The organism is Pseudomonas sp. 9_2_1, assembly GCF_059295275.1.
This window is the reverse complement of record NZ_CM181239.1, coordinates 2,677,613-3,138,985: the sequence shown is the minus strand read 5'-3', so window position 1 is coordinate 3,138,985 and position 461,373 is coordinate 2,677,613. Positions and strand designations below refer to the sequence as shown.

Annotated in this window: 401 protein-coding genes, 19 pseudogenes and 2 riboswitches (2 of these 422 only partly in view); of the genes and pseudogenes, 181 read left to right on the top strand and 239 right to left on the bottom strand. The window is 61.8% G+C overall.

The annotated features are described in order from the left end of the window. The 4 genes from AC5O5I_RS14105 to ku form a co-directional block, all read left to right on the top strand. Positions 1–261 carry the 3' end of a carboxylate-amine ligase gene (locus AC5O5I_RS14105; RefSeq protein ID WP_494510970.1) on the top strand. The gene continues 897 nt to the left of window position 1, outside the view, so the window shows 261 of its 1,158 coding nt (coding positions 898–1,158); the start codon falls outside the window, past its left edge; the stop codon is at positions 259–261. Between the two features lie 45 nt (positions 262–306). Then, a complete protein-coding gene (locus AC5O5I_RS14100) occupies positions 307–894 on the top strand; it encodes a 5'-methylthioadenosine/S-adenosylhomocysteine nucleosidase family protein (RefSeq protein WP_172227403.1) in 588 nt (195 codons plus the stop codon). A 126-nt stretch (positions 895–1,020) separates the two neighbouring features. Then, on the top strand, positions 1,021–1,926 hold the full coding sequence (locus tag AC5O5I_RS14095) for an SDR family oxidoreductase (protein WP_172285351.1): 906 nt from the start codon (positions 1,021–1,023) through the stop codon (positions 1,924–1,926). 72 nt (positions 1,927–1,998) lie between these two features. Continuing rightward, complete coding sequence (gene ku / locus AC5O5I_RS14090) at positions 1,999–2,859, top strand: non-homologous end joining protein Ku (RefSeq protein WP_494510969.1); 861 nt, start codon at positions 1,999–2,001, stop codon at positions 2,857–2,859. Here ku and AC5O5I_RS14085 read toward each other — a convergent pair. The 5 genes from AC5O5I_RS14085 to ligD are packed head-to-tail and all read right to left on the bottom strand — an operon-like array spanning position 2,854 to position 8,470. Beyond that, positions 2,854–3,528 carry a glycosyltransferase family 2 protein gene (locus AC5O5I_RS14085; RefSeq protein ID WP_494510968.1) on the bottom strand — a complete coding sequence of 225 codons (675 nt, stop codon included), beginning with the start codon at positions 3,526–3,528 and terminating at the stop codon, positions 2,854–2,856. The genes ku and AC5O5I_RS14085 overlap by 6 nt on opposite strands. Next, positions 3,525–4,124 carry a class I SAM-dependent methyltransferase gene (locus tag AC5O5I_RS14080; protein ID WP_494510967.1) on the bottom strand — a complete coding sequence of 200 codons (600 nt, stop codon included), beginning with the start codon at positions 4,122–4,124 and terminating at the stop codon, positions 3,525–3,527. Before AC5O5I_RS14080 ends, AC5O5I_RS14085 begins: the two co-directional genes overlap by 4 nt. An 11-nt stretch (positions 4,125–4,135) precedes the next feature. After that, positions 4,136–4,891: a PIG-L deacetylase family protein gene (locus AC5O5I_RS14075; protein ID WP_172227413.1), complete on the bottom strand. Its 756-nt coding sequence runs from the start codon at positions 4,889–4,891 to the stop codon at positions 4,136–4,138. Next, positions 4,888–5,931 (bottom strand): acyl-CoA dehydrogenase family protein, encoded by a 1,044-nt coding sequence (locus tag AC5O5I_RS14070; RefSeq protein WP_494510966.1) that lies wholly within the window; start codon positions 5,929–5,931, stop codon positions 4,888–4,890. The genes AC5O5I_RS14075 and AC5O5I_RS14070 overlap by 4 nt, the downstream gene beginning before the upstream one ends. Positions 5,932–5,971: 40 nt before the next feature. Continuing rightward, positions 5,972–8,470: a DNA ligase D gene (ligD, locus tag AC5O5I_RS14065; RefSeq protein WP_494510965.1), complete on the bottom strand. Its 2,499-nt coding sequence runs from the start codon at positions 8,468–8,470 to the stop codon at positions 5,972–5,974. 154 nt (positions 8,471–8,624) lie between these two features. On the opposite strand from ligD, the gene AC5O5I_RS14060 reads away from it, so the two are divergent. Then, positions 8,625–9,089, top strand: a complete 465-nt coding sequence (locus AC5O5I_RS14060; protein ID WP_494510964.1) for a phosphotransferase system, HPr-related protein — start codon at positions 8,625–8,627, stop codon at positions 9,087–9,089. Beyond that, the gene (locus AC5O5I_RS14055; RefSeq protein WP_172233836.1) at positions 9,086–9,310 is read left to right on the top strand and encodes a metallothionein; all 225 of its coding nucleotides are present in this window, start codon (positions 9,086–9,088) and stop codon (positions 9,308–9,310) included. The genes AC5O5I_RS14060 and AC5O5I_RS14055 overlap by 4 nt, the downstream gene beginning before the upstream one ends. Before the next feature lie 156 nt (positions 9,311–9,466). On the opposite strand, the gene AC5O5I_RS14050 is transcribed toward AC5O5I_RS14055, so the two are convergent. The 5 genes from AC5O5I_RS14050 to AC5O5I_RS14030 are packed head-to-tail and all read right to left on the bottom strand — an operon-like array spanning position 9,467 to position 13,775. Next, complete coding sequence (locus AC5O5I_RS14050) at positions 9,467–9,895, bottom strand: hypothetical protein (protein WP_172233703.1); 429 nt, start codon at positions 9,893–9,895, stop codon at positions 9,467–9,469. A 28-nt stretch (positions 9,896–9,923) separates the two neighbouring features. Then, positions 9,924–10,877: a lysylphosphatidylglycerol synthase domain-containing protein gene (locus tag AC5O5I_RS14045; RefSeq protein ID WP_494510963.1), complete on the bottom strand. Its 954-nt coding sequence runs from the start codon at positions 10,875–10,877 to the stop codon at positions 9,924–9,926. Next, a complete protein-coding gene (gene clsB, locus AC5O5I_RS14040; RefSeq protein WP_172230805.1) occupies positions 10,877–12,079 on the bottom strand; it encodes a cardiolipin synthase ClsB in 1,203 nt (400 codons plus the stop codon). Before clsB ends, AC5O5I_RS14045 begins: the two co-directional genes overlap by 1 nt. After that, positions 12,076–12,861 (bottom strand): endonuclease/exonuclease/phosphatase family protein, encoded by a 786-nt coding sequence (locus AC5O5I_RS14035; RefSeq protein ID WP_172230802.1) that lies wholly within the window; start codon positions 12,859–12,861, stop codon positions 12,076–12,078. The genes clsB and AC5O5I_RS14035 overlap by 4 nt, the downstream gene beginning before the upstream one ends. After that, entirely contained in the window at positions 12,858–13,775 is a 918-nt protein-coding gene (locus tag AC5O5I_RS14030) for a DUF72 domain-containing protein (protein ID WP_172230799.1), read from the bottom strand. The genes AC5O5I_RS14035 and AC5O5I_RS14030 overlap by 4 nt, the downstream gene beginning before the upstream one ends. Before the next feature lie 172 nt (positions 13,776–13,947). Here AC5O5I_RS14030 and AC5O5I_RS14025 point away from each other — a divergent pair, with 172 nt between their 5' ends. Further along, positions 13,948–14,334: a low affinity iron permease family protein gene (locus AC5O5I_RS14025; RefSeq protein ID WP_172230796.1), complete on the top strand. Its 387-nt coding sequence runs from the start codon at positions 13,948–13,950 to the stop codon at positions 14,332–14,334. Positions 14,335–14,372: 38 nt separating this feature from the next. Next, positions 14,373–14,936: an ATP-dependent Clp protease proteolytic subunit gene (locus AC5O5I_RS14020; protein WP_372242461.1), complete on the top strand. Its 564-nt coding sequence runs from the start codon at positions 14,373–14,375 to the stop codon at positions 14,934–14,936. 42 nt (positions 14,937–14,978) lie between these two features. Here the strand turns inward: AC5O5I_RS14020 and AC5O5I_RS14015 are convergent, their stop codons facing one another. After that, complete coding sequence (locus AC5O5I_RS14015) at positions 14,979–19,118, bottom strand: CheR family methyltransferase (protein ID WP_494510962.1); 4,140 nt, start codon at positions 19,116–19,118, stop codon at positions 14,979–14,981. Positions 19,119–19,433: 315 nt separating this feature from the next. Here AC5O5I_RS14015 and AC5O5I_RS14010 point away from each other — a divergent pair. Both AC5O5I_RS14010 and AC5O5I_RS14005 read left to right on the top strand, forming a co-directional pair. Next, positions 19,434–19,589, top strand: a pseudogene (locus AC5O5I_RS14010) (con-10 family general stress protein); the annotation flags it as partial. A gap of 142 nt (positions 19,590–19,731) precedes the next feature. Continuing rightward, entirely contained in the window at positions 19,732–20,001 is a 270-nt protein-coding gene (locus tag AC5O5I_RS14005) for a DUF6555 family protein (RefSeq protein ID WP_172221000.1), read from the top strand. Between the two features lie 25 nt (positions 20,002–20,026). Here the strand turns inward: AC5O5I_RS14005 and AC5O5I_RS14000 are convergent, their stop codons facing one another. Further along, the gene (locus tag AC5O5I_RS14000) at positions 20,027–20,197 is read right to left on the bottom strand and encodes a hypothetical protein (protein ID WP_172220914.1); all 171 of its coding nucleotides are present in this window, start codon (positions 20,195–20,197) and stop codon (positions 20,027–20,029) included. 151 nt (positions 20,198–20,348) lie between these two features. Next, positions 20,349–20,963, bottom strand: a complete 615-nt coding sequence (locus AC5O5I_RS13995) for a LuxR C-terminal-related transcriptional regulator (RefSeq protein ID WP_172220997.1) — start codon at positions 20,961–20,963, stop codon at positions 20,349–20,351. Between the two features lie 101 nt (positions 20,964–21,064). Between AC5O5I_RS13995 and AC5O5I_RS13990 the strand changes: the two genes are divergently transcribed. Beyond that, complete coding sequence (locus AC5O5I_RS13990; RefSeq protein ID WP_494510961.1) at positions 21,065–22,687, top strand: hybrid sensor histidine kinase/response regulator; 1,623 nt, start codon at positions 21,065–21,067, stop codon at positions 22,685–22,687. Between the two features lie 32 nt (positions 22,688–22,719). Here the strand turns inward: AC5O5I_RS13990 and AC5O5I_RS13985 are convergent, their stop codons facing one another. The 16 genes and pseudogenes from AC5O5I_RS13985 to paaF form a co-directional block, all read right to left on the bottom strand. Further along, entirely contained in the window at positions 22,720–23,019 is a 300-nt protein-coding gene (locus tag AC5O5I_RS13985; RefSeq protein WP_172220991.1) for a hypothetical protein, read from the bottom strand. A gap of 198 nt (positions 23,020–23,217) precedes the next feature. After that, positions 23,218–25,272, bottom strand: coding sequence for a phenylacetic acid degradation bifunctional protein PaaZ (paaZ, locus tag AC5O5I_RS13980; protein WP_494510960.1), 2,055 nt, complete (start codon positions 25,270–25,272; stop codon positions 23,218–23,220). Positions 25,273–25,309: 37 nt separating this feature from the next. Then, positions 25,310–26,542: an OprD family porin gene (locus AC5O5I_RS13975; RefSeq protein ID WP_494510959.1), complete on the bottom strand. Its 1,233-nt coding sequence runs from the start codon at positions 26,540–26,542 to the stop codon at positions 25,310–25,312. Positions 26,543–26,581: 39 nt separating this feature from the next. Then, positions 26,582–28,150: pseudogene (locus tag AC5O5I_RS13970) on the bottom strand (cation acetate symporter); the annotation flags it as partial. Further along, positions 28,141–28,449, bottom strand: a complete 309-nt coding sequence (locus AC5O5I_RS13965; protein ID WP_012272262.1) for a DUF485 domain-containing protein — start codon at positions 28,447–28,449, stop codon at positions 28,141–28,143. The gene AC5O5I_RS13965 and the pseudogene AC5O5I_RS13970, both read right to left, overlap by 10 nt. A 153-nt stretch (positions 28,450–28,602) precedes the next feature. Next, positions 28,603–29,679 carry a 1,2-phenylacetyl-CoA epoxidase subunit PaaE gene (paaE, locus tag AC5O5I_RS13960; RefSeq protein ID WP_494510958.1) on the bottom strand — a complete coding sequence of 359 codons (1,077 nt, stop codon included), beginning with the start codon at positions 29,677–29,679 and terminating at the stop codon, positions 28,603–28,605. Positions 29,680–29,694: 15 nt separating this feature from the next. Then, entirely contained in the window at positions 29,695–30,228 is a 534-nt protein-coding gene (paaD, locus tag AC5O5I_RS13955) for a 1,2-phenylacetyl-CoA epoxidase subunit PaaD (RefSeq protein ID WP_172220976.1), read from the bottom strand. Then, positions 30,215–30,973: a 1,2-phenylacetyl-CoA epoxidase subunit PaaC gene (paaC, locus tag AC5O5I_RS13950; RefSeq protein WP_172220973.1), complete on the bottom strand. Its 759-nt coding sequence runs from the start codon at positions 30,971–30,973 to the stop codon at positions 30,215–30,217. The genes paaD and paaC overlap by 14 nt, the downstream gene beginning before the upstream one ends. An 8-nt stretch (positions 30,974–30,981) precedes the next feature. After that, positions 30,982–31,263 (bottom strand): 1,2-phenylacetyl-CoA epoxidase subunit PaaB, encoded by a 282-nt coding sequence (paaB, locus tag AC5O5I_RS13945; RefSeq protein ID WP_004374528.1) that lies wholly within the window; start codon positions 31,261–31,263, stop codon positions 30,982–30,984. Between the two features lie 25 nt (positions 31,264–31,288). Continuing rightward, on the bottom strand, positions 31,289–32,278 hold the full coding sequence (paaA, locus tag AC5O5I_RS13940) for a 1,2-phenylacetyl-CoA epoxidase subunit PaaA (RefSeq protein ID WP_494510957.1): 990 nt from the start codon (positions 32,276–32,278) through the stop codon (positions 31,289–31,291). 196 nt (positions 32,279–32,474) lie between these two features. After that, on the bottom strand, positions 32,475–33,794 hold the full coding sequence (gene paaK, locus AC5O5I_RS13935; protein WP_172220967.1) for a phenylacetate--CoA ligase PaaK: 1,320 nt from the start codon (positions 33,792–33,794) through the stop codon (positions 32,475–32,477). 121 nt (positions 33,795–33,915) lie between these two features. Further along, positions 33,916–35,136, bottom strand: coding sequence for a 3-oxoadipyl-CoA thiolase (gene pcaF, locus AC5O5I_RS13930; protein WP_172220965.1), 1,221 nt, complete (start codon positions 35,134–35,136; stop codon positions 33,916–33,918). Continuing rightward, on the bottom strand, positions 35,129–35,569 hold the full coding sequence (gene paaI / locus AC5O5I_RS13925; RefSeq protein WP_172220962.1) for a hydroxyphenylacetyl-CoA thioesterase PaaI: 441 nt from the start codon (positions 35,567–35,569) through the stop codon (positions 35,129–35,131). Before paaI ends, pcaF begins: the two co-directional genes overlap by 8 nt. Further along, complete coding sequence (gene paaH, locus AC5O5I_RS13920) at positions 35,562–37,079, bottom strand: 3-hydroxyacyl-CoA dehydrogenase PaaH (RefSeq protein WP_494510956.1); 1,518 nt, start codon at positions 37,077–37,079, stop codon at positions 35,562–35,564. Before paaH ends, paaI begins: the two co-directional genes overlap by 8 nt. Before the next feature lie 2 nt (positions 37,080–37,081). Then, positions 37,082–37,873, bottom strand: coding sequence for a 2-(1,2-epoxy-1,2-dihydrophenyl)acetyl-CoA isomerase PaaG (gene paaG, locus AC5O5I_RS13915; RefSeq protein ID WP_494510955.1), 792 nt, complete (start codon positions 37,871–37,873; stop codon positions 37,082–37,084). Positions 37,874–37,908: 35 nt separating this feature from the next. Beyond that, entirely contained in the window at positions 37,909–38,682 is a 774-nt protein-coding gene (gene paaF, locus AC5O5I_RS13910) for a 2,3-dehydroadipyl-CoA hydratase PaaF (protein WP_494510954.1), read from the bottom strand. A gap of 353 nt (positions 38,683–39,035) precedes the next feature. Between paaF and paaY the strand changes: the two genes are divergently transcribed. From paaY to AC5O5I_RS13895, 3 genes are all read left to right on the top strand, one after another. Beyond that, the gene (gene paaY, locus AC5O5I_RS13905; protein ID WP_172220950.1) at positions 39,036–39,635 is read left to right on the top strand and encodes a phenylacetic acid degradation protein PaaY; all 600 of its coding nucleotides are present in this window, start codon (positions 39,036–39,038) and stop codon (positions 39,633–39,635) included. A 77-nt stretch (positions 39,636–39,712) separates the two neighbouring features. Further along, positions 39,713–40,636, top strand: coding sequence for a phenylacetic acid degradation operon negative regulatory protein PaaX (gene paaX, locus AC5O5I_RS13900; RefSeq protein WP_175586110.1), 924 nt, complete (start codon positions 39,713–39,715; stop codon positions 40,634–40,636). Between the two features lie 124 nt (positions 40,637–40,760). After that, entirely contained in the window at positions 40,761–41,114 is a 354-nt protein-coding gene (locus AC5O5I_RS13895; RefSeq protein ID WP_372242854.1) for a helix-turn-helix domain-containing protein, read from the top strand. Positions 41,115–41,366: 252 nt separating this feature from the next. Here AC5O5I_RS13895 and AC5O5I_RS13890 read toward each other — a convergent pair. The 13 genes and pseudogenes from AC5O5I_RS13890 to AC5O5I_RS13830 all read right to left on the bottom strand — a co-directional run. Next, positions 41,367–41,528 (bottom strand): annotated as a pseudogene (locus tag AC5O5I_RS13890) (Na+/H+ antiporter NhaA); the annotation flags it as partial. A 147-nt stretch (positions 41,529–41,675) separates the two neighbouring features. Next, complete coding sequence (locus AC5O5I_RS13885; protein ID WP_494510953.1) at positions 41,676–43,199, bottom strand: TolC family protein; 1,524 nt, start codon at positions 43,197–43,199, stop codon at positions 41,676–41,678. 33 nt (positions 43,200–43,232) lie between these two features. After that, complete coding sequence (locus tag AC5O5I_RS13880; protein ID WP_494512736.1) at positions 43,233–53,777, bottom strand: cadherin-like domain-containing protein; 10,545 nt, start codon at positions 53,775–53,777, stop codon at positions 43,233–43,235. Positions 53,778–53,875: 98 nt separating this feature from the next. Further along, positions 53,876–55,966 (bottom strand): site-2 protease family protein, encoded by a 2,091-nt coding sequence (locus AC5O5I_RS13875; RefSeq protein WP_494512735.1) that lies wholly within the window; start codon positions 55,964–55,966, stop codon positions 53,876–53,878. Continuing rightward, positions 55,966–57,312, bottom strand: coding sequence for an efflux RND transporter periplasmic adaptor subunit (locus tag AC5O5I_RS13870; RefSeq protein WP_494512734.1), 1,347 nt, complete (start codon positions 57,310–57,312; stop codon positions 55,966–55,968). Before AC5O5I_RS13870 ends, AC5O5I_RS13875 begins: the two co-directional genes overlap by 1 nt. Further along, positions 57,299–58,060 (bottom strand): efflux RND transporter periplasmic adaptor subunit, encoded by a 762-nt coding sequence (locus tag AC5O5I_RS13865; protein ID WP_494512733.1) that lies wholly within the window; start codon positions 58,058–58,060, stop codon positions 57,299–57,301. The genes AC5O5I_RS13870 and AC5O5I_RS13865 overlap by 14 nt, the downstream gene beginning before the upstream one ends. Before the next feature lie 296 nt (positions 58,061–58,356). Continuing rightward, positions 58,357–59,151 (bottom strand): transporter, encoded by a 795-nt coding sequence (locus tag AC5O5I_RS13860; RefSeq protein WP_494512763.1) that lies wholly within the window; start codon positions 59,149–59,151, stop codon positions 58,357–58,359. 50 nt (positions 59,152–59,201) lie between these two features. Then, a complete protein-coding gene (locus AC5O5I_RS13855) occupies positions 59,202–59,405 on the bottom strand; it encodes a hypothetical protein (protein ID WP_494512732.1) in 204 nt (67 codons plus the stop codon). A 132-nt stretch (positions 59,406–59,537) separates the two neighbouring features. Continuing rightward, positions 59,538–61,028, bottom strand: coding sequence for a DUF1254 domain-containing protein (locus tag AC5O5I_RS13850; RefSeq protein ID WP_494512731.1), 1,491 nt, complete (start codon positions 61,026–61,028; stop codon positions 59,538–59,540). Between the two features lie 142 nt (positions 61,029–61,170). Then, a complete protein-coding gene (locus AC5O5I_RS13845) occupies positions 61,171–61,839 on the bottom strand; it encodes a DUF3313 domain-containing protein (RefSeq protein WP_494512730.1) in 669 nt (222 codons plus the stop codon). Positions 61,840–61,890: 51 nt separating this feature from the next. After that, on the bottom strand, positions 61,891–63,138 hold the full coding sequence (locus AC5O5I_RS13840; RefSeq protein WP_494512729.1) for an OmpP1/FadL family transporter: 1,248 nt from the start codon (positions 63,136–63,138) through the stop codon (positions 61,891–61,893). Between the two features lie 220 nt (positions 63,139–63,358). After that, entirely contained in the window at positions 63,359–63,847 is a 489-nt protein-coding gene (locus tag AC5O5I_RS13835; RefSeq protein ID WP_494512728.1) for a hypothetical protein, read from the bottom strand. A 79-nt stretch (positions 63,848–63,926) separates the two neighbouring features. Further along, a complete protein-coding gene (locus tag AC5O5I_RS13830) occupies positions 63,927–64,391 on the bottom strand; it encodes a DUF1254 domain-containing protein (RefSeq protein WP_494512727.1) in 465 nt (154 codons plus the stop codon). Between the two features lie 270 nt (positions 64,392–64,661). Between AC5O5I_RS13830 and AC5O5I_RS13825 the strand changes: the two genes are divergently transcribed. The 7 genes from AC5O5I_RS13825 (at position 64,662) to AC5O5I_RS13795 (ending at position 72,283) form a co-directional block, all read left to right on the top strand. Beyond that, entirely contained in the window at positions 64,662–66,092 is a 1,431-nt protein-coding gene (locus AC5O5I_RS13825) for a DUF1254 domain-containing protein (RefSeq protein ID WP_494512726.1), read from the top strand. Positions 66,093–66,158: 66 nt separating this feature from the next. Next, a complete protein-coding gene (locus AC5O5I_RS13820; protein ID WP_494512725.1) occupies positions 66,159–67,160 on the top strand; it encodes an AAA family ATPase in 1,002 nt (333 codons plus the stop codon). A gap of 5 nt (positions 67,161–67,165) precedes the next feature. Continuing rightward, positions 67,166–68,101 (top strand): DUF58 domain-containing protein, encoded by a 936-nt coding sequence (locus AC5O5I_RS13815; RefSeq protein WP_494512724.1) that lies wholly within the window; start codon positions 67,166–67,168, stop codon positions 68,099–68,101. Next, positions 68,098–68,568, top strand: coding sequence for a DUF4381 family protein (locus AC5O5I_RS13810; RefSeq protein ID WP_494512723.1), 471 nt, complete (start codon positions 68,098–68,100; stop codon positions 68,566–68,568). The genes AC5O5I_RS13815 and AC5O5I_RS13810 overlap by 4 nt, the downstream gene beginning before the upstream one ends. Continuing rightward, positions 68,558–69,571, top strand: a complete 1,014-nt coding sequence (locus AC5O5I_RS13805; protein ID WP_494512722.1) for a vWA domain-containing protein — start codon at positions 68,558–68,560, stop codon at positions 69,569–69,571. The genes AC5O5I_RS13810 and AC5O5I_RS13805 overlap by 11 nt, the downstream gene beginning before the upstream one ends. After that, positions 69,564–71,144, top strand: coding sequence for a VWA domain-containing protein (locus AC5O5I_RS13800; RefSeq protein ID WP_494512721.1), 1,581 nt, complete (start codon positions 69,564–69,566; stop codon positions 71,142–71,144). Before AC5O5I_RS13805 ends, AC5O5I_RS13800 begins: the two co-directional genes overlap by 8 nt. Continuing rightward, on the top strand, positions 71,141–72,283 hold the full coding sequence (locus tag AC5O5I_RS13795; RefSeq protein ID WP_494512720.1) for a hypothetical protein: 1,143 nt from the start codon (positions 71,141–71,143) through the stop codon (positions 72,281–72,283). Before AC5O5I_RS13800 ends, AC5O5I_RS13795 begins: the two co-directional genes overlap by 4 nt. Before the next feature lie 57 nt (positions 72,284–72,340). Here the strand turns inward: AC5O5I_RS13795 and AC5O5I_RS13790 are convergent, their stop codons facing one another. Next, the gene (locus AC5O5I_RS13790) at positions 72,341–73,222 is read right to left on the bottom strand and encodes an IclR family transcriptional regulator (RefSeq protein ID WP_494512719.1); all 882 of its coding nucleotides are present in this window, start codon (positions 73,220–73,222) and stop codon (positions 72,341–72,343) included. 157 nt (positions 73,223–73,379) lie between these two features. Between AC5O5I_RS13790 and AC5O5I_RS13785 the strand changes: the two genes are divergently transcribed. From AC5O5I_RS13785 to AC5O5I_RS13760, 6 genes are all read left to right on the top strand, one after another. Beyond that, the gene (locus tag AC5O5I_RS13785; protein WP_494512762.1) at positions 73,380–74,531 is read left to right on the top strand and encodes an acyl-CoA dehydrogenase family protein; all 1,152 of its coding nucleotides are present in this window, start codon (positions 73,380–73,382) and stop codon (positions 74,529–74,531) included. Next, entirely contained in the window at positions 74,515–76,743 is a 2,229-nt protein-coding gene (locus AC5O5I_RS13780; RefSeq protein ID WP_494512718.1) for an acetate--CoA ligase family protein, read from the top strand. The genes AC5O5I_RS13785 and AC5O5I_RS13780 overlap by 17 nt, the downstream gene beginning before the upstream one ends. A gap of 76 nt (positions 76,744–76,819) precedes the next feature. Next, positions 76,820–78,157 (top strand): MFS transporter, encoded by a 1,338-nt coding sequence (locus AC5O5I_RS13775; protein ID WP_494512717.1) that lies wholly within the window; start codon positions 76,820–76,822, stop codon positions 78,155–78,157. A gap of 84 nt (positions 78,158–78,241) precedes the next feature. Beyond that, positions 78,242–78,601 carry a YidH family protein gene (locus AC5O5I_RS13770; protein ID WP_494512716.1) on the top strand — a complete coding sequence of 120 codons (360 nt, stop codon included), beginning with the start codon at positions 78,242–78,244 and terminating at the stop codon, positions 78,599–78,601. Continuing rightward, positions 78,598–78,936, top strand: coding sequence for a DUF202 domain-containing protein (locus AC5O5I_RS13765; protein ID WP_494512715.1), 339 nt, complete (start codon positions 78,598–78,600; stop codon positions 78,934–78,936). The genes AC5O5I_RS13770 and AC5O5I_RS13765 overlap by 4 nt, the downstream gene beginning before the upstream one ends. A gap of 84 nt (positions 78,937–79,020) precedes the next feature. After that, complete coding sequence (locus AC5O5I_RS13760; protein WP_494512714.1) at positions 79,021–80,346, top strand: OprD family outer membrane porin; 1,326 nt, start codon at positions 79,021–79,023, stop codon at positions 80,344–80,346. Between the two features lie 143 nt (positions 80,347–80,489). Here AC5O5I_RS13760 and rfaD read toward each other — a convergent pair whose 3' ends face one another. Then, on the bottom strand, positions 80,490–81,521 hold the full coding sequence (gene rfaD, locus AC5O5I_RS13755) for an ADP-glyceromanno-heptose 6-epimerase (protein ID WP_172285572.1): 1,032 nt from the start codon (positions 81,519–81,521) through the stop codon (positions 80,490–80,492). A gap of 629 nt (positions 81,522–82,150) precedes the next feature. Here rfaD and AC5O5I_RS13750 point away from each other — a divergent pair. The 4 genes from AC5O5I_RS13750 (at position 82,151) to AC5O5I_RS13735 (ending at position 85,787) form a co-directional block, all read left to right on the top strand. Next, on the top strand, positions 82,151–83,278 hold the full coding sequence (locus AC5O5I_RS13750) for a hypothetical protein (RefSeq protein WP_494512713.1): 1,128 nt from the start codon (positions 82,151–82,153) through the stop codon (positions 83,276–83,278). Positions 83,279–83,562: 284 nt separating this feature from the next. After that, entirely contained in the window at positions 83,563–84,843 is a 1,281-nt protein-coding gene (locus AC5O5I_RS13745; protein ID WP_494512712.1) for a tyrosine-type recombinase/integrase, read from the top strand. A 73-nt stretch (positions 84,844–84,916) separates the two neighbouring features. Continuing rightward, complete coding sequence (locus tag AC5O5I_RS13740; protein ID WP_494512711.1) at positions 84,917–85,228, top strand: hypothetical protein; 312 nt, start codon at positions 84,917–84,919, stop codon at positions 85,226–85,228. 118 nt (positions 85,229–85,346) lie between these two features. Beyond that, positions 85,347–85,787, top strand: a complete 441-nt coding sequence (locus AC5O5I_RS13735) for a hypothetical protein (protein ID WP_494512710.1) — start codon at positions 85,347–85,349, stop codon at positions 85,785–85,787. Positions 85,788–86,137: 350 nt separating this feature from the next. Here AC5O5I_RS13735 and AC5O5I_RS13730 read toward each other — a convergent pair whose 3' ends face one another. Continuing rightward, positions 86,138–86,413 (bottom strand): helix-turn-helix domain-containing protein, encoded by a 276-nt coding sequence (locus tag AC5O5I_RS13730; protein WP_027609240.1) that lies wholly within the window; start codon positions 86,411–86,413, stop codon positions 86,138–86,140. Positions 86,414–86,555: 142 nt separating this feature from the next. Between AC5O5I_RS13730 and AC5O5I_RS13725 the strand changes: the two genes are divergently transcribed. From AC5O5I_RS13725 to AC5O5I_RS13715, 3 genes are all read left to right on the top strand, one after another. Beyond that, entirely contained in the window at positions 86,556–87,017 is a 462-nt protein-coding gene (locus AC5O5I_RS13725; RefSeq protein ID WP_176431015.1) for a hypothetical protein, read from the top strand. 151 nt (positions 87,018–87,168) lie between these two features. Then, positions 87,169–87,927, top strand: coding sequence for an SIR2 family NAD-dependent protein deacylase (locus AC5O5I_RS13720; RefSeq protein WP_209966063.1), 759 nt, complete (start codon positions 87,169–87,171; stop codon positions 87,925–87,927). Positions 87,928–88,005: 78 nt separating this feature from the next. Further along, the gene (locus AC5O5I_RS13715; protein ID WP_494512709.1) at positions 88,006–89,187 is read left to right on the top strand and encodes a Fic family protein; all 1,182 of its coding nucleotides are present in this window, start codon (positions 88,006–88,008) and stop codon (positions 89,185–89,187) included. A 406-nt stretch (positions 89,188–89,593) separates the two neighbouring features. Here AC5O5I_RS13715 and AC5O5I_RS13710 read toward each other — a convergent pair whose 3' ends face one another. The 5 genes from AC5O5I_RS13710 to AC5O5I_RS13690 all read right to left on the bottom strand — a co-directional run bounded on the left by AC5O5I_RS13710 (position 89,594) and on the right by AC5O5I_RS13690 (position 101,396). Beyond that, positions 89,594–90,214, bottom strand: a complete 621-nt coding sequence (locus tag AC5O5I_RS13710) for a hypothetical protein (RefSeq protein WP_209966058.1) — start codon at positions 90,212–90,214, stop codon at positions 89,594–89,596. Positions 90,215–90,532: 318 nt separating this feature from the next. Beyond that, complete coding sequence (locus tag AC5O5I_RS13705; protein ID WP_494512708.1) at positions 90,533–91,978, bottom strand: hypothetical protein; 1,446 nt, start codon at positions 91,976–91,978, stop codon at positions 90,533–90,535. Continuing rightward, a complete protein-coding gene (locus AC5O5I_RS13700) occupies positions 91,975–96,327 on the bottom strand; it encodes an ATP-binding protein (RefSeq protein WP_494512707.1) in 4,353 nt (1,450 codons plus the stop codon). Before AC5O5I_RS13700 ends, AC5O5I_RS13705 begins: the two co-directional genes overlap by 4 nt. A 147-nt stretch (positions 96,328–96,474) precedes the next feature. Continuing rightward, positions 96,475–97,860, bottom strand: a complete 1,386-nt coding sequence (locus tag AC5O5I_RS13695; RefSeq protein WP_209966052.1) for an AAA family ATPase — start codon at positions 97,858–97,860, stop codon at positions 96,475–96,477. Between the two features lie 518 nt (positions 97,861–98,378). Beyond that, the gene (locus tag AC5O5I_RS13690; RefSeq protein ID WP_209966051.1) at positions 98,379–101,396 is read right to left on the bottom strand and encodes a RelA/SpoT domain-containing protein; all 3,018 of its coding nucleotides are present in this window, start codon (positions 101,394–101,396) and stop codon (positions 98,379–98,381) included. A gap of 476 nt (positions 101,397–101,872) precedes the next feature. Here AC5O5I_RS13690 and AC5O5I_RS13685 point away from each other — a divergent pair, with 476 nt between their 5' ends. Further along, on the top strand, positions 101,873–102,064 hold the full coding sequence (locus tag AC5O5I_RS13685; RefSeq protein ID WP_348635636.1) for a WCX domain-containing protein: 192 nt from the start codon (positions 101,873–101,875) through the stop codon (positions 102,062–102,064). Here the strand turns inward: AC5O5I_RS13685 and AC5O5I_RS13680 are convergent, their stop codons facing one another. From AC5O5I_RS13680 to AC5O5I_RS13660, 5 genes are all read right to left on the bottom strand, one after another. Continuing rightward, on the bottom strand, positions 102,065–105,826 hold the full coding sequence (locus AC5O5I_RS13680; protein ID WP_209966046.1) for a DEAD/DEAH box helicase: 3,762 nt from the start codon (positions 105,824–105,826) through the stop codon (positions 102,065–102,067). Beyond that, positions 105,810–107,798: a hypothetical protein gene (locus tag AC5O5I_RS13675; RefSeq protein ID WP_209966044.1), complete on the bottom strand. Its 1,989-nt coding sequence runs from the start codon at positions 107,796–107,798 to the stop codon at positions 105,810–105,812. Before AC5O5I_RS13675 ends, AC5O5I_RS13680 begins: the two co-directional genes overlap by 17 nt. Continuing rightward, the gene (locus AC5O5I_RS13670) at positions 107,795–109,009 is read right to left on the bottom strand and encodes a hypothetical protein (protein WP_209966041.1); all 1,215 of its coding nucleotides are present in this window, start codon (positions 109,007–109,009) and stop codon (positions 107,795–107,797) included. The genes AC5O5I_RS13675 and AC5O5I_RS13670 overlap by 4 nt, the downstream gene beginning before the upstream one ends. 797 nt (positions 109,010–109,806) lie before the next feature. Continuing rightward, entirely contained in the window at positions 109,807–111,876 is a 2,070-nt protein-coding gene (locus tag AC5O5I_RS13665) for a hybrid sensor histidine kinase/response regulator (protein WP_209966038.1), read from the bottom strand. A 179-nt stretch (positions 111,877–112,055) separates the two neighbouring features. Then, positions 112,056–113,054 carry a DNA-binding protein gene (locus AC5O5I_RS13660; RefSeq protein ID WP_210023743.1) on the bottom strand — a complete coding sequence of 333 codons (999 nt, stop codon included), beginning with the start codon at positions 113,052–113,054 and terminating at the stop codon, positions 112,056–112,058. 204 nt (positions 113,055–113,258) lie between these two features. On the opposite strand from AC5O5I_RS13660, the gene AC5O5I_RS13655 reads away from it, so the two are divergent. The 4 genes from AC5O5I_RS13655 to AC5O5I_RS13640 all read left to right on the top strand — a co-directional run bounded on the left by AC5O5I_RS13655 (position 113,259) and on the right by AC5O5I_RS13640 (position 115,677). Further along, a complete protein-coding gene (locus tag AC5O5I_RS13655; protein WP_209966036.1) occupies positions 113,259–114,200 on the top strand; it encodes a tyrosine-type recombinase/integrase in 942 nt (313 codons plus the stop codon). Positions 114,201–114,452: 252 nt separating this feature from the next. Then, complete coding sequence (locus AC5O5I_RS13650; RefSeq protein ID WP_241792162.1) at positions 114,453–114,761, top strand: transposase; 309 nt, start codon at positions 114,453–114,455, stop codon at positions 114,759–114,761. Between the two features lie 293 nt (positions 114,762–115,054). Then, complete coding sequence (locus tag AC5O5I_RS13645) at positions 115,055–115,408, top strand: DDE-type integrase/transposase/recombinase (protein ID WP_348635625.1); 354 nt, start codon at positions 115,055–115,057, stop codon at positions 115,406–115,408. A gap of 8 nt (positions 115,409–115,416) precedes the next feature. After that, positions 115,417–115,677, top strand: a complete 261-nt coding sequence (locus AC5O5I_RS13640) for an integrase core domain-containing protein (protein ID WP_494512706.1) — start codon at positions 115,417–115,419, stop codon at positions 115,675–115,677. Positions 115,678–116,302: 625 nt separating this feature from the next. On the opposite strand, the gene AC5O5I_RS13635 is transcribed toward AC5O5I_RS13640, so the two are convergent. After that, positions 116,303–117,727, bottom strand: coding sequence for an MmgE/PrpD family protein (locus AC5O5I_RS13635; RefSeq protein WP_209966034.1), 1,425 nt, complete (start codon positions 117,725–117,727; stop codon positions 116,303–116,305). 752 nt (positions 117,728–118,479) lie between these two features. Here AC5O5I_RS13635 and AC5O5I_RS13630 point away from each other — a divergent pair. The 11 genes and pseudogenes from AC5O5I_RS13630 to AC5O5I_RS13580 form a co-directional block, all read left to right on the top strand. Then, a pseudogene (locus AC5O5I_RS13630) lies at positions 118,480–119,409 on the top strand (IS30 family transposase). Positions 119,410–119,504: 95 nt separating this feature from the next. Then, on the top strand, positions 119,505–119,951 hold the full coding sequence (locus AC5O5I_RS13625; RefSeq protein ID WP_494512705.1) for an SDR family NAD(P)-dependent oxidoreductase: 447 nt from the start codon (positions 119,505–119,507) through the stop codon (positions 119,949–119,951). A 202-nt stretch (positions 119,952–120,153) separates the two neighbouring features. After that, the gene (locus tag AC5O5I_RS13620) at positions 120,154–121,077 is read left to right on the top strand and encodes a transporter (protein ID WP_209966030.1); all 924 of its coding nucleotides are present in this window, start codon (positions 120,154–120,156) and stop codon (positions 121,075–121,077) included. 125 nt (positions 121,078–121,202) lie between these two features. Beyond that, the gene (locus AC5O5I_RS13615; protein WP_209966028.1) at positions 121,203–121,556 is read left to right on the top strand and encodes a hypothetical protein; all 354 of its coding nucleotides are present in this window, start codon (positions 121,203–121,205) and stop codon (positions 121,554–121,556) included. A gap of 54 nt (positions 121,557–121,610) precedes the next feature. Continuing rightward, entirely contained in the window at positions 121,611–122,855 is a 1,245-nt protein-coding gene (locus tag AC5O5I_RS13610; RefSeq protein WP_209966026.1) for an aromatic ring-hydroxylating oxygenase subunit alpha, read from the top strand. A 121-nt stretch (positions 122,856–122,976) separates the two neighbouring features. After that, complete coding sequence (locus AC5O5I_RS13605) at positions 122,977–123,939, top strand: PDR/VanB family oxidoreductase (RefSeq protein ID WP_209966023.1); 963 nt, start codon at positions 122,977–122,979, stop codon at positions 123,937–123,939. Positions 123,940–124,003: 64 nt separating this feature from the next. Next, complete coding sequence (locus AC5O5I_RS13600) at positions 124,004–125,515, top strand: aldehyde dehydrogenase (RefSeq protein WP_209966021.1); 1,512 nt, start codon at positions 124,004–124,006, stop codon at positions 125,513–125,515. A 365-nt stretch (positions 125,516–125,880) separates the two neighbouring features. Next, on the top strand, positions 125,881–126,180 hold the full coding sequence (locus AC5O5I_RS13595) for an AAA family ATPase (RefSeq protein ID WP_209966019.1): 300 nt from the start codon (positions 125,881–125,883) through the stop codon (positions 126,178–126,180). Next, the gene (locus tag AC5O5I_RS13590; protein ID WP_494512704.1) at positions 126,170–126,487 is read left to right on the top strand and encodes a hypothetical protein; all 318 of its coding nucleotides are present in this window, start codon (positions 126,170–126,172) and stop codon (positions 126,485–126,487) included. The genes AC5O5I_RS13595 and AC5O5I_RS13590 overlap by 11 nt, the downstream gene beginning before the upstream one ends. Before the next feature lie 628 nt (positions 126,488–127,115). Beyond that, positions 127,116–128,093: pseudogene (locus AC5O5I_RS13585) on the top strand (PAS domain-containing protein); the annotation flags it as partial. Between the two features lie 84 nt (positions 128,094–128,177). Then, positions 128,178–128,381, top strand: a pseudogene (locus AC5O5I_RS13580) (methyl-accepting chemotaxis protein); the annotation flags it as partial. A 442-nt stretch (positions 128,382–128,823) separates the two neighbouring features. Here the strand turns inward: AC5O5I_RS13580 and AC5O5I_RS13575 are convergent. From AC5O5I_RS13575 to AC5O5I_RS13565, 3 genes are read right to left on the bottom strand one after another with little or no spacing between them, the layout of a single operon-like run. Continuing rightward, positions 128,824–128,979 carry a hypothetical protein gene (locus tag AC5O5I_RS13575; RefSeq protein ID WP_241792080.1) on the bottom strand — a complete coding sequence of 52 codons (156 nt, stop codon included), beginning with the start codon at positions 128,977–128,979 and terminating at the stop codon, positions 128,824–128,826. Continuing rightward, positions 128,976–129,329, bottom strand: a complete 354-nt coding sequence (locus tag AC5O5I_RS13570) for a hypothetical protein (protein WP_245355538.1) — start codon at positions 129,327–129,329, stop codon at positions 128,976–128,978. Before AC5O5I_RS13570 ends, AC5O5I_RS13575 begins: the two co-directional genes overlap by 4 nt. A gap of 5 nt (positions 129,330–129,334) precedes the next feature. Next, a complete protein-coding gene (locus AC5O5I_RS13565) occupies positions 129,335–129,628 on the bottom strand; it encodes an alpha/beta hydrolase (RefSeq protein WP_245355141.1) in 294 nt (97 codons plus the stop codon). 225 nt (positions 129,629–129,853) lie between these two features. Between AC5O5I_RS13565 and AC5O5I_RS13560 the strand changes: the two are divergent. After that, positions 129,854–130,198: pseudogene (locus AC5O5I_RS13560) on the top strand (LysR family transcriptional regulator); the annotation flags it as partial. Here AC5O5I_RS13560 and AC5O5I_RS13555 read toward each other — a convergent pair. Next, on the bottom strand, positions 130,137–130,850 hold the full coding sequence (locus AC5O5I_RS13555) for an MFS transporter (RefSeq protein ID WP_494512703.1): 714 nt from the start codon (positions 130,848–130,850) through the stop codon (positions 130,137–130,139). The pseudogene AC5O5I_RS13560 and the gene AC5O5I_RS13555 overlap by 62 nt on opposite strands. 205 nt (positions 130,851–131,055) lie before the next feature. Between AC5O5I_RS13555 and AC5O5I_RS13550 the strand changes: the two are divergent. The 7 genes and pseudogenes from AC5O5I_RS13550 to AC5O5I_RS13520 form a co-directional block, all read left to right on the top strand. After that, a pseudogene (locus AC5O5I_RS13550) lies at positions 131,056–131,355 on the top strand (SDR family NAD(P)-dependent oxidoreductase); the annotation flags it as partial. 464 nt (positions 131,356–131,819) lie between these two features. Beyond that, positions 131,820–132,710 (top strand): HpcH/HpaI aldolase/citrate lyase family protein, encoded by an 891-nt coding sequence (locus AC5O5I_RS13545; protein ID WP_209966010.1) that lies wholly within the window; start codon positions 131,820–131,822, stop codon positions 132,708–132,710. A gap of 13 nt (positions 132,711–132,723) precedes the next feature. After that, entirely contained in the window at positions 132,724–133,185 is a 462-nt protein-coding gene (locus AC5O5I_RS13540; RefSeq protein ID WP_209966008.1) for a MaoC family dehydratase, read from the top strand. Between the two features lie 13 nt (positions 133,186–133,198). Then, on the top strand, positions 133,199–134,365 hold the full coding sequence (locus AC5O5I_RS13535; RefSeq protein WP_209966006.1) for an acyl-CoA dehydrogenase family protein: 1,167 nt from the start codon (positions 133,199–133,201) through the stop codon (positions 134,363–134,365). Positions 134,366–134,432: 67 nt separating this feature from the next. Continuing rightward, positions 134,433–135,671 carry a CaiB/BaiF CoA transferase family protein gene (locus tag AC5O5I_RS13530; protein WP_209966004.1) on the top strand — a complete coding sequence of 413 codons (1,239 nt, stop codon included), beginning with the start codon at positions 134,433–134,435 and terminating at the stop codon, positions 135,669–135,671. 114 nt (positions 135,672–135,785) lie between these two features. Next, positions 135,786–136,860 (top strand): annotated as a pseudogene (locus AC5O5I_RS13525) (CaiB/BaiF CoA transferase family protein). Beyond that, positions 136,857–137,258, top strand: coding sequence for a YybH family protein (locus AC5O5I_RS13520; protein WP_209966002.1), 402 nt, complete (start codon positions 136,857–136,859; stop codon positions 137,256–137,258). Before AC5O5I_RS13525 ends, AC5O5I_RS13520 begins: the two are co-directional and overlap by 4 nt. A gap of 47 nt (positions 137,259–137,305) precedes the next feature. Here AC5O5I_RS13520 and AC5O5I_RS13515 read toward each other — a convergent pair whose 3' ends face one another. The 21 genes and pseudogenes from AC5O5I_RS13515 to AC5O5I_RS13415 all read right to left on the bottom strand — a co-directional run bounded on the left by AC5O5I_RS13515 (position 137,306) and on the right by AC5O5I_RS13415 (position 151,765). Further along, positions 137,306–137,869 carry a TetR/AcrR family transcriptional regulator gene (locus tag AC5O5I_RS13515; protein WP_494512702.1) on the bottom strand — a complete coding sequence of 188 codons (564 nt, stop codon included), beginning with the start codon at positions 137,867–137,869 and terminating at the stop codon, positions 137,306–137,308. A 222-nt stretch (positions 137,870–138,091) separates the two neighbouring features. Next, positions 138,092–139,327, bottom strand: coding sequence for an acetyl-CoA hydrolase/transferase family protein (locus AC5O5I_RS13510; RefSeq protein WP_209965997.1), 1,236 nt, complete (start codon positions 139,325–139,327; stop codon positions 138,092–138,094). Positions 139,328–139,340: 13 nt separating this feature from the next. After that, complete coding sequence (locus tag AC5O5I_RS13505) at positions 139,341–140,537, bottom strand: acetyl-CoA C-acetyltransferase (RefSeq protein WP_209965995.1); 1,197 nt, start codon at positions 140,535–140,537, stop codon at positions 139,341–139,343. 12 nt (positions 140,538–140,549) lie between these two features. Continuing rightward, a complete protein-coding gene (locus tag AC5O5I_RS13500) occupies positions 140,550–141,479 on the bottom strand; it encodes an electron transfer flavoprotein subunit alpha/FixB family protein (RefSeq protein WP_209965993.1) in 930 nt (309 codons plus the stop codon). Continuing rightward, positions 141,479–142,228 (bottom strand): electron transfer flavoprotein subunit beta/FixA family protein, encoded by a 750-nt coding sequence (locus AC5O5I_RS13495; protein ID WP_209965991.1) that lies wholly within the window; start codon positions 142,226–142,228, stop codon positions 141,479–141,481. Before AC5O5I_RS13495 ends, AC5O5I_RS13500 begins: the two co-directional genes overlap by 1 nt. After that, positions 142,225–143,052: an HpcH/HpaI aldolase/citrate lyase family protein gene (locus AC5O5I_RS13490; protein ID WP_245355143.1), complete on the bottom strand. Its 828-nt coding sequence runs from the start codon at positions 143,050–143,052 to the stop codon at positions 142,225–142,227. Before AC5O5I_RS13490 ends, AC5O5I_RS13495 begins: the two co-directional genes overlap by 4 nt. After that, the gene (locus tag AC5O5I_RS13485) at positions 143,046–143,891 is read right to left on the bottom strand and encodes an HTD2 family dehydratase (protein ID WP_209965989.1); all 846 of its coding nucleotides are present in this window, start codon (positions 143,889–143,891) and stop codon (positions 143,046–143,048) included. Before AC5O5I_RS13485 ends, AC5O5I_RS13490 begins: the two co-directional genes overlap by 7 nt. A gap of 10 nt (positions 143,892–143,901) precedes the next feature. Continuing rightward, on the bottom strand, positions 143,902–145,068 hold the full coding sequence (locus tag AC5O5I_RS13480) for an acyl-CoA dehydrogenase family protein (protein ID WP_209965987.1): 1,167 nt from the start codon (positions 145,066–145,068) through the stop codon (positions 143,902–143,904). A gap of 22 nt (positions 145,069–145,090) precedes the next feature. Then, the gene (locus tag AC5O5I_RS13475; RefSeq protein ID WP_209965985.1) at positions 145,091–145,996 is read right to left on the bottom strand and encodes an SDR family NAD(P)-dependent oxidoreductase; all 906 of its coding nucleotides are present in this window, start codon (positions 145,994–145,996) and stop codon (positions 145,091–145,093) included. Positions 145,997–146,017: 21 nt separating this feature from the next. After that, entirely contained in the window at positions 146,018–147,157 is a 1,140-nt protein-coding gene (locus AC5O5I_RS13470; protein WP_209969823.1) for an acyl-CoA dehydrogenase family protein, read from the bottom strand. 28 nt (positions 147,158–147,185) lie between these two features. Next, entirely contained in the window at positions 147,186–148,256 is a 1,071-nt protein-coding gene (locus tag AC5O5I_RS13465) for an acyl-CoA dehydrogenase family protein (RefSeq protein WP_209965983.1), read from the bottom strand. Positions 148,257–148,546: 290 nt separating this feature from the next. Then, a complete protein-coding gene (locus AC5O5I_RS13460) occupies positions 148,547–148,771 on the bottom strand; it encodes a hypothetical protein (protein WP_209965982.1) in 225 nt (74 codons plus the stop codon). Positions 148,772–148,789: 18 nt separating this feature from the next. Then, entirely contained in the window at positions 148,790–149,257 is a 468-nt protein-coding gene (locus AC5O5I_RS13455; RefSeq protein ID WP_209965980.1) for an MmgE/PrpD family protein, read from the bottom strand. A 132-nt stretch (positions 149,258–149,389) separates the two neighbouring features. Then, a complete protein-coding gene (locus AC5O5I_RS13450; protein ID WP_241792089.1) occupies positions 149,390–149,554 on the bottom strand; it encodes a hypothetical protein in 165 nt (54 codons plus the stop codon). Positions 149,555–149,634: 80 nt separating this feature from the next. Then, a pseudogene (locus AC5O5I_RS13445) lies at positions 149,635–149,841 on the bottom strand (alcohol dehydrogenase catalytic domain-containing protein); the annotation flags it as partial. 341 nt (positions 149,842–150,182) lie between these two features. Further along, complete coding sequence (locus AC5O5I_RS13440) at positions 150,183–150,269, bottom strand: hypothetical protein (RefSeq protein ID WP_431357378.1); 87 nt, start codon at positions 150,267–150,269, stop codon at positions 150,183–150,185. After that, on the bottom strand, positions 150,229–150,477 hold the full coding sequence (locus AC5O5I_RS13435; protein WP_347275883.1) for an aldehyde dehydrogenase family protein: 249 nt from the start codon (positions 150,475–150,477) through the stop codon (positions 150,229–150,231). The genes AC5O5I_RS13440 and AC5O5I_RS13435 overlap by 41 nt, the downstream gene beginning before the upstream one ends. Beyond that, on the bottom strand, positions 150,359–150,643 hold the full coding sequence (locus AC5O5I_RS13430; RefSeq protein ID WP_209965969.1) for an aldehyde dehydrogenase family protein: 285 nt from the start codon (positions 150,641–150,643) through the stop codon (positions 150,359–150,361). Before AC5O5I_RS13430 ends, AC5O5I_RS13435 begins: the two co-directional genes overlap by 119 nt. Positions 150,644–150,648: 5 nt before the next feature. After that, positions 150,649–150,771: a hypothetical protein gene (locus AC5O5I_RS13425; RefSeq protein ID WP_277819036.1), complete on the bottom strand. Its 123-nt coding sequence runs from the start codon at positions 150,769–150,771 to the stop codon at positions 150,649–150,651. Between the two features lie 527 nt (positions 150,772–151,298). Then, positions 151,299–151,520 (bottom strand): hypothetical protein, encoded by a 222-nt coding sequence (locus AC5O5I_RS13420; RefSeq protein ID WP_210023745.1) that lies wholly within the window; start codon positions 151,518–151,520, stop codon positions 151,299–151,301. A gap of 17 nt (positions 151,521–151,537) precedes the next feature. Next, positions 151,538–151,765 (bottom strand): hypothetical protein, encoded by a 228-nt coding sequence (locus AC5O5I_RS13415; protein WP_209965965.1) that lies wholly within the window; start codon positions 151,763–151,765, stop codon positions 151,538–151,540. 328 nt (positions 151,766–152,093) lie between these two features. On the opposite strand from AC5O5I_RS13415, the gene AC5O5I_RS13410 reads away from it, so the two are divergent. Next, positions 152,094–152,897 (top strand): IclR family transcriptional regulator domain-containing protein, encoded by an 804-nt coding sequence (locus AC5O5I_RS13410; protein WP_209965962.1) that lies wholly within the window; start codon positions 152,094–152,096, stop codon positions 152,895–152,897. Positions 152,898–152,936: 39 nt separating this feature from the next. Here AC5O5I_RS13410 and AC5O5I_RS13405 read toward each other — a convergent pair whose 3' ends face one another. The 6 genes from AC5O5I_RS13405 to AC5O5I_RS13380 all read right to left on the bottom strand — a co-directional run bounded on the left by AC5O5I_RS13405 (position 152,937) and on the right by AC5O5I_RS13380 (position 159,602). Further along, complete coding sequence (locus AC5O5I_RS13405; protein WP_209965960.1) at positions 152,937–154,121, bottom strand: CaiB/BaiF CoA transferase family protein; 1,185 nt, start codon at positions 154,119–154,121, stop codon at positions 152,937–152,939. Positions 154,122–154,157: 36 nt separating this feature from the next. Continuing rightward, positions 154,158–154,946 (bottom strand): IclR family transcriptional regulator, encoded by a 789-nt coding sequence (locus AC5O5I_RS13400; RefSeq protein WP_209965958.1) that lies wholly within the window; start codon positions 154,944–154,946, stop codon positions 154,158–154,160. A gap of 12 nt (positions 154,947–154,958) precedes the next feature. Next, positions 154,959–155,804, bottom strand: coding sequence for an IclR family transcriptional regulator (locus AC5O5I_RS13395; RefSeq protein ID WP_209965957.1), 846 nt, complete (start codon positions 155,802–155,804; stop codon positions 154,959–154,961). A 13-nt stretch (positions 155,805–155,817) separates the two neighbouring features. Next, positions 155,818–156,633, bottom strand: a complete 816-nt coding sequence (locus AC5O5I_RS13390; protein WP_209965954.1) for an enoyl-CoA hydratase/isomerase family protein — start codon at positions 156,631–156,633, stop codon at positions 155,818–155,820. A gap of 32 nt (positions 156,634–156,665) precedes the next feature. Next, positions 156,666–158,600, bottom strand: coding sequence for an AMP-binding protein (locus tag AC5O5I_RS13385; protein WP_209965952.1), 1,935 nt, complete (start codon positions 158,598–158,600; stop codon positions 156,666–156,668). Between the two features lie 144 nt (positions 158,601–158,744). Further along, positions 158,745–159,602, bottom strand: a complete 858-nt coding sequence (locus AC5O5I_RS13380; protein ID WP_209965950.1) for a MaoC family dehydratase — start codon at positions 159,600–159,602, stop codon at positions 158,745–158,747. A gap of 295 nt (positions 159,603–159,897) precedes the next feature. On the opposite strand from AC5O5I_RS13380, the gene AC5O5I_RS13375 reads away from it, so the two are divergent. Further along, on the top strand, positions 159,898–161,562 hold the full coding sequence (locus tag AC5O5I_RS13375; RefSeq protein WP_209965948.1) for an electron transfer flavoprotein-ubiquinone oxidoreductase: 1,665 nt from the start codon (positions 159,898–159,900) through the stop codon (positions 161,560–161,562). A 28-nt stretch (positions 161,563–161,590) separates the two neighbouring features. On the opposite strand, the gene AC5O5I_RS13370 is transcribed toward AC5O5I_RS13375, so the two are convergent. From AC5O5I_RS13370 to AC5O5I_RS13360, 3 genes are all read right to left on the bottom strand, one after another. Beyond that, positions 161,591–161,911 carry a hypothetical protein gene (locus tag AC5O5I_RS13370; RefSeq protein ID WP_209965946.1) on the bottom strand — a complete coding sequence of 107 codons (321 nt, stop codon included), beginning with the start codon at positions 161,909–161,911 and terminating at the stop codon, positions 161,591–161,593. A 156-nt stretch (positions 161,912–162,067) separates the two neighbouring features. Continuing rightward, entirely contained in the window at positions 162,068–163,390 is a 1,323-nt protein-coding gene (locus tag AC5O5I_RS13365) for an APC family permease (RefSeq protein WP_209969821.1), read from the bottom strand. Between the two features lie 218 nt (positions 163,391–163,608). Further along, the gene (locus AC5O5I_RS13360) at positions 163,609–164,421 is read right to left on the bottom strand and encodes a LuxR C-terminal-related transcriptional regulator (protein ID WP_209965944.1); all 813 of its coding nucleotides are present in this window, start codon (positions 164,419–164,421) and stop codon (positions 163,609–163,611) included. Between the two features lie 122 nt (positions 164,422–164,543). On the opposite strand from AC5O5I_RS13360, the gene AC5O5I_RS13355 reads away from it, so the two are divergent. Next, a complete protein-coding gene (locus AC5O5I_RS13355; protein WP_209965942.1) occupies positions 164,544–165,359 on the top strand; it encodes a carbon-nitrogen hydrolase family protein in 816 nt (271 codons plus the stop codon). 143 nt (positions 165,360–165,502) lie between these two features. Here the strand turns inward: AC5O5I_RS13355 and AC5O5I_RS13350 are convergent, their stop codons facing one another. From AC5O5I_RS13350 to AC5O5I_RS13335, 4 genes are all read right to left on the bottom strand, one after another. After that, positions 165,503–166,690: an MFS transporter gene (locus AC5O5I_RS13350; RefSeq protein WP_209965940.1), complete on the bottom strand. Its 1,188-nt coding sequence runs from the start codon at positions 166,688–166,690 to the stop codon at positions 165,503–165,505. Between the two features lie 270 nt (positions 166,691–166,960). Then, the gene (locus AC5O5I_RS13345; protein WP_209965938.1) at positions 166,961–167,851 is read right to left on the bottom strand and encodes an MBL fold metallo-hydrolase; all 891 of its coding nucleotides are present in this window, start codon (positions 167,849–167,851) and stop codon (positions 166,961–166,963) included. 109 nt (positions 167,852–167,960) lie between these two features. Beyond that, on the bottom strand, positions 167,961–169,421 hold the full coding sequence (locus tag AC5O5I_RS13340; RefSeq protein WP_245355146.1) for an aldehyde dehydrogenase: 1,461 nt from the start codon (positions 169,419–169,421) through the stop codon (positions 167,961–167,963). A 58-nt stretch (positions 169,422–169,479) separates the two neighbouring features. Then, entirely contained in the window at positions 169,480–170,535 is a 1,056-nt protein-coding gene (locus AC5O5I_RS13335) for a zinc-dependent alcohol dehydrogenase family protein (protein ID WP_209965934.1), read from the bottom strand. Positions 170,536–170,992: 457 nt separating this feature from the next. Between AC5O5I_RS13335 and AC5O5I_RS13330 the strand changes: the two genes are divergently transcribed. The 6 genes from AC5O5I_RS13330 (at position 170,993) to AC5O5I_RS13305 (ending at position 177,201) form a co-directional block, all read left to right on the top strand. Continuing rightward, entirely contained in the window at positions 170,993–172,105 is a 1,113-nt protein-coding gene (locus tag AC5O5I_RS13330) for a TRAP transporter substrate-binding protein (protein ID WP_209965932.1), read from the top strand. A gap of 26 nt (positions 172,106–172,131) precedes the next feature. Next, positions 172,132–172,641 (top strand): TRAP transporter small permease, encoded by a 510-nt coding sequence (locus AC5O5I_RS13325; protein ID WP_209965930.1) that lies wholly within the window; start codon positions 172,132–172,134, stop codon positions 172,639–172,641. A gap of 1 nt (position 172,642) precedes the next feature. Further along, positions 172,643–173,926: a TRAP transporter large permease gene (locus AC5O5I_RS13320; protein ID WP_209965928.1), complete on the top strand. Its 1,284-nt coding sequence runs from the start codon at positions 172,643–172,645 to the stop codon at positions 173,924–173,926. 195 nt (positions 173,927–174,121) lie between these two features. Further along, positions 174,122–174,922, top strand: a complete 801-nt coding sequence (locus AC5O5I_RS13315) for an SDR family NAD(P)-dependent oxidoreductase (protein ID WP_209965925.1) — start codon at positions 174,122–174,124, stop codon at positions 174,920–174,922. Between the two features lie 58 nt (positions 174,923–174,980). Further along, the gene (locus AC5O5I_RS13310) at positions 174,981–176,231 is read left to right on the top strand and encodes a CaiB/BaiF CoA transferase family protein (protein ID WP_209965923.1); all 1,251 of its coding nucleotides are present in this window, start codon (positions 174,981–174,983) and stop codon (positions 176,229–176,231) included. Between the two features lie 46 nt (positions 176,232–176,277). After that, positions 176,278–177,201: an alpha/beta hydrolase gene (locus AC5O5I_RS13305; RefSeq protein WP_209965921.1), complete on the top strand. Its 924-nt coding sequence runs from the start codon at positions 176,278–176,280 to the stop codon at positions 177,199–177,201. A gap of 116 nt (positions 177,202–177,317) precedes the next feature. On the opposite strand, the gene AC5O5I_RS13300 is transcribed toward AC5O5I_RS13305, so the two are convergent. From AC5O5I_RS13300 to AC5O5I_RS13285, 4 genes are read right to left on the bottom strand one after another with little or no spacing between them, the layout of a single operon-like run. Further along, positions 177,318–178,802: an efflux transporter outer membrane subunit gene (locus tag AC5O5I_RS13300; RefSeq protein ID WP_209965919.1), complete on the bottom strand. Its 1,485-nt coding sequence runs from the start codon at positions 178,800–178,802 to the stop codon at positions 177,318–177,320. Further along, positions 178,799–179,674 carry an efflux RND transporter periplasmic adaptor subunit gene (locus AC5O5I_RS13295; RefSeq protein WP_209965917.1) on the bottom strand — a complete coding sequence of 292 codons (876 nt, stop codon included), beginning with the start codon at positions 179,672–179,674 and terminating at the stop codon, positions 178,799–178,801. Before AC5O5I_RS13295 ends, AC5O5I_RS13300 begins: the two co-directional genes overlap by 4 nt. Continuing rightward, positions 179,671–179,880: a DUF1656 domain-containing protein gene (locus AC5O5I_RS13290; protein WP_209965915.1), complete on the bottom strand. Its 210-nt coding sequence runs from the start codon at positions 179,878–179,880 to the stop codon at positions 179,671–179,673. Before AC5O5I_RS13290 ends, AC5O5I_RS13295 begins: the two co-directional genes overlap by 4 nt. Next, entirely contained in the window at positions 179,870–181,849 is a 1,980-nt protein-coding gene (locus tag AC5O5I_RS13285; protein ID WP_209965913.1) for an FUSC family protein, read from the bottom strand. Before AC5O5I_RS13285 ends, AC5O5I_RS13290 begins: the two co-directional genes overlap by 11 nt. Before the next feature lie 314 nt (positions 181,850–182,163). On the opposite strand from AC5O5I_RS13285, the gene AC5O5I_RS13280 reads away from it, so the two are divergent. Continuing rightward, positions 182,164–183,582, top strand: a complete 1,419-nt coding sequence (locus tag AC5O5I_RS13280; protein WP_245355149.1) for an acetyl-CoA hydrolase/transferase family protein — start codon at positions 182,164–182,166, stop codon at positions 183,580–183,582. Positions 183,583–183,629: 47 nt separating this feature from the next. Here AC5O5I_RS13280 and AC5O5I_RS13275 read toward each other — a convergent pair whose 3' ends face one another. Beyond that, positions 183,630–184,553 carry a LysR family transcriptional regulator gene (locus tag AC5O5I_RS13275; protein ID WP_209965911.1) on the bottom strand — a complete coding sequence of 308 codons (924 nt, stop codon included), beginning with the start codon at positions 184,551–184,553 and terminating at the stop codon, positions 183,630–183,632. A gap of 421 nt (positions 184,554–184,974) precedes the next feature. Here AC5O5I_RS13275 and AC5O5I_RS13270 point away from each other — a divergent pair, with 421 nt between their 5' ends. Then, entirely contained in the window at positions 184,975–186,252 is a 1,278-nt protein-coding gene (locus AC5O5I_RS13270; RefSeq protein WP_209969815.1) for an OprD family outer membrane porin, read from the top strand. Between the two features lie 135 nt (positions 186,253–186,387). Here AC5O5I_RS13270 and AC5O5I_RS13265 read toward each other — a convergent pair whose 3' ends face one another. Beyond that, positions 186,388–187,251, bottom strand: coding sequence for an alpha/beta fold hydrolase (locus tag AC5O5I_RS13265; RefSeq protein WP_209965908.1), 864 nt, complete (start codon positions 187,249–187,251; stop codon positions 186,388–186,390). A 307-nt stretch (positions 187,252–187,558) separates the two neighbouring features. Between AC5O5I_RS13265 and AC5O5I_RS13260 the strand changes: the two genes are divergently transcribed. The 10 genes from AC5O5I_RS13260 to AC5O5I_RS13215 all read left to right on the top strand — a co-directional run bounded on the left by AC5O5I_RS13260 (position 187,559) and on the right by AC5O5I_RS13215 (position 199,220). Then, entirely contained in the window at positions 187,559–189,178 is a 1,620-nt protein-coding gene (locus tag AC5O5I_RS13260; protein ID WP_209965906.1) for a GMC family oxidoreductase, read from the top strand. A 20-nt stretch (positions 189,179–189,198) separates the two neighbouring features. Then, entirely contained in the window at positions 189,199–190,677 is a 1,479-nt protein-coding gene (locus tag AC5O5I_RS13255; protein ID WP_209965903.1) for an aldehyde dehydrogenase, read from the top strand. 281 nt (positions 190,678–190,958) lie between these two features. Continuing rightward, a complete protein-coding gene (locus AC5O5I_RS13250) occupies positions 190,959–192,104 on the top strand; it encodes an acyl-CoA dehydrogenase family protein (RefSeq protein WP_209965901.1) in 1,146 nt (381 codons plus the stop codon). 32 nt (positions 192,105–192,136) lie between these two features. Next, on the top strand, positions 192,137–192,634 hold the full coding sequence (locus AC5O5I_RS13245) for a MaoC family dehydratase (RefSeq protein ID WP_209965898.1): 498 nt from the start codon (positions 192,137–192,139) through the stop codon (positions 192,632–192,634). Between the two features lie 5 nt (positions 192,635–192,639). Beyond that, positions 192,640–193,998: an acyclic terpene utilization AtuA family protein gene (locus AC5O5I_RS13240; RefSeq protein ID WP_209965895.1), complete on the top strand. Its 1,359-nt coding sequence runs from the start codon at positions 192,640–192,642 to the stop codon at positions 193,996–193,998. Position 193,999: 1 nt separating this feature from the next. Continuing rightward, a complete protein-coding gene (locus AC5O5I_RS13235) occupies positions 194,000–194,341 on the top strand; it encodes an AtuA-related protein (protein ID WP_347275855.1) in 342 nt (113 codons plus the stop codon). A gap of 12 nt (positions 194,342–194,353) precedes the next feature. Next, positions 194,354–195,535 (top strand): lipid-transfer protein, encoded by a 1,182-nt coding sequence (locus tag AC5O5I_RS13230; protein WP_209965893.1) that lies wholly within the window; start codon positions 194,354–194,356, stop codon positions 195,533–195,535. A 95-nt stretch (positions 195,536–195,630) separates the two neighbouring features. Then, positions 195,631–196,845, top strand: a complete 1,215-nt coding sequence (locus tag AC5O5I_RS13225; RefSeq protein WP_209965891.1) for a CaiB/BaiF CoA transferase family protein — start codon at positions 195,631–195,633, stop codon at positions 196,843–196,845. A 14-nt stretch (positions 196,846–196,859) separates the two neighbouring features. Next, entirely contained in the window at positions 196,860–198,017 is a 1,158-nt protein-coding gene (locus tag AC5O5I_RS13220; RefSeq protein ID WP_209965890.1) for a CaiB/BaiF CoA transferase family protein, read from the top strand. A 45-nt stretch (positions 198,018–198,062) separates the two neighbouring features. After that, on the top strand, positions 198,063–199,220 hold the full coding sequence (locus AC5O5I_RS13215) for a CaiB/BaiF CoA transferase family protein (RefSeq protein ID WP_209965888.1): 1,158 nt from the start codon (positions 198,063–198,065) through the stop codon (positions 199,218–199,220). 196 nt (positions 199,221–199,416) lie between these two features. On the opposite strand, the gene AC5O5I_RS13210 is transcribed toward AC5O5I_RS13215, so the two are convergent. Continuing rightward, on the bottom strand, positions 199,417–200,568 hold the full coding sequence (locus AC5O5I_RS13210) for an NADH-dependent flavin oxidoreductase (RefSeq protein WP_209965886.1): 1,152 nt from the start codon (positions 200,566–200,568) through the stop codon (positions 199,417–199,419). Between the two features lie 141 nt (positions 200,569–200,709). Beyond that, positions 200,710–201,660: a LysR family transcriptional regulator gene (locus tag AC5O5I_RS13205; protein WP_209965883.1), complete on the bottom strand. Its 951-nt coding sequence runs from the start codon at positions 201,658–201,660 to the stop codon at positions 200,710–200,712. Between the two features lie 171 nt (positions 201,661–201,831). Here AC5O5I_RS13205 and AC5O5I_RS13200 point away from each other — a divergent pair, with 171 nt between their 5' ends. The 3 genes from AC5O5I_RS13200 (at position 201,832) to AC5O5I_RS13190 (ending at position 204,232) form a co-directional block, all read left to right on the top strand. After that, complete coding sequence (locus AC5O5I_RS13200; protein WP_209965880.1) at positions 201,832–202,749, top strand: alpha/beta hydrolase; 918 nt, start codon at positions 201,832–201,834, stop codon at positions 202,747–202,749. 58 nt (positions 202,750–202,807) lie between these two features. Continuing rightward, complete coding sequence (locus AC5O5I_RS13195; RefSeq protein WP_209965879.1) at positions 202,808–203,443, top strand: SDR family oxidoreductase; 636 nt, start codon at positions 202,808–202,810, stop codon at positions 203,441–203,443. 120 nt (positions 203,444–203,563) lie between these two features. Then, entirely contained in the window at positions 203,564–204,232 is a 669-nt protein-coding gene (locus tag AC5O5I_RS13190; RefSeq protein ID WP_209965877.1) for a flavodoxin family protein, read from the top strand. 106 nt (positions 204,233–204,338) lie between these two features. Here the strand turns inward: AC5O5I_RS13190 and AC5O5I_RS13185 are convergent, their stop codons facing one another. From AC5O5I_RS13185 to AC5O5I_RS13135, 11 genes are all read right to left on the bottom strand, one after another. Further along, a complete protein-coding gene (locus AC5O5I_RS13185) occupies positions 204,339–205,673 on the bottom strand; it encodes an MFS transporter (protein ID WP_209965874.1) in 1,335 nt (444 codons plus the stop codon). A gap of 163 nt (positions 205,674–205,836) precedes the next feature. Continuing rightward, positions 205,837–207,039 carry an acetyl-CoA C-acetyltransferase gene (locus tag AC5O5I_RS13180; RefSeq protein ID WP_209965872.1) on the bottom strand — a complete coding sequence of 401 codons (1,203 nt, stop codon included), beginning with the start codon at positions 207,037–207,039 and terminating at the stop codon, positions 205,837–205,839. A 12-nt stretch (positions 207,040–207,051) separates the two neighbouring features. Next, positions 207,052–207,981 (bottom strand): electron transfer flavoprotein subunit alpha/FixB family protein, encoded by a 930-nt coding sequence (locus AC5O5I_RS13175; RefSeq protein ID WP_209965871.1) that lies wholly within the window; start codon positions 207,979–207,981, stop codon positions 207,052–207,054. Next, positions 207,981–208,730, bottom strand: coding sequence for an electron transfer flavoprotein subunit beta/FixA family protein (locus AC5O5I_RS13170; protein ID WP_209965868.1), 750 nt, complete (start codon positions 208,728–208,730; stop codon positions 207,981–207,983). Before AC5O5I_RS13170 ends, AC5O5I_RS13175 begins: the two co-directional genes overlap by 1 nt. Next, entirely contained in the window at positions 208,727–209,554 is an 828-nt protein-coding gene (locus tag AC5O5I_RS13165; RefSeq protein ID WP_209965865.1) for an HpcH/HpaI aldolase/citrate lyase family protein, read from the bottom strand. Before AC5O5I_RS13165 ends, AC5O5I_RS13170 begins: the two co-directional genes overlap by 4 nt. Beyond that, a complete protein-coding gene (locus tag AC5O5I_RS13160) occupies positions 209,548–210,393 on the bottom strand; it encodes an HTD2 family dehydratase (protein ID WP_209965863.1) in 846 nt (281 codons plus the stop codon). The genes AC5O5I_RS13165 and AC5O5I_RS13160 overlap by 7 nt, the downstream gene beginning before the upstream one ends. Positions 210,394–210,403: 10 nt before the next feature. Further along, on the bottom strand, positions 210,404–211,570 hold the full coding sequence (locus tag AC5O5I_RS13155) for an acyl-CoA dehydrogenase family protein (protein ID WP_209965861.1): 1,167 nt from the start codon (positions 211,568–211,570) through the stop codon (positions 210,404–210,406). Between the two features lie 22 nt (positions 211,571–211,592). After that, positions 211,593–212,498, bottom strand: coding sequence for an SDR family NAD(P)-dependent oxidoreductase (locus AC5O5I_RS13150; protein WP_494512701.1), 906 nt, complete (start codon positions 212,496–212,498; stop codon positions 211,593–211,595). Between the two features lie 21 nt (positions 212,499–212,519). Beyond that, positions 212,520–213,659 (bottom strand): acyl-CoA dehydrogenase family protein, encoded by a 1,140-nt coding sequence (locus tag AC5O5I_RS13145; protein ID WP_209969810.1) that lies wholly within the window; start codon positions 213,657–213,659, stop codon positions 212,520–212,522. A gap of 28 nt (positions 213,660–213,687) precedes the next feature. Continuing rightward, entirely contained in the window at positions 213,688–214,758 is a 1,071-nt protein-coding gene (locus AC5O5I_RS13140) for an acyl-CoA dehydrogenase family protein (protein ID WP_494512700.1), read from the bottom strand. 29 nt (positions 214,759–214,787) lie between these two features. Then, on the bottom strand, positions 214,788–215,657 hold the full coding sequence (locus AC5O5I_RS13135; RefSeq protein ID WP_241791887.1) for a MaoC family dehydratase: 870 nt from the start codon (positions 215,655–215,657) through the stop codon (positions 214,788–214,790). 307 nt (positions 215,658–215,964) lie between these two features. On the opposite strand from AC5O5I_RS13135, the gene AC5O5I_RS13130 reads away from it, so the two are divergent. Both AC5O5I_RS13130 and AC5O5I_RS13125 read left to right on the top strand, forming a co-directional pair. Next, complete coding sequence (locus tag AC5O5I_RS13130; RefSeq protein WP_494512761.1) at positions 215,965–217,617, top strand: electron transfer flavoprotein-ubiquinone oxidoreductase; 1,653 nt, start codon at positions 215,965–215,967, stop codon at positions 217,615–217,617. A gap of 24 nt (positions 217,618–217,641) precedes the next feature. Further along, the gene (locus AC5O5I_RS13125) at positions 217,642–217,977 is read left to right on the top strand and encodes a hypothetical protein (protein WP_209965850.1); all 336 of its coding nucleotides are present in this window, start codon (positions 217,642–217,644) and stop codon (positions 217,975–217,977) included. Positions 217,978–218,305: 328 nt separating this feature from the next. Here AC5O5I_RS13125 and AC5O5I_RS13120 read toward each other — a convergent pair whose 3' ends face one another. Beyond that, complete coding sequence (locus AC5O5I_RS13120; RefSeq protein ID WP_494512699.1) at positions 218,306–220,732, bottom strand: AAA family ATPase; 2,427 nt, start codon at positions 220,730–220,732, stop codon at positions 218,306–218,308. 262 nt (positions 220,733–220,994) lie between these two features. Here AC5O5I_RS13120 and AC5O5I_RS13115 point away from each other — a divergent pair, with 262 nt between their 5' ends. Both AC5O5I_RS13115 and AC5O5I_RS13110 read left to right on the top strand, forming a co-directional pair. Then, positions 220,995–222,122 carry a site-specific integrase gene (locus AC5O5I_RS13115; protein WP_494512698.1) on the top strand — a complete coding sequence of 376 codons (1,128 nt, stop codon included), beginning with the start codon at positions 220,995–220,997 and terminating at the stop codon, positions 222,120–222,122. 320 nt (positions 222,123–222,442) lie between these two features. Beyond that, a complete protein-coding gene (locus AC5O5I_RS13110; protein WP_410911584.1) occupies positions 222,443–222,709 on the top strand; it encodes an antitoxin Xre/MbcA/ParS toxin-binding domain-containing protein in 267 nt (88 codons plus the stop codon). Between the two features lie 1,014 nt (positions 222,710–223,723). On the opposite strand, the gene AC5O5I_RS13105 is transcribed toward AC5O5I_RS13110, so the two are convergent. From AC5O5I_RS13105 to AC5O5I_RS13095, 3 genes are read right to left on the bottom strand one after another with little or no spacing between them, the layout of a single operon-like run. Continuing rightward, on the bottom strand, positions 223,724–224,731 hold the full coding sequence (locus AC5O5I_RS13105; protein WP_494512697.1) for a TniQ family protein: 1,008 nt from the start codon (positions 224,729–224,731) through the stop codon (positions 223,724–223,726). Continuing rightward, a complete protein-coding gene (locus AC5O5I_RS13100) occupies positions 224,731–225,594 on the bottom strand; it encodes a TniB family NTP-binding protein (protein WP_410911580.1) in 864 nt (287 codons plus the stop codon). Before AC5O5I_RS13100 ends, AC5O5I_RS13105 begins: the two co-directional genes overlap by 1 nt. A 1-nt stretch (position 225,595) precedes the next feature. Further along, positions 225,596–227,404 (bottom strand): transposase, encoded by a 1,809-nt coding sequence (locus tag AC5O5I_RS13095; RefSeq protein WP_494512696.1) that lies wholly within the window; start codon positions 227,402–227,404, stop codon positions 225,596–225,598. A gap of 475 nt (positions 227,405–227,879) precedes the next feature. Here AC5O5I_RS13095 and AC5O5I_RS13090 point away from each other — a divergent pair. Continuing rightward, a pseudogene (locus AC5O5I_RS13090) lies at positions 227,880–228,433 on the top strand (SDR family NAD(P)-dependent oxidoreductase); the annotation flags it as partial. Beyond that, positions 228,430–229,437, top strand: a complete 1,008-nt coding sequence (locus AC5O5I_RS13085) for a zinc-binding alcohol dehydrogenase family protein (RefSeq protein WP_172285571.1) — start codon at positions 228,430–228,432, stop codon at positions 229,435–229,437. The pseudogene AC5O5I_RS13090 and the gene AC5O5I_RS13085, both read left to right, overlap by 4 nt. A 56-nt stretch (positions 229,438–229,493) precedes the next feature. On the opposite strand, the gene AC5O5I_RS13080 is transcribed toward AC5O5I_RS13085, so the two are convergent. Further along, complete coding sequence (locus tag AC5O5I_RS13080; protein WP_172285570.1) at positions 229,494–229,766, bottom strand: PepSY domain-containing protein; 273 nt, start codon at positions 229,764–229,766, stop codon at positions 229,494–229,496. A gap of 240 nt (positions 229,767–230,006) precedes the next feature. Here AC5O5I_RS13080 and AC5O5I_RS13075 point away from each other — a divergent pair, with 240 nt between their 5' ends. Both AC5O5I_RS13075 and AC5O5I_RS13070 read left to right on the top strand, forming a co-directional pair. After that, on the top strand, positions 230,007–230,441 hold the full coding sequence (locus AC5O5I_RS13075; protein WP_172285569.1) for a GFA family protein: 435 nt from the start codon (positions 230,007–230,009) through the stop codon (positions 230,439–230,441). 591 nt (positions 230,442–231,032) lie between these two features. Beyond that, positions 231,033–231,143: pseudogene (locus AC5O5I_RS13070) on the top strand (DUF1264 domain-containing protein); the annotation flags it as partial. A gap of 7 nt (positions 231,144–231,150) precedes the next feature. Here AC5O5I_RS13070 and AC5O5I_RS13065 read toward each other — a convergent pair. The 4 genes from AC5O5I_RS13065 to AC5O5I_RS13050 all read right to left on the bottom strand — a co-directional run bounded on the left by AC5O5I_RS13065 (position 231,151) and on the right by AC5O5I_RS13050 (position 234,088). After that, the gene (locus AC5O5I_RS13065; RefSeq protein ID WP_172285568.1) at positions 231,151–231,939 is read right to left on the bottom strand and encodes an EAL domain-containing protein; all 789 of its coding nucleotides are present in this window, start codon (positions 231,937–231,939) and stop codon (positions 231,151–231,153) included. 489 nt (positions 231,940–232,428) lie between these two features. Then, positions 232,429–232,929, bottom strand: a complete 501-nt coding sequence (locus AC5O5I_RS13060) for a YciE/YciF ferroxidase family protein (RefSeq protein WP_172285567.1) — start codon at positions 232,927–232,929, stop codon at positions 232,429–232,431. Positions 232,930–232,959: 30 nt separating this feature from the next. Then, positions 232,960–233,190, bottom strand: a complete 231-nt coding sequence (locus tag AC5O5I_RS13055) for a hypothetical protein (RefSeq protein ID WP_172229838.1) — start codon at positions 233,188–233,190, stop codon at positions 232,960–232,962. Positions 233,191–233,206: 16 nt separating this feature from the next. After that, positions 233,207–234,088 carry a manganese catalase family protein gene (locus AC5O5I_RS13050; protein ID WP_494512695.1) on the bottom strand — a complete coding sequence of 294 codons (882 nt, stop codon included), beginning with the start codon at positions 234,086–234,088 and terminating at the stop codon, positions 233,207–233,209. Between the two features lie 271 nt (positions 234,089–234,359). Here AC5O5I_RS13050 and AC5O5I_RS13045 point away from each other — a divergent pair, with 271 nt between their 5' ends. The 7 genes and pseudogenes from AC5O5I_RS13045 to AC5O5I_RS13015 all read left to right on the top strand — a co-directional run bounded on the left by AC5O5I_RS13045 (position 234,360) and on the right by AC5O5I_RS13015 (position 240,797). Next, complete coding sequence (locus AC5O5I_RS13045) at positions 234,360–235,562, top strand: zinc-dependent alcohol dehydrogenase (protein ID WP_172229835.1); 1,203 nt, start codon at positions 234,360–234,362, stop codon at positions 235,560–235,562. A 13-nt stretch (positions 235,563–235,575) separates the two neighbouring features. Next, positions 235,576–235,809, top strand: coding sequence for a PLD nuclease N-terminal domain-containing protein (locus AC5O5I_RS13040; RefSeq protein WP_020191975.1), 234 nt, complete (start codon positions 235,576–235,578; stop codon positions 235,807–235,809). A gap of 33 nt (positions 235,810–235,842) precedes the next feature. After that, a pseudogene (locus tag AC5O5I_RS13035) lies at positions 235,843–236,981 on the top strand (SDR family oxidoreductase). A 509-nt stretch (positions 236,982–237,490) separates the two neighbouring features. Further along, on the top strand, positions 237,491–237,916 hold the full coding sequence (locus AC5O5I_RS13030; RefSeq protein ID WP_494512694.1) for a low affinity iron permease family protein: 426 nt from the start codon (positions 237,491–237,493) through the stop codon (positions 237,914–237,916). A gap of 138 nt (positions 237,917–238,054) precedes the next feature. After that, positions 238,055–238,459: a response regulator gene (locus AC5O5I_RS13025; RefSeq protein WP_494512693.1), complete on the top strand. Its 405-nt coding sequence runs from the start codon at positions 238,055–238,057 to the stop codon at positions 238,457–238,459. A 335-nt stretch (positions 238,460–238,794) separates the two neighbouring features. After that, positions 238,795–240,381 carry a phospholipase D family protein gene (locus AC5O5I_RS13020; protein ID WP_494512692.1) on the top strand — a complete coding sequence of 529 codons (1,587 nt, stop codon included), beginning with the start codon at positions 238,795–238,797 and terminating at the stop codon, positions 240,379–240,381. Positions 240,382–240,398: 17 nt separating this feature from the next. Further along, the gene (locus AC5O5I_RS13015) at positions 240,399–240,797 is read left to right on the top strand and encodes a YfeK family protein (RefSeq protein WP_172285562.1); all 399 of its coding nucleotides are present in this window, start codon (positions 240,399–240,401) and stop codon (positions 240,795–240,797) included. A 210-nt stretch (positions 240,798–241,007) separates the two neighbouring features. Here the strand turns inward: AC5O5I_RS13015 and AC5O5I_RS13010 are convergent, their stop codons facing one another. The 5 genes and pseudogenes from AC5O5I_RS13010 to AC5O5I_RS12990 form a co-directional block, all read right to left on the bottom strand. Continuing rightward, positions 241,008–241,232 carry a DUF2188 domain-containing protein gene (locus tag AC5O5I_RS13010; protein ID WP_172232880.1) on the bottom strand — a complete coding sequence of 75 codons (225 nt, stop codon included), beginning with the start codon at positions 241,230–241,232 and terminating at the stop codon, positions 241,008–241,010. Then, the gene (locus AC5O5I_RS13005; RefSeq protein ID WP_172232883.1) at positions 241,214–241,408 is read right to left on the bottom strand and encodes a hypothetical protein; all 195 of its coding nucleotides are present in this window, start codon (positions 241,406–241,408) and stop codon (positions 241,214–241,216) included. The genes AC5O5I_RS13010 and AC5O5I_RS13005 overlap by 19 nt, the downstream gene beginning before the upstream one ends. Positions 241,409–241,600: 192 nt before the next feature. Next, a pseudogene (locus tag AC5O5I_RS13000) lies at positions 241,601–241,699 on the bottom strand (dimethylmenaquinone methyltransferase); the annotation flags it as partial. Positions 241,700–241,747: 48 nt separating this feature from the next. After that, positions 241,748–242,962, bottom strand: a complete 1,215-nt coding sequence (locus tag AC5O5I_RS12995) for an MFS transporter (RefSeq protein ID WP_172285561.1) — start codon at positions 242,960–242,962, stop codon at positions 241,748–241,750. A gap of 112 nt (positions 242,963–243,074) precedes the next feature. After that, a complete protein-coding gene (locus tag AC5O5I_RS12990; RefSeq protein WP_494512691.1) occupies positions 243,075–244,235 on the bottom strand; it encodes an alpha/beta hydrolase in 1,161 nt (386 codons plus the stop codon). 129 nt (positions 244,236–244,364) lie between these two features. Here AC5O5I_RS12990 and AC5O5I_RS12985 point away from each other — a divergent pair, with 129 nt between their 5' ends. Further along, complete coding sequence (locus tag AC5O5I_RS12985) at positions 244,365–245,270, top strand: LysR family transcriptional regulator (RefSeq protein ID WP_494512690.1); 906 nt, start codon at positions 244,365–244,367, stop codon at positions 245,268–245,270. Here AC5O5I_RS12985 and AC5O5I_RS12980 read toward each other — a convergent pair. Then, complete coding sequence (locus AC5O5I_RS12980) at positions 245,265–245,591, bottom strand: hypothetical protein (RefSeq protein WP_494512689.1); 327 nt, start codon at positions 245,589–245,591, stop codon at positions 245,265–245,267. The genes AC5O5I_RS12985 and AC5O5I_RS12980 overlap by 6 nt on opposite strands. A 205-nt stretch (positions 245,592–245,796) precedes the next feature. Here AC5O5I_RS12980 and AC5O5I_RS12975 point away from each other — a divergent pair, with 205 nt between their 5' ends. Further along, positions 245,797–245,979: a hypothetical protein gene (locus tag AC5O5I_RS12975; RefSeq protein ID WP_172285558.1), complete on the top strand. Its 183-nt coding sequence runs from the start codon at positions 245,797–245,799 to the stop codon at positions 245,977–245,979. Positions 245,980–246,083: 104 nt separating this feature from the next. Then, positions 246,084–247,292, top strand: coding sequence for a chromate efflux transporter (gene chrA, locus AC5O5I_RS12970; RefSeq protein ID WP_494512688.1), 1,209 nt, complete (start codon positions 246,084–246,086; stop codon positions 247,290–247,292). Between the two features lie 50 nt (positions 247,293–247,342). On the opposite strand, the pseudogene AC5O5I_RS12965 reads toward chrA, so the two are convergent. The 7 genes and pseudogenes from AC5O5I_RS12965 to AC5O5I_RS12935 form a co-directional block, all read right to left on the bottom strand. Beyond that, positions 247,343–247,854 (bottom strand): annotated as a pseudogene (locus AC5O5I_RS12965) (TonB-dependent receptor domain-containing protein); the annotation flags it as partial. 75 nt (positions 247,855–247,929) lie between these two features. After that, a complete protein-coding gene (arfB, locus tag AC5O5I_RS12960) occupies positions 247,930–248,343 on the bottom strand; it encodes an alternative ribosome rescue aminoacyl-tRNA hydrolase ArfB (protein ID WP_172223368.1) in 414 nt (137 codons plus the stop codon). A 242-nt stretch (positions 248,344–248,585) separates the two neighbouring features. Then, complete coding sequence (locus AC5O5I_RS12955; RefSeq protein WP_494512687.1) at positions 248,586–249,005, bottom strand: PA0061/PA0062 family lipoprotein; 420 nt, start codon at positions 249,003–249,005, stop codon at positions 248,586–248,588. An 83-nt stretch (positions 249,006–249,088) separates the two neighbouring features. Further along, on the bottom strand, positions 249,089–249,838 hold the full coding sequence (locus AC5O5I_RS12950; RefSeq protein ID WP_172223430.1) for an amino acid ABC transporter ATP-binding protein: 750 nt from the start codon (positions 249,836–249,838) through the stop codon (positions 249,089–249,091). Positions 249,839–249,849: 11 nt separating this feature from the next. Next, positions 249,850–250,509 (bottom strand): amino acid ABC transporter permease, encoded by a 660-nt coding sequence (locus AC5O5I_RS12945; RefSeq protein WP_494512686.1) that lies wholly within the window; start codon positions 250,507–250,509, stop codon positions 249,850–249,852. A 10-nt stretch (positions 250,510–250,519) separates the two neighbouring features. After that, entirely contained in the window at positions 250,520–251,167 is a 648-nt protein-coding gene (locus tag AC5O5I_RS12940) for an amino acid ABC transporter permease (protein ID WP_494512685.1), read from the bottom strand. Positions 251,168–251,232: 65 nt separating this feature from the next. Next, entirely contained in the window at positions 251,233–252,021 is a 789-nt protein-coding gene (locus AC5O5I_RS12935) for an ABC transporter substrate-binding protein (protein ID WP_172223435.1), read from the bottom strand. Positions 252,022–252,305: 284 nt separating this feature from the next. On the opposite strand from AC5O5I_RS12935, the gene AC5O5I_RS12930 reads away from it, so the two are divergent. After that, positions 252,306–252,746, top strand: coding sequence for an Lrp/AsnC family transcriptional regulator (locus AC5O5I_RS12930; protein WP_172223380.1), 441 nt, complete (start codon positions 252,306–252,308; stop codon positions 252,744–252,746). A 45-nt stretch (positions 252,747–252,791) separates the two neighbouring features. On the opposite strand, the gene AC5O5I_RS12925 is transcribed toward AC5O5I_RS12930, so the two are convergent. Continuing rightward, positions 252,792–255,839 (bottom strand): aminotransferase class III-fold pyridoxal phosphate-dependent enzyme, encoded by a 3,048-nt coding sequence (locus AC5O5I_RS12925; RefSeq protein ID WP_494512684.1) that lies wholly within the window; start codon positions 255,837–255,839, stop codon positions 252,792–252,794. A gap of 142 nt (positions 255,840–255,981) precedes the next feature. Here AC5O5I_RS12925 and AC5O5I_RS12920 point away from each other — a divergent pair, with 142 nt between their 5' ends. After that, entirely contained in the window at positions 255,982–256,422 is a 441-nt protein-coding gene (locus AC5O5I_RS12920) for an Lrp/AsnC family transcriptional regulator (protein ID WP_172223387.1), read from the top strand. Positions 256,423–256,428: 6 nt separating this feature from the next. Here the strand turns inward: AC5O5I_RS12920 and AC5O5I_RS12915 are convergent, their stop codons facing one another. Next, positions 256,429–256,806, bottom strand: coding sequence for a DUF4440 domain-containing protein (locus tag AC5O5I_RS12915; RefSeq protein WP_172223390.1), 378 nt, complete (start codon positions 256,804–256,806; stop codon positions 256,429–256,431). Further along, positions 256,790–258,169 (bottom strand): MFS transporter, encoded by a 1,380-nt coding sequence (locus AC5O5I_RS12910; protein WP_172223393.1) that lies wholly within the window; start codon positions 258,167–258,169, stop codon positions 256,790–256,792. Before AC5O5I_RS12910 ends, AC5O5I_RS12915 begins: the two co-directional genes overlap by 17 nt. 96 nt (positions 258,170–258,265) lie before the next feature. Between AC5O5I_RS12910 and AC5O5I_RS12905 the strand changes: the two genes are divergently transcribed. Next, positions 258,266–259,168: a LysR family transcriptional regulator gene (locus tag AC5O5I_RS12905; RefSeq protein ID WP_494512683.1), complete on the top strand. Its 903-nt coding sequence runs from the start codon at positions 258,266–258,268 to the stop codon at positions 259,166–259,168. Positions 259,169–259,176: 8 nt separating this feature from the next. Here AC5O5I_RS12905 and AC5O5I_RS12900 read toward each other — a convergent pair whose 3' ends face one another. From AC5O5I_RS12900 to AC5O5I_RS12890, 3 genes are all read right to left on the bottom strand, one after another. Further along, entirely contained in the window at positions 259,177–259,812 is a 636-nt protein-coding gene (locus AC5O5I_RS12900; RefSeq protein ID WP_172223399.1) for a dTMP kinase, read from the bottom strand. 203 nt (positions 259,813–260,015) lie between these two features. Continuing rightward, a complete protein-coding gene (locus AC5O5I_RS12895) occupies positions 260,016–261,119 on the bottom strand; it encodes a DmpA family aminopeptidase (RefSeq protein WP_172287702.1) in 1,104 nt (367 codons plus the stop codon). A 12-nt stretch (positions 261,120–261,131) separates the two neighbouring features. Continuing rightward, complete coding sequence (locus AC5O5I_RS12890; RefSeq protein ID WP_494512682.1) at positions 261,132–262,496, bottom strand: APC family permease; 1,365 nt, start codon at positions 262,494–262,496, stop codon at positions 261,132–261,134. Positions 262,497–262,692: 196 nt separating this feature from the next. Between AC5O5I_RS12890 and AC5O5I_RS12885 the strand changes: the two genes are divergently transcribed. Next, positions 262,693–263,484, top strand: coding sequence for a helix-turn-helix transcriptional regulator (locus AC5O5I_RS12885; RefSeq protein WP_172223405.1), 792 nt, complete (start codon positions 262,693–262,695; stop codon positions 263,482–263,484). Between the two features lie 103 nt (positions 263,485–263,587). Then, the gene (locus tag AC5O5I_RS12880; protein ID WP_494512681.1) at positions 263,588–266,125 is read left to right on the top strand and encodes an HWE histidine kinase domain-containing protein; all 2,538 of its coding nucleotides are present in this window, start codon (positions 263,588–263,590) and stop codon (positions 266,123–266,125) included. A gap of 269 nt (positions 266,126–266,394) precedes the next feature. On the opposite strand, the gene AC5O5I_RS12875 is transcribed toward AC5O5I_RS12880, so the two are convergent. Next, a complete protein-coding gene (locus tag AC5O5I_RS12875; RefSeq protein ID WP_494512680.1) occupies positions 266,395–268,038 on the bottom strand; it encodes an acetolactate synthase large subunit in 1,644 nt (547 codons plus the stop codon). Positions 268,039–268,223: 185 nt separating this feature from the next. On the opposite strand from AC5O5I_RS12875, the gene AC5O5I_RS12870 reads away from it, so the two are divergent. From AC5O5I_RS12870 to AC5O5I_RS12830, 9 genes are all read left to right on the top strand, one after another. After that, positions 268,224–269,105, top strand: coding sequence for a LysR family transcriptional regulator (locus AC5O5I_RS12870; protein ID WP_172227535.1), 882 nt, complete (start codon positions 268,224–268,226; stop codon positions 269,103–269,105). Between the two features lie 374 nt (positions 269,106–269,479). Next, on the top strand, positions 269,480–270,445 hold the full coding sequence (locus AC5O5I_RS12865; protein WP_172286504.1) for an amino acid ABC transporter permease: 966 nt from the start codon (positions 269,480–269,482) through the stop codon (positions 270,443–270,445). A 15-nt stretch (positions 270,446–270,460) separates the two neighbouring features. Next, entirely contained in the window at positions 270,461–271,225 is a 765-nt protein-coding gene (locus tag AC5O5I_RS12860; RefSeq protein ID WP_172286505.1) for an amino acid ABC transporter ATP-binding protein, read from the top strand. Between the two features lie 61 nt (positions 271,226–271,286). After that, positions 271,287–272,126, top strand: coding sequence for an ABC transporter substrate-binding protein (locus AC5O5I_RS12855; protein WP_172227529.1), 840 nt, complete (start codon positions 271,287–271,289; stop codon positions 272,124–272,126). Between the two features lie 96 nt (positions 272,127–272,222). Beyond that, positions 272,223–273,518, top strand: a complete 1,296-nt coding sequence (locus AC5O5I_RS12850) for an NAD(P)/FAD-dependent oxidoreductase (RefSeq protein ID WP_172286506.1) — start codon at positions 272,223–272,225, stop codon at positions 273,516–273,518. A 20-nt stretch (positions 273,519–273,538) separates the two neighbouring features. After that, the gene (locus AC5O5I_RS12845; protein ID WP_172227525.1) at positions 273,539–274,009 is read left to right on the top strand and encodes an Lrp/AsnC family transcriptional regulator; all 471 of its coding nucleotides are present in this window, start codon (positions 273,539–273,541) and stop codon (positions 274,007–274,009) included. 194 nt (positions 274,010–274,203) lie between these two features. Then, positions 274,204–275,388 carry an MFS transporter gene (locus tag AC5O5I_RS12840; RefSeq protein WP_494512679.1) on the top strand — a complete coding sequence of 395 codons (1,185 nt, stop codon included), beginning with the start codon at positions 274,204–274,206 and terminating at the stop codon, positions 275,386–275,388. A 184-nt stretch (positions 275,389–275,572) separates the two neighbouring features. After that, a complete protein-coding gene (locus tag AC5O5I_RS12835) occupies positions 275,573–276,568 on the top strand; it encodes an aldo/keto reductase (RefSeq protein ID WP_494512678.1) in 996 nt (331 codons plus the stop codon). A gap of 146 nt (positions 276,569–276,714) precedes the next feature. Further along, positions 276,715–277,680, top strand: a complete 966-nt coding sequence (locus tag AC5O5I_RS12830; RefSeq protein WP_172286509.1) for an endonuclease — start codon at positions 276,715–276,717, stop codon at positions 277,678–277,680. 181 nt (positions 277,681–277,861) lie between these two features. On the opposite strand, the gene AC5O5I_RS12825 is transcribed toward AC5O5I_RS12830, so the two are convergent. The 14 genes from AC5O5I_RS12825 to AC5O5I_RS12760 form a co-directional block, all read right to left on the bottom strand. Then, positions 277,862–278,836, bottom strand: coding sequence for a 2-hydroxyacid dehydrogenase (locus AC5O5I_RS12825; RefSeq protein ID WP_172286510.1), 975 nt, complete (start codon positions 278,834–278,836; stop codon positions 277,862–277,864). Positions 278,837–278,845: 9 nt separating this feature from the next. After that, positions 278,846–280,138: an MFS transporter gene (locus AC5O5I_RS12820; RefSeq protein ID WP_172286511.1), complete on the bottom strand. Its 1,293-nt coding sequence runs from the start codon at positions 280,136–280,138 to the stop codon at positions 278,846–278,848. A 57-nt stretch (positions 280,139–280,195) separates the two neighbouring features. Then, positions 280,196–281,146: a sugar kinase gene (locus tag AC5O5I_RS12815; RefSeq protein ID WP_172286512.1), complete on the bottom strand. Its 951-nt coding sequence runs from the start codon at positions 281,144–281,146 to the stop codon at positions 280,196–280,198. After that, positions 281,139–281,930 carry an AP endonuclease gene (locus AC5O5I_RS12810; protein ID WP_172286513.1) on the bottom strand — a complete coding sequence of 264 codons (792 nt, stop codon included), beginning with the start codon at positions 281,928–281,930 and terminating at the stop codon, positions 281,139–281,141. The genes AC5O5I_RS12815 and AC5O5I_RS12810 overlap by 8 nt, the downstream gene beginning before the upstream one ends. Positions 281,931–281,997: 67 nt before the next feature. Continuing rightward, positions 281,998–283,017 (bottom strand): LacI family DNA-binding transcriptional regulator, encoded by a 1,020-nt coding sequence (locus tag AC5O5I_RS12805; protein ID WP_494512677.1) that lies wholly within the window; start codon positions 283,015–283,017, stop codon positions 281,998–282,000. A gap of 479 nt (positions 283,018–283,496) precedes the next feature. Continuing rightward, positions 283,497–284,744: a c-type cytochrome gene (locus AC5O5I_RS12800; RefSeq protein ID WP_494512676.1), complete on the bottom strand. Its 1,248-nt coding sequence runs from the start codon at positions 284,742–284,744 to the stop codon at positions 283,497–283,499. Between the two features lie 12 nt (positions 284,745–284,756). Then, complete coding sequence (locus AC5O5I_RS12795) at positions 284,757–286,541, bottom strand: GMC family oxidoreductase (RefSeq protein WP_172227830.1); 1,785 nt, start codon at positions 286,539–286,541, stop codon at positions 284,757–284,759. A gap of 3 nt (positions 286,542–286,544) precedes the next feature. Continuing rightward, positions 286,545–287,285 carry a gluconate 2-dehydrogenase subunit 3 family protein gene (locus tag AC5O5I_RS12790; protein WP_172227828.1) on the bottom strand — a complete coding sequence of 247 codons (741 nt, stop codon included), beginning with the start codon at positions 287,283–287,285 and terminating at the stop codon, positions 286,545–286,547. Between the two features lie 342 nt (positions 287,286–287,627). After that, positions 287,628–288,908: an OprD family porin gene (locus tag AC5O5I_RS12785; RefSeq protein WP_494512675.1), complete on the bottom strand. Its 1,281-nt coding sequence runs from the start codon at positions 288,906–288,908 to the stop codon at positions 287,628–287,630. A 44-nt stretch (positions 288,909–288,952) separates the two neighbouring features. Beyond that, entirely contained in the window at positions 288,953–290,269 is a 1,317-nt protein-coding gene (locus tag AC5O5I_RS12780) for an MFS transporter (protein ID WP_494512674.1), read from the bottom strand. A 67-nt stretch (positions 290,270–290,336) separates the two neighbouring features. Continuing rightward, positions 290,337–290,861 carry a gamma carbonic anhydrase family protein gene (locus AC5O5I_RS12775; protein ID WP_172288454.1) on the bottom strand — a complete coding sequence of 175 codons (525 nt, stop codon included), beginning with the start codon at positions 290,859–290,861 and terminating at the stop codon, positions 290,337–290,339. 12 nt (positions 290,862–290,873) lie between these two features. Further along, on the bottom strand, positions 290,874–292,064 hold the full coding sequence (locus AC5O5I_RS12770; protein ID WP_494512673.1) for a CaiB/BaiF CoA transferase family protein: 1,191 nt from the start codon (positions 292,062–292,064) through the stop codon (positions 290,874–290,876). A gap of 24 nt (positions 292,065–292,088) precedes the next feature. Next, complete coding sequence (locus AC5O5I_RS12765) at positions 292,089–293,030, bottom strand: hydroxymethylglutaryl-CoA lyase (protein WP_172288450.1); 942 nt, start codon at positions 293,028–293,030, stop codon at positions 292,089–292,091. 98 nt (positions 293,031–293,128) lie between these two features. Next, positions 293,129–294,040 carry a LysR family transcriptional regulator gene (locus AC5O5I_RS12760; protein ID WP_494512672.1) on the bottom strand — a complete coding sequence of 304 codons (912 nt, stop codon included), beginning with the start codon at positions 294,038–294,040 and terminating at the stop codon, positions 293,129–293,131. Positions 294,041–294,308: 268 nt separating this feature from the next. On the opposite strand from AC5O5I_RS12760, the gene AC5O5I_RS12755 reads away from it, so the two are divergent. The 6 genes from AC5O5I_RS12755 (at position 294,309) to AC5O5I_RS12730 (ending at position 301,169) form a co-directional block, all read left to right on the top strand. Beyond that, positions 294,309–295,637 carry a hypothetical protein gene (locus AC5O5I_RS12755; protein WP_172286817.1) on the top strand — a complete coding sequence of 443 codons (1,329 nt, stop codon included), beginning with the start codon at positions 294,309–294,311 and terminating at the stop codon, positions 295,635–295,637. Positions 295,638–295,669: 32 nt separating this feature from the next. Then, positions 295,670–297,901, top strand: coding sequence for an Ig-like domain-containing protein (locus AC5O5I_RS12750; RefSeq protein ID WP_172286816.1), 2,232 nt, complete (start codon positions 295,670–295,672; stop codon positions 297,899–297,901). Between the two features lie 16 nt (positions 297,902–297,917). After that, on the top strand, positions 297,918–298,391 hold the full coding sequence (locus tag AC5O5I_RS12745) for a curlin (protein WP_172286815.1): 474 nt from the start codon (positions 297,918–297,920) through the stop codon (positions 298,389–298,391). A 16-nt stretch (positions 298,392–298,407) separates the two neighbouring features. Beyond that, the gene (locus tag AC5O5I_RS12740) at positions 298,408–299,853 is read left to right on the top strand and encodes a curlin (RefSeq protein ID WP_494512671.1); all 1,446 of its coding nucleotides are present in this window, start codon (positions 298,408–298,410) and stop codon (positions 299,851–299,853) included. Between the two features lie 221 nt (positions 299,854–300,074). Further along, complete coding sequence (alkB, locus tag AC5O5I_RS12735) at positions 300,075–300,722, top strand: DNA oxidative demethylase AlkB (RefSeq protein ID WP_172231159.1); 648 nt, start codon at positions 300,075–300,077, stop codon at positions 300,720–300,722. A gap of 159 nt (positions 300,723–300,881) precedes the next feature. Continuing rightward, on the top strand, positions 300,882–301,169 hold the full coding sequence (locus tag AC5O5I_RS12730; RefSeq protein ID WP_172231156.1) for a hypothetical protein: 288 nt from the start codon (positions 300,882–300,884) through the stop codon (positions 301,167–301,169). Between the two features lie 63 nt (positions 301,170–301,232). On the opposite strand, the gene AC5O5I_RS12725 is transcribed toward AC5O5I_RS12730, so the two are convergent. The 5 genes from AC5O5I_RS12725 to AC5O5I_RS12705 form a co-directional block, all read right to left on the bottom strand. Further along, entirely contained in the window at positions 301,233–301,493 is a 261-nt protein-coding gene (locus AC5O5I_RS12725; protein ID WP_172231153.1) for a DUF1652 domain-containing protein, read from the bottom strand. Between the two features lie 186 nt (positions 301,494–301,679). Next, positions 301,680–302,609 carry a DNA-3-methyladenine glycosylase family protein gene (locus AC5O5I_RS12720; RefSeq protein WP_494512670.1) on the bottom strand — a complete coding sequence of 310 codons (930 nt, stop codon included), beginning with the start codon at positions 302,607–302,609 and terminating at the stop codon, positions 301,680–301,682. 73 nt (positions 302,610–302,682) lie between these two features. Then, positions 302,683–303,570, bottom strand: a complete 888-nt coding sequence (locus AC5O5I_RS12715) for a pirin family protein (protein ID WP_494512669.1) — start codon at positions 303,568–303,570, stop codon at positions 302,683–302,685. A 96-nt stretch (positions 303,571–303,666) separates the two neighbouring features. Beyond that, entirely contained in the window at positions 303,667–304,539 is an 873-nt protein-coding gene (locus tag AC5O5I_RS12710; RefSeq protein ID WP_494512668.1) for an alpha/beta fold hydrolase, read from the bottom strand. Between the two features lie 20 nt (positions 304,540–304,559). Next, positions 304,560–305,180 carry a LysE family translocator gene (locus AC5O5I_RS12705; RefSeq protein ID WP_172225813.1) on the bottom strand — a complete coding sequence of 207 codons (621 nt, stop codon included), beginning with the start codon at positions 305,178–305,180 and terminating at the stop codon, positions 304,560–304,562. Positions 305,181–305,311: 131 nt separating this feature from the next. On the opposite strand from AC5O5I_RS12705, the gene AC5O5I_RS12700 reads away from it, so the two are divergent. The 8 genes from AC5O5I_RS12700 (at position 305,312) to AC5O5I_RS12665 (ending at position 312,671) form a co-directional block, all read left to right on the top strand. Further along, positions 305,312–305,791, top strand: coding sequence for a GNAT family N-acetyltransferase (locus AC5O5I_RS12700; RefSeq protein ID WP_172225811.1), 480 nt, complete (start codon positions 305,312–305,314; stop codon positions 305,789–305,791). 81 nt (positions 305,792–305,872) lie between these two features. Continuing rightward, a riboswitch (cobalamin riboswitch) is annotated at positions 305,873–306,094 on the top strand. 92 nt (positions 306,095–306,186) lie between these two features. Beyond that, positions 306,187–306,375 carry a CbtB domain-containing protein gene (locus AC5O5I_RS12695; RefSeq protein ID WP_172225808.1) on the top strand — a complete coding sequence of 63 codons (189 nt, stop codon included), beginning with the start codon at positions 306,187–306,189 and terminating at the stop codon, positions 306,373–306,375. Between the two features lie 9 nt (positions 306,376–306,384). Further along, positions 306,385–307,071 (top strand): CbtA family protein, encoded by a 687-nt coding sequence (locus tag AC5O5I_RS12690; protein ID WP_172286810.1) that lies wholly within the window; start codon positions 306,385–306,387, stop codon positions 307,069–307,071. Then, positions 307,071–307,457 (top strand): cobalamin biosynthesis protein, encoded by a 387-nt coding sequence (locus AC5O5I_RS12685; RefSeq protein ID WP_172286809.1) that lies wholly within the window; start codon positions 307,071–307,073, stop codon positions 307,455–307,457. Before AC5O5I_RS12690 ends, AC5O5I_RS12685 begins: the two co-directional genes overlap by 1 nt. Positions 307,458–307,490: 33 nt before the next feature. Beyond that, the gene (cobM, locus tag AC5O5I_RS12680) at positions 307,491–308,243 is read left to right on the top strand and encodes a precorrin-4 C(11)-methyltransferase (RefSeq protein ID WP_172286808.1); all 753 of its coding nucleotides are present in this window, start codon (positions 307,491–307,493) and stop codon (positions 308,241–308,243) included. A 66-nt stretch (positions 308,244–308,309) separates the two neighbouring features. After that, the gene (locus AC5O5I_RS12675) at positions 308,310–308,552 is read left to right on the top strand and encodes a DUF1272 domain-containing protein (protein ID WP_172225796.1); all 243 of its coding nucleotides are present in this window, start codon (positions 308,310–308,312) and stop codon (positions 308,550–308,552) included. A gap of 218 nt (positions 308,553–308,770) precedes the next feature. Beyond that, positions 308,771–309,385, top strand: a complete 615-nt coding sequence (locus AC5O5I_RS12670; protein ID WP_172225793.1) for a response regulator transcription factor — start codon at positions 308,771–308,773, stop codon at positions 309,383–309,385. Positions 309,386–309,398: 13 nt separating this feature from the next. Further along, entirely contained in the window at positions 309,399–312,671 is a 3,273-nt protein-coding gene (locus AC5O5I_RS12665) for a transporter substrate-binding domain-containing protein (RefSeq protein ID WP_494512667.1), read from the top strand. Here the strand turns inward: AC5O5I_RS12665 and AC5O5I_RS12660 are convergent. The 3 genes and pseudogenes from AC5O5I_RS12660 to gnuR form a co-directional block, all read right to left on the bottom strand. After that, positions 312,646–313,077 (bottom strand): annotated as a pseudogene (locus AC5O5I_RS12660) (methyl-accepting chemotaxis protein); the annotation flags it as partial. The gene AC5O5I_RS12665 and the pseudogene AC5O5I_RS12660 overlap by 26 nt on opposite strands. A gap of 105 nt (positions 313,078–313,182) precedes the next feature. Then, positions 313,183–313,965 (bottom strand): annotated as a pseudogene (locus AC5O5I_RS12655) (PAS domain-containing protein); the annotation flags it as partial. 118 nt (positions 313,966–314,083) lie between these two features. After that, positions 314,084–315,103, bottom strand: a complete 1,020-nt coding sequence (gnuR, locus tag AC5O5I_RS12650) for a transcriptional regulator GnuR (RefSeq protein ID WP_172225784.1) — start codon at positions 315,101–315,103, stop codon at positions 314,084–314,086. A gap of 207 nt (positions 315,104–315,310) precedes the next feature. Between gnuR and AC5O5I_RS12645 the strand changes: the two genes are divergently transcribed. From AC5O5I_RS12645 to AC5O5I_RS12635, 3 genes are all read left to right on the top strand, one after another. Beyond that, on the top strand, positions 315,311–315,850 hold the full coding sequence (locus tag AC5O5I_RS12645; RefSeq protein ID WP_172225781.1) for a gluconokinase: 540 nt from the start codon (positions 315,311–315,313) through the stop codon (positions 315,848–315,850). Positions 315,851–315,961: 111 nt separating this feature from the next. Beyond that, positions 315,962–317,314 (top strand): GntP family permease, encoded by a 1,353-nt coding sequence (locus AC5O5I_RS12640; protein ID WP_172225778.1) that lies wholly within the window; start codon positions 315,962–315,964, stop codon positions 317,312–317,314. 84 nt (positions 317,315–317,398) lie between these two features. Continuing rightward, positions 317,399–317,692, top strand: coding sequence for a hypothetical protein (locus tag AC5O5I_RS12635; RefSeq protein WP_172225775.1), 294 nt, complete (start codon positions 317,399–317,401; stop codon positions 317,690–317,692). A 104-nt stretch (positions 317,693–317,796) separates the two neighbouring features. Here AC5O5I_RS12635 and AC5O5I_RS12630 read toward each other — a convergent pair whose 3' ends face one another. The 4 genes from AC5O5I_RS12630 to AC5O5I_RS12615 all read right to left on the bottom strand — a co-directional run bounded on the left by AC5O5I_RS12630 (position 317,797) and on the right by AC5O5I_RS12615 (position 323,157). Then, the gene (locus tag AC5O5I_RS12630) at positions 317,797–319,224 is read right to left on the bottom strand and encodes a sigma-54-dependent transcriptional regulator (protein ID WP_172225772.1); all 1,428 of its coding nucleotides are present in this window, start codon (positions 319,222–319,224) and stop codon (positions 317,797–317,799) included. Then, on the bottom strand, positions 319,193–320,686 hold the full coding sequence (locus AC5O5I_RS12625) for a sensor histidine kinase (protein WP_494512666.1): 1,494 nt from the start codon (positions 320,684–320,686) through the stop codon (positions 319,193–319,195). Before AC5O5I_RS12625 ends, AC5O5I_RS12630 begins: the two co-directional genes overlap by 32 nt. Positions 320,687–320,984: 298 nt before the next feature. Beyond that, on the bottom strand, positions 320,985–322,445 hold the full coding sequence (locus AC5O5I_RS12620) for a sensor histidine kinase (RefSeq protein WP_172230159.1): 1,461 nt from the start codon (positions 322,443–322,445) through the stop codon (positions 320,985–320,987). Between the two features lie 118 nt (positions 322,446–322,563). Next, complete coding sequence (locus AC5O5I_RS12615) at positions 322,564–323,157, bottom strand: transglycosylase SLT domain-containing protein (protein WP_494512665.1); 594 nt, start codon at positions 323,155–323,157, stop codon at positions 322,564–322,566. 185 nt (positions 323,158–323,342) lie between these two features. On the opposite strand from AC5O5I_RS12615, the gene gspG reads away from it, so the two are divergent. The 7 genes from gspG to AC5O5I_RS12580 all read left to right on the top strand — a co-directional run bounded on the left by gspG (position 323,343) and on the right by AC5O5I_RS12580 (position 333,967). Beyond that, a complete protein-coding gene (gene gspG / locus AC5O5I_RS12610; protein ID WP_014861762.1) occupies positions 323,343–323,768 on the top strand; it encodes a type II secretion system major pseudopilin GspG in 426 nt (141 codons plus the stop codon). An 11-nt stretch (positions 323,769–323,779) separates the two neighbouring features. Then, positions 323,780–324,970 carry a type II secretion system F family protein gene (locus tag AC5O5I_RS12605; RefSeq protein ID WP_172230153.1) on the top strand — a complete coding sequence of 397 codons (1,191 nt, stop codon included), beginning with the start codon at positions 323,780–323,782 and terminating at the stop codon, positions 324,968–324,970. Between the two features lie 145 nt (positions 324,971–325,115). After that, positions 325,116–326,357 carry a multidrug efflux RND transporter periplasmic adaptor subunit MexE gene (gene mexE / locus AC5O5I_RS12600; RefSeq protein WP_494512664.1) on the top strand — a complete coding sequence of 414 codons (1,242 nt, stop codon included), beginning with the start codon at positions 325,116–325,118 and terminating at the stop codon, positions 326,355–326,357. A gap of 12 nt (positions 326,358–326,369) precedes the next feature. After that, positions 326,370–329,549: an efflux RND transporter permease subunit gene (locus AC5O5I_RS12595; protein WP_172287276.1), complete on the top strand. Its 3,180-nt coding sequence runs from the start codon at positions 326,370–326,372 to the stop codon at positions 329,547–329,549. Continuing rightward, positions 329,546–330,961 (top strand): efflux transporter outer membrane subunit, encoded by a 1,416-nt coding sequence (locus AC5O5I_RS12590; protein WP_494512663.1) that lies wholly within the window; start codon positions 329,546–329,548, stop codon positions 330,959–330,961. The genes AC5O5I_RS12595 and AC5O5I_RS12590 overlap by 4 nt, the downstream gene beginning before the upstream one ends. A 259-nt stretch (positions 330,962–331,220) precedes the next feature. After that, the gene (locus tag AC5O5I_RS12585; RefSeq protein WP_172287278.1) at positions 331,221–332,276 is read left to right on the top strand and encodes a tetratricopeptide repeat protein; all 1,056 of its coding nucleotides are present in this window, start codon (positions 331,221–331,223) and stop codon (positions 332,274–332,276) included. A gap of 80 nt (positions 332,277–332,356) precedes the next feature. After that, positions 332,357–333,967 (top strand): response regulator, encoded by a 1,611-nt coding sequence (locus AC5O5I_RS12580; protein WP_494512662.1) that lies wholly within the window; start codon positions 332,357–332,359, stop codon positions 333,965–333,967. Positions 333,968–333,974: 7 nt separating this feature from the next. Here the strand turns inward: AC5O5I_RS12580 and AC5O5I_RS12575 are convergent, their stop codons facing one another. Then, the gene (locus AC5O5I_RS12575) at positions 333,975–336,005 is read right to left on the bottom strand and encodes an ATP-binding protein (protein WP_494512760.1); all 2,031 of its coding nucleotides are present in this window, start codon (positions 336,003–336,005) and stop codon (positions 333,975–333,977) included. Positions 336,006–336,215: 210 nt separating this feature from the next. On the opposite strand from AC5O5I_RS12575, the gene AC5O5I_RS12570 reads away from it, so the two are divergent. Both AC5O5I_RS12570 and AC5O5I_RS12565 read left to right on the top strand, forming a co-directional pair. Then, the gene (locus tag AC5O5I_RS12570) at positions 336,216–336,908 is read left to right on the top strand and encodes a type 1 glutamine amidotransferase domain-containing protein (protein ID WP_494512661.1); all 693 of its coding nucleotides are present in this window, start codon (positions 336,216–336,218) and stop codon (positions 336,906–336,908) included. A 132-nt stretch (positions 336,909–337,040) separates the two neighbouring features. Next, on the top strand, positions 337,041–337,847 hold the full coding sequence (locus tag AC5O5I_RS12565) for a CSS-motif domain-containing protein (protein WP_218584543.1): 807 nt from the start codon (positions 337,041–337,043) through the stop codon (positions 337,845–337,847). An 18-nt stretch (positions 337,848–337,865) separates the two neighbouring features. Here the strand turns inward: AC5O5I_RS12565 and hppD are convergent, their stop codons facing one another. Further along, on the bottom strand, positions 337,866–338,942 hold the full coding sequence (gene hppD, locus AC5O5I_RS12560; RefSeq protein ID WP_494512660.1) for a 4-hydroxyphenylpyruvate dioxygenase: 1,077 nt from the start codon (positions 338,940–338,942) through the stop codon (positions 337,866–337,868). 299 nt (positions 338,943–339,241) lie between these two features. Between hppD and AC5O5I_RS12555 the strand changes: the two genes are divergently transcribed. Both AC5O5I_RS12555 and rarD read left to right on the top strand, forming a co-directional pair. Next, positions 339,242–340,828: an EAL domain-containing protein gene (locus AC5O5I_RS12555; protein WP_172287736.1), complete on the top strand. Its 1,587-nt coding sequence runs from the start codon at positions 339,242–339,244 to the stop codon at positions 340,826–340,828. Between the two features lie 33 nt (positions 340,829–340,861). Further along, positions 340,862–341,749 (top strand): EamA family transporter RarD, encoded by an 888-nt coding sequence (gene rarD / locus AC5O5I_RS12550; RefSeq protein WP_172228534.1) that lies wholly within the window; start codon positions 340,862–340,864, stop codon positions 341,747–341,749. Here the strand turns inward: rarD and AC5O5I_RS12545 are convergent. Beyond that, positions 341,712–343,283, bottom strand: coding sequence for a TerC family protein (locus tag AC5O5I_RS12545; protein ID WP_172228532.1), 1,572 nt, complete (start codon positions 343,281–343,283; stop codon positions 341,712–341,714). The two genes, rarD and AC5O5I_RS12545, sit on opposite strands and share 38 nt — an antisense overlap. Before the next feature lie 291 nt (positions 343,284–343,574). On the opposite strand from AC5O5I_RS12545, the gene AC5O5I_RS12540 reads away from it, so the two are divergent. After that, a complete protein-coding gene (locus AC5O5I_RS12540) occupies positions 343,575–344,156 on the top strand; it encodes a LysE family translocator (protein ID WP_494512659.1) in 582 nt (193 codons plus the stop codon). 102 nt (positions 344,157–344,258) lie between these two features. Here AC5O5I_RS12540 and AC5O5I_RS12535 read toward each other — a convergent pair whose 3' ends face one another. The 3 genes from AC5O5I_RS12535 to AC5O5I_RS12525 form a co-directional block, all read right to left on the bottom strand. Further along, positions 344,259–345,041, bottom strand: coding sequence for an AraC family transcriptional regulator (locus AC5O5I_RS12535; RefSeq protein WP_494512658.1), 783 nt, complete (start codon positions 345,039–345,041; stop codon positions 344,259–344,261). A 44-nt stretch (positions 345,042–345,085) separates the two neighbouring features. After that, complete coding sequence (locus AC5O5I_RS12530) at positions 345,086–346,204, bottom strand: glycosyltransferase 61 family protein (protein WP_494512657.1); 1,119 nt, start codon at positions 346,202–346,204, stop codon at positions 345,086–345,088. Between the two features lie 64 nt (positions 346,205–346,268). Beyond that, positions 346,269–347,423: a GNAT family N-acetyltransferase gene (locus tag AC5O5I_RS12525; RefSeq protein ID WP_494512656.1), complete on the bottom strand. Its 1,155-nt coding sequence runs from the start codon at positions 347,421–347,423 to the stop codon at positions 346,269–346,271. Between the two features lie 555 nt (positions 347,424–347,978). Between AC5O5I_RS12525 and AC5O5I_RS12520 the strand changes: the two genes are divergently transcribed. The 3 genes from AC5O5I_RS12520 (at position 347,979) to AC5O5I_RS12510 (ending at position 351,421) form a co-directional block, all read left to right on the top strand. Next, entirely contained in the window at positions 347,979–349,598 is a 1,620-nt protein-coding gene (locus AC5O5I_RS12520) for an NADP-dependent glyceraldehyde-3-phosphate dehydrogenase (protein WP_172228522.1), read from the top strand. Between the two features lie 110 nt (positions 349,599–349,708). Further along, entirely contained in the window at positions 349,709–350,176 is a 468-nt protein-coding gene (locus AC5O5I_RS12515; RefSeq protein WP_172287656.1) for a VOC family protein, read from the top strand. Between the two features lie 63 nt (positions 350,177–350,239). Beyond that, positions 350,240–351,421 carry a DUF8534 domain-containing protein gene (locus AC5O5I_RS12510; protein ID WP_172287654.1) on the top strand — a complete coding sequence of 394 codons (1,182 nt, stop codon included), beginning with the start codon at positions 350,240–350,242 and terminating at the stop codon, positions 351,419–351,421. Positions 351,422–351,552: 131 nt separating this feature from the next. Here AC5O5I_RS12510 and ilvA read toward each other — a convergent pair whose 3' ends face one another. From ilvA to AC5O5I_RS12490, 4 genes are all read right to left on the bottom strand, one after another. Beyond that, on the bottom strand, positions 351,553–353,154 hold the full coding sequence (gene ilvA, locus AC5O5I_RS12505) for a threonine ammonia-lyase, biosynthetic (RefSeq protein WP_494512759.1): 1,602 nt from the start codon (positions 353,152–353,154) through the stop codon (positions 351,553–351,555). Positions 353,155–353,295: 141 nt separating this feature from the next. Further along, a complete protein-coding gene (locus AC5O5I_RS12500; RefSeq protein WP_172227994.1) occupies positions 353,296–353,727 on the bottom strand; it encodes a PACE efflux transporter in 432 nt (143 codons plus the stop codon). Between the two features lie 97 nt (positions 353,728–353,824). After that, the gene (locus tag AC5O5I_RS12495) at positions 353,825–355,123 is read right to left on the bottom strand and encodes an ATP-binding protein (RefSeq protein WP_172227996.1); all 1,299 of its coding nucleotides are present in this window, start codon (positions 355,121–355,123) and stop codon (positions 353,825–353,827) included. 6 nt (positions 355,124–355,129) lie between these two features. After that, positions 355,130–355,831 carry a response regulator gene (locus tag AC5O5I_RS12490; protein ID WP_172227998.1) on the bottom strand — a complete coding sequence of 234 codons (702 nt, stop codon included), beginning with the start codon at positions 355,829–355,831 and terminating at the stop codon, positions 355,130–355,132. 249 nt (positions 355,832–356,080) lie between these two features. Here AC5O5I_RS12490 and AC5O5I_RS12485 point away from each other — a divergent pair, with 249 nt between their 5' ends. The 5 genes and pseudogenes from AC5O5I_RS12485 to mobA all read left to right on the top strand — a co-directional run bounded on the left by AC5O5I_RS12485 (position 356,081) and on the right by mobA (position 362,009). Then, positions 356,081–357,256 carry an efflux RND transporter periplasmic adaptor subunit gene (locus AC5O5I_RS12485; RefSeq protein ID WP_172228000.1) on the top strand — a complete coding sequence of 392 codons (1,176 nt, stop codon included), beginning with the start codon at positions 356,081–356,083 and terminating at the stop codon, positions 357,254–357,256. 11 nt (positions 357,257–357,267) lie between these two features. After that, positions 357,268–360,414: a multidrug efflux RND transporter permease subunit gene (locus tag AC5O5I_RS12480; RefSeq protein WP_494512655.1), complete on the top strand. Its 3,147-nt coding sequence runs from the start codon at positions 357,268–357,270 to the stop codon at positions 360,412–360,414. 42 nt (positions 360,415–360,456) lie between these two features. Then, positions 360,457–360,726, top strand: a complete 270-nt coding sequence (locus AC5O5I_RS12475) for a hypothetical protein (protein WP_172287258.1) — start codon at positions 360,457–360,459, stop codon at positions 360,724–360,726. Then, positions 360,723–361,451, top strand: a pseudogene (locus AC5O5I_RS12470) (Fic/DOC family protein); the annotation flags it as partial. The gene AC5O5I_RS12475 and the pseudogene AC5O5I_RS12470, both read left to right, overlap by 4 nt. A 9-nt stretch (positions 361,452–361,460) precedes the next feature. After that, positions 361,461–362,009 carry a molybdenum cofactor guanylyltransferase MobA gene (mobA, locus tag AC5O5I_RS12465; protein WP_494512758.1) on the top strand — a complete coding sequence of 183 codons (549 nt, stop codon included), beginning with the start codon at positions 361,461–361,463 and terminating at the stop codon, positions 362,007–362,009. Positions 362,010–362,101: 92 nt separating this feature from the next. On the opposite strand, the gene AC5O5I_RS12460 is transcribed toward mobA, so the two are convergent. The 5 genes from AC5O5I_RS12460 to peaA all read right to left on the bottom strand — a co-directional run bounded on the left by AC5O5I_RS12460 (position 362,102) and on the right by peaA (position 368,436). Then, positions 362,102–363,775: a fatty acid CoA ligase family protein gene (locus AC5O5I_RS12460; RefSeq protein ID WP_172287259.1), complete on the bottom strand. Its 1,674-nt coding sequence runs from the start codon at positions 363,773–363,775 to the stop codon at positions 362,102–362,104. A 137-nt stretch (positions 363,776–363,912) separates the two neighbouring features. Next, entirely contained in the window at positions 363,913–365,034 is a 1,122-nt protein-coding gene (gene peaD / locus AC5O5I_RS12455) for a quinohemoprotein amine dehydrogenase subunit beta (RefSeq protein WP_172287260.1), read from the bottom strand. A gap of 32 nt (positions 365,035–365,066) precedes the next feature. Beyond that, a complete protein-coding gene (gene qhpC / locus AC5O5I_RS12450) occupies positions 365,067–365,390 on the bottom strand; it encodes a quinohemoprotein amine dehydrogenase subunit gamma (RefSeq protein WP_012272119.1) in 324 nt (107 codons plus the stop codon). A 1-nt stretch (position 365,391) separates the two neighbouring features. Beyond that, positions 365,392–366,822 (bottom strand): quinohemoprotein amine dehydrogenase maturation protein, encoded by a 1,431-nt coding sequence (gene peaB, locus AC5O5I_RS12445; protein ID WP_172231540.1) that lies wholly within the window; start codon positions 366,820–366,822, stop codon positions 365,392–365,394. Between the two features lie 48 nt (positions 366,823–366,870). Further along, the gene (peaA, locus tag AC5O5I_RS12440; protein WP_494512654.1) at positions 366,871–368,436 is read right to left on the bottom strand and encodes a quinohemoprotein amine dehydrogenase subunit alpha; all 1,566 of its coding nucleotides are present in this window, start codon (positions 368,434–368,436) and stop codon (positions 366,871–366,873) included. A 495-nt stretch (positions 368,437–368,931) separates the two neighbouring features. Between peaA and AC5O5I_RS12435 the strand changes: the two genes are divergently transcribed. The 3 genes from AC5O5I_RS12435 (at position 368,932) to AC5O5I_RS12425 (ending at position 373,293) form a co-directional block, all read left to right on the top strand. Beyond that, positions 368,932–370,425, top strand: a complete 1,494-nt coding sequence (locus tag AC5O5I_RS12435) for an aldehyde dehydrogenase family protein (protein ID WP_494512653.1) — start codon at positions 368,932–368,934, stop codon at positions 370,423–370,425. Between the two features lie 137 nt (positions 370,426–370,562). After that, positions 370,563–371,876, top strand: a complete 1,314-nt coding sequence (locus AC5O5I_RS12430; protein WP_172286587.1) for an alginate export family protein — start codon at positions 370,563–370,565, stop codon at positions 371,874–371,876. A gap of 166 nt (positions 371,877–372,042) precedes the next feature. After that, entirely contained in the window at positions 372,043–373,293 is a 1,251-nt protein-coding gene (locus AC5O5I_RS12425; protein ID WP_494511211.1) for an IS256 family transposase, read from the top strand. A 90-nt stretch (positions 373,294–373,383) separates the two neighbouring features. Here AC5O5I_RS12425 and qhpG read toward each other — a convergent pair whose 3' ends face one another. The 7 genes and pseudogenes from qhpG to AC5O5I_RS12390 all read right to left on the bottom strand — a co-directional run. After that, on the bottom strand, positions 373,384–374,676 hold the full coding sequence (gene qhpG, locus AC5O5I_RS12420; RefSeq protein WP_494512652.1) for a flavin-dependent monooxygenase QhpG: 1,293 nt from the start codon (positions 374,674–374,676) through the stop codon (positions 373,384–373,386). Next, entirely contained in the window at positions 374,669–375,346 is a 678-nt protein-coding gene (gene qhpE / locus AC5O5I_RS12415) for a subtilisin-like serine protease QhpE (protein WP_172286589.1), read from the bottom strand. The genes qhpG and qhpE overlap by 8 nt, the downstream gene beginning before the upstream one ends. Further along, complete coding sequence (locus tag AC5O5I_RS12410) at positions 375,336–377,069, bottom strand: ABC transporter ATP-binding protein (protein WP_172286590.1); 1,734 nt, start codon at positions 377,067–377,069, stop codon at positions 375,336–375,338. The genes qhpE and AC5O5I_RS12410 overlap by 11 nt, the downstream gene beginning before the upstream one ends. 1 nt (position 377,070) lies before the next feature. Further along, positions 377,071–378,981 (bottom strand): sigma-54-dependent Fis family transcriptional regulator, encoded by a 1,911-nt coding sequence (locus tag AC5O5I_RS12405; protein WP_494512651.1) that lies wholly within the window; start codon positions 378,979–378,981, stop codon positions 377,071–377,073. Between the two features lie 325 nt (positions 378,982–379,306). Next, a complete protein-coding gene (locus AC5O5I_RS12400) occupies positions 379,307–380,302 on the bottom strand; it encodes an IS110 family RNA-guided transposase (protein WP_494511495.1) in 996 nt (331 codons plus the stop codon). Positions 380,303–380,651: 349 nt separating this feature from the next. After that, positions 380,652–380,888: a hypothetical protein gene (locus AC5O5I_RS12395; RefSeq protein ID WP_494512757.1), complete on the bottom strand. Its 237-nt coding sequence runs from the start codon at positions 380,886–380,888 to the stop codon at positions 380,652–380,654. A gap of 691 nt (positions 380,889–381,579) precedes the next feature. Continuing rightward, positions 381,580–381,729, bottom strand: a pseudogene (locus AC5O5I_RS12390) (CsgG/HfaB family protein); the annotation flags it as partial. Between the two features lie 120 nt (positions 381,730–381,849). Between AC5O5I_RS12390 and AC5O5I_RS12385 the strand changes: the two are divergent. Then, positions 381,850–382,668, top strand: coding sequence for an RHS repeat-associated core domain-containing protein (locus tag AC5O5I_RS12385; protein WP_494512650.1), 819 nt, complete (start codon positions 381,850–381,852; stop codon positions 382,666–382,668). A gap of 72 nt (positions 382,669–382,740) precedes the next feature. On the opposite strand, the gene AC5O5I_RS12380 is transcribed toward AC5O5I_RS12385, so the two are convergent. From AC5O5I_RS12380 to mdcA, 28 genes are all read right to left on the bottom strand, one after another. Further along, a complete protein-coding gene (locus AC5O5I_RS12380; protein ID WP_494512649.1) occupies positions 382,741–383,592 on the bottom strand; it encodes a CsgG/HfaB family protein in 852 nt (283 codons plus the stop codon). 34 nt (positions 383,593–383,626) lie between these two features. After that, positions 383,627–384,040, bottom strand: coding sequence for a curli assembly protein CsgF (locus tag AC5O5I_RS12375; protein WP_172223717.1), 414 nt, complete (start codon positions 384,038–384,040; stop codon positions 383,627–383,629). After that, positions 384,037–384,432 (bottom strand): curli production assembly/transport protein CsgE, encoded by a 396-nt coding sequence (gene csgE / locus AC5O5I_RS12370; protein WP_172223713.1) that lies wholly within the window; start codon positions 384,430–384,432, stop codon positions 384,037–384,039. Before csgE ends, AC5O5I_RS12375 begins: the two co-directional genes overlap by 4 nt. Beyond that, positions 384,429–384,956, bottom strand: a complete 528-nt coding sequence (locus tag AC5O5I_RS12365) for a type II secretion system protein (RefSeq protein WP_172223696.1) — start codon at positions 384,954–384,956, stop codon at positions 384,429–384,431. The genes csgE and AC5O5I_RS12365 overlap by 4 nt, the downstream gene beginning before the upstream one ends. Beyond that, positions 384,931–385,305, bottom strand: a complete 375-nt coding sequence (locus AC5O5I_RS12360) for a type II secretion system protein (protein WP_172223693.1) — start codon at positions 385,303–385,305, stop codon at positions 384,931–384,933. Before AC5O5I_RS12360 ends, AC5O5I_RS12365 begins: the two co-directional genes overlap by 26 nt. Before the next feature lie 5 nt (positions 385,306–385,310). Beyond that, positions 385,311–385,790, bottom strand: coding sequence for a type II secretion system protein (locus tag AC5O5I_RS12355; RefSeq protein WP_172223690.1), 480 nt, complete (start codon positions 385,788–385,790; stop codon positions 385,311–385,313). Beyond that, positions 385,787–387,652, bottom strand: coding sequence for a secretin GspD/PilQ domain-containing protein (locus AC5O5I_RS12350; protein WP_172223686.1), 1,866 nt, complete (start codon positions 387,650–387,652; stop codon positions 385,787–385,789). The genes AC5O5I_RS12355 and AC5O5I_RS12350 overlap by 4 nt, the downstream gene beginning before the upstream one ends. After that, positions 387,649–388,158 (bottom strand): hypothetical protein, encoded by a 510-nt coding sequence (locus AC5O5I_RS12345; protein WP_172223683.1) that lies wholly within the window; start codon positions 388,156–388,158, stop codon positions 387,649–387,651. Before AC5O5I_RS12345 ends, AC5O5I_RS12350 begins: the two co-directional genes overlap by 4 nt. After that, positions 388,158–388,721, bottom strand: a complete 564-nt coding sequence (locus tag AC5O5I_RS12340; protein WP_172286594.1) for a GspMb/PilO family protein — start codon at positions 388,719–388,721, stop codon at positions 388,158–388,160. The genes AC5O5I_RS12345 and AC5O5I_RS12340 overlap by 1 nt, the downstream gene beginning before the upstream one ends. Next, positions 388,708–389,250: a PilN domain-containing protein gene (locus AC5O5I_RS12335; protein WP_172223676.1), complete on the bottom strand. Its 543-nt coding sequence runs from the start codon at positions 389,248–389,250 to the stop codon at positions 388,708–388,710. The genes AC5O5I_RS12340 and AC5O5I_RS12335 overlap by 14 nt, the downstream gene beginning before the upstream one ends. A gap of 1 nt (position 389,251) precedes the next feature. Continuing rightward, a complete protein-coding gene (locus AC5O5I_RS12330; protein ID WP_172223672.1) occupies positions 389,252–390,031 on the bottom strand; it encodes a hypothetical protein in 780 nt (259 codons plus the stop codon). Next, entirely contained in the window at positions 390,015–391,820 is a 1,806-nt protein-coding gene (locus AC5O5I_RS12325; protein ID WP_494512648.1) for a GspE/PulE family protein, read from the bottom strand. Before AC5O5I_RS12325 ends, AC5O5I_RS12330 begins: the two co-directional genes overlap by 17 nt. 61 nt (positions 391,821–391,881) lie before the next feature. Next, a complete protein-coding gene (locus AC5O5I_RS12320) occupies positions 391,882–392,415 on the bottom strand; it encodes a response regulator (RefSeq protein ID WP_172223668.1) in 534 nt (177 codons plus the stop codon). 248 nt (positions 392,416–392,663) lie between these two features. Further along, positions 392,664–393,305, bottom strand: coding sequence for a SurA N-terminal domain-containing protein (locus AC5O5I_RS12315; RefSeq protein ID WP_494512647.1), 642 nt, complete (start codon positions 393,303–393,305; stop codon positions 392,664–392,666). A 12-nt stretch (positions 393,306–393,317) separates the two neighbouring features. After that, a complete protein-coding gene (locus tag AC5O5I_RS12310; RefSeq protein WP_256676466.1) occupies positions 393,318–394,829 on the bottom strand; it encodes an ABC transporter substrate-binding protein in 1,512 nt (503 codons plus the stop codon). Positions 394,830–394,975: 146 nt separating this feature from the next. Further along, positions 394,976–395,641 (bottom strand): SCO family protein, encoded by a 666-nt coding sequence (locus AC5O5I_RS12305; RefSeq protein ID WP_172288695.1) that lies wholly within the window; start codon positions 395,639–395,641, stop codon positions 394,976–394,978. Further along, positions 395,638–396,294: an SCO family protein gene (locus AC5O5I_RS12300; protein WP_172223656.1), complete on the bottom strand. Its 657-nt coding sequence runs from the start codon at positions 396,292–396,294 to the stop codon at positions 395,638–395,640. The genes AC5O5I_RS12305 and AC5O5I_RS12300 overlap by 4 nt, the downstream gene beginning before the upstream one ends. Further along, complete coding sequence (locus tag AC5O5I_RS12295) at positions 396,291–398,267, bottom strand: cytochrome D1 domain-containing protein (RefSeq protein WP_494512646.1); 1,977 nt, start codon at positions 398,265–398,267, stop codon at positions 396,291–396,293. The genes AC5O5I_RS12300 and AC5O5I_RS12295 overlap by 4 nt, the downstream gene beginning before the upstream one ends. Positions 398,268–398,284: 17 nt before the next feature. Then, positions 398,285–404,155 carry a manganese-oxidizing multicopper oxidase MnxG gene (gene mnxG / locus AC5O5I_RS12290; RefSeq protein WP_494512645.1) on the bottom strand — a complete coding sequence of 1,957 codons (5,871 nt, stop codon included), beginning with the start codon at positions 404,153–404,155 and terminating at the stop codon, positions 398,285–398,287. A gap of 472 nt (positions 404,156–404,627) precedes the next feature. Further along, the gene (gene madM / locus AC5O5I_RS12285; protein WP_494512644.1) at positions 404,628–405,392 is read right to left on the bottom strand and encodes a malonate transporter subunit MadM; all 765 of its coding nucleotides are present in this window, start codon (positions 405,390–405,392) and stop codon (positions 404,628–404,630) included. A gap of 2 nt (positions 405,393–405,394) precedes the next feature. After that, entirely contained in the window at positions 405,395–405,817 is a 423-nt protein-coding gene (gene madL, locus AC5O5I_RS12280; protein WP_172229778.1) for a malonate transporter subunit MadL, read from the bottom strand. Positions 405,818–406,035: 218 nt separating this feature from the next. Continuing rightward, entirely contained in the window at positions 406,036–406,956 is a 921-nt protein-coding gene (gene mdcH, locus AC5O5I_RS12275) for a malonate decarboxylase subunit epsilon (protein WP_172229775.1), read from the bottom strand. Then, a complete protein-coding gene (locus tag AC5O5I_RS12270) occupies positions 406,953–407,567 on the bottom strand; it encodes a malonate decarboxylase holo-ACP synthase (RefSeq protein ID WP_494512643.1) in 615 nt (204 codons plus the stop codon). The genes mdcH and AC5O5I_RS12270 overlap by 4 nt, the downstream gene beginning before the upstream one ends. A 1-nt stretch (position 407,568) precedes the next feature. Beyond that, a complete protein-coding gene (gene mdcE, locus AC5O5I_RS12265; protein ID WP_172229769.1) occupies positions 407,569–408,360 on the bottom strand; it encodes a biotin-independent malonate decarboxylase subunit gamma in 792 nt (263 codons plus the stop codon). After that, on the bottom strand, positions 408,357–409,205 hold the full coding sequence (locus AC5O5I_RS12260; RefSeq protein ID WP_172229766.1) for a biotin-independent malonate decarboxylase subunit beta: 849 nt from the start codon (positions 409,203–409,205) through the stop codon (positions 408,357–408,359). Before AC5O5I_RS12260 ends, mdcE begins: the two co-directional genes overlap by 4 nt. Further along, positions 409,198–409,497: a malonate decarboxylase subunit delta gene (locus AC5O5I_RS12255; RefSeq protein WP_494512642.1), complete on the bottom strand. Its 300-nt coding sequence runs from the start codon at positions 409,495–409,497 to the stop codon at positions 409,198–409,200. Before AC5O5I_RS12255 ends, AC5O5I_RS12260 begins: the two co-directional genes overlap by 8 nt. Before the next feature lies 1 nt (position 409,498). Continuing rightward, positions 409,499–410,398, bottom strand: a complete 900-nt coding sequence (locus AC5O5I_RS12250) for a triphosphoribosyl-dephospho-CoA synthase (RefSeq protein ID WP_172286497.1) — start codon at positions 410,396–410,398, stop codon at positions 409,499–409,501. A gap of 56 nt (positions 410,399–410,454) precedes the next feature. Then, a complete protein-coding gene (gene mdcA / locus AC5O5I_RS12245) occupies positions 410,455–412,116 on the bottom strand; it encodes a malonate decarboxylase subunit alpha (RefSeq protein WP_494512641.1) in 1,662 nt (553 codons plus the stop codon). A gap of 299 nt (positions 412,117–412,415) precedes the next feature. Here mdcA and AC5O5I_RS12240 point away from each other — a divergent pair, with 299 nt between their 5' ends. Together AC5O5I_RS12240 and AC5O5I_RS12235 are read left to right on the top strand one after the other, a co-directional pair. After that, complete coding sequence (locus tag AC5O5I_RS12240; protein WP_494512640.1) at positions 412,416–413,483, top strand: enoyl-CoA hydratase/isomerase family protein; 1,068 nt, start codon at positions 412,416–412,418, stop codon at positions 413,481–413,483. A 16-nt stretch (positions 413,484–413,499) separates the two neighbouring features. Further along, entirely contained in the window at positions 413,500–414,651 is a 1,152-nt protein-coding gene (locus tag AC5O5I_RS12235) for an acyl-CoA dehydrogenase family protein (protein ID WP_172286494.1), read from the top strand. A gap of 163 nt (positions 414,652–414,814) precedes the next feature. On the opposite strand, the gene AC5O5I_RS12230 is transcribed toward AC5O5I_RS12235, so the two are convergent. Then, positions 414,815–415,747: a LysR family transcriptional regulator gene (locus AC5O5I_RS12230; RefSeq protein WP_494512639.1), complete on the bottom strand. Its 933-nt coding sequence runs from the start codon at positions 415,745–415,747 to the stop codon at positions 414,815–414,817. A gap of 124 nt (positions 415,748–415,871) precedes the next feature. Between AC5O5I_RS12230 and AC5O5I_RS12225 the strand changes: the two genes are divergently transcribed. Beyond that, on the top strand, positions 415,872–416,132 hold the full coding sequence (locus AC5O5I_RS12225; RefSeq protein ID WP_494512638.1) for a DUF2790 domain-containing protein: 261 nt from the start codon (positions 415,872–415,874) through the stop codon (positions 416,130–416,132). 1 nt (position 416,133) lies between these two features. Here AC5O5I_RS12225 and AC5O5I_RS12220 read toward each other — a convergent pair whose 3' ends face one another. Beyond that, positions 416,134–416,826 (bottom strand): tRNA (adenine(22)-N(1))-methyltransferase, encoded by a 693-nt coding sequence (locus AC5O5I_RS12220; protein ID WP_172231201.1) that lies wholly within the window; start codon positions 416,824–416,826, stop codon positions 416,134–416,136. Between the two features lie 136 nt (positions 416,827–416,962). Here AC5O5I_RS12220 and AC5O5I_RS12215 point away from each other — a divergent pair, with 136 nt between their 5' ends. Together AC5O5I_RS12215 and AC5O5I_RS12210 are read left to right on the top strand one after the other, a co-directional pair. Next, on the top strand, positions 416,963–417,343 hold the full coding sequence (locus tag AC5O5I_RS12215; protein WP_172231198.1) for a RidA family protein: 381 nt from the start codon (positions 416,963–416,965) through the stop codon (positions 417,341–417,343). Between the two features lie 455 nt (positions 417,344–417,798). Continuing rightward, a complete protein-coding gene (locus tag AC5O5I_RS12210) occupies positions 417,799–419,799 on the top strand; it encodes a peptidase U32 family protein (protein ID WP_494512637.1) in 2,001 nt (666 codons plus the stop codon). A 15-nt stretch (positions 419,800–419,814) separates the two neighbouring features. On the opposite strand, the gene AC5O5I_RS12205 is transcribed toward AC5O5I_RS12210, so the two are convergent. Beyond that, on the bottom strand, positions 419,815–421,140 hold the full coding sequence (locus AC5O5I_RS12205) for a sigma-54 dependent transcriptional regulator (protein WP_172287343.1): 1,326 nt from the start codon (positions 421,138–421,140) through the stop codon (positions 419,815–419,817). A gap of 341 nt (positions 421,141–421,481) precedes the next feature. Here AC5O5I_RS12205 and AC5O5I_RS12200 point away from each other — a divergent pair, with 341 nt between their 5' ends. Next, positions 421,482–421,748 carry a hypothetical protein gene (locus AC5O5I_RS12200; protein ID WP_172232835.1) on the top strand — a complete coding sequence of 89 codons (267 nt, stop codon included), beginning with the start codon at positions 421,482–421,484 and terminating at the stop codon, positions 421,746–421,748. 105 nt (positions 421,749–421,853) lie between these two features. On the opposite strand, the gene AC5O5I_RS12195 is transcribed toward AC5O5I_RS12200, so the two are convergent. The 4 genes from AC5O5I_RS12195 to cobW all read right to left on the bottom strand — a co-directional run bounded on the left by AC5O5I_RS12195 (position 421,854) and on the right by cobW (position 428,367). Next, complete coding sequence (locus AC5O5I_RS12195) at positions 421,854–422,411, bottom strand: vWA domain-containing protein (protein WP_494512756.1); 558 nt, start codon at positions 422,409–422,411, stop codon at positions 421,854–421,856. A 110-nt stretch (positions 422,412–422,521) separates the two neighbouring features. Further along, a complete protein-coding gene (locus AC5O5I_RS12190) occupies positions 422,522–423,532 on the bottom strand; it encodes a magnesium chelatase ATPase subunit I (RefSeq protein WP_494512636.1) in 1,011 nt (336 codons plus the stop codon). Between the two features lies 1 nt (position 423,533). Beyond that, entirely contained in the window at positions 423,534–427,295 is a 3,762-nt protein-coding gene (cobN, locus tag AC5O5I_RS12185; protein WP_494512635.1) for a cobaltochelatase subunit CobN, read from the bottom strand. 4 nt (positions 427,296–427,299) lie between these two features. After that, positions 427,300–428,367, bottom strand: a complete 1,068-nt coding sequence (cobW, locus tag AC5O5I_RS12180) for a cobalamin biosynthesis protein CobW (RefSeq protein WP_172228055.1) — start codon at positions 428,365–428,367, stop codon at positions 427,300–427,302. A 100-nt stretch (positions 428,368–428,467) separates the two neighbouring features. Continuing rightward, positions 428,468–428,678, bottom strand: a riboswitch (cobalamin riboswitch). A gap of 79 nt (positions 428,679–428,757) precedes the next feature. Here cobW and AC5O5I_RS12175 point away from each other — a divergent pair. From AC5O5I_RS12175 to AC5O5I_RS12165, 3 genes are all read left to right on the top strand, one after another. After that, a complete protein-coding gene (locus tag AC5O5I_RS12175) occupies positions 428,758–429,135 on the top strand; it encodes a glyoxalase superfamily protein (RefSeq protein ID WP_494512634.1) in 378 nt (125 codons plus the stop codon). Next, entirely contained in the window at positions 429,132–429,488 is a 357-nt protein-coding gene (locus tag AC5O5I_RS12170; RefSeq protein WP_172228057.1) for a hypothetical protein, read from the top strand. Before AC5O5I_RS12175 ends, AC5O5I_RS12170 begins: the two co-directional genes overlap by 4 nt. A gap of 217 nt (positions 429,489–429,705) precedes the next feature. After that, the gene (locus AC5O5I_RS12165; RefSeq protein WP_172228058.1) at positions 429,706–430,725 is read left to right on the top strand and encodes a branched-chain amino acid aminotransferase; all 1,020 of its coding nucleotides are present in this window, start codon (positions 429,706–429,708) and stop codon (positions 430,723–430,725) included. 80 nt (positions 430,726–430,805) lie between these two features. Here the strand turns inward: AC5O5I_RS12165 and AC5O5I_RS12160 are convergent, their stop codons facing one another. Beyond that, entirely contained in the window at positions 430,806–431,234 is a 429-nt protein-coding gene (locus AC5O5I_RS12160) for a multidrug/biocide efflux PACE transporter (RefSeq protein ID WP_494512633.1), read from the bottom strand. Between the two features lie 91 nt (positions 431,235–431,325). Between AC5O5I_RS12160 and AC5O5I_RS12155 the strand changes: the two genes are divergently transcribed. The 4 genes from AC5O5I_RS12155 (at position 431,326) to AC5O5I_RS12140 (ending at position 437,277) form a co-directional block, all read left to right on the top strand. Next, a complete protein-coding gene (locus AC5O5I_RS12155; protein WP_494512632.1) occupies positions 431,326–432,180 on the top strand; it encodes a LysR family transcriptional regulator in 855 nt (284 codons plus the stop codon). A gap of 149 nt (positions 432,181–432,329) precedes the next feature. Continuing rightward, positions 432,330–434,075, top strand: a complete 1,746-nt coding sequence (gene capB, locus AC5O5I_RS12150) for a caprolactamase subunit beta (protein ID WP_172228061.1) — start codon at positions 432,330–432,332, stop codon at positions 434,073–434,075. A gap of 13 nt (positions 434,076–434,088) precedes the next feature. Further along, positions 434,089–436,173: a caprolactamase subunit alpha gene (gene capA, locus AC5O5I_RS12145; protein WP_494512631.1), complete on the top strand. Its 2,085-nt coding sequence runs from the start codon at positions 434,089–434,091 to the stop codon at positions 436,171–436,173. A 147-nt stretch (positions 436,174–436,320) separates the two neighbouring features. After that, positions 436,321–437,277: an AraC-like ligand-binding domain-containing protein gene (locus tag AC5O5I_RS12140; protein ID WP_494512630.1), complete on the top strand. Its 957-nt coding sequence runs from the start codon at positions 436,321–436,323 to the stop codon at positions 437,275–437,277. A gap of 42 nt (positions 437,278–437,319) precedes the next feature. Here AC5O5I_RS12140 and AC5O5I_RS12135 read toward each other — a convergent pair whose 3' ends face one another. Both AC5O5I_RS12135 and AC5O5I_RS12130 read right to left on the bottom strand, forming a co-directional pair. Beyond that, positions 437,320–438,213 (bottom strand): DUF2950 domain-containing protein, encoded by an 894-nt coding sequence (locus tag AC5O5I_RS12135; RefSeq protein WP_172285923.1) that lies wholly within the window; start codon positions 438,211–438,213, stop codon positions 437,320–437,322. After that, the gene (locus AC5O5I_RS12130; RefSeq protein ID WP_172232938.1) at positions 438,210–439,628 is read right to left on the bottom strand and encodes a DUF3300 domain-containing protein; all 1,419 of its coding nucleotides are present in this window, start codon (positions 439,626–439,628) and stop codon (positions 438,210–438,212) included. The genes AC5O5I_RS12135 and AC5O5I_RS12130 overlap by 4 nt, the downstream gene beginning before the upstream one ends. A gap of 193 nt (positions 439,629–439,821) precedes the next feature. Here AC5O5I_RS12130 and AC5O5I_RS12125 point away from each other — a divergent pair, with 193 nt between their 5' ends. Together AC5O5I_RS12125 and AC5O5I_RS12120 are read left to right on the top strand one after the other, a co-directional pair. After that, on the top strand, positions 439,822–440,073 hold the full coding sequence (locus AC5O5I_RS12125; protein WP_172232935.1) for a hypothetical protein: 252 nt from the start codon (positions 439,822–439,824) through the stop codon (positions 440,071–440,073). 81 nt (positions 440,074–440,154) lie between these two features. Continuing rightward, positions 440,155–440,874 (top strand): TorF family putative porin, encoded by a 720-nt coding sequence (locus AC5O5I_RS12120; RefSeq protein ID WP_172285921.1) that lies wholly within the window; start codon positions 440,155–440,157, stop codon positions 440,872–440,874. Here AC5O5I_RS12120 and AC5O5I_RS12115 read toward each other — a convergent pair. Continuing rightward, a complete protein-coding gene (locus tag AC5O5I_RS12115; protein ID WP_172232469.1) occupies positions 440,871–441,743 on the bottom strand; it encodes a DMT family transporter in 873 nt (290 codons plus the stop codon). The two genes, AC5O5I_RS12120 and AC5O5I_RS12115, sit on opposite strands and share 4 nt — an antisense overlap. Before the next feature lie 197 nt (positions 441,744–441,940). Further along, on the bottom strand, positions 441,941–442,351 hold the full coding sequence (locus tag AC5O5I_RS12110; protein ID WP_172232466.1) for a RidA family protein: 411 nt from the start codon (positions 442,349–442,351) through the stop codon (positions 441,941–441,943). A 222-nt stretch (positions 442,352–442,573) separates the two neighbouring features. Here AC5O5I_RS12110 and AC5O5I_RS12105 point away from each other — a divergent pair, with 222 nt between their 5' ends. Continuing rightward, positions 442,574–442,894 (top strand): hypothetical protein, encoded by a 321-nt coding sequence (locus AC5O5I_RS12105; RefSeq protein ID WP_172232463.1) that lies wholly within the window; start codon positions 442,574–442,576, stop codon positions 442,892–442,894. Positions 442,895–442,940: 46 nt separating this feature from the next. Here the strand turns inward: AC5O5I_RS12105 and AC5O5I_RS12100 are convergent, their stop codons facing one another. Next, positions 442,941–443,153: a PLD nuclease N-terminal domain-containing protein gene (locus AC5O5I_RS12100; protein ID WP_172232460.1), complete on the bottom strand. Its 213-nt coding sequence runs from the start codon at positions 443,151–443,153 to the stop codon at positions 442,941–442,943. Between the two features lie 270 nt (positions 443,154–443,423). Between AC5O5I_RS12100 and AC5O5I_RS12095 the strand changes: the two genes are divergently transcribed. After that, positions 443,424–444,431 carry a GlxA family transcriptional regulator gene (locus tag AC5O5I_RS12095; protein ID WP_172285919.1) on the top strand — a complete coding sequence of 336 codons (1,008 nt, stop codon included), beginning with the start codon at positions 443,424–443,426 and terminating at the stop codon, positions 444,429–444,431. Between the two features lie 65 nt (positions 444,432–444,496). Here the strand turns inward: AC5O5I_RS12095 and AC5O5I_RS12090 are convergent, their stop codons facing one another. After that, positions 444,497–445,168, bottom strand: coding sequence for a TetR/AcrR family transcriptional regulator (locus AC5O5I_RS12090; protein WP_172221293.1), 672 nt, complete (start codon positions 445,166–445,168; stop codon positions 444,497–444,499). A 169-nt stretch (positions 445,169–445,337) separates the two neighbouring features. Between AC5O5I_RS12090 and AC5O5I_RS12085 the strand changes: the two genes are divergently transcribed. After that, positions 445,338–446,222: a DMT family transporter gene (locus tag AC5O5I_RS12085; protein WP_172221290.1), complete on the top strand. Its 885-nt coding sequence runs from the start codon at positions 445,338–445,340 to the stop codon at positions 446,220–446,222. Positions 446,223–446,230: 8 nt separating this feature from the next. On the opposite strand, the gene AC5O5I_RS12080 is transcribed toward AC5O5I_RS12085, so the two are convergent. Beyond that, the gene (locus AC5O5I_RS12080) at positions 446,231–447,115 is read right to left on the bottom strand and encodes an NHL repeat-containing protein (protein WP_172221287.1); all 885 of its coding nucleotides are present in this window, start codon (positions 447,113–447,115) and stop codon (positions 446,231–446,233) included. Between the two features lie 198 nt (positions 447,116–447,313). Between AC5O5I_RS12080 and AC5O5I_RS12075 the strand changes: the two genes are divergently transcribed. The 5 genes from AC5O5I_RS12075 (at position 447,314) to AC5O5I_RS12055 (ending at position 451,566) form a co-directional block, all read left to right on the top strand. Next, positions 447,314–448,294 (top strand): aliphatic sulfonate ABC transporter substrate-binding protein, encoded by a 981-nt coding sequence (locus AC5O5I_RS12075; RefSeq protein WP_172221282.1) that lies wholly within the window; start codon positions 447,314–447,316, stop codon positions 448,292–448,294. Between the two features lie 16 nt (positions 448,295–448,310). Continuing rightward, positions 448,311–449,702, top strand: coding sequence for an LLM class flavin-dependent oxidoreductase (locus AC5O5I_RS12070; RefSeq protein WP_172221279.1), 1,392 nt, complete (start codon positions 448,311–448,313; stop codon positions 449,700–449,702). Between the two features lie 106 nt (positions 449,703–449,808). Next, positions 449,809–450,645, top strand: coding sequence for a bifunctional allantoicase/(S)-ureidoglycine aminohydrolase (locus tag AC5O5I_RS12065; RefSeq protein WP_172221276.1), 837 nt, complete (start codon positions 449,809–449,811; stop codon positions 450,643–450,645). Positions 450,646–450,735: 90 nt separating this feature from the next. Continuing rightward, positions 450,736–451,335 (top strand): START domain-containing protein, encoded by a 600-nt coding sequence (locus tag AC5O5I_RS12060; protein ID WP_172221273.1) that lies wholly within the window; start codon positions 450,736–450,738, stop codon positions 451,333–451,335. Between the two features lie 78 nt (positions 451,336–451,413). After that, entirely contained in the window at positions 451,414–451,566 is a 153-nt protein-coding gene (locus AC5O5I_RS12055; RefSeq protein WP_175586149.1) for a hypothetical protein, read from the top strand. Between the two features lie 35 nt (positions 451,567–451,601). Here the strand turns inward: AC5O5I_RS12055 and AC5O5I_RS12050 are convergent, their stop codons facing one another. Together AC5O5I_RS12050 and AC5O5I_RS12045 are read right to left on the bottom strand one after the other, a co-directional pair. Next, positions 451,602–453,020 (bottom strand): amino acid permease, encoded by a 1,419-nt coding sequence (locus AC5O5I_RS12050; RefSeq protein WP_172221270.1) that lies wholly within the window; start codon positions 453,018–453,020, stop codon positions 451,602–451,604. A 329-nt stretch (positions 453,021–453,349) separates the two neighbouring features. After that, positions 453,350–453,772: an Lrp/AsnC family transcriptional regulator gene (locus AC5O5I_RS12045; protein ID WP_172221267.1), complete on the bottom strand. Its 423-nt coding sequence runs from the start codon at positions 453,770–453,772 to the stop codon at positions 453,350–453,352. Positions 453,773–453,961: 189 nt separating this feature from the next. Here AC5O5I_RS12045 and ocd point away from each other — a divergent pair, with 189 nt between their 5' ends. Next, positions 453,962–455,014 carry an ornithine cyclodeaminase gene (gene ocd, locus AC5O5I_RS12040; RefSeq protein WP_172221264.1) on the top strand — a complete coding sequence of 351 codons (1,053 nt, stop codon included), beginning with the start codon at positions 453,962–453,964 and terminating at the stop codon, positions 455,012–455,014. A 23-nt stretch (positions 455,015–455,037) separates the two neighbouring features. Continuing rightward, complete coding sequence (gene ctlX, locus AC5O5I_RS12035; RefSeq protein WP_172221261.1) at positions 455,038–455,991, top strand: citrulline utilization hydrolase CtlX; 954 nt, start codon at positions 455,038–455,040, stop codon at positions 455,989–455,991. A gap of 389 nt (positions 455,992–456,380) precedes the next feature. Here the strand turns inward: ctlX and sodC are convergent, their stop codons facing one another. From sodC to ggt, 3 genes are all read right to left on the bottom strand, one after another. Then, on the bottom strand, positions 456,381–456,896 hold the full coding sequence (sodC, locus tag AC5O5I_RS12030; protein WP_172221258.1) for a superoxide dismutase family protein: 516 nt from the start codon (positions 456,894–456,896) through the stop codon (positions 456,381–456,383). 113 nt (positions 456,897–457,009) lie between these two features. Next, complete coding sequence (locus tag AC5O5I_RS12025; protein WP_172221255.1) at positions 457,010–457,891, bottom strand: LysR substrate-binding domain-containing protein; 882 nt, start codon at positions 457,889–457,891, stop codon at positions 457,010–457,012. Positions 457,892–457,961: 70 nt separating this feature from the next. Beyond that, a complete protein-coding gene (ggt, locus tag AC5O5I_RS12020; protein WP_172221252.1) occupies positions 457,962–459,752 on the bottom strand; it encodes a gamma-glutamyltransferase in 1,791 nt (596 codons plus the stop codon). A gap of 117 nt (positions 459,753–459,869) precedes the next feature. Between ggt and AC5O5I_RS12015 the strand changes: the two genes are divergently transcribed. Beyond that, positions 459,870–460,526, top strand: coding sequence for an ankyrin repeat domain-containing protein (locus tag AC5O5I_RS12015; RefSeq protein ID WP_172221249.1), 657 nt, complete (start codon positions 459,870–459,872; stop codon positions 460,524–460,526). 131 nt (positions 460,527–460,657) lie between these two features. Here the strand turns inward: AC5O5I_RS12015 and pobA are convergent, their stop codons facing one another. Next, positions 460,658–461,373: the 3' portion of a 4-hydroxybenzoate 3-monooxygenase gene (pobA, locus tag AC5O5I_RS12010; protein ID WP_172221247.1), read on the bottom strand. It continues 472 nt past the right edge of the window; only the last 716 of its 1,188 coding nucleotides appear in the window; its start codon lies off the right edge, out of view; its stop codon occupies positions 460,658–460,660.

The window sequence follows — 461,373 nt, the reverse complement described above, 5'->3', positions numbered from 1 at the left end:
GTGTCTTCCCGGGGCTGGCTCGCCCAGTTGCACGAGGCTTTCCCGGTCGATACGGCAGATGCCGAGCGCTCCCTGCTGCATGCGCGCCGCCTGCTGGACGCTGGCACCAGCGCAGACCGGCAGCTGGCCTGTTTCGAACGTGCACGCGCAAACGGCGCCACAGCGCATCAGGCGCTGCGCAGGGTGGTTGAGCAGGTGGTGGAAGAGGGCGGTAAACAGCGCCCCCATGATACCGCGGCACTTGCAATCGCAGAGGGTTGAACGACAATGGCGGCGCCTTTGCCAGCCACCCGGATGTTCTGCACCATGATCCTTGCCCAGCAATTCCCTGATATTTCGTTGGCCGATACGCTTTTTGTCTTCGCCCTGGAGGCCGAAGCGGGCAGTGTGTTCGCGGGGATGAACACCGTGTTCACCGGCATCGGCAAGGTCAATGCCGCCATCGCCCTGACCAAGGCCATCGCTACGCGCCGGCCCAGGCTCATCATCAACCTCGGTTCCGCCGGCAGCCTGCGCCACGGCAAGGGCGAGGTGGTGTGTTGCACCCGATTCGTCCAGCGCGACATGGACGTGACGCCGTTGGGTTTCGCCCGCTACGAGACGCCGTTATCGGATATCCCCGTGCTGTTGGAGCATGGCGTGACAGTGCCGGGCTTGCCGCTGGAAACCTGCGGCAGCGGGGACAGTTTCGAGATCAACCATGGTGACGCGCCTTATGATGTGGTCGACATGGAGGCCTATGTGCTGGCGTTGATCGCGCGTAGCGAAGGCATTCCGCTGGTCTGCCTGAAGTACATCTCCGATGACGCCGGCAGTGATGCGGCGGGCGATTGGGCGGTGCAAGTGCACCTGGCTGCCGAGGCCTTCAAACGGGTGCTGTTCAGCCAGGGCTGACCGCCGGTCGGTGTTTGCGCGGGCCGAAAAAACCATCGATGCCGGGACTACCTCGAAATGGAAGAACTGCCTTCGCGCTACACAGTCGCGAAGGCTTCTACCTGTTTTCCGCAGAGGACCCGCACCATGCCCAGCAAGCCCCAGGACCAGTTCAGCATGCAAAACCCGCTGACCCAGTATCCACACCCGCCATTCCCGGCCCAAGGCCAGGCTGCACCTGGCCTGGATGCCAACATGCAACCCAAACCCGATCACGGCGAGCACACCTATAAAGGCTTCGGTCGCCTCGCGGGGCGCAAGGCGCTGATCACCGGTGCCGACTCGGGCATCGGCCGGGCCGTGGCCATCGCATTTGCCCGCGAAGGGGCGGACATTGCCCTCAACTACCTGCCGATAGAACAGCCCGACGCCCGCGAAGTGATCAAGTTGATCGAAGCAGAGGGCCGCAAGGCGGTCGCCATTGCCGGCGACCTGAAGGACGAGCACTTCTGCAAGCAGCTGGTCGACCAGGCCCATGAGCAGCTGGGCGGCCTGGACATTCTGGTGAACGTCGCTGGCAAGCAGGAAGCCCGCAAGGACATCAGCCAGATCAGCCACGAGCAGTTCGACCACACCCTGAAAACCAATGTCTACGCGTTGTTCTGGTTGTGCCAGGCCGCCGTCCCGCTGATGCCCGCCGGGGCGACCATCATCAACACGGCCTCCATCCAGTCCTACCAGCCCTCGGCCACATTGCTCGACTATGCCACCACCAAGGCCGCGATCGTTGCCTTCACCAAGGCGCTGGCCAAGCAAGTGATCGAGCGCGGCATCCGTGTCAATGCCGTGGCACCCGGGCCGATCTGGACCGTGCTGCAGCCCAGCGGCGGCCAGCCAGCCGAGAAGATCCCGGACTTCGGCGGGCATACCCCGATGAAGCGCCCGGGCCAGCCAGCCGAATGCGCATCGGTGTATGTGCTGCTGGCCAGCCAGGAGTCCAGTTACATCACCGGTGAAATTTTCGGCGTGACCGGCGGCAACCCGCTGCCATAGGGCGCCAAGGTTAAACCTTCGCGGTCCCCAGCAGTCACTTGTGATATCGGCAGGCAATCGAGGAGCAGGTCCATGGCTAGGGCAATCTGGAAAGGCGCGATCAGTTTTGGCCTGGTACATATCCCGGTAGCGCTCAATACCGCAGTGCGCACCGAGCGCGTCGACTTTGACTGGCTCGACAAGCGCAGCATGGACCCGGTTGGCTACAAGCGGATAAACAAGGTCACCGGCAAGGACATCGACAAGGAAAACGTCGTCAAAGGGGTGGAGTACGAGAAGGGCCGCTATGTGGTGATCAGCGAGGAAGAAATCCGCAAGGCGCGGCCCGAGGCCACCCAGACCATCGATATCTTTTCCTTTGTCGATGCCGGTGATATCCCGCTGCAGCATTTTGATACGCCGTACTACCTGAGCCCGGACCGGCGTGGCGGTAAGGTGTACGCGTTGCTGCGCGAAACCTTGGCCAGCACCGGCAAGGTGGCCCTGGCCACGGTGGTGCTGCATACCCGCCAGCATCTGGCATTGCTACGGCCGCTGGACGAGGCCCTGGTGATGATCACCCTGCGCTGGCCGGAAGAAGTGCGTGGGCTGGAAACCCTGGAGCTCGACAGCAGCGTCACCGATGTGAAGGTGGACAAGCGCGAACTGGACATGGCCAAGCGACTGGTCGAGGACATGTCCGGTGCCTGGAGCCCCGACGAGTATCATGATGCCTTCCGCCAGACCATTCTCGATCTGGTGGAAGAGAAGGCCAGCAAGGGCAAGATCGAGACGGTGGAGAAGGGCGAAGCTGCCGGTGCCGAGAAAAGCGCGGACATCATCGACCTTACCGAACTGCTCAAGCGCAGCCTGGGTGGCAAGGTCAGCGCACCGAGCAAGAAGAAGCCTGCTGCCGAGAAGAAGCCTGCCAAGCGTACGCGCAAGGCGTCATGACCCCTCGAGCGGTGCAAAGCCCTCCAGGTTCGCCAGGTAATCACCAAAGCCCTCGCGCGCGCGGCTGTCGCGGCGGCTACTGGTGGCCACGCTGTGCCGGGCGGTCCAGCTGATCAGCACGCCCAGCGCCTCCAGGTCCCGGACCAGGTGCACATCCTCATGCGCCGGCAATGGCCGGAACCCGCCAATGCGCTGATAGGCCTGCGCGCTTACCCCAAGGTTCGCCCCATGGATATGCCGATGGCCCTCACGGGCTTCGTAGCGGCTCAGGTACAGCTGGCGCAACGCCGCCTTCTGCCACGGCTGCCAGCGCTGCACGTGCACGGTGCCGCACACCACATCCGTGCCGCAGTCCAGCTGGGACACCAGCCAGTGCGGCGGCACCTGGCTATCGGCATCGGTGCAGGCCAGCCAGCTGGCGCCGCGCTCGATCATCCAGGCCGCGCCGGCCCGCCGGGCTTTACCGACGTTACCCGCGTCAAGAGCCAGGGTGTGCACCGAATGGCGCCTGGCCACGGCCGCACTGCCATCGCTGCAGCGGTCCAGTACCACCAGTATTTCAACCTGATGCCCGGCCTGTTCAGCCTGGCGTGCCGCCGCCAGCACAGACTTGAGGCAGCGGCCAAGGCGGCGGGCTTCGTTATGCGCAGGGATAACCACGGCAATCATGGGCAGGTCTCGTCGAGGTCGACCACGCTGGGCTGGCTGGACCAGTACTCCAGCAGGAAGTCCGCCTCCTCATGGCGAAATACCGGGTACAGCGGCAGGTGCTTGGCCAGCATCCGGTGCACTTCGCGGCCGTCCTGCGGGCAACCCGCAATCGGGTGAGTCCAGTGGCATGCCAGCAGGCCGCCGTCGTAGGTCAGGCTGGCCGCCGACTGCTCGATAACCTGCAGCCAGTCGGTGGGATCAAGGTAGTAGCCGATTTCACTCAGCACGATCAGGTCAAACCGCCCACCCGGCCAGTCGCCGGGCAGCCGTGCCGCGTCCACCGAGGCGTGCCGGACGTCGGCCAGGCGCTCGCGGGTCAGGCCCACCGCAGTGGGGTCGATGTCCTGGCACAGCAGATCGGCGCAGCGGTCGGCGAGCAGGGCACTGAGCTCGCCATTGGCGCAGGCGGGTTCGAATACGCGCTGGTAGCACTGGCGCGGCAGGCTGGCCATGACCAGTTCACGCTTGCGCTTTTCGTACCAGCGGGTGCGGAACGCCCACGGGTCGTCGTTGCTGGCATACAGGTCAGCGAAATACTGCGCATCAAGGCTCATGACAACTCCGTTTAAAGAAACACCAGTTCAAAAGGTTGCAACAGGCAGTCACGCAGGTTCGTCGGCAGCACCGGCGGGTTAGTGCCATCCGGCTCCAGCTGGCTGGCGTGGGCGGCCAGGGCCTTGCGCTTGCGCGCCAGGCGGGTTTCATCCAGCTGCAGCCGGTGCGCACGGGGCCACGGCAGGCGCGGGTCGTCAGGCTGCGCCCAGTGCCACGCCCACACTGGCACCTCCGCCAGTTGCACCTGACGGGCGTGCGCGGCGTGCGCGGCAGCGCGGCCGACGGCCTCGTGGTCACAATGTCCATCCCCGCGCCAGGTTGCCATCAGCAGGTCATCGGGCCGCAGCAGCTGGGTCAGGTGGCTGACCAGAAACGCCTCTTCGCGAGGCAGATGGCCGTCCTTGAGGTTGAGTCGGCGCCAGTCCACCCGGCCCAGGTCAAGGTCCAGCTGCTGCAGGGCCAGGCGGCTTTCCTGCGGACGCTGCCGACGCAGGCGATGCTCGCTCCATTGGTTTGATCCGGGATGGCTGCCTTCACCGTCCGTGGCGGAGATCAGCAGCAAGTCGCCTTCGCGCCCCTGGAAATCGGCCAGCAAGCCGCCCGCCATGAGTATCTCGTCATCCGGATGTGGCGCGATCAGCACCAGGCGGCGCCCCGGCGGGCACAGCTGGCGCGCATCGAGCCAGGTGGCGCGGGCCAGGAGTGCCGCTTGCTGCCAGGCTGCCCACGGCGTGCCGCTGCTGGCTTGTATCAGGTTCTCGCTCATAGCTGCCACGCCCCGGCCGGCACTTGTGCCAGCTGCTGCCCCAGGACCGCCAGGTCACGCTCGGCGTGGCTCTGGCGCAGGAATACCGGCAGGTCGGCAATCAAGCGAGCAAAGTGGCTGCTACGGCAGAACGGGGTCGCGCCCAACGCCCGGCCGACATGGCTGATCACTTGCTCCACCGCCTGTTCGACCTGCGCACGGGTGCGCCGCACTTCGAAACTGGCGTCTGCCCCGGGCTGGCGGTCAATCCAGCCAGCGCATTCGCGCAGCGCCGCGCGGGCGCCGAACAGCGCGGCGTCCACAGCACCCAGGTGCGCATCGGCATGCACATCGGGCCGTGGGTTGCGGCAATGCTCGCGCAGGTAGTCCGCCAGGGCTTCTGCCGCACCGTACCAGCAGGCGGCAATGCCCGCGCCGCCGTGCCAGAAGCCGGGGCGCGCCAGGTACTGGCCGGGTTTGCCGATGAGCGTGCCAGGGGTGTTGTTGAATTCGACTTCGACGCTGGCCGTGGTCGCCATGCCCACGGCTTGCCAGTGTTCGATGTTCAACTCCTGGCTGGGTTGCGACAGCTCGATCGCGACCAGCTGCGGTTGCTCCGCTTCGTCCCAGGCGGTGATCAAGGCCCTGTCGATCTGCAAGGCGCCGGAACACCATGCCTTGCGGCCGACCAGACGCACCTGGTCACCCTGCCGCGCGCTGATATGGGCACGTGCACCAGGCGGTTCGGCAGCCCATACACCCCAGATACCGTCTGCAGCGTGATGAGCGGCAGCACATTCGGCGAGTATGGCCAGGGCGTCGGTGTGGCCTTCGTACAGCTTGGCCAGGGCCAGGTCGCAGCCGGCCACCCTGGCCAGGGTCTGCCAGCGGCGAAGTGTGTTGCCCTGGCCCGGCAACGGCAGCAGGTCCAGGTGATCGGCTTGCAAGGCCTGGATAAGCTGGGGCAGTTGCGTGTCCAGGTTCAAAGGCTGCTGCCGTTCACCGAAGGTGCGCAACAGCCGGTCGAGGTTGGTCAGGTTGAAGTCCTGAACGATGCTCATCAGCGCGTCTCCCGGGTCATGTCCATTGGCTGTAACGCCATCATTCGAGGCCCATCTGCTTGCGCATGCGGGCGGTGACCGACTGCCGCACTTTACCCATGTCAGCCCATGGGTCTTCCACCTCCGCCAGGCGCTCGCGCAGGTTGGCGATGTTCCACTGGTTGGCGCCCTTGAGCTGTGTCAGCTCTTCGCGCCATATGGGTACCGAAACCGGCAAGCCCTCGCGGGCCCGAAGCGAGTAGGCGCAGGCAGTGGTGGCACCTTTGCCATTGCGCAGGTAGTCGATGAAGATACGGCCCACGCGGTTTTTGGGGCCGGATACGGCACTCAAGCGGTCCGGGAACAGCTTGGCCAGGTAATTGACAATGGCATGGCTGAAGTCCTTCACTTCGTCCCAGCCGGCCTTGCGGGTCAACGGCACCACCAGGTGGATACCTTTGCCGCCGCTGGTTTTCAGAAACACCTTCAGGCCCAGCTCATCAAGCAGGGTCAGGGTCAGCTGAGTGGCCTCGAGCATGGCTTTCCAGGGCAGCGCGGGGTCCGGGTCGAGGTCCAGGACGAAGCGGTCTGGCTTGTCGAAGTCTTTGTCAGTGCCATTCCAGGTGTGCAATTCGAGCATGTTCATCTGCACGGCGCCGAGCAGCGTGTCCGGGCGATTGATGACCATCGCCGCCTGACCCGCCTCGGCTTTTTCGTAGCTGAGCACATGCGCGATGTGCAGCTGGCCTGCGTTTTTCTGGAAGAACAGCTCGCCCGCCAGCCCGTCCGGCGCACGTACCAGCGCCACCGGCCGGTGCTTGAGCTGCGGCAGGATCCACTGGCTGACCGCTGCGTAGTATTCGGCCACGTCACGCTTGGTGCTGCCGCTGCTGGCATCGATGACGCGGTCGGGGTGGGTCAGGCGCAGGTCGTCAAACTCATCCGCTGCCTTGGCCTTTTTGGTTTTCGGCACGGTCTTGGCGGGCATGGCGCGCTCCAGGTCGATGGCAGTGGCAGGTTTGTCATCGCGCAGGCCATGGAACACCGAGTGACGGACGATGCCCTCCCGGGTCATCTGCGCGTAGGCGACTTCGGCCAGCAACTGTGGCTTCAGCCAGTGCACGCCGCGGGCTTCGGCCCCGGTCGGCGGTTTGGGCAGTGCGGGCTTGGCGATTTCCAGCGGTTCGAGACGGGCATGGATACTGGCAAGCGTGGTGCTGCTGAAGCCGGTACCGACCTTGCCGGCATAGCGCAGCGCGCCGCTTTCATTGTCATGCAGTGCCAGCAGCAAGGCGCCGAAACCGCTACGGCTACCTTTGGGGTCGGTAAAGCCGACAATCACGAACTCCTGGCGTTGCGTGCATTTGAGCTTGATCCAGTCGGCGCTGCGCCGGCCCACGTAGGGGCTGTCCAGGCGCTTGCCGATCAGCCCTTCAAGTTGCAGGCGGCAGGCGCTGTCGAGCAGCGAATCCACCGGTTGGTCGAAGTCGGCGGAGAACTTCAGGTTGTCGGCCTCGTTGTGCTCCAGCAACTGGCGCAGCGCTTGGCGGCGCTCCTGCAGCGGTACCTGGCGCAAGTCACGGCCGCCCAGAAACGGCAGGTCGAACAGGTAATAGGTGATCTGCTCATCGCGCCCGGAGTCAAACGCATTCTGCAGCGCCTGAAAGTCGGCCACGCCGTGTTCGTTGTTGACCACCATTTCGCCATCCAGCCAGGCCGAGTCGACGCCCAGCTCGCGCAAGGCGTTCAATTGCCCCGGCATTTTGGCACTCCAGTCGTGGCCATTGCGGGTAAACAGGCGGATGTCATCGCCTTCGATCCGGGCCAGGATGCGATAACCGTCGAATTTCACTTCGTAGCGCCATTCACCGGTGGGCGGTGAGTCGACCAAGGTGGCGAGCTGCGGCTCCAGGTGGGTTGGCAATGCAGCTGCTTTGCCGGTGCTTGCCCGCTTGCGGGTGGCAGGTTTTCGCTTCGCTGCTTTTGCGGTACTGCCTTTTGGCACCAGGGTGCGGTCGCTGATGACGCTGTCGGGCTGGTCGTCGACGATGCTGTATTCGCTTTCACTGCGGGCCTGGCCGTCGTGCGACTTGACCAGCATCCACTGTTCCTTCTTGCCCGCCAGGCGAGTGCGAAACAGGTTCCATACGCCGCTGAGCTTCTCGCCCTGCAGGCGAAAACGCAGTTTGCCCTTGGCATAGGCCGCCTGCGCATCGCCCTCGGGCTCCCAGATGCCCCGGTCCCAGACAATAACGTCACCCGCGCCATAATGCCCCTCAGGGATGTTGCCTTCGAAGTCGGCGTAATCCAGGGGGTGATCTTCGACGTGCACGGCCAGGCGCCGTACCTTCGGGTCGAGCGACGGCCCTTTGGGGATGGCCCAGCTTTTCAGCGTGCCATCCAGCTCCAGGCGAAAGTCGTAGTGCAGGTGGCTGGCGTCGTGTTTCTGGATGCAGAACTGCAAGGCGTGGGCCCGCTTGGCACGGCGGCGCTTGCCACTGGGTTCAGGCGTGGCGTTGAAATCGCGTTTGCGCGCGTATTCCTCGAGGGGTTTGGCCATGGCGGGCTCCGGGGCGAGTCGCGGTCATATCGTTGGGAGGCGGCGGGGCCCGGCGGAGTTCAAAATATCCGCCGAGGCGAGCGCGCTGAAAAACTATGAATCTTCCTGGGTTTGGTGGAGTCGACCGAAGGTAAGCCAACTGACGGAGACGATCATGTCCAGACCTGATGACCCCAAACCGTATACACCGACCGAAATCGACGACACCGAAGACCGCATGGGCAGCGTCCATGAACTGGATTTCAGTGAGCGCCAGGATGAACGCGAGGGGCGGGTAGGGGATGAGCGCCCGGCAGCCGATGTCGCCCAGGAATTTTCGCCGCGCCGCGTGGCGCAGAGCGGCATGACAGGGGGCGAGGCCTTGAGTGACAGCTTGCATGAGGACAACGTGACCTATGACGACCTGAGCCCCGATACGCTGCTGGACGAGACCGGCGCCCGCGACCCGCATGAGCCTGGCCAGGGTGGCCCGGCGGACGAGGCATTGCGCGAGGTGGATGCTGACGAGATCGGCGGTGGGTTCGGCCTGGATGAAGCCGAGCTGGCCCGTTCCGCACCGCTGGATGGCGAGCCATGGACCGATGATGTGATCGACGAAGACCAAGGGGGCAAGCCATGAGCGAGTTAAGATGCGCGTGCAGTGAATGCTCCTGTACGGTGGATGCCGCCCCTCAGAACGGCAAGGCCTACTGCTGTGAGGCCTGTGCCAGCGGGCACCGTAACGGTGAACCGTGCCGTATGCCGGGTTGCAATTGCGGACAGGTGGCGCAGGTGAAGGAAAGCAGCGTCGACAATGCGCTGGATGAGACCTTCCCGGCGAGTGATCCGATTTCTCCCTGATTCATGCTAGTACTTTGAAGGGCTTGCAGGTGTTTGCCGCAAGATATGCAGCGCCCGTGAGATCGAGCGCCGCCCGCGCGGCGCTCGATTTCATAGGCGACGCAAATGCTGTGGCAAGCGCCTGTTTAGCGCTGCCGGGACTGTTCTGCCTGGCCTTCAATGCGTCTGCCAGATCCCATTACTGCGCTCACACTCGGTACGCGCCTGCCCCAGGCTAGGTGTATCGTAGTAATAGGTCACCACCCGGGCATCCTTGGGCAAGCCAGGCCGAGTGGACGGCTGGTCATTGCCGGCTGCTTCAGGATTGGCCAGCGCCTCCTGGGTCAACGGTGCGATACAACTGCCCACGCTGCCATCGGCGCAACGCGCCACCTTCTGCTTCTGCGCGCTGAGCATGTCCTTGCTCTCGTTGCTGCACGACCAGTTGATCGCTTCCGGCGGCATGTTGCCGAAGGTGTAGCAGGTATGTTGCGCCACCGGTTTCACCGCTTCGCTGGACGATCGGGTGACCACATCGCAGGCCTCGGCCAGCACCTCGCCGCTGGCCAGGCTTGCCAACATCAATGTCATCGTAAAGACACGCATGGGACACCTCCCGGCCACAGGCCGTCATTCACGTCGAAGCTGGTTTGTCGCGCTGGCGCATGGCCTTGGCACATTTTTCCAGCACCACATAGGTGATCACCGCCAGCGCCAAGGGAATCAGGTAATACAAGGTCCGGTAAGCCAGCAGCGCCGCCACCAGGCTGCCCTGGCCCATCTGGCCATGCAGCAACCCCAGAAATACCGTTTCCAGCACGCCCAGCCCGGCCGGAATATGCGCAACCACCCCAGCCACGCAACTGATCAGCAGAATCCCCAGAATAGAGGGGTAGAAGGCCTTGTCGGGCAACAGCCAGTAGATCAGCAAGGCCATCATCGCCCAGTTGCTGGCGCCGAGTGCCACCTGGCACAGCGCCAGGCGCAGCCCAGGCAGGGTCAGCTCGTGATCACGCCAGCGCCAGGTGCGCTTCTTGGCAAAACCACAGGCAAACAGATAGGCAAAGGCGATGGCCAGCAGCGCAAAGCCGATGAATTGCAGGCCCGTAGTGCCCACCGCCCAGTTCGCGGGCAGCTCTACCAGACGCAACGCGAACACACCACCGGCGAGCAGCATGTAACCCATCCAGTTGGTCAGCAGGCCGAGGGTGAGGATGCGGGTGATGGTGGCCGTATCCAGCCCAAGCCGGCTGTACAGCCGGTAACGCAGCGCAACGCCGCCCACCCAGGTGGTGAAGTTGAGGTTGAAGGCGTAGCACACGAACGCGACTGGCAGCACCTGCCGGGCAGGCAACGTGTGGCCGGTGTAGGTGCGTGCCAGCAGGTCGTAGCTGGCGAAGATCAGGAAGCTGCACAGCGCCATCACCAGGCCCACCGCCAAAACGCCAGGCTTGTAGGCGAACAATGACTGGCGCACTTCGCCCCAGTCCAGATTGCGTGCCAGCATGAACAACAGCACCGGGATCAGCACCACGAACAGCACGGTGAACAGGCGTTTGGCCCAGGTTTGCCAGCGCTTGCGCTCCATCAGGTATTGCCCTCGTGCAGGTTGCCTTGGGTGTGGACTTGCGCTTGCAGCGATTTCAGGCGTTTGCGGTGCGCCGGCAACCAGCCGGCAATGCGCGGAAAATGCCGAACTACGTGGAAGCACAGGAATATCAGCGGGGCCCGCCACCAATAGCCGCGGATCATGCGTTCCAGGGTCACCGGCTTGCATTGCTCGCTTGCCAGCGTGCGCAGGTGCTGGTGCAGCTGCTGGTTGAAGGCACGGTCGCGGATGAACAGGTTGGCCTCCAGGTTCAATGACAGGCTCAACGGGTCCAGGTTGCTGGAGCCGACGGTGGACCACTCATCGTCCACCAGCGCCACCTTGCCGTGCAGCGGGCGCTGGCAGTATTCGTGAATGCGTACGCCATCGCGCAGCAGGTAGTTGTACAGTAGCCGTGAAAGCGCCCGCACCCAGCGCATGTCCGGCTGGCCCTGCATGATCAGGGTCACCTCCACCCCCCGGCGGGCGGCATTGCGCAGCTCGCGCAGCAGGCGGTAGCCGGGGAAGAAATACGCATTGGCGACCACGATGCGCTGGCGGGCAGCGCGCAAGGCCTCCAGGTACTGCGCTTCGATGGCGGTGCGACGCTGCCCGTTGTCACGCTCCACCAACACCGCAGTTGTTTCGCCGGTAGGCGCGGTCACGGGTCGCACCTCGCTGGGGGGTTCGAGCACAGGCGACATCAGGCGTCGGCTCACCGCATGCACTTGCGCCACCACTGGGCCGGTGACTGCGACGGCGTAGTCCTGCTTGGCCATCGGCCCATAATCGCCCAAGTGATCGGCGCTGTAGTTGATGCCGCCGATGAAGGCCAGCTCGCCGTCGATGACCACAATCTTGCGGTGCAGGCGCCGGAACAGATTGGTGCGCATGCCCGCCAGTTTCGGCTGGGGGTCGAACAGGTGAAAGCTGACCCCGGCATCGGTCATGGCCGCAATAAAATCGTCGGGCAGATCCGCCGTGCCGTAGCCATCTGCCACCACCTCGACCCGCACGCCGCGGCTGGCAGCCTCGATCAACGCCCGCTGCAGCTGCTGGCCGACCTTGTCGTCGAAAATGATGAAGGTTTCCAGCAGGACTTCTTCCCGTGCCTGGCCGATGGCGTCGAATACACGGGGGTAGAATGCCTCGCCATTGATCAACAGTTCCACGCTGTTACCGTCTACCCAGGGTCTTTTCACACAACGATCTCCGCAGCCAGGGGGGCGTGGTCGGACAGGTGCGACCACGGATAGTTGGACAACACCTGGGCCTTGCCAGGCATGGCGTTGCGCACATAGATCCGGTCCAGGCGCAACAGCGGCATGCGCGCCGGGAAACTGCGCGCCGGGGTGCCGAACCGCTCGCCAAAGGCTTCGACCAGGCGCTGCGACAGCACTGCGTCCGCCTTCAGCCGCCAGTCATTGAAGTCGCCGGCAACAATCACCGGCGCTTTTGGCGGCAGGCGGTCAAGCAGTTCGAGCAACAGCTTCACCTGGCTTTGCCTGTGCGCTTCGCGCAGGCCCAGGTGCACGCACACCGCATGGACCTGTTCGTGGCCTGGCACTTCCAGCTGGCAGTGCAGCAGGCCGCGCTGCTCGTTGCCGTGTACCGACACGTCGAGGTTGTCGAAACGGGTAATCGGAAACTTGGAAAGCAGGGCATTGCCGTGGTCGCCGTGGGGGTACACCGCATTGCGCCCGTATGCAAATTGCGGCCACATGCTATCGGCGAGAAATTCGTACTGCGGCGCCTCCGGCCACGCTGGGTGGCGTACAGCATGCTGCTGGTGGCTGCCATGCACTTCCTGGAGGAATACCAGGTCTGCACCGGTGGTACGCACGGCTTCGCGCAGCTCGGGCAGGATGAAGCGCCGGTTGAAAAAGGTGAAACCCTTGTGCACGTTGAGGGTGAGCACGTTCAGCCGGTGTACGGCGGTAACTTTGTCGATGATGCAATGGGGGGCAGGCAGGGTCCTGTTCACAGCGGCACCTCCGGCGCCACGCCGGGCTCGGTCATCAGCGGGTGGTCCAGGTGCAGCTTCTCCAGCAAACGTCGCGCATCGTAGGGCGCATGCACCTTCTGGTCGTTGTCGAAGTAGCAGTAGACATCCCGCGAAGCACGCCGAGGCGGCGGGCCCGGGACGATCAGCTTGGCATCATCGGCCTGGCTGCCCTGGCTCCATTGCTGAATCCGATGCTTCCAGCGCCGCAGCGCGCGCACCGTGTAGCCGCTGCTGTACAGTTCGACATCGCCGTGCAGGCGCATGTACATGAAGTCGGCCGTGACATCTTCCACGTACGGCCACTTACCCGCGCTGTCGGCAACCACCAGCGCAACGTGGTGCTTGCGCAACAGCTTGACGAAGGCTTCGCACAGGAAGCTCTCGTGGCGTATTTCCACCGCATGGCGCAGCCGGTAATTGCCTTGGATGGCGGTGCCGCCATTCCCTTGCAGGCGTTCGGCGCAGCCCTCGGCACAGGCCCGCGCAGCTGCAACATCGCGGGGTAGCAAGTCAAGAAACGCGCTGAAAAGCGCCTCGTCGAACTTCATGTTGGGTGGAAACTGCCAAAGAAACGGCCCTAGCTTGTCACCGAGCAGCAGCGGGCCAGACGCGAAGAAATTGGCAATCGGCTGTTCGATCTCCCTCAGCCGGCGTATGTGGGTGATGTAGCGGGGCGCCTTCACCGAGAACACGAAATCCTCAGGCGTCGCGTGAGCCCAGGCCTGGTAACGGTCAGGCGTTTGCAGGCTGTAGAACGACCCGTTGATCTCGATGGTGTTCACGGCTCGAGAGGCAAACGCCAGCTCATCGTCCTGGGGTAGCCCCTTGGGGTAGAAATCCTTGCGCCAAGGGCCATAGCGCCAACCTGAAATGCCGATACGCACTTCGCTCACGCTGCCTCCTCATGATCGTCGTTGCCCGGTTCATCAATTGCGACACGTGCAACTGCACAAGGGTTCAAGGGTGAAGATCGACGGCGCGCACGGTCGCGGATTGAACTTTGCCGTCACGCGCGATTCCACCCTTAAGCAGCCCAAGCCTGGCGCTACGGGGAGGACCGACAGCATGAAATTCGACCGTTTCGCGCAATGGCTGGCGAATTGTGCGGGTCGCCCGCAAACCTTCGCCATCGCCTTTCTGTTGATACTGGCTTGGGCAGTGACCGGCCCGCTGTTCGATTACAACGATACCTGGCAGCTGGTGATCAACACTTCGACCACCATCGTCACATTTCTGATGGTGTTCCTGATCCAGAACACCCAGAACCGCGACAACGACGAACTGCACATCAAGATCGACGAACTGCTGCGCACCACCAAGCGTGCGCACAAGGCATTGCTGGACCTGGAAGACATGGACCCGGCCGAGCTGCACGCCCTGCGCAAGCAGTACCAAAGCATGGGCAAGCTCGACCCGCATCAGGCCGACCGCCGGGACCCACCCGGTGACTGAAGGCCTGCCCGATTCACCGGAAGAAGCACTGCCAGACCCTGGAGGCACGCATGGCCAGACATATCATCCACTTCACCGGCCCGATCAATTCATCTACCTGTGGCAACCTGATCAATACCTGCTCCAAAGCCATGCAACAAGGCGCAGATCTGCTGCAGCTGAACATCGCCACCATGGGCGGGGAGTGCAGCTACGGCTTTACCCTGTACAACTTCCTGCGCGGCCTGCCGATTCCGTTGCACACCCATAACCTGGGGACGGTGGAGTCCATGGGCAACATCCTGTTCCTGGCAGGCGAGCACCGCACTGCCTGCACCCACAGCAAGTTCCTGTTCCACCCGTTTCACTGGACTTTGCATGGCTCCGTGGACCACGCCCGCATGGCCGAGTACGCCATGAGTCTGGACTACGACTTGCGGCTGTATGCGGAAATCGTGGCAGAGCGCACCCAGGGCAGCAGCGAGGTGCTGGATGTACCGCGCTACCTGATGGCCTACCCGCGCATACTCGGCCCGCAAGAAGCGCTGCAAAGCGGCATGATCCATGCCATCGACGAGATGCCGCTGGCGTCGGAGGTGAGCCAGTGGAGTGTGCATGCCTGAGGCCAGCCACTGGCTCGTAATGCCGTACTGACTGATGTGCGGTCAGTACGGCACCGAGCCGTGCAGGGCTTCGATCGCTTCCACCAGGTCGTCGTAGCCGACCGGTTTGTTCAGGTGCCGGTCAAAGCCGGACTGCCGCGACTTGTGCTGGTCGGCGCTGGCGCCGTAGCCGGTCAGCGCGATCGCCGGCGTGTGCTGAAGGTGGCGCAGGGCCCTCAGCGCCTTGATCAACGCATGGCCGTCCATGACCGGCATGCCGATGTCGGACAGAATGATGTCGTAGGTCGAGTCCCCTGCCGCCTGCAGCGCCTGGCGCGGGTCATTGAAGGCGCTGACTTCGGCGCACTCCATTTCCAGCAGTTGCTGCATCACCTCCAGCACTTCAGGCGAGTCATCGACCAGCAGCACGTGAATGCCGCTGAGCCGACCCGCGTAGTCCACCTCGGCGGGCACCGCAGACGGGCGGCGTCCGGCAGCGGACAAGGGCAGGCTGACGGTGAACGTACAGCCCTGGCCGATGCCCGCCGATTGCGCCTGCACGCTGCCGCCATGCGCTTCCACCAGTTGCCGGACCAGCGACAGGCCAATCCCCAGGCCTTCACGGGTGTGACTGCCCGATGCCGGCGTGGCTTGGCTGAACAGGTCGAAAATATGCTCCAGGCTGTCTGCACTCAGGCCGATACCCTGGTCGATGACCCGCAGCGAGAGCTGATCATCCGCATGGCTCAGCACCAGGCGGATCACCGAGCCGGCCGGGCTGAACTTCATGGCGTTGTTCAGCAGGTTCCAGATCACCTGTTCCAGCCGGGTGCTGTCGCCCTCGATGAACAACGCCAGCCCGTCCGCGGGCAGTTCCAGCGCCACGCTGCAGGCTGGTTGCTCGCTCAGCACCACCGCGTGGATCCCCTGCAGGATGGCAGTGAAGTCCAGCGGTTCGGTCTTGAGCTTGAGCTTGCCGGTACGGATACGCGCTACATCGAGCAAGTCATCGATGATTCGCGCCTGGCTGGTGACCGCGTCGCGGATGGTGCTCACGGCCTTGTTCGCAGCCGCTATATGGGCAATCGAAGGCAGGCGCCGGAGGATCTCCGCGTTGAGCTGGATCAGGTTGAGCGGGTGCTTGAGTTCGTGGGACATGATGGCGAAGAACTCGTCCTTCATGTGGCTGTTGCTCTGCGATTCGGCCAGCTGCTTGGTCTGTTCGTCGTGCAGGCGTTTGTGCCCGGTGAGGTCGCGGGCGATTTTCACGAAGCCGCGCAAGCTGCTGCCCTTGAGCCGGGAGATTTCGCCGCTGGAGTAGAAGCGGCTGCCATCTTTGCGCACATGCCAGCGCTCGTCCTGGCTACGGTCGTTGGCACGTGCTGCCTGCAGCTCCCGCTCGGGTACGCCGTGCTGGCGATCTTCCTCTGTGAAGATCAACTGGTAGTGCTGGCCGAGCACATCGGCCTTGGCGTAGCCGAAGATCAACGTGGCACCGGTGTTCCAGTCGGTCACCAGGCCCTGCTCGTCGAGCAGGATGATGGCAAAGTCGTGAGTGCTCTCGGCAACCACACGCATGCGCTCTTCGCCCAGGCGCACGCGCTCTTCGGCTGCCCGGCTCTTGCTGATGTCGATGAAGGTGAGCACCGTGCCGTCGATCTTCTGTTCACTGGAGCGGTAGGGCAGCAGGCGCGCCAGGTACCAATGCTGGTCCCGGCCGACGATTTCACGTTCGATGATGCTTTCGCCCTGGACCACGGCACGGGCGTCGTCGGCCAGTGCCGGGTAGTCCAGGCGATGGGTGATGTCGAGCAGCGACCGACCGGTGTCGACCGGCAGCATGTTGAACAGGTCGGTGGCGCGCGGGGTGAACCAGCGGATGTGCAGGTTGCGGTCGACAAACACCGTGGCGATGTCGGTGCTGGCGATCAGGTTGCTGAGGTAGTCGTTGACCTTGTCGGTTTCCTCGACCTTGTTCTTGAGCTCGTAGTTGACCGTCAGCAGCTCCTCGTTGATGGACTGGAGTTCTTCCTTGCTGGTCTCCAGCTCTTCACTGGCCGAGCGCAGTTCTTCGTTGATCGCCTGCATCTCTTCGTTGGAGGCGGTCAGCTCTTCGCTGGAAATCTCCGATTGCTCAATGGTTTCGTGCAGCTGCAGCCGGGTGCGCTGCAACTCCCGCTCCAGGTTGTGCAACACCATGCTGTCGGTCTGGCGAATGGCGCCGGGAAGGGGCAGCGACGGGTCGGGCGCGCGTTCTTCGAAAACCACCAGCAGGTACTCGCCAGCGCTGGCCTCGTCCTTGTGCGGCTGGACGGTGATTTCCACCTGTAGCCGTGCTGCGCCTTCGCCCAGGTCTACCGGCCGCGAGGTCACGGCTTCGGTGCCCTGGCGGGCCTGGAACAGGGTGCTGCGCAAGGCCAGGCGCAAGCTCGGCAGCACCAGGTTCAGCAGGTTGCGGCTGAGTTCGCCACTGCCCAGTTGCATGAATCGCCCCACGCCTTCGCTCAGATGCAGGATGGTACCTTCGCCATCGATGATCAGGCTGGGCGGGGTCCGCCGCGCCAGCGCCCGGTGGTGCAGTTCGGCATAGGCAGGTTTGCGCCCGGGCTTGCTTTTACCCCGCGCAGGTTGCAGCACATTGGCAAGGTCCGGGCCCGGCAACTGCCGGCCCGAGCGCCGCGCGGCGTTACTGACGTCACGTGCCCGGTAAATGCGGTTGCGCTTGTCGACCACGGCGAACAGCTCACTGGCCAGGTCGGCGGATTCGGACGAGCCGAGGAACAGATAGCCGCCGGGGCGCAGGGCGAAGTGGAACATGCGCAGGATGTCCTGCTGGATTTCGCGGTCGAGGTAGATCAGCAGGTTGCGGCAGACGATCAGGCTGATCTGCGAGAACGGTGGGTCGGACAACAGGTTGTGCCGGGCAAACAGGACTTTTTCGCGAACTTCCTTGCGCACCCGGTAATGCTGGTCCTCCTTCGCGAAAAACTGGCGCAACCGCGAAGGCGGTACATCGGTGACGATCGCCTCAGAGTAGCAACCGCCCCGGGCGATGCCGATCGCCCGCTCGTCCAGGTCGGTGGCAAACACCTGGACCTTGCTGGCGCGCTGTTCCAGCGCCAGCTGCTCGCTGGCGAGTATCGCCAGGCTGTAGGCTTCTTCGCCGGTCGAGCAACCGGCGGACCAGATGCGGATTTCGCCTGAACCCTCGGCGGGTTCGGGTTCGCTGACCAGCTGCGGCAGCACATGCCGTTCCAGCGCCTCGAACGCTTCACGGTCGCGGAAAAAGTTGGTAACGCCGATCAGCATATCTGCCAATAGCGCCGCAGACTCCTCGCTATGCTCCTCCAGGTAGCGCAGGTACGCCCCAAGGTCGGCTTGCCCCGTCACATGCAGGCGCCGTTCTATGCGGCGCAGCACGGTGGCACGTTTGTAGTGCTGGAAGTCATGCCCGGTGGTGCTGCGCAACTGCAGGAGGATTTCTTCGAGCAGGGGCTCGAAGGCCTGCGGGTCGCCGACCCGGGTACCCAGCGGAGGCGGCAGGGTATCGTCATCGATTCGCGGCAACCTGACTTTGCGGGCGTTGCGCCACAACTCCAGCAGTTTCTGCGGTATCTCGGCGGCGGGCAGGATGACGTCGACCATCCCGGTCTCGATCGCGGCCCGCGGCATGCTGTCGTACTGGGCGTCGTCTGGCGTTTGCACCAGGGTGACCCCGCCTTGCTCCTTGATGCGCGACAGCCCGACTGCGCCATCGGCACCGGTGCCGGACAAGACCACGCAAAACGCATGGTCCTTGTGCACGTCGGCCAGGTCGCGGAAAAACAGGTCGATGGCGACATGGTCACCCCGGCGCCGGTTGGCAGGCGTCACGCGCAAATAGCCGTCATTGGTCGACAACCTGTTGGCCGGCGAAATGACGTAGACATGGTTGCGCTCGATCGGCACCGGCTCGGTCACCTGGCGCACCGGCATGGCAGTGGTTTCCTGGATGATACGGTCGGCGACGCTCTGATGATCCGGTGACAGGTGCAGCACGATGACGAATGCCATGCCCGAATCGGCGGGCATCTGCCGGAACAATGTACAGATGGCCTCAAGGCCCCCGGCCGAGGCACCGATGCCAACGACCGGAAAGTCCAGGTGGCTTGGGCTCAGGTTGGGGTCCTGCGGGGCAGCGGGCTGGTTAGCAGACGACTTCATGGCGGTGCCTTGTGCAGACCTGACAGACGGCCCATCGACGCATCGCCGGGCATGTGAGCCCCATTATAGGCAGGCCTGCGAAGCAACAGCGAGCACTCGCGCGTGCGCAAACGGATAGTCCGTCAATGGGGGACCGCGAAGTCATTTGGCGCCACTCGTCCGCAAGTGCCTACTGCGACTGAGCGCCTGGCGCCCTTGTGTGTTCGGAACAAGAGCACGGCATAACACCGTGTTACCTCGCATCCCTCAAGGAGAGACGACATGGCTCGTGATCCGGATCAAACCAGCCAACGTGGCGGCACCAAGGAAACCAACCCGGGCAATTTTGCCAATGACCGTGAAAAGGCCTCCCGCGCCGGGCAGAAAGGCGGCCAGGTATCCGGCGGCAACTTCGCCAATGACCGCCAACGCGCCTCGGAAGCGGGCCGCAAAGGTGGCCAGAACAGCCACGGCGGTAGCCGTAATCCCTAAAACCCCCGGCGTGACTGCAGCGGTTGCCCGGTGGTGAGCTGCCGGGTAACCATTCACGCCCAGGATTTCACAAATTTTGAATCTTTCCGGCCCCACCCGACTCAATCTGAAAGTCATCCATGGAAAAGAGGAGGGCCCAGCGATGCCTAATCCCCAGTTGTACATCATCGACTACCAACTGCATGGCAAGCCGCGCAGTTTCATCATCCGCCTGGAACATCTGGACAATGCCGAGGCCTGGCATTGGGCAAGCTGCGACGCGGGGATTGGCATCATCCCGAAATTCGGGCGCGAAAAGATTCGCAAGGTGAGCAGGCCCATGGCCGAGCGCTATGGGGTGACTGAAGTGAGTTGGCGGGTATCGGGCAGCAAGCCCGGCCAGTCGCTGGAAGACCCCGCCACCACTGCCTGATTCTGCTGTGCAGGCAATCGGCGAGTCAGGCACCCGACTCCGGGTCGCTCGCCGGTACGCCGGGCCGATTCTGCTCGTCATCCGTCAAATCAGGGTCGGCGTCAGGGTCGGGGACCTGGTCGTTGCGCCGGTCCGGCTCCAGCTCTGGCCAGTCATCCTCCACGTTCCCGCCTCCCATCGATAGCTTGTGATTCATGTTCCGGGCCTCCTTTCGGGTAAATAAAGCCCGCCTGGCCGGCGGGCCACTGCAGGCGTGAGAGGCGAATTTTTTGGCCACCCCTCAGTTACTGAGAGGGTCGGCGGGTCGGTAGAAGTCCTTGCAGGTGCGCTGGAGCCTGACCAACGGTTCAGCTCCCGCTGTATTTAACCGCCGCGGCCGTACGCGAGGTGACCTTCAATGCCTTGAGCAGGCAGGACACATGGATGCGCACGGTGAAGGGCGAGATGTTCAGGGCCTTGGCAATTTCCTTGTTGGTCCTGCCTTGGGCAATCAGCCGCAGTACCTCATGTTGGCGCTGAGTAAGCTGCTCCACCGCGCCGTCGGGGCTGACGCCAGGGAACAAGCCCGAGGGGGTGTACCTGACCAATACTTCGCCCTCGCGGATCGCCAGGATGGCTGCGCCAATGTCTTCCGGCATGCTGTCCTTGCCAATGAAACCGTCGACACCTGTGGCCATCACCTGCTCGATCAGCGCAGGGTCATCGACCGCTGAAACCACGATAAGCGTGGTACGTGGCAGTTGCCGGCGTACCTGGGAAAGGCACTGGATATCGGTAAGGCCGGGGAAGCGCAGGTCCAGCACCAGGGTGTCGGGTATCTCGCCAGTGGCACTCAGCGCGAAGACTTCGGCAAGGTCCCCGGCTTCTTCCACGCAGGCACCGGGCACCACCCGCCGGACGGTGCGGGCCATGGCGTCCCTGAACAGCGGATGGTCATCGGCGACAATGATGCGGCATTTCACGTCTGGCAACTCCCTGTAGCCACCAGCGAACCGGGCCATGCTAATTTAGCAGCCTTACACGGACTGTGCCGCCTCGCGAAATGTGCACAAGGACAATGCCCATGGACCTGGACAAGAACAACGAGCTCGATCAAGCCAACCTGCGCCTCATCGTCGCCTGCTGCGCCCTGGCATACATGGGTCTGCTGGGTTTCATGCCAGGCGAGTCGCATGCGCGATACCTGCCGGTGATCTACTACATCGTCTCGTTCCTGCTGGTGTCGGTCGGCCTTCGCCAGGCCATCGCCCGCTGGCCCGGCCATTACCCCTGGCGCCGGGTGCTGGGCATGCTGCATGACTACACCGGCACCTGTTTCGGCCTGGTGATGGGTGGCGAAGCAGCGCTGCCGATTTATGCGGTCATGGTGTGGGTGAACCTGGGCAACGGCATGCGCTTCGGCTCGCGCTACCTGGCAATTGCCACCGTGCTGGCGCTGGCGGCCTTGCTGGTGGTCTATCAGCTTACGCCTTACTGGCAGGCCAACCCGTTCATGGTGCTGATGCTGCTGACCACCAGCACGGTCATTCCGGTGTATGCGCACCTGCTGCTGGAGCGCACGCGCAAGGCCTCGGAACAGGCGATAGCGGCGAATCAGGAAAAGTCCCGCTTTCTGGCTCAGGCCAGCCATGACCTGCGCCAGCCTATCCACTCCATCGGCCTGTTCACCGCCTGCCTGCGCGAGGCGCCGCTGGGCGAGGATGAGCGGCGGCTGGTGGACAGCATCGACCGTTCGTTGCTCAACGTATCGCAGCTGTTTCGCTCGATTCTTGACCTGTACACGCTGGACAACGGGCGGGTGCAGCCCCGTTACGAAACCTTTGCCTTGGGTGATTTCCTGGCTGAACTGCTGCGCAACAACAGCGAGGCCGCGCGCTGGGCAGGCGTGGACATTCGTTTGCGGCCCTGCAGCTACTGGACCCGTGCCGACCGCGGCATGCTGGCGACCATGGTCCAGAACGTCATATCCAACAGTTTCAAATACGCCGCGCAGCGCCCGTTGTTGATCGCAGTACGACGCTGCGGCCGGGACCTGGCCATTGTCGTCTGCGACCAGGGGCGAGGCATTGCCGAGGCGCATCAGGGGCTGGTGTTCGAGGAGTTCTACCGGGTACGGCAGGGCCGTGACAAGGATGTCGAAGGCGTCGGACTGGGCTTGTCGATCGTCCGCCGACTGGGGCACCTGATGGGGCTGGAAGTCCGCTTGCGCTCGCGGCCGGGGCGCGGCACGGCGGTAACTCTGCGGGGTTTGCCACGCCTGCAGGCACAACCGGACCAGCCTTCGGCGCAACGCTCGCCGGCAGCGCCCGGCCTGCTCGGCGGCTTGCGGGTGTGCCTGGTCGAGGACGACCGCAACGTGCTGCGGGCTACCTCGGCACTGCTGCAGAAATGGGGCTGCGAGGTAGAAGCGCACAGCTCGCCAAGCGGCCTGAGCAGCGATTGCGAGGTGATTGTCGCGGATTATGACCTGGGCCAGGACGCCACCGGCATCGATTGCATCGACCGCCTCAGGGCCCAGCGTGGATGGGCGGTGCCAGCGTTGATAATGACCGGGCACGACCCGGAGAAGATTCAGGCAGAGGTGCATGAGCGTGATATCGCCGTGCTTTCCAAACCGGTGCGTCCAGCCGAACTGCGTGCCGCCCTGCGCGCGTTGCGCGAGCTGCCTGCGGCGCCGGTCGGCTAGACCGGCGACAGGGCGCAAAGGTTTTGCGTGGGTTACTGGAGCATCAATGCCTGGCCTTCCTTCATGCACGAAGGGGTAGGCTGGTAAAGGCCCATGCCGGCCACGGCGACGATGCCACCGCTGGGCATCTGGCACTCGTACTGGCCTTTGGCGGTGGTGGCGGTGTAGTAGGTGATGGTGCTGTCGCTGCGCACATCGGCGACTTTGGATACCTTGGTGTTGAGGGCGAATTCGGTGCGCTGCTTGAGGGTATCTTCGGAGGGGTTGATGGTCTGGCAGCCGGCGACGCCGACCAGCAGGGCGGCACTGAGGACGAGCTTGATGGGGTGCATGATGGGGACTTCCTTGGCGTTGTTCTCACTGGACTATAACGCCGAGGGGGTGATGAGGCGATTAGGGCGGATGTACGAGGTGGCCCTTGGCCTTTATGTAGCCTGTGCCGCCTCTTCGCGGGTGAACCCGCTCCCACAGGGGATTCATATCCCTGTGGGAGCGGGCGCGCCCGCGAAGAGGCCGGTAGCCTCACCCCATCATTGTGGCTGCTTCAGCACCAGCGTCAGGATGTCGTAGCTGGCCACCAGCTCACCCAGCTGGTTGGTCACCTCCACATCCCATGCCACCACGCCCTGCGGCTGGCCCAGCGGGCTGGTCTTGCCCTGGTCGATCTTGCGCTTGCAGGTCAGCCGCGCCTGGATGGTATCGCCAATACCTACCGGGTTGATGAAGCGCAGGGTATCCAGGCCATAGTTGGCCAGTACCGGCCCGGCACCTGGCGAAACGAACAGCCCGGCCGCCGCCGACAGCACGAAGTAGCCGTGGGCAATGCGCTTGCCGAACTGCGACTGCTTGGCCGCGATCTCGTCGAAGTGCATGTAGAAGTGGTCCCCCGACAGGCAGCCGAAGTTGACCAGGTCGGCTTCGGTCACGGTACGGCGGTGGGTAAGCAGCGATTCACCGATGCGCAACTGCTCGAAATACCGGCGGAACGGATGCACTTCGGTTTCGATCACTTCGCCACCGCGCACATATTCACCGGTTACCGCCGTGAGCATGCTCGGCGAACCCTGCACGGCAGCGCGTTGCAGGTAGTGCTTGACCGCGCGCAGGCCACCCAGCTCTTCACCGCCACCGGCGCGGCCGGGGCCACCGTGCTTGAGCTGTGGCAGCGGCGAGCCATGACCGGTGGATTCCTTGGCGGCCTCGCTGTCCAGCACCAGCAGGCGGCCGTGCCAGGCAGCTGCCACCGGAATGGCCTTGGCGGCTACGCTGCGGTCGGCCGTTACCAGCGTCGCTACCAGGCTGCCCTTGCCGCGAGCGGCGAGCGCCAGGGCTTCATCGAGGTCGTGGTAGGCCATCAGCGTGCTGACCGGGCCGAACGCCTCGATATCGTGGGCACCGCCTTCGGCATGCGGGTCGCGGGCGTGCAGCAAGGTCGGGGCAAAGAACGCACCCTCGGCCACGCCTTCGCCACGCGGGGCAAAGCCATCGCTGGCGCCGAACAGCTGGTCGCAACTCTGCAGCAGGCTGCGCACCCGCTCGGCCACATCATGCTGCTGGTCGTGGGAGGCCAGGGCGCCCATACGCACGCCTTCCAGCGACGGGTCACCGACCACCACCTTGCTCAGGCGCTCGCGCAGGCGCGTAGCAACCGCATCGATATGCCTGGCCGGCACGATGACGCGGCGGATGGCGGTGCATTTCTGCCCGGCCTTGGTGGTCATTTCCCGCACCACCTCCTTGATGTACAGCTCGAACTCCTCAGTGTCCGGGGTGACGTCCGGGCCGAGGATGGCGCAGTTCAGCGAATCGGCCTCGGCCGTGAACGGCACCGAATTGCGAATCAGGTTCGGCGTGACGCGCAATTTGGCGGCCGTATCGGCCGAGCCGGTAAAGGTCACCACATCCTGGCCTTGAAGGCGCTCGAGCAGGTCGCCGGTGCTACCAATCACCAGTTGCAGGCTGCCTTCTGGCAGCAGCCCGGATGCGTTCATCAGGCGCACCACGGCTTCGGTCAGGTAGCTGGTGGAGGTCGCCGGCTTGACGATGCACGGCATGCCGGCCAGGAAGGTCGGGGCGAACTTCTCCAGCATGCCCCAGATCGGGAAGTTGAACGCGTTGATGTGCACTGCCACGCCAGCGCGCGGCACCAGGATATGGCTGCCAGCGAAATGGCCCTGCTTACCCAACGGGATCGCCGGGCCTTCGTGCACCAGGTTGCCCGATGGCAGTTCACGGCTGCCGATGCCCGCATAGGCAAACAGTGTGGCATTGCCGCCCTCGATGTCGATCCAGCTGTCGGCACGGGTGGCGCCGCTGTGGTGGGACAACGCGTAGAGCTGCTCCTTGTGCTCGGCCAGGTAAAGGGCCAACGCTTTCAGGCGCTGGGCGCGTTGCTGGAAATCCATGGCCATCAGCGTGGCAAGCCCGCGGGCACGGGCGAAGCCCACGGCTTCGGCGAAGTCCGGGCGCTCTTCATGGCTGTAGGCCAGCACGTGGCCGTCGAGGGCGCTGCGCAGGGCCTGGGCGCCGTGCTGGCCAAGCCAACGGCCGGCGATGAAGCTTTGCAGAGTAGGGGCGGCAGACATGCTGTTCTCCATGCTGTTCAGAAGTAGGGGGGCGCTGTTACCACAGCGCCAGGGTGTAGCCGATGATCAGGCGGTTTTCGTCGACGGCGTTGGTCAGGCCATTGCCGGAACGGAAGGTGACGTTGCGCCAGCGCAGGCTGACGTCCTTGAGCGGGCCGCTCTGGATCACGTAGGTGAGGTCGGTATCGCGTTCGCGCTCGCGGCCGTTGCTGATGGTCGCGGTTTCGGCGTGGCGGCCGTCGGTGTAACGGGTCATGAAGCTCAGGCCCGGGATACCCATGGCGACGAAGTCGTAGTCGTAGCGCAGCTGCCACGAGTCCAGCCCGGCGCGGGTGAAGGTGTTGTAGGTGACCAGGTTGACGGTGAACGGGTCGCCGCCATTGACGAACGGGAAGGCGCTGTCACCTGACATCTGCTGCCAGGCGGCGGTGAATTTATGCGCCCGCACGCCGAGGGTGAACATGGCGTTGAAGTTGCGGTTGTCGATATTGCCGGCGCGCTCGGCGCCGTCATTGCGGCTGTCGAAGTAGCGCAGGTCGCTGCGCAAGCTCACACCTTCGGCCAGTGGGCGGGTATCGATCAGGCCGACGAACTGCTGGCGGTAGATGTCCTCGAGCTTGGCGTAGTAGTAGCTGACACTCGTCTGCGGGGTGATGGCATAGCTGCCGCCGCCAAAGTCCAGGTGGTCGCTGCTGGCGGCGCCGTAGCCGATGTCGTCGCGGCCCGAAGAATCGCGCAGGTTGGCCTTGGTCAGCCGGCCAGCGTTGAAGGTAAGCCCTTCGAGGTCCTGGCTGGTGAGCACGCCGCCCTGGAAAGTGGACGCCAGCAGACGGGTGTCGTTGTACACCACCACGGGCAGGATTGGCTGCAAGGTACCCAGGCGCAGGGTGCTCTTGGACACGCGCACCTTGCCGGTCAGGCCCAGCTCACTGTAGTCGTCGACCGGTTCCTGGCTGTTCGGGCCATACGGCAGCAGGCCGGTGTTGCGCCGGTCACGGCTGGAATCCAGCTTGATGCCCAGCTGGCCCATGGCGTCGACGCCAAAACCGACCGGGCCATCGGTGAAGCCCGACTCCAGCCTGGCGGTGAAGCCTTGGCCCCATTCCTCGGCCTTGGCCTGCGCGGCGTTGCTCTGGCGGAAGTCGCGGTTGATGTAGTGGTTGCGCAGCTCCAGGCGTGCATGGCTGTCGCCGATAAGGTCCGCCAGCGCCGGCAAGGGCAGGGCGAGGGTGGCCAGCCAGGCGGCTGTCATGACATGCGTGCGGTTCATTGTTGTTGTTTTACCCGACATGGTCGTTCTTCCCTGAGGTCAGTGCTTGCTGGCGCCGGCGGCGCCAATACCGGTCATGGAGCGGATGAACTGGGCCAGGTAGCGGCCACGCTCTTCAGCGGCACGTTCGGAGCTGTCGGTGACCGAGAATACCCAGGCACCGAGGAACGCCAGGCTCATGGAGAACAGTGCCGGGTTGCTGTAAGGGAACAGCGCCTGTTCGTGGTGCAGCACGTTGACCCATACCGCCGGGCCCAGTACCACCAGCACCACTGCCGAAACCAGGCCGGCCATGCTGCCGCATACCGCACCACGGGTGGTCAGGCCTTTCCAGAACATCGAGAGCAGCAGCACCGGGAAGTTGACCGAAGCGGCCACCGCCAGTACCAGCCCGGAGAGGAAGGCGATGTTCTGCGACTCGAACATCAGGCCGAGGATCACTGCCAGCAGGCCGATCACCAGCGTGGCGATGCGCGACACGCGCATTTCCTCTTGCTCGGTGGCTTTGCCTTTGCGCATGACGCAGGCATACAGGTCGTGGGAAACCGCCGATGCGCCGGACAGCGCCAGGCCGGCGACAACGGCCAGGATGGTGGCGAAGGCCACGGCGGAGATGAAGCCAAGGAACAGGTTGCCACCCACGGCCTGGGCCAGGTGCACGGCGACCATGTTGCCGCCGCCGATGATCGCGCCGCTGGCGTCACGGTAGGACGGCTCGGTGCCGACCATGACGATGGCGCCAAAGCCGACCACGATCAGCAGCAAGTAGAAGTAACCGATGAAACCGGTGGCGTAGAACACGCTCTTGCGTGCTTCCTTGGCGTCGCTGACGGTGAAGAAGCGCATCAGGATATGCGGCAGGCCGGCGGTACCGAACATCATGCCCAGGCCCAGCGAAATGGCATCTATCGGGTTCGACAACAAGCCGCCCGGGGCCATGATCGCCTGGCCCTTGGCGTGCACGGCGACGGCGCTGGCGAACATGGCCTCGGTGCTGAAGCCGAAGTGCCTGAGCACCATGAAGGCCATGAACGTGGTCCCCGAGAGCAGCATCACTGCCTTGATGATCTGCACCCAGGTGGTGGCCAGCATGCCGCCGAAGGTGACGTAGGCGACCATCAGCACGCCCACCAGCATCACCGCATACAGGTAGCTGATGCCGAACAGCAGCTCGATCAGCTTGCCGGCACCGACCATCTGCGCCACCAGGTACATCAAGGCTACCACCAGGGTGCCAAAGGCCGAGGTCAGGCGCACCGGGGTCTGCGCCAGGCGATAGCTGACCACATCGGCGAAGGTGTACTTGCCCAGGTTGCGCAGGCGTTCGGCGATCAGGAACAGGATGATCGGCCAGCCGGCGAGCACGCCCAGGGCATAGAGCAGGCCGTCATAGCCGTTCATGAACATCATCGCCGAGATGCCCAGGAATGAGGCGGCGCTGATCATGTCGCCCGCAATCGCCAGGCCGTTCTGCATGCCGGTCAGGCCGCCGCCGGCGGTGTAGAAGTCGCTGGCCGAGCGGGTACGCAGGGCGGCCCAGCGGGTGACCAGCAGGGTAAAGCAGACGAACACCATGAACATCGAGATGGCAGTCCAGTTCATTGCGCGCACTCCTGCTTGACCTTGTCGTTGAGCGGGTCGAGCACGTTGTTGGCGCGGTGCACGTAGATACCGGTCAGGGCAAAGGACAGCAGCACCATCAGTACGCCCACCAGCATGCCGACGGTGGTCACGCCGCCGCTAAGCGACTGCCCAAGGGTGCTGGGCGAGAACGCCACCAGCAGGACGAAGCCGTAGTAGATCACCAGCATCGCCAGGGTCAGGCTGCCGTTGAGGCGACGCTTGCGCCGCACCAGGTGCTGGAAGTCGGGGTGGTTGGCGATGCTTTCTATGCGTTCGGGTGTCATGGGTTGCGATCTCTGGGTGTTGTAATTGTTTTTGGTGAGGTCACGCGGGTACTGGGTTGGTGCTGATGGCCGCTTCGCGGGTGAACCCGCTCCCACAGGGATTGCACAAGGCCAAGGGGCAGCGCCCTACCTGTGGGAGCAGGCGACGCGGTCTCAGAGCTGGTCGAAGTCGAGCACCACCTTGTTGCTTACCGGGTAGCTCTGGCACGACAGCACATACCCGGCCGCCACTTCGTAGTCCTCCAGGGCATGGTTGCTGTCCATCTCCACTTCGCCTTCGATCACCCGGCACTTGCAGGTCGAGCACACGCCGGCCTTGCACGAATAGGGCAGTTCGGCACCGATGGCATTGCCGGCGTCCAGCACGTTCTGGCTGTTGCGTGGCAGGTCGAAGCTCAGGGCGCGGCCGTCGCTGATCACGGTAATGTGGCTGACCGCCGCGTCTACCTGCCGGGCGGCCTCACGGGCCTCGCGGCGGGCTTCGCTGCCGGCTGCGGCGAACAGCTCGAAATGAATGCGTTGCTTGCTCAGGCCATTGGCCTGCAGGCTGTCACGCACGGTCTCGGTCATCGCCTGCGGGCCACAGATGAACGCTGCATCCAGGCCTGGAACATCCAGCCAGCGCGAGAACAGCTGGCCGCATTTGTCGGCATCGATGCGGCCGTTGTACAGGTCGATATCCTGCTGCTCACGGCTGAACACGAAAATCAGGTTGAGGCGGTCGAGGTAGCGGTTTTTCAAGTCTTCCAGCCTGTCGCGGAACAGCGCCCCGGAGCTCGAACGGTTGCCGTACAGCAAGGTGAAGCGGCTGTGTGGCTCGCTGGCCAGGGTAGTACTGATGATCGACAGGATCGGGGTGATGCCGCTGCCGGCGGCCACGCCCAGGTAATTACCCCGGCGAGCCGGGTCCAGCGGCACGAAGAAGCTGCCCGATGGCGGCATCACCTCCAGCTGCTGGCCGGCCTTGAGCACTTCATTGGCAAACGCCGAGAAACGCCCGCCCGGCACGCGCTTGACGGCCACGCGCAACTCGCCGTCGTGCACGGCACTGCAGATCGAGTAGGAGCGGCGGACCTCTTCATCGTCCAGCCGGGTCCGCATGACCAGGTACTGGCCCTGGGTGAAACGGAACTGCGCTTGCAGGTGCTCAGGCACGTCGAAGGCAATCGACACCGCATCACGCGTCTCGTTGCGCACTTGCTTGATGGTCAGGCTGTGAAACTGGCTCATGGCGTTCTCCACGGCTCAAATGCATTTGAAATAGTCGAACGGCTCCAGGCACTCGCAGCAGCGGTACAGCGCCTTGCAGGCCGTGGAGCCGAACTGGCTGAGCAATTCGGTATGGGTACTGCCGCACTGCGGGCAGCACACCTGGGGAGCGTCACCCAACAGGCTGCGCTTGCTGGCGCTGCCTTGCGGCGGTGCGATGCCATAGGCGCGCAGGCGCTCGCGGCCCAGTTCGCTGATCCAGTCGGTGCTCCACGCCGGGGTCAGCCGGCGCTCAAGGTCAGGCGCGGAAAACCCTGCCTGCTCCAGCGCCTGGCGGATATCCCCCTCGATCACCTCGGTGGCCGGGCAGCCGGAGTAGGTCGGTGTAACCACCAGGTGCAGGTGGCCGGCGCGCCAGTCGAGGTCGCGGACGATCCCCAAGTCGACCACGCTGACCACAGGCACTTCCGGGTCCATGACCTGGCCCAGAACTGCCCAGGCGCGGGCCAGGTCATCGCCATGCTGCGCTCGCGCACCGCGGTCGCCGGCAATCAGCTCACCAGGTTGCATCGGGGTAAGCCCTCGGCAGGAATTGCATTTCGGCCAGCAGCAGGCCGAGGTGCTCGGTGTGCAGGCCCTTGCGGCCGTCCAGGTAGAAGTAGCTGGCCGCCTTGGGCAGTGGCAGTTCGACCGCCGCGAACGTCTCGCTTACCTGCTTCAGCCAGGCACTGGCGACGCTGGCGGGGTTGGCGCCGATACCCGCGTTCGCCAGCTGCACCTCATTGTCGCTGGCAGCACACAGCTCGACGGTAAAGCGCCACAGTGCCGGGATGGCAGCGAGCATGCGCTGGCGGCTTTCTTCGGTGCCATCGCCCAGGCGCTGCACCCACTCGCTGGACCGACGCAGGTGGTAGGTGACTTCTTTCACTGCCTTGGCGGCAATACCGGCAATACGCGGATCGCTCGATTCGACCAACCCCTGGAGCACGGCGAGGTGCCAGGCGTCATAGAGAAACTGCTTGGTCATGGTCACGGCAAAATCGCCGTTGGGTTGTTCGACCAGCAACAGGTTGCGATAAGCCCGCTCGTCTCGGCGGAAGGCCAAGGCATCGGCATCGCGGCCGTCATCCAGCAGTTCGGCGGCGTACTCCAGCCAGTTGCGTGCCTGGCCGACCAGGTCAAGGCCAACATTCATCAGGGCCAGCTCTTCTTCGATGGCAGGGGCGTGGCCGCACCATTGGCAAAGGCGCTGACCCTGCACCAGGGCGCTGTCACCGAGCAACAGCAGGTAGGGGACAAGGGCTTGGTTATGCATGATCAACCTCACATGTGTCCGACTTCGTCGGGCAGTTCGTAGAAGCTGGCATGGCGGTAGACCTTGTCGTCCGACGGGGCGAACAGCGGGTCTTTCTCGTCAGGCGAAGAGGCGGTGATAAGTGCCGAAGGCACTACCCACAGGCTGACGCCTTCGCTGCGGCGGGTGTAAAGCTCGCGGGCGTTTTCGATGGCCATGGCGGCATCGGCGGCATGCACGCTGCCGACATGCTTGTGGTTAAGGCCGTGCTTGCTGCGCACGAACACTTCGTAAAGGGTCCAGACAGACATTTTCGATCTCCGCATCAATCGCCGCTCAAGCGGCGTTCTTGTTCTGTTGCTTGCGCGCGTAGGCCACCGCGGCCTCGCGTACCCAGGCGCCGTCGTCGATGGCCTGGCGCCGGGTGGCGACACGTTCCTGATTGCACGGGCCATTGCCCTTGAGCACTTCGTAGAACTCGTCCCACTGGATTGCACCGAAATCGTAGTGGCCGCGCTCGGCGTTCCACTTCAGTTCCGGGTCGGGGGCAGTGCAGCCGAGCAGTTCCAGTTGCGGCACGGTCTGGTCGATGAAGCGCTGGCGCAACTCATCGTTGGTCTGGCGCTTGATTTTCCAGGCCATCGACTGAGCGCTGTTGGGCGAGTGCTCGTCGCTGGGCCCGAACATCATCAGCGACGGCCACCACAGGCGGTTGATGGCGTCCTGGACCATGTCGCGCTGGGCCTGGGTGCCGTGACGCATCATGGTCAGGAGCATTTCGTAGCCCTGGCGCTGGTGGAAGCTCTCTTCCTTGCAGATGCGGATCATGGCGCGGGAGTAGGGGCCGTAGGAGGTGCGCTGCAGCACCACCTGGTTGACGATGGCGGCGCCATCCACCAGCCAGCCCACCGCGCCCATGTCGGCCCAGCTGAGGGTGGGGTAGTTGAAGATGCTCGAGTACTTGGCCTTGCCGCTGTGCAGCTTGGCGATTTCTTCATCGCGGTCGGCGCCCAGGGTTTGCATGGCGCTGTACAGGTACAGGCCGTGGCCGGCTTCGTCCTGGATCTTGGCCATCAGTTGCAGCTTGCGCTTGAGGCTGGGGGCACGGGTGACCCAGTTGCCCTCGGGCAGCATGCCGACGATTTCCGAATGGGCGTGCTGGGAGATCTGCCGGATCAGGGTCTGGCGGTAAGCCTCGGGCATCCAGTTCTTGGCTTCGATCTTGATCTCGGCGTCGATCTTTTCCTGAAAGTTGCGTTCCTCGGGGGACATTTCTTCCAGCGACTTGACCCGCTTGACTCCGGTTTCCACTAGCTGTGCGTACATGTGTTCCGACTCCTGCTAAGGCATGAGTCATTTGTAAGCGATACAAAACATAACGTCAAACATATTTGTGTGTATCGAATAATATTTGTGTATCGCTTTCGGGCCTCTTCGCGGGTTCACCCGCGAAAGGGCCGGCAGATAAAATGCAAAAAAAAGCCCCGGACAATGCCGGGGCCTGGAAGGCAAGCCGAACGGGTCAGCTGGCCAAGCGTTTGTCAAAGACGTGGCAAGCCTTGCCCTCGGAGCGCTTGAGCGAGCCGCAGGGCTGCAGCTGTACCTGGGTGCTGATGCCGATGTAGGTCTTGATCTGCTTGCTGAGCTCGCCGGTCAGCAGCTTGCGCTGGCCCTCATCGAGGTGCTGGCACTCGCCACGCAACTCCACATGCACCTCGACACTGTCGAGATTGCCATTGCGATACAGATGAATCTCGTACATCTCTGAAAGCTGTTTTATTTTAAGCACCTGTTCTTCGATCTGGGTCGGGAACACGTTGACCCCGCGAATAATCAGCATGTCATCGCTGCGGCCGGTGATCTTGCCGATCCGCCGCATCGGCCGGGCCGTACCGGGCAGCAAGCGGGTCAGGTCGCGGGTGCGGTAGCGCACCATCGGCAGGGCTTCCTTGCTCAGCGAGGTGAATACCAGCTCGCCCAGCTGGCCGTCCGGCAGGACCTGACCGGTGACCGGGTCGATGATCTCGGGGTAGAAGTGGTCTTCCCAGATGGTCGGGCCGTCCTTGGTTTCAATGCACTCCATCGCCACCCCGGGGCCTATGATTTCCGACAGGCCGTAGATGTCGAGGGCGTTGATGCCCAGGCGCTGCTCGATGGAACGGCGCAGCTCGTCGGTCCACGGTTCTGCGCCGAAGATTCCCAGACGCAGCTTGAGGTCGTGCGGGTCGATACCCTGGCGTTCGATCTCGTCGGCCAGGTTGAGCATGTAGGACGGGGTGACCATGATGATGTCGGGCTGGAAGTCGCGAATCAGCTGCACCTGCTTCTCGGTCTGGCCGCCGGACATGGGGATCACCGTGCAACCCAGGCGCTCGGCGCCGTAATGCGCACCCAGCCCGCCGGTGAACAGGCCATAGCCGTAGGAGACATGCACCTTGTCGCCTTTGCGCCCGCCAGCGGCGCGAATCGAGCGGGCGACCACATTGGCCCAGGTGTCGATGTCGTTCTGGGTGTAGCCCACCACGGTCGGCTTGCCGGTGGTGCCACTGGACGCATGCAGGCGCACCACGTCTTCCTGGGGCACGGCGAACATGCCGTAAGGGTAGTTGTCGCGCAGGTCGTTCTTACCGGTGAAGGGGAACTTGGCCAGATCTTCAAGGCATTTGAGATCGTCGGGGTGTGCGCCGTACTCGGCAAAACGCTTGCGATAGAGCGGCACGTTGTCGTAAGCGTGCTTCAGGCTCCAGCGCAGGCGCTCCAGCTGGTGCTGGCGCAGGGCGTCGATACTGGCGGTTTCCAGCGGGTCCAGCAGGGCACGATCGGCATCATGGTACATGTTCATGGCTTCACTCGAATTGTTCTTGTACGCCGCGCGGCAGCGGTTGCAGGCCGCACGGTGAGTGTCATGAGCGCAGCATATACGGCTGCGTTCGGTTCGGTAACAGGCCGATGGTCCGAGCCGCTCAGAGGCGCTCGATAACCATGGCAATGCCCTGGCCGACACCGATGCACATGGTGCACAGCGCATAACGGCCAGCGGTCTCTTCCAACTCGTGCAAGGCGGTGGTGACCAGGCGTGCACCGCTCATGCCCAGCGGATGCCCGAGGGCGATGGCACCGCCATTGCGGTTGACCCGCGAGTCGTCGTCGGCCAGGCCCAGTTCGCGCAGCACGGCCAGGCCTTGTGCGGCGAAGGCCTCGTTGAGTTCGATGACGTCCAGGTCTGCCAGCGACAAGCCGGTGAGTGCCAGCACCTTGCGGGTTGCCGGTACCGGGCCGATACCCATCAGCCTGGGTTCGACGCCGGCTACGGCCATGCCGACGATACGGCCACGGGCCTTCAGGCCGTGCCGGCGGGCAGCGTCACTGCTGGCCAGGAGCAGGGCGCAGGCGCCGTCATTGACCCCGGAGGCGTTGCCGGCGGTGACGCTGCCACCCTCACGAAACGGAGTACCGAGCCGGGCCAACTGTTCAAGGGTGGTATCGCTGCGCGGATGTTCGTCGTGCACGACCACTTTGGCCGGGCCTTTGCGCTGGGCGATCTCGACCGGCACGATTTCCCGTGCCAGCCGGCCACGCGCCTGTGCCGCTGCAGCCTTGTGCTGGCTGCGCAGGGCAAAGGCATCCTGGTCGGCGCGGGAAATACCGAACTGCTCAGCCACATTCTCGGCAGTTTCCGGCATCGAGTCGGTGCCAAAGCCACGCTGCATCAGCGGGTTGACGAAACGCCAGCCGATGGTGGTGTCGAACAGCTCGGCCGAGCGGCCGAACGCCTGATCGGATTTGCCCATGACAAACGGCGCACGCGACATCGATTCGACACCACCGGCCAGCATCAAACCGGCCTCGCCACAACGCAGGGCGCGGGCGGCACTGCCGATGGCATCCAGGCCAGAACCGCACAGGCGGTTGAGGGTGGTACCCGGCACTTCAAGGGGCAGCCCGGCCAGCAGGCTGGCCATATGGGCGACGTTACGGTTGTCTTCGCCGGCCTGGTTGGCACAACCGAGGATCACATCGTCGACGGCTTTCCAGTCCAGTTCGGGGTGGCGCTGGAGCAGGGCCTTGAGCGGGATGGCCGCGAGGTCATCGGCGCGCACGCTGCTCAAGGCCCCGCCGTAGCGGCCGATGGGTGTGCGCACGGCGTCGATGATCAAGGCATCGGCGAGGGAGTGTTCAGTCATCTTGGGTCTCCTGCGCCAGCACGGTGCCGCGCACTTTGTAGGATTTGCCATGGAACATCGCCACCAGCTCACCACGCTGGTTGTCGATGCGTACGTCGTACAGGCCGGTACGGCCTTTGCGGCTGACCTCGCTGGCATGGGCGGTCAGCACATCATCGCGCAGCGCTGGCGCCAGGTAATCGATGCTGCAGCCCAGCGCCACAGTGGCCTGGTCATAACTGTTGCAGGCAAAGGCGAACGCCGAGTCGGCCAGGGCGAACAGGAAGCCACCGTGACAGGTGCCGTGGCCCTGGATCATGTCGGCGCGTACCGGCATGCGCAGGCTCGCCCGACCCGGACCGGCATCCAGCAGGCTGATGCCCAGGCCCTGGCTGGCCTGGTCACGGGCATACATGGCGTCGGCACAGGCTTGTGCCAGTTCGGTTTCAGTCATGCAAGGTGCCTCCATTGGCTTCGCAACGGCGTAACAGCAGGGAAGGGCGATAGCGGCTTTCGCCGTAGCTGCGCTGCAGGTTGTCGAGCACGCGCAGGGTATGAGGGATGCCGACAGCCGCTGCCCAGGCCAGAGGGCCGCAGGGGTAATTGACCCCGGCGCGCATGGCCAGGTCGATGTCGGCGGCGCTGCCGACACCCTGCAGCACGGCATCGGCGGCTTCGTTGGCGAGCATGGCTACGGTGCGCAGCACTACCAGGCCGGGCAGGTCAGCAACCGCCGTCACCTTGAAACCGGCACGCTGGAGCAGCGCCACGGCGTGATCGCGGGCGCTGTCGGTGGTATCGGCTGACCACGTGATTGCCAGTCGGCTGGCCGTGCTGTAGTCCAGCGCCAGATCCAGCAGCACAAGGTTGCGCAGCCCGTCTTCACGGGCGCGCTGGCTGGCCAGGCGGCCATCGGAGAGTGCCAGGGTGGCGTCGCCCACCTGGATCAGGCCACTGCCGGCACGCTGAGTGACGGCTATACCGTTCTTGCGCAGGCGTTCAACCAATGGCTGCATCACCCCCAGGCTGCCTTCGACCACGCAGGTTTCGGCAATGGCAGGGCTGTGCAGTTCTGCTGGCTGCGGGCGTTCGGCGCCTGCGGCATAGTTGTAGAAGCCTTGGCCAGTCTTGCGGCCCAGGCGACCGGCGTCCACCAGCTCTTTTTGCACCAGCGATGGCTGGAAGCGGAAATCGCCATAGAAGGCATCGAATACCGAGCAAGTAACCGCGTAATTGACGTCGTGACCGATCAGGTCAGTCAGCTCGAAGGCCCCCATGCGGAAACCGCCAGCGTCACGCAGCAATGCATCGAGGCTGGCGCAATCGGCGGCACCTTCCTGCAGCAGGCGCAGGCTTTCGGCATAGAACGGCCGCGCCACACGGTTGACGATAAAGCCCGGTGTGGAGCGCGTGCGCACCGGCTTCTTGCCCCAGGCCTGGGCGGTTGCGTAGACACAGGCGGCCACTGGCGGATCGGTTGCCAGGCCTGAGACCACCTCGACCAGCGCCATCAGCGGTGCGGGGTTGAAGAAGTGCATGCCCACCACCTGCTGCGGCCGCGACAACCCGGCAGCGAGGCTGGTGATGGACAGTGACGACGTGTTGCTGGCGAGTATGCAGTCTTTGCCGCACAAGGCTTCCAGCTGACTGAACAGCGCCTGTTTGACCTGCAGGTTCTCGACGATGGCTTCGATCACCAGGCCTGCATCGGCCAACGCTTCGAGCGTGTCGACCGGGCACAGGCGGGCGCTGATGGTTTCATGCTCGCCTGGCTGCAACTTGCCTTTTTCCACCAGCCGGGCCAGTTGCCGGTTGATGCCGTCCACCGCCTGGGCGGCGGCACCCGGGCGGGTGTCGTACAGTTTTACCGGGTGCCCGGCCTGCGCCGCGACCTGGGCGATCCCGGCGCCCATTGCGCCGGCACCGATCACTGCCACCTGCACATTGCTTGCGAGTTGGCTCATGATCAGCGCCCCGTGAATGACGGCGTGCGCTTGTTCATGAAGGCACCCACGCCTTCACGGTAGTCTTCGCTGCGCCCGGCCAGACGCTGCAGGTCGCGCTCCAGCTCCAGCTGCTGATCGAAGCCGTTGTCGAAACTGGCATTCAGGCTGCGCTTGATCAGCGCCAGGCCATAGGTGGGCTGGGTGGCCAGGTGACGGGCAAGGGCAAAGGCTTCGTCACGCAGCGCGACATCGTCCACCACGCGATGGATCAGCCCCCATTGCTGGGCCTGTTCGGCGCCAAGGCGCTCACCCAGCATGGCCAGCGCCTTGGCCCGGGCCATGCCGACCAGGCGTGGCAGCAACCAGGTGCCACCGGAATCCGGCACCAGGCCGATCTTGCAGAAGGCCTGGATGAAGCTGGCCGAGCGGGCCGCCAGCACCAGGTCGCAGGCCAGCGGGATATTGGCCCCGGCACCCGCGGCCACGCCATTGACTGCGCAGATCACCGGCAGCGGCAGGTCGCGCAAGGTGCGCACCAAGGGGTTGTAGAACCGGTCGATGGACTCGCCCAGGTCCGGCATGTCGGCCCCGGGCGCGACGTTGCGGTCGGACAGGTCCTGGCCGGCGCAGAAGCCACGGCCTTCACCGGTCAGCAGCAACACCCGCGCCTCGCTGCTCTGGCGCACTTGCCTGAGCGCCTCGCGTACTTCCAGGTGCATGGCGGTGTTGAAGCTGTTCAGCTGTTCCGGGCGGTTCAACGAGAGGAGGGCGACGCCGTCCTCGATGGAAAACAGAATGTGCTGGAAAGTCATGACAGGCTCGCTCCGTCAGTCGAGGAAAGGGTGGGTCAGCAGCCCTGGAAACGTGCCGGGCGCTTTTCCTGAAACGCCTGAATACCTTCAGCGCGGTCGGCAGTGCCGGCCAGCAAAGTAAAGGCATGGCGCTCGAAACGCAGGCCGCTGGCCAGGTCGGTGTCGCCGGCCTTCAGTAGTGCTTCCTTGGCCAGCCGTACTGCCAGCGGCGCCTTGGCAGCGATGCTGCGCGCCACCTGCATGGCGCGCTCCACGGTAAGTTCCGGTTGAGTGAGTTCACTGACCAGGCCGGCCTGTTGGGCGTGGCGGGCGGTGATGGCTTCGCCGGTCAGCACCATCTGCATGGCCAGCGGCTTGCCCACGGCCCGCACCAGGCGCTGGGTGCCGCCAGCGCCAGGGATGATGCCGAGGGTGATTTCCGGCTGGCCGAAACGGGCGTCGCTGCCGGCGATGACAATGTCGGCGCACATCACCAGTTCGCAACCACCGCCCAGGGCATAGCCGTTGACGGCGGCAATCAGCGGTTTTGCGAACGCAGCGATGCTTTGCCAGTGGGCCACACGTGGGTCATTGAGGATGCCGACCAGATCGCGCTCGGCCATCTCGCGGATGTCGGCGCCTGCGGCGAACGCCTTGCGGCTGCCGGTAATCACCACGGCGCCGATGTGGTCGTTCTGCGCGGCTGCGGCCAACGCTGCTGCCAGCTCTGCCAGCAGCTCGGTACACAGGGCGTTGAGTGCCTCGGGCCGTTGCAAGGTCATGAGCTGGACACCGTTCTCAGGCGCCTGCACATCGAGATATCGCGGCATGTCGGGTTCCTCTGGCTGCACGCACGGCACATCGTGGGGCCGGCATTTCTTGTTGTTTGCAGGGGCGTGGCGGTGGCTCACGACCGGGTGAAGTCAGTATATGCATCATGCGATACATTTAGGCAAGCATAACAATCTGTCCGTGTATCTCTTTATCCGAATGAGCAACGAAGCCAACATTCGCTGACATGACTGAATAACGGCCTAACCTCAAGCTTTTTAGGCCTAGGACCCTGATTATTGATTCTGATCTCCCAACCTTTCAAAAGCGATACATCCCAAATCGGATTGACGATGCATTTCCATGTGATACAAGATCGCATGGAACTTCAAATCATTTCAGGAGGTTTCCCATGCCTTGCTATCGACTGGATGGCCTGACGCCCGTAGTGCACCCGACGGCCTATGTGCACCCCAGCGCAGTGCTGATTGGCGATGTCATCGTCGGCCCTCGGTGCTATGTCGGCCCTTTGGCATCGCTTAGGGGGGATTTCGGTCGCATCGTGCTCGAGGAGGGTGCCAACCTGCAGGACACCTGCGTGATGCATGGCTTCCCGGGGGGCGACACTGTAGTAGAGCGCAACGGCCATGTCGGGCACGGCGCCGTACTGCACGGTTGCCGCGTAGGCGAAGACGCCTTGATCGGCATGAACGCGGTGGTCATGGATGGCGCCCACATCGCTCCACGCTGCATCGTCGCGGCAACCGCGTTCGTCAAAGCCGGGTTCCAATGTGAGGCGCAAAGCCTGGTGATGGGCTCGCCGGCGCAGGTCAAACGCCCGTTGACCGACCAGGAACTGGCCTGGAAACAGCGCGGCACCGCCGAGTACCAGCACCTGGCGCAGCGCTGCATGAACAGCATGGTCGAATGCCCGCCGTTGGCCCAGGCCGAAGCAGGGCGCCCACGCATGGAAGACACCGGTGTTCGGCCCAAAGGCCAGGTAACGGCATGAGCCTGCCAGCCTCACGTATTGGCCAGGCGGCCCGTCGCACAGGTATAGTCGGTGCTTTATCCGCGCACAGTTCGCCCATGAGCAATCTTGCCCCACTCAATACCCTGATCACTCGCTTTCAGGAGCAGACGCCGATCCGCGCCAGTTCCCTGATCATCACCCTGTACGGCGATGCCATCGAGCCCCACGGCGGTACGGTCTGGCTGGGTAGCCTGATCAACCTGCTGGAACCGATCGGCATCAATGAGCGGCTGATCCGCACGTCGATCTTCCGCCTGACCAAGGAAGGCTGGCTCACCGCCGAAAAGGTTGGCCGGCGCAGCTATTACAGCCTGACCGGCACCGGCCGGCGGCGTTTCGAAAAAGCCTTCAAGCGGGTGTACAGCCCCAGCCAGCCAGCCTGGGACGGGGCCTGGACGCTGGTACTGCTATCGCAACTCGAGGCCGGCAAGCGCAAGGCCTTGCGTGAAGAGCTGGAGTGGCAGGGGTTTGGTGTCATGGCGCCGAACCTGCTGGGTTGCCCGCGGGCAGACCGCGCCGACCTGGCCGCCACCTTGCGTGACCTGGAAGCCAGCGACGACAGCATTGTCTTCGAAACCCACACCCAGGAAGTGCTTGCGTCCAAAGCGATGCGCGCCCAGGTGCGGGAAAGTTGGCGTATCGACGAGCTGGGGCAGCAGTACAGCGAGTTCATTCAACTGTTCAGGCCGCTATGGCAAGGGCTGAAGGAACAGCCGCAGCTTGATGCGCAGGATTGCTTCCTGGCACGCACGCTGCTGATTCACGAGTACCGCCGGCTGCTGCTGCGCGACCCGCAATTGCCTGACGAGCTGCTGCCAGGGGATTGGGAGGGAAGGGCTGCACGACAGTTGTGCCGCAACCTCTATCGCCTGGTATTCGCCAAGGCGGAGGAGTGGTTGAATGCCGCCCTGGAGACCGCAGACGGGCCTTTGCCGGACGTGAACGAGAGCTTCTACAAGCGTTTTGGCGGGTTGGCTTGATGAATTAATATCTAGCATGGTTAGCCTTATGCACCATAAGGTTTACCCCCATGAATATTAAACCTGTTGCCTTCATTTTTAATGCGTACTGTGGTTAACTTTAGGCAATTTAAGGTTGATCCCGGTGACCTTTATGGTTGAGTTTTTTCCTGTGGGATGTGCCGATACCCTCGGTAAAATCGGCTTGCTGGTCAAAGCACGACGCTTGGCGCTAGGGGTGCGCCAGGCCGACCTCAAGGAAGCGATCGGGGTTTCGCCACATGTGCTGCGCAAAATCGAGAGCGGATCGGAGCTGGTGGACTTGCGCTCGTTCATGCTCGTGCTCTGGCGGCTGGGTCTGAGCGATGTAGTCTTCACCTCGCTGGATGACCTGGAGAAACGTTCGCAGATCACACGTTTTGCCCAGGACGACGATGCAGCCGTGGGGATTGCAGCCAAGCGCGTGCGCCTGGCAAAACCCAAGCCTGAGGCGTTCTGATGTCCCGCGCCTACATCTATATGGAGCACCCCGAAACGACCGAGGTCGTGACGCTTGGCCGTCTTACCCTCAAAGGCAAGCAGGGAGAGTTCCTGTATTCTCCCGACCAGGTAGCACGGGGCGGCTGGGTGCCCGACCCGATCAATTACCCCTGCGCGCCGAAGCCTACGCCGGCATTACCAAGAACCGCTCGCAGGTAATGACCTAGATATGGCCTGCGATGCGACGAGTTCGGAGCGTATGCTCAGGTAGACCGAAGCCCTGGTACACCAGCGCAGGCACCACCACACCACCGATGGCCGTCGCCATCGGAAGGGAGGCTTGGCGCAGACTGGAGAGGGCGCCCTCGTGAATTTCCCGGCGGATCTCCATGCCAACCACCAGGAAGGAGATGGTCATGAGCCCGTCGTTGATTCAGAAGTGCAGCGATTGGGAAAATAATTGGCGAAGGCGCGCTCGGCAATTTGCTGGGCGCGGGGCACTAGGTTTTTTTGCATGGGCGCAAGAACTCCCGCATGTCGCTGCTTGTTGAGGTAGTCGCCCTGATATCAGGGCGTCCGCTCAGCGTTCGGCTTGCTGTTGCCCTCCTGCCAGCAAGCTGTCCCGGCTCTGTTGTTCAACCGTGCGCTCAATGTCACGTGCCAGCGTTTTCACATCGTGCTGGGCGATTTCCTTGGGCATCACGGCGAAGCCGATCGAGTTGTATAGCCTTCCCCACGCCGCTTGGGCATCTGAATAGGCGGCCTCACGTTGGTAGCGCGACAACAGCATTCGGCCCTCCGCGCGAATCAGCTCCAGTTCACTGCCCAGCGCGGCGTTGCGTGAGGACTGCGCGTAGTTGAGCAGGCTTTTGTCCACGCGCAGGCTTTCGTCGGCAAATTCCACTTCCTGTCGCGCCAGGTGGTAGCGCAGCACACCAACACGCACCTGCGTCAGGATTGCCATCGACAGTGCGGTGCGACGCATGTCGTCAGTCTTTTCCTGGCTTTGTTGTGCCGCAGAGATGTCCGGGTACTGCAGCAGCCGCAGCAGGTTCATGGAGACATTGATGCCGGTCTGGTTCCAGTCGCTGTTGTACAGGTACTTGTTGGAATCGTACTCGTACCCGAAGTTGAAGCTCACATTTGGCCACAGCTGTGCCTTGGCGATTTTCAGGTCATTCATGCTGACGCGCTTGCGGTACCACTCTTCCATGATTTCCGGGCGGTGCTCCAGTGACAGGCGTTCCAGCTGTTCGACATTGCCGGTCAACAGTGGCAGCGGCTGTTCGCTGTTATCGGCCAGTACCATGCGGGTGTTGGGGGGCAGGGACATCAGCGCGGCCAACTCGGCACGGGCGAATTCCAGGTCCTGGCGGCGTACGGTGAGCATGTACACCGAATCGAGCAGGGCGCGCTGGTAGGCGAGGATGTCCTGGCGCGGCAGCAGGCCTTTGCCTTCGGCTTCACGGGCCGAGGTCAGGGCACGGTGGGTGCGCATCAGCAGGCCGTCTACCTCGGGCAGCAGGCGCTGTGCGCCAAGGGCACGCCAGTAGGCATTGCGCACGTCCTGCAGCACGTTCTGCGCGACCTTCTCGCGGCGCTCCTCCGCCATCAGCATCTGGTCATTCTTCTGCTGGGTACGGAAGTAGGCGACACCGAAGTCCAGCAGGCTCCAGGACAGGCCGAGGCTGTACAGGGTGCGATAGCGTTCTTCCGAGGTGGACGGGCGCAAGCTCACCTGGCGGTCTTCGATACCGATCGAGGTGCCGCCGGAATCGTTGTTGCGCCCGGCATAACCGGCAGAGGCCACCAGCCGCGGCAGCATCTCGTGGCTCGACACGTCGCGCAGGTCGGAGGCCAGCGCGCTTTCCAGCAGCTTCAGGCGGTAGTCGAGGTTGTACTTGAGGGCCCGCGCCGAGGCTTCATAGAAGGTGATCGGCCCGTGGACCGGCTCCTGCTCCTTGTACATGCGCGCCTGGTCCTCGATCACCCGCTGACGCATTTCGTCTTCGGTGTAAGGCTTGGGCTCGAAGGCCGAACAGGCACTGAGCAGCACACTGACGGCAGTGAAGGTGCTAAAGCTTTTCAAAGTTGAAACTGGCATAGACAGTCCTTGTTCAATCCGTGAATGATCGGCTCATGGGGCGCTACTGCCGAGGCGCTGGGCCGCTTCACGCAGTTGCGCACGGAAGCCGCGGGCAGACTGTGGCGGTTTCTCTGGCTGCGCCACCATGTCGGTGTGCGTGGTGGCCCACAGGGAATGGTCGGGCAGCAGGCCATCTGCGGTCAGGCTGACTACCCCATGGCGGCCGTCGACCCAGTTCTGGTCCTCGGCGCTGGCTTGGCGGCTTTGCGCCACCGCGCCAGCGACGAACTGCCCGTTTACCTGGCCAAGCTGGCTACCCAGCGACTGGCTTTCGACCTCGGGCGTGGCGAACAGGCGCACATCGCTGCCATCGGTGCCCCAGGCCGACAGCGTCAGGCTCTGATTGATGCGTTCGACCACCGGTGCGACGAAGACGGCCGGGCTGACGTCTGGCAGTGGCAGGCTACCCAGGGTGTCCCGGCCATCGCGCCCGAGATACGGGCCAGGAGGGATGTACGGTGTGGAAATGTCCAGGGTGATGACCAGCTGTGCCTGGTCAGTGGCCCCGGCCAGGTCGCTGATGGTGTAGGTGAACGTGTCCCTGAGCACCTGGCCAAGCCCCGCCGCAGCCAGCACCTCGCGGTTGCTCAGGTCGATGGTATAGGTGTAACTGCCGTCTGCATTGAGCATCAGGGTGCCGTACTGGCCGGCGATGGGCTGGCCGATCACGCCGAGTGCGCCAGAACCGGCTTCCTGGCCGGTGCGGATGGCCGTTACGGTCAGTGCGTCCCCCCCGTCGACATCACTGTCGTTGGGCAGCACATTACCGCTTGTGTGCGGTGCCGGGACCTGGTCGCTGGCACTGTTGCTGTCGTCACGGGCGACCGGGTTGTCGTTGGCCCCCTGTACGGTGACCGTCAGGCGCGCGTCAGCGGTGATGCCGTCGGTATCGCGCATGCGGTAGGTGAACACCTCCCTGAGCGACTCGCCCGCAGTGCGCATGGCCTGCACGATCGGGTTGCTGTTGTCGACGATGTACTGGTAAGTGCCGTCGGCAGTGATCAGCAGCGTACCGTACAGGCCCAGCAGTGCCTGGCCGGCCGTGGCCGTCTGGCCATTTTCGGCGGTGTACTGCAGGACAGTTTTCGTTTCGCCGTACTGCACGCCGTCGACATCGGTGTCGTTGTCCAGCACGTTGCCGCGCGGATCGACGCCGACAGTGCCATTGTTAACGCCGCCGGCTTCCACGGCGGTGGCAGTGTCGTCATTGGCCGCGGGGTAGTCGTTACGACCGTCGACGGTGATGGTCAGCAGGCCATTGGCGGTACCGCCCCAGAAGTCGGCCAGCAGGTAGGTGAAATGGTCGACCAGGGTCTGGCCGCTGGTGCGCAGTTGTTGTACCGCCTGCAGGCTGTTGTCCAGCACGTAGCTCCAGCTGCCGTCGCCATTGAGGGTGAGGTCGCCGTACTGGCCACGCAGGGCCTGTCCGACCACGGTGGCGTCGGCTGGCAGCGGGCCGTCACCGCTCCAGAAGGCCAGTACCTCGAGGGTTTCCGGGAACAGGATGTTGATGGTGTCCGGGTCGCTGTCGTTTTCCATCACATTGCCAGCGGGGTCGCTGCCCGGGATGTTGTTGTCCACGCCACCGGCTTCGATGGCCAAGCCCTGATCGGGCACGGCAACTGGCGGCTGGTTTTCGCCGCGAATGAAAATGGTCAGGGTAGCGGTGTCGCTCAAACCGCCGCCATCGGTGACCTGATAGGTATAGCGCTGGATGACGAAGCCCAGCGGGCCCAGCGCGATGATGGTGGGGTCGCTGGAATTGACCACGAACCGGTAGCTGCCGTCGGCATTCAGGGTCAGGGTGCCGAAGTTGGTGGTCAAGGTCGCGCTGCCGGTGAGCGGGTCGAGGGCAGGGTTGCTGCCCTCGGCGCCCAGGCCCACGGCGGTCACTACTTTGCTGTCGTTGGCGTCGACGTCGGTGTCGTTGTTCAGCACATTGCCCGTGGGGTTGCGCCCACCGCTGCCATCGTCGTCCACGGCCACCGCATAAGCGAAATCGTCGTTGGCTACCGGGGTGTCGTAACGGCCCTCGAGGGTGATGTTGATCTGCGCCTGCGAGGTGGCACCGTCGGTATCATGCATGCGGTAGCTGAAGGTTTCGCGCAGCTGCTCGCCAGCCTTGAGTGCCTGCACGGCGGCCAGGCTGTCGTTGACGGTATAGACGTAGTTGCCGTTGGCATCGATGCTGAGCGTGCCATAGGCACCGACGACCACGGTCGCACCGGCATTGACCTGGATGAAGGTGCCGCCGGCGGCGAGGGTGCCCAGGTAGATGCCATCGACGGTCTTGCTGTCGCCGGCATCCACATCACTGTCGTTGTCCAGGGCGTTGCCGCTGCCGGGCTGCCCCGGGGTGGCGTTGTCGACGCCCCCGGCCTCGATGGCGATGGCGCTGTCGTCTGTGGCGGTGGGGGTGTCGTTGCGGCCATGGATGACTACGGTGAAGGTGGCGCTGACGACCTTGCCGTTGCCATCGCTGACGCTGTACTGGAATACCTCGGTGAGTCGGTCGGCATCGGTCCGCAGGGCCTGCACCGCGCTGTTGCTGTTGTCTACCACATAGCTGTAATTGCCCTGGGCATCGAGCACCAGGCTGCCGTAGTTGCCGACCAAGGCTTGGCCAGGGGTGCCATTGATGCCATTGGGGCTGACCACTGCGCTGATGGTCAGGGTATCGCCATCCGGGTCGCTGTAGGCCCCGCGGATGCTGCCGGCAGGGTCGAGGCCCGGTTGAGCGTTGTTCAGCCCGCCGGCTTCGATGGCATCGATGCTGACCGGGTTGACGATGGGTGGGTCATTGACCCCGGTCACCGTGATCACCAGTTGCGCCTGGTCGGTCAGGCCGCCGCTGTCATGGATCTGGTAGGTGAAGATCACGTCCAGGCTTTGCCCGGCAGTCAGCGTCCGGATCGACGGCTCGGCGCTGTTGACCGCGAAGCTGTAGCTGCCGTCCTCATGGAGGGTCAGCTGGCCGAAGCTGCCGATGATCAAGCTGCCGTCGGCCAGCCGCGCCACACTGCCAGTAATGGCGGCGGGCGCGCCGTTGGCCACCGGGCTTGGCACACCACCGGCATTTTCCAGGCCGCTGCGCACGCCGTCGACCTTGAGCTGGGTGGCGGTTGGCTGGTCCAGGTTGTCGACGTCAGTGTCGGCCCCCACGCCAGCATTGCCGGTGATAACGTTACCGCTGGCATTGACCGGCGCCGGGCTGCCGTCGCTCGCCCCGGCAGTTGCGCTGCCCTGGTCGTCCACGGCTACCGGTGCATCGTTCGCACCCTGAAGGGTGATGGTCAGGATATTGACCGAGCTCAGGCCGCCGGTGTCGGCCATCTGGTAGGTGAACACCTCGCTCAGGCTCTGCCCGGGGGAGAGTGCCTGCACGGCAGCATTGTCATTGTCGATGACGTAGCGGTAGCTGCCGTCGGTGTTGATGGTGAGCGTGCCGAAGTTCACTTGCACACTGGTCGCCTGGCCGCTGATGACCGGGATGATTTGCCCGCCGCCCGGGCCGTCGTAGCGCACGGCGGTGACCTGCCTGGTCTCGCCCAGTGCCACCGAGTCTACATCGGTGTCGTTGGTCAGCACATTGCCGGTGGCGTCCTGGCCTGCTGTCGTGTTGTTGGTGCCGCCGGCCTCGAGGGCGGTGCCTTCGTCAGCGTTGGCCACGGGGGTATCGTTGGCGCCGTGGATATTCACCTGCAGCACCGAGCTGCTGGTCAGGCCACCGCTGTCGACGATGTCGTAGCCGAAGAAGTCGCTGATGAAGTTGCCGGCGGTGCGCAGCGCCTGCACCTCAAGGTTGGCGTTGTCGACGATGTACTGGAACCCGCCGCCTGCGGTGATCAGCAACGTGCCGTAGCGCCCCAGCAGGGTGGTGACCCCGTTGGGCGCTACCGCAACGCCGCCGGGCACGATATTGCTGGCGATGCGGGTGACGGTGAGCACGTCATCGTTGGTCTGGATATCAACGTCGGTGTCGTTGCCCAGCACGTTGCCAGTCGGGTTGACGCCCGGGTCGCCGTTGTTGAAGCCACCGGCCTCCACGGCAATGGCAATGTCAGGGTGGGCGACCGGCGCGTCGTTGACGGGGTCGATGACGATGTTCATCACGTCGGTGTCGGTCAGCGCATCGGCCGGGTTCTGGCCCGGGATGCCGTCGCCATTGAGCGGGGCGTCGCCGAAGTTGCCCTGGTCATGGGTAACCATGGTCAGGGTTTCGGCATCGCGGAAGGTGTTGAAGTCCTGGTCGCCTTTGTAATACAGCTGGCTGAGCAGCACGTTCAGTTCGTTCAGGGTGCCGGTCAGTACCAGGTTGCGGCCGGCATTGGCGGGCGGCTTGGCATTTGCAGCAGGCGGCGTAGCGGTCTGCCAGATGACGCCGTGGACCACGGTCAGGGTAATGGTCATGATGCCATCGGTGTTGCCGGCGTTGACGTCCACGTCACTGGTGGCCAGGCCGACGATGTTCAGCACGGTATCTTCCTCGCCGTGCTGGTCCGCCACCGTGTTGATCGGCGCTTCGTTGATGTGCACGTAGCCTGCGTCGGCGGTGCCGGTGCTGCCTTCGCCCAGGGCCAGGCTGATGCTGCCCAGGCCGCCAGTGGCGGCGCCGCTGTCGGTATCGATACGCACGCGGAAGGTGTTGTTGGCACTTGCCTGGTGGTCCTGCGCCACGGCGATCAGGTAGCTGCCCGAGGGCAGCAGGGCAAACTGGTAAAGGCCGCCGTTGGCGGTGACGGTGCTGAAGGTGCGGTCGTCGCCGTTGCCAAAGATGCCATCGTCACCGGCCCAGGTGAGGGTAACGCCGACGCCGTCCAGGCCAGGGCCGTCAGGGCTGACACTGTCGTTGGCGCTGCGGGTGTCGTCCCACAGCGTGCCCTGGATCACGCCCATGCCGGCGCCGTCGCTGAGGACGTAGTTGTTCAGGCCGCTGGGGCCGTCCTGGCCGGTACGCTCGCCATCGATGCTGCCGCCGGCATCGGGCACCGACCCACCCCAGCCATTGGTTTCGAAATCGGTCGGCAGGCTGGTCCAGGTCAGCACGGCGGAGCTGGCGGCATTGTCGGCGATGGTCTGGTTGGGCAGTGTGACGGTGTAGATCACCTGGACCGTGTCGTTCGGCGCAAGCCGGTCGAAGTCCACGGCAATGGCCGCGCCGTCGGTGAAGGTCACGCCGACGGGCAGGTTGGCAAGGTCCAGCGCCACGCCGTTGATCAGGATGCCCTGCACCTGGTAGTTGCTGCCGTTGGGGAACTGGTCGGCCAGGTGAGTGTTATAGGCGGGCACGCCGCCATCCTGGGTAAAGCTGACCGACACGGTGGCGTCGGTGGTACCGGCGACGGTGCCTGGGGCCACGTCGATGACCGACTTGTCCATGCTGGTGAAGCTGGGTTCTACCACGCGCTCGAACAGGGTATCGCTCTTGCCGCGGTCCACCCCGTCGCCGAGGCCGACGTGCTCGAATACGGTCATGCCCAGTTGAGTATTGGCCTGGTTGTCGACGACGTTGCGCACGCGTACGTTGAATTCGAGGATCACCCCTTCGATGTCGCTGTCGTTGGTCTCGTTATTGGTCAGGTTGCCCAGGTTGAAGGTGATGGTCTGGCTGCCGTCGGGATTGGGATTGATCAACAGCCGGCCATTGTTGCCATCGAAAACGCCGGAGGGCACCGTACCGCCAAGGTCGGTGTGGATCGGCAAGGCCACTTCACTGTTCTGGTTGCCGGTCATGTACAGGATGCTGGTACTGGTGACCAGGTTGGTGGCGTCGGTGGTCAGGCCACCCAGCTGGCTCGACACCAAGGCAATCAGGATATTGTTGAGGTCGGCGGGGATGAACTCCAGGCCCGGGGCCAGTTCGATGCGTATCTGGTAATTGGGGTTCTCGCCCGTGGGCACCAGCACGGCTACCCGGTAACGGACAATTTCACCGACCACCACCGTTTCCACCAGGCCGCTGGTGTCGGTGGCGCCGCTGGTATTAGTGGCCGGGGCGGTATCGCTGACACCCCCCACACGCGACACCTGGATGCCATTGGTGACCGGAATGAGCAGGGCACTCAGCACCCGGTAATCATTGAGCTGGCCACCATTGAGCAGGCCATCGTCGCCGCTGCGCTCGCCACTGACGGTGTCGGTGGTGTTGCTGCTACCGTTCAGGCTGGTCCAGCGCACCTCGACAGTGTTGGCAATGGCTGCTTCACCGGCGGCAGTGGCATTCACCACCCCGCTCAGGGTGATGACGATGCTGCCACCATTGGCGATGTCGATGTTGGCACCGTTGGCTGTCACCAGCTGGCCGTTGAGGATGACGAAATCAACGCCGGTGTTGTTGGTGGCGCCGCCGTTGTACTGGATGGTACCACTGATAACCAGGCCGTCGATTTCGCTCGGCAGCACGTCGAGCAGGCTGATGTCGAATGCGTCGGTGCCTGAGTTGTTGGCCACGGTGATGGTGAAGGTGACGGTATCCCCCTCGTCAAAACCGCCGAAAGTGGGGGTGGATGTGATCTGCTGGGTGACGCTCAACGTCGGCTCGACGATGGTCACGGCGGTCTGCTGGGCGCTGTTGAGGCTGCGATCGACCGCAGTAGCACCGTTGGGGGTGTCACCGTCCGGGTCGCTGTAGACCAGTTGCGCGCCGTTGTTGAGTGTGGTGCCTTGCTGGTTGCCGGTGACATTGCTGGCCACCAGCACCAGGCGGATGACAAAGCTGTTGTTGCCGACGATGTTGTCGGCGGCGGCCCCGGCGCTGTCGAACACCAGCATCAGGTCGGCGCCGTCGCTGCCGTCGAGGGTCACCGGGTTGACGTTGAGCACGCCGTTGAAGTCGGCCGCCAAGGCGCCGCTGCCCGCCGCGGTGGTAATGATCTGGTAGCCCAGGTTGCCGTTGAACCGTGGGTCCAGGCGCAGGCCAGGGGGTATCAGGTCGTTGATGCGCAGGCTGCCCGTCGAGCCCTCGGGCAGGCCGACGACGATGTCATAGGTGATGCTTTCGCCAATCACCAGGTTACTGCCGGTAGTGTGGGTGGCGCTGGAGTCATCCTCGGTGAGGCTGCCGTCCTTGTAGGCTTTGATGATGGTCGGGGCGGCGACCTGCTGATTGGCGACTTCGGTGAGGTCTGTCGGCGTGAAGTCCTGGCCGCCGTTGACGCTGGCGTAATAGGTCAGTGCCGCAGTGCTCTGCAGGGTGCTGGACGCCAGGATGGCGTTGTCCACCGTGACGTCGTAGGTGATGACCACCAGGTTGGCGCCGGCCAGGTCGCTGGCGCTGCCTGCACGCCCGGCAAGCAAGCTGGCCTGGCCGTTGGCGTCAAGGAAGGTGATCGCGTTGCCGCTGACACTGTAGTCGGTGCCCTGCACCAGCAAGGTGCCGTCACCGCGGTAGATCTGCAGGTTGGCCGCGCTCAGGCTGCCACCGACGAATGACAGGCCGGCAGGCAGGGCGATGCTGGTGCTGACATCGTAGGCGCCGCCGCCGCCGGTGTTCTTCAGGGCAGTGGCCAGGCGCAGGGTGTCAGCACCATCGATGTCGCTGACATTGCCGTCCACCGCCGCCAGGCTGGTAACGCTGCCGCTGAACGGTACGCCACTGGAACCTGGCGCAGTCCAGTTTCCGGTCGTACCGGTGACCGTGCCATGGGTGCTTGAGACCACGCCGTGCTTGATGTCCAGCACAGGTTCGGCAACCGACTCGATCACAGCCACATCCGACGACGTAAGTACCGTCTTGTCCACCGTGGTGGTCTGGCTCGACTGCGCCAGCACGTCCAGCTCACGCTGGTCGGCATAGGGCTGGTCGCCGACGACCATGGTGAAGCGCACCTGCACCGTGGCGCCGTTTAGCCCGCCGGATACATAGTTGCCGAAGTCGAAGATGATCGAGTTGCCGGGGCCTGTCGCGACGCTGTCGGGTACATCGAGCGTGGTATTGCCGATGCCGAACGCCCATTGGCCCACGCCGGTGCCGAAGCTCCAGGCAATGCCACTGGCGTCGAGCAAGGGCAGTGGCAGGTAGGCGGTGAGCTTGAAGTTCTCGTAGTCGGCAACCAGCAGGTCATAGCTGAGGGTGAACGTCACCACGTCACCCGGGCGCAGTTCACCGTTGGTCGGCGGGTTGCCGCCGTTGACCTGGGTGAGCTCGATATCGACAGCGGAGGTGTCGATGGTGCTCAAGGTGCCTGAGCCGTCGGTCTGCAGGCCGCCGAGGTTGACCGAGTCACGCAGTACGGTGGCGTCCACCGTGGCATTGTTGCCGACGCTGTCGCCTTCGTTGAGCTCGTCATGAGGCGGGTGGTCGCTCGTGTAGCTGGTGTCGATCGTCGCGTCGTAGACGATGCTCAGGCGTGTGGCGCCTTCCTGCACCGTGTCGTCGTAGAGGTCTCCAAATAGCGCTGCGATGCCCGGACCGGCGACGGCCTGACGGATGGATTCGGCAATGTCGAAGACTAGCGTGGTGCTGCCGTCGGCGTTGATCGTCTGGGTGTAGACCAAGGCGGTGCTCTGGCTGACGCCATGCTGCTGGATGATCAGGGTGGGCGGGTTGCCCGGGTCGAACGTCTGGCCATCGCTGAGCAGGTCGGTGAGGGTGAACTGGCCTTGCTCCAGGATGTTCTCGCCAAAGGCGAAGAAGTCGGAGACGGCTACGTCCATGGTGTAGCGCAAGGTGTCGCCGGGCGTAAGGCCGGTCGAGCCGATATCATTCTGCAGGTTGACCTGCTTGAGCAGGGTAATCGACTTGGCCACGAAGGTAACCCCCTGGCCATTGCCGGTTTCACTGAACGGGTAGCCGTCCGGATCGGTGGGGCGGTCGCGTGGATCCAGCGGGTTCCAGCTGCCGGTCACGCTGGCGGTGCCAAAGTCGATCTGCACCGGGTTGCCGGTGGCCGGGTCGATCACTGGCCGGCCATTGGCGTCGATTTCCGGCACATAGAAACTGACCTGGGTTTCGCTGGCTGCGCTGAGGCTGTCGTAATGGATGTCGTAGCTGGCTACGAACGCATTGGGGTTGGCCAGTGCCAGGGCGATCAGGGCCGGGTTGGTGAGGACGGTGCCGTCGTGCAGGGTGACCGACGTCAGGGTGCCTCCCGTGCCCGGGATGATGGCGCTGACATGCACCTGGTCGGGCACGGTCTGGGTGACGGTGACATTGCTCAGGGTCTGCCCTGGCGCCGGGGTCACGGTAACGGTCTGGGTGCGGGTGAAGTTGGGCCCGGTGACGGTTTCGCCTTCGGGCATGTTCACCGTTTGCGTGACTTTCAGCAGGGTCGGGGTAATGACGAAACTGTGCAGCGCGCTTTCAACCAGGCTCGGATCCTGGGCTGGGTTGTTCAGTGAGTCGTTGCCGTATTCGAAGCCGGCTCGGGTATTGATGGTGAGATTCGGCGCGCCGTCGGAGTAGGGGGTGTCGGCCAGGTTGCTCAGCTGCGCGGTGATCTGCACATCGATGCTGGGTTGGCCGTTGGTGACACTGGCGTAGGGCAGCTGCAGCACCACCATCTGGTCCCCGGGCTTCATCCCCACGGTGGCGGCGTTGATCACCACGGCATTGCCGCTGGCGTCCTTGGCCAGCGGGTGCACGGCATTGCCGTTGGCATCGAAGGTGATCACGAAGCTGTTCACCGCCTGGCCCAGGTAGGTGGCGGCGACGAAGATGGCGCCGTCATCGCCGTCGCGCCCGGTCGTCGGCATGAACACGTCGATGAACGGGGCATAACCTTCCTGGGAGGAGGGGTTGCTGAAACTCACGGTAAAGGTGAACTGCTCGCCCAACTGCACATCGGCGCCGGCACTGCCGAGGCTGGCCGTAGGGCTGGCATCGGCCAGCAGGCCGTGAAAACTGTCCAGGGTAGTGGCCGCCAGGGCAATGGCCTTGTCGACATCGCCGTTGCTGACCTCAAGGCGCCAGTCGCCGCCCGCCAGCGTGCTGCCGGTGGCATTGCTGGAGGCGCCGACGTCAGCGCCGGTCCAGCGTGCCAGCTCGTCGACCAACGCCTGGCCGGCGCTACCGGTGCCAACGTCGCACCCGTACAACTGGATATCTGCACCGCTGTTCAGCTCACCGCGCCAGGCGCTGAGGCGGTCACCCAGTTGTTCGACGGTCTGACGGGTGAAGACCTGGTTGCCCAGGGTGAACTGGCCGGAGGTGCCGTGCGAAAACACCTGGATGGAATCGATCTTGCCCAGTTGCGCCAAGGCGTTGCTGATGGCGGCGATCGCATCCTGGCCAGGGTCGACTACCAGCGCGGTGGTACCGGCTGGCAGGTTGGCTGCCAACTGGTCGCGGTTTTCCACGCGGGCATCGATCACCACCAGGTTGCGTGCGGCGGGCACCGGGGCGCCGGTTTGCGCCTCGCTGGCGGTGGGCGCGGGGTGGCTGCTGTCCTTGGACTCGGCAGGGCTGGCATCGATGTGGTGTTGCTGATCGACGGCGGCTGCGGCGGCGCCGTCGAACAGGATGCGTTGTTCAAGTGCCACCGTCTGCGATCGGGGGCGTGAAACAGTGGCAAAGCCGGCTCTGCTCTTGATGTCCATTTCCGTACCCTGCTCAGAAGGTCGACGCCAGATTCGAGGCTTAAGCAATCGTAGTCGGGTTTTCCTGCAACAACAGAGCAGGCGCCGAAAGGCGCTGCTCAGAAGCCGCTTTCGCGCAAACCAACCCCCAGCAACCATGTCCCCAGCTCGCCCAGGACACTGCGTTTTGCCCCTTCGATTTTCAACTTGCCGCGGGTTTCTCGCGCCGTGGCCAGCGGTTCATCCAGCGCGATCAGTACCTGAAACAAGGCATTGCTCGGCACCAGCGGCTCGCTGGTGGTTGGCACCGGGCCGCCGAAATGCGATGAGAGCATGCGGTGGGCCAGCTGCCCGGCACGGGTGCTGCCAATCGCCAGGACCTTGCCGCGCAGCGCGCTGGCCTGGCCATCGGGGTAGAAGCGGACGCTATCGCCGACGGCCAGGTGGTGCACCTGGTCCTGGGCAACGTAGGCATCGACCTGCCAGTGCCTCGGGTCGATGAGGATGCCCAGTGCTTGCTGGCGGTTGAGCCATTGGCCCGGCTGCACGTCGCGGTCCAGGTCCAGCCAGCTCCCGGCGAACGGTGCCTGCAGGTTGAGCCGGGCAATTTCAGTGCGCGCGGCGCGGACCTCTTCGGTTTGTACATTCAGGCGCTGCTGAGTAGCGGCATCTTGGGCCAGCCCGCCTGGGTCGGCGAGCAGACCCGAGAGGCGCGCTTCATAGCTGCGGGCGCTGGCCTCGCTGCTGCGTAAGCGCGAATCCAGGTCCGGTTCGTCGAGCACCGCCAGTACTTCGCCGGCCTTGACTTGCCCCGCCTGGTGCAAGCTCTGCAGTCGCGCAGGGTAGGGGGTGTAGACGCGCAGCTGGTGCTCGGCACGCGCCACCCCCACGGCATCGACCTGGCTGCGCCACGGCAGCGCCAAGCCCAGCACGGCCAGGCCAAGGCACAGGTAGAACAGCTGTTTGCGCCGCCCCGGAATGCGTGCCCGCTGTTGCCACCAGTGGCTCAGCTCACGCTTCACCGGCAGCGCGATGAACCACGCCAGTTCGACCATGAACAGCACAATCCCCAACAGTTTGAAGAAAAACAGGTACACCGCGACGGCGATGCCCAGGAACAGCACCAGGCGATACAGCCAGGTGGCGAAGGCGAATGCCACCAACAGCCGCCGCTGGCCCACCGGAAACGGCTCGGGCCACGGCTCGTTCAACCCCAGCATGTTGCGCCGCAGGGCCGTGCGCGCCAGCGCCGAAGCGCGTTCGTGCAGGTTGGGGAAATCGAGCAGGTCGCTGAGGATGAAATAGCCGTCAAAGCGCATGAACGGGCTGGCATTGAGCGCCAACGACAGTACCCAGCTGGTGGTCGCCAGGTACAGCAGGGCATTGCGCAGGCCGCCGTCGTCACACAGGGCCCAGCCGAGGGTGGCAAGGCCTGCCAGCGACAGTTCGGTGATGATCCCTGCCGAAGCGATCGCCAGGCGCTGGCTCGCGCGCTTGAGCTTCCAGCTTTCGCCGGTGTCGGTGTAGAGCATCGGCCACAGCACCAGAAACGCGATACCCATGTGCCCAACACGCAGGCCCAGGCGGGTGGCCACCAGTGCGTGGCCGAGTTCGTGCAGGGTCTTGGCGACCACCAGCGCCAGGGCAAAACTGAACAGGCCTTCGGTAGAGAACGACTCCACCACCGCGTGGGTAAAGCTGTCCCACTGCTGCATGACCAAGACGATACCCAGCAGTGTCAAACCCGCCACCAGCACCCCGCTGAGCGGATGGAACAGCCAGCCCAGGGCTGCAGCCAGGTGCTGCAGCGCAAACTGTGGACGCAGCAGCGGGATGCGAAAGAACAGGTAATGGTGCAACCACCAGCGCCAGCTCGACCAGGTGCGTGCCTCGCTGGCGCCTTGCAGCCTGGCCAGTTGTTCGGGGCCCGGGCGCAGCAGATGGTGCTGTTCGAGAAACGCCCGCAGCGCCAGTATTTGCTCGACTTCCGGCTTGAGCGCACTGTCCCGGGACACTTGCTCACTGATCTGGCGTGGTGTCTGACCCCAGCGCAGCAGGCATTCGAATTCCAGCCAGCCGATGCGGTAGAAACGGTTGACCACCGTGTCGTGAATCATCCACGCCGGCTCCCCTTCGCGGCTGTCGGCGGCTTCGCACAGCCGCAGGTCTTCGCGCAACGGCGGTAGAGGCAATTCGGACAGGTCAAGCATTACCAGCCACTCCAGGCGCGCAGGCTGGCCAGCGGCCGGCGCAGCAGGTAATAGCCAAGCATCACCCGGCCACCGTACAGTTTGGCGGTGCCGTGCAGGCCCAGGCGTGCATGTTCGGAGTGCTCGTCGATGCTGGCCAGCAGTCGGTAGGCGACCACGCCGTCATCGCTGGGCTTGGCCTGGTAGCTGGTTTCGAGAATTTTCCCCCTGAGCGGGCTAAGCGGGTAGGCGGTGAGGAACAAGGTCACCTCGGCGCCCGGCTCCAAGGCGATGGCATCGGCCACGGCCAGCTGTATCTGCATCGCCGGCTGTGCCGGGTCGGCCACGTGCATGATGCGCTCGCCGGTCGAGACCGGCTTGCCTAGCCAGTCGTTGGGGTCGCTGAACACCGCTACTCCGGCGCGCGGCGCCAGCACTTGAGTGCGCCGCAGTTGCGCCTGCACGGCGGCAAGTTCGGCACGGCGCTGCTGGACACGGCCCTGCAGCAGGGTCAGTTCGCTCTTGCTTTGCGGGTTGTCGAACGCGCGCTGGCTGGCCGCCTGCAATTCGGCGTCGGCCACAGCAACTTCCTTGCCAAGTACCTCGGCGCGGCTACGCAGCGTGGTTTCATCGAGGGTGAACAGCGGCGTGCCAGCTTCCACTGGCTGGTTGGGGCGCACCAGCATCTGGGCGATCACACCGTCGATCGGTGAGCTGACGATCTGCGCCTGATGCGACACGATCTGCGCCGGCGCCAGTGCCGTTTGCCGCACCGGCACCAGCAACAGCCCGGCTGCCAACAGCAGGCCGATCAGCAGCTGACGCCGGCTGGGGCGCCAACGGCTGATCCGCCGCCGTCGGGTCAGTGCGTGCCAGCAGTAGGCCCAGGTGCGGGTCAGGCCATCAATTTGCTGGCGCAGTACCGCAGGCGGGGCTTCCTCCAGTAGCAACACCAGCAAACCCAGGCGCTGCCCGGCAGGGCCATGCAGCGGTATGCACCACAGGCCCTCGGGCCACCATTCGGCCCAGCCCTCGGCGATGTCGGTGGGCGGGGCGCCGCCGGCCTGCGTCAGCCAGACGGGCTGCGGGTCCACCAAGCGCTCGTTGAGCCAGCGGCTGGCCCGGCGCAGCCACACCAGGTAGGGCGAGTCCTCGCTGGGCCGTGCCAGGCCCGATACACACAGCAGCTGCAGGCAGTTGTTGCCTTGTTCGAACACCAGCGCCTGGTGGAAGGGCAGCAGCGGATACAGATCATTGGCCATGCTGAATGCCAGCGCGTTCAGCGTTTCGGCTGCCATGGCTTTGTCGCGCAGGGCATCCAGCTGCAGCAGCAGCTGCGGATGTGGAAGCGGCCTATTCACGGTCATGGTCGAACCGCGCCGTGCCGCTCATGCCAGCGATCAGTTCCGGGTAGGGCTGATCGAAGCGTGCTTCCAGCTCCACCGTCTGGGCCACGGCGTCGACCCTGGCGTTGATCACGCTGACCTTGGCCGGGTAGGTCTTGCCGGTTTCATGCACATTGACCTCCAGTGGCTGGCCGGGGCTGAGGCTCTTCAACTGGCTCGATGGCACGTTCATGCGTACCTTCAGTGCGCCGTCACTGACCAGGTCGAACAGCGGCGTCCCAGCACTGACCGTCTGGTAGGGTTTGACGTAAACCTTGGCCACATGGCCAGAAAATGGTGCCACCACCCGGCAATAACTCATCTGCGCATCGCCCATGGCGCGTGCGCCTTCGGCTTTTTGCACTTCGGTATTGGCCGCAGCCACTTCGATGTCACCTACTGCATCGAGTTTGCGCAGCTGCTTTTTAGCCTGCAGGTTCTGCTGGGCCATGGACAGTTCAGCCAGCGCAACCTTGCCTCGCGCCTTGGCTTCGTTGCAGTTGAACAGCGCCAGACCGGCGCCTTTGTTCACATGCTCGCCGAAGCGGGCCGTTAGCTCACTCAAGGTCCCGTTCATCTGGCTGGAAAGCGTCGTTTCCAGATCCGCAGCCAGCAGCACTCGGATCTGTTGCGACTCAGTCGGCGGGGTGTTCGGTACCCCATCCGTAGCAAAGCTCGTCAGCGATAGAAAGAGCGTGAAAACAGCAATCTCGAAAACGGGTTTGCGCATTCTGGTTCCCTCGCATGCGTCCTACTGATCACCTCCAGGATCGCTTGCCGGGTTGTTCTACCGGAAGCGGTCCCACGAACAGGCTTCAACCTGGCAGGTACTCCAGGCCATTGCCGCCTTCGTTGCCAGGCTGCAGGCAGTATCAATTCAGCTCGATACAACTTTTTGCCTGGACCTTTGCGTTCTGCTTGCGGAAATACTCTGGCCGGGTTACTCGAGGTTATCCCTGCCATCGGCCTTATGGCCCTAGCGGCCCTGAGCGTGCCGATCATTTTGATAGCCGGGCGCGACGCCGGTCATCGTGGAAACAGAAAAGTCACGGCCACACGAAAGCCCCAGCCTTGCGGGCCATCATCGGGGCTGTCGAGCCAGTACCGAGGCCCAGCCTGAACCGTGATGGGATGACCACCGATTTTCAACAATTGCGTGACAGTCAGGTTGACCGGCACCGACCATTCACGCGATTGCCAGTTGTAGGTCGACTCTGTGTTGATTCCGTACGTGGTGAGCGTGCTGGTGGTATAGGAGAGAAAGGGTTGCAGGAAGGTTTGATTGACCTTTTCCTTGTCGTTCGGAGGGCTGCCTTCCAATCCCCAGATATGATTGGCAAGAACTCCTCGCGTCCAACCATTAGACTGTTTCAACGCGACAGCTGTCGGGCCGAGGCCCCATTGCTCACTACCCAGCAACTCATCACTGCCTGTAGGGATCAGCAGCGCCGGACCCACCCCTAGAATCCAGCCGCTGTCAGTGGGATTTTTTGGCGAGAAGAAAAAACTTTGCGTGATATCGCCGACACCAGACTTGTCCGCAGCTCCATTGGGAGCCAGCCCGTGTTGATCGATGACAGGCAGGATCGTGCGGGAAATCAGATTCCAGTCATCGTTGAGGGTGAAAGGCAGCACCGGTTGGATATTGGTGACGCTGTGCATGCCGTCACCAGTCGGGCCTATTTTCTGATCCCAGTTGTATTGCACCGGCAAGCTGTACATGGCAGCCACCGGGTTAAGCGCTTTCTTGGCCAGCTCCGCCGAATCTTCGGCGTGAGCCACGGGTATGAACCCGAAGGTAATGGCCAGCGCCCCGGACATCCCATTCCACAACTTGTCAGTTCGCATATTCGCCCCTTGTAGAGCCCTGATCATTGGGCAACCGGTTTTGGCTCTGGCAACTTGTACTCGTTGTTCTGCACGGATTTGTCTGGCATGTAAACGCGGAAGGCGAGTGTCCAGTTGTCGGTCGGCGCGATCAGCAGGTTGCGGGCCTCCGTGCCGCAGGTTTGCGGATTACCGAAGTGCAGGGTGAAGGTCTTGAGTTGGCGAGGCAGCGTCAGTACAGGTCCCATACGTAGATTCCTTATGTGAAATCAAAGCTGAATACCGAGCGATAACGTGATACCCCGCCATGCTGTCGATGTTCTTCGAGATAGTTCATCAAACGTTGGAATCACTCTCGATCGTCGCGAGTTCCTCGCCCGTCATTTAATTTTGACCACATCGTCCGGCTTCCAGGTCTGGTCATAAAACGCGTCTTCCGCGCCATACAGGCGCAAGGCAACGAGGAAATTCCGACCTGGGATCGTCTGGATGAACGCAGCATCCGCCACCTCAGCAGGTTTGTCAGGCCCGAACCAGATTTCGATGGAGCCATCCGACTGTTTGGGGATGTCGTAATAACCGTTGGTTGATGGCATTAATTGCTTGGTTTGGGGCATGGTGCCGTCGGTGATGTTGTAGGCGGTGACCGCCCAGAACAGCGCCGCCGGAGCGTTCGGTGGCAAACGCAATTTATACGTGCTGCCGCCTTCCAGAAATTTTCCGTCTTTGTCGCGGCCGGTGAACGGGTACTTGGAGCCTGCACCCGTGGTGTGCATGACCATCGCCGGTGCCGAGGAATAGGCGAACTGGAAGAAATTCGCCCGCTGGCTCACGTCAAGGTAGCTGTCCTGCATCCACTCCGCTGTGCCGCCTGCCCAGGTGTTCTCATACTGGCGATCTTTATAGTAGAGATTGCGTTTGTCCTCGCGGCCCAATTGACGGTTCGCCAATATCATTTTCGGGGCGGTCTCTACCGCTTTTTTCAGCAGCGCCTTTTGATTGTCTGTGGGGTTGAACGGCTCACCTTTGATAATGCCAATCGAGGCCAGCACGCCACGCAGCTCTGGATCGATGGCCTCCACCGGCTCGTAGTCGATGAACGCCTTGAGCTTGGTCCAATATTCGTTGTCTGTTGGATACATCATGTTCAGTGCCTTGCCACTGGCATCCGGGAACTCCATCGGTTTGACGTCCTTCTCGGTCATGGCCAAAGGATAGACACGGGTACTTTCTGCCGCCTTCACAGCGGGTGCAGGGTCAGGCTTGCCATCGCCCTTGGCCATGACGGTGCGGAAGAACAGGAACACGTTGTAAGTGCGCGATTTCACGACAAAATAGCTGGCGGGCACCGGGCCGTTGTAGTCCGGAGGCAGAATAAGATACAGGCCACCCCGTGCACGATCCGGCCCTACTGCACCGACGTCAGTAAGCGTGCGTTGAAAAAAGTCGGTGAACATACCGATGACGTTGGCCGGTGCCTTGACCACCAGCGGCCCGGTTTTCTTCAAGTCCAGGTAACTCATGGAATAGATGACGTCGGCGTTGGGCGTCGGCACCATCGCACGAGAATCCATGCGTTGCTTCCAGATCGGCAAGACGTTGTAACCACTCCCGAACGCTTTCTCCGAACCGTCCCGCATGCCGATCACGTTGAGTGCCGGCAACATTGTCATGTAGGCATGGATAGCGCGCTGATAGTACAGCTCGTCACGCAGGGACTCGGCTTCCTTGGGGTCGAGCCAGTTGCCATTGTTGATTTGTTTGATCAGTGGTGAGGCTGGAGCGGTATCCTCGGCCTGAGCTACCGGCATCAGAAATAATGCTGCGACCAGCATGGACGGGGCGAACTTATTCCGTTGATTGAACGCCATCAGCTACCTCCAGAAAAGTTGGGCGAGCCAACGGCCCTGCCGTATTGGTATCTCGTACCGACCGTTAGCAACCTTAATCGCCCACCTGATGCATACGCTGGACATTGGGCCCAGCCTTGAGCGCCAGGTAGACGACTGCTGACTACTTCTTCAGTGCCTGGAATGAGCTGACCATGTCCTTGGCCCAACCATCGAGCACGGCTTTGGCGTCCTTGGCCTGCATCACCTGCGAGGAATTGTCCAGTTCGGTGCCGGCGCCTTTGCGCACCACTTCGGCTACCACCTGATTGGTTTCGCCATCGAGGAAGGCCGCTTCAGTCGCGATGCTGGTGTCCTGATCACGGATGCCGGTAGCAGCGCTGATGCCGGCGGCAACCAGCGCGATTGGAATGACTTCATAAGGACGCAGGCTTTTGGTCTTGGCGCTGACGGCAGTAATGGCCGGGCGCACCACCAGCACACCGGGGCCAGGGCTTGTGGCTAGCGGCAGTACCTGAGAGAAGTGATTTTTGAGCGTCTGGTCGTAGTACTGGGTGATGCCTTGCAAAGTGGCCTGCGGGACCTTCTCAGTCGGCTGCGGTTTCGGGTACAGCTGGCTAGGCTCGATGTACACGCTGCTGTAGCGCTTGGCGTCTACTCCCGGCTTGATCCAACGCATCACCGGTGCGCCGGACGGCGACTTGTCTTCTTTGAGGATACTGTAGTCCTTGAGGAAGCCCGAGTACTGGTCGGTCTCGACGTACTTGCTTGCGCATCCCTGTAGCATGAACGTTGCAAGGCACAGCGATGTAGCCAACGACTTGATCTTCATGCAGCTTCTCCTTCTTACAATGATCAACTCTGCGCTGCCATGCGGGGCAGCTCAAAATCGCCAGGTGGCGCCGCCACCGATGATGTGCAGGGCACTGTTGTCATAGCTGCCGGATAAAGTGGTACCAGAGCGGGTCTTGGTCTGCTCGACGTCCATATCGCCGAGCCAGACCAGGGTGTAGGCCAGATGCAGGTCGAGGCCTTCGTCGAGCTGGTAGTTGACCCCCGCCGCCAGCCGCCATGCTTCGCCCATGGGGTTGTCGACCGTGCGGTCCTTGTCGTCTACCGCCGAGCTGTCGTAACCAAGTCCGACACTCCAGCGCCACTGCCGGGAGGCCTGGTATTGCGCGCCCAGTGAGGCGTGCCAGGTGTCTTTGTATCTGCGGTCAACGGTGCGGCTGGTGCCACCGGCATTGCTATCGACTTCTACGCCGACATCGCCGAAATCGCTCCAGTCCTGCCAGTTGAGGCTGCTGAGCAAGGTCCATTCGTCGTCTAGCTGATAGGCGACGCTGGCCGTGACGGTCTGCGGCACATTGAGGTCGAGTTCCAGCGAGTCGACGTCGAGGCGGTTCAGCGCCAGGTTGAGCAGAGGGTTGTTGATGTCGCGCAGATGCGGTTTGTCCTCGAACTCCAGCTTGACCTTGCTGGTATAGGCCAGGCCGACGCGGGTGCGCGGATCGACCTGATAGAGCAGGCCGAGGTTGACCCCTACGCCGACATCGGTGTCTTTGTATTCCAGCTGCCCGTCCTGGCGGTCGGCCAGGCCCAGCAGGTTGTTGTTGATGGCCATTTCCGTGCGGTAGTAGCCAACCATGATGCGCGGCCCGACGCCGATCGACAGAGCGTCGGTGAAGCGGTACGCCCAGGTCGGTTGCAGCGACACGCCGATCACTGCTGCTTCCTGGGTGAAGTAGCGCCCGGCCCAGTCATCGTCGTAGTCCAACGCCAGGCCGAAGTTTCCGTACATGCCAAAACCGATGGCAGAGCGCTCATCAAGCTGGTGGCTGACGAACAGGCTCGCACCCGGCAGGTACTGCAGCGCATTGCCGCCTTCATTGCCGGCGAACTGATTGTTGCTGTCGCGGGTGAAACTCAGGTCGCCGAAGATGATTTGCGCGTTGGCGCTTATCTGCGTGCCCTTGAGCAGGGTGATGCCGGCCGGGTTGCTCATCAGCACACTGGGGTCGTTGGCCAGGGCCGCGGAGCCTGCGTTGGCCAGTCCGTTGCCCTCCTGGCCGGATTCGTAGATGAGTATTCCTCCGGCGGACACGTTCGTGCTATGGATAGACAAGAGCATGACCGTTGCTGCCATCCCCCGGCTAAACAGGATCCGATTAGTCTTAGCCATTAGCTCCCGACTCCGAACTTTAAAAAGAGCAGGGCACCGATCACTCGATGACCCTGCTTGACACAACCTGTGTCAAGGGAGCATTCAGGGTGTGACTAAAGGGGAGCAGTAGTCCAAATAGTCCATTTGCCCGTCAGCTTGCCAGGTTTACCGTTGATTCCCCTGCCACTCACGGCAGCGGCCCAATGAACATGCTTTTCAGTCGATCACGCCCGATGACGCGCGCGAGTTCAGCTATCACGCAGTACATGAATATCAGCGTCATCAGCAAAATCTGTATTGCCCAGAATCGAGGCCAGTTGATGGACGACCACAACAGGGCGTTTGCATCCATGAAACCATGCGCCTCTTTCCAGTACTCGTAGAGCCGTTCGAGGTAATGAACAATGAGTGCGACCAAGGTATAGATGAGGGTTTTCCAGCCTACATTCCAGAGCAATGGTTTGTCGGGGAAGCGGTTGATGAATGGCAGCATGTCTGCCACCAATACGGACTTTCCAAGGATCAGAGAGGCGAAGAGCACCGAAGTCGATACCGGCAAATCAACCCCGGAGCCCTTGATCATGAGTGAACGAATCAGCGCAACGATGTGCAGGATGACGAAGAAAAAGAGGGTGGGCGGCAGCACCTTCATGAATTCATGTTTGAGCTTGAGCATGATGTGATTCATTGCAGCCCCTCGCATCGGTCAGCGCTTCGCCAGATGTTTGTTTGAGTTTCATAGCGTCCCGACTCAGCTACGTGTTGCCAAGCATAGGGATAGGCCGCTGCCAGACATCGAGCAGAATGCCCTGAAGCTTTGGCGGAGCGTCTAACACCAATGGGCCGGTCTTGGATAGATCTTCAAACACCATCCCGTAAATCAAGTCGGAGTTGGGTGTGGTGATGAGCGTTTTCGCATCGAGGCGCTTCTCCCAAATGCCCATCACGTTGTAGCCGGTACCGTAGGCGTCAGCAAACCCGTCATGCATGCCCATGGTATTCAGTAACGGCATGCTCCACAGGAAGCTCTGAGTCGCACGCTGGAACAGCAGCTCATCCGTTAACGTCTTCACAGCCTCGGGCGTTGGCCGGTTCTCCGAGAAAGGCGAGTGGGCCAGTTCATTGAATCGTGTGCTCTGGGCTGGCGCCTGACTGCTCGCCAGTAATCCTGTGCAGATAATGAAAGCCGCAGACGTGTAACGCATCAACAGATGGCTCATCGCGTGTATCTCCTTACACAGGATACGGGGCAGCCACCTTGCACCGTCCGGAATATTGCAAGCCAAATGACCTGCCATATCGCGCTATTCAACTCACGACTGCCGAAATATGAAACTAGACTGATTTTCGATCTTATCAAGGCCGAACCTAACGGCGGCCGCCAAGGAGCTTCACCGCAGCTGCCTGCTGGAATAGATGCGGCAGAGGCCAATCACCCAGAAGGAAGGACATTCGAGATGATGCTCTCTAAGACACTTTTGGCTTCTTTCGTGAGTTACTCGATTCTCGCAGCCGCACCGTTGGCGTGGGCGGGCAAGCAAGAAACCATCGAGACCGAGATCGGCAAACTGGAGTTCGACGGCGGCTACCCAACCGAGCCGACCATCAAGCATTTGCTTGACGAAATGGACTTCATGCGGGCAACCCAGGCTTACCTGTGGGGAATACCTGCCGCTGGCATGATCGAGTGGTACAACGCCCAGACCAACATTTTCAAGACCCGCGATGGGCAGTTGGTGTCGTACATTACCCAGAAACAGAAGCAAGGCATCCTCACACCCAACTTCACCACCCCCTATATCGCCTCGTTGGCCGACCTGTCCAAGACCGGGCCGCTGGTGCTGACCCTGCCCAAAGGCCTGATGGCCGGGATGGTCATGGATGTGTACCAGCGCGTGCTGTCCGACCTTGGCGTGGTCGGCCCCGACAAGGGCGAGGGCGGCAAGTACCTGATCCTGCCGCCAGGGCATGAAAAAATTGCCCCGGCCGGTTACAACGTGGTGCAGTCCACCAGCAACATCGTGTTCTTCGGCGTGCGCCTGCTCGACAAGGACAAAGCTCAGGCGGTGAAAGACCTGCTGCCGCAGATGAGCACGGCGTTGTACAAAGACGGCAAGGAGCAAGAGGCCTGGCCGGCCGTACCGGCGGGTGAACAGGCCTGGAGCCAGACCCCACGCACCGGCATGGATTACTGGAAGAGCATCAACCAGCTGGTGCAGACCGAGGTGGTCAATGACCGTGACCGGCTGATGATGGAATACCTGCGCTTCCTCGGCATCGAAAAGGGCAAGCCGTTCGAACCCGATGCGCGGCAAAAGGCCATTCTCGAAAAAGGCGCTGTGGTCGGCCAGGCGATGGCGAAGGCTAACAACTACGCCAAGCGCTTCGAACCACCGTTCTGGAAGGACACACACTGGAAACACGCGATTACCGTCAGCGTCGACCAGCGTGCCGAGAACTGGGACCAGTTTGACGAGCGGGCCTCGTGGTTCTATGAGGCGGTGTCGATTTCCAAGGCCATGCTTACGCAAACGCCAGGCGTGGGCCAGCGCTACATCGTCACCTATCAGGACAAGGACGGTAACTGGCTGACCGGTGACAAGACCTACAAGCTGCATGTGCCGGCCAACGTCCCGGCCAAGCAGTTCTGGTCGACCACGGTGTACGACGAAAAAGAGCGGCAGATGATCGTCACCGACGAGCAGTCGCCGGACCTTTCCTCGACCAAACAGGGGTTGCAGACCAACCCGGACGGCTCGGTCGATATCTACTATGGCCCGCAGCCGGTCAAGGGCCATGAGCAGAACTGGGTCCAGACCAACCCCGGTGAGGGCTGGTTCACCTACTTCCGTTTCTATGCGCCCACCGAAGCATTCTTCGACAAGTCCTGGACGCTGGGTGACATCGAGTTGGTCAAGTAGGCCCGAAGGTGGGGCGTGGCGCGGCTATCGCGCCACGCCCCACCACAGCGAAGGAGCCAAGCTGGCATGAATGCCCATTCGCAGATACTCGCCCTCGAGGCGCGCATGTCCCAAGCCATCATCGGCCAAGAGCGGGTGGTGCGCTGCATCGTGCTGTGCCTGCTGTGTGATTCGAACCTGTTGCTCGAAGGCATGCCGGGCCTGGCCAAGACCCGTGCCATTCGCAGCCTGGCGGCCAACCTCGATGCTACGTTCCGGCGCATCCAGTTCACCCCTGATTTGCTGCCGGCCGACATTACGGGCTCGGAAATCTACGTGCCCGATGCGGGTTCCATCGAGGACGCTTTTCAGTTCCGGCACGGCCCGCTGTTTGGCAACCTGGTGCTGGTGGACGAAATCAACCGCGCCCCGGCCAAGGTCCAGTCAGCGTTGCTTGAGGCCATGGAAGAGCGGCAGATCACCGTGTCCGGCAAGACCTACCTGCTGCCCCGGCTATTCATGGCGCTGGCCACGCAGAATCCGGTGGAGCAGGAAGGCACCTACAACCTGCCAGAAGCTCAGCTCGATCGCTTTCTGATGAAGGTCAAGGTCGATTACCCCTCGGCGCAGAGCGAGAAACGCGTACTCGATCTGGTGCGCGCCGAGCATCAACAGCGCTATGCCGACGCTGACGGGCAACAGCAAGCGCAGCAACAGGCTAGCCCACGGCTGGACAAGGAGGTGATCTATCAAGCCTGGCAAGCCATTGCACAATTGCACGTGAGCGAGGCGATCAAGGATTACATCGTCGCGATTATCCATGCCAGCCGCTACCCGGCCGAACTCGATGGGCAACTGGCCAAGTGGCTGGCGGTTGGCGGCAGCCCGCGTGCCTCGCTTGGCCTGGAGCGCGCAGCGCGTGCGCATGCATGGCTGGAGGACCGCGACCATGTAGTACCTGGTGATGTCCAGGCGGTGATCCATGATGTTTTGCGCCACCGCCTGGTGCTCACATTCCAGGCGGCGGCTGCCGGCGTGCAAGTCGAACAGGCCATCGACCGGCTGCTTGCGCTGATCGTGGCGGGCTGAGCGCCATGGCTGCGCAGGAAGGCGTTTACGTTGGGCTCGATGAGCTGATTGCCTACCAGGCGCTAACGGCCGGCATGGCCGTGAGCTTTGCCCAAGTGAGCCACAACCTGCTGACCGGTAACCGGCCTTCCAGGATCAATGGCCGCGGCGGCGCGTTCGACCAGGTCCGCGCGTACCTGCACGGCGACGATGTGCGCGACATCGACTGGAATGTAACCGCGCGTATGGGCGGCGCGCCTTACGTGCGCGTGTTCAACGAAGAACGCCAGCGCATGCTGGTGGTACTGGTCGACCAGACCAACGACATGTTCTTTGGCACTCGCCGACAACTCAAGTCGGTGCTCGCTGCGCGAATTGCCGCACAACTGTTGTGGATGGCTCACCATCGCAAGCAGCCCCATGGGCTGGTGATCGTTCAGGAGAAAACGTTGCTGGCAAGCCAAGTGCGTGAGCACAGAGGCCATTTGCTCAACAACTTGGCTCAGTTGGCTATGGCCAATCAGGCGTTGTCCGCAGGCCAAGGTGAGACCCAGGCGGGAGCGCAGATGCCATTGGCCTTGCAGCGCATGTTGCAGCTGTCGGCCCGAGGCGCGTTGGTGGTGCTGATCAGTGATTTCCATGCCTTCGACGAGGCTGCCTGGTCGTTGTTCGGCCAGCTCGCGGCGCGCACCCAGGGGCTGGCTTTGCCGGTGTATGACGGCATTCTCGACCACTGGCCGCAAGAGGGGCAGTTTCTCGCCACCTATGGCGGTATCCAGACGCAGCTGCAAATTGCTTCAGGCGCGCAGCGCGATGCGATCAAGGCGCAGGCCGAGGGCAACCTGGCGCTGCTGCAGCAGCGTATTGCCAAGGCCGGCATGGGCATGGCCCCGATGACCACCTATCGCGATGCCAATGAACAGCTGTGCGAGGCACTGGGGCTTGCCGGAGGTAGCCCATGAGCCAGCCGGGGCGAACCGATGTTCCGGGTATGGACTTACCCGAATTGGCCGAGCTTAGCCTGCCCGCACCCGTCAGCATGTTCCCGCAGACTTGGGCCTGGAAGCTGTTGCTGCTGGCAGGTCTGGGCCTGTTATTGGTGTTGGCGTGGCGGCGCTACCGGCTTTATCGCCGGCGGCGCTGGAAGCGCCAGGCGCGGGCGTTGGCGATAGTCGCCAGGGACCACGCTGATGTCGATACCTGGTTCGCGCTGATCAAGCGCGTCTGGCTGGTGCAAGTACCACGTGAGCAGGTAGCCACCCTGAGCGACCATGATCTGCTGCAGCCCTTGCAGGCGCTTGACGAACCTGGCCGGCAAGCGTTGATCGACGGGCATCATCGCGCCAGCCAAACCCTGGAGCCACTGCTCAACCAGCGCCTTGCCGGCGCCTTTGAGCAGTGGCTCGCGGAGCTGCCGGATGTTCGCTGATCTACTGGAGCTGCTGCCACGGCTGGGCCTGCAGTGGCCCTGGCTATGTGTGCTGTTGCCGTTACCGCTGGCGCTGCGTTGGTTGCCCGCGCCGCGCACCTCAGGGCAACAGGCTGTGCGTGTACCAAACCTGCCGCAACTTCTGCCAGCTGCGCAAGCGGGGCTGTCCGGCAGGCGCGAGAGGCATCGTCGCTTGCGCTTTGCAGGCATGCTGGCGTGGTGCTTGCTGGTACTGGCTGCCGCTCGCCCGCAATTGTCGATGCCTGCCGAATATCAGATGGTGTCGGTGCGCAATCTGGTGCTGGTGCTCGATGTGTCCGGATCGATGGCCACCGAGGACATGCATGACGCGCAGGGCCAAAGCATAACTCGGCTGCAGGCCATGCAAACCGCAGTACGTGACTTCATCGAAGCGCGCAAGGACGATGCCATCGGCCTGATCGTTTTCGGCAGCCAGGCGTATCCGTTCGCACCGTTGAGCCGTCAGCACCAGGTGCTGACCGAGCGCGTGGGCGAACTCGAGCCGGCCATGGCCGGCGCGCAGACCAGCATGGGCGATGCGTTGGGCGCCACCTTGAAAATGCTCGCCAGCGCCGACAGCGGCGAGTCTACCGGGCAGGGCAAGGAGCGTATGGTGGTGTTGCTCACCGACGGCAAGGACACTTCATCCACCCTGCCACCCGAAGTGGCGCTGCGCCTGGCGCGCGAAGCGCATGTGCAGGTCCATACCATTGCCATGGGCGAGGACCGCGAGGCTACCATGAACCTTGCCTTGCTGCAGAAAATGGCCGCCTCCACCGGTGGCACCTTCCACCGCGCCACCGGCGATCTGGCGTCGCTACGGGGCATCTACGCCGAGATCGATCGGCTCGCGCCCCGGCAAGTGAAGCAGTTGGGCTGGTCGTACCGCCAACCCTTGTACAGCTTCCCGTTGCTCGGAGCGCTGGTAGTACTGGGGCTTATGATCTACCCGCTTCGCGCCAGGGAGCGGGCCGATGGATGAATTTCACCTGTTACGGCCGTGGTGGTTACTCGCTGCGGTGGCCTGCCTGGCAGCAGGGTTGATCGCCCGACGCCGCGGCGCGCAACGCTCGCAGTGGCATACGGTGATGGACGCGCACCTTGCCAAGGCCCTGCTGGTCAACCAGGGCAGCAAGCGTGCTGTCACCGCCAGCGACCTGCTGTGGTTGCTGCTCACCCTGGGTATGCTGGCGCTGTGCGGACCGACCTGGAGCAAGCAGCTGCCCGCCGATGCCCAAGGCAAGCTGGCGGTGGTGGTGATACTGGCCAACAGTGATTCGATGTACGCCGGCGATGCGCTGCCGAATCGCAATCGGGCGGCCAAGGCCAAGATCGATGCCTTGCGCAAACGCCTGCCGCAGGCGGCGTTCGCAGTAGTGGTCTACGACCGCACAGCGCACCTGGCCATACCACTGACCGCCGATGAGCGCTTCTTCGAGCTGTACCTGCAGCCGTTGGAGCCGGAACTGATGCCCCGCACAGAGGGCACTGCGACAGGGCTCGAGCACGCGTTGCAACTCGCCGAACGCAGCGCTGCCGCCAGCCAACTGCCGAGCAACCTGCTACTGATCAGCGACAACCTCGATGAGCAAGGCAGCAAGGCGCTGGCCGCAGCGCACGGTCGGCATCCAGCGCTGCAAGTGCTGGTGGCGGGCACGGCCGCAGGGGCTGCGCTGCGCTTTGCCCCTGACGGTGCGCAAAACCCCGGCACCGCCGTGCCCTTGGCCAGCTTCGCTGCATTGAAGGCGCAAGGTATCGCCGTCACCCAGATGCGGGGCGATGACCAGGACGTTGCCTGGCTAGCTCGGCACATCGAGCGACAGCAGACTCAGCAGCAGGCCAGCGATGCGCGCTGGCAGTGGCAGGACAGCGGATACCTGCTGGTGTCGATCATGTTGTTGCCGGCATTGTGGTTGCAACGCCGCATACGCTTGTTGAGCATCGCAGCGCCGCTATTGTTGCTGACCGGCACCTACACCGGCGAAGCGCGGGCGGATTGGCAAAGTGCTTGGTGGACAGCGGACCAGCAGGGTCAGCAGGCGATGGAGAATGGCGACTACAAAGCGGCGGGCGCGTTGTTCGCCGACCCGTACCGCCAGGGCAGGGCCTACTACCTCGCCAAGGATTACGCCCAGGCCGCTGCTGCTTTTCGCCAAGTGCACACGGCCGAGGGCTATTTCTACCTGGCCAACAGCCTTGCACAGCAGTCCCGGTACCAGGCCGCGCTGAAGGCTTACCAGCAAGCGTTGGAACTCGACCCGCAACTGCAGCAGGCCCGGGCCAACGCCAAAGCGGTACAGGCGGCGCTGGACGCCGCGGCGCAGCGACCGGGCCAACGCCAGCCCGGCGATCCCGAGCAGGGCGATGTCACCGGCATAGTGGTCGATGTCGACACCCCGCGTAGCGCTCAGCAGCGAGCGCCGGCGAGCACGGCGCTCAGCGAGGCTGAAGCACAGCAGTGGATGGCCAACGTGAAAAGCTCGCCACGGGACATGCTCAAGGCGTTGTTCCTGCTGCAGTCCCGGCAGCAGGACAGTCCGGAGCAGCCGCAATGATCAGGGCTGGGCTATTGATGCTGGTGCTGTGCACGCCTGGACTGGCCAATGCCGAAAGCGCGGCCTGGGAGGCCAGCGTGGTGCTGCAGGCGGTAGACGATCCCGCTGCTAGTCTGCCAGCGGTCCTGGTGCCCAAGCAGGCTGTGCTGATGAAGGTCACGGTGTGGATGCCCAAGGGTGAGAACTGGTACCCGCGTTATCCGGATTGGGACATGCAGGGCGCAACGCTGACCAAGCTTTTGATGCTGTCGCCGTCGATCGAGCGCGACAACGCAGGGTTCAGCCAGCGCGGCGCTACCCAGAACTATGTGTTGACCCCCATTGACCAAGGCGAGCTGGTGCTTACGCCACAGACGATCAAGGTCCACCCGGATCAGCCCGACTCGCCTGAGCCGGTCTTCGACCCGCTGCGCATTCAAGTTGCCTTGCCCGCAGGTGCCGATGGGCTCGAGCATTTCTTGCCCGCGTCCAGCCTGCAACTGACGCAGGCATTCCAGCGCCAGTTGGCCAATGGCGAGCATGAGGATATTGCTCCGGACGCGTTAGCCGGGACAACCCTCGCGGCTGGCGACCTGCTGGAGCGGCGCATCGTGGTCCACGCCAACGGCATCCAGGCCAGCCAGATACCCGCGCTGCAAGCCGATGCCGGGGTCGTCGACCCACAGAGCGAAGCCACCGACCTGAACAACTACGGTGATTTCACCGGGGGAGAACTCAAGCTGACTTGGCTATACGCTCCCCAGGCCGGTGGTAAGGTGACCGTGCAACCGGTCACCTTGCATTGGTATGACCTGACTAGCCGAATGTTCCGTACTGCGCGGCTGCCGGGTGGTGAGGTGCGCAGCGCGGGTGGCCGGGAGGACAACTCGGTGCTGGCCTTGGGGCTGGTCGACCGGTTGAGCATTATTCCTGGGCAAACCTTGGCGGCGGGCGTGTCCGGCTTTTTGGCGCTGGTGGCCCTGGTGTCGTTGCGTCGGCGCCTGTGGCAGGCGTTCAAAGGCGCATGTCGCTGGTCGCATGCACGCTGGCAGTTGTGTAAAACTGCTAGGCGGGTGGCTGTGCTGCGTTATCAATTGCCCGAGCTAGCGAGGGTAGAGCCGCACGAGGTTCAACCGGGAGGCCAACCCCTTCGGCCCTGATGGGGTGCTTTCTGCCCAGTAACGCAAGCCGGCGCCGATGCGTCTTACCTTGTTGACTTAATAAATACCCATCATTCCTTCGATGCTGCGCACCATGGAAACAAGCCGCGGACCAATATCATTCGTGAGTTGTCCCTCGTTGAGCATGAACGCCGGCACGCCGCAGTTGAATACCAGGATCTCACCATCGGACATGGCCCGCATGGGGACCGCAACCGCATGAATGTCACGGCGAAGGTCGCCATATGAGGCGCAAAATCCTCGCTCGTGGAACTCCTGAATGCTGTCTTCGATGCGGGTATGGAAGGTGTTCCAATCGTCTGGCGTTCTGACTTTGATCTCGTTGAGCAGCGCTGTACGCCCTTCACGCGAAGAGGCGGCAATGAGTGCGCGGCCCATCGCTGTCCGGGCGATCGGATAACTCAGCCCAACGTCAGGTGGGTGACTCATCGGGGCGGCGCTGCGGCTGCTTTCCAGATACACCACGCTAAGCCGATCGCGCATGCCGAGAGACACCGAACCGCGTATATGATCCGCCAGTTCGCCCATGAAGGGTCTGGCGATTTGCCTGATATTGAGGCTCGCAAGCAGTGGATAACCCAGCGACAGCACGGCTGAGCCTAGCTGGTACTTGTTGTTCAGCCGATTGATGCGTAGATAGCCCAGACGCATGAGGGTGTAGGTGAAGCGCGAAATCGTGGCTTTTGGCATCCCGGTTCGTGCGACCAGCTCCGCATTGCCCAATTGGGTATCCCGCGCGGTGAAGCAATGCAAGATCTCTAGGCCACGCGCCAGTGTCGTTGCGAATTGCCGATCCTCGGCAAACTCATCTGAAAGGTAGTGCCTGGCCGGAGATTGCCAATCTGCAGCCGGGCCAAGATTGCGGTGCGCTGCGGCTTGCAATACGGTCTGCGACGCGCGCTTGCGGGGGGTGTCCATCTTCACGACTCCACAGATTCGGTTCCCCACTGATGCTGGCAGCTTTGTTCCAACTATTCAAACTGTGTTCTGCATGGTGGAACAGTAGTTGTTCGACTTCGATATTCGTCGCCATATACCTATCAACAACTACAAAAAACACGATAGGAAACCAATAATGGTACGTGATCAGCAGGCGTTCGAAATCTTCATGAATCAAGTTCGTCGTTTCGTGCGTGAAAAGGCGATCCCCAGAGAAGCGGAGATCGAGCGCTTCGACGAAGTACCTGCCGATTTGGTGCAGGCACTGCGAGACAACGGCTATTTCGGCTGGAGCATTCCGCAAACCTACGGCGGCTCGGGGTTGACTACCGAGGAGCTGGTACTGGGTGCATTCGAACTGTCTCAAGCCGTGGTGGCGGTGCGCGCTCGTGTTGGCACCAATACCGGTATCGGTTCCGAAGGGATTGTCGCGGACGGCACGGACGAGCAGAAGTCACGCTATCTGCCACGCCTGGCCAGCGGTGAGTGGACGGGTAGTTTGGCGGTTACCGAACCGAACGCAGGTTCCGAAGCGACCAATGTGCAAACCACCGCCCGGCGAGAGGGTGACAGCTACATTCTCAATGGCGTGAAGTGCTACATCACCAATGCCTCGCTCGCCGATGTATTCACCGTCACTGCCCGAACCGAGCCTGGGAGCAAGGGCGCCAAAGGCGTGTCGGTGTTTATCGTCGAACGCGGCATGCCGGGGCTTTCCACTGGCGAGCCCTACCGCAAGATGGGCCAAGAGGGCTCGCCTGTTGGCGACGTCTACTTCAATGAGTGTCGGGTCCCGGCGGCCAACTTGATCGGCATCGAAGGCAATGGCTTCAAGACCGTCATGAAGACCCTGAACAAACAACGTATCCATCTGGCGGCCCTGTCCACCGGGCCGGCCATCCGTATGTTGGAAATGGCCATCGAGCACACGACGAAGCGTGTCCAGTTTGGCCAACCGATCGCGAACTTCCAGTTGGTCCAGGCCATGATTGCCGACTGTCAGACCGAAATCTTCGCTGCCCGGTCGATGATCCTCGAAACCGCCCGTAAGCGCGATCGCGGCGAGGATGTGGTGCTTGAAGCTTCGATGTGCAAGTACTTCGCAACAGAGATGTGCGGGCGTGTCGCCGATCGCTGCGTGCAGATGTTTGGTGGCGCTGGATACATCGCTGACCATGCCCCTATCGAGCGTTGGTACCGGGATGTCCGCCCGTTCCGCCTCTACGAGGGGACCAGCCAGATCCACCAGCTCAACATCGCCAAGCAGTTGCTTGCCGCTTACCGCTAAGGCGAGCGCCGACCATTCTCCTCTGTTGCAGGAAGTCGTCATGTCTACTTTCGATTTGTTCTTCAATCCGCGCTGCATCGCGGTGATCGGTGCCTCCCAGGATCTCGCCTCCATCAGCGGGCAACCCATCGCCCACCTCCAGTCCAAGGCCTTTTCCGGCCAGATACTGCCGGTCAACCCACGTTACACGGAGGTTGCGGGGCTGACCTGTTACCCCGATGTTGCATCGCTCCCGGTTGTTCCGGACGTCGCGGTGATTGCTGTCGGCGCCCAACGGGTGCCCGCCGTGCTCACCGACTTGGGCGCGAAGGGGTGCCGATTCGCGGTCATTCTGTCGTCAGGCTTTGCCGAGGCCGGCGAGGAGGGCGCCGAGGCGCAACGCCACATCACCGCCATTGCCCGCTCGTTCGGCATGCACGTGACGGGTCCGAACTGCCAGGGTTACATGAACGTCAGTGAGGGCATTCATGTCGGTTTCGGTGCGCCCTATGGGCTGACGTACCCCAAAGGCCATCTGAGCCTGACCTCGCAGAGTGGCGCATTCGGCAACTCGATCGTGATGCTGGCCAGCCAGGAGGGCATCGGCTTCAGGCACTACGTGTCTACCGGCAACGAGTCGGTGACCACTTCGCTGGACTTCATGGAAGCCATGATCGACGACCCCCAAACCCGGGTGATCGCCGGCTACGTCGAGGGCTTCCAGGACGCGCATCGCTTGTTGTCGATCGGTCGCCGTGCGCTGAGTGCCGGCAAGCCGATGCTCATCTGGAAGGTCGGCACCTCGGAAGCAGGCGCCAGGGCTGCGGCCTCGCACACCGCCAACCTGGGAGGCTCCATGGCGTTGTACCGCGCCGCCTTCCGGCAAAGCGGAATCATTGAAGTCAACGATGTGGGCGATCTGGCCGATTGTGCCAAGGCGCTGCTTTGCGGCCGGGCTCCCAAAGGCAACCGCCTGGCCATCGTGACGATCTCCGGCGGTGCCGGAATTGCCATGGCAGATGGTGCCGCCGCCGGTGGCCTGCAGTTGCCTGAACTGGCCCCGTCTACCACGGCTGCGCTCAAGGAAGTCCTTCCTTCATTTGCGGCGGTTGCCAACCCGCTGGATGTAACGGCCAGCCTTCTCTCCGACGCCAGCTTGCTGCGGGTGACCTTGGAGAAACTGGCCGACGATCCAAACGTAGACATGATCGGGCTCGCCCTGGCGGCGGCCAGCGGCAAGTTGGCGACAGAACTTGCTCAGGAAATCGTGCGCATCAGTGAAGCGCGCGGTATTCCGGTACTGGTTGCCTGGAACGCCGACCCTGCCAGTGTTCAGGAGGCCTATGACATTCTCGATGCCGCGGGTATTCCGCGTTACCAGTCGCCGGTTCGCTGTGCCCGTGGCGCCACTGCGTTGTGGGCCTTCGCTGAAGCGCGCGGTCGTGTGGCCCAGGCAGTGAGCGAGGAACCGCTGGTGTTGGCACGCCCTCTGGTGCGCGAGGCAATGCGCGGGCGTAGCCTGGATTTGACTGAGTTCGAAGCCAAGCAGGTGCTGGATGCCTATGGCATCAGCGTGACACAAGAAGCGCTGGCAACCGGCCCCGAGGAGGCGGCCCGCATTGCCTCGACCATGCCCATGCCGGTGGTCATGAAGATCCAGTCGGCTGAAATTCCTCATAAAACCGAAGCCGGGGGCGTTCGCGTCGGGGTGCAGGGTACCGCCGCCGTAACGGCCGCTTTCAATGACATTATCCACAATGCACGTGCCTATGCGCTGGACGCTGTGCTGGACGGTGTACTGGTTCAGGAAATGGTCAGCGGCGGCACCGAGTTGATCCTGGGTATCAAGAACGATCCCCTGTTTGGTCCTGCAGTCATGGTAGGTTTTGGTGGCATTTATGCCGAGGTGATGAAGGACGTCAGTTTCCGCCTGGCGCCAATCACCCGTTGCGAGGCGGAATCGATGCTGCGTGAGCTGCGTTCATTCCCCATCCTCGAAGGGGCCCGCGGGCGTCCTCAGGCGGATTTGAATGCAGTGATCGATACGCTGATGCGTTTGTCGGCCATGGCGATCGATTTACGTGAAGTCGTGCAGGAGTTCGATATCAATCCGTTGTTCGTGTTGAAAGCAGGAGAAGGGGTGAGGGCAGGGGACGCGCTTGCCAAGCCGTTCCCAACAGACACCGAGGTTGCCCGAGCGTTGATTGGCGCGCGGGATGCCCTAGCCATTTAAGGCCTGTCCAGCTGAAATTCTGGCGGCCGAGAACACCGGCCGCTGCGACTTCACGATTGCAGTCAACGAGGGTTATATGAACATTTCCCAGCACTCCCCCGTTTTAACTGAGGTAGCCCAGTGTGCCCCCGCCGAGGCTGAACAGACCTACCGCAAGCTGACGCTTCGGCTCCTGCCATTTCTTATTCTGTGTTACATCGTCTCCTATCTGGACCGCGCCAACATCAGTTTCGCCAAGCTTCAATTCATGAACGACCTGGGCTTTTCCGAGGCGGCCTACGGGCTGGGCGCGGGATTGTTCTTTATCGGTTATGTAATGTTTGAAGTGCCGAGCAACCTGTTGATGCAACGCATTGGTACCCGCCGTACGTTCCTGCGCATCATGGTGCTCTGGGGCCTGATCTCCAGCGCCATGATGTTCGTCAGCACGCCCATGCAGTTCTACGTCATGCGGTTTTTTTTGGGAGCCGCTGAAGCGGGCTTCTTTCCGGGTGTCATGCTGTATTTGACCTATTGGTTTCCGGCTGCACGCCGAGGTCGTGTGATCGGCTTCTTCATGATGGGAGCCGCCACGGCCGGCATCCTTGGCGGCCCTTTGTCCACCTGGATCATGACCTCCTTTGCAGGTGTGCATGGCCTGCACGGCTGGCAATGGCTGTTTCTGCTTGAAGGCATACCCGCAGTGGTTTTGGGGGTTGTCGCGTTCTACTACCTGTGCGACCGACCTGGTGATGCCACCTGGCTTAGCGAGCGTGAAAAGGCAATTGTGCAGGGCGACCTGGCCGCCGAGGAAACCAGCACGAACAGCGGCAAAGGGCATGCCGTGGGTGATGCGTTGCGCAACCCCAAACTCTACGTCGGCATCGTGGGGTACTTCACCGTGGTGCTGTCGTTCAATGCCATCGGGTTCTGGGTGCCGACCATCATCAAGGACTTCGGTGTGAAAGACCTGATGGACGTCGGCCTGCTGTCGGGCCTGGTGTTCATCGCCGGCGCGGCGGGTACCTATTTCGTGGGCCGAAGTTCGGATCTGCGGATGGAACGGCGCTGGCACCTTTTTGCCTGCAGCACTGTTGTCGCCATCTGCTTTGCGTCGTTGCCACTGGTCGCTCACAGCTTGGTGTTTGCCATGACACTGCTTGCACTGGCCGCTGCAGCATCCTATGGAGGCTTTGTAGTGTTCTGGACCATCCCGCCGACGTTCCTGAGTGCCAGCACCAAGGCCGGTGGTATCGCCTTGATTACCAGTCTGGGCGGAATCGGGCAGTTCATGAGCCCGACGCTGGTTGGCTGGATGAAGTCCAGCACAGGCAGCATTTATGCCGGGCTGACGATCCTGGGGGTCGCCACCACCATTGGCGCACTGGTCATCTTGATGGGCATACCGGCGCGCAAGGCAGGTGCACAGCCTTAGGCCTGCAACCAGCATGCGGTGAACGCCAGCGCCTGGCGCTGGCGTTCATCGGTGCATTTCAATACACCCCAAAAGGAACCTGTGATGCGTGAGCCGCTCTGGCGTCAACAAGGTGAAGAGCCGGACTATCGGTTTTCACTGGCCAATGAACGTACCTTTCTTGCGTGGATCCGCACGGCCTTGGCGCTATTGGCCGGCGGTGTCGTGCTCGATCAGTTTTCCGCCAGACTTGGACCGCATGGTCTTGTCATGTGCCTTGCCATCGCCTTTGGGGGGCTGGCGGCGTTGCTCTGCTCAGTGGCTTATGTACGCTGGCGCGCCAATGAAATCGCAATGCGTCATTCACGCAGGCTGCCTCAAACCATTGCGATTCCAGTGATTGCTATTGCCATGGCGGGTATCGCGGCTGCGATTGTGGCCCTGCTGATGGCGAGACTGTTGTGAGCGTCCCTGGCGTTGACTGGCAGCAGTCAAGAGATCCGGGCCTGCAGGCCGAACGCACGGCGTTGTCGTGGAGCCGGACCGGATGGGCGATCCTTGCTAATGCCTTGTTGGCACTGCGCTCGGGCTGGGTGAACCAGGCAGTCGCGATCACCTCGCTGGCCTTCGCGTTACTGGCCACTTCAGGTGTTGTGATGCTGTATGGCGGGTGGCGTCGTCGACAACTGTCGAGTGCCCAGGCATCCACTGCGCCACCTGCGATTGCTCTTGCGACAGTAACTGTCATCACATGGGGTGCCTGTGTCACTGCCATCGCCTCCATTACCACGCACTGTTGATTCAACCCGTTCACCCTAAAGCTCAAAATCCCTTGAACAAAAAATAAAAAAAGGGCGTGCAAGCGCCCGCGGGAAACCTTTGCGATGAATAAGCTCTCAACTCTCAAAGCACTTCTTCTGGGCACTTTGGCCTGCACTGCAGGCCAGGCTGCTCGCGCAGATTTCGTCAATGACAGCCATGCCAAACTGGCCTCGCGCAACATGTACTTCAACAGTGATTTTCGCGACCAATCGGGTCCGGCGGGGCAGAGTAAAACGCAAGAGTGGGCCCAAGGGTTCATGCTCAATTACACCTCGGGCTTCACCGCCAGCTTCGTGGGTTTCGGCGCCGACGCACTGGTTTTTCAAGGCGTGACCCTGGACAGTGGAGCAGGGGACCATCGCGGTAGCAGCATGATTCCGGATGACAACACCAAGGCGGCTGCTCAGTGGAGTCGCTTGGGAGTCACTGGGAAGGCCAGACTGGGCAAGAGCGAGGCCCGGGTGGGCACACTGCAACCGAAGCTACCGATCCTCATGTCGAACGACGGTCGCCTGCTCCCGCAGACGTTCGAAGGCATACAGTTCACCAGTAACGATTTCGACAACCTGACCCTCACCGCCGGCCGGCTGGAACATGCTACAGGGCGGGCTTCCGCTGACCGTACGGGCCTGGCAGTGTTGGGCGGAACACGGGAGAGCGACGCACTACTGTTTGCCGGAATCGATTACAACTTCACCAAGGGGTCGCTCGTTCAATACTACGCGGCCAACCTCGAGAACTACTACACCCAGCAGTTCCTGGGGTTGCAACATACGGTCGCCTTGGGGGCAGGGCAGTCGCTAAAGGCCGACCTGCGCTACTTCGACACCGGTGCCAGTGGTGCCAACGGCTCTGCCCGCGGTCGTGCCGAGGGTTACCGGGTCAACGGTTATACCCGTGATGGTTCTGGCGAAATCGACAACCGCACCTGGAGCGCGATATTCACTTATACCCTAGGTGGGCATGGGTTGACGGGTGGTTACCAGAGCGTTTCCGACGCCAGCGCTTTTGTTCAGCCCAATCAGGGCGCCTTGCCGGAAAAAGGTGCCGCTGGCGCGAGTGTCTACCTGTTCACCGACCGCATGCTCGCCACCTTCAACCGGGCGGGTGAGCGCACCTGGTTTGGTCAGTATGGGTATGATTTTGCCGCGCTGGGCGCCCCGGGATTGCGTGCGTCGGTGGTCTACCTCAAAGGCGATGGCATCAAGACGATCTCCGGCATTGAGCAGAAGGAGTGGGAACGCGACCTTGCACTGGACTATGTCATCCAGACAGGGCTGTTCAAAGGTGTGGGCTTGAGTTGGCGCCAGGCTGCGCTGCGCTCCGAGGTGGCAGATGCTCAAGACCAGACTCGTGTGATTATCAGCTACACCTTGGCACTGTTTTGAGCTGTGATGAAGACGCTGACCGAGATGGTTTTGTTTCTGATGCCGCGGGTGGTGGATGCTGACATATAACTATGCTAAATGACTATTTAGCGTAGTTATTATGATCCCTTACCAACCTGGCTGATGCAAAAGCGTACAAATCATCAAGCCACTCCTGCTTTACGTTCAACAGCAAGGGGCGGGCGGAACCCTCCCAGCAGCCAGTCGCAATACCGCGAAACGCCTTGCTCAACCGTTAACGTTGCTGCGTCAAAACCCTGCGCGCGCAAGCGTTCCAGGTCTGCGCACGTATGACACTGGTATTTGCCACGCAGGTGATCAGGGAAATCCCCATACTCCAAAACACCTTCGAGCAATGCCATCGCCAATGAAAGTGGTGGCTGCTCTTGTTGCGCGCGCAGGCGATTGATAACAGCCAGGGCGACATCGTTGAAGGTTTGTGCTCGGCCGCTGCCGACATTGTAGAGGCCGCTCAAGTGTGGGCGGTCCAGGAAGAACAGGTTGACCTTGATCACGTCGTCCACGGACACGAAGTCGCGCAGGTGACCACCGCTGGGGTAATCGCCATAGCTACCGAACAGCATGACCTTGCCGTTGACCTGGTACTGATTGAAACAGTGCAGCGCCACCGACGCCATCTGGCCTTTATGCTGCTCATGGGGCCCGTAGACATTAAAGTAACGCAACCCGACGATCTGGCTGCGTGCACCGGGTAGCTGCCGGCGGACGTGCTGGTCGAACAGGAATTTGGAATAGCCATAGACGTTCAGCGGGCGCTCACAATCGCGCTGTTCGCGAAAGTCCTGTCCCGCGCCGTAGACCGCTGCCGACGAGGCATACAACAGCGGGATCTGCTGTTGTTGCGCAACGGCCAGCAGTTCACGGCTGAACCGGTAGTTGTTGTCCATCATGAAACGGCCGTCGGCTTCCACGGTGCTCGAGCACGCGCCTTGGTGCAGTACCGCGCGCACGTTGCCGAACTGGCCAAGCCTGAAGCGCTCGAGAAAGTCGTCCTTGTCCAGATAGTCGGCGATGTCGCAGTCGGCCAGGTTGCAGAACTTGTCGCCATCAGTCAGGTCATCGACCGCAATAATCTCGGTTTCGCTGCGTTGATTGAGCGCCTGTACGAGATTGCTGCCGATGAAACCTGCGGCGCCGGTTACGATGATGCTCATAGGAGAATCCCCGTGAGGGTGCGGAGCTTCATTTTGAGTGCGGCAGGATGAGTAACCTTAACCTGGGTCATGGAAATGAGGGTTAAGGTGATTGTGGGGCTTGAGCTGTCTTCAAATCTGCGTGGCCTGGCCTCACGTGCAAAATGCGGAGGTTCGGATAATGCATATTATGTTAAATGCAGTATTACGATAGCGTGTGCTTGTTGTGTCCGTTTCAACTGTGACCGGCATCCATAGATGCGAATTTTGTTATCCATAGATGCGCATGAAAAATCAGTGACTTAGCTGTATTGGCATGCCTGCTCCAGCCTTGACGTGCTCTCCAAATGCGCGAAATCGACGTGGAACGACCCAAAAATCATGTTACTCATAGATGATAATTCCGCACGTAGCCAAACCCTTTAACTCCCAAAACTCAATAGCTTAGAGATTATTTGTGAGATTCGTAAATGATAAATCCTAGGTGCTGCTGCACCTCATAGATGCGAATCCCGCTTCGCATGTCCGCAAGCGATGCCTAAGCTATACTTCAGTCCATCCTTGCAATGTGAACGGTCGTTATGATTGAGCCTCGTCCAATATATTCTGATCAAGACACAATCACGCTCCCCTTGGATAGGTACTTCGAGTTGCACCCGCAGATTCGTGGGTATATTGAAAAATTTAAGCATGAAGAAAACCCCATTGCTCTATTTGATGCGCTCAGGTTGTTTCTTGCGGCTTATATTCGGCATGATCAATCGGCCGAGATCAGCTCTACCTATGCCTATTACCGTGGTGTCACTGAGCGGTTATTGCTCTGGTCCTGGGCCGAACGACAACAACCGCTTGCTAGTTTGCGTGTGCAGGATTTTAAGGATTTCCTGAGATTTTGTGCTTCACCGCCCGATAGCTGGATAGCAGCTAGTCCATTACGCCGATTTGTTTCTGGGGATGATGGAGCACGGGCAATGAATGATTGGTGGCGCCCCTTTTCGAGAGCATCGACCAGCGAGGTGTCCGGACCAAGAGCGCTCACAGGGATTAGATCGATATGCATCCAAGTATTCGACCATTTAGCGAGCATGTCCCTTCTGGAGGTTAACCCCGCTTCGCAAGTGGAAGCTTCATTCATCAATAGTATTGGTGGCAAGGGTGTGTCGCTGGTGGGGAGACTGGAAAGGAAGCATCTGGAATATCTTTTAAGGGCGGCAAAGTACATGTGTGAGCATGACTCGGCGCATGAGCGATCCCTGTTTATTTTGGCCATGACAATGTATCTTCTGGTTCCTGTCAGGTTTATGTCAGGAAATAAGTTTTGGCAGCCAACACTTTCTAGCTTTCACAAGGATTCGTCTTGGAATTACTTGGTTTTTGATGCCGGCAGATCTTTTAAGATTAGCGCTCCTGCTGAATTTACCCCCTACCTTGAACGCTATCTGAATGCTCGAGATGTCCCACTTAGCCAAGGCAGAATGCCAGATGTTGCACTTTTCACTACAGTAAGCGGAAGGCCAGGATTAGGCGTCAGACAAATTGGTAATATCATGAAAGAGGTTTCGTTTGCGGCGGCAGATCTGATGGCGAGAGACGGCTGTGATGCAACATTTACTAAACAAATTTCGGGGGCTCGCATGGACAGTATCCGTACGGCTAGCATTATGAGCGCTATTGATACCTATGGGTTTGGCGAGACGCGCGGTAGATTGGCTTACGAGACGCTTAATGCCCTGCACAGCCGATTCTCCGCTGACTCGACCACGATTTTTGATATGTGAGTTTTTGCAAGAACCAACAGGGTTGTTGATCGACTGCATTTTATGCCCTAGTACTGGCTATTTTCATAATTTCCGCCTTAGTGGTAAGCCGGAAATAAGTCGCCTACCATTAAAGCAATGATTGTTTAGGGTTGCGTTGCCCCAAGCGCCCATGGCTACGTTGCGTGTTTAAGGCCTGGCGGGTACCATCGATAGGTTGAGATCATTCTGACCAAAATGCTTCTGACTTCCGATTACTGTCATAACTGGAAGTCTATTGTCTTCAAAATTCTGGCTGGTATTTCATGGCGCGCGCACCCCAACCCTTGTTCGAAACCCACGATAACTTCATCGAGCAAGACTTCAGTTTGCACGGCTCACCGCTGGCCTGCGTCGGCGCCTTTCTGGACGAGTGTGACGCCGCACTGGAGGCTGACCGCGGTTACGCCGCGGTACGCGCGTTTCTGCGCGCCTTTTCCGACAACGCCCAGACGTTCAACTCGTACCGCAGTCATACCGAGCGCTTACTGCTGTGGGCGCTGCTGATCCAAGGCAAACCACTGAACCAGCTCAAGCGCCAGGATGCCCAAGACTATCTGAGTTTCTGTCGAAACCCGCCAGAAGACTGGATGGGTCCGGTGACCCGCAGCCGGTTCGTCAGTAACCCGCACGCGCTCGATGCCCGCGAGGCCTACATCCCCAACCCCAAATGGCATCCGTTTAATACCAAGTCGCGCAAGGTGATCGCTGCAGAAACTCCGAGCACCCAGGAGTATCATGCTGCGAATGGCACATTGAACCAGGTGTATACGGTCTGCAGCCGGTTCTATGAGTTTCTTGTGGAAGATGGCTTCGCTCAAACGAATCCCTTTCGGCTCCTTAAAAAAGGCCACCGATTCTCCACGCAAGTGCTGGAAGTTACTTCTTCGCGGGCACTCACGCCGCTGCAGTGGGACTTTGTCCTGGATACCGTTGAAGCAATGGCGAACGCCGAACCGGAGCGGCATGAGCGAACATTATTTATTGTTGCCACGCTGTTCGCCATGTACCTGCGGGTTTCCGATCTCGCCGGTCGTAAAAACTGGAAACCCACCATGGGTGACTTCCGTTTAGATGATGAAGGCAATTGGTGGTACTTCGCCGTGGGTAAAGGCAACAAGGCGGCGAAGATTGCCGTGCGGGATATCTACGTAGAGCGCTATTTGAAACGTTATCGGCAATTCCTGGGACTTCCCGAGTTACCTCATCCAGGAGAAACTACGCCGCTGATCACCACGCTCAACGGCCGCGCCGGTTTGTCTGATCGACAGATCCGCACCCTCCTCCAAACCGTGTTTGATAAAGCCGTAGAGAAGATGCGCAGCGAAGGCCGCGCGAACCACGAGATGGAAAGTCTGCGCTGTGCGTCCGCGCACTGGCTGCGTCACACTTCGGCCACCTTTGACGCGCCGCTGCGCAATCCTAAGGACCTGCAGGAAGACTTGCGTCACAGCAACCTCAGTACAACCCAGAACACCTATTATCACTCGCATGATCAGGAGCGCGCACATTCGGTTAAGCGCATTGGCATGCGTGACCGCGGTTGAACTCGAATCACCTGGTCGCCGATCGCCAGCCTGCCGTCCAACATGGCACGAAGCCATTTTCTAGGAATTCACAGTGAAAATTACCGGGCGGGTCGAGATTGAGTGCATCACTGATGTCACGTGTGACGTCTGCGGTAGTTCTACGCGCCTGGCTGCGGGCAGTTACCAGTATGGAACCCTACAAGCCCGCTGGGGGTATGGCAGCGAACACGACGGCCAGCGATTCGAGGTACACCTCTGCGAGCACTGCTTTTTCCAGACCCTGGCGTACGTGAAGCAGGAGCGTCGCGTTCAACAGCTGTTCAGTGATGAACCGACGGCTGAGGGCGGTGATTTGGGCCTGGTTGCCCAGGACGACTACTTCCAGGACACCGGCCGCCGTTGAGTGGTCGACCCTCAGTCAGCCGTTGGATCCGAATTAGTGGTGGTCTATCTCTCAGCGGGCAGCTCAGAACGGGCTGCCGGCATCCCCTACCCCCTGATTCTTAAGGAGGGTCTCGCAGATGAGCGAAATTCGAAAGGCGAGGAATGTTGCCGGCCGAGAGGCGATTTTCCAGTCCAAGGCACAATCCAGAGTCATGACCAGCGGAGATTGGCTGACCTGGCCTGAGCTAAATGCGCAGCTGCCGGCGTTAGCTGAGCAACTCAGCGCCGGCGCTCCTAGCCGGTATTTAGACGGTGCGATCTTCTCTATCAACTACGAGGGCGTGGAGTACTTTCCACGTTTTGCCATCGATGCCTGCGCCTTGGCCATTGCGGCCCGGGGAATGCAGCGTGTCATCGCTGTGCTGGCCACCAGGCTGAATGGCTGGGGCATGGCGTTATGGTTCGAATCATCCAATTCGTATTTGGGCGGTAAGCTGCCGAAGGACGTCATATCGTCCGACCCCGACGCGGTGGTTCAAGCCGCACAGGACGAGATAGATGGGGTCTTGCATGGCTAGCGGTGCTCGTAGCTAGGCCCATCGCCGCGGCTCGCTCGCTATACCCAAGAGACAAAACCGCTTTATTTAGCGACGCCCTCCTCCATCCAGGCTTCCGGCCGGCAGTCTTCGGCAGTGCTAGTCAGGAATCTTCCACGATTCTCGACACGGTGTCCTGTACAGGCCAATTGAAAAATGGAGAGCAGCGACGGTGGCCATAGGCATTTGGATGTAGAAGGGGCCACCTTAGCCATGGAATGATCTACGCATAGCTACGCTGCTCCCCGAAGCGGGTTTCAGTGAGCAGCGATGGTAGTCGATTCAGGGTGGCGTGAACACTATAGCGCTCATTTTCGACGCTGGAACGACGGTCAAGGCTTGAGCGCCTCTTTTTTCACCTGTTTGATCAGCCCGTCGATGCCCACATCCGGATTCTGGATAAGGTACGCAGATACGATGAGGCTGAGTGGGTGGACACCCATGCGGCCGGCCAGCTCTTCAATTTTTTGAATAGTTGGCGCCTTGAGTCCGCGTTCGAGGGTGCTGACGTAGGTCCTACTACTGACTACTCCAAAATCTTCCTGGGTCAGGCCGTGAAGAATGCGCATGCGCCGCAGTGCCTCACCCAGGGATTCACGGATTTCCATCATCATTCCTCATAAAAGGAATGATGAAGCGCTATCGAACACGATAGGGCTACAATCTATAGTGTTCATTGTGGGATAATTTGAGCTTTCCAGCCCTGGTGACTGGTCGCCTAGGGGTATGCAGCGCTCAGTGGAGCCCGTTTTGATCTATTTGTCCGAATCTCACACCCGTACTGTCCGTACGGGTTCCTATTGTGAAATTGAAGGGATGTGCTTTTGGGTAACCTTGCGGCCGCTTTTCAACGGTGAGAGCGAGCGAGCAGCTGTGGTTGAAGATGCCTACGAACTCAACGTCTTCCTGTCTCAGGCAACGGGCGTCGAGATCGCGCAGGTACAAATGCTATGCCCTCCTTCCATCACCGGACGTCCGCACTGGAGCCTGGAAGAGCTTCGTAAGATAGTGATTCACCGTGGACTTGAGTCCTCGCAAAGCGCAGTGATTTACGAGACTGCGGTGGCCACCTACAAATTAGGGGATCTCGATTTACGCCTGCGGAAACGGTCACACGCGTTGTACTCGGCGCGAAACCTGAAAGCGCGAATCACCAGCACGGCCCCTCCACCTAAGTCTGCTGACGAACCGCAGTTGTACGCGCATTTTTGATGCAGGAACGCACACCGTCGTTGAACGGTGAAGCCTCCACACTTGGGTTTTTCGGCGCAAGGCCATCGAATTGGCTGTTCACTGATCCGATGCCTCCCGCGGCCGCTCTCCTGGCAGCCTTCCCTACCACGCGTTACGATGATGAGTGCTCATGGACACCTTAGCAAAAGCGGCAGACGCATTGCGGGATGCGCAACATATCATGGTGTTTACCGGCGCTGGCGTTTCTGCCGGCAGCGGCATCCCGACTTTTCGCGACCGACTAACCGGGTTGTGGGAGCGCCAAGACCCTCAACGCTTAGAAACCGCGAAGGCATTTCGCGAAAATCCGGCGCTGGTTTGGGGCTGGTACCTATGGCGGCGCCAGCAGGTCACGCAAGCTCTGCCCAATGCGGCACATCAGGCGATCCACCGGTTATCTGGCAGCGGTCGGAATGTCACTGTGGTCACTCAGAACGTTGATGACCTGCACGAGCGGGCGGGCAATCAGGACGTGCTTCATCTCCATGGCAGCCTGACGCTTCCCAAGTGTTTCACCTGTCATCGCTTTGTCGCGGGATCGCTGGAATTTCCGAGCATTCCAGCGGAAGGCGCATTGATAGAACCGCCCCGCTGCCGACGATGCAACGGCCGCTTGCGTCCAGCTGTGGTGTGGTTTGGTGAAGATCTTCCGCCAGGCGCATGGAAAACCGCCAGCCGAGCAGCACGACAGTGTGACGTCATGCTTTCGATCGGGACATCCGGTGTGGTAAGGCCTGCTGCTGACTTACCAGATATCGCGATAGCTTCTGGTGCAGTGGTCGTACACGTCAATAACGTAGATGTATCCATGAATGGGCCGAACGAGATCATGCTGATAGGCCCTGCTGAGAAAATACTGCCACAACTGATTGCTCTGGCGTTGACATGACCATCCACTACCCGGCAAGGAGAAAGCTTTGAAACGTTCTAAGCCTTTATAACTAGCTGTGCAAAGGACTATGTGGCAATGGCATTCACTCCGTACATCACCCAAGACAAGGCCACGGAGGAGCTGCTGGAACAAATCATCCAGATCATGAGGCTCGACGAGGCCCTTCACACCGGGATTCCAGCCCCATTACGCGTGCCTATGATGAATCTGGTACAGCTTGTAAATTCGTACTACAGCAACAAGATCGAGGGGAATTCAAGCGCACCGATCGACATTCTGAGGGCCGAGGAGAGTACTCATGAGATCGAAGGCGACCAAGGCCTGCAAGAGGTTAAACGCCACATTGACGCCCAGCGCCGGCTCGTCAATGAGCCAATCAACAAAGTCACCGTGTGTGCGAAGGTCACAATCGCACGCCTACATCGCGAACTATATGTTGGCGTGCCTGAACGGATGCTGGAAATGCAATCACTCGAGCCAGCGATTTCCGCGCGCATGGTCCCTGGTGAATTTCGCAAATGTGAGGTCCGCGTTGGCCAACACATCCCCCCTACTTCGCAGCAGATGCAGTCGCACCTCAACGACTTTGCGCGCGTGTACCGTCTAGATTGGATCCATGGGCAATCGCGGCTTTTAGCCGCTGCTGCCTCGCACCACCGCCTGATGTGGATCCACCCATTCATGGACGGCAATGGTCGTACGGGCCGCCTATTCACAGATCAGTACCTCAAGGCTGCTGGCTTGAGTGGGTCTGGCTTGTGGTCCATGAGCCGTGGGTTCGCTCGCAATATCGCCGCCTATTACGAGATGCTGCGCGCTGCGGATGCTCAGCGCCAAGGCGGATTAGACGGCCGTGGCGAACTTTCGGATAGCGGTTTGTGGCGCTGGACTAGATTCTTCACTGAGACAGCACTTGAGCAGTTGCAGTACTTCAGTAAGCTGCTGGAGCCGGAAAGGCTAAATGATCGGATCGACGGCTATTTTGAGATGCGGAGCCGCTGCGCACTGTCAGGCAGTAAGGGCGAGCACCTGCCTGAACTGCAGATGAAGTGCCGTGATATTTACAAAACGCTTCTCTGCCTGGGTGGCCAGCAACGCAACGATATCTGCGCGCGCCTAGGTCTCGATGAGGCTACCACGCAAAGCCTACTAAGCCAGATGTGTTTAGAGCGGCTGATCACTTTGGACTGCCGTCAGTCGGTATCCCTGAAGCTTTCGCGGCACGCGATAGATTTTCTGTTCCCCTCTCTCTGGTAGTTTGCCCCCCGAGCATTTCGGTTATCGAGTAGCTAACTCAAAGCTAAGCCGTTACAGCGTGACTCGCACGGAGGCTTTCAATTTTTGCTGACCGCAGCCGGTAATTGCCATCCTTGCTGGTATACCGGGTAAGTCGATGGACAATAGACACCACGAGATCATTGAGGATGAGCTATCTATCGTCGACGTCTATGCGGGTGGCCAAAGGCGCACCCTGCTGGTCAGCGATCAGCCGACTTCTCAGCTCATGGGCGGCACTGTCGGCAAATGCCAGCAGCGCGATCCCCTGGATAACCCTGCCAATCTTCGATGCAGCGCACCAACTCTCGTGCAACTGCGGCGGGCAGGTGATGAGCGTTTTACTCCCTGCGTGCCGCTGCCACAATCGAGCGCTGACACTTCCACCCTATTTACCGTGACCCACTTGAATGGCGGGGGTGTGTTTTTTGTGATCCTTCACTAAGGCTTCAGCGCGGGTGATCTTGATGAAATCCCTCAATGCTAGGTAGGCGTACAGGCCGCCACAGGGAATGGTGACTACTGCCAGCCACATGAACTGGGTAGGAAGGCCCAGAGGACCGGTCAAAACCAAGGGTGAAGCCGCGAGTAAAGAGGCGACGAAGTAAATCAACAGCCACCAGACCTTCCGCCAAGATCGTGCGAAAGTGCTGGCGTACTTGTCTCGGTACTTTACTCGCTGCGTTTTGTGGTCTATCTCCACGCAGACTTGCGAGAGGACATAATCTTTCAAGGCTTTATCCGGCGATGAAAGCGTGAGCAGGTATTCCACATCGTCCGCATTGATGCTGGATGTCCCGGCAATCGCATAGAAGCCACGCTCGACGGCTAGTGGGTGCAGTTTGTCGACATCATCGGCCCTGTACAGGTCATAGAGAAACTCTTTAGCGAACCGGTACTCTTCTCGGCGCCGAGTATGTCCACCGAGTGTAAATTCATAAATCACCTTGGCGGCACCCAGTATTGCGCTGATCGCGACAACAACTTTAAAGATAGTGCTAAAATCCATGCTGCTTCCTATTTTTCATGATTACTTTTGTGCCGGCCACCCGCCATGGCGGCCCGCGCAACAACTAGCGACGACTTGGCTGAACAGTGCGAGTTGGCACTGGCCAATCGGGGCCGCCTTGACTTGATCGGCTTTGCGAGGTATCGCATAGGGATAGCGCTCGGATATCAGTACTGGAAAAAATTGCGCCTTGGCTTAAGGCGCAACGGACCAGGTACTAGGCCGAACACGACTTGATCGAACCCTGTGTGGTTGCCATCAAGGGCGTCGCTGCCAGCGAGCAGCGGGAGATGCTCTTCTCGCCCATGATATACTCTTTCAAGCCCCGGGTCGTTCAAGTACAGGGCCGGATCCGAACAGTACAGATTCCTCCCACTCCTCGTACTCAGTTTTTCGAGTCCACGTCGTTAGTTTCCAGACATATAGCGCCTTGCCTGCATGGTCAGTTGCCTGACGCTCGGCGGCATCACGCGTAAGGTAGGTGCAACATCCCGTGGGACTTGGCCAATTTCTTTTATGTGTCGGCTGCCATTTCCGATGCCAAAAAGCAAAATGTCCGACTACCTGGCCGCTTGAGGTTAATGCCCCGCCGCCCTCGCCGGGCCGCAACTCGATTGCAGGCAAGGATGCAGATGAGAAGGGAATGTAAGGGGTTCGACTGACGAAATCGTTCTGCAAGTAACCTACGCACGGACCAATTAGCGGCAGTAATGCAGGGGCGTAGTTGAACTTTTCCACAAAAAACGCCGGCAGTACAGGGGAAACGAATGCTCGCATATCATCGCGGGCCAGCGTCAGCCTTCCCAACATGCCTGTATAAATCCTTAATACTTGCTCTGCATTCACTGCCTCGCCCGCAAAAACGGTAAACACCTCCAGCTCCACTTGCCGTTCAGGCCCATCGACAACATTCATTGACAAATGCATAACCCGGCCATTGATAGCGTTTTCCACGCGATCGATACTATCTACGACCAACTGTTCGGCAGATTCAGTGCCCCCCTCCGCAGTCAGAGGTGCGCTTCCCAACCATGCAGGATCGCTCCCAGGCAAGAATTTTAGGAACAGCGGTTCTGCTGGAAAAGCCGTCTGGGCATAGTGGTAAGCAGTCTCCTCGGGCATATCCCACTTCTCCACAGCGAACGCCAAAACCCTCAAAAAGGCCGACCTGGCCAGGTGCCCCTGCCTACCAACAAATTGCCCGACATGATCATGCTGACCATTCAAGAAGTAACTGAAATGGCCATCGCTAGTGTTACTGACACGCTTACTGATGGCGCTGTACTCAAAAGCCCACTGTCGAACAAAGGGGTATCCAGAGCCAGACTCAAGCGCCTGTACTTCATGAAGAAATACTGGAGGTATAAAAGTGCAGCTCGCTAAGGCTTCTTCAGCCGTGCTGAGATCTTCGTTGAGGGTTGCCCTACCTGAATGTGCCTGGGTCCAATCCTGAAGCCCAGTAGAGCCGCTCGAGATAATCGATAAAAGCGCAGCCGATGCCAAGGACGGCCACTTAATCGCACCTTGGACGCGCGCCAAGAGTTCTGTAGCGGGTGGCGCCAATAGAAAGATGGCCAGCCCTTCCAGGCATTCCGATTCTAATTCGCGTGACGCCAACCATTCCACAATAGCATCCGCGTAGACTGCCTCAGTCTGAGGGTGCTTGAGTGCATGCGCGAGGCTGTGAAGCAAAAACAATTTCCCCGTGGGAACGGGTAGTCCAAGACGTGCCGTTGCAATAATGGCAATTTGTTTAGCGTTCATTGGTTGAGCTCCGGCCACCATTGCGGCGGAGCCAGCGGTTGCACACTGAACTCCTCGATCAGAATGTCAATTAAGGTTGACAGGACATCCTTGGCCTGCTGTAACTCACCTACTGCTATTAATAGGCGCACTAGTCCTGTATCTGGGATAACCCTGGCTTTCACGTACGCGCCCGGTGGCGGCAGCGACGATTTCGCCAAAAATTCTTTCCAGCGCGAAGGATAATACTCGCCAAGTATCTCCAAACGCCGTAATGACTCGTCGTAACCGTGGTAACGTTCCGACCACCCATAGCGATACTGGTGCGCTCGAATAAGCCACATAAAGGCACGCTTCGCCCCCTGCAGACGCAGCGACAAATGAAACGCAGGATCAAGAAGTTCGCTGAAGTGGGAGCTTGAGCTTTTGTCGTCCAGTAGTTCCTCGAGCGCCTGCAACACCTCCATTCCACTGCCTTGATGCTCCCAGTGCGCCAACCAGTTTTGACTCATTGCTGAGCGGTGCTGATAGTCAATCGTGGCATGCACGTGCGCCAGAAATTGACGTAGCTGTGTGGGCGGATAGCGTTGTGGATCGACCGTTTGACTTTCCCTGTCAACTTGATCGTGCGCGAAATTACTAGCTCTCGAGTCTGAAACCAGCGCGCCGCCCCACAACCGTACTTTGGCTAGCAGAGCTGGGTTTTCCATCTTTTGTGCCCGGGTCCGTAGCGCTGACACCGTTTGCTCACCGAGAGCTATACTCAATGCTGGCGTGCTCTCAGGTGAAAGGTCAATGTGCTCGGCCAATACTGAGAATGTGCAATCCGCGTAGTACCACTCACTCCTATCCAAAAAATGCTGGTAGTAGCGCACATAGATATCGGGTAACAGCTGCCAAAGCAACGCAGCGAGATCGCATGGCCGTGACCCTGAATCTTCCGTCATGGCATCAATCAGTTCAAAAATTGGGGCTAGCCGACGGACTTGTCTTACTGCATATGCAGGATCGCGCTTGGCTATATCAGCCACTACTTCGAGGACCCCCGCCAAACTGGGGTCTTTTCTCCAACCGTAGCCGATAGCGTAAGCGTAGGTTTGCTCGAGAAGTTCATGGGCTAAATCTGTAAGACCATAGCTAGTTGCCCAGCTACAGAGGGCCACGAGCGATGAGGCTTGCTCATTGAAGGGAGCAACTGTGCTGCGAATTTTCCCGGCCCGCTCCGCTATGAAGTCTTGCGCGGTCGCATCATCGAGCAAGCGATAGCCGCACATGAGGAAGTCCTCTTGCCAGTGCTCCAGCGCGAACAGACGCGAAACCTTGCACTTCTCCCATTCCTTCGCAGGGATGTGCTGTAATCCCGACCTGGCGCGCGTGAGAAGGAACACATCTGCAGTGATGAGCACCAGTGCTCGGCGCATGGCGCGCAGATCACTCCATGCCTCGTGGTCGCTGTGCGCAGGCCGCTCGCCAAGATCAAGACTGTAAAGCACTGAGGCGACTACATGCCCGCCTCGAACCAATTCTGTTGCAACGGCACTGGCCGCAGTTTCTAGCGCCAGCAAGGCCCCTGCAAGCCACGGTCGTTGACTCTGTGCTTCCGGCACAACATTATCATCAGTGCCCGCTAGACCTCGGGCCAACACAGCAAAGAAAAAATAGTGCAAATATCGAGCAAGACCCTGCTCGTCATTGTTCTCAGACCCAGCAGCCATGGTCGCATGGATCGCTCGGTGAGGGATGCGAGGTGCAAATTCAGGCTGGTACAACAACCCCCAGCAGATCGAAAGTGGATGCTTGGTTAGACGTTTGAACTGTTGCCAACTGTGAAGTCGAGCGCTAGCCCAGGCTGCAACTCGTACGGCGTGGACTTCTAATACCCGCCGTAAAGCCAAAGGCATGGGTAGGTCGACAAAAGCAATGACGCGCTCCAGATCGTCAGCCTTGCTCGCTGTGATCAGGAAACGCTCGAATAGCTCCGTGGAATTTGGCTGTCGGCGCAATATTGTGAGTACCCTTGCTGGGTCGTAGCGTCCTGTGCCGGCAGCGACCTGCAAGTATCGAGCGATGGCTTGACCATAGTCCCGGGCTTTGAAGGCCTTGGCTTTTACCCTATCGTTAATTCTGATACGCATCCGTTCCTGCACTTCCCTCGCTCGCTCTACCTGACCCAATGCCAGATACAGAGAAGCCAGTTGCTGCTGGGCATGTAGACTTGACTGATTTAGACGCGAGGCCAGCAGTAGTGTCGGGTAAGGGTCAGTAGTCAACTGGAGTGCCTGTTCACGCAGGTACTCGGCATCTTCTACTTGATAGGGAAGCCCTTCCTCCACTCGATGCTTGAGGGCTCTTTTGCCAATGGCCGTCTGAAAGTCTCCTGCCTCAAATGCTACTGACTCGGCTGCTTCCAAAATGCGAACAATCTGGCCAATTTCGCAGGCGTTGGTGAGTGACTTCAGCACCCATTGCCTGGTTGTTTCGTTAAGCAGGTTGTCGGTGCAACCCTGGTGTGCCTCGTAAAGCCATAGCCAAGCCCAGCGCAGATACGGGGAGGCCTGCGTGGCAAGCCATACCTTCACTTTCGGACGCAAAATGCCCAGTCGATCTCGGTGGTCGGATTGCTGTGTGATGAACACATACAGGCTGCCATGAAACGCCTTCAGCCCCGCGTCGACGGTAGTCAGCAGGTGACCAATTTCAACCTCTAAGTTGACACCTCGGAGCTCCAAGCAAAGCTCAAGTGCGCCTGCGGGCCAGATGAAGGAATCCTCAGCTAGAAGGTGCAGCGCGTCGCGTACGGGCCATGACAATTGTTGCCACAGAGTTTTGTAGTAACCCTGTAGGTCGCCGTGCGGCGCAATGTCCACTCCGCGGATTGCTGCTGGCGAGATGACGCGATGTCCATGAGCGACCTTCATGAACAAGTAAGTGAGCACCAGAGGGTGGCCTTCACTGGCGGTCATGAGCGCTTCGGCGATTGGCGTCAATTGCTGTGCAACCGCTTCAGGTTCAGGTAGTTGGAAGACACCAGCTTCGTGCTGGCTACGAAGCCATGAGATGATTGAGGTCATTTGCATGCGCGGAAGCTCTATCCACGCTTCGGAACCAAGATGACGATTCATCCGCCGCGGCAGGTGCTGGTCACTCACACGTTGTGTACCAAGGATCAAGGCAACCCCGTGTGGTGCTGGAAGCAGCTGGTTGAATAGCTCATTGAGCGGCAAGATCTGTTCGTCATTTTCACGCCAAACGTGATCGAGTCCATCGACAATCACAATCAATCGCTTCGATTGTGCCAAGCTTGCTTGCCCGCAGACCTCAAGCCAACTGCGCAGATGCTCAGGCTCCTTTTTCAGGCGCGCAATATCTGTTGGAAATTCACTCGCCAGTTGGGTCATCATCGATCGCGCGACACTTTTCAGAGTGAATCTCTCAGAGGTGTCTTGAAGGTCTAGAAAATAGTGGTGCCGTATGACCGGATACCCTAAAGCGCTGAGTTGCTCGCAGAGGTAGCTCAAGAACGTGCTCTTCCCCTGCCCTGGCGCCCCCCATAGGACGCGCTCATTCCAGCAAGTGCTCTGTACCTCGTCGACGAATGCGTCGGCAAACTGAGAGTCAGGCGGAAGGTATCCTGGTGGAACCCGAAACTCTTGATCCAAAGGGCGAGGTTGCCGCTCGGAGATGGTGCTTCGTAGTACCTCCAGCGTGATCCGCCCGTCAGGAGCAGGCGAACTTTTATGTATACTCCATTCAATAGAGCGGCGCAGCAGGTTGAGCCAGCCGAGGTGATCGGTGTGCTTGCCCTCCAGAGCTGAAGCAACCGTGGCGGTAAGCGATTCATAGCCTGCAAAACTATGCAAAAACTCAAAATGCTCAAAGAAGCGCTCGGCGTTCCCTGTGCCGCCTAGGTGCGGCATTAGCTCTTCGCGTAGCGCTTCCGGTAAGGAACTCCAGCGTACTTTGTTGTCAACCAGGTGCAAGGCGAAGGTCGCATCCGGCCGCCTATTGGTGATCAGTCTGGCCCTACTCAGACGCGCTAAGCCAACGCGAAAGAATGCTCCCGCCCATTTTTCCAGCAAGGACTTGCCGCGTTGCCCTTTGCGACGCGTAAGCCAATCCCATGACAGAGCATTGCCTGGATCAAAACCGTCAACGGTGAACTTAACTTGGATGAACTCAACACTGCCATCGGGTCGCTGAGCCACGATGTCATCTAAACCTTGAGCTTCGCGCTCATCGTCCGCCTCGAATTTGACCCACTCATACAGGGAGGGCGAATCGAGCCAGTCACACAAGAGCTGAATTCCGACCAATGTCTGATACAGGTAACCACTGGCAGGAATCGCGCTTCGTTTGATACCAACTTTCATACCGATGAGGCCTGTGTGTGAGCCGCTGAACCGTCAGCGACTTGTTCAAAACAATGTGGACCTAACCAAGTGTTTCAGCCTCTGGCGTGTGTACGACTTGCAAACTGTGCGAGGTTTTTGATGAGGCTTTGCCGGTACCCTAAATGCTCAATGCTCAGATCGGAATTTGACGTGCTTGGAAGGATCTGCTGCGTATGCCGATAACCGTCCTTGGCCGCCACTGAAGCGAGACTTCGCCATGGCCGTAGGTATGCGCGGCTCATCAGGTTGATCACCTTGCAGTTCAATACCAGCTTCTTGCGCCTTCAATGCCACAAAGCCTCGCAGAAGGTTTTCACGGTACGAATACATGTGCTCTCGACCTTCGACTAGTTCAAGAACTTCGCCACAGTCTTTGCGTAGAAACTTCTTCAGGATCTTCTTGAATTCGGCGGGCTGAAGCGGTGCTTGATCAGCCTCGGCCGGGTCCGTACCAAACAGCTGTCGGTTGATCCTGAGGTAGGATTTAAAAATATTATCAGCATAGCGAACGGTATCCTCGGAATCGGCGGTAGCCCACAATGCCAGCAGGTAATCGTGGCCTTTGTGCAGCACCGCACTGTCGTAGGGGCGCTGTAGGCGACCACTGATGCCGATAATGGAACGAGCAATGGCAGCATCGAAATGTCGCCGCTCAATGCGCGACACTTCGTGCTCATCTTTGAAAACTGCCCACAGTAAATTCTGCGTCAGCAGATGAACAAAGTAAGGGAAGCCATTACTGATGCGTGCAATCGAGTGCACGATCTCTTCATTGACGTCTAGGCCGAATGCCTCAATAGCGCTGTAGGCAATGTCTTCCCGGTATGACCAGTACAGACGCTCCAGATGCAGGGTGAAAAGCTGTCGAAAGCTGGATTCATGATCGCCCAGCAGCTGGTACAACGATGTCGCGATACCGGTGAAAATGAATTTAACGTTGACGCCTCGGTCACCGAGATCTTTGAGGAAATGGGCGAATTTGGCGCGCTCGGAGACAGATTCGATCTGGTCGAACTCATCGATGACCACAACCGGCCGCTCAGAGTGAACCTCCACCACCTCTTCCATCACATCCACGGCGGAAAACATCGAGTCGATAGGCGGAAGGCTGATGCTTTTCACCTGGTCTTTAACCTGTAACGTGTAGAATTTCAGATTGACCGTATGCGTGAATTCCAGGCTCCGCCGTCCGCCCGCTCGGCGCAAGATGCGCTCTGCGATTTCCTCGATCGTCTTATAGAAACATGTGTCCTTGCCACAGGGTATCTGGATGGGTTCGTTGTCGCTGCTCTGGTACTGAGCGGCCACCGATGCCGCAAGTGAAGACTTGCCCACGCCCCGATCACCGTAAATGAATACGTGACCGCCTTGGTCGAACAGGGCTTCTTCGACCAACTCCAATTCGCGTTCTCGGCCAAAAAGCCGTTCGATGGTTTTGATCGGAGAGCGCACTGACAGCTTTGACTGAAGGATCTCGACAAACCGATCCTGGTCTACATTCCGTATAGCCACACACATATCCTTGGTTAATGCGATTCCTCCGACAGGTATGTGGCTACGTCACCGCGACACGGTGTATGGCACGTAATCCGCTTACCCGCGGGTCATCAGCCAAGTATGTTGAACCAGAGTAGCAATGGCAATACGATGGCTACATGACGCCGGTCTTTGACAGGTTTTTATCGTGCCGAGAAGCCTGGTGCTTTTTGGACTCTGTGGATGAGTACCGTCTGACGGAGGCGAGAGCCTTCAAGCAGGCCTTGAAACACTTCGTCGCTCAGGTGCGGGTCGTCAGTCAACGCGCTCCTTACATGGTGAGCCATCCGTATGCTTGGCGATCAGGGCGTGACCGAGCCTTGTAAGAGCGTGTTTTCTTGAGGTAACGACCTAGATTACGACCCAGACACCGCCCCCACTATGGACCGGTCATTGAACCAAGGCTGAGGTATGAAAGCCTCGCATCACGCCAAATGATGATGACCCCTGAGGGCAGATCGACTGAATATCGTGCGCGTTGTTCACCGACCGGCTTACTCCTCGGACACCTTATCCTGGTCATCTGGCCACTCCAATCTTCTCAGTGCGATCGAGGCCTGTGCGGCGCGATTCTCCGCAGAAATCCGTTGCTCCAGGCGGCGGATCAGCTCGCATGCAAAGGTACGGACCGGCTCGCGCTCGTCAGTCAGCCATTCATTCAGCCGCGCTTTACGCTCGTCATACAGCTCAGCGAATCCATACGCTCCCGACACCACGCCCGAGGCGCCCAGCACACGTTGTGCGCATTTCAGCAAGTCGCTATGCCCTGGCAGCACGGCGACAATCTCTCGAACCAAAGGATACACACTTTCACGCCCCTCATAAGCGTGTAGTAGCGCCAACACAAACGCCAGATTGCTGAGCTCCCGGCCCGCGATCAACGCCCGCAGCCGCTCTGCATAGTCACCCGCCACCTCCGAGAAGACCGAGGCCAACAACCTTGCGCCATCGAATTCAAAGCTGCCTGGTGCGCGGGTGAACCACTGCTGAGCCGCCGTAAGCATCAGGTCAGGCACCAACGCCAGCGGTGCCCGCAGCTCGAAGACATTGAACGGTAAGGCATCGTAGCGTGACGGTGCGTCTTCACGTTCTGCGTAGAACTGCCGGTCGCCCAGAAATTGCACGACCAGCGCAGGCCAGTGCTTGGCGATCGAGGCGCAAATGTATTCGGCTCCATAAACGAGTTCCGGGTAGCCGATGAGCGCATTCAACACAGTCTCAGCCTGCGCTTGATCGAGCGACGCGATCAGGTTGTTATTCAGCCAAGAGAACCAGGGCTGCCCAGTCCAGCTGAAGTTGTCGAGTTCGACCAGCCCTGTCAGGGCGGGCAAGAACACCCCGTCAATCAGATCGTCAGGGTGGCTGGAAAACTGGGTAACAGCCGCCAGCAAGACATTTCTCAGGCCGTCTCTGTCACCGTGCCTCTGCGCACTGACCAAGGTGCGACAAAGCAGTTCTTTGTCGAAGCAATCGGTGAACCGCAAATACCAGGCGATAGCGCCGAGATGCTCACCATGGTCCAACCACGACTCGATACGCAGCCGAACCTGCTCGCGCTCCTGGCTGCGAGCCAGGCCGATCAGCATTGCAGGGAGGAAATTCATTAGGCTGCTGTCCTTTCGCTCGATAAACGACCGAACAATGCCCGCCTTCTCCTCGGCCAACCGCTCCAGAAACTGCCCAAACTCTGGAAATGTCGCCAGATCGTCAGACTCTGTCTGCGCAAAGCGATTTAACCGCTCAAACCAGAGCTCAGCGCTTGGCAGCTCGACTTGCGCATAAAGTCGCTCAATTTGCTCCTTCCGGTAAACCGCCGCTTGCTCATAACCAAAATCTTGCTCTTCCCAGGCAGGCGGAAAGACCGAGTTGTAGCCAACCAGCGCCTTGTACATCACATAGTCCGGCACAGCATTGATGAAATCGCGAAACTTCAATGCTGCACTACGCACGCGTTGGCACGCCGCCTGCAAATCAGCGTCTTCTCCCAGGTACTCGGGAAGTTGCACATAGCGCCAATAACAGTGGAGCACCCGCTCCTCCATCGCTTGCAGTGTCTGATGACTAACGGCGGTGGCAATGCTCAGCAGGAATTCTAATACTGCGAGCGTGTCGGCGAGAACGATCGCTGCAAGTTCGCGGGTGAAGCCGGTACCGCGCGGACCACAGGTCGCTGCATTCACTGCCAACAGGATGCTGCGCTGCTGTGTTTCGCCATCGCAAACCGGATACAGACTCGCCAGGAGTGCGACGGCTTTGCCCCGGGTCAGGCGGAGCTGGTCGCTGGCGACAACGGTGGCGCGGCGAATGGTAAACCCTTCAAAACTGCTGGACGTGCCACTGATCTCCAGGCTCAAGACCGGATTGAGCACGGCGATCAACAGCGGCAGCAATTGCTTGCGAACGTTGTCTTCGAACCCTTCGATACGTTCTACCAGCAGCCACTGCACCAGCGGACCATGGCCGTTCCAGATCTCCAGTTGGTGCCCCGCCAGTGCCTCACCCAACTGCATCAGCGGTTTGCGCTCCGCCTCCGTGTCGGTCGCCAAATAGAGCTTACACAGGCCATCAAAGGTCAGCTCTGCGTCTACATAGCGGTAATGAGTAAGGATGTCGGCGATCGCCTGCAAGACATCTGCGTAGGTTTTCGCGGGCAGGGAGCCATACGGTGTTTCGATGTCTATAGCGGGGGTGGCTTTGGCCTGGTCCGCTGCCGCCAGCAGCTTCGCCACGACGTCACCGTAGACCGCTGACAGGTCATCATAAAACGGCAGGACATTTTCAGCGAAGCGCTCAAGGGCATCTACCCGCTGATTATTGTCCGTTGCTCGGACAATGGCTTCCAGGGCATCCCCATCGAAAAGCGCCTTGCCGTCAAGCAGGCGCTGGAAGTCAGCCGCGATTTTCTGGAACTCATAGCCCGCCGGAACCAGGTACTGCAATGCGACCTTTTGCAGCCGGTTCTTGATCCCCTGAAACTGCCTGCTGCCAAAGTCGCGCAGATCAGGTGCTTTGTAGATCGTGTCATGGGCCATTTCCGCCCAGGCGTGGTTGAGAATTGTCTGAATCTGAATTTCACAGCGCATGCCGGCGAAGCGCGCATACTCCGGTAGCTTGGTCCGCTCCTCGGTGAGGGTCACCAGATAATGGTTGGAGATGTACAGGTCTGCCGCATCCTTGACCTCCCTCCCCGGCTGGTGGAGCTTGACCTCCAAGACATCGAAGTTTTCCTGGATGATGCCCGAGTGGATGAACTTCTCGACGTCGCTGTTGGTGTAGAACACCGTGCGGCACCCGGCGAGATCCTTGATTTCATGCTCCAGCTGCGCGGTGTCCGCGATGCCCCGTTCCTGCAGCTTTTTGAACAGAGAGTTGGCCTCCTTGGCGCGCTCTTTGACCAGCTGGAGGCGGTAACCACCCTCAGTCTCGATAGCAGCGGCCAAGATGCTGGAGATCGTCGACGCCAAGGCGGCATAGGCGGCCCAGCCATGTTGTTGATATTCGTTGAAGTTCATTGGCTGTCTACTCAGGCTGTGAAATCGAACGCTGGCGTCGTCCAGCGTGGTCATTAAGCGGCATTCACCGCCGCCATGGGTAAGGTCGCTCAGGAGTTACTGGCGATAGTTCTGAATGGTAAGCCGCTCCTGCGGGTGGCGTCGGTCATGAACGCTTAGGCCTTTTCTGCTGCAGGTCATCGCTTTAGGTGATCAACGAGGTGGTGACCGGAACGAAGGCGGCAGGGCCCACTATGGGATACTCCGCCGTGCACACCTCGATCTAGTGCTTTCTCCGGCTGAATCGATGACCCTCACCGCAATGTTCCAGCGTACATAATGCTTCGAGTTCCTTGCAGCGACAGGTGAACTGGCCGCGTTGCGGAACTACCCATACGACGCCGCGCGTGGCAAGTACAGCAACAGTGGGCCTGACACCACCTTTGCACGGATGCTGCAAAGCGTAGTCAGCGTCTGCACCACAGTGGCCAAAATCGCTGTGCCCGCAGCTCACGCAGGACCGGCATGGTTGGGTATTGACCTGCCAGTTGAAAGACAGCCTGGGGCTACGCCTGTTTCTGCTCAGCAACGCGGCAGGCATCGAAGTGCTGGCCCCCTCTGAACTGCGGGAGTATGTATGCGAGAAGCTGCACGAGGCACTCGAACGCTACAAACGCCCGGCAGACTGATCAGTCGTCGCCGCCGATCTCCTCTTCCCGCCCCATCAGTACGTGCTCCAGCCGGTCTGCCTGGGACGCGACTTGATGGGCGATGTACATCAGTTCTTCCTCATTGAGGTGCTGCACCGGGTGGCAGGCTCGCACGCTCAGTGCCTCATTCTGGTCGACATGGAAGTCCACCAGTTCGAATCGGGCGTTACGCCCGAGCGTGTGCTCTACCAGCGGTGATTGGCTGAACCGGTTGAACATGGCCAGTCTTCGGGTGTGCTTGGGGTTGACCACATTGGCGCTGAACATCACGTACGGGCCCTTGAACGCCCACCGAACCACTTGCATTCGCCCCTCCAGCTTGAACAGGAACGCCAGCCTCCAGGTCGACAAGCGCCGCACACTCATCCGCGGCGTGTCGCAGGCCAGCCCGTCCACCATCGCGTGAACGCACGACCGCGTTTGCTCTGTGCACTTGCCGGCCGCTTGCGAACCTGAGGCACGCTGATAGACGTCGAGAATTTCGTCGCCGATCAGCACACCGTCACTGCCCGCATAACCTTCAACCTGATACTGCAACGCCATTTGCCTGGACTTGTCAGTGCCCGGCACCCGCGCCAGGCGCCTGAACGGGTCGGCTTGCAGGGCCTTGAGCACACGCACACGCCCGATCGGGCTGTCGATGTCACCGGGGTCTTCGATCCCGCTGGGCAACGTCGCTGCGATCACCAATTCGGCCATGCCAACCGCGCTACGGACGGAAACTGCCGGCCCGGCAGCCACGGGGCTGTCGAGGTCTGTGCTGGACAAGTGCCAGCCTTTGCCATCCTCCTTGACCAACACCTGCGGATCACCTGTCAGGTCCCTGAGCGAGGTGCCCAACTGGGTCTTGACATGCTCCAGACGCTGCTGCATGGCCTTGGCCCGGTCGCTGATGAACTGGCTGCAGTCATCGCCCTGGAGGTCGCCATCAGTGATGGCGTAGTGGCTGGTCAAAAAATCGAGGATCTGCGGCTGCACCGGTGAGGGGTCCAGAACCTCGTCCTGCAATTGCACCTCGTGCTTGAAGCGCGGGCCTTGTCTTCCCACGGCATGCAGCGTTTGAATGAAGGCATTCATATTGGCTGCGGCCGTGCGCACCTGGTAGAACTCCATGCTTTGCCGGATGTGCGGAAAGCCAACCTGAATGAAGTGCTCGGCATAACCATCACCGGCCGACTGCATGCGTCGATGCGCCAGCGAACCGACCCGGTCGACACGACCGACCTTCTGCTCCAGCGCGATAGGGCTGGAGGAAATACCGTAATGGACCACGCTGTCGCAGAAGGTGTGCAGGTCTTCACCTTCCTGGAACACATCGGTGGACACCAGCACCCTGGGATAACCGGGCATGCGGAACAACGTGGCGATCGCCGTACGGCTGCCGCTGTTCTCGCCCGTAGCGCCGCGAACGGGCGATGTGGAGCGGACCTGGCTGGACAGGTACTGTGTCAGGCTGCTCACTGGCTTGGTGTACACATCCGGGAAATTGAGCTTGATCAACAAGTCCAGGTTCTGGGCAGTGTCGCGCAGTATCTGGTAGCTGCAGAACGGGATGCGCTGCGCGTGTTGTACGCGCAACCGTTCGGCCAACGCCGCCATGAATGCCTCTTCGGCATCGGCCTCCCCTTCCTTGCCTGTGTGCCTGAGCGCATACAGGTCAATGAAAGGATGATCCACACGGCAAAGCACACCGAAAAGCTCCTGGTGGGTACTGAGCCTGCGCAGTAGCCGATCGGCCCCAGCGTGGTTTGCCTTGGTCAGCTCAATGAATGTATCGGCGGTCCATAGCGGCGCCAGTTCCGACAGCTCAGCCTGGCGTCGCAGAATGTCCCACAGCGTCGAACGTTGCAGTTCGCTGATCAGCACAGAAGGGTCGGCCAGGTCGCACCTGGCCTCGAACTTGTCAAACAACACAGTCAGCACGTGGTTGGCGACAATCGCCGCCTTGTCTTTGCGTGCCGCGACAGCACGCAGATAAGCATATTGAGCCAGTCGATAACGCTGGCCGGGGTTGGCAGTAGATTCGTTCTTGCCGATCACGCCCCAATCGAGGACCAGCGACTTCGCGGCCGGCATGCCTGGCAAGGATGCCCAGTTGGTCTCGAACCATCGGCTCTGCAGCAGTTTGCTGCGCAAGTTGTGTGGCAACTGCCCCAACTTTTTCTCGCGGTCCAGTTCCGGATTCCGTCCTCGGTAGAACCAGGTGAAGAAATTGTCGCCGCTGGCCGCTGCTTCGAAGTCATCGACGGCCTCGGGCTCGATGAGTGAGTGGCTGCGTTGGGCTGCGCGCTTCCGATAGCGCTTGAAAACGTCGGCAACGGCAACATCGCTGTCGATGTAATCGCCGATCCATTCGTTGTAGGCCTCTTCGAGCTTGAACTTCAACTCGGTGACGCTGCGTATCCGGCGCACGAAGACCAACTGTTTCTTGCCTTCGACAAACGCCAGCCGGTGTGTCTGCCGGCACACACTGTCCATTTTCGGGTGCGGAGGCCTGCGCTTGAAGGTCTTCTCGAAATCTTCCACCAGATACTCGACGACGCTGCGGTCTGCCGCATCGTGCGACGATTCACTGTCGCTCGCGACCTCATCACCGTCGAAAGTCACCGGCTGGTTCTTTTCGCCAGGCAAGTAGCTCTCGAACGAGGCCAACATTCCCAGTTCGAAACGGTTCGAGCAGTTTTCCTGCAAATGCTCGCTGACCTTCTTCTGCAGCAGTGCGGCGAACAGCTTCTGCGCGACCGTCAATGTCACGTGTGCCTCGCTGCCGCGCTGCTCACGCCGATACATGTTGCGGGTGTGCGCTTTCTGGCCAAGGGTGAGCGTATTCAGCCGCCGAACCAGCAGGCGAGCGAGCGCTGCGTGCATGTCGGGGGCGGCCGGATCGTTACCCGCTGGCAGGTCGGCCTGCGCTTTGAAGCCAAACAGGGCAAGCTGGTTGCGCAATTGGCCCAGGTCGCGGTCGAAGGGTGTCGCCGACAGCAGCAACAGGCGCTTGATGCGTTGGTTGTCCCCCAGCAAGGTCGCCAGCAAACGGTTACGGTCACTGCTTTCACGGCCAGCCCGCAAGTTGTGCGCTTCGTCCACAATCACCAGGTCGAAGCGCGGCAACATTTTGCCCAGGGCCTGCATCCACACGTGCTTGACCTTGCGCTTGAGGTCTGCCGGTTTGCAGTTGCCGTTCATGGCCCGGAGTTGCAGGGCCAATGGGGCCATCAGAAGCCGATACTGGGGCATCGATTCTTCGAACTGCCGGGTACTGTCCAGCAGCTGGGCCGCCGTATTGCCCAGCGCGTAGCTGAAGATCGACGTGCACAGGAACAGGTCCCGCTCATTGCCACTGGCGACGGTTTGAACCAGCTCGGATAGTTTTCGACAGTCGGCGTAGGGCGTGACGGGGTCGCTGCCCAGGCCTTTGACCGCCATGTCCTGGAGCCGATAGTTGCTGCGCACGAAGGCCCGATAGTCCTTGATCCATTTGTCGCGAACGTTGTTTTTCGGTAACAGGTACAGCACGCGCAGCCCCGGGTTGAAATGCCGCATCAAGGCAGCCACACCCAGGCCTATGTAGGTCTTGCCCATCCCGACTTCATCGGCAAGGTAGGCTACCCGCTGGTCCGCGAGCTTGTTGTACAGCGCGACGGTGCCCTCCAGCTGCTGTTCGGCCAGCCCCGCGAGTTCGGGGTTATTGCCCGAAAAATCGATCACAGCCTGGGCCGTGGCCTTATTGATCCGCTGCATGGGCAACCTCTTTGTTGGGTGACTTCGAAGTGCTCAGGCGACGCTGAAACTGCGCCCTGAACCACTGCAGAAACCGCTTGCCCTCGCCTTCGCCGAGTTGGCCAAGCAATTCCTGGCGTTCCAGCCCGCTGATGGCGGCCGCCACACCTGATTCCAGGTCTGCACAACGGTGCTGCGGATAGCGGTTCAACACGCCTTGCATGCTGACCAGGGTCAAATAGCGCACTACCAGCGTTTCTTCATCGCCTGCTGCGGCCTGCACGCTGTCGAGCATGGCCCGCAAGGAGTCGGGCTGGCAGCCCGCGAGGTAGTACGCCAGTTTGGCGTGATTCCCCTCGGCCTCGGCCCGTTCCAGTGTGCGTTCCAGTTGCCAGAACGCCCCGTTGACCTGTGAAAACTCTGAGAAAAAGCTGCGGTCTTCGCCTTCATCCGGCAGCTGCGGCAGATGTTCGTCCGCCTCGTCGGCGTGACGCCGGCTCAGCAACCGCTGGGCCAGCTCGCCAAACTGGCTGATTTTCCTGCTCAAGCGCATCTCGATGAACAGGCGCAGCAGGCTTTGCAGGTCCATGGCCGGCAAATGGCTGGGGCGGCAGTAGATGTTGTGCTGCGAGACCATCAGCCAACGTGTCACGCATTCGCCGCCGGCCTGCCAGCACACATTGAGCAATGAAGAACGCTGCAGGTGCTCATGCAGCGCGGGCAACGGCTGCACAAGCTGCGCGGCCCGTTCGAAATGCAGCGTGGCGAGATTGCCACTGGAGCTGTCCAGTAGTGTCAGCTCACCGCTGATCGGCGCCTGCGCCGTCACCTCCAGCACCCCACTGTCCCAGTCGTATGCCAGGCATAGAACGGGCATTACCAAGCCGTCCTGCGTCTGGGCAGATTGCGTACCAGGTACCTCAGCGAATTCCGTGAAGCTGGTCGTCGAAGTCGCCAGCAACGGCGCCAGCGCCCGCCCCTGCAGCAGGAACCCTGCCTCGACGTTTTCCTTGAAGGCCTTGTGACTGAAATTCACCGAACCGACGAATTGCCATGGCTGCTTGCCCAGCCCCTGAAAAACCTTTGCGTGAAGGCGGCGTAACGGCTTGTCGTGCACCTTGTGACTGCCTTGCCACTGCTCGGCCCAGTCACACCACTGCTGCACCTCGAAGGCGCTGTACACCGCACGGTCGACCAATGCGCGTCCATCTTCATCCTTCGGCAGCAACAGGCGCACAGTGCCGAACTCGCTCATCAGCTCCTGGGTACTGCCACGGGTGGGCTTCTCGGCAAAAAACGGGCTGATGATTTCCAACGTGCCTGTGCCATTTGCAGTCGCTGGCCTTTGCAGGTGCTGGTGCAGGAAGTCGAGAAAGGCCACACGCCCAGATGCAGCGCCGGAAAAATAGAAGCTGCAGTCGGGATCATGTTCACCCGGCGACCAGCCTTCCTGCACCGCGACGATCCCATCGAGCGCAGGTGCCGGTGTGCTGGCCTGGAAAAACTGCAAGGCCCGGCGCAGCGGCCCAAGGATATTGCCCGGTGCATGGTTGGCGCTGAGCTCGACGAAGTGGCCAACCTCGATGTTGTCCCACCAGCCGGCCTTGGTCAGGTTGAACGACCCTGCTGCCAACAGGATGGCCGCATCCCCCTGATCGCCCTTGACCACCAGGATCGCCAATTTGGAATGCTGGCAGGCCCCGCCGATTCTTACCGGCAGGTAGTCGACTTCCAGACGGCTGCCGGCGGCAGGGTTGAAGACATCCATGTCGTGGGCCACGGCGAATCGCCGGGCCTTGTCCTGCATCAAAACCTGTAGTTGGACATAGCGAATGTCATCCTGACTGGAGAGCGCCTGATCGCCCAAGAGCAAGGGAATGACTTCGAGTTCGAAGAAGTCAGGCTCGAAACTGTAGGTGCTGAAGAAGGCAAAGCTCACTTCACGCTCGCCGATGCAGCGGCGAAACGCGTCGCTGATGGTATGTGCTTTCATACGTGACCGGCCTTGGCAATGGCGAGGAAGGCATGGAGGAAAAAGCTGTAGTCCCAGGTTCGATGGCAGTGCGCGACCAGTTCGGCAGGGAGGCTGGCGCGGTCGACCGGCACCCTGACCTTGAGCCTGTCCCCCTCCCAATCCAGCCAGGCCGCACCGCCGCGCGCGCCCATGACCGCCGAATTCTGGCGGATGAGCTGGTCGATCACCGCCCCCGCATCCCCGTCATTGACAGCATCGCTCAAGCCCTGCAGGAAGGTCGCATGGGGCAACCCAGGTCGATCCCAACCCGACTGGAGGAAAGGCTCGGTAAGCCGCGAGCGCAAGTCTTCGACCAAAGCTACGCGGGTTCGCCCGCCCTGCCGCTGCAGCCAGACGACCACGGTGTTGGCGAATACCAGTAGCGGTTGCAACAGCAGGATCTGCTTCAGGACCTGCTGTACCTGCGCATCGACTTCATCAGCGCCCACCGCCCAGCTGGCGAAGGCGCGAGCAGATACATCGTGCTCACCCGGCAATGCCAGCCACTGCTGGGCCGCATCATGCAACGCCAGTTGCAATGGGCAAGCCTTGGCGTACCGCAGCAGCGCCGAGACCAGTTGTTTGCGCACGCCCTGGTCTTTTAGCAGGGCCGAAAATGGCCCAGCCAGTGTCGACAGCTGCTGCCTGCTCACCGCGTCCTGGTTTGCCAACTCGCCGAAGCGCTGCCATTGCGACTTGCCGAACACCTCCAGCAACGCATCTGTCAGGGCGCGCCCTGCGTCGGTCAGGCGCCTATCGTTGCCCTTGATCAGGCCAGCCTCATGCAGGGCCGAGGAATACAGCCCCCACAACCCGTAGCTCAGCTGATTGCTCAGAATCTGGGCTTTCTTGTGCATTCCCAGCGCCATCGCGTCGCGCCTGAAATTGGCAACGGCCAGCTGACGCCCCAGCAAGCTGGCTTCGGCAGAGGCTTCCAGACGCAAGTACGCGGCCAGTTGCTCGGCCGTGACATAGCGGGCCTGTACCTCGTCCAGCGAGCGGGATTTGCCTTCATGGGCATGACGGCAGGCCAGCAGCGCCACCATGAAGTGCTCGGCGCGGCTGGTGACCGTGGTCAGGTTGCCGACCAGCTTGCGCCCCACGGCGCTCCAGATCGACTCGATGGCCAAGGGATCCCTGGACCCCTTAGGTCGCAGCCTGTCGTCCAGCAGGGAGAGAACGGTAATCATCAACACACATCCTTGAGAAAACTAATGCATGGCCAACATCACCGCTGACACCGACAGCTTGTGTCTCAGTCCCGGCAGTAATCGGCTCGGCCAGATCAAAAGGGAAGGCAATATGCCATCTTTTCCTCTGTTTGCGGCAGAGACGACACATCCTGACCATCGCCCACCCCATGCTGACGGCTCCCTAGCGCCAGGAGATCCGTATGGCTATTTGGCGGCAGCCGCCGCGCCGTAGACAACTGCACGCTGTCGCTGAAGTGGAGTTTCCAGTGGTTGCTGAAGCTGGGCGGGCAGGCGAGGCCGCCGACCGTAAAAAGTCATCTCGCTCGAGTGACGCATGACGGTTTATATCTCATGAGCCCTCAGCGCGAGCACGGACTAGAAAAGCTCAAGCCCTGTCCGTTTCTTTGCTGACCACCTCTCAAGCCCAGCCTGCCAGCTTTAAGTACGTGGCTCACGCTCGGAGGGTTTTGTTGGAGCATCGGCAAGGAGTACATTCGTACTCCTGCTGGGGGTTCGCCAGTAATCTCTACACCTACCCGATCGGTAACCCTTACCCGCTTCAGAGCGCACTCAGGTCAGTGTTCTGTCAGTCACTGGTAGACAGTCTGCCTTGGTAGCCGCAGGTCTGGCGTGGCACGCAGTATGTTTGCCATATTTTAGAATCACCGGCAGGCAGATGGCTCAGTTCGTATTCCTGAGGTACTTAAATCCTACATGGGAAGCATGGACTCCATTCCATCATTGGGGCATCGCCGCAGTTGAAGATGGGCGGAGCTTGCTACCTCCTCTGGCAGTCAAGTTCTCCTGAGCAGGGTGTTAACGCTCTGCATCATGGCTTCGAGTGAGAAGGGTTTGGTCAGTATTGCCGTACACGGCCCTAATTTGGCGTTTTCCAGGACATGCGGCTGCGCATAGCCGGTCATGAACAGCACGGGAAGATCAGGCCTAGTACTGCGTCCTGTATCGACCATCTGTTTACCGTCGATGCCACCAGGTAGGCCGATGTCTGTTACAAGCAGGTCAATGCGGGTGTCCGATCCAAGCAGCTGAAGTCCCGCCAGGCTGTCGGCAGCCTCTATGACAATGTAGCCATTGCTGCCCAGCAACTCACTCACGAATAGGCGAACGGAAGGCTCGTCGTCGACGACCAGCACCGTCTCCCCGGATGAGGAGATCTTTGACTCGGGCTGCTGCTCAACAGGCTTTGGCGCAGGGATTTGAGCCGTATGGCTTGGTAGCTGAAGGAAGACCCGCGTTCCAGCTCCCTCCTCAGACTCAATCCTGACCTGTCCTCCGGATTGCTTGGCGAATCCATAGGTCATGGACAGGCCGAGGCCAGTGCCGGCGCCCACGGGCTTGGTGGTAAAGAATGGTTCAAATGCCCGGGTCAGTGTTTCAGCGCTCATGCCGGTTCCATTATCAGCGACACAAACCGTGAAATAGCTGCCTGGCGCCAGCTCAGGATCCAGCTCTGCCCCTTGCGCCAGCTCCTGGTTGAACGTTCTGATGAAAATATACCCGCCACCCTCCAAGGCATCACGGGCATTGATGCACAGGTTCAGGAGCGAGTTCTCTACTTGTGCGGGGTCGACCAGACAGATGCTTGATGCTGCATTCAGTTCTACCTTCAGTTCAATCCCTGGCCCCACTGTGCGGCTAATCAGCTCTTCCATGTCACTGATCAGGGTATTCACATCGGTGTGGACAGGCATCAACGTCTGGCGACGGGAGAACGCTAGAAGTCGATGGGTCAAAGCGGCAGCCCTATGAGCCGCGCCGTGAGCGACTGTCACGTAACGTTCGACGTCCGAAATGCGCCCCTGCTTCAAGCGAAGTCTGATCAAATCCAGGCTGCCTGTAATGCCAGCCAGCAAATTATTGAAGTCATGAGCGATACCTCCGGTCAGTTGTCCTACCGCCTCCATTTTCTGTGACTGGCGAAGCGCCGCTTGAGCTGCTTCACGCTCGGCAATGGCTTGTTCTATGCGTGCTTCCAGCGTGTGATTGAGCTGCAGCAGCTCCGATTCCGCTTTCTTCCTTGCCGTTACATCAATGGATGAACCAATCAGGCCGATGATTTCACCTGATTCATTGCGAAGAGGAGATTTCATCGAAAGCCAGTAGGTAGCCGAGCCATCCGGCATGTCGACGCGCTCTTCAATCTGAATGGCCTTCCCGCTTTGCATGATGCGCTGATCGGTTTCCATGATCTGGCGGGCCTGCGCCTTGTCTTCCAGAACCTCTAGGTCGGTTTTGCCAAGGTAAAATTCAGGGGGTTTACCGATCAGCTGCGTGGCTCCATGGTTCGCGACCAGCAGTCTGCCTTCTAGGTTTTTGGCGTAGACAACACCAGGTACTGCTGCGGCAAAGGTGCGGAGTAAGGCTGACATTCTGTCGCGCTCGGCCTCGGCAGAGCGGCGTGACTCAATGTCCATGAGCACCCCCGGAAAGCGCACAGCTAGGCCGTCCGAATTGAGCTCGGCACGGCCGTTAGCCTCGACCCAGCGGTAGCCGCCCTCGTGTTGCTTCACCCGGTATTCACACCGATAAGCCCCACCGCGGCGCATGGCGTCATGGATGTCAGCCAAGACTCGATCACGATCATCAGGGTGTATGGACGAAAACGCTTCCTCGATCGGGATGCCGGCCAGACACCTGTCCGCAGCCAGCCCGAAGGAGCGGGAGAACCGCTCATCAGCGGTAACCCGATTATCCGGAATATCCCATACCCATGTGCCGATGATGGCGCCAGCGTCGAGCGCCAGCTGTAGGCGCTCCGAGGCGGTTGTCGGAAATGCGTGATCCTGATGCGGTGATGCCGGAGCATCAAAGGTGCCTGGAGTGCCAGGGCCTTCGCGATCCATAAATTGCCTCTTCACTTACATCCATGATCGATTAGCCGATGGAAATCATTGTAGAGCGTGATGCGCCGCCTGAGGTAATCGCAACTGAGCCCCTCTTAGGTGAACGTGTAGAGAAGCGCGTATGCCTGAAATACGGATAGAGTACATTTGTACTCCACCAATACGTCTCGGCTCGAGGCTTACTGACTTTCTGACCCTTGTTTGGTTTCAATCGAAGCGCGAAGTGCTTCTAGCTCGGTTTCAGACTGCTCGAGCAGTGCCTTCAACTCTTCTGCCTTTTGCTGTGCTGCTGTTCCAGTTAGATGGGCATCGGTAGCCTCTTTACTCTTGGTTTCGAGCTGGTGAGCCAGCAGCTCTTTGGCCCCTTCCGCGCGAGCAGTTGCAGCATTGGCGATGCCCAGGTCGCCTCTCAGATGCTCGATAGCGTCACGATGCTGGCTGGCCTCCTTGGCGTGCTGGCGGTTTTCGGCGATCAATCGCTCGTTGTCGCGAATCAATCGAGTGGCCTCCTCCTGCTTAACCATGAGCGTCTGTTGGAGGACTGTCACCTCTTGCTGCATCTGGTAGATCTGAGTTTCGTGACGGTTTAGATCCTGGTCGCGCTGTTCCTTTACCGCTACTCGGTAGTGCTCGAGTGCTTCTCTGGCATGCGTGTGCTTCTGCTCCAGAGATTCGATCTGGGCGTCCTTCTCTTGCACGCGTATCTCAAGGTCGCTGCAGCTCTGGCTGATCCGGGCGTTTCGAGTGATCTCTGTTTGAAGGCTGGATTGAACGATCTTGAGTTCTTCGTCCTGAGCCTGCAGGGCTGACTGCAGCTTGGCGATCTCCAACTGCAATTGCTCAAGATCACTTTGAAGTGTACTGCTCTCAGCCTTCATCGCTTTGCGTTCAAGCTCAAATGCGGCTCGCTCATGCGCCAAGGCTTCGTTCCCCTCCGCTAGCAAGCGCTCGAGCATCTTGCCCACCAGCTCCGTGAGCTCATCACTTAAGCGCGATGGCGAAGCTGATGGTCGGGGGTCATGCGTTTCAATCTCCTTCAAAAAGCGCTGAATTGTTGTCTTTGAGCCAGTATTCCCAAGTTCTATGCGTATCGCGTCGATGCTAGGGTTCTGCCCTCTCAACAGCAGCGCCTCGCGAGCCTTGCGCACCAGTACCAGGTTAATGCCGCCTCTAGCCATGTCTGCCCCTACGATTACGTACTGTTTTACGTTTCATGTAATTACGTGCCACTTTAACACTTTGAGATACCAAATATTCCTTCATTTGTGGCAAGACATAATCGAGGTTTATAGCTTGCCAGGGCCAAGTTTGGGGTAAAATGACCCAAAAAGCGGTACAAATGGCAAAGGAGAGCCACGTAGGGCTCGAAACGGAGGATTAGCGTGGTTGATGTGCCCAGTAAGGCTGATAGGTACTTGGATGCGAGCGTTCGAGAGAACACCTCGAAGAGCTATGCGGCTGCCCTCAACCACTTCGAGGTGACGTGGGGCGGCTTTCTGCCCACCACCACCGAGTCAGTCGTGCGGTACATCGCTGAGTACGCTGACCAGCTGGCGCTCAGCACCCTTAAGCAGCGCCTGGCTGCGCTCGCCAACTGGCATCAGAGCAACGGCTTCCCAGATCCCACCAAGGCACCGAAGGTCAGGCAGTTGCTAAAAGGCATCAGGGCACTTCATCCCGTCCAGCAAAAGCAAGCTGCCCCGCTAGCGTTGCTGCATCTTGAGAAGGCAGTCGCTCACCTAGAGGATGAGGCTGCCCAGGCAAGATCCGCCGGCAATATGGCCGTCCTTCTCAAGGCGAGTCGCGACATCGCTCTGCTCACGATCGGGTTCTGGAGGGGCTTCCGCGGGGACGAACTTGCCAGGCTCACGATCGAGAACACGCATGCCGAGCGCTACGTCGGGATTAAGTTTTACCTCGGGTCTAGCAAAGGAGATCGGCAGAACATCGGGCGCGAGTACAAAACCCCATCGCTAAGCAAGCTTTGCCCTGTCGAGGCTTACCTGAACTGGATCGAGATTGCTGGCCTTACCCGCGGAGGTGTGTTTAGAAGCATCGATCGCTGGGGCAACATAAGCGATCGCCCGCTTGCCGCCCATAGCTTAATTCCCCTGCTTCGCGGCACTCTGGATAGGTGTGGCTTGCCGTCCGAGATCTATAGTGCGCACTCGATACGGCGAGGCTTTGCCACCTGGGCAGCGAGTTCAGGCTGGGACATCAAGACGTTGATGGACTACGTCGGCTGGAGCGATTTGAAGTCCGCACTACGCTATGTTGAGCCTGCACAACAATTTGGGGGCCTTTTTAGAAAGCTCGAAGGATGATCGCGCTTACGAAACGCCCGAGTTCCCCTGATCTGGAACACTCGAAACAATCCTTGGTCGATGCCTAGCTGAGCTATACAACCTGAACTAACCCGCAAGCGATTCAGCGGAGATGACAATTCCATATTTCGTCAGCCACCGTCGGCGTGCTGGCGTGTTGCGGGATCTGCCATACCCTTGCAAACCTACTCGTACCCACGCCATGCATGCCATTATCCAGAAAGATCTGTTAGGACTAAGTGAACTGGCCTAATGATTTTGGACACCTTCATCGGGCGCTATGATGACGCCCAATTGGAGGCAAAATCAGTGCGTAAATCTTACTCAAGAGAATACAAAGTCCAAGCTGCCGAAATGGTGCTGGACGGCGGCCAGTCAGTTCCTGAAGTCTGCGCAGCCCTTGGGCTGGGGCCTACGGCCCGCAGTCGTTGGGTTGAGCAGGTGCGCGAAGAGAGGGCTGGCAAGTTTCCGGCCGGAGCCAAGGCGATCATGCCGGAGCAGCAACGAATTGAAGAACTCGAAGCGCTGGTTCGGCAAAAGATCGGGACATCGAAATCCTAAAAAAGGCCAGTGCTCTTCTGCTTCGGGACTCCAAAGATCGTCCTCGCTGATCAACGAGCTGAGTGAGCAATATCCTGTTATCGACTGCTGCCGCGTGCTTGGAGTCAAACGCAGCAGTTTCTATGCATGGCGCAAACGGCAAGGGTGTGAAGACCCGGCCAGAGATGCTCTGCGCCTATTGGTCATCAAGCACTTCAACGCCTCACGAAGTGCGTCTGACTTGCGAACGCTGGTGCAGGAATTGCGGCGATAAGGTCATGAAGTCGGACGATACAAGGTGCGCGCGTTAATGCGTGAAGCTGGCACTGAAGTGCAAGCAGCGCAGGCCGCACCGATATCGGTCATCGGGCGCAGAATCACTGAAGCTCAATTTCAAGCTTTCAACGATCAATGAGGTTTGGTGTGGAGATGTGACCTACATCCAGGTTGGCAAGCGCTGGTTGTACCTAGCCGCTGTGATTGATCTCTATGCCCGTCGAGTAGTGGGTTGGGCGTTCTCAATGATTGCAGACGCTAATCTGGCTTGTAACGCCCTGCGCATGGCTGCCGAATCACGAGGCAGGCCGGCGGGTGTAATGTTTCATTCGGACCAGGGCTGTCAGTACACCAGCCATAATTCAGGGCAGCACTCGATGAGTACAAATTGAGCCAGAGCATGAGCCATCGGGGCCAATGCTGGGATATTGCCGCCATGGAGCGATTCTTCAGCACGTTGAAATCAGAATGGATGCCAGCGGAGGGCTATGAGACCGAAGCGCAGGCACGAGGGGATATCCAGGCTTATCTATTGCGCTACAAGCTCAAACGCCTCCACAGCTACAACGGCTATGAAAACACCAGTAGCCATGGAGGAAAAGCTCAGGATAGCGGCATGAACCTTAACCGGTGTCCAAAATTACTTGACCAGTTCAGGTAGCCATAGATGTAGATCTTCAGCAGCAGCCACTTTGGCCACCAGCACTCGCTCATCGCGTCTTTAACTAACTGGCGCATCCACGCGCTTACTCCGAGTGCGCCGTGACTGTCGGCACAGTTGATTCCGACTTCGAGGCAGATGTCCTCCAGCAACGGCTAGCCGAATTAACCTTTTGAGTGAGAGCGTTTACTGCGTAATCAGGGCCAGGGGGCCTGGCCATCCAGTCTAGGATAGTGGGAAACAGAGCCAATCAAGCAGCCCCCCACTGTGTCAAAATGTGGGGCCTATTGAACATAAACGGCGTCACTCAAATCGCCTCTCCTAGCCTTTCGCCCAGTCGTACACACCCTGGTTGATTTCACCCCCAGATCACCGTCACGCGCGATCCACTCCTCACCCGTGCGAGCCGACCTGATTTGGTTTTTGATGGCATTTCTAAGGCCCCTACGGATCCCTAATCGACTAACAGCTACCTCTCCCAGACTCTCCCAGACGGCCGAGCTCTGGACCGAGCGTGCGTCATCTGTGCTTTGCCTTTAAGGCAACATTTATTCTGAAGATTTTCTTGAGGTACTTTATTGTCATTGTGATTTTCTCGGGCTACTAAGGGCAGACGAACACGGGCTCAGCCCGCGGCGGCGACCTTCCGCATCAACTGTGAAACATCGCTGAGCTGTTCAAGGGAGAGCACGTTATCGACGATCTGCGTGGCCACATCTGCTGGGATCACCCCATCGGCGTTGTGTAGGAATTTGGCAATCAGCTCTTCATTGGTCATGCGGCTTTGCGGGTCCGGGGATGGGCTGCCTTTGGGGTAGCGACGCTCACCGGTGAATGTTTGGCCACGGGCGGTGATTTCGATCTTCGCAGGCCGACTGGCACCGTTGGTTGTGAGTAGCTCGACGTAATTGGGGTGAACTTCGTGGGTAACCTTGTCCATCAGTTGCATCACCGATGGGTCGAACACCCGTTGCGGGTCCTGCCATGCTTTGCCGGGCTTAATGCGATGGGCTCCCAATGCCAAGCCGTGGGCGATACTGAACTGGGCGTCATGCACATGTTCGATACTGCGATTGAGCCATACAGGCTGTTCCACGAACCCTTCTACCCAAGCCTTGATGCCATCGATCTCGTTCGGGCGGATATTATTGTCAGATAAGATTTCGTCCATCGAATCAAGCAGCGCATGGAGGATGCGACAATGAGGATAAGGCTTGTAAGCCTGCTCGGTGGTGAACCGCCACTCTTCACCCAGGCCCTGGGTAATAGGCGCCGGCTCCCAGCGGCGGGTGCCGATGAACCTTGGGAAACCGTATTCGCGGTCGTCGAGGGTCTGAATATCGCCACGATGCCCCAGCTCAGCCATATATGCTGCGGTCATGGCGACCTGGGTCAACGCGCCGGCCAGCAGATACTTGATGGTCGAGCTTGGCGCATGCTGGAACCAGGCGACTTGGGAGTTCACTGGGGCGGTACTGCCGGCGATACCAAGAGCGTCAGCCAGCTGTTGCGTGGTAAACCCCATGAGCTTGCCGACGGCCGCGGTGGCACCGAAGACAGTGCTGCTGTAGCCATACACCGGCGGCGGCGAAACCTTGCCGTCTTTGGTATCACGCAGATAATCCATCGCCTTGCCTAGGCGATAGGACATCTCGTGCGACAACGCCATGGCTGCGATCAACTCGGCACCCGAGGAGCGACGTGCCTCGGCCACCGCCAGCGCCCCCGGCAGTACATAAGGCGTGACATGACCCGGCGGTAGCACTGCGTCCATGTCCAGGGTGTTGATCAACTCACCATTGGCGAACGCTGCGGCAAACACCGAGACCTTTTGCTTCTCACCGATGATGGTGGCTGCCGGATCGCCGGCGCCGAGCACGCGGGCGTAGTCGATACCGATGCGCCCCTTGGGTTCATGGATCGCGGCAAGCGCGCAACCAAAGGAATCGAGCAGGACGCGCTTGCACTCCTCGATAACCTCGCCCGGCAAGGAAGCGAGGGTCGTTTGACTCGAAAATTGCGCCAGTTTTTGTACGATGGTGTCCGACATGATGGTGTCCTCTAGATTTAAGCTCTATTTGTGGTTCGGGTGTTCGTGTACTGTCACGCTTATAGAGCGCTCACCAGATGAACCAGCGGTGGACCATTTTGTAGCCGCTTTCAACATCCAGATCCTTGTACATACCGAACATCATCTGATCAGAGCTACAAGAAACGGACTGCGTTAGCCATATAAATCCCGTGTACGTCCCTGATCGTCTTACAGCTCATAACCTAGACGGTTTCCCCTCCCAGTCGGTATATATGCCGGCATCCAAATGAGGATGAGCCTGGATACCGAACGTGCAGATCAAACCGGTCTCGACCTCATTCCAGTTACGTTGGTGCTGATTTTTTTTGACCAGCCCGTACTTGGGTTGAGCGCGCCTGTGCGACTGCCTGTAGTGGAGAGGCGACGGAGAAGATCGCCAACGTCATTGGACTCGTCCTACCCGCAACTGCGATAGCAAACGGCGAAACCGATTTAGGAGCTTGCACACATTCCCTTTCTTATTTCCTGTCGTGCGTGCGCCATTCAACTGACGAGCTACCTTCAGTTGAACCGACGAGTCCATCATAAGGAGCAAACATTTCGGTGCACAAAGAGCACGACGCTTATATTCCGTACATCAGAATAACTCGAGAGTTTGGGGGCATGACCGCCTTGCGCACATCTGAAGTTATCCGTGCCGTCACTGTACTCAACTGGGGCGGCGGCAAAAACTGAGTGCACACCTGACCTTTCCGGTACGGTGCTGCCCCATCTCTTATCACGAACTCAGCGTCGAAGAACGCGCCGCCATTCAAATCGGTCATGTAGAGGTCCTCGGCCAGCGTTGAATTGCTCGGCTGATCGGACGATCTCCCTCGACCATCAGCCGGGAGATACGCCGCAATCGGGAGGTCTGTGGTAGTTACTCGGCCCGTGCGGCTCAGCAACAAACGCAAGCCCGCCGCCAAACCTGTCGGCCGATGCGAAAGCTGTTGCCGTGTAGCGAACGCTTCGAGTTGGTGGCCCATATGCTGCGCGAGCGTTTGTCTCCCGAGCAGATTGCCGGCAAGCTACGCAGCATGAACATTCCCAGCCCTAGAGATGCCTACGTCTGCCGCGAGACGATCTATAACGCGATCTATGCCCTGCCGGTCGGTGAACTGCGCAAGGAACTTATCATCTGTCTGCGCCAAGGCAAAACGGCCCGCCGGCCACGCTCAGGCGGCGTGGATCGGCGCGGCCAATGCCTCGTCCGTAGTCACGTTGGTGGAACGCACCAGTGGCTACTTGATGCTGGTGAAAATGAATGACGCGACCGCAACCTCGGCGATGTAGGGCTTCAGCGCTGCGTTCAATAGCACGCCGTTGACATTGCGCAGGAGCATGACCTTCGACCAGGGCCGAGAGACGGCGCGGCGCGGGGAGATTACCCAGAGCACAGAGGTGGCGATTACCTCTGCGACCCGCACAGCCCTCGGCAGCGCGGCAGTAATGAAAATATCAACGGGCTGATCCGTCAGTACCTGCCCAAAGGGGCGGACTTGTCGGGACACAGCCAAAAACAGGTAGATGCCATTGCCTTGCAATTAAATATGCTTCCACGTAAACGCTTCGATTTCCAATGTCCGATCGAGGTGATGAGTGAGGTGATGCAAAAGGCCATTGCGATGCGGAACGATACACCCATGACAATTCAATAACCGTGTTGCACTCAGCTCCTGCAACCGCCTGGCCTAATGATTTTGGACACTTCAATCGGGCGCTATGATTGCGCCCAAATCTGAGGTGTTAGGCTATGCGTAAATCTTATTCCAGTGAGTTCAAACTTAAGGCTGCCGCTCCGCACCTGAAGAGGCTGGAGGCGGCGCGATCGTCAGCGTTGCGCCTTATCGCAGCACTGGGTGCGTTCCCCGGGCTCAATCCGGATTCTACCGCCTCCAAAGGTGTCTCGAGGATGCTGACAAAATCTGCGGCACCCATATATGCATCCCACAACATCCGCCTGAATGCAGTAAACCCAGGGATGATCATCACCACAATGAGTGCGGGCGGCCTGAACAGTGAAAGTGAAACCCGGGAATTGCTGCACGTTCCCGAAGAGGTTGCCAGCGCTGTATTGTTTCTGACGAGTGACCAGACATCCTACGTCACCACAGCCAACTTAGCCGTGGACGTTCACTTCGATCTGACGCCCCGCCGGCGCCCACGTCGCCGGCAATCACGTTGTTATAACATACGATGAACTCGTACCATACAAGCCTCTTCCTTCCATTTTTCACGCTCTAATTGATATCGCTCTGCGATCTATTCCAAAGAACGGAACATCTACCAAAAAAAAAAGACAGCCCAGACATATTGTGGCGAGATACCTCCAGCGGGAAGCAATCTCGCGCCCTGAGCAATAAAGAGCTTCAAAACAAAAAAAATAAATATTGGAGAATTGCATGCTCGTCAAACATCGTTTTTGGCTGCACCTCTATTGCACCGTAAAAAAAGCGCTAACTTCAGCAATGATTTTATCACTTATTGGTTTATACCCGCTTCCCGCAAACGCCTTGGGAAGCGATATCGGAGATACGATTGCTCCGGTTCCAGGGCATGACCTTCTCGCCGGTTATGTCCTCGCCAATCGAAACTCCAGCATGTACAAGAACGGCGACGTAGTAAGTCGTCAGGCAAAGCTCAAAGCCACCACCAGCATCATTCGGTACGCCCACCCTATAGCACTGGGGGATTCCATGGTCGGGAATCCCCAGTTTGTTCTCTTTCACTCAAATCTTTCGCCCGACAACGTAGTCGGGTTGAGACACACCTCCGGGCTCGCTGATCCATTAGTTGGTTTTCCGATATGGTTGCATGTCGACAGAGCTAATAACAATTACTTTGTCATTGGGCCGTATGTATTTTTGCCAATAGGTGAGTATGACCACAACGACCTACTCAATCCTGGAGAAAACCGCTGGAAAGCGACCGTACAGGCACTCTATCAGCGTGGGCTGGGGCCGAACTGGCGCTTGGAGCTTGCTGCCGAGGCTACCGTCTACGGTAAAAACAATGAATACGGCCCGTCCAAGATGACGCTTCGCCAGCGCCCCTGGTACGAAACCAAAGTCGCGTTCAACTACCAGTTTGATAACCCGGGTCACACACTGGTAGGGGTAGGCCTGTACCACGACATAGGCGGAGAAACAAAGCTGGACAATAACTGGCAAGGCGACCGGACGAAAACCACGGGCTTCTATTCTGAGACCAGTACTTTTGTAACAGCATCAGATCAGATCCTGTTCGGTTACTACCGGGACCTAGACGTTGAAAGTGGCTTCAAGATGGACCAGCAACTTCGTGTTCGCATCCTTCACGTATTTTGATGCCATAACACCACAACTGGCCACCTTATGCGATGCGCAAACCCAGTGTACGGAAATGTTCTACGAGGAAAATTGACTTCGCTCTGACCCGCTTTGAGACTGCCATAAAAAAAAAGGAGGTACCGATGCTAACGCCTGACACCACTCGCTTGCCTGACGGTTTTGAAGAGTTGGAACCATTTCTGGATCATTGGGATAAGCCCACATCCCATGAGCGCTGGATCAAACGTGCCGCGATGCCCTATCCGGACATTTTGAAGTTCTACGAGGCCATGCTGCCGCGCGCGGACGCTGCAACTCAGTATTTGGATCAATTTCCTCTGGATGAAATGCCCGCTCCCGCTGAACGCCTGTTCCGGTTATTGCTGGCAATGACTCACGCCGCCGTTGCGGTGGAAATTCACCAAGCCCCTTCTATTCGACATGCACGATCACAGCATGCACTTGAAATAGTGACTGGCTTTCAGCCTCACGGTTGAGTGTCCGCTTGGGCCTTTGTTCATCTGAAATTTCATGTATTACCAGGAGTCATCATGAACCAACCGATCGATAAAAAAACGAGTCTAACCGAGTTGGCTGGCCTAAATACAGGTGAAATGTCATCCTCGCTTTACAGCGATCTGGCTCAATATGAAGTTGAGCGTGAGCGTATATTCAAGCGCGCCTGGTTGATGGTCGGGCGCGTCGAAAGCATACCCAAGACCGGCGACTTCTTCGTGAAGGACCTCGCGGTGATCAAATCCTCCGTCATTGTGGTGCGCGCCGAGGACGGCAATATCCGTGCATTCCATAACGTCTGCGCGCATCGTGCAAATCTGGTTGAGCACCGTCCTAGTGGCAATGCTAAGCGTTTCGTCTGTCGCTACCACAGTTGGGGTTACAACAACTCTGGTGAGCTGGCCAATGTTCCGGATGAGTCAGGGTTCTTCAACCTTGATCGTAAAAAGTGCGGTCTAACACCCGTCACACTGGATATCTGGGAAGGCTGGATCTTCCTCAATATGGCGCCGGTGCCCGAGGTCAGCCTGAAAGCGTTTCTTGGGCCAATGGCGGATGCCATGGCAGGAATTACTTACCAGAATCCCAATCACTCTGTTGTTTTACGTGGGGAGTTCAAGGCAAATTGGAAAGTCGTGGCTGAGAACTTCAGCGAGGCCTACCATATTGCCTCGATCCACCCTAAGACGCTGGGTCCGCTTTATACGGGCAAGCCTAACCCGTTTAGTCGCCCCATCAGCGCCAATATCTATGGTTCTCATCGCTCGCTGTCACTCTGGCTGAACCCTCTTGCACAACCTTTTGCTAAATCGAAGTTCGCTCAATGGCTGTTTCCGGCGGATCACTCGGTAACCGGTGCACGTCAACATGGGCAAAGAAACCCTGTAACTGAACACAAGAGCGTAAACCCGACGAAGAACGAGAATTGGTCAAGCGACGTGAACTGGTTCTTTCCTAACTGGCATTTGCAATTGTCGGCCAACCAGTTCTGGACGCATGAGTTCTGGCCCACCTCGGCTACCACCACCCTCTGGGAAGCCCGCTTCTATAACAAGAAGCCAACGACCGTGCGCGAGCGCCTTCAATTGGAGCATTTCACGTCCCACATCACCGATACGATGCTAGAAGACTTGGCAAACATTGAAAGCATGCAAAAAGGCCTGGAGTCCGGTGCCAAGCCTTTTGTGTACTTCAACGAGAGCGAAATCCTTTGCCGTCATGGCCTTGAGCAGGTCATCAAATGGTCGTCGGCAGAGACGGTTGCGGACGCCCTATCTTAACAAGGCGATGGCATCCACCGGCAGCTCCTGTAAGGCTGACGGCCGGTGGTGTTCATATTCAGGCGTTATTAAATGCGCAAGTACCTGCGCGCTTATTCGTGAGCAAGAACGAGGTAGGACCATGCCAGACCGTTTGAAGGTTCGCGTAGCGGCAAAACGCACCGAAGCCGAGGATATCTGCAGCTTCGAATTGGTGTCCACCACCGCCACCCCACTTCCCCCCTTCTCGGCCGGCTCGCATATCGATGTGCAGATACCGGGTGGGCCAACGCGCCAGTATTCGTTATGCAACGCGGGTGACGCGCCCCTCAGCTATTTGATTTGCGTACTTCGTGATCACCATTCACGGGGTGGCTCGTCGAGTCTGCACGCGTATGTAAATGTCGGCGATGAGTTGACCATCAGTACACCCAGAAATCATTTCCCTTTGGCCGACGATGCGAGTCACAGCGTGCTGCTGGCCGGCGGCATCGGCGTCACCCCAATCCTGTGCATGGCGGAACGCTTGGCTAAAATAGGTTCAACGTTCAACCTGCATTACTGCACGCGATCGCGAGCGCGCACGGCGTTTCTAGGGCGCGTGACTCATTCCGACTTCATACCCCACACTCACCTATATTTTGACGACGAGGCACGCACACCTCGACTCGATCTAGGAGCCCTGCTGGAGTCGCCACAGGCAGGCACCCACCTTTATGTCTGCGGCCCCAAAGGTTTCATGGATGTCGTATTGACCACGGCCCGCGAGCTAGGTTGGCCGGAATCTCAACTGCATTACGAGTTCTTTGCCGCCGAGCAACGGCGGCCCACCGAGAACGAGCGTTTTGAGATCGAGATCGCCAGTACTGGCAAGGTGATCGTCGTCGAGCCAGATCAATCCGCTGTCCAGGCCTTAGCCAACGCCGGAATCACGGTGGAAACGTCTTGTGAGCAAGGGGTATGCGGCAGTTGCCTGACCCGTGTCCTAGCCGGCGAGCCGGACCACTTTGACGTTTACCTCAGCGAACAGGAGCAAGAGGCAAACGATCAATTCCTGCCGTGCTGTTCTCGGGCCAAATCAGCACGGCTGGTGCTGGATCTCTAGAGTGAGCCCTAAGCAGCGGCACCTGGCAGGTAGTGTCACAAGCATCAATCAATTGGAGTTACACATGGCGGTCCAATTTTCAGTCACACCCCAAGAAACAACTTTGCAGCGCTACGAACACCTCTACATCAATGGCGAGTGGGTTACACCACTGGATGGCGGCTATATAGAGACGATCGACCCTGCATCCGGGAAACCCTGGGCAGTTGCACCTATTGGAGGCATCCAGGACATCGATCGTGCCGTGCTAGCGGCGCGCACAGCCCTCAAGGGACCATGGGGCAAAATGCCTGGGCATGAACGCGCTGCCCTGATTCGTCGGCTGGCCGATCTGTTCAGTGCCGCGACAGAAGACCTGGCTATCATCGAGTCCAGGGACAACGGCAACCCTGTGCGAGATCATCGCAATAGCCTGGCAGCGCAGGTCCAGTGGTACCAATGGTTCGCCTCGCTGGCAGATAAAACTCAGGGTACAACTATTCCGATTGACGACAGCGTGCATGCCTTTACCACCCGTGTACCCATTGGTGTAGTGGGTGCCATCATCCCTTGGAATGCGCCGATGCTTTCCACCTGTCTCAAAGTGGGCGCTGCCCTCGCAGCCGGCTGTACAGTAGTTGTCAAACCAGCCGAGCAGACGCCGGTATCAGCACTGCTGCTTGCGCGACTGGTACATGAGGCGGGCTTCCCTCCGGGTGTTTTCAATGTAGTGCCAGGCCTGGGAACTGTGGCCGGCGCGCATCTGGTCCAGCATCCCGATGTGAACAAAATTTCGTTTACAGGTGAAGGCTCTACCGCTAAACGCATGCTGCGCGACGGTTCCGAGAATCTAAAAAGATTTTCCTTTGAGCTGGGTGGCAAAGCCCCACACATCATTTTCGCGGACGCGGATATCGAAAGCGCGATTAATGCTGCAACGGCCTCTGCGTGGCGTCTGACAGGGCAAAGTTGTGCGTTGGGGTCGCGTGTGCTGGTCGAGCGCTCAATCTATGAGCGCGTAGTCGAGGCCTTCCGTGAGCGAGCAAAATGTGTTCGCGTCGGCCTGCCGTCTCGGGAAGATGTGCATATGGGGCCGCAATCCAACGAGGCGCAGTTGAAGAAAACCCTTTCGTATATCGCTGTCGCTCAACAAGAGGGAGCAAGGCTGGTGACCGGTGGCAAACGTGTTAGCACACCTGAACTGGCCTCGGGTTATTTTGTAGAGCCAACGGTATTCGCCGACGTCACCAATCAAATGCGCGTTGCCCGCGAGGAAATATTTGGTCCGGTGGCATGCCTGATTCCTTTTGATGATGAGGAAGAAGCCATCGCCATCGCCAACGACACCATCTACGGTTTGACAGCCGGAGTCTGGACTCAGGACCTGGGCAGAGCTCACCGGGTGTCGAGTCGCATAGAAGCAGGCACGGTGTGGGTCAACACTTATTCGTTCCTGCGCTGGTCGACGCCTTACGGGGGGGTCAAGAGTAGTGGCTGGGGCCGGGAGAACGGGATCAATGCCCTTGAACCCTACCTGGAAACCTGCACGACCGTGATCAGTAAGACAGGTAAATTTCCTGATCTCTACGCGGACTGAGAAGCCCGATTGTAAACATGCACGGCGGCCACGGTGCTTCCGTGCTTTCTATACCTTGCGCCTAGCCCCTGCTGAACAGCGTCATGACGACGATGAAGACCAACGATTAACGCCCACATCATGACCGACACACCCACTCAGAAAATATAGCAACAGCAAATCCTTGATCAGCGGAATGATTACGTACAACCCCGCTGCCAGCACCTACGCCGCAATCAGGGTGTTAATCGGCGACAAATATGGGGTGAATAACCTTATGATCACCAAGGCACCCAGCATCCGACTAACCGAGTTTCCGCACCGCATAAGTCGCCGCGGGGGTCGAGCCCATCCGCCGCTCTGTATTGGATGTGCCGTATTGCCGTATGTTACAGGGAGGCGTATATCGTCGTTATCTGCGTCGGCGCCTGCTTGCCGTCGCCTGGGACGATATCGGGTTGGCCGATCCTAATGCATTGCAACTAGTCAGCGTTGCGGTCAGAGTTAGTGAGCGACTGGGGGCGAACAAGGTGATTTGGCCCTGGCCCTGGCGACCTTGCTCCTGGCCTGCGCGAGTAAAGCAACGCGAGGGGCATGGCCTACCTGCAAGCAAAAGCATGGCTTGTCCGCCACACGGGCTAGCTCCACCTGATCCCGCAGGACGTGTACCTGAGCTTGAGCGGTAGCGCGCTGCTCGCGAGCCTCGCCCAGCTCAGCATGCACCGATTGCAGCAGCTGTTGCGCAGCCAGCAGACGTTTATTAGCCTCTTTGAGTTGACCCGTCAGGCCCTTGCTCTCCTCACGGACCCTATCGATCTCGCGGGACGCTCGTTCCTCTACACCTCGGATGTAGTGCTGCTGCTCCACCTTTCGGCACTCTCAGAAAATCGTTTGTGCCATCGTTGGGATCAACCACCCAGCACCAACAGCATGCAACTGAGCCACAAGGACAGTGAGCCGCCGAGGCGAATTAAACGTGTAATGATCAATTGATTTATACCAACCAAAATTTTCATCGTTACTATCCGCACCACTAGATTACATGGCACAACACTCCGATGACCATACCCCCGATCTCCAGCGCAGCAGCGATCGGTGAAGAAGGTCGGCAGCCGCAGAATTTGTGATTACGATCGTGTTCATGCTAGTGACTCTCGATTCTAGCGACACCATGAGGTAATTCTCAGCCCTTGATGCGCCGAGCCTCTCATTTCCAGTGAACCTTCTCGCTTGCAACTACCGATTCTCCGTTGCAGGATTCTCATTTCTGTTGGATACCGTCGAATGCGGTACAAATGACAATAACGAGCCACGAAAGGCTCGAACTGGGGATATCAGGTGGTAGAAGTAGTGACCTAGGCAAATAGGTACCTAGATTCATGAGCACAGTCGCCAGCCTCCTCGAGAAGACCTCAGAAGATCAAAGGCCCAGCTACGCTTCGAGTCCCACATTGCACGATGACGATCCCAGTGTTGCACAGGGTGATGCAGGACAAAACCACAGCGTTGTTAGCACAACTGTCGACACCTTCCACTTTGCGGAACGGTTGACTCAGCGCGTAGCTGCACAGCACGAGCGTCACTACAATTTCAACACTGTTGTTATAACCGAGGTAATCCGATGCTCCTCTTTTCCACCGCGCGGGCAGTCAGGAAGACACTGCTTCATGTCATCCACGCCGCATGCTCGGCAAACACTGTCTTGCCACACTCGATCCGAGGGCTTGCGCAACACGCTGATCGAGCGCTGGTCAATCTTAAAGAACAATTCAGTGCGCTGACAGAAGAGAAAATATATCAGGAGCAAGAAATTAAAAAACTCTCCGAACATCTGGTTTCCCTTCAGGCAGCGCATGATCGCGATAGAGCCCGTTTTGAACTGCTGGCCTCCTGCTCGGGGGAGTACTTTTGGGAATCGCTTGGGCAAAGGGAACTGAGTTCAAATACCTCTATATCGCTCTCGGCCTCACTCGCCGGTCTTTTACGACCTAATGTGCCGGCCCGTTTAAGTGAGCTCCTTGCCCTAGTACACCCAGATGATGGCGCCCCTGTGGAGAGCTTGGTTTACGGCAAGGTAGACACCGTGCCCCAAGTATTTGAATGTCGGATACGCACCAGAATGGATGAGTACGGCTGGTTCAAAGGCTACCTGGGCGCAAGCAATGATTCATCGCTGTCATCCCATGTCATCTGTGTCCTGCGGGACATTACGCAGAGCAAACAACAATGCCATGCGCTGGCGGCTAGCGAGCTGCGCTTCGAACTTTCGCTTGAAGCCATCCGTGACGCCCTCTGGGAGATGCAGGTAGTGGAAGGTGACCTCCTCAATCCCAGAAATACGTTGTGGTGGTCACCTCAGTTCATTCGCCTACTGGGTTTCGAAAATGTCGAAGCGTTTCCCGAACGGCTAGAGACCTGGTCATCCCGCCTTCATCCGGATGACCAGGGCAACACCTTCGAGTCATTTGCTGCTTACATGGCGGATATCAATGCGACCGCCCCACTCGACTTGTCTTATCGGTTGAAATTAAAAAATGGCGACTACCGCTGGTTTCGCGCACGAGGTATAGCCCAGCGCAACTGCAGCGGTTTACTTCTACGTGTGGTGGGGTCGCTGGTTGATGCGCAAGATGAGCATGAAGAGTCCGAGCTTCGACGGCTGCAAGCGCTTCAGCATGAATTCCTGCAAGGCAACCTGCAAAAGATAAACACGATTGTCAGCTCGATCGAGGGAATCGCGACCCAGACCAACTTGTTAGCCCTCAACGCTGCCATAGAAGCCGCTCGCGCGGGTGAATACGGGAGGGGCTTTGCCGTTGTTGCCGATGAAGTACGTACTTTGGCTATCCGCACTACCGAGGCGACACGCCTAGCCAAAGCGATGATGAGTGCAGACGAACAGCGTTAGACAACCTAGCGAGATGCATTTTTCTGGCAATTTCCAGCAGCGTGTACTAGGGCGGACTCATTCCCACCCATCCGTAGAGGAAAAAGACAGGCGCGTATGAAAACAGCAGTTTGGACATCAGAATTTCTGACGCTGATTGGTTGCGCTTCTGGCTATCTGGAAAAGCACTCCACCAGCTTCTCTGCACATACCGAAAAGCCCCCCTAAAGTACATTCAATTCCTAGCGCCAGAGTGGCAAGTGCTCGACACCACCACCTCGGCGGTCCAGACCAAAACCGGTTATACACTCCACCATGCACTGCAAACTAAGCCTTACGGCGTGTCCTTGAAGGATGGTGCCAGCACAGAAACGGCCTCATCCACATATTTCGGTACGTCGTACAATGACATGTGGTTAGCACCCTCGAGGACGTGGAGTCGCTAACCCAGGCTCGCAGCACGGGCCAGCATGTCATCACTCATCCATTTGCTGCCAGCCACACTGCCGGCTACGGCGAGAATGGGTCGGGTCAGGAAGGCTTCGGCCTTGTTGTAAGCATCATAAGTGATGATTTGGGTCAGGCTGCGTGCGGTCATGAAGCCAGGCGCGTTGGGGTGTTCGCAGCGAGGCGTGTGGTAGTACTCCCAGCCTCGCGCAGTTCAGCGTTGGGGGCATCTTCCTCTCGCATCGGGGCCAGCGGCAATGTTGCCAACTCGGACTTGCTGGGATCGGCGGTGCGAGCGTTCGAGCCGAACTCGATGTGGCCCACGGCGTCCGCGTCCTTGACGGTGTTTTCCCAGCCATTGCGGAACGTCTGGCCGATGTTCACGGCACTGACCGTCGGCACGGCCCTGATACGACGGCCGTTGATCGCCGCGTTGACGCTGTAGCCACCACCGGCACAGATCCCCATGGCGCCGATACGCTGTGGGTCGACATAGGGCAGCGTAGTCAGGTAGTCGATGACAGCGCTGATATCTTCGGTGTGGATGTAAGGGTTCTCCAGTTGGCGCGCGGCAAGCCGGTGCTTGCGCCCTGGTACGAGTCATCGAAGGCGATAGCCAGCAAGCCTTGCTCAGCCAGCTTGCGAGCATAAAGGCCAGCCGTCTGCTCCTTCACGTCACCGCCTGGTGCGATGACAACCACTGGGTAATGCTTTCCTTCGTCGAACCCTGCCGGTTCGTGGATGACCGCTGCCAGGGTGATGCCTTGGCCGTTGAGGTAAGTGATGCTGACGTTGCGCATGGGGCTCCTCCTGCTTTGGAATGAGGCGTTAAACGAAATCGATGACCTTTCGCAACCAAGCAATTAGCATGTAAAACATGCCGATCATTACATCAGTCGTCAGGATTAATTAACAATATGACGGTTCCTCCCTCTCTTCTTGCCGCACTGGCCTAGTTCGTTCACATTGCGCGTAATCGCAGCTTCACCAAGGCTGCGATATAGACGGACAAGTCACGCGCGGCACTCTTCCAACACCTCAAGGCACTGGAGCAGCAGTTGAATGTCAGGCTGCTGCACCGCTCGACACGGGACATGTCGCTGACCGAAGAGGGGCAGCGCCTGTTCGATGCCATCGTCCCCGCGTTGCGCACCATCGATGTCGCAGTTTCCGAACTGGGTGAAACCCAGTTCGAACCGACTGGTCTGATCCGCATAAACACTTCGCGCATCGCTGCAAGAACCTTGCTGGAGCCACACATGGGCGAACTAATGACCCGTTGGCCAAACCTGCGGCTGGAGCTGATGCTCAACGACGCGATGCCCCCAGGATCCATCCCGCTTCGAGCGCCCCCAGGCCCACCTGGCTGATATGCAGCGACAACACGAACGGGTAAATCGAATGTGCTGCGACGAACACACTACTGATCAGGATCCAGGTACGCAGTTCGGCATGTGCCAACAGCAACCGAGTTGGCCGGGCCGATTTGGCCGTCGGCGCTTGCCGGTTTTCGTGCAGGAACATATGCCAACCCAGGGCCAGTACCACCAGGGAAATGAGCGAGAACGCTCCCAGCGCCAACATGGCCGCAGTACTGCCCAGGTACTGATACGTCGCCCCGACAATCAGCGGCCCGGAGAACTGGAACAGTGAGTACCCCAGAACCAGGTAACCCAAGTCACGTGTCCGATGCGCCACATCCTCGACAACGCCGATCGCCTGAGTGGCGGCCATGTGCGCAAACACGCCACCTGCACCAGCCAGGCCGGCCACCACCGGTAAAGCGAACAGGTGCGGCGTCAATGTGAACACCAAGGCCGTGATGACGGCTAGGCTGGCGGCAAAGGTCATGGGCCACAAGGTGCCAGTGCGATCTAACCATCTGCCGAAACCGAGGCTGGCAAACTTCGGCACCATTGTGAACATGGCCGCCGTCACACCCGCGAACAGCGCACTGGCCCCCATCGACAAGGCCACCAGAGGCACCACCAGTCGTGCGGAGAACATCGAGGCCAGGTTCAAGCCTGCGATAGCGCAGGTACCCACGAAACTCACCATGAGGGGTCTTGCAGTAGGTCGCTGCATCATCCATTCCTCACGCCAGTTCAAGTGCGTCATCGACAAGGTTCCGGATACCGGAACACGGGGTTGATACCTCACCCTGCCGCGCCAAGGCCGCTTCTAATGTCGGCGCATACAAACCCTCGGCATTGAGATCCATCTGATGAAACCACTTGCAGGACAAGTCGCGCTGGTTACCGGCGCTGCACGGGGTATCGGTCGCGCGATCGCTCAGCGCCTGGCCGAAGATGGAGCCTTGGTGATCGTGTCCGACCGTGACGGTGACGCTGCGAGCGAAACCGCAGCTTGGCTCAAGGCGCTCGGCCCCGATGAGCACCGGCTCGGGGTCGCCATGACTGGCGATGACCGCTTTGAGGTCCTGCACCATGGCGTCAGTGCTGTAATCGCCACTGGAGGGCTCCACTGCGAATCGCCATGCCCTCGAACATCCAGGGCCACTGCATGACAACCGGCAGCAGCGAGCAGTGCACCGGTGGCGCCCCAGGCATGACGGGGTTGCCCCCGCCGTGTAACAGGATCACCAGCGGCCCCGCTGGATCGCCCCAGCTGTCCCCGGCCAGCACAAGCCCCGCCCGCCCGGCCAGTGCTGCGTAGGCTGTGGGGTATCGGACAAGCGCCTACGCAGAGTCCTTCTAGCCTGCCCGCACGGCAGTAATCTTACAGATGTTAGGCAGCCTGCCCTCCTGCAAACTCCCTGACAAGGCGCAACATGCCTCTGTTCCGTTCTTTGGCGCTCCGAAGGCACTGCGCAGCAATGATCTCAATGGTGAATTTCAAAGTACGGAAATATTCCGCCACCCCGCTTGGCGCGGGTCAGCTCACGGATACATGCTGGATTCCAGGCAAGTTCCGCCAATCAATCTAACTATCGTTAGGCTAACCAGCAAAACAAGAAGGAGTACTCGCACGATGGCTTCCACTCCCCTCAAACCGATTCGCTCGATGATGTTCGTGCCCGGCAACAAGCCGAACATGATCGAGAAGGCGGCCGGCGCCAAGGCCGATGCGCTGATCCTCGACCTAGAGGACAGCGTGCCAGCGGACCTGAAGGTCGAGGCCCGCGGTATCGTCAAATCCAAGATCGGCTGGCTGGCCCAACAGAAACAACGTATATGGGTGCGTATCAACCGTAGCGCTCACCTATACGACTTCGACGACATCCTCGCCGTTGTCAGCCCGCTGATCGAAGGTATTGTCATCTCCAAGCCATGCGGCCCTGAGGACATCCACACCGTTTCCTCTATGCTGGCCGAGGCCGAGTACCGCGCGGGTGTCCCGATCGGTCATACCTTGGTCATCCCACTGCTGGAAACCGCCCGCTCGCTGCAGCTGGCGTATGAAATCGCCCAACACGAGCGCGTGCCGGCCATCGTCGGGGCAACCGCCAAGAACGCCGATGTGGCCCGCGCCCTGAAGACCGTGTGGTCACTGGAAGGCCGCGAGACCCAATACCTCAAGTCGCGCATCGTCATGGCTGCCCGCGCTGCCGGCAAGCTGCCGATCGGCGGTGTCTGGCAGCAGGTCCACGACCTTGAGGGCCTCAAAGTGTCTTCGGCCAACGACCGTCAGTTGGGCATGAGCGGTGAACTGGTGCTGCACCCGTCCAACATCGAGATCGTTAACCGCACCTACAGCCCCACCGAGGAAGAAGTGGCCTTCTACCAGGGCATGATCGACGCGCTGGAAAAAGCCCAGTCTGAAGGCCGCGCCTCGTGCATCTACGACGGCGAGCACATCGACATCGCCCACGCCAAGACCGCCCGCGAAGTCCTCGAACTCGCTCGAGCCTTCAACAATTAAGGAGAACATGAAAATGGCCGGACTTTACTTCGAAGACTTCAAACCAGGGATGGTGATCGAACATGCCATTCGCCGCACCGTGACCGAGACCGACAACATCCTGTTCTCGGCCATGACCTACAATTGCGCGCCGCTCCACATCGATGCCGAATACAGCGCCAACACTTTCTATGGCCAGCGCCTGGTCAACAGCATGTTCTTGCTAGCCCTGGTAGCCGGCATCACCGTGTACGAGACCACCCTGGGCACAACCCTAGGCAACCTCGGCTTTGGCGAGATCGCCTTCCCCAAGCCAACCTTCCACGGAGATACCATCCGTGTGCAGACCGAGATCGTCGATACCCGCCTCTCCAAGAGCCGCAACGACTCCGGCATCGTCACCTTCAAGCACGTGGCCAGGAACCAGCGCGATGAAGTCGTCTGCACCGCCGTTCGCACTGGCCTGATGATGCTGCGCCCGACCGCGCAGGCTTGAGGGAGAACCCGCCATGGATTACCAACTTACAGCGGACCAACGAGCCATTGTCGATGCCGCAGAGAAAATCTGCGCCAACTTCCCGCTTGAATACTGGCGTAACAAAGACAAGAATCACGAGTTCCCCCACGAATTCTTCGAAGCCGTCGCCCGCGATGGCTGGCTGGGGATCTGCATGCCCGAAAACGTCGGCGGTGCAAATCTGGGCGTGACCGAGGCAGCCTTGTTCATGCGCACAGTCGCCGAGTGTGGTGGCCAGGCCGCGGCCTCGACCATTCACATGAACATCTTCGGCCTGCAACCGGTTGTGCACTTCGGGACCGAGGCGCAGAAAGAAGCCTGGTTGCCACCGTTCGCCCGTGGCGAGCACAAGGCGTGCTTCGCGGTCACCGAACCGGACACGGGCCTGGACACCACCAAGCTGCGCTGCGTCGCCAAGAAACAGGCCGATGGCAACTACATCCTCTCCGGCAAGAAAGTGTTCATTTCCACCGCCCAGGTGGCCGACCACATGCTGATCCTGGCGCGCACCACGCCGATCGAAGAGGTCAAGAAGCACAGCGAAGGCCTGAGCCTGTTCTACACCAAGCTGGACCACAACTACGTCGACATCCGCGAGATCGACAAGCTCGGCCGCGCTGCCGTCGACACCAACGAACTGTTCATCGACAACATGCCGATATCCAAGGACGCGCTGATCGGCGAGGAAGGTAAAGGCCTGAGCTATATCTTCCATGGTATGAACGCCGAACGTGTGCTGGTTTCCGCAGAGCAGGTCGGCATTGGCCGCGCTGTGCTCAAACTGGCCACCCAGTACGCCAAGGAACGTGTGGTTTTCGGTCGTCAGATCGGCATGAACCAGGGCGTGCAACACCCGCTGGCACGCAATTGGGCCGAGCTTGAAGCGGCCAACCACATGATCTTCGCCGCCGCCGACCTGTACGACAAAGGCCAGCCCTGCGGCTCGGAAGCCAATGCCGCCAAGCTGTTGGCTTCAGAGGCGTGCATGCAGGCCTGCCAGACCTCGATCCTGACCCATGGCGGTTTCGGCTATGCCAAGGAGTACCACGTCGAGCGCTTCATGCGCGAAGCCTGGATCGGCTACATCGCCCCGGTCACGCCGCAGCTGATTCTGTCGAACATCGCCGAGCGCAAGCTCGGGTTGCCGAAGTCCTACTAAGCCTGCGCGATGCCTGGTCCGAGTTACCCGCTAGGCATCGATCGCAAACCGGTTCTAGGAGACAAAAATGTCAACAACAAGACCTCTGGAAGGTATCCGCGTCCTCGACCTGACCGTCGCGCTGTCGGGGCCCTACGCCTCGCTGCTGCTAGGCGGTATGGGTGCGGAAGTGATCCGCATCGAATCCCCTGGCGGTAGCGATATCGGCCGCAGCAACCCCCCTTTTCTAGGCGGTGACGGCCTGAATTTCGGCGCCCCGGCCAAGGACGAGATATCCCTGTCGATCCTCAACCGCGCGCGCAACAAAAAAAGCATCACCCTCGACCTCAAGAGTGAGCAGGGCAAAGCGCTATTCATGCAACTGGCACAGAAAGCCGATGTGATCCTTGAGAACTTCAGCGAAGGTGTCACTGCCAAGCTTGGAGTCGACTACGAACGCGTACGCCCGCACAACCCGAACATCATCTATGCCTCGATCAAGGCCATGGGTGAGCCTAGCGCCTACCCCGGCCTGAAGGGCATGGACATCATCGTCCAGGCCTTGAGCGGGATCATGGAAGTCACCGGCTTCGCCGATGGCCCACCCACCCGTTGTGGCCTGCCGATCGCTGACATGGTCGCACCGATGTACGCGGTCAACGGTATCCTCGCCGCGCTGATCCACCGTGGCCGTACAGGCGTCGGCCAGCATGTGCAGGTGTCCATGCTCGACTGCTTGGCGTCCTGGGTGGCCGAAGAGCACTTCGACGTCATGGGCCAAGCTGGCTACCCCATGCGCTCCGGCAATTTCCATGATCGCCTGGCGCCCTTCGGTGTCTACCGAACCCGGGACGGCCACATCGCCATCGTCGCCTTCCATCCAGAATGGATGCGCGGCCTGCTCGATGCCCTCGGCCAACCCGAGCTGATCGATGACCCACGCTTCGCCCATCGCGGACCGCGCATGCGCCATGCCACCGAGCTAAACGCCATCATCGAGGCCTGGACCAGCCAGCGCACCAGCGCCGAAGCGATTGCAGAGCTGGGCCGCAAGCGCGGTGTTCCGGCGGCACCCGTGCGGACACCACAACAGATGCTCGACGACCGCCGTCTGCATGAGCGAGGCGCAATCCTCGAACTGTCGCACCCGCACAACGGCCCCACCGGTGCCATGGGCATGGGGCTGCCGATCCAGTTTTCCGCCACGCCCTCGCAGTTCGACCAACCCGCCATGGCCCTGGGCGCAGCCAATGAAGATGTCTACACCGGTCTACTGGGCCTGAGCCCCGAGCAGATCAACAGCCTGCGCGAGCAAGGCATCGTCTAGCCACGATCGCCGCGGCCGGTGCCGCGGCGGCCTAGAAGGAGAACACCGTGGGACCCTTGCAAGGTGTACATATCATCGAGTTCGCCGATATTAGGCCGGCCCCCCCTGTGCGCAATGCTGCTGGCCGACCTTGGCGCCACCGTCATTCGTATCGACCGAGTCACCCCACCCGATATTGGCCTGGCCTGCCCCCTGGAATACGACCTGGTACTGCGCAACCGCAAGACCGTGCGCGTCGACCTCAAGGACCCAAGGGCATGGCCCTGGTACAAGACCTGATAGCCCGTGCCGATGCCCTGATCGAGGGCTTTCACCCGGGTGTGATGGAACGCCTGGGGCGGGGCCCGACGCGTGCCTCGAACGCAACCCCAGGCTGGTCTACTGCCGCATGACCGGTTGGGGCCAATATGGCCCGCTGGCCCACAGCGCCGGTCATGACATCAACTACATCGCCATTACCGGTGTACTCGATGCCATTGGTCGCAAAGGGGCTCCGCCCACCGTTCCACTGAACGTGCTCGGCGACTATGCCGGCGGCTCGCTTTACCTGGCCATCGGGCTGCTCAGTGGCATTCTCGAGGCGCGCGGCTCGGGCCAGGGCCAAGTCGTGGACGCGGCCATCGTCGATGGCGTGAGCTCGTTGATGACTGTGCTGCTTGGCCTCTGGCACGCCGGCATGATGAACGAAGGACGCGGCAACAACCTGCTGGACTCCGGCTCTCCGTTCTACGACGTCTACGCTTGCGCCGAGGGCCAGTACGTTTCGGTCGGCCCCATCGAGCGCAAGTTCTACCTGCAATTGCTGGCAAAACTCGAACTCAATGCGCCCATACTGCGCGAGCAGTACGACCGCGCCGCTTGCCCAGCGATCCGTGATGCCCTGGGCCAACGCTTCGCCAGCCAGCCTCGCGCCCACTGGGAGCATCTGCTGGCCGGCAGCGACTGCTGTTTCTCGCCGGTCTTCGACCTTGTACAGGCTATGCAGCACCCGCATCTCAAGGCGCGGGAAACCTTCGTCGAGGTGGAGGGTATCCTGCAGCCTGCCCCTGCTCCCCGGTTCTCCCGTACACCGCCTGCGCGCCCTACGCCACCGGCCGCACCAAGGCTGGAAAACGCCCGCGCGGCGCTGGCCGAGTGGTTGCCTGCGGCGAGTATCGATGCCTATGCCGCAGACGGAGCCTTCGTATGACACCGACACGACTGCTGGAGCAAATGCTCGAACGGTGGAGCGCCGCAGCCGCGACCTGGGATGCCAACGCCCTGGGCGCGTGCTATACCGCCGATGCCGGGCTGCTCGGCGGGCGCCCGGGGCACAGCCTCGGGCGTGGGGCCATCGTGGCCTATTTCGCCAGCTATGACGGTGTGATCCGTTCGGGCGCGGTACAAGCCCTGGACCAGGAGGTTTCACAGCCGGCCGACGGCCTGCTGTTGGCCCAAGGGCACGTAAACATGAGTTTCGTCCTGAGCGATGGGCGCGAGACGACAAGCCTGTTGCGCTCGACCTTGGTACTGCGCCTTGAAGACGGAGCGTGGAAAATCTGGCGGCACCACTTTTCCCCGGTGCCGGAAGCACCACCACTAGGCTAACGATGACTGGAGGCGCTTTGCGTCCCAGGATCCATTAATAAAAGAACCTAGTTCGCCGCCCTTGGCCGTACCCCCTCGAAGAAGATCGAGCAAAACTCCTCCACCACCGCCTGCGCCGTTCCCTTCTGCGGATCGAACCAGTTCAATGCCGAATTGATGGTGCCAAGCACGAACACACGGCACAGCGCCAGGTTCACATCCTCGCGCAGATACCCTTCGTCGCGCAGCCGATGCAGCAACCCGTCCCAGAACGCTTGGTGCCGTTCGCGCCGGCGCAATTGACGCTGCTGAACCTTTTCCGGCAACTGCTCATGCAAGCGTCCACGAGCGAAGGCGTAGTCGCCGTACTGCACCAGCCCCGTCAACTGGCCGACCAGTGCCGCCTTGAAGCTGGCCTCGGCGCTGGCGCCGACGGGCAGCGAATCCATGCATCGATAGATGTGCCGGACGATTCGCTCGGCACCATGCTCCATGACCGCATCCACCAGCTCTTCCTTGGACGAGAAGTGGTAATAGATGCTGGCGGCCTCGATACCAGCTTGCTCGGCGATCTGTCGCATGGTCGTGGCGGTATAACCTTGAGCACCGAACGCACGGGCAGCGAGGCGCATGAGCCGTTCACGGGTGTCTTCAGCGGAAGGAGTGGCTTGACGTCTCGCCATCTGTAGCGGGCATCCCTGTGGGTCGGGTGGACTGGCGAGATGGTAACCGTCGACCTGCCAGTGCTCAAACGGAGTTTGTTGAATTCGGGGGTGGTCTGACCGCGAGTCAAGCAAACGACGACGGGGTTGCGTGGAACCAATGACGCCTGCCTTACCCGCCATCAAACCAGTTCAGAGCCCCGCCGCTTGGGCGAGCGAGTGACGGAAGTCTGGGTGGGCGATGTCCACCATGCGTCGCGCCCGCTCGCGCAGGTCACAATGACGCAGGTCCGCCACGCCATATTCCGTCACAATCAATCCGGCATCGGCACGGGGCGTGCTGACCGGCCCCGACAAGCTGCTGACCACCCGGCTCTGACGCCCGCCCAGTGCCGTGGCCGGCAAGGCGATGATCGGCAGGCCCCCCCGGGAGGCATGGGCGCCGCGCTGGAAGTCCATGGCGCCGCCCACCGCACCGACATACAAGCCACCGGCGATTTCGGCGTTAACCTGGCCGGTGAGGTCCACCTCGATGGCCGAATTGATGGTCACCAACCGGTCCAGGCTGCGCAGGACATCTAGAGAGTGCGTATAGGCGGTCGAACGCAAGTGAATGCGAGGGTTGTCGTGAGCGTAGCGGTAAATGCGCTCACCGCCGAACAGTACGCCGCCAACGCTGACACCGGCATCACGGCTCTTGCGAGCGTTGGTGATGATGCCCTGTTCCATCAGGTCGACAACCTTGTCACCGATGGCGCCGGAGTGGATACCCAGGTCACGGTGCGAACGAAGGCCATCGAGCACGGCCTCCGGCAAGCTGCCCAGGCCCAGTTGCAAGGTAGAACCATCCTCCACCAACCCGGCAATGTGCCGAGCGATGGCCTTCTCGACTTCGCCGCCCAACGCACTGGGCACCTCCAGTACAGACCGGTCGGTGCGTACCAGCAGGTCGATGTCCCGTGGGTCCAGGTACTCACCATGAGTCCACGGGGCCTGGGCATTGACCTCCGCAATCACCAAGCGCGCCGAGCGTACCAGCGGTGCCAGGTACTCGGCGGCAATACTGAAACTGAACCCTTGCGGCCCCTCGGCCACCTGCAACAGCAAAACGTCGACAGGCGCCAGGAGCGTGGCCAGCTGCGAGTAATGGCACGGCAGGATGTCCAGCGCCTTCTCTCGGGCCAGGGACCGGTTCCGCGCGGCACCACAATAGGACTGATAGCGCACCTGCCTGGAATTGGCGGGTGTCACGCTGTCGCCGAGGCTCATGCCGACGAACACGTTGAAACGTCCAATACTTTCACGCTGGGCCATCAGGCGTTCGGTTAGCGCTGTCGGTTCAGCGCCGCCCTGCCCCCACACAGCCCGGTCGCCCGGGTGGATCAGGGTACAGAAGTCCAGCGCTTCGAGGCTGATCGCTTCCGTCATCGCAGGTGCTCCCTCAGGCCCGCTCGAAGATCGCGGCTAGGCCTTGGCCACCGCCGATACACATGGCCTCCAGAGCATAGCGCCCCTGGCGACGCTGCAGCTCGTGCAGCACCGAGGTCATGATGCGCAGGCCCGTGGCGCCCACCGGATGCCCCAGGGAGATGCCCGAACCGTTCACATTGAGCCGGTCCGGGTCGTTCCAGCCCCAACCCTTGAGCACCGCCAGCACCTGGCAGGCAAAGGCCTCGTTGACCTCCACCAGGTCCATCTGCTCGAAGCCAAGCCCGGTACGGGCGAACAGCTTGTTCACCGCCGGTACCGGTCCGATGCCCATGATCGCTGGCTCGCAACCGGCCGCCGCCCAGCTGTGCAGGTAGCCGATTGGCTCCAGGCCCAGCTCGTCGAGCTTATCCTCGGCCACCACCAGGCAGGCTGCCGCGGCGTCGTTCTGCTGGGAGGCGTTGCCGGCGGTGACGGTACCGCCCTTGCTCAGAGTGCGCAGGCCGGCCAGTTTTTCGAGCGTGGTGTCACCACGCACGCCCTCATCGCGGGTCACCACAAGCGGCTCGCCGCGCTTCTGCGGCACGCTGACCGGTACGATCTCGTCATCGAAACGCCCGGCCTCCCAGGCGGCGGCAGCGCGTTGCTGGCTGCGTGCGGCATAAGCGTCGGACGCCTCACGGCTGATGCCGTACTCGCGGGCCAGGTTCTCGGCGGTCTCGATCATTCCCGAGATACGGCCGAAGCGGTGCTCCGGCTGCGAACGCTCGCGGCCCCGATCCAGGCGGTCGTGCAGCGTCACGGAGCCGGCCTTGGAGCCCCAGCGCATGTCAGTGCTGTAGTACTCGATGTTGCTCATGCTCTCTACGCCACCGGCGAGTACCACGTCGGCGGCGCCGGTCTGCACCATCATCGCGGCGCTGACCAGGGCCTGCAGGCCACCGCCACAACGGCGGTCCAGCTGCATGCCCGGCACGCTCACCGGCAGCCCCGCCTCCAGGGCAATCCAGCGGCCCACGCAGGGAGTTTCGGAGTTGGCATAGGACTGGGCGAACACCACATCATCGATACGCTCAGGGTCCAGCCTGGTTTGCGCCAGGATGGCTTTGACCACCTCCGCGCCCAGGCGCTCCACTGGCACGCCGCGCAGGCTGCCGCCAAATGTCCCAACCGCGGTTCGGCGCGGTGCCACGATCGCTGCTCTTCTCATCGTTGCCTCTCCTCAGAGCGCGTCTTGCAGTTGCGGGACCAACTCGAACAGGTCGCCCACCAAGCCGTAGTCGGCGACTTGGAAGATCGGCGCTTCTTCGTCCTTGTTGATCGCCACGATCACCTTGGAGTCCTTCATGCCCGCCAGGTGCTGGATCGCGCCGGAGATACCGACGGCGATGTACAGCTGCGGGGCGACGATCTTGCCGGTCTGGCCGACCTGCATGTCGTTAGGCACGAAGCCTGCGTCAACCGCAGCGCGCGAAGCACCGACAGCGGCACCGAGCTTGTCGGCGAGGCTATACAGCAAGCTGAAGTTGTCGCCGTTCTGCATGCCACGCCCGCCGGACACCACGATCTTGGCGGCCGTCAACTCCGGACGGTCTGATTTGGCCAGGGCTTCACCGACGAAAGCGGATACCTGCGCATCGAACGCACTGCTCATCACCTCGACGCTGGCCTTACCACCTTCGGCGTTGGCAGCATCGAAACCGGTGGCACGCACGGTCAACACCTTCACCGGGGCACTGGATTGCACAGTGGCGATGGCGTTACCGGCGTAGATCGGGCGTTTGAAAGTGTCCGCGTTGACCACCTCGATGATCTCGGAGATCTGGTCCACATCCAGCTGCGCCGCCACCCGTGGCAGGTAGTTCTTGCCGTTGGTGGTGGCCGGGGCCAGCACATGGCTGTACTCGCTGGCCAGGGATACCACCAGCGGGGCGATGTTTTCCGGCAGTTGGTGGGCATAGGCCGCATTGTCGGCAAGCAGGACCTTGGTCACGCCCACGACCTGCGCCGCAGCTTCGGCAACAGCGCCAACGTTCGCACCAGCGACCAGCACGGTGATGTCGCCACCAATCTGTGCCGCGGCGGTGATGGTGTTGAGGGTGGCGGCGGCCAGGGCGCCATTGGAGTGTTCAGCAACAACCAGGATAGCCATCAGATCACCTTCGCTTCGTTCTTCAGTTTTTCGACCAGTTCAGCCACCGTCTTGACCTTGATGCCCGCGCTGCGAGCAGCCGGAGCTTCGACTTTCAGGGTCTTGGTGGTAGAGGTGGTGGACACGCCCAGCGCCTCTGGTGCCAAGGTCTCCAGCGGCTTCTTCTTCGCCTTCATGATGTTCGGCAGCGACGCATAGCGCGGCTCGTTCAGGCGCAGGTCGGTGGTGACGATCGCCGGCAGGTTCAGCGAAACGGTCTGCAGGCCACCATCGATTTCGCGGGTGACATTCAGCTTGTCGCCCGCCACTTCAACCTTGGAAGCGAAGGTGCCCTGGGCATAGCCGGTCAGCGCAGCCAGCATCTGGCCAGTCTGGTTGTTGTCACTGTCGATGGCTTGCTTGCCAAGGATCACCAGCTGTGGTTGTTCCTTGTCGACGATGGCCTTGAGCGCCTTGGCAATGGCCAACGAGCCCAGCTCGACGTCGGTTTCGACCAGGATGGCGCGATCGGCCCCCAGGGCCAAGGCCGTGCGCAGTTGCTCCTGGGCAGCGTTCGAGCCGACACTCACCACCACCACTTCAGTGGCGATGCCTTGCTCCTTGAGCCGGACGGCTTCTTCCACGGCGATCTCGCAGAAGGGGTTCAGGGCCATTTTCACGCTGGTCAGCTCAACGCCGGACTGGTCCGCCTTGACGCGGACCTTCACGTTGAAATCGACCACGCGCTTGACTGCTACGAGGACTTTCATGCTTGGGATTCTCCAACAGAGCTGGAACGGGAAAGAATGCGGCGGGCCCGCTCGATCAACGGGCGATCGACCATCGCTCCGTCAACTTGCACGGCGCCGCCGTTATGCACGGCCTCCAGGACCCGACGGGCCCAGTTCACCGATTGGGCATCGGGTAACAGCGCTTCGGTGATCGGCGCCACCTGTTTTGGGTGGATCGCCAGCTTGCCGCCGAAGCCCAGGTTGCTGGCCCTCAGGGCGTCGTGGTGCACCAGGGTGGGGTCGTCAAAACTTGGCGTGACGCCATCGAGCGGGGCCGAGAGGCCAGCCAGTCGCGACTGCAACACCAGCGCACTGCGAAAATACGTCAGCGCCTCCCAGCTCGGCTGGCAGCCCAGGTCCAGGGCCAGGTCCAGCGAGCCGAACGCGGCCTGCACCACGCCGGGCTCACGCAGCAGCCAGGCCAAATCTTCAAAGGCGGCGGCGGTCTCCACCAAGGCGATCACGGGCACTTGCCGAGCCAGCAAGGCATGCACCAGACGGATGTCCGCGGCCGTCTCGGCTTTGGCCAGCATCAAGGCATCGAAACGCGCCTCGCGCAGCGCAGTCAGGTCGGCCTGAAAATCAGCGCTGGTGGTCGAGTTGATGCGGATGATCACCGGCACAACGTCGATGCCATGGTTGGCCACGGCGTCCCGGGCAGCAGCACGGTTGCCCGCCGCCACAGCATCCTCCAAGTCAAGGATCACCGCATCGGTGCCGCTGGCGGCGGCCTTGGCAAAACGCTCAGGGCGGTCGCCCGGCACGAACAACGGCGCCAGGGGCGCCTGGAAGTCACTCAACATGATGCGCTGGCCTCCATGTTCAGGTTGCCATCGGCATCCTGGGTCCAGGCCTGCAGCGTGTCGCCTTGGGTTTGCCAGGACACCGCCGCGCGAAACACGCGCCCGGCAATCAATGGCACCTGGCCGCGATAGGCGAAACGTGCGGGCACGTGCCCCGCGTGCCGGGCCGCCAGGTTGAACAACAGGCTGGCCTGCAACGGCCCGTGCACCACCAACCCTTGGTAACCCTCCACTTCCGTGGCGTAGGGCAGGTCGTAATGTATGCGATGGGCGTTGAAGGTCAGCGCCGAATAGCGCATCAGCAAGGTCGGTGGGGTCTCGACCCAATGCTCAAGCTCACCCACACGCTGCGGCCCACCCGCAGGCGCAGTACCTGCCGCGGCCGGCGCACGGTAGACAATTTCCTGGCGCTCACGGACGGCCAGCGTGCCGTCACAGGACAACTCGTGCTCGACGGTCACGAAGCACAGCTTGCCGCTGCGCCCCTCCTTGAAGCGAATGTCGCGGATGGTCGACAGCCGCTGGATCGGTTTGCCGATGGGCAGCGGTGCGAAGGTCTGTACCTCACCGCCCGCCCACATGCGCCTCGGCAACAGCACCGGCGGCAGGAAGCCGCCGCGTCGAGGGTGGCCGTCCTCGCCCAGCTCATCCATGCTGGCGGCGGCCGGGCTCGGTGCCAGGCACCAATGCAGGCCAGGCGGCGCGAACCCTTCAGCCTCCCACAGATGTGGCGCCAGGGTAGCCCGATAGGCCTCGAGCATCTGCGGCGTGATCATCGCCTCGCAGCGCTCCTGGCGGCCCAGCCACTCTTGCAATTGGCCCAGATCGTTATCGCTCATGACCATTGCCTCAGTAGGAACGGGGCATGCCCAGCAAATGCTCGGCGACGTAGCTGAGAATCAGGTTGGTGGAGATCGGCGCCACCTGGTACAGGCGGGTCTCGCGGAACTTGCGCTCCACGTCGTACTCGTTGGCGAAGCCGAAGCCACCGTGGGTCTGCAGGCAGGCGTTGGCCGCCTCCCAGCTGGCCTTGGCCGCCAGGTACTTGGCCATGTTGGCCGCCGCGCCGGCATTGCGGCCACTGTCGTACTCCTCGCAGGCGCGCCAGCGCATCAGGTCGGCGGCCTCGATCTCGATATGGGCTTCGGCGATGGGGAATTGCACACCTTGGTTCTGCCCAATCGGGCGGCCAAAGACGACACGATCGCGGGCATAGGCACTGGCCTTTTCGACGAACCAGCGACCATCGCCGATGCATTCGGCGGCGATCAGCGTGCGCTCCGCATTGAGTCCATCGAGAATGTAGCGGAAGCCCTTGCCCTCCTCACCGATCAGGCTGCTGGCGGGGATCTCCAGGTTGTCGAAGAACAGCTCGTTGGTCTCGTGGTTCACCAAGTTGGCGATCGGCTGGACCGTCAGGCCATTGCCGATGGCCTCGCGCAGGTCGACCAGGAAGATCGACATGCCATCGACCTTCTTCTTCACCTCCGCCAACGGCGTGGTGCGGGCCAGCAGGATCATCAGGTCCGAGTGCTGCACCCGGGAGATCCACACCTTCTGCCCATTGATGACGTACTTGTCGCCCTGGCGCACGGCGGTGGTCTTGATCTTGGTGGTGTCGGTGCCGGTGGTCGGCTCGGTCACGCCCATCGACTGCAAGCGCAGCTCACCGCTGGCCAGCTTTGGCAGGTAATAGCGCTTCTGCTCCTCGCTGCCGTTACGCAGCAGGGTGAACATGTTGTACATCTGCCCATGGATGGTGCCGGAGTTGCCGCCGCAGTGATTGACTTCCTCCAGGATCACCGACGCCTCGGCGAGGCCCAGGCCCGAGCCGCCGTACTCTTCCGGGATCATCGCCGACAGCCAGCCTGCCTCGGTCATGGCCGTGACGAAGGCTTCCGGGAACCCTTTCTGCTCGTCGATCTTGCGCCAGTATTCGGCGGGGAACTCCCCGCACAGGGCACGGACGCCCTCTCGGATGTCCTGGTAGCGCTCTTGGGCGTGTGTGGCATTCATAAAACTCGACCTCATGAATTCGTTAAACCGGGTCCCAGCAGAACACGTCGGCGCTGACCTGCAGCGGTGTGAAAGAGCCCGACAGCGCCGGCATGCCGTGCTCGGCGATGGCCTGGGCGGTCCAGCCCTCGCCCTGCTGCACCGAGCGCACCGGGCGGTTCTGGCTCATCAGGAAGATTTCGTTGCGGCGCACGGTGAACACCTGGCCGTTCACTTCCTTGGCCTGGTCCGACAGCAGGTACACCGCCAGCGGGGCGTTCTTCTCCGGGGTCATCTGCTTCAGGCGCTCGACCCGGGCCTTTTCTTCCGGGGTGCTGTCGGGGATCGCGCTGGTCATCCGGCTCCAGGCGAACGGCGCCAGGCAATTGGAGCGCACGTTGAAGCGCTGCATGTCCAGCGCGATGGATTTGCTCAGTGCCACCATCCCCAGCTTGGCCGCCGAGTAGTTGGCCTGGCCGACGTTGCCGATCAGCGCCGAAGTGCTGACCATGTGCACGAAGGCCCCGCTGCTCTGTGCGCGAAAACGCTCGGCGGCGGCACGGCTGACGAAGAAGCTGCCGTTCAGGTGCACCTGGATCACTGACTGCCAATCCTCCACACTCATCTTGTGGAAGATCACGTCGCGGATGATGCCGGCGTTGTTCACAACGCCATCGATACGGCCAAAGCTGTCCATGGCGCAGGTGATGATGTTCTGCGCGCCATTCCAGTCGGCCACGCTGTCGGTGTTGATCACCGCGCGACCACCGAAGCCTTCGATCAGTTTCAACGTCTCCTGGGCCGGGGTGGACGAGCCGCCCTCGCCGCCCAGGGACACGCCCACGTCATTGATCACCACCGAGGCGCCGGCACGTGCCATTTCCACGGCGATGGCCCGGCCGATGCCGCCACCGGCACCGGTGACCACCACTACTTTGTTGTCGAGCATGTCGTTCTCTCCGTCGATCGGTTACAGGCCGAGCATCGCTTTGGCCAGGATGTTGCGCTGGATCTCCGAGCTGCCGCCGTAGATGGTCGCGGGGCGCGCCTGGAGGAACAGGCCGGTGGGGTTCAGGTTGCCGTTGCCCTCGATCGGCTCCAGATAGGCGGCGTATTCCCCGGCGATCTCCAGCATGTAGTCGGTGATGCGCTGGAATAGCTCGGTCTGGTGCACCTTGAGCAGCGACACGTCGGCGCCCAGGTTCTCGCCCCGGCGCAGGCGCTCGGCGAAGGTCTCGAACAGCAGCTTGTGGTCGTCCAGGTCCAGGCGCAGGCGGGTCAGGCGGTCGCGGAAACCCGGCTCGTCGTGAAGGCCCAAGTGCTCGCCGAGCACTTCCAGGCGGGTCAGGGCATTGGCCGACTGCTTGGGCGAGCCGAGGAAGATGCGCTCGAAGCCCAGCAGCGCCTTAGCCATGGTCCAGCCAGCATTCATTTCGCCAACCAGGTTGGCCTTGGGCACGCGCACATCGTCGAAGAACACCTCGCAGAGCTCGTCGTGCAGGTCCAGGTTGAGGACCGGCCGCACGGTCACGCCGGGGCTGTCCATCGGCACCAGCAGGAAGCTGATGCCCTCCTGCTTCTTCGCCGTCTTGTCGGTGCGCACCAGCAGGAAGATCCAGTCGGCGTCGGTGGCCAGGGTGGTCCAGATTTTCTGGCCGTTGACTACCCATTCGTCATCGTCGAGCACCGCTTCTGTGCGCAGGCTGGCCAGGTCGGAGCCAGCGTTGGGCTCGCTGTAGCCCTGGCACCAGATGTGCTCGCCGGAAAGGATGCGCGGCAGGAAGTACTGCTGTTGCTCGGGTGAGCCGTAGCGGATCAGCAGCGGGCCGAGCAACATGATGCCGTGGTCCGGGGTACGGGCCACGCCGTGGTTCTCGAATTCCTCGGTATAGATCAGCTGCTTGGCCGCCGACAGGCCCATGCCACCGAACTCACGGGGCCAGCCCGGGCAAAGCCAGCCGTGCTCGGAGAGGGTCATGTACCAGTCCTTGACCTCTTCCCAATGCAGGCGTTTGGGTAAGTCGCGCAGCGCTTCGGGAAAGTGCGCATGCAGGAATTCGCGTACGGCTTGGCGGAAGGCATCGTCGCTCAGGGCGTTGAAATCGGGCAGTTGTGGTGTGTCGCTCATGGTCGGGTCCTCAGGCGCTGGCCAGGCGTGGCATGCAGGCGTCGTAACGACGACGGTGCTGGTCGGATGAGCCGTACAGGTTGGCCAGGGTCATGGCTTTGCGCAGGTACAGGCCCACGTCGCACTCGTCGGTGTAGCCAATGGCGCCGTGCAACTGCACGGCCTGGCGGGTCACCAGCAAGGCGGCATCGGCGGCGCGGGCCTTGGCCCGGGAAACGGCCGCGCGGCGCTGGGTGGCCGGGGCGCCTGCGTCACAGGTAGCCGCCGCCGCGTCCAGGCTGGCGCGCCACAAGGCCAGTTGCAGCTTCAAGTCCACGGCGCGGTGCTGCAGGGCCTGGAAATTGCCGATGGTCTGGCCGAACTGCTTGCGGGTGCGCAGGTACTCCAGGGTCAGGGCGAAGGCCTGCTCGGCGGCGCCCAGCAGGTAGGCGGCGGTGCCCAGGGCGGCTTCGTCAAGGGCGTCGGCCAGGGCCTGGGCCTGCAGTGGCAAGGTTTCGGCCGGGGCGCTATCCAGCTGCAGGTGGCCGAAGTGGCCGCCGTCCTGAGTGGTGACGATTTCCAACTTCACGCCCGGGGCCTTGGCGTCCACCAGGGCCAGGCCATCGGGGGTGCTGACCAAAAAGCCGTCGGCGCTAGCGGCCATGGGGATGCACAGCTTGCGCCCCCTGACCTTGCCGTTGTGCAGTCGGGTGCCGCCTTCAGCGGCTTCGAGGCTGTCGATCTGCTCTTGCAAGGCTGGCAGCAGCAGGCGCTCACCGCTCAGTTGTGCAGTCAGTTGTTCACCATCGAGCAGGCGCGCCGCCAGCACCGCCGGTACGAAGGGCTCGGGCAGCAAGGCGGCGCCGAACACTTCCAGCAAGGCGCAGTACTCGGCCATGCCCAGGCCAATGCCGCCCTGAGCTTCGGGCAACGACAAGCCTAGCCAGCCGTTGTCGGCCATCTCGCGCCATACCGCGCCGTCGAACCCCGGCACTTGGTAGCGCACACCGCGCACCCGGGCCAGCTCGCTGGCCGGGGCGAACGCGACCGCGCTGTCGCGGATCATGCGGATGTTTTCCAAACGTTCTTCAGACGAATGCATCTCGGTCTCCTGATTGCCTGGCAGTCACCTGGCAACGTGTCGTCGGCAGCGAAGTCGTCACAGCCTTGAGAAGATATTTCGCCATATGAAATACCGTTTCAAGAGCCTACAGCCCGTTGACAGGGGTTTTCGGAAGGGCAGTTAGGCTTTGTTCCGAGCAATGGAACTAGCCGACCGTCTAGCGGCCAGAAACGACAACGCTTTGCTCTGGGCAAGGCGTTGAAAGATGCTACGCCCCTGTGCAGGAGCGGCCTTGCATCGCAAAGAGGCCACTCGTGCAGTAACCCCCGTCAGGCTGCGAACAGAGCGGTCAAGTCCGTCACCGGGGCTTTCAGCGGCAGCTCGCGCAAGGTTGCCAGCAAGGCCCGAGCGCGTTGCTCGCCAAGCACCTCGGCTGTCAGTTCCATGAACTTGGCATCTTGCTGCGCCTCGGACATAGGGTTCTCCAACGAACCGATAGGCTGTTCGACGAACAGATGTGTGCCATCACTCAGCGTCATGGTCAGGTCGGCCACGAACTTGCCGGGGTAGCGCTACTCGATCTCCGGCGACTCGCTGATGCGAATGCCTCGAGCCACCTCCAGCACGGGGGCCATATCGACCTTGCTAGCTAGATAGTCACGGTGCACGGCAAAGCCGTTGCCTTTGCCCGGGAGGGCGAAGACGATCAGCACTGGCAGGCTGAACTGCACCTGCTCGATGTTGGCCGGTGAGTAGGCATTGGCATTACCCACCACCGTGTTGAACGCCGGATGAATACGCGCATGCACCTCGCGGATACGCTCCAGTTGCCCTGCATAGGGCGTCAAGGGATCAATGTAGGCGTGTGTGCAATAACAGGCGCAGTAAGCCTTGAGCCAGACATTGCCGATTTCAAATGGCTGGTCCAAGCCGAAGCGCGCCTCGGCGCTTTCGCCCGGTCCACGCTGCACGAAGGTGCGCAAGAAGCCTTTGTTGCCGGACAGGAAGGCCCGCGGCCCGGTGATTCCCGCCGCAGCCATGCCAGGTAGCGGTACAACGCACGGCCTGCTGGCGCGGCGCTTCGCCGCCTGCGCAATCCATGGAGCAGCTCACGCCCTTGCCGCGGGGGATGCGCAGGATCTCCTCCACCGCGTCCACCTGGCTGCCGTCAATCACGTGCGCCGCGCCAAAGGCCTTGGCCGGGCAATGCGCTCGGCGCTGATATCCACGCCAATCACTTCGATACCCATGGCCGCCGCCAGCTGTACAGCCGACAACCCCACCGGTCCAAGGCCGAACACCGCCAGGGTGTCGCGGGCGCTGATGTCCAGGCGCAACAGCGCGCCATAGGCCGTGCCGGTGCCACAAGCGATGGCGCACCACCGGCGAATGAGATTTCCTCGCGCAGGTGTACCAGGCAGGACGCCGGGGTTTTCATGTAAGCGGCATGACTGCCGTGGGCGATGACCCCATGCACCGTGGCGCCGTGGTCACAGCGCTGGCTCCAGCTGGTGCGGCAGGAGTCACAGCACTTGCGACCTTCGTAATGGAACACCATCACCCGATCGCCAATCTTGAAACGCGTCGGGTCGCCCCCTCGCCTACGGCAACGATCTCGCCACAGGGCTCATGCCCACCGATGATTGGCTGGGTTTCGTCGATGCCACGCGAGGCCAGATCCTTGAACCCACCGAGCGGATGATCTGCAGCGAGTCATGTCGATAGAAATGCAAATCACTGCCGCACATGCCCGATGCACGCAGGCGGATCACGGCCTCGCCTGGCCCTAGGGTGGGGTCAGCGAAGTCGAGGATGTCCAGCTTGCGTTCGCCTCTGAATACAACGCCACGCATAGTGTGCTCCGGTAAACGCTCTTGTATTTTGTTCTGTTCAGAATACCCGGGCCGCCGTTACGGGGGCTTACATACGCAGCATTACAGCCTTGACTTGGGTATAGGCGTCGATCTATTTCTGGCCGAACTCGCGGCCCCAGCCGGACTGTTTGTATCCGCTAAACGGCATTGCCGGATCGGCCTCGCCATAGGTGTTGATCCATACGTGGGCCAAGTTTGGTGTCGGCAGCCAGGGGGTCACCGACCTTGAAGGTTGCGGCCAGACCTGCCACGCGCTCCTGCACTTCGTCATACACCGCGCGCTGGACGAACAGTCGCGTGCCGGCGGAGCACACCTGGCCGGAGTTGCCACAGCAGGTCTTGACTGCCCCTTGCACCGCCTTTTCGAGGTCGGGGTCGGCGAACACCACGTAGGCGCCTTGCCGCCAAGCTCCAGGGTGCCTTCTTGAGGTTGGAGGTAGATGCCTGGACGATCTGCTTGCCCACTGCTGTGGAGCCGGTGAAGGTGATCTTGTCCACGTTCTGGTGCAGCGACAGCGCGGCACCCGCGATATGGCCAAAGCCCGGAAGCATATTGATTAAGCCCGCTGGCAGGTCGGCTTCCTGGCGAAGGAGTACAGGTCACTGAACCAGAAACGTCCGTGATACCGGCGTGCGCCTTCGGTGTGGGTCATGCCGTCGAGCAGTACAGACTTTCTCATGACATGTTCTCTTGTTTGTCTTGTCGAACATCATTTCGGGCCGGTCGGCATATGCATGCGGCAGGTTCAGCGCGCGGGAGGTCATTGCAGCCCTGACGGGCGTTGCGGGCAAGCAACCAAGGTTGCCTGTCCTGTACTTCGGAATACTTTCGGCGACGCTGTTCGCCGGTCAGAACACATGCAGGTAGCGCAGGCGCAGCTGTTGGCTCATCTTGAAGCCGTTCTCCACGTCGAGGTCGCGGAACAGGCCGACCATGACCTGATCGACAGGGCTCAGCATGGTGCAGCCCTGAACATAGAAGCTGCGGAGCTTGACCTGGTCGCCCTGCAACTGGCCTTCGATCTCGGTCTCGCCACCTTGGTCCCCACGCCCAACTGAGAACCGCCACGGTTGTTGAACAGGTAGGTCGCCCTACCCTTGGCCTCGTACCAAGGGTGTTGACGTCGAGTGAGCTTGTCCGGGCCGTACTCGTCGTTCTTGCGGTAGAAGTCCGCTTCGAGCAGCACGTCCAGGTCGAAGTGCTGCCTCAGGCCTCGTTGGTAGCCCAACTGCAGGACCACTTTCCAACGGTTCTCTCCTGGATAAGAAAGTCCTCGTGGTCATATTCGCCCAGCGGCAGGTACAGCCAAGCGCCGACGGTCAGGTACTCGCGTCTTTCACGGTCGACATGCAGCCAGAACGGGATGCCGATGAAGGGGTCGCCCATCCCGGAAATGTGGTCCAGGCCCGCGACGTTATCCCGTGACATGTTCTGGTGGATCAGGATCAAGGACCGGTTGATGATGAACCAATCGCCACCTCGATCGGGTGGGCATAGCGTAGGATGGTGGTGGTGACATCGAGCTTGGCATGGTTGTCGATGATCTGGTTGTTCTTGTACATGTCGGAATTCTTCGAATTGATCATGTACAACGCCGTCAGGTCATACCCCGGCATGGGCGCGGCGAAATCGCCGATATCGGCACCCAGAGCAAGCGCTTTGGAGGTCGGCAAGAGCAGGCATAGCGGTACCAACAGCGTAACGAGTAGTTGGCGAAGTGCGTGCAGGGTTACCCCCGCACGTTCGGGCGACTGAGCATAGGAACATCTCCACTTTTTATTGTTGTTGTGAAGCGACGTACTCGAAGGGACAGATGGCCAGCCATTGCCAGCACTTTGTCGAAAGCATTGCCAATCAACGGCAGATGTCCGGGCAAGACAAGCGCGCCACGCGCACGGTTCCGTACAGTGAGAACAGCTCACGCAAAAGCGCTCCAAGTTCCTGCTACGCGCCACTGCTTGCTAAGATCGCGGCACGCCCTAGCCCTGATCTGGAATGCCTGTGAAGACGCCCACCAAGCCCTCGTTCAAACCCGTGGAAGCCGTTGCCCGTGCTCTGAAGGTGCTACGGGTGGTCAGTGAGGAGCGTCAGGCGACGGTGGCCTCGATCCACCGTAAGACCGGCCTGGACAAGGCCACAATCGTGCGCATGCTCGAGACCTTGCATCACGAAGGCTACGTGGCCAAGGAAACGGAGCGGGCACAGTACTCGGTCACCGCCCGTACCTTGCTGTTGAGCCAGGGCTACGAGAAATCACGCTGGATCGCAGGCGTCGCCGAGCCGAGCTTGGCGCGCTTTCGCAATAGCATTGGCTGGCCTTCGGACATCGCCGTGTTCGATGTCGACGCCATGGTGGTGCTGCAGACCTCGCGGGAGAGCGGCGGCCCCTTGTCGTTCAATCGCCGCCCAGGGTTCCGCTCACCAATGCTGGCCACCTCGATCGGCATCGCCTACCTGGCGTTCTGCCCAACGGATGAATGCCAGCGGATCATCAGGCAACTGGCGGCAGTGGATGAACCTTGGAACCAGTTGGCCCGTGAACCCGAGCGGCTGAATGCGCTGCTCGAACGCACGCGTAAAGACGGGTTCGCGGTGATGAATGATGACTACAGCGAACAGGTGTTCGCCGGTAATGTTTGGGCCATGGGCGTGCCGGTGGTGCACAAAGGTGAGCTGTTCGCAGCCTTGAATGTGATGATGCTCAAGAAAGCGCTGATCCTCTCCGAGGCGCGCAAGCAGATCTTGGCGCCGCTACGGCAAGTGGCTGACGACATTGCCACACAGCTGGCCGCGGCAAGGGATTGATATCGTTTGGGGCTGCGCAGCAGCCCCGTTCATCCGAACTCAGACCGTGCCTTTTGCTCGCAGTGCCTCGATCTGCCCCGGCGAGAATCCAAACTCGCGCAGGACTTCCTCTGTATGCTCGCCACTGAGCGGCGCATGTTTGCGAATCGCCAGCGGTGTACGCGACAGGCTCACGGGCGCAGCTACATAAGGCACTTCAGGCTCAACCCCCGGGTGCCTCAAACGTACGAACGCCCCGCTCTCGGCAATAGCTGGGTCACTGTTGACCTCCGCGGGCGAATACACAGGCCCCGCAGGAATCTTTGCCTGGTTCAGTTCCTCCAATGCCTGATCTCGGGAGCGCTCCGCGCACCACTCGCTCATCAACCCGGACAACACCTCTCCATGCTGCCCACGCAGCTCATCGTCGGCAAAGCGTGAGTCATCGAGCAGTTCAGGTTGACCGACGATCTTCGCCCAGCGGCGGAACATGGCCGGGCCAATGACCTGAACGATGATCCAGCCACCACGGGTGCGGAAGATGTCCGATGGCCCGTAGCTCTGGCTGCGGTTACCGGTGGCCTGGCGTTGCAGGCCCAGTACCCGCTCCTCGATCAGGTAGCCACTCGAGAAGTTTAAGGCTGTCTGCAAGAGCGAAGCCCCCACCTGCTGGCCCTGGCCACTGCGCTCACGCTCATAGAGCGCGGCCACCGCTCCCAGAGCGCATGCGATACCGGTGCAGTAATCCACTACCGGCAACATCGACTTGATTGGCTGGTCCGGATAACCCGACAAGTACACCCCGCCACTCATGACCTGGCCCACACCGTCAAAGCCAATCTTATCGCGCAGCAGCGGGCTGTCGCCGAACGCCGAGGGTGCAACCAGCACGACGTCCGGCTTGATCGCCTTGAGTGTTTCATAGTCGAGCCCCAGGTTGGCCAGGGTCGGCGCCGGCATGTTGGCGATCACCACATCGGCCTCGGCCACCAGACGCCGTACGATCGCGCGGCCCTCCTCGCTGGCGATCTCCAGAGTGAGCGAGCGCTTGTTGCGGTTGGACTGCAGAAACACCGCACCATCACCCTGCTCGGTGACCGGCATGACGAAGCGGTCCTCGCTGCCACCGACCCGGTCGATGCGGATCACGTCCGCGCCCATGTCGGCCAGCAGCGCACCACAGAACGGCCCCGCGATATAGCGCCCGAAGTCGAGCACCCTGATTCCAGCTAACACTTGCGCCATAGAAGTCTCTCTTGTGCTTCATTGAATGGCCGGCCTTTAGAATGGGCCTTCCAGATCCTGCAGCAGGTGTTCGAGCTCCGGGGCAGCCTCCATCAAGGCCTTGCCCACAGTACTACGCACCCTCTCGAAATCCACCCCGAGTACGGCCGCGCCGCAATTCAGGCCCATGACCGTGCCCTGACGCCCTACTCTGATCGGGCAACCGATCCCATAGGTATCGCGCTGGTAGCCGCCGACCACCAGACAGCAGCCGCTGTCAGCCATGTGGGAAAAACTGGTACCCATGGCCTCACGGACCTTGGCAAAGCCTGCTCCCATGCGCTGCGCCATGCGGGCGATCAAGGCTTCACGCTCCTCTACCGGCAAGCCCCACAGGTAGCCATGACCAATCGCCGTGCTCGCCATTGGCAGCATCGAGCCCACACCCAGACGCAAGGTGGAGATGTTGCGGCCCGAGCAATAGGTGACGTAGAGCATCTCCAGCTGATCCGGCATGGCCAGGGCTACCGAGACGTTGAGTCGGTCCGCCAGTGCCTGCATGAACGGCTGGGCTCGCTGCACCAGGGGGCTGGACTCCAGCAACGCCTGGCCGATCCCAAGCGGCCCTGTACTCAGTTCGAACTGGCGACCGCCGCTGGCGTGCTGCAAGAAGCCGGAGAACATCAAGGTCGTGGTCAGTCGCGAGACGGTCGATTTGGGCAAACCGGTACGTGCGACGATCTCGGCGTTCGACAGCGGCGCCCGCTCGCCACGGAACGCGCGCAACACCTGAAGCCCACGGCTGACGGTAAGCAGTGCATCGGCACTATCGTGATCGCTGGTCATGGCCGAGCTCCGTTAGAGGTCACCGCTGGAGTCGTCCAGCGAGCGTTTGATCTGGTTGGCCAGCGCCAAAAGTTGTGGGCCCAGCTCCCGCGCCACCCGCGCCTTGGTCATCTGCCCCAGCGACCCCAGGCAAGTCAGGACGAACAGGCCGCGCCCGGGCAAACTCAGCGGTACCGAGATGATCCCCAGGTCGCGCTCCCACTTGCTCAGCGAGTAGCAAAAACCCATCGCACGCAATTGACGGATTGCCTCGCTGAGGTTCGGCTCCGGTTCTGTCCAGCCTTCGGGCATGCGTCGAGCGATATTTTCCAGCAAGTAGGCACGTTCCAACGGCGGCAGAGAGGCCAGCAAAGTCACGCCCATCTGCGTCGAGGAGATGGCGATACGCGTGCCGACGTTCAGACCGTTGCGCCGGAAGCTGCCGTTGCCGGTACAACTCTCCAGGGCGATCAGGTCCAGGCGGTCACGCATGGCCAGCAATACCGTGACGTTGTTGGCACAGGCGAAACGCACCAGGTCCTCACGCACCAGGCGTTGCACGTCGGAGTGCGAGGTGGCGGCATATCCCAGCGACAACACGGCTGCGGCCAGTCGATACTGACGCAGGCTGGCGTTGTAGTTGAGAAAACCCAACGATACTAGCGAGCGCAGGAAGCGACTGACCGTGGAGGCCGGCATCCCGGTACGGTCGGCGATGTCCTTGTTGCCCAACCAGCCGTCATGGGCACTGAAGGCCGAGAGCACCTCCAGCGCCCGCACCACCGGCATGACCATGCCCGACCTCGGCAACTGGGGTTCGCGCAGGCTGAGCAATGCTTCATGGTGCAGCCCGCCGCTCATGGGTTCGGCCTTGGTCATGACGGCAACCTCCCTACACGTCGGTGTTGTCCGGGAATTTCGGCGCACGCTTCTCCCGATAGGCCCGCACGCCCTCCTTCACTTCCTCGCCACCAAAGCCAAGCATCTCCAGAGCCAGCGAGGCATCGAAGATCGGCCCGGCCTGGCGCAGCCAGTTGTTGAGCGAGTATTTGGTCCAGCGGATCGCCGACTGGGCACCCTCGGCCAGGCGTGTGGCCACCTCCAGGGCGCGGGCCTGCAACTGTTCGCCATCGACGCAGAGCGACACCAGGCCAATACGCTCGGCCTCCTCGCCATTGAGCGATTCGCACAGCAGCAAGTGATACTTGGCCTTGGCCATACCGCACAGCAGTGGCCAGACAATCGCAGCGTGATCGCCAGCGGCCACGCCCAGACGGGTGTGACCATCTACGATCTTCGCGTCTTTCGCCGCGATGGAGATGTCGGCGAGCAAGGCAGCCACCAGTCCGGCACCCACAGCCGGGCCATGGATCGCCGAAACGATAGGTTTGTTGCAGTTGATGATGTTGTAGACCAGGTCCTTGGACTCGCGCCACACGCGGCAGCGGTATTCGAACGAATCGATCATGCCCTCGACGATCTGGAAATCCCCGCCGGCAGAGAACGCCTTGCCGGCGCCGCAGATGATCACCGTATTGACGCTGTCGTCAGCCTCGATATCGCGCCATACCCGGGTCAGCTCGGCATGCCCGGCTTCGTCCAGAGCATTCAGGCGTTCCGGGCGGTTGAGCGTGATGCGCAGCACCCGAGGCGCCGGGCGGTCGAATGCCAGGCGTTGATAGTCGCAATAGTCGATCTGTTTGTGCATTGTGGTGTTCCTTTTTATCAGCTTGTAGGCGACTAGGCCTGGATGGCCTGGCGGATTAGATCCAGGGCTGCCGGGTTGTCCAGCGACGAGGTATCCCCCAGCGGCATGCCGTTGCAGAGGTTGCGAATGACCCTTCGCATCACCTTGGAGCTGCGAGTCTTGGGCAGCAGACTAACGAAATAGGCCGCCGCAGGCACAAAGGGTTTGCCCATGCGCGCTTGCACGTGGGCAGCAATGCGCTGCCGCAGCGCAGCCTGGTCGCCCGAGGCACCGGGTGCAATCAAGAACACCACCAGCTTCTGGCCTTTGCTGTCGTCCTTTACGCCGACCGCAGCAGCTTCGCTGATCTCATCGAGCTCCAGCAGCACTTCTTCGATTTCCGCTGGCCCGACACGCTTGCCGGCCAGCTTGATGGTGTCGTCGGAGCGGCCCAGCATGTAGAAGCTACCGTCCTTGAGCATGGCCAGGTCGCCATGAACCCAAAGACCGGGGAGGGTGCGCCAGTACGAGTCCAGATAACGCTCATCGTCCTGCCAGAAGGACTGGGTCATGCCCACGAACGGTCGGCGAACGACCAGCTCGCCCGGCTCGCCTGCCACTGCCTGCCCCGCGCTGTCCGCGACGGTGACATCTACCCCGGGCGAGGCGGTGTTGAAGCCTGAGGGGCTGATCGGGCGGATCACCACACTCGACAGCAGCGCACCGGAAACCTCGGTACCGCCGGTGTAGTTGATGACCGGACTGCGGCCTCTGCCGAAGTGCGCCTGGAACCAACAGAAATGCTCGGGGTCGATGCCCTCGCCTGCCGTGATCAGTAGGCGTACCGAAGAAGTATCGGCAGCACAGGCCACGGCCTCGTTGACCGCCAGGCCACGGATCAGGGTCGGTGCCGAGCCGAAATGTGTCACCCGATGGGTTTCGATCAGCCGGCCCATGCGCGACCAGTCGGGAAAATCCGGCGCACCGTCATAGCAAACCAGGGTCGCGCCACGCATCAGGGCACTGCACAACACCAGGGAGCCGGCGATCCAGCCCATGTCGGCAGGCCAGCAGAACACATCACCGGGTTTGACGTTGAAGTGGATCGCAGCGTCGTGGGCAATCTTCAAAGCAAAGCCGCCGTGCACATGCACCGTGCCTTTGGGCTTGCCGGTGGTGCCGGAGGTGTAGACGATCATGAACGGATCATTGGGCGACATGCTCGCAGCCGCTTTTTCCAGCCCTCGCCCCTGCACCAGAACCTGCATCCAGTCACGGCTGCCGTCGACCACCGGCGCTACGCCATCGACATCATGGACCACCAGGATTTCCAAGATGGGCAGCTCTGTGCGAGCAGCTTGCACCAGCGCCAGTGTATCCACCCGCTTGCCGCGCCGATCGAAACCGGCACTGGCGATCAGCGCCTTGGCCGAGCAGGCGGAAAGCCGTGATTTGATGGCATCGACACCAAAGCCACTGAACAAGGGCACGGCAATGGCGCCCATGTAGGCGATAGCCAGTAGGGTGACAGTGGCTTCTAGGCCGTTGGACATCAACAGACCAATACGATCCCCACGCTTGAGGCCGTTGGCCTCCAGGCCTGCGGCGAAGGCGCGGACCTGCCCTGCGAGCTCTGCGTAAGTGGCACGGTTCACTTGGCCATTCTCACGTTCGGCAATCACTGCAGGCACGGCACCTTGACGCTCGCCCATGGCAAGGATGGACTGCACCCAGTTCAGTCGTCCGCCCGGGAACCAACTAGGGAACTCCCTGCCGCGACTGTCGTCCAGGTAGCCCTCGAACGGCTTTTCCCAGGCAATACCACAGTAGTTCGAGACCATCCGCCAGTAAGCGAGCGGGTCAGCCAGGGCGCGAGCCTGGAATTGCTCGTAGTCCGGAGTACCGAGTCGGTGCATCATTTCGGTCACGTTGGCGCTGGCGATGTCTTCAGCGCTTGGTTGCCATACCGAGGGCGAGCTGTCGTTCATGTTGCGTCACATCTCCAGTCGATTTCGGTGGCCCGGTGAGGGTGCCACTCGGATTTTGTTTTCAGATCTGGTCGTTTATTCATTAACCGCCCAGGAAGCGGTAGCGTCAAAGCAAGTGGTCGGATTGTTCCGTACTTCGGAATATCAGGGCTGTTGCCACGATGCCCGCCCGTGACTGATCACCAACACCTCACGTTCCACTACCCAGACACGGAAGGCGCCGTCGCGCCAGATTTCGCAACGCAAGGTTTCCCCGGGGTAGACCGGCGCAGCGAAGCGCAAGGACATTTCTCGCAGACGCCCTCCCTGGTAGTCGCACAGGCTGCGTACCAACGCATGACACACCACCCCGAAGGAGCACAACCCATGCAGAATCGGGCGTGGGAAGCCGGCCTTGGCGGCCACCTGTGGATCGGCGTGCAACGGGTTGTGGTCGCCATTCATGCGGTAATACAGCGCTTGCTCGGGGCGGGTTGGCAGATCGACGACGAATGCCGGCTCACCTTCAGGGTGCGGCAGACTGGGGCCTCGTGCCACATCTCCCCCTCCAAATCCCCCGCCGCCGCGAATGAAGGTGGTGTTCACAGTGGAAGCGATCAGCTCGCCATTGGCCGCGTTCTTGAGTGTTTTGCGCGTATAGAGCAGCGCGCCCTGCCCCGGCCCCTTGTCCACGAGGCCATCGATGACTGTTTCACTGGTCAGGTCAGTGTCCACCGGCAATGGCTGATGCAGGGTGAGCGCCTGCTCGCCATGCACCACTTGAGTGGCATCGACGCCAGACCGTGGATCACCCAGCCAGAACCCAGGGTGCGCCAGTACCAAGGCCATGGACGGCAATACCGATATCGCCTGCGTATAGTCGACATAGCGCAACTGGCGCTCATCCTCAGGATCTTGTCCCAGACCTACCGACAGCGCATAGAACGCAGCCTCACGTGCGGCCAGGCGCTGGCGCACGCTCGGGATCGGGTAGCTGAGCAACTGGTCGGCATCGATGGGCATCGCGCCCTCCTGTCTTGATCTTGTGGCAAATGCGTGGTTTCAACATGCGAAATCTTGTTTCAAATTATCGTCAGGGCATTTCCCACCCCGGCACAACCGCCAGAGAGGGTGCGTTCCGAAGAGCGGAATGACCTTTTGACCGAATCCCGCCACTTGTTGCGCCAGGCGGAACAATGACGTTTCGCACATTGAAATATCGTTTCGCATTTTCAATGATCCCGACACAGGCGGCGGCGCTGCGGCAACGCCCCGCTTCCCAACATTCGCCGCTCAGCCCTGTCAGGAGAAATCGAAAGTGGAACGCGAATATATGGAATTCGACGTGGTCATCGTCGGTGCCGGCCCGGGAGGCCTGTCCGCCGCCTGCCGCCTGAAGAAGAAGGCCGCCGAAGCCGGTAGCGAGATCAGCGTCTGCGTGGTGGAAAAAGGCTCCGAAGTAGGCGCTCATATTCTCTCCGGCGCGGTGTTCGAACCCCGCGCCCTGAACGAGCTGTTCCCCGACTGGAAGGAACTCGGCGCGCCGCTCAACACCGAAGTGAAGCGCGACGATATCTATGTGCTCAAGGACGCCGGCAGCTCGACCAAGGTCCCGGACCTGTTCGTGCCCAAGACCATGCACAACCACGGTAACTACATCATTTCCCTGGGCAACCTGTGCCGCTGGCTGGCCCAGCAGGCCGAGAACCTGGGTGTGGAAATCTACCCGGGCTTCGCCGCCCAGGAAGCGCTGTTCGACGAAAACGGCGTGGTCCGCGGCATTGTCACCGGCGACCTGGGTGTCGACCGTGAAGGCAACCCGAAGGACGGCCTGTATACCCCAGGCATGGAACTGCGTGCCAAGTACACCCTGTTCGCCGAAGGCTGCCGCGGCCATATCGGCAAGCAGCTGATCAAGCGCTTCAACCTCGACAGCGAATCCGACGTCCAGCACTACGGCATCGGCCTGAAGGAAATCTGGGAAATCGACCCGGCCAAGCATGAGCAGGGCCTGGTGGTGCACACCGCCGGCTGGCCGCTGGACGTGGTGGCCAAGGACAACACCGGTGGCTCGTTCCTTTACCACCTGGAAAACAACCAGGTGGTGGTCGGCCTGATCGTCGACCTGTCCTACGCCAACCCGTACCTGTCGCCATTCGACGAATTCCAGCGCCTCAAGCACCACCCGGTGATGAGCCAGTACCTCGAAGGCGGCAAGCGCATCAGCTACGGTGCCCGGGCCATCTGCAAAGGCGGCCTGAACTCGCTGCCGAAAATGGTCTTCAACGGCGGCGCGCTGATCGGTTGCGATCTCGGCACCCTGAACTTCTCCAAGATCAAGGGCAGCCACACCGCCATGAAGTCCGGCATGCTCGCCGCTGAAGCGGTGGCCGAGGCCCTGGCGGCCGGCCGCGAGGGTGGTGACCAGCTCGACGGTTATGTCAGCGCGTTCAAGGCCAGCTGGCTGTACGAGGAACTGTTCGCCAGCCGCAACTTCGGCCCGGCCATGCACAAGTTCGGCCCCCTGCTGGGCGCAGCCTTCAACTATGTCGACCAGAACTGGTTCGGCGGCAAGCTGCCATTCACCCTGCACGACACCAAGCCGGACTATGCCTGCCTCAAGCTTGCGTCAGAGTCGAAAAAAATCGACTACCCGAAACCGGACGGCAAGCTCAGCTTCGACAAGCTCAGCTCGGTATTCCTCTCCAGCACCAACCACGAAGAGGAACAACCTTGCCACCTGAAGCTGGCCGACCCGAACGTGCCAACCGCCAGCAACCTGCCGCTGTACGACGAACCGGCCCAGCGTTACTGCCCGGCCGGCGTATACGAGGTGGTCACCCAGGAAGACGGCGCCAAACGCTTCCAGATCAACGCGCAGAACTGCGTGCACTGCAAGACCTGCGACATCAAGGACCCGGCCCAGAACATCACCTGGGTTACCCCTGAAGGCGCAGGCGGGCCCACCTATCCAAACATGTGAGAAAACGGCCGTTTCACCTGCGTGCCAATCATCGATGAGCACGCTGGCGGGCAACCTGCTCTGCGGTCACCACGCCAGCCTTGATCAGATTGGGCAGAGCATCGCCACTGACCACCACCACGTCATAACCGGTACGGCCGGCCATGAGCTTGCTTTGCATTACATCGACGCTGTCGAAGGTATCCAGCACCAAGGAATTACCAGAGTCTCGCCCAAATGCTTTGGGTGTTTCCGGCTCGATGAAGTCGTACCAATTGTAGAGGTGCACACTAGAAGTCGCCGCTGTGGCGACGCTACCCATTATTCCCAGCAGCAGGGCCAGGCCAAGTTTCACTGACTTCGATTGCATGAATACGCTCCTGGCGGGTCGTCAGCATCGGGACGACGACCGGCACGTGCAGGGTTCTTGTTGTTGGATGATTGATCGGTGCTGCCTAGGGAGTCAGCAACGAGCGGCGACCATCGGGATGGTCTGTTCGGCGTGGTGGATATGAAGGGCTAGCGCTCAAGACTCCAATTCGATCAATCCAGGCACAGGCTTGCGAAATCCCATCGTGATCCACATCAGGTACAACCCACCAAATACCAGCCAGCCTGCACCCACCACGATCACCGCGGTACTCAAAAGCGAAAGCAGATAGAGGTTCACACCAATGGCCAACATCGGAAACACTACGAAACTGCTTACACTCAACCGCTGCATATGCCGCTCGCGCATGTAGTAGCCAATCACGCAGGAGTTGACTGCAGCAAAGGCTAGGAAGGCACCGAAATTGATGAGCGAAGTGGCCGAACCGACATCCGCGAAAATGCCGACCAAACCCACGCCTGCGATCAGCAGGAGGTTGACCTTCGGTGTCTGGCTCGGGCCCTGTAAACGCGCGAAGTAACGTCGAGGCAGCACGTCCTCACGCCCCATGAAATACAGCAAGCGGCTGGCACTGACCTGCACAGCCAGGCATGAAGCAAAGCCACCAATGATCCCGCCCAGGTTGATGAAGTCAGCAAAGAACTGCCCGCCTACGGCAATCGACATCGAATAGGTGGCAGTTTCCGGATCATCGAATAGGCCGCCGGGATGGCTCAGTTGTAGAATGTAGGCCACCGCTGTGAACAACAGTCCTCCCAGACAAACCACCAGGATCACCGCACGTGGGATATCGCGCTGCGGTTGCTCGGCTTCTTCGGCGAGGGTGGTCACCGCGTCGAACCCCAGGAAGGAGTAGGCCGCGATCGCGGCCGCAGCGGTCAACCCGGCAAGGCTGCTGTCAGTATTCCACACCGCCTGGGTGAAGCCCACCTGCGGCTGGCCCGCCAAGTATTTCAGGCAGTAGCCCACGAACAACAGCACCAGCATCACACTCAGCGCGGTGAGCAGCTTGTTCAACCTGTCGGTCAGCGCCATGCCACTGACATTCACCGCCGTGGTCAGGCCGATGTTGATCAGTAGCCAGCCCCAGGTTGGCACCATCGGGAACTGCGCGTTGAGGAACACCGATTGCAGCAGCCAAGCCACCATAGGCATGAACAGGTACGCCAGCAGCACTGTCCAGCCGACTAAGAACCCACAGCTGGGGCCTAGCAGGCGCTTGGCGTAGTAGTAGGCCGAACCTGACACCGGGAACAGCCGCGAGAGTTTGGCGTAGCTTAGCGCCGACAGCAGCATCGCCCCTGTGGCCAGCAGGAAGGCCGTGGGCGCGATGCCTTGACTGCTTTCGGCAATCACGCCGAAGATCACCATCACCAGACTTGGGCACATATACGCGAGGCCAAAAACCACCAGCGAGGTGAGCGACAATTTGAAGGGTATGGAAATCGGCTCAGGCATCGGCGGCCTCCCCGCTTGCAGTAATGCGGCCAGGGGCCTGGTCAGAAATGGAATGGGCCATCGGTCATCCTCTCTTGTGTTCTTGTCGGAGGCTGAGAACGGGCTCCCGGAGCGTGAGCAACGGAAGGCATGGGCTGCGCGCGCAAGGGCGTCAGCCACTCAAGTATGCGGATCCGTGCGCCAATTCCTATAACGCCGAATGATTAACCCTAGGGTTATCAAGGGGTGAGACGCAGGCTCCTGAGGTCCCCGCCAGCCAGGAACAACAACGAGAAAAGTTCGCTCTGGGAGTTCACGTCCAGCTTGCGATAGACATTGCGTCTATGAACCTTCACCGTCTCCACAGAGAGCTTGAGCTTAGCCGCCGCCTCTTTGTTGGAGTGCCCGGAAAGAATCAGCCGTACCACGTCCAACTCTCGTGCGGTGAGCACCGACTCCAACTGCTGGCGCGCCTCGTCGCGACCATGAGTGCAATCCAGCGCCGATTTCGCAGGCGCCCGCTCCGGCAGGCCCTCGAAGTGCAGGCGTTGACGCATCAGGCCGATCAGCCAGGGCCGCACCAGCTCCAGCACGGCAAGCTGTTCGGCGTTGAAACGCCGACAAGCGCCCAGCGACAGGCACAGCGTTCGCCCCTCTCCCACCGTAGCGTTGAACTGCACCTCGTCGGCGACTACGTTGTGGGTGAAATACAGGCGGTAGTAGTCGGTCTGGTGGAAGTGCTCCGGGGCGATGTCGGCCAGCCGCACCAGAGCGGTCACGGGATGCTCACGACTGTTGAGGTAGAACGGGTCCAGCAGGTACAGGCCATTGGCATACTCGCTTACCAGTGGATCGACGCCCTCCCGGCCGTAGGGGCTCTGATCGAAGATCAGCGGTTTGTCGTGGCTGAACAGCAAGGCGACCCAGGAGTCCACCTCGACGAAGTCGCCCACTAGCGTTGCCAGCGTGCGCCAGAAACTGGGCCGATCGAGGTGCTCAATGCATTGGCCGATGCCCTGATGCCATGAAAGATCCTGCAAACTCAGGCCCATGCCTACCCCCTGGGTTAACCACTCAGCGTGATTGTTTTAATAGTCGTTGTTTTCATACTTGCATCACCTTTTACAAAAGTCACCCGACCACAATCGGTCGGACACTATAAGATGGATGGCCCATGAAGATCGAAGTGGTACAAACAACGACACGCGATGGCGACACGCCCTACAACCTCAAGTGCATCCTGGAGGCGATTGGCCAGTGTGCACCGGACACCGACATCGTGCTGTTCCCCGAGTCGCACCTGACCGGCTTCCTCAGCCAGGAGGACGTGGGCATGCTATCCGAGGCCATTGAGGGCGAGGCCGTGCAGACGGTGGTCGAAGCGGCACGCCGGAACAATGTGGCGGTGGTGCTGGGTCTTTATGAAAATGCCAACGGCACTTTCTACAACACCACGCTGCTTATCGCGCCGGAGGGCATCTTGCTCACCTATCGCAAGACCCACCTGTGGGTGCCGGAGCATGGCATCGTGGTACCGGGGGATCGCTTCGCGACCGTGCAATGGCGAGGCGTGCGCATCGGCCTGCTGATCTGCTATGACAGTGAATTCCCAGAGACCGCGCGGGCGCTGACGGCTCTCGATGCGCAGGTGGTGCTGATCACCGACGGCCTGTCCGAACCGGAGGACAACGTACACCGCGTGTCAGTGATGGCGCGGGCGATGGAGAACCAGATCTTCGCGGTGGTATCCAACCGCGTGGGCAAGGGGCCTGACGGTTGCGTATTTGTCGGCCACAGCCTGGGTGTGGACCCCTTTGGCAAGACCCTGTTCGAGGCAGGCAGGGGTGAGTCACGTCACACCGTGACCCTGGACCTGTCGCAGATCGATAGGGCCCGAGCCTTCCACGACTACAGAGCGAACCAGCGCGTTGCGTTGCCTGGGGAGCGGGTCGAGCATGCCAATGGCCTACGGGAATTGATCATCAGCTGAGGCCGTCTTAGACACCGTGCTTGTTATCACGCATTGGACGCGACAATCTGTGTACTTTCATGTCTAGGCCCTTGGCCAGGCTTCGGACGTCGCGTCCATCCCTTGGGCAACCGAGCTGAAGTGGGGCGCCAAAGCGCGGAAAATCACGCCGAACTTCTGGAACTGATCGCGGCACACCCAAGCATGATCAGCGAGAATGCGAGAACCATCGGCGCAACTCCGAATGTGTGAACCAGTGCGCCCAAGGCCAAGGGAAAAATTGTCTGTAGGCAGTTATTAACGGTCATGGACAACCCCACCGACTCATTGACCCGCTCTGCCGGTGCAGTGTCGTAAATCATTGCCAAGGAGACAGGCACACCAACGCCCAATGGCATTCCGAGGAGTAGGCTCAGAGCGCTCAGGGTGACGACCTGATGGGCGAACGGTATCACCGCGTAAATGGCAGCGCCGAGAATCATTGCCACCACCAACGTCGGGCGTGGTCTGGCATACCGGGTCAGAACGGGTGTGAAGAACCTGGAGATGAATGCGCCACCGGCAAACGCGCCGAGCAACCAACCGGCTTCAATGGGCGAGATGCCATTGGCAACCGCGTGCAGTGATATCACAAATGGGAAAATGGTCTGTGCGGCGAAGAAGAGGCTGCTCACCAGTATCCAAACCATCAGGCCAGGCACACGCAACAACGGATAGATGCCCTGACGGGCCACTCTCTCCACGGGCCCACGACGCTCGTGCCTGAAATGATGCTGACGAAGACTGATCGCGAGAATCGACAGTACGGAAAATCCTCCAAGCAAAGTGATTGCAGCGACCGAACCATGATGCTGGTACATCGCCCCTGCCGACACTGGAGCCACCAGCTGGAATAGCGAATAACTGAGGATCAAGTACCCCAGATATCGAGGGCGTTGCGCTTCTGTCGCAATCGAGCCGACAGCACGGGTGGCAGCCATGTGGGTCAACACCGCGCCTGCCCCTACGAGACCTGCAACGACCACAAGCGCGTAGTAACTCGGGAATACCCAGAACGTCAACGTTGCACCAACGATGAGCAGTGCGGCGCTCATGATCGGCATCAAGGTTCCCGCACGGTCCAGCCAGCGCCCGAATGACACGCTAAAGACCATGGGGACAGCGGTGAACGCCGCAGCAATGACGCCCACAAGCGTAGCGCTTGCGCCCAGCGAGAGTGCGATCAAAGGTACTATCAGTCGCGCCGAGCCCAGCGCAGAAATATTCAGCCCTGCAATCGCCAAGGTACCCATGAAACTCAACCTGTCACGGATGCTCATCCGGTCTGGTCGATACTGCTGGATCTGCCCCATAATACTTCGCTCCACTCCAATCCCGTCGAACCAGACAGCAGCACTGCATTGCGGGGACGGGGGCGGCATCTCGCCTCAAATCCCAGCCCCGTCGATATGGCACTGGGGCACGTGATGCCTGGTTATTATTGTTGGATGGTTAGCGATCGCAGCGATCGATCCAACTGGCAATGCATGAAGTGCCGCTTCCCAAGCGATGAATTGCCCTTAAGTCCTCGTAAGAGCGCGCCCTTCACCGAGGAGCGTGCAGCGCAGGAAGTAACGATCCATTCATTTCGAAACGAAAGGTTTGAAGAGGTACCCGCCTTCTTCAGTTGAGCAAATTTGACCGAACGAAGGTGTGCTGAAGTGAATCCCCGCAAGCAATGTCGGCGTGTCAGCGCATGTCGAGAGCAGCGTCTCCCTTGTCATAGTGGACTGACGCTGGTCATGATCACTCACGGTAGCCCAATGCGGCCTTGCGACTTGGCACGGGTGGTGAAACGCATCACCTGCAATGATGATATCGCCACAGCCGCTATCGATCATGACGGCGATATGCGAGTGAGTATGCCCGGGGGTCGCCAGGATGGAGATGCCGTCACCCAGCTCACACGGTGCATCGACGAGGTTCACCAGCCCAGCCTCGACCACCGGGTGGATGGACTCGCCAAACGAGACAGAATGCATGTCTTGCGGGCTCTGCTGAGCAGCCTCTAGCCAATATTCATACTCACCCCGGGCAAAATGGTACTTGGCATTAGGGAAAGTAGGCAGCCACCGGCCCTCGTGTAGATAGGTGTTCCAACCCACATGGTCGATATGCAGGTGGGTACACAAGACATCGGTCACTTCGCCACGATCGATATCGGCGCGATCCAGCGCTTCGAGAAAACCGGTATCCATATGCTCCCACTCAGCGACCTCCGTGACGGTCTTGTCATTGCCGATGCAGGTATCCACGACCAGCGTGCGCCCATTCAACCTGACGATGAAACATTGAGAGAGCGCATTCAATGAAAAGTCGGCATTACGATAGGGAGGCTTCAACCATTCGATTGCCCGAATATTGTCAGGCGTCGTATCAGGTAGGAGCCAAGCCAGTTGCGGGCCTATTTCCAACTCGATGACCTGGAGGATTTCAGCAGCACCTATCTGCGTACGCACTACCTCTAATTTCATGACACATCCCCTTCAATGGGCCATTTCCGATGTTCAATGTTAGTGCTTTTGCAGTGGCGAAAGACGACACGCCTGACGATCCAGCGCCAGGCGTGCGACGATGAAGAGCTCAGGCCAGGACGATGGTTTTGGACTCCATGAAGGCCAACAAGCCCTCTACCCCGCCCTCACGACCAATTCCAGACTGCTTGAACCCGCCGAAGCCGATCGAAAAATCAGTGCGGGGCCCATTGTGCCCCACAGTACCGGAGCGAAGCTGGCGTGCCACCTGCAACGCCTTTTCACGATCGTTGGTAAAGACCGCAGCATTAAGTCCGAACGGTGTGTCGTTCGCCATGCGAATGGCATCCGCCTCGCTGTCGGCGGGAATGACACACAGCACCGGCCCGAAAATCTCTTCCTGGGCAATGGCGGAGCGATTGTCGACGTTGGCAAAGACCGTAGGCTCGTAGAAGAACCCTTTTTTCGGGTTTTCAGGGCGCTTTCCTCCCGTCACCAGCGTAGCCCCCTCGGCAATACCTTTTGCCACATAACGTTCCACGGTTTCCCGCTGACGCCCGCTGGCGAGCGGGCCGGAGGTCGTATCGTCGGCAAACGGGTCGCCGACGACAATCTTGCGCGCGATGTTCGCCAGCGCCTCGACCATCTGGTCGTGCTTGGCCCGTGGAACGATGACCCTGGTCAGGCTATGGCAGATCTGGCCGGTGTTATAGCCAAAGTAGGAGTTACCCAAAGTGGCGGCGGCCGTTTCGATGTCATAGTCGTCAAGCACCACGGCCGGCGACTTGCCGCCCAGCTCCAGCGTTACGCGGGCGACGCGATCCCCGGCGATGGAGGCGATCCTGCGGCCTGCCCCGGTCGACCCGGTGAAAGTGATCTTGTCCACGCCCGGATGGCGAACCAACTCCTCGGACACATCCCGGTCCGCCGTCACGACGTTGATGACGCCAGAAGGCAACCCGATTTCCTCGCAGATCTGCGCCAGCAGGTACGCCGAACATGGCGCTTCGGGCGGTGATTTGATGACCATCGTGCACCCGGCCAGCAGCGCCGGCGCGGTCTTGTAGGCCATCAACCCCGCAGGACCATTCCAAGGAATGATCTGCCCCACTACACCGACCGGTTCATAAACGCGATAAGCCGGGTTTCCGGTCACCGACTGATGCGCCTCACTGAAGGGAAAGCTCGAGGCCATCGCCGCGTATTGCCGAAACGCGCCACTGATGAACAGGCCGATACGCGGTTGGGCGACCTTGTAGACAATGCCTGTTTCGATAGACCAGATGCGCGCGAACTCGTCATTCAACGCCTCGAGGCGCTCGGCAATTTTCTCTAAATAGACAGCACGCTCCTGTGGGCTCAGGCGCGGCCAGGGCCCGTCGTCGAATGCCTCCCGCGCCGCGTTGATCGCCCGCTGCATATCCTCGGAAGAGGCTTTGGCCACAGTGGCGACGACCTCCTCGGTCGAGCAGTCAAGCACATCGAAGGTTTCAGAGGTGGCGGGCACTACCCACTGCCCACCGATAAATAGCCGATCGGGGTGTTTCAGGGAAATGGTTCTTTTGGTCATGATGATCTCCATTGGGCACCAATGCGCCACTGAACGGTTTGGCCAGAACACAGGGCGGTCAGAAGACGATCACGCCCTTGCCGCCTGTCTGTTGGTTGAAATCGGCATAGGCCTCGCCGGCCTGCTCAAGGGACCACTCGCTGGAAAACAGCTTGTCCACCTCGACACCGTGGGCCGCGATGAAGCGCGCACAGTCACTCATGCCGACCTCCGAAACCGTGAATGTGCCCACCAGGGTTCGCTGCTTGCCGATCAGGTCCTTCATGACATCGAGGCTCAGGTTGCCGCCCACCGACACCAGGGCAATCCGCCCCCAGATGCTGGTGCTGCGCACAGCCTGGTTACGGGGTATCTCACCACCGGCACACTCCATGGCGCAGGAGGCGCCTTTGCCAGCCGTGAGCCTGTGGATCTGCTCGACCGGGTCAGCTCGGCTGGCATCGATGGCATGCGCCACACCAAACGCCTTCGCGTTCTGCACGCGTTCGGCGTTGATATCGACGCCGATCACCTCTACGCCCATGGCGGCAGCCAACTGCGCGGCGGAAAGACCGACGGGCCCCAGACCATAGATCGCCAGCGTGTCGCGAGCGGTGACGCCAAGGCGCAGCAGAGCGCCATAGGCCGTACCCGTGCCACAAGCGATGGCGGCACCGCCCTTGAACGAAATGTCTTGGGGCAGATGGATCAGCGAGGACACCGGCACCTTCATGTAGGTGGCATGCCCGCCGTGGTTGAGTACGCCATAGATGTCGGCGCCGTGATCGCACAACTGGGTCCAGCCGCTACGGCAATGCTCGCAGTGACTGCACCCTTTGTAATGAAAGACAATGACCCGATCGCCCGGCTTGAATGCCCGCGCGTCCACATCAGCCCCCACTGCGGCGATTACCCCACAGGGCTCATGCCCGCCGATGATGTCGTCGCCGCGCATGCGCTCCTTCAGGCCGAGCATACCGAGGGCCTCGTGCATGCCGTGCCGGTAGTAATGCAGATCGGTACCGCACATGCCGGAGGCTTTCATCTCGATGATGGCCTCGCCCGGTCCTGGGGTGGGGTCCGGGAAGTCCTTGACTTGGACTTCGCACTGCCCCTTGAAAATCATGCCTCGCATTCAGCGCCCTCAGCATTAGCTTGATTGTTGTTGGTAGTCGGGTGCTGCCGTTGCGTTTGAATGCCCCTGGACGCTTGCCAGAAGTGAAACAGGCCACGCATCTGGCCAGCACCGGGACAGGCAATATCCCTCTTGCATGAGGCTAAGAGCTTACCGGGCATGGGGCAAACGCGATAAATCGAAGCGTCGATTCGACTAGGGCGAAGCAGTCTCAGGGTTCGCCGAGAGCGAATCGGGGCTTGCGAATTCTTCAGCCGAAACAGCAGGCGCAATCGGCTGCTCTGCTTCATCGTTATCCCAACATCGCACCCGCGCACAACCACGCTCCGGTTAGGTTGCGAACCCGGTGATACATCGCAGAGGAGTGACTCCGTGACCTAACAGACCTGATCAACTCGACGAACCCAAACAGGAATAGAAACAACAACAAGATCATTCCAGTTTCAGAGGTACAGCCATGTTGTTCCGTTCGAAGACACCGTTAAAAAACCGTGCGCCCGCACAACCATCTGCCACTCAGACGCGCCCCGTGCACCAGCGTCCTTCTGTACTTCAATGCGCGACGGTACTGACCCTTGCCAGCTTGTGCAGTGCGTTTCCCGCGGTGGCACAGGATCAAATCAACCTGAAGTTCACTCACCGTTTCTCAGCGAAGCACTATGCCTGGACTCACGGCGGTGGCGTATTCACCCAGGCGGTGGAGAAGGCCTCAAGCGGCAGGGTAACGTTCGAAGTCTACCCCGCCGCACAATTGGGAAAAGACTACTTCAGCCTGCTCCGCTCAGGGCTTGCCGATATAGCTGTTTTCATTCCCGCGTATGAATCGGACAAACTTCCAATGTCCACGGTAGCTGAACTGCCGAACATGTACAGCAACATATGCCAGGGTACTCGCACGCTGGCGACCATGATCAGTGACACCGGCACCATCGGTAAATCCGAGTACAACCGCCACGGGCTTCACGTGCTGTTCGTGACCCTGATGCCACCCTATACCTTCATGACCTCGAAGCAACCGACCGCCAGCCTGGAGGCAATGGAGGGGTTGAAGATCCGCGGCGCCGGGGCGGCCATGACAAAGACGGTACAGGCTCTGGGCGCGGTGCCCGTGCAGATCTCCGCTTCGGAGGTCTACGAAGCATTGTCGCGTGGCACCATCGACGGCGCCGTCTACCCCTATAACGCGCTGACGCCTTACGCCCTCGAAAACCAGCTCAAGTACTCCGTAGACGGTGTAAGCCTGGGTGGAACGGCCGTGGTGTATGCAATGAACAGCAAAAAGTGGAATGCGCTGCCCGCGGATGTGAAAACCATCATGAATCAAGCAGCGCAGTCCACCCAGGCCTCACTGTGCCAATGGCTGGATGAGGAAAACGTCAGGATCAAAAACCAGATCGTCAAGGACAATGGCCACATCGTGACACAGTTGCCAGCCGACGATCTGGCCAAGCTGACGCTCGCCATGCAACAGGTCAAGGAAAGCTGGGCGCAGGTCATGGATGCAGCCCATCACGACGGCAGTGCACTGCTTGAGGAATACCACCAGCTGTTCGTGGCTTCAGAACAATAACCCGCCGCTTACCTGAGAGCCTTTCCATGAAATCGACAATTCAAGCCCTCGAAAAGTCCAGCACACTGCTTGCGGGTACCTGCTTGCTGATCACCATGTTGCTAATCAGCGCCGACGCGGTTGCCCGCTACATGTTCCACTCACCCATTCCCTGGACAATGGACGTCATCAGCTACTACCTCATGGTAGTTATTTCCTACCTGGCGATCTCCGATACCTTCCGGCATGGCGACCATATCCAACTGGACCTGTTCCTCACTCGCATGGGGCCGCGCACCAAGCTGATTTCAGATACCGCTTGCTCGCTCCTGGCCGCCTGCGTGTTTGTGGTTATCGCCATTGGCAGCACCTTCAACATGATCGAGTCGTTCAAGGCAGCCGAGTTTCTCACGGGTTACGTCAACTGGCCGGTCTGGTTGAGCTACTTGCCCATCAGTATCGGCAGTGGGCTGCTGTCCTTGCGACTGATTCATCACTGCTCGCTGCTATTGAGCAGTGGCCAGGATGCGTCTCTCGAACAACCCGAGGAAGCCTGAGATGATTGCCGTTGCTTTTTTCATTGCCCTGTTGCTGCTGATCTCCCTGGGTTCCCCCATCGGCTTTGCCATGGCGATCGTGGGTGGTCTTGGGCTTCTGTGGGCCGGTGGTACCGATGCGTTGGTCATCATGCTCGGGTCGATGCCACGCGAATCGGCGGTGGTCTACGAGTTCGTGACCATACCCATGTTCCTGCTGATGGCTGAGTTCGTGCTTCGCTCGGGCGTAACCGATGACCTATTCAAGGCCGGCGCGGCCTGGTTCGGCCGTATTCCCGGCGGGCTCGGTATTGCAACGGCCTTTTCCGGGGCTGGTTTCGGGGCGATCTGCGGTTCCTCCTCCGCAGCTGCGGCGACCCTGTCGGCCACGTCCCTGCCGGCGATGCTCAAGCACGGCTATGAGCCGCGCCTGGCAGGTGGCTGCGTGGCGATTTCCGGGACCCTGGCGATGCTGATTCCCCCCAGCATCGCGATGGTGGTCTATGGACTGATTGCCGAGGTGAACATCGGCAGGCTGCTGATGGCAGGGGTAGTACCCGGCATTCTGGTAACCCTGACGATCGTCATCACGGTCTATACCCTGGTCAAGCTCGACCCTTCGCGCGCACCTTTGTCGGAGCCGGTCGCCCTGACAGAGAAACTGCGCCTGCTCAAGAGCGTCCTGCCGGTGCTGCTTCTGTTTGCCGCGATCACAGGGGTCATCTACACCGGTATCGCAACCCCCACCGAAGCCTCCGCGCTGGGTGCATTGCTCGCTGGTGTCCTGTATGTCGTCCGCGGTCGCGCTTCACTGCCCGATCTGCAAGTGCTGGTCGCACGGGCGGCGCGCACCTCTTGCATGTTCGCCATCATCATCCTGGGCGCGAAACTATTCGCCATGGTGTTCGCGCTGACCCATGTCACGCAGGACCTGATCGCCTGGGTGGGAGCACTGGACGTGTCGCCCTGGACCATCATGCTTGGGCTGGTGCTCCTGTACCTGGTGCTGGGTTTCTTCATGGACCAGATGGCCATCCTGGTGCTCACCGTGCCCATCGTCGCGCCGTTGGTATCCTCGCTGGGCTTCGACTTGGTCTGGTTCGGCATCATCATGATCGTTGTCGCTGAAATCGGCATGGTCACCCCGCCGGTGGGTCTGAACTGTTTCATCGTGTCCAAGTACTCGAAGACGCCGGTCTCGCAGATCTTCAGGGGGTCGTTCCCCTATGTGGTCACCCAATTGATCGCGATCGCGATTCTCTTGGTATTCCCTCAGTTGACGCTCTGGCTGCCGCAGAACATGTAAATGCTCCGGTGCGACGAGGCCTTTCGCCGCACCGGTTTCACCCAAGGCGCAACTTCAATACGACCGAATCAGGGCTTCGTAAAGCACAAGTTGGATCGGGCCGTGTCGGCGCCTACCCTTGGGTTTGATATTCATCAAACCTGCGCGGTGCGTGGCACCGCCAGTTTCGACCATGCAGTCAGGGGCTTTGTAGCAATGAACAATCTTGAAGGTAAAGTCGCCATCGTCACCGGTGGCACGGGTGGTATTGGCAAGGGTGTGGCGTTGCAACTCGCCGCCCGTGGTGCCCGTGTGGTCATCAATGGCCGGGACGAAAAGAAGGCCCAGGCGGTACTCGAGCAAATACGCACCCTGGGTGGCGAAGGCTGCTTCGTTGCAGGCGACGTGCGCTCGAAAAGCGACATGCAGGCCGTAGCTGCTGAGGCGGCACGCCGCTTCGGCGGAATAGACATCGTGGTACCCAACGCCGGGGGCAACGACGATGAGGCCCGGCAACCACAGGTACGCGGCCCCTTTGCCGAGATCGACCTGGAGCGGGTGACTCAGTTCGTGGCGCAAGCCGTGGCGGCGAAACTGCTGGTAGTGCAGGCAGCGGTACCCTACATGCGCCAGCGCGGCGGCGGCAGTGTGGTATTCGTCACCTCCGAAGGCGGCAGGTCGCCCACCCCTGGGCAGACCGCCATCTCCACGTTCTCCGGCGGCCTGATCATGGCCAGCAAGGTGCTGTCCAAAGAGCTCGCCAAGGATAAGATCCGGGTCAATTGCGTGTGCGTCACCGTGGTGCGTGACACCCCGTCGTGGGACGCCGCCTGGGGCCAGGAAGGCGGTGTTTCCGAGCACCACCGCAAGCAGTACGAAAAGATCGTGGCCAGCAGCCCATTCGGTGTCGCGGCGCCCGGTGACATCGGGGGCGTCGTGGCCTTCCTGGCTTCCGACGATGCTGCGTACCTCACGGGTGCCACGGTCAGCCCCACCGGTGGCCTGACCATTCATTGAGCCCTCTGGCTCACCCGGTAGCGGACTGACGCAATAACAAAAACAGGAGTAATGCGGTATGTCGAATCAATGTGCCACTAACCCCCCACTGACCAATCACTCCACGCTGGTCGGGCCTTTGACCGGTGTGCGGGTGCTGGACCTCACCTCGAATTTCATGGGGCCGTATGCATCCCTGCTACTGGGGGACATGGGCGCGGACATCTGCAAGATCGAAGCGCCTGAAGGCGATACCACCCGCAACGTCGGCCCCAGCCGCAACAAGGGCATGGCGGCAATCTTCCTACACCTGAACCGCAACAAGCGCAGCCTGGTGCTGAACCTCAAAACGCCCAGCGGCCTCGCAGCGCTCAAACGCATGATCGCCACGGCGGACGTCCTGCTATTCAGCCTGCGCCCCAATGCGATGACACGGCTCGGGCTTTCCTACGAGCAGGTGCAGGCCATCAACCCGCGGATCATCTACTGCGGTGCCTTCGGTTTTGGACAGCGCGGCCCCTACGCCGAGCGTCCGGCCTATGACAACCTGATCCAGGCTGCCGTTGGCGTGCCGATGGTACAAAGCCGCAAGACCGATGGCCCACCCAGCTATGTGGGCACGGCAATCGCGGATCGCATCGTTGGGATGGCCACCAGCAATGCAATCCTGGCGGCCCTTCACTACCGAGGACAAACGGGCCAAGGCCAGTCGGTGTCGGTGCCCATGTTCGAAACCTTCGCCCACTTCGTGATGGGCGACCACATGTATGGCCATACATTCGTGCCTGCGCTCGGCGACTGGGGCTATGCACGCATGACCAGTTCTGAACGGCGTCCCTTCCCCACATTGGATGGTTACCTGAGCGTGGAGATCTATACTGATCGCCACTGGCAACGACTGTTCGAAGCCGTGGGGCGCCCGGAAATGGCCGAGGATCCACGGTATCGTGATGTCCACAGCCGGGCGCTGCATATGAGTGAGCTGTACGAATTCCTTTCGCACACCTTCGAGACCCGAACCAGTGCCGAGTGGGTAAAGCTGCTCATCGAAGCGGATATCTGCGTGATGCAGATGAACACCCCTGAGTCACTGCTCGACGATGAGCACATGAAGGCCGTGAACTTCTTCGAAGAGCAGGATCACCCAAGCGAAGGACGCATCCGCACCATTGGCCTGGCTCACGAATGGAGTGCCACCCCCGGCGCGTTGCGATTTCCCGCACCGCGCCTGGGCCAACACACCACCGAGCTGCTGCACGAATATGGCTTCGCCCAGGACGAAGTGGCAGCCGTATTGGAATCAGGCGGGGCACTGGCAGCTGCCGACTGAAGGCTTATGCCGTAATCACTGATCACATGCTACGAGGTGCACGTTCATGGAAACTGTCCAAATCCCCAACCTGTACTGGAACATTGCCGCCGACCTGCACTTCCCGCCGGACTTCGATGCCCAGAAGAAGTACCCCGCCATCATCAGTGCCCACCCCATCGGCAGTTGCAAGGAGCAGACGTCCGGCAACGTCTATGGCACAGCGCTCGCCAAGGAAGGGTTCGTGGTCATCGCCTTCGACGCCAGCTTTCAGGGCGCCAGCGGCGGTGAGCCGCGCTTCATCGAAGACCCAAGCCACCGGGTCGAGGATTTCCGGGTGGTAGCCGACTACCTGACAACCCTGCCCTATGTGGACGAGCAACACATTGGCGTACTCGGCCTCTGTGGCGGTGGCGGTTATTCGATCAATGCGGCGATGACCGAGCGGCGCATCAAGGCCGTGGCCACCGTCACAGGTGTGAACTATGGCCGCCTGATGCGCGAAGGGTTCAGTGGCTTCAACCCTGTCGCCCTGCTCGAATCCATCGCCCAGCAGCGTACAGCAGAAGCCCGTGGTGGCGAACGCCGGGTGGATGACCTGCTGCCGCCTTCTCCAGAAGACGCCAAACGCGTGGGCGCGACTGAAATCGACGTATTCGAAGCCACCGAGTACTACCGCACCCCGCGCGGGCAGAAACCCAATGGATTGAACCGCTCACTGCTCTCGCATCAGGGCAACGCCGTGGGTTGGGATGCTTTCCACCTTGCCGAAGTGTTGCTGACCCAGCCGTTGATGGTGGTGGTGGGTGACAAGGTCGGTGCATTCGGTGCCTACCGCGACGGCTGCGAGATCATCGGTCGTGCAGCGTCGAAGCCCAAGGAGCTGGTGGTGGTGCCGGGCTGGTCGCACTACGACCTCTATGACAAGCCCGAGCCTGTGCGCCAAGCCTTGGCCAAGCTGGTGCCTTTCTTTAAAGAGAACCTGTCCTAAGGCTATCGGGAAAGCACGTACCGGACTGAGCAGGGCTGCCGGAGCCAGACCAGCGCAACGAGAGACGGCACCATAGTGTGCCTGTCTCTCGTTGCGCTCACAAATGCCCGCCAAAATCAGGGCATTGTTGGACTTTCTCGTAGAGAAACGTGAGCGGCTGGTAGCGAAGATGCTGTAACGGGCGAGCGATTCGCGGACACTGCAGCGCGCCATCCCCCACCCAGGGCTCGGAACAAATCCACTTGATCAAGCGCCACCTGTGCATCGGATGCCGCCAGCTCTGCCTCGGCTGTCGCCAGCGTGCGATTGGCATCGAGACTGGACAGGTACGGCGATTGCCCCGCCCGGTACAGACGGTCTTCGTCCACAGCCGCGCCTTTGGCATGGTCGCGCGCATCCCGCAAGTCAGCATTGCGTACAAGCGCCCTTGAGTAATTGGTCAATGCAGTTTCGGTTTCACGCAATGCACCAAGCACCACACCATCAAAATTCGCCAGCGCCGCGTCGCTGTCAGCTTCAGCGGCCTTGACGCGGGCACGAGCGCCACTGTCGGGTATCGTCCAGCTCAACAGTGGGCCGAAAGCGAAATGCGATGCCGACTGTTCGGCAAGGTCGCCGAATCGCCCGGCCAGCCCCGCCGATGCTCCCAGTCGGATGTCCGGGTACAAGTCTGCCATGGCTACGCCGATACGTGCGGTAGCGGCAGCCAGCTGGCGCTCGGCCTGGCGAACGTCCGGGCGCCGGCGAAGCAGCGCCCCACCATCCCCTGCGGGAATAGGCTGGGCCAGACGTGGCTCTCGCGAGCAGGCTGGCCGTTCATTGGAAAATTGCGCAGAAGTTTTGCCCAGCAACGCAGCGAGGCGGTACGCAGCCCCATCCCGAGCCGCCTCGAACGGTGGCAGGTTGGCCCGCAGGCTGGCCAGTTGGGTGCGCGCCCGGTCGACATCGCTCTTGCTACCACTGCCCACCGCTGCCAAGCGTTCAACCACCTCCACGCTACGCGCCTGCAGCGCCAACTGTTGCCGTGCGACGGCCAGCTGATGCGTCGCCGAGCAGCCCTGAACATAGGCCCTCAGGGTCTGCGCCACAACCGCAGTGCGAGCAAGCTCCAGCGCCGCCAAGGCACTATCGCTGTCGGCGCGGGCCGCCTGCTCGGCACGCGCCAGCTTACCAAACAGGTCTAGATCGTAACTGATCGTCAATCCCACACCCGCGTCGTTCACCACGCCTGGGCGCACGCCAAGCGGCGACGATTCGAGGGCCTCCTGGTGACGACGTGCATCGACTTCGACGCTGGCGTGTGGATGGCTATCAGCAGTCACCGAGGCCTCCACTGCCAAGGCTTTGCGCAAATGGGCAGTGGCCACCCGAAGGTCGGTATTGGCTGCCAATGCCTCGCGCACCAGCTGCTCGACTTCGGGATCATCGTAAAGCCGCCAGTGCTCCGGCACCGCTTGATCCCGCGCCCCTGGCGCCTGGAACGGCCCATTGGCTGCTTCTGTGCGTACCAAAGCAGTATCGGCCACCCTGTAATCTGGCCCTACAAGACTACAACCGCCCAGAACTACCCCGACGATAATGGCAAGAATCTCAGCCTTCATCGTGACAGCTCCTGGAGCACAGACACGGTCGCGGTGCGCCCGGCCACCATGCGCAGATCGCCAGGTACGTCATCCAGCGCTACCCGCACCGGCACACGCTGGGCCAAACGCACCCAGTTGAAAGCCGGGTTCACATTAGGCAAAAGCGCCTCGCCCGAACTACGGTCACGGTCATCGATACCTGCAGCCACGCTCTGTACGTGGCCGTGCAGCAAACCATTGCTGCCCATAAGGCGTATTTCCACTGGCTGGCCGATATGCAAACGCTCCAGCTTGGTTTCTTCGAAGTAGCCAACCACATGCAGCGAGTGTTCATCGACAATCGAAAGCACTGGGCGCCCGGTGGTGATGTAGTCACCGCTACGCGGTACTTGATCATTGACATAACCATCCACCGGACTACGCACTTCGGTTCGGACCAGGTCCACCTGTGCCAGGGTCAATGCCGCTTCGGCTGCGGCCAGCGTGGCCTGGGCCCGCTCGACCCGGGTATCGCCCTCTTCCAGTTGCTGACGCGCCACTAGGTCGGATACCACATGGTTGCGTCGCGCCTGCCGTTGCGCCTGGCCCAGATTCGCTCGTGCCTGCATCAGGTTTGCCTGCGCCTGTCTCACCAGGGCCTCGTAACGGCTGCGATCGATCTTAAACAGCAACTGCCCGCGCTTGACCAATTGGTTGTCTTCGACCGCCACCTGGATGATCAGACCGGAAACGTCCGGCGCCACCTGCACCACCTCGGCTCGCACGCGACCGTCTCGTGTCCAGGGTGAGTTGCTGTAGTAGTCCCATAAATGGACCGCCACCGGGATTGCGATGGCCGCCAGCAGCAACGACGGGATGAAGGGAAGCAGGTTATTCAGCTTGCGGGTCATACGGGCCAATCCGATACCAGGAAAGTGGCAAGGCCAAGAACGAGCACGTACAAGGCCAGGTTGAAGAGAAAGGGATGCCATAGTCGTCGATACAGCCCTGATCGGGCCAAAGCCACTCGCAACAATGTACTCACGACATAGGCAATTGCCAGCATGGGCAACAGGCTGGGCAAATAGACACCGTACAGGTCGACTTCACCCAGCATGGACGAGCACTCCAGACAAATCCGGTGCAGGTGCATCGGGGTAACAAATGAGGCGCAGCTCCACCAGGGTGCTGCTGGCGTCCTGTTCAGCAAATGCGGTGCCCGCCAGCAGCTGGCCCAAGGCCCGGTCGATGAGCGGCAGCAGGCGACTATCGGGCAGGCTCAGCCCTCCATTCTCGGCACAGATCAGGAAGAACCGCCCAAGGCCGTCGAGCAGTTCCTCGACGGCACTGCGAGCGGTGCCATCGATCGAGGGCAGTTGCCTGCGCAGATGCAGTAAGGCCAACCCCAAACGCACTTCGGCCATGCCATCGATGCCCGGTTGACGGGGCCAGGTCAGTTCCTGGCGATCATGCAGGCGCGCGGTGAGGCGTGGGTAGTCGTCGCCACCACACAATGCTAGTTGGGCCAGCGCCCTGAAGGTGGACTGGCGCAACCGTGCCAAGGTTACATCACGGCCGAAGGGCCGAATCAGCATCGTCCACAATAATGCGACCAAGGCACCACCGATACTGGCCAGACACCCCTCCAGGAACCCAGCGAAATCGGCCTGATATGCGCCGTGTAGCCCGAGCGTGCTGCCGGTAAAGACAATCATCAGCATCGCTTCGGTGCTGAACTGTGGGCGTAGGATCAGTACCCCGAATGCCAGGCACGGCAGCATGAGACATGCCACCAGTGCCTCAAACGTCTCCACCTGAGGCAACACCACGAACAACAGCAGACCACCCAGCACACTGCTGGCCAGGTTCACGCCGAGAAAACGCAACATTTTCGGTGCAGGTTCGTCTAGCGCGCAGAACAGCGCACAAGCGACGATGCCCAGCACCATGGCATTGGCCCCCGCCGTCCAACCAGAGATCAGCCAGAGCAGGCCACAAAGGACTATGCCCAGGGCTACCGAACTCGCATAGAACAGCACTAGGCCATGGTCCAGGTGATGGGCGTTACCAGCCAAACGGTCATGGGGATACAGCAAGGGGCTACGATCTAGACTCATATCGATCAGGCGCTTGCGCAACTGCTGGCAATCACCATTGAGTGCACGGAAATGGGCCAAGCGTCGGCGTATGACCCACGCCAGGATCCCAGGCCAGTTCTGCCGTGGAGGGGCATCGGAAAACTCACCGGCAGCGTCTGCCGTTGCCGCGCCGCTCAGTTGATCAACCACCTGACTGAGCTGCAACTGCAATAGCGGATCGAGGTTGCCCTCTCGCTGCAGCGCCTGGCGCATCGCCGCCAGCGATGATAGCAGCGGCAGCAGGCGGCGCATTCGCGCGCGCAACTGCAGCATCAGCGATACAGCGTGCCGGTGAGGGGTATCGAAACCCAGGTGGGTGGTCAACTGCTCCAGCGTCGAAAGCTCCACGACCAACTGGTGTCGGCTGCCCGAACCGGCCTGCCCTGTCATCAGCTCTTGTGCCCACATGGCCACATGTTCGAACCATTGTGTAAGCCGCTTGCGTATCACCGGACTAGCCCGCTGCACCAGGGCGAGGCCAGCAACCAGGTTGGCGCAGAAGATACCGACCAGGATTTCCTCTGTTCTGGCCAGCGCGATGTCGAACACCAACTGAGGCGCCTGCACCGAGGGAAACACGATCAACGGCAAGGTATAGGCCGGCAAGCGAAACAGGTACGTCCGAGGGCTGCGATCGAGCATCGACAGGAATAGGAACATCCCCGACCATAGCGCTACAGCAAGGATCAACAACACCGGCTGGGAGCTCAGAGGCGGGACCAGTAGTAGGGCTCCGGCCGCACCGGTCAAGGTCCCGCCGATACGATAGAGGGTCTTTGAGCGCATCGCCCCGAGCAGCGGTTGCGAGACGATGTAGACGGTACCCATGGCCCAGATTGGATTGGCCAATGACAGATCAAGCGCAATGTACAACGCCAGCATCGAGGCAATGAACGTACGCAGGGAAAACCACAGGTCCTCTCGGCTCGGCAAGCGACGCATCAGCATTCACTGCTACCCGTGAATCCGGCCAGGACGATCAACTTGGCCCGTTCAAAACGAGAGGACTGCTCATTGCCTATCGTGCGCATCAGCGCTCCCCTCCCGCATCACCATGCAAACACTTGCGCACTGCTGCTTTGATGGAGGGTTTTGGGAGCTGCATCTGTCTACCGTTGACCATCGATGTGAAGTCCACCTTGGCCTGGAGAACCCAGTACGCAAGGGACCTTATGAAGAGGGAGGCCAGCACAATGCTGGAGGCAGGCATCACCTTGTTCAATACGTGAATTTCAAAGCGCCGATTCGATGAGGTCGAACCGTTGTCAAAGCCATCCTGCGCGTGTCGCTACGACGTTCAATTCGTCGGCGATGAAGCTGCGCTTGCGAAATATTCATTTGTTCCACACACCCGCAAGACCAAACATCAGGCTGACGACAGGCCCAGACAATCCGACGCCCCTATGAATACACCACACCTTGCTCCGCTCGATGCCCAGGCTCCTGACCTGACTTCATTGATTCGCCCTAGCGATACCATCATGTGGGGGCAAGCCAACGCAGAGCCCTTGACCTTGATCCAGGCGTTGGTGAATCAGCGCCACGCGCTGGGCCGCGTACGCGTGTTCCTCGGTATCGGACAAAACAGCTTGCTCGAGCCTGGACATGCCGACGCCATCGACTTTCTGGGGTACTGCGCAACGGGCTCTAACCGCAAGCTGGCCCAGGCGGGAGTGCTGGATATCCTTCCGGCCCACTACTCCCAGTTCCCACGCCTGATAGAGCAGAAGGCACTGCGTATCGATGTCCTGATGCTGCAAGTTCCGCCCCCCGACGCGCTGGGCCGTTATAGCCTGGGTATGGCTCGTGAGTATCTGATTCCAGCACTCAAATCGGCGCGGGTGGTCCTTGCGGAGGTCAATACTTCCATCCCCTGGACATATGGCGGCCCCTACCTGCAGGAGAACGACTTCGACTTGCTGATCCCCAGCATCCTCCAGCCCCTCGCCACTGCCGCATCAGCCCCGGGCCCAATCGAGGTCGCGATTGGGCGTCATGTCGCTAGCCTCGTGGAAGATGGCGCCACCTTGCAGACCGGTATCGGCAATATTCCCGATGCCGTACTGGCGCAACTACACGACCGACGAGAACTCGGCGTGCATTCCGGCGCGATTGGTGACGGCATTGCCGAATTGGCGCTGGCAGGCATCATCACCAACGGTTGCAAGAGCATCGATGTCGATGTGTCCATTGGTGGAGTGTTGATTGGCGGCGAGTTGGTGCGTCGCTATGCTCATATGAACCGTGCTTTGGAGTTGCGGGGCACGGATTACACGCACAACCCACAGGTGCTGGGGAAAATCGACCGGTTCGTGGCGATCAACTCGGCCATCGAGGTCGACCTCAGCGGCCAGATAAACTCGGAAATGGCCGGAGGTCGCTACCTAGGCGGTGTTGGTGGCATCGTCGATTTCCTGCGCGCCGCTCAATCGAGTCGAGGCGGCGTGCCAATCATTGCTCTGCCCGCCACAGCAGGTGGCCAGAGCAGAATCGTTACTGCGCTGTCGGGGCCTGTGACGGTGCCTCGAAGCGATGGCTGCGTCATCATCACCGAGCACGGTATCGCCGACCTGCGCGGGCTCTCACTTGCCCAGCGAGCAGCCAGGCTAATCGCAGTAGCGGCGCCGGAACACCGTGAAACACTTGAACGCCAAGTACACGCGGGCAATCTACCAGGCTAGCCATCAAGAGCGTTGGCCGTGGACAGCAGTGCCCACGGCCGGATAGGTCAAACCTCCACACCCCCTGAACTACCCGCCAGGTACTCCAGCAGCGTACGAGCCGCCGGGCTCGGCAAACGCCCGTGAGGCGTCGCAATCGAAATTATGCGCTTGGCCCAAGGCTCAGCGAGGTCGAGCACTGCGATGGTATCGAGCATGTCGCGGCTGACATGGCACTCTGGCTGCACCGTCACGCCGAACCCCGCCTGCACCAGGCTGATCGCAACCCCGGTACTACGGACATTAAAGCGGGTCTGGAACTCCTGGCCCAACCGTTTCGCCGCTACCCGGAAAGCCGGTATCATAGCTTTCACCGCAACGATGTTTTCCGGCGCCAGGTCTTCGAAAGTTACACTCTGCCGGCCCGCTAGCGGGTGCTCCCGAGGCACGATGGCTACCATCCGGTCCTTGCGATAAGGGGTGACATCGACACCGCTCAGGTCAATTTCGTGGGCCATTGCAAAAACGCCCACATCAGCCTCGCCATGCGCCACAGTGCGCACGATCTCGGCATTTTCCACCTCACTCAGTTGCAGCTCGATCAGGGGATAGTCATGAGCATAGTTGCCTAGTTCACGCGCCAGAAATGGCGCGATGATCGAACGAGCCGACGCGACATGGACCTCGCCACGAACACCTTCGGTGAAGGAGGAAATTTCCGCCCGCATGTCATCCAATTGACCGAAGATCGAGCGCAGGTAGCGCACCAGCACCGCACCTGCCGGGCTTGGCAGTACGCCCTTGGGATTACGCTCCAAGAGTTTCACGCCGGCAATTTCCTCAAGATCCTGGATTCTCTTCGTCGCTGTCGAAGCCGCGATGTTCTCGCGAATCGCTGCAAGGCCAATCTGCTGTTCCTCCACGGCAGACAGGAATAGCTTCAAGGTAAACAGATCTACCTGGCGGATGAGGTGCATCTTGTTGAAAGTCATAGGCGCTCTGAAGGTGTCTCAATCGTCTTATCATTATTTATCAGAAGGCGATCGAAACCTGTTGTCCGAACGCCCTCTTCCACTGCTTCTCGCTAGCTCGACTATACCCCCTCACCCGCCAACCCGCTTGCCTATTGCTGCTGTTCGCATGGGCCTGACGGACTTCGCCAACCTCTGTCCCAATGCGTACTTGCGGCCGATTCACCCACGCTGAATCTGTGCTTCAGGAATGGTCACTTGAGCGACCATCTTAGCCCTTCAATAGTTACACCACGGGCGAGAGCACCCTGTCCGTTATCCGAGAAAGCCCGCTGGTCCTCGTCGGCAAGATCATTGCCGACGCGGGTACGCGTTCACCTTAAAAAAATAAGAAGAGGGTTGTAGTGTGGCCGAATCAAAGTTGTATCCGCTCGTCCTGATCATGGCGTTGAGCCCCATCGTCCCGATGACCGCGCGCGCGGAATTCGTGTCTGACAGCAGGCTGAACCTGGGCTTTCGAACGCTCTATTACAATAATGATTTTCGCGACAACACCAGTGGCCCATCCAAGACCGCTGAATTGGCACAAGGCTTCAAGCTCGACTACCAGTCCGGCTATACGGATGGCCCCATCGGCCTGGGCGTCAATGCCCTGGGTCTACTGGGAGTGACACTCGACAGCGGCAGAGGGCGCCACCAGGGCAGTTCCATGATTCCTTCGGACGGCGATCACCCCGCGGACGAATGGAGCAGGCTCGGCCTGACCTTCAAGGCCAAGGCATCAAAGACCGAGCTGCTGGCTGGTACGCTATACCCCAAGCTGCCCATTCTGGTCGCCAATGACGGCCGATTGCTGCAACAGACATTCCAGGGCGCTATGGTCACCTCAAACGAATTCGACAGGCTCACCCTGGTCGCAGGCAAGTTGAACAAGGCCACCGGGCGTGGCTCGAGCGATCGTACCGGGCTGGCGGTGGGCGGAGGGCGCGAGCAAAGCGATAATTTCACCTTTGCGGGGGCCGACTACTCACTCGGCAGCAACCTTTTGCTGCAGTATTACCATGCCTCGCTGAAGGACTATTACCGCCAGGATTTCCTGGGAGCGGTACATACGCTGCCCATTGGCGAAACGCAAAAGTTCAAGACTGACCTGCGTTACTTCCGCAGTCGAGCGCAGGGGGCAAACGCCTCGGGTGATGCGGGCTATCAGGTGGCCGGCTTCACACAAGGCGGAGATGGAAAAATCGACAACGATACCTGGAGCGCCACCTTCACCTACACCGTTAACGGGCACAGCTTGCTGGCCGGTTATCAGAAAGTGTCCGACAACAGTGCATTTGTCCAACCGAACCAGGCCAGCCTGAGCGGTGGCGTTGAGGCAGCTGGCTCCAGCACCTACTTGTACACCGACCGGCTCGCTTCCAACTTCACCCGCGCGGGCCAGGCCACGCGGTATGCGCAGTACGCTTACGACTTTGCCGCAGCCGGTGTGCCTGGCCTCAATGCGTCAATCATGTATCTGGACTCAGACTCAATCAAGACGGCCAGTGGCAGTAACCAGCGCGAATGGGAACGGGACTTGTCGTTGGGCTACATTATCCAGAGCGGCCCATTAAAAGGCCTAGGTTTCGTCTGGCTCAATGCCTTGCTGCACAGCGAGGCGGTGCCGAACCAGGACCAGAATCGCTTGCTGGTGACCTACACCTTGTCGCTGTTCTGAATCTCGTGGGCGCAACTTTGTAGTGCGAAGGGCCGCACCGCGGCCCTATCTGTCTCTGTCGCCGTATCCAGAGCTACGGGGCAGCCCTTTCGCGACACAAGGCTGCTCGCAGAAGGCTTGAGCCGAATCAGCTCATCACTCCATCTGACGGATGAAATCGATCGCCACTTGGCCAAAGGCATTATTGTCGTCACCCGTCAGCATATGCCCCGCCCCCGCCACTTCGATTTTTCGAGCTTGAGGGCACAGCGCCAGAAATTCGCTGACCGCCTCACGCGTCAGCACATCGGAATGCTCGCCGCGCACCACTAGCGTCGGTACATCGAGACGACGCGCGCATTGGCCAAGCCGTGCAGCCCGCTCGGCCAAGTCGCCCCGGGCATGGAGAAAACGCGGGTCCCAGTGCCAGTAGAGGCGGCCGTCCACGGCGCGGCGCAAGTTCTTACCCAATCCGGCGATGTTGCCCTGACGTCGCACATCCCCACGGTATTGCGCGATAGCGTCGGCTGCCTCATCGAGCGATACGAAGCCCTCGGCGTGGCGCATCATGAATTCACGCACTCGGCCAACACCATCGCCGGACGACAAATGCGCGACATCTGCCAATATCAATGCTGCCGCATCCACCACACCACCGCCCGCCGCCTGTAGGCTGGTCATCCCGCCCATCGAGGCGCCGATCAACACAGGGCGCCCAGCAAGAGTACGAGCCACACAGGCAAGATCCTGCGCCATGGCCATCTCGCCATAGTCGCCGTCCTCCACCCAGCTCGAATCACCATGACCGCGGGCGTCGTAGGTCACTGCGTGAAAGCCGGCTTGCGCCAGCTGGCGTGCGGTATTTCGCCACGAATGCCGGGTTTGCCCGCCACCATGCAATAGCACGACAGGCCGTGATGAAGGGTCGCCCCAGCTATCGCCGCACAGACGATTGCCATGAGCGCCGGTCCAGGTGAGCATTGGGGTGGACGTGCCGGGAAGCGAGGTGCGTGGGTTCATGTATGAGGACCAAGACAAGGCGCCAGATGGACGGTACTGCCGACTACAAGCGATCTTGCGCGGCGCCCACGCCCGTCGCGGTCGTCAGTATCGCGACGAACCGTCATCTTCAAGACTCCGCCAGGCCCCTCCAAGTCATGATTTTCGAAGCGCCACTTCAGGATTCGTCAAGCCGAGCCGCTTACGACGCCTGATCCATGTTTGATAGCGTGCGGAGTCAATAAGCACAACAAAAACCAAGGAGGCACCATGAAACCGTTCGCACAATTGCATGCCCATCTGACCGCCCCGCAGGCAGAGGCGCACGATGGAAAACTATGACTATATCGTGGTCGGTGCCGGCTCCTCGGGTTGCGTGGTAGCGAGCCGTCTCAGCGAGGATCCGCACGTTCGCGTTCTATTGATCGAAGCGGGTGGCAGCATGGAAGACTTCTGGGTCAATACCCCCGCGGGCATGGCCAAGCTCTTCGGCAGCGAACGTTTCAACTGGCGCTTCAAGACCGCGCCCGTGCCCACACTCGATGGGCGCCAGGTGCAATGGGACCGGGGCAAGGGCCTGGGTGGCAGCAGCGCCATCAACGGCATGATCTACATGCGCGGCCAACCCGAGGACTATGATCGCTGGGCGCAACTGGGTAACGTGGGCTGGGGCTGGGACGATGTGCTGCCCTACTTCAAGCGCTCGGAAAACAACATGCGCGGCGCCAACGCCTTTCATGGCGACCAAGGCCCCTTGTACGTGACCGACCCGGTCGAGCTCCACCCGGCGGCGCACGACTTCATCACTGCCTGCGTCAACACCGGCATCGAACGTTCCAGCGACCTGAATGCCCCACCGTACCCTGCTGTCGGGGTTCGCCAATACACGATCAAGAAGGGCCAACGCCACTCGGCGTACAAGGCCTTTCTCCACCCTGTGCGTCACCGCCCCAACCTCGACATGCTGACCAACGCGCATGTGACGCGGATACTGTTCGACGGCGACGAAGCGACGGGGGTGGAAGTCCAGCTCCAGAGCCAACGCCGCGCCATCACCGCCACGCGCGAGGTGATCCTGAGCGCAGGTGCCCTCGCCTCGCCTCAGTTGCTCATGCTCTCGGGAGTCGGCCCTGCCGCGCAGTTACAACGCCACGGCATTGCCGTGCGCAGGGATTTGCCGGGCGTAGGCCGCAATCTACAGGACCACTGGTATGCCTCAATGGCGTGGCGCTGCACGCCGGCCAGCTCGGTCAACCATCGCCTGAACGGCGTGCGTAAATACCTGGAGGGCGCGCGCTACGTGCTCACGCACAGTGGTTACCTTGCCTTGGGGGCCGCCCCTGTGACGGCGTATGCCAGAAGTGAAGCGGGCGAACGGGTCGACCTGCAGCTGTCCCTCAATCCTATGAGCTTTTCGGCTACCGCATCAGGCGAAGTCGCCGCCGACAACTACCCAGGCCTGTCCGCCTCGGTGGTGCTGCTCTCACCCCGCTCGCGCGGCTATCTGGAGCTGGCGAGCGCCAACCCGCTGGACGCTCCGCTCCTTCACCCCAACTACTTCAGTGATGAAAGCGACATACGCCGGCACATCGCCGGGCTGCGCCAACTGCGCCAGATCCTGCAGACGCAGCCGCTTGCGCAACGGGTGGTCGAGGAGATCAAACCTGGCCCGCAGTGCACAAGCGACGATGAATTGTTCGACTACATCAAGCGATTCGGCGGAACAGGCTGGCACCCGGTAGGTACCTGCAAGATGGGCAACGATGGCGATGCCGTGGTCGATGCCCAGCTACGCGCGCACGGCCTTCGTCGGCTCCGGGTCATCGATGCCTCGATCATGCCGGTCATCCCCACGGGGAACACCAATGCCCCCTGCATCATGATCGGTGAAAAGGGAGCGGACATGATCCGTGCCGACGCGCTCACCGCCCGTACTTTGGCAGCCTGACACTTCAAGGACCCATCGCCATGACGAACCCAGGTCAGACCCTGAACATCCCCCATGCTGATTGCCTGTTCATCGGGGGGCAATGGGTCAAACCCTCTACAGTGGACACCTTCGCGGTGCTCAACTGCGCTACCGAAGAGGTCGTCGCCCGCGTGGCCAAGGCCGAGGAGGCTGATGTGGCCGCCGCCGTGCAGGCCGCCCGCCAGGCATTCGACCATGGCCACTGGCCGCGCATGACCCCCACCGAGCGGGCCGGCTACTTGGAAAAGATCGCCCAGCGCCTTGAGGCACTCAATGACGAGTTCGCCCGTATCTGGACGATCGAGTCCGGCATCCTGTACCGCATCGCCCAACCTCGCGTAGGCCAATACCTCAGTGGCGCTTTCCGCCAGTATGCGGCGCTGGCCCACACCTACCCGTTCATCAAGCCCATCACCTCCGGCAGCGGTCACCAAGGCTATGCCGTGCAGGAGCCGGTGGGGGTCACGCTGGCCATCGTTCCGTGGAACGGTCCGGCGGGGCTGATCGCCTACAAGGTCGCGCCCGCCCTGCTGGCCGGTTGCACGGTCATCATCAAAAACTCCCCTGAAGCCCCCTGCTCCGGCTATCTGTTCGCGCAGGTCTGTCAGGAGGTCGGGCTGCCACCGGGTGTGGTGAACATGGTGACGGCCGAGCGCGATGTGTCCGAGACGCTGGTCAGCAACCCTGGCGTTGACAAGATCACCTTCACGGGCTCCACTGCGGCAGGGCGGCGCATCAGCGCGGTGGCCTCGGAACGCGTAGCACGGGTCACACTGGAGCTAGGCGGCAAGTCACCCGCGCTGGTGCTGGACGACTACGACATAGGAGTCGCCGCCAAGGCCCTTGGCGCCCCGTATTTCAGCTACCTGTCAGGGCAGGTTTGCGCCAGCCTGACCCGGATTATTGTGCCTCGCAACAAGCACAACGCGATGGTCGAAGCGCTGGTAAGTGCCGCGAGGGAAGCTGTGCCGGGCGACCCGTTCGATACCGGCACGACGATGGGCCCCTTGGCCACATCACGCCAGCGAGACAACGTGGAACGGCTAGTGGCCCAAAGTATTGCCGACGGCGCCAAATTAGCTACCGGTGGCGGCAGGCCCAAGCACCTGCAACGCGGGTTCTTCTTTGAGCCCACGGTATTCGCCGATGTCGACAATCGCTCCTTCGCGGCCCAGCATGAATTTTTCGGGCCGGTGCTATCGGTCATTGCCGCCGACAACGAGCAGCATGCGATCGAAATGGCCAACGACACCATCTTTGGCCTCAATGCCACGGTGTTCACCCAGGATCCTGAGCGAGCCATGCAGGTGGCGCGGCAATTGCGCGCAGGTACGGTTGGCCACAACGCTTCGCGCTATGACTTCTCGATCGGCTTCGGCGGTTTCAAGCAGTCGGGCATTGGCCGTGAAGGCGGCGAAGGTGGCCTCGAAGCCTTCCTGGAATCCAAAGCGGTGGTGCTCGACCTACCTGTAGAGTGAACGCGCTGCGCTGGCCGGTTGCACTCAACTCTATGGCAACGAAAGGCCGGCGCGACCGGCCTGCAGTGGTCATCTCCCATTGCTTTACTGCACAGCACCTCGCAAGCGCACCATAAGATTTTCGCGCGCTTGAAAACCATGCTCTGAAGACGCAGCAAACGACCTAGCGAGCGTCACTTCAATCTTCTCGAAATCAGACTTCAAAATTCGCAACTTGGTTTGCCGGGCTCTGCGGCCTAGCTTACGGGGTGTCTACACAACAACCTAAAAGGACCCCGGCGATGGCCAACTTCCTCGACGATTCACAACAAATGTGGCTCGACAGCGTAAACCGCTTCATGGACAAAGAAGTTACCTGCGAATACATCCGCAAGTGCGACATCAACCGTGACTATCCCTACGAAGCCTACGCAAAGGTCGCCGAGCAAGGCTGGCTTGGCCTGCTGTTCTCTGAAGAGGAAGGCGGCGCCGGCGGCAGCGTTTTTGACTACATCTTGATGGCCGAAGGTTTGGGCAAGTACGGGTTCGATTTCGCCGCCTCTATCCTGGTGCCTACCTTCACCGCCATGAACATTGCCAAGTACGGCACGCAGAAGCAGCGGGACATGTACATCCAGCCCTTCATCGAAGGCAAGATTCGTTTCTCCGTGTCGATGACCGAGCCCAATGCCGGCTCGGACGTGTTCGCGACGAAGACCCATGCCAAGAAGAACGAGAACGGCGACTGGGTCATCAACGGTTCCAAGTTGTACTGCTCCGGCGCGCATGCCAACGACACCGTCATTGCAATGCTCGTGCGCACCGACATGAATGACAAGCACGGTGGTCTCTCCATGATGCTCATCCCAAACACGACTCCGGGTTTGGTCATCAACAAGCTCCCCACGTTGTCGCGCCATGCAACCGGCACCACCGAGATCTTCCTCGACAATGTTGTGATTCCCGGTGACATGATCCTCGGTGTCGAAGGCCAAGGTCATGAAATCATCCTCAATCACCTTGAACTTGAGCGTTGCGCCGTCGCTGCTGCCTATACAGGCAATGCCCAGGAGGCAGTGAACAACGCCAACCGCTATGCGCACCAACGCACCCAGTTCGGCCAGCCGCTCTTCAACTTTCAGGTGCTCAAACACATGTTGGCAGAGAACCAGACCCGGGTCGATGCTGCACGCCTGCTCGTATACCGCGCCGCGGTAGCCAAGAACGAAGGCCAATCCGCGCCGAAGGAAACATCCATGGCCAAGCTGTTTGCCTCCGAAACCCTCAAGCAGTGCGCGCTCGATGGCATGCAGATTCTTGGCGGCTTCGCCAACCTGCCCGAAGCCGACATGGAGCGCTACCTGCGCGAAAGCATTCAATGCACCATCGGTGGCGGCACTTCGCAGATCCAGCGAACCATCATCGCCAAATCCATGCGCTTGAACTGAGCCGACGCCTGATACGAAACAAGGAAACTGCCATGAGCCTGATCAACAACCAGATCAACCAGACCTTCGACGAGCTGGAGGAGGGCCAGGTCTTCGCCTCCGGTGGCCGCACCATCACCGAAACCGACGTGGTGAACTACTGCGCACTGACCGGTAACTGGATCGCGATTCATTCCAACACTGTTTATTCGTCCAAGACCCGCTTCGGCAAGCGCCTGGTGCAAGGTGCCCTCACCTACTCCATCGCCACCGGCCTGGTGCAGTTCGGCCTGGGCTTCCAGGCCAACTACGGCATCGACAACATGCGCTTTCTCAAGCCCGTGTTGATCGATGACACCGTCTATGCCCGTGCCACCGTGATCGGCAAGAAGGTCAAGGACGACAAATACGGTGTGATCAAGTTCCTGATGCAGGTGCTGAACCAGGACGGCGATGTGGTGCAACAGGGCGAATGGAGCCTGCTGATGCTGCGCAAGCGCGAAGACCTCGATGCCCTGGTGGCCTCCACCCTGCCTACCCCGAAAGGCTAATCGCCATGAAGACCATTCGTATCGGCTCCGGTAGCGGGTTCTGGGGTGACAACCTCGACCCTGCCATCGAGATCGCCAAGCACGGCAACGTGCAGTATCTGGCTTACGACTTCCTCGGCGAGCCGACCATTCCACTGCTGCAGAAGATGCGCCAGAAGAACCCGGAGCACGGTTTCGTGCCGGCCATCCGAGCGGTGGTGCGCGGCGTACTGCCGATCTGTCTGGAAAAAGGCATCAAGATCCTCACCAACGCCGGCGCGGCCAACCCCCAAGCCTGCGCCGACACCATCCTGGCAGCGGCCAGGGAGGTGGGCATCACCCGGCTAAAGGTGGGTATCGTCACCACCAACGACATCCAGCACAAGGTGGAGGAGCTGCTCGACAAGGGCGTGCGCTTCACCAACCTGGACACCGGTGACACCGACCTGGGGCGGGTGCGTGAACGCATCGTCGGCTCGTACGTCTACTCCGGCGCCTATGGCTACGTGGAGGCGCTGCAGGCCGGCTGCGACATCATCATCTCCGACCGCGCGACCGACGACGCCGCCATCCTGGCACCACTGGTCCATGAATTCGGCTGGAAATGGGACGACTGGGACAGGCTGGCCATCGGCATCACCGCCGGCCACCTGATCGAGTGCGGCGCGGCCTGCTCCGGCGGTATCACCAGCCTGTGGAAGGAAGTGCCAGAGCCCTGGAACATCGGCTATCCCATCGCCGAGGTGAACGAAGAAGGCGAGCTGTTCATCACCAAGGTGGACGGGACTGGCGGCCTGGTCAACAAGGTAACGCTCACCGAACACCTGCTCTATGAAGTGCATGACCCAGGCAACTACCTTATGCCCGAGGTCATCACCGACTTCACCCAGGTGCAGATGCAGGAAGTGGCCAAGGACCGCGTCAAGGTCTGGGGCGCCCGTGGCAAGCCGGCACCGGCCACGCTCAAGGCCGGTATCGCCTACACCGACGGTTACATCGGCGAAGTCGAGTCCTCGGTGACTTGGCCGGATGCCGTGGCCAAGGCGCGGCGCTCGTTCGAGATCATCAAGAAGCGCTTCGAGATGGTCGACCTGAAGGCCGAGGAAGTGCGCTTCGACATGGTCGGTGTCGACTCCTGCCACTGGTCGGCCTCCCCCGAGCCCGACGAGGACATCAACGAAGTGCGCATTCGCGTGGCGGCAAAGTGCGCCAACCGCGCCGAAGCCAGCAAAGTCGCCCGTGAGTGCGTGATGCTGATGGGAACTGGCCCCATCGGTTCCACTGGCCAGTTGAACACGCCCGCCCCACGCGAAGTGTTTGCCCTCTGGCCCACGCTGATCGAACGCGAGCAAGTCGTACAGAACGTCGAGATCCGGGAGCTTTGAAATGGCCAAGCTGCAACTGAAAGACCTGGTATACGCCCGCTCTGGCGACAAGGGCGACATCAGCAACATTGCTGTCATCGCCAAAGAGCCGCGCTTCTACCCCTTGCTGCAAAAGCACCTGACCGCAGAGCGCGTCAAGGCGTTCTTCGGCGAAATGTCCAAGGGGCCGGTGGAGCGTTATGAGGTACGCACCCTGCACGCGATGAACTTCGTGCTGCGTAACTCGCTCGGCGGCGGCGCCACACGCAGTCTGCGTATCGACTTCACCGGCAAGACCATGTGCCAGGCCATCCTGCGCATCGTTCTGGATGTCGATGAAAGCGATCTGCAGTTGATGCATTGAAGGAGAACCGACATGGGTAACAAAGCCAGAATCATTGGCGTGAACATGGTCAAGTTCGCCAAGCCAGGGGCGCATGAGCCCTACGAGGTCATGGGCGCCAAGGCCATCCAGGGTGCTTTGGAGGACGCCGGCATCCGCTACGATCAGGTGCAGCAGGCCTTTGCCGGCTACGTCTATGGCGACAGCACCTGCGGCCAGCGGGTGGCCTATGGCGTGGGAATGACCGGCATTCCGGTGTTCAACCTGAACAACTACTGCGCCTCCGGTTCCTCTGCGCTGTTCCTGGCACGCCAGGCTGTAGAGGCAGGTGTCGTCGAGTGTGCATTGGCGTTCGGCTTCGAGGAGATGCAACCAGGCGCACTGGGCAGTGCCTTCACTGATCGCACATCCCCCGTGGGCTGGATCCATGAGCGGCGCGATGTGCTGGCACCGCAACTGCCACAGGAGGCCCCGCGAGCGATCAAGGCATTCGGTGCAGCTGGATGGGAATACATCAACCGCTATGGTGCCAACCCGGACATCTTTGCCAAGGTGGCCGTGAAGACCCGTAGCCATGCAGTGAACAACCCCTACTCCCTATTCAACAAGCCCTTGACGGTCGAGGAGGTGCTGGCGGCTGCGCCGATGTATCCTCACATGACCCGTTTGATGGCCTGCCCTCCCACCTGCGGTGCAGCAGCGGCGATCGTTTGCAGTGAAGCCTTTGCCACCCGCCACGGCATCACCAATGCCGTGGAGATCGTGGCCCAGTCGATGACGACCGACACCGAGGCCAGCAAGCTCGATCTGCTGAACCTGGTGGGTGCCGATATGACCCGCAGCGCCGCGCAGCAGGTCTACGAGGCGGCCGGTATTGGCCCGCAGGACGTGAACGTCGTGGAGTTGCACGATTGCTTCACGCCCAACGAGGTCATCAGCTACGAAGGCCTGGGGCTGTGCCCGGAGGGCGGCGCGGAGCAGTTCATCGCCGACAGGGACAACACCTATGGCGGCAAGTATGTCGTCAACCCGTCGGGTGGTCTGATGTCCAAGGGTCACCCCCTCGGTGCCACAGGCCTGGCCCAGTGCACCGAACTGGTCTGGCACCTGCGTGGCCAGGCCGGTAAACGCCAGGTGGAGAACGCTCGGATTGCATTGCAGCACAACATCGGCCTAGGTGGTGCCTGCGTGGTGACGATGTACCGGCGGACCTGATGGAGCCAGACCGGGCCTGGCCATCAGGCCATGTCCGGTCTCACGGCTAACCGCTGACGCTTTGATATCCAATAACAACAATCGGAGTAACCGACATGGCAGGACCACTTTCCGGGGTACGGGTACTGGACCTGACCTCTAATTTCATGGGCCCCTATGCCTCACTGCTGATGGCGGACATGGGCGCGGACATCTGCAAGATCGAGGCTCCCGGTGGTGACCCCACGCGCGGCGTCGGACCCTGCCGTAACTCAGGCATGAGCGCAATCTTCCTGCACCTGAACCGCAACAAACGCAGTGCCGTGCTGGACCTCAAGCACCCGGAGGCTGCACAAGCCCTCCAGCACATGCTGGCCTCCGCCGATGTGGTGTTGCATAGCCTGCGCCCCAAGGCAATGGCCAAGCTCGGGCTGACCTACGATGATGTCCGCAAGATCAACCCACGCATCATCTACTGCGGCGCTTTTGGCTTCGGACAGAACGGCCCTTACGCTGACCGCCCTGCCTACGACGACCTGATCCAGGCAGCTGTGGGCATGCCAGTGCTGCAAGCGCGCAAATCTGGCCCACCCTCCTACGTCGCCACAGCCATCGCTGACCGGATCGTCGGTATGGCAACCTGCAACGCGGTAGCGATGGCACTCTATTACCGCGAAAAGACCGGGCACGGACAATCGGTGGAAGTGCCGATGTTCGAAACTTTCGCTCACTTCGTGATGGGCGACCACCTGTACGGCCATACCTTCGAGCCGCCGATCGGCGACTGGGGCTACGCCCGCATGATGAGTGCCGAACGCCGTCCCTACCAGACGCAGGATGGCTACCTGGGCGTGAACATCTACACCGACCGCCACTGGCAGCGCTTCTTCCTCGCCGTCGGTCGCCCCGACATGGCTGACGACCCTCGCTACGGCACGATCTTCGGCCGTACCGAGAACATCGGCTACCTCTACAAGTTCCTGGCCGACACCTTCGAAACCAAGACGACTGCGCAGTGGCTGAGCATCCTGACTGAAGCCGACATTCCCGTCATCGAGATGAACACCCCTGAGACACTGCTGCATGACCCGCACATGGAAGCCGTCAACTTCTTCCAGGTGCAACAGCACCCGAGCGAAGGCCTGTTGCGCATGCTGGGTATCCCGCAACAGTGGAGCGAGAGCCAACCGGAGCAGCGCTACCCCGCTCCGCGCCTAGGCGAGCACACGGTGCAATTGCTGACCGAGTATGGCTTGACGACAGAACAGGCCCAACAGGTGGTGCAGTCCGGGGGTGCCGTGCAAGCCTCCATCGATACGGCCAGCGCGTGAGTAAGGAGCCCCCAATGCAAAAGGATCCCCGAGCAGACCTGCCCCTGGCCGGCATCACCGTGGTCGAACTGGGTGACAGCGCTTCTGCGCCATTTGCCGGCCACGTCCTTGCCGGCCTGGGTGCACAGGTCTGGAAGGTGGAGCGTCCGGCCGGCGACTCCTCCCGCAGTTGGGGCCCCAGCCAATGGAAAGGCAGCGGCGCCGCGTTCCACGCCATCAACCGCGGCAAGCGCTCCATCTGCCTGGACATCAAGGACCCGGTGCAACTGGCCACTCTGCATGACCTCATCGAGGGCCATGCCGATGTCTTCCTGCACAACCTGCGCCCGGGCAGTGCCGAGCGGTACCACCTGGACCCTGACAGCCTGCGCCAGCGCAAGCCTGACCTGGTGGTGTGCGAAGTTGGTGCCTATGGGCATCTGGGCCCCTTGAGCAAGCTGCCCGGCTACGACCCGTTGATGCAGGCGTTTTCCGGCATCATGACGCTCACCGGCGAGGACGGCCAGGCGCCTGTGCGCGCCGGTGTCTCCATCTGCGATTTCGGCACCGGCATGTGGGCCGTAATCGGTATCGCCGCCGCCCTTGTGCGTCGTGAGCGCAAGCAAATCGGCGCGACCGTCAACAGTTCGCTGCTGGAAACCGCGATCGCCTGGATGTCCATTGGTATCGCCAACTACGCCGCCGACGGCAACCCCGGTGGTCGACATGGTTCGGGCGTGGCCTTCATCGTGCCGCACCGTGCCTACGAGGCGGCAGACGGCCACGCCATCATCAGTGCGGCCAACGACACACTGTTTGCCCGCCTGTGCGATGCCCTGGGTCATCCCGAATGGGCCACCGACCCCAGGTTCGCCACCAATGCCGGGCGCATCGCCAACCGCAAGGCGATCGACGGGCTGATCGGCGAGCGCATGAAACAGCACAGGCGCGATCACTGGCAGAAACACTTCGATGCCCTCGGCCTGCCTTGCGCCTCGGTGCAAACCACCGAAGAACTCTACACCCATGAGCAAACCCGTGCCTTGGGTATCCTGGGCAGAACGGGCGAAGACGAGATCGAGCTGGTGGGCATGCCCCTTTCGTTCGACCGCCAGCGTCCACCCGCCCTGGCCTCGGCCCCCGAAATCGGCCAGGACAACGCACGCCTCCACCAGTTGCTGCAAGGTGCCTGATCAATGCGGGCACCCGTGCACCTTCACTCCTCATTGGATGGATTCATGAACAAGCAAGCTCAAGGCCCATTGAAGGGTGTCAAGATCGTCGAAATAGGTGGCATCGGCCCGGCCCCGTTCTGCTGCATGCTGCTGGCCGACCTGGGCGCTGAGGTCGTGCGCATCGACCGGCCTGCAGGCCATGATGGCGGCGCCCCTGTCGATGCACGTTTCGACCTGCTCAATCGTAGCCGGCGCAGCGTGCAGATGAACCTCAAACAGCCCGAGGCAGTGGCCGCGGTGCTGCGCCTGGTGGAACAGGCCGACGTGCTGGTGGAAGGCTTCCGCCCTGGTGTGATGGAGCGCCTGGGGCTGGGGCCCGAGGTCTGCCTGAGTGCCAACCCCCACCTGGTCTACGGCCGCATGACCGGCTGGGGCCAGGACGGCCCGCTGGCCCAGGCGCCGGGCCATGACGTCAACTACATCGCGCTGACCGGTGCCCTGCACGCCATGGGGCGCGCTGGCGAGGCGCCGGCGATTCCGCTGAACCTGGTGGGCGACTTCGGTGGTGGCTCGCTTTACCTTGCATTGGGCATCCTCAGTGCTCTGCTCGAGGCGCGCGCCTCAGGCCAGGGCCAGGTGGTGGATGCGGCCATGGTTGATGGCGCCGCCTCGTTGATGACCCTGGTCTATGGTTTCCATGCCGCGGGGTACTGGAAGGATGAGCGCGGCACCAACCGGCTCGACTCCGGCGCCCCCTGGTACAACGTCTATGAAACCCAGGACGGCAAGCACGTCAGCATCGCCGCCAACGAAGGGCGCTTCTACCGCGAAGCCCTGGGCGTGCTGGGCCTGGAGGAACGGGATCTACCAGCGCAGCACGATCAGGCCGGCTGGCCGCTGATGAAGCAGCGCTTCGCTGAGGTGTTCAAGACCCGTACGCGTGAGGAATGGACGGCGCTGGCCGCGGGTACCCAGTCCTGCATCGTGCCGGTGCTGTCGCTGGCCGAGGCACCGCAGCACACCCACGTGCAGCAACGCGGCAGCTTCGTGGAAGTTGATGGTGTGCTCCAGCCGGCGCCGGCGCCGCGCTTTAGCCGTACACCGGGCGCTATCCAGAACCCCCCACCACATCCTGGCCAGGATGCAGATACGGTGCTGGCCGACTGGGGCTTCTCGGCGCAGGAGCAACAGTGCCTACGCGCGGCAGGGGCCGTGCTCTAGGACGAACTTACCTGGGCCGGCATGCGGCCCTTCGCGGGTAAACCCGCTCCTACAGACCAGGTGTTACCCACGACATACACCTTCACTGCAGGAGCGGGTTTACCCCCGAGAGGCTGCCAATTCAACTGACTTAAGAACGGAACGTCATCGTTCCTGCCTCAGGACGCCATACCCCTGGCGCGAACGACAACGCCGATCAAGCAACTGTTTCAACCTTCTTGCTCACAGGAATCCACCCTGGCGCCGCCTCCACAGCTCGCAACAGACCCGCGGGGATGGATAACACCGCGCGCTTTTCCAGATCCAGTTCCTGACGGATTTGCGCACCGCAGCCCGACTGTGCCAATCCTACCCAGTCAGCGTTCATTACCAGCCCCTTGCCTATACCTGCCAGCGACAGCCCCAGGTCAAGCGCGGCCTGGGCCTGTTTGGGGGTGCGCAGCATGCCTGCCGCAAGTATTGGCACGCGCTTGTCGACGTGAGCAACGACCTGTTCCACGGTGAGGCGGGAGTCCGCTCCCAGCGGGCGCGCACCCAGAACGTCATTGAGCGAGACGTGTAAATAGTCGATGCCTTCGGCAATCAGCCCATCCACCAGCGCGCAGATGTCCGGCACTCGATAGCCGCCATCCTCGCGTTCCTCGGGTGAGATGCGGTAGCCCAATACAAACGGCCCCTTGGCATGGGCGGCAATCACCCGCTTCGCCTCCCGCACCACAGCCAGCGCGAAGCGCATGCGGTTTTCCGGTGAGCCACCCCATTCGTCATCGCGCTGGTTGTAGCGTGGCGAGAAGAAGTTCTGCAGCAAGAAACCGTGCGCACCATGCAGCTCTACCCCATCGAACCCCGCTTCGATGGCCCGGCGGGTAGCTTCGCCGAAGGCATGCACCATCTCAAAAATCTCGTCACGTGATAAAGCCCGGGGTGCCACATCGCCCCGGTTGAAGGGGCCGGCCAGTGCATTGACGGCACTGGCACTCACCAGTTCACCTCCTGGTACCGCCTCCACCACCGCCTTGTTGCCCGCATGGAAGATTTGCAGGACCGCCGCAGCGCCGCCACTCTTGGCGGCCTCAGCCAGCCGCTGCAAGCTGGGAATGAAGCGGTCGTCGTAGGCGGCGAACTCGTCGGTGAAACCGATGCCATTCTCCGTCACATGCGTACACCCCGTGATGACCATGCCCACGCCCTGGGCGCGGCGGCGGTAATAGTCCACCTCCGCATCCGAGACGGTGCCGTCGGGGTTGGCAGACCACGTGGTCATAGGCGCCATGACGACACGGTTGCGCAGCGTCAAGCCGCTATGGAGAGCGAAAGGTTGGAACAGGGTGGTGTGTTCAGAAGTCATTTAGAAACCTTGGCGCAACGCAGGCGCCCCAAAAGAAAGTCACAAGACCTTCAATCTGAGGCCAAAGCGGCCGCGAGCCAAGATTTCCAATCTACACAACAGTATTCAGTCCAGATTGACAATGAAGCGTGAGAATGCCGCTCAGCGCACCCGTTTCGTCTTGGAAGACGGCTGTCGCAGGGCTGCCATGCCCTCGCGCTTCTCGACCAGGAAGTCAATCAAGGCACGCACCTTGGCGGGCATCTGCGCGCGGGTCGGCGCATAGATGTAGAAACCCGCGAAGGGCTTGCACCAGGGCTGCAGCACACGTACCAGCGCACCCGAGTCCAAATGTCGCTGCACGGCAATGTCGATGTGCTGGATAAGGCCCACGTTCTGCAATGCGGCGCGGATCATGCCGTCATCGTCGTTCGTGATGACGCTGCCCTGCGGCTCTACTGTGAAGGCATGCCCGTCTTCTCCCGGTGCAGTGAACTCCCATGGCAGGATCGCACCACCCGGCATCCGAAACCGCAGGCAGTTGTGCTGCGCCAGATCGGCGGGGGTGGCCGGTTGCCCATGGCGCTCGAAATAGGCGGGCGTGCCCACCACCGCCATCTCCAGCGCCGACGTGATCGGCACGGCCACCATGTGCTCGGCCAGACTCTCGCCCACGCGGATGCCCGCATCGCAGCCGTCGGCCACGATGTTGGCCAGCGCATCATCGGCGACCAGCTCCAGTTGGAGTTTGGGGTAGCGGGAGCAGAATTCCTCCAGATGCGGCTCCAGCAGGGTTTTAGCCGCCACGCGGGAAGTATTCACCCGCACCAGGCCCGAAGGCTCATCGCGTGCGTCATGCATGGTGCGCACCGTGCGTTCCACCGCAATCAGCGCCGGATACCACACGTCATAAAGCCGCTGGCCTTCCTCGGTCAGCGACATGTCCCGCGTCGTGCGGTACAGCAGCTTGACGTTCAGGCGCCGTTCCAGCGCCTTCACGTTCTGCGACAGATTGGCCCGTGAGACGCCCATTTCCGCCGCCGCCTTGGTGAAGCTGCGGTGATGGGCGACGTGCGCAAACCAGGCCAGGGAAGGCAGTAATGACGGATCCATGCGTTGCTCATTGTCAATTTTAAAATACAACTGTAGTACAGATTGATGGCTATGACGAATCAATGATCCAGCCTAAAGTGGCTCCATCGCTGCTTGGCCGCACGTCCTTTTGAGGAATGCGACCCGGCAATTTTCACTCAGCGGCCTATCAACGGCCACCAGGAGCCCATCATGCAAAGCGTCAAGATCAAGACCACCTACTGGGACATCGCAGCAGACCTGCATTTCCCGCCAAACTTCGACGAGAAGAAGAAGCACCCAGCGATCATCAGCGCCCACCCCATCGGTAGCTGCAAGGAGCAGACCGCTGGAAATGTCTATGGCAAGGCACTGGCAGAAGCCGGGTTTGTCGTCATCGCCTTCGACCGCAGCACGCAAGGCCAGAGCGGTGGTGAGCCCCGCTACATTGAAGACCCGGCCATGGCCGTGGAAGACTTCAGCCGGGTCATGGACTACCTGGTCACCTTGCCCTACGTGGATGCCGACCGCATCGGTGTGCTGGGCATCTGCGGCGGCGGTGGCTATGCCATCAATGCAACCATGATCGAGCGGCGCATCAAGGCCCTGGTCAGCATCACCGGTGTCAACTACGGCCGCCTGTGCCGCGAAGGCTTCAGCGGTTTCGACCCGATTGGCCAGATGGAAGCTGTGGCCCAGCAACGCACCGCCGAAGCCCGGAGCGAGGCGCTCAAGGTTGACCTGTTCGTTCCGCCCTCCATGGATGCGGTCGCCCAGGCGGGGATCACGGACATCGATGTTCTCGGTGCCACGGACTACTACCGCAACCGCTGCGTCAACGACAACGCCGGCACGCGCGGGCTGTTCTCGCGCCGCGCTGCCTCCGCCGGCTGGGATGCCTTCCATCTGGCCGAAACGCTGCTGACAACGCCGATGATGGTGGTGGTCGGCGACAAGCCGGGCGGCTTCGGCGCCTATCGCGATGGCCTGGAGATCTACGCGCGCGCCGCTTCGAAGGTCAAGGAACTGGTCGTCGTCGAGGGTACTTCGCACTACGAGTTGTACGACCAGCCGGCCCCTGTCGGCCAGGCACTGGCCAAGGTGATCCCGTTCTATCAGCAGAACCTCTGAGCGAGAGAGGCAAGATGGTCACCAAAGCATTCAGCCAATGAATGAAGGAGTTACTGAAATGACCAAAGTATTGATTCTGGGCGCCAGCGGCCAGATCGCGCGATATGCCGTGCAGATGCTTGGCGAGCGTCAGGATGTCGAGCAGACGCTGCTTGTGCGCGATCCCAAGAAGCTGACCAGCACCGAACCCGCCAATGCCCGTATCGCCATCGGCGATGTGATGGACAAGAAGCTGCTGCCCCAGCTCATGGAGGGGCAGGATGTGGTTTATGCCAACCTGGCGGGCGATGTGGACCAGCAGACCGCGCACATCTTGGCGGTGATGAAGGCCAAGGGCGTCAAGCGTCTGATCTTCGTGAACTCGCTGGGCATTTACGACGAAGTGCCAGGCAAGTTTGGCGAATGGAACCGCAATGAAATTGGACAGTACCTGCCGCCGTACCGTGCGTCCGCGGACCTGATCGAGGCCTCGGAGACTGACTACACCATCCTGCGCGCCGCCTGGCTCCAGGACGAGGACGAGGTGGATTACGAGGTCACCAGCCGCGATGAGCCCTTCAAGGGCACCGAAGTGTCGCGCAAGAGCGTGGCCGCACTGGTGAGCGAGTTGGTGATGAGCCCCAGCCTGCTGGTGCGTGCCAACGTGGGGGTGAACAAGCCCAACACCGATGGCGACAAGCCTGCCTTCGTCTAAGCGAGCCGTTCTGCTCGACGCGATCGACCACTCGACTGTTTCGGCTCGGACAATAGTCCGGGCCAGAAAATCGGGTCATCGGTGGCTCTATTCACCAATGGTCACTGCATGAGATAGCCCATGTCCCTACTGCACTGGATTCTTACCGCGCTGGCGCTCGCGCTGCTGTCGATGTTCGCCTACCTGTATGCTGTGACCTGGATCGAAAGCCGCCAGGCTCGGCAGTTCGAACGCAAGTACCCCAACGCATCGGTCACCGCGGACATCTCGCCCACCTCACGAACGGCAGTGGTGTATTTCTCGCGCTCGGGGAACACTGCATTGGTCGCGCGCCATGTAACCCAACGACTCAATGCGACACTGGTTCCCCTGGATGCGCCCGACTACCGGTTAGGTATGGGTGGCTTGGCGCACGCCGTCATGGACGCGAACACACGCAGATCGAAGCCTGAGGTACTGCCGGACATCACCCCGCGCACCATCGACCTGAAACCGTTCGATACGGTCTGGCTTGGCTCGCCCGTGTGGCTCTATAGCCCCGCACCGCCGATCTGGGCGTTTGTCGAGCACAACCGCTTCGACGGCCAACGCGTGGTGCTCTTCAACACCTTCAACAGCCACATCGGCGATGACTACATCGTCAAGCTCAAGGCAAAGGTGATGGAGCGTGGTGCTCGGTCATTCGAGCATAAGCGTGTGCTGCGCGGGCGCATGACGCAGCAACTCACGCCCGAACAGATGTTGCAGGCCATTGATGAGCAATGGTTTGGCCCCCAAGCCGGGTCTTGAGTGCCCCCCTTGCACTGGCGATCGAGCGCCGCCCGGGCGGCGCTGTCAGCCATTTCCGATTTCGCGAAGAACTACAAATCATCGGGGCATTGGGGCGTTGCAGGCATCAGACTTCCTGGCAATTCTTGCCCACTGCTTCTGCCGTATCGAACCTGGAAACCGGGTTAGGAATAAAGGACACGACTGCCGCCGCAATCACTGCTGGCAACGCAAAGGCATAGAAATTCCATTGATGATCAAGGTTGGCGCCTACGATCCAGCCACCGATCATCGGCCCCAGGATCGCACCCGCCCGCCCGATGCCCAATACAGCGCCTACTGCCGCGCCGCGACATGAGGTCGGGAAATAAGCTCCCAGGAACCCATACAGCAAAGTGGTCGAGCCGATGGTACCAAGACCTGCGCCAAACACCGCGCACATCAGCCAGAACGCATCGAGCTTCTGGCTCAACGCCAATAGCGACAAGGCGCCAATCAGGTAGTACGGCACCAGCACTTTCTTCGAGCCGATGCGATCGGCGAACGCAGCACCGGCCAGGTTGCCGACGACCGCGCCCAGTTGTAGCACCAACAGAAACTGCAACGACGACCCCAGCGCATAGCCCGCTTGCCGCATCAGATGCGGCAACCAGGTATTGAGCCCATAAATGATCAGTTGGGTGCAGAACATCCCGCAGATGAACAGTACAGCCACACCTCGGAAGCCACTGGAGAACAGCAACCTGTAGCCAATTTTCCCCTCTGCGACGGGTTGCACCTTGTGCTGGAAGGCCTGCTCCTGGAGAACCTGTTCGAAATCCATCCCGTAACGGTGTGCCAGCGCTTTAGCCTCTTCGAGACGACCTCGGCCAACTAGAAAATTCACCGACTCAGGCAGCAAAAAGTACATCACCGGCAGAACCACGATATACAACCCTCCCAAGGCGTATAGCGTGCGCCAACTATGCTCCGGCAACAGGGCGATTGCGGCCAGTGCGGAAACGATGCCTCCCACCGCGTAACCGGTCAGCATAATACCGTTGTACAACTGGCGCCGGTGCCGTGGGGCATACTCGATCGTCAAGGCCACGGCGCACGGCACCACGCCGCCAAGGCCGATACCACACAAAAAGCGGAAGACGCCGAGCATATGCGGCGACTGCGCGGTGGCGCACAAGGCCGAGCCCACCGAAAACCAGAGGACACCAATCATGAGCAGGTTGCGACGACCGAGCCGGTCGGTCAGCCACCCGGTCAACAGGAAGCCCACCATCAGACCGGCCAGCGTCCAGCCCCCAATCATCCCGGCCATTGCCGGTGTCATATTCCAGCCAGGTTCTTCCATCAAGCTCGGGACAGTCGCCCCATAAATGATCAGGTCGTAGCCGTCAGCCACGATCGTCAGGAAACACAGGATGACCACGAGCAGCCCGCTTCGTGTTGAAACCGTTGCTTGCCTCATTGCGCTTGCCTCCAGCCAGGCACGGACTCCCATGTCCGCAACGACAAGGAGGACCGGGCCCAACATTTCAGGTAATTGTTTTTGTTGTTCGATAGGTACCGACCAGAAGGCCGTCCCATCCGCGTGGCAAACCGTTCTTCGTGAGTCTCGACAAGCTCGCTGCCTATCGCCCCACACGTTCGAAGATGGCGGCCAAGCCCTGGCCACCGCCGATGCACATGGTCTCCAGGGCATAGCGCCCCTGGCGACGCTGCAGCTCATGCAGCACCGAGGTCATGATGCGCATGCCCGTAGCACCCACCGGATGCCCCAGGGAGATGCCCGAACCATTCACATTGAGCCGGTCCGGGTCGTTCCAACCCCAACCCTTGAGCACCGCCAGCACCTGGCAGGCAAAGGCCTCGTTGACCTCCACCAGGTCCATCTGCTCGAAGCCAAGCCCGGTACGGGCGAACAGCTTGTTCACCGCCGGTACCGGTCCGATGCCCATGGTCGCTGGCTCGCAACCGGCCGCCGCCCAACTGTGCAGGTAGCCGATCGGCTCCAGGCCCAACTCCTCCAGCTTATCCTCGGCCACCACCAGGCAGGCTGCCGCGGCGTCGTTCTGCTGGGAGGCGTTGCCGGCGGTGACCGTACCGCCCTTGCTCAGCGTGCGCAGGCCGGCCAGTTTTTCGAGCGTGGTGTCACCACGCACGCCCTCATCGCGGGTCACCCACAGCGGCTCGCCGCGCTTCTGCGGCACGCTGACCGGTACGATCTCGTCATCGAAACGCCCGGCCTCCCAGGCGGCGGCAGCGCGTTGCTGGCTGCGTGCGGCAAAAGCGTCGGACGCCTCACGGCTGATGCCGTATTCGCGAGCCAGGTTCTCGGCAGTCTCGATCATTCCCGAGATACGGCCGAAGCGGTGCTCCGGCTGCGAACGCTCGCGGCCCCGATCCAGGCGGTCGTGCAGCGTCACGGAGCCGGCCTTGGAGCCCCAGCGCATGTCAGTGCTGTAGTACTCGATGTTGCTCATGCTCTCTACGCCACCGGCGAGTACCACGTCGGCGGCGCCGGTCTGCACCATCATCGCGGCGCTGACCAGGGCCTGCAGGCCACCGCCACAACGGCGGTCCAGCTGCATGCCCGGCACGCTCACCGGCAGCCCCGCCTCCAGGGCAATCCAGCGGCCCACGCAGGGAGTTTCGGAGTTGGCATAGGACTGGGCGAACACCACATCATCGATACGCTCAGGGTCCAGCCTGGTTTGCGCCAGGATGGCTTTGACCACCTCCGCGCCCAGGCGCTCCACTGGCACGCCGCGCAGGCTGCCGCCAAATGTCCCAACCGCGGTTCGGCGCGGTGCCACGATCGCTGCTCTTCTCATCGTTGCCTCTCCTCAGAGCGCGTCTTGCAGTTGCGGGACCAACTCGAACAGGTCGCCCACCAGGCCGTAATCGGCGACCTGGAAGATCGGCGCTTCTTCGTCTTTGTTGATCGCCACGATCACCTTGGAGTCCTTCATGCCCGCCAGGTGCTGGATCGCGCCGGAGATACCGACGGCGATGTACAGCTGCGGCGCGACGATCTTGCCGGTCTGGCCGACTTGCATGTCGTTGGGGGCATACCCCGCGTCGACTGCGGCGCGCGAGGCACCGACAGCGGCGCCGAGCTTGTCCGCAAGGGTGTACAGCAGGCTGAAATTGTCCCCGCTCTGCATGCCCCGACCACCGGAAACGACGATCTTGGCTCCGGTCAGTTCGGGGCGGTCCGACTTGGCCAGTTGCTCGCCCACGAAGCGGGACAACCCCTTTTGGAGGCTCACCTCGACTGTCTCGATGCTCGCGCTCCCGCCTTCGGCCGCTACCGGGTCAAAGCCCGTGGCACGCACACTGATCACCTTGACCGGGGCCGAGGACTGCACGGTGGCAATGGCATTACCAGCGTAGATCGGGCGCTTGAAGGTGTCCGGGCTGACCACCTCTATGATTTCGGAGATCTGGTCCACATCCATCAGCGCCGCCGCGCGTGGCAGATAGTTCTTGCCATTGGTGGTGGCCGGGGCCAGCACATGGCTGAAGCCCTTGCCCAGCGCCGCCACCATGGACGCTACATGCTCGGCCAGCAGGTTGGCATAGGCTTCGTTGTCAGCGACCAGCACCTTGCTGACGCCCTCGACCTTGGCTGCCGCCTGCGCGACCGCATCGACCTGGTGGCCGGCCACCAGAACGGCGATGTTGTCATCGATTTTCCGGGCAGCGGCCACGGTATTCAGTGTGACGGCGGCCAGGGCGCCATTGCTGTGTTCAGCGATTACCAGGACGGCCATCAGATCACCTTCGCTTCGTTCTTGAGTTTTTCGACCAGCTCGGCCACGGTTTTCACCTTGATGCCGCCACTGCGTACCGCTGGCGCTTCGACTTTCAGGGTCTTGACCGTCAAGGTGATGGTGACGCCCAGCGCCTCAGGCGTCAGGGTCTCCAGTGGTTTTTTCTTGGCCTTCATGATGTTTGGCAGCGACGCATAGCGCGGCTCGTTCAGGCGCAGGTCAGTGGTCACGATCGCTGGAAGGGTCAACTCCAGGGTCTGCAGGCCACCATCGATTTCACGGGTGACGTTCAACGTGTCACCTGCCAGTTCCACCTTGGAAGCGAAAGTGCCCTGGGCATAGCCGGTCAGCGCAGCCAGCATCTGGCCGGTCTGGTTGTTGTCGCTGTCGATGGCTTGCTTGCCAAGGATCACCAGCCGAGGCTGCTCTTTGTCGACCACGGCCTTGAGCGCCTTGGCGATGGCCAACGAGCTCAGATCGTCACTCGCCTCCACCAGGATGGCGCGGTCGGCGCCCAGGGCCAAGGCCGTGCGCAACTGCTCCTGAGCAGCGTTCGAAGCGACGCTCACCACTACCACTTCACTGGCGATGCCTTGCTCCTTGAGCCGGACGGCTTCTTCCACTGCGATCTCGCAGAACGGGTTGAGGGCCATTTTCACACTGGTCAGTTCAACGCCGGACTGGTCCGCCTTGACGCGGACCTTCACGTTGAAATCGACCACGCGCTTGACTGCTACGAGGACTTTCATGCTTGAACATCTCCAACAGAGCTGGAACGGGAAAGAATGCGACGTGCTCGCTCGATCAGGGGGCGATCGACCATTGCGCCGTCAACTTGAACAGCGCCACCATCGCGGATGGCCTCCAGAACGCGGCACGCCCAATTGACGGACTGCGCGTCTGGCAGGAACGCTTCGATGATTGGGGCTACTTGGCGGGGATGGATCGCCAGCTTGCCGCCAAAGCCCATTTCGGCAGCCACCTGAGCATCCTGCAGAACCACATTCGGCTCATCGAATACTGTCGTGACCCCCTCCAGCGGGGATGGCAGGCCTGCCAGGCAAGACTTCAGCAGCAGGGCACTGCGGAAGTAGCTCAACGCTTCACGGCTGGGATGACAGCCCAAGTCCAGGGCCAAATCCAAAGAGCCGAACGCTGCCTGGACAACGCCGGGCTCTCTCAACAACCAGGCCAGATCCTCGAAAGCCGCAGCGGTTTCGATCAAGGCGATGATCGGCACTTGGCGGCCTAGCAAGGCATGCACAAGGCGAATGTCTGCGGCCGTTTCGGCTTTTGCCAGCATCAACGCATCGAAACTGACATCGCGCAGTGCCGAGAGGTCTTCCTGGAAATGCGCGCTTGAACTGGCATTCACTCTGATAATGACAGGGACATTATCGATCCCGTGGTTGGCTACCGACTCCCTGGCCAATGACCGGGCGTTAGGCGCTACGGCGTCCTCCAGGTCAAGGATTACAGCATCAGCCCCGCTGTAGGCCGCTTTAGCGAAACGCTCAGGGCGATCACCGGGCACGAACAGGGGCGCCAACGGCGGGCGATATTCTTTCAACATGTCGCAGTTGCCTCCATGTTCACATTACCATCTGCGTCTTGCGTCCACGCACGTAACCCCTCGCCCAGCGAGCTACGGGATACTGCGGCGCGAAACACCGGGCCGGCGATAAGCGGTACCAGACCGCGATAATCAAAGTGCGACGGCACCTTGCCCGCATGGCGTGCCGCCAGGTTGAAGAGCAGGCTGGCCTGCAATGGCCCCTGTACGACCAAGCCTTGATAACCTTCCACTTCGGTGGCGTAGGGCAGGTCGTAATGGATGCGATGGGCATTGAAGGTCAACGCCGAATACCGCATAAGCAGCGTGGGAGGCGTCTCTATCCAATGCTCCCATTCTCCTACCTGCGTGACGCCGCCTTTGGGTGCGGGGCCCGGAGCCGCTGGGGCGCGGTAAACGATGTCCTGCCGTTCTCGGATCGCTACCCTGCCTTTACAGGAAAGTTCGTGGTCAACGGTCACGAAGCACAGCTTGCCGCTACGGCCCTCTTTGAAACGGATGTCTCTTATTGTCGATAGTCGACGAATCAGCTTGCCAATGGGCAACGGTTCAAGCGTTTGCACCTCGCCACCCGCCCACATGCGACGCGGCAATAATACTGGCGGCAGAAACCCTCCTCGCCGCGGATGCCCGTCCTCTCCCAGCTCTGCCATGCTCGCCGCTGCTGGACTGGGTGCAAGGCACCAATGCAAGCCTGGCGGTGCATACCCATCGGCGTCCCAAAGATGCGGACCCAAGGTGGCACGATAGGCCTCAAGCATTTGAGGACTGATGACCGCCGAACAACGCTCCTGTCGCCCTACCCATCCCTGCAATTGTCCAAGATCGAGTTCACTCATCACCTTGTCCTCAGAAAGAGCGCGGCATCTCGAGCAGGTGCTCGGCGACATAGCTGAGAATCAGGTTTGTAGAGATAGGCGCAACTTGATACAGGCGTGTCTCACGGAACTTGCGTTCTACGTCATACTCGTTCGCAAAGCCGAAGCCACCATGGGTCTGCAGGCAAGCGTTGGCTGCCTCCCAACTGGCCTTGGCTGCCAGGTACTTGGCCATGTTGGCCGCCGCACCGGCATTGCGGCCACTGTCGTACTCTTCACACGCGCGCCAACGCATTAGGTCGGCGGCCTCGATCTCGATATGGGCTTCGGCGATGGGGAATTGCACACCTTGGTTCTGCCCAATCGGGCGGCCAAAGACGACACGATCGCGGGCATACGCACTGGCCTTTTCGACGAACCAGCGACCATCGCCGATGCATTCGGCGGCGATCAGCGTGCGCTCCGCATTGAGTCCATCGAGAATGTAGCGGAAGCCCTTGCCCTCTTCGCCGATCAAGCTGCTGGCCGGAATTTCCAGGTTGTCGAAAAACAGCTCGTTGGTCTCGTGGTTCACCAGGTTGGCGATCGGCTGGACCGTCAAGCCATTGCCAATGGCCTCGCGCAGGTCGACCAGGAAGATCGACATGCCATCGACCTTCTTCTTCACCTCCGCCAACGGCGTGGTGCGAGCCAGCAGAATCATCAAATCCGAGTGCTGCACCCGGGAGATCCACACCTTCTGCCCATTGATGATGTACTTGTCGCCTTGGCGCACTGCGGTGGTCTTGATCTTGGTGGTGTCGGTGCCGGTGGTCGGCTCAGTCACGCCCATCGACTGCAAACGCAGTTCGCCGCTGGCCAGCTTTGGCAGGTAATGGCGCTTCTGCTCTTCACTGCCGTTACGCAGCAGGGTGAACATGTTGTACATCTGCCCATGGATGGTGCCGGAGTTACCACCGCAGTGATTGACCTCCTCCAAAATCACCGATGCCTCAGCGAGTCCCAAGCCCGAGCCGCCATATTCTTCCGGGATCATCGCCGACAGCCAGCCCGCCTCCGTCATGGCCGTGACGAAGGCTTCCGGGAAACCTTTTTGCTCGTCGATCTTGCGCCAGTATTCGGCGGGGAACTCCGCGCACAGGGCACGGACGCCCTCACGGATGTCTTGGTAGTGCTGTTGGGTGTGTGTGGCAGTCATAAAACTCAACCTCATGAACGCGTTAAACCGGGTCCCAGCAAAAGACGTCCGCGCTGACCTGCAGCGAGGTGAAAGAGCCGGTGAGCGCTGGCATGCCATGCTCTGCGATGGCCTGGGCAGTCCAGCCTTCGCCTTGCTGCACCGAGCGCACCGGGCGGTTCTGGCCCATCAGGAAGATCTCGTTGCGGCGCACGGTGAACACCTGGCCGTTCACGTCCTTGGCCTGGTCCGACAGCAGGTACACCGCCAGCGGAGCATTCTTTTCCGGCGTCATCTGCTTCAAGCGCTCGACCCGGGCCTTTTCTTCCGCCGTCACATCCGGTATCGCGCTGGTCATGCGGCTCCAGGCGAATGGCGCCAGGCAGTTGGAGCGCACGTTGAAGCGCTGCATGTCCAGCGCGATGGATTTGCTCAGTGCCACCATCCCCAGCTTGGCCGCCGAGTAGTTGGCCTGGCCGACGTTGCCGATCAGCGCCGAAGTGCTGACCATGTGCACGAAGGCCCCGCTGCTCTGTGCGCGAAAACGCTCGGCGGCGGCACGGCTGACGAAGAAGCTGCCGTTCAGGTGCACCTGGATCACTGACTGCCAATCCTCGACACTCATCTTGTGGAAGATCACGTCGCGGATGATGCCGGCGTTGTTCACAACGCCATCGATACGGCCAAAGCTGTCCATGGCGCAGGTGATGATGTTCTGCGCGCCATTCCAGTCGGCCACGCTGTCGGTGTTGATCACCGCGCGACCACCGAGGCCTTCGATCAGTTTCAACGTCTCCTGGGCCGGGGTGGACGAGCCGCCCTCGCCGCCCAGGGACACGCCCACGTCATTGATCACCACCGAGGCGCCGGCACGTGCCATTTCCACGGCGATGGCCCGGCCGATGCCGCCACCGGCACCGGTGACCACCACTACTTTGTTGTCGAGCATGTCGTTCTCTCCGTCGATCGGTTACAGGCCGAGCATCGCTTTGGCCAGGATGTTGCGCTGGATCTCCGAGCTGCCGCCGTAGATGGTCGCGGGGCGCGCCTGGAGGAACAGGCCGGTGGGGTTCAGGTTGCCGTTGCCCTCGATCGGCTCCAGATAGGCGGCGTATTCCCCGGCGATCTCCAGCATGTAGTCGGTGATGCGCTGGAATAGCTCGGTCTGGTGCACCTTGAGCAGCGACACGTCGGCGCCCAAGTTCTCGCCCCGGCGCAGGCGCTCGGCGAAGGTCTCGAACAGCAGCTTGTGGTCGTCCAGGTCCAGGCGCAGGCGGGTCAGGCGGTCGCGGAAACCCGGCTCGTCGTGAAGGCCCAAGTGCTCGCCGAGCACTTCCAGGCGGGTCAGGGCATTGGCCGACTGCTTGGGCGAGCCGAGGAAGATGCGCTCGAAGCCCAGCAGCGCCTTAGCCATGGTCCAGCCAGCATTCATTTCGCCAACCAGGTTGGCCTTGGGCACGCGCACATCGTCGAAGAACACCTCGCAGAGCTCGTCGTGCAGGTCCAGGTTGAGGATCGGCCGCACGGTCACGCCGGGGCTGTCCATCGGCACCAGCAGGAAACTGATGCCCTCCTGCTTCTTCGCCGTCTTGTCGGTGCGCACCAGCAGGAAGATCCAGTCGGCGTCGGTGGCCAGGGTGGTCCAGATTTTCTGGCCGTTGACCACCCATTCGTCATCGTCGAGCACCGCTTCTGTGCGCAGGCTGGCCAGGTCGGAGCCAGCGTTGGGCTCGCTGTAGCCCTGGCACCAGATGTGCTCGCCGGAAAGGATGCGCGGCAGGAAGTACTGCTGTTGCTCGGGTGAGCCGTAGCGGATTAGCAGCGGGCCGAGCAACATGATGCCGTGGTCCGGGGTACGGGCCACGCCGTGGTTCTCGAATTCCTCGGTATAGATCAGCTGCTTGGCCGCCGAAAGGCCCATGCCACCGAACTCACGGGGCCAGCCCGGGCAAAGCCAGCCGTGCTCGGAGAGGGTCATGTACCAATCCTTGACCTCTTCCCAATGCAGGCGTTTGGGTAAGTCGCGCAGCGCTTCGGGAAAGTGCGCATGCAGGAATTCGCGTACGGCTTGGCGGAAGGCATCGTCGCTCAGGGCGTTGAAATCGGGCAGTTGTGGTGTGTCGCTCATGGTCGGGTCCTCAGGCGCTGGCCAGGCGTGGCATGCAGGCGTCGTAACGACGACGGTGCTGGTCGGATGAGCCGTACAGGTTGGCCAGGGTCATGGCTTTGCGCAGGTACAGGCCCACGTCGCACTCGTCGGTGTAGCCAATGGCGCCGTGCAACTGCACGGCCTGGCGGGTCACCAGCAAGGCGGCATCGGCGGCGCGGGCCTTGGCCCGGGAAACGGCCGCGCGGCGCTGGGTGGCTGGGGCGCCTGCGTCACAGGTAGCCGCCGCCGCGTCCAGGCTGGCGCGCCACAAGGCCAGTTGCAGCTTCAAGTCCACGGCGCGGTGCTGCAGGGCCTGGAAATTGCCGATGGTCTGGCCGAACTGCTTGCGGGTGCGCAGGTACTCCAGGGTCAGGGCGAAGGCCTGTTCGGCGGCGCCCAGCAGGTAGGCGGCGGTGCCCAAGGCGGCTTCGTCAAGGGCGTCGGCCAGGGCCTGGGCCTGCAGTGGCAAGGTTTCGGCCGGGGCGCTATCCAGCTGCAGGTGGCCGAAGTGGCCGCCGTCCTGAGTGGTGACGATTTCCAACTTCACGCCCGGGGCCTTGGCGTCCACCAGGGCCAGGCCATCGGGGGTGCTGACCAAAAAGCCGTCGGCGCTAGCGGCCATGGGGATGCACAGCTTGCGCCCCCTGACCTTGCCGTTGTGCAGTCGGGTGCCGCCTTCAGCGGCTTCGAGGTTGTCGAACTGCTCTTGCAAGGCTGGCAGCAGCAGGCGCTCACCGCTCAGTTGTGCAGCCAGTTGTTCACCATCAAGCAAGCGCGCCGCCAGCACCGCCGGTACGAAGGGCTCGGGCAGCAAGGCGGCGCCGAACACCTCCAGCAAGGCGCAGTACTCGGCCATGCCCAAGCCAATGCCGCCCTGAGCTTCGGGCAACGACAAGCCTAGCCAGCCGTTGTCGGCCATCTCGCGCCATACCGCGCCGTCGAACCCCGGCACCTGGTAGCGCAGGCCGCGCACTCGGGCCAGCTCGCTGGCCGGGGCGAACGCCACCGCGCTGTCGCGGATCATGCGGATGTTTTCCAAACGTTCTTCAGACGAATGCATCTCGGTCTCCTGATAGCCTGGTAATGAATTCAGTTCTGGGTAGAGGTCGGGGCAAATGTCGCCAGGCCGTTGCTCACCACCAGGGCGTCACGTTCCAGGACACGCGCACGGAAGGAGCCGTCGCGCCAAATCTCACTGCGAATGGTTTCCCCTGGCAGCACCGGCGCAGAAAAACGCAGCGCCATGCTGCGCAAGGCGCCGGCGTCATAATTGCCAAGGGTCTTGAGCAGGGCGTGGCACACCACGCCAAAGGTGCACAACCCGTGTAGAATCGGCCGGCTGAAGCCCGCCGCGCGGGCCACGGCAGGGTCTGCATGCAACGGGTTGTCGTCGCCATTGATTCGGTAATAGAGGGCTTGCTCCGGCCGGGTGGGAAGGTCCACGCAGAAGTCGGGCTCTGCGTCCGGCACCTGGTGGCTGCTGCGCAGTGGCGTGCTATCTCCACCAAAGCCTCCGCCACCACGCAGGAATGTCGTGCTCAGCGTGCTCGCCAGCAATTGCCCACTCTCAGCGTTACGCACTTCTTTTTGCGTGTAGAGCAAGGCGCCCTGCCCCGGCCCTTTGTCAGCCACCCCGAGGATCTTGGTCGATCCGATCACCTGCCCTTCCACGGGAAGCGGGGCATGCAGGGTAATTTCCTGCTCGCCATGCACCACACACTTGGGGTCCACGCCCGAACGTGGGTCGCCCAGCCAGAAGCCAGGGTGCCCGAGCACCAGTGCCATCGAAGGCATGGCGTTCAGGTCGCGACGGAAGTCGACATAGCCCAATTGCCGCTCGTCCAACGGGTCGCAACCCATCCCGACAGACAGTGCATAGAGCGCCGTCTGTTGTCGGGTCAGGGTTTGGCGGACCACAGGGATCGGATAATCAAGCAGCTTTTCAATCTCGATGGGCATGATGCCATCCCCTTGTTCTTGTCGCTGTTCATGACTTGAGGGGATGTTTCAGCAAGCGAACTTCCAATTCAATTTACGAATTCGAAAGTGCCTCCTCGGTGAATCCGCATTGCAATTCATCAATCGTCAGGGCCACGCATGGCCCACCCATGACCTGGCATGCGCATTGGTTCTGTTCAACGAATCGGAAGTGCCACTTGGCGTTTCATAAATTGAATTCTTGTATCACCTGCCGAATCATTCGACCCATGGGGCAGTGCCTGGGCATGCCTGGGTGGATATCGAATCGCTACAGAGAGGTCGAGCAGTGGAACGGGAATCAATGGAGTTCGATGTAGTCATCGTCGGAGCCGGCCCATCGGGCCTGGCCGCGGCTTGCAGACTCAAGCAGAAGGCGTTGGAAACGGGCCAGCAGATCAATGTCTGCGTGGTCGAAAAGGGCTCTGAAGTTGGTGCCCATATCCTGTCCGGTGCCATCTTCGAGCCCCGCGCATTGAATGAGCTTTTCCCCGATTGGCAAGCGCTCGGCGCACCGTTGATCACACCGGTAAAGCGCGACGACATCTACTTTCTCCGGGACGCAGAGCGGGCCAGCAAAGTCCCTAATTTCTTTGTTCCTCGTACCATGCACAACCAAGGAAACTTCATCATTTCGTTGGGCAACCTGTGCCGCTGGCTGGCACAACAGGCCGAAGCCTTGGGTGTGGAAATCTACCCCGGATTCGCCGCTCAAGAAGCGCTGATCGATGAACATGGCCGAGTGTGCGGGATCGTCACCGGTGATCTGGGCGTAGATCGTGACGGCCAACCCAAGGCAGGTTATTACACACCTGGCATGGAACTACGCGGCAAATACACCTTGTTCGCGGAGGGTTGCCGTGGGCATATCGGCAAGCAACTGATCAAGCGCTTCGACCTCGACAGCGAGGCTGATGCGCAACACTACGGCCTTGGCATCAAGGAAATCTGGGACATCGATCCGGCGCGACACGAGCCTGGCCTGGTGGTGCACACGGCCGGGTGGCCGCTGAATGACGAGAACCCCGGCGGCTCGTTCCTCTACCACCTGGAAAACAATCAGGTGGTGGTTGGGCTGATCGTCGACCTGTCCTACAGCAACCCCCATCTGTCACCGTTTGACGAGTTCCAGCGCTACAAGCACCACCCGGTGATCAGCCAGTATCTGGAAGGCGGCAAGCGTGTCAGTTACGGCGCCCGGGCTATCTGCAAGGGTGGGTTGAACGCATTGCCCAAGATGGTTTGCCCAGGCGGTGCACTGATCGGCTGTGATCTGGGGACCTTGAACTTTGCCAAGATCAAGGGCAGCCACACCGCAATGAAGTCGGGCATGCTTGCAGCAGAGGCCATCGCGCAAGCGTTACAGGCAGGACGTAGCGGCGACGAACTGTTTGAGTATGTCGAAGGCTTCAAGGCCAGTTGGCTACATGACGAACTACTGCGCAGTCGCAACTTCGGGGCCGCCCTCCACAAGTTTGGTGCGATCGCAGGCGGCGCCTTCAACTTCATTGATCAGAACCTGTTCGGCGGCAAACTCCCGTTCACCCTTCGCGATACCCGCCCGGACCACAGCTGCCTCAAACCGGCTAGCAAGGCACCACGGATCGAATACCCGAAACCGGATGGCAAGCTGAGTTTCGACAAGCTCTCATCGGTGTTTCTTTCCAGTACCAACCACGAGGAAGACCAGCCGGTTCACCTCAAGCTTGCCGACCCTAACCTGCCTATCAACAACAACCTGCCCCTTTTCGATGAGCCCGCTCAACGCTATTGCCCCGCGGGCGTGTATGAAATCGTCGCGGCAGAAAATGGCGATATGCGCCTGCAGATCAATGCGCAGAACTGCCTGCACTGCAAGACCTGCGATATCAAGGACCCCGCCCAGAACATCACTTGGGTTGCCCCGGAAGGAACCGGCGGCCCCAACTATCCCAACATGTAACCTTTTCCCGACAGGACGCACGCCATGAAAACACTCGCAGCCCTCCTCGCAGCCTTGGCACTGGCAGGGTGCTCAAGGGGATTTTTGGAGTCCCACTCCACAGGATTCACTGGCGACAGTGAAAAGACCGCGCAGGCGTACGTGCAGTGCTTGGAGCCCAAGTGGCAAGCACCGGCCACCTCGCTTTCAAAAACTAAGACGCCTACTGGTTACACCCTGGAAGTGTCCGCATTGCATATCGGCCCCATCGCATTGGCTGTGATTCGTGAGCAGACACCGGGGATCAGCGTCGAAGTCTTCTTGCCGACGGCACAAGGCCGAGCGGAACGCTGGGAAGAAGCTGCCAGAGCATGTATGTAGGCGAGAAGTGAAAGAGTACTGTGAACACATGTTAGATATTTTGGCCAATGCTTGGCACTGTCACTTCTCAGACGCCAGATTTTGTGAGGTCGGTCTAGAACATGTAATTCTCCTGATCTGGCTTTGAGTCGATCCTGTCGATTAAAAAAACTTCGAGATGTTTTTGCATTGTTAGCTGTAACTGGCAAGGCGTCGAAAGCAGTCTGGAGCGACCGGCTGCTGTCGACCCATAGCAGCCCTTGGCAAAGGCAAGCTTAGGGTCAGCAGCGACATATATTTGCCAGCTATAAACAATTAATTGAATTGGCGCTTCCCCGGAATTCTTGTCTCAATCCGTCCGCTCGGGCTCTCCTATGCTTTTCAATAGGGCGTTATACTGAATTGGGTCAGAAGCGTATATTTTGTCTAAGACGTAGTTTGCTACCCTAGCGATCTCGGGAACTTCAACTGGCTTGAAGCTTCTGTCTGGTATTTCCTCCAGATGAGAAAACTCATTATTGAGCCGGTTGACAAGGGCAATAGCCGCGTCTTCTTCTTCCCCGAAGAATTTTTTTATTCGCTCAAGGCTGTCGCTTTTGTTGTCGTGGTGGGGGTACTTGAAGAAAAGGAAAGCCTCAAGGAATTTTCTCAAGTTATTGCCGAAGCCAAAGAACGGCTCGTGGCTAATGTGTGCAGTCAACTGATCTCTGCACTTGTAGATTTGATGGAATAAATAATGGAATTCGGTAATGTAGTCTCTGAGATAAGACGGCATAAGCAAAATACTACTCGCGGCTCCATTGCGCTCAACCATGAAGTGCTCGTGATCATGGGTGTTTTTTGGCTTGCCGCCACCAGCATCTATTTTCTTCGATGGAATGGATAGTCGCTTAAGATATTTTAAAAAGTCCAAGTTATGTGTTGAAATAAATAGCTGTTTGTATCGATAGGTGTTTGAGTTGTCGGCTTTTTTTACAAGCTTGGCAATCAAGCTCTCAATTAAGCTGAACATGAAAAATATATGGTTGCTGTCAAGGCTCGAGATTGGATCATCGATGTAGATTATTAATTCTTTACCTTTGCTCTCGGGTGCATCTAGCTTTGCGATAAAATAGCAAAACGCAATCAAGCTACATTCGCCTTCGCTCAGGTTGTACGCTGCCTTTCCGTCTCGTGTGATCTCAAATTTGACGGTTGCCTTATCTGCACTGTCACGAGGTTCAAGCTTGAGGCCGTCATGGCCAAAGAAGTTATTTAGCAGGGAGTTGACACGTCCAGCTCCTTTGCGCTCATCTCTCTGTTTATTTCGCAAATTTTGGACTTCGATTTCGGCGTCGCCAATTTTTTTTGCGGAATCTATATAGGTCGAGTCTGCGGCGTCAGCTTCAGTTTTGAGATTTGCTATTTTTTTAAGTTCCGCATCATAGGTAATTGCATCCGCAAACGTAGATACGTCAGCCAGGCGAAGCAAATCTCTGGCGGTAGCCTTATCTTTTTCAAGAGTTTTTGTTTTGCTGTTGTTAGTGATAATTAAATCATTGATAGCGTCCACATGCTGCTGAATTTCTTCGGGGTTATGCAGTGAAGGCGGCAGGGCCACGGGTTGGAAAAGATTGTTTTTTCGTGATTCTAGTGACTTCTTAAGAGTCTCCAAATCTTTCTTATAGGTACTCAGCTCGTTCGCAAGCGCCTGGCTGCTTACGTTAAAGGTGGAGCGCTCCTCTGCGTAGAGGTCATCGCTTCTCAACGTGACTAAGCCAGCCAGAGCTGCAATCTCGCCTTTCACTGCGGTGATTACATTCTCCAGATCTGTTTCGAGATCGCCTGATTCTTTGCTGAAATGCTCGTCGAGTACTTGCCATATATCATCAGGCAAGCTCTGTCGGCAAAAGGCACATACGTCCCGCTTATCACGGTGATGAGTGATACCTTGCTTAACCCACAGCTGCAGTACACTGTCGTTGAGTAGTTCCTGGATAGGCTTGGTCGGAGTGATCGCTTTGGACAGAAGTGGATCAGCTTGGCTTTTCAGAGAGTCATAGTTTAGTGCAATCGCAAGCGTGCTTGTGATATCAGGCAACGCCTCTTGCTTGAGCAGCGCAAGCTTTCCAGCTTGCTCCTGCAGTGTCAGTGGAGCAAACCCGGACTTTTGGGTAGTCGCAATGTCGCGTTTAATATTTTCAATGTTATAAACTGGAACGCCATATTGAAGATTCTTCTTAATCTTTTCAGCAGCGTGTGAGCGCAGCTTCCCTTCCAGTGCGCTTTGAGCTGTACTGTGGCTGGCCTTAGTGCGATCCCGCTCTTTTTTTCTTGCTTCAAGGTCAAAACGAAGACCGGATTTGGCCTCAACGCTGCCCAGATTGGCCTCGATTGCAGCAATAGCCTCATCAATCTCCTTGTTCTGTTCACCGACGATGGCGAAAGTTTTGATCTCCCCACCGACATCTTGGTTGACTAGGAAACTCAAGTTCTCAGCCACAAAATCGCGGTTGTAGACTCTCACGTCATAATTATGAGTCAGTAGTCCCGAACAGGTGACCGCGCCCTGGTCGCCTGTAACAGTGAAGGACGAGCCTGTGTAGTTTGTCGGGAGCTTGCCGGTTTCCAGTGCACGGAAAATACGCGAGATGGTCGTCTTGCCCGAGTAGTTGCGCCCGTAAAGAATATTTAAGCGCTGGAAAGTTTTAACATTTTTCCCGCTATCCCGGACGGTCTTCTTCCACTCAAGGCCTGAAAAGCTGCCGAAGCTTGCGATGTCTATCTGAGTGATCACTGGTCCATACCTACCTTGGTGGATTTGGTTTCTTGTAGCCGATTTTTCCCCTACTTGGAATGCTCTATAGCAGATCAGTGGAACCGGCTGGCTGGCTGATTTGCCCCCTCACGAAGGACTGCTCTGGGTCGTTAGCTGCCTCACGCCAAGGGCGGCGTTGGGTCGAGCGATCCCGGTCACGGATTACCGCCATGTCCTGCTATTGGTTACATTAGGTCTGATAAGCCACAGGTTATCCGCACCTATTGCAGCGTTGAGCGAGATGAAATTGACAGAACCGGTACAGATGCCCTCCTCCCAGCCGCTGGTGCTAGCAGAATTGGCCGACAGCACCCGCGCCGCTGCTGAGGCATTCATCGCGGCAGGCACTGCGGCCAATACCGTGCGTAGCTACCAGAGCGCCCTCACCTACTGGTCCGCGTGGTTGCGGTTACGTTATCGCCGCTCGCTCAGCGACGGCGCGTTGCCACCCGAGGTCGCCGTGCAATTCATCGTCGACCATTTGGCCAGGCCCGATACTTCTGGTAACTGGACACACCTGCTGCCGCCGGCCGTCGATGCCGCGTTGGTGCAAGCCAAGGTCAAGGCCAAGCCGGGGCCACTGTCGTTTAGCACAGTTAGCCATCGCTTGGCAGTTTTGTCTAAATGGCATCGCCTGCGACGCTGGGATAACCCAAGTGATGCTCCTGCGGTGAAGACGCTTCTTCGCGAGGCACGCAAGGCCCAGGCGCGCCAAGGCGTGTCCGTGCGGAAGAAAACCGCGGTGGTCTTGGAGCCGCTGCAGGCGATGCTCGCCACCTGCACTGACGGCGTGCGTGGCACGCGCGATCGCGCCCTGCTGTTGCTGGCCTGGAGCGGCGGTGGCCGGCGCCGCTCGGAAATCGTGGGTTTGCAGATCGGAGACCTGCGGCGTCTGGACGCCGACACGTGGCTGTATGCACTCGGGGCGACCAAAACCGACAGTAGCGGTGTGCGGCGGGAAAAGCCGCTGCAGGGACCGGCGGCCCAGGCGTTGAACGCCTGGCTCGCTGTAGCACCGGCCTGCGAGGACCCGCTGTTTCGCCGCTTGTACAAAGGGGGCCGGGTCGCGGCTGCTGGGCTGTCCGGTGACCAGGTCGCGCGTATCGTCAAACGTCGCGCGGCACTGGCCGGCCTCGACGGCGACTGGGCGGCGCACAGCCTTCGCTCGGGCTTCGTCACAGAGGCCGGACGCCAGGGCGTGCCGCTTGGCGAGGTCATGGCGATGACCGAGCACCGCAGTGTCAGCACGGTGATGGGCTACTTTCAGGCCGGCTCGCTCCTGGGCAGTCGCGCGAGCCAATTGTTGTCGATTGAGCTGCCAGTCGATCCCGCACCGGACGCCACACTGCCCGCAGGGGATCAACCCTAACCAGAACAGGCCGGACCTGCGGCGGCGCCCGCCCCCAGTCGATCGCGCTCGCGCTGGGGGCCACACCTGCACTGTTCGTGATATCCAACATCATGAGGCAAAGACACCAGGCACCACACAACCTAAACAACAGCTATGAGGCACTGAGCCGATACCCTGATGACCGACTGGCTTAGCCGACAACCATTGCAACTCGATAAGATCAGGGATTCTTCACATAGCGGTCCGCTGCCCGTGGCTACAGGATCGGTGGCGTGCTCCCCCTCCTGCTGTCATAGTGTTAATAGAGTCTCTCGACTGCCACTTTCGGACCCCTGCCAATGAACAGTTTCACGATCCACGGACTTAGCGAACAGCCCTCAACGAGCTGCTGGACCTCTGCACATGGAGCGTTTTTAACAAGGCACGGACAAATTTTTCGAAAAGCTATCGAAGTGCTCGGAAAAGTAGAACTGGCGCAGCGCTGGATGATCAACCCTGCACTAGGTCTTGGCAACCACACTCCATGCACGCTGCTTTGGCATCATGAAAGCTATGCGCAGGTATGGGACTTTCTCTACCGTCTTGAGTACGACGTTTATACGTGAGCATCTAATGCTGCAGAACGGGCTAAGGGTTAGCCCAGCTCCGAGTGCGCATCTGCCTGGTAGTGATATTCCTGCAGCGAAAAGCGACCTCCCGGACCTAACAGCAAGTTGGTGACACACATTTCCAAAAATGCAATCGCCTCGGCTTGAGCATACTGCGTGTAAAAGTCGCGGCTAACACGAGGCAGCCTGCCTCGATTCTGAAGGCAAAGCTTTACCATCTGAGCCAAAAGGTAGCCCCGAACGTCGTATCGGGCGTCCACCCTGCTGAGCACTGTGGCATAGCAGGAGCGGAAAACGAACCTCTTCGAATCGGAACTCAGGGGGACTATTTGATCGCTCATCGGCCACCTACTGTAAAAGCCTTGAAGCTGGCGAACATTGTCAAGATCACGAAAACACCTTGAATGCGTCACGCGAGGTAAACGTGAGTGAAGAAAAATTGTAGAAAAACTTCAGAACTGAAGATTTTTCTTTGCCTACTGAAGAAAATCCTCCAAGTTTGGGCAATCCTAGCAAAAAAACAGGGCCTTGGCCTTACCAATCTGGCAGGCTGCAAGGGCGGCCTGACAGCGCAGTAGGCTACCTAGCACTCTGGGGACACAGGCCATGATCCATCCCATATCTGAAATCAAGATCGCTATTGAAATCCTCCTCTGCTTCACCCTGACCTGGCTTCGGGCAGCGGAAGGCCCATCCATCTAAGTACATGGTGCTGATTAAGAAAACCTTGGAACACTACTCGCGTCGTTTTGAAGAAAAACCCGGAGAATGGACCTAAGCAGAAGCTTGTGAGCACAGCCCCAAAGCATAAAGTTTGAAGCCTCTTTCACCAATGATGAGCGCCTCGCCCTGCGCGCCAAAAATTAATTTATTATAAACAACTCATGAGAAGGCGTCATAAGTGAACAAATATCTTCACTGAGCCACATTTGTCGAGCCAAGTGAAAACCGTCAGCGCACGACACACATACTTTACGGCACGGCTATAGCTGAGCATCAATATGAAAAGCTCTACTGCATTCTAAGCTTAAAAAAATAAGTGCGAAGCGCACGATTAAGAGTATCGCACGGGAGCTCCCCGCGCCCAAACAGAAGCGACTCAAGCAACTTGAAGTCCAATTTACTTGTACACCCAAATCGCATAGAGCTCACTAAATCCAAATTATAGCTCCTCCAAGCCTCAAACCTCTCATTCTTGGCTGCGACAAATGCTAGATCTCGGTCACCTACAATTCCCATTAAGTACCCAGCAAGCAAAAGACTCGCAAACCTCGCCTTCATACTCGCAAATTCTGCACCGTACTTGATGCCTGCAAGATAATTAGGCATCGCAAGGCGGATCAAAGGCCCAGGCTCGCCAAATAATTCATACGCCATGCCCTGATTGCCGTTATACACAGGCGCAAGCAGCATAACACTATATAAGTTGTCGAATATATCAAGGGTGCCTTTTCCTTGCTTCAACTTCCATCTTGTCACTCTATTCACAACACTGACGCGGAAGCGCTGAAAGTTTTGGCACTGCCAGGCTGGATCAATCAATCTGTCCTGCAGGCATTGAATAAAGGCGTCCCATCCACGACTCAGTTGAGGTTGGACCCGTAGCCTGTGCAGATCCGCTCCGTGGGTCGAACAAACGATCGAATCTCTATAGCACCAATGCTTACGCCAGCCTGGGGCTTGGCCCCTAGCAATGTCTGCACGCAAGCACTGGGCACAGAACCACCAGCGTCGAGCCCAATCCACAACACGCCCGTGGGTGTTGAAAAATAATGCAGCGGCATAATTAACATCAATTGCTAAATTTTCCATAGCCGCCTTCAAAAAATCTGTATTTGGATCAAAGTCCCAGTCACTGCTCTCGACCAGCGGGCCGCCCCAGGAAACTGGTGGCGGAATCATAAATGACTGACCAGCCAAATACTGATTATTGTATCGTGACCTAAGCGTAGATCTATACAGCCAAGAAGATATCGTTTCGTCATGCAGTATATGGGGCATACCTGCAATAGTACTCATCAATAACCCCAAGGGCTGGCAGATGCTTTTGCAAGATGCTCTAGGCTAATCGCTTCGGTTCCATCTCTAAGCGCGTAGCATCCTGCAGACCTGATCAAGTTCATCACGTTATCCATTCGCCCTGAAGTGGCAGCCAAAATGGCAAAAACTTTGTCTTGGTCGTACAGTCGTGATGGCCTTTTAAGAGGAAGCAACTCCTCGACTCCCAGCAAAAACGTTCTGAAGCTTTCATCTTCTTTCCAGTCCTCTAATTTGATTACCGAAAAACGACGCTGCGTTTCGGTTATGGCGGATATAAAGCTGTTTGCTTTAGGCGTACCAAACGCGAATAGACTAATTCCATATGACTCCCCAAGAAAAGCCTTCAGCATTGAGCTATTAATTCTCTGCTCCACCTTGCCGCATAATAGCATGTCGTGAATTTCATCAATCACTAAGCCCCATATATTCCTAAGCTTTAAGATCTCTGACAGCTCTCTAGTAACTAAGTCGACTACAGAAGACTTACGGTGGATTGGCGGACAGGGAAGCTCCAATTTATGGTAAATCTCAGTCCTGAACTCTTTTCTTTTCATTAAGTCTGGATCAGAAGCCATGCTTATCGTTAGAAGTCCTTCGCTCCGAGTTACTCTATTTGGAATCTCTTTGACTATTGCGCTCTTTCCAGCTCCCCCTAGGCCCGTCACCAAAAGCGCGGGCGCTGTTATTCGCTTAGGAACATTCGCCATATTGTTCATAACCTTGAATACGGTTTCACTTGGCGCTATATCTACCCAAATATCACCGAGCATCAATTTAATTCTTTTTTCAATATCCTGGTCGAGCAACGCCTGTCGGTCAGGGCGCAAGTGATCATAACCCATCTTACACACCCCCCTTGAAAGGCTTTGGTGGCAAAGAATAATCGGGAGCCACTTTCTTTTCTTTTTTGACAACCACCGCAGACGAGAACTCTTTCTGATACTCAACTTTCGCAGCTAATTGTTTTTTGGCAGCGCGCGTCTTCTTTATGCTTGCACTTTCTATCCTGCCTGCTTCACTATGTGCTTCTGCTGCTTGAGCATCACCAAAAGATCCTGGTTCCAGTGACTGGCTAGAGAGAACTTTCGCTCTATGCTCTTCCAGAGTAATATCAGGCAACGTCATGTCGGCAAAAGGAATCGGAATGAATTGCCCATCTAACTGGACCCAGATTTGCTTAAGTGAAAATGGGTCGTATTTTATCAGAACCTTTTTCTCTCCAATAAAGGGGTCGAGCACAGGATCCCAATAAAAACGAGTCTTAAATTCAATGCCACCGGGCCGAATGTTTCTATACTCTTGAGGCATGAAGTTCAAACGAAACTGGTGCGCGTCTGTTATTTGCGGAGGAAAAGGTACTACACCATGCGGACCATAGTAATCCTGCCATGCTTGCAAAGGAGTCTTTTTAATTTCGCTGTGCACGGTCGAATGATATTCCATTACCTCTAACGCAAACCACCTAGCAAACTCCGTGAACGTTTGGGTGGGCTTCCTATCTCTAGCCAGCCTTTTCCTAACAACTGTATTTGACATTGTGCTGCCGCTCAACAAATGAACCTTATTCATCATCGTACCTATCAGCCTTTCGACATGACCACCAAAGTGCTTCTTCCCCAGCGGACGGTGATCGTAGCCGATATGCGCACGATCTAAAGAAGAGAGATACTTATGACTCCTGTACTCTTTCGCATTATCCATATAGACCATGAACGGGGGGCCATACATCGGATACTTGAAGCCTGATAAATTCAATCTACGCAAAAAGTCTTCCTTCGGCATCACTGCATGAGCCAAGGCACAAGCAACCGACAAAGTGCTAGGTGGATGAAGGCTGAGATAGTATCCTAGTATCACCCTCGTATAGACATCAATAAACAGGGTCAGCCAAGGGCGACCAATAGTGTCACTACGGTCGTCCGTGAGAACCTCGTAATCAACGAGCGTGTGGTCAGTCTGCACCCACTCTAAGGGTTTGGTAGCCTTGTACTTTCCTGGTCGGGAGTCATGCATCTGTGCAGCCACCTCCCGCCCATATTTCAAACGGGTGACTTCTTCGCGAGTAAAACTACTTTTCATACGATTTCGAATCGTTTTGCGTGCAGGGCATTTTAGGTTAAGTGACATGCAAGCTTTTTGCACAGCACGCCACACCTCTGCAAATGTAACTCCTGCACGTTTACGAAATGTCTCGAGCACTGCCTCTATTTCTTTTTCGAGAGCAGGATCTAAATGTCGTGAGTTCTTCTGATTACCTCTCCGCCGAACCAACTGAGTGCAATACCCCATGCTTTCATCATGCTTGGCACGCAACTTATAAACATGCGATCGAGTAACACCTATTTCATCTGCTGCTTGGGTCACAGAAATTTCCTTACGGTGCAATCTCGACAATACCTCGTGGCGCCTCAATGCCAGCTGAATTTCCTGGTCATTTGATTCAGATTCCAATCTAGTCAAGTAAAGAAGTTCGGAGCCGCCAGTAGATCTCTTGGGCACCGTGATGAACTCTATCTCATTCAGTCCAACAGTGATCTTTTGTCGAGTAGAAAGCAGAAGTACCTCAACTGAATCTGCATCAACCGGCCCCACAATTAATGCAGCTTTTCCGCGAGCTACAACATGCATCCCTTCTTCAATCTCGATCTGCATGACCTCAGATTTTCCGTGCGAAAAAATCTCCATATAGCAAAGAAAAAAGGACCGCAAAACCACCCTTGGCAAACCAGCCAAAAATTGAAGAAAAAATCTCTCATAAGCTCATGATTTACTTGAGAAATATGATTGCATGCTAATTTTTATTATTTTCTAAAGCCGTGTAACGGATACACGAAAAACCACAAAAATCGTGTTCATCAGATGCTTTTTATAACTCTACGACATATAACGCCACAACACGCAGCTTCTGCACCTCAAAAAGGATAAATCCCTAAGATTTTGCTAATTTTTTATCTTCTATGGATTTCACTTCAGCTAAAGGCTTGATTTTCTAAGATATATTTTTTTATCATTTATGGATAACAGTCACATCCACTAACCCCCGTTGAGATTTTCACAAAACCCCGTTCCTGAAAAAACCAAGCACTTACCCGTCCCTACCTGTTCCACCTTCCCGCCTCCGACCTCACTTCGTGATGACGCCAGCATCACCCTGCTGGTGAATAATGCGGGTATCGGAACTCACACCAGCCTGCTGGATAGTGATGTCGAACGCATGGCCGAAATGATCAGCCTCAACATCACCGCCTTGACCCGACTGACCTACGCGGCCATTCCAGGCTTCGTCGCCCACCAGGAAGGCGCCGTCATCAACATTTCGTCCATTGCAGGCCTTGTGCCAGAGCTGCTCAACGGTGTCTACGGTGGCAGCAAGGCCTACGTCACCGCCTTCAGCCAATCCCTGCACAAGGAGCTTGCAGACAAAGGCATCAAGATTCAGGCGATTCTGCCGGGAGCCACTGCGACCGACTTCTGCAGATCGGCGGCCTGCCTGTCGAGAACCTCGATCCCGGCATCGCCATGTCCGCTCATGACCTGGTCGACAGTGCCCTGGTCGATGTGAACGCCTCGCACCACTTTCATTACAAGCGTGAAAGTCTTACTGCTTTGAGGCTGTTTTTCGAGTTGATCGAAGCGAATAACCTGTGCCCACTTTTGATTTTCATAGAGGTAGCGCCATGAAGGCTGTCGTTTACACACAACCCGGATTACCTATTCAGGACGCTCAGTCTCTGTACGACGCGGAGCTCCCGGAGCCAAAAATCGGCGCCCGTGACCTGCTTATCGAAGTCCGGGCTATTGCCGTCAACCCGGTCGATACCAAAGTTCGGGCTAGCCGTGGTGGTGAGCAACCACAAGTTCTCGGCTGGGATGCTGTCGGTGTCGTCCGTGAAACTGGCCCAGAGGTAACGCTGTTCAAGCCAGGGGATGAAGTGTTCTACGCCGGTGCCATTGATCGACCCGGCAGCTACAGCCAGCTCCATGTGGTGGACGAGCGAATCGTCGGCCACAAGCCTAAGCGCCTGGACAATGCCAGTGCCGCCGCCCTGCCTCTGACGTCCATCACGGCTTGGGAGTTGCTGTTCGACCGTTTAGCCGTCGAAGAAAATGGCGGCGAAGGTCAAAGCCTCCTGGTGGTCGGGGCTGCGGGCGGTGTCGGCTCGATCCTGGTACAACTAGCACGCAAGTTGACGCAGCTTACAGTCATAGGCACGGCCTCAAGACCAGAGACTCAAGCCTGGGTGAAAGATCTGGGAGCCCATTATGTGATTGACCACTCCGAGTCGATCCCGCTTCAGGTGGAAGAGCTCAAACTGAATCCGATTGATTACGTAATCAGCCTGACGCACACCGACACCTACCTCCCGCAATTAGTGGAGGTGCTTCGTCCGCAAGGCAAACTCGCACTGATCGATGATCCGGCACAACTGGATGTCATGCCCCTCAAGCGCAAATCGCTGTCATTGCACTGGGAGCTCATGTTCACCCGCTCACTGTACAAAACCGAGGACATGATCAAGCAGCACCAACTCCTCGAACGTGTTTCGCAGCTGGTCGATGAGGGGATTTTGAAAACAACTGTTGGGGAGCACTTCGGGAGCATTTGTGCCGACAATCTCAAGCGTGCCCACGCCTTGATCGAAAGCGGCAAGGCCCGAGGCAAGATTGTCCTGGAAGGTTTCTGATCACGGCTCAAACAAAAGCCCGCGCCATAGCGCGGGCTCATCCGCATGCGGGATCGTCAGTTGTCCAATTGGTCTTTGATGATCTTGCCATCGTGTGGGTCGACCTGGAATTCATACTGCTTGCCGTCAGCTTTCATGCCTTCCCCTTCCCAATGTCCGTCATCGGCCTCGATTTTGGTGATTTGCGTGTATCCGGCGCCCTTCAAAGTGGCTTCAGCCTGATCTTTGGTCACCTTCCAATCAGCACCAGGCTGGTCAGCCCATGCTGCAGAGCTTGCCAGTGCGCCAACCATGGCGAGGCCAGTGAACAGTCGAGTCATCGCTTTCATCGCTAACTTCCTTTTTCGTGACAGTTAACGATCCGACCCGCACGCTGGTCTCGCGGTTCACTTTGCGTGGTGGCCGACACTGTGTCCACATACCCCCTTCCAAGATCGCACCAGGTAGCGAGGGCTGATAGTGATTGCCGGGCCACCGACAGGAACCAGTTATCTCGTTAGAATTACCTAGCCGAGAACGGGGTATTCGCCAAATCCACTTTGCCTGCTCAGACTGGTTCAGAGAACGCTATGACTGATGAAAAGAACGATGATCGCCCTGTTTACCAGGCAGCCTGCCACTGCGGGACGGTGCGCTTCTCATTGCGCTTGACCGATGGTTTGCGTACCGCGCGTAGGTGCAATTGCTCGCTCTGCCGCATGCGTGGTGCCGTGGCGGTATCGGCCAACCTGAGTGATATCACTGTCACTGAAGGGGAAGAGGCGCTCACCCTCTATCAGTTCAACACACGCGAAGCTAAACACTACTTCTGCTCCAAATGCGGCATCTACACCTTTCACCAGCGCCGCTCCAAGCCAGACCAGTACGGGGTCAACGTGGCCTGTGTCGAGGGCATGAGCCCATTTGACTTCCCCGAAGTACCCGTTTACGAAGGCCGAACTCATCCCAATGACCGCGTTGGGAGAGGCTTTGAGGTCGCAGGATGGCTGAGATACAAAAGCTAGGATCTCGTCGTGTATTCAGTGCACGGTCTCATTCAAAAGACCCGCCATATGAGGCTGGTAGTCAATGAGTGGGATAGTTCAAACCTAGCGGGATTTTGCCTGCCCAGAATGTCCTGAAATAATTAGTCCGCGTGATACAAGCGAAACGGTCTAGGCTGTCCTGATGGAGATGTAATCAGGAGGCAAGGAATTGAGGAGGCTTACGCCAAGCGGCCCGGTGAGACGACTACGCGGGCAATGGCCTGGGGAACGAGTAGAGGCTGCTCACTTGCTGAAATGGGAGCCAAGATGGCGGCGGAGCCAGTGCTTGTCCGCACGTGAAGAGGCTGAACACCATGGCAAATCAAATGGCCGAGCTGGACGCGTACCTTGAACTACTCGCCCACATAGCCGACGAGCTTGAACAGCAAGTAGGGCCCTGCCCCACTACTCGACCCATGATGATCGCGTGGCTGACGGAATGGATTCGAAGTCCTGATGCTCTGGGCGAAATCAGGCGTGAGCTGCCTCGCCTGCCCCAGATATTGAAATCGGCATACCGCGAATGGGCTCACCTGGGTAGCGGCCAGTAGGTTGCCGCCACCAACACTGCTAGCCGAGAGCTATAAGGCGATGTGGCATAGCCAGGGGTATGAAGTCTCGTCCGGTCAGTTGATTGCACCAGGTATTCCTGCACCTGCTGAGCACGCCTTGATAGTGCGCGGTCAGTTCATGACGAGGCAAGCCGCTCGATCAGGGGCAATCTATTTATCTCCGGCCGCGCGAAAAAATACCCTTGCATCAAATCAATCCCGAGCGCCCCCAGCGTTTGGCTCTCTGCGTCAGTCTCAATCCCCTCGGCTACAAGGGTGATGCCCAGCCGCTCGGCTACCAGGACGATACCGGCGACGATGGCTTGGCGAACTGGATCCTGACTGATTCCCCGAGTGAGTGCCATATCCAGCTTGAGTACGTCCGGCTGGAATTCCGCAAGCAGATTCAGACCTGAGTAACCCGAGCCGAAGTCGTCTATCGCAGTGGTGAAGCCCTGTCGGTCGTATTCCTTGAAGATTGCCTTCAAATGCTCAGTGTCTTCGATCCGCTCGCCCTCGGTCACTTCGAACATGAGCCGATTTGCAGGGAAGTCGAACGTTCGCGTGGCCTCCAGGGTCGCCCGAATGCAGGTGCTGGCCCGGTAGACGGCATTGGGCAGAAAGTTGATGCTCAATTTACATTCCGTCTTCCGCCCCAAGCCAAGCGCAGCAGCCTGCTCGATGGCCTTCACTCGGCAGGCCTGATCGAAGCGGTACAAATTGTGAGGCGTCACCTGGGCCAGAATGTCCGAAGCGCCTTCACCGTTCAGGCCCCGAACCAGTGCCTCATAGGCGAATGGTCTCCCTGAAGGGACATGGATGATAGGCTGAAACGCCATTGTAAAATCGAAACCCAGGCTCGCAGCGTCGCGACATTGAGAGCAGCCAATCGCTGTAAAGGGCTGAGGGAAGACAGGCTTGCTCATAAGTAGTAGTCGATGTACGTGAGTCCGGCTCTTGAGAATGCTTGAATTCCCTTCATAAGCCAATCTCTGCCCATCCTCGCTGGCTCTGGGTGGGTTCCAGAAAGCATCTCATCAGCACACATCCTGGGCGCGTCTCTCGTTCGCTTCACCGGGGGGCCGTATGATCAAGGTGAACCTTCCCTCGATGTTGACCCAAAGCTCTCGGGGCATGCTGAGTTCGAAGTGAATCAGCCAACCTCCATCTCCAAGTCCGAATACATCCCGTCCATACCGGGCTACCTCAATCTCACTGATGCACAGCGCGTCCGCGATCTCTTTATCAGTTGGTGCGCAATGCATCTGCATACTCCCAAGCGCTGACCGAGTGAGTGAGGTCATAAAACTCGACATACCGAAATGGTATCCGCATAACGCAGACCTTCGGCCAGGAACATGATTGAAATCGCAAATTCTTGGAAGCCCAGCGCGTCCCTGGCTGGGCCCGACCCGTTACTTCTCGAGCGTAGCAGCTTGATTGCCGCCCTCTTCGGCAATCGCTGACAGCTTCTCGTCAGCGGCTTTTTCTTCTGCGAGTGTGTCTGCCAATAGCGAGGCGGCCTCTTTCATGCCCAGGTGCTTCGCCATTGCAATCAAGGTGCCGTAACTGGCGATCTCGTAATGCTCGACCTTCTGGCATGCCCCTATGAGCGCCGCATCGAGCACTGCCCCCTTCTCGATTTCATCCAGCAGCTCTTTGCTTTCCTCAACCAGCCCCTCCATGGCTACGCACTTCATCCGCTTGAGTTTCAATCCAGCCGACTCTACCAACTGGTCGATGCGCTCTATCTGCCCCTGGGTTTCCGCCAGGTGTGAGGTGAACGCATCAGCCAAAAGCGGGTTGGTAGATGCCCGAGCCAAGCGCGGCAATGCTTTGGTGATCTGCTTCTCAGCGCTGTACACGTCCGAAAGCTCATGGATGAACAGATCTTCAACTGTCTTGCGAGCAACCATCGTCATTCTCCTTGGGTGTGAAAATCGGTGTTACTGCAGGGTGTGGCTCACCAGACTCTTGTGTAAGGACTCAGTCGGAAGCTTCAGGGGCAGATCGTTAGGCAGCACCGAGCCTACGCCGAACATGCCTATCGCCATCTTCACTCGCATCGCTCGGCAAGCCAGGCGCGAGTCGGCCTCAAACTCTGCCACCGCCGTGCTCATCAAATGCTCGAAGCCGATGTCAGCCTGAGCCTTATCCCTTCTTCTCGAAGTGCTCATTGCGGCCTCCTTCAATTCAGTCATCTTTGCCGTTGACCAAGCCCGAACCGAGATCCGCACCGGTGACCGGATTACTGGCTGGATCGGACATCGTTCGCAGTTTCATGGCTTCCAGAACCGCCAGATCAGGCGCGGCCAGTTCCACCGAAGCAGTGCCATCTCCGCCATCAACGGCAGCCGAGGGGTTCTCGACGTATTCCCATTCCTCGCCTTCATTCCAAGGCCCGCGCACATTCGGTTCACCCGACATGTTGAAATACTTGTTGGTGAACTCCGGCATGCCTGGAATCTTGCCTTGAGGGAAGTTTGGCTGAATGGCGTGCAGCGCTTTTTCAAAAGAAAGCTGGTGCGCGATCTCCCGAGTCATCAGGAAGCCCAGGGCCTCTTTCACGCCTGGGTCGTCCGTCACGTTCATCAGGCGCTCGTACACGATCTTCGCCCGCGCTTCGGCAGCGATGTTGGAGCGGAAATCAGCCGTCGGTTCGCCGATGGTGTCGACATAGGCCGCACTCCACGGAACCCCTGCCGAGTTGGTGAGCGGAGCGCCGGCCCCATAGAGAATGCTGGTAATATGGGAATCGTTACCGGCCCCATTGATGGCTCGGTACAGCTCTCCCTCCTCCTCAACGCCCTCGGCAAGTCGGCCCTTGGCACCCTTGTTAAGCATCACGATGATCGAACCTACAATCTCCAGGTGACTCAGCTCCTCGGTGGCGATGTCCATCAGCAAGTCTTTGCGGCCTGGGTCATCCTCGGCGAGCGCCTGGGTGAAGTAACGACTCGCAGCGGCAAGCTCACCCTGAGCGCCGCCAAACTGCTCCAGAAGCAAGTTTGCAAGGCCGGGATTGGGCTGAGCGACGCGCACCGTATATTGCAAGCGCTTATTGTGAATAAACATATTTTTCTCCTCGCGGCTGATCAAGCGCCCAAATAAATGCGCGCCGTCTATGGATGGGAGCCAGTTGCACTCGATACGTGCTAGCGCACCACGCGTTTTCAGGACGAAAGGAAAAGTTGAAAAGGTTCAAGCCAAGTTTTATAAAAATATAAAAATAACCTCACCCCAACAGTTAGCGCCTAAGTTAACCACTGAATCAGTTTGTCTGAACTTTGTAACTGTCCATGGCTTCCCCTGCATAACCTCTGAACCTGATGCAGGAGAGAGCACCATGCGAGCACTGACCTACCACGGAGCAAACGATGTCAGGGTCGATACCGTCCCGGACCCCATCATCATGGAGGCGGACGATATAATCCTTCGGGTCACTGCAACCGCGATCTGCGGTTCTGACCTGCACCTGTATCGCGGCAAAATCCCTGAAACCGAACACGGCGACATCTTCGGCCACGAGTTCATGGGCATCGTCGAAGACGTCGGCAGAGACGTGACGAACCTGCAGGTTGGCGACCGTGTAGTGATCCCGTTTGTGATTGCCTGCGGTAGTTGCTTCTTCTGCCAGCACGATCTGTTTGCCGCCTGCGAAACCACAAACACCGGTCGCGGATCGATCCTCAATAAAAAAGGCATTCCACCAGGCGCAGCGCTGTTTGGGTACAGCCATCTGTATGGCGGCATCCCTGGAGGCCAGGCCGACTATGTCAGAGTACCCAAAGGTAACGTCGGGCCGTTCAAAGTGCCGACCACCCTCGCTGACGACAAAGTGTTGTTCCTCTCCGACATCCTTCCCACCGCTTGGCAAGCGGTCATCAATGCCGAGATCGGCCAAGGTTCGTCGGTAGCGATCTACGGCGCTGGGCCAGTGGGCCTACTGAGCGCCGCCTGCGCACGGATGCTGGGTGCTCACACCGTCTTCATGGTGGACGACAACGACTACCGCCTGGCCTACGCCCAGGAAGCCTACGGCGTCATCCCGATCAACTTCGAAAACGATGACGATCCCGCCGACAGCATCATTCGTCAGACACCCGGCATGCGTGGCGTAGACGCGGTCATCGATGCGGTCGGGTTTGAGGCCAAAGGCAGCACCACGGAAACCGTGATGACGGCTTTGAAACTGGAAGGCAGCAGCGGCAAGGCCCTGCGCCAGAGCATCGCGGCTGTGCGACGTGGCGGCGTCGTCAGCGTCCCCGGTGTCTATGCAGGGTTCATTCACGGCTTCATGTTCGGTGATGCCTTCGACAAAGGCCTGACCTTCAAGATGGGTCAGACCCACGTCCAAAAGTACCTCCCCGAGCTACTCGAACACATCGAAGCCGGACGCCTCCAGCCCGAGCTGATCGTCACCCACCGCCTTGCGTTGGAGGAGGCAGCCATGGGCTACAAGATGTTCGATCAGAAAGAGGACAACTGTCGCAAGGTGATCCTTGTTCCAGGGGCTGCATCAGGGACACTGGGCCCTGACTTCGTGTAGAGGGGTAATGGTCATGAACGGTGTCGCCAGCTATTTCTGGATTGCCGTAGCGGCAATTCTTCTACTCATCGACCTGTGGGCCATTGTCAGCGTGTTTCGGAGCGACAAGACAGATGCCGTCAAAGCGGCGTGGGCCCTCCTGATCGTGGCACTACCGCTTGTTGGTCTGGGCATATGGGGCGTTGCTGGCCCGCGAGGAATCAAGCGAGGCACTGGGCCCACTTCTGACGAGCACAGCAAAGGCTGACATTTCTTGGCACCACCTGGAGGGACATGCACAATGGTCGATCAAGCGACAGGTATGAAATCCGGTGAGCGCTACCGTGTGGAAAACATGGAGCGAGCGCATCAGTTTTCAGGATTCTTTCAAGACGGGAAGTATTACCTAGGCCCTGAGCTTCTCACAGCTGTGGGATGGCTCGAAGGTACACGCTTCATCTACGACAGCCTGGATGCTGAAGGTGAACCCGTGTTTCCAGACAAAGAGGCAGGTACGGTCGAAGGCCTGACCTTGAACCTGGTCGATGGCACCGCCCTTGAGCTGTCTCTGGTCGCGGCCGATGAAATCATCGCCCCGTTCGATCACTGCAGCACTGGCAAAGAGCAACAAGCGCCCAGCAGTGGATATCGACCGATGTCACGCACAGTGACCAGGTTCAAGCGCTGGCCGCGCAGGCCTCGGAATTTGGCCACGGACGGATCGACATCTGGATCAACAACGCCGGAGTTGGGGCGGTCGGAAACTTCGAGGATACCCCACTGGAAGCTCACGAACAGGTTATCCAGACCGATCTGGTCGGATACCTGCGAGGGGCCTACGTCGCCCTTCCCTTCTTCAAAGCGCAAGGTAGCGGCATTCTGATCAACACCCTGTCGCTGGGGAGCTGGGTGGCCCAGCCCTATGCAGCGGCTTATTCGGCGAGCAAGTTCGGCTTGCGTGGACTGACCGAGGCGCTGCGAGGGGAGCTGACCGAGTTTCCCGCCATCCATGTGTGCGACATCTATCCAGCAGTCATGGACACACCTGGCTTCCGAGACGGCGGCAACTACACGGGACATGCGCTGACACCGCCAAGCCCCATCTACGATCCCGAACGGGTAGCCAAGGCAATGGTGGCCTGTGCAATCACACCTCGAGCTCACACAACGGTCGGCACTGCTGCTCGCCTCGCGCACCTGGCCAGCTACCTGGTACCAGGTATGTCTTTGTTGTCTGGGTGGGTGACGCGGTGGGGGATAAATCGCAGCCCTTTAGCCGAAACATCCTCAGGCAACCTCTTTGAACCTCCAAGTGGTACGAGGGGGATAGACGGAGGCTGGAGGAAGCCGAAAGACAAAACGCGACTGCTGATCGGCGCAGCTGCGCTTGGAGTCATTGCAGGTTTAACAATCGCCCGCTCACAACGCAGGAAAAACTAGAAAGGCACCATCTGCAGCTGGATATGGACGGAGCGTCTCAGACGACCACGTCCATGCCCAAACCCTACGTCGATCCAATTCTTGAGGGATCATCGTCCCCTGCGACCGCTCTGAGATAAGCAGCATCAGCCTCCAGACGAAAGCTCTATGTCGCAGAGGGTTTTGTTGGTCGAAGACAATGACATCCTGCGCAGGCTAATGGCCGAAGCCGTGACCCCCTTGGGCTATCCGGCCGTCGAATGCAGCAATGCCCACGATGCCCTGGGTAAGCTAAACGCCTAGCCGTTTGATCTCGTCATTACTGACCTGAACATGCGAGGCACCACAGATGGGCTGCGGCGCGCCAAAACGATCCGGTCAACCAACCACGACCTGCCCGTAATAATCGTCTCTGGACAACCCGTCAGGGAAACATACGGCTGTTCGTCAGACCCAGCAAATGTAAAAAAAGATTTCCGAACAGTTTTGGGGTCAACCGAACATGCAACGTGTTCAAAAGGAAAAGCATCATGAAATTCGCGCAGTTCTGCCAGTGGTTATCCAACCGTGCTGGCAGGCCAAGTACCTTCCTCATCGCCGTCGTACTGATTGGAATGTGGGCAGCCTCAGGGCCATGGTTTCACTACAACGATACGTGGCAGCTCATCATCAACACCTCCACCACGATCATCACCTTCCTGATGGTTTTCCTGATTCAGAACACCCAAAACCGGGACAACGACATAATGCACCTCAAGCTGGACGAGCTTATTCGGGCGACAAAGTCTGCCGAGCGCTCCGTCCTTGACCTTGAAGCACTGGACAATAAGCAGCTGCGAGCCCTGCGCAAGGGGTATCGGGCGATGGGCGAGAATTGTGATCAGCAAGCAGCAGCAGGCAGCCCTTATACGGACGCCGATCCCGCTCAACCCCCGAGCGAAGACGCCATGAGATGAGGTGAAATTTTTTTCAGGCAGTGGAAGTGAATTTTGCCGGTGAAAGCGATGTCGGAATGATATCGCACGTCACCATGCCGCTGGGGCGGATCAAGGACGGATGGCTTTTCCGACGTACGCTTGAATGCGAGCACCCTGATGATAGAACCACGACTCCCTGATTTTACCTCCTCCGTTCTGTTGGTCGAGGATGAGCCCCCTTTGCGAGAACTGATAACCATGCTGCTGGAAGACTTGGGCGCATCCGTCACCGCTCTGGCAACGGCCGACGACGGCATTGCTGCGCTGAAGCTGCAATCCTGGTCGTTGGTGATCACTGATGTCCGGACTCCAGGCGTCGCAACAGGACTGCACCTGGCCTGGATCGCACACAAGGAACTGCCGGATACCGCCATCATCGTATCCAGCGGCTATCACCCTGAAATGGATGAGGCGTTACCCCAAGGTAGCCAATTCCTCCAAAAACCTTGGTCGCTGGAACGCTTCATTGAGTGCGTAAGGCCTCATCTCATGAAGGATGTTGATCAACGTCCTGCTGCGTGATGCCAGGGTTACGAGCCAACGCTCGGGACGCCGTGTAGGTGGCCACCACTTCTTTGATCGGGGCCAGCCCGCTGGGGATAGGCGTATATGAAATGATTCGCAATGTTATTTGTATAAAATCTGGCACTAGGTTTTAGATTCCCTGGCTGGTCTAATCGGCGTCATCTATTGCGCACAGGGCCAACGTCGCAGTCTTTGGGAATGAACTACGCTTCAGAAAAAACCGCAGATCGAAGACGCATTGCAGAAGGTCGTTACGGCCGAATGCAGGGTGGTAAGGGAATGGCCATTCTTCGGGATCCGAGACCCACATCACCATCGTCAAGGTGCGCACAGTGAGAATCAAACAGCTCCAGATTGCCGCTCTCTCACTCACGCTTCTCCTTGGTGGATGTACAGCACCCAACACCCCCTACGAACCCACTCAGGCCTTGCCTGCAAACGATTCGGCGTTCGGTCGATCTATCCATACCCAGGTTGCTCCACATCACGGTCAATCGGGGTTCCGCCTATTCCCGGAGAGTGCCGAAGCTTTTGCCGCCCGCGCGGAGCTGATTCGTAGTGCTCAGAGCAGCATTGATTTGCAGTACTACATCGTCCACGACGGTATCAGTACTCGGATACTGCTGAGCGAGTTGCTCCTCGCAGCCGACCGTGAAGTGCGCGTCAGGATTTTGCTCGATGACACCACCAGCGACGACCTCGAGCAAACCCTCGCGACACTGACGACGCATCCGCATATACAGATCCGGGTATTCAACCCTCTCCATTTGGGCCGCAGTACCGTCGTGACACGCACGATGGGCCGGCTCTTCAACCTTTCCCAGCAACACCGGCGTATGCACAACAAATTGTGGGTGGTGGACAACTGTGTGGCCATCGTCGGTGGGCGCAATCTGGGGGACGAGTATTTCGATGCGGAGCCCAACAGAAATTTTACTGACGTTGACATGCTCAGTGTCGGCCCGGTCGCAGAACAGTTGGGACATAGTTTTGACGAGTACTGGAACAGTGGCCTCAGCAAGCCCATCGAGCAGTTCATATCGTTCAAGCCGACCAGCAGAGATCTGAAAGATCTTCGGACTCGGCTGGTTGCGTCCCTAGAGGAAACTCGCACCCAGAATCATGCGCTCTATCGGCAATTGATGAGCTATACCACCCAGCCACGCCTGAATGACTGGCGCAGGGAGTTGATCTGGGCCTGGAACAAAGCGATGTGGGATGCACCGAGCAAGGTATTGGCAAGTGGTGAACCTGCTCCGCACTTGCTGTTGGCCACCCAGTTGGCACCCGAGCTCAACGGGGTCAACAAGGAGCTAATCTTGGTGTCGGCCTATATGGTACCTGGCCATCCGGCAGTGGTGTACCTGACCCGTCGAGCCGACGCCGGCGTGTCGATCAGCTTGCTGACCAACTCTCTGGAGGCCACCGATGTACCGGCTTCGCACGGTGCTTACGCGCCCTATCGCAAGACCTTGCTCGAGCATGGTGTGAAGTTGTTCGAGTTACGTCGCCAAGCCGGTGGTCGGAGTGATAGCGATACCAGGCCGCATTTCTCTCACAAGGGATCCTCCAGCAGCCCCTCCAGTAGCTCCGACTCCAGCCTGCATACCAAAGCGATGGTGTTCGACCAACAGAAAGCGTTTGTCGGTTCGTTCAATTTCGATTCGCGCTCTTTGCTGTGGAACACCGAGGTCGGTGTGTTGGTTGATGATCCACAGCTCGCCGGACGGATGCGCGAACTGGCTCTGGAGGGCATGGCACCTGCCCTGAGTTACCAGGCCCGGCTGGAAGATAATCATCTGGTCTGGGTCACCGAGGACAATGGCCAACAACGCACGTTGACCACTGAACCGGGGGGCTGGTGGCGGCGCTTCAATTCGTGGCTCAGCAGCACGATAGGGCTTGAAAGGATGCTATAGCGTGGGTAGGACAAATCATGCGCAAGTGGAAGAAAGGCCCCCGGCGGGTCGTCAGCCAACTGATCACGGCAGTGAGTATTTGCGTGATCGCAATCACCGTTGCCACGCGGGTATTCGCCTTATCTCAAACCGCTAATGAAATAAGGAGCCTGCTAGAGTTTGTAGAAAAAAGTGACTGCAGATTTATTCGTAACGGCGCCGACTATTCAGGCCCCAGAGCCCGAGCGCACCTGGAGCAGAAGCTCAATTATCTCGAAAGCAAGAACATGGTGAGAAGCGCGGAAGACTTCATTGACCTTGCTGCAACTAAAAGTAGTGTTAGTGGCCGTGCCTATGAGGTGCGATGCTCAGGAGATGTAGAACCAGCAAGCGTGTGGTTGCACAGAGAGCTACAAAAGCAACGGGAGGTTCGCTGATCTCTACGTGAGCAAGTACCTATATAAGGCGCTGTCATCAACATCTCGTCCATTGCAGGCCTTGCGCCAGAGCTGCTCAACGGTGTCTATGGTGGCAGCAAAGAAATGCTCGAACGCTGCCGTGGAGAAAGCTCGCGAGCAGCCACTTGTACAACCCGTGGCTGCTCGCATCGCCGACCTCGATTTCAAGGTGACCAGCAGTAATGGTGATCACCCTTTCGAACGTCTCGGATCAGTAGACCGCGGGTAGGTACGTTCTTCCTCAATGGTGCCGTCGGCTTTGTGGATCTTCACCGATCCAGTTTTGCCGTCAAAAAAATCGGCCAGTAAACCCACCAACTCCTGCTTTGTCGAGGCCCGCTTGGAGGCCCGGACAGCGCCTGCTTTTTTGAGCTCCCAACCATCGGGGGTTTGACTCAGATGATAGTTCTCCATTGCCTTGCTCCTCTGACCTGGATGGATTCACCGTCGTCCTCCATGTCTTGCTCGGCCTCGTCAGCATCAGTGGCGTCGGCGTCATTCATGGGTGGTGACGTGGGCTTTACCGGGTCATTGATATAGGGAACGCCACTGGGGCCCTGCTCTTCAGTTCCTGCGGTATTGGGCTGCATAATTAGTCCTCCTGCAGATATTTGAGGACACACTCACGCCAACGTTCGATCGGAAAAGATATCAGCATTCTGGGTCAATAGCGGGGGTGTTGCGCAGGTGCAGCCTTCCGCTGCTCTACTTCTGCGTGGTTATCCAGCTATCGTGCATCCTCGCAGAAGCGGTGGATGGATTGGCACGCCGCACGCAGCGAGGAACGGTTGACCTACTGAAGGCGTAGTCGCCTTGACGGTACCCTTGACCGATATACCCCGCCCGAACACTGGGAAGCCATGCGCTTCAAGCGCGGCGATGGGGTCACCTGGATGGCCCCATCGCCCTTGGTCCTCATAAGCTCATGCTCAGCAAGATACTTGCGATCGCGATGTGAGAAAGGTGAGGAATGCCGCGACCAAAAGAATAGCCGCGCTCGCGATGAACGTGCTTCGGTACCCGCTCGCGTCGAACAGCACACCGCCCACTGTTGAGCCCAGTGCGATGCACAACTGAACGACAGCTACCATCAAGCCACCGCCGGCCTCAGCGTTGTCTGGCATCGCTTGGGCTACCCAGCTCCACCATCCAACAGGAGCAGCCGTGGCCATCAGGCCCCACAGCCCCAAGAGCACTGCTACAGGAACGACCCAGGCCCCCATGGGGATTAACGTGAGAGCGATTACCGCCATCAAAATCGAGATAATGATCAGGGTTCGGTAGAGTCCTCTTTTGAGGAAAGTGCCTATCAAGGCGGTGCCGATGAAGCCCGCCACCCCGATGACCAGCAGAACGAGCGACAGCGTGGTGATACCGACATGTGTCACGGTTTCAAGAAAGGGTCGCACGTAGGTGAACAGAGCAAACTGGCCCATGAAGAACGCACCACTGGCAGCCATGCCCAATGCTACAGGCCGCTTTCTGAGCAGTCTGAAAACATTGCTGGAGGTGGCGCGACGTGGAGCAGCTCTCATCGAGGGCAAGCTAAACCATTGCCAAGCCAGAACCATAAGGGCGACGGGTACCAGTGCAAGAAAGGCACCGCGCCATCCGACCATAGCGCCCAGATAGCTTCCCAATGGGGCGGCAATGACCGTTGCCAGAGCGTTACCGCTGTTGAAGATCGCAAGCGCTTTAGGCACCTGTTCACTGGGTACCAGCCTCATTGCCGTCGCTGCGGACATCGACCAGAAGCCCCCAATGACAACGCCAATAAGCGCGCGACCGACCATATAGACCAAGTAATTCGGAGCAAAAGCGACAACTGCGCCTGAGACGCCCATCAACGCGGTGAAGCCCAGCAACATCGCCTTTCGATCCATACTGCCGGCGATCCACGTGATCGACAGGCTTGTGAGAACCGCGAAGGCACCCGAAATCGCGATACCTTGGCCCGCCATGCCTTCGGTGATATGGAGGTCAGCAGCGATGGGTGTAAGCAGACTAACCGGCATGAATTCGGATGCGATGAGCGCAAAAACACAGAGGGTCATTGCGAATACGCCGCTCCAGTAGGCGCGCGGCTCACCGTAAGTTTTTGAGGTCGCAGAGCCTGACGTGGCGCTGCTCATTTGATTTGTCATGGATTCCTCGCTGTGTGTACCAACGGGCTGACGCAACTGACCGCGCCCATTCAAAGACTGGGCGTCCTTGTCATTGGCGCCAGGCGTGTTTCAGTTCGTCAGGGGCTTACGCTCAAGCCAGGTGCTGCTGGAAGAATGCTGTCAATTTGTCGAAAGGGATCTTGTCCATGCGGTCGTACAAATCCACGTGATCCGCATTGGGGACAATCAACAGCTCTTTAGGGTTCGAGGCTGCCTTGAAGACGTCCTCGGAGTAATAACGCGAGTGAGCGTTCTCGCCAGCGACCAGTAAAATTGGGCGTGGAGAGATCATTTCGATGTTCGCGTACATTGGGAAGTTGAAGAACGACACGGGAGTGGTTGCCGTCCACGCCGTTGTCGAGTTAACCCCTCTCGGGTGGAAGCCGCGAGGCGTACGGTAGTAATCGAAGAATATCGCCAATACCGGGTTCGGATCTTTCGGCAGCGTTTCTGGCAATACACGCTGGCCCTTCAGGATGTTGCCATTCTCATCAAACGGTACTTCGTGGTTGCCCAACGCAGGCTTGCCAAGCTGTGCATCAGCCCAACGCTGCTGGCTCAGGTAGTCGACCACCTGGTGGCGTTGCTCTGTGGTGTAACTGTCTTTGTAGCTTCGGCTCATGCTACGGGACATGTCGTACATCGATGAAGTGGCGACCGCTTTGATTCGGGAGTCGCTTGTGGCTGCAGTCAGTGCCATCCCGCTGTAACCACAGATGCCAATGACGCCAATGCGGTTTCGGTCGACGTAGGGCAGCAGCCCCAAGAAGTCGATAGCAGCGCTGAAGTCTTCGGTGTTGATATCGGGGGATGCGATGTTTCGGGTTTCGCCACTGCTTTCGCCTGTAAACGAAGGGTCGAAAGCGACTGTGACAAAGCCGCGCTCAGCCATCACCTGAGCGTACAGACCGCTGGCTTGTTCTTTGACAGCCCCGAAGGGGCCACTGACTGCTAACGCTGGCAGTTGCGTGCCTGCCGTGTTTTTCGGGCGGTACAGGTCGGCCGCTAAAGTAATGCCATAGCGGTTTTTGAAAGCTACCTTCTGGTGGTCGACTTTGTCGCTCTTGGGAAAGGTTTTGTCCCACTTGCTGTCGAGCTGCACGCCGCTTGTGGCAAAGGCACCATCAGGAAGCGCTGCACCCACGCTAATCGCTGCAATTCCGGTGCTGGTCATCCTCAACAATGTGCGACGCCCAACACCAGGCTTTACTACGTCCGGGTGATCTAGAGGGATTTCAGTAGGCTCGGTCATTTGGCAGTCCATATGCGACCCGTTGATGATGACTACAATGGTCTGCTCCAATAGCCCATCTGACTAGCTACTTAATACTTACAAAACCTATAAGCTAGGCTAATCAATAATCTGTGCGATACTTGCGGCATGGCCAAACGCAACTTCAACGATCTGCTTTCATTCGTCACTGTCGCCCGCGAGAAAAGCTTCACGCGTGCAGCTGCGCTGCTGGGCGTGTCCCAGTCGGCCCTAAGCCAAACCGTGAGTGGCTTGGAAGCGCGCTTGCAGATTCGGCTCCTGACTCGTACTACTCGCAGCGTCTCACTGACCGTTGCGGGTGAGCGCCTGCTGAATGCCGTCGGGCACCGTTTTGATGAGATTGAAGCCGAGCTGGACGAGCTGACGGATCTGCGAGACAAACCAGCGGGAACGGTAAGGATCACAAGCGGTGATCACATCTTGCGCACGACCTTGCTGCCCAAGCTCACGCCTTTTTTGCTTGAACACCCCGACATAAACATCGAGTTTGATGTGAGCTACGGCCTCCGGGATATCGTCAGCGACCGCTTCGACGCAGGTGTTCGTATGGGCGACACGATCGACAAGGATATGATCGCAGTGCCCATTGGCCCACAGCTACGCATGGCCGTTGTTGCCTCTCCGGCGTACTTCGCGGAACACCCGAAGCCAAAAACACCCAAAGACCTTATCCGCCACAGATGCATAAATCAGCGGATGCAGAGTTCAGGGGGGCTCTACGTTTGGGATTTCCAGAAAAGGGGCCGACAGGTGAATGTCCGTGTGGATGGGCAACTCACGTTCAACACCTCACCTAATATCGTCGACGCTGCAGTTGCAGGATTAGGTGTTGCCTGGCTTCCCGAAGAGGAATTTGCTCCTCACCTGAAAGATGGGAAGCTGGAGCGTGTGCTGGAAGACTGGTGCCCCCCATTTGCGGGCTACTACCTTTACTACCCAAGCCGTCGCCAACCCTCACCCGCTTTTACCTTGGTCGTTCAAGCTTTGCGGTACCAATTCCAGGCCGTCCTATGAGCTTTCCTGATCTGGCAACGAGCGGAACCACTGAGCGTACGGCGTGTTATCAGCTTTATAGCGGTTGTAGTCCGGGCTTGCGTCGCTCCACCATACGGGCCCCCTCTCCCCCAATGCCACCTTCGCTTGATTTACCGCTACTCGAGCGATACGCATCTGAACTGCATCGCTTGATGCCTTCGCTTCCTTCACGGCTCGCCTAGCTTTCATCAGGTCGTGCACCAAGTGCTGACGCTCTTCGTCAGAAAGCGCGGGATTGCTGCAGCGCCAAAGCTGGCCTTTAACTACGAAATAGCGACCGTCTGGTGTCGTTGGATGCATAGTACAGACTCGTGAGCGGATACCTCTCAGACAACCGAATCGCGCCAGGGGCTGCAAAAGGTATTTTTGCAAAAACGAAGGCGTAGTCGGAAGAGTACAGCGCCGCACGTGTTTTGGAATGAACGTTCATGGCCCATCCCGACTCCACCTAATGCTCTCGCAGGAACGAGGGCAGCACCTGCGATTTTTCCAAGGAGACGGAACCATGAGCCTCACCCTGCGTTGCCTGAAATGCGATGGAAAGCAGCTCGTTCAGCCGATCAGACTGCATCGCAAATCACTGATTACCTGCAGAGGCTGTGGGACCATCAGTCATCACGGCGATCTTGTCGAAGCGGCAGGGCTGCGCCTCATGGCCAAGCTCAAGCAGCAGCTGAAAGCTGGTTAAATGCCGCATGTATTTCATCTAGGTCCCCACCAAGGCAATACGATCCCCTAAAATTGGCTTTCTCCAATTACGGGTATGTGAAAGCTCTCAATGGATCATCCAGTATGACCACCAGCCGTCAAGCCGACCGCAGCCCGTGGGCTGTCTTCGTGATTTTCCTTCGCCTGGGGCTGACATGCTTTGGTGGGCCTATTGCGCATCTTGGCTATTTCCGCAATGAGTTTGTGGTGCGACGACATTGGCTGAGCGAGCGTAGCTACGCTGATCTGGTTGCCCTTTGCCAGTTTCTACCGGGGCCAGCCAGCAGCCAGGTGGGTATCGCATTGGGGCTTTCACGTTCTGGCTACGGCGGCGCATTAGCCGCCTGGCTGGGCTTTACCCTCCCCTCGGCGATTGCCATGATCCTCTTCGCACTGGGTATCGCCAGTTATGGCGCTGCCATGCCCGCCGGGGTGTTACACGGTTTGAAGGTGGTTGCAGTGGCGGTTGTTGCCCAAGCGGTATGGGGTATGGGTCGCAATCTTTGCCCCGACCCACCTCGTATCACGATCATGATGTTTGCCACCTGCCTTGCGTTGTTCGTCCCGTCTGCTATCTGGCAAGTCGGGATCATTCTTGTCGCCGCGATGACTGGCCTGTGGCTCCTGAAACCTCAGCCATACGACACCCATGAGCCGTTGCCCATTTCTGTGAGCCGTCGCGCCGGGATTTTGTGGCTGGCGCTGTTCTTTGCGCTGTTATTAAGCCTCCCGCTCCTGACGAAACTCTCGGCGAGCCACGGTTTGTCTCTGGTGGACGCCTTCTACCGGACCGGGTCGCTGGTATTCGGAGGGGGGCATGTGGTACTGCCACTGCTGCAGGCGGAAGTCGTCACACCTGGTTGGGTTGATGCCGATGTATTTCTGGCTGGCTACGGTGCAGCGCAAGCTGTTCCAGGGCCACTCTTTACCTTTGCAGCCTTTCTGGGCGCCTCGATGAACCAGGCACCCACCGCTTGGCTCGGGGGCATGATCTGCCTGGTCGCCATCTTTATACCTTCATTTTTACTGATAGCTGGTGCCTTGCCTTTCTGGGAGAGCCTGCGCGGCAATACCCTCATGCAAACAGCTTTACAGGGAACAAATGCGGCCGTAGTCGGGCTGTTGCTGGCCGCTCTCTACCGGCCGGTATGGACGAGCGCAATACTCACTCCACAAGACTTCGTCCTCGCCATTGTGGCCTTGATCGCGCTCATGTTCTGGAAGTTGCCGCCATGGCTGGTAGTGCTCGGCAGCGGCGTTCTCGGGGGACTTCTGACGTCGGTGAAAGTGTAAGCCGTCACGACTGCGCAGCGCCAGGCATCACGCCTGGCGGCGCCTTGGCCCTACAATTTCCAGTCCAGGCTGACCATCATTGTCCGTGGCTCACCTTGGTAAACACCGTTGTAGAATCCAACATTGTTGTAGTAGTGCTCGTCAAAAAGGTTCTTCACGTTGACCGACGCTGCCAAGGGTTCATCGATTTGATAACGTGCCATCAACCCCACCACCGAGAACGCCTTCTGGCCGAGTTAGCCAACTTGAAACTGTCGCTCTGCCAATCCAGGCTCGCCCCCACGGTGAGTACCGGGGTCATTTTGTAAGTGCTGGAGAAGCGCACCAGGTTCAATGGCTACTCGGTGTTTCTTCTCTTCTTTTCAGCGGTGGCGGCGTGGGTGTAGCTGTAGCCCAGGCTCATTTGCCAATCAGTCATCACCTCGCCCGCAACCTCGGCCTCGAAACCTTCAACGACCACCCCTTTGCCACCGCTCTTGTAGAAAATTTCATTGCCATTGGGCGGCACAGAGTCATCCTGCTCGGCCACGTTATCCTGTTTACTGCGAAACACGGCAGTGCTTTGTCAGATGCCGCATGTTTTGAGACAGCCCTCCGCCATCGCGGAAGTTAATCAGTAGCGGTCTTCGGCCATTGGCTAGTACTCCACCTTGCCCCGCCCTGCCTTGACGTTGCTGCGCCTGGCTTTGCCTTCGAGGCGGCGGGTTTTCGAGCCGAGGGTCGGCTTGGTGGGGCGGCGTTTCTTCTCGGTCTTGCCGGCAGCGATGATCAACTCGGCTAGACGCGCCAGTGCGTCGGCACGATTCTGCTCCTGGGTACGGTACTGCTGGCCCTTGATGATCAGCACGCCGTCGCCGGTGATGCGACTGTCACGCAGCGCCAGCAGCCGCTCCTTGTAAAATTCGGGCAGCGATGAGGCCCGGATGTCGAAGCGCAGGTGCACGGCGCTGGACACCTTGTTGACATTCTGCCCACCCGCGCCTTGCGCGCGGATGTAGGTCAGTTCGATGTCGGCATCCGGCAGATGCACGCTATTGGAGATGATCAGCATGAAAGGGCCCTTGTGATTGCCCTCATTATCACAGCCTTCGCCCCGCTGCCCTAGAACAACACACTATTCCTTGAATCAGCACGTAAAGGCACACGCATGGAGTACAAATGTTCTCTTGCCGGTTCGGGGCGATAGGTGCCGCGCGCAGTGGAGGCGAATGGCAGCCATGTAGGCTCCTTGATGGGTGCCAAGGGGACGCCCACGCCACCCCACTGGGCATCACCAACCTGGGCGGTCGGTGATCACAAGCAGTAGAACTCGCTGAGCTCTGCAACCACCTGGCGCCTGCCGTCGTACAAGCGCGCCTCGGGCGTCAGCGCCATCGATCGGGCCTCCAGCAGGTATCGCTCGCCTGCTTTGAAGTGTGCATAAGGAATGGTCAGGTAGCACTGGCGAACCGTGGTGCCGCCCATCATGCTCGTTCCCCCGCCCCCGCCAACTTCGTAGTCGAACCGGACGAGCAATTCATGGCTGCCTGGGCTGACCTGAAAAAAGCGCCCGTCGCTCAGGCGCTGTCTGTCCAGGCGCTCGGCCATCAGCACCCTGTCATTGGGAAATGGCACCGATAAGTCGACCCAGGCCATCTGTGGGTTTGCGGCTGGCATGGGCGCCTGACACCCCGCACCCGCCATGACGGCGAGAAACAGCATCAGTCTACGCACGGTATATGCCTCCAGGGATAACACGCTCAGGATACCCCCCAGCACGGGCAGTTGACACATGCGTGCCTGACCATCTTGAGCAACTAGCGAGCGTGAAGATGCTTCTTCAAGAATGCCCGTGTGCGCTCCTGGTTCGGGCTGCTCAGAATCTCACCTGGTGCACCCTGCTCTACAACCACCCCGCCATCCATGAACACGATCTGATCAGCCACCTCGCCGGCAAAATGCATCTCATGGGTGACGATCAGCATGGTCATGTGCTCGGCCGCCAGTTGTTTCATTACCAGGTTCACTTCCTCGACAAGCTCAGGGTCCAGCGCCGACGTCGCTTCGTCGAACAACATGACCTTGGGCTGCATGGCCAGTGCCCGGGCAATGGCGACGCGCTGCTTTTGCCCACCGGACAACCGCGATGGATACTCGTCGATCTTGTGCGCCAGCCCAACCTTTTGCAGGTACTCAAGCGCCAGCTCCCTGCCCGCTTTTTTTGAATAGCCCTTGAGTTTTACCGGCCCGATCGCGATGTTTTCACAGACGGTGAGGTGCGGGAACAGATTGAAATGCTGGAACACCATGCCCATTTGCTGGCGCACCTGGTTGATGTGCTGTTCGAAGGCACGGCCTTTCAAGGGCTGGTTGACCTGGGCGCCGTCAAGCCAGATTTCGCCGCCATTGAGCACTTCAAGATGATTGATCGACCGCAGCAATGTGCTTTTGCCCGAGCCACTGGGGCCGATGATGGCGACGATCTGCCCACGCGAGACCGACAGGTCGATGCCCTTGAGCACCTCAACTGCGCCGTAGGCTTTGCGAGCGCCCTTCACTTGCACCATAGCGTTGTTATTCATCGTGACATCTCGACCTTTGCTTCAAGAATGTTCAGACCGGCCTCGAGTACCAGGTTGGCTAGGTAGTAGATCACCGCGACGGCGATGTAAAACTCGAAGGGGCTATACGTTTCGCTGACCGCCAGTTGTGCGCTGTAGACGAGTTCGGCGATACCGATGATCGATACCAGTGAGGTGTCCTTGAGCAATACGATGAGGTTGTTGCCCAACGGCGCTATGGTCTTTCTGAGCGCCTGCGGCACAATGATGTAGCGCTGGGTGAGTGCCCTGCTCAGGCCAATGGAGCGTGCGCCTTCGATCTGGCCTGGATCGACAGACTCGATCCCGGACTTGATCACCTCTGCGTTGTAGACTGCGAAATGCAGGCTCAACCCGATGATACCTGCCGCCAGCGCCGGAATATCGATCCCCACCTGGACCAACCCGTAGTAGATCAGATAGAGCTGCAGTAACAGTGGCGTACCCATCAACAGCCAGGTCACGAAGCGTACCGGCAGCGCCAGGGATTTGGGCGCGTACAGGTCGACCAATGCGAATAGCACGCCAACGATCAGGCTGATCACACTCGAACAGAGAAACATGACAACCGTCCACCATAACCCCGTTGCCAGCATGTCGAGATAAGGTGTTACGACGCTTGGGTTCAATCCTTCCACGGACCACTCCTTACTGGGTCGAGTAGCGTCTATCCAGCACGTCCACCAGGTATTTGACCGAGTAGACCATGACGATATACAGCAACGCGGAAACCATGAATATTTCGAACGGCTTGTAGGTTGAGCTGATAAAACGCTGAGCGGTGTAGGTCAGCTCCACCACTGAAATGGCCGATACCAGTGCGGAGCCCTTGATCAGGCCGATGGCATTGACGCCCAGCGGCCTGATCATGAGTTTGAGTGCCTGGGGAATAGTGATGAACAGCAGCGTTTGACGGCGGCTGAAACCAATGCACCGCGCGCCCTCTTCCTGGCCCGGGTCGACATTGTCGATGGCGCCGCGAATGGACTCGGACATATAGGCCGCGATATTCATGCCCAAACCGATCACCGCTGCGGAAAACGGTTCCAGTTCGATGCCAACCTGTGGCCCGCCAAAATAGATAATGAACAGTTGCACCAGACACGGTGTGCCGCGGAACACGCTTACATAGAGTCTTGCCGCCCACCTGAAGAGGATGAAAGGCGATAATCTGCAAGCAACCAGCAGCATTGCCAACAGCAAGCCCAGCAACAATGACAGCAATGAAATCTGCACGGTGACCCACGCCGCCTCGAGGAAGAACGGGTAGGTGCGCTGGATTAATGATAGATCCATGGGAACCACTCGAATAATCGGCTAACCAGGCCCGGCCACGCTGGCCAGGCCGTTCTGGACGCGCGTCAGCGAATATCGCTACCCACCCATTTCATCGAGATTTCCTTGTAGGTGCCGTCTTCCAGGATCTCGTCCAGCGCCTGCTGCAGCCGGGCCTTGAGTTCAGGGTTGTTCTTGCGGATGGCAATGCCGAGCCCCTCACGACCACCCTGCTCGTCTGGCAGCCTGATGATGCGCACTTTCTGCCCGGTCTCTTTCACCGCCACCATGACTGGAATACTGTCCATTACCACAGCATCGATACGCCCGGCTTCAAGATCCACCAGCATTTCCGGCAAGCCCTTGTAAGTGCGCACCTTCAAGTTGCCGCGGGCACGCGCCCATTTGTCATGCGAGTCGCCCAGGGTGACGCCAACGGTGACATCCTTCAGGTCATCGAGCCCTTTGATCGGTGAATCTTCCTTCACCCCGATAGTACGGCCTGCATGGTAGTAAGGCCCCACGAAGTCAACTGCTTTCAAGCGTTCCGGGGTAATGGTCATGGACGCGATGACGGCGTCATACTTCTTGGCCAACAGCCCGGCAATAATGCCGTCGAAAGGCGTTGTAATGATTTTTATCTTCACACCCAGACGCTGGGCCAGTGCTTCACCCACCGAAGCGTCGAAACCGACAATTTCATTTCTTTCATTGGCAAAGCTGAACGGCGAGTACTGCCCGCTCATGGCCACTCGAAGTACTTTGGCCTCTTCTACAGCCTGCAGGTCATCGGCTTGCGCTATACCGTGAGCGAACAATGCAGCCGCTGCGACAGCGGTTGAAGCCAGTAGCATTCTTGTTGTTCTTGCCAGCATCGCGGCGCTCCTTGGAAGTTTGTATTTCTTATTGTTTTGGGCTCGCAGGTCCCAACCTTCACCGAAAGCTTTGCACACCGGTACTTTGAAATCACCCTGCAATGTGCAGGTTCAGCTGGCACATTGCCGGGATACACCGGCATAACGTCGGTGCCACTTTCGCCTGACCGAAACTGCAGTAGTGTCATGCTTGCGCTAAACAGCAGCAAGTTCACGGCTGCCTGCCCCCGGCACTTTGCCGGGCGCGGGTGCCATTTACCGGTCAACAGGCGGGAGTGTCGGCATTGCGCGATTTAGACGTCAAGGATCGGGAAATCCTCGAGATACTGTCCAAGGAAGCACGTGTGGCACTCAAGGCGCTGGCAGCCAGGATAGGCCTGTCCAGAAGTGCCACCAGCGAACGGGTCTTGCAGCTGGAGCGCAGCGGGGTCATTCGCGGGTATAGAGCCGACATTGGTGAAATCGATGCCAACGTTATCCGGGCAATCATTCTGGTAGCGCTGAAACGCACGCCCGCGCTGGGGCTGCTGGACCTGCTGGCGCAGAACGCCCAGGTGAAGCGGGTTTCGTCGGTCAGCGGGCAGCTTGATCTGGTAATCGAGGTAGAGTCACGGACCATCGATGACCTGAACCGGGTACGGGACGCCGTGGCCTGCCACGATTCGGTAGATGACATCACCACGGCGGTGGTCTTGCGACGTGATATCGACCGGCAGAAAGCCTGAAGTTGGCTTGCAAGGCGTGCCTGTCGACACGCCCTGCCCGCCCGGTTATTTCAACGCCGCTGCAAAGCTGTCTTGCAACACATCCAGCAGAAAATCAGCGTTCGCCCGGCTGAAAATCATCGAAGGACGCATCTTCAACACGTTGTCGTAAGGGCCTTCCGTGCCGATCAACACCCCACGCTCCCTGGCACCATCTGCAATTTTCCTGGCCAATGCGGTAGCCGGCGCCTTCGACTGGCGGTCGGTGACCAGCACAATGCCAAGGAACAGGCCAAGCCCTCGCACATCGCCGATGACATCAAATTGCTGCTGGAGCCTGCGGAAACCGTCGAGCAGGTAGTTGCCGACCTGCAATGCATTCTCTTTCAGCCCGTCACGCTCGATCGCGTTGAGCACCGCCAGCCCCACAGCACAAGAGACCGGGTTGCCGGCGAAGGTATTGAAGTACTCCATGCCGTTGTCGAAGGCATCCGCCACCTCACGCGTAGTGACGACCGCCGACATAGGGTGGCCATTACCGATCGGCTTGCCCATGGTCACGGCATCCGGCACCACGCCCTGGGTCTCGAATGCCCACCAGTGGCTGCCCACGCGCCCAAAGCCTACCTGCACCTCATCGGCCAGGCACAACCCACCTTCGGCGCGAACCATGGCGTACACCTCTTGCAGGTAATGCTCGGGAAGGAATACCTGGCCCGCCACGCTAGGGATCGACTCCGCGATAAAGAACCCAGGGGCCTTGCCTGCCTTGCGCATGGCATCCAACTGGTCAGCGACAGATTCGGCGAAGCGCTTGCCGTGTTGCTCCAGCGGCCAATGCTCGGGGGCGTAGTAGCTGTCCGGCACCACCGCCTCGTAAACATGCGGCGCCCTGCCTTTGCCTGCCTTGCGCTTGTACTTGTAAGGGCTCAGGTCGATCAGCTCCTGGGTGGTGCCGTGGTAGGCCCAGTCCAGCACGATTGCCTGGTCACGTCCTGTGTAGTTGCGCGCCATGCGCAGCATCAGGCTATTGGCTTCACTGCCCGAACAGGCGAAAGACGCTACGCAAAGGCCTTCTGGCAGGGTGCCGGTCAGGCGCTCGGCGTATTCGACGATATTGTCGTGCAGGTAGCGGGTGTTGGTGTTCAGCAGCGCGGCCTGGCGAGTCAAGGCTTGCACGACGTCGGGGTGGCTGTGGCCCAGGTGGCAGACATTGTTGAAGCAATCCAGGTAGGCCCGGCCGAAGTTGTCGATCAGCCACACGCCGTCACCGCGCACGAACTTGATCGGGTCGCTGTAGGAAATCGACAGGTTAGGCAACAGCAACGCCTTGCGTTTGGCGATGATCTGGGCCTTGGTCATCCCGTCCTGGCTGAAGGTTTCTGGCGGGATACCGGCCAGCGCCGAAGCATCAGGGAACAGGTCCGCCCAGACTTCGCGGTATTCGGGCTCACCCACACCGATGATCTCGCTCGCGCTCAGCCGGGTATCGGTGGTCATCTGCAAGTGCAGGTGCGGAATCCAACCGCCGTTCTCATGATCGGCACCCATGTAGCCGACCAGGTCACCGGCGTTCAGCCTGTCCCCGGCTTTCAAGCGGCCGAGTGCCTCATGGGCCATGTGCCCCCAAAGGGTCAGGAACGGCGGACAACCAGGTGGCGTGTGTTCGATCATCACCAGGCCGCCATAACCCAGCGGATCTGGTTCCACTTCAACGCTTTTGACCACACCGGCGACGGGCGCATACAGCGGCGTACCCGCTGGCATCACCAGGTCGACGCCCACATGCAGCGTGCGGCGCTCCCCCTTGATGAAGCGCGACTCGAAAGCGCTATCGGTGTAGATGGTGCGCAGTTCGCCCCACGGTCCGATGGCCAGCGGCACCTTGTGCGCAGCAGAGAATTCATCCCACCAGCGGGTGGCATCGGCAGGGCGCTGTTCGGCTGAAGCGATGGTCATCTCGTGGCTGGCGTCACCAAACGGCGCAAGCACCTTGTTCAGGATGGCAGCTGACGGGCGCACCAGGTCGGCGAAGGCTTTGTGGTTGTGCGCGATCCAGGTGCGGACCGCGCCCGCACCTTCAATGGCATCAAAACCACAGGCCTTGCGCAGGATCCCGGTGGCGAGCCGCGGGTTCATCGCATCCAGCCGCTCCAGCAGGCGCCAGGCAGGTGCCTCGCTGATGGCCAGGTAAGGGTTGTCGTCGGTCTGATCATGCCGCGACGCGGAAAAGGTGACGCTGATGACCAAACGCATGGCGATCAGGTCGAACAGCACATCAAGCTCTTGTGCCTGCAGCGGGTAGCACTCATGGAAGCCCGCAGCCAGTGCAGCCGCAGCGCCGACGGGGTCGTCCATGTCGAGGATGGCGTAAGCGCTGGCGATCGCGACCTCGGCAATCAGCACGGTATGCACTGCATCGCCGAAGTCGATGAAGCCGGTCACGCTGCTGGTGGTTTCGGCATCGACCAGGATGTTCCAGTCGTTGGCGTCGTTGTGGATCACCTGGGCGCGCAGTGCGGCCAGCTTCGGCCGGACGGTCGCTTCGAAGCGGCTGATGAAACGCTCGAGCATGGCCCGGCGTTCAGGGTCCTTGATGTAATGCAGCCGCGAGCGCGAACGCGCGGCATGGCGCAGGTCCCAATCCAGCTCGCGCACCGCCCCTGGGTGCATGAACCCCTGCAGCGCGCGGTCAAGCTCACCCAGCGCCCGGCCGAAGTTGCCCATCAGCGCAAAGCTGCGCCTGGCCTCGGCCAGCGGCTTACCGGGCAACCAGCTGACCAGACGCAGCGTATGCTGTTCGCCACTGGCACTGGTCACCGACGGCAACACATCGCCTGCCACACTTGCCCGCACGTGCGGCACGCCCAGGTGCGCGCCATGGGCAGCCAGGTGACCCAGCAGCGCGGTTTGAAACTCGCTTTCGACACGGGGTTCCGTGGCGTTGACGATTTTCAGGATCCAGCCTGCATCGACGCCGGTAGTCAGCCGGTAATTGCGATCTCGCTCCCCGTCCAGTGGCGTCGCGGCGCCGCTGATATTGAAGAATTCTTTGGCGAGGCCCTCTGCATCGCTTGCCGAAAACCGAGGTGCCGGGTGGGAAAGGTCTGTCATGTCATCACGTTCCAGGCGAGCAAATTGTTTTTCAATAGCTTGTCATGCACCACCGAAACCGACACCCTGCATGCTGTCGGGATCGACAAGCATAATGCCGGTTCCGGCCGGCATAAAGACGGTGGGCGGATTGGGTGGTGCAATGCGGGAGCTGGACGCAAAAGACCGTGAGATTCTTGAAGTACTTTCGAAGGACGCGCGCATTGCCCTCAAGGCACTGGCAGGCCGTATAGGCCTTTCCAGAAGTGCCACGACAGAACGGGTCGCCAACCTTGAGCGCAGCGGGGTCATTCGCGGATACCGCGCCGACATTGGCGAAATAGACGCGAACGTCATCCGCGCGATCCTGCTGGTGACGTTGCAACGCACACCGGCCATGGGCCTGCTCGACCAGCTGGCAACGGACGCACGGGTGCGCCGCGTTTCCTCGGTGAGCGGGCAGCTTGACCTGGTGGTCGAAGTCGAGACCCGCACAATCGAAGACCTGAATCAGGTGCGTGACAACGTCGCAAGGCACGAGTCGGTGGACGACATTACCACCTCGGTGGTGCTGCGCCGTGACATCGACCGCCAGGGCGCCTGAGTGCCTTCAAGCCGCCCAGGTTTCATGGAGATGGCGCCATAGCACCTGCCCGGCCTGCAGGCTGAACAGGACCGTGGAGATGCGTGCCTTGGCCGGCTGACCGGGCACATGATGCGTTTCCCGATAACTGACCACTGCCCCCTCCGGCCATTGCGCGAGAACCTGCTGCTCGGTGAGCTCGATGCACAACCCGGGCTGAGAGCCACCACGCTGGGCAAACAGTGTTGAGACCTCGCCCAGCCCCAGTTGCATGCCGGCCGGTGTCACCATGGCAAAGTCCGGGTGAAAGCGCTTCAGCATGCCGGCAACAGAGCCCTCCCCTGTGGCAAACAGCGCTTCGATCATGTCATGCAGAGCGATGACTTCCTCAAGATACGGGTTCATGGCATTCCTTTCGTTTTGCAGATGAAAAAAGGCGAAGCCAGCCGAGGGTTGCCAGGCACAACAGCTGCACTGCCCCCGCCAGCATGAAAGTGGTCTGGTAGGCAGTTCGGGCGCCGAGGAACGTTGCCAGCAAACCGAAGACCAGGCTGCCAGAGGTTACCCCCAGGCAGAAACTCAACTGCCGGTTCAGGGCCCAGAGAGTGCTGGCCTGGCCGAGCGCCGATGCAGGCAATGTGGAAAATGCAGCGCTTTGCGCGACGCTGGTGCACAAGCTGCCGCCAAGGCCGAGCAGCGCATAGGCGATCGTCAATGACGGCACGCTCGAAGCCAGCGCCAGCAATGCATAACCCGGTATCTGCAGCACGATCCCGACCAGCAGCAACGGCACAGGGCCGAACCGTTTGTAGCCCCAGGTGGTCGATGCTATCGCCAGTGCTGCCCCCAGTGTCCATGGCAGCATCAGGCTACCCGCTGCACTTGGGCTCCAGCCAAGCTGGGCCTGAAGGTAAAGCATGGCCAGCAGGTTCACCCCGATGAACAGGCCCGGTATGGCCAGGTACAAGACCAGCGACGCCGCGAATACGGGCTCACGGGCCACCGAGAAATCCACCAGTGGTGCTGCACTGCGCCGAGAATGCCTGATGTAGCCGGCGAGCAAGCCTGCCCCCAGCAGCAACCACGCAGCAGCCTTGCAGGCCGCACCATTGCCTGCTTCGGTCATGCCCAGCAAGCCGATGCCAATGCCGGCCCCGGCCAGGAGCATGCCCTTGCCATCGAAAGCTTCTGGAGCCGCCGTTGCCGGTGTGCGCGGTAACCAAACAGCCCCCAGCACCAGCGTGATCAGCGCGATCGGCAGGCTGGCGAGCAGCACCCACTGCCACGGCATGTGCTGCGACAACCAGCCACCCAGCACGGGGGATACGGCGGGCGCCAGCAGCCCGGTGGCCATGATCGCCATGGTTACCCTGGGGCGCTCGTCGGCAGCGTACAGCCGGTACACCAGCGCCTGCCCGACCGGAATGAACAGCCCGGCAGCAAAGCCTTGCAGCCCGCGCAAGGGCAATAGCAAAGCCATCTGGCCGGCCCCGAGGATCAACATCGTCGCCGCCGAGAAAAGCACCAGCGAACCCAGCAGCACTGGGCGCTCGCCCAGGCGCTCCCCGAGCCATCGACTGGGCAGCATCCCCAGCATCAACCCCAGCAGATAGGCAGTGCTTACCCAGGCCAAGGTCGCCACATCGGCCTGCAGGGCTTCGCCGATGCTCGGGGCGACCACCGCCGTGATGAATGTATTGATCAGATCAAGGAAGAACCCCAGCAGGTAAACGCAGGTGATGCGACGACGCATGTCGAGTAAGGCCACGGTGAACTCCAGTCAGCGAGCCTGACTGTAAGCAAACAGCTGCTGGGGCATAAGTGCTGTAATATCGTTCACACTGTTCGCTATTTTTTGACAATCATGCTCGATCTTCACCGTGTTGCCACCTTCGTGGCTGTCGCAGATACCGGCAGTTTCACCAAGGCAGCCCAATTGCTCGCCCTGTCCAAGGCCCGGGTCAGCTTCAACGTCCGGCGCCTGGAAGCAGACCTGGGGGTCAGCCTGCTGGCCCGCAATACCCGTCACACCGTGTTGACCGATGTCGGGGCCACATTCCTGCGCGAGGCGCGCCAGCTGCTTGAGCTTGCACAGCGGGCGTCGGCAAGCGTGCAGCAGTCGCATGCCGGGCTCGGCGGGCGCTTGCGCATCACCAGTACGCCGGCCTTCGCACAGCGAGCGGTGCTGCCCTTGATGGCGGACATGGCAGAGGCTCACCCTGATCTGTCGATCGAGCACGTAGCCTCATCGCAGCTCAGTGACCTGGTTGCCGAACGCTTTGATGTCGCCATCCGCCTGGGGCAGTTGGCAGACTCCGATTTCAAGGCCGCCAGAATTGGCGACTATGCGTTGCAAGTGGTCGCCAGCCCGGCGTACCTGCAGCGCCACCCGATCGCCTCGCCGCACGCGCTGGTACACGCGCACTGGCTGGCGCATACGCAACTGCGCGATGCGCCGTGGCGCTTCTTCAAGCCCGGGTTGTTGCCCCGTCACGCGCGCTTCGAGTACCCACCGCGGTTGCAGGCGGACAGCGCCGAAGCCTTGATGGCCATAGCCGTGCGCGGCCTAGGGGTGACGCTTCTGCCAGCCTGGCTAGTGGGTGAAGCCATCGCCATGGGTGAACTCGACGCCGTCGTCGACCCCGCGCATCTGCTGCGCCAGCCCATCCATGCGCTGTACCGGAACAGCATGTATGTACCGGCTGCGATCCGCGTTTTCATCGACCAGCTGACGGATCGATGGGCTGCGCTGGAAACCACGCGGTAGAGGCCGGATCAGCAACCTGCCAGGTTCTGGCGTTGCTGCAGCACGTTGTTTATCTCAGTGGTCAACTGGCGTGTGGCCGCTTCTATGCTTCCCTCGTTACGGCACAGCAGCCAGCCGTGTTCTGCAGCCGCACGCTCGAACGCCTCGGTGCAGGCAGCCTGTTCCTCCAGACGATGGATGACCGTGCTGCCCAGCCCTCGTGTGCGGGCTGCGGCCCTGGCCCATGAAGTCTGCGGGTCGGTGACCACGCCGACGTGCAGGTCTGGCACCTGGACATCACGGCGCAGGTTCAATTGCAAGATGTCGGCAAATGGCACGCTGCGGCGAAACGCGGCGTCGGACGGGTACCAGCGATCGATCAGGATGATGCTGCCCAGCGGCTGGCGTGGCAGCACGGACCGGGAAATCCAGGCCCGGCTTTCGGCAAAACGTTCACAAACCTGCAGCTCCAGCTCGCACGAGGGGTTTCTGGCGAGCTGGTTGACCAGGGCCATGGTCTCGCGCCTGAAGGGGTCGTTGTTCTTTTCGCACAGGCGGATCACCTTCTTGCCTTCGGCCCTCAGGGCCTGGGTAACGGCCTCGAGCAGCGTGGTCTTGCCGGTGCCCTTGGGGCCGTCCATGGAAACAAACAGCGGGCGGTTCATGTTCGGTACCGGTTGGGTTTGGGGCGGGATGAGAGCATTTATTGCGACGCGGGTTCAAGGGGAAGCGTGAGGGGTACATTTGTACTCCGCAGCAGGAAATGATCGGTTCGGATGGAAGAGTTCATGTTTTTTGGCAGATTGCGCCAGGGCTGACAGGCGCTGCATATTTTGCGGCAAGCACCTGTCAGCCCTGACGCCCCCCCTCAAACCCGAGCCTTCCAGCCCACCTCCCGCAGTGCCGCCAGCAGCGCTGCCCCCGCCAGCCCTGGCACCTGTCGTCCGTCCCCGGCCACCATGCCCCGGCTGGCCAGCATCGCGTTGACGATCGCTTCCTCCACCGCCTCGGCCGCCGCCGCAAACAGCGGCGAAATATGGTCATTGTTGACCATCGCCACCTGCGCCGTGGTCGGCAGATCGCGGCGGTTGTAGTCGGCCGGCGCCAGCCCGGTATTACCCGTTGAAAACGCCAGGAACACATCACCACTGGAATCGTCGGTGCCGCCCCCCGTGCGGGCAATTCCCAGCGCAGCACGTTGCGCCAGGCGCTGGCATTGATGCGGCAGCAACGGTGCATCGGTAGCCAGCACCACCACGATCGAGCCCATACCCGCGGTGTCCTGCTGTGCAAATGGCGACGGCAGGTCCAGTAGCACCCGGCCCACCGGATAACCGTCCACCCTCAGCTCACGACGCTGGCCGTGATTGGCCTGGACGAACGCACCCACAGTCCAGCCACCCTGCTCTGCCGGCACTACCCGTGACGCGCTGCCAATGCCGCCCTTGAACTCATGGCAGATCATGCCGGTGCCGCCGCCAACCGCGCCCTCGGCCACCGGCCCGCTGCTGGCGGCGGCCAGCGCTTGCTGGACCAGGTCTGCATCCACATGCTGGCCCCAGATATCGTTCAACACCCCGTCGTAGGTCTCCATCACCACCGGCATGCACCAATAGGTCGACGTGTCGGCCAGGGTCGCATGCTCGTGCGCGATCAGCGCGTCGCGCACTACCCCGACGCTGTGCGTGTTGGTGGTAGCGATGGGAGTGGTCAGCAGGCCCGCTTCACGAATCCATTCCAGCCCCGTGGCATCGCCATTGCCGTTCAGCACATGGCAACCGGCAAAGCAGGGCTGGTAGCGCGCCGGTCCGTCGCGGGGCTCAATGACACTGACCCCGGTGCGCACAGGTTTGCCGCCATGGCTGGTGTTCAAGGTGGCGTGGCCCACCCGTACGCCAGGTACATCGGTAATTGCATTGTGGGGGCCTGGCTGGCCAAGGCCCAGCGTAATGCCCAGGTCGCGTGCTCGCATCATGTCTCTCGCTCAAAGTTTCTGGAAGGCAGGGCTCAACTTGCCGTATGTGCCGTACAGCACCACAGAGGTCAGCAGCATGCCAAGGATGATCAGGATGTCCCGGGCCGAAGCCTCACTCAGGAGGGTGGTCAACAGGTACCCCGCCCCCGTCACCGCAACCAGTGCCGGCAGAGGCCACAGCGGCATCCGGTACGGGTGTTCGCGGTCACGCCGCAGTACCCGGCTGAACAGCGCGCACAGGCCCACCACCAGGTACACGCCGAGGATCAGCAGTACCGTGAAGGAGGTAAGCTCCGACAAGCTGGAGCTGAAGGTCAGGGCCGCAGAGGGCACGGCGAGGAACAGCGTGGCCAGCCACGGCGATTCCCACTTGGCGTGGATGCGGGTGAAGGCACGGTTCAGGGTGGGCATCCACAACGCGTCTCGCCCACTGCTGTAGATCACCCGGCCACTCTGGATCACCAGCGCGATGATCGCGTTGAACACCGAAAGGAAGATACCGGCACTGACCAGGCGCGACAGCGTTTCGTTGCCATGGGCGGTCAGCAGGTAGCCGATCGGGTCGGGACTTGCCAGCATCGCTTCCAGCGAGGGCGCACCGATCAGCAACGCCACCAGCGGAATCACTTCGATGGCTACCACCAGCACCAGCGACCACAGTACCGCCCGAGGGATACCGCGCCCGCCACACTTCATGTCCTCGGCCAGCAACACGGCGCCGCCATAACCGTTGAACGAGAACAGCGCCGTACCGACCGCCCCGATCACCAGTGCCCAGGGTGCCGCGTGCAATATCCCGTTATCCAGTACCAGTGGGGTGACGAGCGTGCCGAGCGGTTGCTGGGCGTGGCCAAAGCCCAACACCACGATCACCATCAGTGCCGCTACCTCAAGCAGCAGGCAGATGCCGGTGACCCACGCGTTGAGCTTGATGTTGAGGATGCCGAGCAGATAGCCCAGCGCCACAATCACCAAGGCCACCGTCTGCCCGTCCAGCTGGGTACCCAGTGCCGCATTCAGGTAGGTGGCTGCCCCGGTGGCCAACACAGGCGGCACAAATACCAGCATGGCCAGCACGGTAAGAAAGGTCGCGTAACCTGCCATGCCGCCAAAGACCCGTTTGGCGAACACGTATTCGCCGCCGGCTGCGCTGTGCGCACGGCCCAGCTCGGCGTAGCAAAGCGCGAACATCAGCGCCAGTACGCCACCGAGCACAAAGGCCCAGATTACTCCGGTACCTGCCTGGGCAATGGCAAACGGCGCAATCACGAATACCGAACTGGCGGGGGTTACCGAGGACACGGTAATGGCAACTACATCAGGCACGCTCAGCGTGGGTTTCAGCGCCGGGGTGGGGGCATTACAGGGCGTCATATGTTCATCCTCACGTTATTGTTGGTGTGTCAGGAGGCAGAACCAGCAGGCGAACGATGGCGGGCTCGACGGCCCGCTTGATGGGGATGGAATCTATGCGCCAGCACCCGCCTGGACAATTCCCACTAAGGGTTACCCCCGTTGACAGCGGCGGCCAATCGCGCACCAATGCCTTACCGCTTTCAAGGACCGTGTCGTGGACATTCTCTTTCATGAAGTTGCCGGCCACGCCGCCCTGGCCCGAACCATCGAACACATCGGCGGCCCGCGCTTCTGGCGGCAGCTGATCCTGGTGTTGCGCCACTGGGTGCCATTCGACAATGCGCTGGCGATTCACTTCCCGCCCCAGGGCGCCCCGCACGTACTGGAGGAATACGATGCCGCGCCAGCGCCCGCCGCCGGTGAGCTGTACCTCGACGGGCTGTACCTGCTCGACCCTTTCTACCAGGCTGCGCGCGAAGGCTTGCCCAGTGGTTGCTACCACCTCGAGGAGGTGGCGCCGGATCACTTCTGGCAAGCGGACTATTACCTGAACTACTTCCAGGCCCATGTGCTGGTGGACGAAGTACAGTTTCTGCTGCAGTTGCCCGACGGGGTGCTGTCGCTGTCGCTGGGCATGCGCCGCGCGTTCGAGACGGCGGAGCTGGGGAAACTCACCTTGGTCAGTGCCTGGGTATTGGCGTTGCTCCAGCAGCACTGGGCCCGCAGCGGCGTCTCGGTACCCGTTCAGCCAGCCGTTGGCGACGCCTTGGCAAGGTTCGGCCAAGGCCTGTTGTCCGAGCGCGAGCTGGAAATCGCCCGGCTCATCCTGCGCGGCTACTCGTCCAAGGCCATGGCACAACGGCTGGGGATCTCGCCCGAGACCATCAAGGTGCACCGACGGCACCTGTACACGAAACTGAACATCTCGTCCCACCCCGAACTGTTCTCGATGTTCATTCGCGAGCTCGGGTTTTCCGATGACCGCGGGGCGAACCCGATTGCCTGAACGCGCCTGGCCGGCTTGCTATCCCCAAGCCGAACAATGCCTGCTAGGCTGACGGCGGCGGCCCTGCTGGCGGCCTTTTCATTTCCCCCACAGGCACGGGCCAATGACCTCCAACCCTGAAGTAAACCTGACCAACTGCGACCGCGAGCCCATCCAGATACCCGGCAGCATCCAGCCCCATGGCTGCCTGCTGGCCTGTGACGTGTCAGCCAGCACCATCCTGCGCCACTCGCTCAATGCGCAAGCCTTGCTCGGCGTAACGGGTGAACTGAACGGTCAGAAGCTGCATGCGGTACTGGGCGACGAGGTGGCGCATACCCTGCGCAACGCCTTGGCGCGCACCCGCGAAGCTGCGCGGCCAGCGCTCAGTTTCGGCGTGGTGCTGCCCAGCGGCCAGGCCGTCGATGTCGCGGCCCACACGTTCAAGGGCACGGCGATCCTCGAGCTCGAGCCCGCAGGCGCCAGCATCGCCGAGCCGATAGAACTGGCCCGCACCTTGATCGGCCAGCTGCGCGAAATCGACCAGACCACCAAGCTGTTCCGCGACGCCGCGCGTTTTGTCCGCGCCGTGCTCGGCTACGACCGGGTGATGATCTACCAGCTGGGTGCCGATGGCGCCGGCAAGGTAGTAGCCGAGGCCAGGCGCAACGGCCTGGAAAGCTTCATGGGCCAGTATTTTCCTGCCTCCGACATCCCCAAGCAGGCCCGCGCGCTGTATTTGCGCAACCCGATCCGGGTCATTTCCGACGCACAGTTCAAGGCCGTGGCCCTCGACCCTGTACTCGACCCGTCAGGCGAGCCGCTCGACCTGTCCTACGCGCACCTGCGCAGTGTCTCGCCGATCCATTGCGAGTACCTGAGCAACATGGGCGTGCGCGGCTCGATGTCGATTTCGGTCATCGTCAACGGCGAGCTCTGGGGGATGATCGCTTGCCATCATTACGCGCCACGTACCCTGGCCATGGGGCAACGGGTGGCTGCGGAAATGTTCGGCGAGTTTTTCGCGCTGCATATCGAGACGTTGCGCAGCCGGCAAAGGCTCGAAACCGCGGTGCAGGTGCACAAGGCACTGGGCCGCATGCTGCGCGATGCCAGCAAGTCTGAAGATATCGACGGGTTCTTCCACGCGCGCCTGCCGCAGTTCATGTCGCTGATCCCCTGCGATGGCATTGGCATGTCGCTGCAAGGCCGCTGGGCATCTGCCGGGCTGGCCCCGCCCACGTCGGCTGTGCCTGAATTGCTGCGCCTGGCAGACATGGTCGCCGAAGGCCGCACCTGGGCGTCCAACCGGCTCTCGACGGTGCACCTGTCAGCCCAGGCGTACAGCACCGATGTCTCTGGCGTGCTGATCATCCCGATGTCACAGCGCCCACGGGACTACCTGATCTTCTTCCGCAAGGAAGTGATCGAGACCCTCGACTGGGCCGGCGATCCGAACAAGACCTATGACAGCGGCGCGCTGGGCGATCGCCTGACGCCGCGCAAGAGCTTCGCCATCTGGAAAGAGACCGTTCACCAGCAGTCGCTGCCGTGGACCGAACAGGACCGCCAGTTCGGCGATGCCATCCGCTCCGCCATCGTCGAGGTGGTGTTGCACAACAGCGAGTTGCTTGCCAGCGAGCGCTCCAAGGCCGACATGCGCCAGCGCATCCTCAACGAAGAACTCAACCACCGGGTCAAGAACATCCTCTCGCTGATTGGCGCGCTGGTCGCCCACCCCACCACGGAAAGCCAGACCCTGCAGGACTATGTGGCGACCTTGAAGGGGCGCATCCAGGCCTTGTCACTTGCCCATGACCAGGTGGTGCGTGGTGATGGTGGCGGGCGCCTGGCCATGCTGCTCGAGGCCGAGCTCTCGCCCTACCGCACTGCCGCCGGCATGATCGAGTTGCACGGCCCGAACGTGATCCTGGATGCGCGCGCCTACTCGGTCATGGCGCTGGTGCTGCACGAGCTGGCCACCAACGCTGCCAAGTATGGTGCGCTGTCGCGGGCAGGCGGCAAGCTTGCGGTACATTGGGCAGTCGACGCCGCCTACGCCTGCGACATCCACTGGCGTGAAAGCGCCGGGCCGGTGATTCGTCCCCCGAGCCGCAGGGGCTTTGGCTCGGTGCTTATCGAGCGCAGCATACCGTTCGACCTGGGCGGTACCAGCACGGTGGAGTATCACCCCGAAGGACTGCAAGGGTTTTTCAGGATCCCGGCCAAGCACCTGTCCGTAGCCGAAGAGATCGAACCCCCTACCCTGGCCTTGCCCATCGCCCGGGCAGCCGAGGCTTTTGCAGGCCGGCCAGGCTTGTGCGTACTGATCCTCGAGGACCAGTTGGTGATAGCGGTAGGCCTGGAGCAGATTCTGAACGATGCGCAGATCAGGGAGGTGATTACCGCAAGCTCCGAAGACGAGGCAATACGCTTGCTTGCCAAACGCAAACCGGACGTTGCGATACTGGATGTGAATCTGGGGACCGGGACGTCGATATCCGTCGCCGATGAACTGCTGCGCCAGCAGGTGCCGTTCCTGTTTGCCACGGGTTACGGCGAGGGTGTCAGCATTCCCGAGCACCTGGGGCACGTTCCCGTCACGCGCAAGCCTTATGATGCCAATACCATCCTGGCCAGCCTGCAAGGTCTTCTGCGCTGAGGCAATTGGGCCACTCTGCGACCAGGGCCTCACTGATGTAAGCCGGGGCGGTATTGTGTGGGAGGGGGTTCACCCGCGAAGAATCCAACACGGTATATGGCACCGGCTTCGCCGGTGTTCGCGGCTAAAGCCGCTCCCACAGGGTACGCGGAGCGCCCAGCATCAGTTCTCTGCACGACAGCGCAGCCCAATGGGCTGGGCGATCTACTACAGAAGACAGTTGCACCCACAGGTACGGCGCCGATGCGTCGTACCTGTGGGGCCATGCGTTACACCGCCAGCGCGCGCTCGCGCAGCTCGCTGTTGAGGATGCGGTCGTTCTCGCTGTAATCGACCGGGCAGTCGATCACGTGCACGCCTGGGGTCTTGATGCAGTGTTCCAGCAGCGGCAGCAGGCCTTCGGCGCTTTCCACGCGGTGGCCGTTGGCACCGTACGCTTCGGCGTATTTGACGAAGTCCGGGTTGCCGTAGTCCAGGCCAAAATCGGTGAAGCCCATGTTGGCCTGTTTCCAGCGGATCATGCCGTAGCCATCGTCACGCAGGATCACCACGGTGATGTGCATGTTCAGGCGCACTGCAGTTTCCAGCTCCTGGCTGTTCATCATGAAGCCGCCGTCGCCACATACCGAAATCACCGGGCGGTCCGGGTGCACCAGGTGCGCGGCCATTGCCGATGGCAGGCCGGCGCCCATGGTCGCCAGGGCGTTGTCCAGCAGCACGGTGTTGGGCTTGTGCGCCTTGTAGTTACGGGCGAACCAGATCTTGTAGATGCCGTTGTCCAGAGCAACGATGCCTTCGGACGGCAGTACGCGACGGATATCGGCAACCATGCGCTGCGGGTACACCGGGAAGCGGTTGTCGTCAGCGCCTTCGGCGATCTGCGCTTCGTTGGCCTCACGAATGGCCAGCAGGCGGGTGAAGTCCCAGTGCGAAGTGTCGTTCAGGGCTTCGCTGATCTGCCACACGGCGTTGGCGATGTCGCCGATCACCTCCACCTGCGGGAAGTACACGGCATCGACTTCGGCCGAGCGGAAGTTGATGTGGATGACTTCGGTGCCACCGCGGACCATGAAGAACGGCGGCTTCTCGATCACATCGTGGCCGATGTTGATGATCAGGTCGGCGGCCTCGACGGCGCGGTGAACGAAGTCACCGGACGACAGCGCGGCGTTGCCGAGGAAGCGTGGATGACGCTCGTCGACCACACCTTTACCCATCTGGGTGGTGATGAACGGGATGCCGGTCTTGTCGATCAGCTGCTTGAGGACCTTGGCGGTCATCTTGCGGTTGGCGCCGGCGCCGATCACCAGGATCGGGCTACGGGCGTTCTGCAGCTTTTCCAATGCAGCTTCGATGGCGACGTGCTCGGCCAGCGGGCGGCGGTGCAGGCTGCGCGGGATCGGCAGTGCATCGGTCTGCTCGGCGGCGATGTCTTCCGGCAGCTCCAGGTGGACCGCACCCGGCTTTTCTTCTTCGGCCAGGCGGAAGGCTTCGCGCATGCGCGCCGGGATGTTGTCGGCCGAGGCGAACTGGTGGGTGTACTTGGTGATGGGGTCCATCATGCCGCACACGTCAATGATCTGGAAGCGGCCCTGCTTGGACTTCTTGATCGGCTTCTGCCCGGTGATCATCATCATCGGCATGCCGCCCAGGTAGGCGTAGGCGCTGGCGGTGACCAGGTTGGTGGCGCCAGGGCCGAGGGTTGACAGGCTGACGCCGGTCTTGCCGGTCAGGCGACCGTAGGTGGCAGCCATGAAACCTGCAGACTGCTCATGACGGGTCAGTACCAGCTTGATCTTCGACTTGCGCAGGGATTCGAGCAGGTCGAGGTTTTCCTCACCGGGAATGCCGAATACATACTCGACACCTTCGTTTTCCAGGCATTGCACAACGACATCGGCGGCCTTGGCCATTTGGGGTACTACCTCAAAATCTTCGTGGGATTGCAGATTTATTAAGCTGTGTGACTGAGATGTTGCAGGATGTCTCAGTGGCGCGCATCGTAGGCCCTCTGGTTAATAATAATAAATATATTGTTATGATGCTTGGCATCACATTTCGTTATGAATGCTCCAGGCATGAAAGGTAGTTCCCCTCAATGAACCTCAAGGCATTGCGCTGCTGCGTCGAGATCGTCCGGCAGGGCAGCTTCACCAAGGCCGCGCAGCACCTGCACATTGCCCAGCCGGCGCTGAGCATGGCGGTTACCCGGCTGGAAGAAGAACTGGGCGTGACCTTGTTCAACCGCACTACCCGCAAAGTCATACTCACTGCCGAGGGCGAGCAGTTCCTGCCACGCATTGCCTCGGCGCTGCGCGAGATGGATATTGCCCGGCAAGAGCTGCGCGACATGGCCGACCTGAAACGAGGCGAAGTGCGCCTGGGCATTCCGCCGATGTTCGGCCTGCACTACGTGCCCGGGTTGATGAACGCCTTCCGCCAGTTGTACCCGGGCATTGCCATGACCGTGTTCGAAGGCAGTGCCGAAGATATTGGCCAGCGACTGGAGCAGCGGGAAATCGACTTGGCCCTGCTGGAGTCCAGGCGCGTACCGCCCGACAAGGAATCGATCCTGCTGGGCAGTGACGAGATGCTGGGCTGCATGCACCCCGACCATCCCTATGCCGGCAAGGCCTTTCTCACCGCCGAAGACTTGCGCAATACCGATATGGTGGTATTTGACCGTACGTTCGTGCAGCGCCAGCTGCTGGACGCGTTTTTCGCCGAGCATGGCATCACCTACCAGGTGGCCCTGCAGAGCAACTTCGTTTCGCTGGTGGTGCAGGCTGCGCTGGACAACATGGGCGTGGCCACCCTGCTGCGCTCGGTGCAGCAGCGTACCCCGGGCATCGTCGGCGTGCCGTTCCGGCCGGCGCAGCAGATGAGCTTCCGGTTGTGCTGGCGCTCGGGGGAGTATCTGTCGTTGGCCAGCAAGCGGTTTATCGACTTTGCCGCGCAGACGCATTACCTGGAGCGTTGATACCAGCCTGTTCCGGCCCTTTCGCGGCTAAAGCCGCTCCACAGGGATCTCGCAAGCTTCTGGATTCTGAGCAAGACAGTAGCTCCCACAGGTGTTGCGCGGTACCTGTAGGAGCGGCGTTAGCCGCGAACACCGGCAAAGCCGGTGCCAGGCCCCACATTGCTGCCAGGTCGTTCGGTAGTACATTTGTACTCCACCCGATAGCACGCCAACAATCCGCCGGGTATCGATCTGCATTTGTCGCGATACAACCCGTTCAAGTGCCAGCGAAAACTGTTGATTCATTGCATTTCGACAGGTTCTTGCCTGCGCTTCGCCTCCCTACAATGGCCTCACAACAACAAACGAGCCCAGCTCCGTGAGGCACGACCCCCATGTACAGAGACCACATCGTCAAACCGCGCGCCACTGACAACCCGGCCTTCATGGGCCTGGTCACTGCCGTGATATTTGCGCTCGCCCTGCTTTATGGCGTCGGCGACGGTAGCCTGGCCCGGCTGATGGGGCCGATCGTGCTCGACCTGCAGGCACCTTTGCTGCGCAACATCGCGGTGGCCGGGACGCTGGCAATCACCCTGGTACTGAACCTGTTCATCCTCGGCCGTTTTCCGCTGCGGGCCCAGGTGATCACGGTCTGGTGCGAACTGTTGCTGCTGTTCCTGCTGTTCTTCGGCACCTTCGACCTGTCCTACAGCTTCATCGCCAGCAAGGTTGGCTTCATGATCACCCAAGGGGTGTTCACGACTGTCTACGTCTCCACGATCTCGATCGCCATCGCCTTCGTCCTGGCACTGCTGGGCGCCACCGCACGGTTGTCGTCCAACGGCTTCGCCATCGCCATTGCCAGCTTCTACACATCGTTTTTCCGCGGCGTGCCACTGCTGATCCAGATCTACCTGATCTACCTCGGCATCCCCCAGCTCGGCTATGTGGTCGGCGCAGTGCCGGCAGGCATCCTGGCGTTGTCGCTGTGTTACGGCGCCTATATGACCGAGATCTTCCGTGCCGGCATCAGCAGCATCCCGCGCGGTCAATGGGAAGCCTCGCGGGCGATTGGCCTGACACCCTTCCAGGCCATGACCCGGGTGATCCTGCCGCAGTCGATGCGGCTGATCATCCCGCCTACGGGCAACCAGTTCATCTCCATGCTCAAGGACAGCTCGCTGGTGTCGGTAATCGGCGTCTGGGAGTTGATGTTCCTCGCCCGCACCCAAGGCCGTGCAGAGTTCCGCCACCTGGAAATGCTGATCACCGCCGCTGTCCTGTACTGGGTCCTGTCGATCCTGCTGGAAACCGTGCAGTCACGTCTGGAAAAACGTTTCGACCGCGCACACCGCTGATCGAGGAGCCTGATGATGAACCAGCCTTTCACCCCCGCTGCCACCCAGGCCGCCGTGTCCATTCGCGGCCTGCAGAAATGGTACGGCGAGTTTCACGTGCTCAAGGGCATCGACCTGGAGATCGCCAGCGGCGAGATCGTGGTGGTCTGTGGCCCGTCCGGCTCGGGCAAGTCCACGCTGATCCGCTGCCTGAACCTGCTTGAGGACTTCCAGAAAGGCCAGGTGCTGATCGCCGGCAACCCGCTGGGCCGCGACGCCGCCAGCGTGGCTGCCGTGCGCCGCCAGGTGGGCATGGTGTTCCAGCAGTTCAACCTGTTCCCGCACCTGACCGTGCTGGAAAACCTGATGCTCGGCCCGCGCCTGGTCAGCAAGCTCAGCGACACCCAGGCCCGCGCGCTGGCCCTGGAGTACCTGGACCGGGTGCGTATCGCCAGCCAGGCCGACAAGTTTCCGGGGCAGCTTTCCGGCGGCCAGCAACAGCGCGTGGCGATTGCCCGAGCGCTGTGCATGAAGCCGCGGATCATGCTGTTCGACGAACCCACCTCGGCGCTGGACCCGGAAATGGTCAAGGAGGTGCTCGACGTGATGGGCGAACTGGCCCAGGACGGCATCACCATGCTTTGCGTCACCCACGAAATGGGCTTTGCCCGACGGGTCGCCGACCGCATCATTTTCATGGACCACGGCCAGGTCATCGAGCAGGGCCAGCCCAGCGAATTCTTCGACAACCCACGCCATGCGCGCGCCAGGGAGTTTCTCTCGCAGATCCTCAGCCACTGAGGCCTGTGTCTACCGCTGTGCCAACACCACAACAACAAACGCATACCCGGAGACTTACCGAATGAACCCAGTCGCACGCTTGTTCGCTTCTACCGCCGTCGCCGCCAGCCTGGCCCTGATGGCCAGCACCGCCTGGGCGGGCGCCACCCTGGAGCGCATCCACCAGGGCAAGGTGATGAAAGTGGCCACGGCGGCCAACTGGCCACCGCAGTCGTTCCTCGGCGAGGACAACACACTCCAGGGCTTCGACATCGACGTGGCCAACGAGATCGGCAAACGCCTGGGCACCCAGGTGGCGTTCGTCACCCCCGAGTACGGCATCATCACCGCCGGACGCTGGGCCAGCCGCTGGGACCTGTCGGTCGGCTCGATGACGCCCACCACCGAACGTGGCCGGGTGCTCGACTTCCCGGCGATCTACTACTACACCCCGTACGTATTCGCCGTGCACAAGGACGCCGCCGGCGCCAGCGCTGCCGACCTCAACGGCAAGACCATCGGCGTCGAAGCGGGCACCACCTCCGAGGACTACATCAACCGTCGGTTGAAGATCGACGCGGCGGACGTGCCCGCCTTCAGCTACAGCGTCGAGCCGGGCGCTGTACAGACCTACGGCGACAGCATGGGCCCGCTGGATGACCTGCGCATGGGCAATGGCACGCGCCTGGACGCCACGCTGTCGGCGCTGCCAACCATCATGGGCGCGATCAAGGCCGGCTACCCGATTGCCCCGGTGCAGGGCAAGCCCGCCTACTACGAGCCGCTGGCCATCGCCACCGACAAGGGCGACGACGCCTTCAACGCCGAGCTGGCCAAGGCCGTCGACGGCATGAAGGCCGACGGCACGCTGAAGCAGCTGTCCGAGAAGTGGTACGGCGCCGACCTCACGCAAGTCCAGTAACCCCTGACCCGCAGGCCAGCGCCCTTCTGCTGAAGGGCGTGCGGCCGCCCCGTGCCCGCCAGACCTGCAAACCCTAGCCAAAGGAAGCCCCAGGCGATGTCCAGCTACAGCAACAACTATTACACCGGGACCATGCGCCCCGCCGCGCAGCGCCCGGCACTGAGCGGCCAGACCCGCGCTGACGTGTGCGTCATCGGCGGTGGCCTGGCCGGCCTGAGCGTGGCCCGCGAACTGCTGGCGCGTGGTCGTTCGGTGGTACTGCTCGAGGCCGCACGGGTGGCCTGGGGCGCTTCCGGGCGCAATGGCGGCTTCGTGCTGCAAGGCTGGTCCGAAGGGCTTTCGGCGATCGAGGGACGCTGCGGCAAGCCCACCGCCGCTGCATTGTTCCGCTTGTCGCTGGAAGGGGTGGATATCGTCCGCGACACCATCGCGCAGAACCAGTTGCCAGGCTGCGCTGCCACTGCCGGCAAGCTCAGCGTGGTGCGCTACGACGACGCCGACAACTTGCAGCGCACCCGCGACCGCATGGCCCGCGACTTCGGTTTCGAGATGGAATACCTGGGTACCGATGCGCTGCGCAGCCGCCTGAACACCGACCGCTACTTCCAGGGCTTGCGCGACAGCCACGGTTTTCATTTCCACCCACTGAACTACTGCCTCGGCCTGGCCGAACTGGTCGAGCTTGCCGGTGGCCGCATTCACGAACAGTCGCCCATGTTGCAGGTACAGCACAACAACGGCCATCATCGCGTGAGCACCGCCCACGGCGCGGTTATCTGCAACGACGTGGTGTATTGCTGCGGCGGCTACGGTGGCCCCGAGTTCGGCGCGCTGCGCCGGGCGTTCTTGCCGATTGCCACCTATGTCGTGCTCACCGAACACCTGGGTGAGCGCTTGCGTGACGTGGTACGTACCACGGATGCGGTGGGTGACAACCGCCGCGCCTCGGACTACTACCGCATTGTCGAAGGCGACCGCCTGCTGTGGGGCGGCCATATCACCACGCGCAACCTGCAGGACGAACAGCGCCTGGGGCAGTTGCTGACCCGCGACATCCTGAGCGTGTACCCACAGTTGCAGGGCCTGAAAATTGCCAAGGCCTGGTCCGGGCTGATGGGCTACGCCCGCCACAAGATGCCGCACATCGGCCCGCTGGGCCCGGGGCTGTGGGCCTGTACTTCATTTGGGGGCCATGGTATGAACACCGCACCCGTGGGCGCGCGAGTGGTCGCCGAGGCGGTCTGCGGCGAAACCGACCGCTACCGCCTGTTCGACGCCTATGGGCTGCAATGGAACGGCGGACCATTCGGGCCGGCCGCGGCCCAGACCGTGTATGCCGGGCTTAAGCTGATGGACAAGTTCCAGGAAGCCCGCGCGCAGCACAGCAACTAGAACGACAACCAGGAACTGCCATGGACGCCCTCCCCCCCGGCGCACTGTTCAAACTCACCGAAAAGGACAGGCAATTGCTGGCGCTGCTGCAGGCCAACGCCCGCGAGCCCACCGCGTCGCTGGCGCGCAAGCTGGGCGTATCGCGCTCAGCGGTGCAAGAGCGCATCAACCGCCTGGAAAACGCCGGGGTGATCACCGGCTACAGCGTGCGCATCGACCAGGACAAGCTGCAGCAGGTGATCAACTGCTTCACCATGACCTCGTGCAGCAACAAGAGCTACACCGACGTGATGACCACCTTGCGCAAGATGGACTCGGTGCAGGCGGTGTATGCGGTGTCGGGCGAAATGGATTTCATCATCCACCTGACCACACACACCCTGGGCGAGCTGAATGCCGAGCTGACGTGTATCAACATGATCAAGGGCGTGACCCATACGGCTTCGCACATTGTGATGGAGACCAAGTTCAGCAAGAAGCTGACATTGTGATTGCGGTTCGTATTGTTTGCCGCGAGTTCCCCTGGATGATGAAAATCCCAAGGCAGCGCCCAAAGCCAATAACCCGTTGATACGCACCGGACGCCAGCCGAATGCGAGGAAGCTGGGCGCTTCCTCGACGTTGCAGTCACAGATTGACTATGATCCCACCTTGAACGTTTCAGCATGTTTCAATAAGGATCCAGATGTCAGTCCAGGAACACCCCCCTCTCCCCAGTAAAAGCACAGTCGCCAAGATGGAAGCGGCCATGGCGCTGGGAAGCTTCGCCATCGGCACCGGCGAGTTCGCCATCATGGGCCTGATGCCCGACATCGCCAGCAACCTGCAATTGAGCGAACCGCAAGTGGGCCATGCAATCAGTGCCTATGCGCTGGGGGTCATGGTCGGTGCCCCCACGCTGGCGATTCTCGGCGCCAAGCTGCTGCGCAAGCACATGCTGCTGCTGTTGATGCTGCTGTATGCCCTCGGCAACCTGGCAACCGCTTTCGCGCCCTCATTCGGTGGCCTGGTCGCGTTCCGCTTCATCAGCGGCCTGCCCCACGGCGCCTACTTCGGCATCGCCGCGGTAGTGGCATCGAGCATGGTGGCCAAGGACCAGCGGGCAGGTGCGGTGGCGCGGGTGATGATGGGGCTGACCCTGGCCATGCTGCTTGGCAACCCGGTCGCCACGCTGCTGGGCCAGTACTTCGGTTGGCGTTCGGCATTCGTGCTGGTGGGCGCCATCGCGTTGTGCACCATGGTGCTGGTGTGGCGTTGCGTGCCCCAACGTCACGATGAAGTGCGCAGTGACCCGCGTAAGGAACTGCAAGCCTTTGCCCTGCCGCAGGTATGGATGGCACTGGCCATCGCCTCGATCGGTTTTGCCGGCATGTTCTGCGTGTTCAGCTACCTGGCACCGACCATGCTGCAGGTGACCCAGGCGTCGCCGCAATGGATTCCATTCGGCCTGGCGGCATTCGGCGTGGGCGGCATCGTCGGTAACATCGCGGGCGGCAAACTGTTCGACCGCCTGCAGTTCCGCGCTGTGGGGCTGGTACTGGTGTGGTCGGTTGCTGTGCTGCTGTTCTTCACCTTTGCCGCGCAGGCACTGTGGAGCCTGCTGCTGGGCATTGCCCTGGTAGGCACCATGATTGCCCTGGCAGCGCCGCTGCAGATCCGCCTGATGGACATTGCCCATGAAGCCCCAAGCCTGGCGGCGGCATCGAACCATGCGGCGTTCAACCTGGCCAATGCGCTGGGGCCGTGGCTGGGTGGCATGGCGATCACTGCAGGCATGGGCTGGACCAGCACCGGGTACATCGGTGCTGCGACGGCGCTGGTCGGCCTGGGTATCTACCTGGTGGCGCGGCGGATGAAGGGCGGGCATTGAGGCCAGCCTTCGGGGCGAATGCCAGTCAGTCAAGCAATCGGGGCCGCTTTGCGGCCCATCGCCTGTAGACGCAGCGTTGTGCTGCGAAAAGGCCTGTCTGATATGTACATACATTGCCAATACTGGACTCTTCGCAGCGCAAGGCTGCTCCTACAGATATGACGTTCCTTTCAAGGAGACGATGATGCAATACGTGAAACTGGGCAGTACCGGGCTCGATATCTCCAGGCTGTGCCTGGGCTGCATGACCTTTGGCGAGCCGGATGCCGGCACCCACCCGTGGACCTTGGGCGAAGACGCCAGCCGGCCGATCATCCGCCACGCCGTCGAGCAAGGCATCAACTTCTTCGACACGGCCAATAGCTATTCCGCCGGCACCTCGGAAATCATCGTTGGCAAACTGCTCAAGGAATTCACCCGCCGCGAAGAAACGGTGATCGCCACCAAGGTGTTCTTCCCCGCCAACATGTGGGAAGGCGCCACCCGCCCCAATGAGCAAGGCCTGTCGCGCAAGGCAATCATGGCCAGCATCGACGCCAGCCTCACCCGCCTGGGCACCGACTACGTCGACCTGTACCAGATTCATCGCTGGGACTACCACACCCCCATCGAGGAAACCATGGAAGCCCTGCATGACGTGGTCAAGGCCGGCAAGGCGCGCTACATCGGCGCCTCGTCGATGTACGCCTGGCAGTTCGCCAAGGCCCAGCAGGTAGCGGCCAGCAACGGCTGGAGCCGATTCGTGTCGATGCAGAACTACCTCAACCTGATCTACCGCGAGGAAGAACGCGAGATGATCCCGCTGTGCCTGGACCAGGGCGTTGGCCTGATGCCCTGGAGCCCGATGGCCCGTGGCCGCCTGACCCGGCCGCACGGGTTGCAGACCGAGCGCACGCGCACCGATGTGTCCGGGCAGTCGTTCTATGAAAAGACCGAGCTGGAAGACGGCCGGGTGATCGATGTGGTCGAGCAGATCGCCGGCGAACGCGGCGTGCCGATGGCCCAGGTGGCGCTGGCGTGGGTGTTGGGCAAACCTGGCGTATCAGCGCCGATTGTCGGTGCATCGAAACCGGGGCACCTGGATGATGCGCTGGCGGCAATGGGGCTACAGCTGAGCGCAGACGAAGTGGCCCGGCTGCAGGCGCCTTACGTGCCCCACGCGGTGACCGGCTTCAAGTAGCGCTGGGCGCGGAAAATGCTCGACTCTGACACCTTCAGCCGCTTGGGCAGCAACGACCCGAACCTACCACTGGTGTGGCTAGGCGAGCTAGTCACCCACGGCGAAAGCATTACAATGCGCGCCCCAATCTGAAATATGTTTTCCCCATGAAATCACTGCTTTACGCCGTAACCTTAGTGTTTTCCTTCACCCTGCCCGCCTTGGCCAACCCGCCTGCGACCTTCACCGAGGCCAAGGTGGTAGCCAAACAGAAGGTTTATCTGGACCAGGCCAGCAGTGCCATGGGCGACCTGTACTGCGGTTGCAAATGGACTTGGGTGGGCAAGTCTGGCGGGCGCATTGATGCGGCCTCCTGCGGTTACCAGACCCGCAAGCAGCAGAACCGCGCCGAGCGTACCGAGTGGGAACATATCGTGCCCGCGCACACCTTCGGCAACCAGCGCCAGTGCTGGAAGAACGGCGGCCGCGAGCACTGCGTGGATGACGACCCGGTGTTCCGCGCCATGGAGGCCGACCTGTTCAACCTGTACCCGGCCGTGGGTGAGGTGAATGGTGACCGCAGCAACTTCAATTATGGAATGGTCGCCGGCAATAGCGGCGAATATGGCCAGTGCACCACCAAGGTCGATTTCGCCCAGCGCGCTGCGGAGCCGCGTGACGAAGTGAAAGGTCTGGTAGCCCGCACCACGTTCTACATGTTCGACCGTTACAAGTTGAGCATGTCGCGCCAGCAACAGCAGTTGTTGATGGCCTGGGACAAGCAGCACCCGGTATCGGCCTGGGAAAAAGAGCGCGACCGGCGCATTGCCGCGATCATGGGGCATGCCAACCCGTTCGTGACCGGCGAGCGCAAATGGACAGCCGACTACAAGCCGGCAGGCGCTGGTGTGGTGCAAGCGGTGCCGGCCAAGGCGGCTAAGCCAGAGGCCAAGCCGAGCCTGGCCAGTGCCGGGTCGGTAGGCGCGGTGCTGGGCAACCGCAACAGCCACGTTTATCACCTATCGGTGGGTTGCCCGGGCTACAACCAGGTGGCGGCAAAGAACCAGGTCAGCTTCGCCACCGAAGGAGAGGCGCAGGCAGCGGGTTATCGAAAAGCCGGTAATTGTCGCTAGATCTGCATGGTATCTGGGGCTGCTGCGCAGCCCATCGCCGGCAAGCCAGCTCCCACAGGTCTTTGAAGGCTTGGGCCATCGCAGGCAAGCCAGCTACCACAGATCTTTGGTGGCTTGGGCCTTGCGCAGTCCGTGTGGGAGCTGGCTTGCCGGCGATGGGCCGCAACGCGGCCCCTTGATTTCAAGCACCACACACTTCATTAACCAGGTTCGCAGGCCGCTCACCGGCCAGCGCGCTGAGCAAGTTGTCCACCGCACACCGCGCCATGGCCTGACGGGTTTCCTCGGTCGCCGAGCCGATATGCGGTGTCGCCACCACGTTATCAAGCTGCAACAGCGGCGAATCCACCGCCAACGGCTCGTGCACAAAAACATCCAGCCCCGCCCCGCGTATGCGCCGGGCCCGCAGCGCCTCGATCAGCGCCTCCTCATCCACCACGCGCCCACGCGAGATGTTCACCAGTATCGCCTCAGGCTTCATCAGCGCCAGTTCACGTGCGCCAATCAGGCCTTCGGTGTTGGCACTGAGCGGCACCGTCAGGCAAACGAAATCCGCCTGTTGCAACAGCTCATCCAGGCTGCATTGGCGCGCGGCATAACGCGCCTCCACTTCGGGCCTGGCGTTTCGGCTATGGTAGAGCACGCGCATACCAAAGCCCGCCGCAGCACGCCGGGCCAGGGCTTCGCCGATACGGCCCATGCCGACGATACCCAGCGTCTTGCCATGCACATCACTGCCAAACTGTGCGGGCCCCAGGTTGGCCTGCCAGCGCCCTTCACGCACCCAGTTCGCCAGCTCCACTACCCGCCTGGCAGTCGCCAGGATCAGGGCAAACCCCGTGTCGGCAGTAGTTTCGGTGAGCACGTCAGGTGTGTTGGTCAACATCACGCCTCGCCGGTTGAGCTCGGCAATGTCATAGTTGTCCACGCCCACCGAAACGCTGGACACGACCTCCAGCTGTGGTGCCAGGTCGAGCAGGCCGGCGTCCACACGCAAGCTCGCGCCCAGCAACCCATGGGCGCCCGGCAAGGCGTCGCGCAAGCGGGCCAGGCCATCGGCCTGGGTAGTGTCCACCCAAGTCACCTCGACCCGCTCGTGCAAGCGTGCCATCAGGTCATCGGACAGGCGTTTGTACAGCACGATTCGCTTTTTCATTGCGGTTTCCTAATGATTCATGGCAAGGCGCGAGCTGCCGCGTTTGGCTCGACCAGATGTCTGCGAGGTATTGAGTACGGCAGTCAGCGCCACTGCGGTGAGCAGCGCGCCACACATGAACAGGTACGACGCGCCCGGGCCACCGGTGGCGCCGTTGAGGTAGCCCACCAGCCACGAGCCGCCGAAAGAGCCCAGCGCGCCCATGCTGTTGATCAGCGCCATGGCGCCGCCGGCAACGTTGGCTGGCAGGATTTCGGGGACGATGGCGAAGAACGGGCCATACGGTGCATACATGCAAGCGCCGGCGACCACCAGCAGCGCATACGACAGCCAGAAGTGCTCGGTGCCCAAGGCATACGAGCCGTAGAACGCCACGGCAGCAATCAGCAGCGGCGGCCAGACGAAGCGCTTGCGCTTCTGCAGGCGGTCGGATGCCCAGGACACCCCGACCATGGCCAGCACGGCCGCCAGGTAAGGCACCGATGCCAGCCAGCCGGCCTGGACGATATCGACGTTGGCCGCCTGCTTGAGAATCGACGGCAGCCAGAGAACGAAGCCATAAACGCCGATGCTCCAGCAGAAGTACTGCAGCGCCAGGATGATCACCTGCGGCGAACGGAACGCCTCGCGGTAGTTCTTCATCGGTTTGATGCCCTGCTGCTCGGCCGCCAGCGCCTGCTGCAAGTCAGCCTTCTCCTGCTCGCTCAGCCAGCTCACCTGGGCCGGCCGGTCGTCCACCAGGCGCCACCAGAAAAATGCCCAGATGACCGCCGGGAGGCCCTCGATGATGAACATCCAGCGCCAGTCGAAGTGTTTGATCAGGTAGCCCGATACCACCGACATCCACAGGATCGTCACCGGGTTGCCGAGCATCAGGAAGGTATTGGCCCGCGAACGCTCGGCACGCGTGAACCAATGGCACAGGTACACCAGCATCGCCGGCATCACTGCCGCCTCCACCACCCCGAGCAGGAAGCGGATCCCGATCAGCATGTACACGTTGCTGACCATGCCGGTGAGCGTGGCAAGCCCGCCCCAGAGGATCAACGAAACGAAGATCAGCTTTTTTACGCTGCGCTTTTCGGCATAGATGGCGCCGGGTACCTGGAAGAAGAAGTACCCGAGGAAGAACAGCGCCCCCAGCAGCGACGACAGCACGGGGGTGATGTGCAGGTCTTCGGCCATGCCGGAAGCTGCAGCGAAACCGTAATTGGCGCGGTCCAGGTACGCCAGGCTATAGGTGAAGAACACGATCGGTATGATGTACCACCAGCGGCGCGGTGCCAGGCTTTGGCTTTGCATGGTTTGTTTCTCCTGAGCTTTTTGTTTTTGTTGCAACAGGTGACGCGGTTCGGCTGTTCACGCGCTGATGCGCAGTTCGTGAGCCTCCAGTTCATGGCGCAATGGCAACCCTTCCATGTCGCCGCGCGACTGCACGGCGCGGCTGCCGCACCAGTTGCCACGCGCTACCGCCCCGGCCACTGCGCGGCCTTCCAGTAGCGCACTGAGCACGCCCACGGCAAAGGCATCGCCAGCGCCGACGGTGTCCACCACCTGGCTGACCGGCACCGAAGCCACCTGCCCTTCGCCCTTGGCGCTGCGGAAATAGGCCCCCGCGTCGCCCAGCTTGATCACTACCAGCTCTACCCCCTGGTCGAGGTAGAAAGCGGCGATGTCTGCCGGGGTATGCTGGCCGGTCAGCAACCGGCCCTCTTCCAGGCCCGGCAAGACCCAGTCGGCCTTGACCGCCAGGCGGTTGATCTCCCGCACCATGGTGCGGGGGTCCGGCCACAGCGACGGGCGCAGGTTGGGGTCGAACGAGATGCTGCGCCCGGCTGCGCGCATGGCGTCCACCAGTGCGTGGGACAAGGCCCTACAGCCCTCCGACAGCGCCAGCGGGATGCCGGTGGCGTGCAAGTGACGGGCCTGCAGCAAACCTGGGGCCACGTGCGCTGGCGACAGCCGGCTGGCCGCCGAGCCGCGGCGGAAATACTCCACCGCCGGGTCACTGCCATCGTCGCAGCGGGCCTTGAGCTGGAAGCCGGTGGGGCAACTGGCGTCCACCTCGACGGCGGAGCAGTCCAGGCCTTCGCGGCGCAGGCTGTCGAGCACGAAACGGCCCAGCGAATCGTTGCCTACACGGCTCAGCCAGCGGACCTTGAAGCCCAGCCGCGCAAGGCCGATGGCAACATTGCTGTCGGCGCCGGCAATGCGCTTGCCAAACTGGCCGGCACTGGCCAGGTCCCCCGCCTGCTCAGCGACGAACATGGCCATGGTCTCGCCGAAGCACAGCACGTCTTGCTCATGCATGGCTCAGCTCCCCGGTCGATGCCGCCTGCAGCCCCAGCAGCGACAGGTCGCGCACCTGAGCACGGGTCAGCGTCAGCAGGTCGTCGCTGACCAGCGGGTACTCGACGGCGCGCACCACACCCGGGGCGAATTCCGCCATGAGCCCGGCCCACTCCCGCAGGTCGGCTGCTTGGGGTGGTACGGCAGCCAGACGACCATCGGCCAGGCGCTGAACGGCTTTGCAGTGCACATAGCGCACCCACCGGCCAAGTTGGCGCGCGGCTTGTGCTGCAGGCTCGCCCTGCCACTGCCAGTTACCAATGTCGAAGGTCATGCCCAGGCGCAGCCCAAGCTGGTCGGCGCGCTGCAAGAAGTGCTGCAGCGGTTCGATACGACCGCCTTGGCGAGTCTGGTCGTTCTCCACCAGCAGCAGCGGCCCGTGCACAGGCAACAGCGCTGCCAGGGCGGCCATGTCGCAGCGCTCATGGTAGTGCCCCAGCGAAACCTTGAGCGCTACCGCCCCCAGGGCGTGAGCAGTGTCCAGCTTGTGCGTCAATTGCGGGTCAGGCAGGCCTTGCTCGGTCCACAGTTCAAGCGGTGTGGAATACAGGCACTCCAGGTCCAGCGCGGCAATGACCGCACCCAGCGCTGCTGCGTCGGGAGTAGTGGCGAACAACTCTTCGCGCAACTCGACACGGGCGACGCCGGCGGCTGCCAGCAGGTCAAGAAACTGCTCCTGGCCACGTTGCCGGACAAAGTCGGCGCCATAGCTGGAGAGGCTGATGGAAACGGGGTTCGCGTGCATTGTTGTTGTCCTTATGAAACCGGTTTCATTTGTTGTCGACAGCAGGCACGCCAATGCCTGCCACTGGTTAGCGTGGGTGAGTTGAACCGCGGATGATCAGGTCGGCCTTGAAGTCGATGCGCCGGGCTGCCCCGCTGACGCCGCGCAGGCGGCCGAGCAGGCTTTCGAATGCCGTCACGCCGATACGCTCGGTGGGCTGGGCCAGGGCTGTGATACCCGTGCCGACCAAGGGGAACCAGTCGAGGTCGTCGAGGGCGATCAGCCCGACGTCTGCGAACAGATTGCGCCCGGCCTCGTGCAGGGCGCGGGTCACCGCCAAGGTGGCGACGCCGTTGCAGGTGAAGATGGCCTGCGGGCCATGGCCGCTGGCGGCCAGAAACGAAGCCAGCTGGGCGCCCAGCCCGGCGCTGGTTTCCAGCACCTGCTGGCGCATGCCGGGGCGACGGCTGATCGACTGGCCGAACGCTTGCACCCGCTCCTGCCGCGAGCTGGTGCCATCGAGCGGCTCGGTGACGGCCAGGATATCCCGGTAACCTTGTGCCTGGAGGTGGTCGAGCGCTTGCTCGACCGCATCGAAGTTATCCAGGCCGACCAGGTCGACCTCCAGCTCGGGCAGCTGGCGGTCGATCAGTACCATGGGGATTTCGCGTTGCAAATTGAGCAGTTCGCCGGGGTGATGGCCGAGAGTGTTCACGATCAGCCCTTCGACGTTGTAGCTCTGCAGGGCTACCAGGTGATGGCGCTCCTGCTCGTCGTCGCGGTTGGTGTTGCATACCACCAGGCTGTAGCCGTGCTGACGGCAGGCGGTTTCCACACCATGCATCACCGCCACTGAATAAGGGTTGAGGATATCGGCCACCAGCATGCCGATCAGGCGCGTCTGGCCGCGCTTCAGCCCACGGGCCATCTGGTTGGGACGGTAGCCGAGGCGCTCGATGACCTCGGCCAGGCGCTTGGCGGTGGCTTCGGCCAGCAACTGGCGGTCGCCACCGATGTAGCGCGAAACGGTGGCCTTGGAGACGCCAGCGACACGCGCAACTTCGCTGATGGTGACCCGTTCGCGGTGATGGGCAGGCGCGTCGGTCATGGGCAGTCCTTATGATTGTTGTGGTAGCGATGAAACCGGTTTCAATACAGCAAAAGTATGCGTGTTCGTCAACATTTAGTTGGGCTGGGGCGTTTAATTTTGGGAGCGGCATGGCGGTTTTCATAGGGAATGCATCAGGCCTGGCAGGTGTTTGCCACAAGAGATGCAGCGCCTATGAGATCGAGCGCCGCCCGCGCGGCGCTTCGCGGGTAAACCCGCTCCCACATTTGTTGCAACGTGGCCATGCCTGTAAAAGCGGCGTTTCCCGCCTTGGTGCATGACTCAAGGCGAGCGTGGCGGCAGATGCGCCAGCCATGAAATCGCGTCGGCCCGACAAGGCTGGCAACCATGGCCTGACAGGTTTGGTACGTTGCAACAAATGTGGGAGCGGGTTCACCCGCGAAGCGCCGCGCGGGCGGCGCTCGATCTCACAGGCGCTGCACATGGCGCGGCAGGCTACTGTCAGCCCTGATGCAACCTTAGCGAAGCGCTTTCACATCACCTGCACTGACAGCATCCCCTTGGTTCCCCCAGCTACTCCGAATGAAATTCACCACTTCAGCAACCTCCTGGTCACTCAGCCGCCATCCAAACGCCGGCATGGTGAAGTTCGACGGCGCGGTGTGCGTCGCCGGTATCGTGCCGCCTGCCAGCACCACATGAATCAGCGACGTGGCATCCGCCGTCTGCACCACCGGGTTGCCAGCCAGGGCCGGGAACACCCGGGTATAGCCCTGGCCATCAGTGCGGTGGCAAGCCGCGCAGTTGTCGATATACACCGCCGCGCCCGGCTTGCTGTCGTCCCCTTGCCATAGCGCCTGCGCCACCTGCTTGTCATACACATGCGGCTTGTCGTCAGGGTTGCTCGGCGGCAATGTCTTCAGGTAACGGGCGATGGCTGTCAGGTCGGCATCCGTCATGTGCTGCATGCTGTGCTCGACCACGTCGCTCATGCCGCCAAACACCGCGCTGCGGTCGCTGCGCCCGGTCTTCAGAAACTGCACCAGCTGCGCTTCGCTCCAGCTGCCCAAGCCGTCCTTGTGGTCACCACGCAGGTTCTTCGCAATCCAGCCCTCCAGCGGCGCGCTGCCAGCCAGGAACTGCGCGCCATCCTCTGCACTGAGTGCTTTCTCCTGCATGGTCAGCGCGCGCGGCGTATGGCAGGCGCCACAGTGCCCCAGGCCTTCGACCAGGTACGCCCCCCGGTTCACCACCGGGTCGGCTGCCGCCGATGCCTGCCACGGCCTGGCCTCTGGTGCAAACATCCCGCGCCAGATCGCCAGCGGCCAGCGCATGCTCAACGGCCACGGGATATCCGTGGCCTTGTTCGCCTGTTCGACCGGCTCCACGCCCCTCATGAAATAGGCGTACAGCGCCTGCATATCCTGCTCGCCGACCCGCGCGTACGAGGGGTATGGCATTGCCGGATACAGCGTGCTGCCGTCCTTGCCGATGCCCCTGCGCACGGCCTGGTCGAAGTCTTCGAAGCTGTACTGGCCAATGCCGCTGGCCGACGGGGTGATGTTGGTCGAGTACACCGTACCGATGGGAGTTTCCATCGGCAGCCCGCCGGCGAACGGCTTGCCGCCCTTGGCGGTATGGCAGGCCACACAGTCGCCGGCACGCGCCAGGTACTCGCCCTGACGCACCTGGGCGTCTTCATTGGCGGTGGCCTGTGCCGTTGCACTGGCGCCCAGCAGCAGGGTTGCGATCAACAGTGTCTTCATGTTCATCGCTCCTCAAGCCTGGACCAGCGGGCCGGGGTTTTTCAGGTACTGCTCACGAATGGCGCGGGCTGACCAGTAGGTCAGCGCGGCCACCAGCCCGGTCGGGTTGTAGCCCAGGCCCTGCGGAAACGCCGATGCCCCTGGCACGAAAACGTTATGCACATCCCAGCTTTGCAGGTAACGGTTCAGCGCGCTGGTCTTCGGATCGGTGCCCATGATCGCCCCGCCGTTGAGGTGGGTGGTCTGGTAGCTGGCGGTGTTGAAGTGGTCCTTGACCTGCTTGCCCAGCACAGCAATGGCTTTGGGGTTCATTGCCTGGGCGATCTTGCTCAGCTTGTCGACCATGAACTGGTTCATCCTGATGTCGTTTTCCTGCCAGTCGAAGGTCATGCGCAGCAGTGGCTGGCCGTAGGCGTCGCGGTAGGTCGGGTCGAGGTCCAGGTAATTGCCACGGTACGACTGGTGAGCGCCGTGGGCGTCCATCGAGACCTGGTGGGTGTAGTAATCGGCCGTGGCCTTTTTCCAGGCGCTGCCCCAGGCTGGTGTACCGGGCGGGTTGGCGGTGCCGGCAATCGGCCGGCTGCCGGCCTGGTTCACCCACATCGGCGAGCCACCGACGAAGCCGTGGGGGCCGTGGTCGAAGTTGTCGGCGTTGAAGTCATCGATGGCGATGCCGTTGCCACCGGCGCCGATGAAGTTGTTGGTGTAGGTATCCTTGTCGAAGAACGCCTTGACCGTACCCATGTTCTGGTAGGCGAAGTTACGGCCGACCACGCCTTCGTTCTGCACCGGGTCATAAGGCTTGCCAATGCCGGACAGCAACATCAGGCGCACGTTGTTGAACTGGAACGCGGCCAGGATCACCAGCTCTGCCGGCTGTTCCACCTCGCGCCCCTGGGCATCGATGTAGGTCACGCCGGTAGCCTTGCGCTTGCTGTCGTCCAGGTTTACCCGCAGCACGTGGGCGTCAGGCCGCAGCTCGAAGTTGGGCACCTGGCGCAACGCGGGCAGAATGTTCACGTTGGGCGAGGCCTTGGAGTACATGTAGCACACGTAACCGCTGCAGAAGCCACAGAAGTTGCAGGGGCCCATCTGCGCCCCGTAGGGGTTGGTATACGGGCCTGAGGTGTTGGCCGACGGCAGGTTGTAGGGCTTGTAGCCCAGGCTGCTGGCGGCCTTTTCGAACAGCCTGGCCGACACTACGTTCTTCTGTGCAGGCAGCGGGAACGCGCTGGAACGGTCCGGCGCATAAGGGTTGCCGCCCTTCCCTTCACCGACCACCTGGCCCTTGACCGTCCAGGCCTGGCCGGAGGTGCCGAAGACCTTTTCGGCAAAGTCGAAATACGGCTCCAGCTCTTCATAGCTGACGCCAAAGTCCTGGATAGTCATGTCTTCGGGGATGAACTTGCGGCCGTAGCGCTCTTCGTAGTGGCTGCGCATGCGCAGCTCGACCGGGTCGACCCGAAAGTGCACACCCGACCAGTGCAGGCCCGCGCCGCCTACGCCTTTACCTGGCAGGAAGGCGCCGAGCTGGCGATTGGGCAGCGCCACGTCATGCGCGCCGTGGCGGATGGTGACGGTTTCTTTCGACACATCGACAAACAGCTTCTTGCGCACGCTGTAGGTCAGCTCGTCGATCACCTGCGGGTAGCTGCCTTGCGGGTACGTGTCCTGCATCGGCCCGCGTTCCAGGGCCACCACGTGCAGGCCAGCTTCGGTGAGTTCCTTGGCCATGATGGCGCCGGCCCAGCCGAAACCAACGATCACCGCATCCACTTTTTTCAACACAGTCGCCATGCCTCAGGCCCTCTCACCACGAATCGAAACAGCCGGGAACGGGTACGGTTCATTGCGCTCGACCCAGTCCATGAAATCGGCGCGGGCACCCGGGAAGCCGATCTGGGTCCAGCCGACCATGCCCTTGTTGCCACCGTGGATCGGGTCGCAGAAAAACCCTTCACGGGTGTTCTGCACCAGCAAGCTGAAAAACACCTTGGCCGGGACGGTGTCGAAAAGCAGCTCTCCAGCCTCGACTTTGCTGAGAATACGGTCGCGGGTAGCGCTATCTTGCGCAGCAAAAACCTGACCGCCATTGGCCTTGCACCAGCCATCCACGGCGGCGATGCCCAGGCGGTAGATCTGCTGGGGGCTGAGTTGCAACTGGTAGCCCATCTCGGGGGCAGCATCGGCGTTGAACGGGCCGTGCATGTACCACTGCGCGCCCGTCGCATAGGGGGTGTTCATCTGCCGGTCGATGAATTCGGCGGCGCCGGCTTCGAGCGCGCCGGGGCCCAGTTCGTCCGCCGGGATGATGCGCGACACCGCGGCCTGCACAAAGGCCCATTCTTCAGCGCTGAAGAAGGTCGGCTGGTAATGGCCCGCCGGTGGAGCGGCAGGCACTTTGGGCTCGGGCTGCGGGGCGGCAAGCAGTTGGCTGGCACCTGCCCCTAGCCCGGTACTGGCCACGGTAACGACCGGGATCAGGGTCAGGGTCTTGCGCAGGAAATCCCTGCGCGGGTTGTCCGGGGCATGCTCAGGCATTGGAATCCTCATCGGCTGTGGCGGCCTTGACAGGCGCCATCTGTTTTTCAATGTGGGTGTTGATCTTGATAGGCCATCAAGAAGACAGCCGAATAATCTAACGCGTTCAGAAATGTTTTGAAACCGGTTTCATGCTTGACATCTTGGCAAATGAACGTTCAGGGAAGCTGTCGGGCCAAGGTTTTTTCACATGCAGCTCACTGTGTATCAACATCCCGCTGCCTACAGTGCCCCCGCTCTCGTATCCAGCGAGCAAAATGGAGTGGCAACTATGCAGCATGGCGTTCTCGGCAATTCCACCGTTTCACGGCTTGCGCAGGCTGCCACCGGACTGCACCTGTCTCAGAACCCTAACGTATACCCCACAATCACCCGGTTCTCGTCCGCCGCATCGGCAAAGTTCGAGCGCATGCTCGCGTTGCGCCAGCGCAGCGATACATTCCTGAGTAGACCTGACTGCACCACATAGGTGATATCCGTGGTCCGCTCCCACTCCCGGCCTTCGCCACCGCGGGCCGCCAGCGCCCTGCCCTTGGCGCTGGCAATGCGCTGTGGGTCGACCTGGTCACCCGTCACATAGCGCACGTTGAAAGTGAGCCCCGGGATGCCTAGCGCCGCGAAGTTGTAGTCGTAACGCACCATCCACGCCCGCTCGTTGGCCAGCGCGAACGTGCTGACCTGCTGCTCGCTGAACAGGTAGGTATCGGTCCCCCCGACGTAGGCATACGCCGTATCGCCACGGCCTTTCTGATAACCCCCACTCAACGTGTGCCCGCGGACGCTGTAGCCGAAGTTGGTGCTGAGGGTCCGGTTGTCGACCTCACCCAGCAGCGCCCGGCCCTGATCGCGCGCATCGAACCATCGCCATTCGGTGAAAACCTCGCCAGGCCCCAGGCCGGTCTTGAACCGCAATCCGGCGAAATCACGGTGGAACAGATCTTCAAGTTCACTGGTATGCACGCTCAGGGTCAGATTCGCCAGGGGTTGATAATCGACCCCGGCGTAGTACAGCCGATCACTGGTAACGGTTGCCGAATAGGCGCCCTGCTGTGCCATTGCAGTCAGGTCCTCATAGTCAGTGGAGTCGCGAAGCTTGGTGCCATCCACCTGCAGAAAGGTGAATGTGAACCGGTCCAGGTCCTTGCTCACCAGTTGCGCACCGTTGAACCACTGGGGAAACAGTCGGCTGTTATTGGACGCCAGTAACGGCAACTGCGGGCTCAGGCCGCCGACCTTCAGCTCGGTATGCGCCAACCGGGCTTTGAAAGTGGCGACGGCTTTGGCGTATTCGTCTGCAGCGCGCCTGTCACTGCCCCTGGGCAGCAATCCGGTGCCGCTACGGTCGGGCGACGAATCCAGCTTTACCCCGAGCATGCCCGCTGCATCCAGGCCGAAGCCGAGCACGCCTTCGGTGTAACCCGACTGCAAGCGCAGCATCAAGCCCTGGGCCCATTCACCACGCCGGGATTGCGCGGCGCTGTCGCCGTGAAAGTCGCGGTCGAAATAGAAGTTGCGCAGTTCCAGGCTGCCGCTGCCGTCCCCCATGAACGCAGCGTGGACGGTTTGGCAGGTGCAGCAAAGCGCCGCGAGCATCAGCGATGCCCGCCGGGAAATAACGATCATGGGATGTGCCTTTTTCTTGTTGTTGTTCGAAGACTCAGCGCCACTCAGCTTCTGGGGTTGCGCACGTAGCGCATCACCACCAGGCAGGCGATCAGGATCAGCGGCGCGATCGACAGCATGCCCATGTAGGTGCTGCCGGTAAGGTCATTGATCTTGCCCACCATCACCGGCGCGACAATGCCGCTCAGTTGCCCGACCGAGTTGATTGCCGCAGTGCCGGTGGCAATCGCCAGCCCCGAGAAGCTCGACTGCGGAATGGTCCAGAAGATCGGGATGGCGATGAACGTGCCAGCAGTAGCCAGCACCAGTGCGGCCATCATCGCCACGGACGAACCGGAAAACAGGCATGCCAGCAGATAACCCGCTGCCGCTGCCAGCAGGCAGTACACCAGGTAGCGCTTGCGCTCGCCGGTGCGGTCGGAGCGGCGGGTGAGCAGCACCATGCCGACGCAGGCTACTGCGTAGGGCAGTGCCGACAGCACGCCAACCCAGAGCATGTCCTGCACACCCGAAGACTTGATCAGGTGCGGCATCCAGAAATTCAGCCCATAGGAGGCGGTTTTGACCACGTAGTAGATGAACGCCATGATCGCCACCTCACGGGTCAGCAACACCCGCCACAGCGAGCCGAGAATCGGCTTTGCAGTGCGTTTGTCCTCGGCCAGATTCTGTACCAGCAGGTCCTTTTCTTCGCGGCTCAGCCACTTCGCCGATTCGATATCACGGTCCAGCTTCCACAGCACCAGTACGCCCAGCACCACGCACGGCAGGCCGGACATCAGGAACAACCAGTGCCAGCCGGCCAGGCCCAGCACGCCGTCCATGGTGCCCAGCAGGAAGCCCGCTGCAGGCCCACCGACAGCCCCGGCCAACGGCACCGCCAGGAACCACAGGCCATTCATTTTTGCCAGGTGTTTGCGGGGAAACCAGCACGCCAGGTAGAACAGGATCGCCGGGCCGAATCCGGCCTCCATCACGCCGATCAGAAACCGCAGGAAGTACAGCGTGTACTGGGTATAGGCGAACACCAGCGCAGCCGTGGCCAAGCCCCACGACACCATGATCCGGCAGATCCACGCCGGTGCTCCGTAGCGCTTCAGGCCAAAGCTGCTGGGCACTTCGAACAGCACGTAGCCGACGAAGAACATGCTCGCGGCCAGGCCGTAGGCGGCATCGCTCAAGCCCAGTTCCTGCTGCATCTGAGCCTTGGCGAAACTGATGTTGATGCGGTCGAAGTACGAGAACAGGAAGCAGATGATGGCCAGCGGCATGATGCGCCAGGCCACGCGGCGGTACAGCAGCAATTCGTCGATGTGGCTGTCGTTGCGCTCACGCGCGAGTTCGCCGGTCATGGCAACCATGGTGGATCTCCATTGTTGTAATTATTGGAGAGCAGCAGCACCTCCGGGGGCGCCGCCTGCAGGGTTTTCAGCGGATTCGGACCAGCTTCTCCTTGAACGCCTGGCCTTTGCCGACATACTCGGCGGCATTGCGCTGCATGCTGGCGATGGCTTCTGGCGTCAGCTCGCGCACCACTTTGGCCGGCGCCCCGAGGATCAGTGAATTGTCAGGGAACACCTTGCCCTCGGTGACGATAGCGCCGGCACCGACCAGGCAGTTGTTACCGATGACCGCGCCATTGAGCACCACCGCCTGAATGCCGATCAGCGCGCCGTCACCGATAGTGCAGCCATGCAGCATGGCCTGGTGCCCGATAGTCACGCCGCGCCCGACGGTGAGCGCAAAGCCAGGGTCGGCATGCAGCACCGCACCTTCCTGTACGTTGCTGTGCTGGCCGATATGGATGGGTTCATTGTCCCCGCGCAGCACGGCCTGCGGCCATACACTGACGCCTTGTTCGAGCGTAACGTCGCCGATCACCGTGGCATCTTCGGCAACGAAGGTTTCCGGGTGAAGGTTGGGCGTGCGGGTGTCGTATTGATAGATCGCCATTTCAACTCGTCCTCAGGCTGCGTCGTCGGTTTTCAGTACGCCCGCCGCGCAAAGCTCGGCAATGTGCGCATCGCTGTAGCCCAGCTCACGCATCACCTTGCGTGTATGCTCGCCAATCCGTGCAATCGCCCGGCGTGGCTGCAGGCGCTGGCCGTCCAGCGACAGTGGCAGCAACGGCATCGGTGTGTGGCTGCCGTCTTCGAGCTGAAGCTCGGCCATGCCGCCACTCTGCTGCAGGTGCGGGTCATCGAACAGTTCTTCAGGCCGGCGAATCGGCGCGAAGGGAATGCCGTTGGCTTCCAGTTGCAGCGCCAGTTGCCCTGCGTCGAGTAGCGTGAACACTTCGGCCAGGTGCGCCAGCAGACGTGGCCGCTGCAACACGCGGTCGTTGTTGCTGGCCAGCGTCGGGTCATCGAGCAAAGCTGCCTGCCCCAGTACCTGGCACAACGCCCGCCACTGCCCTTCACCGGTAGCCGCCACGAACATCTGCTCGCCGCCGGCGAAGGTGAACACGTCATAGATGGCCCAGGCACTGATGCGGTTGGGCATCGGCGCTGCCGCCTCGCCGGTGACCACGTACTGCTGCATGTGCTGGGCTGCCAGCAGTACGCAGTTCTCGTACAGGGCGCTTTGCACTTCGCGGCCACTGCCGGTGGTGTGGCGCTCATTGAGCGCCGCCAGCACGCCAATGGCCCCGAACATGCCGCCCATGATGTCGTTGACCGAGCTGCCCGCACGCAACGGGCGGCCCACTGGCCCGGTCATGTAAGCCAGGCCCGCCATCATCTGCACCACCTCGTCCAGCGCCAGGCGGTTGTCGTAGGGCCCGCTGAGGAAGCCCTTGTGCGATGCATAGACCAGCCGGGGGTTGCGCTGACGCAGCGCGGGGTAGCCGAACCCCAGCTTGTGCATCCGGCCGGGCTTGAAGTTTTCGATGAACACGTCGGCGGTGTCGATCAGCTGCAGGACCGCCTCGCGGCCCTCAGGGGTTTCGACATCGACGGCGATGCACTGCTTGTTGCGGTTGAAGGTACGAAAAAAACCCGCCCCCGCACCCAGCAAGCGGCGCGTGCCGTCACCGCGCACCGGTTCGATCTTGATCACTTCGGCACCCAGGTCACCGAGAATCATGCCGCAGGTCGGGCCCATGACCATGTGTGAAATTTCGACGACACGGATGCCGTCCAAGGGAAGTCTGGACATCGTGGTGCTCCTCGTTCAGGCAGGTCAGGCGTGCTGTTCGGTGTGCGGCGAAGGGTGGGCAAAGCCAAGCGGCAAACCGGCGCGGGCAATACACCCGTAGAGAGGCTCGCCCGGCAGCGCTTCAGTCAGTACCTGGCGCGAAGCGATCAGCGCAGGCAGGTCGATGCCAGTGTCGTAGCCCATGCTTTGCAGCATGAACACCAGGTCCTCGGTAACGGTGTTGCCGGATGCGCCCGGGGCGAACGGGCAGCCACCCAGCCCGGCCAGCGAGGCATCCAGCTCGCCGATACCCTGCTGCACCGCCACCAGGCTGTTGGCGAGGGCCAGGCCGCGGGTATCGTGGAAGTGCGCCGCCTTCAGCCGCTCGCCGGCAATTGCCCGCACCGCCTGCAGTACGGTTGCCACCTGGCCGGGGTTGGCGTAGCCGGTGGTGTCGCCCAGGGAGACCAGGTCACAACCCGCCTCGATGACCTGGCGGGTCAGCGCGCAGAGGTCGGCCAAGGGCACTTCACCCTGGCGGGTGCAACCAAAGGCTACCGACATGCCAGCCACTAGCTGCACATCGTGCAGGCCCATTTCGGAACGCAGTTGGCACATGCGGCCCAGTTCTTCGACCATTTCCATGGGTGTGCGGCGCACATTGGCCAGGCTGTGGGCCATGCTCACCGACACCGGGGCAACGATGCGCTGCGCACCCGATTCCAATGCGTCCCTGGCGCCACGCAGGTTCGGCGCCAGCACAGTGACTTGCAGATCGGGGTATGTGAGGGCGTGGGCCACCACTTCGCGCGCGTCGGCCATTTGCGGCAGCAGGCGTGCCGGCACGAACGAGGCGACTTCCATATGGCGCACGCCGGCAGCGTAGGCGGCGTCGATCCAGCGGCGTTTGGCAGCGGTCGGCATAATCGTTTGCAAGCTCTGCAAGCCATCACGCAGGCCGACTTCGTTGATTGTTATTGTTGTCATCACGGTCTCTCTGTCTGAAGCGTTGCGCCAGACTAAAAGCTGGGTGCCAAGCAGAAAAGACGTGTTTCACGGGCTGATCCATCGCCAGCCACGATGGATCAGCCAGGCGCCTGCCAGGCCGGTGCGCGCAGCAGCAAGTGGTCAAGCAGGCGCCGCGCCGACAGGGACAATGCGTGCCGGTCGCGCATGCAGATGACGAACTCGCCCAGCGCCCAGTCGTCGGTCAGCGGAATCACCTTCAGGTCGAACAACGTCGCATACCGGCCCACAGCCTCTTGCGGGAATACGGCCAGGCCCAGGCCGAATTGCACCAGGCGGTATGCCGCGTCGAACGACGATACGTAGGAGCGGAAACGCAGCTCCCCACCGGCCTGTTCGGCCCTTTTGCGCATGAAGGTGTTCAGGGTGGCGAAGGTCGACAGGCCCAAGTGCTCGTACGCCAGTGTTTCTTCGAAGGCAAGCTGCTGGCGAGTAGCCAAGGGGTGGTCCGCACCGACCACCACGGCCAGGTGATCTTGCCGGTAGGGCACGAACTCCAGGTCGCCGGTTGCCATGGATTTGCGACATATGCCCAGGTCTGCGTTGCCTTCGGCCACGCCTCGTACCACGTCGGGGCTGAAACGTTCTTCGATGTCGGCCTGGATCAGCGGGTTTTCCAGCATGAACGCCGACAGTTCCTCGGGCAGGAACTCCATGATCGACGACACATTGGCCAGCACCCGCACATGACCACGCGCACCTTCGGCGTATTCGCTCAGCTCGCTGTCCAGGCGTTCCATGGCGCGGGTCATTTCCCGCGCATGGCGCAACAGAGCCAGGCCTGCCGGGGTCGGCTCGACACCGCGCTTGCTGCGAGTGAGCAAGGCGGTGCCGAAGCGCGCCTCGATGTCCGAGATGCGTTTGCTGACCGCAGACGGCGCCATGAACGCACGCTCGCCGGCGCGGGCGATGGTGCCCGCTTCGCAGACGATGATGAACAGGTTCAGGGACAGGGGGTCGAGGGGTTGCATTGCTGGGCTCGGGTCGGGGATGGAAGCGCAGACTGTATCAGGGCCTGACCCACAGATCTCCCGGTGATGGGCCCGGCCCCCCTGCCCCCAATCCCCAACCTTGGGGCAACCGGACCCACTGCCAAAACTTCGAAGATGGCCCTGTAAAAAAACCGGACGCCTTGCCCCACAAGGCCTGCAACGCATTTTTCAAGTGTTGGCACAGCTATTGCCGATCTCCTCCCAGACGCCCCAAGTCCATGGGCCCGTTTGCAGGAGGAATTGACTCATGCACCGACCGATACCCCACCCGCTGGCAGTGGCGATTTTCGCCGGCATGCTCCAGCTCCCGGCGCAGGCTGCCTTGAACGCAGTCGATCCAGGCGCCTACGTGCCCGCCAACGGCGGCTTCCCCGCCTGGTACCAGGACAGCCACGGTCGAACCCTCGACCTGTGCCTGACCAAGGCGGTCAGCTCACGCGTGGCCGGCGCCCCCGGCGCGCCGTCGTACATGTGCACGCTGCTGCCCACCCCCGGCGTGTTCGACGATACCCAACCCATCGCCTTCCCCAGCAACTTTCCTGACGAAGCGTTCTGGTTTACCGCCGACGCCGCCATCGTCGACGCCGCCCGCGGTATCGACCTGAGCTACGGTACGGCGATCGAAGCGGCGTTCGCCGCCGAAGAGCCGGTGGAGGGCGACCAGGTCAGCTTTGCCCGGGTGCGCATCCGGGTCGACGTGCCAACCGCCGGCACCTATGTGGTCACCCACCCCTACGGCGTCGAAGTCTTCGATGTACCGGCCGCCGGGCGCCGGGCAATCAACATGACCCGCGACATCGGCATTGCCGGCGCCGGCGACTTCTCCGGCGCGTTGAAGGGTGATGTCGGGCCGTTCCTGCGCAGCGTCAACGGCCCCTACACCGAGGGCAGCGAGCGCTTCATCGGCGACCCGAACCTGGATGAACAGGTCACTGGCAGCCCCTTCAATACCAACTATGTGCGCATCGAGGGCCCGGGCGGCATCGACCTGCGCACCGAGCTGTTCTCGATTTCCGGCAAACTCTCGACAGTCGCCCTGCCGACCCCGCTGATGCCACAACGCAGCACCTACTCGCGGCATACCGAGAACGGCGACCTGCGTGCCCAGCAGGACATCTTCGTGATGGCCCCACCGCCACCGGCCAGCGTTACGCTGACCAGCCAGACGCCCAACCTGAACCTGACCGAAGCCAATGGCACCGGGGCCTGGTACGCCCAGTCGGCGCTCAACCCGGCTGCCGGCACCATCGTCACGCTGACTGCCGACAACAGCGTGGCAATCCCCACCAGCAGCCTGACCACCAGCAACCTGCCGCTGACCGACCTGGTCACCATCACCCAGGCGCAGTACCGCTTGTCTACCGGCGAACTGACCCTGGTGGCCAGCACCAGCGACGAGACCTCCCCGCCTGTGCTCACCGCGCATACCGGCAACGGTACGTTGATCGGCGCCCTGAGCGGCAACGGCGCCGTCAAGACACTAAGCATGTCGCTGTCGCCGATCCCGCCGGCCAAGGTGCAGGTCACCAGCGCCAATGGCGGTAGCGATACCGAAGACGTGGTGCTGGTGCCATGAACAGACAAAGGCTCAGCCTTCAAGGAGGCAGCATGAACACTTGGTCGCGCCGTGCGCTGTTGGCCGCCGGTTTCTCCCTCACCGTTACCAGCGCCGCGTTTGCCGCGCTGTCTGATGTCGACCCGGGGCCATACACCTTCGCCACCGGTGGTTACCCGATGTGGTACAAGGACGGCCTCGACCAGTCCCTGGAGCTGTGCCAGTCCCGGGCGACCAGTACCCGGGTGCCCGGTACCCCGGCCGCACCTTCGTACATGTGCACCCTGTTACCGGAACCGGGTATCTACGACGACGCCTTGCCGCTGGTGTTCCCCGACAACTGGCCGCCGGAGATGTTCTGGTTCCTGGCCGAAGCCACCATCCCTGCAGTCGGTAACAGCGGTTACGAGCTCGATGCCTACGTCGCCGGCCTGGAAGCGGCGTTCGCTGCCGAAAACCCGGTTGACGGCGACCAGCAGAGCTTTGCGCGCATTCGTATCCGCGTCTCGGTACCGCGTGCAGGTGTCTACACCATCACCCACCCCTACGGTGTCGAAACCGTCAATGTCACCACACCCGGTCGACGCGCGATCAACATCACCCGTGACATCGGCATCGGCGCACCAGGCAACTTCCGCGGCGCACTCAACGGCGCGCTCGGGCCATGGCTGCGCGGGGCTGGCGGGCCTTACACCGAGGTCAACCCGGACACCGGCGCGACCGAAACCTTCATCGGCGACCCCAACCGCCCGGAGGCCGTGGTCGGCAGCCCGTTCGACACCAACTTCATCCGTATCGACGGCCCACCCGGGCGCATCGAGACCGCCGTATTCACCGTCTCGGGCAAAGTATTGGACCAGCGTGCGCAAACCCCGGTCACCCTGGAGCGCGCCACCTACTCGCGTAACGGCAGCGGCACCCGGGTAGAGGTGTTCGCCAAGGCCCCCAAAGAGGCCAGCCTGTGCATGCGCAATGGCCTGGCACTGATCGGCACACCGCCGTCGCCGTGCCAGTTCACCCTGACTGCGGACAACAACGGCTTGTTCTTCAGCCAGCAGTTCAGCCAGGCCGTGCAGCCTGCAGTGGTGGTGGTCACCGCCAGCAACGCGGCCGGCGGCACCCAGCCTACCGCGTTGTCGAGCAAGCTGACCGACGTGGTCCAGGTCAGCACCGCACGTTATGACTGGGCCAATAAACGCCTGCTGATCGAAGCCGCATCCAGCGACGAGGTGGCGATCCCCGACCTGCTTGCCCAAGGCTATGGCCGCATGTCGAAATCGGGCACGCTGCAAAGCCTGACCGTCAACGATGTGTTGCAGCCGCCAGCCACCGTCACCGTCAAGTCTGCCCATGGCGGCAGCGATGTCGAGCCGGTGATCGTGGTCGGCAACGCCCCGGTCGAGGCGGCCAACCAGCCACCGCTGGCCCAGGCCGATGTCGGCAGCACCAGTGTCGGTATCCCGATCACCCTCAACCTGCTGCTGAACGACAGCGACCCGGACGGCAACGTGCCGCTGACCATCAGCGACCTCACCCAACCCGGTACCGGCCTGGGCGGCGTGGTGCTGAACGGTACCACCTCGGTCACCTACACCCCGCCAGTCGGCGCCACGCAACCGCTGGTGGCCAGCTTCAGCTACCGGGCAACAGACGCCAAGGGCCTGAAGTCGGAACCGGCCACGGTCACCGTCAACGTCGCGCCTAACCAGGCACCCACTGCCGTCCCGGAAACCGTCGCCACCCTGGGCGTGCCGTTGACCATCAACGTACTGGCCAATGACACCGACCCGGAAGGCAACCTGCCGCTGGCCGTGGCCGCCGTTACCCAGCCGGCTGCCGGCCGGGGTACGGTGAGCACCGACGGCACCACCGTGACCTACACGCCACCGGCTACGGTAACCGCAGCCTTCACCACCACCTTCACCTACCAGGCGCGTGACTCGCTGGGGGCGCTATCCAACGCGGGCACCGTCACCGTCAACGTGTCGCCACGTCCGGCTGCCGAGACCTTCACAGTCACGGCCGCCACGGTCACGGCGCGCTCCAACAACCGCTTCAACTGGGACATCAGCGGTACCTCGTCGGTGACCACCGGCAACGTCGTGACGGTGCGCGTCACCACCACCACAGGCGTGCAGACCTTGGGCACCGCCACCGTACCGGTGACCGGCCGCTGGCGCCTGGCAGTGAGCAACAGCACCACCTTGATCCCGACCGCCGCGCCGACGGCGACCATCACCACCAGCCCGGGTACCACGCGCACCGTCAACGTGGTTGTGCAGTAACGGCCGGAGTAACGCCATGAAACGCCTGTATCCACTGCTGCTCAGCCTGGCCCTGGCGGGCCAGGCCAGTTGGGCCGAAGACCTGATGGACAATGCCGACCTCGCACCCGGCAATGACCTGGGTGACCCAGTGATCATCCGCCTGCTGCCGGTCGGCGCCGGTCAGGCGGCGGTGATCGAGCAGCAAGGGTCGGGCAACCGCGCCGCCCTCGACCAGAACGGCCAGGCCCTGCTGGGCCGCATCGTCCAGACCGGTGGCGCGCAGGAGGCGTACATCCTGCAAGAAGGCAGTGACCTGATGGCCAGCATCAGCCAGCAGGGCAATGGCAACAGCGCGTCGATCCGCCAGAGCGGCAGCAGCAATAGCGCAGCCATCGAACAGATCGGCAACGACAACAGCGCCAGCATCGTGCAGTCCGGCACGGGCCTCAACAGCTCCGTGACCCAGGCAGGCAATGGCCAGCATGTTCAGATCACCCAATACCGATAGACCTGGAGGCACCACCATGTACAAGCTCGCTCCCTTAAGTGCCGCTATCGTCCTGGCCCTCGCAGGTCAGGCCATGGCTGCTGACAGCACCTCGTCCCAGACCCAGGACGGCAAGGAAAACATCGCCGAAGTCAGCCAGACTGCCGCATCCTTCGCCTCGGCCACCCAGAACCAGACCGGCAAGGGCCACAACCACCTGGCGGTGCAGACCGAGAGCACCAGCGACATCAAGCAAAGCGCCACCGGCTCGCTCAACGCCGGCTACGCCGAGCAACTGTTCGAGAACGGCAGCCAGATCACCCAGCAGGCCGGCGGCACCACCAACGATGCCTTCGCCAGCCAGTCGCTGGGCAACAACAACGAGGCCCTGCAAACCCAGCAAGGCACCGGAAACGTCTCGACCGTGTGGCAGGACACTCAGGAAGGCAGCAAGGCCACCACCTCGCAGTCCGGCCAGCGCAACGAAGCCTTCATCGAGCAGACTTTCGGCGGCAGCAACAACCGCAGCACGGTGACCCAGACCGGCCAGGACAACTACGCCGCCGCCGAGCACCTGAACCACATCGATGGCGATGTCCAGATCTACCAGGACGGCCGCGAAAACTGGGCCTATGGCGACCAGCGCGACGGTACTGGCGGCACCATCGGCATTGGTCAATACGGCACCGGCAACTCGGCGGAAGTGTGGCAGGACACGCAGATCGGCAGCCAAGCCGCCGTCACCCAGACCGGGCAGCTCAACGAAGCCTATATCGACCAGAGCTTCGGCGCTGACAACAAGGTCAGCCTGTCACAGCAGGGCCGTGCCAACGCCAGCTGGTCGGATCAGTTCGAAACCAACAATTCGAACACTACCATTACCCAGACCGGTAACAACAACCTGCACTACACCTACCAGAACGGCGAAAACCTCAGCCTTACCATCAACACCAAGGGCAACGGCAACACCATCACCGCCAGCAACTGGAAAGGCGCCAAGATGGGCGGCCAGTTCGGCGCCAACCAGACCGCCACCATCAACCAGAACGGTACCGGCAACGGCGTCAACCTGACCCAGAATGGTGAAAACCACGTGGCCACGCTGAACCAGAAAGGCACCGGCAACCAGATGCAGACCAAGCAGGCCGACAGCAACAACGAGTTGTACTTCGAGCAGAACGGCACCGACAACATCCTGATTGCCGACCAGCGTGGTACCGACAACTATGCCTACGGCAACAGCCAGGGCACTGGCAACAGCATCACCCTGGACCAGTCCGGCTACAGCAACCAGAGCTACACCAACCAGCTGTATGGCAGTGGCAACGAAGCCACCATCAAACAGGCTGACAGCATCAACGTCGCCTACGTGACCCAAGGGGGCCAGGGCAACAAGGCGTTCGTCGACCAGAGCGGTATGGCTCAAACCGCCACCATCAGCCAGCTGGGCAGCGCCAACATGGCTACTGTGACCCAGAAGTAGACGGCTCCCCCTTGAACCGCGGTGCTTCTCTCCCTGGTGCCGCGGTTCCTTTTTTTCCTGCCCTGTTTGTTTTTTTACGCGGCCTGTTCGCGGGTGAGCCCGCTGCCATAGGTCTCCACTGCCTCAGGCCTGTGCAGAACCTGCGGGAGCGGGTTCACCCGCGAGTAGGCCAGACCTGCCAAGCACATTACAATGGTCAAAACCTGACCTGACCCTCCCCCATGATCCAGTCCGACCTCGATCTGTTCGGCCCCCAGCCGCAACGCCTGGCCAGCCACACCGTGCTGCTACCCGGCTTTGCCCTGGCCGAAATGGAGCCACTGCTCGACGCCCTGCGCCCGGTGCTGCGTGCCGCGCCGTTCCGGCACATGACCACCCCCGGCGGCCTGCGCATGGCGGTGGGCCTGACCAACTGTGGTGCCCTGGGTTGGGTGAGTGATGAACACGGCTACCGCTACAGCCGTTGCGACCCGCTCAGCGGCGAGCCTTGGCCCGCGCTGCCTGCGCTGCTGCTGAACCTCGCAACCCGCGCCGCAGCCATGGCCGGCTTTGACGGTTTTGTGCCCGATGCCTGCCTGGTCAACCACTACCTGCCCGGCACCCGCCTGAGCCTGCACCAGGATCGCGACGAGCAGGACTTCGCCCAGCCCATCGTGTCGGTATCGCTGGGCTTGCCGGCGGTGTTCCTGTTTGGTGGCCTGCAGCGTGCCGACAAGACCCGGCGCATCCCGCTGAACCACGGCGATGTGCTGGTCTGGGGTGGCGAAGACCGTTTGCGGTTCCATGGCGTGCTGCCGATCAAGCCCGGCGTGCACCCGCGTCTGGGTGAACGGCGTATCAACCTGACGTTGCGCAAGGCCGGTGGCTGAAGCTGGCAGGCAACCCACCGTTCAGCACCCGTGGCTGAAACACGTTGAACATCTTCGCCAGGCAGGCTTCAAATACCTTGTCGCGCCTTAGCTTTGCCTGGAGCTTGCCATGCCTAACCCGCCTTACCCTTCACACCTTCAATACGGAGTGCCGCGCCCATGAAAATGCCCGGCCGTTCGCCCAACGCCTCGCTGCAACTCGATTACGTGCGCGACACCCTGTTTGGCCCTGTGGCCCAGAGCGTGGAGTGCGAATGCCAGATGGCCGACCTGACCCTCAAAGGGCGGCCGGGGTTGCGCCTGCATATCTGCCCGCCGCTGCCCGACAAGGTCGAGCGGGCTCACAGCGTGGCTTTCGTCTGGGACGGGCGCAGCTATCGGGGAGTGGTGCGCGACAAGGGTAAATGCGGAGACGGCGGCATGAACCTGCTGCTGGAGTTGCTATAGGTTCAGTCTGAGGCGGGGCCAGATGTCCCCGGCCAGCCTGGACTGGCCGGGGCACAGGCTCCCTCAGGCAATGGCCTTGAGGGGGACCGGGTGGCTCGCGCGTAACGCGTGGAGCTGCGCCACCAGCGTGACCAGGTCCCGGCAACTGTTCAGGTTGTGCAGCGGGACCCCGCTCAGGGTCACGCCTGCTTCGAGACTCTGGCCCTGACCCAGGCGGATAGTCAGGTTGGCGCCATCCGGGCAACTGACTTCACAACGGTCGGGCAGGCAGGCCTGCTCGATCATTTGCCGCATCTCTAGCATCGAAACTCCAATCAACGACATGGTACGACCCTCTCTGTGGGATGGCCTGTTGTGTTTGAGTACACCTTTGTCAGGCAGGGCGCCAATTGATATTGCGCATGCCCGGGCAGGCGTCCATGCGCCGGGGCAATGATCTTTCGGGGGAATCATCTAGCACCTTAGTGGAAGATCCGCAGACACTGGGGGTGTTCGATCGCAATCGCGCACTTAACGACGAGCGGTCTCGCCTGTGGCCAACGACGCCCACAGATGCTGGGCTGCATAGGCTCGCCAAGGTCGCCATGCCAATGCCCGATCAGCCAATTGCGCATCAGCCCCCTCCAGCAAGCGCAACGCCTTGACCAGGGCCACATCGCCCAGCGGCATCGCGTCGGCAGCGCCGGCCTGGCGCAGGGCGAGGTACTGCGCACTCCATGGGCCGATGCCTTTGAGCTTGCAGAGGTTACCCAGCACCACATCCAGCACTTGCCCTGTGCGCAACAGGCCCGGTTCGGCGAGCAAGGCATTGGCCAGCGTGCCCAGGGTGGCGGCCCTTGCCTTGGGCATGCCCAGGTTCTCGAACCGGGCAGCCGCCAGCACTGACAAAGCAGGGAAAACGTGGCTCAACCCCGGCGCCGAGAGACGCAGCGGGACACCGTGGCGTTGCACCAGCCGGCCGGCCAGGGTCATGGCGCCGGCGACGCTGATCTGCTGCCCGAGTACCGTGCGCATCGCCTGCTCGCAAGCGTCCCAGCCTTGCGGTACACGCAGGCCTGGACGCTGTTGCAGCAGCCGGGCCATCAGTGGGTCACGAGATAGCTCGGCAGCGATGCGCACAGGGTCGGCGTCAAGGTTGAATACCCGGCGAAGCCTGGCGATCAGGCCGGGTAGCGCAGCGCAGGGCACCCCTTCAAGGCGGACCTGCAGGCGTTGGTCAGGTAAAGGGGTGGCGTGCATCACGGCGTGTTGACCGGCAATCACCAACGAGCGGCTGTAGGTGCCGTCGAGGCAGGTTTCGATGCCAGGGATACAGCGGGCGGCGAGGAATGCCACGGTCGAAGCCCAGTGGTAGGGGGCACGGTAGCGCAGCCACAGTATGTGGTGGTGTGGGGTAGGAAATGATCGGCGCACGGCGTGCAGGCGGGTGAGCTTGGGCATGGCTGCATCATGCCAGCAAACCGGTAGCCTGTACCGGGCTTGTCGCCGGTACGGGCTATTCAATCCGCCATGATCAATGCGCAGCGCCGTCCCGCGCATCCTGCATTTGCCCAAACCTTCCGGCATGGAAATCGTCGAACGACTCGGCAATCTCGGCCTGGCTGTTCATCACGAACGGGCCGTAGCCGACGATTGGCTCATCGATCGGTTCCCCGCTGAGCAGCAGCACACTGGCACCTTCCGGCGCCTCGAGGGTAATGTCCTCGCCAGCCGGGTCAAGCAGCACCAGGCTGGAGGGGCCGGCCTCGCGCTCGCCGTTGACCCGCACGATCCCGCGCAACACCACCAACGCCGCGTTGCGCCCTGCGGCCACCGGCAGCTGCAAGGCTGCACCAGTAGTCAGGCGCAGGTCCCACACATCCATTGCAGTAAAAGTCCGCGCCGGGCCTTGGTGCCCAAGGTAGTTACCGGCAATGACCCGCAAGCTACCGCCCTCGCCGTCCAGTGCAACCACCGGGATGTCGTTGGCCAGCAGCGTCTGATACCCGGCCGCTGCCCGCTTGTCCCGCGCCGGCAGGTTGACCCACAGCTGTACCATTTCCAGCGTGCCGCCGCTGCGGGCGAAGGCTGGGGAGTGGAACTCTTCATGGATGATGCCATTGGCGGCGGTCATCCACTGCACATCCCCAGGGCCGATCAGACCGCCAGCGCCGGTGGAGTCACGGTGCTCCAGCTCGCCCTGGTAGACGATGGTCACAGTCTCAAAGCCGCGGTGCGGGTGCTGGCCGACACCCCGTCGTGCAGCAGTCGGGGTGAAATCATGGGGGCCGGCATAGTCAAGCAGCAGGAACGGGCTGATCTGGCTGGCCAGGTTGTCGTAGGTGAACAGGCTGCGCACCGGAAAACCATCCCCCACCCAATGAGCGTGCGGGTTGCGGTGGATGCCCAGAATCTTTTTCATGAGAAGGCTCCTCTCTTGGCTGGGATAACCTTATCAATGATGTCAATCGGGCGGTAGTCAGCTGTTTTGGCATGCATCGTTCCATGGATGGAACAATCAGCCCTGCAAGAAATCGAGCACCTGATCAGCTGCCTTGCCAGGGTCCTCCTGCATGAAACAATGCCCGCCCGCTACCTGTTGCGCAGTCACATTCGGGTTGAGCGCCGCCAGCCGACTTACCGAGTGTGGCACGAAGGGATAGGTGTGCTCGCCATACAACACCTGCGTAGGGGTGCTGATCGCAGCAAGGCTTGCCCACATGCGCCTGGGGAACGAGCTGAATATTTCCACCTCACGGCTGGGCCGGCATTTGAGGACCACCGCTTCGCCGCAATCACCGATGGCATGTTCGACATAGGCCTGCAGCGCCGCATCTGCCCAGCCCTTGAAGATGCCACGGCCTTGCAGTGAAGCGAGCGCCGCTTCGCGATCAGGCCAGTGGCTGCGCCGGCTCGCGGCCTTGCGCGCCAGGGCGTGGCGCTGGTGCAGGCCAACCAGGGCCGCCGCGCCCATCACGCCAAGCATGCGCCGGCTGAACAGCACCGGGTCAAGCAACACGGCACGTGCAAACAGCTGCGGCTCACTGGCCAGCATCAGCCCGGTGAGCACGCCGCCAAAGCTGTGCCCGACGGCAAAGCGCGGCACTTCGCCGTACTCGCCACGCCCGGCCTGAAATGCCTCCACGGCCAACGCGGCGGTACGGTTCCAGCCGCGAAACGCCCCGCCATGGTCACTGTCACCGTGCCCCTGGACATCGCACAGCCACAGGTCGAAATGCTCGCCCAGGCGCATCAGCAAAGGCTGATAGGCCAGGCAGCAGAAGCCGTTACCGTGCAAGAAATGCAGCAGCGGCTTGCCGCTGGCCGCGGTGCGCCAGCCACGCAGGGTGAAGCCTTCGGCACATTCGTGGGACCAGGGGATCAACTGCATGGGCTTGGGCAACTCGCGGGCTAGGAAAACGCCGATTCTACAAACAGAAGCGGGTACAGTGAAATCACCAGCAACAGGGCCATCAGGACATTGAACAGCATCAGCCAACGCGGGTTCTGCAGCAGGTTGCGCAGCGCGCTGCCAAACATCACCCACACGCCCACGCTGGGCAGGTTGACCAGGGCGAACAAGGCGGCGATGACGATCACGTTGGTCACATAGCCTTGCGCCGGTGTATAGGTTGTAATCGCCCCCACCGCCATCACCCAGGCCTTTGGATTGACCCACTGGAACGCCGCTGCGCCCCAGAAGCCCATGGGTTTGCGAGCACCGGACGAAGCCGTGCCGACTGGCCCGGAAGTGGCGATTTTCCAGGCCAGGTACAGCAGGTAGGCCGCCCCGGTGTAGCGCAGCACTGTGTACAGCGGCGGCCAGGCCTTGAACACCTCGCCCAGGCCCAGACCAACGGCCAGCACCATGACCATGAAACCGACGCTGATGCCCACAGCGTGAGGAATCGAGCGGCGCACGCCGAAGTTCACCCCCGAGGCCAGCAACATGGTGTTGTTGGGGCCGGGCGTGATGGAGGACACGAAGGCAAACAGCACGAAGGCGGTCAGCAGGTCGGCAGAGGCGAGCATAGGGGCGGTCCACTTTCTTTATAGGTGCTGTCACACTAACGGAGTCGCCCTCCCCTGCGACCAGTACAGTTCCATTAAATTATGTAGATACACCTCACTGTATTGCTACCCGAATCAAGGAAGCCGTCAACATGAGCGTTACCATTCGCCCTGCCGTTCGCACCGATGCGCAACAGATTCTGGCCTTCATTACCGAACTGGCCGAGTATGAGCGTGCCCGTCACGAAGTGATCGCCAGCGTCGCCGACATCGAGCACAGCCTGTTCGACGAGGGCAGCACGGTGCATGGCCTGATGTGCGAACGCGATGGCCAGGCAATCGGCTTCGCCGTGTATTTCTACAGCTACTCGACCTGGCTCGGGCGCAACGGCATCTACCTGGAAGACTTGTATATCACGCCCGAGCAGCGCGGCGATGGCGCGGGGCGGCAAGTGCTGCAGCACATTGCGCGCGAAGCGGTAGCGAACAACTGCGGGCGGCTGGAGTGGAGCGTGCTGGACTGGAACGAGCCGGCGATCGGCTTTTACCAGAAGCTGGGGGCCGAGGCGCAGGACGAGTGGGTGCGCTATCGCCTGGACGGGGAGAAGCTGGCGGCGTTTGCTCGCGGTTGATGGGGCGGGAGAGCCGCTGTTAGGGGGGGCATCAGGGCCCAGCTCATATCCCGCAATTGACGCCACGCCCGCCCCATGCTCTCCTTATGCCTGCGTTCAGGTGCCCCTTCTGGGGTGAAACGGGAAACCGGTGCGTCGCGGCCCTTCAGCAGGGTCGGACTAGCCCGGTGCTGCCCCCGCAACGGTAAGCGAGCGAAGCGTCTGTACCACTGTGCCCGTAGTTCGGCATGGGAAGGTGACGCTTTTCAGGAGCCCTGCTCTTCCTCGCAAGCCCGGAGACCGGCCTGGCGTTCATGAACACCCCGCGGTGGGCGGGCGCTGTCGCATTCCCTGGGCAATCACGCTCGGGGCTGCCGCGCTTGTCCGTTGCCCACAAAAAAGCAGAGGAACGCGTCATGCCCGTCACCAGCGCCAAGCCACACAGCCTTGCCACCCCCACCACGCTAAGCCAACGCGTCGTCATCGCCGTCGGCGCCAGCCTGCTCGGCCTGTGCCTGGTCTACTTCGCCGGTTTTTCGCACATCGAGGCCGTGCACAACGCTGCCCACGATACCCGCCACAGCGCCGCCTTCCCCTGCCACTGAGTACGCCCGATGATCACGCGCATTGCCCGTACTGCGGGCTTCAGCGGGCTGCTTGCGGCCTTGTTGCTGACCTTGTTGCAAAGCTTCTGGGTGGCCCCGTTGATTCTTCAGGCGGAAACCTACGAGTCTTCGGCCCCGGCCGCACACCACGAACATGGCAGCGAAGTCGCTGCCCATGAGCACAGCGCCGAAGCCTGGTCGCCGGAAGACGGCTGGCAGCGCGTGCTGTCTACGACCGGTGGCAACCTGGTGGTGGCGGTCGGCTTCGCCCTGATCCTGGCCGCGCTCTACAGCCTGCGCGCTCCGAAGCGCGCCAGCACGGGGGCTTTGTGGGGGCTGGCGGGCTTCGCCGTGTTCTGCCTCGCGCCAACCCTGGGCCTGCCCCCAGAACTGCCAGGTACGGCTGCGGCCGACCTTGGGCAACGTCAGGCCTGGTGGATTGGCACCGCCAGCGCCACCGCCCTGGGCCTGGCCTTGCTGGCGTTTGCCCGCCACGGGCTGCTGAAAGCGCTGGGCGCCGTGCTGCTGGTGGTGCCGCATGTAATTGGCGCGCCGCAACCGGAGGTGCACGAAAGCCTGGCTCCCGAAGCACTGGAAGCCCAGTTCAAGCTGGCCTCCTGGCTGACCAACGCCGCCTTCTGGCTGGCCCTGGGCCTGCTAAGCGCCTGGCTGTTCCGCCGCTCAAGCCAGGCCTGATGCCAGTTTTTTACGCCGGTTTTGGCTGCCGCCGGGGCTGCCCGGTGGATACGCTGCTCAGCCTTCTGCGCCAGGCCCTGGATAATCAGGGCCTGGCGCTGGCCGACCTGCACGGTATCGCCAGCATCAGCCTGAAGGCCAACGAACCGGGGTTACAGCAACTGGCCGAACACCTCGGTTTGCCTTTGGTGCTGTACCATGGCGCGCAACTGCAACCCTACTCCAACCTGCTCAGCCACCGTTCTGCTGTGGCCCATGCCCACACGGGTTGCTGGGGGGTGGCCGAGAGCGCGGCGTTGGCCCTGGCAAGCCAGGGGCTCGGCACAGCGCGGTTGCTGCTCACACGCCAGGTGATGGGCCCGGCAACCCTCGCGCTGGCCTGCTGAACGCTGCACCCTCATTTATTGCAAGGACTTTCCATGACGGTCTACTTCATCGGCGCCGGCCCCGGCGACCCGGAACTGATCACGGTCAAGGGGCAACGGCTGATTCGTCAGTGCCCGGTGATCATCTACGCCGGCTCGCTGGTGCCTGCTGCCGTGCTCGAAGGCCACCGGGCCGAAACCGTGATCAACAGTGCCGAGCTGCACCTGGAGCAGATCATCGCCGCCATGCGCACGGCGCACCAGCAAGGCCAGGACGTCGCCCGCGTGCATAGCGGGGACCCCAGCCTGTACGGCGCCATCGGCGAGCAGATCCGCCACCTGCAGGCGCTGGGTATCGATTACCAGATCATCCCCGGTGTCACCGCCACGGCCGCCAGCGCCGCCCTGCTCGGCTGCGAGCTGACCCTGCCGCAGGTGGCACAGACGGTGATCCTGACCCGCTATGGCGACAGCTCGCCGATGCCACCCGGCGAGCAGCTGGCGGACCTGGCGCGCCATGGCAGCACGCTTGCGATTCACCTGGGGGTCAAGCACCTCTCGCGGATCGTCGACGAACTGCTGCCACACTATGGCGCAGACTGCCCGGTGGCGGTCGTGCACCGCGCCACATGGCCAGACCAGGACTGGGTTCGTGGCAGCCTTGGCGACATCGCCGAACGTGTCGCCGCCAAGGACTTCCGCCGCACCGCACTGATTCTGGTGGGGCATGTGCTGGGCAACACTCCGTTCGCCGATTCGGCCTTGTACCGCGCAGGGCACGCCCACTTGTATCGCCCTGGCGACTGAGCATTGCCAGGCTCACCACAGGCGTAGCAGACTCCGGGTTCCCGCTTGCGAACCGGAGTCAAGCTCATGCTGGATCTACGCCCCAACTGCGAATGCTGCGATATCGACCTGCCTGGCGACAGCCCTGACGCGCTGATCTGTTCCTTTGAATGCACCTTCTGCCGCACCTGCGTCGAAACCCGCTTGCAGGGCTATTGCCCGAACTGCAAAGGCCAGCTGGTGACCCGTCCGACGCGGGTCGGCCAGGCCTTGGCCAACAACCCCGCCTCGCCCTTGCGCGTGAATAAAACACACCTCGCCTGCAATTGACCGACCAGAAAATCGACACTCCGCCTTGTTAGCGGTGATGTCTTTCCATTATTTGTAGGAATTTTCAACAAGGCACCCGAGGATTATCAACACTTCTATACTCGGCATTACCAAACTTCAGGATTGGTCGTATCTTGCAGCGCTTCCGATTAACCCGCTTGCAGACGTATTCCTGAGTGATCCAGGAAGGCGGACCACATCCTGACAGGAGTTTTCTCATGACAACCGTGCTGATCGTCGATGACCACCCGATCGTCCGGGTCGCTTTGCGCACTATCCTCGAGCGCGAGCGCTTCCATGTTGTCGGCGAAGTGGGCGACGGCCGGATCGTGGCGCAGGTGGCCCGCGAGCTGCGCCCGGACGTTGTAATTCTGGACATCGGGCTACCCGGGCTGGACGGCATGGAAGTGATCAAACGCCTGCAGTGCCTGGAGGCAGTGCCGAAAATCATGGTCCTGACCGGTCAGGCCACCGATCTGTACGTACGCCGCTGTCTGGATGCCGGCATCGGCGCCTTCGTCACCAAGGATGAAGATACCGATCCGTTGGTGTTTGCCCTCAAGGCCCTGATCAAGGGCTATTCGACCTTCCCGCAGATGTCGGTCAACAGCAACTCGCTGGAGAGCGAACCCGTGCGCCTGGAAAGCCTCTCCAACCGTGAAATGGAAGTGCTGCGGCGCCTGGCGCGCGGTGAAAACAACAAGAACATCGGGCACTGCATGAACCTCAGCGCCAAGACCATCAGTACCTACCGAGGCCGTATCATGGAAAAGCTCAGGACCGAGTCGCTGGTTGAAATGGTCGACCTGGCCAGACGCAACGACGTCAACTGAGCGCTTGGCCACCATGAAACGTCTGCTGGCCAGTGCCGTTATCGCCATTGGCCTTTCGGCCTCGGCAAGTCTGCTTGCCGACAGCGAACCCCGACAGCTGCTGGCGCGTTCCGTCAGCGCTGCCACCCCGCTGCAACTGCCCAGCGACGACCGTGACTGGCTCGCGCGACGACAGCGGCTGGTGCTGGGTAGCTCCCGGCCTGACTATCCACCGTTCGAAATCAACGTCAGCCAGCGTGACTACGAAGGGCTGAGCGCCGATTACGCCGGCATCATCGCCGAGCAACTGGGTATTGCGATCGAAGTGCGCCGGTACGACAGCCGCCATGAAGCCATCGCGGCCCTGCGCGAGGGCCGGATCGACCTGCTGGGCAGCTCCAACGCATTCGAGGCGGCGGACGCCGAGCTCAACCTCAGTACCCCCTATGCCGATGATCTGCCTGTCGTTGTCACCCGCAAAGGCAGTGACCTGAAGAATGCGCGTGACCTTGCCGGCATGCGCCTGGCCATGGTCGACCATTACCTGCCGGCCAGCGCCGTGCACGCCCTGTATCCCAAGGCCCAGCTAAGCCTGTATCGCTCAACCCTGGCCGGCCTTGCCGCTGTCGAGCTCGGCGAGGCCGACGCCTACCTGGGCGATGCGATCAGCACCGATTTCACCATGGGCAAGAGCTACCAGAACACGCTGAAGATCGACCACTTCAGCCAGGTTGCCCCTGGCGAGTTCGCCTTTGCCTTGGCCAGCGACAACCCGCGCTTGCACCGACTGGTCGATCAGGCGTTGGCCCGCATCAGCGAAAGCGAACGCCTGAACATCCTGCGCCGCTGGAGCAGCGGCAACACCAGCCTGCTGCTTCAGCGCCACCTGTCAGTGCTGAGCGCAGAGGAGCAAGCCTGGATAGCCAGCAATCCGACCGTCAACGTGCTGGTCAATACCGGCCTGGCACCCCTCACATTCAACGATGCCCAGCACCGTCCCAGCGGCATCACCATCGACCTGCTCAAGCAGATCTCCCTGCGAACGGGGCTGCATTTCAAACCGCTGGAGAGCTCCTCGGCGCAGGAAATGGTCGAACGTCTGGCCCGCGGTGAGGCGCAGATGATCGGTGCCCTGGGTTATGGCGCAGACCGTTCGAAGCAGATGCGCTATACCCGCCCCTACCTGGTCAGCCCAAGGGTGCTGGTCACCCGCAACGATGGCTCCGCACCGGCGCAGGCCAGGGCACTGGACGGTCAGCGCATCGCCCTTGTGCGCGGCTCCCCGCAACGGGCGGCGCTGGAGGGACGCTTCGCCCAGGCCAAGGTGGTCGAGGTGGACAACCCGCTAGGCCTGATGGAAGCGGTGGCCAACGGGACTGCCGACGTTGCCCTGAGCAGCCATATCAATGCCGCCTACTACATCAGCCACGTGTTCAAGGACCGCCTGCGCATCGCCAGCGTGCTGGATGACGACGCGGCCGTGGCCGCCTTCGCCGTGGCCCCGGACCAGCCTCAGCTGCAAGCCATTCTCGACAAGGCACTGCTGAGCATTCCCCCCGATGAACTGAACCAGCTGATCAACCGCTGGCGGATCAGCACGCTGGTCAGTGACAGCGCCTGGCGAGATTACCGCACCCTGACCTTGCAGGTGCTGGTGTTGTCCGGCCTGCTGCTGGCAGGGGTGGTGTTCTGGAACAGCTACCTGCGCAAGCTGATCAACCAGCGCACCGAGGCAAAACACGCGTTGCAGGACCAGTTGGCGCTGAGCCGCGGGCTGCTCGAACAGCTGCGTCAGGCCAAGGACGACGCCGAACAGGCCAGCCAGACCAAAAGCACCTTCCTGGCGACCATGAGCCATGAAATCCGAACCCCCATGAATGCCGTGATCGGCCTGCTGGAGCTCGCCCTGGAGGACAGCCGCAGCGGCCGGTGCGACACCCAGACTTTGCAGACCGCCCACGACTCTGCGATCGGCCTGCTCGAGCTGATTGGCGATATCCTGGACATTTCCCGTATCGAATCCGGGCATATCACCCTGCAACCAGTGCCCACCAACCTGGTCGAGCTGCTGCGGGCCACCCTGCGCGTGTTCGAAGGCAATGCCCGGGCCAAGGGCTTGCACCTGCACGGTGAGCTACCCGCTGCGCCGGTCTGGGTGCTGGCTGATCCGCTGCGGCTCAAGCAAGTGCTGTCCAACCTGATCAGCAACGCCATCAAGTTCACCGACCGCGGTGAGGTCCAGGCCAGCCTGTTGCTGCCAACGGTCGCCGGCCACAGCATGCTGGCGGTCGAACTGAACGTTCGCGACACCGGCATAGGCATCAGCCCTGCCGACCAGGCCCGACTGTTCAGTGCCTTCGTCCAGGTCGACGGCCCGCGCGCACGTCAGGGTGCGGGCCTGGGGTTGGTCATCAGCCGCACACTGGCCGAATTGATGGGCGGCACCTTGAGCTTGCAGAGCGTCGAAGGGGTCGGCACCCGTGTGCAAGTCAACTTGCAGCTGCCCACCTGCGCAGCACCCGTGCAAGCTGAACAGGAAGTGCCGGCCCCTGAAAGCAGCAGCGGGCCGCTGAATATTCTGGTGGTCGACGACTACCCCGCCAACCTGCTGCTGCTGGAGCGCCAACTGCACACCATGGGGCATCGTGTGACCTTGGCGCAGAATGGCGAAATCGCCCTGGCCCACTGGCAGGACGGATGCTTCGATTTGGTGATCACCGATTGCAGCATGCCGGTCATGGACGGCCACGCGCTTACCCGGCGTATCCGTAGCCTGGAGGCCGACCTTGGCCTGCCGGCGTGCCGGATTCTCGGGGTAACGGCCAATGCCCAGGCCGAGGAGCGTACCCGCTGCCTGGCCAGCGGCATGGACGAATGCCTGTTCAAGCCAATTGGCCTGCGCACCCTCAAGGCGCACCTGACGCAGGCACGCCCTCGGCAACAGCCCCTTAAAGCAGCCCATGGCGGGTTCGACCTGGCCGAGCTGCGCCACTTGACCCAGAACGATGAGCAGTTGACCCGGCATTTGCTTGAGCAGCTGTCACAAAGCGTCGACGAAGACCTGGCCGCCCTGCGCGCGCTGTCCCCAGACGCCCCGGATGAGGACGTGCGTGCCTTGGCTCATCGCATCAAGGGCGGGGCCAGGATGATCAGGGTACGCACCGTGGCCAACGACTGTGAAGCCATCGAACACGCCCACGCGCAGGGGTTGCCCACGGTTGAGCAGCGCGCACAACTTCAAGCCAGCCTGCAGGCGCTGCTTGAAGAGATGCGCGAAGCCCTCAGTGCAATTGCAGCGTCGAACTGATCTGGCTGATGGCATCGACCACATGCCGTGAGCCTTGCTGGATTTCCATGATCACCGTGCCGGCCTCATTGGCCAGCGCGACGCCGTGACAGGTGCGGTTCAGGCTTGACTGCATGCTGGCTACCGCCAACAGCGACAGGTCGTGGTTCTGTCGCACCACATCGACGATTTCCAGGGTCGCCTTGCTGGTCCGCGCCGCCAGGTTGCGCACCTCGTCAGCCACCACGGCAAAACCGCGCCCATGATCACCGGCGCGGGCTGCCTCGATGGCCGCATTCAAGGCCAGCAGATTGGTCTGGTCAGCAATGCCACGGATGGTCAGCACGATCTGCCCGATCACATCCGACTGCTTGCTCACGGCATCGATGCTACGCGCCGCGTCGTTCAATTCGTGGGAAATCTGCTCGATCACCTGCACCGTCTGCTGCACCACCTCGGTGCCCTTGCGCGCGCAGGCGTCGGTCTGCACTGAACTGGCATGTGCCGCATCGGCGGCGCTCTGCTGGGTGCTGACCTGGCGAGTGATGTCGCTGGCGAACTTGACCACCTTGTACAAGCGGCCCTTGCTGTCGAAAATCGGGTTGTAAGAAGCTTCCAGGTAAACCGTCTGGCCTTGCTTGTTGACACGCTCGAAGCGGTGCGAGTGGTATTCGCCACGGTTGAGCGAAGCCCAGAACTCACGGTACTGGGCCGACTCGCGCTCATGCGCCAGGCAGAACAGCCCGTGGTGGCGGCCGACCACTTCATCGTGGCGGTAGCCCATGGTGTCGAGGAAGTTCTGGTTGGCCTTGATCACTCGGCCTTGCGGGGTGAACTCGATCACCGCCATGGAGCGGCCGATGGCTTTGAGCAGGCTTTCGCTTTCGTGCTCCAGCACTACCCGCTGGCTGATGTCGGACGCCACCTTGATCACGCTGCTGACCTGGCGCTGTGCATCCAGCACCGGCATGTAGCTGGCTTCAAGCCACACCTCGCGGCCCGCCTTGTCGACGCGCTCGAAGGTGCCGCTGATGGCCTTGCCCTGCCCCAGTTCCCGCCACAGTTGCTGGTACTCGGCGCTTTTTGCGTAGCCCGGCTCACAGAACAGTCGGTGGTGCTTGCCCCGCAATTCTTCGGCGCTGTAGCCCATGGCTTGGCAGAAACGCTCGTTGGCATCAAGGATGGTGCCGTCGGGGGCGAACTCGATCATCGCCATGGAGCGGCTGATGGCTGCGAGCTTGGCCTGCGCATTGGCCAAGGCCTGCTGGCTACGCTGGATCTCGACCAGGTCGGACTTGCGGTGGAAATCGAACATGACGCCGGGCTCCTTTATGCGCGGTGTCCTGAGCATAGATCGCCGTTAGCGCAGTGCAAGCAATGTGCTATCACTTTGTAATTAATACATTTTAATGACTACACACGCTCCAGGAGGCTCAGGAGCTCTCCCGCACCATCAACTCGAAGCCCAGGTCCTGCTGCGCGTTCGGCACCCGCTTGCCATCGAGCAAGGCCAGCAGCGCCTGCGCCGCGCCCCGGCCCACGGCAGCCCGCGGTGTGCGAATCGAGGTGAGCCGCGGAACCATGTGCGCTGACGCCGGCAGGTCGTTGAAACCGACCATTGCCACCTGCCGCGGCACCTCCACCCCTTGGCGCAACGCCTGCAGCACCGCACCCTGGGCCAGGTCGTCGTTGCAGAAGAAGATGCCGTCGACATCCGGCGCCTGCTGCAGCAACTGGCTGAACAACACGCTGCCCAAGGCAATGGATGAAGGCTCCGGCGCCAGCACTTCCAACTCGGCCGCCTGCAGCCCGGCTTCGGCGAGCGCCTGGCGGAACCCGTCGGCACGCTGCATCACCCGCGGGTCGAGCTGCGCCGCAATGAACGCCAGGCGCTTGCGCCCACGCTCGATCAGGTGCCGGGCGGCAGCGCGCCCGGCCTCTTGCTGGGAGAAGCCGACCGACAACGCCCCGGCTTCGCCGTTGAGTTCCATCATGTGCACGCAGGGCACGCCACTGGCGGCCAGCATCTGCCGCGACGCGTCGCTGCGCTCGAACCCGGTCAGCAGCATGCCGCAGGGCTGGTACGCCAGGTAATTGCGGATCAGGTTCTCTTCTTCGGCAACGTCATAGTGATAGTTGCCGATCAGCACCTCGAGCCCACGCGGGCGCATGACTTCGTGAATGGCCTCGAGGGTATCGATGAACAGCTGGTTGGACAGCGACGGGATCAACACCACCACCGAATGGCTACGCGCCGAGGCCAGGGCCCTGGCCGCCGGGTTGGCCACATAGCCCAGGCTCGCCGCTGCGGCGGCGACCTTTTCCACCAGCTCCGGCGCAACCGTGCTGACCCCGCGCAAGGCGCGAGAGGCGGTAATCGGGGAAACCCCGGAAAGCCTGGCAACTTCGGCCAGGGTGGGACGACCTGTAGTACGGGAGCCGGTTCGGGACATGGATGTTGTAATTTTACTACTTGCAAGGATGGGGAACGGCCACTAAGGTAGCGCTGTCTCAGGACGCAGGCAATGTAATCTTTGGTAGCAGCCACCGCGCGCTTGCCGCCAGGCGTCCATACTGCGTAAGGACAAGACCAATAACACCGGGGAGGTGGCTGTTCGTCGGCGACGAGACAGCGCTATCTCACCCCGCAGGAGGTACTGATGAATTCTCCCCTGTCCGCCATCGTGGTGATGGGCGTGGCCGGTTGCGGCAAAAGCTGCATCGGCGCTGCCATCGCTGCCAGAAGCGGCGGTCGCCTGATCGAAGGCGACGCTTTTCACCCTGCCGAAAACATCCGCAAGATGAGTGATGGCATCCCGCTGGACGATACCGACCGTGCCGGCTGGCTGGTCCGCCTTGGTGAAGAGTTGCAAGCCACCACACACGCCGGAGAGCGCCCGATCCTGACCTGCTCGGCACTCAAGCGCCGCTACCGCGACACCCTGCGCGATGCGATGCCGGGGCTGGTATTCGTGTTCCTCGAACTGTCGCCCGCCGAGGCTGAAAAACGCGTGCTGGCCCGCCCGGGGCATTTCATGCCGGCAAGTCTCATCGACAGCCAGTTCGCTGCTTTGGAATCGCCGCGCGGCGAGCCATTGACCTTGGCACTGGACGCCACGCAACCCATCGAAGTCCTGGCCGAAGCGGTAGACCGCTGGCTAAAGCGCTGCGGTGAGCCGGGCCTGGCGCAAACCGCCTGATCGCGGCGGTTTGCTTGGCTCACCAAAGACAGCGCTACCCCGACCCGCATATACACGCAAAGTTCAAAAAAGCTCCGCCAAAAACAACGATAAGACCGAGGCCTTCACACCATGTTCGGACTGGCTACTGACACCTTCCTGCTGCTCGACGCGTTGGTTACCATCATCGGGCTGATCCTGCTGATCACCCATTTCAAAGTGCACCCGTTCGTCGCCCTCACCCTGGCGGCCGGGTTTCTCGGCCTGACCTCCGGTATGCCGGTGGCCAAGGTGATGAAATCGTTCCAGGACGGTTTTGGCGGCGTGCTCGGCTTTGTCGGCATCGTGCTCGCACTGGGCACCATGCTCGGCAAGCTGATGGCCGACTCCGGCGGTGCCGACCAGATCGCGCAAACGCTCATACGTGCCTTCGGCAAGAAGAACGTGCACTGGGCCATGATGTTCGCAGCCTTTCTGGTTGGCATCCCGCTGTTCTTCGAAATCGGCTTCGTACTGCTGATTCCGCTGGTGTTCATCGTCGCCCGGCGCTCTGGCGTGTCGCTGGTCAAGATCGGCATTCCGCTGCTGGCCGGGCTGTCCGTCGTCCACGGCCTGGTGCCCCCGCACCCGGGCCCGCTGCTGGCAATCGGCATCTTCCACGCTGACATCGGCAAGACCATCTTCTATGGCCTGATCGTGGCCCTGCCCACCGCGATCATTGCCGGCCCGCTGTTCGGCAACTTCATTTCCCGCTACATCCCGGGCAACCCGTCGCAGGAATTGATGGACCAGATTGCCAAGGAGTCCGACCAGGGCAACCTGCCGAGCTTCAGCATTACCCTGATCACGGTGCTGCTGCCGGTGGCACTGATGCTGCTGAAAACCTTTGCCGATGTGGTGCTGCCCGCCGAGCACATCGTGCGCCAGTGGATGGACCTGATCGGCCACCCCATCACCGCCCTGCTCGCCGCCTTGCTGCTGGCCTTCTATACCTTCGGTTCGGCGCGCGGCTTCAACCGCCAGCAGATCATGAAGATGCTCGACCAGAGCCTGGCGCCGACCGCTGCCATCGTGCTGATCGTCGGGGCCGGCGGCGGCTTCAAGCAGATGCTGGTGGACACCGGTGTCGGCAACGTGATCGGGCAAATGGCGGTACAGGCGGAAATCTCGCCCATCATGCTGGCCTGGCTGGTGGCGGCGGTGATCCGTATCGCCACCGGTTCGGCGACGGTGGCAACCATTACCGGCGCCGGCATCGTTGCCCCGGTGATCGACCTGGTGCCTGGGGTCAACCGCGAACTGCTGGTGCTGGCCACCGGCGCCGGTTCGCTGATCCTGTCCCACGTCAACGACGCCGGCTTCTGGCTGGTGAAGCAGTACTTCAACATGACCGTCGCCGAAACCTTCAAGACCTGGAGCATGATGGAGACCATTCTTTCGGTGGTCGGCATCATCTTCATCATGTTGCTGTCGCAGGTGGTGTGACCGTTGATCGGGGTCATGGCACCTTGACGCTTCGGGTAGGGCCGAAGGGAAGTATGCGCCCTACCTGAAGCAAAGGAGCCTGCCATGAACCGCTCAAGCATTCTGTTGATAGCCCTGCTCGCCTCGCCGCTGGCGTTTGCCGTCGGCACCGGCCCCACCTACCCTGACGACCCGCATAATCCGGCACCGAAGCCGGGGGTGGACAGCACCCTCAACCCGATCGAGAAGCCGATGCCCAGGGATACCGACCCGCGCATCCAGGGCAACGACCCTGAAAGCCCGCCGGCCCGGCAGGATGACAACCGTGATTTGCCGGGGATGGATGGCAGTGGCTCGGAAGGGGCCGGGCGTCAGGGTGGGGCAGATAGTCAGCGTTAATCGCCGTGGGAGCAGGATTACGCCACGGGGATCGCACCTGTTAGCCCTGATGCGATCCCCAGCTCGCTGGCTGGCCGCCGATTGGGCTGCATAGCAGCCCTCTCTCACCACTGCCGCTTGTCAGGCCGGGTAAGCCCGAGTTTCTCGATCCGGTAACGCAACATGTCCCGCGACAGCCCAAGCATTCGCGCCGACTTGGTAACGTTCCAGTCCGTGCGGTCCAGGGTCTTGCACACCAGGTCGCGCTCCATGTCTGGCAGGCTTGTCCCAGGCTCCGGATCATGCCGCGGCATTTCGTACACCGTGGCAGTCGGCTGCGCCACCAGCGGCTCGTCGATCAAGGTCATGCACAGGTTCAACTGATGCGCCTGCACCACCTCGTTCGGGGCCAGCAGCACGGTTTGTTCCAGCATGTTGCGCAGCTCGCGCACATTGCCTGGCCAGGTGTAACTGAGCATCAGGCTTTCGGCCTCGGCAGAAAACCGCAGGTTCGGCTTACCATAACGCCGGCCGTGGTGAGCCAGGAAGTGCCGTGCCAGCATCAGCACGTCCTGCCCACGCGCATGCAAGCGCGGCACCTTCAAGGCAATGATGCGCAGGCGGAAGAACAGGTCGCGGCGGAACTTGCCCTGCTGCACCATCTGCTCCAGGTTGCAGTTGGTAGCGCTGATCACCCGCAGGTCGACCTTGCGCTCCTTCACCGCGCCGATCCGGCGAATGCTGCGGTCTTCCAGCAACTTGAGCAGCTTGGCCTGCAGCACCAGGTCCATCTCGCCGATCTCATCCAGGAACAGGGTGCCGCCGTCGGCCGCTTCCACCAGGCCGACCCGGCGCTCCTTGGCATCGGTGAATGCGCCCTTTTCATGGCCGAACAGCTCGGCCTCCAACAGGTTGGCGGGGATCGAGGCGCAGTTGAATTCGATGAACGGCCCTTTGCTGCGCGAGCCGTCAAAATGCAGGGCACGGGCCACCAGCTCCTTGCCCGTGCCGGTGTCGCCTTCGACCAGTACCGGTGGCAGGTCGTCGCTGGCCATGCGCCGCTCGGCATCCAGCACCTGGCGCAGGGTGTGCTTGAGGCTGAGCATGGCCGGCGACTCACCGATCAACGCCTGCAGCCCGGACTTCTGCGCCTCGCGCTCCTGGTAGAACGTCAGCGTGCGCTCCATGCGCTCGGCAGCCAGTGCCTTGTCCAGGGTCAGTTTGAGCTCGGCCAGCACCACCGGCTTGGTCAGGTAATGGAAGGCGCCCTCCTTCATGGCCTGCACGGCATCTTCGACGTTGCCGTAGCCCGTCATCATGATCACCTTCAGGTCCGGCGCCTGGGCCACCAGCGTGCGCAGCAGGTCGTGCCCGCTCATGCCGGGTAGCGAGTTGTCGGTGAGCACCGCGTCGGGCTGAGCCCGCTTGATCTGCTCCAGCGCAAGCTCCGCGCTATGGCACACTGTGACCTCGAAGCCCTTCAGGCTGAGGTAGGTACGAACGTTGTCGGCGAGGATTTCATCATCCTCGACTACCAGGATGCTGTGCTCCATGGTCCCCTCCCGCTGCGATATTGAATGTAAGGCTGACGCGGGTTCCTTCCTCTTCCCGGCTGCTCAGGCTGACCGAGCCGCCAAACCGCTCCATGATGCGTTTGACCAGGGCCAGGCCGACACCGAGCCCCCCCTGCTTGGTGGTGTAGAACGGTTTGAACACCATGCGTTCCTGCTGCTGGCTCATGCCTTTGCCGGTGTCGGTAAGCACGAACTCGGCACGCTGGCCTTCCTGCACATTGACCTGGGCGGTCAGCATGCCACCGGAGGGCATGGCCTCCAGGGCGTTGGAGAACAGGCTGTTGAGAATCTGGGTGAGCTGCAGCGGCTGGCTGGCGACCCACTGCACGTCAGGGCCTTCGAAGTGAAAGCGCACACCGTTGCGCTCGATCTGCTGGAAGAAGGCCACGTGGGTGTCCTCGATGGCAGCCACCAGGTCCACGGCCTCGGCCTCGTCGCTGGTCGGGCGCAACGACACCAGCAGGTCGCGTACCCAGCATGACATGCGGTCGACCTGGCTGATAATGTCGGTGATGTTCTTCTGCGCGGCAGGGTTGGCGATTTCCTGGGCCAGCTCTGCGCTGGAGCGGATGTTGGCCAGCGGGTTGCGCAGGCTGTGCGCCACTGCGGAGGACATTTCCCCCAGCGCCACGTAGGTTTCGCTGGCCACCAGCCGGTCCTGCTGCAAGCTCAGCATTTGCGCCGCCCTGCGCACGATCCAGAACAGCCCGAAGTAGATCAGTGCCCCGCCTACCAGTGTGGAGGCCCAGATCAGCACGTAGCCGCGCTGGATGCGGCGGATCAGGTCCTGCGGTTCCTTGTAGATTTCCACCATGGCCAATACCTGCTCGCCCTGGCTGTCGAACAGCGGGATGTAGTTCTCGATGAACAGGTATTGCGGCTCACTCTGGAACTTCTGCTCTTCGCGACCTTGCTCAGCCTTGTGGTAGCTGGCCGACACCGCCTTGCGCGAGCGGAAGGCGCGGTCCAGGTCGCCATCGGCTTCTATACGCTTGCCGATCAGCACCGGGTTGGTCGACCAGACAATGGTGCGATCGCGGGCATAGACGTTGGCCAGCAAGGTATCCGGCAGGTGCTCGACATGGTCGAGGAACTCGACCCGGGTCGACTCGGCCAGCGCCGGGCGGACCTGCAGGTGCTGCTGGTCCAGGCGCGGGTCGAGCAACTCACCCATGGTGGTGCCTGGCGGCAACTGCGAGTGGCGCACTTCGGCCTGGGCCATGGCCTGGATGAACTGGGCGGTGAGCATGGCATCGCGCTGTACGCTGTCGCGTACCACGAAGCGCGTCGAGACGTAACCCAGGCCACCCGCCACCGCAGTGATGATCAACAGGCTGATGACCGAAAACCAGCGCAACAGGTTGAATTCACGCAATGGCACGGCGAGACCGCTGGGGGTCGCACTGGCCTTGTCGGAAGCTTCGTTTTCCAGCATCTGCATCGCGTGGTTCCCGCGCAGGGCGTCCGTTCAGAAATGCATCAAGGCCAAATGGCAGTAGCCGTTTGAGAGCATCCCGCTTGGGCAGCCGCAGCTGCCATTCATCGCGTGTTGCGCTTGGTCAATCACGTAGCAAAAAATCAGCCAGCCCGATACTGAAAGACCAATAGGCATATTTTTCAGCCGGTTACCGCGTTTTATTAAAAATACTCGGAGGTCAATGCCCCACAATTGGGTACTTTTCACCCCAAAACCAGTAAAAGCATATATATCAACTAGTTAGCGAACATAGTTAATGCCTCTAGGTGCTTTTTGCCAAACGAAAGTTCAACGACACTCGCGTCCCGTGGCCTTCACTGCTACTGAGCCGTACCGTGCCGCCGAAGCGCTCCATGATGCGTTTGACCAGCACCAGACCCACGCCCAGACCACCCTGCTTGGTGGTGAAAAACGGCCGAAAGGCCATGCGCTGCTGCGCTTCGTTCATGCCTTTGCCATTGTCTGACAGGCGCAGGATCAGGCTGCTCCGGTCTTGGCGCACCACCTCGATACGCAGCCGCCCACCCTGCTCCATCGACTCCAGGGCATTGGCGATCAGGCTGCTGAAGATCTGCCGCAGTAACGCCGGGTGGCCCAGCACCTGCACCGCCGGTAACGGCTGCAGGTCCAGGCTCACGCCGCCGCGCGCCAACGGCACGGCGTAGGTCTGCAGGCTTTCCTGCAATGCCTGTGGCAAGTCCACTGCCACGGCTTCATCGTTGAGCGGGCGCAGCGACTGCAACATCTGGCGGATCCACTGCGACATGCGGTCGACCTGACTGATGATGTCGTTGACATTGCGTTGCGCCGGGCCTTCGTCGAACGCCTGGGCCAGTTCGGCACTGGAGCGGATGCTGGCCAGCGGGTTGCGCAGGCTGTGGGCCACCGCCGATGACACCTCGCCCAGCGCCACATAGGTTTCATTGTTGATCAGGCGCTTCTGCTGCACCGCCAGCAACCGCGCTGCGCGGTGCATGATGCCGTACAGGCCGATGTAGACCAGCGCCGCGCCGACGGTGATCGCCAGCCAGATCAGGATCAGGCCATGCTCGATGCGCACGATCAGGTCGTGGGGTTCCTTGTAGATCTCGACCATGGCCATAACGTGGTCGCCATCGGCGTCGAACAGCGGAATGTAGTTTTCGATGAACAACTGCTCGGGCGGCGTCACGAATTTCTGCTCGGCGCGGGCCTGCTCGAAGTTGTGGTAGCTGGCCGAGACCCGCATCTTGTATTCAAACGCCCGATCCAGGTCGTCGTCAGCGTCGATCAGCTTGCCGATCAGCGCCGGGTTGCTGGACCAGATCACCGTGCGGTCCGGGGCATAGATGTTGGCCAGCAGCATGTCCGGCAGGTGGGCGATGTGGTCGAGGAACTCGCCGCGGGCCTTGCGCCGGGCATCAGGGTCGACACCCGGCAGGGCCATGTGGTCGGTACGCGGGTCGAGCAGTTCGCCCATCGTGCGCACATTGGGGATCGACACGTGGCGCACTTCGGCGTCGGCGATGGAGGTGATGAATTGCGCGGTGAGCAAGGCGTCGCGCTCGACACTTTCGTCGATGATGAACCGGCTGGAAATCAGCCCCAGCCCGGCGGCTACCGAAAGAATGATGGCCAGGCTAACCCAGGCGTACCAGCGCAGCAGGTTGAACGGCTTGCGCGGGGCGGCCAGCTCGCTACCGGCAGGCACATCCATAGCGTCGGAACGAGGGGCGATGTCCATGGCGGACTCCACAGCTGGGCACCTTGAGAAGGTTATAGCCCAGAGTTGGGGGGACCATGGTATTAAATTAATGGCGCCCGCCGAAGGGTATTACCCAGGCTGTGCACTCACCGCTGGCTCAGAGCGGCGAATCATCTGCCAGGCCCTGCAGCTTGCGGTACTCCCTCAGCACAGTCGGTACATAGCGCCGGGTTTCGGCAAAAGGCGGTACAGCACCGCGCCGCAGCACGGCCTCCGGCCCGGCATTGTAGGCCGCCACGGCCAGGGTGATATCGTTGTCGAACAGCGTGAGCATGCGCTTGATGTATCGCGCACCGCCCTGCACGTTGTCTTCCGGGTCCAGCCGGTCCTCCACACCCATTTCGCGGGCAGTATCCGGCATCAGCTGCATCAACCCCACCGCACCGGCCCGCGAGCGGGCCTTGGGGTTGTAGCCCGATTCGGCCTTGATCAGCGCATGCAACAACGCCTGGGGTACGTTGTGGACCTTCGCCGCCGCCGCGACCACCTCGGCGTACGGCCGCCCGGTGATCATCTGTGCATTGGCCGGGCCGGCCAGCGCCAGCGGCTCGCTGATCACCTTTTCGTAGTGGCGCCCGGGTCGATGGACGTTGGTCAGTACGTAGCCGCCCTTGGCATCGATGGAAATATACACATCGGCCTGGGCAGCACCTGCCGTCAGCCAGATCAAACCAAGGATGAGTCCACGCATGTCGGTCGCCTCTTCGTCGTGGCCCCCGATGTGGGGGAAATGCCCCGGAAAACCCGAGGTCGATGACCACGACGCAAGCACTGTGCCGCTTCCTGTGCCGCATGGCGCAAGGCCCCGAGGCAGACGTGCACGGCTGTTGCATGGTGGCTGGAAACGCGTGTTCCCATGCAGTGGAGGGTTTCATCATGCAGCGCAGAACCAACCCGCAACGTGGCTTCACCCTGCTTGAACTCCTGGTGGTGCTGGTGGTGCTCGGCCTGTTGGCCGGCATCGTCGCGCCCAAGTACTTCAGCCAGCTCGGGCGCTCCGAGGCCAAGGTGGCGCGGGCGCAGATAGAGGGGTTGAGCAAGGCCCTGGACCTGTACCGCCTGGAGGTCGGCCACTACCCCAACAGTGAGCAAGGCCTGCAGGCCCTGGTGGTCGCCCCCAGTGGCGAGGCCCGCTGGACCGGCCCGTACCTGCAGAAGGCCGTGCCGCAGGACCCATGGGGCCGCGCGTACATCTACCGGCAACCCGGCGAGAACGGCGGCGAATACGACTTGCTGTCGATGGGCAAGGATGGCCAGCCCGGCGGCGACGGGGAAAACGCCGAAATCACCAGTTGGCAGTAAGGAGAGCGGCCATGCGCTACAGCCTCAAGGCCCTGGGCAGACAGGGCGTGGTGCAATTGCAGATCGACGCCGATGACGCCGACCAGGCCCGGCGCCAGGCCGAACAACAGGGCCTGCGTGTGCTCAGCCTGCGCGGCCAGGGCGGTGCCCTGCGCGGCATGGCCTGGCGCCGCGAGGCCGCGTTCGACCTGGTGCTGTTCAGCCAGGAGCTTTCTACCCTGCTCAACGCCGGCCTGCCGCTGATCGACGCACTGGAAAGCCTTGCAGAAAAGGCCCCCGCTGCCGCAGCGCGCAAAGTGCTGAGCGAGCTGGTACGCCAGCTGTACGAAGGCCGCTCGCTGTCCCAGGCATTGGGCCAGCAGCCACGGGTGTTCCCGCCACTGTACGTGGCGCTGGTGCAGTCCAGCGAACGCACCGGCGCGCTGGGCGATGCCCTCGCCCGCTACATCAGCTACCGCCAGCGCCTGGACCTGGTGCGGCAAAAGCTGGTGGGGGCCTCGGTGTACCCCATGCTGTTGTTGCTGGTGGGAGGTGGCGTGGTGCTGTTCCTGCTGGGCTACGTGGTGCCACGCTTCAGCCAGGTGTTCGAAGGCATGGGCACCGAATTGCCCTGGCTGTCACGGGTGCTGATGCAGATCGGCCTGTTCCTGCATGCCCAGCAACTGCCGCTGGCCCTGGGCACCGTCGGTGGGGTCACGGCGCTGTGGCTGTTGCGCCGCCACCCACGGGTGCGACGCTGGGCGTCCTGCCAGCTGCGGCGCCTGCCGGCACTGCACCAGCGCCTGATGATGTACGAGTTGGCGCGCTTCTATCGCTCGCTGGGGATCCTGCTGCAAGGCGGTATCCCCATCCTCACCGCCATGGGCATGGCCCGTGGCCTGCTCGGCAGCGCGGCGGCGCAGGGCCTGCAACAGGCCAGCCAGCGCGTGGGCGAAGGGCTGCCGCTGTCTGATGCACTTGAAGCCGGGCAACTGGTCACGCCGGTATCACTGCGGCTGCTGCGCGCAGGCGAGCAGTCTGGCAACCTGGGCGAGATGCTGGAGCGCTGCGCCGACTTCCATGACCAGGAAATCGGCCGCTGGGTGGAATGGTTCGTCAAACTGTTCGAGCCGCTGCTGATGACCTTCATCGGCCTGCTGATCGGCCTGATCGTGATCCTGATGTACATGCCGATCTTTGAGCTGGCGTCGAGCATTCACTGAATCGCCAGCCCCGACCATGCGTGGCGTCGGTGAATGATCCGCACCTATCATTCAGCGTGATATTAACCTTCGGCCCGTTCGATTCGTGCCTTGCGCGCAACACACTCACACTCCGCCCACTACTAATACATTGGCGGAGTTCTCCATGGAACAATCACTCAAACCCTTGCGCTTCCCCCTCGCTGCCCTGGCAGTGGTGGTGATCAGCGCTTGCGGTCGAACCCCCGACGCCGTGCAGGCTCCCGCCGCGCCAAAAGTCACCGTGGCCAAAGTGCTCGAACAACCGATCAACGAATGGGACGAGTTCACCGGCCGTCTCGAAGCCCCGGAAACCGTCGAAGTACGCCCACGGGTCTCCGGCCAGATCGATCAGGTAGCCTTCACCGAGGGCGCCCAGGTCAGGAAAGGCGACCTGCTGTTCCAGATCGACCCGCGCCCGTTCCAGGCCGAGGTGCGCCGCCTTGAAGCCCAGCTGCAACAGGCCAAGGCCACCGCCATCCGCAGCGCCAACGAAGCCCGCCGCGGCGAGCGCCTGCGTGACAGCAACGCCATTTCTGCCGAGCTGGCCGAATCGCGCAGCAGCGCCGCTGCCGAGGCCCGAGCCGGCGTCGATGCGATCCAGGCCCAGCTCGACCTGGCGCGCCTGAACCTCAGCTTCACCCGCATCACCGCGCCCATCAGTGGCCGCGTCAGCCGCGCCCAGTTCACCGCCGGCAACATTGTCAGCGCCGATGTCACCCCGCTGACCAGCGTGGTGTCCACCGACAAGGTCTACGCCTACTTCGACGCCGACGAGCGCGTGTACCTCAAGTACACCCAGCTGGCCCGTGAAGGCCAGCGTGGCCAGAGCACCCCGGTGTACCTGGGGCTGACCAACGAAACCGGCAACCCGCACCTGGGCCAGATGAACTTCGTCGACAACCAGGTCAACCCGCGCACCGGCACCATCCGTGGCCGCGCGGTGTTCGACAACCGCGACGGCCAGTTCACCCCGGGCCTGTATGCACGCCTGAAACTGGTGGGCAGCGCCCAATACGACGCCGTGCTGATCAACGACGAAGCCGTGGGCACCGACCTTGGCAAGAAGTTCGTGCTGGTCATGGACAAGGACAACAAGGCCGCCTACCGCGCCGTGGAGCTGGGGCCGAAGCTCGAAGGCCTGCGCATCGTGCGCAGCGGCCTTGGCAAGGATGACCGCATCGTGGTCAAGGGCCTGCAGCGCGTGCGCCCTGGCTCGGCAGTCACCCCGGAAGAAACCGCGATGGCCAGCGAACAGACCCTCGCCGCCCTCGCCCAGCAGCGCCAGGCGCTGGAGGCCAGCAACCCGGCGCCGAAAGTGGCGGGCAACACTGTAAAAGCCGCCAGCGCCCAAGCGCCACGCGGTTAAGGGACCACTCCGATGAACTTCTCGAAATTCTTCATTACCCGGCCGATCTTCGCCGCGGTGCTGTCGCTGATACTGCTGATTGCCGGTTCGATCTCGCTGTTCCAGCTGCCGATCAGCGAATACCCCGAAGTGGTGCCGCCCACCGTGGTAGTGCGCGCCAACTTCCCCGGGGCCAACCCCAAAGTGATCGGCGAAACCGTCGCCGCGCCGCTGGAGCAGGCCATCACCGGTGTCGAGAACATGCTGTACATGTCCTCCCAGTCCACCGCTGACGGCAAGCTGACGCTGACCATCACCTTCGCTCTGGGTACCGACCTGGACAATGCCCAGGTGCAGGTGCAGAACCGCGTCACCCGCACCCAGCCCAAGCTGCCCGAGGAAGTCACCCGCATCGGTATCACCGTCGACAAGGCCTCGCCCGACCTGACCATGGTCGTGCACCTGACCTCGCCGGACAACCGTTACGACATGCTCTACCTGTCCAACTACGCCATCCTCAACATCAAGGATGAGCTGGCGCGCCTGGGCGGCGTGGGCGACGTGCAGCTGTTCGGCATGGGCGACTACTCCCTGCGCGTGTGGCTGGACCCGAACAAGACCGCTTCGCGCAACCTCACTGCCAGTGATGTGGTGGCAGCGATCCGCGAGCAGAACCGTCAGGTGGCCGCCGGCCAGTTGGGCGCCCCGCCTGCCCCGGGTTCGACCAGCTTCCAGCTGTCGATCAATACCCAAGGCCGCCTGGTCAACGAGGAAGAGTTTGAAAACATCATCATCCGTGCTGGCGCCGATGGCGAAATCACTCGCCTGAAGGACATCGCCCGGGTCGAGCTTGGTTCCAGCCAGTACGCCCTGCGCTCGCTGCTGAACAACCAGCCCGCCGTGGCCATCCCGATCTTCCAGCGCCCAGGCTCCAATGCCATCGAGATCTCCGACGAAGTGCGGGCGAAGATGGCCGAGCTGAAGAAGGACTTCCCCGAGGGCATGGACTACAGCATCGTCTATGACCCGACCGTATTCGTGCGCGGCTCCATCGAAGCTGTGGTGCATACGCTGTTCGAAGCGCTGGTGCTGGTGGTGCTGGTGGTGATCCTGTTCCTGCAGACCTGGCGCGCCTCGATCATCCCGCTGCTGGCCGTGCCCGTGTCGCTGATTGGTACCTTTGCGGTGATGCACCTGTTCGGCTTCTCGCTCAACGCCTTGTCGTTGTTCGGCCTGGTGCTGGCCATCGGTATCGTGGTGGACGACGCCATCGTCGTGGTGGAAAACGTGGAGCGCAACATCGGCCTGGGCCTGAAACCGCTGGAAGCCACGCAGAAGGCCATGAGCGAAGTCACCGGGCCGATCATCGCCACCGCCCTGGTGCTGTGCGCCGTGTTCGTGCCTGCTGCGTTCATTTCCGGTCTTACCGGGCAGTTCTACAAGCAGTTCGCCCTGACCATTGCCATCTCGACGGTGATTTCGGCGTTCAACTCGCTGACCCTGTCGCCAGCGCTGGCTGCCGTACTGCTGAAGGACCACCATGCACCCAAGGACCGTTTCTCTCGGTTCCTGGAAAAACTGCTGGGCAGCTGGCTGTTCGCCCCGTTCAACCGCTTCTTCGACCGCGCCAGCCATGGCTATGTTGGCGGCGTGCGCCGGGTCATCCGCTCCAGCGGCATCGCCCTGTTCGTGTATGCCGGCCTGATGGGCCTGACCTACCTGGGCTTCTCGTCTACCCCGACCGGTTTCGTACCGTCGCAGGACAAGCAGTACCTGGTGGCATTCGCCCAACTGCCGGATGCAGCGAGCCTTGACCGCACCGAAGCGGTGATCAAGCGCATGAGCGAAATTGCCTTGAAACAACCTGGCGTGGCCGACTCGGTGGCCTTCCCTGGCTTGTCGATCAACGGCTTCACCAACAGCCCGAACAGCGGCATCGTGTTCACCCCGCTCAAACCGTTCGACGAGCGCAAGGACCCGAGCCAGTCGGCAGCGGCCATTGCGGCGGCGCTCAATGCCCAGTTCGCCGACATCCAGGACGCCTACATCGCGATCTTCCCGCCACCGCCAGTACAAGGCCTGGGCACCATCGGCGGCTTCCGCCTGCAGATCGAAGACCGTGGCAACCTGGGCTACGAAGCGCTGTACAAGGAAACCCAGAACATCATCGCCAAGAGCCACAATGTGCCGGAACTGGCGGGCTTGTTCACCAGCTACCAGGTCAACGTACCGCAGGTCGATGCCGCCATCGACCGCGAGAAGGCCAAGACCCACGGCGTGGCGATCAACGACATCTTCGATACCCTGCAGGTCTACCTGGGCTCGTTGTACACCAACGACTTCAACCGATTTGGCCGCACCTACCAGGTCAACGTCCAGGCCGAGCAGCAGTTCCGCCTTGATGCCGAGCAGATCGGCCAGCTGAAGGTGCGCAACAACCTGGGCGAGATGATCCCGCTGGCAACCTTCCTCAAGGTCAGCGACACCTCCGGGCCGGACCGGGTGATGCACTACAACGGTTTCATCACCGCTGAAATCAACGGTGCAGCAGCCCCTGGCTACAGCTCCGGCCAGGCGGAAGCTGCGATCGAGAAGCTGCTGAAAGCGGAACTGCCCAACGGCATGACCTTCGAGTGGACCGACCTGACCTACCAGCAAATCCTCTCGGGCAATACCGCGCTGTTCGTGTTCCCGCTGTGCGTGCTGCTGGCCTTCCTGGTGCTGGCCGCCCAGTACGAAAGCTGGAGCCTGCCGCTGGCGGTGATCCTGATCGTGCCGATGACCCTGCTGTCGGCCATCACCGGTGTGATCGTGTCGGGTGGCGACAACAACATCTTCACCCAGATCGGCCTGATTGTACTGGTGGGGCTGGCATGCAAGAACGCGATCCTGATCGTCGAGTTCGCCAAGGATGAGCAAGCCAAGGGCCTCGACCCGCTGGCGGCGGTGCTGGAGGCCTGCCGACTGCGCCTGCGGCCGATCCTGATGACCTCGATCGCCTTCATCATGGGTGTGGTGCCACTGGTGTTCAGCTCCGGTGCCGGCTCGGAAATGCGCCATGCCATGGGTGTGGCAGTGTTCTCGGGGATGATCGGCGTGACGGTGTTCGGCCTGTTCCTGACCCCGGTGTTCTTCTTCCTGATTCGCCGTTTCGTCGAGCGTCGCCAGGCCCGCAAGGCCGAGCGCGTGCAAGTGCTGGAGAACCACGCATGAACCTGCTCAAACCCCTGACCCCAAGCCTGCTGGCACTGGCCCTGGCCGCCTGTGCAGTCGGCCCGGACTACAAGGCGCCAGCCACCGAGCCTGCGCAGCTGAGTGGTGACGTACAGGCCAAGGCCTATGACCGCAGCCGCTTCGAAAGCCTGTGGTGGAAGCAGTTCGACGACCCGGTGCTGAACCAGCTGGTGCAGGCTTCGCTGGAGGGCAACCGGGATCTGCGCGTGGCCTTCGCCCGCCTGAAGTCGGCCCGCTCGATTCGTGAAGACGCCGAGAACGATCAGTTGCCGGTAGTCACCAGCCGCGCCAGCAGCGACATCGGCAAGGGCCAGATTCCTGGCCAGGCGGATAACCGGGTGAACAGCGAGCGTTACGACCTGGGCCTGGACATGGCCTGGGAGCTCGACCTGTTCGGCCGGATCCAGCGCCAGATCGAGGCCAGCGAAGCTCAGGAAGGGGCGGCCGCCGCCGACCTGCAGCAGTTGCAGGTCAGCCTGATCGCCGAGCTGGTCGATGCCTACGGGCAACTGCGAGGTGCGCAGCTGCGCGAGAACATCGCCCTGGCCAACCTCAAGACCCAGCAGGAATCACGCAGCATCACCGAAACCCTGCGCGATGCCGGCGTCGGCAACGACCTCGACGTGGTTCGCGCCGATGCGCGCCTGGCCGGGGTAGAAGCCACCGTGCCGCAGCTGCAGGCCGCACAGGCCCGGGCGCGACACCGTATCGCCACCCTGCTCGGCCAGCGCCCCGACGCGCTCAGCGTAGACCTGTCGCCTAAAGCCCTGCCGGCCATCGCCAAGGCCCTGCCGGTGGGGGACCCGGGTGAACTGCTGCGCCGCCGCCCCGACATCCGCAGTGCCGAACGCCAGCTGGCAGCCGCCACCGCCAACGTCGGTGTGGCCACGGCCGACCTGTTCCCCCGCGTCAGCCTCAGCGGCTTCCTTGGTTTTACCGCCGCGCGGGGATCGCAGCTCGGCTCCTCGGCGGCCAATGCCTGGGCGCTGGGCCCGAGCATCACCTGGGCGGCGTTCGACCTGGGCAGCGTGCGGGCCCGCCTGCGCGGTGCCAAGGCCGATGCCGAAGGGGCATTGGCCAACTACGAACAGCAGGTGTTGCTGGCCCTGGAAGAATCGGCCAACGCCTTCAGCGATTACGACAAGACCCAGCAGCGGCTGTTGTCGCTGATGCGCCAGAGCGACGCCAGCCGCAAAGCGGCGCAACTGGCCTCGATTCGTTATCGCGAAGGCACGGTGGACTACCTGGTGCTGCTGGATGCCGAACGCGAACGGCTTAGCGCTGAAGACGCGCAAGCACAGGGTGAGGTCGAGCTGTACCGCGGCATTGTCTCGATCTACAAGGCCCTGGGCGGCGGCTGGCAACCGGAAGCGGTGGCCATCGCGCACTGATACATCCTGTTTCAACGGCTCCTTTGGTTGGATTCTCCCCCAGCCGTTTGCCCTGCAGGCTTTGGTCTGCGGGGCTTTTTTATGGGGGTTCATGATGTATGCCGCACCCTCTTCGGCGCTCGATGTGTGCATCACCTCAATACCGAGCCGAACACATGGCAGCCCTCACTCGGTCCCCCACCAGGCGCACGCCGCCCCCGGTTGCATTTCCCTCCCCACTGCCCCAAGCTCTGCCCTTCCCGTCGCCACGGTCCCATCAATGCCCAGACGCAACCGCTACCTGATTGCCCTGCTGCTGTTGACCCTGGTATCGGCCCTGTTCGGCTACCTGTGGCACGACGACCAGCCGGCCGCGCCGACCTTGCCAGCACACAGCTACGCCAAGGCCCTGCGCCAGGCTCACGAGGGCCAGCCTGGTGCCGCGCGGGTGCTTTACCAGCAATTGCAACGCAGCGACTTGCCGGCCATCCGCCGGGCAGCCCTGTACGCCGAATTGCCCAATTACCCGTCGCCCCAGGCATTGAAACTGGCACAACAGGACCTGGCGCATGCCGAGCCGCTGGTGCGCCGAGCGGCGATTGCCGGCATACGCCGCCTGCTGCCGCCGGCGCAGCGCAGCCTGGTGCTCGGCCCGCTGCTGGACGACGACGAGCAAAGCGTGCGCTTTGCTGCCGTAGACGCCCTGCTGGGCCTTGACCCCGACGCCATCGGCCTGTATTTCGGCCCGCTCCAGGCGGCCCTTGAGCAATACCAGCAAGCCCTGGAGCAACAACCCGAGGATGCCGACGCCCAAGTTCACCTCGCACGCCTGTACCTGCATGAAAACGACTACAACCAAGCCGCCACGGCCCTGCAGCGGGCGCTGGCGGTAGCCCCAGGCAACCTCGACGCCCTTGCTACCCAGGTGCGCCTGCTGGAGCGCCAGGGCCATCACGACACCTCGCGCCAGGTGCTGGGCAAGGCGTTGGCCCTGAGCCCGGATTCGGCCTTTCTGCAGTATGAGCTGGGGCTCTGGCTGAACCGTCATGACCAGCGCGAGTACGCCTTGCTGGCCTTGTCCCGCGCCGTCGAGCTGGACCCGGACAATAGCGACTACCGCTATACCCTGGCAGTCACCCTGCATGAGCTGGACCAACTTGACGCGGCCCAGAAGCAGCTGGAAATCGTGCTCAACCGGCAGCCGGCCAATCGCCGAGCGCGGGTGTTGCTCATCCAGTACTGGAAAGAGACCGGCCAGCTACAGAATGTACAGGTGCTGCTGGCCGAGCTCGAACGACAGAACCCGGACGATCCGGTACTGCAGCAGGGCTTGTAGTGAAGCCCTGAATTTGTGTTGAACCTTGGGCTCACACCCAAGGTCCAGTGGGTATCAGGGCACCCCACAGGAGAGTCGTTTTGGCCAGTACATTGGCGATGGATGAACGTGCCTTGATCCTGGCACCCCCGCCCCTGGACGCGGACACTTCACGCCTGCTTGCCTCCGCCGGCATAGATAGCCTGTGCGCAGGCGACCTGGCCAACCTGCAGGCACGCCTGGCCGAAGGCGCAGGCGTGGCGATCATCGACGAGCAGGTGTTCAGCCAGGGCCCAAGCGCGTTGCTGCAGGCGTTCATCGACCAGCAGCCTTGCTGGTCGGACTTGCCCATTGTGCTGGTCACCCAGGGCGCGTGGTCGGCCAAAAGCATGGATAATCATCCGGTGGGCAATCTTGCCCTGCTGGTCTCGCCCTTCGAAAACACTCAGTTGCTGCACATGGCCCAGTCCGCGCTGCGCAACAGGCGCAAGCAGTACCTGGCCCGCGACCAGTTGCAGGACCTGCAGCGGCGCCTGGACGCCCGACCCAAGCAGCCCGGTGACGAGCAAGAGCCCAGCGAGTTCGCCCGCTACCAGGCCCGCAAGATGGAAGCCATCGGCCAGCTTGCCGGCGGGGTCGCGCATGATTTCAACAACCTGCTGACCAGCATTGGCGGCAGCTTCGAACTGATCGACCGGCGCCTGCGCCAGGGCCGCAACGATGGGGTGGAAGGCGTACTGCGCATGGGCCGCGAGGCGGTGTCACGGGCGGCACAGCTGACCCACCGCCTGCTTGCGTTCGCTTCCCGGCAGTCGCTGCACAGCCAGCGCATAGACCTGCGCAGCCTGCTGCAGATCAAGCAGCTGAAGGCTAGCCTGAGCCCCACAGTCAGTTTGCACGTGCATATCGCCAAAGGCTTGTGGCCAGTGGAAGCTGATGACCAGCAACTGCAGGCAGCCGTCGACAATCTGCTGGTCAATGCCTGCGAGGCGATGCCCAGTGGTGGAATGCTGTGGATCGAGGCAAGCAACCATCACATCGAACATGGTCAGGGCGCCACGCCGGGCGGTGGCGATTATGTGCGCCTGCGAATCGTTGATGACGGCCAGGGCATGGCACAGAGCACGCTGGAACATGCCTTCGAGCCGTTTTTCAGCACCAAGGCGATCGGCCAGGGCATCGGCATGGGCCTGTCGATGGTATACGGCTTCAGCAAGCAATCCCGTGGGCATGTCACCCTGCACAGCCAGATCGGCCAAGGCACCCGGGTAGACCTGTACCTGCCGCGCCATCACGGCCGGACCACCCAACCGAGCAACGCTGAGCCGCCTGTGCAGGGTGGCCGTGGTCGCCATGTGCTGGTGGTCGAGGACGACTCGCATGTACGTCAGCTGCTGTGCCAGGCGCTCCGCGAAGACGGCTTCCCCTGCCACAGCGCCGCTGACGCCAGCGAGGGGTTGGCAGTGCTGCGCTCGACAGAGCCGGTGGATTTGTTGATCAGCGACGTTGGCTTGCCCGGCATGAACGGCCGGCAGTTGGCCGAAATTGCACGGAGCCTGCGCCCGCGGCTGCCGGTACTGTTCATCACCGGCTACGCGGAAACGGCCATTGCCCGAGAGAGCTTCCTGGGTACGGACATGTACTTGATCAGCAAACCGTTCGAGCTGAAACAACTGCAGGCCCAAGTGCTGCGGATTCTAGCTACGAAGTGAAACTACCTTACCCGTCAAGCATGCGCAGCGCCTCATCCGCCAGGGCGGCCAACGGGAACGGCTTGTTCATCAACGCTATGCCCGGTTGCTCCAGAAACTCCGCTTCGACCGGCTGGTTCGCGTAGCCGGTGATGAACAGAATTTTCTGCAGCGGCAGTTGCATGCGCATGGCCTTGGCGACTTGCCGCCCACTGAAGCCCCCTGGCAACCCGATGTCGGTAATCACCAGGTCAAAAGGCCCATCATGGCGGAAGCGTTCCAGCGCAGCATTGGCGTCGCCGACATCCGTGACATCAAAGCCCCGATCAGCCAGGTACTCACGCATGACGGCACGCAGGTTGAGCTCGTCATCCACCAGCAGAAGGCGCTCCCCACAGGCCATGCGCTGCGCGCGCGGCACTGGCTTGGGCGGTTCAGGGAGCGGGTCGTGGCACCTTGGGAAGAGCATTGAAACCGTTGTGCCACGCTCCCCGACCGACTCGATCCAGGCATAGCCGCCCGACTGGCCGACAAATCCATAGACCATGGACAGCCCAAGCCCGGCCCCACGCCCGATGGGCTTGGTGGTGAAGAACGGCTCGAAGGCCCTGGCGATGTCTGCCGCCGCCATGCCATGGCCGTCGTCCTCGACATGCAGAGCGACATAGTCGCCTGGCGGCAGGCCATCTTCATCCGGAAAACAGCTTGTCAGTCGTTGGTTGACGGTGCGAATGGTGACAGTACCCCGCTCCAGGCACGCCTCACGGGCGTTTGCGCACAAGTTGACCAGAGCATTCTCGAGTTGGGTTAGATCAAGACTCACCACCCACGGTGCAACATCCAGTTGCCAGCGCAGGCGCATCTCGGCGCCCAGTGCCCGCATCAGCAGCGGCTCACTCAAGCGTAATTGCAGGTTGAAATCCAGTGGCTTGGGGGCCGTGGGCTGATGGCGGGAAAAGGTCAGCAGTCGATGGGTAAGCGCCATGGCGCGCTGCACCGAATCGCGTGCCACCTCGACATAGTCCTCCACCCGCTCCAGGCGCCCTTGTTGCAGGCGCCGTTGCAGCAGTTCAAGGCTGCCGCCAATCCCGGACAGCAGGTTGTTGAACTCATGGCCCATGCCCCCCGCCAACTGGCCAACCACCTCCATATGCTGGTTCTTGCGCATCAGTGCTTCGGATTGGCGCGCGGCCTCGACCCTGTCTTCGGTAATATCCCGGCCCACCGCAGTCAGCATGCTGCCATCGGACCGCGCGGTCCAGAGAAACCAGTGATAGTGGCCATCGCGGTGGCGCAGACGGGTCTCGATCTGTCCGGTGCTCCCGTATTCAAGCAAGCCGGAAACGGCCACCTGAACTTCAGCGCGATCCGCCGGGTGAATCAGTTCCAGTACCGGCCGCGCCAGCACCTGCTCTTCGGCCCAGCCCAGAATACGCTGCCAGGTGTGGTTGACAGCTTGCAACGTCAAGTCAGGGGTAACGGTCATCACTGCATCGCGCGACAGCTGCCAGATCTGCTCGCGCTCGGCATCGTGACGCGCTAGCTGTCGTTCGAACACCAGGGCCTGCTCTCGCCAGTGGCTGTGCGCCTCGACGCTGGCCGTCGTCTCGATCACGGTGTGCAGAAAGCCTGCCACGCCGCCCAGTTCGTCATGCAGCGGCGCATAACCGAACGCGCACCATAGCGGTTCGGCACCTTCGCCATTGACGATACGCAGGGGTGGGTCCTCGACAAAGCTCGAGCGCCCCTCAAGCGCCTTGAATACCCAAGGCCCCACTTCGGGCCAGATATCCCACCACAAGGCATCGAATGCACTGCCCAGGGTATTCGGAGCAGCGGCCCGCAACGCCCGGTAGGCATCATTGTGGACGACGCTGAGCGCTGATCCCCAAACCACGGCACACGGGAACGGTGACAAATGCATCATGTCCACCGCAATACGCAGCGAAGCCGGCCAGCGTGACAACGGCCCGAGTGCTGTTCGCCCCCAATCGAAGTGCGCAACCGTTTCGCCCATCGGCTCGACCGTTGCCGAAACAGGCGCAGGCTCGCGCGGCATACCATTTGCGACCACTATCGTGACTCCAGCAATGCTCAGGTTGACCGAGGCGCCGCCCTGCTCGTTCGGCTCGCCTCGTGGGCTCGGTTGAAGTTAGCACAGCGCGCACTACCCCCGATGGCGTACTTGCAGGTGGCAGCTATGCTGATTAAGTTTTCCCTCGGGCCAAGGAGCACCGGCCCATCCAGGTTGCCGACAGGAGCGTGGGACATGAGCAAGAAAATGCTGGTGGTGCTGACCAATACAGCCAAATACCCGACCCTCAAGCGAGCGACGGGGTTGTGGCTGGGTGAAGCTGTGCACTTTGTCGAGATGGTCGAAAAGGCCGGCTACGCGGTGGACTATGTCAGCCCAATGGGCGGCTATGTCCCGATCGATCCGCACAGCCTGCAGATGGCCCCCGACCTGGATTGGCAATGGTATGACGACAAGCGTTTCATGACCCGCCTGGGCGCCACCCTGAGCCCAGGTCAGGTCAAGGCAGATGAGTACAGCGTCATTTATTACACCGGTGGCCATGGGGTGATGTACGACTTTGCCGATGACCAGGCGCTGCAGGCGCTTGCGCGCCGCATCTATGAGAACGAAGGCATCGTGGCGGCGGTCTGCCACGGCGTTGTCGGCCTGCTGAACATCAAGCTCAGCGACAACAGCCTGCTGCTGAAGGGTCGTCAGGTTACCGGTTTTTCAAACACCGAGGAACAGTTGGCTGAGCTGGACAAGGTAGTGCCCTTTCTGACTGAAAACGAACTGGGGGCCCGCGGCGGCAACTACAGCAAGCATGATGACCCGTGGCAGCCGTTTGTGGTCACTGATGAGCGGCTGATCACTGGGCAAAACCCCGCCTCGACTGGATTGCTCGCCGAGAAGGTGCTGGCGAAAATTGCGGGCCATCAAAGCTGAGGCTGACAGTGGCTTTCCGTATTTCCTCTGGTTCGGATCGCTCATGGACTACAGCCATCGCGTCGTCAGGGACATAGGCTCAGGGTCAATCTGTTCACCACGAACAGCAATGCACCTGGGAGCATCATACCTATGCCTTTCACCCTGAATACCAGGTACAACTTGCTGAAAAGGCTGATGGTAATAGCCATTGGCGCCGTGCCGATAGTTTCCGGCCTGCTGGTGATGAACTATCACCTGGGCAAGAAACTTGCCGAAACTTCGCAAATTTCCGTTCAAGAGGCAGTTTTCAGCGTCGACCAGTTGCTGGACCGTATGGTTGCCACCTTTGATCGTGCCAACGACCTGGCGGGAAAGCCCTGTGCGCAAGTGTCAGGGAAATTGCATGACATCATCGCGATCAGCCCGCATTTGCGCTCACTGGCGTTAACCGTCAATGGCGAGGCGTACTGCGCTACCGAAAAAGACCCCATGGCCTATATTTCCGCGTTCATAAAGTCTGGGCGAGGCACGGAACTCGCATTCGATGTCCCTTCTTCGCCAAACGCCGCCATTCTCAGAGTTCAAACACCTGGGAGGAACTCCGGGGTAGTTGGCACTTTGTATGGCATTGAACTGCGCAAGGAACTGAAAAGCTTTCAGACCGGCCTGACGCTGATACTGGAATTCGGGGACCACTACATATGGACAGATGGCGACAGCCGCGACCCGGAACGCCCTTCACAGGACGAATTCAGCGAGTGGGCAGAGTCAAAAAAATATGGCTATACCGTCCGGGGCGGCTACAGCAAGGGGTATACCGCCAATGAGTTCCGCATGACCATCGCGCAAGTGCTACCTTCGCTGGCATTGGTCGGCGTAGCGACCTCACTGGTCTTGTACCTGGGCTTGATGAGAGCGCGCAAGGCCCATAGCGGCACCGCCGTCAGAGATGCATGACGGCGATGCAGGCGAGCATCAGTCGGTGCTCAGTACACCACGGCGTACCTGGTCGCGTTCGATGGATTCGAAAAGGGCCTTGAAGTTGCCTTCACCGAACCCATCGTCGCCCTTGCGCTGGATGAACTCGAAAAACACCGGGCCAAGCAGGGTTTCCGAGAATATCTGCAACAGCAGGCGCTTGTCGCCCGGTTGCGAGGCCCCATCAAGCAGGATGCCCCGGGCTTGCAGTTGGTCGACCGGCTCGCCATGACCCGGCAGGCGCTCTTCGAGCATTTCGTAGTAGGTTTGTGGCGGCGCAGTCATGAAGCGCATGCCGAAGCCTTTCAGGGCATCCCAGGTCTTGAGCAGGTCGTCGGTGAGGAAGGCCACGTGCTGAATGCCTTCGCCGTTGAACTGCATCAGGAACTCTTCGATCTGCCCGGCACCCTTGGAAGACTCTTCATTGAGCGGGATGCGGATCATGCCATCCGGCGCGGTCATGGCCTTGGAGGTCAGGCCGGTGTACTCGCCCTTGATGTCGAAGTAACGAATTTCACGGAAGTTGAACAGTTTTTCGTAGAAGCCGGCCCAGTAAGCCATGCGCCCGCGGTAGACGTTGTGGGTGAGGTGGTCGATGATCTTCAGGCCGGCACCTACCGGGTTGCGGTCTACGCCTTCGATGAAATTGAAATCGATGTCGTAGATCGAGCTGCCTTCCTCGAAGCGGTCGATCAGGTACAGCGGCGCACCGCCAATGCCTTTGATCGCCGGCAACCGCAGCTCCATCGGCCCGGTTTCGATTTCGACCGGCTGAGCACCTAGCTCCAGGGCGCGGGCATAGGCCTCATGGGCATTGCGCACGCGGAACGCCATACCGCACACCGACGGGCCGTGTTCAGCGGCAAAGTAGGAAGCGACGCTTTTGGGTTCGTTGTTCAGGATCAGGTTGATGCCGCCCTGACGATACAGGTGCACATCCTTGGAACGGTGGGTAGCCACCTTGGTGAAACCCAGGATCTGGAATACAGGCTCAAGCACGCCTGGGGTCGGCGAAGCCAGTTCGATGAACTCGAAGCCCAGCAGGCCCATTGGATTTTCGAAGATATCAGCCATGTTCGTGTCCTCATCTGCAGCGAAATATTATTGAGTGCGTAGGATGTCGAACAGAAATGGCGGTGAGCACGGTATGCCCCGCACGCTACGGGCGAGGAAGCCACCTATGATCAGCTTGAACCCATGGTATGTCATATGGACCCATTCTCGGCGGGTTTGATCCTTCGAAGATGAAGGACCTTATTGTTGTATTCGTAAACCGATTCTACATTGCGTAAAATCGTTTGTCGCGTTTTAGTTGCTCGGCCGTTCCGACAAACGGCTATCCTCTCGTTAGCTTACATACAAGTCAGGTCAGCATGCCCCTTACCGCCAAACACCGCGCCGCGCTCAGCTGGCGCACCCTGCTGCCCTGGGTCGTCGGCGCACTCCCTGTGGTGTGTGGCCTGGGCGTGATGAACTGGCAGCTAGAACAGGAAATGCAGGCCAGTAGCCAGGCCACGACGCGCCAGGTTGTCGCGCAGGTCGAGCACATCCTCGATAACCTGGCCAGCGCTGCCAATACCCTGCTACCGCTCGCCGGCAGCCCGTGCGAGCAAGCCAAGCTGACGCTGCGTGCCCAGGTTACGCGCAATGCCTTCGTGCGCTCCACCAACCTGTTCAGCCACAACACCCTTTATTGCACTTCGCTGTTCGGTGACTTCGACGAGCCGGTCAACCCAGCCGACTATGTCGACGGCACGCTGTGGCTGATGGACGGCAACTCGGTCACTCCGGGTCATGCGCTGCTGGTCTACCGGGCCAGCGACGGTGACCGCGGCGCCATCAGTACCGTGGATGGCGACCATCTGCTGACAGCGCTGCGCCTGATCGGCCCCGATGAAGAGCTGCGCATCCGGGTGGGCGACAGGTGGATGGGCAAGGACGGTATCGTGCACAAGGGCGTACCGCCAGCCGCCGCCAGCGCGCATGTGCTGCTGGGCTCGACCCGCTACCCGTTCAGCGTGCAGGGCGGCTATGCCGCCGCGCAGCAGGGCCGGCTGTGGCGCAGCCACTATCCGGCACTGCTGGGCCTGCTGCTGGTGCTGGGCGCTGCAGCCGCCCTGGCCTGCCGCTGGCAGATCCGCCGCGCCAGCTCGCCCCGCGCCGAACTGCGCAGGGCGCTGGAGGCCGATGAATTTCTGCCATACTTCCAACCAGTGGTGCGCCAGGGTGATTATCGCTGGGCCGGCGCCGAAGTGCTGATGCGCTGGAACCATCCGCAAGAAGGCCTGGTACGGCCCGACCTGTTCATCCCCTACGCCGAACACAGCGGGCAGATTGTCGACATGACCCGCGCGCTGATGATGCACACCGCGCAGAGTCTGGCGCCGTATGCCGGGTTGCTGGAAGACGGCTTTCACATCGGCATCAACATCACCGCCGACCATTGCCGCGACCTGAGCCTGCTGGACGACTGCCGCACCTTCCTGCAGCACTTCCCACACGGTCGGGTGGTGCTGACCCTGGAGCTGACCGAGCGCAAGCTGATCGAGCCCACGCCCGTGACCCTGGAACTGTTCGAAAAACTCCATGCGATGGGCGTGATGATTGCCCTGGACGATTTCGGCACCGGCCAGTCCAGCCTCAACTACCTCCGCCAGTTCAAGGTCGACTACCTGAAGATCGACCAGAGTTTCGTCGCGCTGATCGGGGCCGATGCGCTGTCGGTGCATATCCTGGAAAGCGTTATCGAGCTGTCGGCCAAGCTGGGCCTGGGCATCGTCGCCGAAGGCGTGGAAACCGCAGCCCAGCGTGACTACCTGGCCCGCCACGATGTGGACTTCCAGCAGGGCTACCTGTTTGCCAAGCCCATGCCTGCGGCACAGTTTCTTGAAGCGCTGGCCGCCCGCCCAGGCGCGACACAGTTGCCGCAACGCACGCCCCCTGAGATCATGCGCGGCTGATTCACCCGCTCAACTCCCGTATTCGAGGCATTCGTGTCAAAAGGCATTGTTTCATCGGTCATGGCGTCCTGTCTGTTCGCTGTGATGTATTTCTATACCTCCCTGCTCAAGCCACTCGATGGCGAAGAGATCTTCGGCTGGCGCACCTTGCTGACCCTGCCCTGCCTCACCTTGTTCATGCTTGTCTCGAAGGACTGGAAACGTGTGGGTGAGCTGTTTTCGCGCATAAAACGTACACCGGCACTGTTGCTGGGCATGGTCGGTACTTCGTGGCTGATGGGCGTGCAGTTGTGGCTGTTCCTGTGGGCGCCCCTGCACGGACGCAGCCTGGAAGTGTCGATGGGCTATTTTCTGCTGCCGCTGACCATGGTGCTGACCGGGCGGCTGGTGTATGGCGAGCGCCTGTCACACTTGCAGAAGGTAGCCGTGGCCTGCGCCGCGCTGGGCGTAGGCCACGAGCTGTACCAGCATGGCAGTTTTGCCTGGGAAACCCTGGTGGTGATGATCGGCTACCCGATCTACTTCGTGCTGCGCCGGCGCTGCCGCACCGACCACCTCGGAGGCCTGTGGTGCGACATGTGCCTGCTGCTGCCGTGGGCGCTGTACTTCGTCATCCAGGGCCCGCTTTCCGGTGCCGACCTGCAGGCACACCCAGGGCTGTACGCGTTGATCCCGATCCTCGGGGCGATCAGCGCCTCGGCCCTGATCGCCTATGTACTGGCCAGCCGCTTGCTGCCGTTCAGCCTGTTCGGCCTGCTCAGCTACGTCGAGCCCGTGCTGCTGGTGGGCGTGGCGTTGCTGCTGGGCGAGAGCATCGGCCCGGATCAGTGGCTGACTTACCTGCCGATCTGGGCCGCAGTGCTGGTGCTGGTGCTGGAAGGCTTCAAGCACCTGCTGCGTCAGCGTCGCCGTTCGGTGTGAGCCGCACCTGGCGCACGCGGCGCTCCTCGACTGCCTCCACGGTCAGCGTCCAGCCATTCCAGGCCAGGCGGTCACCGACCATCGGCAGGCGGTCGAGCAGGCTCATCACCAGGCCGGCAAGGGTCTGGTAGTCCTCGGTGGCGCGGGCGCTGAAGCCGGTACGTGCTTGCACCTGGCTCAGGTTCACGGCACCACTGACCACAAAGGCTGGACCCTCCTGGACGATGCCCGGGCCTTCCACCTCGCTGGCATCCGGCAGCTCACCGGCAATCGATTCCAGGATGTCGGTCATGGTCAGCAGGCCGGTGAAGTCACCAAACTCGTTGACCACGAAGGCAATGTGGGTCGACTGGCCGCGCATCTGCTCCAGGGCGTTGAGGATGCTGAAGCTTTCCAGCAGGTTCAACGGCACCCGGGCCATGCCTTCAAGGTCTGGCTGGTTGCCCGATAGCAGTTCCTTGAGCAGTTCCTTCTTGTGCACAAAGCCCAGCGGTTCGTCGACACGGCCATCGCGAATCAACGGCAAGCGCGAGTACGGCGAGTTGGCGAGTGCCTGGGTAATGGCATCAGCCGGCTGCGCCAGGTCGATCACATCGACCTCGGTGCGGGCGGTCATGACCGTGCGAATCGGCCGCTCGGCCAGGTTCAGCACGCCACTGATCATTACTCGCTCGCGGCGGTCGAACACCACCTGCTCCTCGCCGCCCTCGACCAGGTCAGCAATTTCCTCGCCCACCTCGTCAGCTTCGACCCGGCGGCCACCCAGCAGGCGCAGCACGGCATGCGCCGTGCGTTCACGCAGTGGCCGGTGTTGCTGCACACTGCGTTTGCGACGGGCACGGGCCAACTGGTTGAACAGCTCGATCAGGATCGAGAAGCCGATGGCCGCGTACAGGTAGCCTTTCGGAATATGGAAGCCCAGGCCTTCGGCAGTGAGGCTGAAGCCGATCATCATCAGGAAGCCCAGGCACAGCATGATTACCGTGGGGTGGGCGTTGACGAAACGGGTCAGCGGCTTGCTGGCCACGATCATGATACCGATCGAGAAAATCACCGCGATCATCATGATCGACAGGTGCTCGACCATACCTACCGCAGTGATCACGGCATCCAGCGAGAACACCGCATCGAGCACCACGATCTGCGCGACAATCGGCCAGAACGCCGAGTGACGAACCGGGCCGCTGGCCTGTGCCACATGGCCTTCCAGGCGCTCGTGCAGCTCCATGGTGGCCTTGAACAGCAGGAACACACCACCGAACAGCATGATCAGGTCACGGCCGGAGAAGCTCTTGTCGAACACCTCGAACAGCGGCGCAGTCAGCGTGACCATCCAGGAGATACTGGCCAACAGGCCCAGGCGCATGATCAGCGCCAGGCTCAGGCCAATGACCCGCGCGCGGTCGCGCTGATGTGGCGGCAGCTTGTCGGCAAGGATGGCGATGAACACCAGGTTGTCGATACCCAGCACCAGCTCGAGGACGATAAGCGTCAACAGGCCCAGCCAGGCCGTGGGGTCGGCTAGCCATTCCATTAGCGGGTACTCACGACGGTAACGTCACAGGGACGGGGAACGGATGGCCAGGACGGCCGAAAACTGGGGGGCTCCGCGAAGGTGCTCATATAGGCCTTGATAACAGATTGGGAGAAAGATGCTACAAGCCCAGCAGGTTTATCTGATAGCGCAAAACTATTACAAAACCTGTAACAGCCCCGCTTGAACCCGGGCCACTTGTGCAAAACCGGGACGGGAGACTTTTCTTCAATACGCGAGGCCCGGGATGGCCGAGGATGGACGCCTCCCTTGACCATACGGATTGCCCTCATGAGCCTGTCCCTTTCCATGGCCGCTTTCGCATTGGCGGCCTCGATCTCCCCTGGCCCGGTCAACATCGTCGCGCTTGGCAGCGGCGCCCGCCACGGCCTGCGCGCCAGCCTGGCGCATGTGGCCGGTGCCACGCTGGGCTTTTGGCTGTTGCTGGTACTGGTCGGGCTGGGCGTGCATCAAATGTTGACGCGCTGGCCATTGCTGGGCCTGCTGTTGCACTGGGGCGGCGTTGCCTTCCTGCTGTACATGGCGTGGAAGCTGGCCAGCGATGGCGGCCGCCTGGGCAGCACTCAGACTGATCAGGCCCCCACGGCCTGGCACGGTGCGGCCATGCAATGGCTAAACCCCAAAGCCTGGCTGGCGGCGGTGGCAGGGGTTGGCGCCTATACCGGGGGTGAACAGCACTTGCTGTGGCTGTTTGCCTGGATCTATGGGCCGATCTGCTTCATCTCGGTAGCCAGTTGGGCTTGGGCCGGTAGTGTGATACGCCAGTACCTGAGCGACCCACGGCACATGCGCCTGCTTAATCGGGGCTTGGCAGCGTTATTGCTGGGCAGTGCGGTTTACCTGGTGATCTGAGGGCCTGTACCGGCCCTGTCGCCGGGCAAGCCAGTGCCCACAGGGTCGCATCAGGGCTGACAGGTGCTTGCCGCAAGAGATGCAACGCAGCGAAGACCACACTCAGCTGTTTGCATTGCGGTAATGGCCCGGCGTTGCCGCCAGGTGCTGTTTGAATGCCCGTTGCAGGTGCGCCTGGTCGGCAAACCCGGCCTCCTGCGCCACCTCGGCGATCGCCCTGCCCTGGCGCAGCTGTGCGCGGGCCAGTTGCACGCGCTGGTCGAGCAGGTAGCCGTGCGGCGTCAATCCAAAACGTTGGCGAAACGCACGAATCAGGTAGGACCGCGACAGGCCGCAGGCCGAGCAGATGTCTTCCAGGCTCAGTGGGTCGCTGCGATGAGCGCGTATGAAAGCTGCGGCAGCGTCCAGTCGGGGGTTGCCCTCGTCAATCACGCTGGCCTCACCACCAAGCAACCCGGGCAATGCGCTGAACAGGATGGCCAGGCGTGCTTCGCGATCCGCCACACTGGCATCGAACAGGTCTGCAAAGGCCTGCAACAGTTGCCGGTACAACACGGGCGAACGGCTCCAGGTCTGTGCCGGCAAGGCAAAATCCAGCGCCTGCAACCAAGGCCAGTCGACAAACAGCATCAGGTAGGACCATGTCTCGCCGGCAATGGGGTTGCAGGTATGCACCACGCCCGGGTTCATGAGGACTGTGGTACCCGCCTCCACCTCAATGCGCTGATCGCCATTCAGATAGGTACTGCGCCCACCGGTGATCACCCCAATGGAAAAGCTTTCGTGGGAATGTGCCGCATAGCACACCTGGCGCCCATCCCCTACCCGACGGGCTTCGACAAAAGGCAACGCAGGGTCGCGCCAGAACCGTGATACCTCGATCATCCCTCGCCCTTCTCGTCGCGGCCATGTGCCTGGATACTACACAGTTATCGGGGGAACAAGTCCAGCGTCCGCTCCACCTCGCCGATGTCGATCCTGAAGCCATCGCCCTCCGGTATGCCGACCACAAACCCGAAATGCTGGTGGTCACGGTCCGTCAGGTATTTGTAATAGCTGACAAAGCGGTTCGGCGGCTGCAAGGTCAGCAGGCTACCACCAGCTTGCAGCACATTGACCCCATGCACCAACTGGCTACCCTCGACGCCGACGACCACGTTAGCCCCGGCGCACGCTGCAACGATACTGGGCACATCGGACTTCAACGGGTTGACCACGCGAAAGCCCCGGGTGATGCGCAGGTGTTCGGCAAGCTCCAGTTCGTTGCGCAGCAGGCGCAGGTCGCCGTCGCCGCCACGCAGCAGAAACACCCCAGGGTGCGGGGCATGCGGCACATGCGAAAGCAGTTTGTCGCCCATGGCCTGGTAGCGGGCATGCCGACTGCGGTTGTTGCTCTGGTCATCGAACAGCACCAGTTCACGGAAGAACGCACTGCGCAAGCGCAGCGGTTTCATGCCCAGCCAGTCTTCGTAGGCCGGTGCCTGGGTAAACAGCGGAAACTTTGCCGAAGGCGCAATGGTCACCGGCAAGCCCTCGTTACAGGCCAGTGCATAGGTTGGGCAGTCTTCCATCAGCCAGGTGCCGAACCACGAATTGCCGTTTTGCGTGCAGTAGACGGCCGCACGGTCGATCTCGTTGTCGACGATGATGGTCGGAAAGGTACTCGGTTTCTGCGACAGCCAGTGGCTGGCCTTGCCCTTGTACAACGCCCCGTCGACCAGCCATGCATTCTTGATCAGGTAGCCTCGGGTGGGGCCTTGCGAGGTACTGATGCCGCCCTCCATGGTGCGCGCCGGGTGCTCGTAGGGGTAGAACCGCTTGCCCTCCCAACCCGTCACCCGTTCCAGCTGGCCGGGCAGGTAGAGGGCCGGCGGCGAAACCGTGACCTCACCTGGGGCGATGTCCCAGCTTTTGTCGGCGATGCTTTTCAGGTCCAGGGCCCGGTGCTTGCCCAGCCGTTTACGCGCCATGTAGCGGTAGGCGGCCAGGGTCCAGGTATGCTGCCTGGCTGCGGGAGATGCACTGAACTGCGAGATATCGCCTCCCATGAAGCGTCCTCCCTAGATGACGAGCCTGGCGCGGAGCGCCGATCAATGGTTCACAGGCAACGACTCAGCTGCAAGCAACCCGTTCCAGGGTGGGCGGCGACTGCAGGTTGGCATAGCGGCTGCGCAAGCTCTCCACGAACGGCTCGCCCTCGGCGTTGCCGCCATAGAGGTAGATCTTGTGCAGCCCGCCGAACACCATTTCATGATAACGGCTGGCCACTTCCTCACTGCTTGGCCCGTCGGGCAGCCCCAGGTGCAGGGTCAGCTTGTCGCCTTCAACCGCGAACATCGGCGTGTCCCAGAGGAACTTCGCCGTACCGGTCCTGGGCAGGCGGACGAACAGGTAGGCATGATTGCCCAGCGAGTCGATGTCACCCCCACGGCGGCGCTTCCATTTCAACAAGCCGTCATCAGGGCGCGCCAGGCACAGGCCGATATCGTAATAATCGAAGCCCTGCTCGAGGGCCCACTCGAGGGCCATGAAGGTGGTGATCGAGTTCACCTCGCGCAACTTCTTGGCATCGGCAAATACCGCTTGGCAATAACCGAAACGCAAAGTGCTCCAGTAACGCTTGCCGCCGCGCACCACTTCACAGCCCAGGTGGCAGCCGATTACTTCATCGCCCAAGGTAATCAAGTCGAGCCGGCCGACACTCTTGGCAATGCGAAATACCTCATCGGTGGGAAATTGCGCGGCATGGATGCCCTGCCGCGCGCTGGCATAGGGGCGAAGCAGGTCGCGGTCAGCCATGGCGATCTCGTCGTCGGACAACGCCTGACGCATCTGGTACAGCGGGCGGTTCTTGCGGATGCTACGCCTCAGTTCGCTGTCGTAGCGAGCGGTAATGTCCTCCAGCGCGCGGCCCAGTGGCACGACAGCGCTGAGGTAGTGCGGCACCGACAAGGCGCCGGATGTCGGCATTTCGCTGACCAGCACCACATGGCTGGCGGCCGCTGTCGCACGCGCACTGTCAACGATCGCCGCGCTGCCCTGGCCTTTGCCGGCAATCAGCAGCTTGGCCATTTCCCGTTGCTGCTTGCGGCCGATGTAGAGGATTTCGTAAGGGCTCTCCTGCTGCAGCCGAAACCTGGCAACCTCCCAGCGCCAGAAACAGGCACGCGCCATCACTTCACGCACCTTGCTGGCCAGGTGTCTGATTTCGTAACGCTGGGAGGGCGATATGTATTTTCGCGCCACTGCCGTCAAGGTCGCTTTCATGTCTGCTTCGACGTCCTTTGAAGTGCCCTATGGTGTATCGGGAAAAAACAATAAATCAGCAATAAAAAACGTAACATCCTGATATCTAAGTAATTACAAGTAACTTCTGCCATCACATCCAGTAACAATTTAAGATACCCAAAAACACTTTGGCAAGTGGCACTTTGATTGCGCTGAATAAAGTTTAATGGCGTCAATTTTTCTGCATTAACTGCCTCAACTCCCAGTAATTAGCTATAAGCGTGCCGACCTCGCGTCACCCGATTAACACTTCGCTATTTCAAAAAAATTTTTGATGCCTTCTTTGCATAAACGAGCAGGACATGCCTGCTAACAGCCCGCATCAACGCTGCTCAAGCCGCAGTTGCCGTGCTGGGCGGCCAGGCCAACCTTGGGTTACCAACCCGCACTGAAGCAAACCCAGATGACACCGTGTCGCGGGCACACGTGACAAGTTTGAGCCAGACTGGTGTTTTTCCCGCAGCCGGTGCATGCTCGAAGCTGAAGCGTTTCACCTGGCTTTGAACCCGCCCAGCAATGTGAGGTGCAGTACCCATGGACCGTCTGCTCGATTCACTCTTCCCCAGCGCCGAGAACATCCCGGAACCCTGGCGCCTGGAAGCCCCTCTGGAACAACGTGACTACCTGGTGAACGGTGAGCTCAGGCGCTGGGACGGCCCGCTGGCCACGGTGCGCAGCCCGGTCTGGCTCAAGGACGGCAGCGAAGAACGTCAGGTGATCCTGGGCAGCGCCCCGCTGCTGGATGCCGACACCGCACTCACTGCCCTCGACGCCGCCGTGCAGGCCTATGACAAGGGCCGTGGTGCCTGGCCGAACATGCGCGTGGCCGAGCGTATCCAGCACGTCGAAACCTTCCTGGCGCGCATGCGTGAGCAGCGTCAGGCCGTGGTCAAGTTGCTGATGTGGGAAATCGGCAAGAACCTCAAGGACTCGGAAAAGGAATTCGACCGCACCTGCGACTACATCGTCGACACCATCAACGCCCTCAAGGACCTCGACCGCCGCTCCAGCCGCTTCGAGCTCGAACAAGGCACCCTGGGCCAGATCCGCCGCGCGCCACTGGGCGTGGCGCTGTGCATGGGCCCCTACAACTACCCGCTCAACGAAACCTTCACTACGCTGATCCCGGCGCTGATCATGGGCAACACCGTGGTGTTCAAGCCGGCCAAGTTCGGCGTGCTGCTGATCCGCCCGTTGCTCGAAGCCTTCCGCGACAGCTTCCCGCCGGGGGTGATCAACGTCATCTACGGCCGTGGCCGGGAAACGGTAAGCGCGCTGATGGCCAGCGGCAAGGTCGATGTGTTCGCCTTCATCGGCACGCACAAAGCCGCCAGCGACCTGAAAAAACTGCACCCGCGCCCGCACCGCCTGCGCGCAGCGCTGGGCCTGGACGCCAAGAACCCGGGCATCGTGCTGCCTCAGGTGGACCTCGACAACGCCGTCGAGGAAGCCGTCACCGGTGCGTTGTCGTTCAATGGCCAGCGCTGCACCGCACTGAAGATCCTGTTCGTCCACGAAGACGTGGTCCAACCCTTCCTCGACAAATTCCAGCGCAAACTGGCCGCGCTCAAGCCGGGCATGCCCTGGGAACCCGGCGTGGCGCTGACGCCGCTGCCCGAACCGGGCAAGGTCGATTATCTCGATGGCCTGGTCGCCGATGCCACGGCAAAGGGTGCGCACGTACTCAACACAGGAGGCGGCCAAAGCCGGGGTTCGTTCTTCTACCCAGCGCTGCTGTACCCGGTGAACAGCGACATGCGCGTCTACCACGAAGAACAGTTCGGCCCGCTGGTGCCGGTGGTGCCATACCGCGACCTGCAGACGGTGATCGACTACGTGCTGGATTCCGATTACGGCCAACAACTGAGCCTGTTCGGCAACGACCCGGCGACTATCGGCAGCCTGGTCGACATCTTTGCCAACCAGGTCGGGCGCATCAATATCAATGCCCAATGCCAGCGCGGCCCCGACACCTATCCGTTCAATGGCCGCAAGAACAGCGCCGAAGGGACCTTGTCGGTGCATGACGCCCTGCGCGTGTTTTCCATCCGTACCTTGGTGGCGACCCGATTCCAGGAAGCCAACAAGGAGCTGATCAGCGAGATCATCCGCAACCGCCAGTCGAGCTTCCTGACCACCGACTACATCTTCTGACAGACGCGCTTATAGAGAATCGGTCTAGCACCCTTGTCGATTTTCCTTCTGCGCAGACGACTCCAAGCAACAGGGCGCCCTCCGGCGCCCACTGCAAAGGAGCGTCGAACATGGCAGCCAAACCCATCCCCGAAGGCCAGCACAGCATCACCCCCTACTTGGCCATCAACGATGCCGCCAAGGCCATCGACTTCTACAAGCAGGCTTTCGGGGCAGTCGAAATGTTCCGCCTGGACGCCCCGGGCGGCCGGGTAGGCCATGCCGAGCTAAGGATCGGCGATTCTTCGCTGATGCTCGGCGACCCCTGCGACATGGAGGGCGGCCTTACCGCCAGCCAGAAGCTCAACGGTGCAGGCGTAGGCATTCATTTGTATGTCGAGGACTGCGACAAGGTCTACGCCCAGGCCCTGGCAGCCGGCGGTACCCAGTTGCACCCTTTGACCGACCAGTTCTATGGCGACCGCAGCGGCACCCTGAAAGACCCGTTCGGCAATATCTGGTTCGTTTCCACCCGCAAAGAGGACCTGAGCCCCGACGAAATACGCGCCCGCGCGGCGAAGATGTTTGGCGGCAACTGAGCGGCAAGTTGAAAGCGGCGCCACTTTGCTTGAAGCTTGGGGCTTGTAGCTTGGAGCTGCCTCATGCGAATCATCGACAAAACCGCCGCTCAGGTGCGCAGCCTGACCCCCGCCGAAGAGGAACTGCTGGCCGGCTTTGCCACCGGCAGCCTCGTCGGCCCTCGCCTGCTGCAGGCCAACCAGCTGCTGATGAAGGTGCGCAACGCCAACCAGTGGCTGGCCTGCGACTGCCGCAACGACGCCCTGCCGGTGCTCAATGTGACCCTTAACGGCAGCACCGGCACGCTCTTCCTCAAGAACAATCCGGGCACCGCCGAGCATGCGCCCGGCTGCCCGTTCACCAAGGACGAACGGGAAGCCGCCGAGCGCGAAGACGACCCGGCACCACCCGCCGCCTGGCTGCCGCCCGACACGCCATTGCGCCTGATCGGCGACTTCCGTGCCGCCAACGCCAGTGTCGGCGGCGAAGGCAGCGAGCGGCGCGAACAGCAGCGCCTGTTGTCGTTGCTGCTGACCTGGATCGAGACCAGCGGCCTCAACCTGTACGCCACGCACCTGAAAAAGGACCTGACCGGCCAGTTTGCCGAGCTGCGCAGCGTGGCCAGCCGCTACCCGTTGCTGGAACGGGTGCCCGCCAGCAACTACCTGGAAACCCGCCTGGACATGAAGCACATGATGATGCTCAAGTCCCGCCTGCGCGAAGCCACTGTGTTCGGCAACCACCGCCGCCATGGCCTGTTGCTGGACTGCGTCGACCAGGTCAAGGGGCGCAAGCTGTTCAACAACCGCAGCGAGGATGGCTTCGACTTCCAGGGGCACCACCTGTACTGGGGGGGCAGCCGCACCACTGGGCCGTTGCTGGCACTGATGCTTTACTCGCCGACCAGCGCGGGCAGCCATTATTACGAACTGATTCATGTCGCCAGCGTGCCGGTACTGTCACGTGCCCATATGTTCCCGGTGTACCGCGATGAAGAGCGCGAGCCGCTCAAGGCGCTGGTGTCGCTGGTCGACTGGATGGCCAGCAAGGGCGTGAAGGTACAGATGCGCCGGCCGGTAATTGGCGGCCAGGTGGCGGATGAGCTGGTGATGACCTCTGACCAGGACCGGGTGTTGTCGATCTCCCTGCTCGAGCAGCCCATCGGTCCCGAGCCGGATGCCGAGAACTTCAAGCGTTACGCCGATTTCAAGAGCCTGGAAACCTTCCGCAAGTTCGTCGCCGGCTTTTTCATGCGCGAGCGCTGAACAACCTGGCGCGATCCCTGTGGGAGCGGCCGAGGCCGCGAACACCGGCAACGCCGGTACCATCCACTGCGCTGCCTGATTCGCGGGCCTGCCCGCTCCCACAGGGACCGTGCAGGCTGCAACTTTCCAGGTCAGCCCAGAAACAGCTTGTACGCCGGGTTATCGGTCTCATCCCAGTACCGGTAGCCCATTTCATCCAGCGCCAGCGGCATCCCCGCCAACTCTTCCACTGGCACCTCCAGCGCCGCGAACACGCAGGCCTGCGCCGCACCATGGTTGCGGTAATGGAACAGGCTGATATTCCAGCGTTTACCCAATCGCTCCAGAAAGCCCAGCAAGGCTCCCGGCCGCTCAGGGAACTCGAAACGCAGCACGCGCTCGTCAGCCCCTGGTGCAGCATGGCCGCCCACGGTATGGCGCACATGCAGCTTGGCCAGTTCGTTGTCGGTCAGGTCCAGCACGCTGTAGCCCTGCTCCCGCAGACTGACCAGCAACCGTTCGCGCGGGTCGTGCAGCGGGTGAGTCTGCACCCCCACGAACAGCCGCGCCTCCTTGCCGGGGTAGTAACGGTAGTTGAACTCGGTGATCTGCCGCTTGCCCAGCGCCTGGCAAAATGCGCGGAAGCTGCCCGGCTGCTCCGGGATGGTGACCGCGATGATCGCCTCGCGCTGCTCGCCCAGTTCGGCCCGCTCGGCCACATGGCGCAGGCGGTCGAAGTTGACGTTGGCCCCGGAATCGATCGCCACCAGGGTTTGCCCCTGCACACCCTCGCGCGCCACGTACTTCTTGATCCCGGCCACAGCCAGGGCGCCGGAAGGCTCGGTGATCGAGCGGGTGTCGTCGTAGATGTCCTTGATCGCCGCGCACAATTCGTCACTGCTCACCGTCAGCACTTGGTCGACAAAGTGCCGGCACAGCTCGAAGCAATGCGCGCCCACCTGCGCCACCGCCACGACATCGGCGAAGGTGCCGACCTGCGGCAAGATCACTCGCTCGCCGGCAGCCATGGCCGCTTGCAGGCAGTTGGAATCCTCTGGCTCGACACCGATCACCTTCACCTCTGGCCGCAGGTACTTCACGTAGGCGGCGATACCGGCGATCAGCCCGCCACCGCCGACCGGTACGAAGATGGCGTCCAGCGCACCCGGCCGTTGGCGGAGGATTTCCATGGCTACAGTGCCCTGCCCTGCGATTACATCAGGGTCGTCGAACGGTGGCACGAAGGTGGCGCCTTCACTGTCGGCCAGGGTCAGGGCGTGCGCCAGGGCATGCGGGAAGCTCTCGCCGTGCAACACCACATGCCCGCCGCGCGAACGCACCCCTTCCACCTTCAACGATGGCGTGGTGGTCGGCATGACGATGGTGGCCTTCATGCCCAGGTGCGACGCAGCCATCGCCACGCCCTGGGCATGGTTGCCCGCCGATGCGGTAATCACCCCACGCTCGCGCTGCACGCTGCTCAGGCGTGACAGACGGGTGTAGGCACCGCGGATCTTGAACGAGAAGGTCGGCTGCAGGTCTTCGCGCTTGAGCAATACCTGGTTGCCCAGGCTGGCAGACAATGCCGGGGCTGCCTGCAGCGGGGTTTCGATGGCCAGGTCGTACACCGGGGCGGCAAGAATCCGCCGCACCTGCTCCGACAGCAGTTGCTGGGGGGTAACGGTGGTACGGGGGGTAACGCTGAAGCTGGTCGTCGATGACTCCTTGGCTGTTTCACGTTGCCCAGGAGTCAGAGAGAAGAAACCCGCCTCCAGGGCGGGTTCAGTGCACGTACGCGCTAGCCCGCCAAACTGATAATGGCGGTAATAATAATGGCGTTCACATGCGGGAATGTATTCATGGGTCAGGAACTTAGCCTGCCGCGTGCAGGTAAGTCAACACTTGGCCTGCTGCGCCGACAACGGTACATCGAACACTTTGTCGAAGCCCCACTGAAAGACAAACGCGTAAACGAAGAAGAACACGAACAACGCCAGGTTGGTCAGCAACGCTGCCCACAGGCTTACACCCAGCCAGTACGCCACCAGCGGCAGCAGGATCAGCACCAGCCCCCCCTCGAAACCCAAGGCATGCAGCATGCGCCGGGCAAAGGTGCGCTCACGCTTGTGCTGGCGCGCCTCCCAGCGTTCGAAGGCCCAGTTGTAGGCCATGTTCCAGCTCATCGCGATGCCCGACATCAGCACCGACAGCACGGTCGACTGCGCCATGCCGGCGGCAAACGCCAGCTCCAGCGCGGGCGCCACGCAGGCGACAGCGATGGCTTCGTAGAGGATGGCCTGGACGATCTTGCGTGCCTTGCCTTGCATGTTCAACTCCCGGGGTAAACGACCTGTAAAGCTACAAGAACTGGCCCTTAAGAAAAAGCCTGAAATTTGCACAACCCGCGTGTTCGCGGGCGGCATATCACCCCGCAGGCAAGCGAATCCGAAACTGCGCCCCACCCAGCGGCGACTGCGCCACGGTCAAGGTGCCACCCTGCCCTTCGATGGCCCGCCGGCTGATCGCCAGGCCCAGGCCAAACCCGCCGGTATTGCGGTCACGGCTGCGGTCCAGCCGGTAGAACGGCTGGAAAATCCGCTCCCGCTCCTCCACCGGAATGCCGATCCCGTCGTCTTCCACCGTCAACAGGCAGGCGCCATCCCCTTCCAGGCGCAAGCGCAGCAACAGGCTTTCGTCGCAATAGCGCATGGCATTGCGCACCAGGTTCTGCACTGCCCGTGCAGTCAGGCGAGGATCAAGCACAAAACGTGGCAGGCTGCCCTCTGCCTGCACTTCCCATGTGATGCCACGGCTGTCGAGCTCCTCGGCAAAGCCGCCGAGGACACTGTCGACCAGCTCCAGCAGCGACACCTCGACCCGCTCGCGGGCCTGGTCAGCGTTGTACAGCCGGCTGTAGGACAGCAACTCCAGTACCAGTTCATCCAGCTCGCGCACATGCCCGACCAGTTCCAGCAAGCGCTTGCGGCTGGTCGCCGGCACCTCGTCGAACAGCAGCACCAGGCCGAAATCCAGACGGGTCAGCGGCGTACGCAACTCGTGCGACACCGCATTGAGCAGCTCCCGCTGCTGGTTGACGTGGCGCTCCAGGTCACTGGCCATGGTGTCGAACACCCCGGCCAGTTCGCCGATGTTGGAGTGTGGCGAGATGTGCGTACGCTCGGCCATCTGCCCCTGGCCCAGCCGCCGGGCCGTCTCCTTCAAGCGTTCAAGGTCGCGCCAGTGCGGCCATACCCACAGCAGCAGGCAGCCCAGCATGGCCGCGCCGATCAGCACGGTCACACCCCACGACAGCACGTTGATGTCCAGCGGGTCTGGCGGTGAGTGCAGGCGCACCAGCCATTGCTTGTCCAGCGGCGCCAGCACCGTCTCGTAGTAGCCCCATTCAGCGATGCGTACCGCATACAGCCCGTGCTCCAGGCGCGCCTGCTCCTCGTCGCTCAACTCGGCCTGGTCCATGCGCAGCAGTTGCAGCTCCAGCGGGGCGAAATCAGCGGCCAGCTCGTGCGCCACCTCCGGCCACTGCTCGGGCGGGGTCTGGCGGAACTGGCGCACGATCAACGCCTGCACGCCCTTGGCCTGGTCCAGGTTGTAGGCCATGAAGCGGTCACGGAACAGACCGACGATAGTGTCGGGAATGAACAGCAAGGCCCCGGCATACGCGACAATGATGACCAGGTACAACCGCACCAGAATCTTCAGCATGGGCGGTCAGCACTCCCACTCGACACGGCTGAACAGGTAGCCCTTGCCCCACACGGTCTTGATCTTGCGCGCTTCGCCGGCGTTGTCGTCGAACTTGCGGCGCAGCTTGGAAATGGCCACGTCCACCGAACGGTCGGTGCCGTTGAACTCTATACCGCGCAACTGCTGCAGGATGCGGTCGCGGTTTAGCACTTCGCCGGCATTGCGCGCCAGCACTACCAACAGGTTGTACTCACCGCTGGACAGCTCCACCTCGTCGCCGCGCCAGCTGACCGTGCGTTCGGCCAGGTCGATGCGCAGGCCGCCGATGAGGATCAGGTCGTTGTCCAGGCGCGGCTCGTTGACGCTGCTACGGCGCAGGAGGGTGCGCACCCGGGCCAGCAGCACGCGGGGCTCGCAGGGTTTGGTGACGTAATCGTCGGCGCCCATTTCCAGGCCCAGCACCTGGTCGTGGCTGTCGTCGCGGGCGGTCAGCATCAGGATCGGCAGGCTGTGCGATTCCTGGCGCAGCAGGCGGCACAACTGCAGGCCATCGATGCCTGGCAGCATCAGGTCGAGAATGACCAGGTCGGGCTTTTGCCTGCGGTACTCGTCCAGCACATGATCGCCACGGGCGATCACCTGGACGTGGAAGTCGTTGCGTTGCAGGTAGCTGGCGATCAACTCGGACAGGGCACTGTCGTCTTCGACCAGGATAATATTCGGCATAGGCGCTTGGGCATCTGGATGGTGGTAAACCTTGCCGGCCTCTTTGCGGGTACGGATCCCAAGGATTATGGTGACCCTGCAGGAGCGGGTTTACCCGCGAAGAGGCCGGTACAGGAACACTCAGGATATAGAACACTACACCGCGACAGGATTGTTCTTCACACTTTTTCACACTCGCCCTACAGCTATTAACAGCCCCCCGGGCAGCACCTGCCGTAGCATACGCCGGGTCATCAACGGAAGATCCGTATGCCTACTATGTTCCCCCCTCGCCTGCGCCCGGTGGCGCTTCTGGCGTTTCTGAGCCTGTCCCTGGCCGGCTGCGGCGACAGCGCCGAGCAAGACGAACAGGCCCCCACCCCGCAAGTGCGGGTGGAAACCCTGCAACTGCAGCCCCTGGCGATCAGCAGCGAACTCAGCGGCCGTATCCTGGCACCGCGCACTGCCGAAGTGCGCGCCCGGGTGGCCGGCGTGGTGCTCAAGCGGGTGTACCGTGAAGGCAGCGACGTCAAGCGCGGCGATGTGCTGTTCCTGATCGACCCGGCGCCGTTCAAGGCCGACCACGATAGCGCCAGGGCTACCCTGGCCAAAGCCCAGGCCACCCTGTACCAGGCACGCCTGCAAGAGCAGCGCTACCGCGAGCTGGTCGATGACAAGGCCGTCAGCCGCCAGGAATACGACAACGCCAAAGCCAGCTTCCTGCAAGCGGACGCCGAGGTGGCCGAAGCCAAGGCGGCGCTGGAGCGCGCCCGCCTTAACCTCGGCTACGCCACCGTGACGGCGCCGATTTCCGGCCGTATCGGGCGTGCCCAGGTCACCGAGGGTGCGTTGGTCGGGCAGAACGAGACCACGCCGCTGGCGACCATCCAGCAGCTCGACCCGATCCATGCCGATGTCACCCAGTCGACCCGCGAGCTCAACGCCCTGCGCCGCGCCCTGCGTGCTGGCGAGCTGCAGCAGGTGGGCGACGGCCAGGCCCGCGCCACGCTCATCCAGGACGACGGCAGCGCCTACCCGCTGCCGGGCAAGCTGCTGTTCTCCGACATCAGTGTCGACCCCAGCACCAACCAGATCACCCTGCGCAGCGAGTTCCCCAACCCGGACCTCGACCTGCTGCCCGGCAGCTACGTACGCGTGCGCCTGGAGCAAGCGGTGCAGCCCAAGGGCCTGAGCGTGCCGCAACGCGCCATCCTGCGTGACAGCGCCGGCGTACCCAAGGTGCTGGTGGTCGACCAGCAGGCCCGGGTCAGCGACCGCCAGGTGGTACTGGGCAGCGCCCAGGGCGACCGCTGGATCGTCAGCGAAGGCCTGGCCGCCGGCGAGCGGGTGGTGGTAGAGGGCCTGCAACACGTCAAGGCCGGTGACCAGGTGCAGGTCGACAACGCATCGGCCGCGCCGCCCATCGCACAGCACACCGGCCAGTGAGGGCCTGATTCATGCCGCAATTCTTCATCGACCGCCCGGTGTTCGCCTGGGTGGTGGCACTGTTCATCCTGCTGGCCGGTGCGCTGGCCATCCCGCAACTGCCGGTGGCCCAGTACCCCAATGTGGCACCCCCGCAGGTGGAAATCTACGCCGTGTACCCGGGCGCCTCGGCGGCGACCATGGACGAAAGCGTGGTCAGCCTGATCGAGCAGGAGCTCAACGGCGCCGACAACCTGCTGTATTTCGAGTCGCAGAGCAGCCTGGGCAGCGCCACCATCACCGCCACCTTCGAGCCGGGCACCAACCCCGACCTGGCCCAGGTCGATGTGCAAAACCGCCTGAAAGTGGTCGAGTCACGCCTGCCCCGCCCGGTTACCCAACAGGGCCTGCAGGTGGAAAAGGTCTCCACCGGCTTCCTGCTGCTGGCCACCCTCACCTCCGAGGACGGCAAACTGGATGAAACCGCGCTGTCGGACATCCTCGCGCGCAACGTGATGAACGAAATCCGCCGCCTCAAGGGCGTCGGCAAAGCGCAGCTGTATGGCTCGGAACGGGCCATGCGCATCTGGATCGACCCGCGCAAGCTGATCGGTTTCCACCTCACGCCCAACGACGTGGCCGAAGCCATCGCCGCGCAGAACGCCCAGGTCGCCCCCGGCAGCATTGGCGACCTGCCCAGCCGCGACACCCAGGAAATTACCGCCAACGTAGTGGTCAAGGGCCAGCTGAGCAGCCCCGAAGAGTTCGCCGCCATCGTCCTGCGCGCCAACCCGGACGGTTCCACCGTAACCATCGGTGATGTCGCGCGGGTCGAGATCGGTGCCCAGGAATACCAGTACGGCACCCGCCTGAACGGCAAGCCGGCCACCGCCTTCAGCGTACAGCTGTCGCCGGGGGCCAACGCCATGGAAACCGCCAGCCTGGTGCGGGCGAAGATGCAGGACCTGGCGCGTTACTTCCCGGAAGGCGTCAAGTACGACATCCCCTACGACACCTCGCCGTTCGTGAAAGTGTCCATCGAGCAGGTCATCAATACCCTGTTCGAAGCCATGCTGCTGGTATTTGCGGTAATGTTCCTGTTCCTGCAGAACCTGCGCTATACGCTGATCCCGACCCTGGTAGTGCCGGTGGCGCTGATGGGCACCTTTGCCGTGATGCTGGCCATGGGCTTTTCGGTCAACGTGTTGACCCTGTTCGGCATGGTGCTGGCCATCGGCATTCTGGTGGACGATGCCATCGTGGTGGTGGAAAACGTCGAGCGGATCATGGCCGAGGAAGGCCTGCCGCCCAAGCAAGCCACGCGCAAGGCCATGGGCCAGATCAGCGGTGCGATTGTCGGCATTACCCTGGTGCTGGTGGCAGTGTTCCTGCCCATGGCCTTCATGCAAGGCTCGGTTGGGGTCATCTACCAACAGTTCTCGGTGTCCATGGCGGTGTCGATCCTGTTTTCGGCATTCCTGGCCCTCAGCCTGACCCCCGCGCTGTGCGCCACCCTGCTCAAGCCGCTGGCCAAGGGCGAGCACCATGAGCGCAAAGGCTTCTTCGGCTGGTTCAACCGCCGCTTCGAGAGGATGAGCAACGGCTACCAGCGCTGGGTCATCCAGGCCCTGAAGCGCAGCGGCCGCTACCTGCTGGTGTACGCGGTGCTGCTGGCGGTGCTGGGCTATGGTTTCAGCCAGCTGCCTACCGCGTTCCTGCCTACCGAAGACCAGGGCTACACCATCACCGACATTCAGCTGCCGCCCGGCGCCAGCCGCATGCGCACCGAGCAGGTGGCCGCGCAGATCGAAGCACACAACGCCGAGGAAGCCGGGGTGGGCAACACCACCTTGATCCTGGGCTTCAGCTTCTCGGGCAGCGGCCAGAACGCCGCCCTGGCGTTCACCACGCTGAAGGACTGGTCCGCGCGTGGCGCCGATGACAGCGCCCAGTCGATTGCCGACCGCGCGACCATGGCCTTCACCCAGCTCAAGGACGCCGTGGCTTACTCGGTGCTGCCGCCGCCAATCGACGGCCTGGGTGAATCGACCGGCTTCGAGTTCCGCCTGCAGGACCGCGGCGGCATGGGCCACGCCGAGCTGATGGCCGCCCGCGATGCACTGCTGGCCAGTGCCGGCAAAAGCAAGCTGCTGACCAACGTGCGCGAAGCCTCGCTGGCGGAGAGCCCGCAGGTGCAGCTGGAGATCGACCGCCGCCAGGCCAACGCCCTGGGCGTGTCGTTTGCCGACATTGGCACAGTGCTGGACGTGGCCGTGGGCTCCAGCTACGTCAACGACTTCCCCAACCAGGGCCGCATGCAGCGGGTGGTGGTGCAGGCCGAAGGTGACCAGCGCAGCCAGGTCGAGGACCTGCTGCAAATCCACGTGCGCAACAACAGCGGCAAGATGGTGCCACTGGGCGCGTTTGTTCAGGCCAAATGGGTCAGCGGCCCGGTGCAACTGACCCGCTACAACGGCTATCCGGCCGTGTCGATTTCCGGCGAGCCGGCGGCGGGCTACAGCTCGGGTGAAGCCATGGCCGAAATCGAGCGCCTGGTGGCGCAGTTGCCAGAAGGCGCTGGGCTGGAGTGGACCGGGCTGTCGCTGCAGGAACGCTTGTCCGGCAGCCAGGCACCGATGCTGATGGCGCTGTCGTTGCTGGTGGTGTTCCTGTGCCTGGCCGCGCTGTACGAAAGCTGGTCGATCCCGACCGCGGTGCTGCTGGTGGTGCCGCTGGGCGTGCTCGGTGCGGTGCTGGCGGTAACCCTGCGCGGCATGCCCAACGACGTGTTCTTCAAGGTTGGCCTGATCACCCTGATCGGTCTGTCGGCGAAAAACGCCATCCTGATCATCGAGTTCGCCAAGAGCCTGGTCGATCAGGGGGTCGATGCCGTCGACGCCGCCGTACAGGCCGCGCGCTTGCGCCTGCGGCCGATCGTGATGACCTCGCTGGCGTTCATCCTCGGCGTGGTGCCACTGGCCATCGCCACCGGCGCCAGCTCGGCCAGCCAGCAGGCGATCGGCACCGGAGTGATCGGCGGCATGCTCAGCGCTACCCTGGCGGTGGTGTTCGTGCCGGTGTTCTTTGTAGTGGTGATGCGCGTTGCGGGCCGTAGCAGATCTGCCAGTGGGCATAGCGAAGCTTCAGCCGTCAGCCAGGTGGAGCGCCCGCACGAGTAGAACCGGTATGTTAATATTGCTGGCATCGGTGGAGGAGCTGAAATGAAAAACACCTGCGATGCCAGCATCAAAAGCCAGGTCCTGGCGCTTGCCAGACAGCATGGTGTAACCAGCCAAAAAGACCATTTCAGCGACCTGGCCATGACGATTACCCGCCTGTCAGGTGACCTGGTCGCCCTGGATGACTTTGAACGTCTGCTGGTTTCACTCAAGAAAAAAGGCGTTATCAGCAAACAAAAGATGCTTGAGCTGGAAGCGCGCTATCTGAGCGAATCATCTCAGCGCGGCAATGGACGACAGATCAGCGCATGATGTTCGATCCGTTCTACGATTTTGAAAGCGCAGGCTACCTGCGTAACGTCTTCAAGCTCAAAGATGCCGCGCAAGTCAAAAGAATGGAACATCTGGCATTTGAAGCCAGCCTCGAAGACGCCATCGCCCTCCTGTCGACCTGCCAGCCCATCACCTACCAGACCCTGCTTGCGCTACATCATCTGTTGTTTTCGGACTTCTATCCGTGGGCCGGCAAGGACCGTACCGAACTGGTGCCCAGGCTGGCGGTTTTCAAGGGAACGGAGAACGACCCTCGGCACACCGCATTCTGCCCCCCGGACCAGATTCAGCATTGGGCCGCCCATGCGTTGAAATTGGGACAGGATCAGCAGTGGCTCCGGCAGCATCCTGGCGAGGTGTTGGGTTTGCTGGCAGATGCGCACCCTTTCCTGGATGGAAACGGCCGCACGATACTACTGGTTTTCATGGAGCTGTGTCATCGCGCCGGCTTCGCCATCGACTGGTCGCGTACCAGCAAGGACGACTACCTTGCAGCGTTGAGCGCTGAAATCAACCAACCGTCGAAAGGCCATCTTGATCGGTACCTGCAGCCTTTTCTGGTCGATGTTTCACACAGAACGCAATGGCCAGAACTGATTGGCGCGATCCAGGGGCCGGATAGCCTGGATAAAGAGAACATCAGGTACGAAAGCCTGGATGACCCGGAGGTGCAGCAATTGTATCGCGGCTATCGCTCGCTCCCCGCTTGCTCCATGTTGATTCTTGCCGGCGGTCGCGGGCAGCGCATGGGCGGGCGTGACAAGGGGCTGATCGAGTGGCAGGGCGCGCCGCTGGTGGCGCATGTGCAGCGGGTAGTGCGGCCACTCAGCGATGATCTGGTGATTTCCTGCAACCGCAACCAGGATGCCTATCGGGCGTATGCCGACCAGTTGGTGGGCGATGCAGAGGCGGATTATCCAGGGCCGTTGGCGGGGGTAATTGCCGGGCTGAAGGTGGCGCGACAGGAATGGGTGGTGCTGCTGGCCTGTGATGCACCGCTGGTTGATCGCGGGTTGATCAACGATCTGCGGCGGCTGGCCGTGGCGAACGACGGCGCGGCGATGGTGCGCCAGGGCGGTTACTGGCAGCCGATGTTCAGCGTGCTGCCGCGCCGGGTGTTGCCGGTGCTGGAGCAGGCTTGGGCGAGCGGTGAAAGGAGTTTGCAAAAAGCCTTGCTGCGCGAACCGGTCCACGGACTGGAGTGTGCTGAGGGGGATCGGCGGTTGAGCAATTTCAACAGCCCGGAGCTGCTGCAAGGCTGAAGTCATCTGTTGCCTGTACCGCCCTATTCGCGGGTGAACCCGCTCCCACAGGGCTTCTCAAGACCCGCGAAGAGGGCGGTGCAGGCCATACATCAGCTGGCAGCCAACTCCTCGACACTGATCTCACGCATACGAAACTTCTGCACCTTGCCGGTCACCGTCATCGGAAATTCATCGACAAAGCGGAAATACCGCGGCACCTTGAAATGCGCTATCCGCGCCTTCGCCCATTCGCGCAGCTCCTGCGCACTGGCCGCATGCCCCGGGTGCAGCCGCACCCAGGCCACGATCTCTTCCCCGTACTTGCTGCACGGCACACCAATCACCTGCACATCGGCCACCGCCGGGTGGGTGAAGAAGAACTCTTCCAGCTCGCGCGGGTAGATGTTCTCGCCGCCGCGAATGATCATGTCCTTGCTGCGCCCGACAATACGCACATAGCCCTGCTCGTCCATTACCGCCAGATCGCCGGTGTGCATCCAGCCGTCGCCATCGATGCTTTCGGCAGTCGCCTTGGGGTTGTTCCAATACCCCAGCATCACGCTATAGCCGCGGGTGCACAGTTCGCCGATCTCGCCACGTGGCACGGTATTGCCATCGGCATCGACGACCTTGTTCTCCAGCTGCGGCTGAGTGCGCCCAACGCTGGTCACACGTCGCTCCAGGTCGTCGGTGGCCCCGGTCTGCAGCGATACCGGGCTGGTCTCGGTCATGCCGTAGGCGATCTGCACTTCGGCCATGTGCATCTCGCCGATCACCCGGCGCATCACCTCGATCGGGCAGGTGGCGCCGGCCATGATCCCGGTGCGCAGGCTAGACAGGTCGAACTCACCCCGTTGCGGGTGATCCAGTTCGGCGATGAACATGGTCGGCACGCCATACAACGCAGTGGCCTTTTCTTCGGCCACCGCGCGCAATGTCGCCAGCGGGTCGAAGGCATCATTGGGGTAGATCAGGGTGCTGCCGTGGGTCATGCAGCCCAGGTTGGCCATGACCATGCCGAAGCAGTGGTACAGCGGCACCGGCACCACCAGCCGGTCGTGTTCGGTCAGCCCGAGGCTTTCACCCACCATGTAGCCGTTGTTGAGGATGTTGCTGTGGCTGAGTGTGGCGCCCTTGGGGAAGCCCGTGGTGCCCGAGGTGTACTGGATATTGATCGGGTCGTCGCAGCGCAGTTGCGCCTGGCGCTCGACCAGGGCTTCGCGGCTTACCGCCCCGGCGCGCGTCTGCAGGGCATGCCAGGCGAGGAAGCCCGAGGGTGGCGCGGCGGCGAGGCTGACCACACCACGCAGTTCGGGAAAACGTTCGCAATTCAACGCGCCTGGTTGGCCGTTTGCCAGGCCGGGGACCAGGCCCAGCAGCATGGCGTGGTAGTCAGAGCTCTTGAACGCGTCGGCACAGATCACCCAGCGGCAAGCGGACTGGCCGAGGGCGTAGTCCAGCTCGCTGGAGCGGTAGGCCGGGTTGATATTGACCAGAATCGCCCCGACCTTGGCGCTGGCGAACTGGGTGATGCACCATTCGGCGCAGTTGGGGGCCCAGATGCCGAGGCGATCGCCCGGTTGCACGCCCAGGGCGATCAGTGCGCGGGCGTGCTGGTCGACGGCTTCGGCCAGTTGCTGCCAGGTGTAGCGCAGGCCTTGGTGCCTGACAACGAGGGCCTCGCGGTCCGGGAAGCGGGCGACCGTGGTGTCGAAGGCGTCGCCGATGCACTGGGTCAGCAGGGTTTTGTCCTGGTTGCCCTGGGAGTAGCTTGGCTGGGGCATGGGGATTCTCTTGTTGTTTTGTGTTGCCTGCACCGGCCCTATCGCCGGCAAGCCAGCTCCCACAGGGACTGCACAGCTCTCAGCGATTGTGAAAGCCATGTGGGAGCGGGCGCGCCCGCGAAGAAGCCAGCACCGGTTCAGCGGATGAACACCTGCGGCGTAGTGGTGGACATGTCGCCCCCCGGCAACTTGATGTTCTTCACCTTCTCCAGCGTATCCGGGTTGAACACCGCCAGGTCGTTGAACGTGCCGCCCAGGTACAGCTTGTCGCCCTTCTTGTCGAAGGTGACGCAGTAGTAGGTGTGCTCCAGATTAGCCGCCTTGATCAACTTGCGCTGCTTGATGTCGTACTTGGCCAGGCGGTTGAGTACGCCGTAGATCTGGTTCGGGTCCTTGGGCGAGCGCAGGCCGGTGAAGTACAGCTCGGTCAGGTCGGCAAACTCCTGGGTATGGGTTTTTCCGGTCTTCAGGTCGACGCTCAGGTAGCCGTACAACAATTCGGCCTCGTTCGGGTCCTGTTTGTCATCCTTGAATTTGGCAATGGTGTACAACATCGAGAACTCGTGGCGCGGGTTCTGGTGTGGCCAGAAGTACAGCACGTCCGGGGCGCTGTAGCCCTTGCGGTTCCAGTTGCGCAGCGGCAAGGCCACCGTGTACTTGCCGGTTTTGACGTCCATCTTGTAGATGTCCGGCCCGGCGGCGTACAGGCTGCCATCGTCGGCAGTGCGCATCAGGTACACCTGGCGCGGCATGGGGAAGGTGCGTACCGGTTTGGCGCCAAGGCCATCGGCAGTGCTGAACACCTCCAGGCGCGGTGGTTTGACAACATAGTGGTCGTTCAGGCGCTGGGTCGGGTTGACCGTGGCGTACACTTCCTTGCCATCGGGGCTGACGGCGAACGAGTACATCGACTTGCCGACCTCGCCCGGCACGCTGGACAGGTTGGCGTGGAAGGTGTTCTTGCAGGTATCCAGGTCGATGCCGTAGATGTCGCCGTAGTGGTTGTTGAGCACGTAGGCGGTGCGGTTGTCCGGCGCCATCATGGCAGTGCCGGGGCCGAACTTGTCGGGCATCTGGCAGCTTTTGTACACCGTGTCACTGGCCACATCGACCACGTGCAGGTTGTTCGGGTAGTTGGTCACGATCATGTATTCGTGGCCAGCCTTCAGCGCCGGCCCGTTGTCGTCGGCCTGTACCAGCCCGGCGCAGGCCGTGGCAGCGATGGTGAGCGCGAGTTGCGCGCAGCGTCCAGCTTTCATGCGGTTTCCCCTTGTCATTCTTGTCGGGCCGGTCACTTGTCTTTCGGGAACACGGTGCCGAGGTTGCGCCAGTCATCCGCCGAGTTGGTCGCCTGGGCGTTCCAGTCCTGGTAGGTGCTCATCATGTCCGGCACCTGGGCCGGCCACCAGCAAGGGTCGGAGCAGCCATACAGGTCGGCTTCCATCGGCTGGCACAGCGAGCTCACACCACCAAATGCGTCCACCTCCCAGCCCGGGTCGGTGGTGGCCGTGCAGCCGGCCACCGCGCTCATGGCCATTACTTCTTCGACGCGGTCTTCGGCGGCGGCCTGCTCAAGGATGCGCGCCTTGTTGTTGAGGGGCTTCAAGTGCTTCATGTCAGTGCGCCTTCCGCGGGGTGATATAGCGGTCGATGAAGGCCGGGTTGGCGGCCATGATGCGGCTGTAGACTTCAATGCCGAAGTCGACCCAGTCGCGCATCAGTTCGCAGTAGTGGTAGGTCGGGTGCTGCGGGTCGCCGTAGCGCGCGTAGCTTTCGTGGTAGCAGCCGCCGGAACACAGGTTGCGGATACGGCAGCTCTCGCAGCCGGTGTTGCTGCGGTCCAGGCGCTGCGACAGAAAGTCGTTGAGCTGCGCCTGCTTCACGCCCTGGTGCACGTTGCCGAAGGTGGGCAGGCTGGAGCCGGTGAAGCGATGGCACAGGTTCAGCTCGCCCTCGTGGTCCACCGCCAGCATCTTCAGCCCGGCGCCGCACGGCAGGGCTTTCTTGTGGCCTTCATGGATGTCGGTGATCAGCTGGTGCAGGTTGGAGAAGCCAATATTGCGGTGCTCCAGCGCCGCCTCCAGGTAGCGCCGGCCCAGGGCTTTCATGTTGGCGAACACCTGCACCAGCTCTTCGCCGGTGAGGTTGAAGTTGGCCATGTCGCCGGAGGTGACCGGGGCAAAGCCGACTTCAGCAAAGCCCAGTTCGTTGAACAGGTGGTTCCAGATGGTTTCGACATCGGTGATGCCACGGGTCAGGGTTACCCGCGCGCCGACCGGGCGGCTGGTGTAGCGCGACAGCAGCAGTTCGGCCTTGCGCCGCACCACATCATAGGTGCCCTGCCCGCCGACGGTAATGCGGTTGCGGTCGTGCACGGTCTTGGGGCCGTCGATGCTGATCGACAGGCCAAAGCGGTGGGCGTTGAGCCAGTCGATGACCTCTTCGTTAAGCAAGGTGGCGTTGGTGGTCATGATGAACTCCACCTGCTTGCCGGCTTCGGCGAACCGCCGTTCGCAATAGGCGACCATGTGCTCGATCAGCGGCCGGTTGGACAGCGGCTCGCCCCCGAAGAACACCACGCTGTAGCGTTGCTCGTCGGGCGACTCCTTGAGCAGCATCTCCACCGAGGCCTCGGCGGTGTCGGTGCTCATCTTCTTGCCGGCGGACGGCTTGTCCAGGTCTTCCTTGTAGCAATAGGTGCAGCTGAGGTTGCAGCCAGTGTTGACGTTGAGCACCACGGTGTTCAAGGCGGTGCGCTCGACCTGCTTGAGGGCGATTTCGGGGGTCAGCGGCGAGCCGTCGCTGACCAGCTCCAGCGCGATCAGCTCGCGCAGGGTGTCCTGGATATCGTCACCGGCAAACTGCTGGCCAAGGCGCTGCATCAGCTCCTCGGCCGAGCAGCCTTGCTGGCGCAGGGAATCGATGATGCCGCCGGTTACCGCATCGGCGGTGAACAGCGAACTGCTAGGAATATGAAACAGCATGCGGTCGGCGTCGACCTGCACTTCGTGCAGGTTGCGTTCGACAAGGTTCAGTAGTGCGCCCATGGCGACCTCCCGGTAATCGATGCGTGGGAAAACCGTTACGTGCTGCCGTCATGGCAGCGGTGGGTTGTTCCAGCGCTGAACGGTGACGATCATGTGCCCTTCGCCCGTCTGGCCGCCGTCGGCCAGCGTGGCGATGACCTTCAGGTTGCCAGCGTTGTTGGTCATCATCTTGCGCTCAGGGTTGGGGCCGGCACCGCCTGGCACGAACACGCCATCGGCCTGCATCTGCCCGGCAAACTTGACGTCCTGATCCTCGACGGCACGCTCGTTGAACGGCTCGACCTTCCAGCTGGCCGGCAGGTAGCCGATGCGCAGCGGCTGGCCATCAGCATCCTTGCCCCACGCTTCGGCTTCGAAACGGCCTTGCACCTTCGGCACCGAAGCGCCGTTTTCGCCGATACGGGCGATGGAGAACGCCGGCACCACCTTCACTTCATCGACCTTGTCGTACACCGCCAGGTTGACGCCCTTGAGTGCGCCCACCGCGACTTCGCGCTGGCCGGGCCTGGCATCCGCCGCGGCGCGGGCCTTGACCCGTACCAGGGTTGCGGTCTGCTCCAGCACCTCGGTCACCTCGACCCCGGCGCCCAGGTCCGGCTTGCCCGACAAGCCACTGCCAACCAGGCTGATTTCGCTTTCGCCCCCGGCCTTGATGAACGCAGGCTGCACCGCCAGCAGGCGCGCCTTGCCTTCTTTGACTGCAATGAAGTCCAGCCCGCGCTCATCGTGCTCGGCCTCGAACATGCGGCCTTTCATTTCGCCGTCCAGCGCAGCGAACACCTGACGCAGGTTGGCATCGCCAACCTTGACGTTGCCGCGCCATTCATAACCGTTGTAGAGGATTGCCGAGCCGCTGCCGTTGAACGGCGTGCCATCGGCGTACGCGCCCTTGACCTCGACCTTGAAGGTATCGCCCTCCTCGGCCGAGACGCTCATCACCCCGTGCACATCGCCCTTGGCCAGCATGTGGCCGCTGAATGCCCACTGCCCCGGCAGCGCGTCGGCCTTGGGCCGCGCCTTCTGCCATTCGGCCCATGCAGGGTTATCCAGCGGGTAGCGCTTGGCCAGTTCAGGTACCACTTGTTGCAGGGCGATGGGCAACCAGTCGCGGTCGCGCGCCTGGGCCTGGTATTCAAGAGACGGCCATTGGCCGAGGTGGAAGTTGACCAGGTGCTCCCATTCCTTGGCCGGGCGCCGTTGCAAGGCGACGCGGGCACCGGAGTGGCAACGGCCGCAGGTTTCGCTGAGCTGGGTGTCGAAGTGCTCGACGGTATTGAGCCGGCGCTCCATGGCGTAGCGCACGCCATCGGTCTCGCTGGGCGCCAGGCCCTGCTTGTCGGCCAGGTACTTGACCAGGGTGCGACGGTCGTCGTCGCTGATCTGCAGGCCATGCATCACCTGCATCCGGGCAATACTCATCAGCCAGCCTTCCGGCGTTTTGCGCTGGTGGCTGATACGGCTGTAGGTATCGTTACCTTCGGGGATATGGCACCCCATGCACTTGTTCTGCAACAGGCTCGGGCCCTGCTCGGCCGCCATGGCCTGGGTGCTCAGCAGCGCGGCGGCGACCAGCGCCAGTTTACCCGCATGCCGCCGGAGTCGAGTCGTCTTCAAGGTCAGACCTCCACGGTTGTTGTTCTTATCGTTTTTCGCACGCTTTGGTACAGCAGGTGTGCATGTGACGGTTGTGATACAGGAAGTGTGCCAGGAGATGCAAAACCGTTTTCTTTCAACCTTTTAGCCGGTTTTAAGGGCTTTACTCCCAGCTGGGATAGCCAAATGCAGCGTGCCATTTCGCGACAGGGTGTTTCATCCTGAGACAGGGCCTGCTGCGCAGGCCAATCGCCGGCAAGCCAGCTCCCACAGATTAACCACTGCCTTGAAGACCTGTGCTGTACCTGTGCGAGCTGGCTTGCCGGCGATCGGGCCTTGAGGCCACTGTTTCACAACCGTCTCACACCGTCTCAATGTGCAACAGCGCACACCTGCAACGACAACCTTGCAACTCGGCAAACCCCAACCCCTTCAACGCTTTGCGGCCATCTGCGCAGCTTGGCACGGCCATTGCGCCAGTGCCCGTCACATCCAATGACAAGAGGCACCGCCCCCATGCTTTCCGAACTGCCCATCCTGCCCGCCACCCGCGCCTTCCTGGAACGCAAGCTGAAAATGCGCATTGGCGCCGACTGGCAGGACGCCGCCAATGGCCGCACCCTGTCGTTCCGCAACCCGGCCACCGGCGAAGTACTGGGCGAAGTGCCCGCGGCCGAGGCCGAAGATGTCGACCGCGCGGTCCGCGCGGCGCGCCAGGCCTTCGATGATTCGCCCTGGAGCCGCCTGCGCCCGCGCGAGCGGCAGAACCTGCTGTGGCGCCTGGCCGACCTGATGGAGCGCGATGCCCGCCAGCTGGCCGAACTGGAATGCCTGAACAACGGCAAGAGCGCCGCCGTGGCCCAGGTAATGGACGTGCAACTGGCCATCGACTTCTTGCGCTACATGGCCGGCTGGGCCACCAAGATCGAGGGTAGCACCGTCGAAGCCTCGATGCCGTTGATGCCCAACGACCAGTTCCACGGTTTCATCCGCCGCGAGGCAGTGGGCGTGGTCGGTGCCATCGTCGCCTGGAACTTCCCGCTGCTGCTGGCCTGCTGGAAGCTCGGGCCGGCGCTTGCCACCGGCTGCACCGTGGTGCTCAAGCCCGCCGACGAAACACCGCTGAGCGTGCTGAAGCTGGCGGAACTGGTAGACGAGGCCGGCTACCCGGCCGGTGTATTCAATGTGATCACCGGCACCGGCCTGAATGCCGGCGCCGCGCTCAGCCGCCACCCCGGGGTGGACAAGCTCACCTTCACCGGCTCCACCGAAGTCGGCAAGCTGATCGGCAAGGCGGCCATGGACAATATGACCCGCGTGACCCTGGAACTGGGCGGCAAGTCGCCGACCATCGTCATGCCCGACGCCAACCTGCAGGAAGCCGCTGCCGGTGCGGCCACGGCGATTTTCTTCAACCAGGGCCAGGTGTGCTGCGCGGGCTCGCGGCTGTATGTGCACCGCAAGCACTTCGACAACGTGGTGGCCGACATCGCCGGCATCGCCAACGGCATGAAGCTGGGCAGCGGGCTGGACCCGGCGGTGCAGATGGGCCCATTGATTTCGGCCAAACAGCAGGACCGCGTCACCGGCTACATCGAACTGGGCCGCGAACTGGGTGCGACCATTGCCTGTGGCGGTGAAAGCTTCGGGCCGGGTTACTTCGTCAAACCGACGGTGATCGTCGATGTCGACCAGCGCCACCGCCTGGTGCAGGAAGAAATCTTCGGGCCGGTGCTGGTGGCGATGCCGTTCGATGACCTCGACGAAGTGATCGGCATGGCCAACGACAACCCCTACGGCCTGGGCGCGAGCATCTGGTCCAACGACCTGGCGGCTGTGCACAGGATGATCCCGCGTATCAAGTCCGGCTCGGTGTGGGTCAACTGCCACAGCGCGCTGGACCCGGCGCTGCCGTTTGGCGGCTACAAGATGTCTGGCGTTGGTCGCGAGATGGGCGCTGCGGCCATCGAGCACTACACCGAGCTCAAGTCGGTGTTGATCAAGCTCTGATCATTTTCCTGTACCGGCCCCTTCGCAGCGCAAGGCTGCTCCTACGGTCGCGCAGTCCTTGCAGGAGCAGCCTTGTGCTGCGAAGGGGCCGGTACAGGCACTACAAAAACAACAATAAAAAACCATGGAGCAAACCCATGAGGCACACACTCGCCTGCACATTGGCCCTGCTGCTAGCCGCCCCCGCCAGCCAAGCCTACGAGCTGTACAACCACAACGGCACCACCCTCAACGCCGAACTCGAAGCCCTGTTGGGTGTTTTCCACAGCGACGAAAGCTTCAACCAGGCCGGCAACCGCCAGCCGGGCAGCAGCGCCTGGCAGGAGGGCTACGCGAAATACGGACTCAGCGGCAGCCAGGCCCTGGCCGATAGCGGCGCGCTCTATGGCGCCTTCAACCTGCTCAGCTCCGCCACCTGGGGCGATGGTGATGCCGCCGGGCTGACCCTGGGCGACGAGCGCCGTACCGCCATCGAAGACCTGTACCTGGGCTGGCGCTCGGCCAACCTGTTCCCGGCACTGGGCGAAGACGGCGTGGACATTTCGGCTGGCCGCCAGGTGGTCACCCTGGGCGACGGCTTCCTGATCCAGGGTGACCCGGTCAACCTCGGCAAGGTCGACCTGGGTGCCAACTTCGACCGCGGTGGCGCCTACTACCTGGCCGCACGCAAGGCCTTCGACCGCACCGCCGTACTGCGCCTGGGCGGCAAGCAGGGCTGGCGCGGCGACCTGATGTGGCTGAAGTCCGACAACCATTATCAGGCCGATACCTCAATGGCAGTGGCCAACCTGGAGCATGTCGGCGACAACGGCACCGTAGGCCTCAGCTGGATCCGCGGGCTCGACGTGGACCAGCGCTATGCGCAGCTGCTGGGCCTGGAACACCGCGACGGCATGGACACCGCCAGCCTGCGCGGGCGCGGCAACCTCGGTGTGAAGGACCTGGAGCTGGCCGCCGAGTACGTCACTCAGGACAAGACAGGCGGGCGCGAGAACGCCTGGTACCTGGAAGGCAACTGGACCTTCTCCGAACTGCCCTGGACCCCCACCGCCACCTACCGCTACAGCCGTTTCTCGGAAGGCTTCGACCCGTTGTTCTATGGCCTGAGCCGTGGCTACGGCACCTGGTTCCAGGGCGAAGTGGCAGCCAACTATGCCGGGCCGTTCAACAAGAACAGCCAGGTGCACCACGTGGCGCTGAAGGGCAAGCCACGGGACAACCTGACAGTGGGCGCGCTGTATTTCGACTTCGATACCCTGGACACCGACCAGGGCAACCTCGGCGGGCGGGAGCTGGACCTGTATGTGGAATGGATGGTCAACGACCACCTGCTGATCAGCCCGGTGGTCGGGTTCTACAAGCCGGAGCGTAGTGCTGCGACTGGTGGTACGCAGCTGGGCGGGCGGGATACCGGGACCTATATGCAGTTGATTGTCGGGACCTTCTTCTGATTTGAGATCCAGGGGCTGCTTTGCAGCCATCGCCGGCAAGCCAGCTCCCACAGGTACAGCGCAAATTCTGGGTTTTGTGCAGTACCTGTGGGAGCTGGCTTGCCGGCGATGGGCGAGGGTGTCAGAAATTTTGTGTTCGGGCATAACATGAGTAAGAGGTGCATGTATGCCAACCAAAAAAAAACCGCTCCGAGAGTTACCAAAGGTTCCGAAAGAGCTGCTGGAACAGTTTTCCGCTGTTCCGCTGATGACCGCAGAAGCCATCGAAGAAGCCTCTGCGGCATTCAAGAAGGCGCTGATAGAGCGAGCCTTGAATGCCGAACTGGGTCATCATCTGGGCTATCCACCGGGCGCGCAGCGCCCGGTGGATGAAACCAACCAGCGAAATGGGAAGAGCGGCAAAACGGTACTCACTGGTGATGGCCCGCTAAGGCTGGATATCCCTCGTGACCGGGATGGCAGCTTTTCGCCCATTTTGATCCCCAAACATGAGCGCCGTTACACCGGTTTTGACGACAAGATCATCGCCATGTATGCCCGCGGTATGACGGTCAGAGAAATCCGTGCCTTTCTCTCCGAGCAGTATGGAACAGAGGTCTCGCCCGACTTCATCAGTTCCGTGACCGACGAGGTCATGGAGGAGATTGGCGCGTGGCAACAGCGGCCTCTGGAGCCGATGTATCCGGTCATTTTCTTTGATGCTCTGCGGGTCAAAATTCGCGAAGAAGGCTTGGTTCGCAATAAAGCGATCTACTTGGCACTGGGCGTTTTGCCAGATGGAACGCGCGATATTCTTGGCATCTGGATTGAGAACACCGAAGGTGCGAAGTTCTGGATGAAGGTATTCAATGACCTCAGGACGCGCGGCGTCGAGGATGTGCTGATTGCCGTAACCGACGGCCTCAAAGGCATGCCGGAAGCGCTCAGTGCAGTATTTCCGGAGACGACACTGCAGACCTGCATCGTCCACCTGATCCGCAACAGCCTCGCTTATGCGGCCTGGGACAAGCGTCGAGCCTTGGCCAAGGCTCTCAAACCGATCTATCAGGCCATCAACGCCCAGGCGGCTGAACAGGCACTGGATGAGTTTGAAAGCGGGCCTTGGGGCACGCAATATCCAACAGTGGTGACTGCCTGGCGACGGGCGTGGGATCGAGTGATTCCGTTCTTTGCTTTCCCACCGGCCATCCGGAAGGTGATCTACACCACCAACGCCATCGAGAGTATCAACGCTCAGCTACGCAAGATCATCAAAACCCGCGGTCACTTCCCGAACGACGACGCGGCGACCAAACTGATCTGGCTGGGGCTGCGCAACATCACAGCGAACTGGGGGGCAGCGGCGCATGACTGGAAAAGTGCGATGAATCAATTTGCGATTCTGTACGGAGATCGGTTCATCAGGCCAACCTGGTGAAATCAAGGCCTGCCGGGCGGCAGGCCGTTACCGGCCCGCACACAAAAAACCTGACACTCCCCGATGGGCCGCAAAGCGGCCCCGGCGATATCAAGCCAACCCCTGCTCCAACACCCACCGCCGCACCATGACCTGCTGTTCAACCGCCAGCCCTGACAACACTGCCTCGACTGGCCGGCCACTGCGTATTTCCCGCACCACCGGCGCCAACTCCACCCCCTGCAGATGCCACACCCCCAACGGCTGGTCCGCCGTCACCACCACCTCGGCCGCATCCACCAGCCCATCACGCAGTACAGGCCGTCGCTCAACCCGAACTGCCTGCCAATCCGCCGCCAGATGCAATGGCTGCGCATCCGGCCAACCTTGGCGCTGCCCCCAGAATGCCTGCCCTGCCCACCCCTGCTCCTGCGTGTAGAAATCCCGGCCAATGCGAGCAAAGCGCAAGAACAGCTGCTCGACCCGTTGCTGGTGAAACTGCTGCGCCAATGCAGCTCGCTCGGGCTTGCGCAGCAAGGTGTTGATCACCACCGGTGCCTGCAACGCCGAAGACAGCGACTGAAAGATCCCGTTGCCCGACAGCGGGTCAACCGCCATCGCCGCATCGCCCACGCGTATCCAGTCCGGCCCAACACATTCACCGGCAAGAATGGCGGTACTGCTGCGCGCATGCACCTGCGCGGGCAGCAGCGCCTGGGCGTCGAACAGTTCTGCCACCAGCGCGCTGCGGGCACGCCGCGCTGCGCAGTAATCGGCCAACCCGGCTTTGCCCGGCAGCCCGGCGGCATCCAGGGTGACCTGCCAGTAACAGCGGCCATCTTCCAGGCGCGCCATCCACGCCCAGCCATCCTCCAGGCTTTCTACCGCTGACGCCGGCTTGCCCGGAAGACTCTGCCAGCCGCTCAGCAGGCTGACCGTTTCCGGTCCGCGCCGGCGGTCTGCGGCCAGTGGGGCCTGGCGCCCGCGGGCTTCAACCAGGAAATCGGCCGGTAGTACTTGCCCATCATCCAGCCGAACGGAATGGCCGTCCCCGGGCACAACCTCGCGCACCCGGCCTTCGACCACGCTCACTCCCGCACGCAGAAGATCGTCGCGCAGCGCGCGGTCGAAGCGTTGCCGGTCGAGTAGAAACTCCTGGTTCATCTGCAAGTGCTGGCCGTTCCAGTGCACCTGCCGGTTAGCGGGCATCGCCGCCTGGCTCAAGGCGCCACCGAGCCCCGCGTTGCGCAAGCCCTCAAGCACCCGTTGCGATACACCTTCAACTGCAGCGAACCGGCGCCATTCGGAAACGACCGTTACCGCGTACCCCAGGCGCCGCAACCCAATCGCTGTGGCCGCGCCTGCCGGCCCAGCACCCAACACCACAATGCGCGGCTCAGGCATGGCTGGCCCCTCGTCGCTCGGGGCCGATAAATGCTGCGTGATGGCGCAACCAGTCATGAACCTGATGCCGGTCCAGCCCCGGCTGTTCATGCAGCAGGGCTGCAATCCTCCCGCTCACGGCCGCACAACCCAGGCTCGCGCCCGCGCTACCCGCCGCCCCTACGTAGCCACCAAAATCCGCCTGCCGGGTACCCAGCCACGACCATTGCCCAGGTGCGCAACGGGCATCGCCAGTGACACGAATCACCCCCTCATAACTGGCCGGGTACACCGCTGCGCCCTGTGCCGGGCTGGATGCGCACAACAGCACGCCCGCCGCCAGCGCCTCGGCGCAGGCCTGATGCAGCACCGGCCGATCCTGCTGCAACCCCAGGCTCAGGTTGACCAGCGTAGCGCCGGCTTCCACCAGCCACAGCAGCGCGGCCGCCACCTGCAATGCGCTGGTGCTGGCCTGGGCGCCGAACACCTGAGCTACCAGCAGCGGCACCGGGCCGGCCGCACGTTGCAAGCTGGCAAGCACCGCGCTGCCGTGGCCGAGTTGGTCGGGCAGCATCGCGCCTTCACGCAACTGGCCGTCTTCCAGCCAGAAACGCCGGGCATCTATTGCACCATTGGCTTGCTCTGGCGAGCAGCCACTGTCGATAACGCCAATCCGCAGATCAGTGCCCATGCCTGATCACCTCCTGCGGCAGTACCTGCAACTTGCCGTCCGACAAGTGCAGGTGCAGATCCGCATCGGCCAGGGTCGAGGCGCGGTGGCTGATCAAAATGCGCGTGCGGCCGGCGAACAGCTGGTCGATAGCCGCAATCACTTCACGCTCGGTGGACTCGTCGACTGCCGACGTGGCTTCGTCCAGCACCAGGATCGCCGGCGCTTGCAGCACCGCGCGAGCGATGGCGATGCGCTGCTTCTGCCCACCAGACAGTTGCTGGCCACGCTCGCCCAGCAGGCCGTCCAGGCCCAGCGGCAGGCTCTCGACCAGGCTGTCCAGTCGCGCCAGGCGCACCACCCGCTCCAGCTCCGCACGGCTGGCCTCGGGCACGCTGTAGGCCAGGTTCTGCGCCAGGGTGCCGCGGAACAGCACGATGTCCTGGCTGACCACGGCGATACTTCGACGCAGCGCGGCCAGGTCCAGTTCGCGCAGGTCGGTGCCGTCCAGCAGGATGCGCCCTGCGTCAGGGTCGTAGAAGCGCTGCAACAGGTCGATGAGGGTCGACTTGCCCACGCCAGAGGCGCCGCTGATGGCCACCTTCAGCCCCCCCGGCACGCACACCTGCACGTTGTTCAGCACGGCGCCCTGGCGGCCTGCATGGCTAAAGCACAGTGCTTCCAGGCGCAGTTCGCCCGGGCCATCGGGCATGGGTTGCGGGTTGGCCGCCGGGCGCACGGCCACGGCCTCCTGCTTGAGCTCCATCACCCGCCCCAGGCTCACTGCCATGCGCTGCACCGCCACGTACAGCCCCAGCAGGCTTTGTACCGGCCCCACCGCCATGCCCATGTAGGTTGAAAAGGCGATCAGCGCCCCCAACTGCCAGGTCCCCTGGATCACCCACCAGCCGCCGACCAGGAACGCGCAGGCGCGACACCATGAGGTCAGCGTACCGGGGATGGCCTGGGTGAAGAATTCGGTCACCTGCACCTTCAGCAACTGGCGCATGTAGCCCTGCCCCAGCTGGTCCAGGCGCCCTGCCTCGCGATCTTGCTGGCCGGCGGCCTGGATGAACTTCATCGCCGGCAGGGTTTCGACCAGGAACGACGACACATCCGCCGAGCGCTCGCGCAGGCTGCGCACTTCGCGCTCCACCTTGCGCCGCATCCAGCGCAGCCACAGCACCTCGATCGGGATCAGCAAGGCCAGCAGCAGCGACAGTTGCCACGAGAGCATCAGCATCAATGCCACCGCACCGACCAGGCCGATCACCGCCGACACCGCCGAAAACAGCGAGTCCACGGCAAAGCGCTGGATCTCCGCCACATCGCCATCCAGCCGCGAAAGAATGTCACCGGTGCGCCGCCGGCCGTAGAACGTTGGCGACAACTGCTGCAGGTGACGGTAAAGGTCATCGCGCAGGGCAAACAGGATGCGCCCCGACAAGCGAGTATGCAGGTAGCGGTTGACCCCGGCCAGCACGGTGCCCAGCACACCGGCGCCGATCATGATCGCCGCCATGTGCCAGAGCGTCTGGTAGTCCTTGGCCAACAGGCCTTCGTCGATCAGCGTCTTGACCAGCCAGGGTTGCGCCAGTGCCAGCAGCGAGGCGCCCAGCGACAGGCCCAGCAGCACGCCGATGGCGCGGCGGTGGGGTCGGACGAAACCATACAGCCAGGCTAATGCCTGGCGCATGAGTACAGGGTCGCTGGAGTCCACCAGCCTTGCGAACAGGCCGCCCATGTCAGCTGCGCAACTGTTTGAGCTTGCGGTACAGCGTCGCCCGGCTGATACCTAACGCTTCGGCAGCAGCGGAAACGTTGCCCTGGTGGCGCGTCAACGCGGCGCGAATCAGCTCCAGCTCGTTGTCCTTGATGCTGCCGGAAGGCGCCGTTGCGATGGCCAGTTCGTCCAGCAGGCAATCGGTCAGGTGGTCAAGGGTCAGCAACAGCTCGCCATCTTCGCGCATGGCCAGTGCCGTGCCTACCACCATCTCCAGCTGGCGGATATTTCCGGGCCAGTCAAAACCTTCAAGCAACCCAGCCAGGGCCGGGTCCAGGCTGACGCCCTTGGCGCCGGACTTGTCCAGCAAACCCTGGATGATTGCAGCCAGGTCATCCCGTTCGCGCAGGGCCGGCAGGCGCAACGACACGCCATTCACCCGGTAGTACAGGTCTTCGCGGAAGTGTTGCTCCTGCACCAGACGCTTGAGGTCGCGGTGGGTGGCGCAGATCAGCGCCACGTCGATGTCCTGCTCGTCGCCCGCCCCCAGCGGCGCCACACGGCGCTCCTGCAGAACCCGCAGCAGGCGCGCCTGCAGGGCCAGCGGCATGTCGCCGATTTCGTCGAGGAACAGCGTGCCGCCCTGGGCCTGCATCAACCGGCCGACCATGCCGCCCCGGCGCGAACCAGTGAAGGCTCCTTCGCGGTAGCCGAACAGCTCGGACTCGATCAGCCCTTCGGGGATCGCCGCGCAGTTGACGGCCACAAACGGTTTGTCGGCGCGCGGGCTGGCCTGGTGCAAGGCGCGGGCTACGACTTCCTTGCCGGTACCGGTCTCGCCCAGCAGCAACACCGGCAGGCCGTTGCCCAACCCCTGGCGTGCCATGCGCAGGTTGCGCGCCAGGCGCGGATCACCCCCGGCCAGGGCATCAAGTGCGGGTGCTTGCCTGCTCAGCGTAGGCTTGCTCGCCGGCGGACTGCCGTTGACCCGGCCATGGCGGGGCAGCTGCAGAGCGCGGAAGTAGAACTCGCCCTTGGCCGTCTGCACGCTGCTCACCCCGCCCTGCCACAGGCGCGCGATGAAGGCCGGCGAACGCTCGCCGAGCAGGTCGGTGCTGTGCCGGCCGATCAGTTCATGGCGCGGCACCTGCAACAACTGGCAGGCACTGTCGTTGGCCGCCAGCACTTCGCCGTCCAGGCTCAGTGCCAGCAGCCCCTGCCAGGCGCTGTTGAGGTATTGCGGGCGGCTGTGGAACGCCAGCACCAGTTGCTCTGGGTGGCACAGGCCGAACAGCCGGCTTTCGATGTTGCCGGCGGCCAGCATCAGCGTTGTCAGGCTGTCCTGCGGCTGCGCCATCACCCCTTCGCGGGTGATGTCGAGCACGCCGATCACCTCGCCCCGCGGGTCGCGCAAGGGTACCGAGGTGCAGGAGAAGGGGCTGAGGCGGTCGAGGTAGTGCTCGCCGCAGTTGATCAGCGTTGGCCGGCCTTCGACGACCGCCGTGCCGATGGCGTTGGTGCCACGCAGTGTTTCGCTCCAGCAGCTGCCGGGCTGCAGGTCACGCAGGCCCTCGCGGCTGAGCACATGGGTCTGGCCCTCGATGGCCAGCACGTTGGCCTTGGCGTCGCCGAGGATGATGATGCCGGCCTGGCCCTGGCGCGCGACCAGGTAATCCAGTTCGGGGGTGACCGCGTCGACCAGCAGGCGGTTGCGCTCGAGCAGGGTGCGCAGGTCATGGCCTTGTTCCAGGCCCAGGCCGACCTGCTCGCCTTGCAGGCTGTCCAGGCCATGGCCCAGGCTGCGGCGCCAGGAGGCGTCGATTTCGTCGCGCAGCATGCCCAGCGGCAGCTCGCCTTCGCTGGCCAGCTTCAGGCGGGCCTGGCGGGATTCGTGCAGCGGGTCTTGGGCGTTTGTTATTAGTTGTCGCGCCATTTGCTACTCCGGCTGTGCCCCGCAAGGTGGCGGGAGACGGGCTTGGGAATTTTCCGCAGTGTGCGGGAGAAATGGCTGGGCGTCATCTGGTTGATGGATTGGGGATGGCTGGGGGTGTATGGCTTGGGTTTTGGGTGGGGGCTGAAATCGAGCGCCGCCCACGCGGCGCATCGCGGATAAATCCGCTCCATTTGTTGCAACGTGGCCATGCTTGTGAGGCCATGGTTGTCAGCCGGTTTGCAAGACTCAAGACATGCACCAGGGCAGGCAACCATGGCGTAACAGGTTTGGCACGTTGCAACAAATGTAGATACTCTGTTGGCGGTCAAGCTTTTCTGAGGTGTTCAGAGCTGAAAAGCTTGGCCGTATCAAATGGCACATCCCCGCGCATGCATGCCCAGATACCTGTCAGGTATTTGCGCATGACAGCGGCGATAGCTTGCATTTTTTTCTTGCCTCTACCGATCAGCGACTCGTAAAAGGCCTTTGCATAAGGGTCACAGCGCACCGCAGTCAACGCTGGCATATACATGGCTGCGCGTAGATACGCATTCCCACTCTTACCGAGCCGGCCTGGCTTGTCGATGCTTGTTCCAGATTGTGTCTGTCGAACATCCAGCCCCGCATGGCGTGCTACCTGAGAGGACTTGAGCAGTTCAGGCAGTGTGGTCAATTCAGCCAAAGCTGCAAGTGCCGTAACTTCTCCTATTCCGGGGCCTGCGAGTAGTTGCTTGTATTGCTGGGTGAGGGTTGGACATTGGGCGATCAGTTCGCGTCCTGCTTTACGAAAGCGCTCAATGCGAATGTCCAGGGTGGCAATCGCCTCCTCCTGATCCTCGATCAAAATAGAAATGGTCGTAGCGGTCGCCTGCAGTGCATGCAGCTCATTTTTCGCCCTGGTGCGGTGTCCTACCAGCCGATTGATGTGCCGACCGAGGGCCCTGAGCTCAAGCTGTACAGGGCTTGGCGGTGTCCACAAGCGCGGCGTCATACGCTCGCCGTACTCGGCTAGCAACTGAGCATCTATTGCATCAGTCTTGCTGTTGACCAGCATGAGCTTGGCGAAGTTATGGAAACTTTTGGGGTTGATGACTGAAACAGGAAGGTCGGCCGCATGCAGCTCAAGCGCGAGGTCCAAATAATAGATCCCCGTGGCCTCCATCACGATCGTCTTGGGTTTGAGGGCCTGCAGTTTTTTCACCGCTGCCTTGCGGCCAGCGGGTGTCTGGGCGATGTCCCATTGCCCGACAGGGCGCCCATCTTTACGCACCCCAGCAATCGAAGTACGCGAACCGATATCCACGCCAACACAGACACTCATTCTTCCCACCGCATGTGAGTTAGGTAACAATGGCCTCCGGTTCCCCGACCTCGAAATTCATGCCGCTGCAACCTTGTAATGCGAAGTCCGACTAGTCGGCTTCTCGATACTCTTCGTAGTGGGCAATGAGGCGGGGGACCTCTCTACATACAAGGTCAGGGCAAGCCTGCCTTCAGGAGCGATCGGTCTCCCCGGAAGTGCTTCTCGAACCTGACCAGAATAACCTCTCTCGTCAGGGTCAGACACAACATACAAGGAGCGGATTTATCCGCGATGCGCCGCGCGGGCGGCGCTCGATCTCACAGGCGCCAAATCTCTATCGCCAGGCGCTTAGAGACCCAAACCGCGCTTAGACCGACACCACCCTCCCCCGCCCAGCCAACTGCTGCCGTTCAACCCCATCCAGCAACGCCTCCACCACCGCCTTGGCCGAATCCAGCCCATGGTCATTGCTCAACAACAGGTCACGGCAGGTGCCCTTGGCCAGTTCCAGCGCCTTGAGATTGGTGGCAAACGCCCCTTTCAGCAGCGTGGACAGATGCACCAGCGCATCTTGGTAGTCCACTCCCGAACGTACGGCAAACAATGGCGGGTGGCTGCATTCACAGGTGGAAAAACTGGAGGCCGCCGTGGTGGCGCGTGCGGGAGGATCAGGTAAGCCTTTTGTCATTGTGTCGCTCCTTGATTCACTGGAGCCGCCACACAACGTGACCAAACGAATGGGTGGCGACTGTACGCGGGTTGGTCAACCGGGAATCAAGGAAACCGGCGCGCACGGAGGCGCCCCACGCACAGCCGCCATGAAACGAAACAGCCGGGCACAAAAAAGCGCCAACTGTATCGCAGAGCGGGCGCTTTTGCGCCTTGATGATCGCGGGTGACCAAACCCGGCTGCTGGATTTACAGCAGCTGGGAAAGCCTACCGGGGTGAGGGAAGGCTTTCAAGGCTGGCGGACTTTCAGAAACAATTCTGTTGGCAGGATCGGCCTATTTGTGGTGCCACAGGGGCATGGCTCGGGCAAGCGTCAAGGCCTCCAGGTGCCTGGCATGAGAGGTTCAGCGCCTACAAGATCGAGCGCCGCCCGCGCGGCGCATCGCGACCAAGGTCGCTCGTACATTTGTTTCGGGCCAATCATTCCTGAGGCATTAGCGCGCGACCCTTTGTTTGTTCCCTCCGATATCGAGGCAGGCGCCAAAGTGCGTGCGCGAATGGCGCAGGACTCACTGGCCCCAAACAAATGGAGCGACCTTGGTCGCGATGCGCCGCGCGGGCGGCGCTCGATCTCAGACAGCAGGCAAAGCTGCGCCGGCTCATTTGTGGTGTAGCCCACCTCCGCCTCCAGCAGCCTCTGAAACTTGATGAACTTGAACACCCCGGCACGGTGCCTTCCCGAGTAAGTATTCTTGGCGTTTGTCACGATGGTCAGCCCTACCGGATTCGCACTTCAAGCGCAAAGGTACTTACAGCGAATATTACAACTGCCACTTTTGATAGTTGAACCGCAATGCCTCCCCCGCTTACGCTTGCCTTCACGAAGGAGATCAGCATGCCTAATAGATTAATTGTTCCCACGGATGTCAGTGCGAAGGTAGTGGAGGCGACGCAGAAAAATCTTGTCCCGCGGATTATGAACTACAGCGCTTATGGGGGTACAGACAGCACTGAAATCAAGGGAACTAGTGTTTGTTTCAATGGTGAGCTTCTCCTCGGAGGCCTCTACCTTCTGGGTGCGGGCTATAGAGCATACAGCCCAAGTCTTATGCGCTTCTACTCAGCTGATAAATTTAGCCCATTCGACCTAGGCGGAATTAATTGTTACGCCTATTGCTCAGCAGACCCAATAAATTTTGTTGACCCGAATGGGCAAGCTAAAATAAGACGGATTGCACACACGCCAAAAACAACCAAACCGATTGAATTTTCAAATGAGCCAACGAAGCCCACTATCGAGCAACAAGGACAACAATCGCGCGTCACCAAAGAATATAGAAGAGCGTGGTACAAGAAGAACGCCAAGCACGCCGCAGAATATAGAAAAAAATACAATCAAAGCGTTGGTCTTACGCATAAAAACGCAGACCCGCGAATTACTACGCGCGGGAAGCCAACCTTGACTGTAGCCGAGGCAAATACGCTATTTGACTGGCTCATTGACGAACGCAGCATATTCGAGCACTTAGATGAGAAATGGAGCCGAGTAGCTAGATACATCGTGGTCGAGTACAGGCTTGAAGGAAAAAACCCATCAAACGGTCTTAGAAAGGCCTTTCCCAACATGCCTGAAGGCAATATTCATAATATGGCTTACTCAGTAGCTCGCTACATAAATCAAATCAGAAATATATCGGCAAAAAATTTAAAATAGCCGTTACTTCGCACACCGCAAGTCCGCACTGCCTCTTTGCGGGTAAACCCGCGAAGAGGCCTTCGAAATCAATCAAGGCTGCTGATTCTGACTCAAGAACTTGTCCACCGTAGCCTTCCCCGCCCCCGCATCCCCCGCCACCTGCCACAACCGCCGTTCAATCCCCTGCGCCAGCAAATGCCCCACTGCCGACTCAATCGCCGACAGCACGCAGAGCTGCGCCGGTTCGTTGGTGGTGTACCCCACCTCAGCCTCCAGCAACTTCTTGAACTCGATGAACTTGAACACCCCGGCACTGCGCCCGACCGAGTAGATGGTCTTGCTGGTCATCACGTTGGCCAGCACCTGCCCGGTACGCACGTCCACCGCCCGCAGGTTTACGGTTACCTGGTCCACCCGATATTCGCGGGAGATGTCGATCCCCAGGTAACGCGCACCCTCGCCGCCACTGCGCACGTTGGTGTCATAGGCGATGATGCCGCCTTCGAGCATCAGGTTGGCAGCCTGCAGCGGGGGCAGTTCGCCCATGATGTTTTCCGCTACATCAGGCTTTTTCTGCGAAGCACGGATGATCTTGCGTTCGGTCAGCAGGTTCTGCAGGCCCTCACGCTCCAGCACCACGAACCAGCCGCTGGCGCTCAGGGCATCCATCAGCATGCTCGCCGCGCCCTGGGTGACGCTGGTGGAGAACGAACTGGCCGGGGTTGGCTTGTACTGGCCGGTCTGGTCGCGGAAACCGTACACCACCGCCATCAGCCGGCCTTTGGGGCGTGGCATGTTGATCAGGTCATAGTAGGTGGAGGCGCGCGGGGTCAGGGTCGGGGTTTCCGAGTCCTGTTCGGCCGACATGGGTTCGCGCAGGCTGCAACCACTTTGCAGGCCCAGGGCGGTGAGGATCAGCAGCGTGCTCAGCAGACGTTTCATGGTGTTCTCTCCCCAACATAAAAGCCCTTCCCTCTCAGGGGTTCAGGCCGCTGACCTCAATGATCGAAGTTTCTCCCGTGGCGCGATCGGTGACCTTGATGCTCAAGGCCCCGGAATCGTCGATGACGTCGATCAGAAATGCATCGGTCGCCATGCTGCCGGTGTTGCCGTTACTGATGTTGTCCAGCAACTGCGACAGCATCCGCGACTCCAGCTGGTTACTGAAACGTTCCAGGGCCGTGGTACCGGTAAAGGCCGAAGCACGGTCCTTGAGGTCGGGGTCGTCGTAGTCGTTCTGCGCCTGGGCGTTGTTCAGCAGCCAGGTGCCATTCAACGGGTTGCCGCCAAAGGACGGGTTGACCGGCGTGTACACCAGCTCGGTGGCCTGGGCAGCACAGGCGCTCGCCAGCAGGCAGGCGGCGATGCAACGTGAAATACGGTGGTTCATAGCTCGTCCCTCTCCAAGTCGGTGGTGTCCTGCAGCAGGCGTTGCAGCTTGCGTTGAATGATTTGCTGCTTGACCAGGTCGGCGGCTGCAACGGCCTCGTCTTTGAGCTCGGTGGTGTTCGGGGGCAGGAAGCGGCGGTACATCACTTCACGTTCGAACTCCACGGTGACCAGGCTGCCCCAGCGGGCATCCGGGCGTTCGCGCACCACCAGGTTGAAGTCCAGGCGACTGGTGGCGCGCAGGCGGTCGGCGAAGTAGTAGTAAAAGTCGTGGCCGATGTGCGAGATGGTGTTGTCGACGATAAAGCCCTGCATCTCGTCCTCCACCCCGGCCTTGGCCGACGTGTTCAGCACCAGCAGCAGGCCCAGGCACAGCGCAGCCAGGCGGTTCATGGCGTGTCTCCCGGGCCGCTGTGGGTCTGTACGCCGCCGGCGCTTTCGGTAAACGCCTGCTCGGCGACGAACTGCCAGTCGCTGTAGTGCTCCAGGCCTTCGAAACCGCTCCACTCGGCGCCAAAGCCACTGCGCTTGAACGGGGTGTCGTCCGAGCGGCTGTGCACGCCGGTGATGCGGCCGTCGATCGAGCGCAGCAGGCCCCACTCGTCGCTGTTGCTGATCGGGTCGGGGTACAACCGGCGAATGTGCCGCCTGGCCTGCGGAAAGCGGTTGTCCTGCAGCAGGTCGGCCAGGTCCTGCGGGTATTGGGCCAACCCCGGCGAGGCGCGGTAGTAGCTGCGCAGGGCCTGGGCGTACTGGCTGCCCACCCACAGCAGCTGGCGTTCGCGGTCGCGCTGGGCGGCACTGGCCCAGATCGTGCCGGTGGCGGCCAGGGCGATGGTGCTGACTGCAATCAACAGCAGCACGCCCAGGTAGGTGAAGCCGGCATTGGCCTTACCATTCAGCGAAGAGGCTGCCATCACGCGCCCTCCCTGTAGCACCGCTCTTGATATCGGCCACGCCGCCGGCCACGCCCTCTGGCGGTGGCACCAGCTGCCAGGCATCGCTGCGCTCGGTAATCGGGTCGACCGGGGTGTTGCGCAGGTAACGCAGTTCCACCAGTTGCTCCAGCGAGTCGGGGTAGTGGCCGGTGTCGCCGTAGAAGTGATCCAGCGATTCGCGCAGCACTGCCAGGCTCTGGCGCAAGGTGGCCTCGCGAGAGCTTTCCAGGCTGTTGAAGTAGCGCGGCATGGCGATAGTCAGCAGCGTGGCGATGATCGCCATCACTACCAGCAGTTCGATCAGGGTGAAGCCTTTGCTGCGTTTCATGGCTGTCACCATTGCCCGTAAGGGATGCTGTTGAGGCCTTTGCCACGGGCCTTGGAATACACGTCGAACACATCCTCGCCTTCGCGCGGGCTGTCCGGGCTGCTGTCGTAGGCACGCAAGCCCCAGCCGCCGGCGTCGTCATCCTTGGCCGCCACCAGCGGGTCATGCGGGATACGCCGCAGAAAGTAGAACTTGGCGCCTTTGGCACTGCGTACATCCCGTACCCCGTCGACCAGCACCTGCAGGTTCGGCGGGTAGCCGCTGGCATCCAGACGCTTCTCGATGTAGCCGGCGTCGAAGGCGCGCTTGTAGGCATCGATGGCATCGCGGATCTGGTACAGCGCCTCGCGCAGCTGCTGCTCCTTGCCGCGGCGCACCACGGTTTCGGTCAGCGGCGCTGCCATGCTGGCCAGCAGCCCGAGCAGCGCCAGGGTCAGCACCACCTCGATCAGGCTGAAGCCGTGCATGGCGCGTTGCCGTTTCATGGCCGTGGGCTCGCGGTTACCGGTACTACGGCCATCTGGCTTTCCACTACCGGTGCATCACTGGTTGGCGCGTTGCCAGGGACATCCACCGGTGGCAGCGGCGCCATCTGGCGGACTTGCATGGCCGACTCGGTGCCGGTGGAGAACTCCATGTCCGACGGGCTCTGGTACGGCAGGTTGCGCACGATGCGCGGGGTGATCGCCAGCACCAGCTCGCTCTTGCTCATGTCGTCCTTGTTGCTGCCGAACAGCCGGCCCAGGCCGGGGATGTCGCCGAGGCCGGGGATCTTGTTGCCGCTGGCGTTGTGGTCGTTGCGCACCAGACCGGCCAGCACCTGGGTTTCGCCATCATGCAGGCGCAGGCTGGTCTGGGCGTTGCGGGTGTCGACCTGGACCGGAATGGTGCCCTGGCGGGTGGCTTCCAGCGGGGTGGCGTTGCTCACTTCAAGCGCGATCTTGATCGCCACTTCGTTGTTCAGGTGCACGGTGGGCTGCACCTCAAGCTTCAGGCCGACGTCCAGGTAGGTGACGCTTTCGGTAATCACCGGGCCCTGGGTGGACGGCACCGAGGTGGCGCTGATGATCGGCACACGCTGGCCAATGTGGATGCGCGCCTGCTCGCGGTTGCTGACGCGGATCACCGGGCTGGCCAGGGTATTGATGTCCTTGTCCGAGGCGTTGATCTTGGCCTGCGGCGCCGGCGAGATGCTGATGCGGCTGGAGTCGATACCGCGCAGCTGGTCGAGCACACTCACCGACTTGCCCTCGGAGTTGAGCACGCCGAAGGTGTTGGGCCATTGCAGGCCCAGGTCGAGGATGCGCGAGGTGGCCACTTCCATCACTTCCACTTCCAGCACCACCTCGGGGTTGGACTGGTCCTGCGACTGCAGCAGTTTCTCGGCCATCCGCACGGCATCGGGGGTGTCGCGCATGGTCAGGGTGTTGAGGCGCTCGTCGACGAACACGTCGCGGGTCTTGAGCATGGTCTTGACCATGTTCAGCGCGGTGTTGGCGTCGATGCTGGTCAGGTAGAAGGTGCGCATGACCAGTTCCTGGTAGTCCTTGGACTTCTGCGGCGAGTCGGGATACACCATCAGGGTGTTGTCGTTGACGATCTTCTGGCGCAGCTGGTTCTGCTCCAGCAGCAGCGCCACGGCGTCTTCGATGCGCACGTCACGGACGAAGATGGTGGCCTTCATGTCCGGGCGCATGTCCTTGTCGAAGATGAAGTTGATGCCGGCAACCTGCGACAGCACCTCGAAGATGGTCTTCAGGTTGGCATCGCGAAACTCCAGGGTCACCGGCCGCTCCAGCTTGCTGCGCAGTTGCGGGAACGGCTGCGCGGTGCGCGCCTGGACGTTCTCGATGTCGGTGCGCAGGGCGATGCCCTTCTGGTTTTGCGGGTCCAGGCGCAGCACTTCGCGCATGTAGCGCTCGGCGCCGAACAGGTCGCCCTGGCGCAGCGCTGCCTGGCCCAGGGCCACGCGCTCGTCGAGGGTGCGGATCAGCTCCAGCTGACGGATGCCTTCCTGGGCGCGGCGGTTGTTCGGCTCCAGGGTCAGCACCCGGCCGTAGCCCATGCGGGCGTTGGCGAAGTCGTGGCGGATGCGGTCGCTGTCGGCCTGGGTGATCAGTGCCTCGATGGCGGCCTGGCGGCTGTGGGCCAGGGCGATGTTCAGTTCGGTGTCGCGCGGGTCATCGCGCAGCGCTTCTTCCAGGCGGGCGATGCCGGCCTCGTACTGGCCCTCCTTCATCAACTGGTCGCTGTCCTCGCGTACCGCACTGGAGCCGCAGCCGGCAATGGCCACGCACAGCGCCACAAGCAGGAACGGAGCAGGCTTGCACAGCTTCGATGACTTCATGGTGCGCTCCCGACAGACAAGGTCTGCGACTGGTGCAAAGGCAGGTAGACCAGGCTCAGCTCGCTGGCTGAGACCCGATCGAGGCGGTAGGTGTCTTCGATCACGTCGCCCTGGCGCACGACGTAGAGTTTTTCGCCGCTCTGCAGGAATATCTGCAAGTCGTCGCGTTCACCCATGCGGCCGATGAACTGGAACGGCAGCTCAGGGGCGGTGGGCGCTGCGGCTACGACAGGCGCGGCGACCACGGGTTGTTCGGTGACGGTGGCCAGGGCTTGGGGCTTGGTCCATTTCTGGGTTGGGAACAGATCTCGGGAGGCCTGTTCCGGCCCTTTCGCGGCTGAAGCCGCTCCCACAGGGTCTGTGGCTGTTGCTGATACCGTGGGAGCGGGTTTACCCGCGAAGGCCGCGACGCCATCGTCCTGCCCAAACCAGTGCCCCGGCGCCCAGGCCAACGCTGCACTTACGCCGATGAAACCGGCCCAGATGACTGCACGTTGTGTGTTCATCACGACCTCGACAGGTAGAGGGTCATGCGCAGCCGGGCGTTGAGCTCGCTGTCGCCGATGCGTTTGCGTTGCAGTTCCAGGTCTTCCAGCACCAGCGTTGGCAGCTGCCCCAGCAACCCCTTGAGGAAGCCGCGAATCTGCGGGTAGCTGCCACGCACCGGCAGCACGATCTGGTAGCGCGCCAGCTGGGTCTTGGGGTCGATGCCCAGGGCGTACTCACCACGCGCCAGGCTGATGTGCTCGGCGCTGGCCAGGTGGTACAGGCGCTCGATCAGCTCGCTGGCCTGGGGCTGCCCCGGCAATTGCTGGCGCAGGCTGTCGAGCGCCTGTTGCTCGGGTTTGACGGCGATCTTCAGCTCGCCGCGCTTGACCCGCCCGACCTGCACGCTGGCATCCGCTTCGCTGGCACGCAGCTCCCGCACGCTCTGCCACTGTGGCAGCACACCGGCAGCGGCCACGCCCAGGGCCAGCAGGCCCGCAGCGACTGCCGCCAGGCCGACCGGACCGACGCGGCGCAGGCGCTCCTGGACAATCAGGCTGTTCAGCGATTCAAGGGCGCGCATGGCCAGTCTCCCAGGTAGCGGTAAGGGTGAAGCGCACCGGGTGCTCGGGCTGCGCGGCCAGTACTTCATGGTTGAGCAGCGACACATCGCTAAGCTCGGCACTGGCCTCCAGGCGCTGGTGGTACTGCAGCATCGCCTCCAGGTTGCGAGCCTCTGCGCTGATGCGGACCTGGCCTTTGCGGGCGTCCGGGGTCAGGCCGAGCAAGGCGACATCGTCCTGCGGCAGGCTTTCGAGCATGGCGAACAGTTGCTGCCAGGGCCGTTGCAACTGCTGCGAGACACTGCGCATCTGCGCCAGGCGCTCGGCCTGTTCGCGGCTGGCAGCGGTGCTTTGTGGCGCGACGGTGGCGGGCCGCCGGCCCAGTTGCAGCTCCAGGCTGTGGACGCTGGCTTCCAGGTCGACCTGCTCGGCCTGCAGGCTGTATTGCAGCAGCACCAGCGCAGCCACTGCGGCGCCCGTCAGTGCCAGCAGCGTCCAGGCCAGCGGGCCGCTGCGCCGGGGTTGGAATTCCAGGTCGAGGCGGCGCATGTCAGGCCACCGCCCGCCACATGGCGCACAGCGGGTCGGTTTCGCTGGCCGGCTGGCACAGCTGCACCGCCGCCAGTTGCGGCACGTCGCCCCGGCCCGGGGCATGCAGGTAGACCCGTGGCAGGTGCTCGCCGTACAGCTCGCAGGTGCGCTCGATCAGCGCTTGCAGGGCCTGGTCGCTGTCGGCGCAGCCTTGCGCCAGCACTTGCTGCCAGGCGCCTCCGGCCGCCAGCAGCAGTACACTGCGGCGTGGCTCGGCCAGCACGAACAGGAAATCGCCCTGCTCCAGCTGCGCCGAGCAGCGGTTGTAGGCGGCCATCAGGTACGGCTGTACCGAGCGCAGGTTCAGGCGGCTTTCCCGGGCCAGCGCCTGCAGCCGTTGCAGCAGGGCTTCGGGCAACGCGGTGGCAATGCGCGCAGCACCGGCAGGTTCCGGCGACAGCACGATGCGCCAGTCGTCCAGCGGCTGCCCGTACAGGTTTTCGAAGCAGGCCCGGGCGTAGGCGTCGAGCTCGCGCGGGTGGCCGATGGCATCGCTCCAGGGCACCAGGCAGAAGCGGCTGTAACGCGCCGACAGCAGCACCCGCAGTTGCGCACCGCGTGCGGCATGCTCGGCCAGCAGCGCGGCCAGCGCATCGACGGCAGCTTCCCAGGCCGGTTGCGCGGCGTCGCAGGTGAACGCGCGGCTGCCCAGCCATTGATGGTGGTTGTTGTGCCAGCGACCCAGGCCGACACCTTCAGCGCCGAGCACGGCGCAGAATCGATCAGATGAATGTGACACGGTTGATCTCCTCAAGGGTGGTGCGGCCATCGCGGACCAGGTCCAGGGCCGAGGCCCGCAGCAGGCGCAAACCACGCTGGCAGGCGAGTGTCTTGATCTGCGCCAGCGGGCGGCGCTCGACGATCATCTGCCGCAGGTCGTCGTCCAGGTGCAGCAGTTCGGCGATGGCGCTGCGGCCGCGGTAGCCACTGCCGCGGCACTGGCCGCAGCCCTGCGCCCGCACGAAGCGCCAGCCGGCCACGCCCTCGCGGGTCAGGCCCGAGCCATACAGGGTGTCGTCATCCACCTCGCAAGGTGTGGCGCAGTGCGCGCAGGCCAGGCGAATCAGTCGCTGCGCCAGCACGGCATTGAGTGCGGAAACGAAGCTGTAGGGGTCGACCTGCATCTGGCTGAAGCGGCCGATCACGTCGAACACGTTGTTGGCGTGAATGGTGGTGAACACCAGGTGGCCGGTGAGCGCCGATTGCACGGCGATCTGCGCGGTGTCCGGGTCGCGGATTTCGCCGACCAGGATCTTGTCCGGGTCGTGACGCAGGATCGAGCGCAGGCCGCGGGCGAAGGTCAGGCCCTTCTTCTCGTTGACCGGGATCTGCAGCACACCCGGCAGTTGGTATTCGACCGGGTCTTCGATGGTGATGATCTTGTCCACGCCGTGGTTGATCTCGCTGATCATGGCGTACAGGGTGGTGGTCTTGCCGCTGCCGGTAGGGCCGGTGACCAGAATCATGCCGTAGGGTTCGGCGGCCAGCCGGCGCAGGGCGCGCAGGGTCTCGTCGGCAAAACCCAGGGCCTGCAGCTGCACACCGCTGACCCGGTCGGACAGGTCTTGTTTGTCGAGTACCCGCAGCACGGCGTCTTCGCCAAAGATGCTGGGCATGATCGATACACGAAAGTCGATTTGCCGATCGCCCACGGCCACCTTGAAGCGGCCGTCCTGGGGCACGCGTTTTTCGCCGATGTCCAGCTCGGCCATGACCTTGATACGTGAGATGACCTGGTCGGCGAAGGCGCTGCCGCTGGCCTTGCCGGCGCCGTTGAGCACGCCGTCGATGCGGTATTTGATGGTCAGGCCCTGGCCGGTCATGCCCAGGTGGATGTCGCTGGCGTGCAGCTTCAGGGCGTCGTACAGGGTGGAGTTGACCAGCTTGACCACGCGGCTCTGGTCCTCACTGATGCTGGCCAGCGACAGGCGTTGCAGCGGGTCGCTTTCGCTGCTGGTTTCGGGGTCATGGTCGAGCGCATCGACGGCGTGGAAGCTTTCTTCGTGGCGGGCCAGGAAGGTGGCCAGCTCGGCCGCATGCGCCAGGTACAGCGGTGCGCCTTGCAGCACGTCGTCGATCCAGGCCAGGCGGGCCGGGTCGAAGGGGTCGGCGAACACGCCCAGCAGCTGGCCGTCCTGCTCGATCAGCACGAACTCGCGCTTCAGGCATACGGCCAGGCTGACTCTGTCGAAGCGTGGGTTGCTGTGCAGCAGGGTGTGGCTGTCCAGCACCGGGTAGTGCAGGGTCAGGCCCAGGCGGCGGGTGAAGGTGTCGGGGGTGTCGCAGGCCAGGCGTTCAAGGCAGTTGAGCAGGCGTTCATCACTGGCTTGGAGCCGGGCCTGGGTCAGCAGGTCGCGGGGGTATGCCTGAAACTGTTTTGCCTGTGCCGGCCCTATCGCCGGCAAGCCAGCTCCCACAAAATCCCCATTGACTTCAGGAGTGCACGAACCCTGTGGGAGCGGGTTTATCCGCGAAGAGGCCAGCGCAGGCTGTAGAACTTTCGGGGATGCATCGAATGCTTCTGACATGGCCTGCGACTCCGCTCAGGGGGCGCGTCGCAGGCTGGCTCAGCCAAGGGTGCGGGCGCCGCTATTCCCCTGTGAGCAGTTGATCGTCGTCGGGCCCTGGCGGCTTGGCGCCATTACGGCGGCGGTCGGCCAAAACCCAGCTTCCATCGTACAACTGCAAGGGGAACGATTCGTTCCTGGTCTGGCGTCGTTCGACGAACCCGTCTGCCGGGTTGTCCGTGGCCCTGCGCCGGCGCTCGATGCCCATCAGGTCGAAGATCGGACGTGCCAGTTCCATCAACGGGAACGGCTTGAACAGGACATGACTTACACCCAGTTCGGCGGCCCGCTCACGCACCTCGGCGGTGGGGTGTGCGGTGATCAGCACGAAGTGGCATTGCCTGTTCTTGCGTACGGCCTCCAGAACCTGAAAACCCTCCATATCGGGCAAGCGGTAATCCAGCACAACTACTTGCGGTGCCAGGCGTTCAGCCTGTTCGATACCACTGGCACCGTCATGGGCAACATGAACTTCCAGGCCTTGCGCCTGCAGGTACGCTTGCAGGTTCTGCGCAAGGGTCTGTTCGTCATCGACTACCAATACTCTGTTCACCAAGGTCGACTCCCTAGAACTGCCCGGTTACCCGGTCTGCGAAGTGCGCCCTTGTACAAGCTTGAGCAGGCTTCGTGCCAGGCGTGAATAGTCATGTTGCACCGTTGTAACGCGTTGATTTGCAAAGAGTAGCCGCGACCACCCAGACGGCGGCAGGCAACAGTACCCACCCGGTTCCCCACAAGCGGGGCAACTGATGGCACTTTGCCAAACCTTTATTCCCCAGCATTGGGGACTCGCCAGCAGGGCCTTCAGTCGGCGATTTCCACTGTAGCCGACTGGCGCAAACGTTGGCGCACGGATTGGCGAGCTTGCCCCTGTCTTTGAGCGATGAGCGTAGCCCTGGCCAACTCCAGGCCCTGTTCGCGTATGACCAAGGGGTTATCACTTTGGTTCTGCGCTCCTTGCAGTCTTTCTCGATTGGCATCATAGAATGCCTCCACTTCGGCCGGGCTCGGCGCGTCGACTGCGCTGAGCTGGGCATACACCTGCTGGGCCGCCATCTCGTGCCGGGTGTAGTCAGTGTACTGTGCCCTGTCGAAGCCTGCCTCTGCCAGCCGCTGTGCAAAGATTGCCGGGCTGCCGAACGCGGTTTCAACCTCACCAACATGCGCCGACACCTGCTCGTCGCTGATGGCGATGCCCTGGCGTTGCGCCTCCTGCCACAGCAGCTCTTTGTCGATCAGCTCATCCAGGGCCTGTTCGCGCAGGCGTTTGTACAGGTTCGGGTTACGGATGCTGGTTAGCGCACGGCCCTGGGCGACCAGGTACTCGCTGAAATAGCGCTCCAGGCGCGTCAGCCCGATTTCCACGCCATTGACCCGCGCCGCCGGCACATCAGCCCAGCTCGCCTTGGCCAGCACCAGCAACAGGCACAACAACAGAATACGCATGGCAACCTCCGCTCAAGGGCTGTCCGGCACCGGCCGGTACGGGCTGACCGAGGTGAAACGCGGCCCGGGCAGGGCCACCGCCACCACATGGGCACCGGCCATGCCCTGGCGGCGCCCGGGGCCGAACCCCAGGGCCGGAGTCAGGCCGGTGGAAACATCGTGCAGGCCCTCCAGCGCGGCAATCAGCTGCTCGCGGCTGGCATCCCGGCCAATCTGCTTCAGCGCTTCGCTCAACAGGCGCAGGGCGCACAGCGTGTTCACCTGCAGCGATGCCTGGCGCGGGTCGAGGCCCTGGCGCTGCTGCAACCCGGCGAGGCTTGCCAGGCCCTGCTCGGTCCAGTCTTCGGGCACGTACGGATAGGCCAGGAACACCCGTTGCGACCACTGCTCGGGCAAGCGCGCCACGCCACCCGCCACTTGGCTTGAAGCGGCAAACAGGTATGGCTGGCGGCCTGCCGCCTGCAACGCTGCGGCCAGTTCGGCAAAGGCCTGGGCGCGGCCAAGGAAGAGGATGCCCTGCCCGTCCACAGCCTGACCATCGAAGGCCTGTACGGCAGGTGGCGCCCAGCCCTGTTGCAGCAGGCTGTCGCGCACCTGCTCGGCCACCCCCGCCTGCTCGTTGCCGGCGTACACCACGCGCAGGTCGCCGGGCGCCAGGCCCAGCGCTTCACGGGCATGGCCTGCCAGGCTAAGCAGTTGCACGGGCAAGCCGGGCAGCGGGTCGAAGATCTGGGCGCTGCCACCGCTGCGCGGGGTACTGCCGATCAACGGCACATTCTGCGGCGCCAGCAGGGTTGCCAAGCGCTGGTCGAGCATGGGCACCAACGGCGAGACCAGGGCAAACACCCGCTGCTGTTCCAGCAACTTCTGCAACGCCCGCTCGGCGCTGTCCGGCTGGTAGCCCGGGTCGAGCACCACCAGTTCCAGGCGCCGCCCATGGATACCGCCTTGCTGGTTGAGTTGTGCCAGGCCGTCTTCCAGCACGGCCCGTACGACCTGCCCGGCTTCGGCCAGCGGGCCGGTCGCGGGCAGCAATGTGCCGATGCGCAGCACGCCCTCGTCCACGCCAGGGTCGCGCTCCTGAGCCAGGCGTTTGAGGTAGGCGGTGAGGTTGCGCTGGTCGGCCAGGGTCAGTTCGAAGCGGGGCATGGCCGGGTCCAGGCGGTTGCCGGCCGGGTCCACACCCTGCTGAATGGCCCGGGCCAGGCTGCTGTCGCTGTAGGCTGGGTAGCTGCGGCCATTGGCTTCGCGCACGCCCTGGCCGAGTGCCAAGCGTTGCCAGTCGAGGTTTGGCGGGCGCACGCCGCTTTCGGCGCGGCCACGGCCGTCGTTGCCGTGGCAGCTGGCGCAGGGCAGCACACTGGCGGGTACAGTCATGTCGCTGGCACCGACCCGGGCCTGCAGTTGCGCATCGCTGCTGGAGATGCCCTCGCGGTAGAGGCGTTTGCCGGCTTGTTCCTGGTCGGTGAGGTCAAGGGCCAGGGCCGAAGTGCCAAGTGACAGGCTGGCAAGCAGAACCAGCATTGGGCTGATGGCTCTTTTATCCTGCGCTGGCCTCATCGCCGGCAAGCCAGCTCCCACAGAAAAAGCACTACCAACCCTGTGGGAGCTGGCTTGCCGGCGACGAGGCCGGCAGCACCAGCACAAGACCGCCCAGGTCTTCATGCTGCTCACCGACCAGCCAAGGGTTGGGTCAGCAGTTGCATGCGCTGGGCAATCGCCGCGGGTGGTGCATCCGGGCGGATCTTGCTCCAGCGCTTGCCAGCCACGTCACCGGCAATCAGCTGTGTCGAATGCTGCTCGGGGCTGGGCAGGAACTGGCCGATGCGTCCCAGCACCAGGTCGACATTGGCCTTGTCGCCCGTGAGGAACAACCAGTTGGCGCTGTCCACGCCCTGCTTTTCAGCAAAGGCCTTGAGCGCTTGCGGGGTGTCGTTGAGCGGGTCGCTGCTGATCGACACGAAGGTCACCTGGCTGGCCAGCTGCGGCCCCATGGCCTCGCGCACTTCGCGTAGCTTGCGGGTAATCAGCGGGCAGGCGTCGGTGCAGTGGGTGAAGATCACGTTGAGCATCACCACCTTGTCCTTCAGCACATCACTGTAGAAGCGCAGCTCGCGGCCGTTCTGGTCCTTGAGCACGGTGTCGGTGAACCAGGTCTGGGCGTCGCGGGTACCTCCACCACTGGTCATCGCCTGCGGTGCCGGCTGCGGCTCGGGGGCCTGCGGGGCATGGCCTTCGTGGGCGAACGCGACCGACGCCAGTATCCACAGGCAGCCGCCCAGTACCAGCCAGTCAAAACTGCGCATGCCGGCGCGGCAGGAACTTGACTGGCTCATGGTTGCACCTCGTGATGGTCGGCAATGGCTGTGCTTTTGGCATGTACCCGGCGGGCGCTGAGGCGGTTGATTTCTTCGATCAACACCGTCGGGTCGGTGAAGCCGTAGTAACGCGTCCAATGCCCGCTGCGCCCGTCACCGACCAGGATCAGCGGCGGGTGCTGGCTGAGGTCGGCGCTGAAGCTGCCCAGGCCCTTGAGGGTTTCGGTGATGGCGTAGGGGGTGCCGGTCAGCCAACTCCAGCCCGGCCCCTTCTGGAAGGCCTTGGCGTAGTCTTGCAGGCGCTTGGCGTCATCGCGCTGCGGGTCGACGCTGATCGATACCATGTGGATCTCTTCACCTACCCGGCCACCCAGCTGCTGCTGGACCTTGCCCATGATCGACGACACCACCGGGCACACCGTGGTGCAGCTGGTGTAGATGAAGCCCATGACCACCAGGTGATCACCGACCAGGTCCTTTTCCAGGCGTATCGGCATGCCGTCCTGGTTCAGCAGCGACACGTCGGCAAAGCGCACGCTGGTCTTTTCCTGATGCGCCGCCGGCGGCTGCGCGGTGTGGCCATCATGGTCGTGGCCGGCGTGGGCCAGCGCCAGGTTGCTGGCAAGCGCCAGGCTCAGGGCCAACAGTTTGAAAGAATGCTGGGTGTTCATCGCACACTCCTCACGTCAGTCTGGGAAGCGTTGATCGCGGCGGCCGGCAGTATGCGCAGGCTGGTGTAGTTGTCTTCGGCAAACTTGCGCCCCAGCGACGGCGACTGCACGTGCAGGTACCAGGCGCCGGCTTCGGGCAGGGTCAGCGCCGCCTGGTAGATGCCCTCGCCCACTTCCTGCAGCTGCAGGTTGCGTGGCATCGAGGTGGGCGCCAGGAAGTAGCGCAGGCTCAGGTCGTTCAGCCCCAGGCGTGGCTGGCCGTCGTCGCCGACGATGCGCACCCTGGCGGTAAAGTTGCTGTGCTGCGGCAACGGCCGGTCAAGGCCGATGAACTCGGCATGCGCGCCCTTGCGCTTGCCGGCGTTGGGCGCAGCCGCCACATAAGTGCTGAAGCAGTGGATGATCTGCGGCTGGTTGAGCAGGAAGGCCACGTCGAACTTGCCGGCCGCCGGCATCTTCACCGTCGAGCCATACACACCCGGCGCCACCTCGCGCAGGCTGCGGTCGACGACGATGGCGGCGCGGGCCTGGTGGCCGCGGTTGTTGTAGCCGGACATCGGGGCGTTCATGCCCTCGGCGTAAAAGTAGGTGGTGTTGTCTACCGGGTTCACCACGAACACCGAATTGTCGTCACGCGATACCGACAGCCCTTGCGCCAGCGGCAGGTCGCCAGCCTGGCGCGGCGCTGCCGGGCCGGCCTCGAAGCCCTGCACGATGGGCGAGCGCCCTTCACCCAGGCTGGACAGGTTGATCATGCTCACCTTCGGCGAGGCCAGGCCGCGCACGTAGGCATAGCCCTTGGTGAAGGTCAGCTGGTACGGTTCGGCCGCTACCGGGATATGGTGGATCAGCTTGTCGGTACTGGCATCGATCACCAGGGCCTGGTTCTCCAGGGTATTGAGCACGATGCCGTAGCGGCCATCGCTGCTGAAGCGCATCGGGCCCAGGCCCTGCTCGGCCTTGACCGTGTGGCGCAGCTGGTGGCTGCGGGCGTCGAACACCCGCACGCTGCCTTCCTCCCCGTCGACCACGTACACGGCCTGGGACAAGGCCGAGTAGCTGACCGACAGCGGGTGCGGGCCGACCTTGATGGTCTTCGCCAGGCGCATTTCCGGGATGTCGATGATGCTCAGGGTGCCACTGTCGCGGTTGCTGACATAGGCGTAGCGCGAGTCGCTGCTGAAGGCGATTTCGTGGTGCCCGGTGCCGGTGTTGAAGCTTTTCAGGGTGGTACGCCCCGGCACATCGATTACCGTTACCCCGCCCTTGGCCGGGTCGCTGCTGTTGTTGCCCACCCACAGCCGGTGCTGGTCCGGCTGCAAGGCCACGCGCAATGGCTGGTCACCGGCGTCCAGGTCGGCGACCCGGGTGAAGGTTTCGGTGTCGATCACCGACACTTTGCCGCGCTCGGGGATGGACACGAACACCTGCTTGTCATCGCTGGTGGCCACCCAGTCCATGGGTGACCCGGACAGTTCGATGCGTGCCATGGTGCTGGTCACGCCCCCCACCGATACCGTCGGGTCGATCACCGTCAGGCTGGCATCCTTGTTCAGCATCAACAGGAAGTAGCTGTTCAGGTCGAGCAGCGGCCGGGCGCCGATGCTGCTTTTCAGAAACAGCGCCACACGGGCTTTGCAGCTCTGGTCGCGTTCGCCCAGCGGGGCTGATTGCGCCGGGTCGATCCACGCCCCGGGGGCCATCCCCGACAGCGGTTGGCCGCTGGTCTGGTCGCTGACCTTGAAGCGGATGCTGGCGAAGCTGCCCTCCTGCAGCTCGCCGCCAGCCAGTGGCCGGGCCTCGAACTCCACGGTCACGCCGTCCCGGCTGAGCCGGTGCAGGGCTTGCGGGTCGGCAGGTTCCTGCAACAGCTCACGTGGGTCGCACCAGAGCTTTTCATACGCCACGCCCAGGCCGATCAACGCTACCCCCAATACTACCCCCAAGTAAGCGGGGCGAGTCTTCTTGTTCATGCTCGCGCTCCCTTCCGTCACTGCGCCTGGGCCGTTGCCGGCGGCGCTTCATTGGTCACCCGCAAGATCCCCCACAGCCCCGAGAGGTTGCCGTAGGCGGCGTAGTCGCGGAACAGGTAATCGCCTGGCACCGCGTTGGCCCCGCCAGCGCTCGGCAGCATGAAGCTGAAGTGCGCCGCCGGCAGTACGCTTTCCTGCGCGCCGATGTACATGGCCATCGGGTTGTAGCCGAAGCGCACCGAGCCGATGCCGGGCAGGTTGGTCGGGTAGCCGTCGGTATCGTTCTTCTCCGCCTGGTAGTTGTGCAGTGGCCACAGGTGCCCGTCCAGCTGGTAGGTGATACCGCGGCTGCCACCGCTGGGCATCAGCACATGGCTGCGTACCGGCTGGCCAGGCTTGGCGTACAGCACCGGGGTTTGCGGGTCGCCGCCAACCAGGGCATTGCTGTAGGCCATGTGGGCGTTGGGTACGTCTGCCAGGCCGAAGCCATCGGCATGGCCGAACGGGGCATCTGGCGCCAGGCCGAAGCGCAGCCACAGCGGCTCGGTCTTGTAGTTCATGGCCATGTTGCCGTTGTCCTTCGGATCCCCCGGCACGCCGTTGCCTTCGGTGGCGATGCCCTCGACCGGCCGGCCATCGGCCCAGCGCATGTTCATCGAGCGCTGCCACACCGTGACCAGGTCGCGGTAGTCGGGCTGGCCAGTGACCTTGACCGTGGCCTGCGCGCGGCTGGCGGCGTCCTCGGTCCAGGTCGCGGTCTGCGGCAAGATGCTCATGCCCCCTACCAGGCCCTTTTGTGGCTGCTTGATGAAGTCCGACGGGGTCAGGTTCAGGCCGCCGAACTCGATCGCCGTGGTGTTGATGATGTCCACCGTGCGGCCCAGTTGCAGGGTTGGTTTGCCTTCACGCTCCAGGTGACCGGCGTAATACTGGTACACCCGGCTTGGGTAGGCGCCACTGTTGCCCGCCCGTGGTGGCACGGTCTGCACCGGGTTGGCGCCGACGTTGGCACCGTCCGACTTGGTGATGTCGTAGGCCAGCAACTGCGCATGCAGGCCGACGTGGCTGGACGGCCGCATCAGGTTGTTGTTGAAGGCTGTGGAGCCTTCGCTGTCGAAGCGGTCACGCTTGACCACGTTCTGCATCACCGCGGTGCTGGGCAGGTCTGGCATCACCTGTGGCAGGCGGTTTTCCAGGGTAATGCTGATGCAGTCACCGGCGTTGGCGCGCAGCACCAGCGGCTCTACCGGTACCCCCGCCTTGAGCTTGCCGCTGACCGGGTCCAGGTCGGCCTTGCGCACATACAGCACGGCGGTCGGGTCGTGCAGCGGCGCGCTGTGGCCGCCTACGGTGAAGGTGGTGCCGTCTTCCTCGTCGACCACCGTCACCTGCGGGATGCTGGTCTTGCGGCTGTTGAACACCAGGGTGCCGCCATTGGCCTTGAGCGGGCCGCCGACGTGCTGGCCGACACCGGCCGCGTCGTTGATGCTGACAGCGTTGCGGTTCTCGAGGATGTCGTTGGCCAGCGCGGCGACGATCTCGTAGCTGCGCTTGACCGTGGTCCGCGAGCCGATGCCGTTGGGGTTGGCCGTGGTTTTCGGGCAGATGCCGTCAAAGTTCACGGTGTTGCGCATGGCCACCGGTTGCGGGTTGTTCGGCAGCGGGAACAGATCCGGGCGCTGCGCTGTGTAGTTGCGCATCACCCCCCAGATACCGTTCCAGTAGCCTTCCAGGGCGGCGTCCATCGCGTACAGGTAATCGCCGTTGGTGGCCGCAGAACTGGAGATCATCGACACCGGCGCCATGAAGCCCATCTGCTCGGAAATCCCGATCATCTGCGAGGCTTTCCAGCCCGAGTTCGAGCTGTTGCCGAAGCCCGAGCCGTTCTGCAGCCACTTCACACCGTGCAGGGTGACGTTGTGCTCCTCTTCATGGCCACCGGCGTGCAGCCGCAGGCGCACGTTATCGCCGGAGTAGGTACGCAGCATGGGCGTGAACGGGTCGCCCGGCTCGCTGCCGGCCTTGTTGATGTGCGGTGGGAACAGCGTGGTCCCGCCGGTAGGGCCGACCGCCGAGGTGATCGCCGAGGGGGCCAGGTTCATGGCCGGGATCGCCCGGTCGGTACGGCTCTGCAAGGCGTAGCTGAGGTCGCCGGCCAGGCCGTCTGCCTGCATGCCGCGCTTGCCGTCGGGGCCGACCTTGTTAGGGTCGAACACCCGCAGGGCCAGCGGCTCGTTGCGGTAGTTGACGACGAACATGCCTGGGTCATCCACCGAGATGGCCTGCGGGCACGGCCGGCTTGGGCAGCCTGGGCTCAGACCGCCGCGCGACTCGACCACCGATTCCAGCAGGTTGGACGCCTTCTGCCGCACGGGCGGGTTGATGGCGTAGCGGAAGCTGTCGGCGGTAGGCGGGTACGCCTGGCCGTTGGGCACGCCATCGGGGCCGGCACCCACGTACACGCCAGCCTCGTAGGCATGCTGGAAGTCGCTGTATTCGAGGAAGAACTCGCGGTAGCTGTCGTTCTTGCCATCGCCATCATGGTCGCCGGTCTGTACCACCGCCTGCCACGAGGTCGGCCCGCCATCCTGGCGCGTGGCCGGGTTGTAGAGCTTCTCGCCGGTTTCGGCGTGGAACCAGGTGGAACCGGCCGGCTCGGCCAGCACGGTGGCGTACAGGCCAAGCTGCTGGTGGGTCGATGGGCCGAGGTGGTCGTGGGTGAAGATGGTGCCCAGGCCCCGGTCGACGTTGTGCACGTTGATCAGGGGGTCGGCGAACCAGCGCTGCATGGCCGTGCGCGCACCCAGCCAGTCGGCCCGGCCGAAGCGGCCGAAGTACGGGTGCTGTTTGGCTTTCGGGCAGGCGGCGGTGCCATCGCGGCTGTCGCCTTCGGTGCAGCTGTTGTAGGCACGGATGGCTTGCACCCGCTCGACCACGCTGCCGGGCGAGAGGATGCCGTCTTCGTAGTTCCAGCCGTTGGCCGAACCGTCGGCAGCCGTCAGGTCCCACTTGGGCAGGTGGATATGCTGGCCGATCACGTCGGTTGGCGTACGCACCTGATAGTCGTCCATTTCATAGACCGACGGGATCAGGTTGGTGTGGGTGTACATGGTGCAGTCGAAGGTGTTCATGCGCATCACCAGCGGCTCTGGTGGGCGCTGTTTGGTGATGATCGGCCAGGCGTCTTCCCACAGCGCCAGGATGCGCGCCTGCGGGAAGTGGTAGCCGACCTTGTTGTACACCGCGTCGAACTGGATGTTGGCGCCTTTGTAGATGCGTGGGCGGTCGGCGGTGAAGGTGGACGCGCCACGGAAGCTCATGCCCGTCAGGCTTTCACCACTGGCGAATTCGCCGGTGCCCGAGGACTGGGTCAGGCGCTTGCCACGGTCGTCCATGCACGGCTCATAGAAAGGCGCACCGGCCGTTGGCAGCGCACCGTTGGTACGGAACGCCTTGGCCACCGGCTGGCTGCCGGGTATCAATGCATAGCTGGCGTGCTCGGTCTTGGCGTGGAACTGCATGGCAGCCTGCTCTACGTCAGTACCTTCTTCAGGCATGTAGATCGGCTTGGCTTTGTACACCACCTTGGAGAAGTCCAGCTTGGTGGTAGTGGTCTGGGCTTCGCCGCCTGCCGATACGCCGTCCAGCGCATGCCGGCCCAGCCCGCCGTCCCAGCCATCGACCTGGTTCGGGTCGAGGTTGGCCCACAGCGCCTTGCCGGTGTTTTTCAACTGTTCTGCCAGCGCCGGGTCGAGCATGTCCAGCGGCGGGGTTGGCGGACGGTTGCCGACGCTGCTTTCCATGCCACCGATCCAGAACGGATAGCCAGGGTTTTTCAGGCTGCCATCGGCATTGCGGTTGGCGTCGCTGCGGTCGACCAGGGCCAGCGAGCCGATGGCTTTGCGCACGGGCGCTTCGCTGGCGTGGTCGTCATCACCTTCGTGTTCGCCTTCGTCATCATCGTCGTCGCCATGAGCCGCGACCAGTTCCTCGGAGAGCTTGGGCACCACCACCACCTTGCCAGGCATCGGCGCCATGGCCTTGCCGGGCAGCGGCACAATAGCGGGGATTGGCGTACCGGCGACGATTTCGCCGTCCGGCAGCGCCCTTGCCCCCACCGCTGGCTTGCCACTGCGCAGTGCAAACGGCGCGGTGTGGAAGCCGTTCTGGCCCTGCCCGCTTACCTCCAGGCGAGTCCCTTCCTCGAACACATCGTGTACCCGCCACATGGCCCACATGCCCTGGGCGAAATGCGGGTAGAAATGGCAGTGGTAGATGGCATCACCCGCCACGCGGTTGCGGTTACCCGAGCCGCCGTTGGCGATTTCATAGGTGTAGCCGATGCCCGGCCCGATGCCTTGGGCATCGATGTAGTCGGAATTGTCATCGTTGGGGTTGAACAGCCACTGGTGCCCATGCAAATGGAAGATGTGCTGCTCGTGGCCGTTGTGGGTATTGCGGAACTTGGTGAAGTCACCAATGTAGCTGTGATGGACGTTGGCGGGCTCGGCCGGGTACAGCGCCATGCCAGCCTTGACCCCGACGGCGCTGGCCGGTGGTATTTCGCCAGGGCGAATATTTTCCAGGCCGACGTTGGCCGGTACGTCGACCAGCGTGCCGATGTCGCCCACGGTATGCGCACTGAGGAAGAACTCTTCGTAGGCGCACGACAGACAATCATGCATCGGCCCTACACCGAGGCGGTTGGCCACCACCTCGGCGCCCATGCCGCCAGAGCCGTAGTTGATCATGAACGAGTCGCGCGTAGGCTCCAGCACATGGCCCATCACCGGGTCAGCCCAGTAGCCTGGGAATGCCTGTGTGGCAGCCACTTCATCCGCGAACTGAGAGGCAAAATCACGGAAGGCTTCCAAGCGGTTAGGCAGTGCCGGGTTGCGCTTGTTGATGCTTTCCAGCGGGTAGGTAGAGCGCGGGAAGCTGCCATCGGGGTTGGGGCCCATGACGATGGCATCGGTCTCGCTGTTGAGGATTTCATTGCCATCGACCATGGCAATGATCGGCTTGCCGGCCTTGCCTTCGCTGACCCAGGGTTCGGCCTGCGGGTAACGCGCCTGGTAGTCGATCACGGGTTGGCCGGTGGCCGTGCGCCCGGTGGTGGCCAGGCGCATTTCTTCCTCGGTCAGCGTGTTGCGGTAGGTGCGGCCGCCTTTTGGCACAACCACCACCTGGCCGAACAGGCCATTGGCAACGTTACCGGCACCACCCTGCCCACCAAAGGTAGCGCCCTGGCTGGTTGCAGCGAAGGCGCCTTCACGTTCGGCGTAGAGGGTATAGCTGCGGGTGTTGCCCGGAGATACCAGGAAGTTGCCGTTGCGGCCGGTGTTGGCAGCGATGTCAGCGATGCTGTTGACGGCTTGCATGCCGTTGACCTGGAAGCCGACATGGCGGTCGGTCACTTGTTCGTCAGCCACGAAGTGCTCACCGCCTTGGTTGTCGACTTCGTTTTCCGGCCCTTCCTCCTCTTCCCCCTCGCCCTCGGTTTCTTCGGGGTCGATACCATGCTTGTTGGGGTTGGCCTGATAGGCCAGCAGGTTGGTCAGATTGACGGTGAGGCAGTCACCGGCCGCCACCCGCAGCACGATCGGCCGTGGGCGCTTGTCCGGGCGCAGGGTCACCTTCCCCGGCACCGCCGCGCCACCCTTGCCCAAGGGGACGTTCTTGTCGTCCACCACATCTTCGCGCAGGGCGAACATCATGCCATTGGCGTTTTGCGCACCAAGGCGGTTGAACATCAGCGGCTGGTCCAGCGCCACCACATTGGCGACCAAGGTGCGCTGGCACTGCACAGCCGCCTCGCTGGTCGTTTCCCAGCCAAGCAAGGCCAGTACAAGTGATGACAGGACGGGGCCTTTGAGCGGCGTCGACATGCTGCACCTCCGGAACACAGGAACTCTGCGAGGAGCTGGAGCAAGCTGTGTGCCAGGTGCTAATTGCCAGGGTTTTCAGAGGGTTGCGTAGGCAATCGAAACGGATTGGGGAGGATGCCCCAGCGGTTTTCCCCGAATTGGGGGTGGCTTGTGGGTGTTTGGCAGAAGATGCTTTCACCTGCCGATGGAATGAACAGCAGGATCATTGATGAGCCCAAATGCGGTGCATCATGGGCAGATGACCAAGGCTCACAGAGCTGCTGCTCGACTGACGGACCGGGGATATCACCTGGCATTGATGTAGCGCCGACCGGTCCCATCGCCGGCAAGCCAGCTCCCACAGGTTCTGTATAAAGCCTCAGAGCAGTGCGATCCTGCACAAGTCTTCAGGTCAGTGCTAACCCTGTGGGAGCTGGCTTGCCGGCGATGGGCCGCAGAGCGGCCCCGGTGATGTGGCTGTGATGCAAAGGCCTTAACCTACTAGTCCGCGCACACAGAAGTACAGTATCGACGGCCCCATCAGGCAACCCAACCCGGTATGGAAGGTAGCCGTCAACGCCCCATACGGCACCAGCCGCCGATCCGTCGCCGCCAACCCGGCCGTCACCCCCGATACGGTCCCCGCCAGCCCGCCGAACACCATCGCCGACCGCGGGTTGTCCAGCGCCAGTAACCGCGCAGACACAGGGGTAAACACCATCACCAGAATCGCCTTGATCAGCCCGGTGGCAATCGACAAGGCCATCACGTCCGAGCTCGCACCCAGCGCAGCCCCGGTCACGGGCCCGACGATGTAAGTCACCGCACCCGCGCCAATGGTGGTCATGCTCACCGCATCGCGATAGCCGAAGGCATAGGCCACCGCCGCGCCGACAATGAATGGCAGCACGGTGCCCAGCAGCAGCGCCAGCGCACCGATCATCCCGGCCTTGCGCGCCTCGGTGGCCTGTACTTCGAAGGCCGTGGCGACGATGGCAAAGTCACGCAGCATGGCCCCGCCCATCAAACCGATACCGGAGAACAGCGCCATGTCGGCCAGGCCTTTCTGGCCACCGGTCACAGTACCGCCGACCCAGGCCAGCACCAGGCCGATGACAATGGCGATGGCCGAGCCGTGCACACGGCCGAAGGTCAGGTATTTCGACATCAGAACCGAAAGCCACATGATGGCGCCCACCACCGCAAAAGCAGTGATCAGGCCGTTGTGTTCCAGGGCATTGTCAATAAGTGGCCACATGTTCAACGACCTCCTGCAGGGGCAGCCTGCACATTGGCTTCGGGGGTGGGTTCAAGGGCAGGCAAGGGCTCGCCGCGATGGCTGCGGCTGATCAGCGCGATGGTCGCACCGCACACCAGCACCGCGCCAATGGCGGCCAGCAGCGCCACCGGCCCGCCGTGCAAGGCGGTGACCACGTTCTGCTGGGCAGCCATGGCCACCACCACCGGGATGTACATGGCGCCCCAGAAGCCCACGCCGAATTCGCATTCCTTGCTCATGCCGCCGTTGCGGTGCATGTACAGCCGTGCGCAAATCAGCAGGATCATGGCGATGCCGACCCCGCCGACGTTGGATTTGACGCCCAGCAGCACGCCCAGGAAGTCGCCGACGATAACGCCGGCAAGTGTGCAGACCGCCAGCAGTGCCACACCATAGATGATCATTATTGTTACCCTCAGGTAGTGTCGAAGTTGCTTGTTGTTGTTCTTCGCCTTCAGTAAACCTGCAGGCACCGCGTTGGCTTCTTCGCGGGTAAATCGGATCGCCGCACCGCCGCTCCCACAGTAATTTCACAGCATTCAAGGCATGTGCACTGCATGTGGGAGCAGGGTTTACCCGCGAACACGGGCGCAGCCCGTGCCATCCATCGCGATACCAGCCATCATCGCCGGTCGGCCACCTCCTGGCGCAGCAGCGCATCCAGGGTGTCCCAACGGGTACCGTCCACCGCCACCACCCTGCCCTGTTCGAACACCGACCGTGCCAACCCGCTGAGCACGCTGCCAGGCGGCATTTCCAGGTGCAGACGCACGCCGCGTTCATAGGCGTTGCGCACCATGGCACGCCAGTCGACCAGCCGCGCCATGTTGCCGGCCAGGTCATCGCGCAGGCGCTGCGGGTCGAAAACCGGCCGCGCGCTGCTGCCACTGAGGTAAGTGATACGGGGCCGTTGCAGTTCGACCGTGGCGAACGCATTGGCCAACTCCGCTGCCGGGCCGTCCAGCAGCGGGCAATGCGACGGCACGCTCACCGCCAGCCGGCGAGCCACGCCCCGGCCCAGGCTGCGCGCCAGGGCCGCGACCGCCGCCATCGCCGTATCGCTACCGGCAATGACAATCTGGTTTTCACTGTTGAGGTTGGCCACATACACCTCGCCACCCACCTCGCCCAGCAGATGCTCGACACTGGCCAGGTCCAGGCCGCTGAGTGCGGTCATGCCGTAACCTTGCGGGTAGGCGCGCTGCATCAGCTCCCCGCGCAGGGCAACCAGCCGGACCGCATCGGCGAAACCCAGTGCGCCGGCGACAACCGCTGCCGGGTAGGCACCAATCGACAACCCCGCCACGTAATCCGGCGCAGGGCTGCGTTGCATCAGCCAGCGCGCCCAGGCCACGCCGCTCAGCAGCAGGCACAGCTGCACGGCACGGGTAGATTGCAGCGCGGGCTGACTGTCCAGCGCCAGCGCGGGCTGACCGAGGGTGTCGCTGGCCTCCTCCAGCAGTTGCCCGGCGCCCTCAGGCAGGTGCTGCAGCATGCCCGCTTGCTGGGCGCCCTGGCCGGGGAACGCGAACAGGCTGCTCATGCGGCATGCTCCAGTGCTGCCCATGGGTCGCTGACCAGCAGCGGACCACTTGCCGACTTGAGCAGCACGCGCGGGGAAAACCCGGCCCACTCACGCAAGGCGATGGCCCCGGCCGGGGTCTCCAGTTGCACGTCGATACGACAAGGCGCGCAGTCGAGAATATCCAGCAAGTCCCGCGCCTGCTCGCGGGCCAGAGGCTGTGGCGTGCGCAACACCAGGTCCAGGTCACTGTCGGCGTGCAGCACCTCACTGCCCGTGGCGATCTGATACCCGGCCCCACCGGTCGGCCCCCAGGCCAGCCCCGTGGCTTCCAGTACCGGTGCGACCGAAGCCAGAGCACGCAACGCAGGCCACGGGCTTGCCACCTGCCAGCGGAGCGTTTCCGGGCCTAGCTGGCGCTGGATGTCGGCCAGCCGCATCAGGGCGCCCAAGCGCTGCGCCCTACCCTGGCCACGCAACCCCACCGCCACCCAGCCGATCCCACAGCTGGCACGACGCACCACTACCGGCTGAGCGCTGGCCAGCACATCCTGGGCCCACTGCGGTGCATCATCGGGCAGCGCCGACACAGGCATACCCCAAAGCAGGTCGTGCGGCCGTGGTGTGTTCATTTCACGCCCCCTGCCACTGGCGGCGCAGCTGTTCGCGCACTTGCCGCGAGGCGCTACGGTTTTCACCGGCCAGCCGCGACGACAGGTCGGTCGAGCTGCCGATGTCGCGCACCGCTTCGGCCAGGCAGGCGCGCACCTGAGTGATATCGGCGCTGCTCGGCGCCTCAGCGTTCTCCACCGTCAGGCGGCGCCACAGCAAGCCCAGCGACGCGTAGCTGGCCAGGTCGTACGCCATGGGCGGTACCTCGGCCGCCAGGGCCTCCAGTTGCTCGACGCTGCGCAAGGTAATGCGCGCCGCTGCCGCCTTGCCCATGGCATGTACCATCACCCCGGCATCGTCCAGGGCAATCAGGCGCTGGGCCTGGTAGCCGTGGGCCAGGAAGGCACCGGACATGGCCTTGCCGACCAGCAGGCCGATCACCGGATGCCCGGCCAACCGCGCCCGAGCGTATGCCTGCACTGCACCGGCCAGCGCCTGATGGATGCCCAGCGCCTCTTCGCGACGACCATAGGCCTGGCTGGGCACATCGATGACCGCAACGATGGCACGCTTCTGGCCGTTTCGGTCCGCCTCTACCGCCTCGCTCACGGCTTTGGCCAGGCCCCAGCCTTCCAGCACGCCGACCTCGCCCGAGCGCGCGCGGGGGAACGGGTTTGCTGCATCGGGCACCACGGCGATGAAGCGCGCCGGGCGGTTGTCGAGCTCACCCTCGATAACCCGCAACGACGCGGGATAGCCCGGCAAGGCTTGCCCGCCGGCAAGGCCCGGCAGCCAGTTCAGTGCACGGTTCATCGGGCTTCTCCTTGGTAAAGTTGACGTACGGTCGCGGCATCCAGTTGCGGGCAGTTATCGCCCAGCCCGGCCAGGCGTTCGAGGAACCAGGCGTACTGGCTGGCGCGGTCGCTGGAAGGTGCGTCAAGTAACTGCAACAACTGTTCGCGCACCGCCTGGATATCATCCGCCACGTACCCATCCACCAACCCGCTGGCATGGCGCTGCTCGCCACCGCTCAGGCTCCAGATGAAGGGGCGGTCCTTGGCGTCGTACTCGCCGATGCCCGCCTCCTGCTCGATCACCTGCGGGCCGTTGAGGCCCAGGCGCGCTTCGCGGGTAACCAGCAGATGGCTGCACAGGCCCGCAGCAATGGACATGCCGCCGAAGCAGCCGACCGAACCTGCGATCAGGCCGATCACCGGCTGCCAGTTACGCAGTTCGACGATGGCTGCCTGGATCTCGGCAATCGCCGCCAGGCCCAGGTTGGCTTCCTGCAGACGCACCCCGCCGGTCTCCAGCAGCAGCACCGCACAGGTAGGGACGCCGTTGCGGTTGTCTTCGATGGCCAGTTCCAGCGCACCGGCAATCTTGGCACCGCCCACCTCGCCCATGCTGCCACCCTGAAAGCCGCCTTCAATGGCGGCGACCACCGCGTTGCGCCCGTTCAGCAGGCCCTTGGCAATGATCACGCCATCGTCGGCCTGCGGCACGATGCCCTGGCGCGGCAACCACGGCGACATCAGCCGGTCGAAAGGGCCCAGCAGTTCGCGGAAGCTGCCCGCGTCGAGCAGTGCGCGGGCCCGTTGCCGGGCACCTAGCTCGACAAAGCTGCGGCTGTGCAGCAAACGTTCGGTATCAGTCATGGGCAATCTCCTCGAAGCCTTGCTCCAGGCGCAGGCGCACCACGCCGGGGGTGGCGCCAAAATCGTGGATATCGATATTCACCGCCGGCCAGGCGCGGTCCTCGAACAAGCGCTGGAACAGTTGCTGCCAGCGCGCAGCGCTGCCGTTTACCGAAGTCATCACCTGGATCTGCAGGCTGCCGGCGGTGCCGGGTTCGATCAGCACTTCGAGGTCCCCGGAGCTGACGCAGCCCACCAGCGTGCGGCCAAGCCCAGGTTGCGCAGCGGGGAATTGAAAGTTCAGGGTTTCCATGTCACAGGCTCCCGGCTTTGTCGAGGAACAGGCAGGCGGCGAGCAGATCGGCAGCGCCGCCCGGTGAGGCGTTCAGGTGCAGCAGTTGCTGGTCGAGTTCGCGCAGCTGCCGGCGCCCGGCCAGCGTGGCGCTGCCGCCTGCGCCCAGAACTGCCAGCGCGCCTTGCTGGACGGCTGCCAGCCCGGCCGGGCCGCTGCGCCAGAGCACGCAGGTGTCGCTGAGCACCGCCATGATTGCCAGCAGCGCGTCGAGACGGGCGTGAGGCTCGCTGGCGCCGGCGGCGCGGCTGCGCTGCAGTTGCGGCAGCCCATGGCGGATGACGGCGGGGAAGCCTTGCTGTGCCTGTTCGCGAGCGCCGCTGGTGCCGTAGCGCTGGCGCACCTGCAGGCCGTGGCTTTGCTGTGGCGGCATGGCCGGGTCGTCGAGCAGGGCGATGCGCCCGGCGCGGGCGGCCAGGGTGCTGGCGTCGGCATCGGGGTCGAGGGCCTTGGCGGCTACCAGCAGGCCCAGGGCCCAGATCGCGCCGCGGTGGGTGTTGACGCCGTGGGTGGCGGCCAGCATCGCGGCTTCGCCATCGCGGCCGAGCTTGCCCAGAGAGGCACGTAGCGGTTGGCTGATCGTGCCGATGGTTTGGGCGGCTTCAGCCATGTTGCGCAGGCAGGGCCACAGGGCCAGGGCCGAGGCGTGCATCAGGGCCAGGGTCATATCGGTATGGGCGCCGTTGCTGCGGCGGTCTACCAGGCCGGGTTTGGGTGACAGGTCGGCTTCGTCGATCAGGGCCTCAACCGCCAGGTCGGCCAAGTGGTCGGCCAAGGGAATTTCGATTGCCTGGGCCGGCCTCTTCGCGGGTAAACCCGCTCCCACAGGGACGGTGCCGGATTGAAGTGAAGAGATGAACATGTGGGAGCCGGCGTGCCCGCGAAGAGGCCCATGCGGTTGCAAGTCGAGTGCTTTCATTACCAGCTCCTGAACCGCGCAGGCGGGTTGTAGAGGCCGCCAGACCAATCGACCAGGTCGGCGATGCTGCGCGCGGCCAGCAGCTCGCGGCTGGCGTCGGTGCGGCGGATGCCGAGGTCTTCGGGCAAGGCAATCAGGCCCTGCTGGCGCATGCGCTGGGTATCCTTCGGGTCATGCCGCAGGCCTATCGCAGTAACCCCGGCGACGGCGGCGATCATCTGCTGGCGCTCTTCCAGGCTGCGGGCCTTGTACAGGTAGGCGATGCCCTCCTCGGTCAACAGGTGGGTGACGTCGTCGCCGTAGATCATCACCGGTGCCAGCGGCATGCCGGCCTTCTTGGCTACTTCCACGGCATCGAGGGTTTCCACAAAGGTGGGCTTGCCGCCTTCCTGGTAGGTCTCGACCATCTGCACCACCAGCTTGCGGCCGCGTTCGAGCAGAGTGTCCGGCACGGTCATGTCGAGCCAGGCCGGGGTGGCATGGCGCCGGCCACGGGGGTCGTGGCCCATGTTCGGCGCGCCGCCGAAACCGGCCAGGCGGCCGCGGGTCACGGTCGAGGAATGGCCATCGCCGTCCACCTGCAGGGTGGCGCCAATGAACAGGTCGACGGCGTATTGCCCGGCCAGCTGGCACATCATGCGGTTGGAGCGCAGCGAACCATCGCGGCCAGTGAAGAACACGTCGGGGCGCTGGGCGATGTAGTCCTCCATGCCCAGCTCGGTACCGAAGCAGTGCACGCTCTGCACCCAACCGGTCTCGATGGCCGGGATCAGTGTGGGGTGCGGGTTGAGTGTCCAGTTGCGGCAGATCTTGCCCTTCAGGCCCAGCGACTCGCCATAGGTGGGCAGGATCAGCTCGATGGCTGCGGTGTTGAAGCCAATGCCGTGGTTGAGCGACTGCACCTGGTGCTTTTCGTAGATACCGCGTATGGCCATCATCGCCATCAGCACATGCACCGGCTTGATATGGCGCGGGTCGCGGGTGAACAGCGGTTCTATATAGAAGGGCTGGTCGGCGACCACCACGAAATCGACCCAGGAGGCCGGGATATCAACCCGTGGCAGGTCGTCTACACGGTCCACCAACTGGTTGACCTGGGCGATGACGATGCCGTCGCTGAAGGCGGCTGGCTCCACCAGTGCCGGGGTGTCCTCTGTGCTGGGGCCGGTGTACAGGTTGCCGTCGCGATCAGCCATGAAGCCTGCCACCAGGGTCACGTTGGGGATCAGGTCGACCAGCAGCCGCGAGTACAGCTCTATGTAGGTGTGAATGGCGCCGACTTCGAGCAGGCCATCCTCCAGCAGCTGGCCGATGCGCAGGCTTTGCGGGCCGGCGAAGGAGAAATCGAGCTTGCGCGCAATGCCGCGTTCGAACAGGTCCAGGTGCTCGGCACGGCTGACGCTGGGCATGATCATGTGCAGGTCGTGCAGGCGCGCAGGGTCGGCCTTGGCCAGCGAGCGCGAAAGGAAGTCGGCCTGCTTCTGGTTGTTGCCTTCGAGCACCACCCGGTCGCCGGGGGCGAGCAACAGCTCCAGGGCTTCGACGATACGCTCGGTGGGCAGCACCACGCCGTCGGCGAGGTGGCGGACCCGGTCGAGGCGGCGCTGCTTTTCGGCACGCCGTCGCGACCATTGCGGCGGTGGATTCTGTGTTGTTGTCATGGTGACTCCACGGGTTCGCTGTCGTGGGGTCAACTTAGGCCTGGGGGGTTGGGGGATCAATCAAGCTCGGTGGCAGATCGTTACGGTCAGGTTAATGAACAAAGGGATGCATGGGTGCGGCTGGCCCTATCGCCCTGAAACCTTGTTAGAGTGGCAACATCCCCAGCCATGGCAGAAATGCAGGTTCGCCCTGCAGATTTGTCGATTGTGCAAGGCAAATTCGCATGCAAGGATCCGCAGATCCTCCAGCGAACTCCAGACTTCACTTGGAAAATCAATAACAAAGCAGGGAGAACGCAATGACTGCGCACGCTATTACTCCGACCGACCACGTGCTGGCCGAAGTCCGCAATCAGGTCGGCCACCTGACCCTGAACCGCCCCGCCGGCCTCAATGCCCTGACCCTGGACATGGTACGCAGCCTGCGCCAACAGCTGGACCGCTGGGCGGAAGACCCGCAAGTACACGCTGTGGTACTGCGTGGCGAGGGCCCCAAAGGGTTCTGTGCAGGTGGCGATATCCGCTCGCTGTACGACAGCTTCAAAGCCGACGACACGCTGCACCAAGACTTTTTCGTCGAGGAATACGCCCTCGACCTGCTCATCCACCACTACCGCAAACCGGTGCTGGTGCTGATGGACGGCTTTACTTTGGGTGGCGGCATGGGCCTGGCCCAGGGCTGCGACCTGCGCGTGGTCACCGAGCGCAGCCGCCTGGGCATGCCCGAAGTTGGGATCGGCTACTTCCCCGACGTCGGCGGCAGCTATTTCCTGTCGCGCATTCCCGGTGAACTGGGCATCTACCTGGGCGTGAGCGGCAACCAGATCCAGGCGGCCGACGCACTGTACTGCGGCCTGGCCGACTGGTACCTGGCCAGCGACCAGCTGGCGGCCCTCGACCAAGGGCTGGACCAGTTGCAGTTCAGCGACCAGCCGCTCAAGGACCTGCAGAACCTGCTGGCCACGCTCGGCACCCAGGTGCTCGGCGATGCGCCGCTGGAAAAGCTGCGCACGGTCATCGACCACTTCTTCGCCCTGCCCGACATGTCCGCCATCGTCGAGCAACTGCGCGCAGTCAGCGTCGACGACAGCCACCAATGGGCCCTGGCCACCGCCGACCAGCTGGAAAGCCGCTCGCCCCTGGCCATGGCGGTTACCCTGGAGATGGTGCGCCGTGGCCGCCACCTGAACCTGGAAGACTGCTTTGCCATGGAGCTGCACCTGGACCGCCAGTGGTTCCGGCACGGCGATATCATCGAAGGCGTACGTGCGTTGATCATCGACAAGGACAAACAACCGCGCTGGAACCCGCCGACCCTGGCCGCGCTGCAACGCCAGCGGGTCGACCAATTCTTCGAAGGCCTGTGAGCCCGGGAGTACACAGATGCAAGACCTGGAACTGAGCGAAGAACAGATCATGATCCGCGACATGGCCCGGGACTTTGCCCGTGGCGAGATCGCCCCGTATGCCCAGGCCTGGGAAAAGGCCGGCTGGATCGATGATGGCGTGGTGCGCAAGATGGGCGAACTGGGCCTGCTGGGCATGGTGGTACCGGAAGACTTCGGCGGCAGCTACACCGACTATGTCGCCTACGCGCTGGCCGTGGAAGAAATCGCCGCCGGCTGCGGCGCCACCGGGGCGATGATGAGCATCCACAACTCGGTGGGCTGCGGCCCGCTGCTGGCCTACGGTACAGCCGAACAGCAACAGCAGTGGCTGCCACGCCTGGCTACGGGCGAGGTGATCGGCTGCTTCTGCCTGACCGAGCCACAGGCCGGGTCCGAGGCGCACAACCTGCGTACCCGCGCCGAGCTGGTGGATGGCCAGTGGGTGATAAACGGCGCCAAGCAGTTCGTCAGCAACGCCCGCCGCGCAGGGCTGGCCATCGTGTTTGCCGTGACCGACCCGGAGCTGGGCAAAAAGGGCCTGTCGGCGTTCCTGGTGCCTACCGACAACCCGGGTTTCAAGGTTGACCGCAGCGAGCACAAGATGGGCATCCGCGCCTCCGACACCTGCGCGGTCACCTTCGACAACTGCCGCATCCCGGCTGCCAATATCCTCGGTGAGCGTGGCAAAGGCCTGGCCATCGCCCTGTCCAACCTTGAAGGCGGCCGCATCGGCATTGCTGCCCAGGCACTGGGTATTGCCCGCGCTGCATTCGAGGCGGCGCTGGTGTACTCGCGTGATCGTGTGCAGTTCGGCAAGCCGATCAACGAACACCAGAGCATCGCCAACCTGCTGGCCGATATGCAGGTGCAGGTGAATGCCGCGCGCTTGCTGATCCTGCATGCCGCACGCCTGCGCAGCGCCGGCAAGCCGTGCCTGTCGGAAGCCTCACAGGCCAAGCTGTTTGCCTCGGAAATGGCCGAACGGGTGTGCTCGATGGCGATCCAGGTGCATGGCGGCTATGGCTACCTGGAGGACTACCCGGTAGAGCGCTATTACCGCGATGCGCGGATTACGCAGATCTATGAAGGGTCGAGCGAGATCCAGCGGATGCTGATTGCGCGAGAGCTGAAGCACTACCCGCTCTGAAAGACTTGCGCCGTCCCTGTAGGAGCGGCCTTGTGTCGCGAAAGGGCTGCGAAGCAGCCCCGGAAATTTGTGCATCTGCGCCGAAATCCTGGGGCTGCTGCGCAGCCCTTTCGCGACACAAGGCCGCTCCTACACAGGCCGGCGCAACCCTGGGGGTTGGTGCTCAACGCCAATAGCGAGAATCATCCACCACTTTCGCATGCCCCTCGAACAACGCCGGCAGCTGTTCCTTCAGATAGTCGATCCAGGTCCGTACCTTGGCATCCAGGTAATGCCGTGACGGGTACATCGCGTACAGCGCACTCTCACGCAGGCGGTACGGCGCCAGCAGCCGGCACAGGCGCCCCTCCCCGATCGACTGGCTGGCGGTATAGAACGGCAGCAAGCCAATGCCCATGCCCAGTTCGCTGGCCACCAGCATGGCGTCGGCGACGTTGGTGGAAAAACTGTCGTTCGGCGCAATCACACACTGGTCAACCCCTTGCGGGAACACCCAGTCGCCCTCGTACATCGGGTAGGCCATGCGCAGGCAGCGATGGCTGTGCAAGTCTTCGGGGCGCTCCGGTACGCCATGGGCCTCCAGGTACGCGGGGGCCGCGCAAGGGATGCTGAAGATGTTGCCCAGCGGCACGGCGATCAGCTGCGAATCCGGCAGCGTCCCGTCAACCGTGATCACCACGTCATGCCCCTCGGCCAACGGGTCGGGGTTGCGTTGGGACAGGGTCAATTCGATCACCACCTCCGGGCACAGCGCGTTGTAACCGGCCACCAGCGGCATCAGCAGCAGGCCCAGCCCGTGCGGGCAATGCAGCCGCAGGCGCCCACGTGGCGTGAGGTGCGCGCCACGGGCTTCACCCACCGCTTCCTCGGTCAGCAGCATGATCTGCCGCGCCCGCTCAAGAAAGCGCTCGCCTGCCTCGCTCATGCGCAGGCGCCGGGTGGTGCGGTGCAGCAGGCGGGTCTGCAGCTGGTTTTCCAGTTCGGCGACGATGCGCGAAACCTGCGCGGCGGAAATGTCCAGGGCATTGGCGGCCGCAGCGAAGCTGCCACATTCAACCACACGGGCGAAGGTACGCATGGCATGCAGCATGTCCATGAAAGGGGTGCTCCTTGTTGGTCTTATTCTTACGTTAAAGGCAGGAATCTATCACGGCTTGGCCCATTTATTGTGTGAGACCTTTGAATACATCATTAGTCATACATTGAAAAAGGAGCTTGCCATGAAACGTTCGATCGCTGTGCTTGCCATCGCCGCTGCCCTCACCTCGTTCGGTGCCTTCGCCGACACGGGCAACAACCAGCCTGTCAGCCGCAGCTACGAATACGGCATGCCACTGGATGTGGCCAAGGTCATCTCCATCACCCCTGCCAGCAACGCCGCCGATTGCCAGGTTGGCACTGCTCACATGGTGTATGTCGACCATCAGGGCCAGAAGCGCGAAATCGACTACCGCGAGATGGGCAACTGCTCGCAGCAGTGAGTCAGCCCAGCACCTGGGTGATCCAGCCCACCTGCTGGTTGAAGTCGTCTATTTTCACCTGAGGTACCGCGTCGCGGGCACGCGCGAAGTTGGCCAGGGTCTGCTGCTTCTGTTTCAGCATGCGGCGCCACTTCACCACAAACGCCTCGCTTTTCGCCTGCATCAGCACCGGTCCGAAGTACAGTTGCTCAGCGGTATAGGCCACGCTGCCCGGTTCGGCGACGATGATCTCGTAGTCAAAGCGGTTTTCTCGCAACAGCTCTTCGTTGACGATGCAAAAGCCGTTACCCATCAGCCACTGCCGCAGTTCGCGTTCGGCGCCATTGGGCTGCAGTACCAGGCGTTTTACCCCAGCCAGGCGCTGCTTGCCGGCTTCGAGGATCTCGCACATCGTGTCGCCACCCATGCCGCAGATGCTGATCACCGAGATCCTATCTTGCGCCTCGACGGCCGCCAGGCCATCGGCCAGGCGCACGGTGATGCGGTCTTCAAGGTCATTCTTGCGCACGTTGCGCTGGGCCGAGGCGAACGGCGTCTGCGCCACCTCGCCGGCCACGCCCACCTCGATTACCCCACGCAGCATCAGGGCCACCGGCAGGTAACCATGGTCGGAGCCAATGTCGGCCAGGCGCGCGCCCTGTGGCACATGGGCCGCCACGCGCTCCAGGCGCCTGGACAAAGTCTGTTCGTTCACGTTAAACCCCTGCGTTGCAATGGGGCGCGATTCTGACGGCGAACAGCGCGCATTACAAACACCGGGGCGCCCTCGACCCGCCCGCCGGGCTCGCGTAGGCTTGCCGCTTTCCTTCCGTCGCAAGGCAAAACAGACCATGGCAACTGCAGACATCATCTACACCCCAGACCCGGACGCCGAATCCATTTCCTCCGACGTGGCCGAGTACAACGGCGTGCTGGTCACCACCCAGATCCCGACCCACCCCGATGGCAGCCTGGAGCTGGGCGGTATCGTCGAGCAGAGCGAATGCACCCTGCAGGCGCTGAAAGTGGCCCTGGAAAAGGCCGGCAGCGGCATGGACCGGGTGCTGCACCTGACCATCTACCTGACGGACATGGCCGACCGCGCGGCGTTCAACGAGGTGTACCAGCGCTTCTTCGGCAAGCCGTGGCCAGTACGTGCTGCGGTGGGTGTGGCTTCGCTGGCATTCGAAGGCATGCGCGTCGAAGTGACCGCAATGGCCGCCAAGCGCTGATTTACCTGCCAGGGCCCTATCGCCGGCAAGCCAGCTCCCACAGGTACAGCGCAGCCTTCAAGGCATGCGCAGTACCTGTGGGAGCTGGCTGCCGGCGATAGTGCAGGTACAGCGCAGCCTTCAAGGCATGCGCAGTACCTGTGGGAGCTGGCTGCCGGCGATAGTGCAGGTACAGCGCAGCCTTCAAGGCATGCGCAGTACCTGTGGGAGCTGGCTTGCCGGCGATAGGGCCGGTACAGCGCAGCCTTCAAGGCAGCGTCGTACCTGTGGGAGCTGGCTTGCCGGCGATAGGGCCGGTACAGCGCAGCCTTCAAGGCAGCGTCGTACCTGTGGGAGCTGGCTTGCCGGCGATAGGGCCGGTACAAGCGATACACCTCCCAGCACCCCAATGATGCCGCCGGCCCGTTTCACCGCTACAATGCCCGCCTACCGTGACAGCCCGAAAATATAACGACATGTCCCTTCCAAAGAATCACCTGGAACTGCTCAGCCCTGCGCGCGACGTGGCCATTGCCCGTGAAGCGATCCTGCACGGCGCTGACGCCATCTACATCGGCGGCCCGAGCTTCGGCGCGCGCCATAACGCCTGCAACGAGGTCGGCGATATCGCCGAGCTGGTCGAGTTCGCCCGGCGCTACCACGCACGGGTGTTCACCACCATCAACACCATCCTCCACGACAACGAGCTGGAGCCCGCGCGCAAGCTGATTCACCAGCTGTACGACGCCGGCGTCGATGCCCTGATCGTGCAGGACCTGGGGGTGATGGAGCTGGACATCCCGCCGATCGAGCTGCACGCCAGCACCCAGACCGACATCCGCACCCTGGAGCGGGCCCGATTCCTCGACCAGGCCGGGTTCTCGCAGCTGGTACTGGCCCGCGAGCTGAACCTGCAGCAGATTCGCAGCATCGCCGCCGAAACCGATGCCGCCATCGAGTTCTTCATCCACGGTGCGCTGTGCGTTGCCTTCTCCGGCCAGTGCAACATCTCTCACGCGCAGACCGGCCGCAGTGCCAACCGTGGCGACTGCTCGCAGGCCTGCCGCCTGCCCTACACCCTGAAGGACGACCAGGGCCGCGTGGTGGCCTTCGAGAAACACCTGCTGTCGATGAAGGACAACAACCAGACCGCCAACCTGGCGGACCTGGTCGATGCCGGCGTGCGCTCGTTCAAGATCGAGGGCCGCTACAAGGACATGGGCTACGTGAAGAACATCACTGCCCACTACCGCAAAGAGCTCGACGCCATCCTCGAAGGCCGCCCGGAACTGGCCCGCGCCTCCAGCGGCCGCACCGAGCACTTCTTCCTGCCCGACCCGGACAAGACCTTCCACCGCGGCAGCACCGACTACTTCGTCAGCGACCGCAAGGTCGACATCGGCGCGTTCGACTCGCCAACCTTCACCGGCCTGCCGGTCGGCGTGGTGGAAAAAGTCGGCAAACGTGACATGCAGGTGGTCACCGAGGTGCCACTGACCAACGGCGACGGCCTGAATGTGCTGGTCAAGCGCGAAGTGGTGGGTTTCCGTGCCAACATCGCCGAACCACGCGGCGAGTTCGAGGAAGACGGCCACAAGCGTTACCGCTACCGTGTCGAACCCAAAGAAATGCCCGAAGGCCTGCACAAGCTGCGCCCCAACCACCCGCTGTCTCGCAACCTCGACCACAACTGGCAACAGGCCCTGCAGCGCACCTCTTCCGAGCGCCGGGTGGGCGTCGAGTGGCACGCCGTTCTGCGCGAGCAGCGCCTGATGCTGACCCTCAGCAGCGAAGAAGGTATCAGCGTGCAGGTGGCCCTGGATGGCCCGTTCGGGCCGGCCAACAAGCCGCAGCAGGCGCTGGACCAGTTGCACGACCTGCTGGGCCAGCTGGGTACCACGATGTATCACGCCGACAGCATCCAGCTGGACGCGCCACAGGCCTATTTCGTACCCAACTCGCAGCTCAAGGCCCTGCGCCGCGAAGCCATCGAGGCGCTGACCGCAGCACGCGTGCAGGCGCACCCGCGTGGCGCGCGCAAGGCCGAGACCACGCCGCCGCCGGTATACCCCGATTCACACCTGTCGTTCCTGGCCAACGTCTACAACCAGAAGGCGCGCGACTTCTACCACCGCCACGGCGTGCAGTTGATCGATGCGGCCTACGAGGCCCATGAAGAGCACGGCGAAGTGCCGGTGATGATCACCAAGCACTGCCTGCGCTTCTCGTTCAACCTGTGCCCCAAGCAGGCCAAGGGCGTGACCGGCGTGCGTACCAAGGTGGCACCGATGCAGCTGATTCAGGGTGACGAGGTGCTGACCCTGAAGTTCGACTGCAAACCGTGCGAAATGCATGTGGTGGGCAAGATGAAAAGCCACATCATCGACCTGCCGACCCCAGGCAGCGCCGTGGCCCAGGTGGTGGGGCACATCAGCCCGGAAGACCTGTTGAAGACCATTGTGCGCGGGCCGCATTGATCCGAGGACGACAACCTAGCGTATCTGGTGCTTGTGCAGCAGCCGATAGAACGTCGGCCGTGAAACCCCAAGCACCTTGGCCGCCACGCTGAGGTTGTCACTGTGCCGGTTGAGTACATCGCACAGGGCCTGACGCTCGGCCCGGTGCTTGTACTCCTCCAGGGTGCCCAGCGGCTGCTGCTCCAGGTCCAGCAGCTGCAACCCCAGGTCCTGCGCCTCGATCTGCCGGCCTTCGGCCAGCACCAGCCCGCGGCGCACGCGGTTGGCCAGCTCGCGCACATTGCCCGGCCAGTCGTGCCGGCCCATCGCCGCCAGGGCATGATCACTGAACGAGCGCGGCCGGCGCCCGGTTTCCAGGCTATAAAAGTGGGCAAAGTGGCTGGCCAGCATCGACAGGTCGCCATGCCGGTCGCGCAGCGGCGCGGTCACCACTTGCAATACGTTCAGGCGGTAATACAGGTCTTCGCGAAAGCGCCCTTGCTCGATGGCCCGTTCCAGGTCCACGTGGGTCGCCGCCAGCACCCGCACATCCACCGGAATCGGCTGGCTGCCGCCCACCCGTTCGATGTGCTTCTCCTGGAGAAAACGCAGCAGGTTGGCCTGCAGCTCCAGCGGCAGGTCACCGATTTCGTCGAGAAACAGCGTGCCACCATGCGCCGCTTCGATACGCCCGGACTTGCGCTGGTGAGCGCCGGTGAACGCGCCCTTCTCATGGCCAAACAGTTCGGACTGGATCAGGTGCTCGGGAATCGCTCCGCAGTTGATAGCGATGAACGGCTGCTCGCTGCGTTGCGACTGGCGGTGCAGGGTGCGTGCCACCAGTTCTTTGCCGGTGCCGCTTTCACCGCGGATCAGCACCGGCGATTCGGTGGGCGCCAGTTTGCCCAGTAATTTGCGCAGCTCGCGGATCGGCCGGCTTTCACCGAGCAGTTCGTGGGTGGCTTCGTCGACCTTGACCGCCCCTTTGCCGCGCAGGCGCGCCATGCCGAACGCCCGGCCAAGGGTAACCTGCACGCGAGAGACGTCGAATGGCAAGGTATGGAAGTCGAAGAACCACTCGCAGACAAAATCGCCGAACGCCGGCATGCGCAATTGCTCGGCACTGAGCACCGCGATCCATTCGGTGTTGCTGCGCTTGATCATGTCCTTGACCGCGTCCGGGTGCCTCAGGTGCGCTGCCTGCAAACGCAACAGGCCCACATCGCAAGGATGATCCAGTGCGGCCCCGAGCACGCAACTGTCCACATCCCACCCAGCGTTGCGCAGGCCTGGCAGCAAGCGGTGGCAGTCGTCGCAGGGGTCGACGATGAGCAAACGGCGTTGAGCGGCGGGCTGCTGCATGATCGATCCTTGGCGCCATTTTTTGGTTTTTTGAAGTAAAACAGCAAGTTGTGGCGCCCAATTAACAGTAGCAACGAAGTTGACGCTGCCCAGTACCGTCTGTCTGCCGAATCATTTTTTTACAAACCCATACGGGAATTTTCGCACTTTATCGACATCACATGGCGGCGCAGGCAAGAACGGATTCCATCCTGACAAATTTTTTTACAACCAATGTGTGACTTGCCCCCGGACAACGAGCATCAGTACACATAACCCCGCGCTGCAACTCGCGAATAAAGAGGCGACTTTGAAGCAACGCGGACTTACTTCGATGTTTGGGACCATAGAGAGACCGAACCATGAATGCCCCGCTCCGTGTCAACGAAGCACTGCTGATTGCCGACCATGCCTTCGAACCTTTCCAGTGCGTAGCCTGGGATGCACCCAACGGTACTGGTGAGTTGAGCCTGGCAGTGATCGACCGGACCAGCACTCGCATCGGCAGCAAGCAAGTGTCGTCGCGCATCTATTCCGACCCTGCCCAGTGGGCCAGCCTGATCGAGGAAGTGCGCGCCGAACTGTGCGAGAAAGGCTACAACCTGCAGCCCTGGTCGATGCCGAAATAATATCGCCCGCCCGGCCAAGTGCGTGCACCGCCACGCACTTGTGCAACTTCCCCACTGGCTGTTCTGGCAACTTTCCTTATTGCGACATGATGTCGCGCACATTTTTCAATTCACGACCTTGAACTGATGCAAGTGCTGGTATTCGGCCTGCAACTGCTCAGCCAGACGCTGTGCGCGCCCAACGCGAACCGGCGCCAACTCCATATCTACCAGCAAGGTGTCGCATGGCATCGGCTGCACGCCGTTGCAGTGCTGCAGGCGACCGTCGGTGAATATCAGGCAACGCACCACTTCTTCGGGGTGGGCTCGCCGCCGCGCCTGCAGCCAGTGGCGGGCCTGCACCAACGCGTTCATCAGCGGTGTCCCGCCACCGGCGCCCAAGGCTTGAAGCCAGGGCTGCAGCGCAGCCGAGGCTTTCAGGCCGTGGCGCTGCCACTGCGGCGCATGACCGCTGGCGGTCAGCAAGGCAAGACGGGCGCGCTGGCGGTAGGCCTGGTCGAACAGTGCTGCCAGCAGCCCTTTGGTCTGTGCCAGCGCCTGGTGCCGGCGGGTGGAGGCCGAGGCGTCTACAATCACCAGCCACAACTCTGCGGGCCTGGCCTGGCGTTGTTGCCAGCACAGGTCCTGGCGCAGCCGTGGCCGGCCCTTGAGCAAGGTCGCCAGCCAGGCTACCCGGCCAGCTGCAGCATTGCGCGCGCGGCCACGGCTGGCGCCGTACTGCTTGCCTGCGCCCGCTTCGGCATCCGCCCCTGTGGCAGGTGGCTGGGGGATGCTCAGGGCTTTTTTGCCCAGTTCGGCACCTCGCGACGGGCACCGCTGGCCACCGGCTGCGGCGGCAAGGCGCCCCAGTCGCCCTGCCCGCCCGGGTCACCTGAGTGGGTGGTACCCTGCTGGTCAGGTTGCGGCGGCGCCGACTGTGGGCTGGTCTGTGGCGCTGCGCGGCGGCGATGGCGCAGGGCGAACTCGGCCACGGCGTCGACATCCGCTTGGTCGATGGCCGCGGCACCGCGCCAGGCGCAGTGCGCCCGTGCTGCGCGCAGCCAGACCAGGTCGGCGCGCAGGCCATCGACGCCAGCGGCGTAGCAACGTTCGGTGATCCAGGCCAGCGCCTGATCATCCAGGGCGATACCGGCCAAGGCCTGGCGTGCCGCGTGGCAGCGCTCGCGCAGTTGTGCCTGGGCTGCGGCCCATTGCCCGCAGAAGGCCTGCGGATCACTGTCAAAAGCCAACCGACGACGAATGATCTGTTGCCGCGCCTCGGGCTCGGGTAAGCCCTCCAGCGCCACGTTCAGGCCAAAACGGTCGAGCAGCTGCGGGCGCAGCTCGCCCTCCTCCGGGTTCATGGTGCCGATCAGCACGAAGCGGGCGCTGTGCCGGTGCGAGATGCCGTCGCGCTCGATGCGGTTGGTGCCGCTGGCGGCCACGTCAAGCAACAGGTCGACCAAGGTGTCGGGCAGCAGGTTGACCTCATCGACATACAGCACGCCGCCGTCGGCATGGGCCAGCACGCCCGGCGAAAACTGCGCCTTGCCCTGCCCCAGCGCAGCATCCAGGTCGAGGGTGCCGACCAGGCGTTCCTCGCTGGCGCCCAGCGGCAACGTGACGAACGGGCCTTCGCCGAGCAGGTCGGCGAGGCCACGGGCCAGGGTGCTCTTGGCCATGCCGCGCGGCCCTTCGATCAGCACGCCGCCAATCTTGGGGTCGATGGCGGTCAGGCACAGCGCCAGCTTCAGGTCGTCCGCACCGACCACGGCGGCCAGCGGAAATTGTACGGGTTCACTCATTTCAAGCCTGTTCCTCGCCGTCGAGCAGCTGCTCCTCAAGGGCTTCGCGGTAATCGCCCGGCGCCTGCCACAGGCCACGCTGCTGGGCCTCCAGCAGGCGCTCGGTCAGGTCGCGCAGGGCCTCGGGGTTGTGCTCGCGCATGAAATCGCGGGTCGCCGGGTCGAGCACATAGGCATCGGCCAGCCCCTGGTAATGATGGTCGTCGATCAGGTGCGTGGTGGCGTCGAAGGCGAACAGGTTGTCGACCGTCGCGGCCATCTCGAAGGCACCTTTGTAGCCGTGGCGCTTGACCCCGTCGATCCATTTGGGGTTCAGCGCCCGGGCGCGGATCACCCGGTTCAGTTCCTCCTTGAGGGTGCGGATGCGTGGCCGGTCGGCCTGGCTGTGGTCGCCGTGATAACCGGCCACGGCGCTACCGGACAAGGTCTCCGACGCCGCCAGCATGCCACCCTGGAACTGGTAGTAATCGTTGGAATCGAGCAAGTCATGCTCGTGGTTGTCCTGGTTCTGCAGCACCGCCTGTACCTTGGCCAGGCGCTGGGCGAACTGGGCGCGAGCCGGGGTGCCTTCGTCGCTGGCGCCGTAGGCATAGCCACCATGATTGAGGTAGACCTCCGCCAAATCATCGCGGCTGTGCCACAGCCGCCCGTCGATGGCGTTCTGCACCCCGGCGCCATAGGCACCGGGTTTGGCACCGAATACCCGCCAGCCGGCCTGGCGCGCAGCCTGCTCTGCGTCCACACCCTGCGCCTGCAAGGTCGCGCGCTCGCTGCGCACGCGCGCTGCCAAAGGGTTAAGGTCGTCGGGTTCGTCCAGAGCAGCCACTGCCTGCACCGCTGCATCGAACAGGCGGATAAGGTTGCCGAAGGCATCGCGGAAGAACCCGGAAACGCGCAAGGTCACGTCTACCCGTGGGCGATCGAGCAGGCTCAGCGGCAGGATCTCGAAATCGTCGACGCGCTGGCTGCCGGTGGCCCATACCGGCCGCACGCCCATCAGCGCCATGGCCTGGGCAATGTCATCGCCGCCGGTGCGCATGGTCGCCGTGCCCCATACCGACAGGCCGAGCTGGCGCAGGTGATCACCGTGGTCCTGCAAGTGCCGTTCGAGGATCAGGTTGGCGGAGGCAAAACCCAGGCGCCAGGCGGTAGTGGTGGGCAGGTTGCGCACATCCACGGTGTAGAAGTTGCGGCCGGTGGGCAGCACGTCCAGGCGGCCCCGGCTGGGCGCGCCGCTGGGGCCGGCGGGCACGAAGCGCCCGGCCAGCGCCGCCAGCAGGCCGTTCATTTCGGCAGCACCACAGGCATCCAGGCCGGGCGCCACCGCTTCGCGCAGGGCCTGCAGCACCTCGTGAACCGGCTGCCAGTCGCTCAAGTCAGGCAACTGTGCGGTGCCGCCCAGCACCTGCTCGATCACCTGCAGCGCCAACAGTTCGAGGCGCTCACGGGTGTCGCCACAGGTGCGCCAGGGTTCGCTGCTGATGGCTTGCAACTGCCCGGGCCGCACACCCTGCCATGGCTGGCCAAGGTCGCAATCGAGCGGGTCGAAGCCCGGCACCAGCGCCTTGGCCAAGGACCGCAGCAAGCTGGCATTGCCGCCGCGGCCGTCGCCACGCTCGACCCGCAACAGCGCCAGCAGGGTATCCAGGCGCAAGCGGCCTTGCGGCGACTGGCCGAACACATGCAGGCCATCGCGAATCTGCGATTCCTTAAGGTCGCACAGGTAGGTATCCAGGCGCGGCAGCCATACGGTGGCATCGTCCAGTTGCCCTTCCAACTGCAACTCGCGGTCGATATGGGTGGCCTTGACCAGTTCGAGGATATCGCGCTGCAGCTCGCGGGCACGCCGTGGGTCGAGCAGCTGCGCTTCGTAGAACTCGTCGGCCAGCTGTTCCAGGTGGCGCAACGGGCCATAGGTTTCGGCGCGGGTCAGCGGCGGCATCAGGTGATCGATGATCACCGCCTGGGTGCGCCGCTTGGCCTGGGCACCCTCGCCCGGGTCGTTGACGATGAACGGGTAGATGTTCGGCAGCGGGCCGAGCAAGGCATCCGGCCAGCACTCAGCCGACAGCCCGACGCCCTTGCCGGGCAGCCATTCCAGGTTGCCGTGCTTGCCGACGTGGATCACTGCATCGGCGGCAAAGGCATGGCGCAGCCAGAAGTGAAACGCCAGGTAGCCGTGCGGTGGTACCAGATCGGGGTCGTGATAGACCGCGCTCGGATCTACCTGGTAGCCCCGGGCCGGCTGGATGCCGACGAAGGTCAGGCCATAGCGCAGGCCCGCCACCATCAGCCGGCCACTGCGGTACATCGGGTCCTGCTCGGGTGGCCCCCAGCGTTCCAGCACCGCCTGGCGATTGGCCTCGGGCAAGCGCGCGAACGCGGCCTGGTAGTCGCCCAGGCTCAGGCTCTGGGCGCAGGGGCGCTGGTCGAGGTGGTCGAGGTCGTTGGTCACGCCGCCGAGCAACTGGTGGATCAACTGCGTGCCGCTGCCCGGTAGCTCGGCCAGCGGGTAGCCTTCGGCCTGCAGCGCCCTGAGAATGTTCAGCGCGGCGGCCGGTGTGTCCAGGCCGACGCCATTGCCGATACGCCCATCACGGGTCGGGTAGTTGGCCAGCACCAGTGCCACCCGCTTCTGCCCATTGGGCAGGCGGGCCAGCTCGACCCAGCGACGCGCCAGCTCGGCGACAAAGTCCATGCGCTCGGGGTGAGCGCGGTAGCACACCACGTCAGACTGGCTGCGCTCGCTGCGCCAGGCCATGTCCTTGAAACTGACCGGCCGGGTGATGATGCGCCCGTCCAGCTCTGGCAGGGCGATGTGCATGGCCAGGTCGCGCGCGCCAAGACCTTGCTCGCTGGCTTCCCAGCCGGGCTGGTTGTCCTGCGCGCAGATCGCCTGCAGCACCGGGATGTCACGACGGAACGGGCGCAGGTTGGGCTGTTCGGGGCTGGACAGGGCGAAGCCGGTGGTATTGACCAGTACTTCGGCACCCACCTCGTCCAGCCAGGCTTCGACCTGCTCCAGGCACGCGCTTTCCTTCAGGCTGGCCACCGCGATCGGCAACGGGTTCAGCCCGGCAGCCTGCAGGCGCTGGCAGAACTCGTCGATGAACGCGGTGTTGGCCGCCTGCAGGTGCGAGCGGTAGAACAGCAGCGGCGCCACCGGGTGCTCAGGGTGCCAGTGCGGGTACCAGTCCTTCAGCACGGCGCTGCCCTTGGCCGGGTGATACACCGCCGTGCGTGGCAAGGGTTGCGGTTCGTCCCAGGCATAGTCGCGGCCCAGCCACTGGCTGGCCAGGCACTGGAACAGGTTGATGGCGTTGGTCTTGCCGCCCTGGCGCAGGTAGTGCCAGAGGCGCTCGGCCTGCTGGCTGCTGACGGTGCCAAGGCGGGTCAGCTCCGGGTCGGGGCGGTCGTCGCCTGGCACCAGGATCAGCTGTACGCCACGCGCGGCCAGCTCGACCAGCTGCTCGACGCCATAGCGCCAGTAGCCGACGCCGCCGTGCAGCGACACCAGGATGACCTTGGCATGGCGCAGCACCTGATCGACATACAGGTCGACCGAGGCGTGGTTCTGCACCTGCATCGGGTTGGCCAGGCGCAGGCTGGGGAAGTCTTCGGGCAATTGCTCGGCGGTATCGGCGAGCAATGCCAGGTGCGAATCGCCGCTGCAGAGAATCACCAGCTCGGCGGGTGTCTGGCCGAGGTCGGCAATGCTGTCATCCGGTACGAAGCCACCGGGCTGGGTCCGCAGCAGGTGCATGGGGTCAGGCGCCCAGGGCTTTGCGCAGGCGTGCTTCCAGCTGGGCCGCATCCAGGTCCTGGCCGATCAGCACCAGGCGGGTGATGCGCGGCTCGTCGGCGCGCCATGCGCGGTCGAAGTGCTTGTCGAAGCGGGTCCCCACGCCCTGTACCAGCAGGCGCATCGGCTTGCCCGGGATGGCCGCAAACCCTTTGGCGCGCAGCACGCCAAACTCCACCACCAGCTGGGTCAGGGCATCAAGCAGCAGGCTTTCGTCGGCTTCGGGCAGGTCGATGGAGATGGAGTCGAAGGCGTCGTGGTCATGATCGTCATGGTCGTCGCCATCGTGGTGCGAGTCGTGGTGGGTACGGCGGCCATCGATGTGCGCCTCGGACTCGGCACCCACGCCCAGCAGCACGTCAATTGGCAACTTGCCGCTGCTGGCCTCGATCACCTTGACCGCTGGCGGCAGTTCTTCGGCCACTTCGGCACGCACTTTGGCCAAGCCCTCGGCATCGATCAGGTCGGCCTTGTTCAGCACCACCAGGTCGGCGCTGGCCAGCTGGTCGGCGAACAGTTCGTGCAGCGGCGATTCGTGGTCCAGGTTAGGGTCGAGCTTGCGCTGGGCATCGACCTGGTCCGGGTAGGCGGCGAAGGTGCCGGCGGCTACCGCCGGGCTGTCGACCACGGTGATCACCGCGTCGACCGTGCAAGCGTTGCGGATTTCCGGCCACTGGAAGGCCTGTACCAGCGGCTTGGGCAGAGCCAGGCCACTGGTTTCGATGAGGATGTGGTCGAGGTCGCCACGGCGCGCCACCAGCTCGCGCATCACCGGGAAGAATTCTTCCTGCACGGTGCAGCACAGGCAGCCGTTGGCCAGCTCGTAGACGCGGCCGCTGGCTTCTTCCTCGGTGCAGCCGATGCTGCACTGCTTGAGGATTTCGCCGTCGATGCCCAGCTCGCCGAACTCGTTGACGATGACCGCGATACGGCGGCCCTGGGCGTTGTCGAGCATGTGCCGCAGCAAGGTGGTCTTGCCCGAACCGAGGAAGCCGGTAACGATGGTGACGGGGAGCTTGGCCAGTGTTTTCATGTCGCAGTGCCCTTGGCAGAATGGCGCGGGCATGCAGGACGACAGCCGCAGGCCAGGCCGGCCGGGCTTGTTCGCCACCGGATCACCCCGCCCGGTTGAAAGTCGAAAACGTTGCGAGGCAGGTCTCCTGGCTGGCACCGTTCCAGTTGCCGGCTGAAGCCAGGCTGGCGGGATGACGCCTTCCCGCGCGCTGGCGCAGTGGCTGTGTCGATCCGTTGTCGGTGCTTACAGTTGCGGGGGCAGCCGCGGCTTGTACCGCGTTCCCGTCTTAGCTTCGGCCTGGCCGAAGAACCTCGAACTGGCAAGGCTACGCAGTGGCTGGCGGGTGGTCAACCACAGGTTGCGCAACTGCGCTAGAGTAGCGTCTTTGCCCACGGTCAAGGACGCCCCATGCCCCTCGCTCCCGCCATCCCGGTGCTGCGTATCTTCTCGGTCGAAAAGGCCAGGGAGTTCTACCTCGAATTTCTCGGTTTCACGCTGGACTGGGAACACCGCTTCAGCCCGGACCTGCCGCTGTACATGCAGGTGCATCGTGACGGCCTGATCCTGCACCTTTCCGAACACCATGGTGACGCGTGCCCCGGCTCGACGGTGTTCGCCCGCATCGACGACCTGCGCGCGCTGGAGCATGAACTGCAAGCGAAACAGTACGGCTACGCGCGGCCCGAAGCCGAGCGCCTGGACTGGGGCTTGCAGATGCAGGTGTGGGACCCATTCGGTAACCGGCTGCGGTTCTGTCAGCAGATCGACGACGAGGCAAACCTGTGAAGGCATCTGGCAAGCGTGAAATGGCCAGGCTGGAGCGTGAACTGGTGATATGCCTGACCGATGCCTGCGAAACGGCCAAGGCAGAAATCATCGGCTTCAGCTGGCTGACCCACCGGCTCGATCCTGAGGATTTTCCGGCCAGCTTGCGCATAACCTGGGTGTTCGAGCAAGAAGCCGACAAGGCTGCAGCCATGGCGGGCGACGCCAAGACGCGCATGCTGGTGCTGACTGCACAAGCGTTGGAGGCGGCGGGCATAGCACTGGATCATCCGGCATGGCATGTGCGGTTCGACAGTGAAGAGGCTTGTGCGCAGGGGCATGGCGGTGATTGGGGGAAGCGCTTGGGGCGGTAGACCGTTGAAGATTGGCGAAAGTTTTGCGGCGCCTGTGAAACCGAGCGCCGCGCGGGCGGCGCTCGATTTCACAGGCGCTAAAAATCTTGCGGTGAACACCTCGCAACCTCAATTCGTGACTGGCCGTTCCCGATCTGCTGCGGATGTATTATGGTGGCATGGTGCGCATATAACAGCAGCCCGAGCGATCGGGCACTTGCAAGACAATGAGGGTGTCATGAGCAACGAAAGCATTAATTGGGACAAGCTGGGTTTCGACTACATCAAGACCGACAAACGCTACCTGTCCGTATGGCGCAATGGCGAGTGGGACAAGGGCACCCTGACCGAAGACAACGTACTGCACATCAGTGAAGGCTCCACGGCGCTGCACTATGGCCAGCAGTGCTTCGAGGGCCTCAAGGCCTACCGTTGCAAGGACGGCTCGATCAACCTGTTCCGCCCGGACCAGAACGCCGCCCGCATGCAGCGCAGCTGCGCCCGCCTGCTGATGCCGCACGTGCCTACCGATGTGTTCATCGAAGCGTGCAAGCAGGTGGTCAAGGCCAACGAAAAGTTCGTGCCACCGCACGGCAAAGGCGCCCTGTACCTGCGCCCGTTCGTGATCGGCACTGGTGACAACATTGGCGTGCGCACCGCCCCCGAGTTCATCTTCTCGGTATTCGCCATCCCGGTTGGCTCGTACTTCAAGGGCGGCATGAAGCCGCACAACTTCCAGATCTCCAGCTTCGACCGTGCTGCCCCGCAAGGCACCGGCGCAGCCAAGGTCGGCGGTAACTACGCGGCCAGCCTGCAGCCAGGCGCGGAGGCCAAGAAGGCCAACTTCGCCGACGCCATTTACCTCGACCCGCTGACTCACACCAAGATCGAGGAAGTCGGTTCGGCCAACTTCTTCGGTATCACCGCCAACAACGAGTTCGTCACGCCGAAATCGGCCTCGGTGTTGCCAGGCATCACCCGCCTGTCGCTGATGGAACTGGCGCAATCGCGCCTGGGCCTGAAAGTGATCGAAGGCGATGTCGAAATCAGCAACCTGGACCGCTTCATCGAAGCCGGTGCCTGCGGTACCGCTGCGGTGATCACCCCGATCGGCGGCATCGAGTACAACGGCAAGCTGCACGTGTTCCACGACCTGGAAAAGGTCGGCCCGGTTACCCAGAAGCTCTACGACGAGCTGACCGGCATCCAGAGCGGTGATGTCGAAGCACCGGCAGGCTGGATCGTCAAAGTCGCCTGAGTCGTTTCAGCGGTTTGAAAACGGGGCATGCCAGCAATGGCATGCCCCGTTTTTATTGGTGTGGGAGTTGGGCACACGCCTTAGGCCAGGCGACGCTGCATCAGCAGGTGCCGGACTTTGTCGAACGCCCAGTTGTACAGCACGGTGTAGGGCAGGATGATCATGAAGAAGCCCAGCTCCACCATGAACGCCTGCAAAAGCGAAATATCCAGCATCCACGCGGCCACCGGCAGGCACCAGACTACCAGGCCGGCCTCGAAGCCCAAGCCGTGCGCGAAACGCGCGCGGGCCTGCCAGTGGATCCGCTCGGTCTGTACATAACGATCGATCAGCGCGTTGTAGACCATATTCCACAGCATGGCGATCACCGACAGGGTCACCGCCAGCGCGCCGGCTGTCGCCAGCGATTTGCCCATGACCCAGGACAACAGCGGCGCACACAGCAGCACTGCGAACACTTCATAACCGACGGCGTGAACCAGGCGTTCGGTGAAAGAGACGTTTTTCATTGCAAATTCCATCCAGTGCGTGAGTCGTGCTTCCTATTTTCTTTGATAGAACAGATACTCGCGATATAGCTACCATCGGTTTTATCAATACATGCGCTACTCACCCGAAGCCTTGGTTGCGTTTGTCGAAGCCGCATCGCTGGGGTCTTTTTCCGCCGCTGCGCGCAAGCTGCGCAAAAGCCAGTCCACTATCAGCATCGCGATCGCTAACTTTGAGGCCGATGTTGGTTGCCCGCTGTTTGACCGCACTGGCCGCCATCCCACGCTGAACGAGGCTGGCCGGCAGGTACTGAGGCGTGTCGAGGCGATTCTCGATGCCAGCGCCCAGCTCGATGCACTGGCGGTGCGGCTGGCAGAACATGTCGAGGCGCTGGTGTCGGTGGTGATGTCGGACAGCTACAGCGTTACCTTCCAGGGTGCGGTAATGGCCCGGTTTGCTGAGCACTACCCGCACACCGAGCTGCGCTGCGGGCCGTCGGAGGATGCCGATGTAATCGAAATGATCCAGCTGGGCATGGCGCAGATCGGCATTCTTGCCACACAGCCCAGTTACCCTGCCGACGTTGCCGTGGCGCGTTTGCCCGAGCAGGCGGAATTCGCCGTGTACGTGGCCAGCGGGCACCCGCTGGCGGGCATTGCGCAGGTGCAAACGCAGCACCTCGAAAACGCACGCCAGTTATATATCAAGACCTACGCGCCAAGCCTGCATCTGGGCCGTGGCCAGGCTTGGTCGGCACCGGATTACCTCACCCTGCTCGAGTTCGCCGTGCGCGGGTTTGGCTGGGCCGAACTGCCCAAGGCGCTGGTGGCGCGGTTTGGCAGTGGGCTGGTGGAGTTGCAGGTGGCCGGCTATCCACGGCGGGTTGATATGGATGTGGCCTGGTCGAGCCGCCGGGCACTGGGCCCGGCCGGGCAGTGGCTGGTGCGTCAGATGTTGAATCGGTAGCCGGATAACGCCTTCCTCAAGTGTGCGCCCAGGCACAACAACCAGTACACCCAGCGACAAGCCTTCCCCCCACCCTGCCCCGTAGCCTGTCACCACGCGCCGCCCACCGCGGCACGCAGCCAAACTACAAGAACAAACGTTGGTGACCTATGCAGACAGTAGATCCGATCACCCTGGCGGTTGTACGCGGAGCGCTGGAAACAGCGCAACGCGAGATGACCCTGACCCTGGAAAAGACCGGCCGCTCCAGTGTGTTCAACCTGGCCCACGACTATTCCAACTCGCTGTTCGACCACCTGCCGGAAATGATCCTGCAAGGCCAGGACATCCCGATCCACCTAGGCTCGCTGATACCGGCCATGAAGTGCGTGGCCGAGTTCTTCGCTGACGACATCGCCGAAGGCGACGTGATCTACCACAACGACCCGGCCTACAAGGGCAGCCATATTCTCGACTGCTGCATGTACAAGCCGGTGTATTACCAGGGTGAACTGGTCTTCTGGACCGTGTGCAAGGGCCACCTGACCGATATCGGCGGCCCGGTGCCGGCTGGCTACAACCCCGATGCCAAGGAAATTTACGCCGAAGGCCTGCGCATTCCCCCGGTCAAGCTGTGGGAAAAGGGCAAGCGCCGCGAAGACGTCATCAACTTCATGCTCACCAACATGCGCGCCCGCCCCTATCAGGAAGGCGACCTCAACGCCCAGTACGGGGCCTGCAAGGTCGGCGAGCGACACCTTCTGGAGCTGCTCGACAAATATGGCGTGGCGCAAGTACGTGCCTGTATTGCCGAGCTGAAGAACATGGCCGACCGGCACATGCGCGCGTTGCTGCGCGACGTGCCGGACGGCGACTACAGCGGCACCGCAGTACTGGAAGATTCCGGCCACGGCCTGGGTCAACTGGCCATTACTGCCCATGTGCAGATTCGCGGCGACCAGGCCCACGTGCGCATCGAAAGCCCGCCGCAGGTGCCCTACTTTATCAACTCCTACGAAGGCAACTCGGTGTCTGGCGTGTACCTGGGGTTGATGATGTTCGCCCAGGTGGCGCCGCCCTACAACGAGGGCCTGTACCGCTGTGTCACGGTCGATGTCGGGCCCAGGGGTACGCTGTGCAACGCCGAGGAACCGGCGCCCCACGTCAACTGCACCACCACGCCGATGGAAACCCTGGCCGATGCCGTGCGCACGGCACTGGAGCAAGCCTCACCACAGCGGGTTACCGCCTCCTGGGGGCATACCAGTGGCATCAATATCGCCGGCCGCGACCTGCGCAACGGCAACAGTGAGTACGTGACCATGGTGCTGGCCTCGATCATCTCCGGCGCCGGTGCCAACCAGGTGATGGACGGCTGGCACGCCTGCGGTCCGCTGTGCTGCTTCGGGGCGCTGATGAGCGGTGACATCGAACTGCTGGAACATGCCTACCCGGTGCTGATCCACCGTTACAGCCTGATGGCCGACAGCGGCGGTGCCGGCAGATTCCGCGGTGGCTCGGGCACCCGCCTGGAAATCGAACCGCTGGACCACGCAATGACCGTGGTCGGTTTTGGCGAGGGCCGTCAACTGCCCACCGCCGGTGCCGCCGGCGCACGCAATACCCTGCTGGAGCCCAAGCTGGGCCGGCTGATTCACCGCCACGCCGACGGCAGCGAGGACCACTACACGCAAAACCCGATGCTGACCCTGCAGCCCGGCGAACGCATCATCAACATCAACCCCGGTGGTGGTGGCTACGGCGACCCCCTGCAGCGCCCCATTGCCTCGGTGTTGCAGGATGTACGCAACGGCCTGGTTTCGCCCCAAGGCGCGGCCTTGGAGTACGGCGTGGTCCTCGATGCCGATGGCCAGCTGGATGAAACCGCCACCCGCCTCGCCCGCGCCCCGCACTGACCGGAGAATCATCATGCGTAACCAATATCGCCTGGGCATCGACGCCGGCGGCACCTTCACCGATTTCATCCTGGCCGACCGCGCCGGCGGTGTACAGCTGTTCAAGGCGCCATCCACACCGCAGGACGGCACCCTGGCCATTCGTGCCGGCCTGGCGCAAATCGCCGATGCCACCGGTCACAGCCCGGCCGAGCTGATCGCCAACTGCGACCTGTGCATCAATGGCACCACCGTGGCCCTCAACGCACTGATCGAGCGCACCGGGGTCAAGGTCGGCCTGCTGTGCACCGAAGGCCATGAGGACAGCCTGGAAATCCGCCTGGGACACAAGGAAGAAGGCCACCGCTACGATGCCCACTACCCGCCAGCGCACATGCTCGTCCCGCGCCACCTGCGCCGCCCGATCGCGGGGCGCATGCTTGGCGATGGCCGCGAATACAGCCCGCTGGACGAGCGCGCCATCCACGCCGCCATCGACTACTTCCGTGCCGAAGGCGTGCAGGCCGTGGCCATTTCCTTCCTGTGGTCGGTGCGCAACCCCAGCCACGAGCAGCGTGCCGCCGAGCTAGTACGAGCGGCGCTGCCTGGAGTGTTCGTCTGCACCGGTTGCGAAGTGTTCCCGCAGATCCGTGAGTACACCCGCACCTCCACCACCGTGGTCAATGCGTATCTCAGCCCGGTGATGGCGCGCTACGTGGCGCGTATCGACAGCCTGTTCCAGGAGCTTGGCGCGCAGCAGCCGGTGCGCTACTTCCAGTCCAACGGCGGGCTGGCACCCGGGCACCTGATGCGCGAGCGCGCGGTGAATGCGATCAACTCCGGCCCCGCTTCGGCACCCCAGGCCGGGCTGGCGGTGGCCCGCCCGTTCGGCATCGACAACGTCATCACCGTGGACATGGGCGGCACCTCGTTCGACATCACCCTGACCAACGCCGGGCGCACCAACTTCAGCAAGGACGTGGACTTCCTGCGCCAGCGCATCGGCGTGCCGATGATCCAGGTGGAAACCCTGGGCGCCGGCGGTGGCTCCATCGCCCACCTGGACGAGTTCGGCATGCTCCAGGTCGGCCCGCGCAGCGCCGGCGCCATGCCTGGGCCTGTTTGCTATGGCAAGGGCGGCAGCGAGCCGACCGTGACCGACGCCAACCTGGCCCTGGGCTACCTGCCCGATGACGCGCTGCTGGGCGGCAGCATTCGCTTGAACCGCCAGGCTGCGCTGGACGCCATTCGCAGCAACATCGCCGAGCCGCTGGGCATCAGCGTGGAGCGCGCCGCGTTCGGGATCACCACACTGGTCAACCTGAACATGGTCAACGGCATCCGGCGTGTGTCCATCGAACGCGGCCACGACCCACGCGACTTCGCGCTGATCGGCGCAGGCGGCGCAGCGGGCATGCACGTGGTGCGCCTGGCCGAGGAAATCGGCATGCAGACTGTGCTGATCCCCAAGGTGGCCTCGGGCTTGTGCGCCTTCGGCCAGATCCTTTCCGATGTGCGCTACGACCAGCTCACCAGCCTGTCGATGCGCGTGGACGGCGAGCACGTGAACCTGGCGCAGCTCAACCAGGCTCTGGCTGAACTGCGCCAGCAAGGCCTGGCGAACCTGCGCGAAGACGGCTTTGGCGACCAGGCCAGCAGCTGCCACTACACCCTGGAAATGCGCTACCTGGGGCAGATCCATGAATGCAGTGTCGAACTGGAGCAGCACGCCTTGGATGACACCGGCCTGGCCGCACTGATCAGCCGCTTCCACACCCGTCACCAGACCCTGTACTCGTACAGCGAGCCGGACAGCCCGGTGGAGTTGGTGAACCTGGAATGCTCGGTGATCGGCCACCTGCCGCGCCCTCCGCAACCCGAGTTGTCGGGCCCGGCCGAGCCTGGGGTGCCGGCGCCGGGCACGCTGCGGCCGATGCTGTTCAGTGCCGACGGCGGCTGGCAAGCCACGCCCGTGTTCAACGGCAACCGGCTGCTGCCGGGTCAGACCGTGCACGGCCCTTGCGTGATCGAGGAAGACACCACCAATATCGTCATCCCGCCTGGCTGGCAGGCGCGGCTGGAGCCTTCGGCGACCTACCGGGTGACACGCGGGGCTTGATCGAAAGGTCGGCCTACGCCGATCATGGGGCCTGACAACCGCCCGGCAGTTTGCGCTGCCGGGCGGTTTGCACAATAACAAGAGCTGCTTGAGTAGCTTGCCTGCAGTTCCTTTTTTCAATGCTGCCCTCTTTGAAAAAGGACCACCATGCCCATAGAACTCTCGACCCACGGCTGGCCACAGCCGGAGCGCCAGGCGCGTTGGGCCCAAGCCATCAGTGACACTTACTTCCCGTTAACCCTGGAGTTCGCCACCGCACAGCCGTTCGACGGCCACCTGCAGCGCTGGAGCACCCCCAGCACGCCGCTCAGCCTGTCGCGCCTGCGCTCCAGCCAGCTGGGCTACTCGCGCAGCAAGGCGCACATCGGCCAGGACCATGAAGCGTTCTACCTGGTGACCGTGCCGCGCAGCAGCGAGGTGCATTTCGAACAGGACGGCCAGCAGCTCAGTTGCAGCCCGGGCGGTTTCATCGTCGAGCGCGGCGATGCGCCCTACCGCTTCCATTACGGCAAGCAGAACGATTTGTGGGTGCTGAAGCTGCCCGAACGCGCACTCAAGGCCAACCTGCTCGGGCACAAGCGCTACACCCGCCATTGCTTCGATGCCAGCCAGGGCCTGGGTCGCATCTTCGTCGAGCAGCTGGACCTGTGCGCCCGCCACTTCGACGCCAGCCCAGCCGCCGCCCGCCACCTGCTGCTGGAGCAGGCCACCGCCACCCTGCTGCTGGCCTTGCAACAGGACCAGCGGGTGCTGGGCAGCGAAGGCAGCAACCTCAGCACCCTGCACCTGACGCGGGTCGAGCAGTACGTGCAGCAACACCTTGGCGACCCAGAGCTGTCGCCAGCCGCCATCGCCGGTGCCTGCGGGCTGTCGCTGCGCTACCTGCACAAGCTGTTCGCGATCACACCCTATACCCTCGGTGAGTGGGTGCGTCACCAACGCCTGGAGGCCGTGCACCGGCAACTGCGCGACCCGCACTGCCACCTGGCCATCGGCGAACTGGCGTTTCGCTGGGGTTTTACCGACCAGGCGCAGTTCACCCGGGCGTTTCGCCAGCGTTATGGGTGCACGGCGCGGGAGGTTCGGGCTGCGTGTGCGCACTGAGGCGCTGCGGCAGCATTCAGGCCAGGCGCTGAAGTTGCGCGATCAACCCCCCGCCGCGACATCCACCACCGTCCAGCTGTCATCCGGGTCAAAGCGCTTCATCTGCCCAGCCAGCTTGTCGCCATGCGGCCCGAGGTCTTTTTCGAAGACCTGGCCGTCATGGCTGATCATGAAGCTCATCACGCCGGTATCGTCGTACCTGGCCGGCCAGGCGACCATGGCGAAACCGCGGCTCATCTGGTTGCCGATCAGGTAACTGTAGGCGCCACCCGGGGCGGAGGGCCCCTGGGCATCGAGGATGCGAAAGTGGTAGCCGTACCAGGCGTCACCGACCACATCCTGGCCAAAAAGCGGGCCTAGCGGGCTGACCTCACCGTCGCCGTTGTCGTCCCAGTACAGCCCGTCATGCTTGCCCGGCTCGCTGAATACCTTCTGCGCGTATTCCAGCGCCCCGTTACCGTTATGGTCCTGGGTGGCGTAGTCCATTTGCGCGTCGTGGTAGGCCAGCAGCGACTGCAAGGTGCCCAGCTCGTTGCGGCCAATGCGCCGGGCGCGGATTTCGGCGCTGCCGGCCTTGAGGTCGAAGTGCCAACCCTGGCGGCTTTTGCTCAGCGGTATGGGCAAGGTCCAGTGGTCACTGCCTACCGCCAGTATGGCCTTGTCCTCGCCAGGCCGGTCGATACTGTGCTGCGCATGGTATTGCGCCAGGAACGTGTCCACGTCGCTGCGTTGCACGCCGCCGCGCGGTATGTAGGTACGCCAGTCATCGCCCAGCAACTGGGCCAGGCGGGCCTCGTCAGCTTTTGTCTCGCCCAGCGCTGCGACAAAGGAATCCACTGCTTGCTCCGGCGTCGCGAAGGTTTGTTGCGCTGTGGCCAACGCTGAGCTGGCCATGCCTGCCGCCAGCAGCAATGCCGCCAACGCCCGGCGGCTCATCGCCGGCCCCCTGCACCACGGCGCGCCGGCGCACTCGGCCGCGATATGGCGTGCCCCGCGGCACGCGATGCATTGGGGCGCTGGGCAAACGCCTGGCTGACGTGGCCACGGCTGGCCTGCGCGCTGGTGCGTGACGGTGCGCGCACGCCGTCGAAGGCATTGTTGCGGGCCCGGCCTGCGGTACCGGCAGCGCGGTTATGGGCCAACTGCCGCGCCTGGCCTTCACCATGCCGCGCCTGGGTACTGCGCAGTTCCTGGCGACGGTCGGCCGCCCTCGCGTTATCGCCAAGGGGCTGCACGCGCTGGCCGCCCGCATTGCCTGCCTGCGCTTCACGCACTTGCTGGCGTGCCTGCCGGTTATTGGTCGCCGGCCGTTCGATGCCGGCCCGGTCCATCGAGGCCCTGGCCTTGTCACGGGCCTGCGCGCGCTGGGCGTCGTCACCGCGAAAGGCCGTACGTTGCGTGGCGCCGTCCAGCTGGCGGCCATACTGCTGGCGACTGCGGGCGTCGCGATAAGGCACACCTTCGCGGTTGACGGTGTTGTGCCGCCATTTGTTCTGGTTGTTGCTGATACGGTTGCTGACGTTGAGGTTGTTGTAGCGGTTGACGTCGATGTCGATGTCATTGTGGCCCCAGTCACAGTTGCCCCACAGCGAACTGACAATTGCCACGCCAGTACCGAAGGCCAGGCCCGCCACCAGTGCGGAGCCGGCGTAATACAGGGGCGGCGGCGGGTAGTAGGCCGGTGGCGAAGCGGGATAGGCCCAGGTGCCATAGGCGGTGGTGGGGTTGTAGCTGGGCACGTAAACCACCTGCGGGTCGGCCGGCTGGATGATGATGGTACTCGGCGGGCTGCTGGCTACAGGCGCCTGGGTGCTGGCCGCCGGTGCCGGGGCGGCCTGCACGGTAACGTTCTGGTACTGGTTGCTCTGCAGGTTGCCGGCAGCCTGTGCCTGGTGACGCAAGCGCTGCACGCCGGCCATGACATCGTCGGGCTGGGCAAGGAAGGCATCGCCCAGGCGCTGGACCCAGGCCGGGTCCTGGCCGAGGGTCGCCAGCACCTGCGGGAACGCCACCAGCGCTTGTACGCTCGGGTCCCACGGCTGCTTGGCAACTTGCCTGACCGCATCGTCGCCGGACGCCTTGGGGTTGGCCTTGGACCAGGTGACGGCTTCGCTCACCTGCCCGGGGTAGGTGGCCGCCATCAGCACCTGGGCCAGCAGCGCATCGGGGTACAACGCGATGGGCGCGAGCATCTGGTCCAGCTGTGCCTGGGTGAAAACCGGGTCTTTGGCTGCGACCGCATCGGCCGCCGCAGGCGGCTCGGTGGCCGGTACCTCTGCTGCCAGCACCAGGCCGGGCACGGTGCCAAGGCACAGTGCTGCCGTCAAAACCACACACAGTGGCATGCGCATCGCTTATCCCCAAGACCAGGCCGCGTGGGTTAAGGGTAGCAACGATGGTGAATTCGGCCATCGGGCATAAACCGCCAGCGGCTCACGCGCGGTCGATAGTCACTATCGAGAATGGCAATTTCTGCCAAACGGCATTGCCGAATAACCTTGCTCCATCGACTCGCCAACTACCACAGGCCCCCGGAGCTCACCCATGAATACCCTGGCCCGCCCGCTGCTCGCCATCTTTGCCGTTTTTGCCATCGCCATCAGCAGCGGCTGTGCCAGCCACCCCGAACTGCGTGCATACACCGCCGACGAAACCCGCCAGCTGCAGCTGGAAGCGTTGCAGCGCCGGGGCCTTTCGCTGGACGACTACGAGTTGCAGCGGCGGGTGATCCAGCGTGCCGGCAACCTGCCTGTGGTGACGGAAGCCGCCGACGCTGACCGTTCGACCAAAGGCTGAACCGGCTAACCGGCGGTTCCCTCCAGCCACCTGCGCAGGTATCCTCTACCGCTCAACCGCAAGCTTTCCAGGATGGAGACCATGACCAGGCCTCTTCTATTGTTGAGCGCTGCACTGCTATTCAGCCCCATGCTGCTGGCCCAGCAGATCAAACGCGATCTGGGCGGCTTTGACTTCACGCTCGGCACCACCCCATCACGCAGCATGGCCCAAGGGCTGATTTCGCCCAGTGCCGTCGGTGCCTTTCACGGCGGCCTGGACCTGAGCCACCCCAGTGGCTGGTACATTGGCCAGTACGCCCCCAGCATGGGCGTTACCGCCGATTCGACGCTGCGGCTGGACAGCTACCTGGGCTACAAGCACCACTTCGACAGCAGCCTGGGCTACGAAATGGGGTTGATCCACTACAGCCAGCCGAATATCGCAGGCCCCGACAGCTATGCGCTGTATGGGGGTATTTCGGTGCTGGGCAGCCGCTTCGGCGGGGCGCTGCGCGACAACCCCGACAACCGCACCGGCACCCTGTTTGCCGACTTCGGCCAACTGCCGCTGTTCGCTGTCGACCTGACCGTCAAGCTCGCTCATCACCGTTTGGGCACGCCGTTCACCATTGGTGATGGCAGCCAGGTCAGTGGGTTCTCCGACTGGTCGCTGGAGCTGTCGCGGCCTTGGCTTGGCATCGACCTCAACCTCATCTACAGCAACTCCAACCTCAGTGGCGACGGGTGTGACGCATACTCGGGCATCAACACCTATTGCGACAGCGTGGTCACGCTCAAGGCGCAGCGCAGTTTCTTTTAACGGCGCGGCGCCAGTGCCAGGGCGATACCCCCCAGCACCACAACGCAGGCCACCAGCAGGCGCACCGACAGCGGTTCACCAATCAGCACAACCCCACCCAGTGCGGCAATGACCGGCACGCTCAGCTGCATGGTCGCTGCCTGTTGCGCAGTGACCTGCCTGACCACGCCATACCACACCGCATAACCCGCGCCAGATGCCAGCACGCCGGAGCCCAGGGCATACAACCAACCCGGCGTGGTGAGGTGTGGGCCTGCGCTCAGCAGCAGCATCGGTGTCAACAGCACCAGCCAGGGCAAACTACGCATGAAGTTGCCGGCAGTGTCGGCCAATGGCCTGGGCGAGCCTTTGCCCAGCAGCGTGTACACCCCCCAGGCGACGCCGGACAAAGCCATGAGCAAGGCACTGGGCAAGGGTGGCGCCTCGGCCCCGGGCAGCAGCAGCACCAGCAGGCCGGCAAAGGCGATCAGCATCCCCAGCAACATGCGCACGGTGATGTGTTCGCCCTTGTACCAGGCGAACCCGAACATGGTGATCTGCACGGCGCCGAACAGCAGCAAGGCACCTGCACCTGCGCCCAGTTGCAGGTACGCGGCAGAAAACAGGAACGCGTACAGGAACAGAGCCAGACCGCCCCGCCAGCTGCCGCCCATGGCGAGCACCGGCCGACGCAGGCGGAGCAACAACAGCAGGAACAACGCACCACTGGCCAGGCGTACCACCGTGAACGATGCCGGGTCGATGGCCCCGTCCTTCAGCGCCAGCCGGCAGAACACCGAATTGGCGGCGAAGGCCACCAGGCTGAACAATGCAGGCCAGAGCCAGGAACGGGCCTTGCGGTTGGTAAGCGTGGTGGTGCCGGTGCTCATGGTGGGGTCACCTCTGAGGGGGAACTGTTGTTGTAGCGGGGATGCTGGCAGGACCTGCGTCGATATACAACAGATGGGGTTTTGGCGCTTGGTTGGCCGGCGGGCCCGATGGTCAGGCACCCGGATAGCATCAGGGCTTACAGGCGCTGAAAATGCTGTGCAAGCACCTGTAAGCCCTGATGCAACGCCCCAAAGTCCTAGCCCGCTGCCACAGCGTCGATCTCCACCAGCATGCCGTCCAGCGCCAGCCGGGGCACCGGTATGAGTGTGCAAGTCGGCTTCATGTTCGGCCCCCAGGCCTCGTCGGCCGCGGCCACCCATTCGCGCAGCCGTGCTTGCGAATGCTCGACCACCAGCAGTGTCAACTTGACGACCTGGGCCAAGCCGGCGCCTTTCGAAACCAGGGCCAGCTCAAGGTTGGCCAGCGCCTGGCGCGCCTGTTCGGCGAACACGGGCGACAACGCGCCGTCGCGGTCCTCCCCGCCCTGGCCGGCGATAAACAGCAGGCGGCTGCCGGCACGCACCTCGGCAACGTGGGAATACGCGTTGCTACTGGGGTCGTAGAGGCCTTCTGGGTTGCTTAGCTGGAATGCACTTGATGGGGTCACGACAAGCCCTCGTTCAGTTGAAAGAGTGGCGGAGTATCGGACCTTAAGTTAACTCGAGGTCAAGCCCGGAAAGGCGGGGACGCTCGCCAGGCAAGCCTCGTGATGTAGGACGTTTCGCACAACGTGGCAGCTTCCGTAAACCACGCGTGTGTTTGCGCCGTCGTTGACAGGCGCTAGATTGCCCATCCCGGCACGGAGGCCTGCATGCAACAAGGAAACCCCATGAGCAAACATGACTTTCAACTCGCCTACACCATCAAGCCGCGCGACCCGGATGAAGATGAATACAATGCCGCGCAGGCACGCCAGCGCCTGCGGGAAAACATTGGCCTGGACACCGTGGAGCATATCGAGACCACACTGCTGGGCTGGGTACAGCTCGCCAGCCTTTCCAAGGCGGACAAAGCCCTTGAAGCGGAGCGGGTTATCCGCGAGCGCATTCATGCAGAACTCAAACAGCTGCGAGTACTGTCGAGCGTAAAATTCTACGGCTGCCTGATGGTCGACGGCCTGGGCCCGGCGATCCGCTTCAACATCGTCTAGCTTGCGGCGCGGCATCGGGCGCCCCTGCGCCTGATGCCGACGATGCTCACTTCTCTTCCAGCACTACCCTGCCCTTCACCGCCCGCGGCCCGCGCAAGGCCCAAACCAGCAGACCGATGACAGGTGCGTAAACCACGAACACGATCCACAGCATCTTGCGCTCGGCGCGCCGCTCACTGCCGATGATGTGCCAGATGGCCCATACTTCAAGCAGGATCACCGCGATTGCAACGAGGAACCAGATTGTTCCGATTTCCATGAGCATCCTCCCATTGGCATGTACTGGCTTAGGTGGCAGCGAGCGCCAAGGGTTCAGACGGATTTGCCTGCCTTGAGGCTCCACGCCGGCAAGCCAGCTTCTTCAAGTAAAGCACCAGACGCTGGCTTTGTGCAGTTCATGTGGGCGCTGGTTGCCACACCAGGCCGCTTGCCTGAACACGACCTGCAATACGTCACAACCACCCGGAAAGTTGTCTTTCCCCCGGCCAGCCCCCACACTCTCCAGGCCAGCCAGGAAGCGGAGTCCAGAGTGCCCACGCCACGCCAGTTCAGCAAGAAGACCAGTACCAGCAACATGCTGCGGCTGAAAACCAGCAGCGCCAATGCCCAGGCCCCCTATCGGGTCGATTTCATCCTGCTCGAACACTTCTCGATGGCCAGCTTCACCGTGGCCATGGACGTGCTGGTCACAGCCAACCTGCTGCGTGCCGACAGCTTCCAGTTCACCGCGCTGTCGCTGGACGGCGACCGGGTACTCAGCGACCTGGGGCTGGAGCTGGTGGCCACCGAGCTGTCTGCCGAGGCGTTGAAGGAACTTGACCTGCTGGTTGTCTGCGGCGGCTTGCGCACACCGTTGAAGTACCCGCAACTCGACCGCCTGCTAGATGACAGTGCCGCTCACGGCATGGCCTTGGGCGGCCTGTGGAACGGCGCGTGGTTCCTGGGTCGCGCCGGGGTGCTGGACGATTATGGCTGCAGCATTCACCCCGAGCAGCGCGCCAGCTTGTCCGAACGCAGCCCGCAAACGCGCATCACCCCGGCCAGCTTCACCCTCGATCGCGACCGCCTCACCGCCGCCAGCCCGAATGGCGCCATGGAGCTGATGCTGGGCCTGGTGCGCAGGCTGTACGGCGACGGCCTGGCCGAGGGCGTGGAGGAAATCCTGTCGTTCTCGGGCGCACGCTACCGCCAGGTCGGCCCAGGGGCGAAGAAATCCATGAGCCTGCACCTGCGTACCATCGTCGAGCTGATGGAAAACAACCTCGAGGAAACCCTCAGCCTTGACCAGCTGGCCGCCTACAGCGGGCGCTCGCGCCGTCAGATCGACCGCCTGTTCCAGGCCCAGCTGGGAACGTCGCCGCGGCGCTATTACATGGAACTGCGCATCACCAAGAGCCGCCGGCTGCTGCAGTACTCCGACCTGTCGGTGATGGAGGTGGCAGTGGCCTGCGGGTTTGTCTCGGTGTCGCACTTCAGCAAGTGCTATGCGGCGTACTTCGGGTACCCGCCGTCGCGGGAGCAGCGCCTGGGCGAATAACCGGGCATATCGAGTGCCGCCCGCGCGGTGCTCGATCTCACTGGCGCAACACCCTGTCAGCCTGCTCAGACGCAGATATAGCGCAGCACCGCATCACAGATCATGGCCTTGTGGCGCAGCTTGATTTGCTCGTCGGACAGATCGATCTGGAAGATCTCGCCAAAGGTGTGGCGATTCGATACCCGGTAGAAGCAGAACGCGCTCATCAGCATGTGCAGGTCGATAACCTCGATGCCAGTGCGGAATACGCCTTCCTGCACACCACGGTGCAGGGTATTGCCCAGGGCTTCGAGCACCAGGCTGCTCATTTCGCGAATCGCCGGCGACTGCTTCACGTATTCGCCATAGTGGATGTTCTCCGTGCAGATGATCCGCACGAAGTCGACATTGCGGTCGTGGTGATCGAAGGTGAACTCCACCAACCGACGGATCGCCTGCTCGGCCGGCAGCGACTCCAGGTCGAGGCTTTGCTCGGTCTTGCGGATATCGCCGTACAGCTTGATCAGGCACTCGCAGTACAGCTGCTCCTTGCTGCCGAAGTAGTAGTAGATCATGCGCTTGGAGGTGGCGGTGCGCTCGGCAATGGCGTCGACGCGGGCGCCGGCCAGCCCTTGCTGGACGAATTCGTTGATGGCGGCCTGGAGGATGTCCTCGCGGGTTTTCTCGGGGTTGTTCTTGCGCGTTCTGCGCACCCCTTCGGTTTCAGGCTGGCCGAGGCCGACTACGGAATCACTCATACCCACTCACAGGCTGTTTATTGGAATAGGGGGATTATCCGTGAGCGCGACCATGCAGGGAAGCACGCTGTTGGTCGGGTAGCCAGGTAGCAGCCCTGCTGGCTGGCCTTGTCAGCGCCCGGCACAACCCGCTAGCCTGCCTGCCACTGCCCCGGACGGAACCTGCCCCATGCAACCGCGCGACCTCGCCGCCTACCTGTTCCTGGCCATCGCCTGGGGCTTTTCGTTCCTGGTGGTACTCAAGGTGGTGCATGCCTTTGGCTGGGTTGGCGCGGTCAGCCTGCGGGCACTGATCGCCGGGGGTACCCTGGCGCTGCTCGCCGCGCTGCTGGGCCGCACACTGCGCCTGCGGCCACTGCTGGTCCCGCTGCTGGTGGTGGGCGCCACGACGGTGGCTGGGCAGCTGATCGGCCTGTCGTACGCCACCCCGCGCATCGGCACGGCAATGGCGGCAATTATTGTCGCCACCATTCCGCTGTTCTCGATGCTGATCGGACGCGTCTGGGGCCTTGAGAAAATCACCCGGCAGGGCCTGGCAGGGTTGCTGCTGGGTATTGTCGGCATCGCCATCCTGGTGGGCTTCCCCGCCCGGCCTATCGATGACGACTTCATCCACGGCTGCATCGCTTCGCTGCTCGGCTGCATCAGCGCCGCTTACGGCAGCAACTACGCCAGCCTGCACTTGCGCGGCCAGGACCCCTGGACGGTGACCGGCGGCGCGTTCCTGGCGGGCGGGTTGCTGACCTTGCCACTGCTGCTGGTAGTGCCGGTGCCCAGTGTGCCGCAAGCCAGCGACTGGCTGTACCTGCTGCTTAGCGGCGCGGTGATGAGCGCCACCACCTACGTGCTGTACTTTGGCCTGGTGGCACGCATCGGCGCTACCCGCGCCATCAGCGTGGAGTTCGTGGTCACCCTGGTGGCGGTAGTGGTCGGCGCGTTGTTCCTCGATGAGGCGCTGAGCCTGTTGCAGGCCGCCGGCGGCGTGGTGATTCTGCTCGGCTGCATGCTGGTGCTGGGGCTGCTGCCGGGGCGCAAGCGGCGCTTGCCCAGCTAAGCGCGGGGTCAGTCGCGCTGTGCGGTATCTGGCTGCAGCGGCGGGGTCAGGTGCAGCACACGGTTGCGACCGCCTTCAGCGAGCAGGTAACCGCCCTTGCCATCGGCGGCTATGGACTGAGGGGCTTTCAGGAAGGTCAGTACAGTGTGCTGAATACCCTGGGCATCAACGCGCAGCAGGCGTGCGCGATGGGTGTTGTCTTCGCTGATCCACAGGCCGCGCTGGTCGCAGAACAGGAACGTGGGGTTACGCAGGCCATCGACCACTACCGGGTCCTTGCCATCCTCGGACAGGGCGCGGACCTTGCCATTGGCCTTCTCGGTGTACAGCAGGCGGCCATCGCTGCAGCGGGTGAGGCCTTCGGTTTCGGTGAGGCCGGCGCGCAGTACATCGAGCTGGCCGCTGTTCCAGTCATAGCGCATCAAACGACCATTGCCCTTGCGGTCCTCGATGGCATACAGGTAATCGCCGTCATTCCACAGGCCCTGCACGCTCTCGCCATCGAACAGTCGAGTCACCCGGCCATCACGGGCCAGGCTGACCGGAGCGAGCCCGCCTTCCTGGCTGAACACCCAGCCGCCCTGCGCCGCCACCATACCGTCAGGCTTGGACAGGTTGTCGATGACCACCACCCGGTCGCCCTGCGCGGTGATCTTGAGAATGCTGCCCTGGCCATCATCCAGCTCGCGGCTGACCAGCAGGCTGCCATCAGCTTGCGGCAACAGCGACGCGGCCTTGGTCACATCCCGGTGCAGCACCTCGACGCCCCAGCCGGCTGCAGCCTGCACCGGGTAAAAACTCTGCCAGGCGAAAAAACCGAAGGTAGCCGCGAGCAGGCCAGTGGTGGCAGTCAAAGCGATACGGGTGCTGCGTTTGCGCAGGATGTGCGGCATCTAGGGGCTCCTCGGGATTGCCGGGGATGCTAGCAAGCGGATGTGAAAAAAATGTCGAAAATCGACAGATCGTTACAAAACAAAAGGATATAAAAAGAACAAAACAATCTAACAAAAGGAAATATTAAAATTGAAAGCCAACGGCCATCTCCCTAGTCTGGGTGCATCGCTAGCTGCCCCATACAAGGAACAACGCCCATGCCTTCCCGACCCTTTTCCCCCCTGCGCCGCCTGCTGATCGGCGGTTTGCTGGCCAGTGTCGCCAGTGCCCTGCTGCCGTGGTCGCAAGCCGTGGCCGAAGACGCCAAGACCTTGCGCATCGGTTACCAGAAATTCAACAGCATCAACATTCTCAAAGGTAGCGGCGCGTTGGAGAAGGCCCTGGCACCGCAGGGGGTAACTGTCAGCTGGCACGAATTTGCTGCGGGCCCACAGTTGCTCGAAGCCCTGAGCACTGGTGCAATCGACCTCGGCCACGCCGCCGACGCGCCTTCGGTGTTTGCCCAAGCCGCAGGCAAGCCGGTGGTTTACCTGGCCGCCGAACAACCCTACCCACGCGGCATCGGCCTGGTGGTGCGGGAGCAGGACCACCTGGCCCGCGTGCAGGACCTGAAAGGCAAGCGTGTAGCCACCGGCCGTGGCTGGAACGCCCAGTATCTGTTGGCCGTGGCTTTGCAACAGGCTGGCCTCAGCTACCAGGACATCACCCCCGCCTACGTCAACAATGCCGCCGACGCGGTAGCTGCCCTGCAATCGGGCAGCGTCCAGGCCGTGACCCTGTGGGACCCGTTCCTCGCCGCCGCAGAGCACCAGCCCGGCCTGAAAAACCTGCGCGATGGCAACGGTTTGTCCAGCAACCGCACCTTCTACCTGTCCACCGCCAGCTTCGCCGACCAGCACCGCGCCCTGCTGAAAACCTTCTTCGCCGAACTGGGCAGAGTCAGCCAGTGGGCCAACAGCAAGCCTGCCGAGGTTGCCGCCTTGCTGGCCCCACAGCTAGGGATCAATGCCGACGTGCTGGAAGTGGCCAGCGAACGACGCAACTACAACGCCGTGGCCATCACCCCGCAAATAATTGCAGAGCAACAGAAACTGGCCGATACCTTCCAGGGCCTGGGCCTTATCCCGCGCAAGCTGCAGGTAGCCGATGCGGTCTACCCTGCCTCCGTGTTGCCTTGAGCGGAGAATGCCAGCCATGCCCCGCCCGATCCGCTTCAACGCCTTCAGCATGAACGCCGCCAGCCACCAGTCCCCCGGCCTGTGGCGCCACCCGCGCAACACCAGCGTGGCCTTCAACCGCCTCAGCTACTGGACCGACCTGGCCCGGCTGCTCGAACGCGGCCTGTTCGACGCCCTGTTCATCGCCGATGTGCTGGGTATCTACGACGTCTACCAGGGAGGCCCCGAAGCCGCCCTGCGCGGTGGCGTGCAGGTGCCGGTCAACGACCCGCTGCTGCTGGTGCCGGCCATGGCCGGGGTCACCGAGCACCTGGGCTTCGGCGTCACCTTTTCGCTTACCTACGAGCACCCCTATCCGTTCGCCCGGCGCATGTCCACGCTCGACCATCTGAGCAATGGCCGGGTCGGCTGGAACATCGTCACCGGCTACCTCGACAGCGCCGCGCGCAACCTGGGCCTGGCGCGCCAGCTGGGCCACGACCAGCGCTACGACCTGGCCGAGGAATACCTGCAGGTGCTGTACAAATTGTGGGAAAAAAGCTGGGACGACGATGCGGTGCTGCTGGAGCGTGACAGCGGGCGCTACATCGAGCCAACCCGGGTACACCCCATCAACCATGTTGGCGAGCATTTCCAGGTCCCCGGCATGCACCTGTGCGAACCGTCGCCGCAACGCACGCCGGTGTTGTTCCAGGCCGGTGCCTCGGCACGCGGCCAGCAGTTTGCCGCGCAGCATGCCGAATGCGTGTTCATCAGTGGGCCGACGCCGACGGTGCTGCGCCGTTATGCCGACGGCATCCGCCAGGCCAGCGAAACGGCCGGGCGTGGCCGCGACGAGGTGCTGATCTACGCCCAGGCGCTGCTGATCGTCGCCCCCACGCGCGAAGAAGCCGAGGCACGCTTTGCCGATTACCGCCGCCATGTCGACCTGGACGCCGCCCTGGCGCTGCTGTCGGGGTGGACCGGTATCGACTTCGCCGGCCTCGACCCCGACGCGCCCATCGAGTACGTCGAAAACGATGCCGGCCGAGCCGCCCTGGCCGCCTTCACCGCAGCCGACCCTGACCGCCGCTGGACCGTACGCGAGGCTGCCGGGTTCGTTGGCCTGGGTGGCCGCGGCCCGGTATTGGTGGGCGCTGCCAGCGACATTGCCGACCAGCTGGAGCACTGGCTGGACCTGACCGGTATCGATGGCTTCAACCTGACCTACGCCGTACAACCGGAGGACCTGGCCAATGTCGTCGAGCTGTTGGTGCCCGAGCTGCAACGCCGTGGCCGCTACCCGCTGAGCTACGCCGACGGCACCCTGCGCCACAAGTTGTTCGGCCAGGGCGACCGGTTGCCGGAGCAGCACGTGGGTCGCCAGGTCGACATTCAGCGATCAAATACCGGGTATTCCAACATTTAATTTGTGGATGGGACGCGCTCGACCCTATTCTGTCGCCACATCCCCTGCGCCGCACCGGCCGGTGCGGTTCAAGGCATGGGGAGAGAACAACAAGTCGAGATCGTCCATGTCGAACCAATCGTACTTCGCCCCCCACGGTGGGCACCCGGCTCAGACCGAGCTGCTGACTGACCGTGCCATGTTCACCGAAGCCTATGCCGTCATCCCCAAGGGCGTAATGCGTGACATCGTCACCAGCCACCTGCCGTTCTGGGACAAGATGCGCATGTGGGTCATCGCCCGCCCGCTGACCGGTTTTGCCGAAACCTTCTCCCAGTACATCGTCGAAGTGGCCCCGGAAGGCGGCAGCGAGCGCCCTGAAATGGACGCCAACGCCGAAGCCGTGGTGTTCATCGTCGAAGGCCAGCTGGACATCACCGTCGAAGGCAAGCACCACAGCCTGGTACCGGGCAGCTACGCCTTCCTGGCCCCGGGCGCCGAGTGGAGCCTGCGCAACAACAGCAAGGCCAATGTCACCTTCCACTGGCTGCGCAAGCACTACCAGAAAGTTGAAGGCCTGGATGTGCCGGAGTCCTTCGTCACCCACCGCGACAACGCCACCGTCATCGAAATGCCGGGCACCGAAGGCCGCTGGAAAACCACCCGCTTCGTCGACATGGCCGACATGCGCCACGACATGCACGTGAACATCGTCACCTTCCAGCCAGGCGGCGTGATCCCGTTCGCCGAAACCCACGTGATGGAACACGGCCTGTATGTGCTGGAAGGCAAGGCCGTGTACCGCCTGAACCAGGACTGGGTCGAAGTGGAAGCCGGCGACTTCATGTGGCTGCGCGCCTTCTGCCCGCAGGCCTGCTACGCCGGCGGCCCAGGCAACTTCAGCTACCTGCTGTACAAGGACGTCAACCGTCATGTGCACCTGACGCTCAACCCCAAGCGCTAAGCCCACGCTGATGCCCGCAAGCCCGCCAACCTGGCGGGCTTTCTGTTTGCCGCGCATACTCAGACACTTCGTCCCCGCGCGGTGCCAGCCATGAACCGCTGCCTGCTGCTCGCCACCCTGCTGCTGTGCACCCCTGCCCTGGCCGCCGATGACTGGAGCCTGGCCTACGACCGCGAAGGCATTCGCGTGTACCTGAGCGCTGCCAGCGACTCGTCCTACCAGCAGTTTCGAGGGGTCAGCACCATGAAAGCCAGCGTGCGTACCCTCACCGACCTGCAGGAGAACCTGCGGGTGGCCTGCAAGTGGCTGTACGCCTGCGATCAGATGCGCTTGCTGGACGTGGACGGCGACCGCACCTGGGTGTACCTGACCACCAACCTGCCATGGCCGACGATGCCGCGGGATATCGTGCTGAAGGTCACCAGCGAACGCCTGGAAGACGGCACCCTGCTGCGGCACCTCAGCGCCGAGCCCGACAGGATCCCCAAGGTCGAGGGGCTGATCCGGGTGCAGCGGTTGAGCGGTGAGTGGCGGATGAAACCCTTGGGTGAGCGCGAGACCGAGGTCACTTACCAGTTGCAGGCCGACCCTGCCGGGGACGTGCCGGGGTGGCTGGCCAACCGGTTTGTGGTGGATGCGCCGGTCGTGACATTGCGCACCTTGCGGGCGGTGGCGGAGCGCCAGCCTTGAAGGGCTGCTCCAGCGCCTGCATCGCGGTACCCGCCAGACCAGCGAGGGCCAGGCGCTGTCCGCGGTAATGTCCGATCCATGCAGAAGACCGCCTCGGTGTTCGATCGCCTCACCGACCAGGTCGTGCAGCGGCGTGAGGTTTATTACCTGGTGGTGCCACAAGGGCGAACCGTCACGCCGACGATCCTGGGGCTGGTGGACTGGCTGCGCGATGCATCGCCCGCTGGCTGAGCAGTCAAGCGGGGCTGCTGCGCAGCCCGAAAATTCTACGCTGCGGTGGCGGCCTGCAGCTGCGCACACGCCTTGGCCCTGCGCCGATAAGCCAACAACAACCCCCCGTACCACAAGGGCATCACATACAGCGCGGTGCGAGTGTCCGGTTCCAGCGCCAGCAGGCACAGCACGAAGATCAGGAACAGCTGCGACAGCGCTGCGGTGACCTTGCCGCCCGGCAGCTTGAACTTCGACTGGGCATGCGCCAACGGGTTTTGCCGGCGGTAGGCGAAGTAGGACATCAGGATCAACGACCAGGTAACGATGATCATCACGGCAGAAATGGTCGACACCAGGGTGAACACCGTCATTACTTCCGGGATCACGAACAGCAGCGTCAGCGCAATGGCCATGCACACCCCCGAGAACACCAGCGCGCGCACCGGCGTGCCCGAGCCCGACAGCCGGCCGAAGGCCACCGGCGCCTGCTGCTGATGCGACAGGCCGTACAGCATCCTCGAGCCCGAATACACGCCACTGTTGGCTGACGAGGCGGCCGAAGTCAGCACCACAAAATTGATGATACCGGCCGCGGCTGGCAGCCCGCCAAGCAGGAACAGCTCGACAAACGGACTGCGGTTAGCCGGCACATTGGCCCAGGAGATGACGCTGATGATGCACACCAGCGAACAGATATAGAACAGCAGGATGCGCACCGGGATGGTGTTGATGGCCTTGGGCAAGGTCTTTTCCGGGTCCTTGGCCTCTGCCGCTGCGGTGCCGATCAGTTCGGTACCCACAAAGGAGAAGATCGCGATCTGGAAGCCGGCAAGGAAGCCAAGGAAGCCATGGGGCATGACCACCCCCGGCGCCACCAGGTGGCTGAACGATGCGGTTACGCCGACCGGGCTGGTGTAGGACGTGGCGACCATGACCAGCCCGGTCACCACCAGTAGCACGATGGCCACGATCTTGATCAGGCCGAACCAGAACTCCACTTCACCGAACGCCTTCACCGCCAGCATGTTCAGCCCCAATAGCAGGAACATGGTGGCAAATGCCGGCAGCCAGGTGGGCACATCGGGGTACCAGTACTGGAAGAACCCCGCTACCACCACCACATCACCCACCGCCGCCACCACCCAGCTGAGCCAGTACGACCAACTGAGGATGAAGCCGGCCCGTGGGCCCAGGTAGTTGTGCACCAGCTCGGCGAACGACTCCATCTGCAGGTTGGCCAGCAGCATCTCGCCCATGGCGCGCATGATGCAGAAAACGAAGAAGCCGATGATGGCATAGACGAGAATGATCGAAGTGCCGGAAAGCGCAATGATCTTGCCCGACCCCATGAACAGGCCGGTACCAATGGCGCCACTGATCGAAATAAGCTGGATATGCCGGTTTTCCAGTCGCCGTTTAAGCACGCGACCCGCTTCCGGCGGTGTGCTTTGCGCATTGCACGTTTGCTGCATAGTTGACCTCTTATTCTTTTTTGTAAAACCTCAGCATCCCGCACCGCACCCGTTAATAGGGACTGACGTGCAGGTTCAAGTCATCAAAGACTGACGAAGCGTGGGGAGTAACACAGATGACTGACAGTGCCCGGCGCAACTTCGCAGCGGGTTTGCCTATTCAATTGAAACGCACCCGGGTGACGTGCCGCGAAAGCCGTTTAATTTTGCCAGCGGCCCAGGTCAAGCGGAACGCTACAGAGTGCACAGCGCCAACGCGATTTTGTGCAGTGTGAAAAGCCTGGGTGACAGTTTGCGCAATGCGCGGGGCCCAACGCTTGACCCTTCGGTCACATCTTGTAGGTCGAGAGCAGGATGCTGGTCTCGGTGTTTTCGATGTGTTGTATCGAGCGAATGGCGTTCAACGCCCGGTCGAAGGCTTCCAGGGTGTCGGCGCGCAGCTCTGCCATCAGGTCCCAACGGCCGTTGGTGGTATGGATCGCCACCACGTTGGGGTGCCCACGCAGCGCGTGCTTGACCTCTGCGGCGTGGTGGCCGCTGATGCCGATGCTGGTGATTGCCCGTACACCCTGGTCCAGCGCATCGGAGCGCAGGCGTACCGTGTAGCCGATGATCACGCCCTGCTCTTCGAGCCGGGTGATGCGGTTTTGCACGGTTGCCCGGGCCACCTTGAGCTTCTTCGCCAAGGTCAGCACCGGGGTACGCGCGTTGTCCCGTAACAGCGCAATCAGTTCCCGATCGATAGTATCCATTTAATCCTGCCAAATAATCAGATTGCTACTTTGGGGTGGCAGATTGTCTAGAAAGTTGACGAAACTGGCAACCTGCATTCTTCCGGTTGACGTAACCCTGCCGCAAAATATTCAGGCCGCGACACTTCGACAATTTCAAGCGTTTACCCTGCATTGCGGGGTGAGTGCACAATAACAAGGTGCAAGCACATGACGTATTTCATTGATGTTCCAACCATGTCGGACTTGGTGCATGACATTGGCGTAGCGCCGTTCATTGGCGAACTGGCTGCGGCCATTCGTGATGACTTCATGCGCTGGCAAGAGTTTGATAAATCCGCGCGTGTCGCCAGCCACTCGGAAGTGGGCGTGATCGAACTGATGCCCGTGGCCGATAACAGCCGCTACGCCTTCAAATACGTCAACGGCCACCCGGCCAACACTGCCCGTGACTTGCATACGGTAATGGCTTTTGGCGTGCTGGCCGATGTCGATACCGGCTACCCGGTGCTGCTGTCCGAACTGACCATCGCCACCGCGCTGCGCACTGCGGCCACCTCGTTGATGGCGGCGCAGGCACTGGCGCGGCCCAACTCACGCAAGATGGCGCTGATCGGTAACGGTGCGCAGAGCGAGTTCCAGGCCCTGGCCTTCCACAAACATCTGGGCATCGAAGAAATCGTCGCCTATGACACCGACCCGCTGGCCACTGCCAAGCTGATCGCCAACCTCAAGGAATACAGCGGCCTGACCATCCGCCGCGCAAGCTCGGTGGCCGAAGCGGTGAAAGGCGTCGACATCATCACCACGGTGACGGCCGACAAGGCTTACGCCACCATCATCACCGCCGACATGCTCGAACCCGGCATGCACCTGAACGCCGTGGGTGGCGACTGCCCGGGCAAGACCGAGCTGCATGCCGATGTGCTGCGCAACGCCCGGGTGTTCGTCGAGTACGAGCCGCAAACCCGCATTGAAGGCGATATCCAGCAATTGCCAGCGGACTTCCCGGTGGTCGACCTGTGGCGCGTGCTGCGAGGCGAAACCGAGGGCCGCCAGAGCGACAGCCAGGTCACCGTGTTCGACTCGGTGGGCTTCGCCCTCGAAGACTACACCGTGCTACGGTACGTATTACAGCAAGCGGAAAAGCGCGGCATGGGCGCGAAGATCGACCTGGTGCCGTGGGTGGAAGACGACCCTAAAGACCTGTTCAGCCATACCCGTGGCCGTGCTGCCAAAACCCGCATCCGACGCGTTGCCTGACCTTTCCCAACGGGTATTTCTACATGGCATTTCCAACGCGTTCGATTCAAGCACCTGCAGCAGTGGTCATGGTCAGGCCGCATGCGTTCACCCCCAACCCGGAAACCGCAGCCGACAACTCGTTCCAGCGCAGCAGCAGCGGGGCTGCCGGGCAGCACCTGGCCGAAGTGGCCCGCGATGAAGTGACCCACGCCGCTGGCAGGCTGGAAGCCGAAGGCGTGCGCGTGCACCTGTTCGACGATTTTGGCGAGCACGACACCCCGGACTCGGTATTCCCCAACAACTGGTTCTCCACGCATCCAGGCGGGCACATCGCGATCTACTCGATGTACTCGCGCAACCGCCGCCGCGAGCGCCGCGCCGATGTGATCGAGATGCTCAAGCATGAGTACCGCGTGCAGGATGTGATCGACTATTCGGGGCTGGAACAGGACGACCTGTTCCTTGAGGGCACCGGCGCCATGGTCTTCGACCACCTGTCGCGGGTGGCCTACACCGCACGCTCCAACCGCGCCGACCCGATTGCCCTCGAGCGGTTCAGCACGCACTTCAATTTCGAGCCGATGGTGTTCGATACTGCCGATGAGCACGGCACGCCGATCTACCACACCAACGTGCTGATGTGCGTGGCGACCGAGTTTGCCCTGGTGGGGTTTGACACGTTCACCAACAAGGCGCGGGCTGAAGAAGTGCGGATGCGCCTGATTGAATCGGGCCGCGATGTGATCGCGCTGAGCAACCTGCAGATCAGCCAGTTCGCCGGCAATGCCATCGAGCTGTCCGGGCGTGACGGGCGCATCCTGGCGCTGTCACGCAAGGCCTTCGACAGCCTGACCGCCGAGCAGCGCCAGCGCATCGAACGCTCGGCGCGGCTAGTGCCGCTGGACGTGCCGACCATCGAAATGGCCGGCGGCTCGGTGCGCTGCATGATTGCCGGGATTCACCTGTCACCGCGCCTGATTGCGGCGTGTGCCTGACTCACGGGTGCTTGCCATCGCATTTGCATCGCCTGTGAGGTCTAGCGCCGCCCGCGCGACGCTTCGCGGGGCAAGCCCTAATGCCAGGCAGTTAAGCAATTGGGGCCGCTTTGCGGCCCATCGCCGGCAAGCCAGGCTCCCACAAGTACGGCGCATGGCTTGAATTCGATGCGGTCGGGGTGGGAGCTGGCTTGTCGTGGCGACGAACCGCGGCGATGGGCTGCGCAGCAGCCCCATTAGCCTTAACTGACTGACACTCTCTTGCCCCGCGAAGCGCCGCGCGGGCGGCGCTCGATCTCACAGGCGCTGCATATCTTGTGGCAAACACCTGTCTGCCCTTATGGGATCCCTATAGGGCTCCATGACTATCCCGCTGGGATCACAACCTGCTACTCCACCACCCCACACGCCACCCGCGCCCCACCCCCGCCAAGCTTCGCGGGGTGGTCGCTATGGTTGTCACCGCCAGCATGCACCATCAGCGCGTGGCCTTTGAAATCCTCGGCTTTGAGGCGCGGCGCCAGCACCGGGTAAGTGGCCTTGCCATCCGCCCCGACATACAGCGCCGGCAAGTCCCCGCGATGGCCGCTGTCATCGTACGGGCCTTTGTGGGCATTGCTGGTGTCCGGGTCCCAATGACCACCGGCAGCCCCGGCCGGCACGCTCTTGCCGCCCTCTTCAGCCGCTGCACAAGACCCTTTCTGGTGCAGATGGAAGCCATGCACACCCGGCGGCAGGTCCTTGAGGTCCGGGGTCAGCAAAGTGCCGTACTTGTTCTGCTCGATGCTGATGGTGCCGATCGACTTGCCCGGGCCATCGGCACCTGCAAGCTTGAGTTCCACAGTCTGGGCCGCCTGGGCCAGGCCGGTGCTGGCCAGCAATGCGGCGAATACTGCTGCTTTCATCATGTTTCTCCATGGCTTGGGATGTTGGGCGTCGTACCCACGTAACAGGTGGGACTGCGCAGACTGCCATGCATTCCCTCCAGCCACAGACTGAAACACTTCCCCCTCGGCCGCTAGATGCCGCCGCCCGCCAGCAGTTGCGTCATCACCTCGGCCAGCGCCTTGATCATCACGTCCGCTGTCGGCCGGTGGACAATGACGATTTCATAGCTGTCGACCTCCGGCAGCCCCTGCCTGCCTCCCAGCACCTGATGCTCGCCAGTCGCCGCCCTTGGCGGCAGCAGGCTGATGCCCATGCCATCGGCAACCGCCGCCTGGATGCCGCTGAGGCTGGAGCTGGTGAAACTGATGCGCCAGCGCCGGCCCATGCCTTCGATTGCACTGATCATGTCTTCGCGGTAGAGGCCACGGGGTGGGAAGGTCACCAGCGGGATCGGGTCCAGCTCGAAAGCCGGGGAGCGCGCGCTGTCGATCCATTGCAACCGCTCGGGCCAGCAGGCCACGCCTTCGCGGGTGTTGCGCCGCTGCTTGAGCAGCACCAGGTCGAGCTCACCGTTGTCGTAGGCCTGGCTGAGGTCACGGCACAGGCCGCTGGTCACCTCGAGTTTTACCTGCGGGTGCAGGCGACTGAAGGCCGACAGCGCATTGGTGGTACGCCCGCCAACGAAGTCCTCGGGCACGCCAAGACGCACCGTGGTGCCCACCATCGCCCCGGCCAGGGCTTCGAGCATCTGGTCGTTCAGCGCCAGCATGTGCCGGGCGTAGCCGAGCAAGGTCTGCCCTGCGTCGGTCGGCAGCACGTCGCGGTTGCCACGCACCAACAGGCGGTGGCCGACCATGTCCTCCAGGCGGCGCACCTTCTGGCTGATGGTCGACTGGGTCGAATGCAGGCGCGCGGCTGCGGTGGTAAAGCTGCCGCAATCGGCCACCACGACGATAGCGCGCAGCAGGTCGAGGTCGAACAGGGCCCTATTCGATTTAACGCTGATAGACATCTTGATATTCAACTGCTGAATGGCAAGCCTGACTTCTATCACGCCACCTCGTGCACCGCAACGCGATGGGCTAATCACCCAGGGCGACACCTTCACGCCGGGGGTCGGCCCCGCCCGACCAGCCTTCGCCATGGCGCTGGATGATCTGCATGCCGCTGGTCATGGTCATGGGCGTCACCTCATGACCCCAGGCCGCCAGCTGCCGGATCAGCGCCGGACTGGCCAGGCCCGCTTCCACCTCGGTGCCGGCATTGCGGCTGCCGAAGTTGGGCAGGCCAGCGGCCTGCTGCGGGTCGAGCTGCCAATCCAGCAGGCCGATCAGGGCCTTGTTCACATAGCCGATGATCTGTGAGCCGCCCGGTGAGCCGAGGCTGGCCACCAGTTCACCAGAAGCACGCGAGAACACCAGCGTGGGCGCCATGGCCGAGAGCGGGCGCTTGCCTGGCTGCACCCGGTTGGCCACAGGTTTGCCCTGTTCCTGCGGGATGAACGAGAAGTCGGTCAGGTGATTGTTGAGCAAGAAGCCCTTGACCATCAGGTGCGAACCGAACGCAGCCTCCACCGAGGTGGTCATGGCCAGGGCCTGGCCGGCGTCATCCACCGCGCTGAGGTGCGAGGTGGAAATGCGCAGTGGCGAGCGGTCCGGGGCCAGCGCCAGGTCCGCGCCGTGCGGCTGGCCCGGGCGGGCCTGCTTCATGCTGTGCGCGGTAATCTGCCTGGCACGGCTGGCCAGGTAGGCGGAATCGGTCAGCGCCTTGACCGGCACCGGTACATAATCGCTGTCGGCCAGGTACTGGGCACGGTCGGCATAGGCAAGGCGCTCCGCCTCGGCGATCAGGTGCACGGCCAGTGGCCGAGCCTCGAGGCCCGCCGGGGATGTGGTCGCGACAGGCGGCAACGCTGCGAGGTCGCGTTGCGGCGCTGCGCGCTGTGCAGCCTCAAGAATGCCCAGCGTCTGCAACACTGTCACCCCGCCCGAAGATGGCGGCGGCATGCCACAGATGCGCCAGGCCTTGTAAGGGCCGCAGACCGGTTCGCGCTGCCTGGCCTGGTACTGCCGCAAGTCCTGCAGCGACAAGTAGCCGGCATTGGCGTGGTTGCGTACCTTGTCCACGATGGCTTCGGCGATCTCGCCGCTGTAGAACACTTCGGGACCTTGCGCCGCGATCTGCTCGAAGGTTTGCGCCAACGCCGGGTTGCGCAGGGTCGTGCCCACCTGCAGTGGCCGGCCTTGTTGATCCAGGAAGTAACTGGCCATGCTCGGCGACCCGGCAATGTACGGATCGCCGGCCACCAAAGCATGAAGGCGCCGGGAGACCGGGAAACCATTTCGCGCCAACCCGATGGCGGGTGCGAACAGGTCGCGCCACGGCAGCTTGCCGTGCTGCTCGTGAGCCAGCTTCAGCGCACGCAAGACCCCAGGCACGCCTACCGAACGCCCACCGATCTGCGCCGTCCGGAACGGCATGGGTGTGCCATCGGCCTGCAGGAACAGTTTTTCCGTCACCGCCGCCGGTGCCGCCTCGCGGCCATCAAAAGCCTGCACACGCTTGCCATCCCAGTACAGGATGAACGCCCCGCCACCAATGCCACTGGATTGCGGTTCGACCAGGGTCAGCACCATCTGCATGGCAATTGCGGCATCGATGGCGCTGCCTCCGGCCCGCAGCATCGCCCGTCCCGCCTCGCTGGCCAGCGGGTTGGCTGCGGCAGCCATATGCCGGCTGGCATGCACCGGCTGCAGGCCGCTGCGGTAACCGGATGCCAGCTCTGGTGGCGCAGGCAGAAGCTGGTCGGCGCAGACCCAGCCACTGGCAGCCAGCAGGCAAAGGGCGCCGACCAGCGGCGTTGGAAATCTCATGGTTGCGCGTCCTGCCATCAGCTATCAGGAAAGTCACTGTGGGTCATGCACAAACTTGACTTCAAGCCCTGGCGTATTTTTTCTAGGATGCAGGCAAGCCATCGAGGACCTTGCCCCATGCGTTTATCACTCGCAACCTTGTTGTTCGCCCTGTTCAGCAGCCTTGCCGCCCACGCCGAGACCAGCCCCATGGACAACCGCCTGCACAACGCAGCCCGCATAAACGACGTACGCACGTTGCAACAGTTGCTGAAACAAGGTGCCCGGCTGGACAGCCGTGACGAGCAGGGCCGCACTGCCCTGATGGTCGCCACCCAAGACAACCAGATCGCAGCGGCCCAGGCACTGATCGAGGCCGGTGCCGACGTGAATGCCAAGGACAACATCAATGACAGCCCCTACCTGTACGCCGGCGCCCGTGGCCTGAACGACATCCTGCAACTGACCCTGAGTCACGGCGCCGACCTGAAGAGCACCAACCGTTACGGCGGGACTGCGCTGATCCCTGCGGCCGAGCGCGGGCATGTCGAGACGGTGCAAATGCTGATCGATGCCGGGGTGGATGTGAATCACCTCAACCAGTTGCACTGGACCGCGCTGCTGGAGGCGGTGATTCTGGGCGATGGCGGGCCGCGGCATGTGGAGATTGTGCGCCGGTTGCTGGCGGCCGGGGCAGATCGGCAGATTGCCGACAAGGATGGCGTGACAGCGCTGGAGCACGCGCGGCAGCGGGGATATCGAGAGATGCAAAAACTGCTTGCGCGCCAGGCATAGCTTGCAGGAGCAGTTTTGTGCTGCGAAAGGCCGTTATGACTGGCAATTGGATGTTGCAGTATTGGCCTCTTCGCAGCACAAGGCTGCTCCTACCGGTTCAGTGCATGCGTTGAAATTTCCGCAACTTTCGGTCAGACCACATCTTCGTACGGCAGCCCCACATAGTTCTCGGCAATGTTCACCAGCCCCGCCGGCGATGTCAGGAAGTACTCGCGGTCAGCCTCCTGCATCTTCTGGTCCCAGGCGTCCTTGTGGTTACCGAAGTCATGCAGCAGCTGGGTCATGAACCAGCTGAAACGCTCGCCTTTCCATACCCGGCGCAAGGCCAGCGGCGAGTACTGCTGCAGCAGGTCGGTGCGCCCTTCGCGGTACACCTTGACCAGGATCCGGTACAGGTAGTTGACGTCCGACGCAGCCAGGTTCAAGCCCTTGGCCCCGGTTGGCGGGACGATGTGGGCGGCGTCACCGACCAGGAACAGGTGGCCGTACTGCATCGGTTCGACCACCAGGCTGCGCAGCGGCGCGATACTTTTTTCAAGCGCCGGGCCGGTGATCAGGTCGGCGGCCACATTGGCGGGCAGACGGGCTTTGAGTTCGTCCCAGAAGCGCTCGTCGGACCACGCCTCCACCCGATCATCCAGTGGCACCTGCAGGTAATACCGGCTGCGCGTCTGCGACCGCTGGCTGCACAGGGCGAAGCCGCGCTCATGGTGTGCGTAGATCAGCTCATGGTTGACCGGCGGCGTATCCGACAGCAGGCCCAGCCAGCCAAACGGGTAGACCCGCTCATACTGCTGCAGCACGCCTTCGGGAATGCTCTGCCGCGATACACCATGGAAGCCGTCAC

Coding starts and splice junctions, on each gene's coding strand:
- AC5O5I_RS13060 (WP_172285567.1), bottom strand. CDS start 232,929: ATGGTTGCTCGCAAGACAGTTGAAGATCTGTTCATCCATGAGCTTTCG.
- AC5O5I_RS13600 (WP_209966021.1), top strand. CDS start 124,004: ATGGCGGTCCAATTTTCAGTCACACCCCAAGAAACAACTTTGCAGCGC.
- AC5O5I_RS13830 (WP_494512727.1), bottom strand. CDS start 64,391: ATGAGCCATCTGTTGATGCGTTACACGTCTGCGGCTTTCATTATCTGC.
- AC5O5I_RS13385 (WP_209965952.1), bottom strand. CDS start 158,600: ATGAACGACAGCTCGCCCTCGGTATGGCAACCAAGCGCTGAAGACATC.
- AC5O5I_RS13515 (WP_494512702.1), bottom strand. CDS start 137,869: ATGCGCCTCGCTGCCCGTGCGTTCGGTGCTCAAGGTTATACCGCCACG.
- AC5O5I_RS14025 (WP_172230796.1), top strand. CDS start 13,948: ATGAAATTCGACCGTTTCGCGCAATGGCTGGCGAATTGTGCGGGTCGC.
- rfaD (WP_172285572.1), bottom strand. CDS start 81,521: ATGAGCATCATCGTAACCGGCGCCGCAGGTTTCATCGGCAGCAATCTC.
- paaG (WP_494510955.1), bottom strand. CDS start 37,873: ATGACTTTCCAGCACATTCTGTTTTCCATCGAGGACGGCGTCGCCCTC.
- qhpC (WP_012272119.1), bottom strand. CDS start 365,390: ATGAAGCACTTGAAGCCCCTCAACAACAAGGCGCGCATCCTTGAGCAG.
- AC5O5I_RS12935 (WP_172223435.1), bottom strand. CDS start 252,021: ATGCTGGCAAGAACAACAAGAATGCTACTGGCTTCAACCGCTGTCGCA.
- AC5O5I_RS13795 (WP_494512720.1), top strand. CDS start 71,141: ATGATCAGGGCTGGGCTATTGATGCTGGTGCTGTGCACGCCTGGACTG.
- AC5O5I_RS13400 (WP_209965958.1), bottom strand. CDS start 154,946: ATGACCAGCGATCACGATAGTGCCGATGCACTGCTTACCGTCAGCCGT.
- AC5O5I_RS14045 (WP_494510963.1), bottom strand. CDS start 10,877: ATGGAGCGCAAGCGCTGGCAAACCTGGGCCAAACGCCTGTTCACCGTG.
- AC5O5I_RS13820 (WP_494512725.1), top strand. CDS start 66,159: ATGAATGCCCATTCGCAGATACTCGCCCTCGAGGCGCGCATGTCCCAA.
- AC5O5I_RS12175 (WP_494512634.1), top strand. CDS start 428,758: ATGCCCCTCGCTCCCGCCATCCCGGTGCTGCGTATCTTCTCGGTCGAA.
- AC5O5I_RS12570 (WP_494512661.1), top strand. CDS start 336,216: ATGAGCAAGAAAATGCTGGTGGTGCTGACCAATACAGCCAAATACCCG.
- AC5O5I_RS13185 (WP_209965874.1), bottom strand. CDS start 205,673: ATGAGGCAAGCAACGGTTTCAACACGAAGCGGGCTGCTCGTGGTCATC.
- AC5O5I_RS12210 (WP_494512637.1), top strand. CDS start 417,799: ATGTCCCTTCCAAAGAATCACCTGGAACTGCTCAGCCCTGCGCGCGAC.
- AC5O5I_RS12730 (WP_172231156.1), top strand. CDS start 300,882: ATGAAAATGCCCGGCCGTTCGCCCAACGCCTCGCTGCAACTCGATTAC.
- AC5O5I_RS13105 (WP_494512697.1), bottom strand. CDS start 224,731: ATGAGTACTATTGCAGGTATGCCCCATATACTGCATGACGAAACGATA.
- AC5O5I_RS12690 (WP_172286810.1), top strand. CDS start 306,385: ATGATCACGCGCATTGCCCGTACTGCGGGCTTCAGCGGGCTGCTTGCG.
- AC5O5I_RS12825 (WP_172286510.1), bottom strand. CDS start 278,836: ATGAAAAAGCGAATCGTGCTGTACAAACGCCTGTCCGATGACCTGATG.
- AC5O5I_RS13805 (WP_494512722.1), top strand. CDS start 68,558: ATGTTCGCTGATCTACTGGAGCTGCTGCCACGGCTGGGCCTGCAGTGG.
- AC5O5I_RS12500 (WP_172227994.1), bottom strand. CDS start 353,727: ATGCAAGGCAAGGCACGCAAGATCGTCCAGGCCATCCTCTACGAAGCC.
- AC5O5I_RS13990 (WP_494510961.1), top strand. CDS start 21,065: ATGGACCTGGACAAGAACAACGAGCTCGATCAAGCCAACCTGCGCCTC.
- AC5O5I_RS12050 (WP_172221270.1), bottom strand. CDS start 453,020: ATGCAGCAAACGTGCAATGCGCAAAGCACACCGCCGGAAGCGGGTCGC.
- AC5O5I_RS12090 (WP_172221293.1), bottom strand. CDS start 445,168: ATGAGTGATTCCGTAGTCGGCCTCGGCCAGCCTGAAACCGAAGGGGTG.
- AC5O5I_RS12975 (WP_172285558.1), top strand. CDS start 245,797: ATGAGCCTCACCCTGCGTTGCCTGAAATGCGATGGAAAGCAGCTCGTT.
- AC5O5I_RS13310 (WP_209965923.1), top strand. CDS start 174,981: ATGTCGAATCAATGTGCCACTAACCCCCCACTGACCAATCACTCCACG.
- AC5O5I_RS14005 (WP_172221000.1), top strand. CDS start 19,732: ATGCCTAATCCCCAGTTGTACATCATCGACTACCAACTGCATGGCAAG.
- AC5O5I_RS12385 (WP_494512650.1), top strand. CDS start 381,850: ATGCCTAATAGATTAATTGTTCCCACGGATGTCAGTGCGAAGGTAGTG.
- AC5O5I_RS12710 (WP_494512668.1), bottom strand. CDS start 304,539: ATGCAGTTGATCCCCTGGTCCCACGAATGTGCCGAAGGCTTCACCCTG.
- AC5O5I_RS13380 (WP_209965950.1), bottom strand. CDS start 159,602: ATGCCCATCGATGCCGACCAGTTGCTCAGCTACCCGATCCCGAGCGTG.
- AC5O5I_RS13190 (WP_209965877.1), top strand. CDS start 203,564: ATGTCCCTACTGCACTGGATTCTTACCGCGCTGGCGCTCGCGCTGCTG.
- paaD (WP_172220976.1), bottom strand. CDS start 30,228: ATGCAACCTGGTGAGCTGATTGCCGGCGACCGCGGTGCGCGAGCGCAG.
- AC5O5I_RS13565 (WP_245355141.1), bottom strand. CDS start 129,628: ATGCGCAACGTCAGCATCACTTACCTCAACGGCCAAGGCATCACCCTG.
- AC5O5I_RS13720 (WP_209966063.1), top strand. CDS start 87,169: ATGGACACCTTAGCAAAAGCGGCAGACGCATTGCGGGATGCGCAACAT.
- AC5O5I_RS13160 (WP_209965863.1), bottom strand. CDS start 210,393: ATGAGTGAACTCGATCTTGGACAATTGCAGGGATGGGTAGGGCGACAG.
- AC5O5I_RS13050 (WP_494512695.1), bottom strand. CDS start 234,088: ATGTTTATTCACAATAAGCGCTTGCAATATACGGTGCGCGTCGCTCAG.
- AC5O5I_RS13260 (WP_209965906.1), top strand. CDS start 187,559: ATGGAAAACTATGACTATATCGTGGTCGGTGCCGGCTCCTCGGGTTGC.
- ggt (WP_172221252.1), bottom strand. CDS start 459,752: ATGAGATTTCCAACGCCGCTGGTCGGCGCCCTTTGCCTGCTGGCTGCC.
- AC5O5I_RS13005 (WP_172232883.1), bottom strand. CDS start 241,408: ATGCAGCCCAATACCGCAGGAACTGAAGAGCAGGGCCCCAGTGGCGTT.
- AC5O5I_RS13885 (WP_494510953.1), bottom strand. CDS start 43,199: ATGCCAGTTTCAACTTTGAAAAGCTTTAGCACCTTCACTGCCGTCAGT.
- AC5O5I_RS13595 (WP_209966019.1), top strand. CDS start 125,881: ATGTTACAGGGAGGCGTATATCGTCGTTATCTGCGTCGGCGCCTGCTT.
- AC5O5I_RS13660 (WP_210023743.1), bottom strand. CDS start 113,054: ATGGCTAGAGGCGGCATTAACCTGGTACTGGTGCGCAAGGCTCGCGAG.
- AC5O5I_RS12810 (WP_172286513.1), bottom strand. CDS start 281,930: ATGCACGCGAACCCCGTTTCCATCAGCCTCTCCAGCTATGGCGCCGAC.
- AC5O5I_RS12985 (WP_494512690.1), top strand. CDS start 244,365: ATGGCCAAACGCAACTTCAACGATCTGCTTTCATTCGTCACTGTCGCC.
- AC5O5I_RS13265 (WP_209965908.1), bottom strand. CDS start 187,251: ATGAACCCACGCACCTCGCTTCCCGGCACGTCCACCCCAATGCTCACC.
- AC5O5I_RS12640 (WP_172225778.1), top strand. CDS start 315,962: ATGTTCGGACTGGCTACTGACACCTTCCTGCTGCTCGACGCGTTGGTT.
- AC5O5I_RS12240 (WP_494512640.1), top strand. CDS start 412,416: ATGACTGCGCACGCTATTACTCCGACCGACCACGTGCTGGCCGAAGTC.
- AC5O5I_RS13800 (WP_494512721.1), top strand. CDS start 69,564: ATGGATGAATTTCACCTGTTACGGCCGTGGTGGTTACTCGCTGCGGTG.
- AC5O5I_RS13285 (WP_209965913.1), bottom strand. CDS start 181,849: ATGCTGATGCGTCGCTTGCCGAGCCGAGAGGACCTGTGGTTTTCCCTG.
- qhpG (WP_494512652.1), bottom strand. CDS start 374,676: ATGCCTGAGCCGCGCATTGTGGTGTTGGGTGCTGGGCCGGCAGGCGCG.
- AC5O5I_RS13215 (WP_209965888.1), top strand. CDS start 198,063: ATGAACAAGCAAGCTCAAGGCCCATTGAAGGGTGTCAAGATCGTCGAA.
- AC5O5I_RS13710 (WP_209966058.1), bottom strand. CDS start 90,214: ATGGATTTTAGCACTATCTTTAAAGTTGTTGTCGCGATCAGCGCAATA.
- AC5O5I_RS13650 (WP_241792162.1), top strand. CDS start 114,453: ATGATTTTGGACACCTTCATCGGGCGCTATGATGACGCCCAATTGGAG.
- mdcH (WP_172229775.1), bottom strand. CDS start 406,956: ATGAGCAGCCTGTTCGCGTTCCCCGGCCAGGGCGCCCAGCAAGCGGGC.
- AC5O5I_RS12715 (WP_494512669.1), bottom strand. CDS start 303,570: ATGAAAAAGATTCTGGGCATCCACCGCAACCCGCACGCTCATTGGGTG.
- AC5O5I_RS12060 (WP_172221273.1), top strand. CDS start 450,736: ATGAACCGCTGCCTGCTGCTCGCCACCCTGCTGCTGTGCACCCCTGCC.
- AC5O5I_RS12785 (WP_494512675.1), bottom strand. CDS start 288,908: ATGATCGTTATTTCCCGGCGGGCATCGCTGATGCTCGCGGCGCTTTGC.
- cobW (WP_172228055.1), bottom strand. CDS start 428,367: ATGAAAACACTGGCCAAGCTCCCCGTCACCATCGTTACCGGCTTCCTC.
- AC5O5I_RS12365 (WP_172223696.1), bottom strand. CDS start 384,956: ATGGCAGCCTCTTCGCTGAATGGTAAGGCCAATGCCGGCTTCACCTAC.
- AC5O5I_RS13770 (WP_494512716.1), top strand. CDS start 78,242: ATGCGTGAGCCGCTCTGGCGTCAACAAGGTGAAGAGCCGGACTATCGG.
- AC5O5I_RS12305 (WP_172288695.1), bottom strand. CDS start 395,641: ATGAGCCAGTCAAGTTCCTGCCGCGCCGGCATGCGCAGTTTTGACTGG.
- AC5O5I_RS13430 (WP_209965969.1), bottom strand. CDS start 150,643: ATGCTTCCGGGCTTTGGCCATATCGCGGGTGCCGCGCTGTCGCTGCAC.
- AC5O5I_RS12630 (WP_172225772.1), bottom strand. CDS start 319,224: ATGGAGCACAGCATCCTGGTAGTCGAGGATGATGAAATCCTCGCCGAC.
- AC5O5I_RS12780 (WP_494512674.1), bottom strand. CDS start 290,269: ATGGTTGCCATGACCGGCGAACTCGCGCGTGAGCGCAACGACAGCCAC.
- AC5O5I_RS13365 (WP_209969821.1), bottom strand. CDS start 163,390: ATGCCTGAGCCGATTTCCATACCCTTCAAATTGTCGCTCACCTCGCTG.
- AC5O5I_RS13510 (WP_209965997.1), bottom strand. CDS start 139,327: ATGACGGAAGCGATCAGCCTCGAAGCGCTGGACTTCTGTACCCTGATC.
- AC5O5I_RS13205 (WP_209965883.1), bottom strand. CDS start 201,660: ATGGATCCGTCATTACTGCCTTCCCTGGCCTGGTTTGCGCACGTCGCC.
- AC5O5I_RS12805 (WP_494512677.1), bottom strand. CDS start 283,017: ATGACCGACGCGCCTGCCCATCACCGCGAACGGGTCACCATCAGCGAA.
- AC5O5I_RS13315 (WP_209965925.1), top strand. CDS start 174,122: ATGAACAATCTTGAAGGTAAAGTCGCCATCGTCACCGGTGGCACGGGT.
- AC5O5I_RS14080 (WP_494510967.1), bottom strand. CDS start 4,124: ATGAGCCTTGATGCGCAGTATTTCGCTGACCTGTATGCCAGCAACGAC.
- AC5O5I_RS12125 (WP_172232935.1), top strand. CDS start 439,822: ATGAATACCCTGGCCCGCCCGCTGCTCGCCATCTTTGCCGTTTTTGCC.
- AC5O5I_RS13880 (WP_494512736.1), bottom strand. CDS start 53,777: ATGGACATCAAGAGCAGAGCCGGCTTTGCCACTGTTTCACGCCCCCGA.
- AC5O5I_RS13300 (WP_209965919.1), bottom strand. CDS start 178,802: ATGAAGGCTGAGATTCTTGCCATTATCGTCGGGGTAGTTCTGGGCGGT.
- AC5O5I_RS12540 (WP_494512659.1), top strand. CDS start 343,575: ATGAGCCTGTCCCTTTCCATGGCCGCTTTCGCATTGGCGGCCTCGATC.
- AC5O5I_RS13345 (WP_209965938.1), bottom strand. CDS start 167,851: ATGAAATTAGAGGTAGTGCGTACGCAGATAGGTGCTGCTGAAATCCTC.
- AC5O5I_RS12815 (WP_172286512.1), bottom strand. CDS start 281,146: ATGCATGAGCAAGACGTGCTGTGCTTCGGCGAGACCATGGCCATGTTC.
- AC5O5I_RS12130 (WP_172232938.1), bottom strand. CDS start 439,628: ATGCGCATGCCACTGTGTGTGGTTTTGACGGCAGCACTGTGCCTTGGC.
- AC5O5I_RS12670 (WP_172225793.1), top strand. CDS start 308,771: ATGACAACCGTGCTGATCGTCGATGACCACCCGATCGTCCGGGTCGCT.
- AC5O5I_RS12100 (WP_172232460.1), bottom strand. CDS start 443,153: ATGGAAATCGGAACAATCTGGTTCCTCGTTGCAATCGCGGTGATCCTG.
- AC5O5I_RS12105 (WP_172232463.1), top strand. CDS start 442,574: ATGAGCAAACATGACTTTCAACTCGCCTACACCATCAAGCCGCGCGAC.
- AC5O5I_RS12740 (WP_494512671.1), top strand. CDS start 298,408: ATGTACAAGCTCGCTCCCTTAAGTGCCGCTATCGTCCTGGCCCTCGCA.
- AC5O5I_RS13850 (WP_494512731.1), bottom strand. CDS start 61,028: ATGGCGTTCAATCAACGGAATAAGTTCGCCCCGTCCATGCTGGTCGCA.
- AC5O5I_RS13785 (WP_494512762.1), top strand. CDS start 73,380: ATGGTACGTGATCAGCAGGCGTTCGAAATCTTCATGAATCAAGTTCGT.
- hppD (WP_494512660.1), bottom strand. CDS start 338,942: ATGGCTGATATCTTCGAAAATCCAATGGGCCTGCTGGGCTTCGAGTTC.
- AC5O5I_RS13575 (WP_241792080.1), bottom strand. CDS start 128,979: ATGACCGCACGCAGCCTGACCCAAATCATCACTTATGATGCTTACAAC.
- AC5O5I_RS13320 (WP_209965928.1), top strand. CDS start 172,643: ATGATTGCCGTTGCTTTTTTCATTGCCCTGTTGCTGCTGATCTCCCTG.
- AC5O5I_RS12520 (WP_172228522.1), top strand. CDS start 347,979: ATGGACCGTCTGCTCGATTCACTCTTCCCCAGCGCCGAGAACATCCCG.
- AC5O5I_RS12120 (WP_172285921.1), top strand. CDS start 440,155: ATGACCAGGCCTCTTCTATTGTTGAGCGCTGCACTGCTATTCAGCCCC.
- AC5O5I_RS13465 (WP_209965983.1), bottom strand. CDS start 148,256: ATGCATTCGTCTGAAGAACGTTTGGAAAACATCCGCATGATCCGCGAC.
- AC5O5I_RS14015 (WP_494510962.1), bottom strand. CDS start 19,118: ATGAAGTCGTCTGCTAACCAGCCCGCTGCCCCGCAGGACCCCAACCTG.
- AC5O5I_RS12565 (WP_218584543.1), top strand. CDS start 337,041: ATGCCTTTCACCCTGAATACCAGGTACAACTTGCTGAAAAGGCTGATG.
- AC5O5I_RS13195 (WP_209965879.1), top strand. CDS start 202,808: ATGACCAAAGTATTGATTCTGGGCGCCAGCGGCCAGATCGCGCGATAT.
- AC5O5I_RS13245 (WP_209965898.1), top strand. CDS start 192,137: ATGAGCCTGATCAACAACCAGATCAACCAGACCTTCGACGAGCTGGAG.
- AC5O5I_RS12900 (WP_172223399.1), bottom strand. CDS start 259,812: ATGAACCGCCCGCTGTTTGTTTCCATGGACGGCCCCAAGGGCACCGGC.
- AC5O5I_RS12155 (WP_494512632.1), top strand. CDS start 431,326: ATGCGCTACTCACCCGAAGCCTTGGTTGCGTTTGTCGAAGCCGCATCG.
- AC5O5I_RS13870 (WP_494512734.1), bottom strand. CDS start 57,312: ATGACCGTGAATAGGCCGCTTCCACATCCGCAGCTGCTGCTGCAGCTG.
- AC5O5I_RS12685 (WP_172286809.1), top strand. CDS start 307,071: ATGCCAGTTTTTTACGCCGGTTTTGGCTGCCGCCGGGGCTGCCCGGTG.
- AC5O5I_RS12995 (WP_172285561.1), bottom strand. CDS start 242,962: ATGACAAATCAAATGAGCAGCGCCACGTCAGGCTCTGCGACCTCAAAA.
- AC5O5I_RS13010 (WP_172232880.1), bottom strand. CDS start 241,232: ATGGAGAACTATCATCTGAGTCAAACCCCCGATGGTTGGGAGCTCAAA.
- AC5O5I_RS13235 (WP_347275855.1), top strand. CDS start 194,000: ATGGCCAAGCTGCAACTGAAAGACCTGGTATACGCCCGCTCTGGCGAC.
- AC5O5I_RS12855 (WP_172227529.1), top strand. CDS start 271,287: ATGAACCCAGTCGCACGCTTGTTCGCTTCTACCGCCGTCGCCGCCAGC.
- paaB (WP_004374528.1), bottom strand. CDS start 31,263: ATGTCTGTCTGGACCCTTTACGAAGTGTTCGTGCGCAGCAAGCACGGC.
- AC5O5I_RS12410 (WP_172286590.1), bottom strand. CDS start 377,069: ATGGGCGGCCTGTTCGCAAGGCTGGTGGACTCCAGCGACCCTGTACTC.
- AC5O5I_RS13360 (WP_209965944.1), bottom strand. CDS start 164,421: ATGGGCCTGAGTTTGCAGGATCTTTCATGGCATCAGGGCATCGGCCAA.
- AC5O5I_RS12325 (WP_494512648.1), bottom strand. CDS start 391,820: ATGTCAGAAGCATTCGATGCATCCCCGAAAGTTCTACAGCCTGCGCTG.
- AC5O5I_RS13270 (WP_209969815.1), top strand. CDS start 184,975: ATGGCGTTGAGCCCCATCGTCCCGATGACCGCGCGCGCGGAATTCGTG.
- ligD (WP_494510965.1), bottom strand. CDS start 8,470: ATGGCCAAACCCCTCGAGGAATACGCGCGCAAACGCGATTTCAACGCC.
- paaI (WP_172220962.1), bottom strand. CDS start 35,569: ATGACTGAAACCGAACTGGCACAAGCCTGTGCCGACGCCATGTATGCC.
- AC5O5I_RS12085 (WP_172221290.1), top strand. CDS start 445,338: ATGCAACCGCGCGACCTCGCCGCCTACCTGTTCCTGGCCATCGCCTGG.
- AC5O5I_RS12860 (WP_172286505.1), top strand. CDS start 270,461: ATGAACCAGCCTTTCACCCCCGCTGCCACCCAGGCCGCCGTGTCCATT.
- AC5O5I_RS13490 (WP_245355143.1), bottom strand. CDS start 143,052: ATGTTGAGTGACTTCCAGGCGCCCCTGGCGCCGTTGTTCGTGCCGGGC.
- AC5O5I_RS12160 (WP_494512633.1), bottom strand. CDS start 431,234: ATGAAAAACGTCTCTTTCACCGAACGCCTGGTTCACGCCGTCGGTTAT.
- AC5O5I_RS12025 (WP_172221255.1), bottom strand. CDS start 457,891: ATGTCTATCAGCGTTAAATCGAATAGGGCCCTGTTCGACCTCGACCTG.
- AC5O5I_RS12915 (WP_172223390.1), bottom strand. CDS start 256,806: ATGAACCCGTATCTTGAGGAAGTCATCGCTCTGCATGACATGATCGAA.
- AC5O5I_RS12590 (WP_494512663.1), top strand. CDS start 329,546: ATGAACCTGCTCAAACCCCTGACCCCAAGCCTGCTGGCACTGGCCCTG.
- AC5O5I_RS14070 (WP_494510966.1), bottom strand. CDS start 5,931: ATGAGCATCGTTCAGGACTTCAACCTGACCAACCTCGACCGGCTGTTG.
- AC5O5I_RS12205 (WP_172287343.1), bottom strand. CDS start 421,140: ATGCAGCAGCCCGCCGCTCAACGCCGTTTGCTCATCGTCGACCCCTGC.
- AC5O5I_RS13745 (WP_494512712.1), top strand. CDS start 83,563: ATGGCGCGCGCACCCCAACCCTTGTTCGAAACCCACGATAACTTCATC.
- ctlX (WP_172221261.1), top strand. CDS start 455,038: ATGGCATTTCCAACGCGTTCGATTCAAGCACCTGCAGCAGTGGTCATG.
- AC5O5I_RS12335 (WP_172223676.1), bottom strand. CDS start 389,250: ATGCGCCGCCTCGACCTGGAATTCCAACCCCGGCGCAGCGGCCCGCTG.
- AC5O5I_RS12760 (WP_494512672.1), bottom strand. CDS start 294,040: ATGCAACCCCTCGACCCCCTGTCCCTGAACCTGTTCATCATCGTCTGC.
- AC5O5I_RS12745 (WP_172286815.1), top strand. CDS start 297,918: ATGAAACGCCTGTATCCACTGCTGCTCAGCCTGGCCCTGGCGGGCCAG.
- AC5O5I_RS12555 (WP_172287736.1), top strand. CDS start 339,242: ATGCCCCTTACCGCCAAACACCGCGCCGCGCTCAGCTGGCGCACCCTG.
- AC5O5I_RS12795 (WP_172227830.1), bottom strand. CDS start 286,541: ATGGCGACTGTGTTGAAAAAAGTGGATGCGGTGATCGTTGGTTTCGGC.
- AC5O5I_RS13350 (WP_209965940.1), bottom strand. CDS start 166,690: ATGGGGCAGATCCAGCAGTATCGACCAGACCGGATGAGCATCCGTGAC.
- AC5O5I_RS12575 (WP_494512760.1), bottom strand. CDS start 336,005: ATGCCGCGCGAGCCTGCGCCTGTTTCGGCAACGGTCGAGCCGATGGGC.
- AC5O5I_RS13140 (WP_494512700.1), bottom strand. CDS start 214,758: ATGCATTCGTCTGAAGAACGTTTGGAAAACATCCGCATGATCCGCGAC.
- paaK (WP_172220967.1), bottom strand. CDS start 33,794: ATGAACATGTACCATGATGCCGATCGTGCCCTGCTGGACCCGCTGGAA.
- AC5O5I_RS12270 (WP_494512643.1), bottom strand. CDS start 407,567: ATGAACACACCACGGCCGCACGACCTGCTTTGGGGTATGCCTGTGTCG.
- AC5O5I_RS13330 (WP_209965932.1), top strand. CDS start 170,993: ATGTTGTTCCGTTCGAAGACACCGTTAAAAAACCGTGCGCCCGCACAA.
- AC5O5I_RS12870 (WP_172227535.1), top strand. CDS start 268,224: ATGAACCTCAAGGCATTGCGCTGCTGCGTCGAGATCGTCCGGCAGGGC.
- AC5O5I_RS12525 (WP_494512656.1), bottom strand. CDS start 347,423: ATGAAAGCGACCTTGACGGCAGTGGCGCGAAAATACATATCGCCCTCC.
- AC5O5I_RS12140 (WP_494512630.1), top strand. CDS start 436,321: ATGCCCATAGAACTCTCGACCCACGGCTGGCCACAGCCGGAGCGCCAG.
- AC5O5I_RS12135 (WP_172285923.1), bottom strand. CDS start 438,213: ATGAGCCGCCGGGCGTTGGCGGCATTGCTGCTGGCGGCAGGCATGGCC.
- cobM (WP_172286808.1), top strand. CDS start 307,491: ATGACGGTCTACTTCATCGGCGCCGGCCCCGGCGACCCGGAACTGATC.
- AC5O5I_RS12725 (WP_172231153.1), bottom strand. CDS start 301,493: ATGTCGTTGATTGGAGTTTCGATGCTAGAGATGCGGCAAATGATCGAG.
- AC5O5I_RS12840 (WP_494512679.1), top strand. CDS start 274,204: ATGTCAGTCCAGGAACACCCCCCTCTCCCCAGTAAAAGCACAGTCGCC.
- AC5O5I_RS12700 (WP_172225811.1), top strand. CDS start 305,312: ATGAGCGTTACCATTCGCCCTGCCGTTCGCACCGATGCGCAACAGATT.
- AC5O5I_RS12845 (WP_172227525.1), top strand. CDS start 273,539: ATGGACGCCCTCCCCCCCGGCGCACTGTTCAAACTCACCGAAAAGGAC.
- csgE (WP_172223713.1), bottom strand. CDS start 384,432: ATGAACCGCCTGGCTGCGCTGTGCCTGGGCCTGCTGCTGGTGCTGAAC.
- AC5O5I_RS12235 (WP_172286494.1), top strand. CDS start 413,500: ATGCAAGACCTGGAACTGAGCGAAGAACAGATCATGATCCGCGACATG.
- AC5O5I_RS12355 (WP_172223690.1), bottom strand. CDS start 385,790: ATGAAACGGCAACGCGCCATGCACGGCTTCAGCCTGATCGAGGTGGTG.
- AC5O5I_RS13075 (WP_172285569.1), top strand. CDS start 230,007: ATGACTGATGAAAAGAACGATGATCGCCCTGTTTACCAGGCAGCCTGC.
- AC5O5I_RS12750 (WP_172286816.1), top strand. CDS start 295,670: ATGAACACTTGGTCGCGCCGTGCGCTGTTGGCCGCCGGTTTCTCCCTC.
- AC5O5I_RS12295 (WP_494512646.1), bottom strand. CDS start 398,267: ATGAACAAGAAGACTCGCCCCGCTTACTTGGGGGTAGTATTGGGGGTA.
- paaY (WP_172220950.1), top strand. CDS start 39,036: ATGCCTTGCTATCGACTGGATGGCCTGACGCCCGTAGTGCACCCGACG.
- AC5O5I_RS13845 (WP_494512730.1), bottom strand. CDS start 61,839: ATGAAGATCAAGTCGTTGGCTACATCGCTGTGCCTTGCAACGTTCATG.
- AC5O5I_RS13540 (WP_209966008.1), top strand. CDS start 132,724: ATGGCCGGACTTTACTTCGAAGACTTCAAACCAGGGATGGTGATCGAA.
- AC5O5I_RS12515 (WP_172287656.1), top strand. CDS start 349,709: ATGGCAGCCAAACCCATCCCCGAAGGCCAGCACAGCATCACCCCCTAC.
- AC5O5I_RS13975 (WP_494510959.1), bottom strand. CDS start 26,542: ATGAACCGCACGCATGTCATGACAGCCGCCTGGCTGGCCACCCTCGCC.
- AC5O5I_RS13240 (WP_209965895.1), top strand. CDS start 192,640: ATGAAGACCATTCGTATCGGCTCCGGTAGCGGGTTCTGGGGTGACAAC.
- AC5O5I_RS13295 (WP_209965917.1), bottom strand. CDS start 179,674: ATGACCCGCAAGCTGAATAACCTGCTTCCCTTCATCCCGTCGTTGCTG.
- AC5O5I_RS12460 (WP_172287259.1), bottom strand. CDS start 363,775: ATGCCCCAGCCAAGCTACTCCCAGGGCAACCAGGACAAAACCCTGCTG.
- AC5O5I_RS13040 (WP_020191975.1), top strand. CDS start 235,576: ATGAACGGTGTCGCCAGCTATTTCTGGATTGCCGTAGCGGCAATTCTT.
- AC5O5I_RS12605 (WP_172230153.1), top strand. CDS start 323,780: ATGCGCTACAGCCTCAAGGCCCTGGGCAGACAGGGCGTGGTGCAATTG.
- AC5O5I_RS12990 (WP_494512691.1), bottom strand. CDS start 244,235: ATGACCGAGCCTACTGAAATCCCTCTAGATCACCCGGACGTAGTAAAG.
- qhpE (WP_172286589.1), bottom strand. CDS start 375,346: ATGGGCACTGATCTGCGGATTGGCGTTATCGACAGTGGCTGCTCGCCA.
- AC5O5I_RS13290 (WP_209965915.1), bottom strand. CDS start 179,880: ATGCTGGGTGAAGTCGACCTGTACGGTGTCTATTTGCCCAGCCTGTTG.
- AC5O5I_RS12080 (WP_172221287.1), bottom strand. CDS start 447,115: ATGCCGCACATCCTGCGCAAACGCAGCACCCGTATCGCTTTGACTGCC.
- AC5O5I_RS12230 (WP_494512639.1), bottom strand. CDS start 415,747: ATGGACATGCTGCATGCCATGCGTACCTTCGCCCGTGTGGTTGAATGT.
- cobN (WP_494512635.1), bottom strand. CDS start 427,295: ATGCACCTGCTGCGGACCCAGCCCGGTGGCTTCGTACCGGATGACAGC.
- AC5O5I_RS12490 (WP_172227998.1), bottom strand. CDS start 355,831: ATGCCGAATATTATCCTGGTCGAAGACGACAGTGCCCTGTCCGAGTTG.
- AC5O5I_RS13340 (WP_245355146.1), bottom strand. CDS start 169,421: ATGACCAAAAGAACCATTTCCCTGAAACACCCCGATCGGCTATTTATC.
- AC5O5I_RS13110 (WP_410911584.1), top strand. CDS start 222,443: ATGAACAGTTTCACGATCCACGGACTTAGCGAACAGCCCTCAACGAGC.
- AC5O5I_RS13355 (WP_209965942.1), top strand. CDS start 164,544: ATGAAGATCGAAGTGGTACAAACAACGACACGCGATGGCGACACGCCC.
- AC5O5I_RS12980 (WP_494512689.1), bottom strand. CDS start 245,591: ATGCATCCAACGACACCAGACGGTCGCTATTTCGTAGTTAAAGGCCAG.
- AC5O5I_RS13640 (WP_494512706.1), top strand. CDS start 115,417: ATGAGCCATCGGGGCCAATGCTGGGATATTGCCGCCATGGAGCGATTC.
- AC5O5I_RS13865 (WP_494512733.1), bottom strand. CDS start 58,060: ATGCGCAAACCCGTTTTCGAGATTGCTGTTTTCACGCTCTTTCTATCG.
- AC5O5I_RS12015 (WP_172221249.1), top strand. CDS start 459,870: ATGCGTTTATCACTCGCAACCTTGTTGTTCGCCCTGTTCAGCAGCCTT.
- AC5O5I_RS13255 (WP_209965903.1), top strand. CDS start 189,199: ATGACGAACCCAGGTCAGACCCTGAACATCCCCCATGCTGATTGCCTG.
- AC5O5I_RS12595 (WP_172287276.1), top strand. CDS start 326,370: ATGAACTTCTCGAAATTCTTCATTACCCGGCCGATCTTCGCCGCGGTG.
- AC5O5I_RS12165 (WP_172228058.1), top strand. CDS start 429,706: ATGAGCAACGAAAGCATTAATTGGGACAAGCTGGGTTTCGACTACATC.
- AC5O5I_RS12070 (WP_172221279.1), top strand. CDS start 448,311: ATGCCCCGCCCGATCCGCTTCAACGCCTTCAGCATGAACGCCGCCAGC.
- AC5O5I_RS13700 (WP_494512707.1), bottom strand. CDS start 96,327: ATGAAAGTTGGTATCAAACGAAGCGCGATTCCTGCCAGTGGTTACCTG.
- paaF (WP_494510954.1), bottom strand. CDS start 38,682: ATGCCGCGATATCTCGATGTGCAGGCGCCTGAGAACGGTGTCCAGCTC.
- AC5O5I_RS13605 (WP_209966023.1), top strand. CDS start 122,977: ATGCCAGACCGTTTGAAGGTTCGCGTAGCGGCAAAACGCACCGAAGCC.
- AC5O5I_RS12820 (WP_172286511.1), bottom strand. CDS start 280,138: ATGCAAAGCCAAAGCCTGGCACCGCGCCGCTGGTGGTACATCATACCG.
- AC5O5I_RS13395 (WP_209965957.1), bottom strand. CDS start 155,804: ATGACCAAGGCCGAACCCATGAGCGGCGGGCTGCACCATGAAGCATTG.
- gnuR (WP_172225784.1), bottom strand. CDS start 315,103: ATGTCCCGAACCGGCTCCCGTACTACAGGTCGTCCCACCCTGGCCGAA.
- AC5O5I_RS14060 (WP_494510964.1), top strand. CDS start 8,625: ATGTCCAGACCTGATGACCCCAAACCGTATACACCGACCGAAATCGAC.
- AC5O5I_RS12255 (WP_494512642.1), bottom strand. CDS start 409,497: ATGGAAACCCTGAACTTTCAATTCCCCGCTGCGCAACCTGGGCTTGGC.
- AC5O5I_RS12925 (WP_494512684.1), bottom strand. CDS start 255,839: ATGACAGACCTTTCCCACCCGGCACCTCGGTTTTCGGCAAGCGATGCA.
- peaD (WP_172287260.1), bottom strand. CDS start 365,034: ATGAAAGCTGGACGCTGCGCGCAACTCGCGCTCACCATCGCTGCCACG.
- AC5O5I_RS13475 (WP_209965985.1), bottom strand. CDS start 145,996: ATGCTCGACAACAAAGTAGTGGTGGTCACCGGTGCCGGTGGCGGCATC.
- AC5O5I_RS12635 (WP_172225775.1), top strand. CDS start 317,399: ATGAACCGCTCAAGCATTCTGTTGATAGCCCTGCTCGCCTCGCCGCTG.
- AC5O5I_RS12875 (WP_494512680.1), bottom strand. CDS start 268,038: ATGGCCAAGGCCGCCGATGTCGTTGTGCAATGCCTGGAAAACGAAGGT.
- AC5O5I_RS13520 (WP_209966002.1), top strand. CDS start 136,857: ATGACACCGACACGACTGCTGGAGCAAATGCTCGAACGGTGGAGCGCC.
- AC5O5I_RS13390 (WP_209965954.1), bottom strand. CDS start 156,633: ATGCACAAACAGATCGACTATTGCGACTATCAACGCCTGGCATTCGAC.
- AC5O5I_RS13855 (WP_494512732.1), bottom strand. CDS start 59,405: ATGGGACCTGTACTGACGCTGCCTCGCCAACTCAAGACCTTCACCCTG.
- AC5O5I_RS13715 (WP_494512709.1), top strand. CDS start 88,006: ATGGCATTCACTCCGTACATCACCCAAGACAAGGCCACGGAGGAGCTG.
- AC5O5I_RS13065 (WP_172285568.1), bottom strand. CDS start 231,939: ATGAGCAAGCCTGTCTTCCCTCAGCCCTTTACAGCGATTGGCTGCTCT.
- AC5O5I_RS14000 (WP_172220914.1), bottom strand. CDS start 20,197: ATGAATCACAAGCTATCGATGGGAGGCGGGAACGTGGAGGATGACTGG.
- AC5O5I_RS13170 (WP_209965868.1), bottom strand. CDS start 208,730: ATGAAAGTCCTCGTAGCAGTCAAGCGCGTGGTCGATTTCAACGTGAAG.
- AC5O5I_RS12800 (WP_494512676.1), bottom strand. CDS start 284,744: ATGAAGACACTGTTGATCGCAACCCTGCTGCTGGGCGCCAGTGCAACG.
- gspG (WP_014861762.1), top strand. CDS start 323,343: ATGCAGCGCAGAACCAACCCGCAACGTGGCTTCACCCTGCTTGAACTC.
- AC5O5I_RS12430 (WP_172286587.1), top strand. CDS start 370,563: ATGAGGCACACACTCGCCTGCACATTGGCCCTGCTGCTAGCCGCCCCC.
- AC5O5I_RS13860 (WP_494512763.1), bottom strand. CDS start 59,151: ATGTCCGGGGCGCTGGCCATTACCTTCGGGTTCATACCCGTGGCTCAC.
- AC5O5I_RS12720 (WP_494512670.1), bottom strand. CDS start 302,609: ATGCCCAAGCTCACCCGCCTGCACGCCGTGCGCCGATCATTTCCTACC.
- AC5O5I_RS13730 (WP_027609240.1), bottom strand. CDS start 86,413: ATGGAAATCCGTGAATCCCTGGGTGAGGCACTGCGGCGCATGCGCATT.
- AC5O5I_RS12905 (WP_494512683.1), top strand. CDS start 258,266: ATGCTCGATCTTCACCGTGTTGCCACCTTCGTGGCTGTCGCAGATACC.
- pcaF (WP_172220965.1), bottom strand. CDS start 35,136: ATGACTGAACACTCCCTCGCCGATGCCTTGATCATCGACGCCGTGCGC.
- AC5O5I_RS12645 (WP_172225781.1), top strand. CDS start 315,311: ATGAATTCTCCCCTGTCCGCCATCGTGGTGATGGGCGTGGCCGGTTGC.
- AC5O5I_RS12770 (WP_494512673.1), bottom strand. CDS start 292,064: ATGTCCAGACTTCCCTTGGACGGCATCCGTGTCGTCGAAATTTCACAC.
- AC5O5I_RS12065 (WP_172221276.1), top strand. CDS start 449,809: ATGTCGAACCAATCGTACTTCGCCCCCCACGGTGGGCACCCGGCTCAG.
- AC5O5I_RS12055 (WP_175586149.1), top strand. CDS start 451,414: ATGCAGAAGACCGCCTCGGTGTTCGATCGCCTCACCGACCAGGTCGTG.
- AC5O5I_RS13275 (WP_209965911.1), bottom strand. CDS start 184,553: ATGACTTTCAACAAGATGCACCTCATCCGCCAGGTAGATCTGTTTACC.
- AC5O5I_RS13150 (WP_494512701.1), bottom strand. CDS start 212,498: ATGCTCGACAACAAAGTAGTGGTGGTCACCGGTGCCGGTGGCGGCATC.
- AC5O5I_RS13370 (WP_209965946.1), bottom strand. CDS start 161,911: ATGCAATCGAAGTCAGTGAAACTTGGCCTGGCCCTGCTGCTGGGAATA.
- AC5O5I_RS13325 (WP_209965930.1), top strand. CDS start 172,132: ATGAAATCGACAATTCAAGCCCTCGAAAAGTCCAGCACACTGCTTGCG.
- AC5O5I_RS13095 (WP_494512696.1), bottom strand. CDS start 227,404: ATGCAGATCGAGATTGAAGAAGGGATGCATGTTGTAGCTCGCGGAAAA.
- AC5O5I_RS12400 (WP_494511495.1), bottom strand. CDS start 380,302: ATGAGTGTCTGTGTTGGCGTGGATATCGGTTCGCGTACTTCGATTGCT.
- AC5O5I_RS12775 (WP_172288454.1), bottom strand. CDS start 290,861: ATGGCGATCTATCAATACGACACCCGCACGCCCAACCTTCACCCGGAA.
- AC5O5I_RS13115 (WP_494512698.1), top strand. CDS start 220,995: ATGAAATTGACAGAACCGGTACAGATGCCCTCCTCCCAGCCGCTGGTG.
- AC5O5I_RS13545 (WP_209966010.1), top strand. CDS start 131,820: ATGGCTTCCACTCCCCTCAAACCGATTCGCTCGATGATGTTCGTGCCC.
- AC5O5I_RS13675 (WP_209966044.1), bottom strand. CDS start 107,798: ATGAAAGCACATACCATCAGCGACGCGTTTCGCCGCTGCATCGGCGAG.
- AC5O5I_RS13225 (WP_209965891.1), top strand. CDS start 195,631: ATGGCAGGACCACTTTCCGGGGTACGGGTACTGGACCTGACCTCTAAT.
- AC5O5I_RS12620 (WP_172230159.1), bottom strand. CDS start 322,445: ATGGACATCGCCCCTCGTTCCGACGCTATGGATGTGCCTGCCGGTAGC.
- mnxG (WP_494512645.1), bottom strand. CDS start 404,155: ATGTCGACGCCGCTCAAAGGCCCCGTCCTGTCATCACTTGTACTGGCC.
- AC5O5I_RS13835 (WP_494512728.1), bottom strand. CDS start 63,847: ATGCTCAAGCTCAAACATGAATTCATGAAGGTGCTGCCGCCCACCCTC.
- AC5O5I_RS13815 (WP_494512724.1), top strand. CDS start 67,166: ATGGCTGCGCAGGAAGGCGTTTACGTTGGGCTCGATGAGCTGATTGCC.
- AC5O5I_RS13625 (WP_494512705.1), top strand. CDS start 119,505: ATGCGTAAATCTTATTCCAGTGAGTTCAAACTTAAGGCTGCCGCTCCG.
- paaZ (WP_494510960.1), bottom strand. CDS start 25,272: ATGTCTGCCGCCCCTACTCTGCAAAGCTTCATCGCCGGCCGTTGGCTT.
- AC5O5I_RS13055 (WP_172229838.1), bottom strand. CDS start 233,190: ATGAGCACTTCGAGAAGAAGGGATAAGGCTCAGGCTGACATCGGCTTC.
- AC5O5I_RS13495 (WP_209965991.1), bottom strand. CDS start 142,228: ATGAAAGTCCTCGTAGCAGTCAAGCGCGTGGTCGATTTCAACGTGAAG.
- AC5O5I_RS12695 (WP_172225808.1), top strand. CDS start 306,187: ATGCCCGTCACCAGCGCCAAGCCACACAGCCTTGCCACCCCCACCACG.
- capB (WP_172228061.1), top strand. CDS start 432,330: ATGCAGACAGTAGATCCGATCACCCTGGCGGTTGTACGCGGAGCGCTG.
- AC5O5I_RS13875 (WP_494512735.1), bottom strand. CDS start 55,966: ATGCTTGACCTGTCCGAATTGCCTCTACCGCCGTTGCGCGAAGACCTG.
- AC5O5I_RS14075 (WP_172227413.1), bottom strand. CDS start 4,891: ATGAGCGAGAACCTGATACAAGCCAGCAGCGGCACGCCGTGGGCAGCC.
- AC5O5I_RS12865 (WP_172286504.1), top strand. CDS start 269,480: ATGTACAGAGACCACATCGTCAAACCGCGCGCCACTGACAACCCGGCC.
- AC5O5I_RS13155 (WP_209965861.1), bottom strand. CDS start 211,570: ATGACTGCCACACACACCCAACAGCACTACCAAGACATCCGTGAGGGC.
- paaC (WP_172220973.1), bottom strand. CDS start 30,973: ATGCATAACCAAGCCCTTGTCCCCTACCTGCTGTTGCTCGGTGACAGC.
- paaX (WP_175586110.1), top strand. CDS start 39,713: ATGAGCAATCTTGCCCCACTCAATACCCTGATCACTCGCTTTCAGGAG.
- alkB (WP_172231159.1), top strand. CDS start 300,075: ATGATCCAGTCCGACCTCGATCTGTTCGGCCCCCAGCCGCAACGCCTG.
- AC5O5I_RS13220 (WP_209965890.1), top strand. CDS start 196,860: ATGCAAAAGGATCCCCGAGCAGACCTGCCCCTGGCCGGCATCACCGTG.
- AC5O5I_RS12075 (WP_172221282.1), top strand. CDS start 447,314: ATGCCTTCCCGACCCTTTTCCCCCCTGCGCCGCCTGCTGATCGGCGGT.
- AC5O5I_RS13175 (WP_209965871.1), bottom strand. CDS start 207,981: ATGGCCGTCCTGGTAATCGCTGAACACAGCAATGGCGCCCTGGCCGCC.
- AC5O5I_RS12190 (WP_494512636.1), bottom strand. CDS start 423,532: ATGAGTGAACCCGTACAATTTCCGCTGGCCGCCGTGGTCGGTGCGGAC.
- AC5O5I_RS13305 (WP_209965921.1), top strand. CDS start 176,278: ATGGAAACTGTCCAAATCCCCAACCTGTACTGGAACATTGCCGCCGAC.
- AC5O5I_RS13505 (WP_209965995.1), bottom strand. CDS start 140,537: ATGAGAAGAGCAGCGATCGTGGCACCGCGCCGAACCGCGGTTGGGACA.
- AC5O5I_RS12765 (WP_172288450.1), bottom strand. CDS start 293,030: ATGACAACAATAACAATCAACGAAGTCGGCCTGCGTGATGGCTTGCAG.
- AC5O5I_RS13735 (WP_494512710.1), top strand. CDS start 85,347: ATGAGCGAAATTCGAAAGGCGAGGAATGTTGCCGGCCGAGAGGCGATT.
- AC5O5I_RS14055 (WP_172233836.1), top strand. CDS start 9,086: ATGAGCGAGTTAAGATGCGCGTGCAGTGAATGCTCCTGTACGGTGGAT.
- AC5O5I_RS13015 (WP_172285562.1), top strand. CDS start 240,399: ATGCGCAAGTGGAAGAAAGGCCCCCGGCGGGTCGTCAGCCAACTGATC.
- AC5O5I_RS13680 (WP_209966046.1), bottom strand. CDS start 105,826: ATGCAGCGGATCAATAAGGCCACGGCCCAGGCTGTGATCGATTTTTCG.
- AC5O5I_RS14095 (WP_172285351.1), top strand. CDS start 1,021: ATGCCCAGCAAGCCCCAGGACCAGTTCAGCATGCAAAACCCGCTGACC.
- AC5O5I_RS12545 (WP_172228532.1), bottom strand. CDS start 343,283: ATGGAATGGCTAGCCGACCCCACGGCCTGGCTGGGCCTGTTGACGCTT.
- AC5O5I_RS13180 (WP_209965872.1), bottom strand. CDS start 207,039: ATGAGAAGAGCAGCGATCGTGGCACCGCGCCGAACCGCGGTTGGGACA.
- AC5O5I_RS14100 (WP_172227403.1), top strand. CDS start 307: ATGATCCTTGCCCAGCAATTCCCTGATATTTCGTTGGCCGATACGCTT.
- AC5O5I_RS12585 (WP_172287278.1), top strand. CDS start 331,221: ATGCCCAGACGCAACCGCTACCTGATTGCCCTGCTGCTGTTGACCCTG.
- AC5O5I_RS13335 (WP_209965934.1), bottom strand. CDS start 170,535: ATGCGAGGCATGATTTTCAAGGGGCAGTGCGAAGTCCAAGTCAAGGAC.
- AC5O5I_RS13530 (WP_209966004.1), top strand. CDS start 134,433: ATGTCAACAACAAGACCTCTGGAAGGTATCCGCGTCCTCGACCTGACC.
- AC5O5I_RS13790 (WP_494512719.1), bottom strand. CDS start 73,222: ATGGACACCCCCCGCAAGCGCGCGTCGCAGACCGTATTGCAAGCCGCA.
- AC5O5I_RS13080 (WP_172285570.1), bottom strand. CDS start 229,766: ATGAAAGCGATGACTCGACTGTTCACTGGCCTCGCCATGGTTGGCGCA.
- peaB (WP_172231540.1), bottom strand. CDS start 366,822: ATGGGCGCACTACTGAACCTTGTCGAACGCAACCTGCACGAAGTGCAG.
- AC5O5I_RS12375 (WP_172223717.1), bottom strand. CDS start 384,040: ATGAACCACCGTATTTCACGTTGCATCGCCGCCTGCCTGCTGGCGAGC.
- AC5O5I_RS13165 (WP_209965865.1), bottom strand. CDS start 209,554: ATGTTGAAAGAATATCGCCCGCCGTTGGCGCCCCTGTTCGTGCCCGGT.
- AC5O5I_RS12380 (WP_494512649.1), bottom strand. CDS start 383,592: ATGAAACGTCTGCTGAGCACGCTGCTGATCCTCACCGCCCTGGGCCTG.
- AC5O5I_RS13230 (WP_209965893.1), top strand. CDS start 194,354: ATGGGTAACAAAGCCAGAATCATTGGCGTGAACATGGTCAAGTTCGCC.
- AC5O5I_RS13635 (WP_209966034.1), bottom strand. CDS start 117,727: ATGTCGGACACCATCGTACAAAAACTGGCGCAATTTTCGAGTCAAACG.
- AC5O5I_RS13100 (WP_410911580.1), bottom strand. CDS start 225,594: ATGGGTTATGATCACTTGCGCCCTGACCGACAGGCGTTGCTCGACCAG.
- AC5O5I_RS12890 (WP_494512682.1), bottom strand. CDS start 262,496: ATGACGCCCTGTAATGCCCCCACCCCGGCGCTGAAACCCACGCTGAGC.
- AC5O5I_RS12535 (WP_494512658.1), bottom strand. CDS start 345,041: ATGATCGAGGTATCACGGTTCTGGCGCGACCCTGCGTTGCCTTTTGTC.
- sodC (WP_172221258.1), bottom strand. CDS start 456,896: ATGAAAGCAGCAGTATTCGCCGCATTGCTGGCCAGCACCGGCCTGGCC.
- AC5O5I_RS13125 (WP_209965850.1), top strand. CDS start 217,642: ATGAAAACACTCGCAGCCCTCCTCGCAGCCTTGGCACTGGCAGGGTGC.
- AC5O5I_RS12705 (WP_172225813.1), bottom strand. CDS start 305,180: ATGCTCGCCTCTGCCGACCTGCTGACCGCCTTCGTGCTGTTTGCCTTC.
- AC5O5I_RS13420 (WP_210023745.1), bottom strand. CDS start 151,520: ATGTCACGGGATAACGTCGCGGGCCTGGACCACATTTCCGGGATGGGC.
- AC5O5I_RS12360 (WP_172223693.1), bottom strand. CDS start 385,305: ATGAAACGCAGCAAAGGCTTCACCCTGATCGAACTGCTGGTAGTGATG.
- AC5O5I_RS12435 (WP_494512653.1), top strand. CDS start 368,932: ATGCTTTCCGAACTGCCCATCCTGCCCGCCACCCGCGCCTTCCTGGAA.
- madL (WP_172229778.1), bottom strand. CDS start 405,817: ATGATCATCTATGGTGTGGCACTGCTGGCGGTCTGCACACTTGCCGGC.
- AC5O5I_RS13620 (WP_209966030.1), top strand. CDS start 120,154: ATGCTCGTCAAACATCGTTTTTGGCTGCACCTCTATTGCACCGTAAAA.
- paaH (WP_494510956.1), bottom strand. CDS start 37,079: ATGAGCCAACTCGCAAGCAATGTGCAGGTGGCAGTGATCGGTGCCGGC.
- AC5O5I_RS12350 (WP_172223686.1), bottom strand. CDS start 387,652: ATGAAGTCATCGAAGCTGTGCAAGCCTGCTCCGTTCCTGCTTGTGGCG.
- AC5O5I_RS13425 (WP_277819036.1), bottom strand. CDS start 150,771: ATGAGAAAGTCTGTACTGCTCGACGGCATGACCCACACCGAAGGCGCA.
- AC5O5I_RS12675 (WP_172225796.1), top strand. CDS start 308,310: ATGCTGGATCTACGCCCCAACTGCGAATGCTGCGATATCGACCTGCCT.
- AC5O5I_RS13615 (WP_209966028.1), top strand. CDS start 121,203: ATGCTAACGCCTGACACCACTCGCTTGCCTGACGGTTTTGAAGAGTTG.
- AC5O5I_RS13030 (WP_494512694.1), top strand. CDS start 237,491: ATGAAATTCGCGCAGTTCTGCCAGTGGTTATCCAACCGTGCTGGCAGG.
- AC5O5I_RS13670 (WP_209966041.1), bottom strand. CDS start 109,009: ATGATTACCGTTCTCTCCCTGCTGGACGACAGGCTGCGACCTAAGGGG.
- AC5O5I_RS13610 (WP_209966026.1), top strand. CDS start 121,611: ATGAACCAACCGATCGATAAAAAAACGAGTCTAACCGAGTTGGCTGGC.
- AC5O5I_RS12625 (WP_494512666.1), bottom strand. CDS start 320,686: ATGCAGATGCTGGAAAACGAAGCTTCCGACAAGGCCAGTGCGACCCCC.
- AC5O5I_RS13665 (WP_209966038.1), bottom strand. CDS start 111,876: ATGGATCGCGAAGGCCCTGGCACTCCAGGCACCTTTGATGCTCCGGCA.
- AC5O5I_RS13985 (WP_172220991.1), bottom strand. CDS start 23,019: ATGCACCCCATCAAGCTCGTCCTCAGTGCCGCCCTGCTGGTCGGCGTC.
- ku (WP_494510969.1), top strand. CDS start 1,999: ATGGCTAGGGCAATCTGGAAAGGCGCGATCAGTTTTGGCCTGGTACAT.
- AC5O5I_RS12260 (WP_172229766.1), bottom strand. CDS start 409,205: ATGACTGATACCGAACGTTTGCTGCACAGCCGCAGCTTTGTCGAGCTA.
- AC5O5I_RS12315 (WP_494512647.1), bottom strand. CDS start 393,305: ATGCGTATTCTGTTGTTGTGCCTGTTGCTGGTGCTGGCCAAGGCGAGC.
- AC5O5I_RS12225 (WP_494512638.1), top strand. CDS start 415,872: ATGAAACGTTCGATCGCTGTGCTTGCCATCGCCGCTGCCCTCACCTCG.
- AC5O5I_RS13250 (WP_209965901.1), top strand. CDS start 190,959: ATGGCCAACTTCCTCGACGATTCACAACAAATGTGGCTCGACAGCGTA.
- AC5O5I_RS12340 (WP_172286594.1), bottom strand. CDS start 388,721: ATGCGCGCCCTTGAATCGCTGAACAGCCTGATTGTCCAGGAGCGCCTG.
- madM (WP_494512644.1), bottom strand. CDS start 405,392: ATGTGGCCACTTATTGACAATGCCCTGGAACACAACGGCCTGATCACT.
- paaE (WP_494510958.1), bottom strand. CDS start 29,679: ATGAGCCAGTTTCACAGCCTGACCATCAAGCAAGTGCGCAACGAGACG.
- AC5O5I_RS12665 (WP_494512667.1), top strand. CDS start 309,399: ATGAAACGTCTGCTGGCCAGTGCCGTTATCGCCATTGGCCTTTCGGCC.
- AC5O5I_RS13760 (WP_494512714.1), top strand. CDS start 79,021: ATGAATAAGCTCTCAACTCTCAAAGCACTTCTTCTGGGCACTTTGGCC.
- arfB (WP_172223368.1), bottom strand. CDS start 248,343: ATGCTGATCATCTCCAATAGCGTGCATCTGCCGGATGCCGACATCGAA.
- AC5O5I_RS12250 (WP_172286497.1), bottom strand. CDS start 410,398: ATGTTCATCTCTTCACTTCAATCCGGCACCGTCCCTGTGGGAGCGGGT.
- AC5O5I_RS12215 (WP_172231198.1), top strand. CDS start 416,963: ATGGCAACTGCAGACATCATCTACACCCCAGACCCGGACGCCGAATCC.
- AC5O5I_RS12115 (WP_172232469.1), bottom strand. CDS start 441,743: ATGAGCACCGGCACCACCACGCTTACCAACCGCAAGGCCCGTTCCTGG.
- AC5O5I_RS13690 (WP_209966051.1), bottom strand. CDS start 101,396: ATGAACTTCAACGAATATCAACAACATGGCTGGGCCGCCTATGCCGCC.
- AC5O5I_RS12495 (WP_172227996.1), bottom strand. CDS start 355,123: ATGCTGAAGATTCTGGTGCGGTTGTACCTGGTCATCATTGTCGCGTAT.
- AC5O5I_RS13485 (WP_209965989.1), bottom strand. CDS start 143,891: ATGAGCGATAACGATCTGGGCCAATTGCAAGAGTGGCTGGGCCGCCAG.
- paaA (WP_494510957.1), bottom strand. CDS start 32,278: ATGTACGCACAGCTAGTGGAAACCGGAGTCAAGCGGGTCAAGTCGCTG.
- AC5O5I_RS12790 (WP_172227828.1), bottom strand. CDS start 287,285: ATGCCTGAGCATGCCCCGGACAACCCGCGCAGGGATTTCCTGCGCAAG.
- mexE (WP_494512664.1), top strand. CDS start 325,116: ATGGAACAATCACTCAAACCCTTGCGCTTCCCCCTCGCTGCCCTGGCA.
- AC5O5I_RS13025 (WP_494512693.1), top strand. CDS start 238,055: ATGATAGAACCACGACTCCCTGATTTTACCTCCTCCGTTCTGTTGGTC.
- AC5O5I_RS12405 (WP_494512651.1), bottom strand. CDS start 378,981: ATGGCGCGACAACTAATAACAAACGCCCAAGACCCGCTGCACGAATCC.
- AC5O5I_RS13535 (WP_209966006.1), top strand. CDS start 133,199: ATGGATTACCAACTTACAGCGGACCAACGAGCCATTGTCGATGCCGCA.
- mobA (WP_494512758.1), top strand. CDS start 361,461: ATGTTGATTCTTGCCGGCGGTCGCGGGCAGCGCATGGGCGGGCGTGAC.
- AC5O5I_RS14050 (WP_172233703.1), bottom strand. CDS start 9,895: ATGCGTGTCTTTACGATGACATTGATGTTGGCAAGCCTGGCCAGCGGC.
- AC5O5I_RS13775 (WP_494512717.1), top strand. CDS start 76,820: ATGAACATTTCCCAGCACTCCCCCGTTTTAACTGAGGTAGCCCAGTGT.
- AC5O5I_RS12850 (WP_172286506.1), top strand. CDS start 272,223: ATGTCCAGCTACAGCAACAACTATTACACCGGGACCATGCGCCCCGCC.
- AC5O5I_RS13455 (WP_209965980.1), bottom strand. CDS start 149,257: ATGGCTGCGGCGGGAATCACCGGGCCGCGGGCCTTCCTGTCCGGCAAC.
- AC5O5I_RS12510 (WP_172287654.1), top strand. CDS start 350,240: ATGCGAATCATCGACAAAACCGCCGCTCAGGTGCGCAGCCTGACCCCC.
- AC5O5I_RS12895 (WP_172287702.1), bottom strand. CDS start 261,119: ATGCGAGCACGCGACCTGGGCATTACGCTGGGCCTTGGCCAGCCAGGC.
- AC5O5I_RS13135 (WP_241791887.1), bottom strand. CDS start 215,657: ATGCCCATCGAGATTGAAAAGCTGCTTGATTATCCGATCCCTGTGGTC.
- AC5O5I_RS12475 (WP_172287258.1), top strand. CDS start 360,457: ATGAAAAACACCTGCGATGCCAGCATCAAAAGCCAGGTCCTGGCGCTT.
- AC5O5I_RS12950 (WP_172223430.1), bottom strand. CDS start 249,838: ATGGTGCAAGTGAAGGGCGCTCGCAAAGCCTACGGCGCAGTTGAGGTG.
- capA (WP_494512631.1), top strand. CDS start 434,089: ATGCGTAACCAATATCGCCTGGGCATCGACGCCGGCGGCACCTTCACC.
- mdcA (WP_494512641.1), bottom strand. CDS start 412,116: ATGACAACAACACAGAATCCACCGCCGCAATGGTCGCGACGGCGTGCC.
- AC5O5I_RS12940 (WP_494512685.1), bottom strand. CDS start 251,167: ATGGATCTATCATTAATCCAGCGCACCTACCCGTTCTTCCTCGAGGCG.
- AC5O5I_RS13045 (WP_172229835.1), top strand. CDS start 234,360: ATGCGAGCACTGACCTACCACGGAGCAAACGATGTCAGGGTCGATACC.
- ocd (WP_172221264.1), top strand. CDS start 453,962: ATGACGTATTTCATTGATGTTCCAACCATGTCGGACTTGGTGCATGAC.
- AC5O5I_RS12425 (WP_494511211.1), top strand. CDS start 372,043: ATGCCAACCAAAAAAAAACCGCTCCGAGAGTTACCAAAGGTTCCGAAA.
- AC5O5I_RS13965 (WP_012272262.1), bottom strand. CDS start 28,449: ATGACACCCGAACGCATAGAAAGCATCGCCAACCACCCCGACTTCCAG.
- AC5O5I_RS12835 (WP_494512678.1), top strand. CDS start 275,573: ATGCAATACGTGAAACTGGGCAGTACCGGGCTCGATATCTCCAGGCTG.
- AC5O5I_RS13200 (WP_209965880.1), top strand. CDS start 201,832: ATGCAAAGCGTCAAGATCAAGACCACCTACTGGGACATCGCAGCAGAC.
- AC5O5I_RS13210 (WP_209965886.1), bottom strand. CDS start 200,568: ATGACTTCTGAACACACCACCCTGTTCCAACCTTTCGCTCTCCATAGC.
- AC5O5I_RS12830 (WP_172286509.1), top strand. CDS start 276,715: ATGAAATCACTGCTTTACGCCGTAACCTTAGTGTTTTCCTTCACCCTG.
- AC5O5I_RS12300 (WP_172223656.1), bottom strand. CDS start 396,294: ATGAACACCCAGCATTCTTTCAAACTGTTGGCCCTGAGCCTGGCGCTT.
- AC5O5I_RS12615 (WP_494512665.1), bottom strand. CDS start 323,157: ATGCGTGGACTCATCCTTGGTTTGATCTGGCTGACGGCAGGTGCTGCC.
- AC5O5I_RS13705 (WP_494512708.1), bottom strand. CDS start 91,978: ATGAACGCTAAACAAATTGCCATTATTGCAACGGCACGTCTTGGACTA.
- AC5O5I_RS13480 (WP_209965987.1), bottom strand. CDS start 145,068: ATGAATGCCACACACGCCCAAGAGCGCTACCAGGACATCCGAGAGGGC.
- AC5O5I_RS13500 (WP_209965993.1), bottom strand. CDS start 141,479: ATGGCTATCCTGGTTGTTGCTGAACACTCCAATGGCGCCCTGGCCGCC.
- chrA (WP_494512688.1), top strand. CDS start 246,084: ATGACCACCAGCCGTCAAGCCGACCGCAGCCCGTGGGCTGTCTTCGTG.
- AC5O5I_RS12530 (WP_494512657.1), bottom strand. CDS start 346,204: ATGGGAGGCGATATCTCGCAGTTCAGTGCATCTCCCGCAGCCAGGCAG.
- AC5O5I_RS13840 (WP_494512729.1), bottom strand. CDS start 63,138: ATGCTCTTGTCTATCCATAGCACGAACGTGTCCGCCGGAGGAATACTC.
- mdcE (WP_172229769.1), bottom strand. CDS start 408,360: ATGAACCGTGCACTGAACTGGCTGCCGGGCCTTGCCGGCGGGCAAGCC.
- AC5O5I_RS13405 (WP_209965960.1), bottom strand. CDS start 154,121: ATGGCGCAAGTGTTAGCTGGAATCAGGGTGCTCGACTTCGGGCGCTAT.
- AC5O5I_RS12755 (WP_172286817.1), top strand. CDS start 294,309: ATGCACCGACCGATACCCCACCCGCTGGCAGTGGCGATTTTCGCCGGC.
- AC5O5I_RS12045 (WP_172221267.1), bottom strand. CDS start 453,772: ATGGATACTATCGATCGGGAACTGATTGCGCTGTTACGGGACAACGCG.
- AC5O5I_RS13810 (WP_494512723.1), top strand. CDS start 68,098: ATGAGCCAGCCGGGGCGAACCGATGTTCCGGGTATGGACTTACCCGAA.
- AC5O5I_RS12345 (WP_172223683.1), bottom strand. CDS start 388,158: ATGAACACACAACGTGCAGTCATCTGGGCCGGTTTCATCGGCGTAAGT.
- AC5O5I_RS12920 (WP_172223387.1), top strand. CDS start 255,982: ATGCGGGAGCTGGACGCAAAAGACCGTGAGATTCTTGAAGTACTTTCG.
- AC5O5I_RS12480 (WP_494512655.1), top strand. CDS start 357,268: ATGCCGCAATTCTTCATCGACCGCCCGGTGTTCGCCTGGGTGGTGGCA.
- AC5O5I_RS12880 (WP_494512681.1), top strand. CDS start 263,588: ATGACCTCCAACCCTGAAGTAAACCTGACCAACTGCGACCGCGAGCCC.
- AC5O5I_RS12485 (WP_172228000.1), top strand. CDS start 356,081: ATGCCTACTATGTTCCCCCCTCGCCTGCGCCCGGTGGCGCTTCTGGCG.
- AC5O5I_RS13085 (WP_172285571.1), top strand. CDS start 228,430: ATGAAGGCTGTCGTTTACACACAACCCGGATTACCTATTCAGGACGCT.
- AC5O5I_RS14085 (WP_494510968.1), bottom strand. CDS start 3,528: ATGATTGCCGTGGTTATCCCTGCGCATAACGAAGCCCGCCGCCTTGGC.
- AC5O5I_RS12310 (WP_256676466.1), bottom strand. CDS start 394,829: ATGCTGGTTCTGCTTGCCAGCCTGTCACTTGGCACTTCGGCCCTGGCC.
- AC5O5I_RS12200 (WP_172232835.1), top strand. CDS start 421,482: ATGAATGCCCCGCTCCGTGTCAACGAAGCACTGCTGATTGCCGACCAT.